The 461373-nt window shown below is 52.5% G+C and carries 414 protein-coding genes, 13 tRNA genes, 2 other RNA genes, 6 pseudogenes and 1 other annotated feature (2 of these 436 only partly in view); of the genes and pseudogenes, 206 read left to right on the plus strand and 229 right to left on the minus strand.

What is annotated here, in order from left to right:
* The 10 genes and pseudogenes from OGV75_RS10100 to hemB all read right to left on the minus strand — a co-directional run.
* A protein-coding gene (locus OGV75_RS10100) for an ABC transporter permease (protein WP_286480620.1) crosses the window boundary here: on the minus strand, window positions 1–1087 show its 5' portion. The gene continues 992 nt to the left of window position 1, outside the view; only the first 1087 of its 2079 coding nucleotides appear in the window; its start codon is at window positions 1085–1087; the stop codon falls past the left edge of the window.
* A 69-nt stretch (window positions 1088–1156) separates the two neighbouring features.
* Window positions 1157–2188, minus strand: a complete 1032-nt coding sequence (locus OGV75_RS10105; protein WP_016151983.1) for an ABC transporter substrate-binding protein — start codon at window positions 2186–2188, stop codon at window positions 1157–1159.
* Window positions 2185–3489, minus strand: a complete 1305-nt coding sequence (uhpC, locus tag OGV75_RS10110) for an MFS transporter family glucose-6-phosphate receptor UhpC (protein ID WP_286480621.1) — start codon at window positions 3487–3489, stop codon at window positions 2185–2187. The genes OGV75_RS10105 and uhpC overlap by 4 nt, the downstream gene beginning before the upstream one ends.
* 85 nt (window positions 3490–3574) lie before the next feature.
* Entirely contained in the window at window positions 3575–5116 is a 1542-nt protein-coding gene (locus OGV75_RS10115; protein ID WP_046275611.1) for an MASE1 domain-containing sensor histidine kinase, read from the minus strand.
* Window positions 5116–5745, minus strand: coding sequence for a response regulator transcription factor (locus tag OGV75_RS10120; RefSeq protein ID WP_032931278.1), 630 nt, complete (start codon window positions 5743–5745; stop codon window positions 5116–5118). Before OGV75_RS10120 ends, OGV75_RS10115 begins: the two co-directional genes overlap by 1 nt.
* A 229-nt stretch (window positions 5746–5974) precedes the next feature.
* Window positions 5975–6757: pseudogene (locus OGV75_RS10125) on the minus strand (YaiO family outer membrane beta-barrel protein).
* Window positions 6754–7383 (minus strand): LbetaH domain-containing protein, encoded by a 630-nt coding sequence (locus tag OGV75_RS10130; protein ID WP_047357665.1) that lies wholly within the window; start codon window positions 7381–7383, stop codon window positions 6754–6756. Before OGV75_RS10130 ends, OGV75_RS10125 begins: the two are co-directional and overlap by 4 nt.
* Window positions 7322–8518: a glycosyltransferase family 2 protein gene (locus tag OGV75_RS10135; RefSeq protein WP_016151989.1), complete on the minus strand. Its 1197-nt coding sequence runs from the start codon at window positions 8516–8518 to the stop codon at window positions 7322–7324. Before OGV75_RS10135 ends, OGV75_RS10130 begins: the two co-directional genes overlap by 62 nt.
* Before the next feature lie 4 nt (window positions 8519–8522).
* Window positions 8523–9164 (minus strand): PIG-L deacetylase family protein, encoded by a 642-nt coding sequence (locus tag OGV75_RS10140; protein ID WP_047357667.1) that lies wholly within the window; start codon window positions 9162–9164, stop codon window positions 8523–8525.
* Between the two features lie 513 nt (window positions 9165–9677).
* Window positions 9678–10652: a porphobilinogen synthase gene (gene hemB, locus OGV75_RS10145; protein ID WP_016151991.1), complete on the minus strand. Its 975-nt coding sequence runs from the start codon at window positions 10650–10652 to the stop codon at window positions 9678–9680.
* A 510-nt stretch (window positions 10653–11162) separates the two neighbouring features.
* Here hemB and ehaB point away from each other — a divergent pair.
* Both ehaB and iprA read left to right on the plus strand, forming a co-directional pair.
* Window positions 11163–14087: an autotransporter adhesin EhaB gene (ehaB, locus tag OGV75_RS10150; RefSeq protein ID WP_047357669.1), complete on the plus strand. Its 2925-nt coding sequence runs from the start codon at window positions 11163–11165 to the stop codon at window positions 14085–14087.
* A gap of 90 nt (window positions 14088–14177) precedes the next feature.
* A complete protein-coding gene (iprA, locus tag OGV75_RS10155) occupies window positions 14178–14801 on the plus strand; it encodes a hydrogen peroxide resistance inhibitor IprA (RefSeq protein ID WP_286480623.1) in 624 nt (207 codons plus the stop codon).
* Window position 14802: 1 nt separating this feature from the next.
* On the opposite strand, the gene ampH is transcribed toward iprA, so the two are convergent.
* Window positions 14803–15960 (minus strand): D-alanyl-D-alanine-carboxypeptidase/endopeptidase AmpH, encoded by a 1158-nt coding sequence (gene ampH / locus OGV75_RS10160; RefSeq protein WP_115190907.1) that lies wholly within the window; start codon window positions 15958–15960, stop codon window positions 14803–14805.
* A gap of 383 nt (window positions 15961–16343) precedes the next feature.
* Between ampH and sbmA the strand changes: the two genes are divergently transcribed.
* Window positions 16344–17564 carry a peptide antibiotic transporter SbmA gene (gene sbmA, locus OGV75_RS10165; RefSeq protein WP_016155831.1) on the plus strand — a complete coding sequence of 407 codons (1221 nt, stop codon included), beginning with the start codon at window positions 16344–16346 and terminating at the stop codon, window positions 17562–17564.
* A 16-nt stretch (window positions 17565–17580) separates the two neighbouring features.
* Window positions 17581–18684, plus strand: coding sequence for a DUF1615 domain-containing protein (locus OGV75_RS10170; protein WP_047357673.1), 1104 nt, complete (start codon window positions 17581–17583; stop codon window positions 18682–18684).
* Here OGV75_RS10170 and OGV75_RS10175 read toward each other — a convergent pair.
* On the minus strand, window positions 18669–18992 hold the full coding sequence (locus OGV75_RS10175) for a DUF2755 family protein (protein WP_047357674.1): 324 nt from the start codon (window positions 18990–18992) through the stop codon (window positions 18669–18671). The two genes, OGV75_RS10170 and OGV75_RS10175, sit on opposite strands and share 16 nt — an antisense overlap.
* Before the next feature lie 264 nt (window positions 18993–19256).
* Between OGV75_RS10175 and OGV75_RS10180 the strand changes: the two genes are divergently transcribed.
* Window positions 19257–19478, plus strand: a complete 222-nt coding sequence (locus tag OGV75_RS10180) for a DUF2754 domain-containing protein (protein WP_019076140.1) — start codon at window positions 19257–19259, stop codon at window positions 19476–19478.
* 25 nt (window positions 19479–19503) lie between these two features.
* Here OGV75_RS10180 and ddlA read toward each other — a convergent pair whose 3' ends face one another.
* The gene (gene ddlA / locus OGV75_RS10185; protein ID WP_286480624.1) at window positions 19504–20598 is read right to left on the minus strand and encodes a D-alanine--D-alanine ligase; all 1095 of its coding nucleotides are present in this window, start codon (window positions 20596–20598) and stop codon (window positions 19504–19506) included.
* Between the two features lie 302 nt (window positions 20599–20900).
* On the opposite strand from ddlA, the gene OGV75_RS10190 reads away from it, so the two are divergent.
* The 5 genes from OGV75_RS10190 (at window position 20901) to adrA (ending at window position 25734) form a co-directional block, all read left to right on the plus strand.
* A complete protein-coding gene (locus OGV75_RS10190; protein ID WP_286480625.1) occupies window positions 20901–22097 on the plus strand; it encodes a multidrug efflux MFS transporter in 1197 nt (398 codons plus the stop codon).
* Between the two features lie 249 nt (window positions 22098–22346).
* Window positions 22347–22589, plus strand: a complete 243-nt coding sequence (locus tag OGV75_RS10195) for a sigma-S stabilization anti-adapter protein IraP (protein WP_016152002.1) — start codon at window positions 22347–22349, stop codon at window positions 22587–22589.
* Window positions 22590–22693: 104 nt separating this feature from the next.
* Window positions 22694–24109: an alkaline phosphatase gene (phoA, locus tag OGV75_RS10200; protein WP_286480626.1), complete on the plus strand. Its 1416-nt coding sequence runs from the start codon at window positions 22694–22696 to the stop codon at window positions 24107–24109.
* Between the two features lie 97 nt (window positions 24110–24206).
* The gene (gene psiF, locus OGV75_RS10205; RefSeq protein WP_003830956.1) at window positions 24207–24527 is read left to right on the plus strand and encodes a phosphate starvation-inducible protein PsiF; all 321 of its coding nucleotides are present in this window, start codon (window positions 24207–24209) and stop codon (window positions 24525–24527) included.
* Between the two features lie 91 nt (window positions 24528–24618).
* Window positions 24619–25734, plus strand: a complete 1116-nt coding sequence (gene adrA, locus OGV75_RS10210; protein ID WP_181627480.1) for a diguanylate cyclase AdrA — start codon at window positions 24619–24621, stop codon at window positions 25732–25734.
* Between the two features lie 17 nt (window positions 25735–25751).
* Here adrA and proC read toward each other — a convergent pair whose 3' ends face one another.
* Window positions 25752–26561 (minus strand): pyrroline-5-carboxylate reductase, encoded by an 810-nt coding sequence (gene proC, locus OGV75_RS10215; protein WP_016152005.1) that lies wholly within the window; start codon window positions 26559–26561, stop codon window positions 25752–25754.
* A 148-nt stretch (window positions 26562–26709) separates the two neighbouring features.
* Here proC and OGV75_RS10220 point away from each other — a divergent pair, with 148 nt between their 5' ends.
* The 5 genes from OGV75_RS10220 (at window position 26710) to ppnP (ending at window position 29395) form a co-directional block, all read left to right on the plus strand.
* A complete protein-coding gene (locus tag OGV75_RS10220; RefSeq protein WP_016155837.1) occupies window positions 26710–27165 on the plus strand; it encodes a YaiI/YqxD family protein in 456 nt (151 codons plus the stop codon).
* 185 nt (window positions 27166–27350) lie between these two features.
* Window positions 27351–27896 carry a shikimate kinase AroL gene (aroL, locus tag OGV75_RS10225; RefSeq protein ID WP_016155838.1) on the plus strand — a complete coding sequence of 182 codons (546 nt, stop codon included), beginning with the start codon at window positions 27351–27353 and terminating at the stop codon, window positions 27894–27896.
* Window positions 27897–27922: 26 nt separating this feature from the next.
* Window positions 27923–28114, plus strand: a complete 192-nt coding sequence (gene yaiA / locus OGV75_RS10230) for a protein YaiA (RefSeq protein ID WP_016155839.1) — start codon at window positions 27923–27925, stop codon at window positions 28112–28114.
* A gap of 247 nt (window positions 28115–28361) precedes the next feature.
* A complete protein-coding gene (locus OGV75_RS10235) occupies window positions 28362–29039 on the plus strand; it encodes an AroM family protein (RefSeq protein WP_016155840.1) in 678 nt (225 codons plus the stop codon).
* 71 nt (window positions 29040–29110) lie between these two features.
* On the plus strand, window positions 29111–29395 hold the full coding sequence (ppnP, locus tag OGV75_RS10240; protein WP_286480628.1) for a pyrimidine/purine nucleoside phosphorylase: 285 nt from the start codon (window positions 29111–29113) through the stop codon (window positions 29393–29395).
* A 50-nt stretch (window positions 29396–29445) separates the two neighbouring features.
* Here the strand turns inward: ppnP and rdgC are convergent, their stop codons facing one another.
* On the minus strand, window positions 29446–30357 hold the full coding sequence (gene rdgC / locus OGV75_RS10245; RefSeq protein ID WP_003021479.1) for a recombination-associated protein RdgC: 912 nt from the start codon (window positions 30355–30357) through the stop codon (window positions 29446–29448).
* A gap of 91 nt (window positions 30358–30448) precedes the next feature.
* Here rdgC and mak point away from each other — a divergent pair, with 91 nt between their 5' ends.
* Window positions 30449–31357, plus strand: a complete 909-nt coding sequence (mak, locus tag OGV75_RS10250) for a fructokinase (protein WP_286480629.1) — start codon at window positions 30449–30451, stop codon at window positions 31355–31357.
* A 27-nt stretch (window positions 31358–31384) separates the two neighbouring features.
* Here the strand turns inward: mak and araJ are convergent, their stop codons facing one another.
* The 3 genes from araJ to sbcD form a co-directional block, all read right to left on the minus strand.
* Window positions 31385–32557, minus strand: coding sequence for an MFS transporter AraJ (gene araJ, locus OGV75_RS10255; protein WP_286480630.1), 1173 nt, complete (start codon window positions 32555–32557; stop codon window positions 31385–31387).
* A gap of 187 nt (window positions 32558–32744) precedes the next feature.
* Window positions 32745–35891: an exonuclease subunit SbcC gene (gene sbcC / locus OGV75_RS10260; RefSeq protein ID WP_286480631.1), complete on the minus strand. Its 3147-nt coding sequence runs from the start codon at window positions 35889–35891 to the stop codon at window positions 32745–32747.
* Window positions 35888–37090, minus strand: a complete 1203-nt coding sequence (sbcD, locus tag OGV75_RS10265) for an exonuclease subunit SbcD (RefSeq protein ID WP_286480632.1) — start codon at window positions 37088–37090, stop codon at window positions 35888–35890. The genes sbcC and sbcD overlap by 4 nt, the downstream gene beginning before the upstream one ends.
* Window positions 37091–37280: 190 nt before the next feature.
* Between sbcD and phoB the strand changes: the two genes are divergently transcribed.
* The 5 genes from phoB to malZ all read left to right on the plus strand — a co-directional run bounded on the left by phoB (window position 37281) and on the right by malZ (window position 44451).
* Complete coding sequence (gene phoB, locus OGV75_RS10270) at window positions 37281–37970, plus strand: phosphate response regulator transcription factor PhoB (protein ID WP_003021496.1); 690 nt, start codon at window positions 37281–37283, stop codon at window positions 37968–37970.
* A gap of 50 nt (window positions 37971–38020) precedes the next feature.
* Entirely contained in the window at window positions 38021–39316 is a 1296-nt protein-coding gene (gene phoR / locus OGV75_RS10275) for a phosphate regulon sensor histidine kinase PhoR (RefSeq protein ID WP_016155846.1), read from the plus strand.
* Window positions 39317–39721: 405 nt separating this feature from the next.
* On the plus strand, window positions 39722–41041 hold the full coding sequence (brnQ, locus tag OGV75_RS10280; protein WP_016152017.1) for a branched-chain amino acid transporter carrier protein BrnQ: 1320 nt from the start codon (window positions 39722–39724) through the stop codon (window positions 41039–41041).
* Window positions 41042–41121: 80 nt separating this feature from the next.
* Window positions 41122–42495, plus strand: coding sequence for a proline-specific permease ProY (gene proY / locus OGV75_RS10285; RefSeq protein WP_016152018.1), 1374 nt, complete (start codon window positions 41122–41124; stop codon window positions 42493–42495).
* A gap of 138 nt (window positions 42496–42633) precedes the next feature.
* A complete protein-coding gene (gene malZ, locus OGV75_RS10290; RefSeq protein WP_080860280.1) occupies window positions 42634–44451 on the plus strand; it encodes a maltodextrin glucosidase in 1818 nt (605 codons plus the stop codon).
* Here the strand turns inward: malZ and OGV75_RS10295 are convergent.
* On the minus strand, window positions 44445–45347 hold the full coding sequence (locus OGV75_RS10295) for a LysR family transcriptional regulator (protein ID WP_016152020.1): 903 nt from the start codon (window positions 45345–45347) through the stop codon (window positions 44445–44447). The genes malZ and OGV75_RS10295 overlap by 7 nt on opposite strands.
* 273 nt (window positions 45348–45620) lie before the next feature.
* Here OGV75_RS10295 and OGV75_RS10300 point away from each other — a divergent pair, with 273 nt between their 5' ends.
* The 5 genes from OGV75_RS10300 (at window position 45621) to OGV75_RS10320 (ending at window position 53042) form a co-directional block, all read left to right on the plus strand.
* Window positions 45621–46262 (plus strand): hydrolase, encoded by a 642-nt coding sequence (locus OGV75_RS10300; RefSeq protein WP_047416914.1) that lies wholly within the window; start codon window positions 45621–45623, stop codon window positions 46260–46262.
* A gap of 174 nt (window positions 46263–46436) precedes the next feature.
* The gene (locus OGV75_RS10305) at window positions 46437–46982 is read left to right on the plus strand and encodes an antibiotic biosynthesis monooxygenase (RefSeq protein ID WP_016152022.1); all 546 of its coding nucleotides are present in this window, start codon (window positions 46437–46439) and stop codon (window positions 46980–46982) included.
* A 21-nt stretch (window positions 46983–47003) separates the two neighbouring features.
* Window positions 47004–48872, plus strand: coding sequence for an amidohydrolase (locus OGV75_RS10310; protein WP_200010455.1), 1869 nt, complete (start codon window positions 47004–47006; stop codon window positions 48870–48872).
* 136 nt (window positions 48873–49008) lie between these two features.
* Window positions 49009–51651: a DUF2339 domain-containing protein gene (locus OGV75_RS10315; protein ID WP_286480633.1), complete on the plus strand. Its 2643-nt coding sequence runs from the start codon at window positions 49009–49011 to the stop codon at window positions 51649–51651.
* The gene (locus OGV75_RS10320; RefSeq protein ID WP_080858946.1) at window positions 51648–53042 is read left to right on the plus strand and encodes a DUF3999 domain-containing protein; all 1395 of its coding nucleotides are present in this window, start codon (window positions 51648–51650) and stop codon (window positions 53040–53042) included. Before OGV75_RS10315 ends, OGV75_RS10320 begins: the two co-directional genes overlap by 4 nt.
* 48 nt (window positions 53043–53090) lie before the next feature.
* On the opposite strand, the gene OGV75_RS10325 is transcribed toward OGV75_RS10320, so the two are convergent.
* Together OGV75_RS10325 and acpH are read right to left on the minus strand one after the other, a co-directional pair.
* The gene (locus tag OGV75_RS10325; protein ID WP_003021524.1) at window positions 53091–53693 is read right to left on the minus strand and encodes a peroxiredoxin; all 603 of its coding nucleotides are present in this window, start codon (window positions 53691–53693) and stop codon (window positions 53091–53093) included.
* Between the two features lie 168 nt (window positions 53694–53861).
* Window positions 53862–54443, minus strand: coding sequence for an ACP phosphodiesterase (acpH, locus tag OGV75_RS10330; protein WP_019076154.1), 582 nt, complete (start codon window positions 54441–54443; stop codon window positions 53862–53864).
* Window positions 54444–54660: 217 nt separating this feature from the next.
* Here acpH and queA point away from each other — a divergent pair, with 217 nt between their 5' ends.
* From queA to OGV75_RS10365, 7 genes are all read left to right on the plus strand, one after another.
* Window positions 54661–55731, plus strand: a complete 1071-nt coding sequence (gene queA, locus OGV75_RS10335; protein ID WP_003021529.1) for a tRNA preQ1(34) S-adenosylmethionine ribosyltransferase-isomerase QueA — start codon at window positions 54661–54663, stop codon at window positions 55729–55731.
* 55 nt (window positions 55732–55786) lie between these two features.
* A complete protein-coding gene (tgt, locus tag OGV75_RS10340) occupies window positions 55787–56914 on the plus strand; it encodes a tRNA guanosine(34) transglycosylase Tgt (protein WP_003021535.1) in 1128 nt (375 codons plus the stop codon).
* 22 nt (window positions 56915–56936) lie between these two features.
* Window positions 56937–57269: a preprotein translocase subunit YajC gene (gene yajC / locus OGV75_RS10345; RefSeq protein ID WP_003021544.1), complete on the plus strand. Its 333-nt coding sequence runs from the start codon at window positions 56937–56939 to the stop codon at window positions 57267–57269.
* Window positions 57270–57296: 27 nt separating this feature from the next.
* Window positions 57297–59144 (plus strand): protein translocase subunit SecD, encoded by a 1848-nt coding sequence (secD, locus tag OGV75_RS10350; RefSeq protein WP_003021547.1) that lies wholly within the window; start codon window positions 57297–57299, stop codon window positions 59142–59144.
* 10 nt (window positions 59145–59154) lie between these two features.
* Window positions 59155–60126 carry a protein translocase subunit SecF gene (gene secF, locus OGV75_RS10355; RefSeq protein WP_003021550.1) on the plus strand — a complete coding sequence of 324 codons (972 nt, stop codon included), beginning with the start codon at window positions 59155–59157 and terminating at the stop codon, window positions 60124–60126.
* 169 nt (window positions 60127–60295) lie between these two features.
* Window positions 60296–60661: a VOC family protein gene (locus OGV75_RS10360; protein WP_016152028.1), complete on the plus strand. Its 366-nt coding sequence runs from the start codon at window positions 60296–60298 to the stop codon at window positions 60659–60661.
* A gap of 23 nt (window positions 60662–60684) precedes the next feature.
* The gene (locus tag OGV75_RS10365) at window positions 60685–61377 is read left to right on the plus strand and encodes a helix-turn-helix transcriptional regulator (protein ID WP_103928969.1); all 693 of its coding nucleotides are present in this window, start codon (window positions 60685–60687) and stop codon (window positions 61375–61377) included.
* 45 nt (window positions 61378–61422) lie between these two features.
* Here the strand turns inward: OGV75_RS10365 and OGV75_RS10370 are convergent, their stop codons facing one another.
* The gene (locus tag OGV75_RS10370; protein WP_003021561.1) at window positions 61423–62286 is read right to left on the minus strand and encodes a nucleoside-specific channel-forming protein Tsx; all 864 of its coding nucleotides are present in this window, start codon (window positions 62284–62286) and stop codon (window positions 61423–61425) included.
* A 298-nt stretch (window positions 62287–62584) separates the two neighbouring features.
* Complete coding sequence (locus OGV75_RS10375) at window positions 62585–63124, minus strand: SadB/YajI family lipoprotein (protein WP_016155853.1); 540 nt, start codon at window positions 63122–63124, stop codon at window positions 62585–62587.
* 153 nt (window positions 63125–63277) lie between these two features.
* On the opposite strand from OGV75_RS10375, the gene nrdR reads away from it, so the two are divergent.
* The 6 genes from nrdR to pgpA all read left to right on the plus strand — a co-directional run bounded on the left by nrdR (window position 63278) and on the right by pgpA (window position 67381).
* Window positions 63278–63727, plus strand: coding sequence for a transcriptional regulator NrdR (gene nrdR / locus OGV75_RS10380; protein WP_016152032.1), 450 nt, complete (start codon window positions 63278–63280; stop codon window positions 63725–63727).
* A 3-nt stretch (window positions 63728–63730) separates the two neighbouring features.
* Window positions 63731–64834 carry a bifunctional diaminohydroxyphosphoribosylaminopyrimidine deaminase/5-amino-6-(5-phosphoribosylamino)uracil reductase RibD gene (ribD, locus tag OGV75_RS10385; protein WP_016152033.1) on the plus strand — a complete coding sequence of 368 codons (1104 nt, stop codon included), beginning with the start codon at window positions 63731–63733 and terminating at the stop codon, window positions 64832–64834.
* A gap of 86 nt (window positions 64835–64920) precedes the next feature.
* Complete coding sequence (gene ribH / locus OGV75_RS10390) at window positions 64921–65391, plus strand: 6,7-dimethyl-8-ribityllumazine synthase (protein WP_016152034.1); 471 nt, start codon at window positions 64921–64923, stop codon at window positions 65389–65391.
* Window positions 65392–65410: 19 nt separating this feature from the next.
* Window positions 65411–65830 (plus strand): transcription antitermination factor NusB, encoded by a 420-nt coding sequence (gene nusB / locus OGV75_RS10395; RefSeq protein WP_000801129.1) that lies wholly within the window; start codon window positions 65411–65413, stop codon window positions 65828–65830.
* A gap of 77 nt (window positions 65831–65907) precedes the next feature.
* Window positions 65908–66885: a thiamine-phosphate kinase gene (thiL, locus tag OGV75_RS10400; RefSeq protein ID WP_286480635.1), complete on the plus strand. Its 978-nt coding sequence runs from the start codon at window positions 65908–65910 to the stop codon at window positions 66883–66885.
* Complete coding sequence (gene pgpA / locus OGV75_RS10405) at window positions 66863–67381, plus strand: phosphatidylglycerophosphatase A (protein ID WP_016152036.1); 519 nt, start codon at window positions 66863–66865, stop codon at window positions 67379–67381. Before thiL ends, pgpA begins: the two co-directional genes overlap by 23 nt.
* Before the next feature lie 99 nt (window positions 67382–67480).
* Here pgpA and yajO read toward each other — a convergent pair whose 3' ends face one another.
* From yajO to xseB, 4 genes are read right to left on the minus strand one after another with little or no spacing between them, the layout of a single operon-like run.
* Window positions 67481–68455: a 1-deoxyxylulose-5-phosphate synthase YajO gene (gene yajO, locus OGV75_RS10410; protein WP_286480636.1), complete on the minus strand. Its 975-nt coding sequence runs from the start codon at window positions 68453–68455 to the stop codon at window positions 67481–67483.
* 56 nt (window positions 68456–68511) lie between these two features.
* Entirely contained in the window at window positions 68512–70374 is a 1863-nt protein-coding gene (dxs, locus tag OGV75_RS10415; protein WP_049042283.1) for a 1-deoxy-D-xylulose-5-phosphate synthase, read from the minus strand.
* Window positions 70375–70398: 24 nt separating this feature from the next.
* A complete protein-coding gene (gene ispA, locus OGV75_RS10420; protein ID WP_016152039.1) occupies window positions 70399–71298 on the minus strand; it encodes a (2E,6E)-farnesyl diphosphate synthase in 900 nt (299 codons plus the stop codon).
* Window positions 71299–71541 (minus strand): exodeoxyribonuclease VII small subunit, encoded by a 243-nt coding sequence (gene xseB, locus OGV75_RS10425; RefSeq protein ID WP_016152040.1) that lies wholly within the window; start codon window positions 71539–71541, stop codon window positions 71299–71301.
* 208 nt (window positions 71542–71749) lie between these two features.
* Here xseB and thiI point away from each other — a divergent pair, with 208 nt between their 5' ends.
* Window positions 71750–73198, plus strand: coding sequence for a tRNA uracil 4-sulfurtransferase ThiI (gene thiI / locus OGV75_RS10430; RefSeq protein WP_005125147.1), 1449 nt, complete (start codon window positions 71750–71752; stop codon window positions 73196–73198).
* Window positions 73199–73297: 99 nt separating this feature from the next.
* On the opposite strand, the gene OGV75_RS10435 is transcribed toward thiI, so the two are convergent.
* From OGV75_RS10435 to panE, 3 genes are read right to left on the minus strand one after another with little or no spacing between them, the layout of a single operon-like run.
* Complete coding sequence (locus OGV75_RS10435; RefSeq protein ID WP_200013922.1) at window positions 73298–74377, minus strand: hypothetical protein; 1080 nt, start codon at window positions 74375–74377, stop codon at window positions 73298–73300.
* 31 nt (window positions 74378–74408) lie between these two features.
* Window positions 74409–74999 (minus strand): protein deglycase YajL, encoded by a 591-nt coding sequence (yajL, locus tag OGV75_RS10440; protein ID WP_016152043.1) that lies wholly within the window; start codon window positions 74997–74999, stop codon window positions 74409–74411.
* The gene (panE, locus tag OGV75_RS10445; RefSeq protein WP_016155860.1) at window positions 74962–75873 is read right to left on the minus strand and encodes a 2-dehydropantoate 2-reductase; all 912 of its coding nucleotides are present in this window, start codon (window positions 75871–75873) and stop codon (window positions 74962–74964) included. Before panE ends, yajL begins: the two co-directional genes overlap by 38 nt.
* Window positions 75874–76047: 174 nt before the next feature.
* Here panE and OGV75_RS10450 point away from each other — a divergent pair, with 174 nt between their 5' ends.
* Window positions 76048–76539 (plus strand): YajQ family cyclic di-GMP-binding protein, encoded by a 492-nt coding sequence (locus OGV75_RS10450; protein WP_003831002.1) that lies wholly within the window; start codon window positions 76048–76050, stop codon window positions 76537–76539.
* A 94-nt stretch (window positions 76540–76633) separates the two neighbouring features.
* Here the strand turns inward: OGV75_RS10450 and OGV75_RS10455 are convergent, their stop codons facing one another.
* A complete protein-coding gene (locus OGV75_RS10455) occupies window positions 76634–77998 on the minus strand; it encodes an MFS transporter (RefSeq protein WP_016152045.1) in 1365 nt (454 codons plus the stop codon).
* A gap of 182 nt (window positions 77999–78180) precedes the next feature.
* On the opposite strand from OGV75_RS10455, the pseudogene OGV75_RS10460 reads away from it, so the two are divergent.
* The 3 genes and pseudogenes from OGV75_RS10460 (at window position 78181) to OGV75_RS10470 (ending at window position 79465) form a co-directional block, all read left to right on the plus strand.
* Window positions 78181–78663, plus strand: a pseudogene (locus tag OGV75_RS10460) (Hcp family type VI secretion system effector).
* Between the two features lie 11 nt (window positions 78664–78674).
* Window positions 78675–79142, plus strand: coding sequence for an STM2901 family protein (locus tag OGV75_RS10465; protein WP_016152047.1), 468 nt, complete (start codon window positions 78675–78677; stop codon window positions 79140–79142).
* Window positions 79142–79465 carry a DUF1493 family protein gene (locus tag OGV75_RS10470; protein ID WP_142417658.1) on the plus strand — a complete coding sequence of 108 codons (324 nt, stop codon included), beginning with the start codon at window positions 79142–79144 and terminating at the stop codon, window positions 79463–79465. Before OGV75_RS10465 ends, OGV75_RS10470 begins: the two co-directional genes overlap by 1 nt.
* 59 nt (window positions 79466–79524) lie before the next feature.
* Here OGV75_RS10470 and cyoE read toward each other — a convergent pair whose 3' ends face one another.
* The 7 genes from cyoE to OGV75_RS10505 form a co-directional block, all read right to left on the minus strand.
* A complete protein-coding gene (gene cyoE, locus OGV75_RS10475) occupies window positions 79525–80415 on the minus strand; it encodes a heme o synthase (RefSeq protein ID WP_003831005.1) in 891 nt (296 codons plus the stop codon).
* An 11-nt stretch (window positions 80416–80426) separates the two neighbouring features.
* The gene (locus tag OGV75_RS10480) at window positions 80427–80756 is read right to left on the minus strand and encodes a cytochrome o ubiquinol oxidase subunit IV (protein ID WP_003831006.1); all 330 of its coding nucleotides are present in this window, start codon (window positions 80754–80756) and stop codon (window positions 80427–80429) included.
* Window positions 80756–81370 (minus strand): cytochrome o ubiquinol oxidase subunit III, encoded by a 615-nt coding sequence (locus OGV75_RS10485; protein ID WP_003831007.1) that lies wholly within the window; start codon window positions 81368–81370, stop codon window positions 80756–80758. Before OGV75_RS10485 ends, OGV75_RS10480 begins: the two co-directional genes overlap by 1 nt.
* Window positions 81360–83351, minus strand: a complete 1992-nt coding sequence (gene cyoB, locus OGV75_RS10490) for a cytochrome o ubiquinol oxidase subunit I (protein ID WP_003831008.1) — start codon at window positions 83349–83351, stop codon at window positions 81360–81362. Before cyoB ends, OGV75_RS10485 begins: the two co-directional genes overlap by 11 nt.
* Window positions 83352–83370: 19 nt before the next feature.
* A complete protein-coding gene (gene cyoA, locus OGV75_RS10495) occupies window positions 83371–84318 on the minus strand; it encodes a cytochrome o ubiquinol oxidase subunit II (RefSeq protein WP_003847580.1) in 948 nt (315 codons plus the stop codon).
* Between the two features lie 459 nt (window positions 84319–84777).
* Complete coding sequence (ampG, locus tag OGV75_RS10500) at window positions 84778–86253, minus strand: muropeptide MFS transporter AmpG (protein WP_032946977.1); 1476 nt, start codon at window positions 86251–86253, stop codon at window positions 84778–84780.
* A gap of 44 nt (window positions 86254–86297) precedes the next feature.
* Window positions 86298–86876, minus strand: a complete 579-nt coding sequence (locus OGV75_RS10505) for a lipoprotein (RefSeq protein ID WP_016152050.1) — start codon at window positions 86874–86876, stop codon at window positions 86298–86300.
* Window positions 86877–87182: 306 nt separating this feature from the next.
* Between OGV75_RS10505 and bolA the strand changes: the two genes are divergently transcribed.
* The 9 genes from bolA (at window position 87183) to fadM (ending at window position 97602) form a co-directional block, all read left to right on the plus strand.
* Window positions 87183–87500, plus strand: a complete 318-nt coding sequence (gene bolA, locus OGV75_RS10510; protein ID WP_016152051.1) for a transcriptional regulator BolA — start codon at window positions 87183–87185, stop codon at window positions 87498–87500.
* A 344-nt stretch (window positions 87501–87844) separates the two neighbouring features.
* On the plus strand, window positions 87845–89143 hold the full coding sequence (gene tig / locus OGV75_RS10515) for a trigger factor (RefSeq protein ID WP_003021622.1): 1299 nt from the start codon (window positions 87845–87847) through the stop codon (window positions 89141–89143).
* A gap of 247 nt (window positions 89144–89390) precedes the next feature.
* Window positions 89391–90014 (plus strand): ATP-dependent Clp endopeptidase proteolytic subunit ClpP, encoded by a 624-nt coding sequence (gene clpP, locus OGV75_RS10520; protein WP_003021624.1) that lies wholly within the window; start codon window positions 89391–89393, stop codon window positions 90012–90014.
* 126 nt (window positions 90015–90140) lie between these two features.
* Window positions 90141–91415, plus strand: a complete 1275-nt coding sequence (clpX, locus tag OGV75_RS10525) for an ATP-dependent protease ATP-binding subunit ClpX (protein ID WP_003831013.1) — start codon at window positions 90141–90143, stop codon at window positions 91413–91415.
* Window positions 91416–91599: 184 nt separating this feature from the next.
* On the plus strand, window positions 91600–93954 hold the full coding sequence (gene lon / locus OGV75_RS10530) for an endopeptidase La (protein ID WP_016152052.1): 2355 nt from the start codon (window positions 91600–91602) through the stop codon (window positions 93952–93954).
* A gap of 190 nt (window positions 93955–94144) precedes the next feature.
* Window positions 94145–94435 (plus strand): nucleoid-associated protein HU-beta, encoded by a 291-nt coding sequence (gene hupB / locus OGV75_RS10535; protein ID WP_219352570.1) that lies wholly within the window; start codon window positions 94145–94147, stop codon window positions 94433–94435.
* 267 nt (window positions 94436–94702) lie between these two features.
* The gene (ppiD, locus tag OGV75_RS10540; protein WP_286480637.1) at window positions 94703–96577 is read left to right on the plus strand and encodes a peptidylprolyl isomerase; all 1875 of its coding nucleotides are present in this window, start codon (window positions 94703–94705) and stop codon (window positions 96575–96577) included.
* Between the two features lie 146 nt (window positions 96578–96723).
* Window positions 96724–97098 (plus strand): helix-hairpin-helix domain-containing protein, encoded by a 375-nt coding sequence (locus OGV75_RS10545; RefSeq protein ID WP_080858954.1) that lies wholly within the window; start codon window positions 96724–96726, stop codon window positions 97096–97098.
* Window positions 97099–97203: 105 nt separating this feature from the next.
* A complete protein-coding gene (gene fadM / locus OGV75_RS10550; RefSeq protein ID WP_016152055.1) occupies window positions 97204–97602 on the plus strand; it encodes a long-chain acyl-CoA thioesterase FadM in 399 nt (132 codons plus the stop codon).
* Between the two features lie 107 nt (window positions 97603–97709).
* On the opposite strand, the gene queC is transcribed toward fadM, so the two are convergent.
* Complete coding sequence (gene queC, locus OGV75_RS10555; protein ID WP_003021638.1) at window positions 97710–98405, minus strand: 7-cyano-7-deazaguanine synthase QueC; 696 nt, start codon at window positions 98403–98405, stop codon at window positions 97710–97712.
* Between the two features lie 64 nt (window positions 98406–98469).
* Window positions 98470–100170, minus strand: a complete 1701-nt coding sequence (locus OGV75_RS10560; RefSeq protein ID WP_047416878.1) for an SgrR family transcriptional regulator — start codon at window positions 100168–100170, stop codon at window positions 98470–98472.
* A 217-nt stretch (window positions 100171–100387) separates the two neighbouring features.
* Here OGV75_RS10560 and cof point away from each other — a divergent pair, with 217 nt between their 5' ends.
* Window positions 100388–101206: an HMP-PP phosphatase gene (gene cof, locus OGV75_RS10565; RefSeq protein ID WP_016152057.1), complete on the plus strand. Its 819-nt coding sequence runs from the start codon at window positions 100388–100390 to the stop codon at window positions 101204–101206.
* A gap of 49 nt (window positions 101207–101255) precedes the next feature.
* Here the strand turns inward: cof and OGV75_RS10570 are convergent, their stop codons facing one another.
* On the minus strand, window positions 101256–102311 hold the full coding sequence (locus OGV75_RS10570; RefSeq protein ID WP_235426169.1) for a PLP-dependent cysteine synthase family protein: 1056 nt from the start codon (window positions 102309–102311) through the stop codon (window positions 101256–101258).
* A gap of 116 nt (window positions 102312–102427) precedes the next feature.
* Between OGV75_RS10570 and decR the strand changes: the two genes are divergently transcribed.
* The 5 genes from decR (at window position 102428) to amtB (ending at window position 108387) form a co-directional block, all read left to right on the plus strand.
* On the plus strand, window positions 102428–102886 hold the full coding sequence (gene decR / locus OGV75_RS10575; RefSeq protein ID WP_016152059.1) for a DNA-binding transcriptional regulator DecR: 459 nt from the start codon (window positions 102428–102430) through the stop codon (window positions 102884–102886).
* Between the two features lie 44 nt (window positions 102887–102930).
* Window positions 102931–104703, plus strand: coding sequence for a SmdA family multidrug ABC transporter permease/ATP-binding protein (locus OGV75_RS10580; RefSeq protein WP_080858958.1), 1773 nt, complete (start codon window positions 102931–102933; stop codon window positions 104701–104703).
* Window positions 104696–106474, plus strand: a complete 1779-nt coding sequence (locus OGV75_RS10585; RefSeq protein ID WP_016152061.1) for a SmdB family multidrug efflux ABC transporter permease/ATP-binding protein — start codon at window positions 104696–104698, stop codon at window positions 106472–106474. Before OGV75_RS10580 ends, OGV75_RS10585 begins: the two co-directional genes overlap by 8 nt.
* A gap of 256 nt (window positions 106475–106730) precedes the next feature.
* Window positions 106731–107069 (plus strand): P-II family nitrogen regulator, encoded by a 339-nt coding sequence (glnK, locus tag OGV75_RS10590; RefSeq protein ID WP_003021657.1) that lies wholly within the window; start codon window positions 106731–106733, stop codon window positions 107067–107069.
* Between the two features lie 31 nt (window positions 107070–107100).
* Window positions 107101–108387, plus strand: a complete 1287-nt coding sequence (gene amtB / locus OGV75_RS10595) for an ammonium transporter AmtB (RefSeq protein ID WP_008783954.1) — start codon at window positions 107101–107103, stop codon at window positions 108385–108387.
* Window positions 108388–108436: 49 nt separating this feature from the next.
* Here amtB and tesB read toward each other — a convergent pair whose 3' ends face one another.
* Complete coding sequence (tesB, locus tag OGV75_RS10600; protein ID WP_200013867.1) at window positions 108437–109297, minus strand: acyl-CoA thioesterase II; 861 nt, start codon at window positions 109295–109297, stop codon at window positions 108437–108439.
* A gap of 212 nt (window positions 109298–109509) precedes the next feature.
* Here tesB and OGV75_RS10605 point away from each other — a divergent pair, with 212 nt between their 5' ends.
* Entirely contained in the window at window positions 109510–110079 is a 570-nt protein-coding gene (locus OGV75_RS10605) for a YbaY family lipoprotein (RefSeq protein WP_016152063.1), read from the plus strand.
* A 31-nt stretch (window positions 110080–110110) separates the two neighbouring features.
* Here the strand turns inward: OGV75_RS10605 and OGV75_RS10610 are convergent.
* A pseudogene (locus tag OGV75_RS10610) lies at window positions 110111–110500 on the minus strand (MGMT family protein).
* A gap of 84 nt (window positions 110501–110584) precedes the next feature.
* On the opposite strand from OGV75_RS10610, the gene ffs reads away from it, so the two are divergent.
* The 3 genes from ffs to OGV75_RS10625 all read left to right on the plus strand — a co-directional run bounded on the left by ffs (window position 110585) and on the right by OGV75_RS10625 (window position 111345).
* Window positions 110585–110681: signal recognition particle sRNA small type (gene ffs / locus OGV75_RS10615), an RNA gene on the plus strand.
* A gap of 197 nt (window positions 110682–110878) precedes the next feature.
* Window positions 110879–111130 (plus strand): hypothetical protein, encoded by a 252-nt coding sequence (locus OGV75_RS10620; RefSeq protein ID WP_016152065.1) that lies wholly within the window; start codon window positions 110879–110881, stop codon window positions 111128–111130.
* Window positions 111127–111345, plus strand: coding sequence for a hypothetical protein (locus OGV75_RS10625; protein WP_016152066.1), 219 nt, complete (start codon window positions 111127–111129; stop codon window positions 111343–111345). The genes OGV75_RS10620 and OGV75_RS10625 overlap by 4 nt, the downstream gene beginning before the upstream one ends.
* A gap of 59 nt (window positions 111346–111404) precedes the next feature.
* Here the strand turns inward: OGV75_RS10625 and yczR are convergent, their stop codons facing one another.
* Window positions 111405–112832 (minus strand): MocR-like transcription factor YczR, encoded by a 1428-nt coding sequence (gene yczR, locus OGV75_RS10630; RefSeq protein ID WP_047501908.1) that lies wholly within the window; start codon window positions 112830–112832, stop codon window positions 111405–111407.
* Between the two features lie 87 nt (window positions 112833–112919).
* Here yczR and yczE point away from each other — a divergent pair, with 87 nt between their 5' ends.
* Window positions 112920–113549, plus strand: coding sequence for a membrane protein YczE (yczE, locus tag OGV75_RS10635; RefSeq protein ID WP_016155872.1), 630 nt, complete (start codon window positions 112920–112922; stop codon window positions 113547–113549).
* Window positions 113550–113613: 64 nt separating this feature from the next.
* Window positions 113614–113967, plus strand: a complete 354-nt coding sequence (locus OGV75_RS10640) for a DUF1428 domain-containing protein (protein WP_003831033.1) — start codon at window positions 113614–113616, stop codon at window positions 113965–113967.
* A gap of 51 nt (window positions 113968–114018) precedes the next feature.
* Here OGV75_RS10640 and pdeB read toward each other — a convergent pair whose 3' ends face one another.
* The gene (pdeB, locus tag OGV75_RS10645) at window positions 114019–115572 is read right to left on the minus strand and encodes a cyclic di-3',5'-guanosine monophosphate phosphodiesterase PdeB (protein ID WP_103928974.1); all 1554 of its coding nucleotides are present in this window, start codon (window positions 115570–115572) and stop codon (window positions 114019–114021) included.
* A 188-nt stretch (window positions 115573–115760) separates the two neighbouring features.
* Here pdeB and OGV75_RS10650 point away from each other — a divergent pair, with 188 nt between their 5' ends.
* Both OGV75_RS10650 and ykgO read left to right on the plus strand, forming a co-directional pair.
* A complete protein-coding gene (locus tag OGV75_RS10650) occupies window positions 115761–116021 on the plus strand; it encodes a type B 50S ribosomal protein L31 (protein WP_016152070.1) in 261 nt (86 codons plus the stop codon).
* Between the two features lies 1 nt (window position 116022).
* Entirely contained in the window at window positions 116023–116163 is a 141-nt protein-coding gene (gene ykgO, locus OGV75_RS10655) for a type B 50S ribosomal protein L36 (protein WP_005125190.1), read from the plus strand.
* Window positions 116164–116241: 78 nt separating this feature from the next.
* Here the strand turns inward: ykgO and OGV75_RS10660 are convergent, their stop codons facing one another.
* The 6 genes from OGV75_RS10660 to acrA form a co-directional block, all read right to left on the minus strand.
* On the minus strand, window positions 116242–116712 hold the full coding sequence (locus OGV75_RS10660; protein ID WP_016152071.1) for a YlaC family protein: 471 nt from the start codon (window positions 116710–116712) through the stop codon (window positions 116242–116244).
* Between the two features lie 116 nt (window positions 116713–116828).
* On the minus strand, window positions 116829–117380 hold the full coding sequence (gene maa, locus OGV75_RS10665; RefSeq protein ID WP_016152072.1) for a maltose O-acetyltransferase: 552 nt from the start codon (window positions 117378–117380) through the stop codon (window positions 116829–116831).
* Between the two features lie 180 nt (window positions 117381–117560).
* Window positions 117561–117779, minus strand: coding sequence for a hemolysin expression-modulating protein Hha (gene hha, locus OGV75_RS10670; protein WP_002892050.1), 219 nt, complete (start codon window positions 117777–117779; stop codon window positions 117561–117563).
* A gap of 27 nt (window positions 117780–117806) precedes the next feature.
* The gene (tomB, locus tag OGV75_RS10675; protein ID WP_019076175.1) at window positions 117807–118181 is read right to left on the minus strand and encodes an Hha toxicity modulator TomB; all 375 of its coding nucleotides are present in this window, start codon (window positions 118179–118181) and stop codon (window positions 117807–117809) included.
* A gap of 487 nt (window positions 118182–118668) precedes the next feature.
* Entirely contained in the window at window positions 118669–121818 is a 3150-nt protein-coding gene (gene acrB / locus OGV75_RS10680; protein WP_016152073.1) for an efflux RND transporter permease AcrB, read from the minus strand.
* Between the two features lie 22 nt (window positions 121819–121840).
* Window positions 121841–123034: a multidrug efflux RND transporter periplasmic adaptor subunit AcrA gene (gene acrA / locus OGV75_RS10685; protein WP_016152074.1), complete on the minus strand. Its 1194-nt coding sequence runs from the start codon at window positions 123032–123034 to the stop codon at window positions 121841–121843.
* Window positions 123035–123175: 141 nt separating this feature from the next.
* Between acrA and acrR the strand changes: the two genes are divergently transcribed.
* Both acrR and mscK read left to right on the plus strand, forming a co-directional pair.
* Entirely contained in the window at window positions 123176–123826 is a 651-nt protein-coding gene (gene acrR / locus OGV75_RS10690) for a multidrug efflux transporter transcriptional repressor AcrR (protein ID WP_047358018.1), read from the plus strand.
* 127 nt (window positions 123827–123953) lie between these two features.
* Window positions 123954–127319: a mechanosensitive channel MscK gene (gene mscK / locus OGV75_RS10695; protein WP_016152076.1), complete on the plus strand. Its 3366-nt coding sequence runs from the start codon at window positions 123954–123956 to the stop codon at window positions 127317–127319.
* Window positions 127320–127393: 74 nt separating this feature from the next.
* Here mscK and rsmS read toward each other — a convergent pair whose 3' ends face one another.
* Both rsmS and priC read right to left on the minus strand, forming a co-directional pair.
* Entirely contained in the window at window positions 127394–127555 is a 162-nt protein-coding gene (gene rsmS, locus OGV75_RS10700; RefSeq protein WP_019076177.1) for a pleiotropic regulatory protein RsmS, read from the minus strand.
* A gap of 14 nt (window positions 127556–127569) precedes the next feature.
* A complete protein-coding gene (gene priC / locus OGV75_RS10705) occupies window positions 127570–128097 on the minus strand; it encodes a primosomal replication protein N'' (protein WP_016152078.1) in 528 nt (175 codons plus the stop codon).
* A 69-nt stretch (window positions 128098–128166) separates the two neighbouring features.
* Between priC and OGV75_RS10710 the strand changes: the two genes are divergently transcribed.
* The 8 genes from OGV75_RS10710 (at window position 128167) to hemH (ending at window position 136334) form a co-directional block, all read left to right on the plus strand.
* Window positions 128167–128544 (plus strand): DUF454 family protein, encoded by a 378-nt coding sequence (locus OGV75_RS10710; protein ID WP_181546133.1) that lies wholly within the window; start codon window positions 128167–128169, stop codon window positions 128542–128544.
* 193 nt (window positions 128545–128737) lie between these two features.
* Entirely contained in the window at window positions 128738–129289 is a 552-nt protein-coding gene (apt, locus tag OGV75_RS10715; protein ID WP_006685676.1) for an adenine phosphoribosyltransferase, read from the plus strand.
* Between the two features lie 118 nt (window positions 129290–129407).
* Window positions 129408–131336: a DNA polymerase III subunit gamma/tau gene (gene dnaX / locus OGV75_RS10720; protein WP_016152081.1), complete on the plus strand. Its 1929-nt coding sequence runs from the start codon at window positions 129408–129410 to the stop codon at window positions 131334–131336.
* Window positions 130669–130733: a sequence feature (DnaX frameshifting element), on the plus strand. Its footprint overlaps the gene before it by 65 nt.
* Window positions 131337–131394: 58 nt before the next feature.
* Window positions 131395–131724 carry a YbaB/EbfC family nucleoid-associated protein gene (locus tag OGV75_RS10725; RefSeq protein ID WP_003021764.1) on the plus strand — a complete coding sequence of 110 codons (330 nt, stop codon included), beginning with the start codon at window positions 131395–131397 and terminating at the stop codon, window positions 131722–131724.
* Window positions 131724–132329 (plus strand): recombination mediator RecR, encoded by a 606-nt coding sequence (gene recR, locus OGV75_RS10730; RefSeq protein WP_016152082.1) that lies wholly within the window; start codon window positions 131724–131726, stop codon window positions 132327–132329. Before OGV75_RS10725 ends, recR begins: the two co-directional genes overlap by 1 nt.
* Before the next feature lie 110 nt (window positions 132330–132439).
* The gene (gene htpG / locus OGV75_RS10735; protein WP_016152083.1) at window positions 132440–134314 is read left to right on the plus strand and encodes a molecular chaperone HtpG; all 1875 of its coding nucleotides are present in this window, start codon (window positions 132440–132442) and stop codon (window positions 134312–134314) included.
* A gap of 232 nt (window positions 134315–134546) precedes the next feature.
* Entirely contained in the window at window positions 134547–135191 is a 645-nt protein-coding gene (gene adk, locus OGV75_RS10740) for an adenylate kinase (RefSeq protein WP_003021773.1), read from the plus strand.
* A 180-nt stretch (window positions 135192–135371) separates the two neighbouring features.
* Window positions 135372–136334 carry a ferrochelatase gene (gene hemH / locus OGV75_RS10745; RefSeq protein WP_016152084.1) on the plus strand — a complete coding sequence of 321 codons (963 nt, stop codon included), beginning with the start codon at window positions 135372–135374 and terminating at the stop codon, window positions 136332–136334.
* On the opposite strand, the gene aes is transcribed toward hemH, so the two are convergent.
* Complete coding sequence (gene aes / locus OGV75_RS10750) at window positions 136331–137290, minus strand: acetyl esterase (protein WP_286480642.1); 960 nt, start codon at window positions 137288–137290, stop codon at window positions 136331–136333. The genes hemH and aes overlap by 4 nt on opposite strands.
* A 152-nt stretch (window positions 137291–137442) precedes the next feature.
* Between aes and gsk the strand changes: the two genes are divergently transcribed.
* Window positions 137443–138747 carry an inosine/guanosine kinase gene (gsk, locus tag OGV75_RS10755; RefSeq protein WP_016152086.1) on the plus strand — a complete coding sequence of 435 codons (1305 nt, stop codon included), beginning with the start codon at window positions 137443–137445 and terminating at the stop codon, window positions 138745–138747.
* Between the two features lie 45 nt (window positions 138748–138792).
* Here the strand turns inward: gsk and ybaL are convergent, their stop codons facing one another.
* Both ybaL and fsr read right to left on the minus strand, forming a co-directional pair.
* Window positions 138793–140472 carry a YbaL family putative K(+) efflux transporter gene (gene ybaL / locus OGV75_RS10760; protein WP_016152087.1) on the minus strand — a complete coding sequence of 560 codons (1680 nt, stop codon included), beginning with the start codon at window positions 140470–140472 and terminating at the stop codon, window positions 138793–138795.
* 224 nt (window positions 140473–140696) lie between these two features.
* The gene (gene fsr, locus OGV75_RS10765; protein WP_016155879.1) at window positions 140697–141917 is read right to left on the minus strand and encodes a fosmidomycin MFS transporter; all 1221 of its coding nucleotides are present in this window, start codon (window positions 141915–141917) and stop codon (window positions 140697–140699) included.
* A gap of 297 nt (window positions 141918–142214) precedes the next feature.
* On the opposite strand from fsr, the gene ushA reads away from it, so the two are divergent.
* Window positions 142215–143867 carry a bifunctional UDP-sugar hydrolase/5'-nucleotidase UshA gene (gene ushA / locus OGV75_RS10770; RefSeq protein ID WP_016155880.1) on the plus strand — a complete coding sequence of 551 codons (1653 nt, stop codon included), beginning with the start codon at window positions 142215–142217 and terminating at the stop codon, window positions 143865–143867.
* A gap of 181 nt (window positions 143868–144048) precedes the next feature.
* Here ushA and ybaK read toward each other — a convergent pair whose 3' ends face one another.
* The 10 genes from ybaK to OGV75_RS10820 form a co-directional block, all read right to left on the minus strand.
* Window positions 144049–144528: a Cys-tRNA(Pro)/Cys-tRNA(Cys) deacylase YbaK gene (gene ybaK, locus OGV75_RS10775; protein ID WP_016152092.1), complete on the minus strand. Its 480-nt coding sequence runs from the start codon at window positions 144526–144528 to the stop codon at window positions 144049–144051.
* 200 nt (window positions 144529–144728) lie between these two features.
* Window positions 144729–145523 (minus strand): TraB/GumN family protein, encoded by a 795-nt coding sequence (locus OGV75_RS10780; protein ID WP_200012541.1) that lies wholly within the window; start codon window positions 145521–145523, stop codon window positions 144729–144731.
* A gap of 202 nt (window positions 145524–145725) precedes the next feature.
* Window positions 145726–148227 (minus strand): copper-exporting P-type ATPase CopA, encoded by a 2502-nt coding sequence (copA, locus tag OGV75_RS10785; protein ID WP_286480643.1) that lies wholly within the window; start codon window positions 148225–148227, stop codon window positions 145726–145728.
* A 146-nt stretch (window positions 148228–148373) separates the two neighbouring features.
* Complete coding sequence (locus tag OGV75_RS10790) at window positions 148374–149144, minus strand: heme ABC transporter ATP-binding protein (RefSeq protein WP_019076187.1); 771 nt, start codon at window positions 149142–149144, stop codon at window positions 148374–148376.
* The gene (locus OGV75_RS10795; protein WP_016152096.1) at window positions 149141–150133 is read right to left on the minus strand and encodes a FecCD family ABC transporter permease; all 993 of its coding nucleotides are present in this window, start codon (window positions 150131–150133) and stop codon (window positions 149141–149143) included. Before OGV75_RS10795 ends, OGV75_RS10790 begins: the two co-directional genes overlap by 4 nt.
* 51 nt (window positions 150134–150184) lie before the next feature.
* Entirely contained in the window at window positions 150185–150808 is a 624-nt protein-coding gene (gene chuY, locus OGV75_RS10800; RefSeq protein ID WP_016152097.1) for an anaerobilin reductase, read from the minus strand.
* The gene (gene hutX / locus OGV75_RS10805) at window positions 150808–151302 is read right to left on the minus strand and encodes a heme utilization cystosolic carrier protein HutX (protein ID WP_016155886.1); all 495 of its coding nucleotides are present in this window, start codon (window positions 151300–151302) and stop codon (window positions 150808–150810) included. Before hutX ends, chuY begins: the two co-directional genes overlap by 1 nt.
* 3 nt (window positions 151303–151305) lie before the next feature.
* Window positions 151306–152652 carry a heme anaerobic degradation radical SAM methyltransferase ChuW/HutW gene (hutW, locus tag OGV75_RS10810; protein WP_115190871.1) on the minus strand — a complete coding sequence of 449 codons (1347 nt, stop codon included), beginning with the start codon at window positions 152650–152652 and terminating at the stop codon, window positions 151306–151308.
* Window positions 152653–152670: 18 nt separating this feature from the next.
* Window positions 152671–153495, minus strand: a complete 825-nt coding sequence (locus OGV75_RS10815; RefSeq protein ID WP_286480644.1) for a heme/hemin ABC transporter substrate-binding protein — start codon at window positions 153493–153495, stop codon at window positions 152671–152673.
* A gap of 2 nt (window positions 153496–153497) precedes the next feature.
* Window positions 153498–155642, minus strand: coding sequence for a TonB-dependent receptor plug domain-containing protein (locus OGV75_RS10820; protein ID WP_286480645.1), 2145 nt, complete (start codon window positions 155640–155642; stop codon window positions 153498–153500).
* Window positions 155643–155932: 290 nt separating this feature from the next.
* Here OGV75_RS10820 and cueR point away from each other — a divergent pair, with 290 nt between their 5' ends.
* Entirely contained in the window at window positions 155933–156343 is a 411-nt protein-coding gene (cueR, locus tag OGV75_RS10825) for a Cu(I)-responsive transcriptional regulator (protein ID WP_029139441.1), read from the plus strand.
* On the opposite strand, the gene OGV75_RS10830 is transcribed toward cueR, so the two are convergent.
* The 4 genes from OGV75_RS10830 to OGV75_RS10845 are packed head-to-tail and all read right to left on the minus strand — an operon-like array spanning window position 156340 to window position 160562.
* The gene (locus tag OGV75_RS10830; protein ID WP_286480646.1) at window positions 156340–157056 is read right to left on the minus strand and encodes a DUF3142 domain-containing protein; all 717 of its coding nucleotides are present in this window, start codon (window positions 157054–157056) and stop codon (window positions 156340–156342) included. The two genes, cueR and OGV75_RS10830, sit on opposite strands and share 4 nt — an antisense overlap.
* A complete protein-coding gene (locus OGV75_RS10835) occupies window positions 157026–159170 on the minus strand; it encodes a PA5441 family protein (RefSeq protein ID WP_286480647.1) in 2145 nt (714 codons plus the stop codon). Before OGV75_RS10835 ends, OGV75_RS10830 begins: the two co-directional genes overlap by 31 nt.
* A 19-nt stretch (window positions 159171–159189) precedes the next feature.
* Window positions 159190–159648 carry an NfeD family protein gene (locus OGV75_RS10840; RefSeq protein WP_286480649.1) on the minus strand — a complete coding sequence of 153 codons (459 nt, stop codon included), beginning with the start codon at window positions 159646–159648 and terminating at the stop codon, window positions 159190–159192.
* Complete coding sequence (locus tag OGV75_RS10845; protein ID WP_016152106.1) at window positions 159645–160562, minus strand: SPFH domain-containing protein; 918 nt, start codon at window positions 160560–160562, stop codon at window positions 159645–159647. The genes OGV75_RS10840 and OGV75_RS10845 overlap by 4 nt, the downstream gene beginning before the upstream one ends.
* Window positions 160563–160696: 134 nt before the next feature.
* Here OGV75_RS10845 and fetA point away from each other — a divergent pair, with 134 nt between their 5' ends.
* Together fetA and fetB are read left to right on the plus strand one after the other, a co-directional pair.
* Window positions 160697–161374: an iron efflux ABC transporter ATP-binding subunit FetA gene (fetA, locus tag OGV75_RS10850; protein WP_053389382.1), complete on the plus strand. Its 678-nt coding sequence runs from the start codon at window positions 160697–160699 to the stop codon at window positions 161372–161374.
* Entirely contained in the window at window positions 161361–162140 is a 780-nt protein-coding gene (fetB, locus tag OGV75_RS10855) for an iron efflux ABC transporter permease subunit FetB (protein ID WP_142417672.1), read from the plus strand. The genes fetA and fetB overlap by 14 nt, the downstream gene beginning before the upstream one ends.
* Window positions 162141–162218: 78 nt before the next feature.
* On the opposite strand, the gene OGV75_RS10860 is transcribed toward fetB, so the two are convergent.
* The 3 genes from OGV75_RS10860 to tesA are packed head-to-tail and all read right to left on the minus strand — an operon-like array spanning window position 162219 to window position 164554.
* Entirely contained in the window at window positions 162219–163073 is an 855-nt protein-coding gene (locus OGV75_RS10860; protein WP_016152110.1) for a co-chaperone YbbN, read from the minus strand.
* Between the two features lie 58 nt (window positions 163074–163131).
* The gene (locus OGV75_RS10865) at window positions 163132–163902 is read right to left on the minus strand and encodes an SDR family oxidoreductase (protein ID WP_019076196.1); all 771 of its coding nucleotides are present in this window, start codon (window positions 163900–163902) and stop codon (window positions 163132–163134) included.
* 28 nt (window positions 163903–163930) lie between these two features.
* Window positions 163931–164554, minus strand: coding sequence for a multifunctional acyl-CoA thioesterase I/protease I/lysophospholipase L1 (gene tesA / locus OGV75_RS10870; protein ID WP_047418383.1), 624 nt, complete (start codon window positions 164552–164554; stop codon window positions 163931–163933).
* On the opposite strand from tesA, the gene ybbA reads away from it, so the two are divergent.
* The 6 genes from ybbA (at window position 164525) to OGV75_RS10900 (ending at window position 171749) form a co-directional block, all read left to right on the plus strand.
* Window positions 164525–165211 carry a putative ABC transporter ATP-binding protein YbbA gene (gene ybbA / locus OGV75_RS10875; protein ID WP_016152113.1) on the plus strand — a complete coding sequence of 229 codons (687 nt, stop codon included), beginning with the start codon at window positions 164525–164527 and terminating at the stop codon, window positions 165209–165211. The two genes, tesA and ybbA, sit on opposite strands and share 30 nt — an antisense overlap.
* Complete coding sequence (ybbP, locus tag OGV75_RS10880) at window positions 165208–167622, plus strand: putative ABC transporter permease subunit YbbP (RefSeq protein ID WP_088583123.1); 2415 nt, start codon at window positions 165208–165210, stop codon at window positions 167620–167622. Before ybbA ends, ybbP begins: the two co-directional genes overlap by 4 nt.
* Window positions 167623–167808: 186 nt before the next feature.
* On the plus strand, window positions 167809–168942 hold the full coding sequence (locus tag OGV75_RS10885) for a porin (protein ID WP_053389383.1): 1134 nt from the start codon (window positions 167809–167811) through the stop codon (window positions 168940–168942).
* A 245-nt stretch (window positions 168943–169187) separates the two neighbouring features.
* Window positions 169188–170018 carry a MetQ/NlpA family ABC transporter substrate-binding protein gene (locus OGV75_RS10890; RefSeq protein WP_016155899.1) on the plus strand — a complete coding sequence of 277 codons (831 nt, stop codon included), beginning with the start codon at window positions 169188–169190 and terminating at the stop codon, window positions 170016–170018.
* A 62-nt stretch (window positions 170019–170080) separates the two neighbouring features.
* The gene (gene sfbB, locus OGV75_RS10895; protein ID WP_046276103.1) at window positions 170081–171097 is read left to right on the plus strand and encodes a virulence-associated ABC transporter ATP-binding protein SfbB; all 1017 of its coding nucleotides are present in this window, start codon (window positions 170081–170083) and stop codon (window positions 171095–171097) included.
* The gene (locus tag OGV75_RS10900; RefSeq protein ID WP_003831085.1) at window positions 171090–171749 is read left to right on the plus strand and encodes a methionine ABC transporter permease; all 660 of its coding nucleotides are present in this window, start codon (window positions 171090–171092) and stop codon (window positions 171747–171749) included. The genes sfbB and OGV75_RS10900 overlap by 8 nt, the downstream gene beginning before the upstream one ends.
* Here the strand turns inward: OGV75_RS10900 and mnmH are convergent, their stop codons facing one another.
* The 5 genes from mnmH to ppiB form a co-directional block, all read right to left on the minus strand.
* On the minus strand, window positions 171750–172835 hold the full coding sequence (gene mnmH / locus OGV75_RS10905) for a tRNA 2-selenouridine(34) synthase MnmH (RefSeq protein ID WP_286480650.1): 1086 nt from the start codon (window positions 172833–172835) through the stop codon (window positions 171750–171752).
* 97 nt (window positions 172836–172932) lie between these two features.
* The gene (purK, locus tag OGV75_RS10910; RefSeq protein WP_049042611.1) at window positions 172933–174000 is read right to left on the minus strand and encodes a 5-(carboxyamino)imidazole ribonucleotide synthase; all 1068 of its coding nucleotides are present in this window, start codon (window positions 173998–174000) and stop codon (window positions 172933–172935) included.
* A complete protein-coding gene (purE, locus tag OGV75_RS10915; protein ID WP_016152120.1) occupies window positions 173997–174506 on the minus strand; it encodes a 5-(carboxyamino)imidazole ribonucleotide mutase in 510 nt (169 codons plus the stop codon). The genes purK and purE overlap by 4 nt, the downstream gene beginning before the upstream one ends.
* Window positions 174507–174679: 173 nt before the next feature.
* Window positions 174680–175402, minus strand: coding sequence for a UDP-2,3-diacylglucosamine diphosphatase (lpxH, locus tag OGV75_RS10920; protein ID WP_019076200.1), 723 nt, complete (start codon window positions 175400–175402; stop codon window positions 174680–174682).
* A 2-nt stretch (window positions 175403–175404) separates the two neighbouring features.
* Window positions 175405–175899, minus strand: a complete 495-nt coding sequence (ppiB, locus tag OGV75_RS10925; RefSeq protein ID WP_003021875.1) for a peptidylprolyl isomerase B — start codon at window positions 175897–175899, stop codon at window positions 175405–175407.
* A 173-nt stretch (window positions 175900–176072) separates the two neighbouring features.
* Here ppiB and cysS point away from each other — a divergent pair, with 173 nt between their 5' ends.
* Window positions 176073–177458 (plus strand): cysteine--tRNA ligase, encoded by a 1386-nt coding sequence (cysS, locus tag OGV75_RS10930; RefSeq protein WP_006685638.1) that lies wholly within the window; start codon window positions 176073–176075, stop codon window positions 177456–177458.
* Window positions 177459–177548: 90 nt separating this feature from the next.
* Here the strand turns inward: cysS and OGV75_RS10935 are convergent, their stop codons facing one another.
* The 3 genes from OGV75_RS10935 to folD all read right to left on the minus strand — a co-directional run bounded on the left by OGV75_RS10935 (window position 177549) and on the right by folD (window position 179277).
* On the minus strand, window positions 177549–178073 hold the full coding sequence (locus tag OGV75_RS10935) for a metal-dependent hydrolase (protein ID WP_046276061.1): 525 nt from the start codon (window positions 178071–178073) through the stop codon (window positions 177549–177551).
* Between the two features lie 123 nt (window positions 178074–178196).
* A complete protein-coding gene (ybcJ, locus tag OGV75_RS10940) occupies window positions 178197–178409 on the minus strand; it encodes a ribosome-associated protein YbcJ (protein ID WP_016152124.1) in 213 nt (70 codons plus the stop codon).
* Window position 178410: 1 nt separating this feature from the next.
* A complete protein-coding gene (gene folD, locus OGV75_RS10945) occupies window positions 178411–179277 on the minus strand; it encodes a bifunctional methylenetetrahydrofolate dehydrogenase/methenyltetrahydrofolate cyclohydrolase FolD (protein WP_131380847.1) in 867 nt (288 codons plus the stop codon).
* A 575-nt stretch (window positions 179278–179852) separates the two neighbouring features.
* Here folD and fimA point away from each other — a divergent pair.
* From fimA to sfmF, 6 genes are all read left to right on the plus strand, one after another.
* Window positions 179853–180407, plus strand: a complete 555-nt coding sequence (gene fimA / locus OGV75_RS10950; protein ID WP_032946983.1) for a type 1 fimbrial major subunit FimA — start codon at window positions 179853–179855, stop codon at window positions 180405–180407.
* Window positions 180408–180484: 77 nt separating this feature from the next.
* Window positions 180485–181018 (plus strand): type 1 fimbrial protein subunit FimI, encoded by a 534-nt coding sequence (gene fimI, locus OGV75_RS10955; RefSeq protein WP_115190862.1) that lies wholly within the window; start codon window positions 180485–180487, stop codon window positions 181016–181018.
* Between the two features lie 41 nt (window positions 181019–181059).
* Window positions 181060–181752: a type 1 fimbria chaperone FimC gene (fimC, locus tag OGV75_RS10960; protein ID WP_065554225.1), complete on the plus strand. Its 693-nt coding sequence runs from the start codon at window positions 181060–181062 to the stop codon at window positions 181750–181752.
* 7 nt (window positions 181753–181759) lie between these two features.
* Entirely contained in the window at window positions 181760–184381 is a 2622-nt protein-coding gene (locus OGV75_RS10965) for a fimbrial biogenesis usher protein (RefSeq protein WP_286480652.1), read from the plus strand.
* Window positions 184382–184385: 4 nt separating this feature from the next.
* Window positions 184386–185393 carry a type 1 fimbria D-mannose specific adhesin FimH gene (gene fimH, locus OGV75_RS10970; protein ID WP_016155910.1) on the plus strand — a complete coding sequence of 336 codons (1008 nt, stop codon included), beginning with the start codon at window positions 184386–184388 and terminating at the stop codon, window positions 185391–185393.
* Window positions 185386–185922: a fimbria assembly protein gene (sfmF, locus tag OGV75_RS10975; protein ID WP_046276058.1), complete on the plus strand. Its 537-nt coding sequence runs from the start codon at window positions 185386–185388 to the stop codon at window positions 185920–185922. The genes fimH and sfmF overlap by 8 nt, the downstream gene beginning before the upstream one ends.
* 49 nt (window positions 185923–185971) lie before the next feature.
* On the opposite strand, the gene fimZ is transcribed toward sfmF, so the two are convergent.
* The 3 genes from fimZ to fimW all read right to left on the minus strand — a co-directional run bounded on the left by fimZ (window position 185972) and on the right by fimW (window position 188893).
* Window positions 185972–186604, minus strand: a complete 633-nt coding sequence (gene fimZ / locus OGV75_RS10980) for a fimbria biosynthesis transcriptional regulator FimZ (protein WP_016152131.1) — start codon at window positions 186602–186604, stop codon at window positions 185972–185974.
* 587 nt (window positions 186605–187191) lie between these two features.
* Window positions 187192–187914, minus strand: coding sequence for a fimbria biosynthesis regulator FimY (gene fimY, locus OGV75_RS10985; RefSeq protein WP_131347933.1), 723 nt, complete (start codon window positions 187912–187914; stop codon window positions 187192–187194).
* Between the two features lie 385 nt (window positions 187915–188299).
* On the minus strand, window positions 188300–188893 hold the full coding sequence (gene fimW / locus OGV75_RS10990) for a fimbria biosynthesis transcriptional regulator FimW (RefSeq protein ID WP_016155913.1): 594 nt from the start codon (window positions 188891–188893) through the stop codon (window positions 188300–188302).
* 36 nt (window positions 188894–188929) lie between these two features.
* Here fimW and OGV75_RS10995 point away from each other — a divergent pair, with 36 nt between their 5' ends.
* Window positions 188930–189109 carry a hypothetical protein gene (locus OGV75_RS10995; protein WP_016152134.1) on the plus strand — a complete coding sequence of 60 codons (180 nt, stop codon included), beginning with the start codon at window positions 188930–188932 and terminating at the stop codon, window positions 189107–189109.
* 39 nt (window positions 189110–189148) lie between these two features.
* Window positions 189149–189225 (plus strand) — tRNA-Arg (locus OGV75_RS11000).
* Window positions 189226–189240: 15 nt separating this feature from the next.
* Here the strand turns inward: OGV75_RS11000 and OGV75_RS11005 are convergent.
* A pseudogene (locus tag OGV75_RS11005) lies at window positions 189241–190200 on the minus strand (site-specific integrase); the annotation flags it as partial.
* A gap of 94 nt (window positions 190201–190294) precedes the next feature.
* Between OGV75_RS11005 and OGV75_RS11010 the strand changes: the two are divergent.
* The gene (locus OGV75_RS11010) at window positions 190295–192196 is read left to right on the plus strand and encodes a P22-gp16 family phage DNA ejection protein (RefSeq protein WP_286480653.1); all 1902 of its coding nucleotides are present in this window, start codon (window positions 190295–190297) and stop codon (window positions 192194–192196) included.
* Here the strand turns inward: OGV75_RS11010 and OGV75_RS11015 are convergent.
* Window positions 192178–192396, minus strand: a complete 219-nt coding sequence (locus tag OGV75_RS11015; RefSeq protein WP_131405685.1) for a hypothetical protein — start codon at window positions 192394–192396, stop codon at window positions 192178–192180. The genes OGV75_RS11010 and OGV75_RS11015 overlap by 19 nt on opposite strands.
* Before the next feature lie 92 nt (window positions 192397–192488).
* Here OGV75_RS11015 and OGV75_RS11020 point away from each other — a divergent pair, with 92 nt between their 5' ends.
* The gene (locus OGV75_RS11020; protein ID WP_286480654.1) at window positions 192489–194414 is read left to right on the plus strand and encodes a phage head-binding domain-containing protein; all 1926 of its coding nucleotides are present in this window, start codon (window positions 192489–192491) and stop codon (window positions 194412–194414) included.
* Window positions 194415–194455: 41 nt separating this feature from the next.
* Here the strand turns inward: OGV75_RS11020 and OGV75_RS11025 are convergent, their stop codons facing one another.
* From OGV75_RS11025 to torS, 4 genes are all read right to left on the minus strand, one after another.
* Window positions 194456–196093, minus strand: coding sequence for a DUF6056 family protein (locus tag OGV75_RS11025; protein ID WP_046275557.1), 1638 nt, complete (start codon window positions 196091–196093; stop codon window positions 194456–194458).
* Window positions 196094–197014, minus strand: coding sequence for a glycosyltransferase family 2 protein (locus tag OGV75_RS11030; RefSeq protein WP_046275558.1), 921 nt, complete (start codon window positions 197012–197014; stop codon window positions 196094–196096).
* Window positions 197011–197373, minus strand: a complete 363-nt coding sequence (locus OGV75_RS11035; protein WP_046275559.1) for a GtrA family protein — start codon at window positions 197371–197373, stop codon at window positions 197011–197013. Before OGV75_RS11035 ends, OGV75_RS11030 begins: the two co-directional genes overlap by 4 nt.
* A gap of 256 nt (window positions 197374–197629) precedes the next feature.
* On the minus strand, window positions 197630–200416 hold the full coding sequence (gene torS / locus OGV75_RS11040; protein ID WP_095715164.1) for a TMAO reductase system sensor histidine kinase/response regulator TorS: 2787 nt from the start codon (window positions 200414–200416) through the stop codon (window positions 197630–197632).
* Between the two features lie 82 nt (window positions 200417–200498).
* Here torS and torT point away from each other — a divergent pair, with 82 nt between their 5' ends.
* Complete coding sequence (torT, locus tag OGV75_RS11045) at window positions 200499–201530, plus strand: TMAO reductase system periplasmic protein TorT (RefSeq protein WP_047358039.1); 1032 nt, start codon at window positions 200499–200501, stop codon at window positions 201528–201530.
* On the opposite strand, the gene torR is transcribed toward torT, so the two are convergent.
* Window positions 201503–202195: a two-component system response regulator TorR gene (gene torR / locus OGV75_RS11050; protein WP_016152137.1), complete on the minus strand. Its 693-nt coding sequence runs from the start codon at window positions 202193–202195 to the stop codon at window positions 201503–201505. The two genes, torT and torR, sit on opposite strands and share 28 nt — an antisense overlap.
* 131 nt (window positions 202196–202326) lie before the next feature.
* Here torR and torC point away from each other — a divergent pair, with 131 nt between their 5' ends.
* The 3 genes from torC to torD are packed head-to-tail and all read left to right on the plus strand — an operon-like array spanning window position 202327 to window position 206646.
* Window positions 202327–203505, plus strand: a complete 1179-nt coding sequence (gene torC / locus OGV75_RS11055) for a pentaheme c-type cytochrome TorC (RefSeq protein WP_286480657.1) — start codon at window positions 202327–202329, stop codon at window positions 203503–203505.
* Window positions 203495–206035 (plus strand): trimethylamine-N-oxide reductase TorA, encoded by a 2541-nt coding sequence (torA, locus tag OGV75_RS11060; protein WP_016152139.1) that lies wholly within the window; start codon window positions 203495–203497, stop codon window positions 206033–206035. The genes torC and torA overlap by 11 nt, the downstream gene beginning before the upstream one ends.
* On the plus strand, window positions 206032–206646 hold the full coding sequence (gene torD / locus OGV75_RS11065; protein WP_016152140.1) for a molecular chaperone TorD: 615 nt from the start codon (window positions 206032–206034) through the stop codon (window positions 206644–206646). Before torA ends, torD begins: the two co-directional genes overlap by 4 nt.
* 240 nt (window positions 206647–206886) lie before the next feature.
* On the opposite strand, the gene uspF is transcribed toward torD, so the two are convergent.
* Window positions 206887–207315: a universal stress protein UspF gene (gene uspF, locus OGV75_RS11070; protein WP_016152141.1), complete on the minus strand. Its 429-nt coding sequence runs from the start codon at window positions 207313–207315 to the stop codon at window positions 206887–206889.
* Window positions 207316–207843: 528 nt separating this feature from the next.
* Here uspF and OGV75_RS11075 point away from each other — a divergent pair.
* Both OGV75_RS11075 and OGV75_RS11080 read left to right on the plus strand, forming a co-directional pair.
* Window positions 207844–208938: a NapC/NirT family cytochrome c gene (locus tag OGV75_RS11075; protein WP_286480658.1), complete on the plus strand. Its 1095-nt coding sequence runs from the start codon at window positions 207844–207846 to the stop codon at window positions 208936–208938.
* 20 nt (window positions 208939–208958) lie between these two features.
* Window positions 208959–211403, plus strand: coding sequence for a trimethylamine-N-oxide reductase 2 (locus OGV75_RS11080; protein ID WP_016152143.1), 2445 nt, complete (start codon window positions 208959–208961; stop codon window positions 211401–211403).
* A gap of 488 nt (window positions 211404–211891) precedes the next feature.
* Here the strand turns inward: OGV75_RS11080 and OGV75_RS11085 are convergent, their stop codons facing one another.
* The 6 genes from OGV75_RS11085 to cusR all read right to left on the minus strand — a co-directional run bounded on the left by OGV75_RS11085 (window position 211892) and on the right by cusR (window position 216617).
* Entirely contained in the window at window positions 211892–212695 is an 804-nt protein-coding gene (locus OGV75_RS11085; RefSeq protein WP_016155919.1) for an MBL fold metallo-hydrolase, read from the minus strand.
* A gap of 80 nt (window positions 212696–212775) precedes the next feature.
* Window positions 212776–213027: a membrane lipoprotein lipid attachment site-containing protein gene (locus OGV75_RS11090; RefSeq protein ID WP_286480659.1), complete on the minus strand. Its 252-nt coding sequence runs from the start codon at window positions 213025–213027 to the stop codon at window positions 212776–212778.
* 14 nt (window positions 213028–213041) lie between these two features.
* Window positions 213042–213548, minus strand: a complete 507-nt coding sequence (locus tag OGV75_RS11095; protein WP_286480660.1) for a hypothetical protein — start codon at window positions 213546–213548, stop codon at window positions 213042–213044.
* A gap of 369 nt (window positions 213549–213917) precedes the next feature.
* Entirely contained in the window at window positions 213918–214244 is a 327-nt protein-coding gene (locus tag OGV75_RS11100; protein WP_016152147.1) for a PcoE/SilE family metal-binding protein, read from the minus strand.
* 248 nt (window positions 214245–214492) lie between these two features.
* Window positions 214493–215944: a Cu(+)/Ag(+) sensor histidine kinase gene (locus OGV75_RS11105; protein WP_016152148.1), complete on the minus strand. Its 1452-nt coding sequence runs from the start codon at window positions 215942–215944 to the stop codon at window positions 214493–214495.
* Window positions 215934–216617: a copper response regulator transcription factor CusR gene (cusR, locus tag OGV75_RS11110; protein ID WP_016152149.1), complete on the minus strand. Its 684-nt coding sequence runs from the start codon at window positions 216615–216617 to the stop codon at window positions 215934–215936. The genes OGV75_RS11105 and cusR overlap by 11 nt, the downstream gene beginning before the upstream one ends.
* 195 nt (window positions 216618–216812) lie before the next feature.
* On the opposite strand from cusR, the gene OGV75_RS11115 reads away from it, so the two are divergent.
* The 4 genes from OGV75_RS11115 (at window position 216813) to OGV75_RS11130 (ending at window position 223099) form a co-directional block, all read left to right on the plus strand.
* The gene (locus OGV75_RS11115) at window positions 216813–218195 is read left to right on the plus strand and encodes an efflux transporter outer membrane subunit (RefSeq protein WP_286480661.1); all 1383 of its coding nucleotides are present in this window, start codon (window positions 216813–216815) and stop codon (window positions 218193–218195) included.
* A gap of 32 nt (window positions 218196–218227) precedes the next feature.
* Window positions 218228–218575 carry a cation efflux system protein CusF gene (gene cusF / locus OGV75_RS11120; RefSeq protein WP_016152151.1) on the plus strand — a complete coding sequence of 116 codons (348 nt, stop codon included), beginning with the start codon at window positions 218228–218230 and terminating at the stop codon, window positions 218573–218575.
* Window positions 218576–218651: 76 nt separating this feature from the next.
* A complete protein-coding gene (locus tag OGV75_RS11125) occupies window positions 218652–219944 on the plus strand; it encodes an efflux RND transporter periplasmic adaptor subunit (protein ID WP_065554216.1) in 1293 nt (430 codons plus the stop codon).
* Window positions 219945–219955: 11 nt separating this feature from the next.
* Window positions 219956–223099, plus strand: coding sequence for a CusA/CzcA family heavy metal efflux RND transporter (locus OGV75_RS11130; RefSeq protein WP_016152153.1), 3144 nt, complete (start codon window positions 219956–219958; stop codon window positions 223097–223099).
* A gap of 51 nt (window positions 223100–223150) precedes the next feature.
* On the opposite strand, the gene rclR is transcribed toward OGV75_RS11130, so the two are convergent.
* Window positions 223151–224005 (minus strand): reactive chlorine-specific transcriptional regulator RclR, encoded by an 855-nt coding sequence (gene rclR / locus OGV75_RS11135; RefSeq protein ID WP_047415069.1) that lies wholly within the window; start codon window positions 224003–224005, stop codon window positions 223151–223153.
* A gap of 235 nt (window positions 224006–224240) precedes the next feature.
* Here rclR and rclA point away from each other — a divergent pair, with 235 nt between their 5' ends.
* The 6 genes from rclA (at window position 224241) to OGV75_RS11165 (ending at window position 229285) form a co-directional block, all read left to right on the plus strand.
* Entirely contained in the window at window positions 224241–225566 is a 1326-nt protein-coding gene (rclA, locus tag OGV75_RS11140; protein WP_286480663.1) for a reactive chlorine resistance oxidoreductase RclA, read from the plus strand.
* A gap of 164 nt (window positions 225567–225730) precedes the next feature.
* A complete protein-coding gene (rclB, locus tag OGV75_RS11145) occupies window positions 225731–225967 on the plus strand; it encodes a reactive chlorine resistance periplasmic protein RclB (protein ID WP_029139445.1) in 237 nt (78 codons plus the stop codon).
* Window positions 225968–225978: 11 nt separating this feature from the next.
* Window positions 225979–226539 (plus strand): reactive chlorine resistance membrane protein RclC, encoded by a 561-nt coding sequence (rclC, locus tag OGV75_RS11150; RefSeq protein ID WP_016152157.1) that lies wholly within the window; start codon window positions 225979–225981, stop codon window positions 226537–226539.
* A 578-nt stretch (window positions 226540–227117) separates the two neighbouring features.
* Window positions 227118–227804, plus strand: a complete 687-nt coding sequence (locus tag OGV75_RS11155; RefSeq protein ID WP_103765984.1) for a flagellar brake protein — start codon at window positions 227118–227120, stop codon at window positions 227802–227804.
* A 24-nt stretch (window positions 227805–227828) separates the two neighbouring features.
* Complete coding sequence (locus OGV75_RS11160) at window positions 227829–228416, plus strand: helix-turn-helix domain-containing protein (RefSeq protein ID WP_019076223.1); 588 nt, start codon at window positions 227829–227831, stop codon at window positions 228414–228416.
* Window positions 228417–228517: 101 nt separating this feature from the next.
* Window positions 228518–229285, plus strand: coding sequence for a putative bifunctional diguanylate cyclase/phosphodiesterase (locus OGV75_RS11165; protein WP_286480664.1), 768 nt, complete (start codon window positions 228518–228520; stop codon window positions 229283–229285).
* 179 nt (window positions 229286–229464) lie between these two features.
* On the opposite strand, the gene OGV75_RS11170 is transcribed toward OGV75_RS11165, so the two are convergent.
* From OGV75_RS11170 to OGV75_RS11180, 3 genes are all read right to left on the minus strand, one after another.
* Window positions 229465–238797, minus strand: coding sequence for an autotransporter outer membrane beta-barrel domain-containing protein (locus tag OGV75_RS11170; protein ID WP_286480665.1), 9333 nt, complete (start codon window positions 238795–238797; stop codon window positions 229465–229467).
* Between the two features lie 196 nt (window positions 238798–238993).
* A complete protein-coding gene (locus OGV75_RS11175; protein WP_053389448.1) occupies window positions 238994–239572 on the minus strand; it encodes a helix-turn-helix transcriptional regulator in 579 nt (192 codons plus the stop codon).
* 618 nt (window positions 239573–240190) lie between these two features.
* Window positions 240191–241366, minus strand: a complete 1176-nt coding sequence (locus OGV75_RS11180; RefSeq protein WP_016152164.1) for a coiled-coil domain-containing protein — start codon at window positions 241364–241366, stop codon at window positions 240191–240193.
* Between the two features lie 246 nt (window positions 241367–241612).
* Here OGV75_RS11180 and pheP point away from each other — a divergent pair, with 246 nt between their 5' ends.
* The 5 genes from pheP (at window position 241613) to OGV75_RS11205 (ending at window position 247664) form a co-directional block, all read left to right on the plus strand.
* Complete coding sequence (pheP, locus tag OGV75_RS11185; RefSeq protein WP_286480666.1) at window positions 241613–243007, plus strand: phenylalanine transporter; 1395 nt, start codon at window positions 241613–241615, stop codon at window positions 243005–243007.
* A 165-nt stretch (window positions 243008–243172) separates the two neighbouring features.
* Window positions 243173–244414, plus strand: a complete 1242-nt coding sequence (locus tag OGV75_RS11190) for an MFS transporter (protein WP_016155933.1) — start codon at window positions 243173–243175, stop codon at window positions 244412–244414.
* Between the two features lie 15 nt (window positions 244415–244429).
* On the plus strand, window positions 244430–245458 hold the full coding sequence (locus OGV75_RS11195) for a sugar phosphate isomerase/epimerase family protein (RefSeq protein ID WP_200010854.1): 1029 nt from the start codon (window positions 244430–244432) through the stop codon (window positions 245456–245458).
* Window positions 245455–246606, plus strand: coding sequence for a Gfo/Idh/MocA family protein (locus OGV75_RS11200; protein ID WP_286480668.1), 1152 nt, complete (start codon window positions 245455–245457; stop codon window positions 246604–246606). Before OGV75_RS11195 ends, OGV75_RS11200 begins: the two co-directional genes overlap by 4 nt.
* A gap of 77 nt (window positions 246607–246683) precedes the next feature.
* The gene (locus OGV75_RS11205; protein WP_016152169.1) at window positions 246684–247664 is read left to right on the plus strand and encodes a LacI family DNA-binding transcriptional regulator; all 981 of its coding nucleotides are present in this window, start codon (window positions 246684–246686) and stop codon (window positions 247662–247664) included.
* Between the two features lie 3 nt (window positions 247665–247667).
* Here the strand turns inward: OGV75_RS11205 and OGV75_RS11210 are convergent, their stop codons facing one another.
* The 4 genes from OGV75_RS11210 to OGV75_RS11225 all read right to left on the minus strand — a co-directional run bounded on the left by OGV75_RS11210 (window position 247668) and on the right by OGV75_RS11225 (window position 250699).
* A complete protein-coding gene (locus OGV75_RS11210; protein ID WP_016152170.1) occupies window positions 247668–248912 on the minus strand; it encodes a mechanosensitive ion channel family protein in 1245 nt (414 codons plus the stop codon).
* A gap of 64 nt (window positions 248913–248976) precedes the next feature.
* The gene (gene nfsB, locus OGV75_RS11215) at window positions 248977–249630 is read right to left on the minus strand and encodes an oxygen-insensitive NAD(P)H nitroreductase (protein ID WP_016152171.1); all 654 of its coding nucleotides are present in this window, start codon (window positions 249628–249630) and stop codon (window positions 248977–248979) included.
* 119 nt (window positions 249631–249749) lie between these two features.
* Window positions 249750–250118, minus strand: a complete 369-nt coding sequence (locus OGV75_RS11220; protein ID WP_016152172.1) for an MmcQ/YjbR family DNA-binding protein — start codon at window positions 250116–250118, stop codon at window positions 249750–249752.
* Window positions 250118–250699, minus strand: coding sequence for a TetR/AcrR family transcriptional regulator (locus OGV75_RS11225; protein WP_016152173.1), 582 nt, complete (start codon window positions 250697–250699; stop codon window positions 250118–250120). The genes OGV75_RS11220 and OGV75_RS11225 overlap by 1 nt, the downstream gene beginning before the upstream one ends.
* Before the next feature lie 189 nt (window positions 250700–250888).
* On the opposite strand from OGV75_RS11225, the gene OGV75_RS11230 reads away from it, so the two are divergent.
* Window positions 250889–252001 carry an MBL fold metallo-hydrolase gene (locus OGV75_RS11230; RefSeq protein ID WP_286480669.1) on the plus strand — a complete coding sequence of 371 codons (1113 nt, stop codon included), beginning with the start codon at window positions 250889–250891 and terminating at the stop codon, window positions 251999–252001.
* Between the two features lie 17 nt (window positions 252002–252018).
* Window positions 252019–252360 (plus strand): RamA family antibiotic efflux transcriptional regulator, encoded by a 342-nt coding sequence (locus tag OGV75_RS11235; RefSeq protein WP_003021996.1) that lies wholly within the window; start codon window positions 252019–252021, stop codon window positions 252358–252360.
* A 21-nt stretch (window positions 252361–252381) separates the two neighbouring features.
* Here OGV75_RS11235 and OGV75_RS11240 read toward each other — a convergent pair whose 3' ends face one another.
* Together OGV75_RS11240 and OGV75_RS11245 are read right to left on the minus strand one after the other, a co-directional pair.
* Window positions 252382–252630: a DUF1158 domain-containing protein gene (locus OGV75_RS11240; protein ID WP_016152175.1), complete on the minus strand. Its 249-nt coding sequence runs from the start codon at window positions 252628–252630 to the stop codon at window positions 252382–252384.
* Window positions 252631–252696: 66 nt separating this feature from the next.
* Window positions 252697–253815: a YbdK family carboxylate-amine ligase gene (locus tag OGV75_RS11245; RefSeq protein WP_286480670.1), complete on the minus strand. Its 1119-nt coding sequence runs from the start codon at window positions 253813–253815 to the stop codon at window positions 252697–252699.
* A 169-nt stretch (window positions 253816–253984) separates the two neighbouring features.
* Between OGV75_RS11245 and OGV75_RS11250 the strand changes: the two genes are divergently transcribed.
* A complete protein-coding gene (locus OGV75_RS11250) occupies window positions 253985–254689 on the plus strand; it encodes a GNAT family N-acetyltransferase (protein ID WP_286480671.1) in 705 nt (234 codons plus the stop codon).
* A gap of 75 nt (window positions 254690–254764) precedes the next feature.
* On the opposite strand, the gene OGV75_RS11255 is transcribed toward OGV75_RS11250, so the two are convergent.
* The 4 genes from OGV75_RS11255 to OGV75_RS11270 are packed head-to-tail and all read right to left on the minus strand — an operon-like array spanning window position 254765 to window position 259532.
* The gene (locus OGV75_RS11255; RefSeq protein ID WP_095715173.1) at window positions 254765–256273 is read right to left on the minus strand and encodes an FGGY family carbohydrate kinase; all 1509 of its coding nucleotides are present in this window, start codon (window positions 256271–256273) and stop codon (window positions 254765–254767) included.
* Window positions 256274–256305: 32 nt separating this feature from the next.
* Window positions 256306–257724 carry an L-fucose/L-arabinose isomerase family protein gene (locus tag OGV75_RS11260; RefSeq protein ID WP_115190846.1) on the minus strand — a complete coding sequence of 473 codons (1419 nt, stop codon included), beginning with the start codon at window positions 257722–257724 and terminating at the stop codon, window positions 256306–256308.
* A 37-nt stretch (window positions 257725–257761) separates the two neighbouring features.
* Window positions 257762–258709, minus strand: coding sequence for a transketolase family protein (locus tag OGV75_RS11265; protein ID WP_286480672.1), 948 nt, complete (start codon window positions 258707–258709; stop codon window positions 257762–257764).
* Window positions 258702–259532: a transketolase gene (locus tag OGV75_RS11270; RefSeq protein WP_286480673.1), complete on the minus strand. Its 831-nt coding sequence runs from the start codon at window positions 259530–259532 to the stop codon at window positions 258702–258704. Before OGV75_RS11270 ends, OGV75_RS11265 begins: the two co-directional genes overlap by 8 nt.
* 316 nt (window positions 259533–259848) lie before the next feature.
* Here OGV75_RS11270 and OGV75_RS11275 point away from each other — a divergent pair, with 316 nt between their 5' ends.
* A complete protein-coding gene (locus OGV75_RS11275; protein ID WP_047358065.1) occupies window positions 259849–260799 on the plus strand; it encodes a sugar-binding transcriptional regulator in 951 nt (316 codons plus the stop codon).
* An 82-nt stretch (window positions 260800–260881) separates the two neighbouring features.
* Here the strand turns inward: OGV75_RS11275 and OGV75_RS11280 are convergent, their stop codons facing one another.
* The 6 genes from OGV75_RS11280 to OGV75_RS11305 all read right to left on the minus strand — a co-directional run bounded on the left by OGV75_RS11280 (window position 260882) and on the right by OGV75_RS11305 (window position 268163).
* Window positions 260882–261970 (minus strand): ABC transporter permease, encoded by a 1089-nt coding sequence (locus OGV75_RS11280; RefSeq protein WP_016152183.1) that lies wholly within the window; start codon window positions 261968–261970, stop codon window positions 260882–260884.
* Window position 261971: 1 nt separating this feature from the next.
* Window positions 261972–263498, minus strand: coding sequence for a sugar ABC transporter ATP-binding protein (locus tag OGV75_RS11285; protein ID WP_170973930.1), 1527 nt, complete (start codon window positions 263496–263498; stop codon window positions 261972–261974).
* Entirely contained in the window at window positions 263498–264106 is a 609-nt protein-coding gene (locus tag OGV75_RS11290) for a DUF2291 family protein (protein WP_016152185.1), read from the minus strand. The genes OGV75_RS11285 and OGV75_RS11290 overlap by 1 nt, the downstream gene beginning before the upstream one ends.
* A gap of 11 nt (window positions 264107–264117) precedes the next feature.
* Window positions 264118–265059 carry a D-ribose ABC transporter substrate-binding protein gene (locus OGV75_RS11295; RefSeq protein ID WP_016152186.1) on the minus strand — a complete coding sequence of 314 codons (942 nt, stop codon included), beginning with the start codon at window positions 265057–265059 and terminating at the stop codon, window positions 264118–264120.
* Between the two features lie 117 nt (window positions 265060–265176).
* Window positions 265177–265839: an enterobactin synthase subunit EntD gene (entD, locus tag OGV75_RS11300; RefSeq protein WP_047415103.1), complete on the minus strand. Its 663-nt coding sequence runs from the start codon at window positions 265837–265839 to the stop codon at window positions 265177–265179.
* Window positions 265840–265889: 50 nt separating this feature from the next.
* A complete protein-coding gene (locus OGV75_RS11305; RefSeq protein WP_286480675.1) occupies window positions 265890–268163 on the minus strand; it encodes a TonB-dependent siderophore receptor in 2274 nt (757 codons plus the stop codon).
* Window positions 268164–268416: 253 nt separating this feature from the next.
* Here OGV75_RS11305 and fes point away from each other — a divergent pair, with 253 nt between their 5' ends.
* From fes to wzz(fepE), 4 genes are all read left to right on the plus strand, one after another.
* Entirely contained in the window at window positions 268417–269634 is a 1218-nt protein-coding gene (gene fes, locus OGV75_RS11310; protein ID WP_016152189.1) for an enterochelin esterase, read from the plus strand.
* 30 nt (window positions 269635–269664) lie between these two features.
* Window positions 269665–269883, plus strand: a complete 219-nt coding sequence (locus OGV75_RS11315; protein WP_053388568.1) for an MbtH family protein — start codon at window positions 269665–269667, stop codon at window positions 269881–269883.
* Window positions 269880–273770, plus strand: a complete 3891-nt coding sequence (gene entF / locus OGV75_RS11320) for an enterobactin non-ribosomal peptide synthetase EntF (protein ID WP_286480676.1) — start codon at window positions 269880–269882, stop codon at window positions 273768–273770. Before OGV75_RS11315 ends, entF begins: the two co-directional genes overlap by 4 nt.
* A 228-nt stretch (window positions 273771–273998) precedes the next feature.
* Window positions 273999–275132 carry an LPS O-antigen length regulator Wzz(fepE) gene (wzz(fepE), locus tag OGV75_RS11325; RefSeq protein ID WP_047501786.1) on the plus strand — a complete coding sequence of 378 codons (1134 nt, stop codon included), beginning with the start codon at window positions 273999–274001 and terminating at the stop codon, window positions 275130–275132.
* A gap of 46 nt (window positions 275133–275178) precedes the next feature.
* On the opposite strand, the gene fepC is transcribed toward wzz(fepE), so the two are convergent.
* The 3 genes from fepC to fepD are packed head-to-tail and all read right to left on the minus strand — an operon-like array spanning window position 275179 to window position 277969.
* The gene (gene fepC / locus OGV75_RS11330) at window positions 275179–275976 is read right to left on the minus strand and encodes an iron-enterobactin ABC transporter ATP-binding protein (protein WP_286480677.1); all 798 of its coding nucleotides are present in this window, start codon (window positions 275974–275976) and stop codon (window positions 275179–275181) included.
* A complete protein-coding gene (fepG, locus tag OGV75_RS11335; protein ID WP_016152193.1) occupies window positions 275973–276965 on the minus strand; it encodes an iron-enterobactin ABC transporter permease in 993 nt (330 codons plus the stop codon). Before fepG ends, fepC begins: the two co-directional genes overlap by 4 nt.
* A complete protein-coding gene (gene fepD, locus OGV75_RS11340; RefSeq protein WP_115190843.1) occupies window positions 276962–277969 on the minus strand; it encodes a Fe(3+)-siderophore ABC transporter permease in 1008 nt (335 codons plus the stop codon). Before fepD ends, fepG begins: the two co-directional genes overlap by 4 nt.
* 109 nt (window positions 277970–278078) lie before the next feature.
* Between fepD and entS the strand changes: the two genes are divergently transcribed.
* Window positions 278079–279317 (plus strand): enterobactin transporter EntS, encoded by a 1239-nt coding sequence (gene entS, locus OGV75_RS11345; RefSeq protein ID WP_286480679.1) that lies wholly within the window; start codon window positions 278079–278081, stop codon window positions 279315–279317.
* A gap of 58 nt (window positions 279318–279375) precedes the next feature.
* On the opposite strand, the gene fepB is transcribed toward entS, so the two are convergent.
* Complete coding sequence (fepB, locus tag OGV75_RS11350; RefSeq protein WP_181634924.1) at window positions 279376–280332, minus strand: Fe2+-enterobactin ABC transporter substrate-binding protein; 957 nt, start codon at window positions 280330–280332, stop codon at window positions 279376–279378.
* 187 nt (window positions 280333–280519) lie between these two features.
* Between fepB and entC the strand changes: the two genes are divergently transcribed.
* The 7 genes from entC (at window position 280520) to OGV75_RS11385 (ending at window position 287932) form a co-directional block, all read left to right on the plus strand.
* The gene (gene entC / locus OGV75_RS11355; RefSeq protein ID WP_016152197.1) at window positions 280520–281695 is read left to right on the plus strand and encodes an isochorismate synthase EntC; all 1176 of its coding nucleotides are present in this window, start codon (window positions 280520–280522) and stop codon (window positions 281693–281695) included.
* Window positions 281696–281728: 33 nt separating this feature from the next.
* Window positions 281729–283339 (plus strand): (2,3-dihydroxybenzoyl)adenylate synthase EntE, encoded by a 1611-nt coding sequence (entE, locus tag OGV75_RS11360; protein WP_046275113.1) that lies wholly within the window; start codon window positions 281729–281731, stop codon window positions 283337–283339.
* A 13-nt stretch (window positions 283340–283352) separates the two neighbouring features.
* A complete protein-coding gene (locus tag OGV75_RS11365) occupies window positions 283353–284210 on the plus strand; it encodes an isochorismatase (RefSeq protein WP_016152199.1) in 858 nt (285 codons plus the stop codon).
* A complete protein-coding gene (entA, locus tag OGV75_RS11370) occupies window positions 284210–284965 on the plus strand; it encodes a 2,3-dihydro-2,3-dihydroxybenzoate dehydrogenase EntA (RefSeq protein ID WP_103765998.1) in 756 nt (251 codons plus the stop codon). The genes OGV75_RS11365 and entA overlap by 1 nt, the downstream gene beginning before the upstream one ends.
* A gap of 2 nt (window positions 284966–284967) precedes the next feature.
* Window positions 284968–285381 carry a proofreading thioesterase EntH gene (gene entH / locus OGV75_RS11375; protein WP_029139447.1) on the plus strand — a complete coding sequence of 138 codons (414 nt, stop codon included), beginning with the start codon at window positions 284968–284970 and terminating at the stop codon, window positions 285379–285381.
* Between the two features lie 184 nt (window positions 285382–285565).
* Window positions 285566–287671: a pyruvate/proton symporter CstA gene (gene cstA, locus OGV75_RS11380; RefSeq protein WP_286480680.1), complete on the plus strand. Its 2106-nt coding sequence runs from the start codon at window positions 285566–285568 to the stop codon at window positions 287669–287671.
* Window positions 287672–287734: 63 nt separating this feature from the next.
* On the plus strand, window positions 287735–287932 hold the full coding sequence (locus tag OGV75_RS11385) for a YbdD/YjiX family protein (RefSeq protein ID WP_019076244.1): 198 nt from the start codon (window positions 287735–287737) through the stop codon (window positions 287930–287932).
* 103 nt (window positions 287933–288035) lie between these two features.
* Here OGV75_RS11385 and OGV75_RS11390 read toward each other — a convergent pair whose 3' ends face one another.
* On the minus strand, window positions 288036–289124 hold the full coding sequence (locus OGV75_RS11390; protein WP_181546381.1) for an oxidoreductase: 1089 nt from the start codon (window positions 289122–289124) through the stop codon (window positions 288036–288038).
* 132 nt (window positions 289125–289256) lie between these two features.
* On the opposite strand from OGV75_RS11390, the gene OGV75_RS11395 reads away from it, so the two are divergent.
* Window positions 289257–290417, plus strand: coding sequence for a pyridoxal phosphate-dependent aminotransferase (locus OGV75_RS11395; RefSeq protein WP_286480681.1), 1161 nt, complete (start codon window positions 289257–289259; stop codon window positions 290415–290417).
* On the opposite strand, the gene OGV75_RS11400 is transcribed toward OGV75_RS11395, so the two are convergent.
* The 4 genes from OGV75_RS11400 to dsbG all read right to left on the minus strand — a co-directional run bounded on the left by OGV75_RS11400 (window position 290418) and on the right by dsbG (window position 294265).
* Window positions 290418–291035, minus strand: a complete 618-nt coding sequence (locus OGV75_RS11400) for an IbrB-like domain-containing protein (protein WP_046275109.1) — start codon at window positions 291033–291035, stop codon at window positions 290418–290420.
* Window positions 291020–292243, minus strand: a complete 1224-nt coding sequence (locus OGV75_RS11405) for a phosphoadenosine phosphosulfate reductase (protein WP_131351919.1) — start codon at window positions 292241–292243, stop codon at window positions 291020–291022. The genes OGV75_RS11400 and OGV75_RS11405 overlap by 16 nt, the downstream gene beginning before the upstream one ends.
* A gap of 149 nt (window positions 292244–292392) precedes the next feature.
* On the minus strand, window positions 292393–293313 hold the full coding sequence (gene citR, locus OGV75_RS11410) for a DNA-binding transcriptional repressor CitR (RefSeq protein WP_053388572.1): 921 nt from the start codon (window positions 293311–293313) through the stop codon (window positions 292393–292395).
* 205 nt (window positions 293314–293518) lie between these two features.
* The gene (dsbG, locus tag OGV75_RS11415; RefSeq protein WP_286480682.1) at window positions 293519–294265 is read right to left on the minus strand and encodes a thiol:disulfide interchange protein DsbG; all 747 of its coding nucleotides are present in this window, start codon (window positions 294263–294265) and stop codon (window positions 293519–293521) included.
* Between the two features lie 374 nt (window positions 294266–294639).
* Here dsbG and ahpC point away from each other — a divergent pair, with 374 nt between their 5' ends.
* From ahpC to OGV75_RS11445, 6 genes are all read left to right on the plus strand, one after another.
* Entirely contained in the window at window positions 294640–295203 is a 564-nt protein-coding gene (ahpC, locus tag OGV75_RS11420; RefSeq protein ID WP_004859485.1) for an alkyl hydroperoxide reductase subunit C, read from the plus strand.
* 155 nt (window positions 295204–295358) lie between these two features.
* Entirely contained in the window at window positions 295359–296924 is a 1566-nt protein-coding gene (gene ahpF, locus OGV75_RS11425; RefSeq protein ID WP_016152210.1) for an alkyl hydroperoxide reductase subunit F, read from the plus strand.
* Window positions 296925–297147: 223 nt separating this feature from the next.
* Window positions 297148–297702: a TorD/DmsD family molecular chaperone gene (locus tag OGV75_RS11430; protein ID WP_049269777.1), complete on the plus strand. Its 555-nt coding sequence runs from the start codon at window positions 297148–297150 to the stop codon at window positions 297700–297702.
* Window positions 297699–299975, plus strand: a complete 2277-nt coding sequence (locus tag OGV75_RS11435; RefSeq protein WP_286480684.1) for a molybdopterin-dependent oxidoreductase — start codon at window positions 297699–297701, stop codon at window positions 299973–299975. Before OGV75_RS11430 ends, OGV75_RS11435 begins: the two co-directional genes overlap by 4 nt.
* Entirely contained in the window at window positions 299972–300529 is a 558-nt protein-coding gene (locus OGV75_RS11440) for a 4Fe-4S dicluster domain-containing protein (protein ID WP_047415127.1), read from the plus strand. Before OGV75_RS11435 ends, OGV75_RS11440 begins: the two co-directional genes overlap by 4 nt.
* On the plus strand, window positions 300529–301296 hold the full coding sequence (locus OGV75_RS11445; protein WP_286480685.1) for a dimethyl sulfoxide reductase anchor subunit family protein: 768 nt from the start codon (window positions 300529–300531) through the stop codon (window positions 301294–301296). Before OGV75_RS11440 ends, OGV75_RS11445 begins: the two co-directional genes overlap by 1 nt.
* 69 nt (window positions 301297–301365) lie before the next feature.
* Here OGV75_RS11445 and uspG read toward each other — a convergent pair whose 3' ends face one another.
* Together uspG and rnk are read right to left on the minus strand one after the other, a co-directional pair.
* Complete coding sequence (gene uspG, locus OGV75_RS11450) at window positions 301366–301794, minus strand: universal stress protein UspG (RefSeq protein ID WP_016152215.1); 429 nt, start codon at window positions 301792–301794, stop codon at window positions 301366–301368.
* 187 nt (window positions 301795–301981) lie between these two features.
* A complete protein-coding gene (gene rnk, locus OGV75_RS11455) occupies window positions 301982–302392 on the minus strand; it encodes a nucleoside diphosphate kinase regulator (protein WP_005120853.1) in 411 nt (136 codons plus the stop codon).
* Between the two features lie 275 nt (window positions 302393–302667).
* On the opposite strand from rnk, the gene OGV75_RS11460 reads away from it, so the two are divergent.
* A complete protein-coding gene (locus tag OGV75_RS11460; RefSeq protein ID WP_286480686.1) occupies window positions 302668–303498 on the plus strand; it encodes an alpha/beta fold hydrolase in 831 nt (276 codons plus the stop codon).
* A 96-nt stretch (window positions 303499–303594) separates the two neighbouring features.
* Window positions 303595–304218: a flavin reductase family protein gene (locus tag OGV75_RS11465; RefSeq protein WP_016155958.1), complete on the plus strand. Its 624-nt coding sequence runs from the start codon at window positions 303595–303597 to the stop codon at window positions 304216–304218.
* Between the two features lie 41 nt (window positions 304219–304259).
* Here the strand turns inward: OGV75_RS11465 and rna are convergent, their stop codons facing one another.
* The 8 genes from rna to citC all read right to left on the minus strand — a co-directional run bounded on the left by rna (window position 304260) and on the right by citC (window position 311914).
* On the minus strand, window positions 304260–305066 hold the full coding sequence (gene rna, locus OGV75_RS11470) for a ribonuclease I (protein ID WP_115190837.1): 807 nt from the start codon (window positions 305064–305066) through the stop codon (window positions 304260–304262).
* Window positions 305067–305176: 110 nt separating this feature from the next.
* Window positions 305177–306640, minus strand: a complete 1464-nt coding sequence (citT, locus tag OGV75_RS11475) for a citrate/succinate antiporter CitT (RefSeq protein WP_016152219.1) — start codon at window positions 306638–306640, stop codon at window positions 305177–305179.
* A 25-nt stretch (window positions 306641–306665) separates the two neighbouring features.
* On the minus strand, window positions 306666–307571 hold the full coding sequence (gene citG / locus OGV75_RS11480) for a triphosphoribosyl-dephospho-CoA synthase CitG (RefSeq protein ID WP_137352690.1): 906 nt from the start codon (window positions 307569–307571) through the stop codon (window positions 306666–306668).
* Window positions 307540–308094 (minus strand): citrate lyase holo-[acyl-carrier protein] synthase, encoded by a 555-nt coding sequence (gene citX / locus OGV75_RS11485; RefSeq protein WP_200013839.1) that lies wholly within the window; start codon window positions 308092–308094, stop codon window positions 307540–307542. Before citX ends, citG begins: the two co-directional genes overlap by 32 nt.
* 3 nt (window positions 308095–308097) lie before the next feature.
* Window positions 308098–309630 carry a citrate lyase subunit alpha gene (citF, locus tag OGV75_RS11490; RefSeq protein ID WP_016152222.1) on the minus strand — a complete coding sequence of 511 codons (1533 nt, stop codon included), beginning with the start codon at window positions 309628–309630 and terminating at the stop codon, window positions 308098–308100.
* A 9-nt stretch (window positions 309631–309639) separates the two neighbouring features.
* The gene (locus tag OGV75_RS11495; RefSeq protein ID WP_019076252.1) at window positions 309640–310548 is read right to left on the minus strand and encodes an aldolase/citrate lyase family protein; all 909 of its coding nucleotides are present in this window, start codon (window positions 310546–310548) and stop codon (window positions 309640–309642) included.
* Window positions 310545–310841 (minus strand): citrate lyase acyl carrier protein, encoded by a 297-nt coding sequence (gene citD, locus OGV75_RS11500; protein ID WP_003831276.1) that lies wholly within the window; start codon window positions 310839–310841, stop codon window positions 310545–310547. The genes OGV75_RS11495 and citD overlap by 4 nt, the downstream gene beginning before the upstream one ends.
* Window positions 310838–311914 carry a [citrate (pro-3S)-lyase] ligase gene (gene citC / locus OGV75_RS11505; protein WP_016152224.1) on the minus strand — a complete coding sequence of 359 codons (1077 nt, stop codon included), beginning with the start codon at window positions 311912–311914 and terminating at the stop codon, window positions 310838–310840. The genes citD and citC overlap by 4 nt, the downstream gene beginning before the upstream one ends.
* Before the next feature lie 389 nt (window positions 311915–312303).
* On the opposite strand from citC, the gene dpiB reads away from it, so the two are divergent.
* Both dpiB and dpiA read left to right on the plus strand, forming a co-directional pair.
* Window positions 312304–313965 (plus strand): sensor histidine kinase DpiB, encoded by a 1662-nt coding sequence (dpiB, locus tag OGV75_RS11510; RefSeq protein WP_046274583.1) that lies wholly within the window; start codon window positions 312304–312306, stop codon window positions 313963–313965.
* Entirely contained in the window at window positions 313934–314614 is a 681-nt protein-coding gene (gene dpiA / locus OGV75_RS11515; protein WP_016152226.1) for a two-component response regulator DpiA, read from the plus strand. The genes dpiB and dpiA overlap by 32 nt, the downstream gene beginning before the upstream one ends.
* A gap of 149 nt (window positions 314615–314763) precedes the next feature.
* On the opposite strand, the gene dcuC is transcribed toward dpiA, so the two are convergent.
* A complete protein-coding gene (gene dcuC, locus OGV75_RS11520) occupies window positions 314764–316146 on the minus strand; it encodes an anaerobic C4-dicarboxylate transporter DcuC (protein WP_016152227.1) in 1383 nt (460 codons plus the stop codon).
* 451 nt (window positions 316147–316597) lie between these two features.
* On the opposite strand from dcuC, the gene pagP reads away from it, so the two are divergent.
* Both pagP and cspE read left to right on the plus strand, forming a co-directional pair.
* Complete coding sequence (gene pagP / locus OGV75_RS11525) at window positions 316598–317161, plus strand: lipid IV(A) palmitoyltransferase PagP (RefSeq protein WP_353622580.1); 564 nt, start codon at window positions 316598–316600, stop codon at window positions 317159–317161.
* Window positions 317162–317350: 189 nt separating this feature from the next.
* Window positions 317351–317560, plus strand: coding sequence for a transcription antiterminator/RNA stability regulator CspE (cspE, locus tag OGV75_RS11530; RefSeq protein WP_000034825.1), 210 nt, complete (start codon window positions 317351–317353; stop codon window positions 317558–317560).
* A 51-nt stretch (window positions 317561–317611) separates the two neighbouring features.
* On the opposite strand, the gene crcB is transcribed toward cspE, so the two are convergent.
* The gene (crcB, locus tag OGV75_RS11535) at window positions 317612–317995 is read right to left on the minus strand and encodes a fluoride efflux transporter CrcB (protein WP_003831281.1); all 384 of its coding nucleotides are present in this window, start codon (window positions 317993–317995) and stop codon (window positions 317612–317614) included.
* A 90-nt stretch (window positions 317996–318085) separates the two neighbouring features.
* On the opposite strand from crcB, the gene OGV75_RS11540 reads away from it, so the two are divergent.
* On the plus strand, window positions 318086–318874 hold the full coding sequence (locus OGV75_RS11540) for a deaminated glutathione amidase (protein WP_286480687.1): 789 nt from the start codon (window positions 318086–318088) through the stop codon (window positions 318872–318874).
* A gap of 128 nt (window positions 318875–319002) precedes the next feature.
* Window positions 319003–319206 carry a twin-arginine translocase subunit TatE gene (gene tatE, locus OGV75_RS11545; RefSeq protein WP_016152230.1) on the plus strand — a complete coding sequence of 68 codons (204 nt, stop codon included), beginning with the start codon at window positions 319003–319005 and terminating at the stop codon, window positions 319204–319206.
* A 77-nt stretch (window positions 319207–319283) separates the two neighbouring features.
* Here tatE and lipA read toward each other — a convergent pair whose 3' ends face one another.
* The 10 genes from lipA to OGV75_RS11595 all read right to left on the minus strand — a co-directional run bounded on the left by lipA (window position 319284) and on the right by OGV75_RS11595 (window position 328739).
* Complete coding sequence (lipA, locus tag OGV75_RS11550; protein WP_003022702.1) at window positions 319284–320249, minus strand: lipoyl synthase; 966 nt, start codon at window positions 320247–320249, stop codon at window positions 319284–319286.
* A gap of 206 nt (window positions 320250–320455) precedes the next feature.
* Window positions 320456–321097 (minus strand): lipoyl(octanoyl) transferase LipB, encoded by a 642-nt coding sequence (gene lipB / locus OGV75_RS11555; protein WP_049269751.1) that lies wholly within the window; start codon window positions 321095–321097, stop codon window positions 320456–320458.
* 96 nt (window positions 321098–321193) lie between these two features.
* Complete coding sequence (ybeD, locus tag OGV75_RS11560; protein WP_003022706.1) at window positions 321194–321457, minus strand: DUF493 family protein YbeD; 264 nt, start codon at window positions 321455–321457, stop codon at window positions 321194–321196.
* Between the two features lie 106 nt (window positions 321458–321563).
* Window positions 321564–322775, minus strand: coding sequence for a D-alanyl-D-alanine carboxypeptidase DacA (gene dacA, locus OGV75_RS11565; RefSeq protein ID WP_003022711.1), 1212 nt, complete (start codon window positions 322773–322775; stop codon window positions 321564–321566).
* Between the two features lie 142 nt (window positions 322776–322917).
* Window positions 322918–324027: an endolytic peptidoglycan transglycosylase RlpA gene (gene rlpA / locus OGV75_RS11570; RefSeq protein ID WP_286480688.1), complete on the minus strand. Its 1110-nt coding sequence runs from the start codon at window positions 324025–324027 to the stop codon at window positions 322918–322920.
* Between the two features lie 10 nt (window positions 324028–324037).
* A complete protein-coding gene (gene mrdB, locus OGV75_RS11575; protein ID WP_006685529.1) occupies window positions 324038–325150 on the minus strand; it encodes a peptidoglycan glycosyltransferase MrdB in 1113 nt (370 codons plus the stop codon).
* Between the two features lie 2 nt (window positions 325151–325152).
* On the minus strand, window positions 325153–327054 hold the full coding sequence (gene mrdA, locus OGV75_RS11580; RefSeq protein ID WP_016152233.1) for a peptidoglycan DD-transpeptidase MrdA: 1902 nt from the start codon (window positions 327052–327054) through the stop codon (window positions 325153–325155).
* Between the two features lie 30 nt (window positions 327055–327084).
* Window positions 327085–327552 (minus strand): 23S rRNA (pseudouridine(1915)-N(3))-methyltransferase RlmH, encoded by a 468-nt coding sequence (gene rlmH / locus OGV75_RS11585; protein WP_003022725.1) that lies wholly within the window; start codon window positions 327550–327552, stop codon window positions 327085–327087.
* A gap of 3 nt (window positions 327553–327555) precedes the next feature.
* Entirely contained in the window at window positions 327556–327873 is a 318-nt protein-coding gene (rsfS, locus tag OGV75_RS11590) for a ribosome silencing factor (protein ID WP_200010817.1), read from the minus strand.
* A gap of 254 nt (window positions 327874–328127) precedes the next feature.
* On the minus strand, window positions 328128–328739 hold the full coding sequence (locus tag OGV75_RS11595) for an adenosylcobalamin/alpha-ribazole phosphatase (RefSeq protein ID WP_046274589.1): 612 nt from the start codon (window positions 328737–328739) through the stop codon (window positions 328128–328130).
* Window positions 328740–328835: 96 nt separating this feature from the next.
* Between OGV75_RS11595 and cobD the strand changes: the two genes are divergently transcribed.
* Entirely contained in the window at window positions 328836–329930 is a 1095-nt protein-coding gene (gene cobD / locus OGV75_RS11600; protein WP_286480690.1) for a threonine-phosphate decarboxylase CobD, read from the plus strand.
* Here cobD and nadD read toward each other — a convergent pair.
* From nadD to leuS, 4 genes are read right to left on the minus strand one after another with little or no spacing between them, the layout of a single operon-like run.
* Window positions 329905–330546, minus strand: a complete 642-nt coding sequence (nadD, locus tag OGV75_RS11605) for a nicotinate-nucleotide adenylyltransferase (RefSeq protein ID WP_087121840.1) — start codon at window positions 330544–330546, stop codon at window positions 329905–329907. The genes cobD and nadD overlap by 26 nt on opposite strands.
* Before the next feature lies 1 nt (window position 330547).
* Entirely contained in the window at window positions 330548–331579 is a 1032-nt protein-coding gene (gene holA, locus OGV75_RS11610) for a DNA polymerase III subunit delta (protein ID WP_016152237.1), read from the minus strand.
* Window positions 331579–332172 (minus strand): LPS assembly lipoprotein LptE, encoded by a 594-nt coding sequence (gene lptE, locus OGV75_RS11615; RefSeq protein ID WP_181546041.1) that lies wholly within the window; start codon window positions 332170–332172, stop codon window positions 331579–331581. The genes holA and lptE overlap by 1 nt, the downstream gene beginning before the upstream one ends.
* Before the next feature lie 14 nt (window positions 332173–332186).
* A complete protein-coding gene (gene leuS, locus OGV75_RS11620) occupies window positions 332187–334769 on the minus strand; it encodes a leucine--tRNA ligase (RefSeq protein WP_049040670.1) in 2583 nt (860 codons plus the stop codon).
* Between the two features lie 235 nt (window positions 334770–335004).
* Here leuS and OGV75_RS11625 point away from each other — a divergent pair, with 235 nt between their 5' ends.
* Window positions 335005–335487, plus strand: coding sequence for a zinc ribbon-containing protein (locus OGV75_RS11625; protein WP_003022748.1), 483 nt, complete (start codon window positions 335005–335007; stop codon window positions 335485–335487).
* Between the two features lie 45 nt (window positions 335488–335532).
* Here OGV75_RS11625 and rihA read toward each other — a convergent pair whose 3' ends face one another.
* The 10 genes from rihA to miaB all read right to left on the minus strand — a co-directional run bounded on the left by rihA (window position 335533) and on the right by miaB (window position 346015).
* The gene (rihA, locus tag OGV75_RS11630) at window positions 335533–336468 is read right to left on the minus strand and encodes a pyrimidine-specific ribonucleoside hydrolase RihA (RefSeq protein WP_149330246.1); all 936 of its coding nucleotides are present in this window, start codon (window positions 336466–336468) and stop codon (window positions 335533–335535) included.
* Between the two features lie 116 nt (window positions 336469–336584).
* A complete protein-coding gene (gene gltL / locus OGV75_RS11635) occupies window positions 336585–337310 on the minus strand; it encodes a glutamate/aspartate ABC transporter ATP-binding protein GltL (RefSeq protein ID WP_003022754.1) in 726 nt (241 codons plus the stop codon).
* Complete coding sequence (gene gltK, locus OGV75_RS11640) at window positions 337310–337984, minus strand: glutamate/aspartate ABC transporter permease GltK (protein ID WP_003022757.1); 675 nt, start codon at window positions 337982–337984, stop codon at window positions 337310–337312. Before gltK ends, gltL begins: the two co-directional genes overlap by 1 nt.
* Entirely contained in the window at window positions 337984–338724 is a 741-nt protein-coding gene (gene gltJ, locus OGV75_RS11645; RefSeq protein WP_016152241.1) for a glutamate/aspartate ABC transporter permease GltJ, read from the minus strand. Before gltJ ends, gltK begins: the two co-directional genes overlap by 1 nt.
* Window positions 338725–339012: 288 nt before the next feature.
* A complete protein-coding gene (gene gltI, locus OGV75_RS11650; protein WP_104651705.1) occupies window positions 339013–339921 on the minus strand; it encodes a glutamate/aspartate ABC transporter substrate-binding protein GltI in 909 nt (302 codons plus the stop codon).
* Between the two features lie 357 nt (window positions 339922–340278).
* Window positions 340279–341817 (minus strand): apolipoprotein N-acyltransferase, encoded by a 1539-nt coding sequence (gene lnt, locus OGV75_RS11655; RefSeq protein WP_094760687.1) that lies wholly within the window; start codon window positions 341815–341817, stop codon window positions 340279–340281.
* A gap of 24 nt (window positions 341818–341841) precedes the next feature.
* On the minus strand, window positions 341842–342720 hold the full coding sequence (gene corC / locus OGV75_RS11660) for a CNNM family magnesium/cobalt transport protein CorC (RefSeq protein WP_005121418.1): 879 nt from the start codon (window positions 342718–342720) through the stop codon (window positions 341842–341844).
* A gap of 162 nt (window positions 342721–342882) precedes the next feature.
* Window positions 342883–343350, minus strand: a complete 468-nt coding sequence (gene ybeY, locus OGV75_RS11665; RefSeq protein WP_003835559.1) for an rRNA maturation RNase YbeY — start codon at window positions 343348–343350, stop codon at window positions 342883–342885.
* On the minus strand, window positions 343347–344393 hold the full coding sequence (locus OGV75_RS11670; protein ID WP_019076268.1) for a PhoH family protein: 1047 nt from the start codon (window positions 344391–344393) through the stop codon (window positions 343347–343349). The genes ybeY and OGV75_RS11670 overlap by 4 nt, the downstream gene beginning before the upstream one ends.
* 191 nt (window positions 344394–344584) lie before the next feature.
* Window positions 344585–346015, minus strand: coding sequence for a tRNA (N6-isopentenyl adenosine(37)-C2)-methylthiotransferase MiaB (gene miaB / locus OGV75_RS11675; protein ID WP_016152245.1), 1431 nt, complete (start codon window positions 346013–346015; stop codon window positions 344585–344587).
* Window positions 346016–346160: 145 nt separating this feature from the next.
* Here miaB and ubiF point away from each other — a divergent pair, with 145 nt between their 5' ends.
* The gene (gene ubiF, locus OGV75_RS11680) at window positions 346161–347336 is read left to right on the plus strand and encodes a 3-demethoxyubiquinol 3-hydroxylase (protein WP_200010811.1); all 1176 of its coding nucleotides are present in this window, start codon (window positions 346161–346163) and stop codon (window positions 347334–347336) included.
* 103 nt (window positions 347337–347439) lie between these two features.
* Here the strand turns inward: ubiF and OGV75_RS11685 are convergent.
* The 12 genes from OGV75_RS11685 to nagB form a co-directional block, all read right to left on the minus strand.
* A tRNA-Gln gene (locus tag OGV75_RS11685) sits at window positions 347440–347514 on the minus strand.
* A gap of 36 nt (window positions 347515–347550) precedes the next feature.
* Window positions 347551–347625, minus strand: a tRNA-Gln gene (locus tag OGV75_RS11690).
* A gap of 43 nt (window positions 347626–347668) precedes the next feature.
* Window positions 347669–347745, minus strand: a tRNA-Met gene (locus OGV75_RS11695).
* 21 nt (window positions 347746–347766) lie between these two features.
* A tRNA-Gln gene (locus OGV75_RS11700) sits at window positions 347767–347841 on the minus strand.
* A 37-nt stretch (window positions 347842–347878) separates the two neighbouring features.
* Window positions 347879–347953, minus strand: a tRNA-Gln gene (locus OGV75_RS11705).
* Between the two features lie 23 nt (window positions 347954–347976).
* A tRNA-Leu gene (locus tag OGV75_RS11710) sits at window positions 347977–348061 on the minus strand.
* Window positions 348062–348069: 8 nt separating this feature from the next.
* Window positions 348070–348146, minus strand: a tRNA-Met gene (locus OGV75_RS11715).
* Window positions 348147–348368: 222 nt separating this feature from the next.
* Window positions 348369–350033, minus strand: coding sequence for an asparagine synthase B (gene asnB / locus OGV75_RS11720; protein ID WP_003835552.1), 1665 nt, complete (start codon window positions 350031–350033; stop codon window positions 348369–348371).
* A gap of 252 nt (window positions 350034–350285) precedes the next feature.
* Entirely contained in the window at window positions 350286–351038 is a 753-nt protein-coding gene (gene nagD, locus OGV75_RS11725; protein ID WP_005121413.1) for a ribonucleotide monophosphatase NagD, read from the minus strand.
* A gap of 157 nt (window positions 351039–351195) precedes the next feature.
* Window positions 351196–352416, minus strand: a complete 1221-nt coding sequence (gene nagC / locus OGV75_RS11730; protein ID WP_016152247.1) for a DNA-binding transcriptional regulator NagC — start codon at window positions 352414–352416, stop codon at window positions 351196–351198.
* Window positions 352417–352424: 8 nt separating this feature from the next.
* Window positions 352425–353573, minus strand: coding sequence for an N-acetylglucosamine-6-phosphate deacetylase (gene nagA / locus OGV75_RS11735; RefSeq protein WP_032931096.1), 1149 nt, complete (start codon window positions 353571–353573; stop codon window positions 352425–352427).
* Window positions 353574–353633: 60 nt separating this feature from the next.
* Window positions 353634–354434, minus strand: coding sequence for a glucosamine-6-phosphate deaminase (gene nagB, locus OGV75_RS11740; RefSeq protein ID WP_003022803.1), 801 nt, complete (start codon window positions 354432–354434; stop codon window positions 353634–353636).
* Window positions 354435–354776: 342 nt separating this feature from the next.
* Here nagB and nagE point away from each other — a divergent pair, with 342 nt between their 5' ends.
* On the plus strand, window positions 354777–356726 hold the full coding sequence (gene nagE / locus OGV75_RS11745) for a PTS N-acetyl glucosamine transporter subunit IIABC (protein WP_016152249.1): 1950 nt from the start codon (window positions 354777–354779) through the stop codon (window positions 356724–356726).
* Between the two features lie 187 nt (window positions 356727–356913).
* The gene (gene glnS / locus OGV75_RS11750; protein ID WP_016152250.1) at window positions 356914–358581 is read left to right on the plus strand and encodes a glutamine--tRNA ligase; all 1668 of its coding nucleotides are present in this window, start codon (window positions 356914–356916) and stop codon (window positions 358579–358581) included.
* Between the two features lie 58 nt (window positions 358582–358639).
* Here glnS and OGV75_RS11755 read toward each other — a convergent pair whose 3' ends face one another.
* Genes OGV75_RS11755 through OGV75_RS11765 form a run of 3 tightly spaced genes read right to left on the minus strand, consistent with a single transcriptional unit; the run spans window position 358640 to window position 363101 of the window.
* Window positions 358640–359923 (minus strand): ABC transporter substrate-binding protein, encoded by a 1284-nt coding sequence (locus OGV75_RS11755; RefSeq protein ID WP_046274598.1) that lies wholly within the window; start codon window positions 359921–359923, stop codon window positions 358640–358642.
* Window positions 359924–359956: 33 nt separating this feature from the next.
* Window positions 359957–362065 carry an ADP-ribosylglycohydrolase family protein gene (locus OGV75_RS11760; RefSeq protein WP_286480693.1) on the minus strand — a complete coding sequence of 703 codons (2109 nt, stop codon included), beginning with the start codon at window positions 362063–362065 and terminating at the stop codon, window positions 359957–359959.
* Window positions 362066–362099: 34 nt separating this feature from the next.
* Window positions 362100–363101 carry a LacI family DNA-binding transcriptional regulator gene (locus OGV75_RS11765; protein WP_137366608.1) on the minus strand — a complete coding sequence of 334 codons (1002 nt, stop codon included), beginning with the start codon at window positions 363099–363101 and terminating at the stop codon, window positions 362100–362102.
* Between the two features lie 636 nt (window positions 363102–363737).
* On the opposite strand from OGV75_RS11765, the gene chiP reads away from it, so the two are divergent.
* Window positions 363738–365144, plus strand: a complete 1407-nt coding sequence (gene chiP, locus OGV75_RS11770) for a chitoporin ChiP (RefSeq protein ID WP_142417701.1) — start codon at window positions 363738–363740, stop codon at window positions 365142–365144.
* 49 nt (window positions 365145–365193) lie between these two features.
* Complete coding sequence (locus OGV75_RS11775) at window positions 365194–365526, plus strand: ChiQ/YbfN family lipoprotein (protein ID WP_016155980.1); 333 nt, start codon at window positions 365194–365196, stop codon at window positions 365524–365526.
* Window positions 365527–365577: 51 nt separating this feature from the next.
* Here OGV75_RS11775 and OGV75_RS11780 read toward each other — a convergent pair whose 3' ends face one another.
* The 9 genes from OGV75_RS11780 to ybfF form a co-directional block, all read right to left on the minus strand.
* Window positions 365578–366873, minus strand: coding sequence for an MFS transporter (locus OGV75_RS11780; RefSeq protein WP_286480694.1), 1296 nt, complete (start codon window positions 366871–366873; stop codon window positions 365578–365580).
* Between the two features lie 53 nt (window positions 366874–366926).
* A complete protein-coding gene (tcuB, locus tag OGV75_RS11785; protein WP_101699818.1) occupies window positions 366927–368066 on the minus strand; it encodes a tricarballylate utilization 4Fe-4S protein TcuB in 1140 nt (379 codons plus the stop codon).
* A complete protein-coding gene (gene tcuA / locus OGV75_RS11790) occupies window positions 368053–369456 on the minus strand; it encodes an FAD-dependent tricarballylate dehydrogenase TcuA (RefSeq protein WP_286480695.1) in 1404 nt (467 codons plus the stop codon). The genes tcuB and tcuA overlap by 14 nt, the downstream gene beginning before the upstream one ends.
* Before the next feature lie 97 nt (window positions 369457–369553).
* On the minus strand, window positions 369554–370480 hold the full coding sequence (gene tcuR / locus OGV75_RS11795; RefSeq protein WP_047501718.1) for a tricarballylate utilization LysR family transcriptional regulator TcuR: 927 nt from the start codon (window positions 370478–370480) through the stop codon (window positions 369554–369556).
* A gap of 128 nt (window positions 370481–370608) precedes the next feature.
* Window positions 370609–371055, minus strand: coding sequence for a ferric iron uptake transcriptional regulator (gene fur, locus OGV75_RS11800; protein ID WP_003022836.1), 447 nt, complete (start codon window positions 371053–371055; stop codon window positions 370609–370611).
* Window positions 371048–371134 (minus strand): ryhB-regulated fur leader peptide, encoded by an 87-nt coding sequence (locus OGV75_RS11805; protein ID WP_049259739.1) that lies wholly within the window; start codon window positions 371132–371134, stop codon window positions 371048–371050. The genes fur and OGV75_RS11805 overlap by 8 nt, the downstream gene beginning before the upstream one ends.
* A 210-nt stretch (window positions 371135–371344) precedes the next feature.
* Window positions 371345–371875 (minus strand): flavodoxin FldA, encoded by a 531-nt coding sequence (gene fldA, locus OGV75_RS11810; RefSeq protein WP_003022839.1) that lies wholly within the window; start codon window positions 371873–371875, stop codon window positions 371345–371347.
* A 155-nt stretch (window positions 371876–372030) separates the two neighbouring features.
* The gene (gene ybfE, locus OGV75_RS11815) at window positions 372031–372318 is read right to left on the minus strand and encodes a LexA regulated protein (protein WP_003022842.1); all 288 of its coding nucleotides are present in this window, start codon (window positions 372316–372318) and stop codon (window positions 372031–372033) included.
* 128 nt (window positions 372319–372446) lie between these two features.
* A complete protein-coding gene (gene ybfF, locus OGV75_RS11820; protein ID WP_032947058.1) occupies window positions 372447–373220 on the minus strand; it encodes an esterase in 774 nt (257 codons plus the stop codon).
* Between the two features lie 194 nt (window positions 373221–373414).
* Between ybfF and seqA the strand changes: the two genes are divergently transcribed.
* Both seqA and pgm read left to right on the plus strand, forming a co-directional pair.
* Window positions 373415–373957 carry a replication initiation negative regulator SeqA gene (gene seqA, locus OGV75_RS11825; RefSeq protein ID WP_016152261.1) on the plus strand — a complete coding sequence of 181 codons (543 nt, stop codon included), beginning with the start codon at window positions 373415–373417 and terminating at the stop codon, window positions 373955–373957.
* Window positions 373958–373981: 24 nt separating this feature from the next.
* Entirely contained in the window at window positions 373982–375622 is a 1641-nt protein-coding gene (gene pgm, locus OGV75_RS11830; RefSeq protein ID WP_286480696.1) for a phosphoglucomutase (alpha-D-glucose-1,6-bisphosphate-dependent), read from the plus strand.
* Between the two features lie 71 nt (window positions 375623–375693).
* Here the strand turns inward: pgm and potE are convergent, their stop codons facing one another.
* From potE to kdpF, 9 genes are all read right to left on the minus strand, one after another.
* Window positions 375694–377013 (minus strand): putrescine-ornithine antiporter, encoded by a 1320-nt coding sequence (gene potE, locus OGV75_RS11835; RefSeq protein ID WP_016155987.1) that lies wholly within the window; start codon window positions 377011–377013, stop codon window positions 375694–375696.
* Window positions 377010–379208, minus strand: a complete 2199-nt coding sequence (speF, locus tag OGV75_RS11840; RefSeq protein ID WP_047501716.1) for an ornithine decarboxylase SpeF — start codon at window positions 379206–379208, stop codon at window positions 377010–377012. The genes potE and speF overlap by 4 nt, the downstream gene beginning before the upstream one ends.
* Window positions 379209–379464: 256 nt before the next feature.
* Window positions 379465–379569 (minus strand): leader peptide SpeFL, encoded by a 105-nt coding sequence (speFL, locus tag OGV75_RS11845; protein ID WP_114149115.1) that lies wholly within the window; start codon window positions 379567–379569, stop codon window positions 379465–379467.
* A gap of 278 nt (window positions 379570–379847) precedes the next feature.
* Window positions 379848–380525: a two-component system response regulator KdpE gene (kdpE, locus tag OGV75_RS11850; RefSeq protein WP_016152265.1), complete on the minus strand. Its 678-nt coding sequence runs from the start codon at window positions 380523–380525 to the stop codon at window positions 379848–379850.
* Window positions 380522–383206 (minus strand): two-component system sensor histidine kinase KdpD, encoded by a 2685-nt coding sequence (gene kdpD, locus OGV75_RS11855; protein WP_284103933.1) that lies wholly within the window; start codon window positions 383204–383206, stop codon window positions 380522–380524. The genes kdpE and kdpD overlap by 4 nt, the downstream gene beginning before the upstream one ends.
* Before the next feature lie 10 nt (window positions 383207–383216).
* Complete coding sequence (gene kdpC / locus OGV75_RS11860) at window positions 383217–383783, minus strand: potassium-transporting ATPase subunit KdpC (RefSeq protein WP_047359484.1); 567 nt, start codon at window positions 383781–383783, stop codon at window positions 383217–383219.
* 8 nt (window positions 383784–383791) lie between these two features.
* Window positions 383792–385840 (minus strand): potassium-transporting ATPase subunit KdpB, encoded by a 2049-nt coding sequence (gene kdpB / locus OGV75_RS11865; protein WP_016152268.1) that lies wholly within the window; start codon window positions 385838–385840, stop codon window positions 383792–383794.
* A gap of 20 nt (window positions 385841–385860) precedes the next feature.
* A complete protein-coding gene (gene kdpA, locus OGV75_RS11870; protein ID WP_046274707.1) occupies window positions 385861–387540 on the minus strand; it encodes a potassium-transporting ATPase subunit KdpA in 1680 nt (559 codons plus the stop codon).
* Window positions 387540–387629, minus strand: coding sequence for a K(+)-transporting ATPase subunit F (gene kdpF, locus OGV75_RS11875; protein WP_001670793.1), 90 nt, complete (start codon window positions 387627–387629; stop codon window positions 387540–387542). Before kdpF ends, kdpA begins: the two co-directional genes overlap by 1 nt.
* 308 nt (window positions 387630–387937) lie before the next feature.
* Here kdpF and OGV75_RS11880 point away from each other — a divergent pair, with 308 nt between their 5' ends.
* The 3 genes and pseudogenes from OGV75_RS11880 to OGV75_RS11890 all read left to right on the plus strand — a co-directional run.
* The gene (locus OGV75_RS11880; protein ID WP_003022870.1) at window positions 387938–388144 is read left to right on the plus strand and encodes a YbfA family protein; all 207 of its coding nucleotides are present in this window, start codon (window positions 387938–387940) and stop codon (window positions 388142–388144) included.
* Between the two features lie 124 nt (window positions 388145–388268).
* Window positions 388269–389687: a deoxyribodipyrimidine photo-lyase gene (phrB, locus tag OGV75_RS11885; protein ID WP_286480697.1), complete on the plus strand. Its 1419-nt coding sequence runs from the start codon at window positions 388269–388271 to the stop codon at window positions 389685–389687.
* Window positions 389688–389733: 46 nt separating this feature from the next.
* Window positions 389734–390099, plus strand: a pseudogene (locus OGV75_RS11890) (Rpn/YhgA-type helix-turn-helix domain-containing protein); the annotation flags it as partial.
* A gap of 49 nt (window positions 390100–390148) precedes the next feature.
* Here the strand turns inward: OGV75_RS11890 and dtpD are convergent.
* Window positions 390149–391630 carry a dipeptide permease DtpD gene (dtpD, locus tag OGV75_RS11895; protein WP_213239182.1) on the minus strand — a complete coding sequence of 494 codons (1482 nt, stop codon included), beginning with the start codon at window positions 391628–391630 and terminating at the stop codon, window positions 390149–390151.
* 289 nt (window positions 391631–391919) lie between these two features.
* Between dtpD and ybgI the strand changes: the two genes are divergently transcribed.
* Genes ybgI through nei form a run of 8 tightly spaced genes read left to right on the plus strand, consistent with a single transcriptional unit; the run spans window position 391920 to window position 398215 of the window.
* Window positions 391920–392663, plus strand: coding sequence for a radiation resistance protein YbgI (gene ybgI / locus OGV75_RS11900; RefSeq protein ID WP_029139454.1), 744 nt, complete (start codon window positions 391920–391922; stop codon window positions 392661–392663).
* A 15-nt stretch (window positions 392664–392678) separates the two neighbouring features.
* Entirely contained in the window at window positions 392679–393335 is a 657-nt protein-coding gene (gene pxpB, locus OGV75_RS11905; protein WP_046274709.1) for a 5-oxoprolinase subunit PxpB, read from the plus strand.
* Entirely contained in the window at window positions 393329–394261 is a 933-nt protein-coding gene (pxpC, locus tag OGV75_RS11910; RefSeq protein ID WP_046274710.1) for a 5-oxoprolinase subunit PxpC, read from the plus strand. Before pxpB ends, pxpC begins: the two co-directional genes overlap by 7 nt.
* Window positions 394251–394985 carry a 5-oxoprolinase subunit PxpA gene (gene pxpA / locus OGV75_RS11915; RefSeq protein ID WP_080859010.1) on the plus strand — a complete coding sequence of 245 codons (735 nt, stop codon included), beginning with the start codon at window positions 394251–394253 and terminating at the stop codon, window positions 394983–394985. Before pxpC ends, pxpA begins: the two co-directional genes overlap by 11 nt.
* A 55-nt stretch (window positions 394986–395040) precedes the next feature.
* The gene (locus OGV75_RS11920) at window positions 395041–395763 is read left to right on the plus strand and encodes a DUF969 domain-containing protein (protein WP_003831395.1); all 723 of its coding nucleotides are present in this window, start codon (window positions 395041–395043) and stop codon (window positions 395761–395763) included.
* Window positions 395760–396755, plus strand: a complete 996-nt coding sequence (locus tag OGV75_RS11925) for a DUF979 domain-containing protein (RefSeq protein WP_016152277.1) — start codon at window positions 395760–395762, stop codon at window positions 396753–396755. The genes OGV75_RS11920 and OGV75_RS11925 overlap by 4 nt, the downstream gene beginning before the upstream one ends.
* A 9-nt stretch (window positions 396756–396764) precedes the next feature.
* Entirely contained in the window at window positions 396765–397409 is a 645-nt protein-coding gene (pcp, locus tag OGV75_RS11930) for a pyroglutamyl-peptidase I (RefSeq protein ID WP_016155998.1), read from the plus strand.
* Window positions 397410–397423: 14 nt separating this feature from the next.
* Complete coding sequence (gene nei, locus OGV75_RS11935; RefSeq protein WP_200010774.1) at window positions 397424–398215, plus strand: endonuclease VIII; 792 nt, start codon at window positions 397424–397426, stop codon at window positions 398213–398215.
* Here the strand turns inward: nei and OGV75_RS11940 are convergent.
* From OGV75_RS11940 to OGV75_RS23640, 3 genes are all read right to left on the minus strand, one after another.
* Complete coding sequence (locus tag OGV75_RS11940) at window positions 398212–399258, minus strand: AbrB family transcriptional regulator (protein ID WP_115190819.1); 1047 nt, start codon at window positions 399256–399258, stop codon at window positions 398212–398214. The genes nei and OGV75_RS11940 overlap by 4 nt on opposite strands.
* 174 nt (window positions 399259–399432) lie before the next feature.
* A complete protein-coding gene (locus OGV75_RS11945; protein WP_016152281.1) occupies window positions 399433–400716 on the minus strand; it encodes a citrate synthase in 1284 nt (427 codons plus the stop codon).
* A 206-nt stretch (window positions 400717–400922) separates the two neighbouring features.
* Window positions 400923–400976 (minus strand): hypothetical protein, encoded by a 54-nt coding sequence (locus OGV75_RS23640; RefSeq protein WP_418135082.1) that lies wholly within the window; start codon window positions 400974–400976, stop codon window positions 400923–400925.
* 437 nt (window positions 400977–401413) lie between these two features.
* Between OGV75_RS23640 and sdhC the strand changes: the two genes are divergently transcribed.
* From sdhC to sucD, 8 genes are all read left to right on the plus strand, one after another.
* A complete protein-coding gene (gene sdhC, locus OGV75_RS11950) occupies window positions 401414–401818 on the plus strand; it encodes a succinate dehydrogenase cytochrome b556 subunit (RefSeq protein WP_016152282.1) in 405 nt (134 codons plus the stop codon).
* On the plus strand, window positions 401812–402159 hold the full coding sequence (gene sdhD / locus OGV75_RS11955) for a succinate dehydrogenase membrane anchor subunit (RefSeq protein ID WP_005122550.1): 348 nt from the start codon (window positions 401812–401814) through the stop codon (window positions 402157–402159). Before sdhC ends, sdhD begins: the two co-directional genes overlap by 7 nt.
* On the plus strand, window positions 402159–403925 hold the full coding sequence (gene sdhA, locus OGV75_RS11960; RefSeq protein WP_003022919.1) for a succinate dehydrogenase flavoprotein subunit: 1767 nt from the start codon (window positions 402159–402161) through the stop codon (window positions 403923–403925). Before sdhD ends, sdhA begins: the two co-directional genes overlap by 1 nt.
* Before the next feature lie 15 nt (window positions 403926–403940).
* Complete coding sequence (sdhB, locus tag OGV75_RS11965; protein WP_003022921.1) at window positions 403941–404657, plus strand: succinate dehydrogenase iron-sulfur subunit SdhB; 717 nt, start codon at window positions 403941–403943, stop codon at window positions 404655–404657.
* Window positions 404658–404892: 235 nt separating this feature from the next.
* Window positions 404893–407694: a 2-oxoglutarate dehydrogenase E1 component gene (gene sucA / locus OGV75_RS11970; protein ID WP_016152283.1), complete on the plus strand. Its 2802-nt coding sequence runs from the start codon at window positions 404893–404895 to the stop codon at window positions 407692–407694.
* 14 nt (window positions 407695–407708) lie between these two features.
* Window positions 407709–408932, plus strand: coding sequence for a 2-oxoglutarate dehydrogenase complex dihydrolipoyllysine-residue succinyltransferase (gene odhB, locus OGV75_RS11975; RefSeq protein WP_016156001.1), 1224 nt, complete (start codon window positions 407709–407711; stop codon window positions 408930–408932).
* Window positions 408933–409022: 90 nt separating this feature from the next.
* Window positions 409023–410189: an ADP-forming succinate--CoA ligase subunit beta gene (gene sucC / locus OGV75_RS11980; protein WP_003022927.1), complete on the plus strand. Its 1167-nt coding sequence runs from the start codon at window positions 409023–409025 to the stop codon at window positions 410187–410189.
* Window positions 410189–411058: a succinate--CoA ligase subunit alpha gene (gene sucD / locus OGV75_RS11985; RefSeq protein ID WP_003022929.1), complete on the plus strand. Its 870-nt coding sequence runs from the start codon at window positions 410189–410191 to the stop codon at window positions 411056–411058. The genes sucC and sucD overlap by 1 nt, the downstream gene beginning before the upstream one ends.
* A gap of 94 nt (window positions 411059–411152) precedes the next feature.
* Here sucD and OGV75_RS11990 read toward each other — a convergent pair whose 3' ends face one another.
* The 8 genes from OGV75_RS11990 to otnK are packed head-to-tail and all read right to left on the minus strand — an operon-like array spanning window position 411153 to window position 417907.
* Window positions 411153–411806 (minus strand): aspartate/glutamate racemase family protein, encoded by a 654-nt coding sequence (locus OGV75_RS11990; RefSeq protein ID WP_046274716.1) that lies wholly within the window; start codon window positions 411804–411806, stop codon window positions 411153–411155.
* Window positions 411803–412222: a GlcG/HbpS family heme-binding protein gene (locus OGV75_RS11995; RefSeq protein WP_016152289.1), complete on the minus strand. Its 420-nt coding sequence runs from the start codon at window positions 412220–412222 to the stop codon at window positions 411803–411805. Before OGV75_RS11995 ends, OGV75_RS11990 begins: the two co-directional genes overlap by 4 nt.
* Before the next feature lie 5 nt (window positions 412223–412227).
* A complete protein-coding gene (locus OGV75_RS12000) occupies window positions 412228–413574 on the minus strand; it encodes a bile acid:sodium symporter family protein (RefSeq protein WP_286480699.1) in 1347 nt (448 codons plus the stop codon).
* A gap of 21 nt (window positions 413575–413595) precedes the next feature.
* A complete protein-coding gene (locus tag OGV75_RS12005; RefSeq protein ID WP_181598444.1) occupies window positions 413596–414408 on the minus strand; it encodes a beta-keto acid cleavage family enzyme in 813 nt (270 codons plus the stop codon).
* A 28-nt stretch (window positions 414409–414436) separates the two neighbouring features.
* On the minus strand, window positions 414437–415213 hold the full coding sequence (locus tag OGV75_RS12010) for a hydroxypyruvate isomerase family protein (RefSeq protein ID WP_286480700.1): 777 nt from the start codon (window positions 415211–415213) through the stop codon (window positions 414437–414439).
* Window positions 415194–416000, minus strand: coding sequence for a DeoR/GlpR family DNA-binding transcription regulator (locus OGV75_RS12015; protein WP_046274719.1), 807 nt, complete (start codon window positions 415998–416000; stop codon window positions 415194–415196). Before OGV75_RS12015 ends, OGV75_RS12010 begins: the two co-directional genes overlap by 20 nt.
* A 9-nt stretch (window positions 416001–416009) precedes the next feature.
* A complete protein-coding gene (gene otnC, locus OGV75_RS12020; protein ID WP_016152294.1) occupies window positions 416010–416654 on the minus strand; it encodes a 3-oxo-tetronate 4-phosphate decarboxylase in 645 nt (214 codons plus the stop codon).
* Complete coding sequence (otnK, locus tag OGV75_RS12025) at window positions 416651–417907, minus strand: 3-oxo-tetronate kinase (RefSeq protein WP_047359473.1); 1257 nt, start codon at window positions 417905–417907, stop codon at window positions 416651–416653. The genes otnC and otnK overlap by 4 nt, the downstream gene beginning before the upstream one ends.
* Before the next feature lie 372 nt (window positions 417908–418279).
* On the opposite strand from otnK, the gene OGV75_RS12030 reads away from it, so the two are divergent.
* On the plus strand, window positions 418280–419173 hold the full coding sequence (locus tag OGV75_RS12030; protein ID WP_286480701.1) for a PocR ligand-binding domain-containing protein: 894 nt from the start codon (window positions 418280–418282) through the stop codon (window positions 419171–419173).
* Here OGV75_RS12030 and cobA read toward each other — a convergent pair.
* Complete coding sequence (gene cobA / locus OGV75_RS12035; protein ID WP_185654297.1) at window positions 419152–419940, minus strand: uroporphyrinogen-III C-methyltransferase; 789 nt, start codon at window positions 419938–419940, stop codon at window positions 419152–419154. The genes OGV75_RS12030 and cobA overlap by 22 nt on opposite strands.
* Window positions 419941–420345: 405 nt before the next feature.
* Here cobA and OGV75_RS12040 point away from each other — a divergent pair, with 405 nt between their 5' ends.
* The gene (locus OGV75_RS12040) at window positions 420346–421248 is read left to right on the plus strand and encodes a LysR substrate-binding domain-containing protein (RefSeq protein WP_016152298.1); all 903 of its coding nucleotides are present in this window, start codon (window positions 420346–420348) and stop codon (window positions 421246–421248) included.
* Between the two features lie 82 nt (window positions 421249–421330).
* On the opposite strand, the gene cobO is transcribed toward OGV75_RS12040, so the two are convergent.
* The 10 genes and pseudogenes from cobO to glmS form a co-directional block, all read right to left on the minus strand.
* Window positions 421331–421933: a cob(I)yrinic acid a,c-diamide adenosyltransferase gene (gene cobO / locus OGV75_RS12045; protein WP_016156012.1), complete on the minus strand. Its 603-nt coding sequence runs from the start codon at window positions 421931–421933 to the stop codon at window positions 421331–421333.
* A gap of 9 nt (window positions 421934–421942) precedes the next feature.
* Window positions 421943–423595 (minus strand): class I fumarate hydratase, encoded by a 1653-nt coding sequence (locus tag OGV75_RS12050; protein ID WP_016152300.1) that lies wholly within the window; start codon window positions 423593–423595, stop codon window positions 421943–421945.
* Between the two features lie 58 nt (window positions 423596–423653).
* Window positions 423654–424655: a glutaminase A gene (glsA, locus tag OGV75_RS12055; RefSeq protein WP_047359470.1), complete on the minus strand. Its 1002-nt coding sequence runs from the start codon at window positions 424653–424655 to the stop codon at window positions 423654–423656.
* Window positions 424656–424803: 148 nt separating this feature from the next.
* Window positions 424804–426085: pseudogene (locus OGV75_RS12060) on the minus strand (dicarboxylate/amino acid:cation symporter); the annotation flags it as partial.
* Between the two features lie 168 nt (window positions 426086–426253).
* A complete protein-coding gene (locus OGV75_RS12065) occupies window positions 426254–426571 on the minus strand; it encodes a DUF4387 domain-containing protein (protein ID WP_016152303.1) in 318 nt (105 codons plus the stop codon).
* Window positions 426568–427938, minus strand: coding sequence for an acyclic terpene utilization AtuA family protein (locus tag OGV75_RS12070; RefSeq protein ID WP_016156013.1), 1371 nt, complete (start codon window positions 427936–427938; stop codon window positions 426568–426570). Before OGV75_RS12070 ends, OGV75_RS12065 begins: the two co-directional genes overlap by 4 nt.
* A gap of 3 nt (window positions 427939–427941) precedes the next feature.
* Entirely contained in the window at window positions 427942–429183 is a 1242-nt protein-coding gene (locus OGV75_RS12075; RefSeq protein ID WP_016152305.1) for a methylaspartate ammonia-lyase, read from the minus strand.
* Window positions 429183–430628, minus strand: coding sequence for a methylaspartate mutase subunit E (locus OGV75_RS12080; RefSeq protein ID WP_016156014.1), 1446 nt, complete (start codon window positions 430626–430628; stop codon window positions 429183–429185). The genes OGV75_RS12075 and OGV75_RS12080 overlap by 1 nt, the downstream gene beginning before the upstream one ends.
* Window positions 430629–430646: 18 nt before the next feature.
* Window positions 430647–432035, minus strand: a complete 1389-nt coding sequence (glmL, locus tag OGV75_RS12085; RefSeq protein ID WP_016156015.1) for a methylaspartate mutase accessory protein GlmL — start codon at window positions 432033–432035, stop codon at window positions 430647–430649.
* Complete coding sequence (gene glmS / locus OGV75_RS12090) at window positions 432035–432484, minus strand: methylaspartate mutase subunit S (RefSeq protein ID WP_016152308.1); 450 nt, start codon at window positions 432482–432484, stop codon at window positions 432035–432037. Before glmS ends, glmL begins: the two co-directional genes overlap by 1 nt.
* A 1218-nt stretch (window positions 432485–433702) precedes the next feature.
* Between glmS and cydA the strand changes: the two genes are divergently transcribed.
* The 19 genes from cydA (at window position 433703) to pnuC (ending at window position 445764) form a co-directional block, all read left to right on the plus strand.
* Window positions 433703–435271, plus strand: a complete 1569-nt coding sequence (gene cydA, locus OGV75_RS12095; RefSeq protein ID WP_016152309.1) for a cytochrome ubiquinol oxidase subunit I — start codon at window positions 433703–433705, stop codon at window positions 435269–435271.
* Window positions 435272–435286: 15 nt separating this feature from the next.
* The gene (gene cydB / locus OGV75_RS12100) at window positions 435287–436426 is read left to right on the plus strand and encodes a cytochrome d ubiquinol oxidase subunit II (RefSeq protein ID WP_016152310.1); all 1140 of its coding nucleotides are present in this window, start codon (window positions 435287–435289) and stop codon (window positions 436424–436426) included.
* Between the two features lie 14 nt (window positions 436427–436440).
* Window positions 436441–436554, plus strand: a complete 114-nt coding sequence (gene cydX / locus OGV75_RS12105) for a cytochrome bd-I oxidase subunit CydX (RefSeq protein ID WP_003022970.1) — start codon at window positions 436441–436443, stop codon at window positions 436552–436554.
* On the plus strand, window positions 436554–436847 hold the full coding sequence (gene ybgE, locus OGV75_RS12110; RefSeq protein ID WP_016152311.1) for a cyd operon protein YbgE: 294 nt from the start codon (window positions 436554–436556) through the stop codon (window positions 436845–436847). The genes cydX and ybgE overlap by 1 nt, the downstream gene beginning before the upstream one ends.
* Before the next feature lie 330 nt (window positions 436848–437177).
* On the plus strand, window positions 437178–437582 hold the full coding sequence (gene ybgC / locus OGV75_RS12115; RefSeq protein WP_003831439.1) for a tol-pal system-associated acyl-CoA thioesterase: 405 nt from the start codon (window positions 437178–437180) through the stop codon (window positions 437580–437582).
* A complete protein-coding gene (tolQ, locus tag OGV75_RS12120; RefSeq protein ID WP_016152312.1) occupies window positions 437579–438271 on the plus strand; it encodes a Tol-Pal system protein TolQ in 693 nt (230 codons plus the stop codon). The genes ybgC and tolQ overlap by 4 nt, the downstream gene beginning before the upstream one ends.
* A gap of 3 nt (window positions 438272–438274) precedes the next feature.
* Window positions 438275–438703 carry a colicin uptake protein TolR gene (gene tolR / locus OGV75_RS12125; RefSeq protein ID WP_003022978.1) on the plus strand — a complete coding sequence of 143 codons (429 nt, stop codon included), beginning with the start codon at window positions 438275–438277 and terminating at the stop codon, window positions 438701–438703.
* Window positions 438704–438767: 64 nt separating this feature from the next.
* Entirely contained in the window at window positions 438768–440024 is a 1257-nt protein-coding gene (gene tolA, locus OGV75_RS12130) for a cell envelope integrity protein TolA (protein WP_016152313.1), read from the plus strand.
* 127 nt (window positions 440025–440151) lie between these two features.
* Window positions 440152–441444 carry a Tol-Pal system beta propeller repeat protein TolB gene (gene tolB, locus OGV75_RS12135; protein ID WP_003022981.1) on the plus strand — a complete coding sequence of 431 codons (1293 nt, stop codon included), beginning with the start codon at window positions 440152–440154 and terminating at the stop codon, window positions 441442–441444.
* Window positions 441445–441478: 34 nt separating this feature from the next.
* Window positions 441479–441997, plus strand: a complete 519-nt coding sequence (pal, locus tag OGV75_RS12140) for a peptidoglycan-associated lipoprotein Pal (RefSeq protein WP_003022983.1) — start codon at window positions 441479–441481, stop codon at window positions 441995–441997.
* 9 nt (window positions 441998–442006) lie between these two features.
* A complete protein-coding gene (cpoB, locus tag OGV75_RS12145; RefSeq protein ID WP_016156016.1) occupies window positions 442007–442795 on the plus strand; it encodes a cell division protein CpoB in 789 nt (262 codons plus the stop codon).
* Between the two features lie 165 nt (window positions 442796–442960).
* Window positions 442961–443036: transfer RNA gene (locus OGV75_RS12150), tRNA-Lys, on the plus strand.
* A 26-nt stretch (window positions 443037–443062) separates the two neighbouring features.
* A tRNA-Val gene (locus OGV75_RS12155) sits at window positions 443063–443138 on the plus strand.
* A 3-nt stretch (window positions 443139–443141) separates the two neighbouring features.
* Window positions 443142–443217: transfer RNA gene (locus tag OGV75_RS12160), tRNA-Lys, on the plus strand.
* Between the two features lie 148 nt (window positions 443218–443365).
* A tRNA-Lys gene (locus OGV75_RS12165) sits at window positions 443366–443441 on the plus strand.
* Window positions 443442–443473: 32 nt separating this feature from the next.
* Window positions 443474–443549, plus strand: a tRNA-Lys gene (locus OGV75_RS12170).
* 29 nt (window positions 443550–443578) lie between these two features.
* Window positions 443579–443704, plus strand: a non-coding RNA gene (locus tag OGV75_RS12175) — RtT sRNA.
* A gap of 269 nt (window positions 443705–443973) precedes the next feature.
* Window positions 443974–445017, plus strand: coding sequence for a quinolinate synthase NadA (nadA, locus tag OGV75_RS12180; protein WP_200013821.1), 1044 nt, complete (start codon window positions 443974–443976; stop codon window positions 445015–445017).
* A gap of 27 nt (window positions 445018–445044) precedes the next feature.
* Window positions 445045–445764 carry a nicotinamide riboside transporter PnuC gene (gene pnuC, locus OGV75_RS12185; protein WP_016152316.1) on the plus strand — a complete coding sequence of 240 codons (720 nt, stop codon included), beginning with the start codon at window positions 445045–445047 and terminating at the stop codon, window positions 445762–445764.
* Window positions 445765–445769: 5 nt separating this feature from the next.
* Here the strand turns inward: pnuC and zitB are convergent, their stop codons facing one another.
* Both zitB and OGV75_RS12195 read right to left on the minus strand, forming a co-directional pair.
* Complete coding sequence (gene zitB, locus OGV75_RS12190) at window positions 445770–446711, minus strand: CDF family zinc transporter ZitB (protein ID WP_019076308.1); 942 nt, start codon at window positions 446709–446711, stop codon at window positions 445770–445772.
* Between the two features lie 113 nt (window positions 446712–446824).
* Window positions 446825–447199, minus strand: a complete 375-nt coding sequence (locus tag OGV75_RS12195) for a YbgS-like family protein (protein WP_016152318.1) — start codon at window positions 447197–447199, stop codon at window positions 446825–446827.
* 317 nt (window positions 447200–447516) lie between these two features.
* Here OGV75_RS12195 and aroG point away from each other — a divergent pair, with 317 nt between their 5' ends.
* Window positions 447517–448569, plus strand: a complete 1053-nt coding sequence (gene aroG, locus OGV75_RS12200; RefSeq protein WP_286480703.1) for a 3-deoxy-7-phosphoheptulonate synthase AroG — start codon at window positions 447517–447519, stop codon at window positions 448567–448569.
* 157 nt (window positions 448570–448726) lie between these two features.
* On the opposite strand, the gene gpmA is transcribed toward aroG, so the two are convergent.
* The 7 genes from gpmA to modE form a co-directional block, all read right to left on the minus strand.
* Window positions 448727–449479, minus strand: a complete 753-nt coding sequence (gene gpmA, locus OGV75_RS12205) for a 2,3-diphosphoglycerate-dependent phosphoglycerate mutase (RefSeq protein ID WP_003022999.1) — start codon at window positions 449477–449479, stop codon at window positions 448727–448729.
* Between the two features lie 232 nt (window positions 449480–449711).
* Window positions 449712–450752, minus strand: a complete 1041-nt coding sequence (gene galM / locus OGV75_RS12210; RefSeq protein WP_053389684.1) for a galactose-1-epimerase — start codon at window positions 450750–450752, stop codon at window positions 449712–449714.
* Window positions 450746–451894 (minus strand): galactokinase, encoded by a 1149-nt coding sequence (gene galK / locus OGV75_RS12215; RefSeq protein ID WP_047359465.1) that lies wholly within the window; start codon window positions 451892–451894, stop codon window positions 450746–450748. Before galK ends, galM begins: the two co-directional genes overlap by 7 nt.
* 3 nt (window positions 451895–451897) lie before the next feature.
* Window positions 451898–452944 (minus strand): galactose-1-phosphate uridylyltransferase, encoded by a 1047-nt coding sequence (galT, locus tag OGV75_RS12220; protein WP_016156021.1) that lies wholly within the window; start codon window positions 452942–452944, stop codon window positions 451898–451900.
* Between the two features lie 9 nt (window positions 452945–452953).
* A complete protein-coding gene (gene galE / locus OGV75_RS12225) occupies window positions 452954–453970 on the minus strand; it encodes a UDP-glucose 4-epimerase GalE (protein ID WP_151222839.1) in 1017 nt (338 codons plus the stop codon).
* A 217-nt stretch (window positions 453971–454187) separates the two neighbouring features.
* Complete coding sequence (gene modF / locus OGV75_RS12230) at window positions 454188–455660, minus strand: molybdate ABC transporter ATP-binding protein ModF (RefSeq protein ID WP_115190808.1); 1473 nt, start codon at window positions 455658–455660, stop codon at window positions 454188–454190.
* Window positions 455661–455727: 67 nt separating this feature from the next.
* Window positions 455728–456516, minus strand: coding sequence for a molybdenum-dependent transcriptional regulator (gene modE / locus OGV75_RS12235; RefSeq protein ID WP_286480704.1), 789 nt, complete (start codon window positions 456514–456516; stop codon window positions 455728–455730).
* A 130-nt stretch (window positions 456517–456646) separates the two neighbouring features.
* Here modE and OGV75_RS12240 point away from each other — a divergent pair, with 130 nt between their 5' ends.
* From OGV75_RS12240 to modC, 4 genes are all read left to right on the plus strand, one after another.
* Window positions 456647–456796 (plus strand): AcrZ family multidrug efflux pump-associated protein, encoded by a 150-nt coding sequence (locus OGV75_RS12240; RefSeq protein WP_003023026.1) that lies wholly within the window; start codon window positions 456647–456649, stop codon window positions 456794–456796.
* A gap of 201 nt (window positions 456797–456997) precedes the next feature.
* Window positions 456998–457771, plus strand: coding sequence for a molybdate ABC transporter substrate-binding protein (gene modA / locus OGV75_RS12245; protein WP_016152326.1), 774 nt, complete (start codon window positions 456998–457000; stop codon window positions 457769–457771).
* Entirely contained in the window at window positions 457771–458460 is a 690-nt protein-coding gene (gene modB / locus OGV75_RS12250) for a molybdate ABC transporter permease subunit (protein WP_016152327.1), read from the plus strand. The genes modA and modB overlap by 1 nt, the downstream gene beginning before the upstream one ends.
* A 2-nt stretch (window positions 458461–458462) precedes the next feature.
* Entirely contained in the window at window positions 458463–459521 is a 1059-nt protein-coding gene (modC, locus tag OGV75_RS12255) for a molybdenum ABC transporter ATP-binding protein ModC (RefSeq protein WP_016152328.1), read from the plus strand.
* On the opposite strand, the gene OGV75_RS12260 is transcribed toward modC, so the two are convergent.
* Window positions 459522–460340: a pyridoxal phosphatase gene (locus tag OGV75_RS12260; protein WP_181598439.1), complete on the minus strand. Its 819-nt coding sequence runs from the start codon at window positions 460338–460340 to the stop codon at window positions 459522–459524.
* A gap of 165 nt (window positions 460341–460505) precedes the next feature.
* Between OGV75_RS12260 and pgl the strand changes: the two genes are divergently transcribed.
* On the plus strand, window positions 460506–461373 hold the 5' portion of the coding sequence (gene pgl / locus OGV75_RS12265; RefSeq protein ID WP_204566068.1) for a 6-phosphogluconolactonase. 128 nt of this gene lie beyond the right edge of the window; 868 of the gene's 996 nt are visible here — the first part of the coding sequence; the start codon lies at window positions 460506–460508; the stop codon falls past the right edge of the window.

A 461373-nucleotide genomic window follows, 5' to 3' on the forward strand; every position in this document is an offset into this window, starting at 1 on the left:
CCAGCACGTCGAAGTTACCGCCAAGCACCAGCGGGTTACTGAAGTCGGCCAGCGACTGCACCACCACAATTAAAAAGGCGTTTGCCAGTGCCGGTTTTAGCAGCGGGACAAACACACCGTTAAAGGTTTGCCAGCGGCTGGCGCGCAGGGTGTATGACGCCTCCTCCAGCGACGGATGAATGGTTTTGATCGCCCCGTCGAGGATCATAAACGCCATCGGAGTGAAGGCCAGCACCTGCGCCAGCCAGATGCCGGTAAAACCGTACAGCCAGTTGGTGTTGGTCAAACCAAACCATTCGACCATAAATTCGGTGATGTAACCGGAGCGTCCCATCATCAGTGTTACGCCTAAACCCACAACAAACGGCGGGGTGACGATCGGCAGAATCGAGAAAATTCGTCCGATAATGGCGCTGCGTTTCGCAATACGGGTGGTGTAGATAGCCAGCACCAGGCCAAAGAAGGTACAGCCGACGCCGACGGCAATCGACAGCATAATCGAGTTGAGGATCACCTGAATGATATGCGCCTGCGACAGCACATTCATAAACGACAGCGGAGCAAATTCTCCGGCGTCGTTGGTGAACATCGGAATGAAAATAGCGATACTTGGCCAGACGATAAAAATACCGATCAGCGCGACAATCGCGGTGAGCGAGCCGATGACGAAACGGTCGCCGCCCAGCCATTCCAGACGGGTGAGCGCCAGGGTCATGATCGCGCCAAGTGCCACAAACAGCACGATGGTGGCATAGCCTAAGCCGCGCCCCTCAAGAGTCGCGCTGGCGACGATAAAGGCCATACAGAAAAACGCCCAGCCCGCGTCAAAATAATGGCGGCTGCGCTGTTCGCGTCTGGCTTCATGGAACGGGCGCACCAGCAGCAGGCTTGGCAGCAGATACCAGAGCCAACTGATATTGAACTGTGACCAGCCGTAGGCGGCGAGAATTTCTTCGCGCGTCGACTCCAGCAGACCGTAGTCCAGGCTCCAGCTCGGCAGCAGGGCAAACGCCAGCCAGCCGAGTAAAATCCAAAGAAATATCGCATCCCGTTTTTTCACGGGATGGAGTGCAAGTGTGTGTGACATAGCGGTTCCGGTATTTCAGGCCGGATATGGCGTTAAGGCCTTATCCGGCAAATGAACGCAAATCTGGGGTTATTTACCCATCTTCACTTCGCTGACCCACTTATTGATCAGGGCTTTACGCACGTCGGTCGAGCCGTACTTATCCATGTCGTAATTGATAAGCTTCAGGTCGTCGAGCTTCAGCGAGTTAGGGGACGTCTCGGCGGTGGTGTTGGTCAGGATCTGATAGGATTTACCTTTCTTCCACGCCAGCTCCTGCGCGTCTTTCGACAGTACCCAGTCAACGAACAGTTTGGCGTTATCGAGGTTGCGCGCGCCTTTCAGGATGCTGACACCGCCGATTTCATAACCGGTACCTTCGCACGGTGAGACAAGTTCCAGCGGTGCGCCCTGTTCTTTTTCCAGCGAGTAGTCGTGCAAAAAACCGATGCCGATAGCCGTTTCGCCACGGGCGGCGTTACGCGCCGGGGCAATGCCGGATTTGGTGTACTGGGAGACGTTGGCGTTGAGCTGTTTCAGGTAGTCAAAGGCCTGATCTTCCCCCCACAGTTGGGCAAAGGTCGCCAGTGCGGTATAGGCGGTACCGGAGCTTTGCGGATCAGCAATCTGGATTTCGCCTTTGTATTCCGGTTTGGTCAGATCCTTCCAGCATTTTGGCACCGGTAGGTTTTTCTCTTTCAGACGCTGGGTATTGACGCCAAAGCCCAGAATACCGACATAAACCGCCGAGGAGAGGTTGCCTTTCACTTTTGCCGGATCGCGAAACTTCTCCATGATTTGTTCGAGGTTTGGTGATTTATACGGCTGCAGCAAGCCCATTTCACCGGCCTGAGACTGTGGATCCAGCGTACCGCCGTACCAGACATCCGCTTGCGGGTTTTTCTTCTCGGCATCCACTTTCGCCAGCGTACTGCCTGAGCCGTTGCGAATGAATGAAGTCTTCACATCATATTTTTCACCGAAGGCTTTGGTTTCGGTTTCGCACATTTCGTTGGTGGCGCTGCAATACACCACCAGACGACCCTGCGCCTGAGCTGCACTGCTGAAGGCTGCCAGCGTCAGAGCGGAGGCAATTAGGGTAGAGGTAAGCGTCAGTTTCATTGTTTTATCCTTTGACTGAGAGAAGGGGGAATGCCCGCAATGAGCAATGGCATCAGCAATAAACCCATAAAGACAGCGGCAACCGAGAGCAAACTGAACATTCCCGACCAGCCGTAGTGTTCTATGACCAGCGACAGCGGCCAACCCGCCAGCGCGGCCCCCAGATAGGCGAACAGCCCGAGAAAACCAGTAATTGAACCTGCCGCCGCTTTATGTCCGCATTCCACGGCCGCGAGGCCAATTAGCATCTGTGGGCCAAACACAAAAAAGCCCACGGTAAAGAAACACACTGCCAGTAGCGCGTAGTGGTGCACCGGCGCCAGCCACAGCGCGGCGACGGAGACCATCAGCCCCAGTGTGAATAGCAAAATCATTGGCGCACGCTGACCGCTGAACAGCAGATCCGAACCCCATCCGGCAAACAGCGCCCCCAGCAAGCCACCGACTTCAAACAGCATTACCGTGGCATTGGCGCTGAGCAGGTTCACACCGTGGCTTTCCGTCAGCCAGATGTTGCCCCAGTCGTTGAGCGCTATGCGGATCAAATAGACCAACACATATGACACGCCGAGTAGCCAGATCATCGGGTTCTTCAGCATGGTGGTGCGTAACATTTGCCACAGTCCCATCGGCGGGCTTTGCTGCTCCTGACGCAACTCCAGCGGGTCTTGCCGCCATTCCCCAACCGTGGGTAAGCCTTCTTCCCGGGGCGTGCCTTTCAGTTGCAGGGTGAGCCAGATGCCTAATGCCATGCTGATTATCCCCGGAGCCAGCATGGCTGCCTGCCAACCCCACCAGTGGGCGGCAAAGGCGCTAATCAGCGGAATGATGGCCCCACCGATGTTGATCGACATATTCCAGCAGCCCCACCAGAAGCCGCGTTCGTTGCGCGAGTACCAGTGGGTCAATAGTCGGGCGCAGGGCGGCCAGCCCCAGCCCTGAAAAAATCCGTTCAGCGTCCAGACCACCAGGAGCAGCGTCAGCGATTCACCAAAGGCGAACAGCACGTTTAAAACGCCGGTGGCAAACAGGCCAATGCCCATAAACGCGCGCTGTCCGTGGCTGTCGTGCCATAGCCCGGCGGTGAATTTCGACAGGCCATAGGTCAGATAAAACAGCGATCCCAGCAGGCCGATATCGCTTTTATCCAGACCCAGATCCGTTTGCAGCGCCGGGAGGACGTAGTTAACGCTTTTGCGCGTCAGATAAAACGCGGCGTACCCAATCACCATACACATCAGCAGCCGGGGGCGTAGCGCCCGGTATTGTTGGTCTGTTTCGCGTGATGCACGTGCATGCATGGCAGCCTCCGTTTGTGCTGACTATAGGAAAGTGAAAGCAAAATGGGATGAGATAAAGTCCGCAGTGACTAAGACTTTTTCCTGGTTAACGGCTGATTTGTTGCAAATTTGTGGGCAGGTTAACAATTACCCGCGTGCCGTTGTTCGATTCGAGCGTCAGTTCGCCGCCAAGGGCGCTGACCCGCTCACGCATCCCCTGGATACCGAACCCGGGGATTTTCTCCGCGAGAATACCTACGCCGTTGTCAGCGACGTGCAGAAACACGCGGTGTTCCTGCTGGCGCAGCGTAATCGACACTTCGCTGGCGTCGGCATGTTTACAGACGTTATTGAGCAACTCCTGCAGCAGGCGATACAGTGTGAAACGCACCGTTTCATTTTCTGGCGTATTTTCAAGCTGATAGTCAAACCAACAGCGAATGCCGCGTTCGGCAAAGGCAAATTCATTCACCAGATGATGCAGTGCATCTTTAAAGGCCAGTTCATCGAGCGCGGGCGGTCGTAGCTGGCGCAGCAGTTGGCGGGTGGAGTGGTGAATGCGCCGGGCAAGGTCGTTGATCTGATTTGCCGCTTCAAGCGTTTGCTCGCGACCCGGCGCGCGCTTGACCAGTTGCGACTGAATTTGAATGGCGGTGATGTTCTGACCAATTTCGTCGTGTAGCTCCCGCGCCAGGCTTTTGCGCGTATTTTCCTCGGTGCGGATCAGTTGTTCGGTCAGCGCGCGTCGCGCTGCCAGTTCGGCTTCCAGACGCTGGCGATAATGGTGCAGGTTTTGCGCCAGATGCTGCTGGCGGCTGATAGCGATCCCCAGCCCTATGCCCAGCAGCGCCTGGGTGGCGAGGAAAATCTCCAGCTCCAGTAAATTGCTGAACCCGACGCCGATTTGCCGGGCGATGGTGATCATCATGCTGCCGAGCAGTCCGGACAACACGCCGCCCTGCCAGCCAAATTTCCACGCCATCACCACGTTTGGTAAGAACACTACGATTAGCAGCAGGCGCTCGATCTCTGGTGACAGCACCATCTGGGTACCTATGCCAATAATGAAAAACAGACTGCACCAGATGATAAGCGAGGTACGCAGGGGGGGATTGGTGGTATCCAGTCCGAGCAAATGATAGCGGTGCTGCTGGCGCAGAAATTCATAGATCAGATAGACAAACGGCGTCAGCAGTACGCCGCCAGTAAACGATGCCAGGCCAATTAACGTTGCCGGGCTTTGGATAAACGGTGAAAGCAGGAGGGTATTGAGTAATGACGTGATCGTCACCGCGGCCAGCAGCAGCGTTAAGCGCTGCCAGTAAAGGGGGAAGCGGTGCCAGTATGACTGGCCGATACTCGCCGGGATCAGGCTAATCAACGGCGCAACCAGCAGGATATAGCCATTCACTAATTGCTCGCTGTGCAGCCAGAACAGCATCAGCACCGGCGGCAGTACCAGCGCGGGCCAGTAACGGCGAGAAAGCAGGATTAGCAGGGCGAGATAGACGCCGTGCGGCAGGAATAGCGCTGCCTGCTGGCCGTTGTGGGTTAGGTAAAACCCCAGCGTCCACAGCATCAGCCAGCCCGATCCCCAGGCCAGCAGAATAAACAGAGAAATAACCCAATGACGAAGGCTGCGTGACATTAATGCCCCGTCAGCAACTGGTGGTCGAGTGCAAAATGCACCAGATCGATGGTGCTGTGGCATTGCAGTTTGCCCAGCACGTTCGCACGATGAACGTGCACCGTTTTATGGCTGAGGTCGAGCTTGAAGGCGATCTCTTTTACGCTGTCGCCTTTGACCAGCAGATCAAACACTTCGCGCTCGCGCGGGGTCAATATCTCCAGTACCTGCGCGGGCTGTTCGCCGCCGCGTAGCGCCCGCAGCGCGTCGGCGCACAGGTAATGCCCGCCCATACCAACCGATCGTACCGCCTGCACCAGTTCCTCTGGCCCGCAGCGTTTGGTCAGATAACCGCTGGCACCGGCATCCAGTGCGCTTTGCACAAACGTGGGTGAGTCATAGATGCTGAGAATAATGGCGCGAAAACCGGGCTTCTGCGCCCGCAGTCGTTTTAACAGGCTCAGGCCATTTTCATCCGGCATGGCGATATCCATCACCGCAACGTTGACGTCATCATGCAGTAGTGCAGGCCACGCCTGGGCCGCGCTGCTGTACTGGCCAGCAACGTTGAGATCGTCTTCGAGACTGAGTAATTGCGCAAAGCCGGAACGCACCACCACATGGTCATCCACCAGCACAACATGAATCATGATCTTGCTCTCTTGCCTGACAATGGCATCTATGATGCCTGCCAGCGCCGCGCTGGCAATCCCCGTGGCGCTGATATGTAACGAATGTAACAAAATCGCAATAATTTGCCGGGTGTTGTAGGACGGATAAGCGTTGCGTATCCGGCATTGATTAATGGATGGCGGCGTGAGGGCTGAGAGAATGGCTATTTCATTGGTGGTTGATTCTCCCCTATCGAGGGGGAGAGATTTAAAACTGCCAGGTGAGATCGGCGAGAATTTGCTGGCTGTGATAGCTCTCAACCGGCGTGTCATACCATTGTTTGCCGAGGGCAAGACCGAGAGTTAATTGATCGGTCAGCGGCTGATTGCGACGCAGGCTGATGCTTTTTAACGTTCCTTTTTTGGTGTCCGGTGACCAGTCATAGGTATAGGCTCCCGTTCCGCGGCTTACCCAGAGCTGCGTATTGCCTTTACCGTTCAGGTCGTTCAGGCGCAGTGAAACGATGTGGCTATAGCTTCCCCCAGCATCTTCAGTATCGTAATGCGTATAACGTCATGAGGTGATAAACGGTCCGGTATACAGAGATATTCCGCCTGAAAAAGCATTGACGTCCGTATCGTCAAAGTAGTTGGCATAGCGATAACCAAAGGTAAATACGGTTTTAGGCAGAACTTTTACGCTGATATCCTGCTGAGCATCGCGTCTGGCAAAAACGGGGGTGTTTTCGGCAATTGCCAGACCCGTTTTTGTTGATAACCACTGATTCCAGTTATACCAAACGGTCGCGCGGCCACGTAACGCGTTCCATGATTCACCGTTGTCGTAATCGCGTCTGCCTTCGGAAATATTGAAAACCGCGGTACCATCGTCAATCTGCGTCTTTAATTCGCTGAACATGACGTTACGGGTGCCATGCCTTGCCGAATAATCAGTAAAGTCGTATCCGGCAGTCAGCTTCAGGTCGGTTGCTTCAGCCGGGAGAGAAGCCGTGCTGAGTATCAACGATACAAATAAAGTCCTTTTCATTATTCTTCACCTACGAGACAGGAGATCTCTTGTTTGAGGATATATTTACCTTTTGGCAGGTTTTGCTCGATGGTTATCCGTGGGCCAATTGTGCTTTCAGCTGCGATATATCGGCCTGGTAAAATAATGACCTGAACACCAAGCCGCGCACCGGGACCGATATAACACCCTAATTTTTCGCAGCCTGTATCAATGTCTTCATCGTCCAGCCTGACATGCACGGTTTTACCATCAAGGCGATGATTGCTGGTTCTTACCTGCGCGCCCAGGTAAGCGCCTTTGCCAATAACCGAGTCAGAAATAAAGCATTGGGGACCGATGGTGGTCGTCGATTCCAATACTGCGTTTTTGATTTCGGTGCCATAGCCAATACGTACTTGATTGCCAATTAAGCAACCCGGTCGAATAAAGGCGTAATTACCAATAATGCAATCGGCCCCAATTACGACAGGCCCCTGAATAACTGCACCATGACAAATTTTACTGCCAGCACCGATCGTCACCGCTCCCGCGCTTTCATCAATAACAACGCCAGGTGCAATGGATACTGACTTATTATTCTGTTCGCTAAGCTTTAGATAGTTCTTCACCACCGCGGGTAGCTGTGGGGGGGTTATTGTTTGGCGCATCCACCACCGCGGTATAGCGTGTGGGTTTGTCACGTAGGGGTTCACGTCCAGTAAAAAAGGCAATAAGTCCATATACAATCCAAATTAAATAAGCCAGAAGTACGTAAAAAACAGAAAAAGGCGCAAGGAAAATAAGTTTCCAGCATCGGTGATACCAGGCACTAAATGCTCCAATTGAGCAAACCACTCCAACCCAAATAATGGGAAACAAGGAAAGCACAATCGCATGTGGGCCGATAGTGAGCGTGATGTGTTGCCATGTAATGAGATAGATTGCTACGCCATACAACACGACCAGCACCATTGGGAGTATGCTGAAGATGCCGAATCTGCTGAGGATGAGTGATTTATGCAGACGCATGCAAACGGCATAGCCCACGATCCATCGCCGCCATCGTTTCCATTCATCGCCCAAGGTATTGCACTCCTGAGGATAAACAATGCAGCGGTTTGCCTGACGGATACAATAACCATTCGCGACCAAGGTCCAGGTTAAATCGAGATCCTCCACCTTGGTACGATCGGAAAAACCAAATTTGCGCAGCACATCAGTACGAAACATGCCGCAGGCTCCGCTAATAATAAAAGGCGCACCGCCGAGCAACTGCTGTAATGTCCGCTTCATGACGATCATCGGAAGTTTTACCGTTGCACGGATATGTGGCAGCAATCCAGCACCAGGCAGATGTGTTGAGGGGATTCCACCAACGGCATCGGCGCCATTTTCTATTTCTGCTAACATGAATCCCATACCGTCACCATCAGGAGGGACATAGGTGTCAGCATCGCTTAAAAAAACCTGCTCACAGGTAGCATAGTTTAATCCATTCATTAAGGCGCCACCTTTCCCGGTATTCTTTTGCGTCACGGTAATCAGGCGTTCTCCCCATTTTTCTTTCACCTTATGCATAATGATTTCGGTATCATCAGTGGAACCATCGTTTACACATATGACTCGATGAAAATAGGGATTTAATAACAAGTTTTCCAGCGATTGTGCCAGGCAAGGACCTTCGTTATAGGCCGGAATAATGGCGTCAATACTGTCGTTACGTAAACTAGGTTTTCGTTTTAAGGTTGTGAGGAACCAAAGTAATATACATAGGCTCATCATAATAAAAAATATTGTTTTCATATAATTAGAGAATCATTTTGTGAACAACAAAACCTTCAGATAATTCACATCCGGCCTGTTGCCCTCGGAATTGAGCTACGGTACGCAGACGTTCTGTACGCATATAATCACGTTGCTGCTGGCTTTGGTGAAATGAAAGCGCACGAAGTTTTTGAATGAAACAGTTTTCACTGACCTTTTCAAAGACTTGGGGAACAAACGTCAGCCAGGTACTGGGAGTTTCATAACCGAGAACCTGGGGAATATTTCGGCAGGCAACGATAGAAGCCTTATGTACCGCGCGATGATCCTGATGCCGGTCAGAATCATGCATAGTATAAGTTCGCACGATGTTGATTTGTGCGGGAATGTGATTTGTGATGACGTCTTCAAGTGATTTGATCATCGTATCAACAAAGTACGGTGTGCGTGTGTCCTCAAAATGAAAATGAAAAATCTGATGGCAGCCTAATGATGTTAATGCCGATTGAGATTCTGCGTGTCGGTCGGCTTTTAAAACGCACCCTTCAGCCCCTGCGGTCATGACGACGGCAGTAACGTGATAGCCTTCTTTTATTAAGCGGGATAACGAGGCACCACATCCGAGTTCAATATCGTCCGGATGGGCACCGATTGCTAATATCCCTTTTTGGTATGATGTAACCATGAGCAAATCCTTCACTTTTCTATGAGAGTGTTATTTGGGTGTTCAATGAATATAAACACAATATCTGTTTTGCAGATATTTAAAGCTCTTGTTGGAAAGACGGGATGGATTAGTGTTTGTCGTAATAAAGATATTACAATGTGTAATTTGATTAGTCAAAAAATAATATTTATTGAAAGTTAGGATGTTTTTTCTTAATCAATAAGAAAAATGAATGCATTAATTTTTTTTTACTGGTTTTATTTTTCTGAGTGATTGGTTTTTTATAATTAGATGATGAGGTTATTAGATTGTACTGTAACTATACCTTCAAATAGAAGAATGGAATACATATGTCATTTTAGTATTCATTTACGAATAATTGATATTGATTGTAATGATGAACTTCAGAGGGGATATTACTTTCAGAATGAATCATAAACAGCAAGACGCTGAGCGCTGGTACTCGTTAGAATCTTTAGGCTGGCGATAACAGGCCGGATGGTTTACGCCACCCGGCATGGAACAACAAAGTTAGCGCAGGATTTTTTTCTCAGCCAGATCCAGTGCGAAGTAGCTGAAGATCAGATCCGCGCCAGCGCGTTTGATCGAGCCTAAGCTTTCCAGCACCACTTTCTCTTCATCTATGGCACCCGCGAGGGCTGCAAACTTGATCATCGCGTATTCACCGCTGACCTGATAAGCGCCAATCGGCAGCTCGGTGCGCTCGCGGATATCGCGCAGAATATCGAGGTATGCGCCAGCCGGTTTGACCATCAGGCAGTCTGCGCCCTGGGCTTCATCCAGCAGCGATTCGCGGATTGCTTCCCGACGGTTCATCGGGTTCATCTGATAGGTTTTACGATCGCCCTTCAGCGCGGTACCTGCGGCTTCACGGAATGGGCCATAGAAAGAAGAGGCAAATTTGGTGGAGTAGGACATGATCGCGGTATCGGTAAAGCCCGCGGCATCCAGCGCCTGGCGAATCGCCTGCACCTGGCCGTCCATTGCGGCGGAAGGGGCGATGAAATCTGCGCCCGCAGCGGCGGCAACGACCGCCTGTTTGCCGAGATTGGCAAGGGTTAAATCGTTATCAACGCCGTGCTCGCATAATACGCCGCAGTGACCGTGCGAGGTGTATTCACAGAAGCAGGTGTCGGACATGACGATCATCTCCGGTACGGTCTGCTTACAGATACGCGACATGCGCGCCACCAGACCGTCTTCTTTCCAGGCATCGCTGCCGGTGTCATCGGTGTGATGAGAAATGCCGAAGGTCATAACCGAGCGGATGCCTGCATTAGCAATGCGTTCAATTTCGCGCGCCAGATGCTTCTCTGGAATGCGCATCACGCCGGGCATGGCCTCGATAGCTTTGTAATCGTCGAGTTCTTCTTCAACAAAGATCGGCAACACCAGGTCATTTAAGCTGAGTGTTGTCTCTTCAAACATAGCGCGCAGCGCAGGTGATTTGCGCAGGCGGCGAGGGCGTTGGATTAGGTCTGTCATGGTATGCCTGATGTTTGTGGAATCGAAGGCCGTAGTATACCCGAACCTGAGGGTGGGTGGTTTACGAAAGTTGGCGTTATATCTGGATTTTCCATCGTGGAAGGCTGAATCATTAGAGCAATTTATTCACATTTATGGCAAGTTATTTATATTCATTGTTTTGCTTGTTTCTATTTTTATTATTTTAAATATCGATATGTTTATTTGTGTAGGGCTGGTGATAATTCCTCTTTATTTATTGTTTATTTGTTTGGGTGTGTGGTGAGTTATTTGTTAATTATATGATTCAGAGATGTGTTGTACGGTATTTCATTGAAAGAATGAGTTTTTTTGTTTTTTGTGTCAGAGGTGAGGATATTCGTAGTGTTGTCCGGTTTCGGACGACTAGCAAAGAATAATTGAACCTTTACTTTGTGAAACCGCATAATCGTCTCCGCGAAACATAAAATGTTTTCTTTGCATTGATAATTGATGGATCAACTATATTACGTCCCTGAGGAGGGATGACAAATGCACACTTGGAAAAAGAAACTAGTAGTCTCACAATTAGCATTAGCCTGTACTTTGGCAATCACTTCTCAGGCGAATGCTTCTACTGATATTTCTGGAACTACGTACACAACGTTCACCCATTATAATGACGCATCACATGTTGATGACGTTTACTTCGATGGCTATGTCGGTTGGAACAATTACGGCACTGATAGCATTTATAACGGTGATATTTATCCGGTAATCAATAACGCTACTGTCAACGGCGTTATTTCTACTTATTATCTGGATGATGGACTGTCAACTAACGGCAATTATAACAGCCTGACGATTAAAAACAGTACCATTCACGGAATGGTGACATCCGAATGTATGACCACGGATTGTACTAACCGTACGGGTACCGACTATTACTACGACCGTCTGGCGATGAATGTCATCAACTCCACTATCGATGACAACTACGAACATTATACCTACAACGGTACCTATAATGACGTGGCTGATACGCACGTTGTCGACGTTTATAACCTGGGTACGGCTATCACTCTGGATCAAGAAGTTGATCTGTCTATCTCCAACAACTCTCACGTCGCGGGTATTACCCTGACTCAAGGTTATGAGTGGGATGATATTGACGATAATACCGTCATCACCGGCGTAAACAGCGGCGAAGTGTTTAACAACACTATCGCTGTTACCGACTCTACCCTGACCTCTGGTTCCTGGTCTGATGAAGGAAGATCCGGCTGGTTTGGTAACACCAGCAATGCGAGCGACTACAACGGTAACGGTTGGAACGCGAATGATATCGCATTGGCGGTTATTGCTAATCCCAATGCAGATAACGCGATGCAGACCACCGCCACGTTTGATAACGCTACACTGATGGGCGATGTGCTGTTCTCCAGCAACTTTGATGAGAACTTCTTCCCGAACGGTGCTGATACTTACCGTGATACCGATGCCGATCTGGATACCAACGGCTGGGATGGTACTGACCGTCTGGATCTGACCCTGAACCACGGCAGCAAGTGGGTTGGTGCGGCAATGTCCGTCCATCAGGTTGACGTTGATGGTGATGGCGTTTACGAAAGCTATGCTGAGGGCACTGAAGCCACTCCTACGCTGATTGATATCGCTGCCAACAGCCTGTGGCCTTCTTCAACCTACGGTATCGATAGCAACACATCCTCTTATGACGAAAATGGTCATGTGGTTGGCAATACCGTTTATCAGAGCGGTCTGTTCAACGTGACGCTGAACGGCGCTTCCCAGTGGGATACCACCAAAACTTCTCTGATTGACACCCTGAGCATCAACAGCGGTTCCGTTGTCAACGTGGGCGATTCTGCGCTGGTTTCTGACTCCATCTCTCTGACCGGTGCTTCCGCACTGAACATCAATGAAGATGGTCGTGTTGCGACTAATACGCTGTCTATTGACAACAGTACCGTAACGATTGCTGATGATGTCTCTGCTGGCTGGAATGTGCTTAATGCCGCGCTGTATGCCAATACCATTAACGTCACCAACAACGGCGTTCTGGATGTGGGCAACAGCACCGGTAACGCGCTGCAGGTTGATACCCTGAATCTGACCAGCTACACCGACGCTTACAACCATGTTAATGCGGGTGTTTTCGACATCAACAGCGCTAACTATGTGTTGAATGCTGACCTGACCAACGATCGTACTAACGATACGCGCCAAGCTAACTACGGTTATGGCGTGATCGCGATGAACTCTGATGGTCATCTGACTATCAACGGTAACGGCGATTCTGACACCTCAGGCGATCAGTCTGAAGTCGATAACTACGGTGATCACGTAGCAGCGGCAACCGGTAACTATAAAGTTCGCATCGATAACGCCACTGGCGCAGGTTCTGTTACCGATTACAAGGGTAACGAGCTGATCTACGTTAACGACAAGAACAGCACCGCAACCTTCTCTGCAGCCAATAAAGCAGACCTGGGTGCTTACACCTATCAGGCTCAGCAGCAGGGTAACACCGTTGTTCTGCAGCAGATGGAGCTGACCGACTACGCGAACATGGCGCTGAGTATTCCGTCTGCCAACACCAATATCTGGAACCTGGAGCAAGACACCGTTGGTACTCGTCTGACTAACGCGCGTCATGGTCTGGTAGATAACGGTGGTGCATGGGTGAGCTACTTCGGCGGCAGCTTCGATGCGGATAACGGCAACATTAACTATGATCAGGATGTTAACGGCATCATGGTCGGTGTTGATTCCAAAATCGATGGTAACAACGCTAAGTGGATTGTCGGTGCTGCGGCAGGCTTCGCGAAAGGTGACATGAGTGATCGTACCGGTCAGGTAGATCAGGATAGCCAGACTGCCTATTTCTACTCTTCTGCTCGTTTTGCGAACAACATCTTTGTTGACAGTAACTTAAGCTACTCCCACTTCAACAACGATCTGTCTGCCAGCATGAGCAACGGTCAGTATGTTGATGGCAGCACCTCTTCTGATGCCTGGGGCTTCGGCTTGAAACTGGGTTATGACCTGAAGCTGGGTGAAGCAGGTTACGTAACCCCTTACGGTAGCGTATCCGGTCTGTTCCAGTCTGGTGATGACTATAAGCTGAGCAACGACATGAAAGTTGACGGTCAGTCTTATGACAGCATGCGTTATGAACTTGGTGTAGATGCGGGTTATACCTTCGCCTACAGCGATGACCAGGCGCTGACCCCGTACTTCAAACTGGCCTACGTTTACGACGACTCTAACAACGATTCTGATGTAAACGGTGATTCTATCGACAACGGCGTAGAAGGTTCTGCGGTACGCGTTGGGCTGGGTACTCAGTTCAGCTTCACCAAGAACTTCAGCGCGTACACCGATGCTAATTACCTCGGTGGCGGTGATGTCGATCAAGACTGGTCTGCAAACGTTGGTGTTAAATATACCTGGTAACAACTTTCTTGCAGAGAAATAAAAGGTAATTTTATTTAGAAATAATGCCCGTCACGCATTTGACGGGCATTTCTTGCAAGGAATTCGCACATGCTATCTTCAAATAAACCTCTTCTTGAGTTTGGTAAGCTTGATAAATGTTTAGCGAAATATCGTAAGCACTTTGAGTGTGATAACGACAAAGAAATAATTTTTTCCAGCGATATTAATAGTGACGAAACTTTTGTTATTTTAAGTGGTGTTGTTTCCTTACGTAGAGGGGAAAGCGTGCTGGTCGGGATTGCACAGGCGCCTTTTATTATGGGCCTTTCTGATGGTGTGATGAAAACAGATGTACAATACAGATTAATAACCGAAAGTAATTGTACGGGATACCACCTGCCTGCTTCGCAAACGATAAATATAATTGAACAATGCCAGCTTTGGCGTGAAGCCTTTTGCTGGTTAGCATGGCAAAATTCCATGTTTGAGTTGCGCGATCTGCAGCTGATCGGCAATAACTCCTACGATCAGATCCGCGCGACGCTGATATCCATGATGAAATGGGACGACGTACTGCGTTCGCGTATCGGCGTCATGAACTATATTCACCAACGCACGCGAATTTCACGCTCAGTTGTCGCTGAGGTTCTCGCGGCATTGCGTAAAGGTGGTTACATTGAAATGAATAAAGGCAAACTGGTGAGCATTAACCGTTTGCCTTTTGAGTATTAAGTCAGGATGCAGGAATAACCTGCGGTTTGTTCCCGCTCAACTCTGCAACCAGATCGTTGATACCGTCGCTCATATTGGTAAATCGGGTTAGCGGAGAACGGGTCACCACGATAAATGCCCCGACGTTTTGCTGTGGGATCATCGCCATATAGGTAATGAAGCCGCCGCCGCCACCGGTTTTTTGAATAATTCCTGGTCGCCCATTCTTCGGTGCCATATAGACCCAGCCCAAACCCAGCGCATCGGCTCTACCCGGAACATCCATCCCTATCACTTTGGTTAACTGCGTACGCTGATAAATCAGCGTCTGCATACGGTCGGCCTGCTGGCTACGATGGTAAAAATCAGATGAGAGATACTGCTGCATCCAGCGCATCATATCGCCGGGCGTTGAATAAACACCGCCGCTGCCCATCGCTGCCAGGGTATTGTTGCAAGGACTGGCACCTTTTTCCGCGACCATCAGGCGTCTGCATTGATCGGGGGATGGGGTAAAGGTGGTATCTTTCATTCCCAGCGGACGGGTAATTTTTTCTTCAAACAGTTGCGGATAAGGCTTTCCGGATGCGATTCCCAGCGCATCGGCCAGCAGGTCAAACGCCAGGTTGGAATAAGAAGCCTGCGAACCCGGTGCGGCTTTAAGCGTGGCGGTTGATAGATAGCTCCAGCGCTGTTCACGGGTTGGCCAGACAAACACTGGGCGCTTCGCCGCACCGCCAGGCTGTTCGCGCGGCAGCGCGCTGGTATGCGTCGCCAGATTCACCAGCGTAATCGGCGTGCCCTGATAAGTCGGCACGCGCGCGCCAGGCGGCGCATATTTGCTCAATGGATCGTTGAGTTTAACCGTACCCTGATCGAGTAATTTCACCAGCATTTCGCTGGTCATTAATTTAGTAATAGAGGCAATTCGAATAACGGAATCCAGCTGCGGATGAACGTTATTGCCAGGGCGTGTTTCGCCGAAGCTGCGAAATACGCGCTGGTTGCCATCAATCACCACGAGCGCCATCCCCGTAGCACCGCTGCCGTAAAATATATGGTCGGCATAACGATCGACGATATCAGAGGCGAAGACCGGATCGGTTATAGGCTGTGCCGCCTGGACAGATGTCAATGACGCCGCACACAGCGCGGCAGAAAAAAGCAGACTACGTTTCAACGGTGGTGTCCATGAGTTAGAGAAAGTGAAAAAGGATGTCGTGCGTATGCGTATTTATACTACTCATCGGCGTATTGCAAAGCGCTTATCAGCCAATGATAGTGTGAAAAACGTAACGATGAGTAAACGCGAGCGTTTCCCGGATTACGGATGTTCGCTTTTGTGATCTCACGCTGTGATAATCTGCACTTGCTGGAACGTTGTCGAGTGTGAAAATCACAGAAACAATTCTTCATACCCGGGTGCGAACTAAGTGCCGCGGTTTTGGTCACACTTGTCGGTTTCAGCTTGTGTTTTTGGGCGTAAGCCGTCTGGCCGCCGCACTCCACGGTGGCAAATACACAGCAGTCGTCATAACGATAAGAAGTTAGCAGGAGAGCACTATGTTTAAGTCTTTTTTCCCAAAGCCGGGGCCGTTCTTTATTTCGGCATTTATTTGGGCACTGGTCGCCGTTGTATTCTGGCAAGGAGGTGGGGGAGCCTGGGTTGCACATATTACCGGCGCGTCGGGAGACGTACCGATTAGCGCGGCCCGATTCTGGTCACTGGATTACCTGATTTTTTATGCGTATTACATCCTTTGTGTTGGAGTGTTCGCGCTGTTCTGGTTTATCTACAGCCCGCACCGCTGGCAGTACTGGTCCATACTGGGCACGTCGCTGATTATTTTCGTGACCTGGTTTCTGGTTGAAGTTGGCGTCGCCGTCAACGCCTGGTATGCGCCATTCTATGATCTGATTCAATCCGCGTTGAGTGCGCCGCATAAGGTGAAGATTGAGCAGTTCTATCATGAAGTAGGCATCTTTCTTGGCATTGCGCTGATTGCCGTGGTCATTGGGGTGATGAACAACTTCTTCGTCAGCCACTATGTATTCCGCTGGCGTACCGCAATGAACGAACACTATATGGCGCACTGGCAGCATCTGCGTCATATCGAAGGCGCGGCGCAGCGTGTGCAGGAAGATACCATGCGTTTTGCCTCCACGCTTGAAGATATGGGGGTCAGCTTTATCAATGCGATTATGACGCTGATTGCCTTCTTACCTGTCCTGGTCACTCTCTCAGCCCATGTGCCGGACCTGCCCATTGTTGGACATGTTCCTTATGGCCTGGTGATTGCCGCGATTGTCTGGTCGCTGATGGGAACCGGCTTGCTGGCGGTAGTCGGCATCAAACTTCCGGGGCTGGAGTTTAAAAACCAGCGCGTGGAAGCGGCCTACCGTAAAGAACTGGTTTACGGTGAAGATGACGCTAATCGTGCGACCCCGCCGACGGTGCGTGAACTGTTCCATGCGGTGCGCCAGAACTACTTCCGCCTCTATTTTCACTATATGTACTTCAATATCGCCCGTATTCTATACCTGCAGGTTGATAACGTTTTCGGCTTGTTCCTGCTGTTCCCGTCGATTGTTGCCGGTACGATTACGCTCGGCCTGATGACGCAAATCACCAACGTGTTTGGCCAGGTGCGAGGCTCGTTCCAGTATTTGATTAACTCCTGGACAACGTTAGTCGAACTGATGTCTATTTATAAGCGTCTGCGCAGCTTTGAACGTGAGCTTGATGGCCAGGATATTCAGGAAGTTACCCATACGCTTAGTTAATAAAAAAGGAGATGTTATGTCGACGGTTTCCCGTCTTTACCCCTTGTCCGGTCTGGCCGCTCTGGTGCTGGTGGGATGTAGTAGCCAACCCGCGCAGCCGCTAAAAAAAGGGGAGAAAGCCGTCGATGTGGCGAGCGTGGTGCGCCAGAAAATGCCCGCCAGCGTGAAAGACCGGGACGCATGGGCGCAGGATTTAGCGAAGACGTTTGAAAGCCAGAAGCTGGCGCCGACGGTTGAAAATATCTGTTCGGTGCTGGCGGTTGCGCAACAGGAGTCAAACTATCAGGCGGATCCGGCCGTTCCAAACTTAAGTAAAATCGCCTGGAAAGAGATCGACCGGCGCGCCGAGCGTATGCATATCCCGCAGTTTGTGGTGCATACCGCACTGAAGATTAACTCGCCAACGGGGAAAAGCTACAGCGAGCGTCTGGATACGGTGAAAACGGAAAAACAGCTTAGCGCCATTTTTGATGATTTTATCAATATGGTACCGATGGGGCAGACGCTGTTTGGTTCGCTTAATCCGGTACATACCGGTGGGCCAATGCAGGTCAGTATCGCGTTTGCCGAGCAGCACGCCGACGGGTATCCGTGGAAAATGGCGGGAACAGTACGTCAGGAAGTGTTCAGCCGCCGCGGTGGGCTGTGGTTCGGTACGTATCATCTGCTTAACTACCCGGCGAATTACAGCGCGCCAATCTTCCGTTTCGCTGATTTCAATGCGGGATGGTATGCCAGCCGCAATGCGGCTTTCCAGAATGCGGTCAGTAAAGCCAGCGGAGTGAAACTGGCGATGGATGGTGACTTGATTCTCTACGGCAGCAGCGAGCCGGGCAAAACCGAGCTGGCGGTACGTAAACTGGCCGGGAAGCTGGGGATGAGCGAGAGTGAGATCCACCGTCAACTGCAAAAAGGTGACAGCCTGGCATTTGAGGATACCGCGCTGTACGAGAAGGTCTATAAGCTGGCGAAAGCGAAGACTGGGAAAGCGCTACCCCGTGAAATGCTGCCAGGCATTCAGCTGGAAAGCCCGAAGATTACACGTAATTTGACCACCGCGTGGTTTGCGAAACGCGTGGACGAGCGTCGGGCGAAATGTATAGGTCAGCCATCATTATGATGACGGCGGCGCCAGCGCACGAATGCCGCGATGGCGCCAAGAATCAGACTTCCGGCAAGGAAAGGGACCAGCCCAAAAAGGGTACCGACGCCTAAGCCAATTTCAACTCGTGGGCGTCCTGTCTCTTGCATTTGCAACTGCATCAGTTGTTCATAGATGCCGGGAGCGTGGGCCAACAGATTTAAAACCTGCGCGCCTGCCCAAAAGCAAAACAGCACAAATACGGCATACGCAATGTTGCCGGGCAGGGAGGAGGTATCCCGATGTTTGCCCTTAAACAGGGATTTTGAGAGCGTAAAATCAGCCATAAAGACCTCCGGAAATAACCTGCTTTTTTTGACGTGATGCCTGGAACTGACAGTGAGTCTGACAGGTGATCGGCAATGTCAATATCAGAATGATGGTAATTTCAGGTAGAGATTATTCCTGGATCTCGGTTTTTTGCTGGTTGTCACAATTACGTAACCTTAAGTGAAATCAAGTTACATTTCAGAAATTCCGCACAGGCCACAGACGTCTATGAGGAAATGTGCGAGGATGCGCTTTCACGTTGTATTTCCACCGGAGCTGTTATGAACCTGCCTGTTAAAATCCGCCGAGACTGGCACTACTATGCCTTCGCTATTGGGCTTATCTTTATTCTGAACGGTGTGGTCGGCTTACTGGGTTTTGAAGCGCAGGGATGGCAGACCTATGCGGTGGGGTTGGTGACGTGGGTGATTAGCTTTTGGCTGGCCGGATTAATTATCCGTCGCCGCGTGGAAGATGAAGAAGAAGCAAAGGATGCCCAATAGCTATCGATCAGGCATCCAGGCGGGTTTACATACTGGTTTTCAACGCGCTATCCGCCGCATGACGTTCCAGCGCCAGTTCGATCAGGCGAGTGATCAAATCGGTATAGCCTAAGCCGCTCGCCTGCCACAATTTTGGATACATGCTGATGTTGGTAAAGCCCGGCAGCGTGTTGATCTCATTGATCAAAACATCGTTCTCTGCGGTTAAGAAAACGTCCACGCGCGCCATACCGGCGCAGCCCAGCGCCTGATAAGCCTGAATAGCAATGTCGCGGATCTTATCGTTAACTTCCGGTGCGATCGCTGCCGGAACAACCACTTTGGCACCGTTATCGTCAATGTATTTGGTGTCGTAAGCGTAAAAATCACTGTTCAGCACGATCTCGCCACAGGTACTGGCCTGCGGTTGATCGTTGCCCAGCACCGCGCATTCGATCTCGCGGCCCTTGATCCCTTGTTCCACCACGACTTTATGGTCGAATTCAAATGCCAGCGCGACGGCCTGATTGTATTGCGCCTCGCTGGTCACTTTACTGACGCCAACGGACGAGCCCTGGTTGGCTGGTTTCACAAACAGCGGCAGGCCAAGGCGGGATTCCACCTCGGCAAAGCTGATGCGGTTGCGATTGGCGCGAGTGAGCGTAATAAATGGCGCGATGTTTAATCCGGCATCGCGCAGTAGACGTTTGGTCACGTCTTTATCCATACAGGCCGCAGAACCCAGGACATCAGAACCGACGAACGGCAGATTCGCCACGCGCAGCATACCCTGCAGAGAGCCATCTTCACCCAACGTGCCGTGTACGATCGGGAAAATAACATCGACCGTTGGCAGTGGCTGACCGTTTTGCGCATCGATCAACTGGTGCTCTTGTTTACCCGGGACCTGAGCCAAGCTGGTCGCGGAAGGACGCAGCGCAATATGCGCTGGATCATCTGAATTGAGCAGATAGTTACTGGCATCGCTAATGTGCCATTGCCCTTCCTTATCAATACCTAACAGCACAACGTCAAAGCGAGTCTTGTCGATGGCATCGACAATATTTTTTGCCGATTGCAATGACACTTCATGTTCCGCTGATTTACCACCAAATACGATTCCTACCCGCAACTTTGCCATCTTAAAAAACCCATTCCATGAATGCAAAGCACATACATTACCACGACAAAACGCAGGTTTCCTCGGCTTCTGGCAGATTGTTTTGGTGGGCAACAGAGGAACAGATAAGCGCAAACGCGCAGAACGGACGCGGAGCATAAACCCCTGCTGATATTGTGGGGTTGATGTGAGGTATATCACAAATATGATGAGCGGGAAGATAAAATCCTAAACTGTGATATATCGCACCTGTGGACCCTTATTTGGCTAAGTAATTTGTTAAGCTGCTCGCAGTTTTCAGCTACTTATCGTTATGAGTCCCTATGGAATCCTGGAGAGTCAACCTCATTTCCGTATGGTTCGGTTGCTTTTTCACCGGCCTGGCAATCAGCCAAATCCTGCCTTTTTTACCGCTCTATATCTCCCAACTGGGGGTAAGCTCCCATGAAGCACTCTCAATGTGGTCTGGCTTAACGTTTAGCGTCACCTTCCTGATTTCAGCCATCGTCTCTCCGATGTGGGGGAGTTTAGCCGACCGTAAAGGACGCAAGCTGATGCTGCTGCGGGCCTCTTTGGGTATGGCGATTGCGATTTTACTGCAGGCCTTTGCCACTAACGTCTGGCAGCTTTTTCTGCTGCGTGGGATCATGGGGTTAACGTCTGGCTATATTCCCAATGCGATGGCGCTGGTAGCCTCACAGGTTCCGCGCGAACGCAGCGGGTGGGCGCTGAGTACGCTCTCGACGGCGCAAATTAGCGGCGTTATTGGCGGACCACTGATGGGGGGCTTTATTGCCGACCACGTTGGCTTACGGGCGGTATTCTGTATTACCGCGGCTTTGCTGGTAGTGAGTTTTCTGGTCACGCTGTTCTTGATCAAAGAAGGTGTGCGCCCGACAATCAAAAAAAACGAACGCCTGAGCGGGAAGGCCGTCTTTGCCTCGCTGCCTTATCCGGCGCTGGTGATCAGCCTGTTTTTTACTACGATGGTGATCCAGTTATGTAACGGCTCAATTGGGCCGATTCTGGCGCTGTTTATTAAATCAATGGTCCCAGACAGTTCTAATATTGCCTTTCTCAGCGGGCTGATTGCTTCGGTTCCGGGCATCTCGGCGCTGATTTCTGCGCCCCGGCTAGGTAAATTAGGCGATCGTATTGGGACCGAGCGGATTTTAATGGCAACGTTAATCTTCGCCGTCGTGTTGTTTTTCGCCATGTCATGGGTCAATACGCCGTTGCAGTTGGGGATCTTACGTTTTCTGCTCGGCTTTGCCGACGGCGCGATGTTGCCCGCGGTGCAGACGTTGCTGGTGAAATACTCCAGCGACCAGATAACCGGGCGCATTTTTGGTTATAACCAGTCATTTATGTACCTCGGCAACGTAGCCGGGCCATTAATGGGAGCAACGGTTTCGGCAATGGCGGGCTTTCGCTGGGTGTTTATTGCCACGGCGTGCATTGTGTTAATCAACATCTGGCAACTGGCTATCGCGTTGCGACGTCGGCGCTGCGCACGCTGAGTACCTGATTAACAACGCTGCCCGTCAGCGTTGTTAATCCATCATTATGCATTTATATATCCAGGTGATTATTAATCCCCTTACCCTTTTATATGGAATAATTCTGCGCTAAGACTCCTTCTCCCTTATTTTGTGTTGTGATTGTTTTCGCAAAACGTTTTATTTCTTATGAAAATACAACTTTCATCCTCTAGGCAGTTGTGAGTCTTAATGATAACGTGGCCTATATTTGGTTAAGGGAATACGTAAATGAAAAATCTCGTTACTGAGTTGTTACTTAAGCTCGCCCAAAAAGAAGAAGAGTCGCAAGAACTGACGGCGCAGGTTGAAACGCTGGAGCAGGTAATCATCGAAATGCTGCGCAATATGACGTGTAACGATCGGCAAATATTTATTCGCCAAATTGAGGGGGCTTTGGCTGGAGAAGGCCGTATGCCTGCGTTTCTGACCAACGTTCATAACGCTGGCGAGAGTGTGCCAAAAGCGTTTTGAGTAATCCGTGGTGCGTCATCCACAAATTATCATAAAAGTGTCACATCAAATACTTATAGTCGCTTTGTTTTAATTTTACCGTATTTATACATGGAGAAAATAAAGTGAAACAAAGCGCACTCGCTATTGCCCTGTTACCTTTGCTGTTTACCCCGGTTATTAATGCAGAAACCTCTGCCATAGCGGTTATGGATAATCGTGCCGCTCAGGGTGATATCACCACGCCGGGCGGCGCCCGCCGATTGTCTGCCGATCAAACGGCGGCTCTGCGCGAATCTCTGAGCGATAAACCTGCCAAAAATATTATTTTATTGATTGGCGATGGGATGGGGGACTCAGAAATAACGGCCGCGCGAAATTATGCCGAAGGCGCAGGCGGCTTTTTTAAAGGAATTGATGCTTTACCGTTGACCGGACAATACACGCACTATGCGTTGGATAAGAAAACGGGTAAACCCGATTATGTGACGGATTCTGCGGCATCCGCGACGGCGTGGACCACCGGTGTGAAAACCTATAATGGCGCGTTGGGCGTTGATATTCATGAAAAAGATCACGCCACAATTCTTGAAATGGCAAAAGCGGCGGGGCTGGCAACGGGCAACGTTTCTACCGCTGAATTGCAGGATGCTACCCCGGCGGCGCTGGTAGCCCATGTGACTTCGCGTAAGTGCTATGGCCCAGGCGTGACACGTGAAAAATGCCCAACCAATGCGCTGGAAAAAGGCGGTAAAGGGTCAATCACCGAACAATTACTGAATGCCCGGGCTGACGTTACGCTGGGCGGCGGGGCCAAAACGTTTGCGGAAACCGCTGCGGCGGGCGAGTGGCAGGGTAAAACGTTGCGTGAACAAGCCCTGGCCCGTGGTTATCAGATGGTGAGTGATACCGCGACGCTGGCGGCGATTACCGAAGCTAATCAGGATAAACCGCTGCTGGGTCTGTTCTCTGACGGCAATATGCCCGTGCGCTGGGAAGGTCCGAAAGCGTCTTATCATGGCAATCTGGATAAGCCGGTTGTGACCTGTACGCCAAATCCAAAGCGTGACGACAGCGTGCCAACGCTGGCACAGATGACGGATAAAGCGATTGAGTTGTTAAGCAAAAATGAGAAAGGTTTCTTCCTGCAAGTGGAAGGGGCGTCAATCGATAAACAGGACCATGCCGCCAACCCGTGCGGACAGATTGGTGAAACGGTCGATCTGGACGAGGCGGTACAGCGCGCGCTTGCCTTTGCGAAGAAAGATGGCAACACCCTGGTGGTGGTAACCGCTGACCACGCACATGCCAGCCAGATTGTTGCGCCGGATACCAAAGCGTCTGGTCTGACCCAGGCGCTGAACACCAAAGATGGCGCGGTCATGGTCATCAGCTACGGCAACTCTGAAGAGGAATCTCAGGAGCACACCGGCAGCCAGCTGCGAATTGCAGCCTATGGCCCGCACGCGGCAAATGTGGTCGGCCTGACCGATCAAACCGACCTGTTTTACACCATGAAAGCGGCATTAGGACTGAAATAACCCGACGCCCGGCGGCAATACTTTTGCCGCCGGGTGGTATTTTTATCGTTAGCAGCCAAACTTACCTGTGTGTTGTCGTTCAGAAAAGAAGGATGCTATGAAAATTACATTATTAATGACGCTGCTTTTTGGTCTGATTTTTTTAACTACCGTCGGTGCTGCCGAGAAGACTTTAACCCCGCAACAACAGCGTATGACCACCTGCAATCAGCAGGCAACGGCGCAGACCTTAAAAGGGGATGCGCGTAAGACATATATGAGTGATTGCCTGAAAAACAGTAAATCTGCGCCGGAGGAAAAGAGCCTGACGCCGCAGCAGCAAAAAATGCGTGAATGTAACGTTAAGGCGACGGAGCAGTCTCTGAAAGGTGATGATCGTAATAAATTTATGAGCGCTTGCCTGAAGAAATCTGCGTAGCACTTACGGGTGAGCAGGTAAAATCGCTCACCCGAAATATCATACTTCCGCCACCAGACCCCTTCCTATAATTTGGGAAATTTGTTTCAGAATATTCCCAAATACAATGAATGATGAAAACTTTTATCAAAAGAAGGTCGTCCCGAATGAAGCATTTTTATCGCTTCATCAAAATGACCACCAACGTTCCGGTCTGCGATTCGCCCGACGAATCAGGCTGCCGCGAGCGGTGGGTTTGGGGGGAATGTTTTTCCCTATCGCGTCGGTATTAGTTGCTCAGCCCATTACCGGTGGCTGGTGGCTATTACTGGTGGGATGGGCGTTTGTCTGGCCGCATTTGGCCTGGCAGTTGGCCAGCAAAGCCGACGATCCTCTGCATAGCGAATTTACCAACTTAAAAGCCGATGCCATTCTTGCCGGTATGTGGATAGGGATTATGGGCGTAAACCTGTTGCCATCCACGGCGCTGCTGATGATTATCTGCATCAACCTGATGGGCGCAGGCGGGATGCGAATATTCATCGCAGGCGCCGTTTTGATGATGGTTTCATGCCTGGTGACGTTACAGTTAACCGATATCTCCGTCGCTTTTAGCAGTACTCAGCTTAGCGTGCTATTGACGCTGCCGGTGCTGGTGATTTATCCGCTGCTGTTTGCCTGGGTCAGCTACCAGACGGTCATCAAGCTGGCGGAACATAAACGCCGTTTACAGGTGATGAGTACGCGAGATGGCATGACTGGGGTGTACAACCGCCGCCATTGGGAACTGTTACTGCGTAATGAATTTGATAATTGCCGCCGCTACCAGCGTGACGCCACGTTACTGATTATCGATATCGACCATTTTAAGAGCATCAATGATACCTGGGGTCATGACGTTGGGGACCAGGCGATTGTCGCGCTGACCCGCCAGTTGCAGATGACCTTACGCGGTAGCGACGTGATCGGGCGCTTTGGCGGTGATGAGTTTGCGGTGATTATGTGCGGCACGCCGGCAACCAGCGCGATTGCGGCGATGTCTCGTGTTCACGAACGACTTGGCCAAATGCGTTTATCCTGCGCGCCGCAGGTTGCTCTGCGGATCAGCGTGGGCGTTGCGCCGCTGACCGCAGAAACCGAGCATTATCGAGAATGGTTAAAGTCGGCGGATATGGCGCTCTACAAAGCAAAGAATTCCGGACGTAACCGCACTGAGGCGGCGGCCTGACGTCCGGCGGTGTTAACTCAGGAGCGGCTGAGTTTTTCCGACTGCTCCATGCACTTAATCATCGCTTCAATCACTGATGAACGAAAACCTCGTTCTTCCAGGACGCGTACCGCTTCAATGGTGGTTCCGCCAGGCGAGCACACCATATCCTTCAGTTCTCCGGGATGTTTACCCGTATCCAGCACCATCTTTGCCGAACCCATTACTGCTTGCGCCGCGAATTTATAAGCTTGCGCGCGAGGCATGCCACCCTGCACAGCGGCGTCCGCCATCGCTTCAATAAACATAAAGACATAGGCCGGTGCTGAACCACTGACGCCAACGACCGGATGAATCATTGCCTCCGCAATGACTTCCGCTTCGCCAAAGCAGCGGAAGATATTCAGCACGTCGGCCGTGTCTTCTGGCGTGACTAAGGCGTTCGGCGTGACGGAGGTCATTCCGGCATTCACCAGTGACGGCGTGTTTGGCATCGCGCGAATGATTTTACGGTCATGACCCAGCGCGCGGGCGAGCTGATCGAGGGTGACGCCAGCGGCAATCGAGACGACCAGGGAGTCTTTGTTCAGGCTGGAGGTAATTTCGCTCAACACTTTAATCATGATGCCTGGTTTTACGGCCCCAAAAACAATGTCAGCGATTTGCGCGACCTCTTGCGCAGACTGCGCCGCATTAATACCGTACTGGTCGTGCAATGCAGCGACTTTATCGGGGGAAGGGGTGTAGACCCAGATTTGTCCGGGGAGAACCTGGCCGCTGGCGATCATGCCGCCAAGTATCGCTTTGCCCATATTACCGCAGCCGATAAAACCGATTTTCTTGTCCATTTTGTCACTCCCTATGCGTGATATTCATTGTTTTACCTGGGAAAGCTAAGCTTAGCGCGGATTGAATATGTGCAGAAGGATAAACAGCACTTTGCCTGCAAGTAAAAGCACGCGACAATGTGCAACTGCACATTAGTGGGGAGAAATTATGACAATATGGGTGGATGCCGATGCGTGTCCGAATGTGATTAAAGATATTTTGTACCGCGCTTCTGAGCGCATGCAGATGCCGCTTATTTTGGTAGCCAACCAAAGTTTGCGCGTCCCGTCTTCGCGGTTTATCCGCACATTACGTGTTCCCGCCGGGTTTGACGTGGCGGATAACGAGATTGTACGTCAGTGTAGTGCCGGTGATTTAGTGATAACAGCGGATATCCCGCTGGCGGCGGAAGTCATTGAAAAAGGTGCGGCGGCGCTTAATCCGCGCGGTGAACGTTATACCGAAGCCACGATCCGTGAGCGTCTGATGATGCGTGATTTTATGGATACGCTACGCGCCAGCGGTATTCAGACCGGCGGGCCGGACAGCCTTTCACCACGAGACAGGCAGCATTTTGCTGCTGAGCTTGATAAGTGGTGGCTGGAAGTACAGCGCAGAAAATAAAGCGTGTAATTTATTATTTACACTTTATTCATGGTGAATTCTTGTTATAGTAGGGGTTAATAGGTACAGCTACCCTATATGTAATTTTTTCTTTACGTTTTGGCGATGTACTAGTTTGGTGATATGATTATATCTTTAACCGCATCAGATCCCGCTCGCTCGCGGCTCCCTGGGGAATTTCTGTAATGACGCAACCTCTTTATCTTGTCGGCCCCCGGGGGTGTGGTAAGACAACTACCGGTATGGCGCTGGCGAAGGCTATCGATTTCCAGTTTGTCGATACCGATCGCTGGTTGCAATCGCACGTGCAGATGACCGTGGCGGAGATCGTCGAAAGGGAAGGATGGGAAGGGTTTCGTGCCCAGGAGACGAGCGCTCTGCAGGCCGTCACAGCCCCGGCAACGGTTGTTGCGACCGGCGGCGGCATCATTCTTACCGAATTTAATCGTCATTACATGCGCAGCCACGGCGTGGTTATCTATTTAAGCGCACCGGTATCAGTACTGGTTGATCGTCTGGAGGCCACGCCTGAAGAGGGATTGCGCCCAACCTTAACCGGTAAGCCGCTGACTGAAGAGGTGCAGGAAGTGCTCGCTCAGCGCGATGTTCTGTACCGTGAAGCTGCGCACTACATCGTTGATGCCACCCATAAACCTGCGCAGGTGGTGGAAGACATTCTTGAGATACTGGCGCAGGCAGCGCCACGGTTACAGGGCGGTGTCTATACTTAATGTTCATCCAGTGAAAAGGAAGAACTATGCCGACAAAACCACCTTACCCACGTCAAGCGAACATTGTTACGGTTGAAAAGGGGACGCCAGGCCAGACGGTAACCTGGTATCAACTTCGAGCCGATCACCCTAAACCGAATACGTTGATCAGTGAGCATCCTTCTGCGCAGGAAGCCATGGATGCCAAAAAACGCTACGAAGACCCCGATAAAACCTGATATTAAGCACCGTCCTGGCACGAGTCTGAACAGTGCCAGGACGGGCGTTCATCACATTTTCTTAAATTTCGCCGTATACCGTTAAAATTGAAAATTAAGCAATAACAATCCAGTACCGGAATGATTTGGAATCTTTACACAATACATCGCCGCTCAGCTGCTACGCTTTTGAGCATTTGTAGCGCAGGTCAGCGCCCGGCACTTGCCCGGGATTTCACAGCAAAGTAAGAAGATGGTGGAGCAACAAATGAGTGCGTCGTTGGCTATCCTCACGATTGGCGTGGTGCCGATGTGTGAGGTGTTACCGCTCCTGACGGAATATATCGATGAACAGCACATTACTCACCACAGTCTGCTTGGACAGATGCGGCGAGAAGATGTGATGGCTGAGTACGGCGTTTCGCCCGGTGACGAGCCTTTATTAACGCTGCTCAGCGACCACCAACTTGCTCATGTCTCACGCCAGAAGGTTGAGCGCTCACTGCAAAGTATCGTGGAGGTGCTGGATAACCAGGGCTTTGACGTGATCCTGCTGATGAGTACCGCCTCAATCGCTCGCCTGACCGCCCGCAATAGCATTCTATTGGAGCCGTTACGTATTATCCCCCCGCTGGTGGCCTCGATTGTCGATGGGCATCAGGTCGGGGTTATTGTCCCCGTCACCGAATTGCTCAAAGCCCAGACGCAAAAATGGCAGGTGTTACAAACTCCACCTGTGTATGCCGTGGCGAATCCGATCGAAGGTACCGAACAACAATTGATTGATGCCGGGAAAGAACTGCTGGAGCAAGGCGCGGATGTGATCATGCTGGATTGTCTGGGGTTCAATCAACGCCATCGAGATTTACTGCAAAAATCGCTGGATGTCCCGGTTCTTCTGTCTAATGTGTTGATTGCCCGACTGGCTTCGGAGCTGTTGGCGTAATTTTGCGTGACAGGTGGAACGTCAGCCCCCTATATTGGTTCTCAACTTAATCACGAGATAGGGCCAGTTGTATGCTTCAAAGTAATGAATACTTTTCCGGCAAAGTAAAATCGATCGGTTTTACCAGCAGCAGTACTGGCCGCGCCAGTGTTGGCGTGATGGCTGAAGGCGAATATACCTTTAGTACTGCGGCGTCTGAAGAGATGACTGTCGTTAGCGGCGCACTGAACGTGCTGCTGCCGGGGGAAACTGAGTGGAAGGTGTATGCCGCAGGGGACGTGTTCAACGTACCGGGCAACAGTGAGTTTCATCTGCAGGTGGCAGAGCCAACATCCTATCTTTGCCGCTATCTGTAAGCATAGAAATGACGAATGGCGACATTATGCCGCCATTCGGTAAGTACGGCTTAACGTTGCGCTTCGCCGCCTAATCCTTCCACCAGACTTTTAATCAGCGCCGCCAGTTCACCCGTCATCAGGATGAAATCGGCATCAAAACGCTGAGCATAATCTTCGCGGTCAATATCTTCGTTCTGATCGCGCAGCTCGTCGCTAAACTTCAAACGCTTAATAGAGCCGTCGTCACACATCACGAACTGAATGCGCTGCTGCCAGTCGAGGGCCAGTTTGGTGACCAGTTTGCCCGCTTCGATATGCACGGCGATTTCGTCGCAGACCAGATCCTGCTTTTTCGCGCGGATCACGCCGCCGTCTTCAAGGATCGCTTTTAGTTCAGCTTCATCCAGTAACTGGAATCCCTGTGCCGTTGTACCGGAACGAACCCATTCTGTCAGCGTCAGCTCAATGGGGTTTTCCATCGTCAGCGGAACGACCGGCAGCGAACCGAGACTCTTACGCAGCAGCGCCAGCGTATCTTCGGCTTTCTTCGCACTCGCGCAATCAACCATGATCAGATCGTTGACGGTATCGATCCACATCATCGTCTGGCTGAAACGGCTAAAGGCGCGCGGCAGCAATGAGTGCAGAACTTCATCTTTCAGCGAGTCTTTTTCGGTCTTCTTGAGTTTGCGACCTTGCTCAGCTTCCAGTTTGAATATTTTGGCTTCTAGCGCCTGTTTGATAACCGGCGACGGCAGAATTTTTTCTTCTTTGCGGGCGCAGATAATAATTTGGCCATTGGCGGTATGCGTTAATGCATCGCTGTGCGATCCCATCGGCGGAACCCAGCCCATTTTTGCCATATCCTGGCTACCGCAAGGGGTGAACGTCATTGATGCCAGCTGTTTTTCCATCTCTTCGGCACGCAAAGAAACATCGCGGCTAAGACGGTAAACCATTAAATTTTTGAACCACAGCATGATAATTTCCACGGCCTTGTCGTTAAATCCAGCGGGCATGATAGCGAATTGTCGCTATGCTTGCATTGTTAATCGGGAAGAGGAGCAAACAGTGCGTATAGGTATCGATTTAGGCGGTACGAAAACGGAAGTTATCGCGCTTGGCGATGCAGGCGAACAGCTTTTTCGCCATCGCCTGCCCACGCCGCGTGATGATTATCGGCAAACGATAGAAACCATCGCCGCGCTGGTGGAGATGGCGGAAAAGGCCACCGGGCAGTCAGGAACCGTGGGGATGGGCATTCCCGGTTCAATTTCGCCCTACACCGGAGTGGTGAAGAATGCCAACTCGACCTGGCTTAACGGGCAACCTTTTGACAAAGACCTGAGTACGCGTCTGAATCGCGAAGTGCGGCTGGCAAATGATGCCAACTGCCTGGCGGTTTCTGAAGCCGTTGATGGTGCAGCGGCGGGGGCGCAAACCGTGTTTGCGGTGATTATCGGTACAGGATGTGGCGCTGGAGTGGCGCTGAACGGCCGGGCGCACACGGGCGGGAACGGTACTGCGGGCGAGTGGGGGCATAATCCGCTGCCGTGGATGGACGAAGACGAACTGCGTTATCGGCAGGAAGTGCCCTGCTATTGCGGCAAGCAAGGCTGTATTGAAACCTTCATTTCCGGAACCGGTTTTGCCACCGACTACCAGCGTCTGAGCGGTCAGTCGCTCAAGGGCAGTGAAATTATCAGTCTTGTTAATGCCCGGGATGCCCAGGCGGAACAGGCGTTGAGTCGGTACGAGCTGCGTCTGGCGAAATCACTGGCACATGTGGTGAATATTCTCGATCCGGACGTAATCGTGCTGGGCGGCGGAATGAGCAATGTCGACCGACTGTATCAAAACGTGCCAACGTTGATTAAACAGTTTGTCTTTGGCGGCGAGTGTGAAACGCCTCTACGCAAGGCGCTGCACGGTGACTCCAGCGGCGTGCGCGGCGCGGCCTGGTTGTGGCCGCAGGAGTAATGTTCGCGTTGCCGGGTAGCGCAGAGGCTATCCGGCAACGGGAGTCATCTGGGATACGCTGCGCTTCAGGCGACTGTAGAGCAGCAGCGACGACATTGCAGAAAACGACAGCAGCGCCGCCGGTAACGTCACGTAGTTGTAGGCAAAGCCCAGCGTCAGCATCATACCACCGCACCAGGCGCCAATCGCGCTGCCGAGATTAAAGGCAATTTGCCCCCCAGCCGCACCCAGCAGCTCACCCCCTTTAGCATTTTGCAGCAGCAAAATTTGCAGCGGCGCCGACAGGGCAAACAGGCCCGCGCAGCAAATAAAGGCGAAGATCAGCGAAGCGGCTTTGATCCCGCCAAAGGCAAAGAGCAGCAGCAGAGCCAGCACAATTACAAAGTCGGTTATTACCGCAATACGCAGCGGCGTATAGCGGCCAGAAAGGCGACCGCTCAGCAGATTTCCCAACACCATCCCCAATCCTACTAGCATCATGATGAAGGTCATCAGCGCTTCGGAAAAGCCGGAGATGAACATCATGTACGGTTTGACGTAGCTGAACCAGGCGAAAACCCCGGCGTTACCAAACATGGTGGCGGAAAAGATGAGCCACGGGGCGGGGGTTTTCAAAAAGTGAAATTGTTCGCGCAGTTTCCCTTTTGCTTCATCGCTGATGTTGGGTACCCAAAAAGTTATCGAGACCATCACGGCGATATTAAAGACGGCTATCAGCAGAAACGTGTAGCGCCAGCTAAATTCCTGGCTCAGCCAGGTGCCGATGGGAATGCCAATCAGATTAGCAACGGTCATACCCGAAACCATGCCCGCGACGGCGGCGGTGACTTTTCCCGGACGGGCCAGCTTCGACAGGATAATCGCGCCAACGCCAAAAAACGCGCCGTGTGGAAAGCCGGAAACCAGCCTGCCCACCGCCAGCATTAAATATGAGGAGGAGAGGGTGAAGATGGCGTTGCCGATCACGCACAGCGTGACCAGAAACAGCAGAATATGCTTGAGAGAAAAGCGGTTGGAAAAGAGCGCAATAATAGGCGCGCCCAGCACCACGCCAAAAGCGTAAAACGAAATCATATGGCCAGCGGCAGGGATGGTAATTCCCACGTCCCGCGCCAGCTCGGTGAGTACACCCATGATGCCAAACTCGGCCATGCCCAGCCCAAATGTCCCCAGAGCTAAAGAGAAAATGACTTTTTTCATACCACCTGCCAACAAGAAAGACGCACGATGTGCGCCATAGCGGCGAACGTTCGCCGCCAATAGAGATAGCTTGCGGATAAGCGAAGTGGAATGCCATTTCATATCCGTCTTTGTGTATTCACGATCGTGCTATGTGCTGTGCCGGATAGCGCTGGCGCATATCCGGCCTCCAGGTGCTGAGCTGCTATCAGGCATCAACTGCAAACATTTTATCGAGTTTGCTGTAGCCCAGTCCGTTGATTTTTTTGACCTTGATCTGCACCGGAATGCGTTCTTTCATCGCTTCAACGTGGCTGATGACACCAATGGTTTTGCCAGTGGCGTTGAGCGCATCGAGCGCATCCAGGGCGGTATCCAGCGTTTCGCTGTCCAACGTGCCGAAACCTTCGTCGAGGAACAGGGAGTCAATTCGCGTTTTGTGGCTGACCAGATCGGACAACGCCAGCGCCAGCGCCAGACTCACGAGGAAGCTCTCGCCGCCGGAAAGCGTACGCGTGTCACGCACGGCATCGGCCTGCCAGGTATCAACCACTTCCAGCTCCAGCGCTTCGCTGACCTTGCGCTGCAACAGATAGCGACCGTGCAGACGGGTCAACTGGTTGTTGGCAAGCCAGACCAGATTATCCAGCGTCAGCCCCTGGGCAAACTTGCGGAATTTATCTCCCTCTTTCGAGCCGATCAGCGCGTTCAGATAGCCCCAGTCTTCGACCTGCTGTGCGACTTTCGCAATCTCGAGCATCAGCGCCTGCTGCTGCTGGCGGTTTTCACCATCCTGCTTGAGCTGCTGGCGAATTTCGCCCTGACGAGTGGTGTTCTCCCGTAGCTGCTGGGTGAGTTGCGCCAGCGCGTCGTGAAGATGTTGCACGGTGAGCGTGAGATCCACCCCGGTTGGTAGCTGTTGTTGATGAGTCGCCAGCGCCTGCTGCGCCTGATTAAGCAGCGTTTGCGCCTGCTGTCGCTGGCCTTCCAGTGATTGCTTCAATTGTTCAAGGCGGTTAAAGGTATCTTCATCCAGCAGGGCGGCAACAAAGGCGTCGCGATCGGCAAAGATGCTGGCCTGCAATGCGGTATCAAACTGCGCCTGAATTTCTGCAGCGCGCTGAACCTCCTGCGCCTCCTGCTGCTGTAAGGTTTGCCACTGCCCCTGTAAAGAGAGGCAATCGTCGTGCACCTGCCGCCAGTTTTCCAGCGACAGATTCTCAATGTTTTCACCAAGCGCATCGGTTTCAGGCAGCGTTTCCAGCACCGGCGCAAGCTGGGCGATTCGGGCCTGTAATTCAGTCAGTTCGTTCTGGCGCTGCTGCCACATTTGCGCTTCGTTCGCCCGTTCGCTCAGCCATGAGGCGACTTCAGCCTCGGTCGGAAGGGACAGACCATGACGGGCCAGCTCGGCGGTTAACGTTGCCTGACGCTGGTCAATATGCTGCTGGAGCTGAGTAATCTGCTCTGTGTGTGCGGTGATTTGCGCTTGCAGGGTATGACGCAGACTCAGTTGGTGAAGCTGCTGCTCGTGCTCTTCCTGGGCGGCAAGCCACGGGGCGATGTCATCCTGCGGTTGCAGCGTCACGTTGAGGCTGGCGGTGACGGTCCGCCACTCTTGAGTAAGTGCTTGCTCTTCCTGAGAAAGCGTTTGTACTTCGCGTTCATCGCGCTGAAGTTGCTGGGTTATCGCCTCAAGTTGACCGCGTAGCGTTGACCCCTCATCGGCTAGCGTTTTGACCTCTTTTTCCAGCGCTCCACGCCGTGTCTGATTCACACTCAGTTCGAGCGTTTGATAGCGCTCAATCGCCGGGTGCGTGGTGGAGCCGCAAAGTGGGCAAGGCATGCCGGATTGCAATAGTGCCCGCTGGCTTTCCAGATCTTTGATCCGGGCTTCCTGCTCGCAAATGATTCTCACATCGGCAAGCTGCTGATTTTTATCTTTATAGCGCTGACGCTTTTCTGTAAGCACCGCATTGCGCTGGGCCAGCTCCTGCTGACGCTGCACAAGCGTGGCGCGTAGCTGCGCCAGTTGCTTTTGCTTCGGGGCGATTTGCCCGTGCAGATTACTCAGCCGCTGGCGTAACGGACGAAGCTGCACATGTTGCGCCAGCGCTTCCGTTACCTGTTGTGCCGAAAGGGTCAGCGTGGGAAGCGCCAGCGCATCGAGCTTGCGCGTGTCGTTCTCCCGCAACTGCTGCCACTGGCGCAGTTGGGCGCTGGCGTCGGACTGTTGGGCCAGCAGCGCTTTCCATCCTGCCAGTTCGCTACTCCACAAACGGAAGCGGTCATGTTCCTTCAACCAGTCGGTTAACGTTTGCTGTCCGGCGAGCATAGCGGCCGACTGCGTTTGTGCCTGCTGACGAATACGTCCGCGCAGCGCTAAGCTGCTTTGTAAGCGAGCATTCACTTCCTGAATCTTCTGTCGCGTACGGTCAATCGTAGCCGTTTGTTCCTGGATTCGCTCCCAGTGTGGGCGTAACGCTCTGGCCGGGAGTGCCAGACTCAGCGCCGCCAGTTGCGGCTGCGCCTCTTCCTGCGCCTGAAGTGCAGCCTGTAATGCCTGCTGGTGGCGGTTTATCTCCGCCTGTAGCTCATTTTGCCGCATGAGCCAGTTGAGGTGCTGCTGCTGGGCTTGTTGGCTGGTAAGGTATTGTTTTTCTTCGTCAGTAAGTACCTGCAAACTTTCTGTCAGAGATTGCAGCTGTTCTGGCGCTAACAGCGCAACACCGCTGGCCTGGGCCTGCAGTTTTTCCAGTTCCGTACGCGCTGATTTGTGCTTTTCAAATACCATGGCGGAGATTTGGCCGTAGATCTCAGTGCCGGTCAGCTCTTCCAGCAGCTCGGCGCGTTCTTTCGGTTTGGCATTGAGAAATGCGGCAAACTGCCCCTGAGACAGCAGCATCGAACGGGTAAAACGTCCGTAATCCAGCCCGGTAAGCTCGGCGGTCATCTCCAGCTTATCTTTGACCTTATCGGCGAGGATTTTACCGTCGGAGCAGCGGGCCAGCTCTACGCGAGGGACCTGCAGATTGCCCTCCGGCTGATTGCGCGCCCGGTTCTGGCTCCAGAATGCGCGGTAGGCTTCGCCCCGCACCTCAAACTCGACCTCGGCCAGACACTCCGCGGTGTCGCGGGTCATCAGGTCGTTTTGCGACTGTGACACGGTATTCAGGCGTGGCGTTTCGTGGTAAAGCGCAAGGCAAATTGCGTCCAGCAGGGTCGTTTTCCCCGCGCCCGTTGGCCCGGTGATGGCGAACAACCCGTTGCTGGCAAACGGTTCTGCCGTAAAATCGACTTTCCATTCTCCCTTCAGGGAGTTGAGGTTTTTCAGGCGCAAGCTGAGAATTTTCATGCTTCAGCCTCCCCGGCAAGCGTTTGTAAGGTTGCGCTAAACAGCTGGTTAAGCCGCTCACGCTGCGGTTCTTCGAGTTCTTCCAGCGCCAGGCGGCGGTCAAAAACCTCTGCCACGCTCAGCTCGCTTAACGTTTCACGTCGTTCATTGGCCATAATGCGTTCGCGCTGTTCCCGACTGCGGCGCACCAGTAGCACTTCTACCGGTAAATCTTCGGTTAAGGCCTGGATCTTACGTTGCATATCATGCAGGTAGTCGTCGGTGGTGATTTCAATATCCAGCCACACCGGTGGCTCTTGCTGCACGCCGCGCCACTGCTCAAGCTGGGTAGTAATGGCGGCTAAATCGCCTTTCAGTACCGCAAGCTGCTGCGTAACCGGCACGGTGAGATTTTCAACGGCGCTGAGTTTCCCCGCGTCAAAGCTCACCAGATGTACACATTTGCTTTTGCCACACTCGTCAAAACTGAGAGGAATCGGCGAGCCGCAGTAGCGAATATGTTCCGTGCCGCCGATAATCTGCGCCCGGTGAATATGTCCCAGTGCGATGTAGTCTGCCGGTGGGAAGTTTTGCGCCGGGAAGGCGTCCAGCGTACCGATATAAATGTCACGTACGGCGTCGCTTTTACTGGCTCCGACGGTGGTCAAATGCCCGGTCGCAATGATGGGAAGATTGTGGTCGCCGCGCAGCGTGCAGGCATCCTGATACTGCTGCTGATAATAGTCGGTGATTGCGCCCAGTAAATGCTGCTGTTTTTCTTGTCCTGTCAGCCCAGCCTGGCTGGTGATGATGTCGCGCGGACGTAAAAAAGGCACCGGACACAGGATCGCCCCTGGCGTACCGTCGCGTAGCGGCAGTATCTGCGGCGCATGACCAGCGCTGGCAACCACCGTGGTGTTGAGAAACGCCAGGATATCGCGGGATTCATTGAGCGTGGCGACGGAGTCGTGGTTGCCTGCCAGCACCACCAGATGACAGCCGGTTTGCTGCAGATTGACGACAAAACGGTTATACAGCTCACGGGCATAGCTAGGTGGTGAGCCGGTATCGAAAATATCGCCTGCCACAATAATGGCATCCACCTGCTGGGATTGTGCCGTTTCCAGCAGCCAGTCGAGAAAGGCCTGATGCTCGGCGGCGCGGCTCTTGCTGTAGAAGTTTTGGCCCAGATGCCAGTCAGACGTGTGAAGGATGCGCATAAGAGTTCCATGACGATAAAACAATGGCGGGGATTATAACCCTTCACGAGTGGGAATATCTTGTCTCCGGGCTGTCATAATTCGCCGGGCTGCGTTAAACCTGGACTATCTTTTCATAAATCTGTCATAAAACTGACGCATAATGGCACTGTATTGATGGCAAACGATTTAATTACAAACAGGGCAAATCATGGCGAGACGTATTCTGGTCGTAGAAGATGAAGCTCCAATTCGTGAAATGGTCTGCTTCGTGCTCGAGCAAAACGGATTTCAACCCGTTGAAGCCGAAGACTATGACAGTGCTGTGAACCAACTCAATGAACCCTGGCCGGATCTCGTCCTGCTTGACTGGATGCTTCCAGGCGGCTCGGGTCTACAGTTTATTAAACATCTCAAGCGCGAAGCGATGACGCGGGATATCCCGGTGATGATGCTGACGGCGAGGGGGGAAGAGGAAGATCGCGTCCGGGGGCTGGAAACCGGCGCGGATGATTATATTACCAAGCCCTTTTCTCCCAAGGAGCTGGTGGCGCGTATTAAAGCAGTTCTGCGTCGTATTTCACCGATGGCGGTGGAAGAGGTTATAGAGATGCAGGGGCTAAGCCTTGATCCCACCTCGCATCGCGTGATGACCGGCGAGGATCCGCTGGATATGGGGCCGACCGAATTCAAACTGTTGCACTTCTTTATGACTCATCCCGAGCGTGTCTACAGTCGCGAGCAACTCCTCAATCATGTCTGGGGAACCAATGTGTACGTGGAAGACCGGACAGTGGATGTGCACATCCGCCGCTTACGTAAGGCGCTGGAGCACAGCGGACACGATCGTATGGTGCAGACGGTTCGCGGGACGGGATATCGTTTTTCAACCCGCTTCTGACTGACAAGAATCAGGGCCTGAAGGAATAGGCCGTATAGGGAGTAAGACGTTTGCTAGAACGATTGTCATGGAAAAGGTTGGTACTGGAGCTGATCCTGTGCTGCATACCGGCATTTATCCTTAGCGCTTTTTTCGGTTACCTGCCCTGGTTTTTACTGGCGTCGGTAACGGGCCTGCTTATCTGGCATTTCTGGAATTTATTACGTTTGTCCTGGTGGCTATGGGTCGACAGAAGCATGACGCCGCCGCCGGGGCGAGGCAGTTGGGAGCCGTTGTTGTACGGGCTGCATCAAATGCAACTGCGCAACAAAAAGCGCCGTCGTGAACTGGGTAATCTGATTAAACGTTTTCGCAGCGGGGCGGAATCGCTACCCGACGCGGTGGTGCTGACCACTGAAGAAGGCGGTATCTTCTGGTGTAACGGACTGGCCCAGCAGGTTCTGGGACTGCGCTGGCCGGACGATAGCGGGCAAAATATTCTTAACCTGTTGCGCTACCCGGAATTTACACAATATCTGAAAACGCGCGATTTTAGCCGACCGATCAATCTGGTACTCAATACCGGACGGCATCTGGAAATTCGCGTGATGCCCTATACCGATAAGCAACTGCTGATGGTGGCGCGCGACGTTACCCAGATGCATCAACTGGAAGGTTCACGACGTAACTTTTTCGCCAACGCCAGCCATGAACTGCGTACGCCTCTGACGGTGTTACAAGGGTACCTGGAAATGATGCAGGAGCATCCGCTGGAAGGGACGACGCGTGAAAAAGCGCTGCATACCATGCGTGAACAAACGTATCGCATGGAAGGGCTGGTGAAACAGCTGCTGACGCTGTCAAAAATTGAGGCTGCGCCGACGCTACTGCTCAATGAGAAGGTCGATGTGCCCATGATGCTGCGCGTGCTCGAACACGAAGCGCAAACGCTGAGCCAGCAAAAACATACGTTTACCTTTGATGTTGATAACAGCCTGAATGTGCGGGGTAACGAGGAGCAGTTGCGTAGCGCTATCTCGAATCTCGTCTACAACGCGGTGAACCATACGCCAGCGGGAACGCACATTACCGTACGCTGGCAGCATGTGGCGTCGGGGGCGGAGTTTTGCGTGGAAGACAACGGTCCAGGCATTGCCGCCGAGCATCTTCCACGCTTAACCGAACGTTTTTATCGTGTGGATAAGGCGCGATCGCGGCAAACGGGCGGCAGCGGACTTGGTCTGGCCATCGTTAAGCATGCGCTGCATCATCACGACAGTCGCTTGAATATCGAAAGCGAACCAGGCGTTGGGACGCGATTTAGTTTCGTGATCCCGGAACGTTTAATTGCCAAAATTAACGGTTAAGGCGCATTCGTAAGATAATCTTTCCAAAAGCCAGCGCAAGCTGGCTTTTTCTATGCGGTCAATATAACCATCCTGAATTTTACGACGTTTGGTTGTTTTTTGTTCGAACTATTACCCATACCTTTTTCCATGAAATGGTGTTTTGTGCTAACCCCATTTTTCATATCGCTATATTGTTCTGGTTTTTGGATCCCACCTTGCTTTAAAACGTTATAAGCGTTTAAATTGCGCTCCAGGTGCTGTCATACCGACTGCATTTACGCGGTAAATCGAAAAACTATTCTTCGCCGCGCCAGTCTGGGAGTGTTTCCCGCTGGAATTGAGCAAAAATGCCGCTGTATTGTCCCCCAGGGAAAGGCAAAAATTTATTATTTTCAACACCACATCCACAGGCAGTAAGACTTTATGACCCATCAGTTAAAATCGCGCGATATTATCGCTTTGGGATTTATGACATTTGCACTGTTCGTTGGTGCAGGTAACATCATCTTCCCCCCAATGGTTGGTTTGCAGGCAGGTGAACACGTCTGGACTGCGGCTTTTGGCTTTTTGATTACCGCCGTTGGCCTGCCGGTACTTACCGTTGTCGCGCTGGCGAAAGTCGGTGGTGGTGTGGACCGACTGAGCACGCCTATCGGTAAAGTCGCTGGTTTGCTGCTGGCGACCGTGTGCTATCTGGCTGTTGGACCGTTATTTGCTACGCCGCGTACCGCGACGGTCTCTTTCGAAGTCGGGATTGCACCGCTGACCGGTGACTCCGCGCTGCCACTGCTTATCTACAGCGTGGTCTATTTCGCGATTGTGATTCTGGTTTCGCTGTATCCGGGCAAACTGCTGGATACGGTTGGTAATTTCCTGGCTCCGCTGAAAATCCTGGCGCTGGTGGTCCTGTCTGTCGCCGCAATCGTCTGGCCAGCAGGCCCAATCAGCAATGCGATGGAAGCCTATCAAACTGCTGCGTTTTCTAATGGCTTCGTGAACGGGTATCTGACCATGGATACGCTGGGCGCGATGGTATTTGGTATTGTTATCGTCAACGCCGCTCGCTCGCGTGGCGTTACTGAAGCGCGTCTGCTGACCCGTTATACCGTTTGGGCGGGTTTGATGGCGGGTGTGGGCTTAACGCTGCTGTATCTCGCGTTGTTCCGTCTGGGTTCAGATAGTGCAATTCTGGTCGATCAGTCTGCTAACGGCGCGGCAATTCTGCATGCGTATGTTCAGCACACCTTTGGTGGCGCAGGGAGCTTCCTGCTGGCGGCGTTGATTTTCATCGCCTGTCTGGTCACCGCGGTTGGCCTGACCTGCGCGTGCGCAGAGTTCTTTGCCCAGTACGTTCCACTGTCTTATCGTACGCTGGTATTTATCCTCGGCGGCTTCTCGATGGTGGTCTCTAACCTGGGTCTGAGCCATCTGATTCAGATCTCTATTCCGGTGCTGACGGCTATCTATCCGCCATGTATCGCACTGGTTGTATTAAGTTTTACCCGCTCATGGTGGCATAATTCTTCCCGCGTCATTGCACCTGCGATGTTTATCAGCCTGATTTTTGGTATCCTTGATGGCATTAAAGCTTCTGCAATTGGCGACGTGTTACCGGCCTGGACCCAGCGTTTACCGCTGGCGGAGCAGGGGCTGGCGTGGTTGATGCCAACAGTCGTGATGGTGGTCCTGGCAGTTATCTGGGATCGTGCAGCGGGTCGACAAGTGACCTCCAGCGCACACTAATATCACTGACAATAAGTTTTAACCACGGGGCTATTAACATGGCCCCGTGGTTTTTTATTGTGTTAACAGGTTAGGAATCGATGGAAAGTAATAACAAGCTAAAGCGTGGGCTGAGCACCCGGCACATTCGCTTTATGGCATTAGGTTCAGCAATTGGTACCGGGCTGTTCTACGGCTCGGCCGATGCCATCAAAATGGCGGGGCCAAGCGTGTTGCTGGCCTATATTATCGGCGGCGTAGCGGCGTATATCATTATGCGCGCGCTGGGCGAAATGTCCGTTCATAACCCTGCAGCCAGCTCCTTCTCGCGCTATGCGCAGGAAAACCTCGGACCGCTGGCAGGCTACATAACCGGCTGGACCTACTGTTTTGAAATCCTGATTGTCGCTATTGCCGATGTGACTGCCTTTGGTATTTACATGGGCGTCTGGTTCCCGGCCGTACCGCACTGGATTTGGGTACTCAGCGTGGTATTGATTATCTGCGCCATCAACCTGATGAGCGTGAAGGTGTTTGGCGAGCTGGAATTTTGGTTCTCGTTCTTTAAAGTCGCCACCATTATCATCATGATTGTCGCCGGTTTTGGCATCATCATTTGGGGGATTGGTAACGGCGGACAGCCTACCGGTATCCATAATCTGTGGAGCAACGGCGGTTTCTTCAGCAACGGCTGGCTCGGCATGGTGATGTCGCTACAAATGGTGATGTTCGCCTACGGCGGGATTGAGATTATCGGGATTACCGCTGGCGAAGCCAAAGACCCGGAAAAATCTATTCCGCGCGCCATCAATTCCGTACCGATGCGTATCCTCGTGTTTTACGTGGGGACGCTGTTCGTCATCATGTCTATTTACCCGTGGAACCAGGTCGGCACTGACGGTAGCCCGTTCGTTCTGACGTTCCAGCATATGGGGATTACCTTTGCCGCCGGGATCCTCAACTTCGTAGTCCTGACCGCGTCGCTGTCGGCCATCAACTCTGACGTCTTTGGCGTGGGGCGTATGCTGCACGGTATGGCGGAGCAGGGCAGCGCGCCGAAAATGTTCGCCAAGACGTCGCGTCGTGGCGTGCCATGGGTGACGGTGATGGTGATGACCATCGCGCTGCTGTTTGCGGTGTATCTTAACTACATCATGCCGGAAAACGTCTTCCTGGTGATCGCCTCTCTGGCGACCTTCGCAACGGTATGGGTGTGGATTATGATCCTGCTGTCACAAATTGCCTTCCGTCGTCGTCTGCCGCCGGAAGAGGTTAAGGCGCTGAAATTTAAAGTGCCGGGTGGGGTTGTGACGACAGTCATTGGCCTGATTTTCCTGGTCTTTATCATTGCGCTTATCGGCTATCATCCGGATACCCGCATTTCGCTATACGTCGGCTTTGCGTGGATTATCCTGCTGCTTGCCGGCTGGGTTTTCAAGCGCCGTCGCGAGCGCCAACTGGCTGAAGCGCAGTAATATTTTTGCCGGGTAGCTTAATGTTACCCGGCAATTTTCTCCTCCCCCACACTCCTCCCCCAATAAACGTTAAGATGATGAGTGATCCTGCACTTCGCTATGGCAAGGTGACGTCATTATCATCAAAGGGGATACGTGATGTTGAACGCCTGGCACCTTCCGGTTGCCCCATTTGTTAAGCAAAACAAAGATCAACTGACGATTACATTATGGCTGGCGGGGGAAAATCCACCCCAGCGGGTGACGCTACGCGCAGAAAACGATAACGAAGAGATTTCGCTGGGTATGCACAAGCAACGCAGCCAGCCGCAGCCGGGCGTGACAGCGTGGAGAGCGGCGATCGATCTCTCCAGCGGACAGCCTCGTCGACGCTATAGCTTTAAATTACTTTGGCTCGATCGTCAGCTGTGGTTTACCCCGCAGGGATTCAGCCGTTTTCCGCCTGCGCGTCTGGAGCAGTTTGCTGTTGATGTGCCGGATAACGGTCCGCAGTGGGTCGCCGATCAGATTTTTTACCAAATTTTCCCGGACCGTTTTGCCCGTAGCCAGTCGCGTGAAGCGACTCAGGATAACGTCTATTACCACCACGCCGCCGGACACGATATTGTGCGGCGCGAGTGGGATGAACCGCTTACGGCCCAGGCCGGTGGCTCCACGTTTTATGGCGGCGATTTGGACGGCATCAGCGAAAAGCTGCCGTATCTGAAAACGTTAGGCGTCACGGCGCTGTACCTGAATCCGGTATTTACCGCGCCGAGCGTGCATAAATACGATACCGAAGATTACCGTCATGTTGATCCGCAGTTTGGCGGCGACAGGGCGCTGCTGCGCCTGCGTCACACCACCCAACAGCAGGGGATGCGCCTGATTCTCGACGGTGTTTTTAACCATAGCGGCGATTCACACGCCTGGTTTGACCGACATAATCGGGGAACGGATGGCGCGTGCCATAATCCGCAATCCCCCTGGCGCGACTGGTATCATTTCTCAGCCGACGGCGTCGCGCTCGACTGGCTGGGGTATTCCAGCCTGCCCAAGCTGGACTTTTCCTCTGAAAGCCTGGTGAATGAAATTTATCGCGGCGAAGACAGTATCGTTCGCCACTGGCTGAAAGCGCCGTGGAGTATGGACGGCTGGCGTCTTGACGTGGTGCATATGCTGGGAGAGGCCGGTGGTGCGCACAACAACCTGCAGCACGTGGCCGGAATTACGCAGGCGGCGAAAGAGACCCAGTCAGAGGCGTATGTGGTGGGCGAGCATTTTGGCGACGCGCGCCAATGGTTGCAGGCCGACGCGGAAGATGCCGCCATGAACTATCGCGGTTTTACCTTCCCGATATGGGGATTTCTCGCCAATACCGATATCTCATACGATCCGCAATTCATTGACGCCCAGACCTGTATGGCGTGGATGGATAACTATCGTGCGGGTTTGTCGCATCAGCAGCAGTTGCGGATGTTCAACCAGCTCGACAGCCACGATACCGCCCGTTTTAAATCTCTGCTCGGTAAAGACGTCGCACGTTTACCGTTGGCGGTGGTGTGGCTGTTTACCTGGCCTGGCGTGCCCTGTATTTACTACGGTGACGAAGTGGGACTGGATGGGAACAACGATCCATTTTGTCGCAAACCATTCCCGTGGCAGCCTGAAAAACAGGACGCTAACCTGCTGGCGTTGTATCAGCGGCTGGCAACATTACGCCACCAGAGCCAGGCGCTGCGCCATGGTGGTTGTCAGGTGATTTACGCCGAGGATAACGTGGTGGTGTTTGTACGCGTGCTAAACCGCCAGCGTGTATTGGTGGCGATTAACCGTGGCCACGCCTGTGAAGTGGTCCTGCCAGCCTCGCCATTACTGAGCGTCAGTCAATGGCAGCACCAGGAGGGCAAAGGCGTGCTTGCCGAGGATATCCTGACGCTGCCGGCGATTTCCGCCTCGGTGTGGATGGGTCATTGATATAAGCGCGTAACATCCGGGCTTGCCAGCAGCGTTTCCCGCCACCAGCGCTGCGCCAGTCCATCGCGGTTATTGCGCCAGGCCATATAGGCCACGTCTTTTTGGCGAAATGAGATGACCGTTTTTTCCACCAGCTCGCCCGTGGCAAGCCACGGGTTAGCAATATGGCGGGGGAGAAATCCGCAGCCCAAGCCGGCCCGCAGTAGCATCACCTTACTGTGGAAATCATCAACGCGAATCTGCGCCTGCTCCTCCATCAGATTGGTTTGTAACGGATGACAAAAGCGGGCGCTGTCGCTAATGACAATCGCCCGGTGCAGGCACAGCTGTTCGTTAGTCAGGCCATCCGGTGCTGCGGCCAGCGGATGCTCAGGCGCAACGACAAACACATTGTCCAGCGTGCCGAGCATTTTGTAGGACCAGGCCGCTGACGTAGGCGGTTCATTAATCGCCCCCAAAATAATATCTGCTCCATTATGCGTCAGCTCCTCCCAGGAGCCCGCCAGCGTATGGTGGGTGAAGTTAAGGCGGGTTTGCTTATTCAGCGCGTGAAATTCATCGATAATGGGCAACAGCGAGGCGAAAGGGAAGGAGTCGTCCAGCGCAATCGCCAGCTCTTTTTCCCAGCCTGAACTCAGCTGCACCGCCTGCTTTTCGAGATCTTTTGCCGCACTCAGCAGCAAACGTCCCTTTTCCAGCATCATCTGACCGGTGTCGGTAAATTTTGCCCGGTGACCGGAACGGTCAAGCAACTCGATATTCAAATCACTTTCCAGCTTTTGAATCATATAGCTGAGTGCTGCAGGGGTTTTAAACAGCGATTCGGCCGCCGCGGCAAATGAACCCTGTTTATCGAGTGCGTCGAGAATTAGCAAAACATCCAGATTGATGCGCATAAGCAGAAAATATCCTGAAAATTAAACCCCTCTGTTGTACCGAATGGAGAAAAACAATGCCAGTGAATAAATTAGATGAGTCATGCGCATTTTTTTGATGTTGTTTAGGATATATCGCAACACAAAATTAATAGTTTCACTGGATGGTAAGTTTTCTTTAATAACTCGTTAGAAATTTCCCGCTATACTCAATAAGCTTTCTGATTCAGGATCCTGCTGCTGACGGCAGATACAGACCGTTGCCTTTTAACTTATTGATTAAGAAGGTGTGCTATGTCTATTCGGGAACTGATTGACCCTCAAAACTCAACGCTTATTTTTATTGATCATCAGCCGCAAATGTCATTTGGTGTGGCGAATATTGACCGCCAGACTTTGAAAAATAATACCGTGGCATTAGCGAAGGCCGGGAAAATATTCAATGTTCCGGTGATTTATACTTCTGTGGAAACGAAAAGTTTTAGCGGCTATATCTGGCCGGAATTGTTAGCGGTTCATCCTGATGTTAAACCAATTGAACGCACCTCGATGAACTCCTGGGAAGATGCGGCGTTTGTGAAAGCCGTGGCAGCGACCGGGCGTAAAAAATTGATTATCTCCGCGCTGTGGACCGAAGTATGCCTGACTTTCCCGGCGCTGATGGCGCTGGAAGCGGGTTACGAAGTTTATGTGGTAACTGACACTTCCGGCGGCACATCCGTGGATGCCCATGAGCGTTCTATCGACCGCATGGTACAGGCGGGTGCCGTACCTGTGACCTGGCAACAGGTTCTTCTAGAGTACCAGCGCGACTGGTCCCGCAAAGAAACCTACGACGCCGTCATGGATCTGGTACGTGAGCACAGCGGCGCCTACGGTATGGGCGTGGATTACGCCTACACCATGGTGCATGGCGCGCCGGAACGTAAAGCCTAAATACACCTCATCCTTCATGTTGCCTCTTTGTGGGCTTCGTTTGCGAACCCCGGTCACTAACTTTTGTCAGCCTCCGGGGATACACAATCTTGCCGTTTCGATGCGCCATGAATGATTTTGTGTATTGCTTCCGTGGCCTAAGCTGGCCTGTTTCCTCTCCACAAGGAACCCTTTATGGCGCAGAACAAACATGTGACGTTGGTGATTTCCCACACCCTGCTGCCTGAACAAGCGCAGCGGTATGAGCAGTGGCTGGGGAAAATCATGCCGGTGGCGGCCGAGTTTCCCGGTCATCTGGGGGCGAATGTGATTCGTCCTGCAGATGGCAACAACTTGTGGAACATCATTATCCGCTTCGACACGCTGGAGCATCTGTATAACTGGACCCAGTCCGATACGCGCCGCGTGCTGGTCGAAGAGATTGCCCCGCTGCTGGCGGAGGGGGATAAAACCGAAATCCGCACCGAAGCAGCGTTCTGGTTTACGCCGCCCGCGCCCCATGTACGTCAGCCCAGGCGCTGGAAACAGTTTCTGATAACTCTGCTGGTGATTTTTCCCAGCACCAATTTGGTGCCGTGGTTGACCGGCATTGTGCTGCCTGCCATGAAGGGCTCGTTACTCCTGCATCTGATCAATGATGCCTGTGTGGTTGCGCTGGTGGTCTGGTTCTGGATGCCCATCGTAACCCGTCTGTTTGCCGGATGGCTGAAAAAAGCCTGACCGGTTTCTCAGGAGATTGTTATGTCTCAAACTGCCACACTGATTCTGACTCACGGAAAAATTCATACTCTCGAAAGACAAAACCCGCAGGTCGAGGCGGTGGCGATCGCCAATGGTAAGATCCTGGCGACCGGTAGCCACGATCGCATCATGAGTTTTGCCACCGACGGGACGCAGGTTGTCGATCTGCAGGGACATACGGTGATCCCGGGCCTGAACGATTCGCACCTGCACCTCATTCGCGGCGGTCTGAATTACAACCTGGAGTTGCGTTGGGAAGGCGTACCGTCGCTGGCGGACGCGCTGCGCATGCTCAAAGAGCAGGCTGACAGAACGCCATCGCCGCAATGGGTGCGCGTGGTGGGCGGCTGGAGCGAATTCCAGTTTGCCGAACGTCGCATGCCAACCCTCGAAGAACTGAATGAAGCTGCCCCGGATACCCCAGTTTTTGTTCTGCACCTCTACGACAGAGCTTTGCTGAACCGTGCCGCACTGAAAGCAGTCGGCTACACCAAGGCGACGCCGGACCCGGCGGGCGGTGAGATTGTGCGTGATAGCAACGGTAACCCAACCGGGATGCTGATCGCCAAACCCAACGCCATGATCCTTTATTCGACGCTGGCAAAAGGACCAAAACTGCCGCTGGAAATGCAGGTCAACTCGACCCGGCAGTTTATGCGCGAGCTGAATCGTCTAGGGATGACCAGCGCCATCGATGCAGGCGGTGGTTTTCAGAACTACCCGGAAGATTACGAGATAATTGAGCAGTTACACGCCAACAAACAGATGACGGTGCGCATCGCCTACAACTTGTTTACCCAGCGTCCGCAGCAGGAACTGGAAGACTTTGAACGCTGGACCGATATGCTCAAACCAGGGCAGGGGACCGACTTCTACCGTGCCAATGGGGCAGGGGAAATGCTGGTCTTCTCGGCCGCGGATTTTGAAGACTTCCTCCAGCCACGCCCGGATCTGCCGGAAGGTATGGAAGATGAGCTGGAGCGCGTGGTGCGCCACCTCGTGGAGCACCGCTGGCCGTTCCGCCTGCACGCCACCTACGATGAATCCATCAGCCGAATGCTCGACGTATTCGAGAAGGTGAATCGCGATATCCCGTTCAATGGCCTGCACTGGTTCTTCGATCACGCTGAAACGATTACCGAACGGAATATCGAGCGCGTAAAAGCGCTGGGGGGCGGGATCGCTGTTCAGCACCGTATGGCGTTCCAGGGCGAATATTTTGTCGATCGCTACGGCAAAGATGCGGTCAAACATACCCCGCCTGTGGCGAAAATGCTGGCGGCTGACGTTCCGGTAGGGCTGGGGACTGATGCCACCCGCGTGGCCAGCTACAACCCGTGGACAGCGCTCTACTGGCTGGTTTCGGGCCGTACTGTGGGAGGGATGGCGATGTACGATGATAACAATCGCCTGCCGCGCGATGTGGCGCTGGAACTGTGGACGGCCGGTAGCGCCTGGTTCTCCAGCGAACAGGGTAAGAAAGGGCGCATCGAGAAAGACCAACTGGCCGACCTGGTGGTGCTGTCTAAAGATTACTTCAGTGTGCCGGAAGAGGAGATCAAAGGCATAGAGTCGGTGATGACCATTGTCGATGGCAAAGTGGTGTATGCGGCCGGGCATTTCACTCCGCTGGCGCCGCCAGCCATCCCAGTTGTACCTGACTGGTCGCCGGTGGTAAAAGTGCCGGGGCACTATCGCTCAGCGCCGCCTGCTGCGGCGAAAATTGGCGCAATGGTGCAGATGCACCAGTGCTGCGGCAGCTGCGGCGTACATGGTCATCAGCATGATATAGCGCGTAAATCGGCAATTCCGGTGTCAGATGACCGGGCTTTCTGGGGCGCGCTTGGCTGCTCCTGCTTCGCGTTTTAATCCCTCATCACAGCCCCTGGCCAAACGCAGGGGCTGATTGTCTATTCTGAAAAGCGGTTCATCGTGTTAACCGATATGGCGCAACTGCAACAATTTGTGTCATTCTGGTCTGTCTTTATACAGTGAAGGTGGAAACATGGATGAGCTGCTAACCCTTGGCTGCATTGTATTATTCTTCGCGCTGGTAGTGGTTCCTGGCCTCGCGATTGTGGCATTCAGACGCAGTGCGGCTGTACGTTCTGAGCTGATGGTCTTGCGCCGTCGGGTAGAGGAGCTGGAGCTGCGCGGTGTGGCGCAGACCAGCGCCGTTGAGCCAACGGCAGCAAAAGATATTGTTCCTGCCGATGCGCCAACGGCTGCGATGAGCAGCGTATCGCCGGAGCCTGTAACTGAGCCGCCGCCAGAGCCCGTTAACCCGTGGGCTTCACAGCCGAAGCCGGATAATGCGGCGGTATCTACGCCCGACGTCGAGCGGCCTTCTGCTTTTGGCGGGGTAATGTCATCGCTGGTGCGCTGGTTTATGCAGGGTAACCCGTTGGCAAAGCTCGGTATTTTGCTCCTGTTTTTGGGGCTTTCTTTCCTGCTGCGTTATACGGTCGAACATTCTCTGTTTCCGCTGGAGCTGCGTCTGGTGGCGGCCGCGCTGTTCGCTATTGTGCTGTTGGCGTTGGGCTGGCAGCTGCGGCATAAGCAACCGATTTATGCGCTGATATTACAGGGGGGAGCTACCGGAGCACTCTATCTCACCGTCTTTGGCGCGTTCCGGCTGTGGCAAATGCTGCCAATGACACTGGCATTTGCGCTGCTGGTGGTGATTTGTGCGGCGAGTGTGGGGCTGGCTATTCTGCAAAAGGCGCTCAGCCTGGCGATGCTGGCAAGTCTTGGCGGTTATCTCGCGCCGCTGTTGCTTTCCACCGGCGGCGGCAGTCATGTCGCGCTCTTCTCATTCTATCTTCTGCTCTCGGTCGGCATTCTCGCCATCAGCATCTGGCAGCACTGGCGGGAGCTTAATCTGCTCGGCCTGTTGTTCACCTTCGGCGTTGGCGGGGTGTGGGGCCTGGAGGGCTATCGACCAGAGTATTACCTGAGTTGCCAACTGTTCCTGATCGCCAACACGATTATTTTTGGCGTGCTGAGCGTGGCGTTGTCGCTCCGGGCGCAGGAAAAAGGCAAACAGATTATTGACGGCGTACTGCTGTTTGCCCCACCGCTGATCGGTTTTGGAATGCAGTATGCCATTACCCGGCATATGGCTTATGGTCCGGCGCTTAGTGCGCTGGGCTACGGTGGTTTCTATCTGGTGTTAGCAAAGTTTGCGTTGCGGCGTTCCTCTTCTCTGGGGAGACCTCTGGTATTGTCCGCCCTGGCGCTCGGTGGTGCGTTTACCACTCTTGCTATCCCGTTGGCGCTTTCAGCCCGTTGGACGGCGATGGCCTGGTCGCTGGAGGGGCTTGGGATCCTCTGGCTGGGCGTGCAACAACAGCAACGACGCATGAGTTATAGCGGTACGGCGCTGCTCGTGCTGGCCGTGGGCAGCGCGCTATGGGCGCTGGCGAACGGAACAACCGCGCTCTCAGTCATGCTGATTTTTGCCGTGCTCAGCCTCAGTTGGCTGGTTGCTGCATGGCTATGGCGCAACATTTGGATGCCGGGCAGTTGGGCGCTACTCGCTGGTGGTTTGGTTTTCTGGATTGTTGCGCTCGTTGCGGCATCGCAACTCGTTCTGAAACAGGAGCGGTGGGTACTGTCTGGCGTGCTGGCATTAATGGCGGTATCGAGCTGGGGCTGGCGAAGTATCGCGGGTCGCCTGGCGTGGCGGGAGCTGGATGCCAGTAAATGGCTGCTGTGGCCGATGATGCTGGTGATGCTGATGTATCAGATCGCTGTACAGCAGATTTTTGCGGCGGGCTGGCCGAATCTGGCCTGGTGCGCGGCGCTAATTGTTGCGGTAGCGCTGCTCTGGCGTGACGCACAAATATTACCGCCAATGCTTTCCAGACTGGCGCATTTATCGTTCTTCTGGATGATTTTACTGGCGCTCGCGGTTGAGCTGTTCTGGTTCGCGCAGGGGCTGCCGTGGGGAAGGGCCGCGTGGGGTAGCGGCCTGATGATGGCGGCTGGCGGGCTGCTTATTTTCCTGATTTATCAGTCTGTTCATCGACAAATCTGGCCGTTTCGCATCTGGCCGGCCCTCTATTCTGTTCAGGCGATGGTTCCCGTTGTGCTGGTGCTGGTCGGTCTGCTCGTGCTGACCAATTTACAAGATGGCGTGGTTTATCGTCAGACTTATCTGCCGTTGCTCAACCCGCTGGAAGAGGGCGCAGCTTTTGCCCTGCTGGGCTTGGTGGTGTTTTATCGCGCGTCTGAACGCTATTTCCCGGCGCAGCTTTCGGTATGTCGCCCATGGCCGGTTGTGGCGCTGATGGCGCTCAGCTTTTGGTGGCTCAATGGTGTGCTGCTGCGCGCATTGTCCTGGTATGGCGAGGTTGCGTGGCGTGTAGACACACTATGGGATTCACGGCTGATTCAAACCTGTTTTGCTCTGTTCTGGATGCTGGCGGCATTGGTGGTGATGCTGCGGGCGACCCGGCGCCGCTCGCGTCGGGAATGGCTGTGTGGCGCGGTATTGCTGGGGATAGTCATTGTGAAACTGATGCTGGTGGACAGCGCAGGAGGCGGCGGTCTGGCGCGCGCGGTTGCGTTTATCGGTGTGGCTATTCTGGTGTTGATTATCGGGTATTTTTCACCATTACCGCCCAAAGCTGGAGAAGAAAAATGAAATGGATGAAAGCGGTGTTATGCAGCGTACTGCTGGGCGTGACAGGCGCGGCGGTAAGCAGCGATGAAGTGAAAGAGTCTCCGGCGGACTACGTAACGGGGGTGACGCTGGAAACTACGGGCACATCGCCGTGGTATCGCCTTTCGCTACCTCCGGCGGTGTATCCGGGTACCGCCTGGGCGGATTTGCGCGATGTCCGGGTCTTTAACCATCTGGGGGAGACGGTGCCGTTTACTCTGGTGGCGCAGAAAACCCAGCCCGTTACGCCAGAGGCAGTGGCGCTGCGTTTTTTCCCGCTTGATATGTCACCGGTTGTGCCGCGTGAGGAGGGGCAACGAGGCGGAGACGCTATTGTTTTACGCTCGAAGAGCGGCATTGAAATTCATTTGCAAAGTGATGATGTCAAAGCGCTCGGCCAGAGCTATTTACTGACGCTCCCGGAAGAGACGAAAGATGCCTTTTCACTGGCGCAGTTACGCCTGAACTGGGACTCGCAGGCGGGCAACTGGCAGGGGAAAGCCTCGGTTTATGCAAGCAGTGATTTGCGCTACTGGCGACCCGTGCAGGAAGATGCGCCGTTAATGGATCTGACGCGTGATAACGATCGCCTGAAAATGGACACCATCAGCGCCAGCCTCACGCTCTCTGTGGAGGCGACTCGCTACCTGCTGGTGATCCTCGACTCGCAAAGTCCGGCGCTGACGTTAAACAGCGTGAGCGCGATAGCGGCCAGCAGCGAGCCGGAATCCGAGCGTATCGTGATTGAAGCCCAGGGGAATAAGGTTTCGGATGACGAAGCCGTCTGGCGATGGGCGCAGCCCCAGCCGCTGACCTCGCTTCGCATCGATCTGGAAAGTGAAGGTGTTTTACCGGTGGAACTGGCCTGGCGCAGCGCTGAAAAAGAGCCCTGGCAGCCGCTGACAAAAACCATGCTTTACAATCTGGACTGGAGGAGTGCGGAAGATATTCATCTTTCCGGTCAGTTGGTTGAGGCCGTCCGGATGACGACCATTAACGCCCGGTTGCCAGAGAGGCTGCCTGAGTTGAGCGGCATGCGCGACAGTTATCAACTGGTGTTTAATACGCAGGGCAAAGGGCCTTATATGCTGGCGTGGGGAAACCGGGCGGCGAAAAAGGCTGATGTTGGTCTCGATATGCTGATCCCGGCGTCGCTGCGTAAATCGCAGGAGATAGATTATCTACCGTGGGCGACTCTTCAGGAGAGCGTGGCGCTTGGTGGTGAAGCGCGATTGACGGCAACGTCAGTAGCTGAGCAACAAAGCCAGTGGAAAACGCTGTTGGTGTGGGGGGCGTTAATTCTTGGGGTCGCCGTACTGGCGCTTATGGCGTGGCGAATCTGGCGTGAAGTGAAAAAGGATAATCCGACATAGACCAATAAAAAAGGCCCGCATTTGCGGGCCTCTTACGATTCATGCCAATTACAGGCTGGAAACGTTCTCGGTCAGGTATTTTGCCACGCCGTCCGGAGACGCGTTCATACCTTCTTTACCTTTTTCCCACTGTGCCGGGCAAACGTCGCCGTGCTCTTCGTGGAACTGCAGCGCGTCAACCATGCGCAGCATTTCGTCGATGTTACGACCCAGCGGCAGATCGTTAACCACCTGGTGGCGAACAACGCCGTTAGCGTCGATCAGGAAAGAACCGCGCAGAGCAACGCCCGCTTCCGGGTGCTCGATGCCGTAGGCTTTCTGGATTTCGCGTTTGATGTCAGCAACCATTGCGTATTTCACTGCACCGATGCCGCCTTTGTCGACAGGGGTGTTACGCCATGCGTTGTGGACAAATTCAGAGTCGAAGGAAACGCCAACAACTTCCACGCCGCGCTTCTGGAATTCTTCGTAACGTTTGTCGAAAGCGATCAGTTCAGACGGGCAAACGAAGGTGAAGTCCATCGGCCAGAAGAACAGAACGGTAGTTTTACCGTTGGTATGCTGTTTGAAGTTGAAGTTTTCAACGATCTCACCGCTACCCAGTACCGCAGCTGCTGTGAAATCCGGAGCCTGACGAGTTACCAGTACCATATAATTCTCCTGCAATGTTAAGGGTTTTTTGGAACGCAACGCGGGCCAGTATAGAGAGTGTTCGCGAATAAGACAAAGAGGCGCTGGCAATCAATGAGACAGGTTTTGTCTATCAATCTTTTGCCGGATGGCGGCTACTGCTTATCCGGCGGCTAATACGGGCTGTAGTCAAAGGGTTTTACGCTGCGCCTGTTCCATCATTTGCGGATAAAACTGCCAGAACCGTTCCTCTAACGCATCGTAATGCGTATCCAGGTCATACCATGAGTCACGCAGGGCATCGAGTCGTGGGCGGCGGCTGGCCATGCCATTCAGGACGTTCTGGATAAAATCCATGTCCCGATAGCGCTCAAGCCATTTCTCTGACCACATATAGTTGTTTAAATTGATAAAGCGCGGTGGCGATTCAGGCAAAATAGTGGTCACCTGGGTGCGAGCATAGCGCACAAAGTCCGCCAGCGGGAAGTCGGGGGATATTTCCGACCAGTGGCGCGACAGAAAATGATCCCACATTACGTCCAGCGTAATCGGCGCGACACGGCGCGTTTCGCTGCGAAACCACTCTTTGGCTTCACGCACCTGCGGCAGGTTATCGGTCATCACGTCGATACGACGGTGCATGAAGATGCCTTCCACCACGTCAGGCGAATAGTGCGTTTCCGGATTGCCCCGGACAAAGTCGGCCAACAAATTGCCGGAAAGCGAGCTGTCGGCGAGGTGAGCCAGATGCAAATGTGCAAGAAAATTCATATCCACTTCATCCTTCAAACTGCCTCTTTGTTGGCTGTCTTCACTCACCCCAGTCACTTACTTGAGTAAGCTCCCGGGGACTCATTCAGTTGCCGCCTCGATGCATCTTGAATGATTTTGTGTATAGATTATGTCTCTTAACTTGAGGGGTAAAGGTTGCAGGGAGGACGCCCCGGCACTAGACTACCCGCCTCTTATTTTAGTCTGAGTCAGTGTCATGCGCGTTACCGATTTCACCTTTGAACTACCCGAATCCCTGATTGCCCACTATCCGCAAGCTGAGCGCAGTAGTTGCCGCTTGCTGTCTTTGGACGGGCCGACGGGCGCGCTGACGCACGGTACTTTCACCGATTTGCTCGATAAGCTCAACCCTGGCGATTTGCTGGTCTTTAACAACACCCGCGTTATTCCGGCGCGTCTGTTTGGCCGTAAAGCCAGCGGCGGCAAGATCGAAGTGCTGGTCGAGCGTATGTTGGATGACAAACGTATTCTGGCGCATATTCGCGCCTCGAAAGCGCCAAAGCCGGGGGCCGAGCTGCTGCTGGGCGACGACGAAAGTATTAAAGCAACGATGGTGGCACGCCATGACGCGCTGTTTGAAGTCGAGTTTAACGACGAGCGCAGCGTGCTGGATATCCTTAACGCCATCGGCCATATGCCGCTGCCACCGTATATTGACCGTCCGGATGAAGACGCCGATCGCGAGCTGTATCAGACCGTGTATAGCGAAAAACCCGGTGCGGTCGCCGCGCCGACTGCGGGTCTGCACTTTGACGATCCGCTGCTGGCTAAGCTGCGCGATAAAGGCATTGAAATGGCGTTCGTCACGCTGCACGTGGGCGCGGGGACTTTCCAGCCGGTGCGCGTAGACACCATCGAAGATCACATCATGCACTCCGAATATGCGGAAGTGCCGCAGGATGTCGTTGATGCTGTGCTGGCGGCAAAAGCGCGCGGCAACCGCGTGATTGCGGTGGGCACCACCTCCGTACGTTCACTGGAAAGCGCGGCACAGGCGGCCAAAAACGACCTTATCGAGCCGTTTTTCGGCGATACGCAAATATTCATTTATCCTGGCTATAAATATCAGGTGATTGATGCCCTGGTAACCAACTTCCACCTGCCGGAATCAACGCTGATCATGCTGGTTTCCGCGTTTGCTGGTTATAAAAACACCATGCACGCCTATCATGAAGCGGTAAAAGCGGAATATCGCTTTTTTAGTTACGGTGATGCGATGTTTATCACGTACAATCCGCAGGCTATTTCTGAGCGTGTCGGGGAATAAATCCGCGATATGAGTATTTAAAACGTCGGACTGTTTTTCTGACGCAGGAGTTAAGATGAAATTTGAACTGGATACCACAGACGGTCGCGCTCGCCGCGGCCGCCTGGTTTTTGATCGTGGCGTAGTAGAAACACCTGCTTTTATGCCGGTCGGTACTTACGGCACCGTGAAAGGCATGACGCCGGAAGAAGTTGAAGCAACTGGCGCGCAGATTATCCTCGGTAACACCTTCCACCTGTGGCTGCGCCCGGGGCAGGAAATCATGAAACTGCATGGCGATCTGCACGATTTTATGCAGTGGAAAGGGCCAATCCTCACCGATTCCGGCGGCTTCCAGGTTTTCAGCCTGGGTGATATCCGTAAGATTACCGAGCAGGGCGTGCATTTCCGTAACCCGATCAACGGCGATCCGATTTTCCTCGATCCCGAGAAATCAATGGAGATTCAATACGATCTCGGTTCCGATATCGTCATGATCTTCGACGAATGTACACCGTATCCGGCCGACTGGGACTATGCTAAACGCTCGATGGAGATGTCTCTGCGTTGGGCGAAGCGCAGTCGGGATCGTTTTGATAGCCTCGGCAACAAAAATGCGCTTTTTGGCATTATTCAGGGCAGTGTTTACGAAGATTTACGTGATATCTCCGTTAAAGGTCTGGTAGACATCGGTTTTGATGGCTACGCTGTCGGCGGTTTGGCTGTCGGTGAGCCGAAGGAAGATATGCACCGCATCCTGGAGCATGTATGCCCACAGATTCCGGCAGATAAACCTCGTTACCTGATGGGCGTCGGCAAACCAGAAGATCTGGTTGAAGGCGTACGTCGCGGTATCGATATGTTTGACTGCGTGATGCCAACGCGAAATGCCCGTAATGGTCATTTGTTTGTGACTGACGGCGTGGTAAAAATTCGTAACGCGAAACATAAAAGCGACACCAGTCCACTCGATGCTGAGTGTGATTGCTACACCTGTCGCAATTATTCGCGCGCTTACTTGCATCATCTCGACCGTTGCAACGAAATATTGGGCGCGCGACTCAACACGATTCATAACCTTCGCTACTACCAGCGTTTGATGGCGGGTTTACGCAAGGCTATTGAAGAGGGTAAATTAGAGAGCTTCGTGACCGATTTTTACCAACGTCAGGGTAGACCAGTTCCACCTGTGAACGTTGATTAATTTTAATAATGAGGGAATTTGAATGAGCTTTTTTATTTCTGATGCGGTAGCGGCAACAGGTGCTCCGGCGCAGGGCAGCCCGATGTCTCTGATTCTGATGCTGGTGGTGTTTGGTCTGATTTTCTACTTCATGATCCTGCGCCCGCAGCAAAAGCGCACCAAAGAACACAAAAATCTGATGAACTCCATTGCGAAAGGCGATGAAGTGCTGACTAACGGTGGTCTGGTGGGTCGCGTGACCAAAGTAGCAGAATCTGGCTACATCGCTATCGCGCTGAACGACACCACTGAAGTGGTTATTAAACGTGATTTCGTAGCTGCCGTTCTGCCGAAAGGCACCATGAAGGCGCTGTAATTTATTGTTTTCCCAAAGGGAACTGCCGTGTTAAACCGTTATCCTTTGTGGAAGTATGTCATGCTGATCGTCGTTATTGTCGTCGGTCTGCTCTATGCGCTTCCCAACCTGTATGGTGAGGATCCGGCTGTTCAAATCACTGGCGTGCGCGGTGCCGCCGCCAGTGAGCAAACGCTGATCCAGGTCCAGAAAACGTTACAAGAAGATAAAATCACACCTAAGTCTGTGGCTCTGGAAGAGGGTGCTATTCTTGCGCGCTTCGACTCCACTGATACCCAACTGCGCGCACGTGAAGTGTTAATGGGCGTATTGGGCGATCAATACGTCGTGGCGCTTAACCTTGCACCGGCAACTCCACGCTGGCTGGCAGCCATTCACGCAGAACCGATGAAACTCGGTCTTGACCTGCGTGGCGGCGTTCACTTCCTGATGGAAGTGGATATGGACACCGCGCTGAGTAAGTTGCAGGAACAAAATATCGATAGCCTGCGCAGCGATCTGCGTGAAAAAGGCATTCCTTATACTACCGTTCGCAAAGAAGATAACTACGGTCTGAGCATCACCTTCCGTGATAGCAGCGCCCGTGATGAAGCTATCTCTTACCTGAGCAAGCGTCACCAGGATCTGGTTATTTCCAGCCAGGGCAGCAATGCTCTGCGTGCGGTGATGACCGATGCGCGCCTGAGCGAAGCCCGTGAATACGCGGTACAGCAGAACATCAACATTCTGCGTAATCGTGTTAACCAACTGGGTGTTGCTGAGCCGGTGGTCCAACGTCAGGGTGCTGACCGCATTGTGGTCGAACTGCCAGGCATTCAGGATACCGCGCGTGCGAAAGAAATTCTGGGCGCTACCGCGACGCTGGAATTCCGTCTGGTGAATACCAACGTTGACCAGTCTGCTGCGGCATCCGGGCGTGTACCGGGTGATTCGGAAGTGAAACAGTCTCGTGAAGGTCAGCCGGTTGTGCTGTACAAACGCGTGATCCTGACCGGTGATCATATCACCGACTCCACTTCCAGCCAGGACGAATACAATCAGCCGCAGGTTAACATCTCGCTGGATAGCGCGGGTGGTAACATCATGTCCAACTTCACCAAGGACAACATCGGTAAGCCGATGGCGACCCTGTTCGTGGAGTACAAAGACAGCGGTAAAAAAGATGCCAATGGTCGCGCAGTGCTGGTGAAACAGGAAGAGGTGATTAACATCGCCAACATCCAGTCTCGCCTGGGCAACAGCTTCCGTATCACCGGTATTAACAACCCGAACGAAGCTCGTCAGCTTTCTCTGCTGTTACGTGCCGGTGCGTTGATTGCGCCGATTCAGATTGTTGAAGAACGTACCATCGGTCCTACCCTGGGTATGCAGAACATTAAACAGGGTCTGGAAGCGTGTCTGGCCGGTCTGGTGGTGTCTATCCTGTTCATGATCTTCTTCTATAAGAAGTTCGGTCTGATCGCGACCAGTGCGCTGATTGCTAACCTGGTACTGATTGTCGGTATTATGTCGCTGCTGCCGGGCGCTACGCTGAGTATGCCGGGGATTGCGGGGATCGTCTTAACCCTTGCCGTCGCGGTCGATGCGAACGTACTGATTAACGAACGTATCAAAGAAGAGTTGAGTAACGGGCGTTCGGTGCAGCAGGCCATCAATGAAGGTTATGCGGGTGCATTCAGCTCCATCTTTGATGCGAACATTACGACGCTGATTAAGGTCATTATCCTGTACGCAGTTGGCACCGGGGCAATTAAAGGGTTCGCGATTACTACCGGTATTGGTGTGGCGACGTCGATGTTTACCGCGATTGTCGGTACACGTGCCATCGTAAACCTGTTGTATGGCGGCAAGCGCGTCAAAAAGCTGTCAATCTGAGGAGTGCGAAGTGGCACAGGAATATACTGTTGAACAATTGAACCACGGCCGTAAAGTCTGGGACTTTATGCGCTGGGACTACTGGGCTTTCGGCATTTCAGGTTTCCTGCTGATTGCGGCCATCGTGGTGATGGGCGTACGCGGGTTTAACTGGGGTCTCGATTTCACCGGTGGTACGGTAATTGAAATCACGCTGGAAAAACCGGCCGATATGGACGTGATGCGCGATGCGCTGGAGAAAGCGGGCTTTGTTGATCCGCTTCTGCAGAACTTCGGCAGCAGCCACGACATTATGGTGCGTATGCCGCCAACTGAAGGCGCAGACGGCGGTCAGGTACTGGGCAGCAAAGTGTTGAGTGTGATTAACGAATCCACCAACCAAAACGCCGCGGTGAAGCGAATTGAATTCGTGGGTCCGAGCGTGGGTGCAGACTTGGCGCAAACCGGTGCAATGGCGCTGATGGCGGCGTTGATATCTATCCTGGTGTACGTCGGTTTCCGCTTTGAGTGGCGACTGGCGGCAGGGGTAGTTATCGCTCTGGCGCACGACGTGATTATCACACTTGGGATCCTGTCGTTGTTCCATATCGAGATTGATCTGACTATCGTCGCATCGTTGATGTCGGTAATCGGTTACTCGCTGAACGACAGTATCGTCGTATCTGACCGTATTCGTGAAAACTTCCGCAAAATTCGTCGCGGTACGCCTTACGAAATCTTTAACGTGTCATTGACTCAGACGCTGCACCGTACGTTGATTACGTCCGGTACGACGTTGATGGTTATTCTGATGCTGTTCCTGTTCGGTGGTCCGGTACTGGAAGGCTTCTCGCTGACGATGCTGATCGGTGTTTCCATCGGTACTGCATCTTCTATCTACGTAGCATCGGCGCTGGCGCTGAAGCTGGGTATGAAGCGTGAGCACATGCTGCAGCAGAAGGTTGAGAAAGAAGGGGCGGATCAACCGTCAATTCTGCCTTAAACTATTAAGAGTGAAGATACTGGAATCCCGATCGCAAGGTCGGGATTTTTTTTGCCTGCGATTTGCTAGCAGTCCATTATCTTATCCGGTCGCCATACTACTGACAGTATGCTGTCAGTAGCCCTGTCTTATAGTCCTTCTGAGATTACCCACACAGGCAGGAGGAAGTATGAATAACGTAATTAGCTGGTTTGAAATCCCCGTGGCACAAATGGAGCGCGCCATTGCTTTTTATGAGCCAGTGATGCAGGTTTCTTTGCGTCGTGAGAATATGGACAGCGCGGAGCTGGCCGTATTTCCACATCAGGATCCCGCTCCCGGCGGGGCGCTGGCTAAATTTGACGGTATTACGCCTTCAGCGCAGGGCGCTATTATTTATCTGCATACGGACGATTTGGCTGCAACGCTTAAACGCGTCGCCACCGCTGGCGGCCAGTGCGTGTTTGGTCCGCTTGAACTGGGGCAGGATATTGGCACTATTGCGCTGTTTACTGACAGCGAAGGCAATCGCGTTGGTTTACATCAACCCGCGTAATATTTTCAGGACTGAGGATTAAAATGACCAGACGCGCCGACCGCTTGTTTCAGATTGTACAAATCCTGCGTGGCAGGCGAGTGACAACGGCGGCGCTGCTGGCAGAACGTCTTGAGGTTTCTGAACGGACGATTTATCGCGATATCCGCGATCTCTCTTTATCCGGCGTGCCCATTGAAGGAGAAGTGGGCAGTGGATACCGCTTAATGGCGGGGTTTGATCTGCCGCCGTTGATGTTAACGCATCGCGAATCTGAAGCGTTAATGGTAGCGATTCGGTTGCTGAAAACATGGGGCGGGGATTCACTCTCACAGGCGCTGGAATCCGCGCAGGAAAAAGTGCTGGCGATATTGCCGCCAGAGTGTCGGCGCAGAGCCGAGCAAACGCGGGTTTTCGCGCCAGATTTTGGCAATCAGCCGCATTCACGCAGTGCTTTTGATCTCATACATCGCGCGGTTTCGGCGCAGCAGGTGCTGGCGCTGCATTATCGCGACGAGTCAGGGAATCTCTCCTGGCGCGACGTTCAGCCGCTGGGGTTATTTTTCTGGGGTGAGCACTGGTTGCTGGTTGCCTGGTGCGAGAAACGTAACGATTATCGCTGCTTTCGCGTTGATCGTTGTCTGAAGATCACGCCGCTCGACAGGCATTTTCGTGAATCTGCAGATCGCTCGCTAAGTGATTTTTTACGTAAAGTACGCTGTGAAGACCAGCCATAAAAAAGCCAGCGGTTAAGCTGGCTTGTCTGCGATAAATTGGCAGGATTAGAAGTTGTAACCTACGACCAGGTAACCACCCCAACCGGTAGATTTCGCGCTGAAGTCGCCTTCGCCCCAGTTCAGAGTATCTCCACCTTTCCACTGGCCGCCGTTATGGAAATAACGCGCTACTACGGAGTAGTGCCAGTGATCGTAGTTCAGCGCCAGGACGTGGCTGGAAGCGATAGAGTTGCTGGTGCGGTTCGGATCATCACCCAAATCGGAGCCCCAGTCGAAGTTGGTGAAGCCGATGTAGGTCAGTTGGCCGCCCCAAACCTGGGTGATCGGCACGAAGTATTTCACTTTGAAACGGTAGCCATCCCACTCGTTTTCGTTGGATGCGCCATAGTTCTGCCACTGGTATTTAGCATACACGTTCAGGGACAGACCCATCGGCAGACCGGTATCGATATCGGTACCCAGACCCATATACCAGGTGCTCTGGCGGCTGGCTTTGTTATCACCCATATCGTAGATGTAGTTGTTGGCGAAATACCACTCTTTGAACGGACCAAAGCTCAGGTCAGCACCGGTCAGTTTATCGATGGAGAAACGCGGTTCGATTTCCATAAACAGCGGGGAACCGTCAGACCAGATGCCTTTATCGTTGCCGTTACCCCAGTCGAAGGTTTTCGGAATATCGATGTAGCCATAGAAGTCAAACCAGTCTTTTTTGGCAAACGCTTCGTATTCCAGATAAACGTCGTTGTTCAGTTTCGGGGAGAAACGGGTGTGGTAGCTTCCCACTACGTTGACGCTCTGGTGCCACCAGTCGGACAGATATTGCGGTTTGTCATTTTCTGCAGCGTTGGCAGTAAAAGACGAGGAGAGCGCCAGCACTGCACCGGCTGCAAGTAATGTTTTTTTCATATGTATGCCACTGTTTGAAATCCCTTTCGGGAGTGAAAAAGGCGCAAATTGCGTTTCTAAATATTTCGTGTTTCTTCGGAGCCTATTATAAAAATCATTGTTCACAAAAATATGTGTTGTTTCACAGTTCTATCATTTACGTAATCGATTGCGTTCACGTTTGCTTACTTTAGGCGGTGAATTGTACTGGCTCCCATGAATGTTGCCAAGTTTTACCAGAAATATCGGTTATGTCAGGTGAGTAACAAAACGGGCCGGAGTGATGTTGCGGAACGCACAAAACGTCCCGCAAAAAAGTTTATTGATTAACAGGCTGGATGTCGTGGATACGAACAAATCCTAACTGGTCCGGAGAAAGGCCATTTATCTGCAGCGGAATGTCTACGTCGCTGGGAGCAAGGATACTTGCCGGGGCCGTTACCAATTGGTTCTGAACGTTCGTTTCCTGATAGTTATCCGTGGTGCCCTGAATTTGTCCATACTCGACGGTGGCGCTAAAGGCGGGTAAAGGCGTAGTGGATTCACCCTGAATACGTAATGTGAGCCGCGTGCCGTCGGCGTTCGGCGCAATATTGACAAGTGACATCCGTAACATGCCAATTTGGCTGTCCAGTCGGGCTGGTGTATTGGAACCCGGCAGCAGATAGGCTCCGCTGGTTGATTTGGCATTCAACATATTTTGTTGTGTAATTTTTACCGTTTCCTGATTTAGCTGTGTCATCTCTTTATTCAACGTGCTAACGCTTTGATGCATCTGGCGTACTTCGCTTTGCTGTGCGCATGCGCTAAGACTAAAGAGACTTCCCACCAGGAGAATTCTTAGGTAACGTCTTGTCATTGTGATTACTTCCTTCATTGTCGCGATAGCATAATGGTAGTGCGCACCGAGCACGAAGGCATCGATCCTTTGTCTCAAAAGCGCTGCGCCTTTGTTGTCACGCCAGTTCAGGGTAAAATAGATTTCTGTTAACCACTGAGGACAGGACGCCGTATGCATTGCCCATTCTGTTTCGCCGTAGACACTAAGGTAATTGACTCTCGTCTTGTAGGCGAGGGCTCCTCAGTACGCCGCCGTCGGCAGTGTCTGGTCTGTAACGAACGTTTCACCACTTTTGAAGTGGCTGAACTTGTCATGCCACGCGTTGTGAAAAGCAACGATGTGCGTGAACCCTTTAATGAAGATAAGCTGCGCAGCGGCATGCTCAGAGCGCTTGAGAAACGTCCGGTCAGCTCAGATGACGTCGAAATGGCGTTGAACCATATCAAATCACAACTGCGTGCGACTGGCGAGCGTGAGGTGCCGAGCAAAATGATCGGCAACCTGGTGATGGAGCAGTTGAAAAAACTCGATAAAGTCGCCTACATCCGCTTTGCCTCGGTTTACCGGAGTTTCGAAGATATCAAAGAATTTGGCGAAGAGATTGCTCGCCTACAGGACTAAGCCATGCAGGATGAATTGTACATGGCGCGCGCGCTGAAGCTTGCTGCGCGCGGACGTTTTACCACTCACCCCAATCCCAACGTGGGCTGCGTGATTGTCAAAGATGGGGAGATCGTCGGTGAAGGGTATCATCACCGCGCGGGCGAACCGCATGCCGAAGTCCACGCTCTGCGCATGGCTGGAGAAAAAGCGCAAGGGGCGACTGCCTATGTAACGCTTGAACCCTGCAGCCATCATGGTCGTACACCCCCGTGCTGCGATGCGCTGATTGCCGCAGGCGTGTCACGTGTGGTAGCAGCGATGCAGGATCCCAATCCGCAGGTAGCAGGTCGTGGTCTCTACCGTTTGCAGCAGGCGGGCATTGACGTCAGTCACGGGCTGATGATGAGCGAGGTTGAGCAGCTTAATAAAGGCTTTCTCAAGCGTATGCGTACGGGATTCCCCTACGTGCAGCTTAAACTTGGTGCGTCGCTTGATGGGCGTACGGCGATGGCCAGTGGTGAAAGCCAGTGGATAACCTCGCCACAGGCGCGTCGCGATGTGCAACGATTACGGGCGCAAAGCCACGCCATCTTAACCAGCAGCGCTACGGTGTTGGCTGACGACCCTCAGCTTACCGTGCGTTGGTCGGAACTTGGGGAGTCAACCCAGGCGAGTTACCCGCAGGAAAATCTGCGCCAGCCTATCCGCATTGTTGTTGATAGCCAGAATCAGGTCACGCCGGAACACCGTATTGTGCAACAGCCTGGAGAAACCTGGATTGCCCGGACAAAAGATGATCCTCGTAGTTGGCCGGAGACGGTGCGCAGCCTGAAGGTGCCGGAACATAACGGGCATCTGGATCTGGTGGTGCTGATGATGCAACTGGGCAAGCAGCAAATTAACAGCATTTGGGTTGAAGCTGGTCCAACGCTTGCGGGCGCGTTATTACAGGCCGGTCTGGTCGATGAGCTAATCGTGTATGTTGCGCCTAAACTGTTAGGCAGCGATGCACGAGGATTATGTGTGCTTCCAGGCCTTGAGAAACTGGCTGACGCCCCCCATTTCAAATTCAACGAAATACGCCATGTAGGTCCGGACCTTTGCCTGCATTTAGTGGGCGCATGATCTCCCGGTTCGAAAGGGAAGCAGCGCACAGATTATTATGATAAAATCCGCCCCCCTGCGGGGTCCAGTGAATCCGAAGGAAGAATATGAACATTATTGAAGCTAACGTTGCTACCCCGGACGCTCGCGTCGCCATCACCATTGCGCGTTTCAACAACTTTATCAATGACAGCCTGCTGGAAGGTGCGATCGACGCCCTGAAACGTATTGGTCAGGTTAAAGATGAAAACATTACCGTCGTTTGGGTTCCGGGCGCGTATGAGCTGCCGCTGGCAGCCTCAGTACTTGCAAAATCCGGTAAATACGACGCGGTGATTGCGTTAGGTACGGTGATTCGTGGTGGTACCGCGCACTTCGAATATGTGGCTGGCGGTGCAAGCAATGGCCTGGCGCATGTCGCTCAGGACAGTGGTATTCCGGTAGCCTTCGGTGTTCTGACCACCGAAAGTATTGAACAAGCCATCGAACGTGCTGGCACTAAAGCCGGCAACAAAGGCGCAGAAGCTGCACTGACTGCACTTGAAATGATTAATGTATTGAAAGCCATCAAGGCCTGATTTTTGTAAGGGGAAATCCGTGAAACCTGCTGCTCGTCGCCGCGCCCGTGAGTGTGCCGTCCAGGCGCTCTACTCCTGGCAGTTGTCCCAGAACGACATCGCTGATGTTGAATACCAGTTCCTGGCGGAACAGGACGTAAAAGATGTCGACGTTCTGTATTTCCGTGAACTGCTGTCCGGGGTGGCGACTAACAGCGCGTACCTGGATGGATTAATGAAGCCTTATCTGTCTCGTCTGTTGGAAGAGCTGGGTCAGGTAGAAAAAGCCGTGCTGCGTATTGCGCTGTTTGAACTGTCTAAACGTAGTGATGTGCCGTACAAAGTGGCCATCAACGAAGCGATTGAACTGGCGAAAACCTTCGGCGCTGAAGACAGCCATAAATTCGTGAACGGCGTACTGGATAAAGCAGCACCTGTGATTCGCCCCAACAAAAAGTAATCCCGAGGCCGGCTGGATGGTGGAACTTGTTTCCGCTGCCCCCGGCTTTTTCTTTTTTTTCTGCTGAGGCATAACGTATGGCATGCGGCGAATTTTCCCTGATTGCCCGTTATTTTGACCGCGTAAGAACGTCTCGTCTTGATGTCGAAACCGGTATTGGTGACGATTGCGCACTTCTGAACATCCCTGAAAAACAGACGCTGGCGATCAGCACCGATACGCTGGTGGCAGGCAACCACTTCCTCCCCGGCATTGATCCCACCGATCTCGCCTGGAAAGCGCTGGCAGTGAATTTGAGCGATCTGGCGGCGATGGGAGCCGATCCTGCGTGGCTGACGCTGGCGCTCACGCTGCCTGACGTCGATGAAGCCTGGCTTGAAGCCTTCAGCGATAGCCTGTTTGAACTCCTCAATTACTATGATATGCAGCTGATAGGTGGTGACACCACGCGTGGGCCACTGTCGATGACGCTGGGTATCCACGGCTACGTCCCTGTTGGACGGGCCTTAAAACGCTCCGGTGCGAAACCGGGGGACTGGATTTATGTGACCGGTACGCCGGGCGACAGCGCGGCCGGGCTGGCGATTTTGCAGGATCGCTTGCAGGTGGCAGATGCAAAAGACGCAGACTATCTGCTTAAACGTCATCTGCGTCCAACGCCGCGTATTTTGCAGGGACAAGCCCTGCGCGATCTGGCCAGTGCGGCTATCGATATTTCCGACGGCCTGATTTCCGATCTGGGGCATATCGTCAATGCCTGCGGCTGTGGGGCGCGGGTTAACGTCGATGCGTTGCCATACTCTACGGCATTTGCCCAACACGTTGAGCCGGAACAAGCCCTGCGCTGGGCGCTTTCGGGTGGTGAAGATTATGAGTTATGCTTTACCGTACCGGAAATTAACCGTGGCGCACTGGACGTGGCGCTGGGGAATCTCGGCGCATCGTTTACCTGCATTGGGCAGATGAGCGCGGACGTGGAAGGCATTCACTTTACGCGCGACGGAAAACCCGTCACGTTCGACTGGAAAGGATATGACCATTTTGCCGCGCCTTAAAAAAGATGTCGCCAAAAGCCGCCTGAGTATGCGCAATCCGTGGCACCTGTTGGCCACCGGTTTTGGCAGCGGGCTGAGCCCAATTGTTCCAGGCACGATGGGATCGCTGGCGGCGATCCCTTTTTGGTATTTAATGACGTTTCTGCCGTGGCAGCTGTATTCACTGGTGGTCATGTTGTCTATCTGTATCGGCGTTTATCTGTGCCATCAAACGGCGAAAGATATGGGCGTGCACGATCACGGTAGTATTGTCTGGGACGAGTTTGTCGGGATGTGGATAACCCTGATGGCGCTGCCGACCCACGACTGGCAGTGGGTCGCCGCCGGATTTGTGATTTTCCGTATTCTGGATATGTGGAAGCCGTGGCCGATCCGTTGGTTCGATCGCAACGTGCATGGCGGTACGGGGATCATGATTGATGATATTGTGGCCGGAATACTCTCCGCCGGAATTTTGTATTTTATCGGCCATCACTGGCCGGTAGGTATCATTTAAATAGGTTTGTCGGATGGCAGCGTAAACGCCTTATCCGGCCTGGAAACACGATGTCGGTTTCGTAGGCCTTATAAGCGCGCGCCATCGGGCAATGCCAGATTATTTAAATCCGACTACCGGATGCTGTTTGTACGGCGTTTCCAGCTCGGCAATCTGCTCTGGCTTCAGCGTCAAATCCACCGCATTAAGTAACTCATCCAGCTGTTCCTCGCGTGAAGTGCCGATAATCGGCGCTGCCACCCCCGGTTTGCTCAGCAGCCAGGCCAGCGCAACCTGCGCACGCGATACGCCTAATTCCTCACTGACACCGGTCAGCCGCGCGGCAATTTGCGCGTCGTTTTCATCGCTCTCAGAGTATAAATTTTTACCGACTTCATCAGAAACCAGACGTGCGGTCGTTTCTCCCCAGGGGCGCGTCAGGCGACCACGCGCCAGCGGACTCCAAGGGATCACCGCGACGCCTTCCTGATAGCAAAGCGGCAGCATTTCGCGTTCTTCCTCACGGTAGATCAGGTTGTAGTGATCCTGCATGCTAACGAACTGCGCCCAGCCGTGTTGTTTCTGTAAGGCCAGCGCCTGAGCAAACTGAGACGCGTGCATGGATGAGGCGCCAATATAGCGAGCTTTACCGGCTTTCACTACGTCGTTAAGGGCTTCCAGCGTTTCTTCGATAGGCGTATTGTAATCCCAGCGGTGAATTTGCAGGATGTCCACATAGTCCATACCCAGGCGTCTGAGGCTATCGTCGATTGAGCGCAAGATTTGTGCGCGGGATAATCCTTCCGCTAAATCATCAACCTGGTGAAAAACCTTGGTGGCGACCACGACCTCTTCGCGGCGGGCGAAATCACGCAGCGCGCGGCCGACAATCTCTTCGCTGCTACCAGCGGAGTAGCTGTTGGCGGTATCAAAAAAGTTAATGCCGCCTTCAAGGGCGTGTTTGATTATCGGGCGGCTGCTTTCTTCAGGTAGCGTCCAGGCGTGATTGCCGCGATTGGGCTCGCCAAACGTCATGCAACCCAGGCAAAGGCGGGAGACCCGTAGGTCGGTTTTTCCTAAGGTGTTGTATTTCATTAATCCACTCCTGCTATGCTCGTGATGAGTTAAGCATAGCAGGAGCGGGGAGGGGATTATGCCAGCCAGGCCTTGATTTTGGCCTCAATTCCGGTGGCATTAAGTCCCAGTTCGGCGCGAGCCTCGTCCTGAGTTCCCTGCGGGATGAAGAAGTCAGGCAGGCCAATGTTCAGCACCGGAACAGGCTTGCGATGGGCCATTAGCACTTCGTTTACGCCGCTACCAGCGCCGCCCATAATGGCATTCTCTTCAAGGGTGACCAGCACCTCGTGTTGGGCTGCCATTTCGAGGATCAACGTTTCATCCAGCGGTTTCACAAAGCGCATATCAACCAGCGTGGCGTTCAGTGACTCTGCGACCTGAGCGGCTTCCGGCATTAGGGTGCCGAAGTTGAGAATCGCCACTTTCGCACCGTGACGCTTCACGATGCCTTTGCCGATTGGCAGATGTTCCAGCGGCGCCAGCTCAACACCCACCGCGTTACCGCGCGGATAACGTACGACCGTTGGACCGTCGTTGTAGTGATAGCCGGTGAACAGCATCTGGCGACATTCGTTCTCATCGCTTGGGGTCATAATGACCATTTCCGGGATACAGCGCAGGAAAGAGAGGTCGAACGCCCCTTGGTGGGTTTGTCCATCTGCGCCAACGATACCCGCCCGGTCGACGGCGAACAGGACCGGCAGTTTCTGGATGGCGACATCATGCAGTACCTGATCGTAAGCGCGTTGCAGGAAGGTGGAGTAAATAGCCACGACCGGCTTATAACCGCCAATCGCCAGACCGGCCGCAAACGTCACCGCGTGCTGCTCGGCAATCGCCACATCAAAGTAGCGGTCCGGGAACTTACGTGAGAACTCCACCATACCGGAGCCTTCGCGCATCGCCGGGGTGATCGCCATCAGCTTATTGTCTTTCGCCGCGGTCTCACACAGCCAGTCACCGAAGATCTTTGAATAGCTCGGCAGGCCGCCGCTGCTTTTCGGCAGGCATCCGCTGGATGGATCGAATTTGGGTACCGCGTGGAACGTAATCGGATCTTTTTCCGCCGGCTCGTAGCCACGACCTTTTTTGGTCATGATGTGCAGGAACTGTGGACCTTTGAGATCGCGCATGTTCTTAAGCGTGGTGATAAGCCCCAGCACGTCGTGACCGTCCACCGGACCAATATAGTTAAAGCCCAGCTCTTCAAACAGAGTACCCGGCACAACCATGCCTTTGATGTGCTCTTCGGTACGTTTGAGCAGTTCTTTAATCGGTGGTACACCGGAGAACACTTTCTTCCCGCCTTCGCGCAGCGAGGAGTAGAGTTTGCCTGAGAGCAGTTGCGCCAGGTGATTGTTCAGCGCGCCGACGTTCTCTGAAATCGACATTTCGTTGTCGTTGAGGATAACCAGCATGTCGGGCTTAATATCACCCGCGTGGTTCATCGCTTCAAATGCCATGCCTGCGGTGATTGCACCGTCCCCAATCACACAAACGGTACGGCGTTCCTTGCCTTCTTTCTCGGCGGCAACCGCAATACCGATACCTGCGCTGATGGAGGTTGAGGAGTGCCCAACGCTCAGTACGTCATATTCGCTCTCACCGCGCCATGGGAATGGATGCAAACCGCCTTTCTGCCGAATGGTGCCGATTTTATCGCGGCGGCCGGTCAGAATTTTGTGCGGGTAAGCCTGATGTCCCACATCCCAGATTAACTGGTCAAACGGGGTGTTGTAGACGTAGTGCAGCGCTACGGTGAGTTCCACCGTGCCCAGACCAGAGGCGAAGTGCCCGCTGGAACGGCTTACGCTGTCGAGCAAATAGCGGCGCAGTTCGTCGCAAAGCTTTGGCAGGCTCTCTTTTGGCAGCAGGCGTAACTCCTGAGTGGAGTCGACCAGCGCCAGGGTCGGGTATTTGGCTATATCAAAACTCATCGCAAGCTCATGGGATATGTTGGTTTATTTATCACGCTGGATTATGTAGTCCGCTAGCGCTTCCAGTGCCGAGGTATCGAGTGACTGTGCGGCCAGCAAACTTAGCGACTGGCGGGCATCCTCAATTAAATCCCGGGCTTTATTCTGGGCTTGCTCAAGACCCAGAAGTGCAGGATAGGTACTTTTGCCAAGCTGCTGGTCAGCACCCTGACGTTTACCCAATGTTGCAGTATCGCCTACCACATCCAGGATGTCATCCTGAACCTGGAAGGCCAGACCGATGCTTTCTGCGTACTTGTCGAGTATTGCCAGGCATTCTCGCCCTTTATCGCCTGCGCTTAACGCACCCAGACGCACGGCGGCGCGAATCAATGCCCCGGTTTTATGGCGGTGAATACGCTCCAGCGCATCCAATTCTACCTGATGGCCTTCAGCGTCCAGATCCAACGCCTGACCGCCGCACATACCGGCGATACCGCTGGCCTGGGCCAGTTCAGAGATCATCGCGATGCGGTCACGATCAGAAACTTCCGGCATCGGGGCGTCGCTGATAATGGAGAACGCCAGCGTCTGTAGCGCATCTCCGGCCAGGATCGCATTCGCCTCGCCAAATTTTACGTGGCAGGTCGGCAGACCGCGGCGCAGGTCATCGTCGTCCATCGCGGGTAAGTCATCGTGCATCAGCGAATAGGCATGGATACACTCGACGGCGGCAGCGGGAGCATCAAGCGTACTCAGGCTGACGCCAAACATCTGACCGGTCGCATACACCAGAAACGGGCGCAGACGTTTACCGCCTAATAATGCGCCATATTGCATGGTTTCGACCACGGGAGTGTTCTGAAAGGGCAATGGCGCGATAAAACGGCTCAGTGCCTGGTTGGCCTGCTCAACGCAAGCCTGTAGCTGCTGCGTAAAATCCATTTACTCATTATCCGGTGTGAAAGGCGTAAGGGCGGCGTCTTCAGTATCTGACAGCAGGATTTGTACGCGCTGTTCAGCCTGCTGCAACTTGACCTGTCCCTGACGTGCTAACTGTACGCCACGTTCAAATTCGTTCAGCGCTTCTTCCAGCGGCAGGTCGCCGCTTTCCAGACGGGTAACAATCTGTTCCAGGTCGCTCAGCGCTGTTTCAAAACTGGCTGGCGCTTCATTTTTCTTCGGCATAATGAATGTCTGACTCTCTGTATTGGCAGCACAAGGCTATGGTAACGGACTCGCACTGATAAGCAAATAACGCACAATGGTAAGGCGATGTGCACAGGATGACCATGATGGTGGTATACTTGCGCGCCTGGATGCAGCCGCAGGGTATGGGCTGCTGTATTTTTTTCCATTACAAGTCATTCAGACTTGCCAAAGAACCATTGCCGCCATGAAGTTTATCATTAAATTGTTCCCAGAAATCACCATCAAAAGCCAATCTGTGCGTTTGCGCTTTATAAAAATTCTGACAGGGAACATTCGTAACGTTTTAAAGCACTATGATGAAGACCTTGCCGTTGTCCGCCACTGGGATCACGTTGAGGTTCGCGCTAAAGATGAAAGCCAGCGCCTGGATATTCGCGACGCGCTGACCCGTATTCCGGGGATCCACCATATTCTCGAAGTTGAAGACGTGCCGTTTACCGATATGCACGATATTTTCGAGAAAGCGCTGGTGCAGTATCGCGATCAACTGGAAGGCAAAACCTTCTGCGTACGCGTTAAGCGTCGCGGTAAGCATGAGTTTAGCTCTATTGAGGTGGAACGCTATGTTGGCGGTGGACTGAACCAGCATATTGAATCCGCGCGCGTGAAGCTGACGAAGCCGGACGTGACGGTTAATCTTGAAATCGAAAACGACCGTCTGCTGCTGGTTAAAGGCCGCTATGAAGGTATTGGCGGTTTCCCGATCGGGACGCAGGAAGATGTACTGTCGCTGATTTCCGGTGGTTTCGACTCCGGCGTGTCCAGCTATATGCTGATGCGTCGCGGTTGCCGTGTGCACTACTGCTTCTTTAATCTCGGCGGCGCAGCGCATGAAATCGGCGTTCGTCAGGTGGCGCATTATCTGTGGAACCGCTTTGGTAGCTCGCATCGCGTGCGTTTTGTCGCGATCAACTTTGAGCCGGTGGTTGGCGAGATCCTGGAGAAAGTCGACGACGGTCAGATGGGCGTGGTCCTTAAACGTATGATGGTTCGTGCAGCGTCGAAAGTCGCTGAGCGCTACGGCGTACAGGCGCTGGTAACCGGTGAAGCGCTGGGCCAGGTGTCCAGCCAGACGCTGACCAACCTGCGCCTGATCGATAACGTTTCTGACACCCTGATCCTGCGCCCGCTTATCTCCCATGATAAGGAGCACATCATTAATCTGGCGCGTGAAATTGGTACTGAGGACTTTGCCCGTACCATGCCGGAATACTGCGGTGTGATTTCAAAAAGCCCGACGGTGAAAGCGATTAAAGCGAAGATTGAGGCCGAAGAAGAAAACTTCGATTTCTCTATCCTCGATAAAGTGGTTGAAGAAGCGAACAATATCGATATTCGTGATATCGCCCAGCAGACGCAGCAGACCGTGGTGGAAGTGGAAACCGTGAGCGGCTTCGGCCCGAACGATGTGATTCTGGATATCCGCTCTGTGGATGAACAGGATGACAAACCGCTGAAAGTTGACGGTGTGGACGTCGTTTCTCTGCCGTTCTACAAACTGAGCACCAAATTCGGCGATCTGGACCAGAGTAAAACCTGGCTGCTGTGGTGTGAACGCGGGGTGATGAGCCGTCTGCAGGCGCTGTATCTGCGCGAGCAGGGCTTTGAAAACGTGAAGGTATATCGCCCGTAGTGACTTTTGCCTGAGGGTGCTGCGCTTATCAGGCCTGCAAGCGGTATGTTTTGTAGGCCTGATAAATTGTTTACGCTGCCATCCGGCAATATAACAATATTATTCAAAACGGATGGGGAGCTTTTTCCCGTTCGACTCCCAGACACCCTGATAGACGCCGTCTTTTAACTCCAGCGTTATCTTCTCTTCCGATTGTTCAGCGGCAGAGGTCTTCAGTACATAATGTTGATTGTCGGCTGTGTCGCATTTACCGTTTAATTCAATCGGTGCGCCAAACTTCTGGTAAAAGTAAGCCCCTTCAAAAAAATCACCGTATTTGCAGTCGACCTTCAACACAATACGCATGCTTTTTCCCAACGTGCCGTACATGACCTTGCCGTCAATGCCGGGCGCTGGCGAAACCGGTGTAGATCTCTTTGCGGTAGTCAGATACTGGCCGTAAGGCGTGAGCTGATCATGCAGTTCAACGGTCGGGATTTTCGTGGTGAAATCGCCCAGTTCGTCACCCGCGCGATTGGCGTGGTTGCTACAACGTCCATTCAGGAAAGCCAGATGGTCTTTTTGCAGGGAGAATTTGTCGATGTAGTACAGACCGTCGGTGTAGGTTGCACATGATGCGTAGAATTCGGCAAAGCCAGAATCTCCAACGTCTTCTTTTATTTGCTCCGGCTTTTGTGATTTCTGTGCGGCAACAAAGGTATCAATTTGGCTGCGGATATCTTTTCTGATACGGGTGTTTAATTCGGTCATCGTGGAGCGGGAAAAGAGGTCGTTAAGGGTAATTGTCGCGCCGTTGGCTAAATCGAAGCTGATCGGTACATTGTACGACTCGCAATACGCCCCGCAGCCTTCGACAAACATGTTGAGGGTCAACACTTTGGCGTCGCGATACTCAACCGTGTAGTCAAGGTTTGCGGTGGGATTCATCTCTGATTTCGCAAACTGATTCACGGTCGCTCGTGGATTATTTCCCGGTAGCTGATTGATAAAGCTTGTGAAAATATAATCGTTAATGCGTTTTGCAACCTGTGGGTTATCCGTTGAGGTAAACCACGGCACGCGATATTGCATCTCAGTGCTTGCGGGATAGCGATACTCAAGGCTCTCAATTTCAAGTTGAGTCGCACTGGCGTAGCCGGAAAGGAGCAGTAAAGCCACTCCGCTCAGATATCCTTTCATCATAATTCCTTGAATGCGAGTGGCCTGAAGATTACTCGTAGTAGTTATAAATTCCCGCTGCCATCACCAGTTGTGATGCCACTTCGTAAGCTTTTTCGCGACTCACCAGGAGATCAATGATTTTTAAACCGAAATCGATTGAGGTTCCCGGTCCCTGGCTGGTTAACAGATTGACGCGCGGATCCCATACGACGCGCTTATCCTGCCACTGGTCAGTGGGAATATTGTCTTTCAGCGCCGGAAAACCGGTCATGTTACCGATGGGAAAAATATCGTGTGGGACGAGGACTGTGGCGGCAGCGGCGCAAATTGCCGCGACAATGCGCCCGGAGCGATGAAACTGTTTCACGGTTTCGACAAGCAGAGGGCTGTCGCGAAAACACTCGGCGCCTTTAATACCGCCGGGCAGCACGATAATATCGAAATCCCCGTCAGCAACTTCCACTAATGGTGCATCCGCCAGTAGTTTTACGCCGCGTGAGCACACGATCGTCAGGCCGCCATCGCTGGCAACGCTTGCGGTCGTGACCTTAATTCCGCCGCGAACCAGCAGATCGATAGTGGTGACCGCTTCGGTCTCTTCACTACCAGGGGCGAGACATACCAGTGCTTGAGCGCTCATACTCACTTTCCTTTCTCTTAACCATTTCAAACAGGCGGGCATTTTCCGGTACGGCGATGCCGTGCGCGCGGGCGCGTTTTAACAAATAACCGGTAATGTAGTCGATCTCAGTATGGCGCAGGGCATGTATGTCTTGCAGCATTGATGAGATATTTTCCGCCGTACTGTCAATCACTTGCTCAACATAATAGCGTAAATCATCTGCTGATGTGTGGTGGCCTTCGCGTTCAATGACCGCCGCCACCTCCTCGCAGATGAGCGCTATTTTTTCAGGATGATGGCGTAACTCTCCATTCGAGCAATCCCATAATGCGGTCAGCGGGTTAATGACGCAGTTGACGGCCAGCTTGCGCCACAACTCAGCGCGAATATTGTTGTGCCAGGCGACGTCCGGCAGCACCTCTTGCAGGACTTCAGCCAGATAACTGAAATCACCGTCTTGTTCACGCGCCGGACCAATCCTTGTTGTTCCCTGAGCGACATGAATGATCACGTTCCCGTCACGGCGTGCCGCGTGGGTTGTGGTGCCCATCAACAGAGGTTGCTTAATGTTATGCAACTCTTCAATCGTCCCCATACCGTTGTGAATCAGCAGAATGGGAGTGGTGTCAGGCAGAATGGCGGCCAGGCCTTTGACCGCATCAGAAACCTGCCAGGCTTTCAGAGTGACAAGCAACAGGTCGCTTTTCGCCAAAAAATCGGGGTCGTTTGCCGTCAGGGATTCATTGAATACTGACCCATCCGTGTCGATCAGGTTAACGCTGCAATAGGGTTGCGGTACGCGTAGCCACCCCTGAACCTCATGTCCATGTTTGCACAGCGTGGTTAGCCAAAGCTGTCCTAACGCTCCACATCCCAGTACGGTAATTTTCATTCTTCCTCCTCACCTGCAACATCACCAGGTGTTAATCCATATCGGCCGTACCCCATTATTGTTCGCAGGTATCAGTACCACGTACAATTAAAGGATACAGCCTAGTATAGCGCTGTCTGTTGTGTAACTTTGCAGGTATTATGCTTCGCATCAAAAATGAAGGGAGAGGAAAAGATGCCATCTTTCGATATTGTTTCTGAAGTTGATCTTCAGGAAGCCCGTAACGCGGTAGATAACGCCAGCCGCGAAGTGGAGTCACGCTTTGATTTTCGTGGCGTTGAAGCGACTTTTGAGCTGAACGAGTCGAATAAGACGATTAAGGTGCTAAGCGAGTCTGATTTCCAGGTCAATCAGTTGCTGGATATTTTACGTGCCAAGCTGCTGAAACGTGGTATTGAAGGCACTTCGTTGGACGTACCAGAAACCTTCGTGCACAGCGGTAAAACCTGGTTTGTTGAAGCTAAGCTGAAACAGGGTATTGAAAGCGCGGTGCAAAAGAAAATCGTTAAGCTGATCAAAGACAGCAAACTGAAGGTGCAGGCGCAGATTCAGGGCGAAGAAATCCGCGTGACCGGCAAGGCGCGTGACGATCTGCAATCCGTTATGGCGCTGGTTCGCGGCGGCGATCTCGGCCAGCCGTTCCAGTTTAAGAACTTCCGCGATTAAGTCGTAATGCCTGATGGCGCTACGCTTATCCGGCCTACAGGTTTCACACGCTATTTGTAGGCCGGGTCAAACGATAGTCGCCATCTGGCACTCTTCACGCCTGGCTGATGGCCTGTTCAACCTCAAATCGATTCGTCACTTTGCTGTCGATTTTCACGTAAGCCGAATGCTCTTTCGCTACAATTAACACTTCGCTTATCCCTTCTTTAGCCAGCAGACGCTGCTTAAGGGTGTCATCTGCGGCAATCTCAGGTGGGATTTCCACTCGCAGGCTACTGACATATGGCGGCTCTTTCATTGTGCTTGCCACCAACAACCAAACTGCCGCCAGAAGCGCGCCGGCCAGGAATACCGCCTGACCATCAAACATTTCGACCACCCAACCGCCGAGCGAACCGCCAATCGCCACGCCAAGAAACTGGCTGGTGGAGTAAACGCCCATCGCCGTGCCTTTATAGCCAGCCGGAGACTCTTTGCTGATAAGCGAGGGGAGGAGGGCCTCCATCAGGTTGAAGGCGAGGAAGAATATCTGAACGCCCGCAATCAGCCCCCAAAAACGCACGTTAGCGCTCCATAATACAATCTCTGCGATAAGGATCAGTAACACGCAGGCGAGGAATACGCGCTTCATCCGCCGCTTCACTTCTGCGTAGATGATGAACGGCACCACGGAAACAAAAGACAGCAGCATCGTCACCAGATAAATTTTCCAGTGCTCTGCGGCGGGGAAACCGGCTTTCGCCAGTTGGCCCGGTAAGGCGACGAAAGTGGACATCAACAAAATGTGCAAACACATGATGCCAAAGTTGAGCTTGAGCAGTTTGGGCTCCGCCAGCACTTTGCTGAAGCTGCCTTTTACCATGCCAGATTCGCGGTTCAGCACGTGGCTGGTGCTATTGGGAACGACCCAAATGGTTAGCACGATGCCGGTGGTTGCAAGAGCTGCAATCATCCAGAACAGCGCGTGTAGTCCCAGCGCATGGGTAACGATCGGTCCTAGCACCATCGCAATGGCGAAGGTGATACCAAAGCTGACGCCGATAAACGCCATCGCTTTGGTACGGTTTTGCTCACGGGTTAAGTCGGAAAGCAGCGCCATCACGGCGGCGGCAATCGCGCCAGAGCCTTGCAAAGCGCGACCGAGAATAATGCCCCAGATTGAATCGGAGAGGGCGGCAATCACGCTGCCGAGAACGAATACCGCCAGCCCGCCGACGATAAGCGGCTTACGACCGATGCGGTCTGAAAGCAGACCAAAGGGGATCTGGAAAACGGCTTGCGCCAGACCATAAATGCCAATAGCAAGGCCAATCAGCGCTTCACTGGCCCCCTGTAGCGCCATACCGTACGTGGTCAGAACCGGCAGAACCATAAACATGCCAAGCATGCGCAACGAGAATACGGTCCCTAAACCCCAGGTGGCGCGCAACTCACCGGGCGTCATTTTGTAATCGTTCATTCCCACCTCTGTATTAATTTCGCGCCTAGTGTAAAGCGGGGAAGGAGTGCGGTAAACCTCTACGATATGTGGAATTGTGTAGTGGGAAAATTGAAATAATTACAATTGCGACTAATTTACTTGCGATAATTACAGGTGTAGTCTTTTTGTGGTTATTTCTAATGGAAAGAGGGAAAAGGAAAATGGCGATTCCGGGCAATATGTGGATTTATGACGATGGTGGTGCGCTGATTAAGGGCGGGTGTGATGTATAGGGAAGAGAATACAGTATTGAATTTAAAGGCTTTCATCACAATTTGTCTATTCCCACTGATAACGGTACAGGCAAGCCAACAGGCACACGCCAACATTCACCGATGATGATCATCAAAGAGTTTGACTACTCTAGCCCGTATTTATACAAAGCTGTCGCTTCTGGTCAGAATCTTAAGTCTGCAGAGATTCGTTGGTACAAAATCAATGATGCCGGTCAGGAAGTTGAATACTTCAATATGTTTCTGGAAGGGGTGCGGATTGTCTCCGTTTCTCCCTCGATGGCTGGTCCAGAGGACATGAATAATAACCATCTTGAAACCATAGAATTACGCTACGAAAAAATCACCTGGAAGCATTGCGACGGAAACATTATCTATACCGACGCATGGAATGACCGGCAGACGGCATAATGGGGGATTGAATGGACACAACTGAAGAGGCGAATGGAACCTATTGGTATCATGGTCACGCTAACGTAACGTCAGGTGAACTGTTTGATTTGATATTCATTGAGCAGTTGGCAGATTCATTAGGTATCACCACGGAAGCTGTTATGCTGGTTTTGATCGGTCAACCATTTATTCCTGTCAAAGGAAAACTATCAGCAGCCACGAACACTCCAGGCACTAGTATTGCATCAATTCTATGTAGAAAACTTCTGAAAGGGGCTCGGTTCCCGTTTGGTTTAAGACTACACGCTCCTATGGGGAAGTTTTCCAAATTGAAGATGGTTCCAACAAACCAAATAGCAACTTACATAGGCCGTTGGGTTCCTTTTGTCGGGCATGCTCAGTTAATCGTGCTTTTGTTCGCGGTGACAAAACATACCCGCGATAAATACAACCTCATCGCACGACCCAAAGATCGCATACAGTGGACATCTTTCTGATGAGAAATTATGAAGCTGAAGTTATTGAGTACATCATGAAGAATTACCCAATCAGGGAACGTTGGTTTAGACCTGGTCTTAAGCAGGTCACGAAAGAATGGACCCTGGAGGATGATTTTCAGTTTATTCCGGAAGATGCATATGATTTTGTAGCTGATTTATTTGAGCATTTTGATATTGAATATTCGAACTTTGATGGAAGGAATTATATTGAACAAGAATACCCTTTCTGGAAAAAAGATCCTCCTGAAATTGAATTAAAGCCTTTGACAGTAGAGATGATTATAGAGTCAGCAAAGGCGGGGAAATGGCTTTATGACTGAATAACATCCCTGCCAATAAAAAAGGGTGCCAGAGGCACCCTTTTCGTATCAGCAGATCGTTACCAGACGTAAGTCAGCAGGTTCTGCGAATTTGGCACCATAAAGTCAACGGACATCATCACGGAAAGCGCGGTAATGGCGATGATGGAGAAACCGAACAGCTTGCGCGCCCAGACCCTGTCATCTTCCACTTTATAACCGCGCAGCGCCATGCCCAACCACCAGACGCTCACCGCCGCAGCAACAATCAGGTATTTATAACCAGCATAGCCGCCCAGGGTTAGCATCAGCGTGGCGATAGCAAACGCCACGATGTACAGCGTGATATGGTTCTTCGCGACCGAAATACCTTTCACCACCGGCAGTACCGGGATGTTGGCTGCCTGATAATCCTTAAAGCGGAAAATCGCAATCGCGTAAGAGTGCGGCATCTGCCACAGACTGAAAATAGCCAGCAGAATCAGCGCACCGCTATCGAACTCACCTGTTACGGCGCAGTAGCCAATCACCGGCGGCGCAGCGCCGGAGAGTGAGCCAATCAGCGTGCCATAAACGGAATGGCGCTTCATGTACAGGCTATAGACGCCCACATAGACCACGAAGCCCATTACCCCCAGCCAGCAGGCCAGAGGGTTCGCGCCAAACCACAGCAGCATAAAGCCAGCAATACCCAGCAGGGTGGCGTATACCAGCGAGACCGCAGGGGAAATCAGACCTTTAACCAGCACGCGGTTTTTGGTCCTCTCCATCTTCCTGTCGATATCCCTGTCGATGTAGTTGTTAAATACACAACCCGACGCCACAACCAGTGACACCCCAACCAACGTGTAGATAAACAGGGGATAATCAATGCTGCCTTTCGAGGCCAGCAGGAATCCCCCAATCACCGAGATCAGGTTGCCAAAGATGATGCCTGGTTTTGTTACTTGCAGGTATTGCTTAAACATCATAATCGCCGCTCTTAGTGCATCATCATGTTGTAGTTAAGGTTCCACATAATCCAGATGGAGCCCACAACCAGGATGGCGATGATTAGCACAGTAAAGACAAAGGCTGTCATGTTCCAACCTTCATCAGATTTGCTATTCATGTGCAGGAAGCACACCAGGTGCACCAGAATCTGTACCACTGCCATTGCCAGAATAGTTCCCAGAATGACGGCAGGAGAGGCAGAACCTGTCATGACCATCCAGAACGGAATAACCGTCAGGATTATCGACAGGATAAAACCTGTCATGTAGGTTTTTACGCTGCCATGGGATGCGCCGCCGCTCTCGTTAGAATGACTCATTACATCGCCCCCATCAGATAAACAACAGTGAACACACAGATCCACACCACATCCAGGAAGTGCCAGAACAGGCTCAGGCACATGATGCGGGTACGGTTAGTACTGGTCAGGCCGCGACGAGCAACTTGCACCATCAGCACCGCCATCCAGATAAGACCGGAGGTGACGTGCAGACCGTGCGTGCCGACCAGCGCGAAGAACGCAGACAGGAAGCCGCTGCGATCCGGACCCATACCGTTAACAATCAGGTGATGGAATTCATAGAGTTCCATCCCGATGAATCCGGCACCGAACAAGAAGGTCAACGCCAGCCAGGAGATAACCTGGCTCTTGTTGTTCTTGTACATGGCGATCGCCGCCATGCCGTAAGTAATAGAGCTGAATAACAGCAGGAATGTTTCAACCAGAACGAACGGCAGTTCAAAAATGTCCTTACCTGTTGGGCCACCTGCTGTGCCGTTCACCAGAACGGCATAGGTTGCAAACAGAATAGAGAACAGAATGCAGTCGCTCATCAGGTAGACCCAGAATCCGAAGATCTTGGTCTGGCCTGCATCGTGGTGCCCGTGTTCGTGCGCGTGGGCAGTCGCGTGCGTTAAAGTATCAGTTGCCATTTTTCAGCCCTGCCTTAGTAATCTCATCGAAATGCTGGTTTTCCAGTTTTTCGACTTCCGGGACCGGCACGTAGTAATCCACGTCTTCATCAAAGCTTTTCACAATCCAGCTGATGATCATGCCTGCGAAGCTTGCAATCGCCAGCCACCAGATATGCCAGATCATGGCGAAACCAAACAGTGTTGCGAAAGCGGTAATGACGATACCGGCACCGCTGTTTTTCGGCATATGAATTTCTTCATAGTGCGCAGGCTGCTTGTACGCTTCACCTTTTTCTTTCATTTCCCAGAAGGCATCACGCTCGTGAACGTGCGGCACAACGGCAAAGTTGTAGAACGGAGGCGGGGAAGAGGTTGCCCACTCCAGCGTACGACCACCCCATGGGTCACCGGTCAGGTCGCGGTTCTGCTCGCGGTCGCGAATAGAAACGAAGATCTGAATCAGCTGGCACAGGATACCCAATGCAATCAGCGCGGCACCGCAGGCGGCAACGACCAGCATCGGATGGAACTGCGGGTCAATCTGCTGGCTGAGGCGACGGGTCATCCCCATAAAGCCCAGCACATACAGCGGCATAAACGCCACGAAGAAGCCGATGATCCAGAACCAGAATGCGCGTTTACCCCAGGTTTCGTTCAGCGTGAAGCCAAACGCTTTTGGCCACCAGTAGGTCATACCTGCGAAGCATCCAAATACGACGCCGCCGATGATAACGTTATGGAAGTGCGCAATCAGGAACAGACTGTTGTGCAGCACGAAGTCCGCACCCGGAACCGCCAACAGTACGCCGGTCATGCCGCCGACTGAGAAGGTAACGATAAAGCCAATCGTCCACAGCATCGCTGAGTGGAATACGATACGACCCTGGTACATGGTGAACAGCCAGTTGAAGATCTTCACCCCGGTCGGGATGGCGATAATCATGGTGGTAATACCGAAGAAGGCGTTTACGTTAGCGCCTGCACCCATGGTGAAGAAGTGGTGCAGCCAAACAACGAACGACAGAACGGTGATACAGACGGTTGCCCACACCAGTGAGGTGTAACCAAACAGACGTTTACGTGAGAAGGTTGCAGCGATTTCGGAGAACACACCGAAGACCGGCAGAACCAGAATGTACACTTCCGGATGGCCCCAGGCCCAAATCAGGTTGATGTACATCATCATGTTGCCGCCCATATCGTTGGTAAAGAAATGGGTGCCCAGATAGCGATCCAGGGTCAGCAACGCGACGGTAACCGTCAGGATTGGGAAAGACGCGATAATCAGGATGTTCGCACACAGCGATGCCCAGCTAAATACCGGCATCTTGAACATGGTCATTCCTGGCGCACGCATCTTAATGATGGTCACAAAGAAGTTGATCCCGGTTAGGGTTGTACCAATACCGGACAACTGGACTGCCCATATCCAATAATCGACCCCGACGCTTGGACTGTACTCTATTCCCGAGAGTGGCGGGTACGCCAGCCAACCGGTCTGTGCGAATTCACCCACGCCCAGAGACAGGTTAACCAGGATTACGCCGACAACGGTGAACCAGAAGCTCAGGTTGTTCAGGAACGGGAATGCAACGTCACGTGCGCCGATCTGCAGCGGAACCACCAGGTTCATCAGACCGATAACAAATGGCATTGCCACGAAGAAGATCATAATCACGCCGTGAGCAGTGAAGATCTGGTCGTAGTGGTGAGGTGGCAGGAAGCCCGCTTCACCTGCAGAAGCCAGCGCTTGCTGACTACGCATCATGATGGCGTCGGCAAAGCCACGAATCAACATGACGATTGCGACAATGACATACATGATGCCAAGGCGTTTGTGGTCAACCGAAGTTAGCCACTCTTTCCACAGGTAGGTCCACTTACCGAAGTAAGTGATTAGGCCCAGTAAGGCCGCACCACCGATGATAATGGCAGCGATCGTAACCATGACAATTGGTTCATGGAACGGCACTGCATCCAGCGTCAATTTTCCGAACATCGTATTCTTCCTCGGCCCCTTAGTGAGCGGATTCCGCGTGGCTCATGTCCATGCCTTCCATTCCTTCGTGTGCGCTGTGCTCACCTTCGGGTTGGGTCATGTCCATGCTCTTACCGTGAGCCATAAATTTGTTAATAACGTCTTTAAACAAATCTGGTTTCACGTTGGAGAAGTATTCCACCTGGTTGTATTCGCTTGGCACAGCCACTTTTTCGAACGCAGCCATGTCGCTCATGGTGTTCGTGGACTGTTTAGCTTTAGCAACCCATTGGTCGAATTCGGCGCGGTCCTTTGTTGCGATAGCCTTGAACTTCATACCGGAGAAGCCTGGTCCGCTATAGCTTGCGGAGATACCATCATAAGTACCGACTTCGTTGGCGATCAGATGCAGTCGAGTCTGCATACCGGCCATGGCATAAATCTGGCTACCCAGACGCGGGATAAAGAAGGAGTTCATCACGGAGTTGGATGTCACTTTGAACTCAACCGGAGTATTCGCCGGGAAGGCGATTTCATTCACGGTAGCGATACCTTGTTCCGGATAGATGAAGAACCATTTCCAGTCCATGGAAACCACTTCAATGGTAATGGGCTTCTCGTCATGCGCCAGCGGTTTGCTTGGCTCAAGAGCGTGAGTGGTTTTCCAGGTCAGTACGGCAAGGAAAATGATGATTAAGATCGGCACCGTCCAGACCACAGCTTCCACTTTATTGGAGTGTGACCAGTTCGGGCTGTACTTCGCATCTTTATTGCTTGCACGATACTTCCAGGCGAAACCAACAGCCATCAAGATGGCAGGAATAACGACAATCAACATCAGGCCAAATGCCGTCAGTATCAGAGAACGTTGTTCCAGTCCAATCTGTCCTTTAGGGTCAAGCAGCGCAGAATTACAGCCACTGAGTAATGCAGTGCCTGCAATTAATGACAACCATCCCAAACTTTTATTGTATTTCCTGAGTCTCATTTAACGACCTCAATTCCACGGGACCGGGTGGCGTTTAAAGTGTGAGGGCATTTTACGGGAAGGTTACATTACTGTAAACATCCTTGGATCTGTGTTACTGGGTTCTGCCGGGCATGTCACATATGTTGCAATATATGTCGTTTTGACTTTAAGAACCTGTTGCAACATCACGTTATAACGAAAGCGGGCAAGCGGGAGACGTGCTGAGGGCAATTGGTATAACCAATACGAAAATAAAACAATTGTTTAACAATTGATTATCAATAAAAAGACAATTGAAGAACAAAAAATAAATCTGTAGTGGCTGAATCGAGTAAGGGAAATAGTATATATAAAAGGCGTCAATAATTTCCAAATTCTTTGGCGCACAAAATAACAAATAATATTTTTAGTAATTGTTGTTTATTTAGCCGTTATAATTACGCAGGGTGATTACAACGGCGATATTAATGTGGATTTTTACGCCAGGCGGGTTTTGCGCAGTGCCAGATAATCCAGCAATCCACCAAAAACGACCCCGCAGACCGCGACCACTACCGAGATTTCCAGCAGTTCCGGCAGGAAGGAGAAGTTGGTGTAATCCAGCGCGTTCATGGTTAATAGCAGCAGCCAAACCACCAGCAGACAGCAGCCCGCAACCAACGTCATTAATGCCAGGCTGTACGCGCCACGAAATTCCGTGCGCGGAATGAAGCTCTCATTTTGCCAGCTATGTTCCAGAGTCTGACGACAAACCAGCAGCAGTATGAGGCCGGGGATAGCGGCAAACACAGAGAACAAATAAAACGTTGGCCACCCGTGCGCTTCAACAAACCAACCTGCTACCGGGCCAACGTAAACGCGACCAACGGCGGAAAGCGCGGAGAGCAGAGCGAACTGGGTCGCTGAGAAGGACTTATTGCACAGCGTCATTAATAAGGCGACAAACGCTGCCGTACCCATGCCACCACACAGGTTTTCAAAGAAGACGGCGGCGGCCATACTGAACATGTGTTTGTCAGTGATGGACAATAACCAGTAGCCCGCATTCGACGCCCCCTGCAGGATGCCGAAAATCAGCAATGCGCGAAACAGCGAAAGGCGTTGCATCAGGATCCCGCCGTACAGCGCGCCAACGATGGTTGCCAGCAGTCCGAGCGTTTTATTCACCACGCCTACTTCACCCGCATCAAATCCGACGCCGCGGATTAAAAAGGTTGTAGTCAGGCTCATGGCAAAGGCATCCCCGAGCTTATACAGAACGATAAGCAGCAGAATTAGCCAGGCGTTGTTACGACCAAAGAAGTCGCGCAGCGGGGCCACAACCGCCTGCTCTAGCGTTTTGGGCACCGGAATGGCATCAGTCGGTTCGGGCGCTAGCAGGGTAGCGATGATGCAAGGTATCAGCAGCGCCGCCATCAGCCAGTACATTCCTTGCCAGCCCAGCCAGCGGTCGGCCATCCACAGAGCCAGCCCACCGGAAACCAGCATCCCTAAACGATAGCCCAGCACGCTGATAGCCGCGCCAGTGCCGCGTTCTTCGGCGGGTAGCACGTCGGTTTTCCATGCGTCAAAGACGATATCCTGCGATGCCGAGCAAAACGCGATCACCACCGCAAGCGCGGCCATCCAGCGTAGCTGCGTGCCAGGCTCCAGAAAGCCCATCGCGGCGATAGAAATCAGTAACAGCACCTGAGTTGCCAACAGCCAGCCACGGCGTCGACCTAAAAACGGCGGCGTGTAGCGGTCCATTAGCGGAGACCAGAGGAACTTAAACACGTAGGCCTGGCCGACCAGAGAAAAGAAACCGATAGTTTTAAGATCGATATTCTCGACTGTCATCCATGCCTGAAGCGTACCCGAGGTCAGTGCGAGTGGTAAACCGGAGGCGAATCCCAGTATGAGCAGGATAGCTGAACGTGGTTGCTGAAAAATACGTAAGTAATGACTGGACATGGGCTTCTATAGGCCCGACGAACGCCGGGCCATATGGGCAGAAATTAACGAGCGTTCTGCTTGATGAAATCGTGAACGCTGGTGTCCTGAGACATATCAGCGATGGTATCGGTCAGCACGCTGTTAACGGCGTCAGCGATATTTTTGTTAGAGGCCTGCAGTGCGCCTTCAACAGAATAGCTTGCGCGGTAGTTTTTGGTCATCTTGTTGCCGTTAGCAGCAGTCGCAATGATGGCGATGTCTGCCTTGGTGGCGATGTTATAGCGCACGCTACCCTGGGACACGTCTGCATACAGCTGGCTAACAATGATTTGCAGGTTAACAGCACCGTTTGGCCCAATCATATAACCGCGTGCGGTCATCTGTTTTTCCAGTACTTCTTGCAGCAGGAAGCGCAGATCGCGGGACGCGGTCAGGGTAACAAGCTGGTTGTCACGGGTAACTTTTGCCAGCGCCTGATCCTGACGCTGGTCGGCACCATTGATGCTAACGGTCACACCCATCAGGCTCGGGTCCTGCTGTGGCAGGGTAATTTTCGGGGAAACTTCAATAGTGGTCGGCGGCGTTGCGCATCCAGCTAACATAAACAGCGCGACAAACGGGACGAGGATTTTTTTAAACATGCCAGGGCTCTCAGCGAATCTAAATTGTATGGTTGGAGAAAATTCCCGCCATCATAACATCGCCAACGATGAGGGGAAGTGGGTAACGCATGTAAATTCATTGTGTTGTCAGTTTTATGTCTTTGTGGAGACCATAAACGGACTTTTTGCAATAAATCGAAGTGAGGATTTAGTGAACTTCATCCATTTGGCTGAGAAAATCAGACAAACGCTAATTTTTTGTTGCTAAGGTGTAATGAAAGCGGTAAAAGCGGCTAGTATTTAAAGGGATGGGTGACATCTCAGCGTTGTCGGAGGAAAAACTTCATGATGATTCGTGAGCAAATAGAAGAAAAATTAAGGGCAGCGTTCCAACCCGTGTTCCTCGAAGTTGTGGATGAAAGCTATCGTCACAATGTCCCGGCAGGTTCTGAAAGCCACTTTAAGGTTGTGCTGGTTAGCGATCGCTTTACAGGTGAGCGTTTTCTGAATCGTCATCGGATGATTTACAGCACCTTAACGGTGGAGCTTTCCACAACCGTTCATGCACTTGCCCTGCATACCTACACCATTAAGGAGTGGGAAGCGTTGCAGGATACGATTTTTGCATCGCCTCCGTGTCGTGGGGCGGGAAGCATCGCGTAAAAACGGATTTGCAACAACCGACGCTTTTCCAGTATGTTGCTACATATTATGTGAAAACGGCCTGCGGGCCGTTTTGTTTTGTCTGAATTCTGGGGCAGTCGTACAGTATTCAGACAAAAATTAGCCGGGAATTGTGAAAAAAGCCGCAGCAACGCGCGATAACCGTTCTCGACTCATAAAAGTGATGCCGCTATAATGCGCGTCTTATTTTTCGGAATGTCTTCGGGATGATTCTGACGACAGGGAATGTGATTGCTTATGAGAACATCCCAGTTCCGCGAAGCCAACAACCTGTGCTTGCGGAGAAGAGTTGACCGAGCACTGTGATTTTTTGAGGTAACAAGATGCAAGTTTCAGTTGAAACCACTCAAGGCCTTGGCCGCCGTGTAACGATTACTATCGCTGCTGACAGCATCGAGACCGCTGTGAAAAGCGAGCTGGTCAACGTAGCGAAGAAAGTGCGTATTGACGGTTTCCGCAAAGGAAAAGTACCGATGAATGTTGTTGCTCAGCGTTATGGCGCGTCTGTTCGCCAGGACGTTCTGGGCGACCTGATGAGCCGCAACTTCGTTGACGCGATCATCAAAGAAAAAATCAATCCGGCTGGCGCACCGAACTACGTTCCGGGCGAATACAAACTGGGTGAAGATTTTACTTACGCGGTAGAGTTCGAAGTTTACCCGGAAGTTGAGCTGACTGGCCTGGAAGCAATCGAAGTTGAAAAACCGGTTGTTGAAGTCACCGACGCTGACGTTGACGTGATGCTGGACACCCTGCGTAAGCAGCAGGCTACCTGGAAAGACAAAGACGGCGCTGCTGATGCAGAAGACCGTGTAACCATCGACTTCACCGGCTCTGTAGACGGCGAAGAGTTCGAAGGCGGCAAAGCGTCTGACTTCGTACTGGCGATGGGCCAGGGTCGTATGATCCCAGGCTTTGAAGAAGGCGTTAAAGGCCACAAAGCTGGCGAAGAGTTCACTATCGATGTGACCTTCCCGGAAGAGTACCACGCTGAAAACCTGAAAGGTAAAGCCGCTAAGTTCGTTATCAACCTGAAGAAAGTTGAAGAGCGCGAACTGCCTGAACTGACTGAAGAATTCATCAAACGTTTCGGCGTTGAAGATGGTTCCGTAGCGGGTCTGCGCGCTGAAGTACGTAAAAACATGGAACGCGAGCTGAAAGGCGCTGTGCGTAACCGCGTTAAATCTCAGGCGATCGAAGGTCTGGTAAAAGCTAACGACATCGACGTTCCGGCTGCTCTGATCGACAGCGAAATCGACGTTCTGCGTCGTCAGGCTGCACAGCGTTTTGGCGGCAACGAAAAACAAGCTCTGGAACTGCCGCGTGAACTGTTCGAAGAACAGGCTAAGCGTCGCGTAGTTGTAGGTCTGCTGCTGGGCGAAGTGATTCGTACCAACGAGCTGAAAGCTGACGAAGATCGCGTTAAAGGCCTGATCGAAGAGATGGCTTCTGCTTACGAAGATCCGAAAGAAGTTGTTGAGTTCTACAGCAAAAATAAAGAGCTGATGGACAACATGCGTAACGTCGCTCTGGAAGAGCAGGCTGTTGAAGCCGTTCTGGCGAAAGCGAAAGTGACTGAAAAAGCCACTTCCTTCAACGAGCTGATGAACCAGCAGGCGTAATTCGTCGCTTATTTAGCACGAATTTCGTACGCAAGCCCGTCACCTTTTGGTGGCGGGTTTTTTTTTGTCACGGATTTTGCATGGGAAGAGTGCGAAAACAGCGTTTCAGTGTTAGCGTTACAACAAAAGATTGTTATGCTTGAATTATGGCGATGTCGTACCCATTACTGAGGGACTAGCTGATAATCCGTCCATAAGGTTACAATCAGCACAGCAGGTTTTTTCAAATTTTATCCAGGAGACGGAAATGTCATACAGCGGCGAACGAGATAACTTTGCACCCCATATGGCGCTGGTGCCGATGGTCATTGAACAGACCTCACGTGGTGAGCGCTCTTTTGATATCTATTCTCGTCTACTTAAGGAACGCGTCATTTTTCTGACCGGCCAGGTCGAAGACCATATGGCTAACCTGATCGTGGCGCAGATGCTGTTCCTGGAAGCAGAAAACCCAGAAAAAGATATCTACCTGTACATCAACTCCCCTGGTGGAGTGATCACTGCCGGGATGTCTATCTATGACACCATGCAGTTTATTAAGCCGGACGTCAGCACCATTTGTATGGGCCAGGCGGCCTCAATGGGCGCGTTCCTGCTGACTGCCGGGGCGAAAGGTAAACGTTTTTGCCTGCCTAACTCTCGCGTCATGATCCACCAGCCTCTGGGCGGTTACCAGGGCCAGGCAACGGATATTGAAATTCATGCCCGTGAAATCCTGAAGGTAAAAGGGCGCATGAACGAACTTATGGCGCATCATACGGGTCAATCTCTTGAGCAGATTGAACGTGATACCGAGCGCGATCGCTTCCTCTCCGCTTCTGAAGCGGTAGAGTACGGTCTGGTCGACTCGATTTTGACCCATCGTAATTAATGCCCAGTGCGCAGGTGTACCGCTATAATTACCTGGAGCGGCACAACGCTGACTAGCGTCTTGCGCCTGAGAATGGCATTTGCGTCGTCGTGTGCGGCACAAAGAACAAAGAAGAGGTTTTGACCCATGACAGATAAACGCAAAGATGGCTCGGGCAAATTGTTGTACTGCTCTTTTTGCGGCAAAAGCCAGCATGAAGTGCGTAAGCTGATTGCCGGACCATCCGTGTATATCTGCGACGAATGTGTTGATTTATGTAACGACATCATTCGCGAAGAGATTAAGGAAGTAGCACCGCACCGTGAACGCAGTGCGCTGCCGACGCCACATGAAATTCGCAACCACCTGGACGATTACGTTATCGGTCAGGAGCAGGCGAAGAAAGTGCTGGCGGTCGCGGTATACAACCATTACAAACGTCTGCGCAACGGCGACACCAGCAATGGCGTCGAGTTGGGCAAAAGTAACATCCTGCTGATTGGCCCGACGGGTTCCGGTAAAACGCTGCTGGCTGAAACGCTGGCACGCCTGCTGGACGTTCCGTTCACTATGGCCGATGCCACCACGCTGACCGAAGCTGGTTATGTGGGTGAAGATGTTGAAAATATTATTCAGAAACTACTGCAGAAGTGCGATTACGACGTGCAGAAAGCACAGCGCGGGATCGTCTATATCGATGAAATCGACAAGATTTCTCGTAAGTCTGACAACCCGTCCATTACCCGTGACGTTTCCGGCGAAGGCGTACAGCAGGCGCTGTTGAAACTGATCGAAGGTACGGTTGCTGCCGTTCCACCGCAGGGGGGGCGTAAACATCCTCAGCAGGAATTCCTGCAGGTTGATACCTCCAAGATCCTGTTTATCTGCGGCGGTGCCTTTGCCGGTCTGGATAAAGTCATTGCTAACCGTGTTGAAACGGGCTCCGGCATTGGTTTTGGCGCAACGGTAAAAGCGCAGTCTGATAAAGCCAGCGAAGGTGAACTGCTGTCGCAGGTGGAGCCGGAAGATCTGATCAAATTTGGTCTGATCCCTGAGTTCATCGGGCGTCTGCCGGTTGTAGCGACGCTGAGCGAACTGAGTGAAGAAGCGCTGATCCAGATCCTGAAAGAGCCGAAAAATGCCCTGACCAAGCAGTACCAGGCGCTGTTCAATCTTGAAGGTGTTGATCTGGAATTCCGTGAGGAAGCGCTGGATGCGATCGCCAAGAAAGCGATGGCACGTAAAACCGGTGCTCGTGGTCTGCGTTCTATCGTCGAAGCCGCGCTGCTTGACACCATGTACGATCTGCCTTCTATGGAAGACGTCGAAAAAGTGGTGATCGATGAGTCGGTGATTGGCGGCCAGAGCAAGCCATTGCTGATTTACGGTAAGCCGGAAGCGCAGCAGGCATCTGGCGAATAATTCATCAATTCATACAGACATTTAATTAATAAGGGGGGATTTTATCTCCCCTTTTATTTTTCCGTAAACATGGCGTTGAATGTGTGGGAAACATCCCCATATACTGACATACATGTTAAAGGTGGTGTGGAGCACAGTCGTACCACCTGATTACCTGGCGGAAACTAAACTAAGAGAGAGCTCTATGAATCCTGAGCGTTCTGAACGCATTGAAATCCCCGTATTGCCGTTGCGCGATGTGGTGGTTTATCCGCACATGGTCATACCCTTATTTGTAGGGCGGGAAAAATCTATCCGTTGTCTGGAAGCGGCTATGGACCATGATAAAAAAATCATGCTGGTTGCCCAGAAAGAAGCGTCAACGGATGAGCCGGGTGTAAACGATCTTTTCACCGTCGGGACCGTGGCCTCTATTTTGCAGATGCTGAAACTGCCTGACGGCACCGTAAAAGTGCTGGTCGAGGGGTTACAGCGCGCGCGTATTTCAGCGCTGTCTGACAACGGTGAGCACTTCTCTGCGAAAGCGGAGTACCTTGACTCGCCTGCTATTGATGAGCGCGAACAGGAAGTGCTGGTGCGTACCGCTATCAGCCAGTTCGAAGGCTATATCAAGCTGAACAAGAAAATCCCGCCCGAAGTGCTGACGTCGCTGAACAGCATTGACGATCCTGCACGTCTGGCGGACACCATCGCTGCGCACATGCCGCTGAAGCTTGCTGACAAGCAGTCCGTACTGGAGATGTCAGACGTTAACGAACGTCTGGAATATCTGATGGCGATGATGGAGTCTGAAATCGATCTGCTGCAGGTTGAGAAACGCATTCGCAACCGCGTGAAAAAGCAGATGGAAAAATCCCAGCGTGAGTACTATCTGAACGAGCAGATGAAAGCCATTCAGAAAGAGCTCGGCGAGATGGACGATGCGCCGGACGAAAACGAAGCGTTGAAGCGTAAAATCGACGCGGCGAAAATGCCGAAAGAGGCAAAAGAGAAAGCGGAAGCAGAACTGCAGAAGCTGAAAATGATGTCTCCGATGTCAGCGGAAGCGACCGTAGTCCGTGGCTACATCGACTGGATGGTTCAGGTGCCGTGGAATGCGCGTAGCAAGGTCAAAAAAGATCTGCGTCAGGCTCAGGAAATCCTCGATACTGACCATTACGGTCTGGAACGCGTCAAAGACCGTATTCTTGAGTATCTCGCGGTTCAAAGCCGTGTGAATAAAATCAAGGGGCCGATCCTGTGCCTGGTTGGGCCGCCGGGGGTAGGTAAAACTTCTCTGGGACAGTCCATCGCTAAAGCAACCGGACGTAAATACATCCGTATGGCGCTGGGCGGCGTGCGTGATGAAGCTGAAATTCGCGGTCACCGCCGGACCTATATTGGTTCGATGCCGGGTAAACTGATCCAGAAAATGGCTAAAGTGGGCGTTAAAAACCCGCTGTTCCTGCTTGATGAGATCGACAAAATGTCTTCCGACATGCGTGGCGATCCGGCTTCCGCACTGCTTGAGGTGCTGGATCCAGAGCAGAACGTGGCGTTCAGCGATCACTACCTGGAAGTGGACTACGATCTCAGCGACGTGATGTTCGTTGCGACCTCTAACTCTATGAATATTCCCGCACCGTTGCTGGATCGTATGGAAGTGATCCGTCTGTCCGGGTATACCGAAGACGAGAAGCTGAACATTGCTAAACGTCACCTGTTGCCGAAACAGATTGAGCGTAACGCGCTGAAAAAAGGCGAGCTGACGGTCGACGATAGCGCCATTGTGGGCATTATTCGTTATTACACCCGTGAAGCTGGCGTGCGTAGTCTGGAGCGTGAAATTTCCAAACTGTGCCGTAAAGCGGTGAAACAGCTGCTGCTCGACAAGTCGCTGAAACATATTGAGATCAATGGCGACAACCTGCACGACTACCTGGGCGTACAGCGCTTTGACTATGGCCGCGCGGACAACGAAAACCGCGTTGGTCAGGTAACCGGTCTGGCATGGACGGAAGTGGGCGGCGATCTGCTGACCATCGAAACCGCTTGCGTACCGGGTAAAGGTAAGCTGACCTACACCGGTTCTCTGGGTGAGGTCATGCAGGAATCCATTCAGGCTGCGCTGACCGTGGTGCGCGCGCGTGCGGAAAAACTGGGTATTAATCCGGACTTTTACGAAAAACGCGATATCCACGTTCACGTACCTGAAGGGGCGACGCCGAAAGACGGTCCAAGTGCGGGTATTGCCATGTGTACCGCGCTGGTTTCTTGTCTGACCGGTAACCCGGTTCGCGCCGACGTGGCGATGACCGGCGAGATCACCCTGCGTGGCCAGGTTCTGCCTATTGGTGGTTTGAAAGAAAAACTGCTGGCAGCACACCGTGGTGGTATTAAAACGGTCTTAATTCCAGACGAAAACAAACGCGACCTGGAAGAGATTCCGGACAACGTAATTGCCGATCTGGACATCCATCCGGTGAAACGCATTGAGGAGGTTCTGACGCTCGCGTTGCAAAATGAGCCCTCCGGAATGCAGGTTGTGACCGCAAAATAGTGACCTCGCGCAAAGAGCACTAATAAAAACAGGGCTGGCAGACCATTTCGGACTTGCCAGCCTTTTTTTGTATAGCTAATTTAGATGACGGATTGGGCTTGCCATCATTAACGGGTGTTGTAAGGGCATGGCAGGCCTGATATAACTGCTGCGCGTTCGCACTTTGAAGGATTCAGGTGCGATATAAATTATAAAGAGGAAGAGAAGAGTGAATAAATCTCAACTGATCGACAAAATTGCTGCAGGGGCTGATATCTCTAAAGCTGCGGCTGGACGTGCGTTAGATGCAATTATTGCTTCTGTTACCGAATCTCTGAAAGAAGGTGATGACGTAGCGCTGGTAGGTTTTGGTACTTTTGCCGTTAAAGAGCGTGCTGCCCGTACTGGTCGCAACCCGCAAACAGGTAAAGAGATCACCATCGCCGCGGCTAAAGTACCGGGCTTCCGTGCAGGTAAAGCACTGAAAGACGCGGTAAACTAAGTGATTTCCCCTTTGGGGATGTGACGAAGTACAAGGGCGCATCGACTGATGTGCCTTTTTTATTTGTAATTCCGGTACTTTCTACGCGTTGTGGGCTGACAATTGCCCCTGTTTCTTGTCACAATAGGCCTTTGTACGCAGCGTTCAGGAAACGCTATGCTGCGTGAAGCATATATACTCAAAATCCTTGCCGCCGCTGTTGTGACAACGCGCAGGCGGCTTGAGAGATAACGCGTATAGTCATCTACAGCGGAGTGTGGTTACACCATGATGGACAGCTTACGCACGGCTGCTAACAGTCTCGTGCTCAAGATTATTTTCGGTATCATTATCGTGTCGTTCATTTTGACCGGCGTGAGTGGTTACCTGATTGGCGGGGGCAATAACTTCGCCGCCAAAGTGAATGGCCAGGAGATTAGCCGCGGGCAGTTCGAGAATGCGTTCAACAGCGAACGTAACCGCATGCAGCAACAGCTGGGCGATCAATACTCCGAACTGGCTGCGAACGAAGGCTACATGAAAACGCTGCGTCAGCAGGTGCTGAATCGTCTTATTGACGAAGCGCTGCTGGATCAGTACTCCCGCGAGCTTAATCTCAACATCAGCGACGATCAGGTTAAACAGGCTATTTTCGCCACGCCTGCGTTCCAGGTGGACGGTAAATTTGATAACAATCGCTACAACGCGATTGTTAATCAGATGGGAATGACCGCAGACCAGTACGCTCAGGCATTACGTAATCAGCTTACTACCCAGCAACTGATTAACGGCGTTGCCGGTACGGACTTCATGCTGAAAGGCGAAACGGACGAGCTGGCGGCGCTGGTCGCACAGCAGCGTATCGTTCGCGAGGCGACAATTGACGTTAACGCACTGGCCGCGAAGCAGTCTGTTACCGAGCAGGAAGTTGCCAGCTACTACGAGCAGAATAAAAACAACTTTATGACGCCGGAACAGTTCCGCGTGAGCTACATCAAGCTGGATGCTTCTGCTATGCAGGAGATGGCCAGCGATGCTGATATTCAGGCTTATTATGACCAGCATCAGGATCAGTTCACTCAGCCGCAGCGTAACCGCTACAGCATCATTCAGACCAAAACGGAAGATGAAGCCAAAGCGGTACTGGACGAGCTGAACAAAGGCGGTGATTTCGCTGCGCTGGCAAAAGAAAAATCTGCTGACATCATCTCTGCCCGTAAAGGCGGTGATATGGGATGGCTGGAAGATTCCACCACCCCGGATGAGCTGAAGAATGCCGGTCTGAAAGAGAAAGGCCAACTGTCAGGTGTGATTAAGTCTTCCGTTGGTTTCCTCGTTGCGCGTCTTGACGACGTACAGCCTGCGCAGGTTAAACCGCTGAGCGAAGCCCGTGACGACATTGCGGCGAAAGTGAAGCAGGAAAAAGCGCTGGATGCCTACTATGCGCTGCAGCAGAAAGTGAGCGATGCCGCCAGCAACGATAACGAATCCCTGGCGGGCGCGGAGCAGGCGGCGGGTATGAAAGCGGTTGAAACGGGCTGGTTTAGCCGTGACAGCCTGCCGGAAGAGCTGAACTTCAAACCGGTCGCTGACATCATTTTCAATGGTGGTTTGGTTGGTGAGAACGGTACGCCTGGCAGTAACTCCGACATCATCACCGTGGATGGCGATCGCGCGTTTGTACTGCGTATTGCAGAGCACAAAGCTGAAGCCGTTAAACCACTGGCTGAAGTGAAAGATCAGGTAACTGCGCTTGTTAAGCACAATAAAGCAGAGCAGCAGGCGAAGCTTGATGCCGATAAACTGCTGGCGGATCTGAAAGCTGGTAAAGGCGATGAAGCCATGAAAGCGGCGGGTCTGAGCTTTGGCGAGGCGAAAACGCTGAGCCGTACGGGTCAGGATCCGCTGAGTCAGGCGGCCTTTGGCCTGAGCCTGCCGGCGAAAGATAAACCGAGCTACGGCGTGGCGAACGACATGCAGGGTAACGTTGTACTGCTGGCGCTGGACGAGGTGAAAGCCGGTTCTATGCCTGAAGAGCAGAAGAAAGCGATGGTTCAGGGGATTACCCAGAACAATGCGCAGATTGTCTTTGAAGCGCTGATGAGCAACCTGCGTAAAGCCGCAAAAATTAAAGTCGGTGACGCATTGGAACAGCAGCAATAACCGAGGCTACTCGCAAAAAATTGCAAAAAGTTGTATCAACCAAAGGCCGCTTTCGCGGCCTTTTCCATTTCTGATATTTGCCGTTTGTCTGCCGTTCTGCACCTCGCTATCGTGATTCCACTGTTAACAAACAAGGAGAAAACAGTATGAAACATGGAATCAAAGCCCTGCTTATTACCCTTTCATTGACCTGCACCGGTATGGCTCAAAGCGCACTGGCTGCAGAGCCAGTCGCCAAAAGCCAGGCGACTCAAGCCAAAGCGGATGCTACGGGAGTAGCACAAAGCAAAGCCACGCAACCGGCTAAAGCGAGCGATGATGAAGGCACCAGGGTAAGCATCAACAGCGCTTCTGCGGAGGATTTAGCGCGAGTCATGAATGGCGTAGGTCTGAAGAAAGCACAGGCGATTGTCAGCTATCGTGAGGAGTACGGGCCGTTTAAAACGGTGGAGGACTTAAAGCAGGTGCCGGGCATGGGGAGTTCGCTGGTAGAGCGCAATCTGGCAGTTTTAACACTTTAATAACTTGCAGAGTGCTGAAAGTTTGCCAGACTGTAGAGGTCATACCAGTTATGACCTCTTACCCTGAAGTGTGTTCCTATAAAAACAACGTAAGGCTCCTGCGCTATGCAAACACAAATCAAAGTTCGTGGTTTTCATCTTGATGTCTATCAGCACGTTAACAATGCTCGCTATCTTGAGTTTCTGGAAGAAGCCCGCTGGGATGGCCTGGAAAACAGCGACAGCTTTCAGTGGATGACCGCACACAACATCGCTTTTGTGGTCGTGAATATTAACATTAACTACCGCCGCCCTGCGGTGCTGAGCGACCTGCTGACCATTACCAGTCAGGTGCAACAGTTAAATGGCAAAAGCGGTGTGTTGAACCAGACTATCACCCTGGAGCCGGAAGGACAGGTGGTGGCAGACGCGTTGATTACCTTCGTCTGTATTGATTTGAAAACGCAAAAGGCGCTACCGCTGGAAGGGGAGTTGCGCGAAAAACTGGAGCAGATGGTGAAGTGATGGAAGGAAGCCTGACGGCGCTTTGCTTATCAGGCTTACGGGCGATATTGACCACGGTGAATGTCGAAAGCCGGATAAGGTGCGTGCACCGCCATCCGGCAAAACGATCACTTTAGTCCTGTTTTCTGCTTCATTGCCGCCATCACTGCCGGTTTATCTGCCAGATAATGGTTCAGGCCGTTGGCGCGCAGATTACAGGCCGCGCAGTGACCGCAACCGTCACCTTTGATGCCGTTATAGCAGGTCAGCGTTTCTTCGCGTACCAGGTCCAGCTTGCCCCAGTAATCGGCCAGTGCCCAGGTTTCGGCTTTATCGATCCACATCAGCGGGGTTTCAAAGCGGATATCTTTCGCCATTCCCAGGCTTACGGCATGGTTCAGGGCTTTGACGAACTCATCGCGGCAGTCCGGATATCCAGAGAAATCCGTTTCACAAACGCCGGTAATGACTGCCTCCGCCTGCACCTGATACGCGTAAATCGCCGCCAGCGTTAAAAACAGAATATTGCGTCCTGGCACAAAGGTATTAGGAATGCCGTTCGCATCCGGTTCGTAATCGGGTACCGGAATGTTATCGCGGGTCAGGCTACTGACGGCCAGTTCGCTGAGCAGCGTTACATCAAGTACCTTGTGCGCACGCGCGCCAAGTTTTAAGGCCAGGTCACGTGCGACATCAATCTCTGCGCGATGGCGCTGACCATAATCAAAGGTCACGCAGTGCACTTCATCATACTGATGCAGCGCTTGCGCCAGACAGGTTGTGGAGTCCTGACCCCCACTGAATACAACAACGGCACGTTTCATGGTTTTTCCTGACAAATAACGAAACCCTTATGGTAGCGTCTGGGCGTGTCGCCGACCAGCTTCTTCACGCCGACGGGGGCGGTAGCCAGGCTTCGGTAAATTCAAACCAGCCGCGAGGATTCAGGCGTACGCCGTTCACGCCCGGCGGAGCGCTAATACGATAGTGATAATTGAACAGCGGTGTCAGGGTCGCGTCATGCATCAGCGAGGCGAAAACGTGTTGTAAAGCCGCATGACGATCGTCCTCATCGGCCTGGATTTGCAGGGCATCCAGGGTGGTTTGCAGATGAGTATATGCTGGCGAGCTCAATACATGTGACCAGAGTTGATCGCAGCGCAGCCACTGTTCGAGGGTATATTCAGGTGCTTCGCCAATCAGCCTGTCGCCCATCATCAGGTCGGCCTGGGCTAAAGGATGGTCGCCATCCCAGTTTTTAGCATTATGAAAAATAAGCGTTAATTCACAGCCGAGTAGCGCCAGCGCCTGGCGAAGCTGTTCAGCCATGGCGTGCAATTCTACCGGCAGGTGATAGGCCAGCGTAAGTTTTTCCGGTAGCGGCACGTCGTCCAGTTCATCCCATTGGGGGATCGTCCATCCCGGCAGCAGCGCATTGCTTGGCGTGATCAGGTTTTCATCCACGTCAAGCGTTTGTAGCAGGGAAGAGCGGTGGATAATATTGACCAGGCGACGGGCCTGCTGCGTATTCAGCCGCGCGCTTTTTCTGAGCGTGAGATAGCAGAAACCGAGGCTGATCCCGCTGCTTACCTGGCTTAGCATGGGAAGCTCTTCGGGTTTACCAATTGCAATTTGAACCGGATGGCGACAGCTGGTGCCCAAATCCTGGGAGAAAAGCTGCGGGGTTATCCAGTATTCAATGGCTTTTAGTAGCGGATGACTCAGGTGGTAGTGATCGTGACTCTCGATGCGCACCAGGTCTGGGGTAAACAGCGTCAACCGGAACGGACCGGTACCAACAAACGGGAGTTCGGGATGTGCCAGGTGACTGCTGTAGCTTGCCAGACGATGCGCCAGCCAGAAGTCGGGGCGATGCAAAATAAAGGTTAGGCACTGGGGATGCGTCACCTCAATGCGCTTTACGCTGATAAACAGCTTATTTAACGCGGGTAGCTCTAACAGCTTCAGCAACTGTTGATGTAGCTGTGTGCTGCTGACCGCATCGCCGTTATGCCAGTACAGGGTGGAGCGAATATAGAAATCCCAGCGCTGGCCGTCGGCGGAGATATTCCAGTGGTGGGCTAAATCTCCGCAGGGGCGTTGCGTAATACTGTCGAACCGGGTCAGGCCCGAGAATATTTGTCCGGCGAGGTGTTGCTCTGCGCGACCGGGGAGAAATCCAGGGTGCAAAGGGTCGAGCTGGCGGTAATAGGGGATGCGCAGGGTTGGCGTGTCGTTTTGCCACTGACCACCCATAAACGGCTGGAGCAGCGTTCTTAATTCTCCCGGCGCCAGCTGAGCCAGCTCAAGTACGCTAAGTTGCTCCCCCTTTTGCAGCGCTTGTTCCATCATAATGCTGCGTAGCGAATCTGGCGTCACCAAAAAGCGCAGCTGCCCGCGTTTCCCACGCCCCGACTGGGCGTGCCACTCCAGCCAGCCAGCATCCTGCGCTTGCTTCAGCAGGGTACGCACGTGGCGCTCGCTGCAAAAACAGCGTTCTGCCAGCTCCCCGACGGTCACCGACTGCGGTTCTCCCGCCGACGGCTGCCACAGGCGTTGGTACTGATTCAGGCGATTCAACAATCTCATATACACGTCATCCTTCAAGCTGCCTCTTTGTTGGCGGCGTTAATTCACCCCAGTCACTGCATGCTCCTGGACGTTCATTCACTTGCCGCCTGGATGCAACTTGAATGATTTTGTGTAATAAACCCGGAACAATTCATTTTATCTATTCACTATTACTTCCGTATATCTCAGGTGATACTGAATCACAAGTTAACCGCGTCACAGTGTGGAGAAAGAAATGGCTCGTCTGGCTGCATTTGATATGGATGGCACCCTTTTGATGCCGAATCACCATTTAGGTGACGAAACGCTTTCAACGCTGGCGCGCCTGCGTGAACGCGAGATCACCCTGACATTTGCCACCGGCCGCCATGTGCTGGAGATGCGCCATATTTTGGGTTCTATCTCACTGGACGCCTTTTTGATCACGGGTAACGGCACGCGCATTCACTCTGTTGAGGGCGATGTATTGCACCGTCAGGATCTGGATCCGACTGTGGCGGATATCGTGTTACATCAGAAGTGGGATACCACAGCCAGCATGCATGTCTTTAATGACAACGGTTGGTTCACCGGACAAGAGATCCCATCGCTGCTACAGGCGCATGTGTATAGCGGATTTCGCTACCAGATCGTCGATGTGAAACGTATCCCGGCTCATCAGGTAACGAAAGTCTGTTTCTGTGGGGATCATGACTCCCTGATCCAATTACGCATTCAACTGAATGAGGCGCTGGGTGAGCAGGCAAATCTCTGTTTTTCCGCGGTTGATTGCCTTGAGGTGCTGCCGGTGGGCTGTAACAAAGGGTCGGCGCTGGCGGTACTAAGCGACCACTTAGGTTATTCAATGGCCGAATGTATGGCGTTTGGCGATGCCATGAACGATCGCGAAATGTTAGGTAGCGTTGGGCGCGGCCTGATTATGGGTAACGCGATGCCACAACTGATTGCTGAACTGCCGCATTTGTCGGTGATTGGGCATTGCCGCAATCAGGCGGTGTCACACTTTTTGACGCATTGGCTGGACAATCCGCATCTACCTTATTCCCCCGAATGAGAGATCCCTTCCAGCAAGCCAGACTTCGCGTCTGGCTTTTTTTATCCCATTAATGGGTGTTCAGAAGCCGGGTGAGTTCCGCTTTCCACGGCGTTAAATCACCGATGTGCGTGTCGATCCACTGCGGGTTGTAGTAGGTTTCAAGATAGCGTTCGCCGCTGTCGCACAGCAGCGTGACCAGTGAACCGATTTCTCCGGCATCGCGCATACGGGCGGCAAGTTGCAGCGTTCCCCACATGTTGGTGCCGGTTGAAGCGCCGACTTTGCGGCCCAACTGCGTTTCCAGCCAGTGTGCGGTGGCCACGCTTGCGGCATCCGGCACGCGCAGCATTTCATCGACTACGTCAGGAATGAAGGAGGGTTCGACACGTGGGCGGCCGATGCCTTCGATTTTGCTTCCTACCGGGCTGCGTAACGTTGCATCGCGATCCTGCCAGAAGGACAGAAAGACTGAGTTTTCCGGATCCACCACCATCAGGCGGGTGTCGTAGCCCTGACAACGAATATAGCGGCCAATGGTTGCAGAGGTGCCGCCGGTTCCGGCGCTCATTACAATATGGCGGGGGACGGGGTTGGGCTCGCACTGCATCTGACGGAAGATGCTGTCAGCAATATTGTTATTGCCACGCCAGTCGGTAGCGCGCTCAGCATAAGTGAACTGGTCCATGTAATGACCGTTCAGCTCACGCGCCAGCTGTTCAGAGGCCGCATAGATTTCACAGGCGCTTTCCACGAAATGACAGCGACCACCGTAAAACTCAATCTGTTCAATTTTACGCTTCGCCGTACAGGAAGGCATGACGGCAATAAATGGCAGCCCTAACAGTCGGGCGAAATAAGCCTCAGAGACCGCCGTTGAACCGGACGATGATTCAATGATGGTGGTGCCTTCTTTAATCCAGCCATTGCACAATCCGTACAGAAACAGTGAACGCGCCAGACGATGCTTCAGGCTCCCGGTGGGATGCGTGCTCTCATCTTTTAAATAGATCTGAATGCCCGGGAACGCCGGTAGCGACAGACGAATGAGATGCGTATCCGCAGAACGCTGATAATCCGCGTTGATTTCATTGATGGCGTTTTTAACCCAGGAGCTATTCATCATTAATAGATATCCATTTGTCATTTTGTGCCAAGAATAGCGAAAAGGACGGAAAAAATTGTTGCCATTTAGCCTTTAAAATAGAATGTAAGGAGAAAATTCTTCTCTGTGGAGTGGATATGTTAGACAAAATTGACCGTAAGCTGCTTAGCTTACTGCAACAGGACTGCACCCTTTCTTTGCAGGCGTTAGCAGATGCCGTTAATCTGACTACCACCCCCTGCTGGAAACGCCTCAAACGGCTTGAGGATGACGGTATCCTGCTGGGTAGAGTCGCCCTGTTAGATCCAGAAAAACTGGGGCTGGGGCTGACCGCGTTTGTGCTGATTAAGACTCAGCATCACAGCAGTGAATGGTATTGCCGCTTTGTCACCGAAGTCACCGGTATGCCGGAGGTTCTGGGGTTCTGGCGTATGGCAGGGGAGTATGATTACCTGATGCGAGTGCAGGTCGCCGATATGAAAAGCTACGATGAATTTTATAAGCGCCTGGTGAACAGCGTACCGGGCCTGTCTGACGTCACCTCCAGCTTTGCGATGGAACAGATTAAATACACAACTGCTCTCCCTATTGAATAACTCTCCCGGCGCTTATTGCCGGAAATCTTGTCAGGACATAACGCGTGCGATTATTTGCTCAATTAAGCTGGTACTTCCGCCGGGAGTGGCGTCGCTACCTCGGGGCGGTGGCCCTGCTTATCATCATCGCTATCCTTCAGCTTATTCCGCCGAAAGTGGTCGGGATCATTGTGGATGGCGTGACGACTCAACGCTTCACCACCGAGTGGCTGCTGATGTGGGTGGGAACAATTGCCCTGATTGCAGTGGTGGTTTATTTGCTGCGCTATGTCTGGCGCGTGCTGCTGTTTGGCGCATCCTACCAACTGGCGGTTGAGCTGCGGGAAGATTATTACCGTCAGTTGAGTCGCCAGCATCCAGAATTTTATCTGCGTCACCGCACGGGCGATCTGATGGCGCGTGCGACCAACGATGTTGATCGGGTCGTATTTGCCGCCGGAGAAGGCGTGCTGACGCTGGTAGATTCGCTGGTAATGGGATGTGCGGTGCTGATCGTGATGTCAACGCAGATAAGCTGGCAGCTGACGTTAATTGCGCTGCTGCCGATGCCGGTGATGGCGTTGATGATCAAACGTTACGGCGATCGACTCCATAACCGCTTTAAGCTGGCGCAGGCGGCGTTTTCCAGTCTCAACGACCGTACTCAGGAAAGCCTGACCAGTATTCGCATGATCAAGGCCTTCGGTCTGGAGGATCGGCAATCGGCATTATTTGCCGCCGATGCCGAAGATACTGGTAAGAAAAACCTGCGCGTGGCGCGCATTGACGCCCGCTTTGATCCCACGATTTATATCGCCATTGGCATGGCTAACTTACTGGCGATTGCTGGGGGAAGCTGGATGGTGGTGCACGGTTCGCTGACGCTCGGCCAGCTCACCAGCTTTATGATGTATCTCGGTTTGATGATTTGGCCGATGCTGGCGCTGGCATGGATGTTTAACATCGTCGAACGTGGCAGCGCGGCGTACAGCCGTATTCGCGCCATGCTGTCTGAAGCGCCGGTGGTGGATGACGGCACTGAACCGGTACCGGAAGGGCGTGGGGAGCTGGCGGTGGCGATTCGCGAATTTTGCTACCCGCAAACGACACACCCGGCGCTGGAAAATGTGAACTTCCAGCTTAAACCTGGGCAGATGTTGGGCATTTGTGGGCCTACCGGCGCGGGGAAAAGTACGGTGCTGTCGCTGATTCAGCGTCATTTTGATATCACCCACGGCGATGTGCGCTTTCATGATATCCCCTTAACGCGATTACAACTGGATAGCTGGCGCAGCCGGCTGGCAGTTGTCAGCCAGACGCCATTCCTGTTTTCGGATACCGTTGGCAATAACATCGCGTTAGGACGCCCTCAGGCCACGCAGGAAGAGATCGAGTATGTGGCGCGCCTTGCCAGCGTTCATGAGGATATTTTACGTCTTCCGCAGGGCTACGACACCGAAGTGGGCGAACGTGGGGTGATGCTGTCTGGTGGGCAAAAACAGCGTATTTCTATCGCTCGAGCGCTACTCCTGAACGCTGAAATCTTGATTCTGGATGATGCGCTGTCGGCGGTAGATGGTCGTACCGAGCATCAGATCCTGCATAACCTGCGCCAGTGGGGCGAAGGCAGAACCGTCATTATTAGCGCCCACCGTTTATCGGCCCTGACGGAAGCCAGCGAGATTATCGTGATGCAGCATGGGCATATTGCCCAGCGCGGCGAGCATGATGCGTTAGTGCAGCAGCCTGGCTGGTATCGCGATATGTACCGCTATCAGCAACTGGAAGCGGCGCTGACTGATGCACCAGAGATAAACGAGGAGGCGGCTAATGCGTAGTTTTGGGCAATTATGGCCGACCCTGAAAAGATTGCTGGCGTATGGCTCTCCATGGCGAAAACAGCTGGCTATTGCGGTAGTCATGCTGTGGGTGGCGGCTGCGGCGGAAGTCAGCGGTCCGCTGCTGATTAGCTATTTTATCGATAACATGGTGGCGAAGAATAATCTGCCGCTGGCGATGGTCGCCGGGCTGGTTGCGGCATATATCGGTCTACAACTGCTGGCGGCTGGCCTGCATTACGCGCAGTCATTGCTGTTTAACCAGGCGGCAGTTGGCGTAGTACAGCAGTTGCGCACCGACGTAATGGACGCTGCGCTGCGCCAGCCGCTCAGCGCCTTTGATACTCAACCTGTCGGGCAGCTAATCTCCCGCGTGACCAACGACACTGAAGTTATTCGCGACCTGTACGTGACGGTGGTAGCAACAGTCCTGCGCAGCGCGGCATTAATTGGCGCCATGCTGGTAGCGATGTTCAGCCTTGAGTGGCGTATGGCGTTAGTGGCGATGGCCATTTTCCCGGCCGTGCTGGTGGTGATGGTGATTTATCAACGCTACAGCACCCCGATTGTGCGCCGGGTTCGCGCTTATCTGGCGGATATTAACGATGGCTTTAACGAAGTCATCAACGGCATGAGTGTTATCCAGCAGTTCCGCCAGCAGGCGCGATTTGGCGAGAGAATGGGCGAAGCAAGCCGCTCGCACTATATGGCGCGTATGCAAACCCTGCGACTGGATGGTTTTTTGTTGCGCCCGCTGCTTAGCCTTTTCTCGGCGCTGATCCTCTGCGGATTGCTGATGCTGTTCAGTTTTACCTCTGGCAGCTCGATCGAGGTTGGCGTGCTGTACGCGTTTATCAGCTACCTCGGCCGTTTGAACGAACCGCTGATCGAGTTGACCACTCAGCAATCAATGTTGCAGCAGGCGGTTGTCGCCGGTGAGCGAGTGTTCGAACTGATGGATGGGCCACGTCAGCGCTATGGTGAAGATGAGCGGCCGCTAAAGAGCGGGGACATTGAGGTGGATAACGTTTCATTTGCCTATCGCGACGACAATCTGGTGCTGCAAAATATCAGTTTGTCCGTGCCTTCGCGCAGCTTTGTGGCTTTGGTCGGACACACCGGCAGTGGTAAAAGCACGCTCGCCAGTCTGTTGATGGGTTACTACCCGCTGACGCAGGGGGAAATCCGCCTTGATGGACGGCCGCTGTCTTCACTGAGCCACGGTGCGTTACGTCAGGGCATCGCCATGGTGCAGCAGGATCCGGTGGTGATGGCAGATACCTTCCTGGCGAACGTCACGCTGGGCCGCGATATCTCAGAAGAGCGGGTATGGCAGGCGCTGGAGACCGTGCAACTGGCAGAACTGGCGCGAGGTCTGAGCGAGGGGATTCATACCCGGCTGGGCGAGCAGGGCAATAATCTCTCTGTTGGTCAAAAACAGCTGCTGGCGTTGGCGCGGGTGTTGGTTGAAACGCCACAGGTGTTGATCCTCGACGAAGCCACGGCCAGTATTGACTCCGGTACTGAACAGGCCATTCAGCAAGCTCTGGCGGCGGTACGTGAACACACCACGCTGGTGGTGATTGCGCATCGGTTATCGACGATTGTCGATGCGGACACCATTCTGGTGCTGCATCGCGGTCAGGCGGTTGAGCGTGGTACGCACCAGCAATTACTGGCGGCGCAAGGCCGTTACTGGCAGATGTATCAGCTGCAGCTGGCGGGTGAAGAGTTAGCCGCCAGTACGCAAGACGATTCTGTTATCGCCTGATGGCGCGGCGCTTACCCGGTCTGGGGCCAGCGCGGTCTCGTAGGCCGGATAAGGCGTTTACGCCGCCCTCTGGCAATCAACAATCTGGTGCAAAAATGTAACGCACTATGCACCGTTATAGTGCGTTTTTTCTTTTTCTCTCCCGGAAGTACCCTGAGAACCTGAATCATCCCGCCTTTTTCATTTCTGGCACATCCCTTGCAATATTCCTCTCGTGTATCTGCAGCCACTACTGAATTCTGACTGGAGGGGATCTATGAAGCTGGTTACCGTGGTAATCAAACCGTTCAAACTGGAAGACGTCCGTGAAGCATTGTCGTCTATTGGTATTCAGGGGCTGACCGTCACCGAAGTGAAGGGGTTTGGCCGACAGAAAGGTCATGCTGAGCTGTACCGTGGGGCTGAATATAGCGTCAATTTTCTGCCGAAGGTGAAGATTGATGTGGCGATTGCCGACGACCAACTGGATGGCGTGATTGATGTCATCAGTAAGGCGGCATACACCGGAAAAATTGGCGACGGCAAAATCTTCGTCGCCGAGCTGCAACGTGTGATTCGTATTCGTACCGGCGAAGCCGACGAAGCCGCACTGTAACGTCTGGCACACAGTGATAGGAAACCAAAAAATGAAGATAGCAACGATGAAAACAGGTATTGCTTCACTGGCGCTGCTGCCGGGACTGGCGATGGCGGCACCGGCGGTTGCGGATAAAGCGGATAACGCTTTTATGATGATCTGTACCGCGCTGGTGTTGTTTATGACCATCCCTGGCATTGCGCTGTTCTACGGCGGTTTGATTCGCGGTAAGAACGTGCTGTCGATGCTGACTCAGGTTACGGTGACATTTGCTCTGGTTTGTATTTTATGGGTGGTTTATGGCTACTCACTGGCCTTTGGCGAAGGAAATAATTTCTTCGGCAACTTCAACTGGGTATTGCTGAAGAATATTGCGCTGACGGCGGTAACGGGGAGCTTCTACCAGTACATTCACGTTGCTTTTCAGGGCTCGTTCGCCTGCATCACCGTTGGGCTAATCGTCGGTGCGCTGGCTGAACGTATTCGCTTCTCCGCGGTGCTGATTTTTGTGGTGGTATGGTTAACGCTGTCGTACATCCCCATTGCCCATATGGTCTGGGGCGGCGGCTTGCTGGCTTCCCACGGCGCGCTGGATTTTGCCGGCGGAACGGTTGTGCACATCAACGCGGCGATTGCCGGTCTGGTAGGCGCGTATCTGATTGGCAAACGTGTCGGTTTTGGCAAAGAAGCTTTTAAACCGCATAACCTGCCGATGGTTTTCACCGGTACCGCTATTCTCTACATTGGTTGGTTTGGCTTTAACGCTGGTTCAGCGGGTACGGCAAATGAAATCGCCGCACTGGCCTTCGTCAATACCGTGGTCGCCACCGCTGCAGCCATCCTTGGATGGATCTTCGGTGAATGGGCGCTGCGTGGTAAACCGTCTCTGCTGGGCGCCTGCTCTGGTGCCATTGCGGGTCTGGTGGGCGTAACACCTGCATGTGGCTACATCGGTGTCGGCGGCGCGCTGATAATCGGTGTCGTTGCGGGTTTGGCAGGCCTGTGGGGCGTGACCATGCTGAAGCGTTTTCTGCGTGTGGACGATCCGTGTGACGTGTTTGGCGTTCACGGCGTGTGCGGCATTGTCGGCTGTATCCTGACCGGAGTTTTCGCTGCCAGCTCTTTGGGAGGCGTGGGCTTTGCCGAGGGCGTGACCATGGGGCATCAGCTGCTGGTGCAACTGGAAAGCGTGGCGATCACCATCGTCTGGTCTGGCGTGGTGGCTTTCATTGGCTATAAGCTGGCGGATATGACGGTTGGTTTGCGCGTACCGGAAGAGCAGGAGCGCGAAGGGCTGGATGTAAACAGTCACGGCGAGAACGCTTACAACGCCTGATTCTCAATTTGCCGGATGGCAACGCTTTTGCGCCACCATCCGGTAATTCTCAATTGCGATTACGCATTACCCCTTCCTGAACGGTAGAAGCGACCAGCACGCCATCCTGGGTATAAAACTCTCCGCGTACAAAGCCCCGGGCACCGGATGCCGAAGTACTCTCGACGTTATACAGCAGCCATTCATTGATATTAAACGGACGGTGGAACCACATGGAATGGTCAATGGTGGCGATCTGAATCCCTTTTTCCAGGAAGCCAATCCCGTACGGTTGCAGCGCAACAGGCAGGAAGTTCAGGTCTGAGGCATAACCCAGCAGAAACTGATGGACGCGCAGATCGTCCTGCAGCACGCCGTTAGCTCGGATCCATACCTGGCGCGTCGGAGGTGCGACGTGACCTTTTAGGGGATTATGAAACTCGACAGGGCGTACTTCCAACGGACGATCGTTGATAAATTTTTCTTTCAACAGCGGCGGCAGCAAATGCGCCACTGAGCGGGCAATTTCCGTTTCTGATTTCAGCTCATCGGGACCCGGCGCATCCGGCATGGTTTTCTGATGTTCAAATCCGTCTTCCGGTGCCTGAAAAGAGGCAGTCATGTAAAAAATGGGTTTACCATTCTGGATCGCGGCAACGCGGCGCGCGCTGAAGCTGTTACCATCACGCAGGACTTCCACATCATAGATGATGGGCTTTTGGCTATCGCCGGGGCGTAAAAAGTAGCTGTGAAAAGAGTGTACCAGACGCTCTTCCGGTACGGTTTCTTTTGCGGCATATAGCGCCTGACCGACAACCTGTCCCCCAAAAACCTGACGTAACCCTAAGTCTTCACTTTGGCCCCGAAAGAGTCCTTCTTCAATTTTTTCCAGATTTAACAATGTCAGCAAATTTTTCAGTGCCAGACTCATACGTGCTCTCCAGGTGATATCGATGTCGCAGCGAGGTAGGCAGAGTATAACGCAATTTTAAAAGTGGTCCGATGGGTGCAATTGTCTGAATTACTGGCCTATTACAGGCAAAAATAGCTGTCCTGTGCCACACTTAGTCACGTTATGTTTTTGTTAACCACTCTTCTGGCGAGGAAAGTTCTCGCTGGTGCATAGATGATAAGGAGAATTTAATGAAACTCGTGCACATGGTAAGTGGTTTAGCGGTTGCAGTCGCTCTGGCGGCCTGTGCCGATAAAAGCGCTGATATTCAGACACCTGCGCCAAGCCCTAATACGTCAATTTCTGACACACAGTCTAAAATTCAGCAGCCAAATGTCTCCGGGACAGTATGGATCCGTCAGAAAGTGGCCTTGCCACCCGATGCGGTGCTAACCGTTACGCTGTCAGATGCTTCACTGGCCGATGCGCCGTCAAAAGTGCTGTCGCAAAAAGCGGTTCGTACTGAAGGTAAACAAGCGCCATTCAGCTTTGTATTACCGTTCAACCCGGCAGATATTCAACCTAACGCCCGTATTCTGTTGAGTGCGGCTATTACGGTAAATGATAAACTGGTCTTTATTACTGATACCGTTCAGACGGTCATCAATCAGGGTGGGACTAAAGCCGACCTGACGCTGGTCCCGGTACAGCAAACAGCAGTACCGGTTCAGGCGAGCGGTGGGGCTACTACCACGGTTCCGTCAACGTCACCAACCCAGGTGAATCCGTCATCTGCGGTTCCGGCTCCCACGCAGTACTAAGGTCGTTGTAACCCTCTCCGCCTGGAGAGGGTTAGTACACCCAGCGATAGCGCTGTAAATCGATCTGTCCGCTTCCTGAAACCACTATTCCTTCAGCCAGCAACGCCTGACGTTGTCGTTGCAGGTCGGGACCCGTCAGCGAAATGGCTCCGTGGCGATTGACCACCCGATGCCAGGGCAGGGTGCTGCCTTCGGGGAGACGCTTAAGCACGCCGCCTACCTGACGCGCAGCGCGCGGCGATCCCGCAAGCCTGGCAACATCGCCATACGTGGTGACGAAACCTTCGGGGATTGAAGCGACGATTTGCCAGACGCGTTGGGGGAAAGAGTCCTGTATATCCATCATTTATTCCTGCGCTAATCCTCCAGCATAATGCCGAATGGCGAAGGAGTGAAGCCGCATTGCACAAGAAAACAGCATCCGATGCTGGATGGGTTGCAATTACAGGGTGCAGCAGTGATAATGCGCCTGCGCGTTGGTTAACAACGCTCTCAATGGGGGCTCTGTTGGTTCTCCCGCAACACTACTCTGTTTACCAGGTCAGGTCCGGAAGGAAGCAGCCAAGGCAGATGACGTGTGTGCCGGGATGTAGCTGGCAGGGCCCCCACCCATTTCAGCCGTCCGGCAATTTCTCTTTTGTTTATCTTCTTTTCTTTGTCATCGTATCGTCATTTTATTGTCATCAAATACTGTCACTGTGTTTTGGGGATGTTATTTGAGCTTTTGCCGCCGCCATTGCGCTGTAATGACATGGTCTTACATCCGGTGTGTTGTGGCTGACCACAAGGATTTTCTACGATGTCGACCGCTGTATTGAATGTCAAAGTTGATGAGGCGCTAAAAGAAAAGCTTCGCCATTATGCTGAAGTGCATAATGAAAATTTGAGTATCGCCACGGAAAAACTGCTACTAATCGCGTTTTCCGCCATTGAAGAGGTGGGAGTCTCCGCTGAGGATATCGATAGCCAGCATACGGAAGAATCCGTAGTTGACGCACTGACTCCTAAAGAAATCAAAGCATTGCGAAGATTACTGAAGAAGAAAAAATGAAACAACAATCGCTCTCAACCGCCTGTAATTATGGCGAAGCCTGTGAAATGCTGCGCTCCGGTTATGTGAAACACGTTCGTCTGAGCTGGAATGTCGGCAGCGATGAGTTCTTCCGTATTGCCTCCGACTGGTGTGATGCCGGGGCAAAAATTAAGAAAGACGGTGAGAATTTCGTGATTTCCCTGAAGGGTTTTCCGGTTCCTCCTCAGCGGTAGTATTGCCAGGACCTCCTCGTCCATCACGGCATTCAAGAGCGGGTCCTTTAACTCGTCGTTTAGATTATTTTACGCATTTTCCCGCCGCTGGCCTGCAAACGCAGGCTATCCCAAATAGGTTGCAACACTCTGAAGGCGGCACATGCTGTGTCATCCGGCAACGTGAAGGGCATACGCAAAAAGCGGTCGAATGCGCCATCAAGGCCGAACCGCGTACCGGTTCCCAACTGAATGCCTGCACTTTCGGCGCGCGTGGCAAAGAGCGTCGCCAGCGTATCAGGTAGTTCAACCCAGAAAGAGAGTCCTCCTTGTGGCTGGGTAAACTGCCATTCCGGGAAATGTGAGTTCATCAGGCGCGAGCACAGGTCTCGCTGTGATGTGAGTCGGCGTCTTCTGTCAGGAAGAAAGTCCTCGGCGTTATCCAGCAGCCAACTGGTGGCAAGTTGTTCAAGCACTGGGGAGCCCAAATCGAAGGTGTCGCGGGTTTGGACCAGCGCGGCAATGGTACGCGCCGACGCCCGAATCCAGCCCAGACGTAATCCGCCCCAAAAGCTTTTCCCTGCTGAACCGAGCAGGATGATCGGGGCATCGCGATTGAATGCGGCAAGCGGCGGTGGCGGTGGGGCGTCATACCACAGGTTCACCATGGTCTCATCGACCACCAACGTCGTGTGGGTTCTTTCAGCAATATCCGCCACGACCTGGCGAGTAGCGGTGTCCATACAGCGCCCGGTCGGGTTGTGAAAATCCGGCATCAGATAGGCCATTCTCGGTGCAGTTTGCGCGATGGTGGCGACCAGACCCGCCGTATCCCAACCGTGCTCGGGCAGCGACACGCCGACGGGGCGACATGACGCCCCTTGTATTGCTGCAATGGCCAGCGGATAAGTGGGGTGATCTACCACTACGCGATCGCCGGGGCCGGTGAGTAAACGCAGGATCAACGCCAGACCGCTGACCGCGCCGTTCACGACCATTATTTCGTCGGGCTGCGTCGGGAGTCCGCGTTCGCAATAATGCCGGGCGATGGATTCACGCAAAACCGACAGTCCCTGCGGTAGATACCCGGAGCTCAGCAGATGCTGCGGCATTGCGAACAGTGCCTGCTGGTAAGCCTGATGAATTTCAGGACCGGCACTCAGCGCTGCCGTGGACAAATCAAGCGCTGTGCCAGTGCTGGTCCGCGTTGGCACATGGCGAATGTGTTCCGGCAGGATCACCCGTGAACCGCTACCATGTCGGCTTTCCAGATATCCCTCCTCACGCAGTTGCGCCATGGCGCTGGCGACGGTGGTTCGGCTGACTTGCAGAACGGCAGCGAGTTCGCGTTCACCGGGCAAGCGGCTATCCAGCGCCAGTCGCCCATCGAGGATCAGCAAACGTAACGCTTCTGCCAACTGTCGCCAGATGGGCGTTCGTGAGGGACTTTCCTGCCAGTGTCCGAGCAGGCGTTGCAAAGACTGGCTTCCGTAACGGCGAGATGACATAGCAGTCCACTTTTTGAAAACTGGACATTAATCATAGTGCCAATTGCGGTGAAGATGAAAGTTATCTGAGAGTAAGAGGGGAAGAACATGCTGCGTCGTTTACTTCAGCTGTTTATCGGGCTGACGCTGTACGGTGTGTCGACGGCGATGTTTGTCCGTGCCGATTTAGGGGCCGATCCGTGGAACGTGTTTCACCTGGGGGTGGCAAATTTACTGTCGATGAATATCGGCGTGGTGATTATTGCCGTGGGTGTGTTGGTGCTTCTGGCGTGGATACCGCTACGCCAGCGCCCAGGGTTTGGCACGTTAAGCAACGTGATTATGATTGGGCTGGCGGCAGATGTCGCGCTGCTGGTGATTCCGGGATTTGAATCCCTGCTGGCGCGCAGCGGGCTGCTGGTGTCAGCGGTGATACTGAATGCGTTAGCAACCGCTCTGTACATTGGTGCCGGTTTTGGCGCGGGCCCACGTGACGGTCTGATGACTGGAATTCACGCGCGTACCGGCTGGCCAGTACGACGAATTCGAACCGCAATCGAAGTGTCGGTGCTGCTTATTGGTTGGCTGTTGGGGGGAACCGTTGGGTTTGGAACGGTGCTGTATGCACTGGCTATTGGGCCGCTGATTCAAATTTGCCTGCCATGGTTTTGCCATCAGCCGCAGGCGCGTATTCGTATCAGGAATGCGCCTGGGGCACGATCGCCTGCTGGCGACTAAACTTAACCTCGACTGACGCGGCCGGAATCGGCTTGTCGCGCAGTACACTTCGGAGGTTTTTCTCATGAAGTATGTTGATGGCTTTGTGGTTGCCGTACCCGCTGAAAACAAGGAGGCGTACATTGCGATGGCGGCAAAAGCAGCTCCGCTTTTCAAGGAGTTCGGTGCATTGCGCGTGGTGGAGTGCTGGGCAGATGATGTCCCCGACGGCAAACTGACCGATTTTCGCATGGCTGTGAAAGCGCAGGATCATGAAGAAGTGGTATTCAGCTGGATTGAATACCCTTCCAAAGAGGTCCGCGATGCGGCGAATCAGAAGATGATGTCCGATCCCCGTATGAAGGAATTCGGTGAATCTATGCCATTTGATGGCAAGCGAATGATCTACGGTGGATTTGCGCCCATTATGGAAGAGTGATGTGACTGGCTGTGCGGCGTGCCGCCAGCCATCTCAACATCAACAGCCATGCTAAAGCCGTTTTTCTGCCCACAGAATAAATTCCGCTTTCGGCAGCGCTTTACTGTAGAGCCAGCCCTGACCGTACTGCACGCCGTGCTGACGTAGCCAGGCTTCCTGATTCTCGGTTTCAATACCTTCTGCCACCATCTCCAGCTTCAGCGTTTTCGCGATCTCGATGATATGCGGCGTGACGTTGTTGTACTCCAGCGCATCGACGAACGATTTGTCGATCTTCAGGATATCCACATCCAGATCCTGCAAATAGCTAAGACTTGAATAGCCGGTACCAAAATCATCAATATAGATCGAATGGCCTGCCTGTCGGTATTTAGCAATAAACGGCGCGCTGTTTTTTGGGTCGGCAAATTCGCGTTCGGTCAGCTCCAGCGCGATTTGCGCAGGCTTAAGTTGCCAGTGGTTCACCTTCTGGCTTAACAGAGCAGGAAGCGTTTCGGAGGTCAGATCGGCTGACTCAAGGTTAATGGATATATGCTGGTGGGGATATTGACGCAACCATTTTCCTAAATCGTCAAATACGCTTTCAATAATCAAACGGGTGAGCGGCTCTGAAAGCCCGGTCTCTTGCGCCAGTGCGACGAAAATCTCAGGCGACAGATAGCTCCCGTCGGCCTGTGGCCAGCGAGCCAGCGCCTCTGCCCCGACCACTTTCCCCGTTTTGAGCGAGATAATCGGCTGGTAGTAGACCTTGATATCCCGATGCTGGATAGCGTTCTGCAACTGGTGATGAGGGGACTGTAAACGGCGCAAAATACGCAGAATAAAGGCTGCGGTGAGTAAGCCGAGGAGGATCCCTGCCGGTAGCCAGATTAGCGCTTGTCGGTGCCAGCTCTTTTGCAAAGGTACAGTGGATGCCCAGGTTACAACCGTAATGCCCAGTTCGGGGAAGGGGCGGGCGTTATAAATACTGCCGTCTTTCTGAAGATGGGTAATCGAATGCTCTAGTTGCATATGTTGTAAAACATCCGGTGGCAGATCGGTGCTACTGGCTACCACCGTGTTACGCGCGGTACCAATGATAGCGACTTCAATCGGCCATGAGCCAAACGGGATGACATCAATAAAAGAACCGGGATCGATCATCACGACGTAATGCTTGCTACCTAATGCCGCCATAAAACGCTTGATGCCCAAATCGTTTTGCATGGTCAACCATGCGTGGTAGCCATCAGGCGTGATTTTCATTGCAGGAGGAAACGCGGCTGCCCGGCTTCTTTTTTCCAGGGATGAGCATTGTGGAACGTTATCTTTGAGGTACAGCACTTCCTGAATATAGCGATAGCTATATGACAAACGACGCATTTCAAGCAGATGCTCTTCACTACAAGGTTCACCCTGAAAAGCTTCAATATGGCGCAACGCTTTTTTGGCCTGTTCACCTACGCGTTCCGTACGTAATGCGACTCGGGTTGAGAACATATCGAGTTCATCGATAAATTTCGTTTCGACCTGACGATGCGCCAGCCACAGGCTTAAACCTACGGGCGCGAGGATGGAAAGAAACAGCACCCCAGTCACCAAGCTTATCAGATGTCGTGTTATCACAGTGATATCCTTATTAACACAGCGTAGGGAAAGTATATCCGAAAGCCGAAAAAGCAATTCGATTGGCATCATATATTTACGGCCACTTATCATCCCGTTTAACTCTTAATCGCGTAAACCAGGTTGTGATTTATACAAGAGTGGTGTATTTTTATGGTTATGTTATAACGTAACAAATTGAGGTTGCCATGAAGCCGGATATTCATCCTTTTTACCGTACTGTGGTGTTTCACGATACCAGCGCCAATGAATTTTTTAAGGTCGGCTCGACCATTAAAACGGAACGTGAGATTGAGTTTGAGGGGAAAATGTACCCGTACGTGACCCTGGATATCTCTTCCAAATCGCATCCGTACTATACCGGGAAACAAAAAACCTTTGATAACGAAGGCAGTGCAGCACGTTTCCAGAAACGTTTTGGTCATTTTATTGGCACTAAGCGAGGTTAAGATGCAGGTACTCAATTCACTTCGTAGTGCAAAACAGCGTCATCCTGACTGCCAGATAGTGAAACGCAAAGGGCGTTTGTACGTAATCTGCAAAACGAATCCGCGCTTTAAAGCTGTTCAGGGGCGTAAAAAAAGACGTTAGTTTCTTTACCAACATTTCAGGGATTAAAGTGCGTTTCCTTCACCGGGACGCACTTTTTTTATCTGCGTTGAGATGTGGTTACTGGCTGGTCTGGGGACGGGTTAGCGTAAAGACATCGTAGAACGAGAGTTCTCCCTTACGCGATATCATCTTTTGCAGCTGCGCTTTATGTTCGCTATCGACGGAAGGTGAGTGCAGGATGGTATCGATGAGTGAAGGGGGGACAAAGCGCGTGTTATACCATTCCCCGTTATAGCAAACTCTGAAATCCAGTACGTCGATATCTTCAAAGCGGTATCGCGGCGCAACGTCGAAAAAGAAAAACGCGTTGAGTATGACGAACAGAACCACCAGCAGCCATACTGAATCGACTAACGTTTCTGACTGCAGCATCACCGCCAGTGTGGCAAACCACGCAACATACATGCCGATGAACAGGCCGGGATGTTTGCGAATAAAGCTGATGCTAAAGCGCGGTTTGTTGTCGCGCTTTTCGCGAATATTTAAGTCGTCGATGGTTTCGGTAAGCAGGCGCTGTATTTCTGTCATCTCTTGCCTTTGTGGTGTCTACGATATTCAGATGCGATCGCCCTATTTTAAAAGGGGATACCTTGTGAAGAAAGTAACAGATTAACCACAATTTAGTATAACAGTTACATTTAAGATCACAGCGTTTTGATAATTCTGGCGGGATTGCCCCCAACCACGCAGTTTGCCGGAACGCTTTTCGTGACCACCGCGCCTGAGGCCACAACCACGTTATCACCCAACGTTACGCCAGGGTTTATCACTGCGCGTCCACCTATCCAGACGTTGTTGCCAATAGTCACGGGTTTGCCCAGCTCCATGCCACTGTTTCGCTCGGTGGCATCCAGCGGGTGGGTGGCGGTATAAATATGGACTCCTGGGGCTAACATGCAGTTGTCGCCAATATGGATCGGGCAGACGTCGAGCATAACGCAGTCGAAGTTGGCGTAAAATTCTTTACCGAGATAGATGTTATAGCCGTAATCACAACGAAAAGAGGGTTCAATGTAAGCCCCTTCGCTCTGGCCCAACAGCTCATGCAGGATAGCTTGTCGCGCATTTTTTTCATCGGGAGCGGTGAGATTGTAGCGATGAGTCAACTGACGAGCGCGTAATCGGTCGTGGCGCAATGTTTCATCCGCCGGGCGATAAAGTTCACCGGCGATCATTTTTTGCTTTTCATTACTCATTACGAATTTCCTGTGTACTGGAGGTCATTTCAACACAGTAAAACGCAATGCAAACAAGGGGAACGTTCCCACTTCTTCGCTGTGATCGTAGTCACGTGATTTGATTTAAATAACCATTGTAAATACGAAAATGGTCAGCCAGACAAATGTACCGCTATACCTGACTTAACCCGTGAGCAATTAGCGAATGAATTTCCAAACAGAAGTTGGAATCTTGTCGTAGAGCTTATTCATGGTCAATTCCGCAAGGCGGTGATCTGCTGCTGAGTAAAATACAGCCAGTTCGTTGTCGGACAATTCATATTTATTTTTTTCAATAACGCGCTCAAGTGTGTCAATTGTCTGACAACGTCGCAGGCGCATCAAATAATCAGTTTTAGTTAATGGTTTATCGGACATAAATCTTACCTATGATTGTAATAATTTTTAACAAGACAAACTAACAGGATTAGCCCTGGTGGCATTGACAAAACAGCGAAACAGTCGATTACCTGACTTCCGCCATTTCTGCAGATCCTGCGTATTAATACCATAACTGCTGAACAACATAAAAGTGTCATCCAGGTATTCATCTATCTGCGCGACCAGCTTATTGTCCTCATTGTACTTAATTTTATAATTAAGTGCGAAGGTTGCAATATGCTCTATCAGTTCATTGAGCTGCAAGCTGGTGGCAGAGGTAGGGTCATTAACCCAGCCATGGTTACTTTGTTCAAGGTTTGCAAGACAGTCATGATACAGGGTTTCGCAGAGAAATTTAAGCTGCGCGATATCATGTCTTTTGGGTGAGTATTCATCCATAACGCATCCCCTTCTTCGTAGCTTAAACTAACCGAACACCTTCGGGATGGATACAACAGACTACCTGGAACTTGCCCGCGACTCCTGATGATTTAACTATAATCTAGTCTAAAAAAGATTTCATCGTCATATCACGAAAAATTACAATTATGCAAACTTATGATGTCAGGTCATTTTTACATTTTAACAGATAAATGCGGTTATTCGGAATCGGACAATTTCTTTATTCTTCGGGCAATCATCGAGTTATCTTGATTAGGTTTAGCAACGAAAGGTAACAATCGACAATGTGAACCGCTTACCAGGAATAATCTTAATATTTATTAAAGTAAATAAGAACTCTCAATGATTTTTAAGAATAGCCTTTAAGGCTACAGGGATTATATCGCTTATTTACCCTGGAGAAAATAAACGAAATAGCAATAAGTGATTTTTATGATTTTTCCAGAAAAAAGGCCGCTTGCGCGGCCTTATCTTTAGAGATCTATCAATGATGGTCTACTGAGTGGCTATGCTCAAGATCTTCACTTTTGCGGCTAAAGCGGCGGCGTACCACCACAAAGAACACCGGAACAAAGAAGATAGCCAACACGGTTGCCGTCACCATCCCGCCCATTACGCCAGTACCAACGGCGTTCTGCGCGCCGGAGCCTGCGCCGGAGCTGATAACCAGCGGCATTACGCCCAGAATAAAGGCCAGCGATGTCATCAGGATCGGACGTAAACGCATGCGGACCGCATCCAGCGTCGCCTCTATCAGACCTTTACCCTCTTTATCCATCAAGTCTTTGGCGAATTCGACGATAAGTATCGCGTTCTTCGCCGACAACCCAATGGTTGTGAGCAGGCCTACCTGGAAGTAAACGTCGTTGGTCAGGCCGCGGAACGTTGCCGCCAGCAATGCACCGATAACACCTAACGGTACCACCAGCATGACGGAGAACGGAATTGACCAGCTCTCGTACAATGCCGCCAGACACAGGAATACGACAATCAGTGAAATGGCATACAGAGCAGGGGCCTGGTTGCCGGACAGTCGTTCCTGGTAGGACATACCGGTCCAGTCATAGCCGATACCGGATGGCAGTTTGCTGGCCAGTTCCTCCATCATTGCCATGGCTTCACCGGTACTTTTACCCGGTGCGGCCTGGCCTAAGATTTCCATGGAAGGCAGACCGTTATAGCGTTCCAGACGTGGTGAACCATATTCCCAACGTGAGGTAGAGAAGGCGGAGAACGGTACCATCTGTCCATCGCTGCCGCGGACATACCAGTTTCCAATATCTTCCGGCAACATACGGTATTTCGCTTCAGACATGATGTAAACTTTCTTCACACGACCACGGTCGATGAAGTCATTTACGTAGCTTCCGCCCCATGCTGCACCCAGCGTTGTATTAATATCACTAATGGATACACCCAGAGCCTGCGCTTTTTCCTGATCGATATCGATCTTGAACTGCGGCGTGTCTTCCAGACCGTTAGGACGTACGCCGACTAACAGATCAGGATGTTTCGCAACTTCACCAAACAGCTGGTTACGCGCCTGAGTCAGCTTCTCATGACCTAAACCTGCCTGGTCAATCAGCTGGAAGTCGAAACCGGTCGCGGTCCCTAACTCCACAATCGCTGGCAGGTTAAAAGCAAAGACCATCGCGTCTTTAATCTGCGAGAATGCGCCCATCGCACGTTGAGTAATTGCCTCAACCTTGTTCTCTTCGCCGGGACGTTCACTCCAGTCTTTCAGAGAGACGAACGCGATACCGGTGTTCTGACCACGTCCTGCAAAACCGAAGCCGTTAACGGCAAACACCGATTCAACGTTCGCTTTTTCTTTGGTCAGATAGTAATCCGTCATTTCATCCAGCACCTTCTGGGTACGCTCTTGCGTTGCACCCGCTGGCAGCTGAGCCATTGACAGGAATACCCCCTGGTCTTCATCCGGCAGGAACGAGCTTGGCAGACGAACAAACAGATAGGCCATACCCACGACGATGATCAGATACAGCGCCAGATAACGACCGGTGCTGCGCAGAATTCCGCCCACGCTGTCTGTGTAATGGTGCGTGCTCTTATCGAACATGCGGTTAAACCAGCCGAAGAAACCTTTTTTGCCTTCTCCGTGATCGCCTTTAGCAACCGGTTTGAGCATGGTCGCACACAGGGCAGGGGTCAGAATCAATGCCACCAGGACTGATAACGCCATCGCCGAAACAATGGTGATGGAGAACTGACGGTAAATTGCACCGGTAGATCCCCCGAAGAAGGCCATCGGAATAAATACCGCTGAAAGCACCATAGCGATACCAACCAGTGCGCCCTGAATCTGGCCCATCGATTTACGTGTTGCTTCCTTCGGCGGTAGCCCTTCCTCAGCCATTACACGTTCAACGTTCTCGACCACAACGATGGCGTCATCCACCAACAGGCCGATGGCGAGCACCATCCCGAACATCGTCAGCGTGTTTATCGAGAAGCCGAAAATCGCAAGGACGGCAAACGTACCCAATAGCACCACCGGCACGGCGATAGTCGGAATCAGCGTCGCGCGGAAGTTCTGCAGGAACAGATACATTACCAGGAACACGAGGATGATGGCTTCCGCCAGCGTTTTCACTACTTCGTGAATAGAGATTTTCACGAACGGCGTAGTGTCATACGGGTAAACGATCTTCAGACCTGACGGGAAGAACGGTTCCATCTTCTTCAGTTCATCGCGGATAGCGTTTGCGGTGTCCAGGGCGTTAGCGCCTGTCGCCAGCTTGATACCCAGACCGGATGCCGGTTTACCGTTGAACTTCGCAATGATGTCGTAGTTTTCGCCACCCAGTTCTACTTTCGCTACGTCACGCAGACGCACCTGGGAACCGTCCTGATTCACTTTCAGCAGAATTTTGCTGAACTCATCGGCGGAGGTCAGACGGGTTTGCGCGATGATCGAAGCGTTAAGCTGCTGGCCTTTCACCGGCGGCGTACCGCCTAACTGACCGGCTGCAACCTGGGCGTTCTGCGCTTTGATGGCGCTGATCACATCAACCGGCGTCAGCTGGAAGTTATTCAGTTTGTTCGGATCCATCCAGATGCGCATCGCGTACTGGGAACCGAACAGCTGAACATCACCCACACCTGAAGTACGGCTGATGGCGTCCTTCATGTTGGCGCCCACGTAGTCGGAAATATCCTCCTGCGTCATGGTGCCGTTGGTGTTGATTACGCCGACAACCATCAGGAAGCTACTGGATGATTTCTCAACGCTCACACCCTGTTGTTGTACTTCCTGCGGCAGAAGCGGCATTGCCAGCTGCAGTTTGTTCTGCACCTGTACCTGCGCGATATCCGCATCAGTACCAGACTGAAAGGTAAGCGTGATCTGCACGGTACCCGTGGAGTCACTGTTTGAGGACATGTACATCAGGTTATCGATACCGTTCATATTCTGTTCGATAACCTGCGTAACAGTATCCTGTACTGTTTTGGCATCAGCGCCAGGGTAGGTCGCGGAGATCGTCACTGCTGGCGGTGCAATAGTCGGATATTGCGCTACCGGCAATTTGAGGATCGCGAGCCCCCCTGCCAACATGATGATAATGGCGATCACCCACGCAAATATTGGGCGATCGATAAAGAAATTAGGCATGTCTTAACGGCTCCTGTTTAAGTTAAGACTTGGACTGTTCAGGCTGGCTACCGCTTGCAGCTTGCTGGTTGTTATCAGCGGTGATTTCCTGCGCTTTTACCTGCGCGCCAGGACGTACTTTTTGCAGCCCAGTGACAATCACGCGGTCGCCCGGTTTAAGTCCATCAGTGACTAACCATTTGTCGCCAATCGCTTGTGCGGCGACAATTTGACGGGTTTCAACTTTGTTGTCTGCACCGATAACCAATGCACTGGCATCGCCACGCGGTGTGCGGGTAACGCCTTGCTGTGGAACCAGTAATGCAGTTGGGTTAGTCCCTTCTTCCAGACGAGCACGGACGAACATACCCGGCAGTAAGGTGTGATCCGGGTTAGGGAAGATTGCGCGTAACGTAATCGACCCGGTGGTTTGATCTACCGTGACATCAGAAAATTCCAGCGTACCGGACTGCGGGAATTTAATGCCGTCATTGGTCACCAGTTCGACTTTCGCTTTACCGTTTTCTTGCTTCAGCGTGCCGTTGGCCAACTCTTGTTTCAGGCGCAGGAAATCGTTGCTTGACTGCGTCACGTCCACATAGATGGGATCCAACTGCTGAACGGTTGCCAGTGCGGTTGCCTGACCGTTTTGCACCAGAGCGCCTTCAGTAACGGATGATTTACCAATGCGGCCGCTGATCGGCGACGTCACTTTGGTATAAGCCAGATTGATGCGTGCAGTTTCTACCGCGGCTTTCGCGGCGACAACGGAGGCGTTCGCCTGTTGTGCGTCTGCCAGTGCACTATCGTAATCCTGTTGACTGATGTACTTAGTACCCAACAGTTTCTGATAACGTTTGACCGTCAGTTGAGCGATATTTGCTGCGGCTTGTGCTTTTGCCAGATCGCCTTTTGCGCTTTCATAAGCGGCCTGGTAAGTAGCAGGATCAATCTGATAGAGAGATACACCCGCTTCGATGTCACCACCTTCCGTGAAATTACGCTTCAGGATAATACCGCTAACCTGAGGACGAACTTCTGCAATGCGATACGCACTGGTGCGACCCGGGAGTTCGGTTGTTATCTGTAGAGGTTCAGTTTTGAGCGTAACAACTCCAACCTCTGGCATCTGCTGGCCCCCTTGTTGGGCCTGTTTGTCGTCACATCCTGTTAGCGCTAAGCTGCCTGAGAGCATCAGAACGACTGCCAGAGGCGTTAACCCTCTGTTTTTGTTCATATGTAAACCTCGAGTGTCCGATTTCAAATTGATCAATGGCTGAAAGCCCATAAACCCATTGCTGCGTTTATATTATCGTCGTGCTATGGTACATACATTCACAAATGTATGTAAATCTAACGCCTGTAAATTCACTGACCTATGGCACGAAAAACCAAACAACAAGCACAGGAAACTCGACAGCACATTCTCGATGTCGCTCTGCGTTTGTTTTCGCAACAAGGGGTATCATCCACCTCGCTTGCGGAGATCGCAGCAGCCGCTGGTGTCACGCGCGGCGCGATCTATTGGCATTTCAAAAACAAATCGGATTTATTCAGTGAAATCTGGGAGCTAGCAAAACCTAACATTGATGAGTTAGAGACTGAGTATCAGGCAAAATTCCCCGACGATCCACTATCAGTATTAAGAGAAATTTTAATTTACGTTCTTGAAGCTACCGTGACAGAAGAACGCCGACGTTTATTGTTGGAAATTATATTCCACAAATGCGAATTTGTCGGGGAAATGGCCTCAGTTCAGCTAGCTCAACGCAGTCTGTGTATTGAAAATTACGACCGTATCGAACAAACATTGTGGCACTGCATGAACGCCAACATGCTGCCGGAAAATCTGAACACGCGTCGCGTGGCGGTGCTGCTGCGTAGTTATGTTACCGGAATTATCGAGAACTGGTTATTTGCCCCTGAATCTTTTGATCTGAAAAAAGAGGCTCGGGAATACGTCGCCGTGCTGCTTGAGATGTGTCTTCTCTGCCCAACCTTGCGGGTTAACGTAGCGGAAACCTGTTAACTCTCTGGGTCTGTACCAGGAATTCTCCTGGTCATTTTGCCTCCTGCTATTCTGCCGGTCACAGCCGTGATATTCTTGCCGCTTGACTATTTTCGGTCACTTTTCCGGTTCAGAAACCTTCATTCTCATGACTATGTTGCAGCTCTATAAACGTTCACAGCATCTTATTGCTATTACCATTCTTTTCTTCATTCTTTTGCTATCCTGCCAGTCATCTGCATTTGCGCGGGCGCAACAGAGTGGTGAACTGCCGACGAAAGCGGATATTCAGAGCCAGTTAGACACGCTGAATAAACAAAAAGATCTCTCCGCACAGGATAAGCTGGTTCAACAGGATCTCATCGATACCATTGCCACGCTGGATAAAATCGATCGTGTGAAGGATGAAACCGTACAGCTTCGGCAAAAAGTTGCCCAGGCGCCGGAGAAAATGCGTCAGGCGACGGATGCGCTAAATTCGCTTAGCGATGTCGATAATGACGATGAAACGCGAAAAACGCTGAGTACGCTCTCCTTACGACAGCTTGAGTCGCGCGTGTCGCAGGTCCTGGATGACCTGCAAAGCTCGCAAAACGATCTGGCCGCTTACAACAGCCAACTGGTATCGCTGCAGACACAGCCAGAGCGCGTACAAAATGCGATGTACACCGCGTCGCAACAGATGCAGCAAATCCGCAATCGACTCGATGGCACCACTGTGGGAGAGGCGGCTTTACGCCCCAGCCAGCAGGTGCTGCTGCAGGCGCAGCAAGCGTTGCTGAACGCGCAGATCGACCAGCAGCGTAAGAGCCTCGAAGGGAATACCGTTTTGCAGGATACCCTGCAAAAACAACGCGATTATGTGACGGCGCATAGTAACCGCCTTGAACACCAGCTCCAGCTCCTGCAAGAGGCGGTGAACAGCAAACGACTGACGTTAACCGAAAAGACGGCACAGGAAGCGGTAACGCCGGACGAAGCCGAGCGTATTCAGTCCAATCCGTTAGTGAAGCAGGAACTTGATGTTAACCATCAGCTCAGCCAGCGCCTGATTGCCGCGACTGAAAACGGCAACAGCCTGATGCAGCAAAATATCAAGGTCAAAAACTGGCTTGACCGCGCGCTGCAATCCGAACGCAACATTAAAGAGCAGATCGCCGTCCTGAAAGGCAGTCTGCTGCTGTCGCGCATTTTATATCAGCAACAACAAACGCTGCCGTCGGCGGATGAGCTTGCCGATATGACCAACCGGATCGCCGATTTGCGTCTGGAGCAGTTCGAAGTTAACCAGCAGCGCGATACGTTGTTCCAGAATGATGCGTTTGTTGCCAAACTGGAAGAAGGGCACAGCAACGACGTTAATCCTGAAGTCCATGATGCCCTGCTGCAGGTCGTGGATATGCGTCGTGAACTGTTGGATCAGCTAAATAAGCAGCTGGGCAACCAGTTGATGATGGCGATTAATCTGCAAATCAACCAGCAGCAGTTAATGAGCGTGTCGAAAAACCTGAAAGAGATCCTCACGCAACAAATCTTCTGGGTTAACAGTAACCGTCCGATGGACTGGGACTGGATCAAAGCCTTCCCGCAAACCCTAAAAGACCAGTTTAAGTCGATGAAAATCACGGTGAACTGGGAAAAAGCCTGGCCCGCCGTGTTTATTGCGTTCCTGGCAGGGCTGCCGCTGCTGCTTATCGCCGGGTTAATCCGTTGGCGTTTGAAGTGGCTGAAGGATTATCAGGCAAAATTAGCCGCCGCGGTGGGGAACCTGCGCAATGACAGTCAGCTTAATACGCCAAAAGCGATTCTGATCGATCTCATCAGAGCCTTGCCGGCGTGTCTGATTATCCTCGCGGTGGGTCTGATTCTGCTGACTATGCAACTGAATATTAGCGACCTGCTGTGGGCGTTCAGTAAGAAGATGACCATCTTCTGGCTGGTGTTTGGTCTGTGCTGGAAGGTGCTGGAAAAAGATGGCGTGGCGATACGTCATTTTGGCATGCCAGCGAAGCAGACCAGCCACTGGCGTCGCCAGATTGTGCGTATTAGCCTTGCGCTGTTGCCGCTTAACTTCTGGTCGGTCATTGCTGAGCTGTCGCCGCTTAATTTGATGGACGATGTGCTTGGCCAGGTGGTCATTTTCCTCAACCTGCTGCTGATCGCCTTCCTGGTATGGCCAATGTGCCGCGAAAGCTGGCGTGACAAAGAGTCGCATGGTCTGCGTCTGGTCACTATTACCGTGCTGTCTATTATTCCGATTGCATTAATGGTGCTGACGGCGACAGGGTATTTCTACACCACGCTGCGCCTGGCGGGCCGCTGGATTGAAACGGTCTATCTGGTTATCCTCTGGAATCTGCTGTACCAGACGGTGCTGCGAGGGTTGAGCGTAGCGGCACGCCGTATCGCCTGGCGTCGAGCGTTAGCGCGTCGTCAGAACCTGGTGAAAGAAGGGGCCGAAGGCGCAGAGCCGCAGGAAGAACCGACTATTGCGCTGGAGCAGGTTAACCAGCAAACGCTGCGTATAACCATGCTGGTGATGGTTGCCCTGTTTGGTGTTCTGTTCTGGGCCATTTGGTCTGATTTGATAACCGTGTTCAGCTATCTCGACAGCATAACGCTCTGGCATTACAACGGCACCGAAGCGGGTGCGGCAGTGGTGAAAGACGTCACCATGGGCAGCCTGTTGTTTGCGATTATTGCGTCAATGGTCGCGTGGGCGCTGATCCGCAACTTACCCGGCCTGCTGGAAGTGCTGGTGCTCTCGCGACTGAAGATGCGCCAGGGGGCTTCTTATGCGATCACCACGATCCTGAATTACGCCATCATCGCCATTGGTGCGATGACGGTCTTCGGATCGCTCGGCGTTTCGTGGGATAAGCTACAGTGGCTGGCCGCTGCTCTCTCGGTTGGTCTTGGTTTCGGCTTGCAGGAAATTTTCGGTAACTTTGTTTCCGGTCTGATTATTCTGTTTGAACGCCCGGTACGCATCGGCGATACCGTGACCATCGGTACGTTCTCCGGAACGGTCAGCAAGATCCGTATCCGTGCCACCACCATTACTGACTTCGATCGCAAAGAGGTGATCATCCCGAACAAAGCATTCGTGACGGAGCGGTTGATCAACTGGTCGCTCTCCGATACCACCACGCGTCTGGTGATCCGCATTGGCGTGGCCTATGGTTCGGATCTGGACAAAGTGAAGAAGGTGCTGTTGCAGGCGGCGACAGAACACCCGAAAGTGATGCACGATCCGGAGCCTGCAGTGTTCTTTACTGCCTTCGGCGCCAGTACGCTGGATCATGAGCTGCGTTTATACGTGCGTGAATTGCGCGATCGTAGCCACACGGTTGATGAACTTAACCGGGCGGTCGATCGTTTGTGCCGTGAAAATGACATTGATATCGCCTTTAACCAGCTCGAAGTTCACCTGCATAACGCGAAAGGTGACACCGTGACCGAGGTAAAACGTGACATCATTAAAGGTGACGATCCGACGCCTTCGGTAGGTTAACAGAAATAATCATCAGGCCTGCGAGCTTCGATTCATTCGTAGGCCTGATAAGTGCAACGCCATCAGGTTTTCAGTTACCGCTCTTTTTTAGATAAAGAGAGCAGTTTCTTCTCGTAATCCTGCTTCACAATCTCCAGTGCTTTCAGAACTGTTTCAGGCTCCATCTGATTCTCTTCAAGCAGGACAATCAAATCGACGGCCAGTTTGACTTCATCTGGGGCGTTCTCTAATGACATAAATTCTCCGGGGATTAGCGGGTTAAACGCGCCAGCACGTTATCTATTCTTGCCAGTGCATGACGACAGCGTGCCAGTCGTGCTTCGAATGCCTCTACTTCGCGATGCAGTTTTTGCTGTTCTTCAAAGCCCGTAACCTGTGCCAGGCGTTCTTTACGTTCACGCGTCATTTCAACCAGGCGGCGCTCAAACTCCTGGTGTTGAACTCGCTTACGCTGCCAGCGCGCCAGGCCAGGAGAGGCGCTGTCCCACTCCCGGAGCGACCAACTGGCGGTTTCACGTGAAATCGCCTCTAACTGTGAGGCAAGGTGTTCCGTAAGCCAGGTAATTTGTGGTAGTTGTTGCTGTTCAACTGCGCGACGTAGAGCAGTGAGATTATCATCAGCTTCATCCAGACAGGCCTGTAGCAACGTGCTGCGGGTGTGAAACAGATGCCTGTCAAAGCGGGCGCTAAGCGTGGCATGGTGTGCCAGTGGGGCACAACGCTGCCGCAAGCGGTTAAGCTGGTTTTCGAGCGTCTGAAGCAGCATGACGGTTTTCACGACAACACTCCGATGAAAATGAGAACTGTTATGATAAAGTAGCGATTCTCTGTGTTAAGTATTCATATTATGCAACGCATTATTCTAATCGTCATAGGCTGGATAGCGGTAGTGTTAGGAACGCTGGGCGTTGTATTGCCTCTGTTGCCGACGACGCCGTTTATCTTGCTGGCCGCCTGGTGTTTTGCTCGCTCGTCGCCGCGTTTTCACGACTGGTTGCTGTACCGTTCGTGGTTCGGCGGGTATCTGCGCCACTGGCAAAAACACCGCGCGATGCCGCCGGGAGCAAAGCCGCGCGCTATTTTGTTGATCCTGGTAACGTTTAGTATTTCACTGTGGCTGGTCAATATGATGTGGGTACGCGGCCTGCTGCTGGTTATTCTCGCCTGTTTACTGATTTTTATGTGGCGGATCCCGGTGATTGATGAAAAACAACAAAAGCAGTAAAGCGCAATAAACGCTGTTGCAATTGTCTCTCACAGCCAGTAAATTCGACCGTTTTCGAGCACAGGCGCAGGTGGTCAAAGGTTAAGCAAATATAACCTTGGCTCTTATACAGACACAAAATCATTCAAGATACGTCGAGGATGAAGTGTATAGTGCGCCGTGAAGTAATACTGTATTAATCAGGCACAAACTTATGACCGCGACTGCACAGCAGCTTGAGTTTCTCAAAAATAGCATCAAAAGCATCCACGATTACCCAAAACCGGGCATTCTTTTTCGTGATGTCACCAGTTTACTGGAAGACCCGAAAGCCTACGCCCTCAGTATTGAATTGCTGGTTGAACGCTACAAAAATGCGGGTATCACTAAAGTTGTTGGTACCGAAGCGCGTGGCTTCCTGTTTGGCGCGCCGGTAGCGTTGGGTCTGGGCGTTGGTTTTGTTCCGGTACGTAAACCCCGTAAGCTTCCGCGTGAAGTTATTGCTGAGAGCTATGAGCTGGAATACGGCACCGATCAACTGGAAATCCACGTAGATGCCATCAAACCTGGTGATAAAGTTCTGGTTGTGGACGACCTGCTGGCAACCGGCGGCACGATTGAAGCGACCGTGAAACTGATCCGCCGTCTGGGTGGCGAAGTGACCGATGCTGCATTTATCATTAACCTGTTTGATCTGGGTGGCGAGCAGCGTCTGGAAAAGCAGGGACTGACCTGTTATAGCCTGGTTCCATTCCCGGGCCACTAATTTCGGGCTATCTTATCTCGGCAGATTAATACCGAGACACACAACCTCGCCGTCGCTGCGAGGTTGTGTTAGCATTATCCCCCTGTGAATCCACCCTCCAGCCTTTCAGAGCCTGCCAATGAGTTATCAGGTCTTAGCCCGAAAATGGCGCCCACAAACCTTTGCTGACGTCGTCGGCCAGGAACATGTGCTGACGGCACTGGCGAACGGCTTGTCGTTAGGGCGTATTCATCATGCTTATTTGTTTTCCGGCACCCGTGGCGTCGGGAAAACGTCAATCGCCCGTTTGCTGGCGAAGGGATTAAACTGTGAAACCGGCATCACCGCTACGCCGTGCGGCGTGTGTGATAACTGCCGTGAAATCGAGCAGGGGCGCTTTGTCGATTTGATTGAAATCGACGCCGCCTCACGCACCAAAGTCGAAGACACCCGTGACCTGCTGGATAACGTCCAGTACGCGCCAGCGCGCGGTCGCTTTAAGGTCTATTTGATTGACGAAGTGCACATGCTGTCGCGCCACAGTTTTAACGCCTTGCTGAAAACGCTCGAAGAGCCGCCCGCACACGTTAAGTTCCTGCTGGCGACCACCGATCCGCAGAAGCTGCCGGTGACTATCCTGTCGCGCTGTCTGCAATTCCATCTTAAAGCGTTGGATGTCGAACAGATTCGCCATCAGCTTGAGCATATCCTCAAAGAAGAGCATATCGCCCATGAGCCACGTGCGTTGCAACTGCTGGCTCGCGCCGCGGACGGCAGCCTGCGCGATGCGCTGAGCCTGACCGATCAAGCGATCGCCAGCGGCGATGGTCAGGTCTCGACCGACGCGGTCAGCACCATGCTCGGCACGCTGGACGACGACCAGGCGCTTTCGCTGGTTGAAGCGGTTGTGGCTGCGGACGGCGAACGCGTTATGACGCTGGTGAACGATGCCGCCGCGCGCGGTATTGAATGGGAAGCGCTACTGGTTGAGATGTCGGCTCTGCTGCATCGTATTGCCATGGTTCAGCTTTCACCTGCCGCGCTCGGCAGCGATATGGCCGCTATTGAACAGCGTATGCGCGAACTGGCGCGAATCGTCCCGCCAACCGATGTGCAGCTTTACTACCAGACCCTGTTAATCGGGCGCAAAGAACTGCCGTATGCGCCGGACAGGCGAATGGGCGTTGAAATGACGCTGCTACGTGCGCTGGCTTTTCATCCGCGCATGCCGCTCCCGGAACCTGAAGCCCCGCGACAGTCTTTTGCCCCGGTCGCACCCACTGCGGTGATGAACCCGACGCAGGTGCCGCAGCAGCCTGCGGCAGCGCAACAGCAACAGAATGTGCCGCTCTCCGATGCTACCAGCCAGGTGCTGGCGGCACGCAGCCAGCTGCAACGCGCTCAGGGAGCAACCAAACCAAAAAAGAGTGAACCGGCAGCCGCTTCCCGCGCGCGGCCGGTGAATAATGCTGCGCTGGAAAGACTGGCTTCGGTGTCGGAACGTGTTCAGGCGCGCCCAACTGTCTCTGCGCTGGAAAAAGCGCCAGCGAAGAAAGAAGCGTATCGCTGGAAAGCGACCAATCCTGTTGCAGAAGTCAAAGAAGTCGTCGCTACGCCGAAAGCGCTGAAAAAAGCGCTTGAGCATGAAAAAACGCCAGAACTGGCGGCAAAGCTGGCGGCTGAGGCCATCGAACGCGACCCGTGGGCCGCACAGGTAAGCCAGCTCTCGCTGCCTAAACTGGTGGAGCAGGTGGCGCTTAATGCCTGGAAAGAAGAGAATGGCAACGTGGTTTGCCTGCACCTGCGTTCCACGCAGCGACACCTTAACTCCAGCGGCGCGCAGCAAAAACTGGCCGAAGCATTGAGTTCCTTAACAGGGTCAACGGTTGAATTGACCATCGTTGAAGATGATAATCCAGCGGTGCGCACGCCGCTGGAGTGGCGTCAGGCCATTTATGAAGAGAAACTCGCGCAGGCGCGTGAGTCGATTATTGCGGATAATAACATTCAGACGCTGCGTCGTTTTTTCGATGCGGACCTGGACGAAGAGAGTATTCGCCCCATTTGATCGTCAGCCATTACGGTTTGACGGTCGTCATCCCTTAACGTGATTGAGAGAGAAGCCTATGTTTGGTAAAGGCGGTCTGGGTAACCTGATGAAACAGGCCCAGCAGATGCAAGAAAAAATGCAGCAGATGCAGGAAGAAGTCGCCAAGCTGGAAGTGACCGGCGAATCTGGCGCGGGTCTGGTAAAAGTAACCATCAACGGCGCGCATAACTGCCGTCGTGTGGAGATCGATCCAAGCCTGCTGGAAGACGACAAAGAGATGCTGGAAGACTTGGTTGCTGCGGCATTCAACGACGCCGCGCGCCGTATTGAAGAGACGCAGAAAGAGAAGATGGCCTCTGTTTCCTCCGGAATGCAGCTGCCGCCTGGCTTTAAGATGCCGTTCTGATGCAAACCAGCCCGCTGTTAACTCAGCTTATGGAAGCTCTGCGCTGTCTGCCGGGCGTTGGCCCGAAGTCTGCGCAGCGCATGGCGTTCACGCTGCTTCAGCGCGATCGCAGCGGCGGGATGCGTCTGGCGCAGGCGTTAACGAAGGCGATGTCGGAAATCGGCCACTGTGCCGATTGCCGCACATTCACAGAACAAGACGTCTGCAACATCTGCTCGAACCCGCGTCGCCAGGAAAACGGTCAGATTTGCGTGGTGGAGAGTCCGGCGGACATCTACGCCATTGAGCAAACCGGGCAATTTTCTGGACGTTACTTCGTGCTGATGGGACACCTGTCTCCGCTGGACGGTATTGGTCCTGATGATATCGGGCTGGATCGTCTCGAGCAGCGGCTGGCATCTGAGCAAATCAGCGAACTGATCCTGGCGACCAATCCCACGGTCGAAGGAGAGGCGACCGCCAACTATATTGCTGAGCTTTGCATGCAATATGACGTTGAAGCCAGCCGTATCGCCCATGGCGTTCCGGTTGGTGGCGAGCTGGAAATGGTCGATGGCACCACGCTGTCGCACTCTCTGGCAGGACGACACAAGATTAAATTCTGAACAAACGGAGGCCGCGACGGCGGCTTCCGCTTGAAATCCTTCCCGCTTGTCCCCATTTCACCCTCAACCTGTTTTTACCATTGAAAATGGCATTGTTGAGGTAGACCTACATGAAAGGACAAGAAACTCGTGGTTTTCAGTCAGAAGTAAAACAGCTTCTGCACCTGATGATCCATTCTCTGTATTCCAATAAAGAAATCTTCCTGCGTGAGCTTATCTCTAACGCCTCGGATGCGGCAGACAAGCTGCGTTTTCGCGCACTGTCTAACCCGGACCTGTATGAAGGTGACGGTGAGCTGCGTGTGCGTGTTTCCTTCGATAAAGATAAGCGTACGTTGACCATTGCCGATAACGGCGTGGGGATGAATCGTGATGACGTTATCGATCATCTGGGGACCATTGCGAAATCCGGTACTAAATCTTTCCTTGAATCCATGGGATCCGATCAGGCGAAAGACAGCCAGTTGATCGGCCAGTTCGGGGTTGGCTTCTACTCTGCGTTCATCGTGGCGGATAAAGTCACCGTGCGTACCCGCGCAGCGGGCGATAAACCGGAAAATGGTGTGTTCTGGGAATCTGCGGGTGAAGGTGAGTACACCGTTGCCGACATCACCAAAGACGATCGCGGCACCGAAATCACGCTGCATCTGCGCGAAGGCGAAGACGAGTTCCTTGATGACTGGCGCGTACGTTCCATCATCAGCAAATATTCCGACCATATCGCGCTGCCGGTAGAGATCGAAAAATCCGAAGAGAAAGACGGCGAGACCGTAGTTTCCTGGGAAAAGATCAACAAGGCGCAGGCGCTGTGGACCCGTAACAAGTCGGAAATCAAAGACGACGAGTACAACGAATTCTACAAACATATCGCGCACGACTTCACTGATCCGCTGACCTGGAGTCATAACCGTGTGGAAGGTAAGCAGGAGTACACCAGCCTGCTGTACATCCCGTCTCAGGCTCCGTGGGATATGTGGAACCGCGATCACAAGCATGGTCTGAAACTGTACGTTCAGCGCGTGTTCATTATGGACGACGCCGAGCAGTTTATGCCGAATTACCTGCGCTTTGTGCGTGGCCTGATAGATTCTAACGATCTGCCGCTGAACGTTTCTCGTGAGATCCTGCAGGACAGCACCGTCACCCGTAACCTGCGTAGCGCGCTGACCAAACGCGTACTGCAGATGCTGGAAAAACTGGCGAAAGACGACGCAGAAAAATACCAGACCTTCTGGAAACAGTTCGGCCTGGTGCTGAAAGAAGGCCCGGCGGAAGACAACGCTAACCAGGAAACGATCGCTAAGCTGATGCGCTTCGCGTCCACGCACACTGACTCCTCCGCACAAACCGTGTCGCTGGAAGACTACGTGTCGCGTATGAAAGAAGGGCAGGAGAAAATCTACTACATCACCGCAGACAGCTATGCGGCGGCGAAGAGCAGCCCGCACCTGGAACTGTTGCGTAAGAAAGGCATCGAAGTGCTGCTGCTTTCTGACCGTATCGATGAGTGGATGATGAACTACCTGACCGAGTTCGACGGTAAGGCATTCCAGTCCGTAGCCAAAGCTGACGAGTCCATCGACAAGCTGGCGGATGACGTTGACGAATCGGCAAAAGAAGCGGAAAAAGCGCTGACGCCGTTCGTTGAGCGCGTGAAAACCCTGCTGGGCGATCGCGTAAAAGAAGTGCGTCTGACTCACCGTCTGACCGACACGCCGGCCATCGTTACCACCGATGCGGACGAAATGAGCACCCAGATGGCGAAACTGTTCGCTGCTGCCGGCCAGGCCGTACCGGAAGTGAAATATATCTTTGAACTCAACCCGGACCACGTGCTGGTCAAACGCACGGCGGATACCCAGGACGAAGCGCAGTTCAAAGAGTGGGTTGAACTGCTGCTGGATCAGGCGCTGTTTGCTGAACGCGGCACGCTGGAAGATCCGAACCAGTTCATTCGTCGTATGAACCAGTTGCTGGTGTCCTGATAGCCGTAAGGTAATGCCGGATGATGCTAACGCGTGTCCGGCTTACACCATCTCGTCGATCCCTGGCCGGATACGGTGTTTACACCGCGATCCGGCATTTTCTCTCCTCATTTTTAATTTTCCCACCGTTAACCGTTTCAGCGTCGGGCGTCTTCCTTGAGCCAATTGCGTGATGGTGGTATCGTTTAGCGCTTTTTAAAAAATATCGACAACCTTTAAGGGGATTTTCGTAATGCGTATCATTCTGCTTGGCGCTCCGGGCGCGGGTAAAGGAACTCAGGCTCAGTTCATCATGGAGAAGTATGGTATTCCGCAAATCTCCACCGGTGATATGCTGCGTGCTGCCGTGAAATCTGGCTCCGAGCTGGGCAAACAAGCGAAAGACATCATGGACGCCGGTAAGCTGGTGACTGATGAGCTGGTGATCGCGCTGGTAAAAGAGCGTATTGCTCAGGAAGACTGCCGTAATGGTTTCCTGCTTGATGGCTTCCCGCGTACTATTCCGCAGGCTGATGCCATGAAAGAAGCAGGCATCAACGTGGACTACGTTCTTGAATTCGACGTTCCGGATGAGCTGATCGTTGACCGTATCGTGGGTCGTCGCGTACACGCTGCTTCTGGCCGCGTTTACCACATCAAATTCAACCCGCCTAAGGTTGAAGGAAAAGACGACGTGACCGGCGAAGAGCTGACCACCCGTAAAGACGATCAGGAAGAGACCGTACGTAAGCGCCTGGTGGAATACCATCAGATGACCGCTCCGCTGATCGGCTACTACTCTAAAGAAGCGCAGGCGGGTAACACCAAATACGCGAAAGTTGACGGCACCCAGGCTGTGGCTGACGTTCGCGCAGCGCTGGAAAAAATCCTCGGTTAAGTTTTAGCGCAGTCAATGCCGGATGGCGGTGTAAACACCTTATCCGGCCTACGATTTTATGTAGGTCTGATAAGCGCAGCGCCATCAGGCAAATTCTCGTCTTACCTTTCACAGCAATTAGTTCTTCTTTATCGCTTTTCCGCTACAATTATCAACAATTTGAATCGATAAGAGGCGGTAATGCGTCAGACGAAAACCGGTATCCTGCTGGCAAACCTCGGCACTCCCGATGCCCCAACCCCCGAAGCCGTTAAGCGCTACCTGCGCCAGTTTTTAAGCGATCAACGCGTAGTCGATACGTCACCTGCGCTGTGGTGGCCGCTGCTGCGTGGTGTGATTTTGCCGCTGCGTGCGCCACGCGTGGCGAAGCTGTACCAGTCAATCTGGATGGAAGACGGTTCCCCGCTGATGGTCTACAGCAAGGCGCAACAGCAGGCGCTGGCACAACGTCTGCCAAATACGCCTGTCGCGCTGGGGATGAGCTACGGTTCACCGTCGCTTGAAAGCGCGGTCGATGAACTGCTGGCAAGCGGAGTTGAACACATGGTGGTGTTACCGCTGTACCCGCAATATTCCTGTTCTACCGTGGCGGCAGTCTGGGATGAACTGGCGCGAATCTTAGCGCGTAAACGCAGTATTCCTGGTATCTCATTTATTCGTGATTACGCTGATGACAGCAGCTACATTGATGCGCTGGCCAAGAGCGCCCGTGATTCGTTTGCTCAACATGGTGAACCCGATTTGCTGCTGCTTTCCTATCACGGCATTCCGCAGCGCTACGCCGATGAAGGCGATGACTACCCGCAGCGCTGCCGCGATACCACTCGTGAGCTGGTTTCTGCGCTTGGCTTGCCGCCGGAAAAAGTGATGATGACCTTCCAGTCTCGTTTTGGCCGTGAACCGTGGTTAACGCCATATACCGATGAAACGTTAAAAATGCTGGCGGAGAAAGGGACCCGACATATCCAGGTCATGTGTCCGGGCTTCGCGGCTGATTGTCTTGAAACGCTGGAAGAGATAGCGGTGCAAAACCGGGAGATTTTCCTTGAGGCAGGTGGTAAGCAATATGAGTATATTCCGGCGCTGAATGCCACACCGGAACATATCGAAATGATGGTTAAACTGACCGCAGCCTACCGTTAAAGCTGCGCTCTGAAGTAACGCGCGCCCTCCCGTAACGCATCGTCGGCGGTTTTCATCATCCGCGAATAGTGCAGGAAGGCGTGCAACGTGCCGGGGTACATTTTGTACTGGCAGGGCTGCTGATGCGCCTGTAGCGTCTGGAACAATAAGCGGCTATCGTCAATCAGCGGATCAAACTCCGCACCGGCGATAAAGCACGGCGGTACGTCGCGCGTCAGGTCGTTATTAAACAGGCAATAGTATGGTGATTCGCGATCGTCGGCGCTACGCAGGTACGCGTTTTCGTACATCTGCAGATCCTCGCGGGTTAAACCATCCCAGGCGCCGCCCATTAGCCGTCGGCTCAGTGAATCCTGCAGGCCGTAAAGCCCATACCACAACAGCACGCCAGCCACCTTGCCGCAGGCAATTTGTTTATCCCGCAACCACAACGCGCTGGCAAGCGCCAGCATGGCCCCGGCGGAATCGCCCGCAAAACCAATATGATTCACATTAAGGGAATAATCGCCAGCGTGCTGATAAAAGTACTGACAGACGGCGACAATCTCTTCGATGGCTTGCGGGTAGCGGGCCTCTGGCGCAAGCGAATAGTCGATACCAATTATCGTGCACTGCGTATAGCGGGCCAGTAAACGCATAATGCGATCGTGGGTATCCAGATTACCGAGAATAAAACCGCCGCCGTGCAGGTAATATAGCGTCGCCTGGCTATGGGGCTGCGGAGTGTAAATTCGTGTGGCAACGGGGCCGCATGCGGTGGAAATAACACATTCTCGGGTATTCATCTGTGGGGCATCGGCATTCCACAACTGCCGTTCATGAATGTAGTGTTTACGCTGGGCCACAAAGTCAGCAGCAGCGGGCCACGGCGGCAAATCTTCGCGATGAAAATTCACCACACTTTTCATTTCATCCGAAATGTTGTCGAGTACGGGGATCTTGTTTTCCGGCTTCATAAAGCGCTCCTTGTGAAGGTGAGTTATTGTAGAAATTCATCCCGGATAAACTGCGATCTCACCGTCCGATATTGAAACTCAGCGCCGCATCGCATGCGCAGCGGGGAATGTGCTACCATGCATCGCTCAGCTAACCACCCGTAAAATCGACCATGAAATTTCCCGGTAAACGTAAATCCAAACACTATTTCCCCGTCAGCGCGCGCGATCCGTTGCTGCAACAAATTCAGCCAGAAAATGAAACCAGCGCAGCCTGGGTGGTGGGTATTGACCAGACGCTGGTGGATATTGAAGCCAAAGTTGATGATAACTTTGTAAAACGTTATGGATTAAGCGCCGGGCACTCTCTGGTGATTGCAGATGATGTCGCTGAAGCGCTCTACCAGGAACTGGTGCGTGAAAATTTGATCACCCATCAGTTTGCGGGCGGTACTATCGGTAATACGATGCACAACTACTCCGTGCTGGCGGATGACCGCTCGGTGCTGCTGGGTGTGATGTGCAGCAATATCGAGATTGGCAGCTATGCGTACCGCTATTTATGCAATACCTCCAGTCGTACCGATCTGAACTACCTGCAGGGCGTAGATGGACCGATTGGTCGCTGCTTTACGCTGATTGGCGAGTCCGGTGAGCGTACCTTTGCAATCAGCCCAGGGCATATGAACAAGCTGCGGGCGGATAGCATCCCTGAATCGGTGATTGCCGGAGCGTCCGCGCTGGTGCTGACGTCTTATCTGGTGCGCTGCGAGCCGGGCGAGCCAATGCCGGAAGCGACCATGAAGGCGATCGAATTTGCTAAAAAACACAATGTACCGGTGGTACTGACGCTGGGCACCAAATTTGTCATTGCCGATAATCCGCAGTGGTGGCAGGCATTCCTGAAAGAGCATGTCTCAATTCTGGCGATGAATGAAGAAGAGGCCGAAGCGCTGACCGGCGAAAACGATCCGCTGCTGGCGTCCGACAAGGCGCTGGATTGGGTGGATCTGGTGCTGTGCACAGCGGGTCCGGCGGGTCTTTATATGGCGGGCTTTACGGAAGAAGAAGTCAAACGTAAAACCCAGCATCCGCTGCTGCCTGGAGCCATTGCCGAATTCAACCAGTACGAGTTTAGCCGCGCCATGCGCCATAAAGATTGTACTAATCCGCTGCGTGTGTATTCGCACATCGCACCGTATATGGGCGGTCCAGAGAAGATCATGAATACCAACGGCGCTGGCGACGGCGCGCTGGCGGCATTGCTGCATGATATTACCGCTAACAGCTATCACCGCAGCAACGTGCCTAACTCCAGCAAGCACAAGTTCACCTGGCTGACCTATTCGTCGTTAGCCCAGGTGTGTAAATATGCGAATCGCGTGAGTTATCAGGTGCTGAACCAGCATTCCCCGCGCCTGACGCGCGGTTTGCCGGAACGCGAAGATAGCCTCGAAGAGTCGTACTGGGATCGTTAAATCATGCACATGCCGGATAAGCGATAGCGTCATCCGGCAACGACATCAGCCTGTAACGACCACCTCACCAGCAGGCGGCGTTTCAATCAGTTCCAGCATGGTACGGGCGATTTCACGCTCACCCATGACGACCTGATTGGCGCCGCGTTCGGTAATGTATTCCACCTCGTCGTCATAATGCGCGCGGGCGATAATTTCAATCGACGGGCACTTCTCGCGTGCTGAAGCGACAATTTCACCCGCTTCATAGCCATTGGGAATAGTCAGCAGCAGCCAGCGTGCGCAATCCAGATGCGCCAGATTCATAATTTCTTCGTTGGCGGCATTTCCCAGCACCGCGCGGATCCCGCGCTCGCGCAGTTCATCCACTCGGGTGCGTGAGGTTTCGATAACTACCAGCGGGATCCCCGCAGCCATCAATTTCTCGCCCAGCAGGCTACCGACGCGCCCAAAGCCAACCAGCAGGGCGTGATTGCAGATATCCACCGGAATTTGCTTCTCTTCTTCAATAGCCTCTTCCAGCGTCTGTTCTTCCAGCGTTTCTGTTTTGGCGAGATATTTTTCTAACACCGCGAACAGCACCGGGTTAAGCATGATGGACAGGATCGCCCCCGCCAGCACCAGATTCTGTCCGGCCTGCGGCAGCAGGTTTAACGCCATGCCCAGACCCGCCAGGATAAAGGCAAATTCACCAATCTGCGCCAGGCTGGTGGCAATGGTGAGCGCTGTGCGTTGGGAGTGACCAAACAGGCGCACCAGGAAATAGGCGGCAAGGGATTTACCAAAGATGATAATCGCCAGCGTGCCCAGCACCGCCAGCGGCTGCTGAATCAGAATCATGGGATCAAAGAGCATCCCGACGGAAACAAAGAACAGTACGGCGAACGCATCGCGCAGCGGCAGGGTGTCATGCGCCGCACGGTGACTCAGTTCAGATTCGTTCAGCACCATGCCGGCGAAGAATGCCCCCAGTGCAAAGGAGACATCGAACAGCTCCACTGCGCCAAATGCGATACCTAATGCGAGGGCGAGGACTGACAGGGTAAACAGTTCGCGTGAGCCGGTTGCGGCGCTACGGGCCATAATCCACGGCACCAGGCGACGACCGACCAGCATCATAATTGCGATAAACGCCACCACCTTACCGATGGTAATGCCCATATCTACGGCCAGCGAGGCAAAGCCGACATCTTCTTTTTCCAGCATTCCAGCGACGGCTGGCAGGAGAACCAGCGTCAGCACCATCATCAGGTCTTCGACAATCAGCCAGCCAATGGCGATTTGCCCGCGCTGACTGTCAATGAGCTGCCTTTCTTCAAGCGCACGCAATAGCACCACGGTACTGGCGGTTGAAAGACACAGACCAAACACGATCCCTACCATCAGCGACCAGCCCATCACCGCTGAAAGCGCCATGCCCAGCAGCGTTGCCACCGCTATCTGGGCAATCGCGCCGGGAATGGCGATAGACTTTACCGCCATCAAATCCTTCAGCGAAAAGTGCAGCCCCACGCCGAACATCAGCAGGATTACGCCAAGCTCGGCCAGTTCAGGCGCTAGCTTGGTATCAGCAACAAAACCAGGTGTAAATGGACCGGCCAGAACGCCCGCTAACAGATATCCCACCAGAGGAGAAATACGTAGTTTATTGGCAATCATGCCTAATATAAAAGCGAGCACAAGGCCGCCGACAATGGTGGTGATAAGCGGGGTGGCGTGATGCATTCCGTCTCCTTTGGTTGCTGTGATAATCCTGAAAACTCAAACGACGAGTAATAGTTTATGACAATTTTGATGTTTTTGTTTGTGAATAATTATTGAATTTTGATGAAAACAGGATTTTAGACGTAAAAAAGCACGGATCGGAAAAGTACAGCGGTATGTGAGAGGCAAAGGCTGATGGCTACTGTAAGTCTGACGGCCAAAATTTACTTTTGGCCGTCAGGAAATCACGCTTTATGTCGGTTATCAGGTAAGAATATGGTCAGTATCCCCAGTAGTGGCAGGAAAGCACATATTTTGTAGACCAAATCGATACTGGTATGGTCGGCAATCAGCCCTAACACCGCGGCTCCCAAGCCGCCCATGCCGAAGGCAAAACCGAAAAATAGCCCAGAAACCATGCCGATACGGCCAGGAAGCAGCTCCTGCGCGTAGACCAGAATGGCAGAAAACGCCGATGCGAGGATAAAACCAATGATCACGGTTAAAATCCCGGTCCATTCCAGCGTTGCGTAGGGTAAAAAGAGGGTAAAGGGTGCTACGCCGAGGATAGAGCCCCAAATAACATATTTTCTGCCAATTTTATCGCCCAATGGTCCACCAATCACCGTCCCGGCTGCGACGGCAAACAGGAAGGCAAACAGGTGAAACTGGGCATTTTGTACCGATAATCCGAATTTTTGCATCAGATAAAAGGTGTAATAGCTGCTGATGCTCGCCATATAGAAGTATTTGGAGAAAATCAGCACCAGCAGGATGCTTACCGCCAGTACCACTTTATTCCGTGGTAACGGATTCACGATGGCGACTTTCGGTTTTCCTTTACTCATCCGGTGCTGCGCAGCATACCAACGGCTGATTTGCGCCAGAACGACAATCGCTAATAACGCAGCCAGCACAAACCAAGCCACATTACCCTTACCATATGGCGCGATGATGACAGCCGCCAGTAACGGTCCCAGAGAGCTACCGAAGTTGCCGCCAACCTGGAAAATTGACTGGGCAAGACCGTGACGACCGCCGGAGGCCATTCGCGCCACGCGGGATGATTCCGGGTGAAATACCGAAGAGCCGGTACCAACCAGCGCTGCGGCGAGCAGGACCATATGGAAACTGCCAGCCATGGCCAGCAAAACAAGCCCACTCAGCGTGAAGCACATCCCAATGGGCAGCGACCACGGCATCGGGTATTTATCCGTCCAGTAACCCACAACCGGTTGCAGCAGTGAGGAAGCAAGCTGGAAGGTCAGGGTAATCATCCCTATCTGCATAAACGTCAGCGAGAACTCTGACTGCAATAGCGGATAAATCGCCAGGATCAGCGACTGGATCATATCGTTTAGCAGATGGGAGAGGCTGATTGCCCCTAAAATGCCAAATGAGGTGCGTGCTTTAGCAACCGACGCTGACGCGCCAGCCACTGGCTGGGTTGGTTCACTTATTGCCATAGAAAGTCACTTCTGTTTGGGTTGCGATTATGAGGGTAATCTAATTTGTTATTATTACCTGACTAACATACCTGCGGAAGGTGTTTGAAGGAAGTCTCATTTCTGAAAACATTTTCGGCTATTATTTTCAGTAGCTGTAATTTTATGCCCGAACTAATTCGACTTACAGGTAGGCGGCAAACGCGAGAGTCCCAGGAGCTTACTGCATAAGCGACAGGGGGAAGTGAGCGCAGCCAACGCACATGTAATTTGAAGGATAACGGGTATGGCGGTTGATATTGAGTCAGGGAGTGAAATATGAAGTTTTTAAAACGGGGCGTGGCGCTGGCGTTATTAGCCGCATTTGCGCTGGCAGGTCAACCTGCACAGGCGTACGAAAAAGATAAAACCTACAAAATTACCATTCTGCATACCAACGATCATCACGGTCACTTCTGGCGCAGCGAATACGGTGAATACGGGCTGGCGGCACAAAAAACGCTGGTGGACGGTATTCGTAAAGAGGTGGCTGAGGAAGGAGGCAGTGTACTGCTGCTTTCCGGTGGCGACATTAATACCGGCGTACCGGAGTCTGATCTGCAGGATGCGGAACCTGATTTTCGCGGAATGAACCTGATTGGCTATGATGCGATGGCGGTCGGAAACCACGAGTTTGATAATCCGCTTAGCGTATTGCGCCAGCAGGAAAAATGGTCCAAATTCCCGTTTCTCTCGGCCAATATCTATCAGAAAAGCACCGGCGAGCGTTTGTTTAAGCCGTGGGCCATCTTTAAGCGCCAGGATTTAAAAATTGCCGTACTCGGTTTAACCACTGACGATACGGCGAAAATTGGCAACCCAGAGTTCTTTACCGATATTGAGTTCCGTAAACCTGCTGATGAAGCCAAACTGGTTATCCAGGAACTGAATATGGGGGAAAAGCCGGACATCATTATTGCGACCACCCATATGGGACATTATGACAATGGCAATCACGGCTCGAACGCACCTGGCGACGTAGAAATGGCGCGCAGCCTGCCGGCGGGATCGCTGGCAATGATTGTGGGTGGTCACTCGCAGGATCCGGTATGTATGGCCGCGGAAAACAAGAAGCAGGTTGATTACGTGCCGGGTACGCCGTGTGCGCCAGACAAGCAAAACGGGATCTGGATTGTGCAGGCGCATGAGTGGGGGAAATACGTGGGGCGGGCGGACTTTGAGTTCCGCAATGGCGAAATGAAAATGGTTAACTACCAGCTCATCCCCGTCAACCTTAAGAAAAAAGTGACCTGGGACAACGGTAAAAGTGAGCGCGTACTCTACACCCCGGAAATTGCAGAAAATCAGCAAATGCTTTCTCTGCTGACGCCGTTCCAGAATAAAGGTAAAGCGCAGCTCGACGTGAAAATTGGTAGCGTCAATGCGCGCCTCGAAGGCGACCGTAGCAAAGTCCGTTTCGTGCAGACCAACATGGGGCATTTACTGCTGGCTGCGCAAATGGCGCGAACCAGCGCTGATTTTGGCGTGATGAGCGGCGGCGGTATCCGTGACTCCATCGAAGGCGGTGATATTACCTATAAGAGCGTGCTGAAGGTGCAGCCGTTCGGTAACATCGTGGTGTACGCCGACATGAGCGGGAAAGAGGTGATTGACTATCTGACCGCCGTGGCGCAAATGAAGCCGGATTCCGGGGCCTATCCGCAGTTTGCCAATGTCAGCTTCGTGGCGAAAGACGGCAAGCTTAACGATTTGAAAATTAAAGGCGAACCCGTTGATCCAGCCAAAACCTATCGCATGGCAACGCTGAGCTTCAATGCCACCGGCGGCGATGGCTATCCGCGAATTGATAACAAGCCTGGCTATGTAAATACCGGGTTTATTGATGCGGAAGTGCTGAAAGAGTACGTGCAGAAGAACTCACCGCTCGATGCTGGTGCGTATGAGCCGAAGGGCGAGGTAAGCTGGCAGTAACAGGGCAATTTGGGGCATCATTTTATCCGCTCCTCCGGGCCGCCCTTCATGGCGGCCCAATAATCCTACTTATTACATCTACGCTCCGGTTCTTGCGCGCTGGCCGAGTCCAAACTGTCTTCACCAATCACGCCCTGTAATCGCAGTAGGCTCAATCGCCGTATCACCGGGCAAAAGACAATTAATCACGGCGTGCGATATCGGCGAATTTCGCATCCAGAATTTTCGCCAAATCGCCCGCTGCCAGTTCAATATCCAGCCCGCGTTTGCCGCCGGACACATAAATGGTGTCAAACGTCTGGGCGGGAGCGTCGATGAGCGTCGGCAATCTTTTTTTCTGCCCCAGCGGGCTGATGCCGCCTACCAGATACCCGGTGGTTCGCTGCGCGATCATCGGATCGGCCATATCGACCTTTTTGGCTCCCAACGCCCTGGCGACTTTTTTGAGATCCAGTTGACCGGCTACCGGCGTAACGGCAACCGCCAGGTGCTTCATATCGCCATTCACGGCAACCAGTAGCGTTTTGTAGACCTGGTCCGCATTCAGACCTAACTTGCGTACCACTTCGTCACCAAAGTTCGTCTCGGACGGATCGTGATCGTAGGTGTGGATCTGGAAAGAAATTTTGTTTTTTTCGAGTAATTTAACGGCGGGTGTCATAGCAATTTTCCTGGCCCAGACAAAATACGACACAAGCATACGCCTGATGTCTGTCTAAAAAATAGTACCATCTTGCGCAATAGTGTTGGCAGGATGATGACTTTGAGCGACAATCGAACTACACCGATGCTTTAAGCGTCGGGATCATAATAATGATGAAATTCCTCTTTGACGGGCCAATAGTAATATTGGCCATTTTTTTACCGTAACATCTCCGGCAAATTTCCTTCTCCATACAAATGCAGCGCGCCAACGGCTACAACATAGTGCCCGGCAGGCATCGCCCTGAGTCGATCGCGCCAGGCCGCATTACGCTGATGCATCAAAACGTCATACAGCGACTGGCTAAAAGTATTGGGTAGAGTGAGTTCGCTATTGCGTGGCGGCGTTTTAAGCCACCAGCCCATCATCTGTTGTAGCAGTCTGGCATTGGTATGCCAGTGCGTCAGGGTATCGTCCAGTAGAGCCAGTCCGTTATCGGGTAACTGACACAACAGCTCGATTTGGCTGGATGCGCCTTCCAGCTCGATTATGGGTTTATGCACCTGTTTTGCCGCATTCAGAAGTTGGTAATCAATGCCGTATTCTGCCCGCAACCCCAACTGCTGCGCCTGCGTTGCCTGCAAGACCATGGCGATTTGCCACAGCGGCTGGGTAGACAGCAGGGAAGGGGAAATACCCAGCTCGTCGGTGACTTTGTGCAGATTATCTAGCAGCTCTGGGCTGATGCGCTCTTCCAGTGCGGCAAAGGTCGGAAGGTTGGCAAACGGCGCGTCGTCGCCGGAAACATCGGCTTCGACAATGAGCGCATCGGCACGCTGGAGCTTTTTGAGTAATTTGGCAGGCAGAGGCGCCATATCGCGGCTGCCCATGTGAATACTGCCAATCAGATGAAAATGGCGGTTTTCGGGCAAGGAGATGTCGATGGCAGGCCAGGTATAGTGGTTGCCGCGTAGCGCGGTGAAAAATGATTTTACCCGGTACAACAGATCCATACGGCCTCCCTAAGTAGACTTCCATGCTAGCGCGTGGTCCTGGAAGGTGCAAATACACTTCATCATTCCCTCAGCCTCTTTGTTGGCAGCGTGCAAAAACCCCAGTCACATAGTTGGCCATGCTCCTGGGGTTTTTATACTTGCCGCCTTAATGCAACGCGAATGATTTGGGGCTCCGTTCAGAGCGCCATCCGGTAAAGGCTTACTCTTTAGGTTTGAAGCGCAGCAGTCGGTTAGCGTTGCTCACCACGGTAATGGAGGAGAGCGCCATCGCCGCCCCGGCAACGACCGGGTTGAGCAGCGTTCCGGTGAACGGCCACAAAATCCCGGCGGCAACGGGGATACCGATGCTGTTATAGATAAACGCGCCGAGCAGGTTCTGCTTCATATTGCGCAGCGTTGCCCGGGAGATAGACAGCGCATCGGCAACGCCCATCAGGCTATGGCGCATCAGCGTAATCGCGGCGGTTTCAATCGCCACATCGCTGCCGCCACCCATGGCAATCCCTACATCAGCCTGAGCCAGCGCAGGCGCATCGTTGATACCGTCACCGACCATGGCAACCTGACGCCCCTGGCTCTGCAGACGTTTAATCGCCTCGGCTTTACCGTCCGGCAGAACGCCAGCAATCACCTCATCAATACCCGCCTCTTTGGCAATGGCGTTGGCGGTCGTTGGGTTGTCGCCGGTGAGCATCACCAGACGATACCCGGCGCGGTGCAGACGCTGGAGCGCTGCCACGCTGTCGCTACGCAGAGGATCACGTACCGCTAACAGCGCTGCCGCTTTACCGTCAATCGCTAACAGTACCGGGGTTGAGCCTTGGGAAGCCTGAGCGGTGATTTCAGCCTCCATTTCAGTGGTATCTACCTGCTGTTCATTGAGCAGCGCCTGGTTTCCCAGCAGCAGCGAATGACCTTCCGTTTCGCCACTGACGCCTAAACCGCGCAGCGTACGGAAACCGTTGACCTGCGGCAGCGTGACATCACCTGCTTTGTCCAGAATCGCCCTGGCTAACGGGTGGCTGGAACCCTGTTCAAGGGCCGCTGCCAGACGAATTGCCAGCGCTTCGTCGGTATTGCCAAACGTTTTGATGGCAACAACCTGTGGTTTGCCTTCAGTTAGCGTCCCGGTTTTATCAAACACGATGGTATCGAGCGTGCTGGCGCGCTGCAGCGCATCGGCATCACGTACCAGCACCCCAAATTCAGCGGCACGCCCGACGCCGGAAATAATCGACATCGGCGTTGCCAGACCCAGCGCACAAGGGCAGGCAATAATCAGTACGGTGGTGGCGATTACCAGCGTATAGACAATCTGCGGCGCTGGTCCAAAGAAATACCAGATAGCCGCACTGACCAGCGCAATGGCGACCACGACCGGAACGAACACCGACGAGATGCGGTCGGCCAGTTTGCCAATTTCCGGTTTGCTGCTTTGCGCCTGGCGCACCATACGAATAATGCGCGACAGCGTGGTTTGACTGCCAACAGCGCTGGCGCGGAACAGCACGCTACCGTCCTGTACGACCGTACCGGCGTGGACGCTATCGCCTGCACCTTTTTGCTGTGGAATCGGCTCACCGGTCAGCATGGCCTCATCCAGCCAGGCTTCACCCTGAGTGATTTCGCCATCAACCGGAACGCGGTCACCGGTGGTCAGGCGCAGCAACATTCCAGCCTGCACCTCTGCCAGCGGCACGTTTTTTTCACCTTCGTCAGTGACGACGCGTGCGGTCGGCGGTGTCAGATCGAGCAGTTTTTCCAGTGCCTTAGACGAGCGTTGGCGAGCCCGCGCTTCCAGCATGTGTCCGAGGTTAATCAGACCGATAATCATGGCACTGGCTTCATAATAGAGGTGTCGCGCTTCCATCGGGAACCATTGCGGCCAGAGGTTGACGCTCATGGAATAGAGCCATGCCACCCCCGTACCCAGCGCCACCAGCGTATCCATGGTCGCGGTGCCGTTCATCAGGCTTTTCCACGCATTGCGGTAAAAGTGACCGCCCGCGAAAACCATCACGGCAAGCGTTGCCAGACCAATCATCAGCCACAGGCTGCGGTTGTCGTCGCTCACCATCATGTTGTCGCCAATCATGCCCCATACCATGACCGGGATACCCAGGAGCAGCGCGACGGCTGCCTGCCAGCGAAAACGTTTCATGGTTGCCACGGCGGTTTCTTGCTGACGTTCGCGACGCTTAGCATCATCTTCAATCGCTTCTGCGCCGTAGCCCGCTTTTTCGACCGCCTGTACTAAGTCTGCGGCGGAGGCACTGCCCATTACCAGCGCAGTGCGTTCCGCCAGGTTTACCCGTGCCTGCGTGACGCCCGGTACACTTTGCAATGCATTTTGTACGCGGGTCACACAACTGGCGCAGCTCATGCCGTTTAACAGCAACTGTTGGCTGTCATCATCAGCCGTAGCTGCCGGAAGCTCGGAAGGGACCGCTGCCAGTGCTTCCGACGGGATTGATGACTCCGTCAGCGGTTTAGCCTTTGGGTGGCTTAACTCCGCGCCGTAACCGGCTTGTTTAATGGTTTCAATCAGCGCTTCTGCGCTGGCGCTCCCGGTAACATGCGCTTCTGTCACGGTGACATCCGCTTGCTCAACGTCCGGACGTTGTTCCAGACTTTCTTTAACGCGTTTTACGCAGTGACCACAGGACAGGCCGTCCAGGGTTAGATCGATTGTTTGAGACATAACCAACTCCTTTTTTGCAGGATTAACTGACTGTGATAAAGGTTAAACCTTCCAGCAAGGGGAAGGTCAAGGGCGTTTTTAGAAAAGGTGAAAAAAGGGGGTAAAGGGAGAAAAACGGGAACGCCACGCCAGGGGTTCCCGGTCTGTTATTGATTGAGGACGATAATCGGCGTTCGATGCTCCGGTTCATTTATGACCGTGAGATCGGCACCGTACAGCGCGTTCAGCGACCGTTGCTTCAGGACATCCTGCGGATATCCGTTATCAACTATCCTGCCGCGCTCCATCAATACCACGCGGTCGGCATAGCGCGCCGCGAGGTTGAGATCGTGCAGGACGCAGCAGACGTTAAACTGCCGTTCACGCACCAGACGACGTAGCAGACGAAAAAGGTGCTGCTGGTGGTGAATATCCAGCGCGGAGGTGGGTTCATCAAGAAACAGCCATTTCGGCCCAGGCTCGGGCTCCCAAAGCTGAACCAGCAGGCGCGCCAGCTGTACCCGTTGTTGTTCTCCTCCCGAGAGATGCCGGTAATCGCGTGCGGCCAGCGCCTGGCAATCACACAATGCCATGATGTACTCCGTTTCATCGCCCGTGTTGCGCGTACGATACGGATGTCTGCCCATGCGAATGACCTCCTGAACGCTAAACGGGAAGGCCATATGACTATTCTGGCGCATCACGGCACGGGTTTTTGCCAGCTCGGTGATTGACCACTTGTCCAGCGGCTTGCCAAACATGCTACAACGCCCACTGTGGGGCTGCAGATATCCCGTAAGCTGGCGTAGCAGCGTCGATTTCCCGGCTCCGTTCGGGCCAAGAATCGCGATGATCTCTCCATCAGGTAGCGTCAGGGAAACGTCGTCGGTCAGTCGTCTTCCCTGAATGTGGTAGACCAGATTTTCAGCGACGATCATGACACCCTCCGGCTACGCAGTATTAACCACAGGAAATACGGTCCACCGATCAGGCTGGTTAACAGGCCAACGGGCATTTCGGCTGGCTGAACAAGTGTGCGGGCCAACGTATCGGCAATCAGAAGTAAACAGGCACCGGCCAGCGTAGAGCAGGGAATCAACCAGCGATGATCGGCGCCGGTCGTCATTCTGATCAGATGCGGGATCACCAGGCCAATAAAGCCAATTACGCCGCTGACGGAAACCGCAGCGCCAACCAGGAGCGAACTGAGCAACAGTAACTGCTGACGCTTACGTTTGACGTTTACGCCGAGGTAATGCGCCTCTTCATCACCCAACTGCAGTAAATTAAGCGTTCCCGCCATGCAGATGGTGACAACAATGGCTGGAAGAACAAACGTGCTGGCAACCAACAGCGTTGGCCACTGGGCTTGGCCGAGATTTCCCATCATCCACAATGTAAGTTGACGTAGCTGCTGCTCGTCGCCCACATAGCTCAGTACGCCAATAGCCGAACCGCACAGGGCATTGATAGCGATACCGGCTAACAGCAGTTGCATCATTCCACCGTGGTTATGACGCTGGCTTATCAGGAAAATAATCGTGCAGACCACCATGCTGCCTGCGACGGCAAAAATCATCTGCTCATACAGCACCAGCACCACGGGGAACGAAAATGGGATAACTATCGCGATGCCGACCATCAGCGCGGAGCCGCTGCTGACGCCAAGCAGGCCAGGATCGGCCATCGGATTGCGAAAAAGTCCCTGCATGATGACCCCAGCCGTCGCCAGCGCAGCACCGACCAGAACGGCCAGCAGCACGCGAGGCAGGCGGATGTTTAACCATATATCACGATATTCGTCGTTGAACAGAGCGCTGAAGCTAATGTTCAGCGCCCCCTGGCTGGCACCGAAGAGCATCAGAGCAACCAGCAAAAGAGAAAGACCCGTCAGGATGCTGACGGAAGAAAGCGAGTCCTTAAGCACGTAACGCTCCATAACGTCTTTGCGGCGCGGAGTTCCCGCGCCGTGAGGGGTTTACGCGGGTTTCAGTCCCGGCTCAACCAAACTGTAAATCTGGTTATTGAGTGCCGGCGCAGTGGCCAGTTCGTGAATATGCTTCGCAACATCTGCACGCATTACAAAGCCGTGACACTCCTGAGCCTGTATTCGTTGCGCCTGGCCGGTGGCTGCACCGTTCAGCAAACCGCCGGGGCGGAGAATGGCGTAGTCCAGTCGACTGGTTTGTAGCCAGCTTTCAGCCAACGATTTTTCCCGTACAGCCTGACCAAATGCGGCCTTTGCGCGTGAAGAAAGAAAAGGCCAACTGTCACCGCAGCCGAGTGAGGTCACCAGAATCATGCGCTTGATCTCCGCTTTTTCTGCTTCATCAATGACGGTTCTGTGCGCCAGATAATCCTGGGCGCCGCCCATGGAGGAGATCACCGTGGCATGTTGACCCGCTGCGCGACAGGCACAGGCGGTGACCTGACTATCGCAGGCGTCGCCGATGAAGACCTGTACACCTTTTTCCTGCAACCCAGCAGCGACCTGTGCGTTGCGAACGACGGCAATTACCGGACGTTGTTCCGCCAGTGCGAGTTCAAGCGTTTTCGCACCGACGCCGCTACCACCCGCACCAAAAATGAGCCATGGAGCCATCAGGCATGTTCCTTTAAAGATGAAGACAACGCGTGAAAGGCGCTGACCTGTTCGGCCAGTAACTGTCGATGCTCATCCCGACCGAGGAAAATTTTGAACATCGCGCTACCCGCCTGGTTAAAGAAGAGAATGGACGCGGTGTCCATTCCCATAAATTTGCGTTCAATCAGGGCAATATGCGTACAGTTTTCTGCCTTGATATGACCGGTCATGCCTTTTTTGCCGCGCAGGTTGAAGTAGCCATGACGGTGGAATCCGGAAGGTAATTCACCGGTGAATTCCAGAATGACATCAGCAGTATGGACCAGGGTGGTGACTTTGCCCCATTCGCTGACGGTTTCCCAGACGGTATCAAATTGATCGCCGGAAACCAGCGTCGGGGAGGGGAGGTTTTTCACCACCTCCAGCAGCGTGGTGTTGTACTGGGCAGCGATAGCTTCCAGCGTACCGTCCGGTTCAGTTTTCAAAAAATCCTGTAAAGAGACATGGCTCATAATTCACTCCTGGTATGGTTGTTCTACCGCAATGCGCGGCGCGTTAAGTGCCTGAATAAGTTCATCAAGAGACTGCAAAATATTGCTTGCCCAAAAACGCCCTTCATTGGTCAGGCGCACGCAGGTGCTGGCATCTCGCGTCAGTCCTGCGTGATGCCATTGGGTCAGTAGCGGGGTCAGTTTTTGTGCATGAGGCGTCAGTTCATCCAGCGGGACACGGGCCGTTTCAATGCCCGCCTGGAGAGTGTGTCGCCACTGGAAACCACGCTCGGCGGTACGCATCATCATCATTAGCGGTTTTTTCCCGGCGGCGATAGATTCATGCCATGTCGTCAGATTGCGCTCGACCATCCAGGAATAGCCATTGACTGATCCCCCGGCGCCTGAGCCGAATGCCAGACAGTCCGCTCCCTGTTTAATCAGCAGGTTGTACAGATTGCGTTCACGCGTGGTACGCGCCCAGTGGCTGTTGCTGATGCAGCGCCAGCCTGCGCTGTCCATGAAATCGCAACCCTGAAGATAGAGATCGCGACGTTCGGCGGGAGAGGGAACGGTTGTGCGCCCGGTTTCAACTGCTTTGCCAAGCGGTGTATTGGGGATCAGGTTCAGCGCATAAAGATCTACACCGTCGAGGCCGATGTCACGGGCAATCGCCAGATCGTCGCCCCACAGTTTTGCATCTTGTCCTGGCAGACCAAACAACAGATCGCATACCACGGCGGCACGATCCCGTTTTACCAGCCCCTGCATAAAGGCAATTGCGGTCGGGCCGTCCGAGGTGCGCGCCATTTTCTTGCGGATCCGGCTGTTAAAAGATTGAATACCGATCGAAAACCGATTGGCGCCAGCGTCAAGGCAGGCATCAATTCGCGCATCGTCAAAATTGAGCACTCGTCCCTCAATGGTAATTTCGCAGTCCGGCGCCAGCGGTAACTTTTCACGCAGCGCGGTGATGATTCTGCCCAGATCCCGTGCTGACAGCGCTGAAGGCGTACCGCCGCCAAAATAGACGGCGTGAATTGGGGCTGACTGATGTAACGCGCTATCGGCTTCCATCTCTATTTCGCGCAACAGCGCGTTGGTGTAGCGGGTGCAGTGATCTTCTTCGAACCGGTTTTGATAAAAACCGCAGAAAGTACAATGCGTTGCACAAAAAGGGATATGCAAGTACACCAGCCGTTTACGCGGCGGGGTAGGCTGGCTGATAACATCCTGCCAGGTTTGTGACAATAGCTCTTTGGCAATCGGGATCGCCCCGCGCCATGGCATTGTGGCGCGGCGATCCTTAAAGGGCTGACTTCCCTCAAGCGCAAAATGCGCGGTGAGATCCAGCGAGTGTTCAGTTTTCATTCTTTTTTATAAATCCAGTTAGTGAGGCCAGAATTGCTGGTGCAGGGCTTCAACCGCATCGGCGACGCGAGGCCCCATTCCCAGAATCAGCGCCTGGTCTACCGCCACAATGCGCTGATTTTTCCAGGCCGCAGTGTGGGTAATACCGGCAATCGCGCTCAGACGAGCCAGATCGCCATCCACCATTTGCGACGTCACCAAGATCACCTCCGGGTTGGCGGCGATCAGCGACTCCGCGCTGTAACTTTTATACTGCGCGTGGGTGGCGACATTTTGTGCGCCTGCAAGGGTCATAATGGCATCGGCAACGCTGCCCTTGCCGGCGACCTGCGGCGCGCTGCCGCCAGCGGAGAGAATGAACATGGCTTTGACCGGCGCATTTTTCGCCGCCACGCTGTGCTGAACACTATCCAGACGTTGATGCAGGCGATTGACCAGCGCTTCACCTTGTTCAGGAATGCGCAGCGTTTGAGCCAGCTCCCGAATGTTGGCGTACATCTGCTCGACGGTGGCCGGTACGCGCGGCAATGTAACGACGTTAACTTTCTGCGCCCGGAGCTGATCCAAAACGATTTGAGGGCCTGCATCCTGCCAGGTGATAAAGCTGTCTGGGTGCAGCGATAAAATGCCCTCGCTGCTTAACTGCTTCCAGTAGCCGATATGCGGGAGTGCGGCAGTTTCAGGTGGGTACGAGGTGGTTTCATCGACGCCAACCACCCGGTTGCCGACGCCCATGGCGTAAATCAGTTCGCTAAGCGAACCGCCCGCCACCACCAGACGGTCAGCGGACTGGGCGCTGAAAACACAGGCGAGGCTCAGTAAGCCAATCATGAGTTTTTTCATCGTCAGAAATTCCACGCAAAGCCAACAGCGGCATTGAAACCAGCGTCTGGGATAGATTCATGCGCGGTTCTGTAACGCTTGTCGGTCAGGTTGTTGAGCGCGAGGTTGACCTGATACTGGTCCTGCGGACCAAACTCGGTGTTGAATGCGAGGTTAAGCGTGGCCCAGCCTGGATAGTTTATTTCCGTGGTGCCGGTATTATCTTTGGCGCGGGACGCCGCGCGAATAAAGACATCGGACGTCACGTTAGCGACATTCATCAACCAGGTATGTTTCAGGCCAACGCGCCCGGTCAGCGTGGGTTCGCCGGTATCCCAGGTTTTTATGGTGTTGCCTTCGTATTGACGGCGAATGAGATTACCGCTCAGGTAGGGGGAAACCGCCCAGCCGTTGTATTCTGCGGTTAATTCCATGCCCCAGGTTTTGGCACGATCGATGTTGTCGTAGTAGTAATAGCCACCGCGGGAAGAGGTGGTGTTGCCGTTGCAAACGGGTTGGCCTGAACAGGCCAGACTGGCGATATAGTCTTTGGCTTCGGAGTAATAAATAGCACCGTCAATCAGCCACATATTCCCTTTATACCGCGCGCCCAACTCATAGTTATTTGAGTGTTCCGCCTTCAGGTTTGGGTTGCCGTAGGTAACGCTGCCGCCGGCGGATGTCTGCATGAACAACTGAGTAAGCGTGGGGAAGACATAGCCCTGGGCGTATGCAGCCCGGAGTTCAAGATCTTCAAAGCCGGAATAGCGCAGGCTGGTCGAGGTCACCAGTTCATCATCGTGAACGGAATTTCCCCCGGTGGATTGCCAGGTGGTGCCGCTGCTTTGGATGGTTTGCGTATCGTTGCGATTGAGTTTCGAAGACAGCCAGTACTGGCGTGCGCCCACGGTCCACGTCCAGTCATCGGCAAAGCGCCAGTCGTTTTGCGCGAACAGTGAGGTGTTGCTTTGTTCCGCTTCGTTATATGACAGGGTATGGGTTTGCGTATCGAAGAAGCCGGTAGCCGCGGTCTGGCGTGTACTGCCGTCCGTGTCCTGTTTTATTTTATCATGCTGATACTGAGTGCCAATCACCAGCGTGTTGTTAGCCGGAAGGGAGATATTGCCCTGCAGCGTTACACCCTGGGTATATTGTTTGTCGTTGGTATTGGTTTGATTGCTTACCGTCAGCGCTTTAATCATCGGGCTGGGGATAATCTGGGTCGTTTTGACCCGGTTTTCAAATTTGCGCTCTATTGTCTGGGTGTATGCGTCAAAATGGATATTCTTCAGGTAATCCCCGTCGGCCGCGTAGTCGTAGAAAAGACCGATTTTCTCGCGTTCCAGCTTAGGAATTTTGACGCTAAAGTCGTCGAACTGACCTTCGGGATCGTCAAACCAGGTTTGAGTGGAAAGCTTATAACGGTCGAGTGAGAGTCCAATTTTGTGGCGATCGAGGTTGTAGCCAAGCCACACTCCCTGGCCGTTATTACGGAAGTTGGTGTCGGGCAATCTTCCGTCAGGTGTATCGCGATCCCCCTGGTCGGAATAGCTGCCATTGATGCGGTAGTCAAAGTTACCGATGCTTCCCCAGGCTGCCGCTGACTCTTCCCATCCTGCCGTTGCGGAGTTATAAACAGCCTTAACGCTACCACCCAGAGGCTTATCGCCGCCTTTTTTGGTAATAAAGTTCACGACGCCGCCAATCGCCTGCGAACCGTAGAGGACAGAATAAGGGCCTTTGACCACTTCAATGCGTTCCAGCGCGGATTCGTCAATAAGTAAACCGGCTCCGTAGTTTTGTCCGGCACGTTGGTAGCTGACGACCTGGCCGTCTATCAAAATCAGCACCCGCGAAGAAGCTTCGCCACGGATACGAATTTGTTTCCGACCTGCGAGAGCGTTATCGGTAACTTCGACGCCGGGGATATCTTGTAAATCATCAGCAAGAGAAACGCTGGTGGAGTTTTGTAGCGTCTGGCGATCGATAACCTGAATGGTTGCCGGGCTATCCCAGAGACTACTTTCTGTGCGGTTAGCCGTAACGATCACCGTATCTTCGTCGGACGTTGAACCGTGTGTTGGAGAGGTCGCTGCAAAAGTAGCGCCGGACATGCATAATGTCAGGGCTGAAAGAATAAATGGCCTTTGGTTAATCCGTGGCAACATAAGAGAACCTTTATTGAATGTAAATGATCATCATTATCATTCGCGTTTGTATATAAAATTGTTTCCCTTTGTTCAAGATGAAAGGTGTAGAACCGATACATCTTTTGATTTGAGTCAATTTTGCGTGGTCAATAAATGCTGAAATGTGATCTGAATCGGATATAACAATGTGAATTAAAAGGATTTGTGTATCGCTGTGATGGTGGAAGATGCGCGGGGTTCTTGGGTAAAGGATTACGGCAATGTGGGCTATAATGTGGCTCAGTACCAACAAGATCAGCGGGGGAAATGTGAATATTAGCGATGTTGCGAAAAAAACCGGTTTAACCAGCAAAGCGATACGCTTTTACGAAGAAAAGGGGTTAGTGACGCCGCCGCTGCGTAGCGAAAATGGCTATCGCACATACAACCAACAGCATCTGAATGAGCTTACGCTGTTACGACAGGCACGACAGGTTGGTTTTAACCTGGAAGAGTGCGGCGAGTTGGTGAACCTGTTTAACGATCCGGCGCGTCACAGCGCAGATGTGAAAAAGCGTACGTTAGAAAAGGTGGCGGACATTGAGCGCCATATCAGCGAGCTGCAGGCTATGCGCTTGCATTTGTTGGCGCTGGCGGAGAGTTGCCCTGGCGATGACAGCGCCGAATGCCCGATTATTGATAATCTCTCCGGCTGCTGCCACCATAAAGCGAAGGCTTAACGAAGTGGCGGATTAAGCATAAACACCACCGTGCCGCGGTACCACGGTGATTTCTCAAGCTGTGCTTCAGCCTGCGGGTCCCGGCTACCGTTTTGTACCAGCCCCAGCTTAAATGGAATGCGCAGACGACTGAGGGCGGGCAGATACGCCTGATAATTCGGTACCGTGTGACGTCCCTGATAGCTCTGGACCACCAGTTCATCGACCGCCAGCGCGTTCAGCGTGGCGACGTCGCCCGTTTTTGCCCAATCCAGTAGTCCGGTTACGCCAAGTGCAAACTCGTTCGGTAGCCGTTGGCGTAACTGCTGCAGAAAGTAGGCGTAATCGGCAAGCTGATGGGTCGCCGCGTCAAAATCAACCTGCAGGCCGATGACGTGATTTCCGGCCGCCTGCCAGCGTTGCATCAAGCGTATGATGCGCGCCGGGATCTCCTCCGGTACGTCGAGTGTGGTAAAGCGCACGGTCAACCAGATAGAGGGGAAAGTCAGGCGATTAACCGGCAGTCCTAGACGCTGGAACACCACGTTACCTGAACGAACCAGGACTTCGCCCTGATGCAGATAGACTGTTTGTGCGTTTTTCAGCTCGTCACTGGCCTTCACTCCGGACCATAGCCAGAAGGCCGGATGTTCACGGGCGGCGACGATCTCCGCCGCCTGTGCCTGGCCGAGCAGTAGCGCAGTTACCAGTAGTATTTGAGTTTTTGCGCCCACGGACTTCCCGGATACTGCGTTTTCAGTTGGGTGAACCAGCCTTTACGCTGTAGTTTATCCACTTCCTCACCGCCGCACTCGTTAGAGCCTGACGGCGCATAGCACATGATGGCGCGATACAGCGCAAAGCTCTTATCTTCAACCTCTGCTTTTGGCGATGTGATCACCTGCTGGTAGTAGCTTTGCCTGTCGAACTGGCCGAACGGTTTCTTGCGCGAGATTGCTGATTCAAGCACATCGTTGCCGGAACTGTTTTTCCATAAATCAACGTGGGTTTGCGTAGTGCGGAAAAATTCGCCTAAGCAGTTCAGGGCGTGGGCATCATGCGCTTGTTTGCTCAGAACCGTTACCGTTTCATTGAGGCTGCGACAGGTATAACCGCTCTCGGCAGAGTCGCCGTTCCAGTCGAAAATACTCAGATTAACGTCATCAAACGCTTCGCCAATGACCGGCGGCGTAATGGCGCTGGCCAGTTTTCTGTCATTCAGCCAGTCGTCAAAGCGATGCTCAGTGAGATCCCGCACCAGCAGCGTATGCAGGGCGATGGTACGCTCTTCGTTATTAGGACCGTGGACGGCTTGCTGGCGCAGTAGTTCAGGCGTGGCCTGGGTTTTCAGCACCTGCGAGCGAAAGCGCAGGTTAGTTACTGCGCTTTCCGGGGCGAAAATTGCCGCCACGTCGCCGCTATAAACCAGCGTCGCGGCTAGCTTAGCCTGCACATACTGCTGCTGTTCGTTGTCCAGGCTGAGCTTCAGCAATGTCTGCCAGAAATCACGTGCCGTGGTCCATTTCTGCTGGCCCATCAGCGCTTCGCCGTACAGCACCTGTTCGCTGAAGGCCAGCGTATCGTGGGCCGGAAGTTTCTGCGCCGGGGTAACTGCCGAAATAATCGCCGCGTAGTTGCCCGTTGCCAGCCACAGATTCAGCTGCAGATCGCGCCATAGCGGCAGTTTTTGGCTCTGCTCAAACACCGGTTTGCTGGCGTCAAGCTGGGCCTGCGTCAGCGTTGGTTTGTTGTTGTTATTCAGGCGCAACGCGCGCAGCAGTTCGATATAGCTGACAAGCGGCGCATCGGGGAAAGCCTCCACCACGGACTGTTCGTAGAACGCCATGCCGTAGACATTATCGTATTCGATGACGATCTCACGCAGTTGCTGTGCGTCAGCCGATTGCTGAAGCGTCTGCTCATACAACCCCGCCAATTGCGGCCACGCCTGTAAATACCAGTTGATACGACGTAGCATACCGTGCGAGGAAGCGGCGTACAGGCCTTGCGGGTAGTGTTGCAGATAGGCTTGCGCCAGCGTCTGAGCCTGAGAAGCGTCCTCCCGGTTAATTTTTGTGATATCAAAATCGCCGTACTCGCCCACGCTGTTCTGGCTGCTTTTGTTCAACGCCGCACGTATCAGCATGTATTGCGCGGTCTCAGCCAGCCACGGACGATCGCTTTTGGCTAGCTGAGCGAAATCCTGTTCGGCGCTGGCATAATCACCGGCATAAAAACTGGCGGCCGCTGCCAGATAGCTTTTGTAGGACTGAGCTGGAGAATCTGCCGGGAGAGTGGCAAGCGATGACTCAATCTGCTCGCGGGTTGCCCCGGATAACAGTCCTGTGCGCGCCTGGGCCAGGGCCTGACGCTGATTTGCCGTTAACGCTGAGTCGGCCAGCAGTGCGGCAAAAAATGCGCTGACGCTCGCGGTATTATTCGAAACATGACGGTTCTCAAGCTCAGCGTCGTTGACGTTTATTTCGTCTGCGCTAATGTTCAGTTCGGCTATCTGTCGGGACAGGGGGCTGTCTTCGGCAGATACCTGCGCTGCGGCTGGCTGCGGGGCAATGTCATCCCACTGCGGATGATACGCAAAATAGAAATCGCGGGAGCGGGTGATGTCCGCCGGCATCGACTGCACCGGCAGAGCAAATGATTTCTCCTGGCTCAGCAGCCGCAGCAGGTTATCGCGGCTGTCGTTTTCCGGGTTGAAGGTGGGCGTGCCTTTCAGCAGGCAGCTGTCGTCGCTCCATTTGCAGTCTTCCATATCGAAAGAGGCGAATACCTGCGGGGCGGCGACCAATAATGAGCAAAGGGCAAAGGCAAGGGGTGTCTTCCTGACCATAGTCTTATTTCCTGTCTTTTTAGTGTGATACCGCTGTAATAATCAGGATAATTCCCTCAACGGCAATGACTTCAACCTGCGTTCCGGCGCTCAAATCGTCGCGGGCGCTGACGGGCCATGAGCTGTCGCCGACGCGCATATGTCCGCGGCCATTGACCAGGGCAGTTTCCAGAATAAATCGACGGCCAACCAACTGTTGCCCGCGCTGGTTAAGATGGCTGTCGGCGGGTTTCTGATCTTGTACACGCCTTGCCAGCCACTTCCACCACAGCCAGGCCGCCAGCAGGGTGAGTACGGCGAACATCGCCCCCTGCCACGCCCAGTCAAGCGGGATAAGCCACACCACCAGGCCGGTAATCACCGCCGCCACGCCGCTCCACAGCAGATAGCCGTTACCGCCCAGCATCTCGGCGGCGAGTAGCAGACCGCCGAGGCTGAGCCAGAAGATGTGCGGGTGCACCAGAATCATCGCTATCATGATTTTTTCCGTTCGCTGGCGCTGTCTTTCACCAGTTCGGCGATCCCGGCAATGGACCCCATCAGGCTGCTGGCATCCAGCGGCATCATCACCACTTTGCTGTTATTCGACGAACCGATGTGCTGCAGCGCTTCGGTGTATTTCTGCGCCACGAAGTAGTTCACGGCCTGAATATCCCCGGCGGCAATGGCCTCCGAAACCATCTGCGTCGCGCGGGCCTCGGCTTCTGCGGAACGTTCACGCGCTTCAGCCTGTAAAAATGCCGACTGGCGTTCACCTTCCGCTTTGAGGATTTTCGACTGTTTCTCACCTTCGGCCTTGACGATTTCTGCCTGACGGATCCCTTCCGCTTCAAGAATATAGGCACGCTTGGTACGTTCGGCTTTCATCTGCGCGTTCATGGCGTCGATAAGTTCCGCCGGTGGACGTACATCGCGGATTTCAATACGGGTGATTTTAATGCCCCAGGGATTCGTGGCCTCATCAACGATATGCAGCAGGCGCGTGTTGATGTTGTCACGCTGGGAGAGCATTTCATCGAGTTCCATCGAGCCGAGAACGGTACGAATGTTGGTCATGGTCAGGTTGATGATCGCCAGTTCCAGGTTGCTGACCTCATAAGCCGCTTTTGGCGCGTCGATCACCTGAATAAAGCAGACGGCGTCGATCGCGACGTTGGCGTTGTCTTTGGAGATGACTTCCTGAGAGGGGATATCAAGCACCTGTTCCATCATGTTGATCTTACGACCGATGCGGTCCATGAACGGTACAACAAGGTTTAAACCCGGTTGCAGGGTTTTGGTGTAACGGCCAAAACGCTCGACCGTCCACTGATATCCCTGCGGGACGATTTTGACGCCAGCACCGACGATGACCAGCGCGACAAAAATGAGAATAGGAATAAAAATGAGCATTGATGAAACCTCCTGTTGTGTTGTCCTTTACTGCCTCATTAGTCAAATTATACCCGATTTATCAGGGCGGGCTCCCCTATAATAAATTACAGGGATAGACTGTCTGCACGAAAGAGGTAAAAAAGGGATTGGTAATGGAAGAAAGCAGCATTCTGCTTCAGTTAAAAAATGTCGCATGGCAGGCAGGGGCGACGCAGGTTCTCAATAACATCTGTTTTGATCTCCGGGCCGGAGAATTTAAGCTGATTACCGGCCAGTCTGGTTGCGGTAAAAGTACGTTACTCAAGATAGTGGCGTCATTAATTAGCCCGACTGCCGGTGAAATTCTCTTTGAGGGCAAGGAGATAAACACTCTTAAGCCTGAAACATATCGCCAGCAGGTCTCTTATTGTGCGCAAACGCCCGCGTTGTTTGGTGACACCGTTTACGACAACCTCATTTTCCCCTGGCAAATCCGCGATAAACGTCCGGATCCGGATGTGTTTCTTGCCGATCTGGCCCGTTTTGAGCTACCCGAAACGATCCTCAAAAAAAACATCAATGAGCTGTCTGGCGGCGAAAAGCAACGCGTCTCGTTAATTCGTAATTTACAGTTTCTGCCAAAAATCCTGCTGCTTGATGAAATTACCAGCGCGCTGGATGAAGCCAATAAACGGAATGTGAACGAATTAATTCACCACTATGTTCGCGATAAGAATATTGCTGTGCTGTGGGTGACGCACGACAAAGATGAAATTAATCATGCGGATAATGTCATAACCCTTCAACCGCACGCCGGGGAAATGCAGGAAGTAAGCAATGAACGAGCATAATATTACCAATGAATCACTGGCGTTAGCGATGATGCTGGTGGTGGTCGCGATACTGATCAGCAACAAAGAAAAACTGGCGCTGGAAAAAGATATTCTCTGGAGCGTTTGCCGGGCGGTGGTTCAGCTTATTATCGTTGGTTATGTGCTGAAATATATTTTCGGCGTTAACCACAGCATTCTGACCTTATTGATGGTGCTGTTTATCTGTTTCAACGCGGCCTATAACGCGCAAAAGCGCAGTAAATATATTGATAAAGCTTTTCTCTCGTCATTTATCGCCATCACGGTGGGGGCGGGGTTAACGCTGGCGGTGCTGGTTCTTTCAGGCTCTATCGAGTTTACCCCAATGCAGGTGATCCCAATTTCCGGCATGATTGCAGGCAATGCGATGGTTGCGGTAGGGCTGTGTTACAACAATCTGGGGCAGCGGTTTAACAGCGAACAGCAGCAAATTCAGGAAAAACTCAGCCTCGGTGCGACGCCGAAAGTGGCCTCCGCGCCGCTGATTCGCGACAGTATTCGCGCTTCGCTGATCCCGACGATCGATTCAGCGAAGACCGTGGGACTGGTGAGTTTACCGGGGATGATGTCCGGGTTGATCTTTGCAGGTATTGATCCGGTAAAAGCGATTAAGTATCAGATTATGGTGACGTTTATGCTGCTTTCGACCGCCAGTCTGTCAACCATTATCGCCTGCTACCTGACCTATCGGAAGTTCTATAATTCACGTCACCAACTGGTGGTGACGCATTTGAAAAAAAACTAATGGAGTGCCGGATGGCGCGGGCCTACGGGGAGATTGTAGGCCCGATTAGCGCAAGCGCCATCAGGCAAATGCAGCGGATTAGTACAACAGCGCGTACAGCTGGCGGCGGTATTTCGAGGCCAGCGCATCGCCGGTGCCCAGTGCGGCAAGGATCTCCTGGAAGGTTTTACGCGCCTGACCGTCGGCTGCAGTGAGATCTTTCTTCAGGTGACTGAACAGCAATTCCAGCGATTCCTCGTTACGTCCAACCTGGTGTAACTGAATGGCCAGTTGAGTTGCCAGCGCCGCATCCTGTGGATTGCTGGCGACCTGCTGCTGCAACTGTTGGATTTCAGGCGTATCAGCCGCCTGCTTCAGCAGTTCGATCTGTGCCACCAGGCCCTGATAACGGGTGTCCTGATCCTGCAACGGGATAGTTTTCAGTACCGCTTCGGCTTCGTCAGAACGGTTCAGGGCGATTTGCGTTTCCGCCAGCAGCAGGCCAATTTCGCTGCTCTGATTGGAGATCTGCCAGGCTTCTTTCAGCAGCGGCAGCGCATCAGCGTGATTGCCGGCTTCGATGAACTCGATCGCCTGGCGCGCTTTCAGCTCTTCCTCGCTCGGCAACACTTTCTCCAGCAGCGCGCGAATAACTTCTTCCGGCTGCGGGCCCTGGAATCCATCTACCGGCTGACCGTTCTGGAACAGATAAACCGTGGGGATCGCGCGCAGACCAAACTGGGAGGCGATCATCTGCTCGGCGTCGCAGTCTAACTTGGCGAGAATAAACTGACCGTTGTACTGAGCAACAAGGCTCTCCAGTACCGGCGTTAATTGCAGACAATGCTGGCTGCGCTCAGACCAAAAATAGAACAGGACCGGCGTGGTCATCGACTGTTCAAGGGTCTGCTGGAGGTTCGATTCGTTAATGTTAACAATATTCTGTGTGGACATGGAGTTACTCTCTTTTGTCGATTTCTTGTTACATGGGGGCTGACGCGCGTGCTTCAACTCAACCGTGTAAAATTTTGTCCATTATGCGGCCTGGCAACAGGCGCTTCAGTAGCATAACTGCCCAGGTCACCAGCGTAACCGGATAACGCAGCTTGGGTTTGTCGCTCTCAAACGCATGACGCACTTTGGCGACAACCGCTTGTGGCCCCAGCGTAAAACGCGCGGCAATTCCGGGGTTTTCCACGGGAGCATCGCTCTGGGTCTGGTTGACGTTTTCGGTAAAGCGGGTGCGAATAGGGCCAGGCTCAATCAGGCTGACCTTAATCCCGCTGTGGCGCAGCTCCATACGCAGCGCGTCGGACCAGGCTTCCAGCGCATATTTGCTGGCGGCATAGGCCCCGCGCCCCGGCGTTGAGATCAATCCCATTACCGACGAGGTCATCACAATTCGTCCTTCGCCGTGGGGTAGCATGGCGGGTAACAGGCGCATGGTAAGCTGATGTGCGCCGAAGAAGTTGGCGGAAAACTGCTGTTCCATCTGCTCGCGGCTGATGGTGGGCAGTGGGCCATAGACGCCGTATCCGGCGTTGTTAAAGATCCCATACAAACGATTATCGGTCAGGGCGATCACCTCATCAGCCGCGCGATCTACGCTCTCGGGTGAATCCAGATCCAGCAATATGCCGGTGAATCCCATGCTGTTCATACGCGCCACATCGTCAGGTTTGCGACAGCCTGCCAGAATTTGAAAACCCTGGCGCTTTAGCTCAAGCGCGCTTTCCAGACCGATTCCGCTGGAACATCCTGTTATTAAGACCGATTTTTGCATAACTTTACCTGTCAGGATCTCCGTTGTTTTACGAGTCGTGATTTACTAGAGGAGTGAGATGTTGCGCCATCCAGTCGGCAATAAACGGCTGGGCGTCACGGTTAGGATGAATACCATCATCCTGCATCCACTGGGGTTTCAGATAAACCTCTTCCATAAAAAAGGGCAGCAGAGGTATATCAAACTCTTTGGCGAGTTTTGGATAAATCGCGCTAAAGCTTTCATTATAACGGCGACCGTAGTTTGCCGGCAGACGAATTTGCATCAGCAGCGGTTCGGCATTTGCTGCTTTCACATCCTGCAGAATCGTGCGCAGGGTTTGTTCGGTTTGCGCAGGCGAAAAACCGCGCAGACCGTCGTTGCCGCCAAGTTCGACCAGCACCCAGCGCGGCTGGTGCTGCTTCAGTAGTGCAGGCAGACGGGCCAGCCCCTGCTGCGAGGTGTCGCCGCTAATACTGGCATTCACCACCGGCGTTTTGGTTTGCCATTTATCATTAAGTAGCGCAGGCCACGCGGCGCTGGCGGACATACGGTATCCGGCGCTCAGGCTGTCACCCAGAATTAATAACGTGTCCGCTGCGGCGGCGCGGAAAGTTAACAGGACCAGGAACAGGAAAGGCCAATGCCAGCGGAAAACATTGTTGAAGTTCATCATCTTAAGAAATCCGTCGGTCAGGGTGATCATGAGCTATCCATCCTTACCGGAGTTGAACTGGTTGTCAAACGCGCCGAGACCATTGCGCTGATTGGCGAGTCGGGTTCAGGAAAATCCACACTGCTGGCGATCCTCGCCGGGCTGGACGATGGCACCAGCGGTGAAGTCAGCCTGGTGGGGCAGGCGCTGCACACCATGGATGAAGAAGCCCGGGCACAGTTGCGGGCGCGACACGTGGGTTTTGTCTTCCAGTCATTCATGTTAATTCCGACCCTTAACGCGCTGGAAAACGTCGAGTTGCCCGCGTTGTTGCGCGGCGAAAACAGCGGAAAAAGTCGCGACGGGGCAAAAACGTTGCTGGAGCAACTGGGGCTGGGAAAACGTCTTGATCATCTTCCGGCCCAGCTTTCCGGCGGGGAGCAGCAGCGCGTGGCGCTGGCGCGGGCGTTTAACGGTCGTCCTGACGTGCTGTTTGCCGATGAACCGACGGGCAATCTGGACCGCCAGACCGGAGACAAAATCGCCGACCTGCTGTTTTCTCTGAACCGGGAACATGGCACCACCCTGATTCTGGTGACCCATGATTCTCAACTGGCGGCGCGTTGCGATCGGCGTTTACGCCTGGTGAACGGACAGTTGCAGGAGGAGGCATGATTGCACGCTGGTTCTGGCGCGAATGGCGCTCGCCTTCATTACTGATTGTCTGGCTGGCGCTGAGCCTGGCCGTGGCCTGCGTGCTGGCGCTGGGCAATATCAGCGATCGTATGGAAAAGGGGCTGAGCCAGCAAAGCCGTGAGTTTATGGCGGGAGATCGGTCGCTACAAAGTTCGCGTACCGTGCCGAAAGCGTGGATTGACGAGGCGCGACAGCGTGGCCTGAAAGTGGGCGAACAGCTGACCTTTGCCACTATGACCTTTGCCCGGGATACACCGCAGTTGGCGAACGTCAAAGCGGTGGATGATGTGTATCCGATGTATGGCACGTTGCAAACCAATCCGCCGGGACTGAAACCTCAGCCTGGCTCGGTGCTGCTGGCTCCGCGTCTGATGGCGTTGCTGAACTTAAAAATCGGTGATTCCATCGATGTTGGCGATGCCACGCTGCGCATCGCCGGAGAAGTGGTGCAGGAGCCGGACGCCGGTTTTAATCCGTTCCAGATAGCGCCGCGCCTGATGATGAACATGGCGGATGTCGAAAAAACGGCGGCGGTCCAGCCGGGGAGCCGGGTGACCTGGCGCTATAAATTTGGCGGGACACCGCAGCAACTGGAAGCCTATGAAAAATGGCTGCTCCCGCAGTTAAAGCCTGAACAGCGCTGGTATGGGCTGGAGCAGGATGAAGGGGCGCTGGGGAAATCACTGGAGCGTTCGCAACAGTTCCTGCTGCTGTCGGCGCTGCTAACCCTGCTGCTGGCGGTCGCTGCGGTTGCCGTGGCGATGAGCCATTACTGCCGCAGTCGTTACGATCTGGTGGCTATTCTGAAAACCCTTGGCGCGGGCAGAGCACAGTTGCGCAGGCTGATTGTTGGTCAATGGCTGATGGTGCTGGCGCTGTCTGGCGTGACCGGAGGGTTATTCGGGCTGTTGTTTGAACGCGTGCTGGTGGTATTACTTAAGCCGGTACTGCCCGGCGAACTGCCGCCTGCCAGTCCCTGGCCGTGGCTATGGGCATTAGGCACCATGACGGTCATTTCTCTGCTGGTGGGGTTACGCCCTTACCGTTTGCTGCTGGCGACTCAGCCACTGCGGGTACTGCGCCGTGACGTGGTGGCAAACGTCTGGCCGCTGAAGTTTTATTTGCCGGTGGTATTGATAGTCGTGATTGCCCTGCTCGCCGGACTGATGGGCGGAAGTCCGCTGCTGTGGGCCGTGCTGGCCGGAGCGGTAGTGCTGGCGCTTTTGTGCGGGGTGCTCGGCTGGATGCTGCTCAACGTGCTGCGTGGCCTGACGCTCACCTCGCTGCCGCTGCGTTTAGCGGTCAGTCGGTTGTTGCGCCAGCCGTGGTCAACGCTCAGTCAGCTGTCGGCATTTTCGCTTTCCTTTATGTTGCTGGCGCTGCTGCTGGTACTGCGTGGCGACCTGCTCGACCGCTGGCAGCAGCAAATGCCGCCGGAAAGCCCGAACTATTTTCTCATCAACATTGCCACCGAACAGGTGGTTCCACTCAAGGCTTTCCTGGCTGAGCATCAGGTGATCCCGGAATCGTTCTATCCGATTGTGCGGGCGCGTCTGACGGCGATCAATGAGAAGCCGACCGAAGGCAATCACGATGAGGCGCTGAACCGTGAGCTTAATCTGACCTGGCAGGATACCCGACCGGATCATAACCCGATCGTTGCCGGAAGCTGGCCGCCAAAAGCGGGCGAAGTCTCGATGGAAGAGGGGCTGGCGAAACGGCTGAACGTCAAACTTGGCGATCGGGTGACCTTTATGGGCGATACCCAGGATTTCAGCGCCACGGTCAGCAGTCTGCGCAAAGTGGACTGGGAAAGCCTGCGCCCCAACTTCTTCTTTATCTTTCCCTCCGGCGCGCTGGACGCTCAGCCGCAAAGCTGGTTAACCAGCTTTCGCTGGGAGAACGGCAACGGCATGCTGACGCAGCTTAACCGCGAATTCCCGACTATCAGCCTGCTGGATATTGGCGCAATCCTCAAACAGGTGAGCCAGGTGCTGGAGCAGGTGAGCCGGGCACTGGAGGTGATGGTGGTGCTGGTTACCGCTTGCGGTATGTTGCTGCTATTGGCGCAGGTCCAGGTCGGAATGCGTCAGCGTCATCAGGAACTGGTGGTCTGGCGCACGCTGGGCGCGGGTAAGAAGCTATTGCGTACCACGTTATGGTGCGAGTTCGCCATGCTCGGGATGGTCGCCGGACTGGTGGCTGCCATCGGTGCGGAAACCGCACTGGCGGTGCTGCAAACCCGAGTGTTTGATTTTCCGTGGGAGCCAGACTGGCGACTGTGGGTCGTGTTGCCGCTTTGTGGGGCATTGTTGCTCTCGTTATGCGGCGGATGGCTCGGTTCACGTTTGCTAAAAGGCAAAGCGCTGTTCCGTCAATTCAGTAGTTAATTCATATTCGTGATGATTACGCACCGGTTTTTTAAATCGGTGCGTTTTTTATCTATGTAGCACAAATTGATAACTCATTGATATTTAACAGCACAGAACAATAAAAACCCGACAACACGAGTGTATTAATAAACGTTAATATTTGTATGCTGAATAATTGGCAGGCTATCTATCAAGGTACAAATAATGACTATAAAAAAAACGGCGCTGGCGGTATCGATCGGCGCAGCAGTGGCAATAACGACGTTCGCCTCCCAGGCGGAAATCACGGTCCTGAAACAAGATCCACAGGCGGGCAACCCGCTGAGCCGTCTTAACTTCACCGTTGGCGGGAGTATTCGTCCGCAGTTCCAGAATATGGCCGGTGATGATGGTAAGAATGGCTACAAACGTAATGGTTTCGACGGCGGGACGCGTTTCCGCTTCGCCGCTGATTACTATCTGTTTGATGACATCAGTTGGGTGAGTTATTACGAGCTGGGCGTAAACTTCCCGGCAATGTTCAACTGGGATAATCACTATGCTAACGGCGCCAACGATACCACGCGTCGTATGTTGTACACCGGTCTGAAGAGCGCGACCTGGGGTACGCTGACCTTCGGTCAACAGAACAGCATTTACTATGATGTGGTTGGTGCGAAAACGGATATCTGGGACTACGACATGATCGGTCAGGCACCAGGTAACGGTATCAATGGCGACTATGACGGTTCCTATCGTACGCGTAAATCACTGAAGTATAAGAAAACGGTTGGCGATGTTGATCTCTACGCGTCTTATCTGTTCAGTGATGATTACAACCCGAACAACGGTCTGCGCTACAAGCGTAAAGGCGGTGGCTCGCTGGGTGTGGATTATCACATCACCGATGACCTGACCTGGGGTACGGCGTGGAACTACACCCGCGCGGAAATGCGTGGCGACACCAGCAAAACCTACGATCAAAACATCGTCGGTACCGCGCTGAGCTGGAAACCGGACAACTGGACCTTCTCGATGGGCGGCGGTTGGTATCAAAACTTCATGACCACCAAAAAAGTCTCTGTTAACGATTACTTTGCCGGTGATGCCTGGGGTCTGGAATACTTCGCGGGTTACACCTTCCCGGTTGGTCAGTATGCGCTGAAATCCGTTCAACCCTACGTTATGGGCGACCGTATTGAATACGTGAATGGTCGTAACTACCTGCGTACCGACAATGGTGTGGGTATCAGCTTCCAGCTGGACTACGGTTTCCGTGTGGATTACGAACACGTCTTCACCTCCAGCACCGACAATCTGGGTGATATGAACCTGGTTCGTCTGCGTTACGACTTCTAAGTCAATTTCCCTTCCAAAACCGGGTAACCAGAAGGTTATCCGGTTTTTTACTATCCTTAGCTGAAAAACACATTAGTACCTTCAGCGTACATTCAACGACATATCCCGCAACATCATGAAATAATTTCAAGGACAGCAGGTTGTGATCTGTGTCATGTTAACAATCAGCCTGTTAACAGGCCAACAAGAACAACGCCGCAAGAACGGCGTGAGACATGACACCACAACGTTAAAATGGAGAAATTATGGGATTGCGTCAGAGTTTACGCGTCGCGACCGGAGCGCTGTTACTGGCCTGTGGATTACAACTTGCTCATGCGAACAGTGACCCGCATACCATCGTGTTTGGCGTCGCACCTGGGCCGTACGGCGATATGGTGAAACAGGCCATTGCCCCTACGCTGAAAGAGAAAGGCTATAAGGTAGTGGTGCGCGAATTCAGCGACTACGTGCAGCCGAACATGGCGCTTTCCAACGGCAGTATTGATGCCAACTTGTTTCAGCACTCGCTCTACTTTGACAAATTCACCGCTGATAAAGGACTGAAGCTGAGCAAGCTGATTGTGGTCCCGACGGCCGGGATGGGTTTTTACTCACATAAAATCAAAAGCCTGGATGAGTTAAAAAAAGGGGATGTGATCACGCTTTCCAATGATCCAACCAATCTGGCTCGCGGTCTGCGTTTCCTGCAGTCTATTGACCTTATTACCATCAAAGACACTATCGATCCGACTAAAGCCTCTGAGCGCGATATCGCTAGCAACCCGAAAGGGCTGGTGTTTAAACCGCTGGAAGCGGCACAACTGCCGCGTACCCTGGACGGTGTGACCGGCGCGCTGGTCAACGGTAACTTTGCCGTGGCGGCGAAACTGGATCTCGCCAGCGCCATCAAGCAAGAGCATCTTGATGAAAATCTGAAAAATATCATAGCGGTACGCAGTGAAGATGCGGATAAACCGTTCGCGAAAGATATTGTGGCGGCGGTGAAATCTCCGGCGTATCGCGCGGTGATCGACGATCCGCAAAATATCTACAGCGCCTTCCAGAAACCGGAATGGATGTCGGCAGCCCAATAATCGCTGCGCACAAGGTTAACAGGGGCAGCGGCGACTGCCCTTTTCGCATTTCTGAGGTGGCTATGATTGAGATAGAAAAGGTTTGCGTGGATTTTAGCGCAGGCCGTGGACCATCAACCCGGGCGGTTGATGACGTCAGCTTGCGCATAGGCGCAGGCGAGATATTTGGCATTGTCGGGACCAGCGGCGCGGGGAAAAGTACGCTGCTGCGCACCCTGAACGCCTTAACGCGACCAAGCCTGGGAAGCGTAAAGGTTAACGGCGTAGAAATTTCCGCGCTGGAAGGGGCGCAACTACGTAAAGCCCGTCAGCGTATTGGGATGATTTTTCAGCATTTTAATCTGATGCATACCCGTACCGTGGCGCAAAACGTCGCTTTCAGCCTGAAGGCTGCCGGATGGGAGCGCAGTAAAATTGGCCCACGCGTCAGCGAAATCCTGACGCTGGTGGGGCTGTCTGACAAGGCGAACCGCTTTCCTGTGCAGCTCAGCGGCGGGCAAAAGCAGCGCGTTGGTATTGCCCGTGCGATTGCCAATCACCCGGATGTGCTGCTGTGTGATGAACCGACCTCTGCGCTGGATCTGGAAACGTCGGCCACTATTCTGGCATTGCTTAAGCAGATCAACCAACAACTGGGGATCACGATCGTGCTGATCACTCACGAGATGAACGTGATCAAATCGATTTGCGATCGTGTGGCGGTGATGTCCGGCGGCAAGGTGGTGGAGTCCGGTGAGGTGTTTGACGTTTTTGCTCACCCGCAGCACGCTTTCACGCAGCAACTGGTGTCGCATACCCTCAATCTGACGCTACCCGAACGCTTGCGCCAGCATTTACCTGGTCAGTTGCTGAAAATTCTGTTCATCGGCGATTCGGCGGAACAGCCGGTGTTGTCTGAAGTCGCGGTTAAATTTGGTGTGGCGGTGAACATTCTGCACGGCAAAATTGAATATATCGGCGAGCGTGCGCTGGGAATTCTGGTGGTGCAACTGACCGCGCCGCATAACCCTTCTGCGGTGGATGTCGCCGTGGAGCATATTCGTCAACGCACGGCACAGGTGGAGGTGATTCGTGGATGATTTATTGCCTGATTTGACGCTGGCGTTTAATGAAACCTTTCAGATGCTGAGCATCTCTACGGTGCTGGCGATTATTGGCGGTCTGCCGCTCGGTTTTCTTATTTTCGTCACCGACCGGCATTTATTCTGGCAAAACCGTTTTGTGTATCTGCTCAGCTCCGTGCTGGTGAATATCATCCGTTCGGTGCCGTTTGTGATCCTGCTGGTGCTGCTGCTGCCGCTCACACAGTTTTTACTCGGAAATACCATTGGGCCGATTGCGGCGTCGGTCCCGCTCTCGGTGGCGGCAATCGCTTTTTATGCCCGTCTGGTCGACAGCGCACTGCGCGAAGTCGATAAAGGCATTATTGAAGCGGCGGAAGCCTTTGGCGCCAGCCCGATGCGCATCATCTGCACCGTTCTGTTACCTGAAGCGAGCGCGGGTCTGCTGCGTGGGTTGACGATAACGCTGGTGAGTCTGATCGGTTACTCCGCGATGGCCGGAATCGTTGGCGGCGGTGGGGTAGGCGACCTGGCGATTCGCTTTGGTTATTACCGCTATGAAACCCAGGTCATGATCGTCACCGTGGTGGCGCTGATTATTCTGGTGCAGGTCGTTCAGGTGCTGGGCGACTGGCTGGCGAAACGCGCGGATAAGCGCGACAGACACTGATCACTGTGCGTTAAGCCAGTCGGCAACGTCCTGCCATGTGCCGCGAAAGACGATTTTCGCGGCTTTCTTTTCCAGTTGATAACGATACATCGGGTCGTAATACTCGTTGAGCAACGGCACCAGCCAGCCCATATGGGCGTCGGTACTGCCCGTCGCTTGCTGTTCGCGCAGAGCCACGTCGAGCAGGGCGGTCAGCTCGGCAAAACGTTGTAAACCCAGACGGCGGCGAATGGCAAACAGGCCGTGGTGCAGATACTCGCTATACTCCTGCCAGCCCTGACTCTCGCCATAAGCATGGGTAAAATCGTGGTGCATCCGCACGAAATACTCTTCACGCAGTCGCTCCAGACGACGCTCAAAAGGATCGTCCACCACTGCAATAGATGCCTGGGTCATGCGTTCACGCAGGCACTCAGGAAGATGATTAGCCCCGATCATGCGGCCTTCATCTTCCAGTACCCACAGACGCAGATCCTGACGGCTGTCGGTTCTGAGCATTTCGACCGCCAGCAGGTTTTCAAAACTCGCCTGACTCAGCTGCGGTTCAACGGTGCGACCAAACGAGGAACCGCGATGGTGCGCCAGACCTTCGAGATCCACGCCGTTCGACTGCTGTTGCACCAGCTGCGTTTTACCGTTCCCGGTACAGCCGCCAATTAAGACGATCGGCTTTTGCACTAATTCTTCAGTCAGCTGAATCGCCGCCTGACGCAGGGCTTTGTAGCCGCCGTGTATCAGCGGGTAGTCAATCCCGGACTCGTGCAGCCACTGCTGCACAATGTGCGAACGCTGACCGCCGCGCGCGCAGCATAAATAACCCGCAGGATTTTGACGACAGGCATCCAGCCAGGCCTTCATACGTTGTTGGCGAGTCTCGCCGCAGACCAGTTGATGGCCGAGCGTGAGGGCTGCCTCGGGTCCCTGACGTTTATAACAGGTACCCACGGCGGCACGTTCGTCATCGTTCATCAGGGGAAGGTTGATTGCGCCCGGCATTGCGCCTTGCAGAAATTCGACGGGGGCGCGTACATCGATTATAGGCGTACCAGCGAGCAAAATTGCGCGATAGTCCGTTCCATCGTTCATGTGTGATCCTGAAAATACAAAAACAGCAATGGAGGGGATTTTACGCGCCAGAGGAGGGGCCGGGGAAGGATAAAATCAAATCCCCGGCATTAATGGCTTATTTCAGCGTTGACTGCGCCCAGATAATACCGCTGGCATATTCCGGCGGCAGCAGGGGGATAAGCGCTTCCAGCGTCGCACTAAGACGCGCGGTATCGCTGTCGCTCAGGTTCAGGTGTCCCACTTTACGCCCTTCACGCACCTCTTTGTCATACCAGTGCAGATGCACCAACGGCAGCTTCAGCCAGTCATAGTTCAGGTCGCTACCAATCAGATTTACCATCACCGAAGGAGTGTTCACTATCGGCGTGGGTAACGGCAGGTTGGTAATGGCGCGCAGGTGCAGCTCAAACTGGCTGATGCTGGCACCGTTTTGCGTCCAGTGCCCGCTGTTGTGCACGCGTGGAGCCAGTTCGTTAATCAGCAGACCTTCCGGGGTGATGAAACATTCCATCGCCATCACGCCGACATAGCCCAGCTCCTGCATGATGGCAGAGAGCATCGCTTCGGCCTGTTTCTGCTGTTTGGCGTTAGCCTGCGGGAAGACCACGCTGGTGCGCAGAATGCCGTCCTGGTGCAGGTTATGGGTCAGCGGATAGAAGACGGTGCTACCGTCGTGCGCACGAGCGCCAACCAGTGAGACTTCACCAGAGAAGTTGATTCCCTGCTCAACGATGCACTCGCCGTAGCAGTCGTCCGGCAGTTGTTCGGTTTCATTTGCGCGCAAACGCCACTGCCCACGACCGTCGTAACCGCCGACGCGACGTTTCACGATCGCCAGCTCACCGAGTTTGTCGAATACTGCAGGCCATTCGCTTTTATCCGCCAGCAACTGCCACGGCGCAGTTGCCAGGCCGAGCTTGTCAAAAAGCTGCTTTTGCGTCAGACGGTCGGCAATAATTGGGAAAACGTCGCGGTTGACAAATGCCGGATGGCGCGCGAGCTCGCGGGTGAGCGCCGTTTCCGGCCAGCGCTCAATCTCAGCGGTGATCACGCTTTGCTGAAAAGGGACCGCTGCTGGTTCGGCATCCAGCCCGACGGGCCAGACCGCAATGCCCAGCGGCTCACCGGCCTGGCGCAGCATGCGCCCTAGCTGACCGTTACCGAGTACGCAGACCTGCTTCATGCCGCACCTCGCGGGTCCGGATTCTCCAGCACCTCGTCGGTTTGTGCTTTGCGCCAGTCGTTCAGACGCTGGTGTAATGCTTTGTCGTGTGTTGCCAGAATTTGTGCTGCCAGCAGGGCCGCATTTGCCGCGCCCGCTTTGCCGATAGCCAGCGTTCCGACCGGAATACCGCGCGGCATCTGTACGATGGAGTAAAGGCTATCTACGCCGCTCAGCGCCGCGCTTTGCACCGGGACGCCTAAAACAGGCACCAGCGTTTTCGCCGCAATCATGCCCGGCAGATGCGCAGCGCCACCCGCACCGGCAATGATCACCTGATAGCCGTTCTCTTCTGCGCTTTCAGCGAAGCTAAACAGTTTGTCAGGGGTGCGGTGGGCGGAGACGACTTCAACATGATGCGGCACGTTCAGAATTTCGAAGATTTCGGCGGCGAACTGCATGGTAGCCCAGTCGCTTTTGGACCCCATCACGATGGCGACACGCGCCGGGTTATTGCGGGAAGACATGCGTCTGAAAACTCCTGTGATGCACTACACTCGACTTTTGAGTCCACAGAGAATAGCATAATTCGCCGCCAAGGAAAACGATTGCGCGCTTTACACTTCACCCTTCAGGCAGCCTCTGTAGTTGGCTACATCGCAACGAGTTTTGTGTAAAGAGGAACTGGATATCTGCGGAATTAAAACGGAAATGCGATCAGTTCAACGTCATCTGGCGTGACTTTGATCATCGACCCTTCGGTGTGCCATGCGCCTAATACCACGCGGAAAGCGGGTTGCTCATTGGCCGTAAGTTTGTGGACTGCCGGGCGGTGGGTGTGGCCGTGAATTAACCACTGGACCTGATGCTTTTCCATCTCGGTGATGACGGCCTGCGGATTCACATCCATGATCTCCAGTGACTTGCTGCTGTTGGCCGCTTTGCTGTTGGCGCGCATTTTCGCGGCGATACGTTGGCGAACGAACAGAGGTAGGGAGAGGAACAGCTTCTGTAGCCAGGGTTGATGTACTTTGGCGCGAAACGCCTGATAGCCTGCATCGTCGGTACACAAAGTGTCGCCATGCATGATCAATACCTTGCGGCCATACAGGTTGAGTACTTTTTTCTCAGGCAGCAAGCTCATGCCGCTTTCACGGGCAAAACGTTTGCCGAGCAGAAAATCTCGATTGCCGTGAATAAAAAAGCAGGGAACGCCGGAATCAACCAGTGATTTTATCGCCGCGGCTATTTCATGATGCAGTGGGGTTGGGTCGTCGTCGCCAATCCAGGCTTCAAACAGGTCGCCGAGAATGTACAGTGCATCAGCTTTTCGCGCATCACCGGCTAAAAAACGCAGAAAACCGGCGGTGATCGCCGGTTCTTCTGTGCAGAGGTGAAGATCTGCAATAAACAGTGTCGTCACGATTACTCGCTGACGGTCACGTTTTCGATGATGACGTCTTCTTTTGGCACATCCTGGTGCATACCGCTGCGACCAGTGGAAACGCCTTTGATTTTATCAACCACGTCCATGCCTTCAACAACTTCAGCAAACACGCAATAACCCCAACCCTGCATGCTTTCGCCGGAGAAGTTCAGGAAGTCGTTGTCTGCAACGTTGATGAAGAACTGTGCGGTTGCGGAGTGCGGAGCCTGAGTACGCGCCATCGCCAGCGTACCACGGGTGTTTTTCAGACCGTTGTTCGCTTCGTTTTTGATCGCTTCTTTCGTGGCTTTTTGCTTCATGCCCGGTTCGAAACCGCCGCCTTGGATCATGAAACCGTTAATAACACGGTGGAAAATGGTGTTGTTGTAAAAACCTTCGCGGCAGTAGTCCAGGAAGTTTTTAACTGTTTCAGGCGCTTTATCATCAAACGTTTTGATTACGATATCGCCGTGATTAGTGTGGAAAGTAACCATTTTTGCATCCTGTTCCGATAGATTGGTGCTTCGACCCCGTGAAGGGTCAGAGTTAGGGGTGTGTTATAGCATAACCGCAAGCTGCGATCACCTCGCAAAGTGTGCTGCTTCCGGTCTAAATTATGGGTATTATACAGACTTTACTATCCACACACGTCTACACGGAATCTTCGATGTTAAAAATCTTTAATACACTGACGCGCCAAAAAGAGGAATTCAAACCTATTCATGCCGGGGAAGTCGGCATGTACGTGTGTGGTATTACCGTTTACGATCTCTGTCATATTGGCCACGGACGTACCTTCGTTTCTTTCGACGTTGTCGCGCGCTATCTGCGCTTCCTCGGCTATAAGCTGAAATATGTGCGCAACATTACCGATATTGATGACAAAATCATCAAGCGCGCGAATGAAAACGGTGAGAGCTTTGTGGCGTTGGTCGACAGAATGATCGCGGAAATGCATAGCGATTTCGACGCGCTGAATATTCTGCGCCCGGATCTGGAGCCGCGCGCTACGCACCATATCGCTGAGATTATTGAAATCACTGAACAGCTGATTGCCAAAGGTCACGCTTATGTCGCTGATAACGGCGACGTGATGTTCGACGTGCCGACTGACCCGAATTATGGTCAGCTGTCACGCCAGGATCTGGATCAGCTGCAGGCGGGCGCACGCGTTGATGTGGTTGATGTGAAGCGCAACCCGATGGACTTCGTGCTGTGGAAAATGTCCAAAGAAGGCGAGCCGAGCTGGCCGTCTCCGTGGGGCGCGGGTCGTCCTGGCTGGCACATCGAATGTTCGGCGATGAACTGCAAACAGTTGGGCAACCATTTTGATATTCATGGCGGTGGTTCGGATCTGATGTTCCCGCACCATGAAAACGAAATCGCTCAATCTACCTGTGCGCATGACGGTGAATACGTTAATTACTGGATGCACTCCGGGATGGTGATGGTTGACCGGGAGAAAATGTCCAAATCGTTGGGCAACTTCTTTACCGTGCGTGACGTGCTGAAATACTACGACGCCGAAACCATTCGCTACTTCCTGATGTCTGGTCATTACCGTAGCCAGTTAAACTACAGCGAAGAGAACCTGAAGCAGGCGCGCTCTGCGCTGGAGCGTCTGTATACCGCGCTGCGCGGCACCGATAAGTCCGTTGCTCCAGCCGGTGGCGAAGCCTTTGAAGCACGCTTCATTGAAGCGATGGACGATGACTTCAATACGCCGGAAGCCTACTCCGTGCTGTTTGATATGGCGCGTGAGGTTAACCGCCTTAAGGGTGAAGATATGGCGGCGGCTAACGGTATGGCTTCGCATCTGCGTAAGCTTTCCAGCGTGCTGGGCCTGCTGGAACAGGAGCCTGAAGCATTCCTGCAAAGCGGAGCGCAGGCGGATGACGGTGAAGTTGCTGAAATTGAAGCGTTAATCCAGCAGCGTCTGGATGCCCGTAAAGCCAAAGACTGGGCGGCAGCTGACGCCGCGCGTGACCGTCTCAATGAGATGGGTATCGTGCTGGAAGATGGCCCGCAGGGCACTACCTGGCGCCGTAAGTAATGATATTGATTGCCGGATGGCGGCTCGCGCCCTGTCCGGCAATCAATGTACGAATGTCGGTCGGATAAGACGCTTGTTGTATCCGGCAAATTAATATTTCCGATACCACCACAGCACACCCATCATCATAACTCCCGGTAGCCATACCCATATCAACTCCGAAATTATCACCTGGTGCCCGTATGGTGTGGCGTAGCGTGATAGCGCAAACGGGGCGACTTTAATCACCTGCCACGGTGCAAAGAAGCGTTCATCCGACCACGGCCACAGCCAGCCGACGCCTTTGCCGCCAGTAGTGACCGAATCCAACAGGCTGTGCGACAGCAGTGAAACCGTCAGGAATAGCCAGCAGCGAATTAAGCCTGCCTTGAACCATCGTCGACCCATCCATACGCAGAGCAGCGGCACCACGAAGGCGAACAGCAGCGAATGGGTAAAACCGCGGTGACCAAACACGTTGCCGTAGGCGACGCCAAGCTTAAACGACAGTACGTCGGCATCCGGCAACATAGCCAGAATGACGCCAGTAAACAGTAATTGCGGGGGGATGACTTTACGCCCGAGACCTAATCCTAAACAGAGAGGAACGGCAGCGTGGGTAACGATTGTTGGCATGATGATCGCTTCGTGTGGAAAAACAACATGCTAACAGTTCACTGTGAAGTGGTGATGAAGTCATTATCTGAAAACGAGAGAGGAAGTGGCCGGACAGGGGTTAACCTCATCCGGCACCTGGGATCACGCCACGACGTTAATGCTGTGGCCTTCAAAGCTGACGGTCTGTCCGGCAACGATTTTGCAGCGTTTACGCGTTTCTACAGCACCATCGACCTTCACTAACCCTTCGCCAATAGCAATTTTTGCCTGGGCGCCGCTTTCGCTCCAGCCTTCCAGCTTCAGTAAATCGCAGAGTTCAACGTGTGGGTGTTTACCCAGTGAAAATGTGGCCATCTTAAACGTCCTTTACATCATGATATTCAACACACGCCTGCAGCGTGTTTTCGATAAGTGTGGCGACCGTCATTGGGCCTACGCCGCCGGGTACCGGCGTGATATATGACGCGCGTGCGGCAGCATCTTCAAAGGCCACATCGCCAACAACCTTACCATTCTCCAGACGGTTGATGCCGACATCAATCACAATCGCACCTTCTTTGATCCACTCGCCGGGAATAAAGCCAGGTTTGCCGACGGCAACAATCAGCAGGTCTGCATGCTCTACATGGCGACGCAGATCTTTGGTGAACCGGTGGGTGACGGTGGTGGTGCAGCCAGCCAGCAGCAGCTCCATGCTCATCGGGCGGCCAACAATATTCGACGCGCCAATAACGACCGCATTCAGACCGTAGGTGTCGATATTGTAACGCTCAAGCAGAGTCACAATACCGCGCGGAGTACACGGGCGCAGGCGCGGCGCACGCTGGCACAGGCGACCAACGTTATACGGGTGGAAACCGTCAACGTCTTTATCCGGCGCAATACGCTCGAGAACTTTAACGTTGTCGATACCCGCAGGTAACGGTAGCTGGACCAGAATACCGTCGATGGTGGTATCTGCATTGAGCGTATCGATCAGCTCGAGCAGCTCCGCCTCGCTGGTGGTTTCAGGCAGGTCATAGGAGCGGGAGACAAACCCCACCTCGTCACAGGCTTTGCGTTTACTCGCGACATAAATCTGCGAAGCCGGGTTGCTACCTACCAGCACAACAGCCAGGCCTGGGGCGCGTAATCCAGCCGCTAAACGCGCCTGAACTTTTTGAGCAACCTCAGAGCGCACCTGCTGCGCAATCGTTTTACCGTCAATAATCTTTGCTGCCATCAGAGAGAGGATTCCGTCTGTTACGTTAAATCGAAGGGGATGCCGCTATTTTGTCAGAAGCGGGACGTGCTGTCAGTTTTCGTTTGCATTTTTACGTGCGCCAGGGGGCGTCACGATCTGCGAATGGGGTCAGTACAGAGGCTTAAGCCTTACGGATAATTAATGAGCATGCTAATTAAAATTAACGTGAATGAAACAACTCATCACCCTGGTATTTTCAGGGGTAATGCGCCACAAACCAGTCTGTTACGGTTAATTATGAGGGATTTTACCTCATTCCCACCCAGATTTTTCCTGGGTCCCATTAAGAATTAGCCAGGGTCATTAAAAGGATTTGCAGGTATTTTTCATTAATTGAAATGTTTAATTTATTGCTGTGACGAATAGTCATATTCGCGAGGAATAATTAGTGAATCAAATACTCAGGAGAGTTGGGGTAAAAGGTTAGCTAATTCTCATGCGATATATATCTTTACAGGATGCAGAGATAATTAGCCTGACATTTAATGTCGATAATGATTCAAACGGATCCCGCAGGATGCTGGAGCCGGATGTGTGTAATTCAAGGGAAATCCATGAAACGTAAATTAATGACCTCTTCTGTTATTGCCAGCCTGATGTTAGTCGCCGGTGCAGCGGTTGCAGCCGATCCGGTAAGCGTTAGCGGCGGTACTGTGCATTTTGAAGGTGAACTGGTCAATGCAGCCTGTGCAGTCAGTACTCAGTCATCTGATCAGGTTGTGACGTTAGGCCAGTATCGTACTGCCAGTTTTGCCGCAGTGGGTGACACTACAGCACAAATTCCGTTCTCTATCGTGCTGAACGACTGTGACCCGAACGTTGCCGCAACCGCAGCCGTTGCTTTCTCAGGCCAGTCCGATATTACCAATAACAACCTGCTGGCCGTCACTTCTGCAGACAACGGTACCACTGCAGGCGGTGTTGGGATTGAAATTCTGGACAATACGTCCACCGCGCTGAAGCCGGATGGCGCAACCTTCTCTACCGCTCAGGCGCTGGTAGAAGGGACCAACACCCTGCGTTTCTCTGCGCGTTACAAAGCCACTGCCGCAAGCGCAACGCCGGGTCAGGCAAATGCCGACGCGACGTTCATCATGAAGTACGAATAAGCCGTTTTGATTTGCGCAAGGATGACGTTCGCCTCAATGGATGAGGCAATATCCGGGGATGATGAAGGATGCGGCAGATGATAGGGAAAGGCGTGGCGCTGGCGGGAATGCTGTGCGTAATGCCTGTGCTTTCACATACGGTAATACTGGAAAGTGGCCGCGTCCACTTACGGGGGCAGCTCGTCAACGGCGCCTGTACGGTCGCCACTGACAGTCAGGATATGCGGGTGCAAATGGGGCAGTATCGCACCAATGCTTTCTCTGGGACGGGAAGCTTTGCCTCTACCAGCGTACCGTTTTCACTGCGCTTAACGTCGTGCAGCTCCGATGTTTATGACCATGTTGGGATTGCGTTTGCGGGCGTGACGCCAGCGGAAGATCCGCAGGTTTTTCTTGCCAGCGGCGATGCGTCTGCGGCTTCGGGGATTGGCCTGGCGTTATTTGACGAGAGCCAACGGCAAATTATACCGAATGCCCTGCCGCTTCATTATGCGCCGATTATAACGCAAGAGATGACGTTTCATTTCACTGCCCGCTATCGGGCTGTCTCGGAAAATATAACGCCGGGGACGCTTCGTTCAGACGTGTGGTTTACGTTGGTTTATCCCTGATTTATTTCCCAACGATAATCGCATCAAAGGTATTTTTAGCTATGTTTAATTATCTAAAATCAGGTTTTATCCTTTTACTGGCCTTATTTTCTGCTGCCAGTGTTCAGGCTGCCGGAGGCATTGCATTAGGCGCCACTCGCGTTATTTATCCGGCCGATGCCAAACAAACGTCCCTGTCTATTAGCAATAGCGATACCAAAGAACGTTACCTGGTTAATTCATGGATTGAGAATAGCGCAGGTGCTAAAGAAAAATCGTTTGTGGTTACGCCTCCGCTGTTTGTCAGTGAACCCAAAAGCGAAAACACGCTGCGTATCATCTATGCCGGTGAACCGTTGCCCAAAGACCGTGAGTCGCTGTTCTGGATGAACGTAAAAGCCATTCCGTCAGTCAATAAAAACAGCCTTGAGGGCAAAAACGTTCTGCAACTGGCGATTCTGTCACGCATCAAACTTTTCGTTCGTCCGAATAATCTGCCGCAAATCCCGGAAGATGCGCCCGGGATGCTGACGTTTGCTCGCTCCGGCAACCACCTGAAAATCAACAATCCGTCAGCGTACTACGTCACGTTGGTCAATCTCAATGTGGGGAAAACGAAGGTCGATAACGTGATGGTTGCGCCGAAAAGCGATGCGCAGGTCCTGCTACCCACGGGCGTTCAGGGCAACGTTACGTTCCAGACGGTCAATGATTATGGCGCTGTAACCCCGGCCAAAACGGTAAGTGTGCGTTGAGATAACGATGAATAAGACAACGTATTTTCCTGGCCTGTTACCGGGGGTTACGCCACCGCTGGCGGGGGTGGCGTTGTCCACGCTGGCGGCGCTCTTTCCCTCTCTAAGCTATGGGGAAAGCTATTTTAATCCGGCCTTTTTATCTGCGGATACGGCAACCGTGGCGGATTTATCACGTTTTGAAAAAGGCAATCACCAGCCTGAAGGCGTTTATCGCGTGGATATCTGGCGCAACGATGAGTTTGTTGCCACTCAGGATATTCGTTTTACTACCAGTGCGGCAAAAGCCGGGGAGAAGTCCGGTGGGCTGATGCCGTGCTTTGGACTCGACTGGGTGAAACGCCTTGGCGTCAATATCGCCGCGTTTCCGGCACTCAGTAAGGATCCGAACGATACCTGTATCAATCTACCTGAGGCGATTCCCGGCAGCGAGATTGCGTTTGATTTTTCTACCCTGCGCTTAAACGTCAGCCTGCCACAGGCGTCAATGTTAAACAGCGCGCGCGGCTATATTCCACCGGAAGAGTGGGATGAAGGGATCCCGGCCGCGCTGGTTAACTACAGCTTTACCGGCAGCCGCGGCAGTGATGCTGACAGCTATTTCCTCAGTATGCTCAGTGGTCTGAACTATGGCCCCTGGCGGCTGAGAAACAACGGTGCGTGGAGCTACTCCAAGGGCGACGGATACCACTCACAAAGCTGGAAAAACATCGGTACATGGCTTCAGCGCGCAATTATCCCGCTGAAAGGCGAACTGGTGATGGGCGACAGCAACACTGGCAACGACGTTTTTGACAGCGTCGGGTTTCGCGGTGCGCGGCTCTATTCCTCAGACAGTATGTATCCCGACAGCTTACAGGGCTACGCGCCTACCGTGCGCGGCATTGCGCGTACCGCAGCGAAACTGACCATTCGTCAGAATGGCTATGTGATTTATCAAAGCTATGTTTCACCCGGCGCTTTCTCGATAACCGATCTCAACCCAACGTCATCCAGCGGTGATCTTGAGGTCACGGTGGATGAGAAGGACGGCAGCCAGCAACGCTATACGGTGCCGTACTCCACCGTTCCCTTATTACAACGAGAAGGGCGTTTTAAGTATGACGTTGTCGCCGGGGATTTTCGCAGCGGCAATAGCCAGCAATCTTCACCGTTCTTTTTCCAGGGAACATTAATTGCCGGGTTACCAGAGGGCTATACCGCATACGGTGGTACGCAGTTGGCCTCACGTTACACCGCGGTGGTTTTAGGCACCGGTCGAAACCTGGGGGACTGGGGGGCAGTTTCTGTCGATCTCACCCATGCGCGCAGCCAACTGGCGGATGACAGTACGCACCAGGGGCAGTCTTTGCGTTTCTTGTATGCGAAATCGCTGAACAATTTTGGCACTAACTTCCAGTTGTTGGGGTATCGCTACTCAACGCGTGGCTTCTATACCCTCGACGATGTGGCGTATCGCAGTATGGAAGGCTATGAGTACGAATACGACAGTGAGGGCAATCGCCACGACGTGCCCAATGTGACGAGTTACCACAACCTGAGCTACAGCAAAAAGGGCCGTTTCCAGATCAACATTTCGCAGAATCTGGGGGATTACGGATCGCTGTATATCTCGGGTAGTCAGCAGACGTACTGGAATACTTCAGACACCAATACCTGGTATCAACTAGGCTATGCCAGCGGCTGGCAGGGGATTAGCTATTCACTCTCCTGGTCGTGGAATGAATCGGTTGGCATCTCCGACACCGATCGTATTCTGGCGTTCAATATGTCTGTACCGTTCAGCCTGCTGAGCGGACGGCGTTACTCGCGTGATAACGCCCTCGATCGCACCTACGCCACGTTTAATGCCAACCGTAATAGCAACGGGCAGAACAGTTGGCAGAGCGGAATCGGCGGTACGTTGCTGGATGGGCGCAACCTGAGCTACAGCGTGAATCAGGGGCACAGCAGCAGCAATGGCTATAGCGGAAACGCCAGCGCCAACTGGCAGGCGGCCTATGGCACGCTGGGCGTGGGTTACAACTACGACCGTGACCAGCATGACTACAACTGGCAGCTCTCCGGCGGCGTAGTGGGGCATGCGGACGGCATTACGCTCAGTCAGCCTCTGGGCGATACCAACGTGCTGATTAAAGCGCCGGGTGCGCAGGGTGTAAGGATAGAGAACCAGACCGGCGTTCAAACCGACTGGCGCGGATACGCGGTGATGCCATATGCCACCGTCTATCGCTATAACCGCGTCGCGTTAGACACCAATTCCATGAACAACAATACCGATGTGGAGAATAACGTCAGTAGCGTAGTGCCAACGCAAGGGGCGCTGGTGCGGGCGGCGTTTGATACACGAATCGGTGTGCGGGCGCTGATTACCGCCAAACATGCCGGTAAACCAGTGCCGTTTGGCTCCGTCGTGCGTGAAAACACCAGCGGCGTGACCAGCATGGTGGGTGAAGACGGGCAAATCTACCTGAGCGGCCTGCCGCTAAAAGGCGAGTTGTTGATCCAATGGGGGGAAGGCGCAAACGCGCGCTGCGTGGCGCGCTATGCCTTGCCAGAGGAGAGCCTGAAACAAGCGGTAACGCTCACGAACGTGACGTGCGAATCTCCGTCAGCACGACAGGAATAATACGATGAAACGACAAACGGGTTTGTTACTGGGAAGCGCTTTACTGCTGATGGCCCATTCGTCCTGGGCGACGGTCTGCCAAAACTCGAATGGCACGCCAACGGATGTTTTTTACGATCTGTCGAATGTCTTCAACAGTAGTAACAACCAGCCGGGACAGGTGGTGACGTTACCGGAAAAATCTGGCTGGGTTGGCGTGAATGCCACCTGTCCGGCCGGGACAACGGTAAATTACACCTATCGAAGCTATGTCACTGAACTTCCGGTGCAAAGTACCGAAGGCGGTTTTCAGTATCTGAAGCTCAATGACTACCTGCTGGGGGCCATGAGCATAACCGATAGCTATGCCGGGTTATTTTATCCCCCACGTAATTACATTCGCATGGGGACTCACCCTAACGTACCTAAGCAGCAGCCTTTTGGCGTGATGGATTCAAAGCTGGTGTTTAAGCTCAAAGTAATCCGCCCGTTTATTAACATGGTGCCGATTCCGCGGCAGACGATGTTCAGCGTCTATGTCACGACCAGTACCGGAGATGCGCTAAGTGTGCCGGTTTATACCATCAGCTACAGCGGCAAGGTGGAGGTTCCACAAAACTGCGAAGTAAACGCCGGGCAGATTGTCGAGTTTGATTTTGGTGATATTGGCGCATCGCTGTTTAGCAAGGCAGGAGCGGGAAACCGGCCTGAAGGCATCAATCCGCAGACCAAAACGGTAGCGATAAAATGCACCAACGTCGCTGCACAGGCCTACTTAACCATGCGTGTAGAGGCCGAGAAAGCCACCGGGCAAATGATGGTATCTGACAATCCCGATTTAGGTTTTATTGTCGCCGACAGCAGCGGTAAACCGCTGACGCCCAATAATCTGTCCAGCACTATCCCGTTTCAACTGGATGATAACGCCGCGGCGAGCGTGGGTATTCGAACATGGCCGGTTAGCGTAACGGGCAATAAGCCTACCGAAGGACCTTTCACAGCCCGTGGCTATCTGCGAGTGGATTATGACTAACAAGCAAACGCCAGCCGCAGGGAAACGCCTGGCAATGGTGTGCCTGCTGACATTCAGCTCGTTGTGCCATGCCGCTTCGTCGCTGGGGGAAATCAATATTGAACTGCGCGGAAACGTGGTGGACTTTACCTGCGCGGTAATTGCCAGCGACAGCAATAAGTCCGTGGAGCTAGGCACCTGGCCGACCAAGCAGCTTCAGACCAGCGGAGATACTACTCAACCGGTCGCGTTTACGCTGAAGCTAGAAGGCTGCCCGCCGGGTTCCGCTTCGATAACGTTTTCCGGAACTCCGGCCCCGGGCACGACGTTGCTGGCGCTTGATGATGCGGTGATGGCGCAAAAGGTGGCGATCGAACTGCACGACAGCGACCGTACGCGATTGCCGCTCGAACAGGCCAGCCAGACGGTGGGGATTGATGAGAACGGCAATGCCACGCTGACCTTTTTCGCAAACTATATCGCGTTAGCTGCTGGGGTTCAGCCTGGCATTGCCAGGGCTGATGCCACGTTCATGATTAACTATAACTAATCAATGCGCTAACAAAACACTCCCGAACGAAATCTCGCCGGGAGTGTTATTACATTAATTCATGCATTTTTGCGTAATCGATCAGCTCAACGATGGTGTGCAACCCGAGCTTGGAGTAGATATTAGCCTTGTGAGCGCTAATCGTTTTATTGCTGAGTAACAACTGCTCAGCAATTTCCTTATTGGATAGCCCGTTTGCCAGATAACGCAAAACGGTAACTTCACGGTTAGAGAGCGGCATGTCATGTAAGACGCCTTTTTGTGCATTTATATTGTTAATGAAATTAAGGGTATCCGAAGGAAAAAAGGAATATCCCGATAAAATCATTTTTACCGCATTGTAGATATCATTGAGATCCTTTCGTTTACTGACAAACCCATTTGCACCGGCCCGGATAGCACGCCCGGCATAAAACGACTCGGATTTTGAGGACAGAAACAGTACCCGAGTTTTCTCCTGCAATGACTTTATTCTTTTGAGTAATGTAAACCCATCAGAACCAGGTAGTTCAATATCCAGGATGACAAGATCGACCGGGTACGTGCGCAGATGTTCTATTGCCGTACGGCTGTCATCGGTTTTCAACACTACCTGAATATTACTGTTTTTCTCGAGTAGTACTTCTATCGACATTCTGACAATAGGGTGTTCGTCCATAATGATAACGGATGCTGGTTTCATTGTTGTATGCCTCAAACTGTTTGCGTATCTTGCGAATTTGATAAAACATCAGGCGTTATAATATTGTCAAATAGCCAAGGATTGTTCTGAGGGAGAGCCGAATAAATATTATTTCATCCTTGTTTATTCGGTTGTTCTTCTGCAGAACAATGAATTTGTGGAAAATCCATTTCACACCGGGAAAACTAACAATTAATCAGGAAACTGTGGGGATTATACCTGCTCTGCTCATTCGGAAAAGACTTACAACATCCTGGTTGTTAATGTCAGTTAGGATATTCTGAAAGATCCAGATGTGTTAATGACTATTGGTATTATTTATCTGTGGTTCGAATTATGGCAGATTGAAAATTTTTTTTAAACAGTAAAAACGACACAATAAACCAATTGTTTAGGTTTTGTTAAGGCTGCAATAGGACTATTTTTTATTGAAATGCACAGGATCAGTAAGGTTAAGTGTGAGTGTGCCTCCAGGCATAATACCAGGAATAGTTGTAAATATTAAATATTTGTAAAAATTAGATCTTTTTTCTTATTCAAGAATAAGTAATTTCCTAAAAAATCTTATAGCACAATGAGTTATGGTGTTAAATTAAATGGGGAGAGGTAACGTTGAGGCGGTGTATCAGATGCAAAAAGCGCTGCCTGCTGGGTAATCCAAGGCGCGTAATCAACTGGTTCAGGCGATAGATGATGCGGTGGTAGGGTTGTGCCTGTAACAATGCAATCTTTTTTAAGGAGTTACCCTGCAATAGTAAGGTAATCAGCTCCCAGTCGAGCTGATTTATACGCCTGGAATGAATATAGTTAAGAACCGGAGATAATAAGGCATGGCGCATCTCGGGGAGGCGCAAATTGCGTGGCAAGATATAAAATGGACCGGACAGTGAAATAAATGTAGTGAGGTCTTCATCGCGACTGGAAAGCATTATGAAGATTTGGATGTCATTATGCTTCTTAATTAGCTGGCGCAGGCTTTCAAGTATATCGAAATAAGGGGTTGTTAAGCTTTCAATGTCAATCACTAACTGGCTAATTACCGGCTCTTGCATGCTGAGCAAAGTCGATTCAACGCTCTGGAAGATCGCCGTGCGAGTACCTGAGAATAAATGTCGACTCAGCGCATAGGCCAGATAGTAGTCTGTCGTAATTATCGCCTGAGATATAGTGCCGTCCGGTAAGGTGTATTCGAGTTTTTGTGCCAGATACTCGATCCGGTCAAATACCTGTGAGGTACAGTGGGGAAATTGCCAGCTACAGTTAGCGTTTCGTATACGGCGATAGCGGTCCCGGCGTTTTGCACTGTGCATCCTTTTCCATTCCATTTCTGTTGCGGCAGGTCTGGATAAATTGCTGACTACAGGCATCCCTGAACCAAACTTTTGTCAGCGCAAATGTGAGTTGACTTGTGCCGTTGGGTTTCAGTGCTTCAACAATCATCAGACTGGCAATTGCGTACTCCATCAGAATAATCTGCCGGAAGTTTTCTGATGTCTTACTCAATGCCCAAAAGATCGTTTTATCCAGTTCAACCTCTCTCTGAGATTAGATAAAATATTACCGGGTGTGTCTTTCTGTTACCCCGGAAATAGTATGGCCGGATTATTCTCGCAGCCTGAAGCCAGGTACAGTAGGAGCCGATGCTTAATCGATGATGAGATATTTCTCAATAAAAATTAGGCAGAGACACCCCGTCTAATTTTGCAGAAAGTTCAGATGTGCGCGGATGTATCTTAAGAATTGCTGATCGTTTTTCACATGCAGTTTTTTCATAATGCTGCGGCGGGTCGCTTTGGCCTGGATATCACTGACTGAGAGCAGATGAGCCGTTTCGGCTAACGTATACCCGCTGGCGAGAAACATTAAGAACTGGCGTTCTTCGATAGAAAAGTTGCGGGTGGTGCAGTAATGGCAGATAGTCGCGGGCACGCTAGTGCGCAGTGCGCGTTTTTGCAGGATGAGGACCAGTTTTTTGGTTATCTCGTCTACGTCATCTTCCCGATAAATCAGTGGCAACATGTACAGGCAGGGGCGGAACATCAGCTTATCTTTGTCGTTTTTGCTACAGATGACCACCCGGTGTTGGCGCCTGGTGTGGACAGGAACCATGTAACAATCGGCGCTGAGCCAATCTTCATCCAGTGAGATAAACGCGATTTCAGCGCGATCGATATCTTCGACAGGTAAAAAGCTAATCTCCTGATGCCACTGATTTGCCAGATGGGAGATGATGATTTTCAGTCCATGTTCGAAGTGACTGTTTTCTTCCTTGATGGCGATACTTAACATTAAAGAGTTCCTGACCACTGGAGAGGGGATAAGGGAATGTTAAGCAAAATCATAAATATTCTAAATACATGTATCCCTAAATCTGACGTTTTGCGGGCTGAGTTGTTACCAGGTGATTTCCTGGATACCTTTGAACGAGCAGAAAAAATCAACATTCGTACACTTCGCCAGCAACCGAAACAAAAGGCATTGACTCAGCAAGCGCTGACCGTATAATTCACGCGTTTCATCTGCATGAAGTAATCACTTCGCAATGCGCCCTTAGCTCAGTTGGATAGAGCAACGGCCTTCTAAGCCGTAGGTCGTAGGTTCGAATCCTACAGGGCGTACCATTATATTTCAGTAACTTACCACTTTTCTACAAGTTCCTTATTTTCCAGATGGGACAAATTTGGGACATCATCACTGAAAATTGAGTCAATTTGCTTCGCGTGTTCCGTTAAATGGTTCGGCGCAAGGTGAGCGTATCGGCGCACCATCTCGATGCTCTCCCATCCTCCCATTTCCTGCAAAACAGAAAGCGGAACTCCGGACTGAATTAACCAACTGGCCCATGTGTGCCTCAGGTCGTGGAAGCGGAAATCCTCAATCCCAGCCCAGCGGCAAGCTGCATTCCATGCCCGCTGATCATCGACGCGCATCTTTCTGACAGTAGGCGTCTTTGAGCCATCAGGACGGATGCCTTCTTTCGTATGCACGAACACCCATTTATGATGCTTACCAATCTGGTCACGCAAAACCTTACAGGCGGTGTCGTTCAGCGCTACGCCAATAGCGCGGTTTGACTTACTGTCTTCCGGGTTCACCCAGGCAACTCGACGCTGCATGTCGATTTGCTGCCATTCCATATTGATGATGTTCGAACGCCGTAGGCCGGTTGCCAGCGCAAACTTAACAACCGACTTCAGCGGTTCCGGACATTCATCAATCAGCCTTTTCGCCTCATCAGCCTCAAGCCACCGGACGCGCTTATTGCGTACCGATGGAACCTTGATCACCGGCGCTTTCTCCAGCCACTTCCAGTCACGTTCTGCCGCCCGCAGGATTGCCTTCATCAATGCCAGATGCTTGGCCTTGGTGGAGGTGGTGACTGGTTTAGCTGAATAGACTGGCGCCGGTTCTCCGTTCTTTTGCGCCGCGGCAGCCTTGATTTTCCATATCTCAAGCTGTTTGCGGTTGCTCATCCTGTTCACTGCTGAGTAAATCTTTTGCTCGGTCACATCCTTTAACCGGATCCCCTCAAAATGCGCCAGCCAGAAAGCCATACGGCTGCGATCATCTTTCAGTGATTTCTTCTCTGCCTTTTGATGTTGGTAATGGTGGTCAGCGCCAGCATCAGTCATCTGCGCAACAAACACCGCAACCGAAAACATCTGGCTACCAGTCTCTATGGGGTGATTAATGGCTAAGGCATGGAAAGACGTTATTGCCTCTCAACAGTACCAGGCATTAGCACCAGAGCAGAAAGCACAGGCTCAGGAGCAATACTTCAATGAAGTAGTAGCTCCGCAAGCCGGAAATGATGCAGAACAGGCTAAACAGGCTTTCTATGCTGCTTATCCACCTCCAACGACTCAACAGCCAGCACAACAGACACAAGAACCTGCTCAGCCACAGCAACAAGATCCATCCTTAATGCAGCGAGCCGGTGATTTCCTGACTGGCGGTCAAAGTGCTGGGCAGATAGTTGAGCAGTCAGCCCGAGGGTTGGTCAATATTCCATTTGACGCTTTGCAGGGTGGGGCGAGTTTAATAAATGCCATCAGCCAAGGGCTTGGTGGTCCAAAGGTGCTCGATGATGTATATCGCCCTGTAAATAGGCCAACTGACCCATACGCACAGGCAGGTGAGTCAGTTGGTAACTACCTTACTCCTGGCATTGGAGTTGCAGGAAACATGATTGCAGGGTCTATCGCTGATGCAACTAATCAGGATGGAGATTTTGCGACTAATGTGGCTAAGAATGCTGCGATAAACCTTGGCGCTCAAGGAGCACTTTCGTCAATAGCAAAAGGTATTGGAAGGGGGATTACCGCAGCAAAAGGGAGCATTGCGCCTGAAGCAGCCAAGACCATAGCGAATGCTGAATCTGTCGGTGTTACACCAATTACCTCTGACATGATTAAGTCTGGTAACGCATTTACCAGGGGGCTTGTGCAGGGAGGGGAGGGTGCGTTGCTAGGAACTGGGGCTCAAAGAGAAACTCAGCAGGCAGCAAGAAGCAATGCGGTATCAAACTATCTTGATAAATTTGGCGAGTACAATCCGGACGATGTAGTCAAATCTCTTACTGGTACTTTAAAGGGGAGAAGAGATATGGCTGGCAACGCACTGAATGAAATTACTCAAAAGATGGGATCAACTCCGGTTGAAGCATCCAATGCGGTAACCGCCATTGACGACAGCCTAGCTAAGTTAAATAGGCTCGGTACTTCAGCTGACAAAAACTTAGTTTCTACGCTGGAGAATCTCAAATCAGAGCTATCAAACCCTAATATTGATTTCGACTTACTGAAGCAACACAGAACGGCGTTCCGGTCAAATGTTCAGGGTGATGCAATGGTTTTCCCTGACCAGGCTAAATCCATTACAAACCGCATAGAGAACGCCATGACTAGAGATCTTCGTGGTGTTGTAGGTAAAAATCTTGGACCACAAGAATCCGCTAAATACATTAGAGCGAACTCTGATTACTCTAATATCTACAACAAGGTTCTTAACAAAAAGATTGCCACTAATCTCAACAAAGCAACCAGTGAAGCAACTCCTGAACTAATCAATAGTGTGGTTTATAGCCGTAACGCCTCAGACATCAAGCGCATTTGGCCTGCATTAGACGAAAAAGGGAAGGATGCCATGAGGGCGGCGTATATCAGCCGAATCTCAGAGAAAACTGGAGGATCGCCAGCAAAGTTCATCACAGAGGTAAATAAGCTTAAGCGTCAGGCTGGAGGTGAAATATATAACACCATATTTAGCGGTAAGCATATGAAAGAGCTTGATGCACTGCATGATGTTCTTAGAGAAACATCCAGGGCAGATTCAGCAAATATCGTTACACAGACAGGTCAGGCTCTAGCCAATCCTTTAAGGCTTGGTACCGGTGTTTCATCTGGTGGTGTATCTTTAGCATCCGAGGCTGGATATGGTCTTGCAATGAGGGTTTATGAGTCTAAGCCGGTAAGGAATGCATTACTTAGGCTAGCCAATACTAAACCGGGAACGCCAGCATATGAGAGAGCATTAACCAATGCAGCAAACTTAGCCAGGCCAATCATAGCCTCTCAAGCAGCCCGAGAGTAATGATTATCTGTTTTATTTTCGGATTTTAATTTTGCAATTTCTAGTTTCAGATAGAAAACCTCATCCTGAAGCTTTGATATAGCTTCTTCACTTTCATTGCTATTTTTTCTTAACCCATCAATTAGTGACCCAATTGTTGCCATAGCTATTATGGAAGCAACTGCGAAAACGATAAATCCGAAATACACAAGACCAATCATTTAAATATCCTTAATAATTTTAACTAACATAATTATAGCATAGCTGCGCAAGTTTTAGCTTGTGTGGCTTTGCTGCGCCAGGAGCATATTAAATGTCAGATATTACAGCCAATATTGTTGTGTCGATGCCATCTCAGTTGTTCACGATGCCTCGGTCATTTAAGGCTGTGGCTAATGGTAAAATCTATATTTCAAAAATTGATACTCCACCAGGAGAAATGACAGATCCTGCTAACTCTGTGCAGGTTTATCTAGAGAATGAAGATGGAAGTCATGTTCCAGTTTCACAGCCAATCATAATCAACGCAGGTGGATTCCCTGTTTACAACGGCCAGATTGCAAAGTTTGTGACTGTAGAAGGTCACTCTATGGCTGTATACGATGCATATAATACACAGCTTTTTTACTATCCTAATATTTTAAAGTACGACCCTGACCAACTTAGGCAGCAAATAGAAAACCCAGATGGTGCAACTCTTTACCCAGAATTACAAGTTGCCAGATGGCGTGATGACGGTGATGCTCGAGGGTGGGGTGTGTTTCCTGACGGAACGGACGTGACAGCAAAGATGTGTGCATGGCTTGATGCTGTTAATGGTGATTACTCTAAGTTAGTTCAATACGGTCAATATCGTAATCGAGGTTATTTACCACCAGGTGATTACGTTGTTTCATCAACAAATCTTACAGGTAACCATGCATTACTTGGGAGGATGATCATCCGATGCGACATGGTATGGGATGGTAGAGTTCCAAATGGGGAATTTACTGTTCTGCATGTTAAAGGAAACCATATCAGAGGACTATCATGCAAAAATCTAATATTTCAAGGGGTTCAGCACATAAATGTTGAGAATATTGATACAACGGGTGATGTAACATTAAAGGGGTCAACAAGTTCCATTCCAATTCCTGGTCTTTCAACATGGGGTGGTGGTAGTTATTGGAATAACTTCTCAAGAATTAAAACAGGAACTACTTCTGGCGGTGGTAAGTTATATATTAATATTTACGAAGGGTCTGTAAACCAAAATACATTCACTCAAGTTAGCGGTGGTGGTTTGGTAATTCTTGGTCAAGGGGCTGGGTCTGGAGGTGGTAACTATGAGGGAAATGCGAATATGTTCCTTGGTGTTGATACCTCTGGATCATCTGATTACCTACTTGATAATCAATCTGTTCCTGCCCAATTAAACTATGTGCATGGGTTATATGGAGAAGTGACCGGTAACGGCAGGGTTAGGGGCCCGTGGGCAATATTTGGTGGTAGAGTGCAGTTCAATGGCTGGGTATCAACTATGAGCCACATGACATCTGCTCTTGGATTAGACCCCACTGCGGGCCAGCAAGGTGGCGAAACGATAAGTTTATCCAGCAACAACCTTTGCCCATCGGGTGACTGGTCTGTGCTCAATGGCAAAGGATTTCCAGAGGATTATTCACTGCTAACAATACCAGGAGAGGCATTATCATTTGATGATGCATTAGAGCCAGGTGGTGCAGGTAGGTATTTTGGCGTAAGCAATGCATCCGTTAGATGTAGAATAATTGCGAACCTTACTAAAACACAATCAGGGTATATAAGAGGGGCCTTCTTCTATCGGGGAGACGATCCGGTAGAGATTGTTATTGAGGACCAGTCAGGGTCAAATACTATCTATATGCCAATCGATAAATATACATCAATGGGAACTAGCAATGGCTGGAGATTGTACCGCGTATCCGCACCAACTAATGACAAAACAAAGTCGTATAGATTGAGGATTACTGTTGACGCTGGTAAAACTGGCCTTATCGGTTGCTCTTATTTTAGTAGTTATAATGCCTGCATATTGCCAACGTTTTGCGGTTGGAGCAAATCAATAATGAGAAATTCTGGAACACCAATCGCTCCTGTAACCACTACGCCAATTGGGTTTATGTGTTATCGCACATCTCCTGCATCATTTCCTTCCGACCCTGTGATAGCATGGCAGTGGAATGGTTTGAGTTGGCTTAAAATAAATGCTTCCGCATAATAAATGGCGGCCTTGTTAATTCATAAGGCCGCCATATCCTATCAATTAACGTATATTTTTAGATCTGTTTTTCTTGTCGTTCCGCTAAACACACCAACCTGGATATAATCTAGGTTGGTGGTGTCCATTTTTATTCCTGTTACAAAATCCTTATCAATCATCATTGACTTTGGGTAGCAATCGTAATTCTTGAATCCGGATTTGTTATTATAATATGCATGGATGAATAGTTTTTCCTTCCCATTGTCTGGCAGCGACATGTTACGGTTTGTAATGAAGACTAGATACCCTTTTTCTGATATAAAAATCTTCTTCAGGATTGCTTGTTTAGGGATCAGCTCCTTATCAACATCTATCTCTTTGCTGTTTAAGATTGATGAGTAGTCAAAGTTAGAGTAACCACCCTCAATTGAGTTAACACCAAAGAAAGCACCATATGACCATTTGTTATGGTATAAGTCGAACTTATAACTGTCGCTACTTAAAGTACCGAAGAAAAAGTTAGGTATCTTAAAGTCGCGTTTGCCCTCATTCTTTAAACGCTCAATCAATGACATTCTGACTTTATCCTGATCGAAGGCGTTAGAATATTCTTTGTGCATCAGGTAATACGCCGGAATGAAGAGTGGCAATGTTGATAATATAATTAAAATAATTCCATAAATAATTATGTTTTTATTATTGCTGTTCGTTGTCTGGCCTAATATCAAAGACAGCGAAATCATAAAAAGTATAAGCGTTCCATTCCCAGATCTAGGTGGATATGAAGGAGCAGCAAACATTATTAACATGGATATAATTGCAGAAACCACAAAAATCAGACTTAAAGCAGAATTTGTATTTATGCCGCCTTTATCGTGATTATGCTTCAATGTGTACAGGGTTGAAATAACAGCCACAGCCAAAAACAAAGCCCAGAAATGTTCTGCCATCGCTGGGATTCTGTAAGTTACATGCTCGAAAAGCCTTTCAACAAGCGGTTTGCTATACCATGCCTCAAAGAACTTTGCTCTTTCCATATTTCCAGGGGAAAGTAATAGTAACAAGCAACCAAAAATATTCAGCAGTAAGTAAAGAATTGTTTTTTTATAATCTACATCCTTTTTTATAAACTGATAAGCTAAATATGTTGCTATCAAGATGACAACTACGATGGATGTATTTTCATTTGAACAGCCGGCCAAGAATGCAAAAAAAGAGGTTGCTAAAACATTTATTTTTCGTTTAACACATAAAAAGAAGCAAACTATGAACATGTTTGTCCATAAGTAATTAGCAGACCCAACAATCCAAAATGTTGTCTGGCCTAAGTTACTGTTGGAAATATAGTACAGGGAAGTTATTAACAGAACAGAAAGCGCATCCTTTGTGTCAATATCTTTGTCTTGTTTTCCAAAAATAACAATCGCGCCAATTAAAAAAACTAGTGCCAAGGAGTTAAATGCCGCTCGTAACCAATGTGGCATAAGTAGAAGGGCGGGGCTAATATAGTCTGAAATAACTCTGCCACTCCATTTTATATAATGTTGATAATGACTTTCAAAAGATAACCCCTTTAGTGCATAAAGATAATCATCTGAATGCATCGGCGTTTTCAGAGCCACTAAAAACGTTAATGCAAAACATATTGCAAGTGACGCAATAAACACTTGTGATGTTCTCTGCTTAATAGAATGCACTTATTGCCCCTTCTTTTTTAATATGTACTTAGGTCTTTTTTTGGTTTCAACATAAATTCTGCCAATATATTCACCGAGAACGCCAATCCCAATTAACTGAATACCACCCAAGAACAGAATTGATACTAATAGAGACGGATATCCACGAACTGCATTTCCAAATGCCATGGTGTCGATAATCATCCACGCACCGTACAGGAATGCGGCACCGGCAACGAACAGGCCAATGTAAGTCCACATGCGCAGAGGGAACGTAGAGAAGCTTGTGATTCCCTCAAGCGCAAGGTTCCATAATTTCCAGCCGTTAAACTTCGTGCTGCCAGCAACTCGCTCAGCGCGGGCGTACTCAACAACGTCTACATTCCCGCCAACCCAACTTAAAATTCCTTTCATGAACAGGTTTCGCTCTGGCATCTGTTTAATATTCTCGACGACTTCGCGAGACATCAGGCGAAAATCACCAACGTTCTCTTCAATCTTGGGAGAGCTAATCTTATTGTGAAGTTTATAGAACCACTCGGCAGATTTACGCTTTAACCTGCTGTCGGTAGAGCGGTCAGAGCGTTTAGCCAGAACCATATCTGCCCCGGCCTGCCATTTCTCTATCAGGTGGGGAATGACCTCAATTGGATCCTGCAAGTCGACGTCAATTGGAATTACTGCGTCACCAGTTGCGTGGTCAAGTCCGGCGAAAAGTGCTGGCTCTTTACCGAAATTTCGGGTAAATGAGAGTGGCTTCACTAATGGGTCCGATACGGCAAGGGCAGTGATAATACCTTCTGTGCCGTCTTTGCTGCCGTCATTGATGAAAACTATCTCGACTTCGTATTGCTTTAATTCCTCAAACTCTCGCACTGTTTTGTAGAAAATCGGTATCGCGTCTTCTTCGTTGAAGACGGGAACAACCAGAGAAATTTTCATTTCACATCCCTAAAGACAATGAACTTTGAATAAATAAAACCGCACACCAGGCTGATGGCGGAGAACACAATTAATGTGATGATAGGAGCCATACCTGATTTGTCTGCCGCCCAACCAACTGACGCACTCAATGACCCCATGAACCCGACGTAAAGCATGTAGCGCATAGTCGTTGTAGAAGACTTGAAGGTGAATCTTGCATTTGCAAAGAAGCTGAATGATACGGCGACAACGAACCCGGCAAAGTTGGCAAGGGCCTGCCCTGTATGAAATGCGTAGATGCATACGGCGAACACAACCCAGTGAATGAGTGTGTTGATAACACCTATTGATGTGTACCTGGCGAATAGCTTTAACATTATAAAAATCAGTGAATTCTTAGAGGCAGAAAGTCTACCATCTGAAGATGTATCGATCGACCTATGATGCCAGAAGGTGAGACAAAAACGGGACACAAAAAGCTTTGCATTGGTTTGCAAGGCTTTGCATGTTTTTCGAAAATGGGACGCGTGAGCGCAGTGTTGGCTGGGTATATTATTGACTTAGAAGGTAGTTCTAGGAACTTCTAAGCCGTAGGTCGTAGGTTCGAATCCTACAGGGCGTACCATTTCAACGTCACTTCTGATGTTCAGCTTCTGCTAATCGCGACAAATTTTCTTTTGCCAACCACATTTCCACTTCTGTAAGACTTAGTTGTACTTCCTCTCTGAGTGAAAAATCAGCTAGCGGCTGCTGTTCAAGCGCTGCGCACATCCTGCTGGCAGAACGCATCCCCATGCTGGCGCAGCTGCTTTTTAGCTGATGTGCCAGACGTTTTATCTTCTCGTACTCATATGCTGCGCGCGCTGCGTCAATCTCATCTAATACAGGAAGGGTGTGTTGCTTAAAGAGCGCTAACCATTCGTGCACCTTTTGCCATCCCATTAGCTGGATATCCCCGGCTAATTGCTGGGTATCTAACCGTTGGTCGTCATTTTCTAATGCAACCGGGAGAGGGGCGTTACCGTGCAGATAATGGGTAATGAGCCGACTGAGTTCATCCTGGGGAACCGGTTTTTGAATAACGCCGAGAAACAGGGTGCTGGTTCTTTGGCTTAGTGTTTCGTCGATGACGTGTGCGCTAAAGCCTATTAGCTTTAACGTCGGAAACTCGCGGGTTAACTGTTGCGCCAGCGTGATGCCGTCGATATCCGGAAGATCAAAATCAACCAGCGCGGCATTATACTGGGCGTCTTGCTGCAGTATGGTGAGCGCCGCAGCCGCACTGTCGGCAGCGGTGACCTGGGCGCCATTGAGGGTGAGCATTTCTGTACTGATGCGCTGCGTGAGGGGGTTATCCTCGATTAGCAGTAAGCGTAAACCCTGTAACGATATGGCACGTGGAACGGATTTAGCTACCGGCATCGCGCCAGCCCGTAATGGCAGACGAAGACGAAAGCAGCTTCCGACTCCCGGCGTACTGGTGACGCTCAGTTCTCCCTGCATCGCCTGCGCAAGGCTGGCACTGATAGTGAGTCCAAGCCCGGTCCCCCCACGTTTACCGCTAACCTGAACAAACGGCTGAAAAATATCGCGCTGATGGACAGGGTCAATCCCGCATCCCGTGTCCTCGACCTCAATATACCAGTCCTGATCTTTACATCGGCTACGCAGGGTGATGTGTCCGCGATCGGTAAAGCGAAGCGCGTTGTTTAATAGGTTAGTTATGATTTGCCGAATGCGGCGCGGATCGCCGCGTAGGGAGTCGGGGACATCGTCGGCAAAATCCGTAACCAGCACGACCGGGCGACCCACAACGCGACCGTGCATGAGCTGAAGCGTACTTTCCAGCAAGGGTCTGGGCTCAAAAGGTTCATCGCCGATCGCCACATTTTTTCCGCCCGCTTCGATGGCGGAATAGTCCAGGATATCGTTGAGGATGGTCAGCAGAGACTCGCCAGAGTCGGTGATTGCGCGCAGATTCTCCTGATGCTGCGCCAGAGCGGGATTGTCTGAGAGCAACTGCGCAGTGCCGAGGATCCCATACAGCGGGGTGCGTATCTCATGGCTCATGGCGGCCAGAAACGCCGATTTTGCCTGGTTGGCTTTTTCGGCTTCTGCCCGCGCCTGCCGGTGTTCCGACACCATAGAACGCAGCTCGGCGGTGCGAGCTTTTACCTGAGCGGCCAGATGTTCGCGATGGCTATTAAGGGCGTGAACGCTACCGCGAAAGGCGTCCATTAACCGACCGATGGTATCCAGTTCGCGAACGCCCGCTGTTTCCGGAAATGGGGAGTCAATATCACCTTCAAGCAGACGCTGTAACGCCTGGGTTTGCTGCGCCAACGGGCGCGTGACCGAGCGGTAAACTACGCGCCAAAGAATGAGAATTAACAAGCACAATGACACCGCACCTAACAGCAGCAGCAGCGTTTGCCCGCGCTGGCTGGCCTGTTTGAGATGCGCCAGCCCGGTCTGATTGCGTTGGCCAATGATTTCTACCAACTGACTCACTTCGCTACTGAAACGGGTAAATTGCTCGATATTGTTCTGCGATAAGATCTGTAAGCGGGTGGTGATGTCATTATCCTGACGATACAGGGCCAGCAGATCGACATAACGGCTTATCGAATTTACAGCGCCGGCAACCTGGGTGCGTACCACCGGATCTTCAATGCGTATTTGTCGGCGGTGAAGCACTCTGACGGCGGCATTAAGCTGGGTTTCCAGCGCTGCAAGGTTATTCTGCGCCTGGTTATTCCCCAGATTCATCACCATTTGCTGCACGCGTAGCGCGCTCAGGCGCAGTTCATTCATCTGGTTATAATATTCCAGATCGATATCGATAAGCCTGTCGAGAGCGTGTTCTGCCGCCTGCCCCTGATGGCTCTCAATCAAATCATAAATGCTTGCCTGCGTAGCGCCCGCCGAGGTGGCGGCATTACTGGCCTGACCGCGCGCCATTTCGGCAACGTCGGCGGTAGCCTCAACAATATGTTGGCTGAGCTGTTGCTGCCGATCGCGCAGTTTCAGACGTTCGCCAACCAACTCCCCCTGATGGCTTAACGACTGGGCGATCTCTTTTTCCTGTTGTTCAATGGCCGACGTGTCAAAGCCCTGCTCGCGCAGGGTTTTCAGTAAAGCGGTTATTTTCAGGCTTTGGGCGGTTAACATACGCCCCTGAGCCAGCCACATATTTTCATTATCTGCGGTGGTCAGATTCTGCGCGGAAAACAGTTCCCAGGCGCTGGCTTCGCTGAGCTGGCGCGCCATGTCCATGGTCGGGATCAGCGCCTGGGTATTGGCCTGCTCAACCTGGCTGACAAAACGCAGGTTATACCAGCCTACCAGCGTACTAATGAGGGTCAGTGCCGCCATCAGCCCGAAGCCTATCCACAGTCGTTTGGTCAGAGATAAATTCACTGTCGGGTCGCCACAGATTAAAAAGGTTGAGTCCAAAAGAGGAAAACAACTAGGATAAAGCCTTATCAATGTTGAGGCTATCATGCGCGTATTGGTTTTCCTGCTTATCACACTTTTTCCCGGCTTAGGTCACGCGACCGGGTCCGCACTGCTGCGCTGGCCGGATACCCAGCAGGCAGTGCCGGAGCCGCTAACGGACGTTACTGCAAACAAAGTCTGGAAACTGTGCGCGCTGTATCCCAGCCTGAAGGATTCCTACTGGCTTTCCGTGAATTACGGCATGCTGGAGGCGGCGAAAAAATACGGCGTAAGCCTGAAGGTGCTCGAGGCGGGAGGGTATCGCCAGTTCGACACGCAAAAATCACAAATCGCTCAATGCCAGCAATGGGGCGCGGATGCCATTTTGTTGGGCAGCAGCACGACGACTTTTCCGGATTTGCAGGCACAGGTTGGCACGCTGCCGGTTATTGAGGTGGTGAATGCTATCCATGACGCAACGGTAAAAGCCCGGGTTGGGGTTCCGTGGTTCCAGATGGGTTATCAGCCAGGCCGCTATTTGGTTAAGTGGAGCGCGGGCAAACCGCTAAAGGTCTTATTATTGCCAGGACCTGATGACGCCGGGGGCAGTCGTGAGATGGTGGCCGGATTTCGTCAGGCGATTGCCGGCAGTCAGGTGCGCATCGTGGATGTGGCGTTGGGCGATAATGATATTGAAATACAGCGTAACCTGTTGCAGGAGATGCTTGAGCGTCACCCGGATGCCGACGTGGTGGCCGGTACGGCAATTGCTGCTGAAGCGGCAATGGGGGAGAAGCGCAATCAGGGCGCGCCGTTAACTGTCGTCTCTTTTTATCTGTCGCATCAGGTGTATCGCGGGCTTAAACGCGAAAGAATCATTATGGCTGCCAGCGATCAAATGGTCTGGCAAGGTGAACTGGCGATTCAGCAGGCTATCAGAGTATTACAAGGACAACCGGTGCCGGAAAATATCAGTCCCCCGATCCTGGTGCTCACCCCGAAAAATGCCGACAGCCAGCATGTAAAGTGCTCGTTGTCACCCGGCGGATTCCGTCCTGTTTATCTGTATCAGTACACGTCGGCCGCTAAAAAATAGCCTTCCCCGTGCTGTGTCACCAGTAAATCAGCCCGCAGCTTGTGGCGTAAACGGCGGATCAGTACGTCCACGGTGCGTAAGTCCGGATTGTCTACCCGTCGTGCCGAAAGCATGCGCAGTAAACGTTCGCGACTGAGAATTTCCCCCGGATTGGTGACAAACGCGACCAGCATTTCATACTCGGCGCGGGTGAGTTTGATTGCCTCGTCGCCCAGTTCCAGAGTATGACGGGAGACATTCAGACAATACCCGGCAAACTGATAGCAGTTGTCTTTAGCCTCCGGTCGCGCCTCGCGGGCAAGGTCGATACGCCAGAGTAAATTTTTCACTCTCACCACCAGTTCACGTAGCTCCAGCGGCTTGGTGACATAATCATCAGCCCCCATTTCCAGGCCAACGATACGGTCAATTTGGTCACTACGACCCGTGACCAGGATGATCCCCACCGTTGAGCGTTCACGCAGGGCGCGGGTCAGCATTAAGCCATTTTCATCCGGGAGATTGATATCTAACAGAATAAGATCGACAGAGTGTTGTGACATGATTTCACGCAGGCCGGCTCCGCTGGCTGTGACCGAGACGTGATAACCTTCCTGTTCAAAATAAGCCTGTAATCGTGCCTGGGTAACGGGTTCATCCTCAACAATGACAATGTGATGCGACATCCTGGTTGTTGTCTCTTTCTGTTCATATCTGTTCACATTGTGCCGTAAGCCATTCATCCTGACCAGTGTTGCCGTTCACATTTGCGAAATAAGATCCTCTGTAACTAAACCATATATTTACAGGGGCTATTATGCGGAAACTATGGAGGGCGCTGCTCAGACCGAGCGCACGTTGGTCAGTGTTGGCGCTGGTCGTCATCGGGATGGTGGTCGGTATCGCGCTGATCGTCTTACCGCACGTTGGCATTAAATTAACCAGTTCAACCGAATTTTGCGTGAGCTGCCACAGCATGCAGCCGGTTTATGAAGAATATAAACAGTCTGCGCATTTTCAGAATGCCTCCGGGGTGCGCGCAGAGTGTCATGATTGCCACATTCCATCCGATATCCCTGGCATGGTGAAACGTAAGCTGGAGGCCAGCAACGATATTTACCAGACCTTTGTTGCCCACTCTATTGATACTCCTGAGAAATTCGAAGCCAAACGTGCCGAGCTGGCGGAGCGCGAATGGGCGCGAATGAAGGAGAACAACTCCGCGACCTGTCGTTCCTGTCATAACTATGATGCGATGGATCACGCGAAACAGCACCCTGAAGCTGCGCGTCAGATGAAGATTGCGGCCAAGGACAATCAATCCTGTATTGACTGTCATAAAGGTATTGCGCATCAGCTTCCCGATATGAGCAGCGGTTTCCGCAAGCAGTTTGACCAGTTACGCGCCAACGCAAACGACGATGGCGATACGCTCTATTCCCTGGACATCAAACCTATTTATGCCGCCAAAGGGGATAAAGAACCTGCGGGCTCACTGCTGCCTGCTTCTGAAGTAAAAGTGTTAAAGCGTGACGGCGACTGGCTGCAAATTGAAATTGTGGGCTGGACAGAGAGTAACGGGCGTCAGCGCGTGCTGGCCCAATTGCCGGGTAAACGCATTTTTGTGGCCTCCATTCGTGGCGACATCCAGCAGCACGTGAAAACCCTGGAGCAAACGACCGTCGCGGAAACGAATACGCAGTGGAGCAAGCTGCAGGCCACCGCCTGGATGCAGAAGGGCGATATGGTTAACGACATTCAGCCAATCTGGGCTTATGCCGACTCGCTCTATAACGGAACCTGTAACCAGTGCCACGGCGCACCTGAGAAAGAACACTTTGACGCCAACGGCTGGATTGGCACGTTGAACGGCATGATTGGATTTACCAGTCTGGATAAACGTGAAGAACGTACCTTACTGAAATATCTGCAGATGAATGCCTCTGACACCACGGACAAGCCGCATGGCGATAAGGGAGAAAGCAATGAAAAATAACGATCTCTTTCAGGCATCTCGCCGTCGTTTTCTACTGCAGTTGGGCGGCTTGACCGTCGCTGGTATGTTAGGACCTTCGCTGCTCACACCGCGCAGCGCCAACGCCGCAGAGGTGCAGGGAACTGGCGTCAAAGAGGGGATCCTGACCGGATCTCACTGGGGGGCAATCCGCGCCACCGTGGTTGATGGGCGTTTTATTGAAGCCAAACCGTTTGAGCGTGATAAGTACCCGTCAAAAATGATCGCCGGACTGCCGGACCACGTGCATGGCGGGGCGCGTATTCGCTATCCAATGGTCCGTGTCGACTGGTTGCGTAAACGCCATCAGAGCGATACCACGCAGCGTGGAGATAACCGCTTTGTGCGCGTTTCGTGGGATGAAGCGCTTGACTTCTTCTATCAGGAGCTGGAGCGAATTCAGAAGACCTATGGCCCGAGCGCGCTGCTGACGGCCAGCGGTTGGCAATCAACCGGCATGTTCCATAACGCCTCGGGGATGCTGGCGCGCGCCATTGCGCTGCACGGCAACAGCGTAAGTACCGGGGGCGACTATTCCACTGGTGCAGCCCAGGTGATTCTGCCGCGCGTGGTCGGGTCAATGGAGGTATATGAACAGCAGACCTCCTGGCCGCTGGTGCTGAAAAACAGCAAAACGATTGTGCTGTGGGGTTCCGACCTGATTAAAAACCAGCAGGCGAACTGGTGGTGCCCGGATCATGATGTTTATGAATACTACGAACAACTGAAAGAAAAAGTGGCGCGCGGCGAGATCTCGGTTATCAGCGTTGATCCGGTCATCACCTCGACGCACGACTACCTGGGCCGCGACAAGGTTAAACACGTCGCCGTGAATCCGCAGGCCGATGTGCCACTACAGCTGGCTCTGGCGCACACGCTTTATACCGAGAAGCTCTACGATAAGCATTTTCTCGATAACTACTGCGTTGGGTTTGAGCAGTTTCTGCCTTATCTGCTGGGGGAAAGTGACGGACAGCCTAAAGATGCCCAGTGGGCGGAAAAAATATGCGGGATTGATGCCGATACGATTCGTGAACTGGCGCGGCAAATGGCGGGCGGAAGAACGCAGATTATTGCCGGCTGGTGCGTCCAGCGTATGCAGCACGGGGAACAGTGGGCGTGGATGATCGTGGTGCTGGCCTCAATGCTTGGACAAATCGGCTTACCCGGCGGTGGCTTCGGCTTTGGCTGGCACTACAACGGCGCGGGCACGCCAAGCCGCAAAGGGATTATCCTGAGCGGTTTTTCTGGCTCCACCACCGTACCTCCTGTGCATGACAGCACTGATTATAAGGGGTACAGCAGCACCATCCCGATCGCGCGTTTTATCGATGCGATTCTTGAGCCGGGTAAACAAATTAACTGGAACGGCAAAACCGTCAAGTTGCCGCCGTTGAAGATGTGCGTTTTTGCCGGGACCAACCCTTTCCATCGTCACCAGCAGATCAATCGTATTATTGAGGGCTGGCGTAAGCTGGAAACCGTTATCGCCATCGATAATCAGTGGACCTCGACCTGTCGATTCGCTGACATCGTATTGCCCGCGACGACCCAGTTTGAGCGTAACGATCTTGACCAGTATGGCAACCACTCCAACCGCGGCATTATCGCCATGAAACAGTTGGTGCAGCCGCAATTTGAAGCACGTAATGATTTCGATATTTTCCGCGATCTCTGCCGCCGCTTTAATCGTGAAGAAGCCTTTACCGAAGGGCTGGATGAGATGGGTTGGCTGAAACGGATCTGGCAGGAAGGAAGCCAGCAGGGGAAAGGGCGCGGCGTTCATCTCCCCGCTTTTGACGTTTTCTGGAATCAGCAAGAGTACGTTGAGTTCGAACATCCGCAGATGTTTGTACGTCATCAGGCATTCCGCGAAGACCCCGATCTTGAGCCGCTGGGCACGCCGAGCGGTTTGATCGAAATTTTCTCGAAAACCATTGCCGGTATGCAGTATGACGACTGCCAGGGGCATCCGATGTGGTTTGAGAAAATCGAACGCTCACATGGTGGACCCGGGTCGCAGCGTTGGCCACTGCATCTGCAATCTGTTCATCCTGATTTCCGTCTGCACTCGCAGCTTTGTGAATCTGAAGCGCTGCGTAAGCATTATGCGGTAAGTGGTAAAGAGCCGGTGTTTATCAACCCGCAGGATGCCAGCGTCAGGGGGATTCGCAACGGTGATATTGTCCGTGTCTTTAACGCACGTGGACAAGTACTGGCCGGGGCGGTTGTCTCCGATCTCTACTCGCCAGGCGTGGCGCGTATTCATGAAGGTGCCTGGTACGACCCTGATAACGGCGGAGAAACTGGGGCGCTGTGTAAATACGGCAATCCGAACGTATTAACAATCGATATCGGCACGTCTCAACTGGCGCAGGCGACCAGCGCTCATACTACGCTGGTGGAAATTGAGAAATATACCGGCAAGGTGGATAACGTGACGGCGTTCAGCGGCCCGATAAAAATGGTGGCGCAGTGCGAATATGTTCCGGCGGAGAAGGTATCGTCATGATAAAACACTCTTCCCTTACAACAGAACAGATGGCCTGCGTTTACGCCTGGCTGGCGCAGTTGTTTTCCCGGGAACGTGACGATGACAGCCTGGCACTTTTGCAGTCCAGCGAAATGGCTGAGTGGTTCGCGGTGCTAAAAGGTGAACCGTCGCTTGAAGCGGAAGTCCTTCAGCTGGAGGAGAAAATTGCTGCGCTTCAGGTGCGTGAGGACGCAACCCTCGAACTGGCGGCTGATTTTTGTAGCCTGTTTCTGATGTCGGAAAAACACGCGGCGTTACCCTATGCGTCGGCCCATCTTGAAGGAGGGCCGAATTACGGGGTCATTAAACGATTGTTAGCCGATGCTGGCATGCAGGTAAGCGAAACGTTTAGCGAGTCAGCCGATCATCTGGCAATTTTTATCGAACTGCTGAGTCATCTGCATTTTTCTCTGGGAGAGTCCGGGCTTAGCCGCCAGCGTATTGATGCGCTGCGCAGAGAAACGCTGGCGGGGCTGTTACGCTGGTTACCGGAATTCACCGCCAAATGCCGCCGCTATGATGACTTTGGTTTCTACGGTGCGCTGAGTCAGCTATTGCTAGCACTGGTCAGACTGGATATTCAGAACTGAGTGATGGCCTAAGCCACAGAACACCGGGAATACATTCGCTCTAATGCTTGCCATTTTAACGAAAATGAATGGCCGTAATGAGTAACTGAGAGTGGGACATCCGGAGGCAATGAATCTGTTGCCTCCGGTATATTGCTACATTTACCACTGAGGTGAACGGAACCCTGAGCAAGAATCACATGTGCTCAAGAATGCTTAACTTATAAACGTTAGTGCAAATTCGCCCCCATTTTGACCCTATCACCGCACAACCAGCACGGGACATTTTGCATGGCGTACTACGGCAGCCGCCGTTGAACCCAGCAGATAAGTGCTAAAACCAGGCTTATGTGAGGCAATGACGATAAGCTCAGCGTCAACCGCTTCCGCCAGTTTGAGGATCTGATCCTTCGGCGGGCCGTAAACGACGTGAGTCTGACTCCTGCCTGCAGGAATATTGAACTGCTTAATAATCTCTTCGAGTTTTTCGCTGGCCTTGGCCTGCAGACCGCTTCTGTCCGGGAATTCTGTTGAGTAAGCCAGCCCCAGCGAGGCATAGAACGGAACGGTAGGAATAACGGCTAAAAAGTGGACCTTAGCGGTTTTGGCATGCGCCAGGACCTGTGGAACAACATGGCGGGTTAAATCGGTTTCAGAGATATCAATGGGCACCAGAATTGAGCGATACATATTCACTACCTCCTGTTTGTTTACCTCTACCCAGAGTGTAGCGAAAATCGAATCTGTATAATAAGTGACCAGATCAAGGTTGCATGCATAAATGCGCGTCAATGATAGGTGTGTGTCACAAGTCTTGTCGTGAATGTATATCTGAGCACAACCACAAGAGGGGTATCTTCATTAATACGTGTTATCTCGTAATAGAAAAGGGTTCGTTTTTATGTTTTTTCATTATATATTTTATTATATAGCGACTATTGCCAAGGGCATAATTTTAATGCCATTCAGCACTCATCAAACTTTTATTCTGACGTTTCTATAATTAATGGTTAATTAAACCTTTGCTTTGGTTTAATTATCTGATTTTAAAATGATATTTTATATTTAATTTCGTTCGTATTAATTATGCGAGCGCCTTCAAACTTACCCACATGCTGATTCTCATTTCCCTCTGCGTTTGATGAATATCAATAAGTAGCCGCGTTAGGGTAATTATTGTCTACCTATTAAAGGGTATTCATCTTGTGGGAATAAAAGATGAGAAAAATAAATAAAACCATCCTCGGGACGATGCTGCTGTGCATTGTTCTTGGTGCTGTTATCGTTTTGGCAGGGCAATGGACGTTGCACAAAACCTCAAGCACGGAATTCTGTTTGTCGTGTCATACGATGCAGGCACCGTATGAGGAATATACCGGTTCGGTTCACTTTCAGAATCAGAAAGGTATTCGTGCAGAGTGTGCTGATTGTCATATCCCCCAGGGCGGCCTGGATTATCTGGTGGCTAAACTGCGGGCCTCAAAAGATGTTTATCATCAGTTCATAACCAAAAAAATCGATACCCCAGAAAAATTTGAAGAACACCGTCTGGAGATGGCGCAAACCGTTTGGGCACAGCTAAAAGCGAGCGATTCTGCGACCTGCCGTAGCTGTCACAGCATGGACGCGATGGATCTTGCCGCACAAAGCGCAGAGGCCCAGAAAATGCACAAAATGGGCATCGAGGAAAAGCAAACCTGTATTGATTGCCACAAAGGCGTCGCCCATTTCCCACCTGAAATAAAAATGGATGACAGCGCGCTCAAAGGGCTTGAAGCGCAGTCAGCCTCTACCCCTGCTTCGGCAACAGAGCTTTATGCCGTAAGCAACACCGCGCTGGGCGATTTGGGAACCGTTTACCCGGCAACAAAAATGCAGGTTCTGAAAACAACGGACAATACGCGACAGGTCGAGATTCGCGGTAGCCAGATGCAGGGAAATGAACAGGTCATTTACTACGCGGCAGGACAGCGTTTGATTCTTGCCAGCCTGAGTGAAAAAGGTCAGCAATCGCTGAAGATCCTCTCCGACTGGAAAAAAGATGATTACGGCAATGTGTGGCGAGATGTCGTGCTGCAGGGTGAATGGAGCGGTTCCGCTCTCGCCAGCCGTGAACCGATGTGGGATTACGCGCGCAAACTCGACAATGTGTACTGCGCGGGCTGCCATGCGCCAATTCCGGCGAATCATTTCATGCTCAACGCCTGGCCTTCAGTAGCAAAAGGGATGGGCGCTCGCACCAATATCAGTGAAAACGAACTGGATATCCTGAGCCGTTACTTCCAGTACAACGCTAAAGACATGAACAAATAAGCGATAAATCAGGAGAAATCATGAAACTCACAAGACGTGACTTTATTAAGACGGCCGGCGCGGCAACCGGGACAATGGCGATTTCTTCGGTGATCCCAATGCCGGCCTGGGCCGAAGGCCAAAATGGCGGAGCGATTCTGACTGCAGCGCGTTGGGGCGCGGTATACGTGGAAGTAAAAGATGGCAAAGTGGTTTCCTCAAAAGGCGCGTTGCCTAAAACGGTGCCGAACTCGTTACAGCAAACCGCGCCGGATCAGGTCCATACCAATATCCGCGTAAAATATCCGATGGTGCGCAAAAGCTATCTGGAAAACCCGGGTAATGCGGATGGTAAACGTGGAAGCGATCCTTTCGTGCGGGTTAGCTGGGAGCAGGCACTGAAACTGATACATGAGCAGCATAGCCGGATCCGTAGCAGCTATGGCCCGGCGTCGATATTTGCTGGTTCTTATGGCTGGCGCTCTAGCGGCGTTCTGCATAAAGCGCAAACCTTACTGCAACGCTATATGAGCATGGCCGGTGGTTACGCAGGTCATACCGGAGATTATTCTACCGGTGCCGCGCAGGTGATCATGCCTTACGTTGTGGGATCGGTTGAAGTCTATGAGCAGCAAACCACCTGGCCGATGGTGCTTGAGCACAGTCAGGTCGTGGTGCTGTGGGGGATGAACCCGCTCAATACCCTCAAGATTGCCTGGAGCAGCACGGATGAACAGGGGATTGAATACTTTAATCTGCTGAAGAAATCAGGGAAAAGCGTCATCGCCATCGATCCGATGCGTTCCGAAACCATTGAGTTCTTTGGTGATAATGCGACCTGGATTGCGCCACATATGGGGACCGATGTGGCGATGATGTTAGGGATCGCCCATACGCTGGTGAAGAAAAATCTCCATGACAAAGCCTTCCTGGAAAAATACACCACCGGATATCCGCAATTTGAAGAGTATTTGCTCGGCAAGAGCGACAAAATAGAGAAAACCGCCGAGTGGGCTTCCGGCGTGTGCGGCGTGCCTGCTGAGCAACTGGAGAAGCTGGCGGAAATTTTCTCCAGCAATAAAACCATGCTCATGGCGGGTTGGGGGATTCAGCGCCAGCAATACGGTGAGCAAAAACACTGGATGCTGGTAACTCTGGCGGCGATGCTGGGGCAAATTGGTACCGAAGGCGGTGGTTTCGGATTCTCTTATCACTATTCCAACGGCGGTAACCCAACGCGTACCGGGGGAGTATTACCAGCCATCTCCGCCCAAATTGAGGGTGGGTCATCTGCGGGTAACGACTGGGCGGTTTCCGATGCGGTGATCAGCCTGCCGGTAGCGCGAATTGTCGAAGCGCTGGAAAATCCAGGCGGCAAATATCAACATAACGGTAAAGAGCAAACCTTCCCGGATATCAAAATGATCTGGTGGGCGGGCGGCGCTAACTTTACCCATCATCAGGATACTAACCGTTTAATCAAAGCCTGGCAGAAGCCTGAACTGGTTGTCATCTCTGAGTGCTACTGGACCGCAGCGGCCAAACATGCCGATATAGTCCTGCCGATCACCACGTCGTTTGAGCGCAACGATCTGACCATGACCGGTGATTACAGTAACCAACATCTGGTGCCGATGAAGCAGGTCATTGAGCCGCAGTTTGAAGCACGCAGTGATTTTGACGTATTTGCCGATCTGGCGGAGATGCTCAAGCCTGGCGGTAAGGCGGTCTACACCGAGGGCAAAGATGAAATGGCGTGGCTGAAGCAGTTCTATGATGCCGCGCAAAAAGCCGCCCGCGCCCAGCGTATCGCCATGCCTCAGTTCAACGCGTTTTGGCAGCAAAACAAACTGATCGAAATGCGTGAGAATGAAAAGAATAACAAATATGTACGCTACGCGGATTTCCGCAGCGATCCGGTGATGAATGCGCTTGGAACGCCGAGCGGTAAGATAGAAATCTACTCAAAAACGATTGAAGGCTATCAATACAAAGATTGTCCGCCGCATGCGTCATGGATTGAACCCGATGAATGGAAAGGAACTGCGGATAAAGATCAACTGCAGCTACTGACGGCGCACCCGGCACATCGTCTGCATAGTCAGTTGAACTACGCTTCGCTGCGCAAAGAGTACGCGATTGCCAATCGTGAGCCGGTAACGATTCACCCGGATGATGCGAAAGCCAGAGGTATTGCCGAGGGCGATCTGGTACGCGTATGGAACGCGCGTGGACAGGTGCTGGTGGGGGCACACATCAGTGACGGTATCAAACCGGGAATTATCTGTATCCATGAAGGCGCATGGCCAGATATTGAGAACGGTATCTGCAAAAATGGCGGCGCGAACGTGCTGACGGCGGATATCCCAACCTCAAGGCTGGCGAATGGCTGCGCGGGGAATACCAGCCTAGTATACGCAGAGAAATTCACCGGCGAAGCGCCAAAACTCACCGTCTTTGATGAGCCAGCAATCGTCACTCTGTAATGATGGTTGAAAAGCGGGGGCCGTAAGGCTCGAATGCTGGCAATTAACGAGGATGAGTGGCCGTAGCGATAACGGAGAGTGGCACATACGGAGGTAATGAATCTATTGCCTCCGGTATATTGCTACGTTCACCTTATGTTTGTCACTTCTCTGAAACGATCCTCCCTGTGAACGTGTTAAGGGTACTATCGCCGTACCCTTAACAATCCCGGCTCCCGGCGGGAAAATTGCCGCTCCGCGGTCCCCTCCGTTTATTCCTCCAGGCTACCGGGCCGGGCGCGAGGTAGCGTCCCTGCAAAACGCGCCCTGAACCCGCATCCCTGCGGGTTCTCCCTGCTTTACGGAAACTCGTCGGCAATTTTCAGCCGGACCAGCCCACACCTGCCCACCTGCGTTTTTTATCTGAACAGCAAAACAGATTTAACTGATCGGCAGTAGGCCGTAAGGCTCCCGCTTTTTATTGCTTTTTCGGCAATGTCTTACCGCCGTTACTCTGCCAGCACAATCACATCTCCCGTTGCCGGGGCGTCAGTTCCCGGTAGCCACAATCGACCCCACGAACCGGTGCAATGACAGCCGAGTAGTTTTTCTGGTTGTTGTTGCTTAATAAATTGTCGGGTTCGCCATAGCTTAGCGGGGGAGGCAGTGCGTAAATGGAACCCACCGACGAGGGCGTAAATTTGGTTAACGCCGGTGATGTTTTGGCAATGGCGTACGATATTCTCTATTCCCCGATGCCCGCATCCGGTAATGATGACTAACCCGCGATCAGATTTATAGATCAATACGCCTTCGTCGCTGATGTAATCCGGTTGAGGTGTTTTCTCGCTAATAACGCCATAGGCCTGTGGAGTGGCGACACTAATTTCCCCGGACCACAAAAATCGATCGCTGATCGCCAACGGTTCACGGGTGTATTCCATGATTAGTCGAGAGTAGTCGTTATCACGCGAGAGTTTTTTTATTTTTCTTGGCGTTCCCGCCAGGGTTATTGAGGCATACCGTTCGCAGGCTATTTGGGGATGGCAAATGATACGACTGTTATCCGCCAGCCACGGCACGCCGCCACAGTGATCGTAATGGCCGTGCGAAAGAACCACGGCGGTCAATTGCGTCAGGTCTACGCCCATTTGCGCGGCGTTAAGTATGAAGCTGTCGTCCGGGCCGGTATCAAATAGTATGGTGGTGGTTTCATCCTGAACTAACAGACTTAATCCAGGCTTTGCCCGTAATGATTTATCTGCGCTCGCAGCGCGCCTGTTTTCAAGCAATACCGTGAGGGTTAATGCCATGCCTGACTCCAGTATTAAAACGGCATACTGTAATACATGACCGTTGAGAGCGCTGTGATCGCAGCGCTCTTTGTGCTGACTTAGCGGTGATAGTAATGGCCGTCATCATCGGAGTGATGGTGACTATGCCGCCACGCATGCTGGTTCTCCCTTTGCTCGCGCTCCTGGCGTTCATGCTCTTTATCACGGTTGGCTTCACGGTTTTTGTGATTAGCGATCGCCGTGGCAACTGCTGCGGCCCCAATACCAGCAGCGGCTACAGAAAGGTAAGGATGTTCGGCACAGCCCGACAGACTAGCCATAATAACCAACGTGGAAATCAGTTTTTTCATTGTGGCGGTATCCGTTACTCGCGCACAATTTTGCCAGCATTCCCGGCATCGCTGTCATTCCAGCTACCGCGACCATTCGTTTTAATGGTGTAAGTGGCATAGCCGACACGGAAGGTCATCGTATCCTGATAGGTATTTACGTCACGCACTTCATTACCATTGACGTACACGCTGGAACCCTCGACGTGAATATCAACGCTGCGTTGACCATTGGCAAATTTGGCTACGTAATTTCCGCTGAATTTGCCGTAAATATCGGCATTATCGTGGTTATCCCGGTCAGCGGTATTTTGCTGCTCTTCACCATGACGATGATGACGGCTCTGCTGGCTGTCGCCGTTCTCAATAAAACCATGATCGCGGTTCCACTGATAGGATTTATTGATATCGCAGCCATTGAGTTCATTCATTTGCGTACAACCTGAATGTTCATACTTTTTCTGCATTGCTGGGGTAATTGCGCATGCTGTTGTGGCCGTTGTCAGGCCGAGGACAAAGAGGGTCAGCAGACGTTTTTTCATTTTTTTGCTCACTATCATCATTAAGTTTATTTATAGGAATACGAACTGTTCGAATGTCATGTTTACGACGACGGCAGTCTCCCATTAAATATTAATGACGCATACCAGGGGGAATCCTAATTTATATTAATGGCGAGGGTGTGGGGGCTGTAATATGCAACATTACAAGCAGGTGAATTACGTAGTTTATACAAGTGAGATAAAACGCTTAATTATATTTACTTTTTAATGAAGTGTTTAAAGAAATATTAATATTGACATTAACGGCAGGAACGCAGGCTTGTAGATGTACAGGCCTGCATGGCGCGTTTTGTCCGCAATATTCATACATAGCGTATTGATGGACATTTTATTCAACACAGGACAACGTTACCCTTGCGCGGGGATCTGTGCACGGTGCTGCCTGGCCTGAACCTCATGAGCATATGAATGACCGTTATTCACTGACTGGTGAACGACCATCGCTTTTTCATGTTTATTCATTTGTGAAAAGGGGCGTGCCTGGGATGGCGTTGACGTTGAATTATTCGTCTGCGCGACGTGTTCTTGCGCCATTTGTTGATGTGCAGGGGCACTGCTGTTATTCATCATTTCATGGGCTGCTGCGGCCTGCTGATGCATTTTGGGGGTGTCTGCCGCATTAACGCCAGCTGAAATAAAAAACGCGATAGCGAAAAAAGAAGATATCTTATTCATCATATTTCTCCTGTTTGGGTTTACGGAAGAAATTATAATTGGTGAGGGCTGTCAGCGGCGTGACAGGACTATGACGGTTATGTCAGAGAATCGGTGATGATATATATACCGGTCATACTTCAAGCTGCATATGCGCTGGCTGCGCTCGTTCACCCCAGTCATTTACTTAAGTAATTGACCGGGGATTCCCTCTCTTGCCGCCTTCCTGCAACTCGAATTGTTTAAGGTATCAACGCCATTATCATAAATTACATCGCATGCTTGGGCAGCGTCAGAATAAATCGGGTGGCAAGCTGATCGGATGTCACCGAGACTTTTCCCTGATGGGCGATAACAATCGATTTCACAATCGCCAGGCCAATACCGCTGCCTTCGCCTTTACGCTGTCGCGAAGGGTCAACCCGATAAAACCGATCAAATAGCCGCGATAGATGCTGTGGGGGAATGGGGGGGCCGGGATTTTCCACGACTATCTGGACCAGGCCATCCGCCTCTTTCACCCGCACGGTTACCGACTCGCCTTTTGGTGTGTAGCGCATGGCATTTGAAAGCAGATTACTCATTGCCCGGCGTAGCATTAACGGATCGCCTGAAACCCAGCATGCGCGTCCTTCAAAACGTAAGCCAACCTCGCGCTCTTCTGCCCAGGCTTCGAAAAAATCGAACACTTTACCAACCTCATCGGCCAGATTAAGCGCTGTCTTTTCCGGGATAAGCTGATTGTTGTCTGCCTGCGCCAGAAACAGCATGTCGCTTACCATTTTCGACATACGACCAAACTCTTCAAGATTGGAATACAGCACGTCTTCCAGCTCTTTTTGGCTACGGGTTTGGCTGAGCGCAATTTCCGTTTGTGTGACCAGGTTGGTTATTGGCGTGCGGATCTCATGGGCAATATCCGCCGAGAAGTTCGACTGACGTTTAAATACATCCTCAATGCGTTCGATCATGTGATTAAACGAACTTACCAGCTGTTCCAGTTCAATAGGGACCGCTTGCGGATCGAGGCGCACATCAAGATCTTTTGAGGTGATATTTTGGATGCGCCGACTGACATTACGGATCGGTTCATGGCCTTTATACACAGCGAACAGCACGATAAATACAATCATCATGCTAATCAGCGATGCCGTCATAATCAGTTTGTTTTTCAGGTCGTTAATATAGTGCAGATGAAAATCGATCGATAACGCCAGATACAACGTATACGCCGCTTTTCCATCAGTCAGCTTTCCTACCGGTAGGCGAATCATTCGCCAGTTAGACGACGTTTTTTGTCCGTGAATATGTTTGGACGTTTGCAGTGTTGGGCCGGATATAATAAAAACATCGCTGGCATGGGCATTTTTATCCGGTCTTGCGCTGGCGATAAATTGCCGGAGATCCGGCGCATTTGGCGAATGAAAAATGGCTTTCTGCTTACTGTCTTCCAGAGAAATAATGACGTTCGAGTAGCCCTCAACCACGTTTTTTAGCGTTTCCAGACGGCGTGATTCCGGCTCGTTGGGTTGGTTAATAATCCGCTCCAGCGTGGCGCTGATCTCTTGTAAATCATTGATGTCCTGCTCGGCGAAATGGACCTTCACGGAGTGGATCATTATCCATGCAAAGGCGAAAAATGAAGCGATCGTCGCCAGACTGATAAAAAAGGTCAGTCGTGTCGCCAGCGAAAAAGGGCGCCGCCATCGTTTACTGGGCATCAGGAACCTCAAGCATATATCCCACGCCGCGTACGGTCTGAATCAGTTTCGGCTCAAAATCGTTATCAATTTTGGCGCGCAGACGCTTAACGGCGACGTCGATGGCATTGGTATCGCTGTCAAAATTCATATCCCAAACCTGGGAGGCGATCAGCGAGCGGGGTAAAACTTCCCCTTGATGACGCAGGAAAAACTCAAGCAGCGTAAACTCTTTGCTGGTCAGGGTAATACGCGTCCCGCTGCGGGTGACTTTTCTGCTGACCAGATCGACCATTAAATCCGCGACCTGAAACTGGCTTTCGACAATCACCGCCGCCCCGCGGCGCAGCAGCGTTCTGACCCGCGCCAGCAGTTCGGCGAAGGCGAACGGTTTGACCAGATAATCATCAGCGCCTAATTCCAGACCCTTAACCCGATGTTCAATGGTACCCAGCGCGGTGAGGAGAAGAATGGGCATCCCTTTGTTAGCGGAACGCAGCATCCGTACGATATCCCAGCCGTTTACATCCGGCAGCATGATGTCGAGTATGAGCAGGTCGTAATCGCCGGTCATCGCCAGGTGGTACCCGTTCAGGCCGTTATCCGCTAAATCCACGACAAAACCCGCTTCCGTCAGGCCTTTCGTCAGGTATTCACCGGTTTTTTTCTCATCTTCGACTATCAACACCTTCATCGCATTCTCCTTCTCACACGGGTTGTGCGGACTTTCAATTCTAGGGAAGCGGGATCGGATAGCAATCGGTTATTGGGAAAATGACAGTTTTGTCATTTTCCTGTCACCGCTTAAACAGAGTCACTTCGTTAAAGTACAACGCTATAAATTCCTACATTTTTTAGGGCCATCAGTCCGGTCAGGACGAGAAGAACTATGAGCAAATTTAAGCTTCTTACCCTCAGCGCTGTATTCGTTCTCGCCGGTTGTTCATTGGCGCCGGACTATCAGCGTCCGACATTGCCTGTGCCGCAGCAATTCTCCTTAAGCCAGAACGCCCTGGTTTCTGCACCGGTGGGATATCAGGACACGGGCTGGCGGAGCTTCTTCGTTGACTCCCAGGTAAAGGCGCTGATTGGCGAGGCGCTGGTCAATAACCGCGATTTACGTATGGCAGTGCTAAAAGTTCAGGAAGCGAGAGCGCAATATGGCGTCACGGACGCTGACCGCTACCCGCAAATCACGGCAGGTTCCAGCGGTACTTACAGCGGCAAATTAAAAGGCGATAGCAGCACCGATCGTGAATTCGAAGCTGGACTCAATCTCAGTTTCGATCTGGACTTCTTTGGTCGGCTGAAAAATATGAGTGAAGCCGAGCGACAGAACTTCTTTGCCAGCGAAGAGGCGCGTCGGGCGGTACACATCTCATTAATCTCCAACGTATCGCAAAGTTATTTCAATCAGCGTCTGGCTTATGCACAACTGCAAATTGCCGAAGAAACGCTGCAAAACTATCAGCGTTCTTACGCTTTTGTTGAGAAGCAGTTGCTGACCGGAAGCACCAACGTGCTGGCGCTGGAACAGGCGCGGGGCGTGATTGAAAGCACGCGCAGTGAAATCGCGAAGCGTAAAGGTGAACTGGCGCAGGCGAACAACGCGCTGCAACTGTTGCTGGGTACGTACGGGAAATTACCCAACGACCAGATGCGCAGCAGCGGGGATATTAAACCAGTAACGCTGCCGCCATCGCTCTCGTCGCAAATCCTGTTGCAGCGCCCGGATATTTTGGAAGCTGAACACGGATTAATGGCGGCGAATGCCAATATCGGCGCCGCACGGGCAGCGTTTTTCCCGTCGATTACCTTGACCAGTTCAGTTTCCAGCAGCAGCAGCGATCTCTCCAGCTTATTTAATGCGGCCAGCGGCATGTGGAATTTTGTCCCCAAAATAGATATTCCCATTTTTAACGCCGGACGTAATCAGTCCAATCTCGACCTCGCTGAAATTCGCCAACAGCAGTCGGTGGTTAATTACGAACAAAAAATTCAGAACGCGTTTAAAGAGGTGGCGGATGCGCTGGTGTTGCGCCAAAGCATTGCCGATCAAATTAGTGGTCAGCAGCGCTACCTGACGTCATTGCAAATCACCTTACAACGCGCCAGAGCGCTTTATCAAAATGGTGCGGTTAGCTACATCGAAGTACTGGACGCCGAACGTTCTTTATTCTCTACGCAGCAATCGCTGCTCGATCTTAATTACGCCCAACAGGTTAATGAAATTAAGCTGTTTGCTGCCTTAGGCGGCGGTTGGGTGGAGTAATCCTTAATATTAACTTTTCAGGAGCATCAAGTATGAATACTACCGCCAAAGCCGTGTTGTTTAGCTTTTTCTCTGTGGTCATGTTTAACGCTCAGGCCAATGAGCATCAGCATGGCGAGATGATGAACATGCAGCCAGCGGCCCAACAGGAAGACGTCATTAGCGCCACCGGGGTGATTGAAGCTATTGATAAAGAAAGTAAAAAAATCACGATCAAGCATGATCCCATTCCCGCGGTGAACTGGCCTGCTATGACGATGCGTTTTACGCGGGTTGCCGACACCAAGGCTGACGATATTAAACCCGGCGATAAGGTTGCGTTTACGTTTGTTCAGCAGGGAAATATCTCTGTGTTACGCGATATTCACATCAGTAAATAACGTTCTCGCTGGTCTCTTTTATTCTTGCCCGGATTCTTCGAAATGCGGGTGAGACTATCGCGCAATGGAAATCACTATGGCGTCTTTAAATATTAAAAATACCGCGCTTATTCTCGCTGGCATGCTTGCCGGTGGGGTTATTTCTGTCGGTATTTATACTTATTATTCATCAGCAAACGTAACGGCTGAAACCGGGCAGGCTTCGCAAAAAGAAGCCAGAAAAGTGTTGTTCTGGTATGACCCCATGTACCCGAACACGCGCTTTGATAAGCCGGGTAAATCACCGTTTATGGATATGGATCTGATCCCCAAATATGCCGATGAAGAGACCGCGAGCGCGTCAGCGCCTGGCGTGCGTATCGATCCTACTCAGACCCAAAATTTGGGTCTGAAAACAGAACCTGTGCGCCGTGGCCCGCTGCACTATGCGCAAACTTTCCCGGCTAACGTTAGCTATAACGAATACCAGTTTGTTATTGTCCAGGCCCGCTCCGCAGGCTTTATCGAGAAGGTTTACCCGCTAACCGTGGGCGACAAAATTAAGCAAGGTGCGCCGCTTATCGATCTGACGATTCCCGACTGGGTTGAGGCGCAGAGCGAATATTTGTTACTGCGGGAGACTGGCGGCAGTGCGACGCAGGTGGAAGGGATTCTGGAGAGATTACGTCTGGCCGGTATGCCGGAAGCGGATATTCAGCGCTTAAAATCGACGCGTAAAATTCAGACCCGCTTTACCCTGAAAGCCCCTATTGATGGGGTGATTACCGCATTCGATTTGCGTACTGGCATGAACATTTCCAAAGACAATGTGGTCGCGAAAATTCAGGGGATGGACCCGGTATGGGTCAGCGCGTCGGTCCCGGAATCTATCGCCTGGCTGATCAAAGACGCCTCGCAATTTACTATCACCGTGCCCGCCTGGCCGGATAAGCCTTTCACCATTAGCAAGTGGAATATCTTACCTAGTGTCGATGCCTCCACGCGTACGCTGCAGATCCGCTTGCAGGTCAATAACCCTGATGAGGCGCTCAAGCCGGGGATGAATGCTTACCTGCAACTGAAAACGCAAAGTGAACCGATGCTGCTGATCCCCTCAAAGGCGTTGATTGATACAGGCACCGAGCAACGGGTGATCACCGTCGATAACGAAGGTCGATTTGTACCGAAGCAGGTTGCGGTATTCCATGAATCTCAAGGGCTGACGGCTATCCGCTCAGGCCTGACTGAAGGTGAAAAAGTGGTGTCCAGTGGTCTGTTCCTGATTGATTCCGAGGCGAATATCTCTGGCGCACTGGACCGTATGCGCGCGCAGAACAGTGGTGCGCAAGACGCATCCGCAAAGCCAGCCCAGGCGACCCATTCACACTGAGGACATGATAAATGATTGAATGGATTATCCGCCGTTCGGTGGCAAACCGTTTTCTGGTGATGATGGGGGCGCTGTTTCTCAGTATCTGGGGAACCTGGACTATCATCAATACCCCGGTTGATGCGTTGCCCGATCTCTCTGATGTTCAGGTGATCGTCAAAACCAGCTATCCAGGGCAGGCACCGCAAATCGTCGAAAATCAGGTGACTTACCCGCTGACCACCACCATGCTGTCGGTACCGGGCGCGAAGACCGTGCGTGGTTTCTCGCAGTTTGGTGATTCCTATGTGTACGTCATTTTCGAAGATGGCACCGATCCTTACTGGGCGCGCTCGCGCGTACTGGAGTATCTCAACCAGGTTCAGGGGAAATTACCGGCAGGGGTCAGCGCGGAGATGGGACCGGACGCCACGGGCGTCGGCTGGATCTTTGAATATGCGCTGGTCGATCGCAGCGGTAAACACGATTTGGCAGAGTTACGTACTCTTCAGGACTGGTTTTTAAAGTATGAGTTAAAAACGATTCCGAACGTGGCAGAGGTGGCCTCGGTAGGCGGCGTGGTTAAACAGTACCAGGTTGTTATCGACCCGATGAAGCTGACGCAATATGGCATCAGCCTGGCGGAGGTGAAATCTGCACTGGATACGTCGAATCAGGAGGCGGGCGGCTCGTCTGTTGAGATGGCTGAAGCGGAATATATGGTCCGCGCCAGTGGGTATCTACAAACGCTTGATGACTTCAATAATATCGTCCTGAAAACAGGGGCCGACGGTGTACCTGTTTACCTGCGCGATGTCGCGCGTGTGCAGATTGGGCCGGAAATGCGCCGTGGGATCGCCGAACTGAATGGTGAAGGCGAAGTGGCGGGCGGGGTGGTAATTCTGCGTTCCGGTAAAAATGCGCGTGAAGTGATCTCCGCCGTTAAAGCCAAACTCGACACGCTGAAAAGCAGCCTGCCGGAAGGCGTTGAGGTGGTTACAACATACGATCGCAGTCAGCTCATCGATCGCGCTATTGATAACCTGAGCTATAAGCTGCTGGAAGAGTTTATCGTTGTTGCGCTGGTGTGCGCGCTGTTCCTGTGGCATCTGCGTTCGGCGCTGGTGGCGATTATTTCCCTGCCGCTGGGACTGTGTATCGCGTTTATCGTGATGCATTTCCAGGGGCTGAACGCCAATATCATGTCGCTTGGGGGCATTGCCATTGCCGTTGGGGCGATGGTCGATGCCGCGATCGTGATGATTGAAAACGCCCATAAGCGGCTTGAAGAGTGGGGACATCAGCATCCGGATGAAAAACTGGATAACGCAACGCGCTGGAAGGTTATTACCGATGCCTCGGTAGAGGTCGGCCCGGCATTGTTCATCAGCTTGCTGATTATCACCCTGTCGTTTATCCCTATTTTCACGCTCGAGGGGCAAGAGGGGCGACTGTTCGGCCCGCTGGCGTTCACCAAAACGTATGCCATGGCAGGCGCGGCGTTTCTGGCTATTGTCGTCATTCCGATCCTGATGGGGTTCTGGATCCGTGGCAAAATACCGGCGGAAAGCAGTAACCCGCTTAACCGTTTCCTGATCCGTATTTATCATCCGCTGTTGTTGAAGGTGCTGCATTGGCCTAAAACCACCCTGCTGGTGGCGGTGCTTTCGATACTGACGGTTATCTACCCGCTGAATAAAGTCGGTGGTGAATTCCTGCCGCAGATTAACGAAGGCGATCTACTGTATATGCCGTCAACCCTGCCGGGGATTTCGGCGGCGCAGGCGGCGGATATGCTGCAAAAAACCGACAAGCTGATCATGACCGTTCCGGAAGTGGCGCGTGTGTTTGGTAAAACCGGTAAGGCGGAAACCGCAACGGATTCCGCGCCGCTGGAAATGGTCGAAACAACGATCCAACTGAAGCCGCAGGATCAGTGGCGTCCGGGGATGACGATGGACAAAATCATCGCCGAACTCGACAAAACCGTGCGCTTGCCAGGGCTGGCGAATCTGTGGGTTCCGCCTATTCGTAACCGTATCGACATGCTTTCTACCGGCATCAAAAGCCCGATTGGGATAAAGGTGTCAGGTAACGTTCTGGCTGATATCGACGCCACGGCGGAACAAATCGAAGAGGTAGCCAGAACCGTGCCAGGCGTCGCTTCGGCGCTGGCTGAGCGGCTGGTGGGCGGGCGCTATATTAATGTGGACATTAATCGGGAGAAAGCAGCCCGCTACGGTATGACCGTTGGCGCGGTACAGCTGTTTGTCACCTCCGCGGTCGGAGGCGCGATGGTGGGCGAAACGGTGGAAGGGATTGCACGTTATCCGATTAACCTTCGCTATGCGCAGAGCTATCGTGATAGCCCGGAAGCGCTGCGTAATCTGCCTATTCTGACGCCCATGAAGCAGCAAATCACGCTGGCTGATGTTGCAGATGTGACAGTGGTTTCTGGTCCGTCGATGTTGAAAACCGAAGATGCGCGACCCACCAGCTGGATTTATATCGACGCCCGCGACCGTGACATGGTTTCGGTGGTGAACGATCTGAAAAAAGCGATCGCTGAAAACGTACAGTTAAAGCCGGGGACCAGCGTGGCGTTTTCCGGGCAGTTCGAGCTGCTTGAACGCGCCAGCCATAAGCTCAAACTGATGGTGCCGATGACGCTGATGATTATCTTCGTCCTGCTTTATCTGGCTTTCCGTCGTTTTGGTGAAGCGCTGCTGATTATCACCAGCGTGCCCTTTGCGCTGGTAGGAGGGATCTGGTTCCTCTACTGGATGGGGTTCCATATGTCGGTTGCGACCGGAACCGGGTTTATCGCCCTGGCTGGCGTTGCCGCGGAGTTTGGCGTAGTGATGCTGATGTACTTGCGCCATGCTATTGAAGCCGAGCCTGCGCTGGAAAATCCGCAAACCTTTACGGCGGATAAGCTGGATGAAGCGTTGTATCACGGCGCGGTGCTGCGCGTGCGTCCGAAAGCGATGACCGTGGCGGTGATTATCGCGGGCCTGTTGCCAATCTTGTGGGGGACAGGGGCGGGCTCAGAAGTGATGAGCCGCATTGCCGCGCCGATGATTGGCGGCATGATTACCGCGCCATTGCTGTCGCTGTTTATTATTCCGGCAGCTTATAAGCTGATGTGGCTGCACAGGCATCGCAGCCAAAAGTAATGCCTTGAAGCGCTCGCCTGCGTCGGTTTTGTTGCCGCAGCAGGCGGTGCGTTATGCCGCCAGCGCTTTCACGCGTTTTCGGTACTCGCCCGGCGTGCAGCCAAATCCCCGTAAAAAGACTTTGTGAAACGATGATTCGCTGGCGTAACCCACCGACTCGGCAATAACGATCAACGGCTGCGATCCGCGTGACAGCATCTGGGCGGCGAATTGCAGCCGTAGCTCGGTTAACACCGCCAGCGGCGTGGAGTTTGATACTTCACGGAATAGCTGCGCAAAGCTGGCCCGCGACATATGGGCACGCTTTGCCAGTTCTTCGACAGTCCAGGGAAAAGCCGGTGACTCCAGCATCATGAAGACAACGGCCCCAAGCCTTGGGTGCAGCAGTAAATTCAGCACATTTTTAGCGGGGGTCGGCTGGGCTAGCCACTCGCGAACGGCTAACGCGAACAGCGTAGCGCATTGCTGGCTGCAAACGATGTTGGAGCCAGGCAGATCGTTGATGTATTCCTGCTGCATCAGCGCAATCATGGCCTTCAGCCAGTGGCTAATGGGACTGTCATCTTCTGGTGCCAGTATTAATACTTCCGGAAGGGCGGTTAAAAAATAGCGTGAAGAAGCCTGCAATCGCAGGCTTCCGCAGACAATATGCGTTTGTTCTTCCCCTGTCTGGCACAGCCGATGCGCGGAGTTTTGAGGCAGAATGACTATTGTTCCAGGGCGTAACGTAGAAGACGTTCCGTCTGGCATATCCAGTTGAGCAAATCCCTGGGTTACCGTATGCCAGCGGATAACGGACAGCTCGCCCGCCGCGTGCGGCAGTTGCCAGTCCCTGCTCAGCAGGCAGTTTTGATCAATCGAGCCCTGCGGGTCGTTAAGCATAAGTAATCGGCTAAGTGCATCCATAAAGACTCCTGAGCAGTTCTTGTTGATGCTTGTCGAGATGAAGTAATACTGTTACTCATTATTTCTTAAATAAATTTATGGTGTTAGTTTATTATCTCGATGGATTGAGTGGAAGGGAGATAGTAGTTATTTAGACGATTTGACAGTAATTTGCGCGATATGGATACATTGTTCATGCATCGTTAAACCTATACTTCAGTTTAACAAACGAACAGTGACATGGCGGAGAGACAGCATGAATCAGTATCAGGCGATTATTATCGGATTTGGCAAAGCGGGTAAAACGCTGGCGGCTACCCTGGCGAAAACGGGCTGGCGAGTGGCGATTATTGAACAGTCAAACACCATGTATGGCGGGACATGTATCAATATCGGCTGCATTCCCACCAAAACCCTGGTACACGATGCTGAACTTCAGCATGACTTTGCTGCGGCGATGCAGCGCAAGGCCTCCGTTGTCAGCTTTCTGCGTGATAAAAACTTCCATAATCTTGCCGATCTGGAAAATGTAGATGTGATTGAAGGTCGTGCTGAATTCATTGATAACCATACGGTGCGGGTCGTGCAGCCAACAGGTGCGATTGAGCTAAGCGGCGAAAAGATCTTTATTAATACCGGCGCACAGGCAACGATGCCAAACGTGGCAAGGTTAATGACTACACCGGGCGTGTTTGACAGCACCGGGTTGTTAAATTTGACGCAACGTCCGGAACGTTTGGGGATTTTGGGCGGCGGTTATATTGGTGTTGAATTCGCATCAATGTTTGCCAACTTTGGCAGTAAGGTCACCATTTATGAAGCCGCCCCACTGTTTTTAGCCCGCGAAGATCGGGATATTGCCGACGCTATCGCCAACATTTTACGCGACAAAGGGGTTGAGATTATCCTTAATGCCAGGGTGCAGGCGGTTTCGTCCCATGACGGCGCGGTGCAGGTGCAAATGCCGGAAGGCGTCCAGACTGTGGATGCGCTACTGGTGGCATCGGGTCGCAAACCGGCAACTGAAAATCTGCAGTTGCAGAAAGCGGGTGTGGATGTCAACGAGCGCGGTGCCATTGTGGTGAATAAATATCTGCGTACTTCGGCAGACAATATCTGGGCCATGGGCGATGTGACGGGGGGGTTACAATTTACCTATATCTCGCTGGATGACTTCCGTATTGTGCGCGACAACCTGTCAGGCGAGGGATTACGTAACACCGGCGATCGCCAAAACGTACCGTATTCTGTTTTTATGACGCCGCCGCTTTCCCGCGTGGGGATGACAGAAGAACAAGCTCGCGCCAGCGGCGCGGCGGTCCAGGTTGTCACCCTGCCTGTCGCGGCTATCCCGCGTGCACGGGTGATGAATGACACGCGTGGCGTACTTAAAGCGGTGGTAAATCGCGAAACGAAACAGATATTAGGCGTATCGCTGCTGTGCGTGGATTCTCATGAGATGATTAATATCATTAAAACCGTTATGGATGCTGGTTTACCTTACACGACATTGCGCGATCAAATATTTACTCATCCGAGCATGAGCGAATCACTGAACGATCTCTTCTCTCTAATAAAATAATAATATAGTTTGCATGATTGCCCCACCTGTCTGGGGCTTTTTTTTATCATATATAAAGAAATACTCATGAACAGTTATTCTGGCGTTATGGAGGAAATAAGATAAGCAACATTGTTTTATTCTATTACGAGTGAAATCACTTGTTAATGGAAATAGAAATGAACATGCTTAAAACTTCATTATTGTTGACTGCTTTACTGACTGCGCCGGTGACATTTTCTGCACTGGCACAGCAGCCAGTCGAAGTAGCCCGCGTCAGCGTGTCGGCAATTGCCGCCGCACCTTCTGTTGTTGAACATGCAATCGCCAGACTGGCGCAGGAAAAGAAGGCAACTTCCTGGAAAATCACCTCAATGCGCATTGATAGCAGCACTCACGCAACCGCAATTTTGTACAAGTGAGGAGAGTCTGAATGGAAAAGTATCTGCGTTTACTCAGCAAGGGCGATAGAATTGGATTAACATTGATTCGCCTGAGTATTGCCATTGTTTTTATCTGGATTGGCTTATTGAAATTTGTACCTTACGAAGCCGATAGTATTACGCCATTTGTTGCCAATAGTCCGGTAATGTCATTTTTTTATGAACATCCAGAAGAATATAAGCAGCATTTAACCCACGAAGGTGAGTTTAAACCGCAGGAGCGGGAATGGCAGAAGGCGAATAACACCTATACGTTCTCCAATGGTCTGGGCGTAGTCGAAGTGCTGATCGCATTGCTGGTGCTGGCTAATCCTGTTAGCCGTTGGTTGGGATTAATTGGTGGCGTACTGGCATTTGCTACTCCGATTGTGACGTTATCATTTTTAATTACCACACCGGAAGCATGGGTGATGCCACTGGGCGATTTGCACCACGGTTTTCCGTACTTGTCCGGAGCCGGGCGTCTGGTGTTGAAAGACACATTAATGCTGGCGGGAGCGGTGATGATCATCGCAGATTCATCGCGATCAATTATTAAGCAAAAGTATTGAATTTTTAACGTTGTACCCTCTGTAAGACAGTAAGCCTCTATAGTTCGATTCGGTAATTACCGGGCCAGCAGGATGCTGGCTTTTTTCTGCCCTAAGGTAAATTTATTTTACAGGTGAAATATAATTATTCACTTTTTCACAATAACTAGTCGGAGCTATATTCCTGGTTAATGATATAGTGCCGTAAGCATTTTCTCTTCTTCTTGCGATAGCACGCCAGTCCGCATACTGCGTGGTCCTTCCATCAAAAACCATTCATTTCCCTCTATTTTTTTTCTGTGTAGTTCTTGCTATTTGTTATCTCAAAATGACATCTCAAAAAATTTTATTATTCTCTTTTGTTATAGTTAGCCAACAACTTCATGTGGTTTTAGGCATGGCTTCAGCTAGAATTAACTTTGATTAAATGTTTTTACGTATCAATAAATAGCTAAAGATAGTTAAAAACTTAATTTTTAACCAACTGTTCGACATGGAATCCACTATGGTAATTAAGCACCAGGGGTGGATGCTGATCTCGCGTTTTGTGAGTAACCACAAGCGAGACATATCTTAAATATGGAAATAAGGGTTTTAGAATGAGCTTTGGATTAGCAAAGGACAACAAGTTTGAAATCATCGCTACCCTTCGTGAAGAGTTGCACAAGAAAACGAAACTGGAAGTGTTATGTGAAAACCATAGTGTTATCACGCAGTTAGAGAAGATTGATTTCGAGCGGTTTGTCATCTCCGGACACGAAGACATTGTTCCTGAAAAGGTCCAGTACTTTATCCTGCACAGTGAAAGTGGGATTGTAAAATTTAGTGCCAGATTCGAACAAACCTTATCAGCAGGTGCACAAGCAGGATTATCCTACTTCATCCCGGATATGATTTTCTTTGCCCAGCAGCGACAAAATCAGCGTTTTTCCTTCCTGAAGGGTTACGACTTTTTCTGTTTTGGTCGTTACAAAAACGGAGAAAACTACTCTCTGAAGATTAAAAACATCTCGCAGGGCGGTTGTGCATTAATTGTTAAAGATGTGAACTCCCGTTTTCTCTATAAAGATGCGGTGATTAAAAATGCCGCGTTGGATTTTGATACGTTTGGCAGTTTACAGCTGGATTTGAAAGTGATCGATGTCGTCATGATCAATGAATTTGATGAGGATAATCAATTGTATGCCTGTCATCAGATCTCATGTGAGTTCGATTTTAAAAATCGTCGTGAAGAGGCAGAGGTCGAGAAGATTATTATTAAATTTTTAATGAATAACAAGATTTGATGCTGATAAGGAGCGATGAACAGGATGTTGATGTGTGGCAGTGATAATTTTGTGGGCAACGGTTTGTTCGCCTACCTGACAAGCAAACATGTACCGATACAAACATTCCAGTTTGAGGATATGTTGCATCAGTCATCATTATGCCAGCATCAAACCATGGTTTTTAATATCATTGATAACGAACAACCATGTTCAACTATCGTGCAGTTTTTGAATAAAAACCGCTTCAAGTTTTATAATAATGTCGTGGTAATTATTGCTGATAGTTTGGTGGCGAAATTATGTGTAGAGTTATTATATGTTGAAAAAACGATAGTTTTGACGGAGAAATCTTCACTGCGCGATTTCGGTCAACTGGCGTCGTTAACGGCCGGGAAATGGAATCCCCGGCTGTATCGTTCACAGAAAAGATTAACCGAGAGAGAGCAGCAGATTCTGAATTTATTGGTAAACGGATATACCGCCAGAGAAATTTCAGAGTTAGTCAGCCTGAATTATAAAACTATCCAGGCGCATAAAATGAGGGTCGTCACCAAGCTGGGACTGACCAATACCTCGGAATTAAATAAATTAATTGTCAGATTTACCCATCGTATGTCTTTTTTACCCTAACCTGGCCATTCTATTCTGATGTAACACACCTAATAGTAGATACAATTCGGGAGTGATATTGACTGGTTTTTAATTTTTATGATTTGTTGAGGGAGAGAGGAATGTTTAATTCTAGTGAGGTGTTAACCGCGCTTGAAAAGGCATTGAATACCAGTCAGCTTTATATGGTTTATCAACCAATTTTTAATTTGCGTAATCAGCGTATTAGCGGGTTTGAAGCATTAATGCGTTGGAATAGCCCCCAGATGGGGATGATCTCTCCCGATGTTTTTATTACCTTGCTGGAAGACAGCGGCAATATCATGTCAATTGAAGATATGGTTACCCACACTCCCTGGGATGTGGCAACCCGTTGGCCAGAGCCCCTTGTATTGTCCGTCAATATTTCCGCGCTTGAATTCTGCGATCCGCTGTTACCCCAACGCGTCAGAAAAAATCTTACTGTATGTGGTCTCCCGCCCCATCGATGCCAGATAGAGGTCACGGAAACGTCGCCGCTGTGCGACAGTCAGGTTGCGGCTAAAAATATGACGGAGCTGAAGGCGATAGGGGTCAAAATTGCCCTTGATGATTTTGGAACCGGCCACGCCAATCTTAACTATCTGTTGAAATATCCTTTTGATACCTTAAAAATTGATAAGGAATTTATCGCCGGCATTGAACCCGATACCCGCTCAACAAAGATTGTCGAGGGTATAATTTCACTGGCGCACAATTTTGGTATTGAAGTTCTTGCTGAAGGGGTGGAAACCCAGTCCGAACTGGACCGGCTGATGCAGATTGGTTGTGACAAAATTCAAGGCTTTTTCATTTCTCCCCCGGTGTTGGCAGAAAAGATCCCGTTACTCCTGACGCAGTATAATCCTTAATCTTCTCCCTCTCTGTTGTTCCCCAGAACCTCGATTGTTTCGTGTTGCCAGAGGGCCGCTCCCGCGCTTTCTCCGCCAGTCCGTAGGCCTGATACGTTAAGCGCATCAGGTAGCTTTGTATCCGGGACAGGCAAAAAAAAGCCCCCTGTTAAACAGAGGGCTAGCGAGTTTATGTCAGCTTAGAACGATTTCTTAAAGCCAATTGATGCATTAACCGGCGCTTCAACCTGCGACTTACTGCCACCGTTGCTAAATTGCGTACCCAACTCTCCGTAGACCTGCAGGTTTCTGTCGATAGACCATGACAGACCGGCTGCAACTTCAGTGCTGGAGTACTGTTGTGAAGACTCAAGCGTGGTGGTGGCTACCGCATTGCTAAAGTGCGTTTTGTCTTTTGAACCCAGACCCTGCCAGACGTTGACCCTGCCGTAAGGCTGGAATTTGCCATGGTTGGTGTCATAGTCAGCGACCAGACGCACGCCCAGACGGGCGGTAAAGGAATCCGCGGTATCCATTTTCACTTTCGTTTGGGTTACACCATCAAGCCGCCCGTTATCAAAGTCGCTGTATTGATAGATCAGCTGAGCCTGAGGTTCCAGACTCCATGCGCTGGCGCCTAAACGGAACGATTTACCCACTTCTGTCGACGCCGTCAGCGTGTTGCCTCTGACGGTATACGAGCCGTTGTTACCGGTCGCCGCCAGGCGGGATTTATGGTTACCGTATTGCAGGACGTTATCAACATACATCCCGTCGCCTGAGAACCAGGTGGCGTAGCCGCCGACATAAAACGCGTTGTCGTCGATGTTGCCGCCTTTGCCGTCGCTGCCTGTCTTCGTGCCTTTCACGTTGCTGTCGATATCAAGAATGCTGGTATACATCCCGGCTTTCCAGCTTTCGTTGGCATACATATCGACGCCAACCTGAATCCCCATGGTATGGGAACTGGTTTGCGTTCCAGCCGCATCATCCAGTTTGGTTTTACCGGAGTAGCCAATCATTCTTGCCCAGGCGCGATTGTCTTCATCAATACCCGGTTTAACCTCGTCACCCATACGCTGGTGCATGTTGCCTAACAGGCTGATGTCGCCCTGACGAACGACGCTGGCGAGACCAGAATACAGCATAGTTTCTGGACGATATTCGCTTCTCAGATACCAGTTTTCACCCTGACCCTGAGCGTTGCCCGCATGCAGTTGATACTCAAATGCGCCTGCAGCCATACGATCGGCGGCAAGATGGAAGGCGTCTCGTGACGTTTGTGCCGTAGTGGTTGCGCCATTGAGTGCGGTTACCACTTCGATACCATCACCAATGGTTGGTGCGCCGAGACCAGAACCATCGACATCCAATAGCGTACTACCGCTGGCTTTACCGCCATCGATAATCAGACGGTCGGCAATGCCTGCGCCGCTGCCAGTTTGTGTGGCCGCCATGTTAATAGTCCCTTTTTCGCCGGTGTAATCCCCTTTGACGGTTAACGTTGTGCCAGTCTGCTGGCCGATGAGTGAAACATCGCCGCCGTTGCTCAGTCCCGCTACCGTCTGGTTGTAACCTTGCGTGTTGAGGGTAGTGTCAGCGACAACGTAGTGGTGTGATGCGCTACTCAGAGTGTTGGTATTACCCGCCTGCAGTACACCGTTGGCAATCAGCGTTGCGCCGCTGTAGCTGTTTTCACCATGCAACTCCGTAACACCGCTGCCGGTTTGATGCAGCTGGCCTTCGCCGCTGATATTACCGGTCAGCGCCAGGGTATCGCCACGATTGACGTTGAGTACGCCGTTATCAACGATATCCCCCTGAATGCTGCCGATATCACCGCCGTTACCCAGCTGTAGAACGCCTTGCTCGATGGTGGTGCCACCGGTGTAGGTGTTATCCAGCGTCAGGGTGAGGGAGCCTTTACCGGTTTTGGTCAACTGACCGTTACCTTCGACTTCCGTCAGCAGAGAAACGTTATGTCCGTTGGTGTCGAATGTCCCGCCGCCGGATTCCAGAGTCACCTGACGAGCGGTATCAAACGCTTCACCATATTTCAGCGTACCACCATTAAAGGTAATTCCCGTCTCTGGTGCGCCAAGGTTGGTATCACCCGCCACCTGCAGCGTACCTGAGGTGATGGTGGTTCCACCGCTGTAAGTATTGTCGCCAGTGAGGATGAGCGTACCGAGGTCGCCTTTATTCAGGCCGCCGGTACCGCGGATCACGCTGTCGATAGTCGCGGTGTAGTTAGCGCCGTCTACTGTGCCATCGCCGACGCGAATCAGCGTATTAGCCGTATCGGTGGTAATGGCTTCTCCGCCCACGCGATAACCATCGGTGGCGAACTGTGCGCCACTGATGATGACGTCGCCTTTGCTGTTATCGACGGTTACGTTGCCCGCTTCACCCTGGAAGACGGCGAACGCGGCATCGGTAAACGGTGCATTCAGCGCGCCTTCTGGCGTTGATTCATCCGTTGTCCAGTTGTCATTACCCTGGCTGGATTGCCAGATACCGTCGCCGCCGTTGATGACGCCGTTGTTTTTCAGCTCGCCATTCTCACCGCCGGTGCCGTCCCAGAAACGTAGCGTCAGCCCGGCATGGTTGACCAGGTTAACCTGGTTTTTAACCGAGGTTTGTACGTACAGGCTGTCCGCAGCTTCCGGCGCGTCGGCAATGTCCATCACATTGTTGGTTAATGTGCCGGTGTAGTTGATGACGCGGTAAACACCAACGTCAAAGCTTCCGCCTGGAGAGGTCTGGATATTGAGCTTACCATCGAGCGTCAGATCGCCATTGACATCAATCAGGTCATTGAAGGCTCCGCCTGGGGTATAGGCCTGACCAAACTGGTAATCAAGCTGTGCGTTATCGCTGAGCGTCAGTGAACCGGTAGTCAGTTTACCCACGCTATTGATGGCCGCACCCGCGGTAATATGGCCGTCATCCAGTACATCAACCGCGCCGCCGATAATACCGTTCCCGCCGAGCGTTGCCCCAGATTTCACCGTCACCTGACCGGTCGCGGCAGACTGATTACCGTTGACCAGCAGTACGCCTTCATTGACGTCCGTGGTGCCGGTCCAGGTGTTATCGCCGGTCAGCGTTAACGTGCCGTCACCGATTTTCACCAGGCTGCCGTCGTTGCCGCTGATAATGCCGCTGATGGTGTCATCAAGATGCAGATTACCCAGCGACAATTCTTTATTGCCCAGTTCGACATTCCCCGCGCCGGACAACGAGCCGATAGATGTTGCGCTGTCGACTGCGCTGATATCGACCTTGCCGCCCGCCAGGTTTTTAACGACGGTATTCTCTGCTAACGCCTGGTCCGCAAAGGTCATCAGTCCGCTGTTATTCACGCTAGCAGAACCACCGCTGGCGTTTTCTTCCAGCGCCAACGTACTGTCTTTTGACACGTTAACCGTCGCCTCGCCCGCGGTGGCGTTATCGGTTAACAGCGCTTTCGCTGTGCCCGTCAGGTTCAGTTTTGCGCTCGCGGCGGTGACGTTATCCGCCAGTGTTAACAGGCTATCGGCGATGTTCATGGTCAGGGATTTCAGGCTGGTCTCTGTTCCGCTGACATTGAGCGTCGCCCCGTTATTGACGTTCACGGTGCTGTTTTCATTGCTACCAAAGGCCCCGGTTTTGCTGACGTTGACCGTCACATTGTTGGCATTTCCGGTACCGGCAATTTCTGTGTCGCCTTTATAGCTGTTCGCGCGGTTGAGCGACAAGGTACTGCCCGCATCGCTTGAGCTGCTGGTGACTTTCAGTTTACCGTCGCCGGTAATCTCACCGGTTGGCGTGAAGTTATGTGAATTGAGGTCAAACACCGCCGCGTTATCATTCGCGCCCAGCGCAATGGTGCGATTGCTGGTCAGGTCCGCGCCCATCTGCAGCGTGGAGCCGTTGTTGATAGCCAGGTCGGTTCCGCTCTGACCGAGGTTGCTGTCGGCGGAAATCTGCAACGTACCGCCATCAATGCGTGTGCCGCCGCGATACGCGTTATCACCGCTGAGGATCAGACGGCCAAGGTCGGTTTTCACCAGCGTCAGCTTGTCAGTCGTGCTGGCTTCGCGGATGACGGACTCAATGGTCGCGGTATAGTTTTGCCCCGCGCCACCCGCGCCAACGCGCAGCAGCAGTTCACCGGTTCCCGGCGTCTGGCCGGCGTGAGTCGCGTTTTCCGTGGTGGCATAAGCGTTAAGTGCGTCGCCTTTAACGACATAGCCATCGGCGTCAAACTGTGCCCCGGAGAAGTTAACTTCTCCCGCGGCGTTATCCACGGTAACGGTGCCACCTTTGGTGGTGAAGACGGCAAAGGACTTCTGCGCCCAAGGTGCGTTACCTTCGCCCGTTGCCGTGGTCCAGTTGTTATCACCCTGACTGCCGATCGCCATCCATTTGCCATCGCCACCGTCAATTTTGCTGTCGCCCTCAATGCCCGACGCGCCGTGGCTCTGACTTACCGTCGCCCCGTCCCAGAATTGCAGGGTAACGCCGTTGGCGTTCACCAGGTTGACCTGTTTGTCGATAGAGGTCTGGACAAAAATATTGCTCTTATCCTGACTGTCCGGTATTGCGCCCAGCTCCAGCGTCTGGTTATCCAGCGTACCGCCGTAATTATAGATACGGTACACGCCCGGTCCGAAGTTACCGCCTTGCGACGTGGTAACATCCAGGGTCCCGTCCAGTTGCAGATCGCCTGCCACGTTCACCAGATCGTTTAGCGCACCGCCTGGCGTAAAGGCCTGGCCCAGTTCGAAAGCGGAGGTCGTTTTGCTGCCAAGCTGCAGATTACCGTTAACAGATAGCGTACCCGCACCGCCGTCACCGGCGCTGATGGTTGTGGCATCGTTCATCAGCACGTTACCGCCGATAATGCCCTTACCGCCAAGTGTGGACGTACCGCTGACGGTGGTGACGCCGCGCGCCGCGCTTTGATCGCCATTCACCAGCAGAGTGCCGTTAGTAACGGTGGTGTTACCGGTATAGGTATTGTTGCCGTTCAGACGGGTAATGCCGCCGCCGATTTGCTGTAGCGCACCGATACCGGAGATCACACCGTTGAGCAGCACGGTGTTGGCGCGATTAATCGCCAATACGCCGTTGTCGATGATGTCAGAGACGGCGCTCACTTCGCCTTCATTTCCACCGTCACCTAACTGCAGCGTACCGGTTTGATCAATAGTGGTAGAGCCGGTGTAGCTATTGTTGGCGGTAAACACCGTGGTGCCGCCCGCCGCACGTTCAAATTTCCCGTCGCCGCTGATGATCCCGCGATAGATCTGTGCTGCTGAGGTATCCCCCTGAGTATCGAAGATAACCTTGCTGTCTGCGCCCTGGGTGGTGACATTGTAATCGCCAATGCTTGCGGCAGTGCTGGTTGGCTCGACGTGGTCGCCGGTACGCAGCGTGGCGCCATTGTTTACAGCAAGGGTTTCGCTCGCCAGATTCAGGTTTTCAACGATGCGTACATCTGCATTTGACCCGCTGATGGTCAGTGAATCCCAGCCAGTGCCAATGTTGGTACCGGTATTCAGGTTGTCGCTAGCCAGCGTACCAATCTTCGCACCTTTTGTATCAGTGAAGGTGAGGGCGTTGCCCGTTCCCGCTGCGGTAAGGATGTGGCGCGTTTTATCCAGCGTCACATTGCCAATGTTGGCTTTATTGTTACCGCCAGTACCCGCGAAATTCACTTCGCCAGCATAAGAGCCGCTACGCCAGTTGAAGGTATCCGTACCTTCACCGGTGTTGATTACGCCGTTGGTCACACCGCCGCTGATATCGATGGTGTCATTGCCTTTACCAGACTGAACTGCCACGGCCGAGTCGTTGATTGCCTGCAGGGTTCCCGTGTTGGTGATGGCTTTACTGCTGTCGCCGCTGGCGTCTATTACCGGTGAGGTGGTACTGGCAGAGATAATCTTGCCGCTGTTGGTCAATGCGCTAACGTTTTTCGCGATGATTGCTGAACCACCTGCGCTGTCATGCACGTTGATGTCGGCATTGGTGGTGATACGACCGTCCGTATTGGCTCGGATACCGCTGCCTTCGCTGTTGAGTACCTCAATGGTATAGCCTTTGCCGATGGTTAGATTACCCGTCACCGCGTCGCCATTACGTTGTTCAAAGGCGAAGCCGGTACCTTTACCGTTGACGTTGAGGATATTGTTCAGCCCATCGTTCATGGTCAGCGCCACGCTGGTGCGGATCCCTGGGCCATCGTTGGAGTCGATGGTGACATCACGCAGCGTGATATTGGTGTTGTTGGCATCGTTTTGAATACCGGCACCGGTACCATCAGCGCGGATCATCACGCTTTGCGCGGCCAGAGCGCCAGCGCCTTCGGCCAGGCGAATACCGTCAGCGGAGCCATCGGTGGTAATGCTGTCGCCAGTCATACCGTTAATAAGCAGGCTTGCCCCTTGGGTCAACAGAACGCCAGCGGTGCCATCATCAACCTGAATTTTGCCCAGCTTATTAATCTGCGCGCTGGAGCCTGAGGCGCGTACGCCGATGCCGTTGCTGACATGCAGGGCGAGGGAGGAGTTATTGGTTAAGCTACCGCCTTTTTGAACATCGACACCGATGCTGTCGACGCTGGCCAGATCGATAATCGATTTGGTATCGAGGATCAGGTTGCCCAGATTCCTCGCCACATAGGCGATTACCTTGTTGCCGCTGGCTTCAGAGGTGATCTTCGCGTTTGAGGTCAGGGTCGTGCTCGTGGCATTGCCCTGCGTATTACCATTCAACTGATGCGCCTGACCATCCACAACCCCGGCAACGGTTCTTTCACCGGTTAAATTGATGGTGGTTTTATCGCTGATGGTCCCTTTCGCGCCGCCTTCGATAACCAGCGCCGCAGAGTCAGTACCCTTAACGGTGAACGTTGCTTCACCGGTATCTACGTTACTGCCTGCGCCGGTGGCGAGTACGCCCACGGAATTGTTACCGCTGAGAGTCAAATCCAGGTTGGAGGTGGACTGATCTTTCGGGTTAGTGGTATTACCGGCCAGCAATGCGCCATTGGCGATACGGAAAATGGTGGTGCGATCCTGACCGTTGTCATTCATCACCGCCTGACCAATATTGGCGGTCGCGCCCTTACCATACAGGTAATAACCAATCTGATCGGTGCTGTTAAATGAGGGGCTACTTAAGCTGTCAACGTTAGCGATGGCGTTATCACGCACGTGGACGCCGATGTTACCGGCTTTATCCAGCGTAATATTGGAATAGACGTTAACCACTGCCTGACCGTTGGCGTCACCTTCCGCCCAGATGGCGTAGTTACGGTTACCGACGCCGCCTTCACCGTCCACCACGATAGCGCCTGCAGCGCTGGTGGTGACTTCGGCATTTTTGTTATTGGCGCTAACGTGGATCCCTACGTTGTTGGTGCCATTCACGTTAATCTTGCCGTCGTTACGGATTTCCTGATTATTTTCTGCGCCGCTGTCGTGTACGGAGATGCCGTAGTTTTTACTGCTGCCCCCTTTAGAACCGCCATTGATCACGATATTGCCGGTATTGAGGACGTTGCCCGTGGCATTTCCGACCAAAATCCCCGCGGCGTTACGGACGCCGGTTCCCAGCGTGATAAGACCGTTGTTAATCACCTCTTTGGTGCTCTTGATCATAATACCGGCGCTCAGGCTGGAACCGCCTGCCATGGTGACATCTTTAGACGGATCGCTTGCGTCGCGACCAAGATAAATAGAGGCATTCTGAGCGTTGGTAAAGGTGGCATTCCCGGCGACTTCTACGCCATAAGCGGTGCCGCTGGCAAAGGATGTACCGCTTTTACGTCCGTCTACGACGTTAATATCGCCGTTGTTGACCCCTTGTGCATCGTCAGACAATTGCATACCAATCGCCAGCGTCAGCGAAGAAGCGGGGACGTTTTTGCTCCAGGGATCGGCTGCCGAAGCGGTACCAAAGTTATCGGTGGTGATCGCCTGGTTGATGATGCCGTTGTTAGCGATCTGGCTGGTGCCTTGACCTTGCATACCAAATGCGCCATAGCTGTTGACGTTTTGGTTGCCGTCTTTATCGATAAACAGCCCGGAGTTGATCATCCCGTTGTTGGTTGCCGTCGCGTCTTTTGCCAGCATGCCAATCGCCAGGCTCTGCCCGGTAGACGTTCGTAATGCGTTCAGTTCGCCAAAGTTTGTGATAACCCCGCTATCAACGGCTTTCATGACGCCATTAATACTGCCGTCAACGGCAAGAATCGCATCTTTGTTCAGGGTGCCGGAGGTGCCTGCGCCGTTGGCGTAAATAGCATGCAGCTCACCGCGGTCAGCGGTCGCGTTATTGGCATGCGATAAGCCGTCTGTCCAGACGTCGTAATCCCAACTGAGCACGTCTGAGGGCTTGCTGGAATTGATCAGACCATCAATCAGCTCGGCATACTTCGTTTGTGCTGCGGTGACGGTAGTGACTTCATTCGCTTCCAGCCACAGCTGGATTTGGCTGACTTTTTCGCCTTCCGGGTTTTCCGCCGCGTCGCTGCTATTGCCCAACAGCCAGTCGTTAAATTCGGCCAACTCCTGCGTGTTGGTGATGTTAAATGTGCGCTCACCCGTTTCGACGACTTTGCCGTCCGTATCATAGCCGTAGGTCATGAGCGTGACATCATCGCCAAACACGGAGGTTTGCGCTGAGCCGGCGAAGGTTTTTTCAGGAATAACCGGGGCGGCGTTAAATTTTATAAAGTTATCGGATTGCCAGTAAACCTGGCTACCCGCGTCCTGAGCCTCCAGTAAGGAGGAGTCTTTGGCCAGTAATTCGATGGTATTGGCTTTGGCGCGTACATTGAGCGTGTCGTCGCCAATATTCAGATTGGCCGTGGAGCCGTTTGTCGCCAGCGCGATGCCAAATTGTTTGTAGATTTTAGACTGCGTCGGATCGTAAGTGTTTAATGCCGAATCGCCAATCTGTGATTCGGTAAGAAAGTTACTTAACGCATTGGTATCAAAGACTTTAATGGTTGTTTTTTCGCCGGGGAACGCCGGGTCGTTAATCTCAAATTCTGTGCTCTGCGAAGGCGTTGATGATTGGTTATAAGTCAGGTATTCCGCCAGTTCCTCGGCAGTAGTAATCGTTTTTACGCCCTGGGCAGGGCTGGTGGCCTGCAGGGTGATTTTGCCGGTTTGCAGTAGCTCTCTGATGGTCGTTGATTCAACAACGCCACTTTGACCCGGACTGATGGTTGGGATCGCGCCGCTGATATTGAGCGCCTCACCAGCAGTGATATCTTCATATAAGAATCCGTAGTCGTGGACACCCTCATAATCCCCAACAGAAATACCTGTCTGGTAGTCGGCGAAGATATTATGCCCACCGATATCGATAATCGGAGTTGCTGAAGCTTGCATTGAAGCGGCGCTTAATGCGCCGGCCGCGAGTACGGCGACAGTTTTACGCGAGCTGCTTTTTTTCTTTCCTTTGGTTAATTCGGAAACGACCACCCAGATACCGAGCGCCGCGTTCCAAATAATGCTGTAAACTTTGTTCATATATAACCCTCGTCTACATTCCTGTTATGTGTATTGTTAATACATTGAGTTGTTGGCTATGGTTGGCACGCGGATGTGCTACCCGGTAATAGATTTTTGGAAATAGGATTCCCTTCCGTGCGATGCGGAATTAAAAAGTGAGCCGAAAGAAAATCTTTTAAATAATAACCGTGATAATTGTCCTTAAATAAGTCAGTTACGGCTGGCTATAGTGAGAAATGGTGTACTTGAGCCGGGTGTTATTTTTCCCGAGTTTTCTGGCAATGTTGCTTTTGTACGCCCCGATGGTTTTTTCACTTTTTTGTGATGCTCCAGCGATTTGAGTCAATGACCAACCCCGGGCAAGCATCATCATTACGTTAAATTCGTTTGCTGTGATTTTGTTATTTATTTCTTTGATACTACGTGGTTTTTTGTTTTGTGATATGCGCGTCACGGCAAGCAGTAACCGATCAAGGCTGGCGTCTTGATCGAGGAACAGCATGTTTTTCCCGCAAACGGTTTGAAAAATAGAAAAAGTAGCTTCATCTGCCAAAACAATAATTTTTGTGGCAGGGCGTAAAGCCATGTTGCGGATAATCCTGGCATATTTTAAAACATCTGAGTTGTCAGGATTAATAATGATGCAATCCGTTTCATAAGGGATTATGTTGACGGCAGAAAGCGTCTGAGAGGAGTAGTACGCGATATCAATATATAATGATGAACCACGTAGGATTTCACGCATGCCTAGCCAGGGATAAATTGATTCACCCAAAAAAATAGCCTTAGACATAACGATCTCCTTGAAATTTTGGTGCAGGCGGTCGCCTCTTTTTTTAGTCTAAAAAAAGAGTTTCTTGCGACGCATGAAATGTTAATTAAATCTCGTATGACGTTCTTTGGTGTGAACGCATCCTTATTTATTGCAGATTCAACAGATATTTTCTGTATTAATTTGAATCATTAACTATTCTTAAAGTAGATATTACACTTTGTTAAAATTTAAGATAAATCGTTTATTTCAGCTCTGAGTAAATGATTGATAGATTTCGCTTATGGATCACGCGAATAATGTTTCAGCCATTTCTATAAAGACAGGGTATTCCTATTTATACTGGAGGGGATTTATATGAAAAATCCTATATTTCAAACAGATAACCATTCTTCTTAATGGGACTATTGGCAGGTAGGAGAATTCTTAATCAAGGCCAGGATAAAGAGAGAGGGAGAGCGGTGGGAGAGAGAAATATTGTCTTATTTGCAGTTATCGACCTAAAATTCGAGCATTTAAGGTGATAACTCTGACCTATCTTAATAACTAAGCATTTTGTGCTATTTTTGTCATTTGGTGCTTAATCTTCAAATCTCGCTTGAAGATGTTATATTTTCTGCTTGCTATCGCTGATAGCGCTTAGCCCGCCAACAGCTCCTGCTCAACCTGTTGCACCTGTTGTTCCAGCGTATTGCGGATTTCCGTAAGCGCCCGTTGTTGATCGGAGAAGTAAGCCTCTTTATCCGTCACGGAGGTGGCAAGGCGCCAGGCGTTCTCAGCTTCCAGTTCGGTAATCTCTTTGAGCAGTGCGTTAATTTGTTCTCTGAGCTGCTGTATTTTGCTGCGTAAATGCTGCAGATCGTTCAATCGGTCACTCGCCATCATCGGTTCGAGGCCGCTTTGCAATTGAGTCAGTAGCGCCCGAACGGCAGCAAGGTCGGCATTCTGGCGCGCCTGGTTAAGCTGCACCATCATCTGATGCGCTTTCTCTTTCAGATCGTCCGCCACCACGTCCGGATGACAAAGACGGCTGGCCTGACGCCACAGGCGTTTTAACTCATTACGCTCTTCAGAAGAAAGTCGTTGGTCACGGCTAAAACGATGTTGCGCATCCTGCTGCTGCTCCTGATATTCATCATATTCATGGCTGGCTTCTTCCTGTGCCTGACGGGCTGCGCTGTCGTCCTGGCGAGAAAAGTCGTTTTCCAGCTCACGAATCTCCGCCAGCAGGGCGGTAATAAGCTCCGTTTGTTGCTGAATTCGTTGACGTGTTTCCACCGATTCGCGCGAATCTGAATTCTGGTTCATCCAGAGCTGCTTAAGCCTGGCCAGTTGATCAACGGCCTGGGAAATATAGTGCTGGCAGGATTGATAGTCTTGTTCCCGGCGTTTTCGCTCCGCTTCCTGTTTGCGCTGGGCGCTGGCGGCGAGCTGTTTACGCAACTCGAGGATCCGGCTCATCAGCGGCCCAAGGCGAAGATGATACAGATCGTTGAAATCATCGAGGATTTGAATGCGCGTGTTGCGCTTATCGATCAGGTCACGCAACTGTGTTTCGAGCGCCTTTAGTTCCAGTTTACTGGCGGCAATGGCAGGATCCTGCCACGTTGAGACTGCCCGTTGAGATTGCAGCCAGGCCGTGATTTCACGTAGGGCATCACTAAAGCGCCGTGCTTCGAGCGCCTGAACGATGGCGCCAGGCAAGACTGACATAGGCTCATTTTTCAGATGATCTACCTGCTGGAAAATAATCTCCTCATCTTCCAGTTCAATAGCGCTTTTGACGATTTCCAGTCGTTTGATGATCTTATTCATGACAGTCGTTGCCTGGCCTGGCTCAAAAACGAGTGGCTGAAACACAGCGGGTTCACCCGTTTGAAAATGTTAGAAAAACAGTAAAGCGCATTCTGTGGCCTGCGATGCCTTTTCGTCCAGAATAATTCACTGTAATTATGAACAAACGCAATGCCACGGGCACAGCGGGTCCTTATTGCGCCTTGCGACAACCAGGTTGAAATGTTAAAAGAAGCCCCTTCAATAAAAACGACACAGGGGAAGGGCGTGAAAAACGCGTCAACTGCATCTGACACCAGCGTGTCTGATGCCGCGTCAACGAATGAGCCGACGCTTCAGCGGGGGTTGCAAAACCGCCATATTCAATTAATTGCGCTGGGCGGCGCAATTGGTACCGGCCTGTTTTTGGGCATTGGCCCGGCTATTCAGATGGCGGGACCTGCGGTGTTACTGGGTTACGGCGTTGCCGGGATCATCGCTTTTTTGATTATGCGTCAACTGGGCGAAATGGTGGTGGAAGAACCCGTTTCCGGATCGTTTTCCCATTTTGCCTATAAATACTGGGGACCGTTCGCGGGTTTTCTGTCCGGCTGGAACTACTGGGTGATGTTTGTGCTGGTTGGCATGGCGGAACTGACCGCGGCTGGGATCTACATGCAGTACTGGCTGCCCGATGTCCCGACCTGGATTTGGGCCGCGGCATTCTTCGTGATCATCAACGCGGTTAACCTGGTCAACGTACGTCTGTATGGCGAAACGGAATTCTGGTTTGCGCTGATTAAAGTGCTGGCCATTATCGGCATGATTGGTTTTGGCGTGTGGATGCTGTTTTCCGGTCACGGCGGGGAACATGCAAGCATTGATAACCTGTGGCGTTACAACGGCTTTTTTGCCACCGGCTGGAACGGGTTGATCCTGTCGCTGGCGGTGATTATGTTCTCCTTTGGCGGACTTGAGCTTATCGGGATTACTGCCGCAGAAGCGCAGGATCCGCAGAAAAGCATTCCAAAGGCGGTAAACCAGGTGGTGTACCGTATTCTGCTGTTTTACATCGGTTCTCTGGTGGTGCTGCTGGCGCTGTACCCGTGGGTGGAAGTGAAATCCAACAGCAGCCCGTTTGTGATGATCTTCCATAATCTTGATAGCAACGTGGTGGCTTCAGCGCTGAACTTTGTCATTCTGGTGGCTTCGCTGTCGGTATATAACAGTGGCGTCTACTCTAACAGCCGTATGCTGTTTGGTCTCTCTGTCCAGGGGAACGCGCCGAAGTTCTTAACCCGCGTCAGCCGTCGCGGCGTACCGGTAAATTCACTGATCCTCTCCGGTGCTATTACGTCTCTGGTCGTACTGATCAACTATGTCCTGCCGCAAAAGGCCTTTAGTCTGCTGATGGCGCTGGTTGTGGCGACACTGCTGTTGAACTGGATTATGATCTGCCTGGCCCATCTGCGATTCCGGGCGGCGATGCGTCGTAAGGGACGTGACACGCAGTTCAAAGCGCTGCTGTACCCGGCAGGGAACTACCTGTGTATTGCTTTCCTTGGCATGATTCTGGTGCTGATGTGTACGATGGACGATATGCGCCTGTCAGCTATCCTCCTGCCGGTGTGGATCCTGTTCCTGTTCGTTGCCTTCAAACTGCTGTGTCGTAAGTCCCGCTAAGTTTCTACCGATCCCATCGTCAGGATGGGATCGGATCTTCTCTCAATGTTTATCGTGACCGCTCTCGCAATTTTGCCTTTGCTGGCAGGATCTTTGTTTTGTAATCGATTACTTTTCTATTGAATCTATTTTGTAATCGATTACTTTTTAAAGGTGAGGCAAAAAATGGTGTCAACAACCGAAAGTAGTGGAAAACAGAACGTACAGTACCGGCTGCTGGTACCCCGGCTGTCGCTAATGATGTTCTTACAGTTCTTTATCTGGGGAAGTTGGTCCGTCACGCTGGGGTTGGTGATGAGCCAGCACAACATGTCGCTGCTGATTGGCGATGCGTTTTCAGCCGGGCCCATTGCCTCTATTCTGTCGCCGTTCGTCTTAGGGATGCTGGTAGACCGCTTCTTTGCCTCGCAAAAGGTGATGGCGGTGATGCACCTTGCAGGCGCGGCGATCCTCTGGTTTGTTCCGCAGGCATTGGTGGCGCAAAACGGTGCGCTGTTGATTGGTCTGCTGTTTGGCTACACGTTGTGCTACATGCCAACGCTGGCGCTTACCAACAACATTGCTTTTCATAGCCTGTCGGATAAAGACAAAACTTTCCCGGTGGTGCGGGTGTTTGGCACCATTGGCTGGATTGTCGCGGGGATTTTTATCGGCGTAACCGGAATCTCGGATACTACCGGCATCTTTACGCTGGCGGCGGTTATTTCTGTGATTCTGGCGCTCTACAGCCTGACGTTGCCCAACACGCCCGCACCGGCGAAAGGACTGCCGGTAAAAGTGCGCGATCTGTTTTGTGCGGATGCTTTCGCCTTACTCAAGGTTCGTCACTTTTTTGTCTTCTCGCTCTGCGCGACCCTTATTTCTGTACCGTTGGGAACCTATTACGCATATACCGCGTCGTTTCTGGCTGATGCGGGCGTTGGCGATGTCAGTACGGCGATGTCGTTTGGTCAGATGTCTGAAATTTTCTTCATGCTGGTGATCCCGTTCCTGTTCAGGCGTCTGGGCGTGAAATACATGTTGTTAATCGGGATGTGCGCCTGGTTTGTGCGCTACGCATTCTTTGCCCTCGGCATCAGCGAAGAGGGCCGATTCCTGCTGTATCTCGGCATTCTGCTGCACGGCGTGTGCTACGACTTCTTCTTCGTGGTCGGCTTTATTTACACCGATCGTATCGCCGGGGAGAAAGTTAAAGGTCAGGCGCAAAGCATGATCGTTATGTTTACCTATGGGATCGGTATGCTGCTTGGTTCGCAAATTTCAGGCGCACTTTACAACCGTCTGGTGGCGGGGCAAACGGTGCCTCAGGCGTGGACCACATTCTGGTGGATCCCGGCAGTGGCTGCCGCAGTGATTGCCGTGATTTTCCTTTTCTCTTTCAAGTATGACGACAAAGAGCAGGCGTAATTTTCAGGAGGGGTTATGAAAACCATCAAGGGGCCTGGCATTTTTCTGGCGCAATTTATCGGGGATCGTCCCCCGTTTAACACCCTGGAAGGCGTGGCAAAGTGGGCGGCGGAGCTGGGCTATAAGGCATTACAAATCCCGTGTAATCACAAGTCTTTGTTTGATGTCGAACAAGCAGCCATAAGTCAAGCCTATTGTGATGATATTCGTGGGATGCTGGCCGGGCATGGGCTGGTGATTAGCGAACTATCTACCCATCTTGAAGGCCAACTGGTTGCCGTCCATCCGGCTTACGATGACGCTTTTGACGGATTTGCTCCGCCATCTGTACGCGCTAATCCGCAGGCCAGGCAGGCGTGGGCCGTCGAAACCCTCCACCAGGCTGCTGCGGCTTCGCAAAGACTGGGGCTGACGGCGCATGCTACGTTTTCAGGTTCGCTCGCCTGGCCCTTCTTTTATCCGTGGCCACCGCATAACCGTCAGCGCTTCGAAGAGGCTTTTCTGGAGCTGGCGCGCCGCTGGAGACCCATTCTCGATCGCTTTGATCATCATGGGGTGGATGTTTGCTTTGAAATCCATCCCGGTGAAGATCTGCACGATGGCGTAACGTTCGAGCGCTTTCTGGCACTGGTTAATCATCATCCTCGCTGCAACATTCTCTATGACCCGAGCCATCTGTTATTGCAGCAGATGGATTACCTTGGGTTTATCGATGTTTACCACTCGCGCATTAAAGCGTTTCACGTCAAGGACGCTGAGTACCACGCCAGTAGCCGCAGTGGTGTCTATGGCGGTTATCAGCCGTGGCTCGATCGCGCTGGGCGTTTCCGTTCCCTGGGGGACGGTCAGGTCGATTTCAAAACCATCTTCAGCAAGCTCACACAATATGATTTCTCTGGCTGGGCGGTACTGGAATGGGAGTGTTGCCTGAAAGACGCGCAAACCGGGGCGCGTGAGGGGAGTGATTTTATACGCCGCCACATTATTCCGGTTTCTTCACGCGCATTTGATGATTTCGCCGCTGGCGATGAGGTACGCAAATGATACAGGTTGGCATTATTGGCAGCGGTTTTATTGGGCCTGCACATATCGAGGCGTTGCGTCGACTCGGCGGTGTGAACGTGGTGGCGCTCTGTGATAGCTCGCTGGTGGTTGCCCAGGAACGTGCAGATGCTCTTCATATTCCTCAGGCGTACGGCAGCGTTGAGGCGCTGCTGGCGCATCCCGGACTGCAGGTGGTGCATAACTGTACGCCGAATCATCTGCATGCCGATATCAACCGGCAGATTTTACGCGCGGGTCTGCACGTGTTTTCAGAAAAGCCGCTGTGTATGACGCCTGATGAGGCTCGTGAACTGGAAACGCTAGCGGAGCAGGTAGGAGTGGTGCACGGCGTGAGCTTTGTCTATCGTCAGTTTGCGATGGTACAACAGGCTGCCAGCATGGTCAGGCGCGGTAGCGTGGGGCGTCTGTTTGCCGTCCAGGGGAGCTATTTGCAGGACTGGATGCTGCTGGAGACTGACTACAACTGGCGGGTCGATGCCAAACAGGGCGGCAACTCACGGGCGGTTGCGGATATCGGTTCCCACTGGTGTGACACGGTGCAATTCGTCACTGGAAAACGTATTGTCGAGGTGATGGCCGATCTGGCTATCGTCTGGCCGGTACGAAAAGCCAGCATCGCCAGTAACGCTACGTTTGGCCAGCAAACGGCTGACCTGCAATTTGAGGATAAAGCGGTGACGACGGAAGATTGTGGATCGGTGCTGGTACGTTTTGACGATGGTAGCAAAGGCTGCTTTAGCGTTTCACAGGTGAGTGCCGGGCGCAAGAATCACCTGAGCTTTGAAATTAACGGTAGCCAGAGTTCACTGCACTGGGATCAGGAAACGCCGCAACAGCTTTGGATCGGGCACCGTCAGCAGGCGAACCAGATCCTGACGGATGACCCAGGATTGATGAATGCGGATGTCGCTGCCAGCGCGCACTTTCCGGGTGGGCATATTGAGGGCTGGCCGGATGCGTTCAAGAATATGATGCAGCAGTTCTATCAGGCGGTGCAGGCAGGCAAAATGCCCGCGACGGCTGAGCGTCGATTTGCGTCATTTTCTGATGGTGCGGATGTGATGTATATCATTGATGCGATTATAAAAAGCCATCAGCAGCAGCGCTGGGTATCAGTGCAGCGCTAAACACGCACCCGGTTCGCCGGGCAGTGATTTTATGGTAGCCTCAACGTAAAGCCTAAACCGCAGGACTTGTCGTCGTTATGTCTATTCAAAAAATCGCCCAGCTTGCCGGTGTGTCGGTGGCGACGGTATCGCGTGTGCTGAATCACAGTGATACCGTCAAAGCCAAAAATCGCGAGCGCGTGCTACAGGCTATTAAAGAAAGCAATTATCAGCCCAACCTGCTGGCTCGTCAGCTGCGTACGGCACGCAGTTCGATGATTCTGGTGATGGTTTCCAACATTGCCAACCCTTTTTGTGCAGAGGTTGTTAAAGGCATTGAAGAAGAGGCGGAAAAGAATGGCTATCGCATTTTGCTGTGTAATTCCGGCTCGGATACCGCCCGCTCAAAATCGGCGTTAAAGCTGCTGTCGGGGAAAATCGTTGATGGCATTATCACCATGGATGCATTCTCAAAATTACCGGAACTGACCACGCTGATTGGCGACGCTCCCTGGGTTCAGTGCGCGGAATATGCTGATAAAGGCGCGGTTTCCTGCGTAGGGATTAACGATGTTGACGCTGCGCAGTCGGTAATATCTCACCTGGTGGAAAAGGGCTATCGACGCATTGCGCTAATCAATCATGATCTGAGTTATAAATACGCCCGGTTGCGCGAACGTGGCTATAAAGCGGCGCTGCATGCGCTGTCGCTTGAGTATCAGGCCGTAGAATACGCCAGCGAGTTAAGTTCCAGTGCAGGAATTGCGGCGATGAAAACATTGCTTGCCGCAGAGGTGAAACCCGACGCGGTGTTTGCCGTATCGGACACGCTGGCCGCTGGCGCGATGCGTGCTATTCTCAATGCCGGATTACAGATCCCGCAGGATATCGCCGTCGTGGGATTCGACGGTACGGAACTGGCAGAAATGGTTTCCCCACAGCTTTCGACCATTGAGCAGCCCTCGCGGGATATAGGCCGCAAAGCGGTAGGATTGCTGCTGAATAAAATAGAAAATCCTGACGCGCAGACGGAAAGGGTGATGATGGACTGGCGCTATATTTCACGCGCCAGTACCTGAGCGTTAGCGTTGAAACGCGCCTGACAGCGCGCGAATATCATTTCCGGTGGGTGACTGATGAATGCGCAAGCCAAATTCTTCGATTACGGCGAATATATGGTCGAAAATATCAGCCTGAATACTTTCATATTCCAGCCAGACCACCGTATTGGTAAAGGCATAAATTTCGATCGGTAAGCCGTGATCGTCTGGCGCAAGCTGGCGCACCATTAACGTCATATCTTTGCGAATCCGCGGATGATGACGCAAATATTCGTTCAGATAGGCGCGGAAGGTGCCAATATTCGTCATCCGACGGTGGTTTAATACCGATTCAGGCGCATCTAACTGCTGATTCCACTCGTCAATTTCCTGATGGCGCGTGGTCAAATACGGTTTCAGCAGGTGCGCTTTATGCAGCCGCTGACGCTCATCCTCATCAAGAAAATGAATGCTGGTAGCATCAATGCTGATGCTGCGTTTAATGCGTCGCCCACCGGAAGCCGACATCCCACTCCAGTTTTTAAAAGAGTCCGATACCAGTGACCAGGTTGGGATAGTGGTGATGGTGTTATCCCAGTTGCGCACTTTTACGGTGGTTAAGCCAATATCAATCACCGCGCCATCTGCGCCGTATTTAGGCATTTCCAGCCAGTCACCCAACTTCAACATATCGTTGGCTGAAAGCTGTATTCCGGCCACTAGCCCGAGGATCGGATCTTTAAACACCAGCATTAACACGGCGGCCATGGCACCCAGACCGCTTATCAATATTGCCGGTGACTGACCAATCAGCAGGGAAATCATCAATATTCCGACGACAATAGCGCTGATGAGCTTGATGCCCTGAAATATGCCTTTTAGCGGCAATTGCGATGCGGCAGGGAATTTTTGCGACAGATTGAGAATGACGTCCAGCAGGGAAAACAAGGACAACAGGGCGTACATCATGATCCACAGCTGTGCGCAGGTTACTAATATTTCTGCTGCTTCACTGCCTTTCTGTAACCAGAGTGCGGCCTGTATATTGACAATGATACCCTGCAGGGTGAATGCCAGCCGATGAAATAACTTGTTCTGCGTGATGATTTGTAGCCACAGGCGGGAGCTGGCGTTGGCGCGCTTTTCAAATGCGCGTAATACCACCCAATGCAAAATAACGTGAACAATAATGGCGGTGATAAAAATAATGCCAAAAATCATCACCAGTGAGGTGGTGTGATTTATTTCAATGCCGAGTTCTTCTACCTGAGATATCAATTCCTGCATAACGTCTCCTTAATAAACAGCGGTCTATGATGACCGCTGTGTAGAGCTTATGCAAATGCGGGGATTAAACTTCCGTCAGTGTTGTTTCCAGTGGCAGACGAGATTTTGGCAGCGCGGCGTTGAAATCTTCTACGCTGTGATGACCCACCGGGACCACAACTACGCTGGTGAAACCTTTTTCTTTCAGGCCAAATTCTGCATCCATCACCGCCGCATCGAAGCCTTCGATCGGCACCGCATCCAGACCCATCGCCGCCACGCCCAGCAGGAAGTTACCGACGTTCAGATACACCTGTTTTGCCATCCAGTGGTTGTCATCTTTCAGCTCTTTGCGATGCATGTCGGCAAAGAAGGTACGGCCTTTGTGGTTTGCGGCTTTGGCTTCAGGGGTGGCGAAACGGCCATCGCGCTCTTCTTGATCCACCACGCGCTCCAGCCAGGCATCGTCCATCGCCGTTTTGGCGCAGAACACCACGACGTGGGAAGCATCCAGCATTTTACGTTCGTTGAATACAAAGCCGCCGGCTGCGGATTTCGCTACGCGCGCTTTACCTTCGTCAGTGCTGGCAACGATAAAGTGCCACGGCTGAGAGTTGGTACTGGACGGACTAAACTGCAGCAGCGTTTTTAATTTTTCGGCCTGCTCAGCGGTCAGTTTTTTATTCGGATCGAATGCCTTAGTGGAGTAACGTTTTAAGGCGACAGAAACAATATCCATAACTACTCCTGGTGATTTTTCATACCCTGCGGGTGCGTTTTGTTTCAGCAGGGTACAGGGTTAGCAAGAAAAAGATAAGACAGGAAAATGCAAAAACACTTATCGGAGTTAACGATAAATCAACCTGGACGCAGGCGTTTTTGATCCCGCTTCGCCAGGCCGTCTACGACGCGATGCCATGAATCATTTACCAACTCCGTCAGTAATGACTCGGTAATGTCGTCGCCTGGGTAGACCGATATCCAGTGCTTTTTATTCATGTGATAGCCGGGTTCAATGCTGGGGTAGATCTGCTGATTTAACAGTGACTTTTGCGGATCGGCTTTCAGGTTAACCAGCGGGCGTCCGCGAAGCTCTGAGACCAGCATAAAAATTTTGCCGCCGACTTTGAAGACATCGTATTCCGGGCCGAATGGCCAGCAGTGCTCGGTAAAAGGCAGTTCGAGCGCAAGGCGCTTTGCACAGGCATGTAAAGTCTGGCCGTCCATTATTTTTCCTCACGGGTGAGTGCGCGCCACATCGCCTCAAATCCCATCGAAATATATTCTTTTGCGCGAGCCGCGTCGCGGGCGGCGAACTCCATGGTGGTCTCTGCCAGAGAAAGAAACAGCGCGTCGCCAAAGGCGCGATACTCGTCAGACATAAACTCAGGTCGTACGGAGCGATGACAAAGATCGCGCAGTTCCGGGAACATATCGTCAGCCTGCTGTTCCGTTTCTTTGCTGATTTTCTCGCTGACGGCCAACTGGCGAATCGTGCGATGCCCGCAGGTATGGTTCAGGCCCCAGCTAATGTAGCTGTTCCAGATGTAGTGAGTCATGGTTTTGGCATCGGTCACCGATCGATCCAAATTTGCCATCATCGACTGACAAAGGTCTTGCTTCAAAAAGAGGTAAAGCTCGTTGATCAAATCATCTTTGGTCGCGAAATAGCGAAACAACGTCCCCTCCGCAACCCCTGCATTGCGGGCTATCACGGCGGTAGATGCCGCAATGCCTGATTGTGCAAATGCTGTGGTTGCAGCTTCCAGTAATGCCAGTTTTTTGTCTTCACTCTTCGGACGAGCCACTACACTTTACCCTTAAGTCTGTAAAAAACATGATTGAATCACGGCCTTTGCAGCACCGCAACGGCGAATGTCAAAGATTGAAAATCATCTTGACGGCGAACTTTCGATTTCTATAATGAGTGCTTACTCACTCATAATCAAGAGTCAGTCGCGCAAACCAGCGGAAAGGGGCGCGTTTAAGGTCAGGATATGAAGCGTCTCACAGTTTGTGTGGTTGTTATTATGCTTATTGCCGCAGCTGCAAGTTTACCGTTTGTACTCAATGCCGGGTTTGGTCAGGCCCCACAAGGGGCACAACTGAGTTTGGTTGAACAGTCACCTCACTATCGTGATGGACAGTTTCATAACCAGGTGCCGACACCGGGCTATACCGGCAACAAAGGCATGCTGGCGGCCTGGTGGGAGTTTCTGGTCGCTAAGCGTGATAATGCGCGCCCGGCGCAGCCGTTACCGCTGGTGGCAACCGATCTCGCCGGACTTTCGCCACAGCAGGATACTCTGGTCTGGCTGGGCCACTCCTCATGGTATTTGCAGCTGGCGGGTCAACGTATCCTGATTGATCCGGTATTTAGCAATTATGCCGCACCGTTTTCATTCCTGAACAAAGCCTTTGCCGGGGATTATCCGTGGACTGCGCAGACGATGCCGGAGATCGATCTGCTCATTATCTCGCACGATCACTATGACCATCTGGATCTCGCCACTATCAAGGCGTTAATGCCGAAAATTAAGCGGGTGATTACGCCGCTCGGCGTAGGGTCGCATCTGCGTTACTGGGGGATGCGCAGCGAGATAATCGAAGAGCGGGACTGGAATCAGTCCGTCAGAGTGACGGATTCGCTGATCGTTCATGTGCTGCCTGCTCGTCATTTTTCGGGGCGCGGTATCAAGCGCAACCAGACGCTATGGGCGAGCTTCATGTTCGAAACGCCGGAGCAGAACGTTTATTACAGCGGGGATTCCGGCTATGGACCGCATTTTAAAGCCATCGGCGAGCAGTTTGGCTCGGTTGATTTGGCGATTATGGAGAACGGTCAATATGACCAGGACTGGAAGTTTATTCACATGATGCCAGAAGAGACGGCGCAGGCTGCGGCCGATCTGCATGCGAAAGCCGTGTTGCCAGGGCATGCCGGCCGTTTCGTTCTGGCGAAACATACCTGGGATGATCCCTACAAACGACTGGTGCTTGCCAGCCGTCGTCAGGATTACCGACTACTGACGCCAATGCTGGGTGAACCGGTAATACTGTCCGAACCGGACCAACCGTTTACGGCCTGGTGGCAACAGGCGACTCAATGAATACAGGGGAGAGCATGATGACGATTTCTGCTCAGGTCATTGATACGATTGTTGAATGGATTGATGATAATTTGAATCAGCCATTGCGCATTGATGATATTGCACGCCATGCGGGATATTCCAAATGGCACCTGCAGCGTCTTTTTATGCAGTACAAAGGCGAAAGCCTCGGGCGCTACATCCGCGAGCGTAAGCTGCTATTGGCGGCCCGCGATCTACGCGATACCGACCAGAAAGTGTATGACATCTGTTTGAAATACGGATTCGATTCGCAGCAGACCTTTACGCGAATTTTCACCCGTACCTTCAGCCAGCCGCCGGGCGCGTATCGCAAAGAAAATCATAGCCGAACGCATTAACGGCAAAGGGTTCTCGCGGGTCTAATCCGCCAGCGAGAACCAGCGCCGCCAGATAAAACGCAGTACAAAATATTCAATCACCCCCAGCAGTAAAAACCACAGACAAAACAGCAAAGTATAAAATTGGTTGAGATCCATTAGATGAAAGGTGGCGACGAGTTTTTGCGCCAGCACAATGCCCAGTGAGGGGGCGGGCAGCAGCAGGCAAGACAAAAAAGCCAGCAGCAGGATCCCTGCGGCGGTCATCAGTGATTCAAGCGGGTGTTTCATGGCATTGTTAAACTTGAGTTAAAAAGCCATTGTCCGGGATCTCTGTGGGCAACGCAAACGCCACGCTTACAGCCCGGCCCAAATCTCACAATGTTTTTTCACCAGACCACTCAGTGATCCGCCGTCGGCGACGAAATCACGCATGCTCTGCGCTTCATCATGACCATTTTTAACCTGCAGGCGTAAGGATTCAATCGCGCTGGTCGCGCCCACTTTGTCCGCAGAAGCGGCGACATTCTCCAGTAGCCGTAGCGTGTCATCTGACAGGCGGTGCCCATCGCCAGTATTGACGTCGGTGATGATTCCCGCCATGCCAAAGCGGCAGGCCTGAAAACGGTTAAATTTATACAGCAGGTAATCACGCTCCTGGTGCTTGAATGGCCGTTTAGTGAGCAACCAGTGGGCGGTAGCCTGAATAAGTCCCGCCATATTGACTGCGTGTTCAAGGGTTAGCGGAGTGTCCATGACGCGAACCTCTACCGTATCAAAGTGCGGGCTGGGACGGATATCCCAGTGTAAATCTTTAATGCTATCAATCATGCTGGTGTAAGCCAGTCGACGAAATAACCCCTCGAATTCCTGCCAGTTATTCACCCACGGCATCGGGCCATTATCGGGAAATCCGGAGAAAATATTCAGCCGCGCGCAGGCAAACCGCGTGTCGGACGTTTGCATATAAGGTGAGGCGGCAGAGAGCGCAATAAAATGGGGAACAAATCGCGACAGGCCGTGCAGGAGGTAAATAGCATCATCGCCGTTTGCGCAGCCGATATGCACATGTTGGCCGAATACCGTCGCCTGCTGAATAAGATAGCCAAAATTTTCCAGGTTGCGCCGATAGCGTTCGTCATCGCAGACTTCCTGACGTTGCCATTTTTGAAACGGATGCGTACCGCCGCCACAGATGGCGAGGTGATGCTCGGCAGCAACCCGCGAGATTATCTGCTGCATGGCGGATAATTCAGCACTCGCCTGGTCGATATTGCGGCAAACCCCGGTCGCCATCTCCAGCATACTTTCAGTGATATCGTGCTTTACTTCTCCGGCGGTGAGCAGCGGCTTTACGGCGTCAATCAGTCGGGAAGAGTCCTGGCTCAGGTCGTAGCCCGGAGGATTGACCACCTGCATTTCCAGTTCAATGCCTAACGTAAAAGGGTCAGAAACATGAAAATCGGGTAGGGACATAGTGTTCTCTTCAGCGTTGATTTTTAATCAGTATAGACGCGTCATCTTGCAAGCTGCATATAGAAGGGCCGCTGATTTTCTGTTCGATGTCAGAAATCCCCCCGCGATGCTTTGAAGGCGAAATGGCCGGTGTTATAACTATTTTTTACTTCGCAACAGGGGTTGAATCGTGCCGGAAATTAATCTTTATGGACAGACCGTCGGCGATATTGTGCCTGACTGGAATGGTGCCGCCGTACTGCCGCGGGAAGAACTTGCAGGGCAATATTGTCGACTGGTTCCCCTGGATGCCGACAGCCATGCCGCCGATCTGTTTGATGCTTACGCGCAGGCGCCAGACGATCGCGACTGGACCTGGCTTGCAAGTTCTCGCCCCACGAGCGTTGAGGCCACAGCTTGCTGGGTAGAGGGCAAATCCACGGATGCATCTCTGGTTCCCTATGCTGTCATTGAACAGCGTTCCGGTCGTGCGGTGGGGCTGGTGTGCTTTATGGCGATCGAACAGGAGCATGGTTCGGTTGAAATTGGTCATGTGACCTGGTCACCGCGCATGAAAAATACGGTACTCGGCACCGAAAGCATCTGGCTGTTGCTGCGCCAGGCGTTTGCGTTGGGCTATCGTCGCGTGGAGTGGAAATGTGACTCTCTGAACACGGCTTCCCGTCGGGCGGCGGAGCGCCTTGGGTTTATCTTCGAAGGACGTTTTCGCCAGAAGATTGTGCGCAAGGGGCGTAATCGCGACAGCGACTGGTTATCGATGATTGATAGCGAATGGCCCCAGTGCGACGCTGTTTTGCAGCGCTGGCTGGCTGCCGACAACTTCGACGAAAAAGGGCAGCAACGCCGATCTCTGGCGGCGTGTCAGCCGCAGTAGCTCGCTTTTGAAGAATTAACAGTGCGCCCACAGTCAGTTATGGCTGCGGGCGCATTTATCATTAGCATTGATTTATTAACGGGTTTGCCAACGGGTGCGTTCGACGGCTCCTTGCCATTCATGCCAGCGTTTTTGCAATCTCCCATGGCGCGCCATGTTTGGCTGGAACGCTACGTGTTCGGGCAGGTAATCTCGCAACTGGCTGGTAGATGCACCTTGCAGCTTCTTGCGTGCCAGCAATCCGGCACCGATAGCGGAAAGTTCAGGGATATCGCTGCGCATCACCGGACAGCCCAATAAATCGGCTTGATACTGCATTAGCCAGTCATTTTTTGTTGGCCCGCCATCAACCATTAACGCGCTGAGTCGAAAACCGTTGTGCTGGCGCATCGCTAAAACAACATCGGCAATCTGATAGGTAATCGACTCCAGTGCCGCACGTACCAGATGTGCGCGTTTCACTCCGCGGCTGAGACCGTGAATCAACCCCCGGGCATCTTCATCCCACCATGGCGCGCCCAGCCCGGTAAGTGCCGGAACAAAATAGACGCCCAGCGTGGAGTCAACCGTGGCGGGCAGCGTATTGAGCTCATGAAGCAGTTGCTCTTCCGGTAATTCGCTAAGACCTGTGCTATCGGCCATCCATGCGACGGCATCTCCCGTATGCGGAATATTACCTTCCAGTCCGTAGACCAGGGTGTCACCGTCATGCCAGGCTATGGTCGTTGCCAGCGCGCTCACCTCGGACTGCGCCGAGAATACGGGTGCCATAACGGAAGATCCGGTGCCATAGGTCGCTTTGACGCAGCCTTCCATACCCAGCCCATGGGCAAAAAGCGCAGCATGTGAGTCGCCAATCATCGCCAGAATAGGGATTCCATCAGGTATCCTCTCCAGACCTTTTGTTACGCCAAAATGGTGGCTGGAAGGGCAAACTTCGGGCAACGCCTGCTGCGGGATACCGAATAGAGCCAACATCTCGTTATCCCATTGTCCGCTGTTGAGATTGAGCAACTGCGTGCGTGAAGCGTTGGAGATATCGCAACGAAATTCCTCGCCGTGCGTTAAGTTCCACAGTAACCAGCTATCGATGGTCCCGAGACATATTTCCCCTTGCTGTGCGAGCGTCATACCGTTGGGAACTGACTCCAGCAGCCAGCGCATTTTAGAGGCGGAAAAGAGTGGGGCAACGGGTAATCCGGTGATGGATTTTATGTACGCCTCGTGCCCCTGTTCACGTAATGCACGGCAAAAATCGGCCGTGCGCGAACATTGCCAGGTGATAGCAGGGCCGAGAGGGCGACCGCTGGCACGATACCAGCCTATCGCCGTTTCACGTTGATTGCTGATCGCCAGCGCTGCGACGCGTTGTGCGCCGACGCAGGTAATGGCTTGTGCCACAACATCCAGCGATGCGTCCAGAAGTGCATCACCTGACTGTTCAACCCAGCCTTCACGGGGCGTGTGGATCGCCAGCGCGCGGGAGAACTTCGCGACCACGTTTCCCTGACCATCCAGCGCTACGGCTTTGGCATTGGTGGTGCCTTCATCAAGCGCAATAATAATGTCTTTTTGTGCTGACATTGTTTTCTCCAGCCCTTCGGTTTCCCTGAGTATTAGCGATGGAAAAAGGTATCCACCCCGAGATAGCGGGTGAAAGCTTCATGCAGTACCTCTGCGCTGGCGGAATGGTTCATTGCCACGTGATGCTCAAAGCCATTACGACAAATCCAGGCCAGTAGGTTCTCCAGATGAGGCACCTGGATTACCGCTCGGCAGCCGACAGTGTCCAGCGGATCGTCAACCGATAGCCCTTCACCAACGTAGGCTTTGATTTCGCCGGTTAAATCGTCGGTACTCAGGCGGAAGTAGGTCAAGGCACCGCTTTTCATACGACCATGAACTGCACCGCAGGTGTTCTCTTTACCGACGGTGGTACCGATGATATCCGCCGTCCCCATCTTCGGGCTGTCCAGACTGGCTGATGCGAAATTACCGCAGTGAAAAAGAACGCATTTATCACGATCGTCGCCGAAATTATTGTTCCAGTCGGCAATGGATGCTGGACTTAAGTTACTGCTGGCGAGGGCGTACATTGACAACGCGCCCATCACATCCACTTCGCAGGCACTGGGCATTAACTGCCCGGACATCACGCTCATGATTGAGCACACGTTGATGCCTAAATTTTCCTGCAGCGAGGTCCAGCACTGGATGGCAGTCGTATCAATATCATTAGCGATGACCCATTCGCTGATAACGACAAACAGTTTTGCCATGGTGACCAGTTTGTCGGCTGGAATGGTGCTGGCGTCGGCGTTATCCATCAACAGGCGGCGTTTTTCATCCACCCGGATATCGTCGTCGCGCAGTCGTTTGATGCGGGTAAAGACTTCAGACAGATCCAGTGTTTCGACGGCAATACCCAGTCTTTCGAGCAATTTTTCGCTGTAACGGACGGTATTAAACCCGGCTGGACGTGCGCCGATAGCGCCGACGCGAACTCCGCGCATGCTGGCGACCACGCGACAGATTTGTTCGAAACGTTTCAGGTCTTGTGCAAACACCTCGCCTGACAGGTCGCAGACATGCTGGGTGGTTAGCGTAAACGGAATACCGTACTGGCGCATGTTATTGCACAGGGAGATCTTGCCGCAGAAGCTGTCACGGCGAGTGGCAAGCCCCATTTTATCCAGGTTGTCTTCCTGCGCCTGGATCAGAACCGGGACATCTAAACCGGAAAGTCTCAGCGTTTCCGCTATCGCTTTTTCATCGCCAAAGTTCGGCAGTAGTACCACCACACCGTGAATCTTGTCGCGGTGAGCGCGGAAAAGTTCAGCACAAACTTTCGCATCCTGACGGGTTTCAACACCGCCGAGTTCTGTCTGCGTTTCGTTGAGCATTATGGTGTTAATGCCCAGCCGCTCAAAGAGCACGCTGGCTTGTTCGCGGGCTTCAGCAACCAGATAGCTCGGGAAAAATCCCCGATTGCCAATAATCACCGCCATGGTCAACTGATGAGGAATTCGTGACATCGCTTTCTCCAGTAAGTGTTCTGTTGTTGTTATTGTTTTATCGTGTTGCCAGCAACAGTGCGGTGGCGTTTTTCACGACACCCGCCGCGTCAATTTCATGGTGCGCGCGCGTTGCTGCACGATCGGCTGCGATTGCATATTGGCCATCGGCAATCCCCAATCTACGCAGTGGAATGGCACAGCCAGCTTCTGCCAGCACTTCAGCCACCAGACTTCCCACGCCGCCATTAATGTTATGTTCTTCCACGCTAACCACTGCCTTGCAGTGGGTTAAAGCTGCCAGTAACTGTTGGGTATTGCAGGGACGAATTGACGGTACACTGATTACGCTGGCGTCAATACCCGCCTGTTCCAGCACTGTGGCAGCCTCGACAATTTCATGCACAGTTGAGCCCATTGCCACCAGTGCGACATCTTTTCCTTTGCGCAAAATATCGATATTACCCGGCGCGAACTGGTAGTTTCCGTCGTGTAATTCGGGTAAGGCTTTGCCATCCAGGCGAATATAAACCGGACCTATGTGGCTTAAGGCGTAATCGAGAATCTGTCGGCATTCCACCGGACAGGACGGGGCGTAAATCTCAATATTGCCAAAACCGCGTAGCACGGAAATATCATCAATGCTGTGGTGCGTACTGGCGAGCGGTCCGTAGCTGGCCCCTGCGTTCAGGCCAATCAACTTCACGTTGGTATTGTTGTAGCAAATGTCGACTTTAATTTGCTCATTGGCCCGTGAAATCAAGAAGGGCGCAGCGTTACAGGTGACGGCGATTTTACCGCCCAGCGCCAGTCCGGCAGCAGCACCGACCAACGTCTGTTCGGCAATACCCACGTTGACCAGACGACCGGGAAATTCCTTCATAAATGGGGCGATTTTGGCTGTTGATGTTGAGTCAGCCACCACCGGCACAACATCCATTCCACGTTTGACCGCGGCAATTAACGTGTTCACCATGACGGTGGCGAGGTGTTCGCTATTACGCATCTTTCAGTTCCTCCAGCGCCAGTTCAACTTCTTCTCCTTTTGGCACGCGGTGGTGCCATTCCGGGCGGCCCTGGATAAAAGAGATCCCGGCTCCTTTGGTGGTGTGTGCAATGACGACATATGGCTTGCCTTCAGGGGTTAATCCTTCCAGCGTGCGCACCACATCGCTCATATCGTTCCCGCGACACTCTGTGACTTGCATACCGAAGGCTCGCCATTTTTCATCCAGCGGATCGGTGTTCATGATCTCTTTGGTTGATCCGGCAAGCTGGAGGTTATTTTTGTCGTTGATGATAATCAGGTTATCCAGTTTATAGTGGGCAGCGACCAGTGCTGCTTCCCAGTTGCTGCCTTCGGCCAGTTCACCATCACCGGTGACGACAAACACCCGGCGTTTGCTGTTGCTGCGTTTAGCCGCCAGCGCAATCCCTACTGCAACCGGCAGACCGTGACCAAGAGCTCCGGTATTCAATTCAATTCCTGGCGTTTTATGTTTTACCGGATGCCCCGGCAGATGCGAATCAGCGTGTTGATAGGTCGCCAGCCAGTCCACAGGAATAAAACCGGCTTCTGCCAAGACACAGTAGTAACCGCCCACAGCGTGACCTTTTGACTGGATGTAAATATCGCGCTCGTCGCTCTCTTTAATCTCCGGGGAGCAATTCAGGATGCGAAAATAGAGTGCTGTCAGCAGTTCAACCTGCGACAGGTCTGCGCCAGTGTGCCCGCCAGCCGGGCTTTCAGCATTCAACACGATAATGCGGCGACGCACGGCACGTGCTTTCTTTTCTAGCTCAAGTATTGAGAGCGAAAACGGATTCATAAGACACCTCTTGAATGTTTAATCTTGAATGAATAAATATTCCATGTGAGTGCAGTAGTGCAACTGTCTCTCTACCCACCACGTAATCTGCAGATAAAACAGTCAGTCGTTATTGGTTAGAATAAATATTCACTACTGATTTATTATTCATGATTAAAGATATGCCTTGTCTGGCGGTTTGTCTACGGCTTGTGCCACCAAATTTTGGAGAAAAGAGAAAAGGATCACACTAACGTGATAACTGGAAAGGTACTGATGACTTGTTATCTATTCAGGTATGAATAAAAATAACAGGCAGTTTATCAGGGGGAATGCCATGTCAAAGCAGGATGAACAGCGGTTGCTGGTTAAGATTGCCACGCTTTACTACGCCGAAAATAAAAAACAGTCTGAAATCGCCACGCTGCTGCATTTGTCGCAGTCCTTTGTCTCCCGTGCTTTAACGCGTTGTCAGAAAGAAGGGCTGGTGAAAATCACCGTCGTACAGCCGACCAATATCTTTGTGGCGCTGGAAAAAGCCATTGAAGAGCAGTTTGGTATTCGTCAGGCGATTGTCGTGGATGTCGGTGACAACCCCAGCAATACGCAAATTAAGCATGCTATTGGCAGTGCGGCGGCGCATTACGTTGAAACCCGCTTGCGAGCCGAGGACCTGGTTGGAATTTCCTCCTGGAGTAGCACCATTCGCTGTATGGTCGATGAGATGCACCCGCAAAATATCCGTGCGGCGGGTGTGATCCAACTGCTGGGCGGCGTAGGGCCGAATGGTAACGTGCAGGCCACGATTCTTACGCAACAGTTGGCAGCGCACCTTGGCTGTCCGGCCTGGCTTCTGCCTTCACAAAGTATTGAGCATTCGGTTGAAGAACGTACACGGTTGGTTAACAGCCCTGACGTTGCCGCGGTGGTTGAAAAGTTTGCTGAAGTGGATGTGGCAATTGTCGGTATTGGCGAACTGGAGCCTTCTCAATTGCTGAAAAACTCAGGCAACTACTACAACGAAGAAATGTTGCGACTGCTCGCCGAGCGCGGCGCAGTAGGTGATATCTGTCTGCATTATTACGATGCAGCAGGTAACCCGGTACTCAGCCATGAGGAAGACCCGGTCATTGGAATGGAGCTTTCGCAGATCCGGGAGTGTAACCACGTGATTGCTTTGGCTGGTGGTGTGGAAAAACAGAATGCGATACGCGGGGCATTGCAGGGGAATTATATTGACGTATTGATCACCGACTACCCGACAGCCCGCAGTCTGGTGAAAGGGTGATGTCACGGTGAGTTAAACAATTGACAGCCCCAGGAGGCCCCTGGAGCTGTCTGGTTGTGCATATCAGACTTTTCAGAGGGGATTACTGACTTTCCATCGCCGCCTTTTGTGCTACCACCGCGGCTTTTTGCTGCATCCGGTTTTGCATCTGGTCGATGATGACCGCGACGATAATCACGATACCTTTAATCACCATTTGCCAGAACTCGCTGACGCCCATCATCACCAGACCATCGGCCAGAAAACCGATAACGAAAGCGCCAATCAGCGTGCCTAAAATCGTGCCCCGTCCACCGGCCAGTGACGTACCGCCGAGAACCACTGCGGCAATGGCGTTCATCTCAAATGCCGTACCGTTGGCCGGATGGCTGGCGGAAAGCTGTGCCGAGACCACAATTCCAGCAATCGCGGCACACAGTCCGGATAGGGTATACACCCAGATTTTCACCTGTTTTACTTTTACCCCTGACAGCTCAGCAGCGCGTTCGTTATCCCCGATGGCGTAAACGTGGCGACCAAAGGGTAGACGACGAGCGACGTAAGCAATGACCAGTGCCAGCACAATCATCATCCAGATGGCCCACGGAATCCCAAACAATGTACCGGCACCAATCTCATCAAAACCGGTATTGCCGAGCTGCGGATTGCCGGAAAGCCCGGGAAAGGTTTGCCCATCGGAGGTCAGCATCGCCGCCCCGCGCAAAACGTACATGGTTCCGAGCGTACAAATAAACGGTGCGACGTTATAGTGGGTGATGATCCAACCATTCGCCGCGCCAATCAGCCCACCAATCAACAAGACGACAGGCACAATCACCCAGACGCTGGGGAAAATTGCGATGCCGAACATTGGCAATACAATGCCTTTAGTGATTAGCCATCCCGCGACCATGCCGCACAGCCCAAGCGTAGCGCCAATTGAGAGATCAATCCCGGCGGTAATAATGACAAACGTGATCCCCAGAGCCAGAAAGGCGTTAATGGCGATATGCTTGATCATAATGACCATGCTGCCGCCAGAGAGAAATCCCGGTACGGTGAAGGCAAAGAACCCGACGATTAAAAACAGTGCAATAAAAGTGCGCAGTTTTAGGATTAGTAGCAGGATATTTTCCCGAGAGAAGGCGACTGTGGAGCGAGGCGCGATGGCGGCAGATTGTAGTGTTTTCATATCAGAACCCCTGAGCACTTGCGGTTACCAGCGCCGATTCTTCGGCACGATCGCGGGCGATATCGGCAGTTAGCTTGCCGCCGGACATCACCAGAATGCGGTCAGAAACCGCCATAATTTCTTTTAAATCTGAGGTGGAGAAGACCACAGCAATACCCTGCTGGGAAAGCTGGACCATCATGCGGAACACATCGGCTTTCGCTCCGACATCGATGCCGCGTGTGGGTTCGTCAAGAAATAGAATTTTGGGATTGGTGAGCAGAGAGCGACCAATCACCACTTTTTGCTGGTTCCCTCCGCTCAGCGCCTGAATTTCAACCTCTGGCGAGGAGACTTTTATCGACAGATTGCCAATTGTGCTGGCGACCACGGCCTCTTCATCTTTGCGGGCAATGGCAAAGCCACGTTGCAGACGCCGCCAAAGGCTGGCAATAGTCAGATTGGTGGCGACGGATGAAATGGGGAAAATCCCTGTGCGCTTGCGATCCTCCGGCACCAGACTCATTCCCATACGGATGCGATCGGCGGTGGTTAAGCGCTGCGGGACCGGTTTGCTGTCGAGCCACAGTTTTCCGAGGTAGTTGCGCTCAGTACCTAACAAGCACTCGAACAATTCGGTTCGCCCAGCCCCCATAAGTCCATAGATACCGACAATTTCACCGGCATGAACGTTAAAGGTGACGTCATTGACGACTGCGCTGCCAGCGGTATTCACGCAGGTGATATGTTCAGCTTCCAGAACCGGAGCTCCAAACGTGCGGCCGGGTTCGAGAAAGTTGCTTACCGGATCACTGCCCAACATCTCGCGCACAATCCACGGGACATCGATGTCGCTAACCTTGGCTTCGGCTTGAAATTTACCATCACGTAAAATAGTGATCACATCGCCAATTGCCATCAATTCTTCGAGACGATGGGAGATATAGATTATCGACACGCCCTGGCGAGTAAGTTCACGGATCACGCGAAACAGAATCTCGACTTCAGTTTTACTGAGCGCTGAGGTGGGTTCATCAAGAATCAGGATATCTGCATCTTCAGCCAGTGCTTTGGCGATTTCGACCAGCTGTTGCTGCCCTACTTTGAGATTGCCAACCAGGTCGCGCGGTGATATCGGCTGATCGAGCCGGGTTAATAATTCCGCGGTGCGTTTCTCTTGCTCGGCCTCATTAATGGGAGCCATGCCTTTTTGAATCTCCCGACCGAGGAAAATGTTTTCCGCGACGGTGAGGTTCTCAAACAGGTTTAACTCCTGATGCACCATACCAATTCCATGTGCCGCAGCATCCCGGGTGCTGGCAAAGCGCACGGGATTTCCATTGAGCGACATCTCACCGCTACTGGGTTGCTGAACGCCAGCGAGGATCTTCATCAACGTCGATTTCCCCGCACCATTCTCACCAATAATCACATTCACCTTGCCACGCCAGACCTGATAATCGACGCTGTCCAGTGCAATTGTGCCGGGAAACAGCATTGAAATGGCATGCGTGCGCAGGATGATGTCATCAGCTGAGGTATTGCGCATTAGTGAGCCTCCTGTTCCAGCGTCAGTGCTGCTGCGTTTTCCGCTTTTCCAGCATTCAACGTCACGGCAAACAGCACCGTGGCAGTTTTCCCTTGCCAGCTAGTGTCAACAGCGGGTAACTGTTTCGCCGCTTCACGGTTATAAGCCCGTGACAGTTGGGCAAACTGAACCTGGTTAGTAAAATCTTCAAACTTGAAACCACTGGCATCGCGAATAGCATTGCCACGCATTACCGGGCCAATCTGAATCGTGACGGGCATATCATTGACCCTCACCACGATGGTGTGCTCTCGCCCATTGGTGGTGTCGACGCTATCAATCTGGCTGGTCAGGCGTACAAACACGCTTTCGGGAGCGGGTGAGGGGGCCTTCAGGCGAGTGGTCAGCGCTGAAGCATCCAGAACATGTTGCTGTGCCGCTTCCAGGACGCGGGATTGCCAGGTTTGTTGCGCGATCTGATCGGGAGTCTGGTTGTCGAAACTGGCTTTGGCCTGAGGATCGGCCGGGATAATTGGTTTGCCGTTTTCGTCGAGGTCAACTACCGTACAGGCCGTCAGCAACAGGGTGGCGCATCCAACCAGCGCGGCACCCCATTGTGTTAACGACATAGTGCCTCCGCTTAGTGGCTCAGGTTGAACTTGTTCAGCTTGCTGGCATTGGTTTCGTCAATCAGCACGCAATCCATGAGCTGTTTTTCTTCTTTCTGGGCTTTGCCGTTTTTCAGATAGTAATCCGCCTGCTCAACAGCCATTTGTGCCTGCTGCCAGCCGGGCTGCAGTACTGTCGCTTTAATATTGCTTTTATTAATGATTGAATCGCGGGTGTAGTCGCTGCCATCAAAACCGACCACGATGACATTATTTTTCCCCGCCGCTTTTAATGCGGCTTCTGCACCCAGCGCCATAGTGTCGTTACCTGAGATCACACCTACGATATCTGGGTTGGTTTGTAGAATGGCTTCCATTCGGGTAAAGGCTTCGGTTTGGCTCCAGTTTGCCGTCTGCTGGGCTACCATTTTCATGTCCGGATAGTCATCGAGTACATCGTGATACCCCTGCGAGCGTACATGGGCGTTGGTGTCGGATTGACGTCCCAGCAGTTCAACGTACTTCCCTTTTCCGTCCAGTAACCTGGCGAACTTCTCTGCGCCGAGCTGTGCGCCTTGATAGTTATTCGACACGATTTGCGCCACCGCGATACCGGTTTTATTGATTTCGCGATCGATCAGAAAAGCAGCTACACCCGCTGCTTTGGCTTTTTCCAGCGGCCCTACGGTGGCATCTGCACCCGCATTATCGAGAATGATCGCTTTCGCTTTACGAGCAATAGCAGTCTCAATCAGTTGGTTTTGTTTATTGACGTCATCATCATGAGAGGCAACCAGCGTGGCGTATCCCAGCTCTTTTGCTTTGGCGACTGCACCGTCGGCTTCGGCTTTAAAAAACGGGTTATCGTGAGAAGGGGTAATAATCGCAATCAGTCCGTTGTCGGCAGCATACAGCGAACCCGATGTGGTAAGGATCGAGGCCAGTAATACGGATTTAATCAAGGTCTTGTTCATCTCTTTCTCCACTTTGAATATTTATTCAAATATGATTTATTATTCAAGTTAACGATAAGTCGAGATAATCGAACTGTCTACGATTTGCGCAGCTAATTTCTTAAAAAGAGAAAAGGATCACGATCCTGATGGTGAGAATGGAAATAGCGTCACGATATTTTTATCACGCTGAAACCAATGAACGTTAACTTCTTGATTGCCGAGGTTTGCCGAAAATGACGGCATGATTTGTAATGTTAATTGCTGAGTCGTGAGTGCGGTGATTTTTGCGCTGGTGAAACCTGGTAGCCCCGATGCCTGATTGGAAAACGCCTTATACAGGCTCTCCTTTGCGCTGAATACCAGGGTTAAGGCGAGCGGAAAGGGCAGGCAGGCATGCTGCAAAATCTGATGTTCGTGGTTATCAATAATGCCATCAGCCAGCTCAACTGCGGTTTGTGGTGTAAAAATAGCTTCTATATCCAGCCCAATGGGATGCGTTGATACGACCGCCAGCGCCGTTGTTGCGCTATGGCTGATGCTGCCAAACAGATCCTGCGGCCACAATGGTTGGCGTTGCACACCGATGCCGGGCACGGTTTTGTGGCCAAATTCACGCAGTGCGTGGACTGCGGCAATACGCCCCGCTAAATGCTCAGCTTTACGCTTACGCCCACTGGAGTGGAGCTGAGTGTGGTGGGGAAGCCAGAGCAGGTCGTGCTCATGGAAAGTGTCGGGATCAAATTCGACAATGTGCAGCGTATGATCTGCGAAAGGGAGCGGGATGTGCGTTGTGTGCATGATTTCTTACGGTTTCCCTCTCCCCGCAGCGAGGAGAGGGAAAAACGTTATCAGAAGTGTGTGTTAACGCTCATGAACCACGTCCGGCCCGGTTCGTTATAGGTGTGCGCGCCTGCGCCCGCCATATAGTTCCCGGTCACGATATCGCCCGTGGTCTGGGCATTCCCTTCACGCCATAAACGTTTGTCAAAGACGTTATCCACGCCGCCGGTCAGGCTGACGTTTTTCGTCACATCCCAGGTCGCACTCAGGCCGACGATGCTGTATGGGCTGACTTCACTGGCCGAGCTACCGGTAACGGGTTTACCCTGGTAATCGTATTTTTTCGGCTGCTGTTTGCCGTACCAGGTGAAGGTGGATTGCAATGACAGATCTTCACGTGCCTGCCAGCTCAGGGTCGAGTTCAGCGTGTATTCAGGAATAATCGACAGGCGCTCGCCGGTCTCTTTATTCTTACTTTGCAGCATGTAGGTGATGTTGTTAGTCCAGTTAACGGTTTCGCTAACCGGCACGTTCAACGTCCCTTCCAAACCTTCAACTACCGCTTTAGGAATGTTTTCCCACTGATAGATATCGGTATAAGTCGTTTTCCCTTTGTTGGTGATAGACGTTCTGTCGAACGGGACCGTACCTGCTTCAATCTTGTTACGGTAATCGTTGCGGAACCAGGTTACCCCAGCCAGCCAGCCGTCGCGTTTGAACTCCAGACCAATCTCTTTGTTGATACTGGTTTCGGCCTTCAGATCATCGTTGCCCATCATATAGCAACCAATACCGGTCGCGGAGCCGGTGGCGTAGCAACCCTGACCTTTACTGTACAGAATGTAGTTCGGGTTGAGCTGATACAGGCTTGGCGCTTTATAGGCGCGCGCAATCCCCATCTTCAGGGTGAAGTCATCGCCCAGACCTTGGGAAAGGTTCAGGGACGGACTCCAGTTATCGCCCACAGTGCTGTGATGATCGAAACGCAAACCTGGCGTCAGCATGGTGCTGTCGGTCAGTTCCATGTTGTTTTCAGCAAACAGAGAGAAAATCTCTGCGTCTGAGTACGGGCTGCGGTTGGTGCTGCTGGACCCTGGAATATCACCGCCCATAAAGGTCTGCGAATTGGACAACATGTCCTTCATGCGCTGCTGGTTCCATTCGGTACCGAGCGTCAGATTTTGGTTAACCAGCAGATCTAACGGAATGCTGATTTCACTGTGCAGCATGACGTCACTCAGGTCGGCGTCGAGGTATTTTTGTGACGCATTCGGGTCGAAAATCCCTTCGGTACCCCCCGCCAGGCCCTCCGGCGTACGGGAGTTACGCGTATGTTCATACTGCACCCAGTTACTGGTAGTGACGCCGTTATCCCAGCCGCCGTTCCAGGTCAGAGAGTAGTTCTGGCGGTAAAGACGGTTGGTCTCTTTCCCGTAGTTATCTTTCACCAGTTGGTTGGTGTTGGTGTTTTGAGTGTCGCCCGCATACAGGTTGCCCTGACGGCTATAGCCAGCTTCCAGTTCCAGTGACTGGAGCGGGGCGAAATCCCAGCGAACCACGCCGTTAATGTCTTTGTTGATCACCCCTTCACGACCGGCCGGTAAAGTATTTGAATACGTGCCGGTACGTTCTGACTGATGACCCTGGTTGATATCCCACGCGTCGGCCTGGGTTTTATCGAGATTACCGTACAAACGGAAGCTGAAATCCCCGCCCAGCGGACCGTTCAGGCTAAAGTTGGTGCGTTTGGTTGAACCTTCGTCTTTATGTTCCGGGGCGTTGAAATAGGTATCCCAGGAGCCGTGCCATTCGTTGCTGCCTTTTTTGGTGATGATATTCACCACGCCGCCAGCCGCACCGTTGCCATAGCGTGCCGCGGCAGGACCACGCAGCACTTCAATACGTTCGATCATTTCTGGTGGCACCCAGGCGGTATCGCCGCGGGTATCACGCTCGCCGCGCCAGCCCTGACGCACAGAGTTACGGCTGGTTACCGGTTTGCCGTCGATCAGAATCAGGGTGTTTTCCGGCCCCATGCCGCGAATATCGATTTGGCGGTTGTTGCCGCGTTGACCGCTGGTTGAGTTACCGGTCAGGTTGACGCCTGGCATGGTACGGATGATTTCCGACACATCGCGAGCGGGAGGATTCTTACGAATTTCATCAGCGGTAATGGTTGAAACGCCCGGTGCCTGCAGGTTCTGCTGGGCGGCGGTAACCACGATGGTGTCTTCATGAGAGACAGCGGCGCTATCGGTTTGATCTTCTGCCATCGCTGGCAGGGCTACCCCGTAAATCCCTAAATTGACCAATAAGGCCAGTGAATGAATCTTGTTGTTCATTGTATGTCCTGCTGTTCTTTTAGCCACGAGTACCAATGTGCCGTGGTGCGGCATTTGGTCTGATGTCGCCCGCATCCGCGTAAACCCTCCATTCCAGAAAAAGTACGCAGCGCCAGGCCGGTTTATAAGTGGTGAAAAACTGTGCGCGCTTCCCACAGCGCGACAATACGCTATTGCAAATGCAAATAGTTATCAATAATATTATCAATATATTTCACGCTAGATCATAAAATTTGACAATAAACATGGGGTTATGGCGGTGACGACGTTAAAGATGGGAAGCGAGGCGTGGTGGCAGTCAAAAAAAGGCCCGGAGTGGGAGCGTGAAGACAACGGAAATTATCGGGTAACCTTCTGGTGGCGCGACCCGCAGGGAACGGAAAAAGAGTCAGCCATTCATCGCGTATGGGTCTATATCACCGGCGTCACCGACCACCATCAAAATGCCACCCCGCAGTCGATGCAACGCATTGACGGAACAAATGTTTGGTGCTGGAGTGTTTCCCTCAGCGCCAACTGGCGCGGCAGTTACTGTTTCATCCCAACAGAACGAAATGATATTTTTGCTGCGCAGACGCCGGGCGAAGCGCCTGACCGAACCGTGCTGCGTGAAGGCTGGCGGCAATTGTTGCCGCAGGCTATTGCCGATCCCCTCAATCCGCAGAGCTGGCAGGGCGGTCGTGGCCATGCGGTGTCTGCGCTGGAAATGCCTGATGCACCCGTACAACCGGGATGGGATCGACCTGAAAACCCCGACTCGCCCGCAGTTTGCCTGCAATGGCGTAGCGCCAGACTCGGCAATACACGCCGCGTGTGGGTGTTTACCACTGGTGAAGCCCAGCCGGAAGCGCGTCCGCTGGCCATCCTGCTGGACGGACAGTTTTGGGCACAAAGTATGCCGGTCTGGCCTGCGCTGACTTCACTCACCCATCGCGGACACCTCCCGCCCGCCGTTTATCTCCTGATTGATACCATCGACACGGCTCACCGCAGCCGCGAACTGCCGTGTAATGCGGATTTTTGGTTGGCGGTACAGCAGGAGTTATTGCCGCTGGTGAAGACCACGACCGCGTTCAGTGACGACCCGCAGCGTACAGTCGTCGCCGGGCAAAGTTTTGGCGGGCTGTCATCGCTGTATGCCGGGCTGAACTGGCCCGCGCGCTTTGGCTGCGTGCTCAGCCAGTCGGGCTCTTATTGGTGGCCGCATCGCGGTGGTCATCAGGATGGGGCGATCGTTGAGCAACTGAAGAGCGGAAAGATAAGCGCCCAGGGGCTGCGTATTGTCCTGGAAGCAGGGATCCGCGAACCCATTATTTATCGCGCAAATCAGGCGCTTTATGCCCAGTTACCCTCTGCACCACAGTCTATTTTCTGGCGTCAGGTTGATGGTGGACACGATGCGCTTTGCTGGCGCGGCGGACTGATGCAAGGGCTGATCACGCTCTGGCAACCGCTTACCGACACGATTTAACCGGACGATGTTCCACGACAGGAGTTGAGTATGGAATTCAGTAACCCCTTCGATAATCCGCAGGGCCAGTTTTACATTCTGCAAAATCCCCAACGTCAGTTTAGCCTTTGGCCGCAGCAATGCTCACTTCCTGTTGGCTGGACGGTCGCGTGCGAACCCCAATCACAGGAAGCCTGCCAGCAATGGCTGGATGCAAACTGGACCACGCTGACGCCAGCGAACTACGTCGATGTGCAGGAGGCTCCATGACTCAACGTTTACCGTTAGTTGCGGCTCAGCCGGGGATCTGGATGGCAGAAAAACTCTCCACATTGCCCTCAGCGTGGAGCGTGGCGCACTACGTAGAATTAACCGGCGAACTGGACGCACCGTTGCTGGCGAAAGCGGTAGTGGCGGGTCTGGAGCAGGCCGATACTCTAAGGATGCGGTTTAGCGAAGATAACGGCGAGGTCTGGCAATGGGTAGACTCTGCGCTTGCCTTTGCGCCACCAGAAATTATCGATCTGCGCGAAAAATCCGATCCGCATGCGGCAGCGCGCGCCTTGATGCAGGCTGACCTGCAGCAGGACATCCGTGCTGATGGCACTAAGCCGCTGGTTTTTCACCTGCTCATTCAGGTGGGAGAAAAGCGTTGGTATTGGTATCAGCGTTACCATCATCTGCTGGTTGATGGCTTCAGTTTCCCGGCCATTACCCGCCAGATAGCCGCGATTTACCGCGCATGGCTGCATGGCGAGTCCACGCCGGAATCACCTTTTACGCCATTTTCTGAGGTGGTGGAAGAGTATCAACAGTATCGGCAAAGCGATGCCTGGCAACGCGACGGCGCCTTCTGGACCGAGCAGCGAAAGCAACTCCCACCTCCGGCTTCGCTGTCTAACAAACCCCTGCCAGGGCGGTCGGCCAGCGCGGATATTATTCGTCTGAAGTTAACCGCGCCTGAAGGGGAGTTTCGCCGGCTTGCGGCACGTATGCCAGACGTTCAGCGTGCGGATCTGGCCCTTGCGCTGGTGGCGCTGTGGCTCGGACGTTTATGCAGCCGAATGGAATATGCCGCCGGGTTTATCTTTATGCGGCGTATGGGGTCGGCGGCGCTCACGTCCACCGGACCGGTTTTAAACGTCCTGCCATTTGGCGTGCAGTTGAATGCGGCAGAAAGCTTGCCTGCACTTGCCCAACGACTGGCCGCACAGTTGAAGAAAATGCGCCGACATCAGCGATATGATGCTGAGCAAATTGTTCGCGACAGCGGGCGCGCAGCCGGTGCCGAACCGCTGTTTGGCCCGGTACTGAACGTGAAAATATTCGACTATCAACTGAATATTCCTGGCGTTCAGGCGCAAACCCATACGTTGGCGACAGGTCCGGTGAACGATCTGGAGCTGGCGCTGTTCCCGGATGAAAACGGCGGGCTGAGTATTGAAATCCTGGCCAATAAACAGCGCTACGATGCCGCGACGCTGGCGCAACATGCATCGCGTTTAACCGCGCTTATCGCGCAGTTTGCCGACAATCCGTCGCTATGCTGCGGCGATGCCGGGATGCTGTTGCCGACAGAACATGAGCGGCTGGCGAAGATTAACGACACGACCGTGGCGATCCCGTCCACCACGTTGAGCGCGCTGGTGGTACAGCAGGCCGATAAAACGCCGGATGCCCCGGCGCTGGCTGATGCCCGCTATCAGTTTAGCTATCGTGAAATGCGCCAACAGGTTGTGGCGCTGGCGCGCCGCCTGCGCGAACGTGGCGTACAGCCTGGTGACAGCGTTGCCGTGGCATTACCGCGTTCCGTGTTCCTCACGCTGGCGCTGCACGGTATTGTTGAGGCGGGAGCCGCCTGGCTGCCATTGGATACCGGATACCCGGACGATCGCCTGCGGATGATGCTCGAAGACGCGAAGCCAAAATTGTTGATCGCGACCGAAGAGCAACTGGCGCGCTTTAGCGATATTCCGGAGCTGGAAAGTCTGTGCTACAACGCGCCGCTGCCAGAAGAGGATGCTGCACCGCTGGCGCTATCTCAACCTAATCATACGGCCTATATTATTTTTACTTCCGGTTCTACCGGCAGACCAAAAGGGGTGATGGTTGGGCAAACAGCCATCGTTAACCGTTTGCTGTGGATGCAAAATCACTATCCTCTGACCGCGGATGATGTGGTGGCGCAAAAAACGCCGTGCAGTTTTGACGTCTCGGTATGGGAGTTTTTCTGGCCGTTTATTGCCGGGGCAAAACTGGTCATGGCAGAACCTGAAGCGCACCGCGATCCGCTGGCGATGCAGCAGTTCTTTGCGCAGTCAGGGGTGACGACCACGCACTTTGTTCCCTCTATGCTGGCCGCTTTTGTTGCTTCACTGACGCCGGAAACCGCACGGGAGAGCTGTGCCTCGCTGAAACGGGTATTCTGCAGCGGCGAAGCCTTACCTGCAGATTTATGCCACGAATGGGAACAGTTGACTCATGCGCCACTGCACAATTTATATGGGCCAACGGAAGCGGCAGTCGATGTGAGCTGGTATCCGGCCTGGGGGGACGATCTCGCTGCCGTAACGGGCAATAGCGTGCCGATTGGCTATCCGGTATGGAATACCGGTTTACGGATCCTGGACGCCATGATGCGCCCGGTGCCCTTTGGCGTGGCAGGTGATCTCTATCTGACGGGGATCCAACTGGCGCAAGGATACCTCGGGCGAGCGGATCTAACTGCGAGCCGCTTTATCGCCGATCCATTTAACCCTGGTGAACGCATGTACCGGACCGGGGATGTGGCGCGCTGGCTGGAGAATGGCGCAGTGGAATACCTCGGGCGCAGCGATGACCAGCTTAAAATTCGCGGACAGCGCATTGAGCTCGGTGAGATTGATCGGGTGATGCAGCAACTGCCAGATGTCGAACATGCCGTTGCCCACGCCTGCGTATTCAACCAGGCGGCGGCGACAGGCGGCGATGCACGACAGTTGGTGGGGTATCTGGTGTCGCAATCGGGGTTACCGCTGGATACGTCTGCATTGCGAGAAACTCTGCGTGAAAAACTGCCTGCGCATATGGTGCCGACGGTATTGTTGCAACTGGCGGAGCTGCCGCTGAGTGCAAATGGTAAACTGGATCGTAAAGCGCTGCCGATGCCGCAGTTGACGTCGCGTACGTCAGGACGTGCGCCGCGAGCAGGGACTGAAACCGCCATCGCGCAGTCTTTTGCGGCTTTGCTGGATTGCGAGGTTAATGACGTAGAGGCTGACTTCTTTGCGCTTGGCGGACATTCGCTGCTGGCGATGAAACTGGCAGCGCAGTTGAGCCGGATTTTTGAGCGTCAGGTAACGCCTGGGCAGATAATGGTGGCTTCTACTGTTGAACAACTGAGTGCACTGCTGGAGAGCAATGATGATGAACAGTCGCAGCGTCTGGGATTCGAGACGCTGCTGCCGCTGCGTGAAAGTCATGGCCCAACGCTGTTTTGCTTCCATCCGGCGTCGGGTTTCGCCTGGCAGTTTAGCGTGCTGTCGCGTTACCTCAGTCCGCAGTGGTCGATTATTGGCATTCAGTCGCCGCGACCGGATGGCCCTATGCAGACGGCGGAAAACCTTGATGCGGTATGCGAACATCACCTGGCAACGCTGCTCAGCCAGCAGCCTCATGGTCCCTATTATTTATTAGGCTACTCGCTGGGTGGGACGTTGGCGCAGGGAATCGCCGCACGCTTACATGCCAGAGGAGAGACAGTTGCATTCCTGGGGCTGCTGGATACCTGGCCGCCGGAAACGCAAAACTGGCAGGAAAAGGAGGCCAATGGGTTGGATCCCGCGGTACTGGCCGAGATCGAGCGTGAACGTGAAGCGTTTCTGGCAGCGCAGCAGGGGAATGCGTCAGAGGCCTTATTTAATGCTATCGAAGGCAACTACGCCGATGCGGTTCGCCTGCTCACCACGGCACACAGCGTGCCGTTTGCTGGTCACGCCACGCTGTTCGTTGCTGAGCGCACCTTAGTGCCGGGGGTCAGTCCTGAACGCAGTTGGTCACCGTGGATATCCAGTCTGGATGTATATCGTCAGGATTGCGCGCATGTCGATATTATCTCTCCCAGCTCGTTTGAGGCGATAGGGCCAATAATAAACACCTTGATCAATAATTCGGTGTAACAAAGCGAATCTTACTATCGCGACGATCAAATAACCCCATGATGTAATAATTATGTTATGGGGTTGATCTTTTTTGGTGTGATGAGGGCGATTAAAGGGGTGAATAAATTCCGAATATAATTTTTGGTAGGGCTTCGAGCACAAAGAGTGTTTCGGATAAATCTTACTAACTGGTAGACTTCTCTTTCGGAAATGTTCTTCTTTGGGTACGGATCTCAGGTCACACACATGTCATCATTAAATATTAAGCAAGATAACGTTTCGGATTTTACTGCATATCCTCAGCCAGCGGTAAATGCTAATGAAATCGATTTAGTTAATCTAATCGAAATCTTATGGCGCGCCAGGACGAAAATTATGGCGACCGTTTTCGCCTTTGCCTGTGTGGGTATTCTGGTCTCTTTTCTACTACCGCAAAAATGGACCAGTCAGGCCATCGTGACGCCGGCCGAGCCCGTCCAGTGGCAGAACCTCGAAAATACGTTGACCAAATTGCGCGTGCTGGATATGGATATTAACGTTAGCCGTGGTGAAGTATTTAATCTGTTTATCAAAAAATTTCAGTCGCCCTCATTGTTGGAAGAGTATCTGCGTTCTTCTCCTTACGTGATGGAACAACTGAAAGGCGCTGATATCGATGAAATGGACCTGCATCGGGCAATTGTCAGGCTCAGTGAAAAAATGAACGCCGTTGACAGCAATGTGGGAAAAAAGAATGAGACTTCGCTGTATACCGCATGGACGCTAAGTTTTACCGCGCCCCAGGCTGAAGAAGCCCAGTCTGTGCTGAAGGGCTATATCCAGTATATTTCTGATGCTGTGGTGAAAGAAACGCTGGAAGATATTCGCAATAAACTGTCCATCAAAACCAGCTTTGAGAAAGAAAGACTGGAGATGGATCGCGTCAGGCTTAAGAATCAACTGGACGCCAAAATCCAGCGACTGCATTATTCACTGGAAATTGCGAATGCCGCTGGGATTAAAAAACCGGTCTACAGTAATGGCCAGGCGGTGAAAGATGACCCTGATTTCTCTATTTCACTGGGCGCTGACGGCATTGCACGTAAATTAGAAATAGAAAAGTCGGTAACGGATGTTGCTGAAATTAACGGTGAATTACGTAACCGCCAATATCACGTTGAACAGCTGTTAGCTATGAATGTGAATGATGTAAAATTTACGCCATTTAAATATCAACTTTCACCTTCGCTGCCAGTGCATAAAGATGGTCCGGCAAAATCGATGATCGTTATTTTGGCCGCTTTGCTGGGTGGCATGGTGGCGTGTGGTGGTGTTCTGCTGAATTACGCCATGGTGGCGCGTAAGCAAAAAATGACGTTTATTGACCAACAACTGGTGTGATGACTTTTCGTCTGGCGGCGAGCAGTCCGCCAGACGGTAAATCTTGCTATTTATTGCGCCCAAGCGGCACCACTAACGGCGTTCCGGCAACCGGATCGTCGATAATCATACAGCGCAGACCATAGATTTTTTCAATAAGCTGCGCGGTGACGATTTCCTTCGGCGCACCCTCGGCAACAATTTTTCCGTCACGCAGCGCAATCAGATGCGTCGCATAGCGACACGCCTGATTAAGATCGTGCAGAACGGCGGCCAGCGTATACCCTTTCTCCCGGTTTAGCTCACTCAGCAGCTCCAGCAGATCGATCTGATGGCTGATATCCAGCCAGGTGGTAGGTTCGTCGAGCAGCATAATCGACGTTTCCTGCGCCAGCACCATCGCAATCCATGCGCGCTGGCGTTGTCCACCGGAAAGGGTATCCACACTTTGCGACGCAAGATGAGTGATTCCCGTCGCCTGCATTGCGTTTGATACCGCGATTTCATCCTCATTTCGCCAGCGGGTAAACAATGGCTGGTGCGGGTAGCGCCCACGGGCAACCAGCTCCTGTACCGTGATATCACCCGGCGTGGTGGCGTTCTGCGCCAACAAACCTATTCTGCGAGCAACCTCTTTGCTGGCATAGTGCTGGATATGCTCGCCGTCGAGCCAGACCTTACCGTGCGCGGGCGTCATCAGACGACTAAGCGTGCGCAGTAGTGTTGATTTTCCGCAGCCGTTTGGCCCGATAATTGCGGTGAAGTGACCGTCTGGAATCGACAAATTGAGGTTTTCCGCTACGGTAAATTTGCCATAACCCAGCGTTAACTGGTCGCCACGCAAACGGGCTACTGATTCGATCATTTTTTGCGGGACTCCTGAATTAACAAGACGATAAGATAAATACCGCCGAGGCTTACGGTGACAACGCCCACCGGAAGCTGATAAGGCATAAACAGCTGTTGGGCGCATAAATCCGCCATCAACAGCAGCAACGCGCCACACAGCGCCGACAGGGTTAATCCCCAGCGCGATGTGCCGCTAATCCGCCGCGCGATATGTGGGGCGACAAGGGCAATAAACGAGATAGGGCCAGCCAGCGCGGTGGCGGCAGCGGTCAGTACAACCGCAACCAGCATCATCATCAGGCGTGAGCGCTCTACGCTGACGCCAAGCGCACAGGCGCTGTCATCACCCATTTCCAGTAAACGCATCCGGCGCACCAGCAGCGTGGCGCACACCAGCATAAGGATAATCAGCGGGGCAGAAGGCCAGGTTTTGGCCCAGGTCAGGCCATTGAGCGATCCGGCGTTCCACAGTCCGGCGGTCAGCGCGGTTTCTAATGATGCCTTCAGCAGTAGCCAGGTGTTGAACGCAACCAGCATGGCGCGTATGCCGATCCCAATAATAATCAGCCGGAAGGTGTCGATACCATTGCGCCAGGCGAGCGCCCAGACCACCAGAGACGTCAGGACCCCGCCAACCATGGCCGCAAGCGCGATAGCGGTGAGATGCTGTCCGAACAGCACCATTGCCACCAGCACACCGCTCCAGGCACCGGTATTGAAACCCATCACATCCGGGCTGCCCAGCGGGTTGCGCATCAGCGACTGGAATATTGCACCGCTCACGCCGAGCGCCGCGCCAATCAATAGCGCCATCAGCACGCGTGGCAAACGCCATTCGGTCACCACCAGCGTAATACTGCGCGGCGCATCGCCAAGCAGAGCGGCAATAATTTGCTGGGTTTCCAGCGTCACGACGCCGCTACGCAGGCTCCACAAGCCAACGGCGAGACAACCTACAACCAGCAGCAGGCTGCTGACTATCAGGCGGCGGGAGAGGTGCATCATGCGCCACCCCCGCGCGGTTTCCTGCGTACCAGAAAGATAAGCACCGGCGCGCCGATAAATGCGCTGACCACTGAAACGCGCAGTTCGCCGGGGACAATCAGGCGACCGATGATATCGGCAATTAACAACAGAGAGGGGGTTGCCAGCAGGGTAACGGGCAGCGACCAACGGTGATCTGCCCCCACCAGCCAGCGCGCCATATGCGGCATCATCAGGCCGATAAAGGCGATAGGGCCAACAATCGCGGTCGCACTGCCGCACAGTACGGTAATCACCAACAGGCCAATAAACTGCGTGCGAGCGACTTTGCTGCCAAGCGCGGTGGCGGTGTCGCTCCCGAGGCTCAGGCTATTCAGAGCACGGCTAAGGAATAACGCGACAGCCGCGGCAATCAGTACCGGCACCAGGACGACCTTCAGCGTATGCAGGCTGCGGATATCCAATGAACCGGCCTGCCAGAAACGCAACTGATCGTAGACATCCGGGTTGAGCAGGGCGATTCCGGTGGATAATCCTTCCAGCACCGCGCCCAGCGCAACGCCCGCCAGCGTCAGACGTACCGGGCTTAACTGCCCGCCGCCCTGGCTGCCGGTAAAGGCCACTATAAGCGACGCGGCCAGCGCCCCGGAAAAGGCCATCAGCAGTTGCTCTTGCGCAGAGGAAAAACCGAACAGCGCGGCTCCCAGCACAATAGCGAAGCTGGCTCCGGAGTTAACGCCCAGAATGCCGGGATCGGCGAGAGGGTTACGCGTGAGCGTTTGCATTAATGCACCAGCCAGACCCAGCGCCCCACCGGCGAGCAGTCCCGCCAGCGTGCGCGGCAGTCGCGCGTCCAGCACGATGGTGCAATCAGCGCTTTGACAACTGCCGGTAAGTGCATCCAGCACCACGGAGGCAGGTAGCGACTTGGCGCCAATAACCAGACTTAATACCGTGGTGAGAACAAGTAATAACAATAGTCCGGGCACGGCGAAGGCACGTGTCGCGGAAACAGAGCATGACATATCAACTTCCCTGATAATGATAGTAATTATCGTTATCGATCTTATTTGGATATGTTAGCATGTGCAGCCATCGAATGGATATTGAAAAAGTACCTGGTAAGGCTCTGTAATGAATCGACAATCCTGGCTGCTCAATCTCAGCCTGTTAAAGACCCACCCTGCATTTCGCGCCGTCTTCCTCGCCCGTTTTATTTCCATTGTCTCTCTGGGGCTACTCGGCGTGGCGGTTCCGGTACAGATCCAGATGATGACCCAGTCGACCTGGCAGGTAGGTTTGTCAGTGACGTTGACCGGCAGCGCAATGTTTATTGGTCTGATGGTGGGCGGGGTGCTGGCCGACCGCTATGAGCGTAAAAAAGTGATCCTGTTGGCTCGTGGAACCTGCGGAATCGGCTTTATTGGTCTGTGTCTGAATGCGCTGCTGCCCGAACCGTCGTTACTGGCGATTTATTTGCTTGGCTTATGGGACGGTTTCTTTGCCTCGCTGGGCGTGACCGCGTTGCTGGCGGCAACACCGGCGCTGGTTGGGCGGGAGAATTTGATGCAGGCCGGGGCGATTACCATGCTGACGGTACGTCTGGGTTCGGTTATTTCGCCGATGCTTGGCGGAGTATTGCTCGCGACCGGTGGCGTGGCCTGGAACTACGGTCTGGCGGCGGCGGGCACTTTCATTACCTTGCTGCCGTTGCTGAGCCTTCCCGCGCTGCCGCCTCCGCCTCAGCCGCGCGAGCATCCGTTAAAATCGCTGCTGGCAGCATTTCGCTTTCTGCTTGCCAGCCCGCTGATTGGCGGCATTGCGCTGCTTGGCGGTCTGTTGACTATGGCGAGCGCCGTGCGCGTGTTGTATCCCGCGTTGGCGATTAACTGGAAAATGTCGAGTGCGCAAATAGGTCTGCTGTATGCGGCCATTCCTCTTGGCGCGGCGGTGGGCGCGTTGACCAGCGGACAACTGGCGCACAGCGTTCGTCCGGGACTGATCATGCTGGTATCGACCGTGGCTTCGTTCCTGGCTATCGGTCTGTTTGGGTTGATGCCGGTCTGGGAACTTGGTGTTGTCTGCCTGGCGCTGTTCGGCTGGCTGAGTGCGGTCAGCTCTTTGTTGCAGTACACCCTGTTACAGACGCAGACGCCAGAAGCGATGCTCGGGCGAATTAACGGTTTGTGGACTGCGCAGAACGTTACAGGAGATGCGATCGGCGCGGCGCTGTTAGGGGGATTGGGGGCGATGATGACACCGGTTGCTTCGGCAAGCGTAAGTGGGTTTGGGTTGGTGATTGTCGGTCTGCTACTGCTGCTGTTGCTGGGAGAAGTGCGCCGATTCCGACAAATGCCTGTGAATGCCGGATAGCGTTGTCCTCTACGGTTTGTAGGCCGGATAAGGCGTTAGCCGTATCCGGCGCTGGCGATTAAAAGAGAGCTGACAGACGTTGCAGCAGCAAGGTCGCGCTGTAGTAGTCGAGACGGAAGGTTTCCGTACCCAGGGCGTAAACACGTTTATTCTGCACGGCAGGCAGATGTGCCAGCAGCGGATTAGCATAAATGGCGTCGGCATCTTTGTTGTCGCCAGCGAACAGGAACAGCGCTTCGCCGTTCAGGCCAGCCGCCAGGTTCTCACCGCCAAGCTGGATGATATCGTGGCGTTTGCCCTGACTCTGGCTGGTGTGCAATCCGGCAGGCAGCGGTGCCAGGGTGAAACCTAACTGCTCCATCAGCTTGCCCTGCGCCGACTCAGTCGTCCACAGGTTGGCGCTGTGCGCTGCAGCGGTGTACACCAGCGCGCTGACCGGTTGCGGCGGTAGGGTAATACGCTGCTTGACCGCCTGCAGTTGCTTATCAAACTCGGCAATACGCGCAGCCGCCTGTTGCTCCTGACCGGTAATTTCACCTAACTGCGTCAACAGCGACTGCCAGCTTTTGTCGTCGTAATTAATGATGAGCGTTGGCGCAATGGTGGACAGCTGATCGTATAGCGCGAGGGCTGAATCTCCCCCAGTGGCGCTGATCAGAATCAGATCCGGCATTTGCGCTGCCACGGCCTCAGCGCTCGGTTCGCCGATATACAGGCGGCTCAGTTTGCGCGCCTTTGCCACTTCGCTCCACTGGCGTAAAAAGCCCTGTGCATCGCCGATGCGATTGTTCGGCGTAGTAGCGCCGCTGGCGATGACCGGGGCATCAATTGCCAGCAGCGAGCCGGTGAGGGTGACGCTGGTGGAGACAATTCGCTGCGGCTTATGTTCCAGCGTATGCGTACCACGACTGTCGGTAACCTGACGCGGCCAGTCGGCGGCATAACCTGAAGAAATTCCTGAAATAGACAAACCTGCCAGTAAGAGCACGGTGCGGCAAAAAGAGGGGAGACTCACGAATCAGCATCCTGTTATCAGTATAAGTAATGCTTCTCATTTTCATTGTTAGTGGACAAGGATGCAAGCCAAAGTCGCACATTGTGCTGCCACAAGAGTTGACATACCGCCGCTTTGCTTTTAGGTTAGCGACCGAAAATATAAATGATAATCATTATTAGAGCTTTTATCATTTTTGGAGGATGATATGGAAACGTCACTGGCCGAGGAAAAAACGCAGACTATGCCGACGCTCGCTCCCGACAGTTTTTTCTTTATGTCGCCGTACCGTAGTTTTACGACGTCAGGATGCTTCGCCCGCTATGCGGAACCGGCAATTGATGGCGATTCGCCAGACAGCCCTTTCCAACAGAAAATGCATGCACTGTTTGCTGATGCCAAAGCGCAGGGTATCGCTAACCCCATCATGGTCGGGGCGATTCCTTTTGACACCCGCCAGCCGTCATCGCTGTTTATTCCCCAGTCGTGGCAGACGTTCTCCCGAACGGCGAAGCAGCAATCATCTCGTTACTTTAACGCTCATCAGTCGCTGAACGTCGTTGAACGTAAATCGATCCCGGAACAGAACTTCTTTGAAGATATGGTCGCTCGCGCGGCTGCGCTGACGGCAACCCCGGAAGTCGACAAAGTGGTGTTGTCACGTCTGATCGATATCACCGCTGATGCCAATATTGACAGCGGGGCGCTGCTGGAGCGCCTGGTGGCGCAAAATCCGGCGAGCTACAACTTCCACGTCCCTCTTGAAGACGGTGGCGTATTGATTGGCGCCAGTCCGGAACTGCTGTTACGCAAAGAAGGCGATCGTTTCAGCTCATTACCGCTGGCAGGCTCGGCACGTCGTCAACCGGACGATGTGCTGGACCGGGAGGCGGGTATCCGCCTGCTGGCGTCCGAAAAGGATCGCCATGAGCACGAACTGGTGACGCAGGCCATGAAAAATGTCCTGCGCGATCGCAGCCGTGAACTGCAACTCCCTTCTTCTCCGCAACTGGTCACCACGCCTACGCTCTGGCACCTCGGCACGCCGTTTGAGGGTAAAGCCAACGCGCAAGAAAACGCCCTGACGCTCGCGTGCCTGCTGCATCCGACGCCTGCGCTGAGCGGCTTCCCGCATCAGGTTGCGCGCAAACTTATCGCCGAGCTGGAGCCGTTCGATCGCGAACTGTTCGGTGGCATTGTCGGCTGGTGTGATGCCCAAGGTAACGGCGAATGGGTGGTGACGATCCGTTGTGCGAAGCTGCTGCGTAATCAGGTACGTTTCTTTGCCGGTGCCGGGATTGTTCCGGCTTCGTCCCCGGTTGCGGAATGGCGTGAAACGGGAGCCAAACTCTCCACGATGTTGAATGTTTTTGGACTGCATTAAGAGCCTTATTGACCAGGCCTCTAAGGAGCGATAATGAGTATTCCTTTCACCCGTTGGCCGGAGGAGTTTGCCCGCCGCTATCGTGAAAAAGGTTACTGGCAGGATTTGCCGCTGACCGACATTCTGACCCGTCACGCCGACAGCGACCATACGGCGGTGATCGATGGCGAACGCCACCTGAGCTATCGCCAACTGAATCAGGCCACTGACAATCTCGCCTGCAGCCTGCGCCGTCAGGGGATCAAACCCGGCGAAACCGCGCTGGTGCAACTGGGCAACGTGGCTGAGCTGTATATCACTTTCTTTGCGCTGCTCAAGCTGGGTGTAGCTCCGGTGCTGGCATTATTCAGCCATCAGCGTAATGAACTTAACGCCTATGCCAAACAGATTGAACCGGCGCTGCTGATTGCCGATCGTCAGCATGCGCTGTTTAGCGGGGACGATTTTCTTAACGCTTTTGTGGCTGAACACAATTCAGTGCGCGTGGTGCAACTGCGCAATGATGAAGGCGAACACAATCTGCAAACGGCGATAAGCCAGCCTGCGACTAATTTTTCCGCCACGCCATCGCCTGCTGATGAGGTGGCCTATTTCCAGCTTTCAGGCGGGACTACCGGGACGCCAAAGCTGATTCCTCGTACCCATAACGATTACTACTACAGCGTGCGTCGCAGCAATGAGATTTGCCGCTTCACCGGGGAAACGCGTTATTTATGCGCGATCCCGGCGGCGCATAACTACGCGATGAGTTCGCCTGGCGCGTTGGGGGTATTCCTGGCTGGCGGCACCGTCGTGCTGGCGGCTGACCCGAGCGCCACCCTGTGCTTCCCTCTGATTGAACAGCATCAGGTTAACGTCACGGCGCTAGTGCCGCCAGCGGTGAGCCTGTGGCTGCAGGCAATTGCGGAGTGGGGGAGCAATGCGCAATTGGCTTCGCTGACGCTGCTACAGGTCGGTGGGGCACGGCTTTCCGCCTCGCTTGCGGCGCGTATTCCGGCGGAGATCGGCTGCCAGCTGCAGCAGGTCTTCGGCATGGCGGAAGGACTGGTGAACTACACCCGTCTGGACGACAGTCCTGAACGTATCATCAATACCCAGGGCCGCCCGATGTGTCCCGATGATGAAGTCTGGGTAGCAGACGCTGACGGCAACCCTTTAGCCGAGGGAGAAACCGGGCGCCTGATGACGCGTGGCCCATACACCTTCCGCGGCTACTTCAACAGTCCTGAGCACAATGCCAGCGCCTTTGACGCCAACGGTTTTTACTGCTCCGGCGATCTGATCGCCATCGATCGAGATGGCTACATCACCGTCCAGGGACGCGAGAAGGATCAGATCAACCGCGGTGGAGAGAAGATCGCTGCAGAAGAGATTGAAAACCTGCTGCTGCGCCACCCGATGGTGATCCATGCCGCGCTGGTCAGTATGGATGACGAACTGATGGGCGAGAAAAGCTGTGCCTGGTTGGTGGTAAAAGAGCCGCTGCGAGCGGTGCAGGTGCGTCGTTTTCTACGCGAACAGGGCGTAGCGGAATTTAAATTACCTGACCGCGTGGAGTGCGTTGAGTCGTTACCGCTGACTCCGGTTGGGAAAGTAGATAAAAAACAATTACGTCAGTGGCTGGCATCACGTTCACTGGCCTGAAGGAGAATAAGAGATGGCAATTCCTAAACTGCAGGCTTATGCGCTACCCACGGCGCTTGATGTTCCGGTGAACAAAGTGGACTGGGCGTTTGACCCCGAACGCGCCGCACTGCTGATCCACGACATGCAGGACTATTTTATCGGTTTTTGGGGCGATAACTGCCCGATGATGGAGCAGGTCGTCGCTAACATCGCCGCACTGCGTCAGTACTGCAAAGAGCATAACATTCCGGTGTATTACACCGCTCAGCCGAAAGAACAGAGTGATGAAGACCGCGCTCTGCTCAATGATATGTGGGGACCGGGACTGACGCGTTCGCCGGAACAGCAGAAAATCGTTGAGGCGCTGGCGCCGGATGAAGCGGATACCATTCTGGTGAAATGGCGTTACAGCGCATTTCATCGCTCCCCGCTGGAACAGATGCTTAAGGAGACCGGACGTAATCAACTGATCATTACCGGCGTGTATGCGCATATTGGCTGTATGACCACCGCAACAGACGCCTTTATGCGCGACATCAAGCCGTTTATGGTTGCCGATGCGTTGGCAGACTTTAGCCGTGACGAACATCTGATGTCGCTGAAATACGTGGCGGGACGCTCCGGGCGTGTGGTGATGACTCAGGAATTATTACCGACGCCGGTACCGGCCAGCAAAGATGCGTTACGCAGCATTATTCTGCCGCTGCTGGATGAGTCCGAAGAGCCGATGGATGACGAAAACCTGATCGACTACGGACTGGATTCCGTGCGCATGATGGCGCTGGCGGCGCGCTGGCGTAAGGTTCATGGCGATATTGACTTCGTGATGCTGGCGAAAAACCCGACCATTGACGCCTGGTGGACGCTGCTCTCTCGCGAGGTGAAGTAATGTCAGGATTTGACTTCGCAGGGAAAACCGTCTGGGTAACCGGCGCGGGAAAAGGGATTGGCTACACCACCGCGCTGGCGTTTGTGAAAGCGGGTGCTGAGGTGACAGGATTCGATCGTGAATTTTCTCAGGATAACTACCCGTTTGCCACCGAAGTGCTGGATGTGGCGAATGCTGAACAGGTGGCTGAGGTGTGTCAGCGCGTCCTGCAAACGCGCGAGCGGTTGGATGTGTTGGTCAATGCGGCGGGTATTTTGCGTATGGGGGCCACCGATGCGCTGAGCATTGAGGAGTGGCAGCAGACGTTTGCGGTTAACGTTGGTGGGGCGTTCAATCTGTTTCAGCAGACGATGGCGCAGTTTCGTCGCCAGCAGGGCGGGGCAATCGTGACCGTCGCGTCGGATGCGGCGCACACGCCGCGTATCGGTATGAGCGCATACGGTGCGTCAAAAGCCGCGCTGAAAAACCTGGCACTGACCGTCGGACTTGAACTGGCAGGCAGCGGTGTGCGTTGCAATGTTGTTTCGCCAGGCTCGACCGACACCGACATGCAGCGTACGTTGTGGGTCAGCGATGACGCGGAGCAACAGCGCATTCGTGGGTTTGGCGAGCAGTTTAAGCTCGGCATTCCACTGGGGAAAATCGCTCGTCCACAGGAAATCGCTAACACGATTTTATTCCTCGCTTCCGATCTGGCGAGCCACATTACGCTTCAGGATATCGTGGTGGACGGCGGCTCCACGCTGGGGGCATGACGATGATCTGGAAACGTCATTTAACGCTGGATGAACTGAATGCCACCAGTCAGAACACGATGGTGGCGCATTTAGGCATGGTCTATACCCGACTGGGGGATGATGTGCTGGAAGCCGAAATGCCGGTGGATAGCCGGACGCATCAGCCGTTTGGTCTGCTGCACGGCGGCGCGTCGGCGGCCCTGGCGGAAACATTGGGTTCGATGGCGGGTTATCTGATGACTCGCGACGGGCAGTGTGTGGTGGGTACGGAACTGAACGCCACGCACCATCGGGCGGTTGCGCAGGGGAAAGTGCGCGGCGTTTGCCAGCCGTTGCACCTCGGGCGTCAGAGTCAAAGCTGGGAAATCGTCATCTTTGATGAGCAGGGACGACGCTGTTGCACCTGTCGTTTAGGCACTGCGGTGATGGGGTGAGTCGCCCGACAAAGTAAAATGAAATTGCAGGGTTAACGGCTAAATGAAGTGATCCAGTTAACAATGCAATGTAAATACTCAGTGATACTTCGGGTTTACATGGTTGTCAGGTTGTTAAATTCAGAAAAGATGTTATAGAAACAAAATGTAACATCTCTCTGACCAGGACAACGGAAAACCAAGTATGAATAAATCAGGGAAGTACCTCGTCTGGACAGTGCTCTCCGTTATGGGAGCATTTGCCCTCGGCTATATCGCATTAAATCGTGGCGAACAGATCAACGCGTTGTGGATAGTCGTGGCGTCGGTCTGTGTCTACCTTATCGCTTACCGTTTCTACGGCCTGTACATCGCGAAAAATGTACTGGCGCTGGACCCGACGCGTATGACGCCTGCCGTGCGTCATAACGATGGTCTGGACTATGTTCCTACCGATAAAAAAGTGTTGTTTGGCCACCATTTCGCGGCGATTGCTGGAGCGGGTCCATTAGTTGGACCGGTGCTGGCGGCGCAAATGGGCTATCTGCCGGGTATGATCTGGCTGCTTGCCGGGGTGGTACTGGCGGGGGCGGTGCAGGACTTTATGGTGCTGTTTGTTTCTACCCGTCGCGATGGTCGTTCCCTTGGCGAACTGGTGAAAGAAGAGATGGGCCCAACGGCGGGTGTCATTGCGCTGGTGGCCTGTTTTATGATCATGGTGATTATCCTCGCGGTACTGGCGATGATCGTCGTGAAAGCGCTGACCCACAGTCCGTGGGGAACCTACACCGTCGCCTTTACTATCCCGCTGGCGATCTTCATGGGGATTTACCTGCGTTATCTGCGCCCGGGCCGCATTGGTGAAGTGTCGGTCATCGGTCTGGTATTCCTGGTGTTTGCTATTATTTCCGGCGGCTGGGTGGCTGAAAGCCCGACCTGGGCACCGTACTTTGACTTTACCGGCGTACAGTTGACCTGGATGCTGGTGGGATACGGCTTTGTCGCCGCCGTACTGCCGGTGTGGCTGCTGCTGGCGCCGCGTGATTATCTCTCTACCTTCCTGAAAATCGGTACCATTGTTGGTCTGGCGGTAGGGATTCTGATCATGCGTCCGACGCTGACCATGCCTGCGCTGACCAAGTTTGTTGACGGTACAGGCCCGGTCTGGAGCGGTAACCTGTTCCCGTTCCTGTTTATTACCATCGCCTGCGGTGCGGTCTCTGGTTTCCACGCGCTGATTGCCTCCGGCACCACGCCGAAGATGCTGGCGAATGAAGGTCAGGCCTGTTTTATTGGCTACGGCGGGATGCTGATGGAATCCTTTGTCGCCATTATGGCGCTGGTGGCGGCCTGCGTTATCGACCCGGGCGTCTACTTTGCGATGAACAGCCCGATGGCTGTACTGGCACCTGCCGGAACCACCGATGTGGTTGCGTCAGCGGCACAGGTTGTGAGCAGTTGGGGCTTTGTTATCACGCCTGATACGCTGCATCAGATTGCGAACGATGTCGGCGAACAATCCATTATCTCCCGCGCAGGCGGTGCGCCGACGCTGGCGGTGGGCATGGCGTATATTCTGCATGGTGCACTGGGCGGAATGATGGATGTGGCGTTCTGGTATCACTTCGCCATTCTGTTTGAAGCCCTGTTTATTCTGACGGCGGTAGACGCCGGTACGCGTGCCGCACGCTTTATGCTGCAGGATCTGCTGGGCGTGGTGTCACCGGGTCTGAAACGTACCGATTCGCTGCCTGCGAACCTGCTGGCAACGGCGCTGTGTGTGCTGGCCTGGGGTTACTTCTTGCACCAGGGCGTGGTGGATCCATTGGGTGGTATTAATACCCTGTGGCCACTGTTTGGTATCGCCAACCAGATGCTGGCCGGTATGGCGTTGATGCTTTGCGCGGTGGTGCTGTTCAAGATGAAACGTCAGCGCTACGCGTGGGTGGCGCTGATACCAACGGCCTGGCTGCTGATTTGTACCCTGACCGCCGGCTGGCAGAAAGCGTTTAGCCCGGATGCGAAAATTGGCTTCCTCGCCATCGCTAACAAGTTCCAGGCGATGATCGACAGCGGTAATATTCCGGCGCAGTACACTCAGTCGCAGCTGACGCAGTTGGTGTTTAACAACCGCCTGGATGCGGGCCTCACTATCTTCTTCATGGTAGTCGTTGTGGTGCTGGGTCTGTTCTCCATCAAAACTGCACTGGCAGCACTGAAAGAGGACAAACCTACGTCGAAAGAAACGCCATACGAACCGATGCCTGAGAATGTCGAAGAGATCGTGGCGCAGGCGAAAGGCGCGCACTAATATTCTCTTAACCAACGAGCCCTCTCCTGAATGGGGAGGGCGTTTGTTCGACAGGGAACCACTATGTTTGAAACGCTCTCTAAAGCCGGGAAGTATTTAGGTCAAACCGCCCGATTAATGATAGGTGTGCCGGATTATGACAACTATGTTGAGCATATGCGCGTCACGCATCCGGACCTGACGCCAATGACCTACGAAGAATTTTTCCGCGAACGCCAGGATGCGCGCTATGGGGGGAAAGGCGGCGCGCGCTGCTGTTAATGCTCTTCATCATTCAAGCTACAGGCGTGTTCACCCTGGTCACTTACTCTAGTAAGCACCAGGGGGGCGCTGCGTTGCCGCCATCAGGCATCCCACACCATAATCACACCGTAAACGATTCTACTTTTTCGAACGCTGCGCGCAGCGTCTGTGGCGTTAACGTTACCGGCAGCGCATGAATGGACTCCACCGGGCGCAGGGTGTGCGCAATCACGTTGTCGATTTCGGCGCGGTTGTTGATGTCCACTTCCAGTTGAGCCAACCGGGTTGGCAGGTTGAAGCGCTGATAGGCGGTAATTAACTGCGCCAGCACATCATCTTGTCCCAGCAGCGCGCTCTGCACCAGTATGCCGTACGCCACTTTGGTGCCATGCAAAAACTTCTCCGTTTGCGGGAGCACGGTCAGGCCATTATGTACCGAATGCGCCGCCGCCACGCGGGTGTAGCGCTCACCCAGACCGCCGACCATGCCGCCTCCGGCAATAATTGCATCCACTACATCGCAAAACGTGCGGCTTAACGTACCTTGTTGCTTATCGACCAGCGCCTGCTCGCTGCTTTCCAACAGGACGTCGCGGATCGTCTGCGCAGCATGGATACCCAGACGTACGGTCAGAGGCAGGTTTTCCGGCTCAGGCGCGAGCACGACGGCCTCGTACCATTTCGCCAGCGTGTCGCCGATCCCCGCCAGTAAGTATTCTTCAGGCGCATTGAGAACGATCTCTGGCTCGACCAGCACGAGGAAATTGGCGTCAGCGAAAATTTCGAAATGCAGCGCCTGGCCTGCATCGTTGTACCAGACGGAGAGCGGTGTCCATGCGGCGCAGGTCGCTGCGATAGTAGGAATACCGACAAAAGGCAGACCCAGACGACGAGCCAGCGCTTTGGCTGTGTCGAGCAATGTCCCGCCGCCCACACCAATCACCACGCTGCGATTGTCTCCTGACTCTTTTGCCAGTTGAGTAACATCGGTTTCGCTGCAATGTCCCGTAAACAGCAGGTGCCTGGCATCGGCAAGATGAAATGCCTCAGGCAGATAAGGGCGGGCCGCGTCGATGGCGCGTTCACCGTAAACCCAGACGGCGCGTGAGAGTTGCTCTGCGGTGAAAAAATCGTTGAGTCTTGACAGGCTGCCGGGATGGGAAAAATAGTTGGCCGGGCCGGTGACGACGCGAATCTCGGTATTACTCATGTTGTGTTGTCCTTTTGGCTGTCCTGTCAATGCAGGTTATTTTTATATAGACGTCTGAACGTCTTGATTGCCAAATACTAGCATCCTGCTATAGTGGCTTCAACCACAACATCACACGCTGGGATAACAATAATGAGTAATAACCCGCTGATTCCGCAAAGCAAACTGCCTAATCTTGGCACCACTATCTTCACGCAAATGAGCGCGCTGGCGCAGCAGCATCAGGCCATTAACCTCTCGCAGGGATTTCCTGATTTTGACGGGCCACTCTTTTTGCAGGAACGTCTGGCGTATCACGTCGCGCATGGCGCAAACCAGTATGCGCCGATGACGGGCGTACAGCCGTTACGCGAAGCCATTGCGGATAAAACCGCGCAGTTGTACGGCTATAAACCTGATGCGAATAGTGAAGTGACCGTGACGGCGGGGGCCACAGAAGCGCTGTTCGCCGCAATTACGGCGCTGGTGCGTCCTGGCGATGAGGTGATTTGTTTTGACCCGAGCTACGACAGCTATGCGCCCGCGGTCGAATTATCCGGCGGCGTAGTTAAACGTATCGCGCTGCAACCGCCGTCTTTTCGCGTCAACTGGCAGGAATTTAGCGCTGTACTCAGCGAACGTACCCGACTGGTGATCCTTAACACGCCGCACAACCCTTCCGCCACCGTATGGCATCACGCCGATTTTGATGCCCTGTGGCAGGCAATTAAAGAACGTGAGATCTTTGTCATTAGCGACGAAGTTTATGAGCACATTTGCTTCGCCGGACAGGGACATGCCAGCGTGCTGGCGCATTCACACCTGCGCGAACGCGCCGTTGCCGTTTCATCGTTTGGGAAGACCTACCATATGACCGGCTGGAAAGTCGGCTATTGCGTTGCGCCTGCCGCCATTAGCGCTGAATTACGCAAGGTACACCAGTATCTGACGTTCTCAGTTAATACGCCGGCTCAGCTGGCGCTGGCGGATATGCTGCGGGAGGATCCAACACACTATCGTGAGTTGCCAGCCTTTTATCAGAAAAAACGCGATGTGTTGGTGAACGCGCTGCGTGACAGCCGACTGGAAATTTTGCCGTGTGAAGGCACCTATTTTCTGCTGGTCGATTACAGTGTCGTCTCCACGCTTAACGACGTTGAGTTTTGCCAGTGGCTGACCAAAGAAGTGGGCGTTGCCGCGATCCCGTTGTCGGTTTTCTGCGCCGATCCTTTCCCGCATAAGCTGATTCGCCTATGTTTTGCCAAGCAAGAATCGACGCTGCTGGCGGCAGCCGAACGTCTGGTTGCGCTGTAGTTATTTTACTGTCCAGGCTTTGGAGAAGCGACGGTCGGCAAATAACTCTTGCAGACCGTTAATTTGTTTCAGACGTAAAACCTCATCGTCGTCCATACCTAACTCTTTACTGATTTTCTCTGCGCTCCATCCCAGGAGCGATAATTCACGAACGATTTCCGACATGGCATGAATTTTATGCCGCCCACGGGCACGGTTATGACGAATTGTCGCTGCCATGCGTTCATGGCGTTCACGCTGTAAACAGGTGACCGGCAGGTAGCCATGCAGGCGTGATTTCAGCGACGGTTTGCTTTTACCTAGCTCATGACGGTGGAAACCATCGACAATTTCGTATTCTTCCGCCGTGGAGTGAACTACCACGATGGGCTGCGTGAATCCGTCTGCTTCGAGGGATTTCTGCAGCAGTTTTTTCTCCGGAGGCGCAACGTTATTGGGGTTATAGTCATTGGGTGAGATATGCTCATTTTTAATCCATAGTACACAATCTACTGGCTCTTCGCGAAAAGGGCTGACGCTGTGGATAGCCATTCTGAATTGGTTGATTGCTTCAATTCGCTCTTCTTCTGACAGCCCAGAAAGAAAACCAGTGAGTTCTTGAGTTAGTCGGTGTTGCATAAGATTCCCCATTGCTGGCGTTTTATTTTCATGCGTTCATTATAACGTTGGTAGTTTTTGGGTTTTGTGGGGCTGAATGACAGCGCCCGGCACCAGTAGTCGTTATTCAGCAGGACTTTACAGATACGCCGCCACGACGGAATATCCGCTGAGCCAATATCTTTTTCCTGAGTTTGCGGGATATTGTCCATGCCCTTTTTCTTATACCACTGCAAATAGATGGCGATTTTATTGCGATAATGCTCAGCGGTCGTTTCCGGCATACTGTTGAGTAGCAGCATGGCGTATTCCTGCCAGTTTAAATGTTCGGGTTTCAATATTTTGCGGTGCCCGTAAAAATGGTTGTCGTGACCGGCATAAATTCCGCCACTTTTTACACCGCTGACACGGGCGCACATGGCTGCCCAGCGCTCGGGTTCAATGACGTGATATAGCCATAATCCCTGACGCTGTTCCGGGCCAAAGGGCTCACAAATACGCATGTAACGTGTTGGGACACCGGCCTGATACATGAGATTGTATAAGGGATTGCACGACATTCTGGTTTTTGCGAACCAGGTCCAGATATCGGCAGTTTTCCAGTCATAAATCGGGTAAATATACCAGGTATGCCCGCCGGGGGCGCTGGTGGTCCAGGGTTTATCATCGGCAAAGCGCTGCTTTTGCGAATTGGCAATGGCGACAAAACGATTATATGACTCATCGGCGCGGATCCCGACCATCATGCCGGCTGGACGTTTCTCTGAATACCAGTCAGCGAACTCGCGAACAAATTGTTCAAAGGTCATGCCGGGTTGATAGAAGGAGAAATACTCTGGATCGGTTATGGCATCCGTGGGAGGCTGGCGAACCCACGGAGTACCTGGTTCCCAACACTGCCATTCTGGCTGAAATTGAGAGAGGGAATTCTGGGTGGTGAGCGGTAAAGCCACCCAATAAAAGCGCTCGATGACATCAGAATAACGTGCACGAAGCGCCTCAACATAATCAATAGTGCAGGAAAACTGGGCTTCCCAGTCGATAAATAGTACGTCAATTTTTTTATGCAGTTGGCGTGCAAGCATAGCTGTCAGATGTAGCATCAGTCCTGAATCTTTCCCGCCGGAGAAAGAGACACAAACCCGAGGCAGAGTTTCCAGCGCCCAGGTTATGCGCTCCAGAGCGGCGTCCAGCACGTTTTGATCAAGCGGGATTTTATAAATAGACATATTAAACTCATATCAAAATTATTATTTAAAACAATAACAAATGCTGACAATAAGATATGCTAATTTTTTCCAGGTGCAACGTTTTAATACATTCATGGCTATTTTGAATTATGCTCATTCATAAATATTTAAAATGAATAGGTAAAGTTCTACTTGGTAGTTCTTTGATCATGTTTATCATTTATTTTATTAATTAAATTAACGAAGCCAGTATTGTTGAGTGATGCTCTGTTATACATCAAAAATAAATTTATTTTTGGCAAGGGAATATCGATACAGATCTCTTTTAAATTAAATGATCCGGTATATTGTTCGTAAATATCTCTTGGTAGCAGACCTATGATGTCCGTATTTGAAATAATGTTAATGATCGTTATTAATGAGTCGCTGCGGAAGCCAACATCTCGATTAGCCAGCAATGTGCTGGTTTGTTGCCAGTATTCCTTAACGCCTGTATCTTCAGAAATAAGTTGCGTGAACTGTTCTTTTAATATTGTTTCAAGCGTACTTTCTCCATTAATTCTCGGGTGGTTTTTGTTGCAAACTAATATTGTTTCGACAGTTTTAAATGGCGAGCATATTATCGAGCGATTACTCACTGGAGCGGTAGCAATGACTAAATCTGCTTTTCTGTAAGCCAACAGATTTTCCGTACTTTCAGCAGTGATGAGTATGTTATGGTGCTCAATTTCGACATGAGATTCTTCTCTGACAAAATGAATAATTTCCTCGATGTTGATAATTGTTGGTAGTTGTGGACAGTAAATAATGAATTTTTTCTTCAGACTGGAGTTATTCATGATGTTTATTGTCTGCTCCAGACTGTTGAGATTTTTCTCAAGATGATGATGAAGGTTAATCCCCATAATCGTTGGTGTTATGCCTTTTCCGGAGCGGATAAACAGTGGGTCATTAAATTGTGTGCGTAGCCGTTGCAGTGACTGGCTAACGGCAGAGGGGGTGATATACAAAGTTTCGGCAGCTTTAGTGATACTCAAATGTTGATAAATACACTCAAAGATAACCAATAGATTGAGATCGAACTTTTTAAGGTCATAGAGGTTAGCCATACATACCTTCCTGTGATGGTCATGTTTTGAAAAATTTAATTCTGAAATATTTTAAGTTGTGAATATTCTTGTGGTTTATGTTTGTGTGCTTAATGAATTATTAATTTAAACTAAAAATAGCACATGTTGCGTAATTTTGACCAAAAAAGTTAATCTAAATGAGTGATTGACATGGGAATGATAACAACCACTCATTTTTTCACATTTATTTATTACCCATGATAATGTTTAATTTCTCCTTATCCGGTAAGCCGATTTCCTGTTGTAACGTATCGTCTTTACTCATGTAATAGATAGCCGGCGTGACGTTGGCGCCTAAATCATCCATCAACTTTTGATTGATATTCAATACCTTCATCTGCTCCGGTGAGACGGAGGTCGGGATTTGTAGCTTCATTTTCCCACCGGATGCCTCATAGTCATGCCAGGTCTTGGCCGGATCTTTTGCGGCCAGAATCGCTGCGGCGGTAGCCGGGCTTTCGGGTTTAATTACGCCAACCAGTAATGTGCGCAACTGAACTTTACCTGAGTCCACCCACGGGCGAGCCTGCTGCCAGAACTGTTTGCAATAGGGACAGAAGGGATCGGCAAACACGTAAACAATGACCGGAGCCTCTTTTTTCCCGTCCAGAATCCAGGATGCTTTTTCCATTCGCTGCCACATTTCGCGCCCGGCAGGGGCGTAGATCTCTTTTTCTATCAGCGTATTACTGAGGTTTTCGCCTTTTTCGTTATACATATAACCGGAAATGGCGTGTTTACCGTCAGGCGTAACATAAATAGTAACGCCCATATCCTGGTATTTTCCCAGGTAGCCCTTCATTCCACCCGGCGCGTCGAAGGGTTTCAGAATAGTAATGCCCTGTTTCTCAATAGCTTTAATGGGGGCAGGAAGTTCTTCGGCGTGCACCACGGCAGGAAGCAGGGTTAAGAGTAAGGTACGTTTAAACATTGATTTTCCTTATAAAATCAGAAGGAAAGGGGGCTAAGTTGCAAAACCTATCGCAGCCATAGGTAAGATCGACCGTCTGTCGATTGCCCTTTCTTGAGTGGGGTGATGTAATCCCAATCGCTGTTACGACCTTTGTTAAGGTAATGTAGAGCGCAACACATAGCCAGCCCTGCTGGCACTGACGTTACCTGCGGGTAGCTCGGGTAATGAGGCTCCCTGCAAAGGGGGCCTTTTTTACTTTTATCTTTAGGTTCACAACATGAGTTTGAGTGGGTTGTTAGTTAACGCTTATTGATTTGATAAAGGAAACGCATTAGCCCTGCGAAGAGATTTTCGTTAACTTATCTCTCAACGAAAACACGGAGGAAGTACAGATGTCTTTGATTAATACCAAAATTAAACCTTTCAAAAACCAGGCGTTCAAAAACGGTGAGTTCATCGAAGTAACCGAGAAAGATACCGAAGGTCGCTGGAGCGTCTTCTTCTTCTACCCGGCTGACTTTACTTTCGTTTGCCCGACCGAGCTGGGTGATGTGGCTGACCACTACGAAGAACTGCAGAAACTGGGCGTAGATGTCTATTCCGTATCTACTGACACCCACTTCACCCACAAAGCATGGCACAGCAGCTCTGACACCATCGCGAAAATCAAATACGCGATGATCGGCGACCCGACTGGCGCCCTGACCCGTAACTTCGACAACATGCGTGAAGATGAAGGTCTGGCTGACCGCGCAACCTTCGTTGTAGACCCGCAGGGTATCATCCAGGCAATCGAAGTTACCGCTGAAGGTATCGGCCGTGATGCGTCTGACCTGCTGCGTAAAATTAAAGCCGCACAGTACGTTGCCTCTCACCCAGGTGAAGTTTGCCCGGCGAAATGGAAAGAAGGCGAAGCGACCCTGGCTCCATCCTTAGATCTGGTCGGTAAGATTTAAGTCGCATAATTTGTCGGCCGGATAAACGCAGTGCATCCGGCCATTCCACAGGCGCAAGTTTGCGCCTGTTTCATTCCAGCACCATGACGCAAGTTGCATTAATGCAGTCCCGCAAAGTCGGCTTGCATGATGATGTTTTCAGAGAGGGAAGAAGAATGCTCGACACAAATATGAAAACCCAGCTCAAGGCTTATCTTGAGAAACTGACCAAACCTGTTGAGCTGATTGCTACGCTGGATGACAGCGCTAAATCGGCAGAAATCAAGGAACTGCTGACTGAAATTGCTGAACTGTCAGAAAAAGTCACCTTTAAAGAAGACAATACTCTGGCGGTACGCAAGCCATCGTTCCTGATCACCAATCCAGGTTCTCACCAGGGGCCGCGCTTTGCCGGTTCTCCGCTGGGCCATGAGTTTACCTCCCTGGTGCTGGCGCTGCTGTGGACCGGTGGTCATCCGTCAAAAGAGGCGCAGGCGTTGCTGGAGCAGATCCGCGATCTCGACGGTGATTTTGAGTTTGAAACCTATTATTCGCTTTCCTGTCATAACTGTCCGGACGTGGTACAGGCGCTGAACCTGATGTCGGTACTGAATCCACGCATCAAGCATACGGCGATTGACGGCGGTACATTCCAGAACGAAATTACCGATCGCAACGTGATGGGCGTTCCGGCGGTGTATATGAACGGCAAAGAGTTCGGTCAGGGGCGTATGACGCTGACTGAGATCGTGGCGAAAGTAGATAGCGGCGCAGAAAAACGTGCGGCACAAGAGCTGAACAAACGTGATGCTTATGACGTGCTGATTGTCGGTTCCGGTCCTGCGGGGGCGGCAGCGGCAGTGTACTCTGCACGTAAAGGTATTCGCACCGGTCTGATGGGCGAACGTTTTGGCGGTCAGGTTCTTGATACCGTTGATATTGAAAACTACATCTCGGTACCGAAAACCGAAGGCCAGAAACTGGCGGGCGCGCTGAAAGCACACGTTGATGACTATGATGTTGATGTGATCGACAGCCAGAGCGCAAGTAAACTGGTTCCGGCGGCGCAGGAAGGCGGTTTGCATCAGATTGAAACGGCATCCGGCGCGGTGCTGAAAGCACGCAGCATTATCATTGCCACCGGTGCGAAATGGCGCAACATGAACGTTCCGGGCGAAGATCAGTATCGCACCAAAGGCGTAACCTACTGCCCGCACTGCGATGGCCCGCTGTTCAAAGGCAAGCGCGTTGCGGTGATTGGTGGCGGCAACTCCGGTGTTGAAGCTGCTATTGACCTGGCAGGCATTGTTGAACATGTGACGCTGCTGGAGTTCGCACCTGAAATGAAGGCTGACCAGGTGCTGCAGAATAAGCTTCGCAGTCTGAAAAACGTCGATATTATTCTGAATGCGCAAACGACAGAAGTGAAAGGCGATGGCAGCAAAGTCACCGGCCTGGAGTATCGCGACCGCGTGAGTGGCGACGTTCACAGTGTGGAACTGGCGGGTATCTTTGTACAGATAGGTCTGCTGCCAAACACCAACTGGCTGGAAGGTGCCGTCGAGCGTAATCGCATGGGTGAAATCATCATCGATGCCAAGTGCGAAACCAGCGTGAAGGGGGTTTTCGCCGCTGGTGACTGCACCACCGTACCGTATAAGCAGATCATCATTGCGACCGGTGAAGGCGCGAAGGCCTCATTGAGTTCGTTTGATTATCTGATTCGCACGACAGTAGCATAAAAAAAGTAAGACACACCTGCAATGCCAAAACCGTCAGCCATCCGCTGGCGGTTTTTTATTTCCACGCTTTCAGATTGTCAATTCTTGAAACAATAAACCGCATAACACATTCATTTAATGAGTCTGATCATTAGTTTCATCAAAGAAAGATGAGGCGTTTTCTTTATTATATCAACCTGCATTACGTTTTCATTTGTTTTATGAATAAATGGTTGGTTAATTCATGGGTGAAATATATGAAACCCTGACGATCTTTGAATCGACAGGGTTATTGTTGCGTGATTTTTTTATTTCTCACGATAGTCACACGCTGAAAGCGGCTTATTCAGCTCTGGAAACACATGCCTCGACGCTTACAGAACAGGAGTGGTTGGACGCGGAGTACGACTTCAATGCGCTATTTGTCGGGCCACAGACGTTAAAGGCTGCGCCGTTCGCTTCGGTTTATCTCGAAGAAGATGCCCTCGTAATGGGTAAATCAACTTTGAGCATTCGGGAATTCATGGCAAATATAGGTTTATCTATAAACCACAAAAATAATATACCGGATGATCATATTTCATATGTATTGGAATTGGCGGTTTTATTATCGGCTAATGCCAGAACATCAGCTAAATACCAGGTCGCCCTCACTCAGTATGTAAGTGAATATATAGCGCTGTGGGTGCCCGAGTATATCGAAAAAATAAATATAAATGCACACACCGCCACGCTGAAAACCGTAGCGGGAAGGTTGTCTTCTTGGCTTGATGAATTAAACACGAGAGTATCAATATGAGTAATGAACCGGGAGTTCTGAACAGACGTTCATTTTTGAAAGGGTTAGTTGCCCTTGGAACCGTGGCTGCCCTGCCTGGGGGGTTGCTGACTTCACGCTGCGCATTGGCGCAACCGCCAATTCCGTTTAACCCTAAAACTTACAAAATTTCTCGCAACGCCTGTCCGCGTAACTGCTATGACACCTGTAGCCTGAAAACCTGGGTGAAGGATGACGTCATCACCTTTGTGGAAGGCGCGCCTGAGTCAACGTTTACGCATGGAACACCCTGTGTAAAAGGTCTGACTTATCCTCGCCGGGTGTATAGCCCGGATCGCATTAAATATCCGATGGTTCAGGATGTTCGCGGCAGCGGTAACTGGCGTCGTATCTCCTGGGACGAAGCAATGCAGCGCATTGCGACCAAGATGCTGGAGATTAAAAAGAAAGACGGCTCAATGCTGGGGCTGGCGCTGTCAAAATACTCAGGCAACCTTGGGGTGATGGGTTATGCCGTTGAAGGGATGATGTCTTCGCTGGGTTACACCACCCGTTTTGCCGGGACACCTTGCTGGCCAGCCGGTATCGACGCCCAGAACTATGATATGGGCGATATGTGGTGTAACGACCCGGAAGATTTTGTTAAAGCAAAATATATCATCATCTGGGGCGCGAATCCGGCCTGGTGCTCTATGCACACTATGAAATACATCTATCAGGCGCGGGAGAAAGGCGCAAAAGTGGTCGTTATCGATCCGCTGTTAACGCAGACCGCCGCGAAAGCCGATCTTTATTTACGTGTTCGCCCAGGCTCAGATGGCGCTCTGGCGCTGGGCATGGCGCGTCACCTGGTGGATAAAGGTTTAGTTGATCAGGATTTCGTCAATAACTATTCCCACGGATACCCGGAATTCGAAGCTTATCTGCGCAGCAGTGTGACCGTCGAGTGGGCCGCTGAAATTTGCGGTCTGTCGGCGGATGTCATTCGCCAGTTAGCGGAAGAGTTTACGGCGGTTAATCCTGCCACCGTGTGGATTGGCTACGGCATGCAGCGCCATGTTAACGGCGGCGCTAACGTACGGGCGATCGATGCCTTTGTGGCAATGACTGGCAATATTGGTATTGAGGGCGGCGGTGCCCGCTACGGTCATCTGCAGACATGGGGTTATAACTACCATGGAATGATGCAGAAGCCCCCTGCAGGTTCTGTCGGAATAAAAGGCGCAGGTGGTCCGGTGGGTGAGTTTGTCAGCGATAGCGGTGAGAAGAGCGAATACTCCGATCGTGCGCTGAATATCAACCAGACGGCGCAAGGGATTCTGGACGCCAGTGAACCACCGGTACGGATGCTGTGGGTGGCCTCTAAAAACCCGTTTGCTCAGGATTTCGACCGCAACAAGATGATCAAAGCGTTTGATAAACTGGAAATGGTGGTTTGTGTCGACCAGTTCTTCAACGAAACCGTCCAACATGCGGATATCGTGCTGCCTGTCACTACCACCTTTGAACAATGGGATGTCTCTTCGTCTTATTGGCACTACTGGTTATCCGTCAACGAGCCGGCTATCAAACCGCTGTATGAGTGCAAGAGCGATCCGGAAATCGCGGCGCTGCTGTCCAAAACCATCAATAAACTGGAACTCGGTTCATGTACCTTCCCGCAGGCGTTTGATGCCAAACGCTGGTTGGATCAGGAATTTAATGAGGGGATGGGGAAACAGTTTGGCATTGCGGGCTGGGATGACCTGCTGGAAGGACCACGCAAAGCAAAAATGGTCAGCACCGCGGCCTGGTACGATCGCAAGTTCAAAACGCCGTCAGGCAAGTACGAGTTCAAATCAGAACGTTGTGCGGAAAATGGTCACACGGCTTTGCCGGAATATAAAGCGGGTGCACAGGGTGCGCTGCCGTTCCACCTGTTTACACCTCATCTTCAGTACGGTCTGCACTCGCAGTTTGTCAATCTGGACTGGATGCAGGTTTTCTGGCCAGAACCCTTTGTTTATATCCACCCGCTTGCTGCACAGAAAAAGGGCATCACTGAGGGTGCTCACGTCAAAGTCTTCAACGAGGTGGGCCATGTTGAGTTGCGAGCCAAAATTACCACTAATGTGCCGGAAGATTTTCTTGTGATGTACGAATCCTGGTTCAACAAGCTTAGTTACAACGTACAGAATGTGGTCAAAGATACGCCCGCCGATATGGGAAAAATGGCGACAGGCGCGCCCGGTGCGGCCATACACAGTCAATTTGTAGATATTACTCTGTCAGGAAATGAAGGAGCTGCGGCATGAGACGCGCGTTTTTAGTCAATAGCGATAAGTGCATCGGCTGCCGTGGCTGTGCGATGGCGTGTAAGAGTTTTAATCAGCTGGAGCCTGAACGTTTCTGGCGCTATGTCTACCCGCTGGATAAAGAAATTTATCCGCATGAGGAGCGAGCGTTCTACTCGCTGGCCTGTAACCATTGCGAAAATCCGGCCTGCCTGGCGGCTTGTCCGGTAGAGGCGTACACCAAACGCGAGGATGGTGTTGTGGTGCATAATCCGGAACGTTGTATCGGATGCAAAAACTGTATCCGCAATTGCCCATACGGTGCGCCGCGCTTTAATGAAGAGACGAAAAAAGCGGAAAAATGCAGCATGTGCTACGAGCGTCTCGATGTCGGTATGCAGCCGGCATGCGTGAGTGCCTGCCCGGTAGGCGCCCTGACGCTTATCGATCTGGATGCCGATCCGATCCCCAACAATGCCGTACAGTATCCGCCGGGATTCCCACGTATGCCGCAGCTTAATCCTGGCACACGTTTTATCCTCGCGCGTCAACCGAAGCAACCGGAGGGCAAGTAATGGAAAAGTATGAATTCCCTCTGGTTATTTTTACCGTATTGAGCCAGATGTCGGTTGGTATAACGCTCATTCTGACGCTGCGCTCGCTGCAAGGGAAACTGGAAAGCAAGCGCCTGTACTGGCTGGTAAGCGGGCTGGTTCTGGCGGCTGCTTCCGTGGCGGCGGTATTGCACCTTGCGCATCCGGATCGCGCCTACAATGCCCTGATTAACCTCCAGCATGCCTGGCTGAGCCGTGAGATTCTCGGCGCAACTTTATACGGCGCGGCGGTGGGCGTGACGTTTTTGGCAAAAGGGCACAAAGCGCCGGCCATTCTGGCCTCTGTTCTCGGGATCGCGCTGGTGGCGGTACAGGGGATGACCTATGCCGCCCCGGCGATGGTGGCGATCGCCAACGGTCTGACGATGCTGCTGTTCTTCATCACGGTGTGGGTTATGGGTTGTGCGGCGATTCCGCTGCTTAACCTCACGCCTGCCGTTGCCGCATTGCGTCAGGGGATTGTCGTTTGTATGGCGGTCATGATTGCCGCGCCCATTATCTGGCTAAGTGGTGGCACCATCATGCAGATGACGGCACATGCCTGGCTGACGTCGCCGCTTTATCTGGCAAGTCTGGTGTGTCTGGCGGTGGCCTTTGTCCTCAGCCGCCAGGGCGAGCGTCGTGCAAAAGCGCTCTTTGTCCTGCTGTTTGTTGGCGTATTCCTGGGTCGTCTGACGTTCTTTGGCGATACGGTTAGTACTATCGTGAATATCGGTCATTTGTACTGATCGTCAGGCAATAAAAACCCCTGTCAGGCGTTAACCTGGCAGGGGTTTTCTTTAGCAAATTAGAGGCTATTAACGTACAACCAGCACTGGCAGAGTAGCGTGGCGAACAACGCTGGAAGCGTTTGAGCCGAGCAGATGAGTGCTGATTGATGGGTTGCGCGATCCAATGACGACCACATCCGCATTCAACTCTTCACCCAACTCGTTGACGACGTCACGTACGCTGCCAAAGCGGACGTGTTGTTTAATACGGGAAGGATCGATGCTGAAGTGACCGACCATCGTTTGCAGACGAGTTTCCGCTTCGTGTTGTAGATGCTCTTCAAAACGACGGACATCGGCTGCAAAGCGGTGCAGGCTTAAGCTTGCTGAGCCTGGCAGCACATGCAGCAGATGAATAACCCCGTTTTCCTGTGCCAGAAATTCTGCATGGCGAATAGCCTTGTCGCTCAGTTCCATTTCGAATACATCAACAGGCATTATGATTGTGTTGTACATAAACATTCTCCTTGTCATTACATGAACACATATCAGCATAGTATTAAAAATGATTCTGTCAGTCACGACACAGATTTATGTTTTGCGAACAGGAGATAAGGTGAGGGTCAGGAGTTGGGGGCTAACCGGAAAGAGGATGCGGATGCATCCCCTGTAAGATAAAGCGAGTGGCTTTGATAAGACAGAGTTAGCGCAGGTAGTCGCCCGCAGCTTCAGGTTGGTACTCAAGCTCAATGACTTCGAGGTGTGTTGAGGTCCCGCCTGGTAGTTCCCAGTGAATGGTGTCGCCAACGCGCAGGCCCAGAAGTGCAGCGCCAACAGGTGCCATTACCGAAAGCTGTGTGCTGCTGTCAGTCATATTGGCCGGATACACCAGGGTACGCACACGGACTTCGCCATCACTCAGATTGCGGAATTTCACGCGGCTGTTCATGGTCACGACATCGTGCGGCATGGTTTCTGGTGAACACATTTGGGCACGATCCAGCTCGGCGTTCAGGGCGTCGGCAATCGGTAAACCAGCAAACGCAGGTTGCTCCAACAGGCGGTCAATGCGTTCCGCATCGAGGTCGTTAATGATGATAGTTGGTCTGGACATTTGTTACTCCATGTCGTCGATACTGCGGGTGCGCAGGTAAATAATCCCAAAAGAAAACCCTCACCGTCAGGCGGCAAGGGTTTAGCTTTTATGATGATACTGAGACTTACCCCTGGTTTGAAGTGATTTAGTTCACATTCAGGCAAATCATCAATATTGTTGCGTATGGTGTGATTTTAGCCGAAAAACGCGATCGTTCTCCAATTTGCATTATGCTTTTTAAGCGCTCGCTGCGGGCGCGTCAAACAACTCAGTGTTCCGCGACAGGAGATCTCATGAGCCAGTACGACAAACTTACCTTGAAAGACGGCAGCTATTTGCATTTTAAAGATTGGGGAAGTGGGCAGCCTATAGTCTTTAGCCATGGCTGGCCGCTGACGGCAGATGCGTTTGAAGATCAGATGCTGTTCCTCGGGTCGAAAGGATTTCGGGTGATCGCCCATGACAGGCGTGGGCATGGGCGTTCAGCCCAACCCTGGGATGGTCACAATATGGATCAGTATGCTGACGATCTGGCTGAACTTACCGCGCATCTCAATCTTAAAGATGCCGTACATGTCGGACACTCTACCGGGGGCGGGGAAGTGGCGAGGTACATTGGTCGCCATGGAATGCAGCGGGTAGCCAAAGCGGTGTTAATCGGCGCGGTGACGCCCATAATGATCAAGACCGACTTTAACCCAAATGGTGTGCCGAAAGAGGTGTTTGATGGCATCCGTGAGGGAGTGATAAACGATCGCGCTGCCTTCTTCTATGAACTGACCGCTGCATTTTATGGCTACAACCGCCCGGGCGTAAATGCGTCGAAAGCCGTTCGTGAAAGCTTTGTTGAACAGGGCTTACAAGGTTCCATCAAAGCGTTGTACGACTGTATTCACGCGTTTTCAGAAACTGACCTGCGTGAGGATCTCAAAAAGATGACTATCCCGACGCTGGTGATCCATGGTGATGACGATCAGATTGTCCCGTTTGAAACCTGCGGAAAGGTTGCGGCGGAAATACTGCCGGACGCGCAGTTGAAGGTGTATGTTGGCGGTTCGCATGGCATTTGCACTACCCATAAACAACAGATCAACGGCGATCTGCTCAACTTTATTCAATCGTAATCTTTAGCGGATTGTTCTACGCTGATCTTCTTTTTCCAGGGAGATGAGCGAAGCATAATTTGTGCTGCGCTGATGTTAACTTCAACAGAGAACGCTATGTATTTCTATCAACCATCACAAGGACACGGTTTACCGCATGACCCGCTGAATGCCATCATTGGACCGCGCCCTATTGGCTGGATTGCATCCCGCGACAGCGACGGTCGGCATAATCTTGCACCGTACAGTTTCTTTAACTGCTTTAATTATCATCCGCCGATTATCGGTTTCGCCAGCAGCGGCTGGAAAGATAGCGTGCAGAATATTATCGACACCGGTGAGTTTGTCTGGAATCTGACGACTCTTGAGCTGGCCAGCGCGATGAACGAAACGTCAGCCAGCTTGCCTCACGGCGAGGATGAGTTTTTTGCCGCCGGGCTTAGCAAAGCAGATAGTCGGATAGTCAGCGTGCCGCGCGTGGCGCAAAGCCCAGTCAATTTTGAGTGTCGCTTATCGCAAAGTCTGCAACTGACCACCGCTGATGGTTCGCCTGTTGAAACCTGGCTGGTGCTGGGAGAAGTGGTGGGCATTCATATTGATGAAACGCTACTGGAAGGCGGCATCTACCAGACGGCGAAAGCAAAACCGGTACTGCGTGCGGGCGGGCCAACGGCGTATTATTCGATCAGTGAAACACACCGCTTTGATTTAGTTCGCCCGGATGCCCGTTCAAAACGCTAACCATATGGACCGACACCAGCTTGCCGCGCCGGTCGTTATTTTCAGTATCCCACTTTGTCGATAATAAACTGTTTACCGCAGTTACCCGGATGCGGTTGCGGTAAGAATGACTGTGCGGATAACGCCTGGTTAATGGTGTCGGCTTTCAGGGACAACTGGATTTCTGTGAGATAGGCCGGATTGCCGTGGCAGCTTAACTTCACGGCTTTGACGTTCTCTCTTCCCCAGCTTTTAGCGACGGCGGCGTCAAATGCGCTGCGGCTGACGGTTTTGCCGTAGTTTTCCGCGAGGAATTTGCCAGCCTCGCTGTTCTTAACCTCATTATTCATCCGTACCATCGTGCCGAAGTATGCGTCGGGATCAAAACCGAAACAGGCGCCATGCTTGGCATATTCGTAACGTTCCAGACAAGATCTCCCGCCGGCACCGGGCATTACGGCACTGAGTTTTGCCGCGCTTTCCAGCGACAGGCCCGTTTCGGGAGCCGCGCATTTACGGCTGGCGCGCGCTTCAGGCAGGTTGGGAATAGGGCGAGTCGCGCAGCCAAAGCGCATCCAGCGGCGGTTGTCTACTCCACGGGCGGCGATGGATTTTGGCAGGCTGGGCCATAAACCGTGAACGGTCAGGAAATCTGCTTTATCCGCGCTCTCTTTTTGCAGACGACATTCGTCGGGCTCTTGACGATTTCTCTCGTGTTGGCTCTGACAAAATCCGGTTTGCCAGGAGAGGGCCAGCACGTAGCTGTCAAAATCAGCGTACTGTTTTGCCTGAAGTTCGTCGGCCTGAGCTACAGAAACTGGGAGCAGAAGTGCTGCCAGCAGCGAAGAATAACGCCATGTTGATGTCATGATGATTTCGGATACTTATATCAATTCTGAATATCATCTATTTAATCATAAAAAATGCCAGTCAGGTTTAGCTGACTGGCATCATTTTCATCAGGCGGGAACCCGAATGATTAGCTCCACATTGCCAGAATCGGCCAGCCGACCAGCAAAAGCATAGAGATGTAGATAACGCCGAAGATAGCACCCAGACGCCAGTAGTCTTTGGACTTCACATAACCGCAGCCGTAAATAATAACGCCAGGGCCAGTTGCATACGGAGTCAGACAGCCCATGATACCGATGGACAGTACCAGCAGGATACACAGGTGTTCCATCGGAACGCCCGGGATGCCTTTACCGACGGCCAGAATAACCGGCAGCATGGTGGCGGTGTGTGCGGAAAGGCTGGCAAACAGGTAGTGAGCAAAATAGAACACCAGCACCAGAACGATCACGGTCGCGTTAGGCGAGAAGCCTTCCAGGTGCGAGCTCATCGTGTTGGCGAACCAGTCGATGAAGCCTGAACGGGTTAAACCATTCGCCATAACGACCAGCGTGGCGAGGTTAACCAGGGTGTTCCATGCGCTGTTATAACGGGTGATGTCTTTCCACGGGACAACGTGCAGCGCCAGCATCAGCGAGACTGCCAGCAGACCCACAGCGGTCGCATCAATCAGTTTACCGCCAAAGACCCACAGACCCAGGCTGAGCAGAACCAGACCGATCAGGGTCAGCTCTTTACGCGTCAGTTTACCCATGGTTTTCAGTTCATCACCAGCCCACGCGGCAACTTCAGCACTGTGAGTAACTTCTGGCTTGTAAAGAACATAGGACAGCCACGGAGCAACGATCAGCAAAATAATACCAACCGGCAGGAAGCTGAGGAACCATTGCAACCAGCTGATTTGAATACCGGCAATTTTATTGACGAATTCCAGACCCAGCACGTTAGGTGCAGCACCGGTAACGAACATAGAGGAGCTCAGGCTGGTACTGATTACCATCATCCACATCAGATATCCGCCGATACGGCGCGCGGACGGATCGTTCGGGAATGATTTAAACAGCGGCGGCAGGTTTTTGATAACCGGGAATACGGTACCACCAGTACGCGCGGTGTTGGACGGTGTAAACGGCGCCAGCAGAATGTCGATGATGACAATCGCGTAGCCCAGCGTCAGGGTGCGCTTACCCATGAATTTTACCAGGAACAGCGCGATACGACGACCCAGACCGGTGACTTCATAGCCCAGCGCGAAGATAAACGCGCCAAACACCAACCACACGGTAGTGCTGGAGAAGCCTGCCAGACCCCACTTCAGCGCTTGCTTACCCGCTTTAAACGCCGGGTCGGCCAGCTCTGAAGCATCAAACAGCAGATAGTTGCTGCCGATGACACAGATCGTTACGGCGATAAAGCTTATCGCTGTTGCCGGGATTGGCTCCAGGATCATCCCAACAATCATTGCCACGAAAACGGCAAAATAGTGCCAGGCTTGCGGGGGCATTCCATCAGGGACAGGGATAAGAAACATGACGCCCATTACGACCAATGGGGCCAGTAATTTCCATATTTTATCTTTTGCTAAAGACATGTGTGTGATTCTCCGGAAAGGATCTTTAATTGTGATAATGATGAACTTGTGAAATCTGAGCTAAGAACCAGGTGACGATCAGCAGATCGGCGCAGCCTCCTGGGCTGAGGTTGCGTTCAATGCACTGTTGGTCGAACTGGCGCAGGTATTCGAGATCGGCAGGGGTGCGAATCCCCCCTTGCTGCAATAGAGTTGTGGCCTGCTGCTGTAGCCAGCGCAGACCGTCTGCGCCGCCACGTGAAGCCACGTTGGTGTCGCCATTGATAGACATCAGCAGCAATAACGTGTCGAGTAGCGCCAGTTCAGGATCGCGGCCCTGAGTCAGCAGTGCGCGGTAGTGCGGCAGGGCATGCTGGATGACTAGCGGGTATCCCGCTTCGGCTTCGCCCCGTGCGCCGGTTAATCCCAGTTGCTGATAAAGACGTTGGCCAGCCGTGAGTTGTTGATTGTTCTGGCGCAGTTCGCGCTCGGTCAGGCCACGGCAAAATGTTGCTGCCGTAGAGCAAAGGGTTTCAGCGGTAACAGTCAGTTGGAGCTGGTGCAGGCGGCCAATGGCGGCACACAGCAGCCCCAGTGAAAAGATGCTCCCTTTATGGGTGTTTACCCCCTCGGTGGCGCGAAACATATCGGCTTCGCAGGCCATACCCAGTGGGCGCAGTCCTTTCAACACATCTTCAGGCGACAGCTGTGCGCTAAACGCCCCATATTCAATAAAACGCGGCAGCCAGGCCTGAATTGCCTCAGCGCTGCGATGAAAATCTTCCAGCGCCATATCTTTATGTGCGCCGTTGTTAATACGATCCACCAGACCCGGTTTGGGCGACAGGTTGACTTCAGTCAACATGGCCCGCCACGCAAGCGTTGCGTAAGCGTCAGGCAGATCCAGAGGAAGGACTGCGTTATTGGTTGATGTTGCGGGAATCGGCATCATGCAGCAGAGCCTCCATCTGAGAGAGTAAGTCGGAAAGCGCGTGGGTTTTACCCCGCGCACATTCGGCAGCGCTTTGCTCGCACAGCAGACAGCGGCGGGCAGGGAGTGCGAAATGACGCCGGGACAGAATTTCCCCTTCAGGGGTCAGGACATCGATGTCCCATAACCGTCCCAGCGGATGTGAATGCTCAAGTTCAATCGTGGCGAGCTTGAGATCGTGGGCCGGGGCCTCAATAGACAAAAGACCTTCCGGACCGCTGGCAGAAACCAGCGCCGTTTGCTCCCTGATAATCCAGGTGGATTTTTCCGCCAGCGCGAGCAGGGCGGTGACGCCGTGATTAAAGATGCAACGGGTTAATGCGCTGTCTTTAATCGGACCCGGTGCGACCACGGTAAACGAGACCAGTGGCGCGTGATGACGCGTCAGCCAGGCATGTTGCCTTGCTTGTCTCTCATCCCGGCTGGCGAGCAGCTCGGGAATCGAAACCGCGTGTTGGGTGGCGTGTTCAGGGAGCAGGCGCATGGCTTATTCCTTCACCTGATGCACAACGTCAATCACCGAGCCATCGCGGTAACGCACAACGGCAATCACGCGGTCGGTGAATTCGATAGCGCGTGGCTGACCGGTGAGCTGCTGTGCACGTTCGCGCAGCCATTCAATGGACACCACTTTCATACCGGCTTCTTTCAGACGTTCAGCCAGTTCCGGACGCGCAGGGTTAACGGCGATACCGTGGTCAGTGACCAGGATGTCTACGCTGGAGCCCGGGGTTACGCAGGTCAGGACGTTATCAACCAGCGTCGGGATGCGTCCGCGAACCAGCGGAGCGACAATGATGGAAAGCGCAGCGGCAACCGCAGTATCGCAGTGACCGCCGGATGCGCCGCGCAGTACGCCGTCAGAACCGGTCAGTACGTTAACGTTGAAGCTGGTATCAACTTCCAGCGCACTCAGCACCACGACGTCCAGACGATCGACGGAGGCGCCTTTTGAGCCCCAGTTGGCATACTGGTTGGCACTGATCTCAATGTGGTTTGGATTGCGGGCCAGCGACTCAGCCGCGTTACGGTCAAAGCTCTGTACGTCCAGCAATTTGCGAATCAGGCCTTTTTCGTGCAGGTCAACGATGGTAGCGGTGATGCCGCCCAGCGCGAAGTCAGCACGGATATCGCGGCTGCGCATCTTGTCTTCCAGGAAACGAGTAACGGCCAGAGAAGCGCCGCCGGTTCCTGTCTGCAGTGAGAAGCCTTCATTGAAGTAACCGGAGTTAGCAATGACGTCTGCCGCGCTACGGGCAATTAACAGTTCACGCGGGTTGGTGGTCATGCGTGTCGCATCAGCACCGATTTTGTCCGCATCGCCGACCTGATCGATCTGTACAATCAGATCCACTTGATCCTGCGTAATGCTGGCCGGGTTATGCGGATAGGTCAGCAGCTGTTCAGTCAGCAGGACAACCTGTTTTGCATTTTCGGCATCGACGCGGGCATAGCCCAGTGAACCACAGCACGCTTTACCGGTATAGCCGTTAGCGTTACCAAACTGGTCACAGGACGGTACGCCGAGGAACGCCACATCAATGCTGAGTTCGCCACTTTGCACCAGGTGTACACGGCCGCCATGGGAGTGGACCTGCACAGGCTCGGCCAGCAGGCCACGCGAGATCTCTTCCGCCAGCGGGCCACGCAGCCCGGAGGTGTAAATACGGCTGACCACGCCCTGACGGATGTGCTCAACCAGCGGAGCATGGCAGTCGCTCAGGGAGCTGGAGGCCAGCGTCAGATTTTTAAAGCCCATTCTGGCGATGGCGTCCATCACCAGGTTAATCGTCAGATCGCCACCGCGAAAAGCGTGGTGGAAAGAGATGGTCATGCCATCCTGTAAACCTGAACGACGAATGGCGTCTTCTAGGTTAGCGCACAGCTTCTTGTCGCGCGGTTTTTGCGCCTGTAATTCTACTTTTGCGGTGCTCTGATAAGCGGAAAGCTCACTTTCTGCATGACGGCTCCAGGTCGCCACGCGATCCTGGCGTTGAGACTGTTCGATTTTCTGCGTCATTTTTTTGCCTTATTCTTCGCGAATGCCGGAAAGTTCTGCACGGGAGATAACCAGAAGGGCGCGCTCGATAACCGGGCTGTCGACCATTTTGCCGTTCAGGGAAACTACGCCACGGCCTTCGCGAGCGGCGGCTTCAGCGGCTTCCACGACCAGGCGCGCGTGAGCCAGCTCTTTGCGTGTCGGCGCGTACAGGTTGTGCAGGAGCTCGATCTGGCGCGGGTTGATGAGCGACTTACCGTCAAAACCCAGTTGCTTGATGTGTGCGGCTTCATGCAGGAAACCCGCTTCGTTGTTGGCATCGGAATAAACGGTGTCGAACGCCTGAATGCCGGCAGAGCGTGCCGCCTGCAAAATAGAGCAGCGGGCAAACAGCAGTTCAGTCCCTTCCGCAGAGCGCTCAGTGCGCAGGTTACGCACATAATCTTCCGCACCCAGTGCAATACCGATCAGGCGCTCGGAAGCGTGGGCAATTTCTACCGCACGGGTAATGCCTAACGGCGATTCGATGGCGGCTAACAGACCGGTACTGCCTGGCTCACGGCCACAGGCTTTCTCGATACGCAGGATTTCGCTTTCGATGTCGATGACATCCTGCGCGGTATCGGTCTTCGGTAAACGCACGATGTCAGCGCCGCCGCGTACCACGGCTTCGAGATCGTTAATGCCCCATTCGGAGTCGAGGGCGTTTACGCGCACGATAGTTTCAACGTCGTGATACAGAGGATGCTGCAGCGCGTGGTACACCATACGGCGAGCAGTATCTTTCTCGCGCAGCGCGACGGAGTCTTCCAGGTCGAACATCAGCGCATCTGCCGGATAGATGAACGAGTTGCTGACCATGGCGGCATTGGCGCCCGGTACGAACAGCATGCTGCGGCGGGTACGGGTTTTACGTTGCTGCAAAGATTCACTAATCACTGGCAATCCTCCCATGGCAGTGCAGGAATACCGCCAGCGCGGGCCAGTAGTGCTTCCAGTCGCGCACGTAAAATGCAGTCCAGTGCGCCTTTATCATCAACATTTAATTGCACGCCGCGTACGTTGTAGCGGGACAGAACGTCCAGAATGGTGGCCCGGATGGCATCACCGAACTGCTTTTCGACGCTACTGTTAACCTGCAGGTCAATATCCTGCGAATCGAGTGGGGCGATGCGAATCATCACATCACCGGACTCGAGTGTGCCTGCGACGGCTGCCTGGTTTATTTTCATTTTTCACCTGTTGCTAATGCGGGGGTATTTTGGCGGACTGCCGCACCCGATGAGGCCCGCTCAACCATGCTTTGCAGATAGTGCAGCGTGGCGTCAGGGACCAGGGATGCGATAGCCGTGAGATCTTTTTTAACCAGCAGCTTGCGCACCCAGGAGGCAGAAATCGGCATCTCCTGGAAGCACAGCCGCTCAATTTCCACCAGTTCAATCGGTGGGGCGGGAAGCGTTGGGGTCTCCAGCCAGTAGCGCATATCGTTGTTGTACTGGGAGGTGACGGTGCAATACGGCTCGGTACCGACGAAGCGGTGCGTGACGCCAAGAGCCGGGGCCAGATACTGGCGGAAGATTTTCAGGTCTATTTCGGTATAGCAGTGGTTAATAACGCTCTGCTCTTTGATGAAGTAGCACGGGAACGTGGCGCGGGAAATGATGTATTCCGAACCGCGATGAACGGTTAAACGTGGAATGTCTTTTGTCCCTTTAAGCACCAGATCCAGTCGGTCTTCATACGGAAAACGCGAGGTATCTTCTTTCACCAAAAACAGATGCAGCCAGTCACATTGCGCGGCTGCTTGTTGGATCAGAAAACGATGTCCGTTGGTGAAGGGGTTGGCGTTCATGACGATACAGCCAATTTTTTTCCCTTCATGGCGCTGTTTCGCCAGTGATTCAGCGTAACGTTTCAGACGTGTAGTGCTGTTTTCCATCAGCACCATAATGCCGGGAACGCTGGTCAGCGTAGAAAAACCGCACTGCTTAAACAGCGACTCGTACTCGGTTTTGGTATAGATGAAGAGGTGCGTACAGTGGCGCTCATAGGCGAGGTTGATTAACTCGGTCGCCAGCGTCAGCGCTAAGCCTTCACCCCTTACGGATTCGCAGATGGCGACGCACTTTATGATATTGCCGGCAATGCCGCCGCAGGCAATCAGGCGGTCATCACGGGTGACGGTGATAAATACTTCGACAGTTGTATCAACGCTCAAATCATTCTCTTTCAGAAATTGCGCGATAGCCGCCATCTTTTTATTTTCTGAGCGTTTAACTTGCGTGAATATATTATTACCGAACATAGTGAATAGAGCCCCGATGCTATATTTGTTACTGGGTTTCTGTTTTTGTTGCTCTGTTTAGCAACCTGATAACTTCTTGTTTGCAATTGAAGGGAATGTTTTTTTATTACGGAGTATTTCTTTTTTTCCCTGCTGCATACATCGTAAGGAGTATTTTGGAGGTAATTTTTGATTTATTTCACAATAAGTTAGAAGGTTTTAATGTGTTTTATGGTTTTAAGTTTTTTAATTAATTTAACTCCGAAATAGCGTGTGGTTTTAATTTGTTTAATTGATTTAAGGTGGGGAATCTGCAACGATCCTGTTTTATACCGCGACTTGCAAATAAAACATTTTTATTACAACTACAATGAGAAATAAGTTTCGGGTATCGTCGCTGAGGAAGAAATATGGCAGAGCAGAAAAATAAAACACGGTTTCCTTTTTTTCGCAGTCTGGCGTTTCCATTGCGTATCTTTCTGCTTATTTTGGTCGTTTCTGTTTTTATTATCGCCGCGTTAGCACAATACTTTACCGCCAGTTTTGAAGATTATCTGGCAACGCATGTCCGCGATATGGCGATGAACCAGGCCAAAATCATCGCCTCTAACGACAGTATCATCGCGGCGGTGAAGCATCGTGATTACAAGCGTCTGGCGACCATTGCCGACAAACTGCAGAGCGGGACTGACTTCGACTATGTGGTGATCGGGGATACCAACTCTGTCCGCCTTTACCACCCAAATCCGGAAAAAATTGGCTACCCGATGCAGTTCACCAAACCCGGCGCGCTGGAAAGAGGGGAAAGTTACTTTATTACCGGCAAAGGGTCCATTGGGATGGCGATGCGCGCCAAAACGCCCATCTTTGATGACGATGGCAAAATCATTGGCGTGGTCTCAATTGGCTATCTGATCAGTAAAATCGATAGCTGGCGATCGGACTTTTTACTCCCAATGGCAGGGGTGTTTATCCTGCTGTTGCTGGTACTTATGCTGCTCTCCTGGTTATTTGCCGCCCATATTCGCCGGCAGATGTTGGGGATGGAGCCTAAGCAAATCGCGCGGGTAGTGCGTCAGCAGGAAGCGCTATTCAGCTCGGTATATGAAGGTTTGATCGCCGTGGACCCTGATGGGTATATCACCGCAATAAACCGCAGCGCGAGGAAAATGCTGGGGCTGTCTTCGCCAGGGCGAAAGTGGCTTGGAAAACCGGTTAGTGAAGTGGTTCAGCCGACTGACTTTTTCACCCAGCAGATTGCGGAAAAACGACAGGACGCGATGGTGAACTTTAATGGCCTGAGCGTTATCGCTAACCGTGAGGCGATTCGCTCCGGCGATGAACTGCTTGGGGCAATCATCAGTTTTCGTAGTAAAGATGAAATTGCTACTCTTAATGCGCAATTAACGCAGATCAAACAGTATGTAGAGAGCCTGAGAACGCTGCGTCATGAACACCTTAACTGGATGTCGACCATTAATGGCCTGCTGCAAATGAAAGAGTATGACCGGGTGCTGGCAATGGTGCAGGGGGAGTCGCAGGCGCAACAGCAACTGATTGACAGCCTGCGCGGCGCGTTTGCCGATCGTCAGGTAGCCGGTCTGTTGTTTGGCAAGGTGCAGCGTGCGCGTGAACTGGGCCTCACTATGACTATCGTTCCTGGCAGTCAACTGCATCAACTCCCTGAGGGGCTGGATAGCACAGAGTTTGCAGCAATTGTTGGCAATCTGCTTGATAATGCATTTGAAGCGAGCTTGCGCACCCAGCAAGGCAACAAGATCGTCGAACTCTATTTGAGCGATGAAGGGGATGACGTGATCATCGAAGTTGCCGATCAGGGATGCGGTGTACCGGAAGCATTGCGTGAAAAAATATTTGAACAGGGTGTGAGCACCCGTACCGATGAACCAGGTGAACATGGCATCGGTTTGTATCTGATTGCAAGTTATGTGAGGCGCTGTAACGGGGTGATTACACTCGAAGATAACTCCCCCTGCGGCACCTTATTTTCTTTATTTCTTCCGAAAGTGAAAAAAAATAATGACGGAACCATTAACGCTATTGATCGTTGAGGATGAAACGCTACTGGCGGAAATGCATGCTGAATATATCCGCCATATACCCGGCTTCAGCCAGATTTGGCTGGCGGGTAATCTTGCGCAAGCGAGGATGATGATTGAGCGTTTTAAGCCCGGTTTGATTCTGCTCGATAACTACTTGCCGGACGGCAAGGGAATTACGTTGTTGCATGAGCTAACCCAGACGCGTTATCCGGGGGGCGTGGTGTTTACCACGGCGGCCAGCGACATGGAAACGGTCTCCGAGGCCGTGCGCAGCGGCGCGTTTGATTATCTGGTCAAACCCATTGCCTACGAGCGCCTGGGACAGACGCTGACGCGTTATCAACAGCGCAGACGCATGTTGGCCGGTAATGACAGCGCCAGTCAAAAGCAGATTGATGAAATGTTTAATGCTTATGCGCGCGGCGAACCGAAAGGCGATTTGCCGACCGGAATTGATGCGTTAACGCTGAATGCGGTGTTGAAATTATTTGCCGATCCGACGGTACATCATACTGCGGAAACGATCGCCCAGGCGCTCACTATCAGCCGTACCACCTCCAGGCGCTACCTGGAGTACTGTGCCAGCCGTCATTTGATTATTGCGGAGATTATTCACGGTAAGGTGGGGAGGCCGCAGCGTATTTATCACGGCGGATAATTCACGTCATCCTTGAAGCTGCCTCTTTGTGGGCTGCGTGAAGAAACCCCAGTCACATAATTATCTATGGTACTGGGGATGTCTTCACTTGCCGCCTTGATGCAGCTTAAATGATTTTGCGTATCAAGGTCAGATACTGACAGTTATCGTTAACCGCCAATCAGGGCGGACGTCGCCGGCACCATCACTTCAGTTGCGATAATCACAACCAGCAGTCCAACCAGTACCGGAACCGAGGTACGTTTCACTACTTCGAACGGAGAGATCTTTGCCATCCCTGCGACAGCGACAACCACACCGGAGACCGGAGAGATTGTGCGTCCAAGGTTTGATGCCTGCAGCATCGGGATAGCAAGGTAAGCCGGGTTAATGCCAGAAGAGTGCGCCAGTTTCGGGATCATCTCAACGAAGGCATAGAACGGTGCGTTACCGGACCCCGTGGTCATTGCCGCCAGCATAGTCAGGATCACCAGTACCAGCATCAGAATAATGCTCGCGGAGCCAAACGAGGTGGCGATAGAAATCAGACTCTGAATAAAGCCGATTGTGCTCAGACCCTGGGCAAAAACGCCCGCCGCGACTAACAGCATCACCACGTTAGCAAAGGCATCCGCCATACCACGGTAGGCGACTTCCAGACCCGAGAAAACCTTCTGGGTGTTGAATCCTCGTACGAACTCCAGTACAGCAGCGATGAGCATGCACAGCACCAGAATTGTAATGATATGCAGCTGTGGGCCCCATTTTCCATCGAAAATCAGGACGCCAACGATCGGGGTAAATGGCAAGATGGCGTAAAACGACGGGGCGGTAGTGGTAATTTCAGCCACATCTAACATTTCATGAGAAATGTTCTCTTTTTTATCCAGATAACGCTGCCAGAAAAAGTGGGCAATCGCCATAGCAATGATGGCGGCAATGGAAATTGGCAGCGTGGTTTTAAACGCGAAATCGATCAGCGGCATTTCCGCGGCTTTTGCAGCCAGCACTACATCACCGGATGTTGGCGAAAGAATAATAGCGGCTGGGGAGGCGCAAATGGCCGCTGCGGCGCCACGGCTAATCCCAACGTTAACCATGACCGGGAACAATGTCGCCATCAGCAATACGCCCAGACCGGTTGCTGAAGAGACCGCCAGGGACATCAGGCAGGCGACAAAATAGGCGGCAATCATAAGCAGATAAGGTGAATTGATATACTGCAGCGGCTTAGAGGCCAGCTTAACCACCATATCATTCGCGCCAATATGCGTCATGTAGGCGGCAAAACCACACAGCATCATAATCATCATGCCGAGATCGCCGCCACGGCTCATCAGCAAAATTTTAATATATTCAACAATGTCTGTTGCCGTATAGCCCGTCGTTGCCGCGCTAGACGGCAAAACTTTATGGCCCATCAACGCACTGATAATCAGCAAAACCAGACCGCCGACAAACAGTACGCCTGTCGCGGAATAACCTTTAATGATGTAGCGCGCTACACCCACAATAACCACAACTCCAATAAGGAGTTCAATAAATGTCAACATTGTTTCCCCTGTCGCATTGCTGCCCAGAAAGTTAAAAAACTAAAAAAAGTAAAAAGTGGTGACAGAATGTGCCTAATAAACCGATAACTCTTGCTGATTGAAATCAATAAAAATACGGATTCAAGCGATGGCTAAGCCGTTTTTTCAGCATCGCGATTAAAAAAAGAATATCACAATAAAAAACTGTGAAGCGCAGCGTTGGTGTGTGTGTTTTGTGGTGACATTGATGCTTTATTGTTAATTTATTGTGATGTTATTTAACTCTCGCCGCAGGAAAGCACAATTTATTGGCAATAAAGAGAAAATAGTTCCTATGAAATGGCTCAGTAAATAAAGGGGTAGGTTATAGGCTGAGGAATATTCTGATTTTTTATTTGCGCATTTTTGTTAAGCTGACATTAAGGTTGGGTTTGCTAAAATTAATAATAAATCCCAGGATGGTAATTAAGTTGTGATTTTCGCTAAACGATATTTTCTCATTTTTTCATTTATTTTTATTCAGTTAGCTTTCACTTCCCAGGCTGCTGCTGAAGATAAAGGCTGGTTTGCTACTTTTAAAGATAATGTCAGTGAAACCTGGCAGCAGCCGGAATATTATGATCTGTATGTACCTGCTATTACCTGGCATGCGCGTTTTGCCTACGATAAAGAAAAAACGGATCGCTACAATGAACGGCCGTGGGGTGCAGGATTTGGTCAATCCCGTTGGGATGATAAAGGTAACTGGCACGGACTTTATATCATGGCGTTTAAGGATTCCTACAATAAATGGGAACCCATTGGCGGCTATGGCTGGGAAAAAACCTGGCGACCGCTGGCTGATGAAAACTTCCATACAGGTCTCGGCTTTACCGCCGGTTTCACCGCGCGTGATAACTGGAACTACATTCCGGTACCGGTGCTGTTACCGCTGGCATCAATTGGTTATGGTCCGGCAACGTTTCAGATGACCTACATTCCTGGAACGTATAACAACGGCAACGTCTACTTTGCGTGGATGCGGTTCCAGTTTTGATGGACTACCTGTATTGTCAGGTGGTTTATTGGAAAGCCTTTTAAAAACATAGTGATAGGAAATTTAACTGAAAAATAACGCGACATTTATCACTTTTTGATAAAGTTCGACTGGACAAAGTGCACCACAATTGTTGTACTGATACCCGACACAGCATTTGTGTCTATTTTTCATGTAAAGGTAATTTTGATGTCTAAGATTAAAGGTAACGTTAAGTGGTTTAATGAGTCCAAAGGATTCGGTTTCATTACTCCGGAAGATGGCAGCAAAGATGTGTTCGTACACTTCTCTGCAATCCAGACCAATGGTTTTAAAACTCTGGCTGAAGGTCAGCGTGTAGAGTTCGAAATCACTAACGGTGCCAAAGGCCCTTCTGCTGCAAACGTAATCGCTCTGTAAGCATACGACAGCAAGCATTCAAAACCCGCTTAATTGCGGGTTTTTTTCGCTTCAATGTGCGGGAGAAGCAGATACCAACCAGAATGCCAGGGCGGTCATCGCGAATGATCCCAACAGATTAACCAGTACATTCACCATAGCCCAACCAAAGCGTCCTTCCTGCAGTAAAAACACTACCTCAGCAGAGAAAGTGGAAAACGTTGTCAGTCCCCCGCAAAAGCCAGTAGTAATCAGCACTTTCCACATTGGGTCAATATTTGTCATGCGATTAAACCATGCCAGACCCATACCAATGATAAATGCGCCAAGTAAGTTTGCAGCCAGCGTACCGAATGGAATGGCCTGATGCAGCGGGTTAAACCGCATACTCAACATCCATCTTGCTACGCTACCTGTGCCACCACCGATAAAAACCGCTAAAAGGAGTTGTAACACTGCGTAATCCTGCTATTTGATTGTATAGAGGGTGAGTGTAACGCTGAATAATTGTTGTTGGCGAGCTTAACAAAGTTTTCTGGAGGGAATATGTTCGTTGCAGCAGGGCAATTTGCCGTGGGACCTTCATGGGAAAAAAATGCAGAAACCTGCGCCTTACTGATGTCTCAGGCTGTTGGAGAGGGGGCGTCGCTACTGGTATTACCGGAGGCATTGTTGGCGCGTGACGATTTAGACCCTGACCTGTCAGTGAAATCAGCTCAGCTTTTGGAAGGCGGGTTTCTGACGCATTTGTTGCGAGAAAGCGCACAAAATGAGATGACGACAATCCTGACGATTCATGTTCCCTCTGTGCCAGGCCGGGCATTTAACATGCTGGTGGCGCTACGGGCTGGTCGGGTAGTGGCCCATTACGCTAAATTACATCTCTATGACGCCTTTTCGATTCAGGAGTCACGTAATGTCGATGCAGGGGACGCCATAGCGCCGCTGCTGGACGTAGGCGGATTAAAAGTAGGGCTAATGACCTGCTATGACCTGCGCTTCCCTGAGCTGGCGCTGGCGCATGCGTTGCAGGGGGCTGAGATTCTCGTTTTACCTGCGGCTTGGGTGCGGGGATCGTTAAAAGAGCATCATTGGGCCACGCTTTTGGCGGCAAGAGCGCTGGATGCCACGTGTTATCTGGTTGCGGCTGGAGAATGCGGTAACAAGAATATCGGCCAAAGCCGGGTCATCGATCCCTTTGGCGTGACTATTGCGGCGGCGGCTGAAACGCCCGCGCTCATTATGGCCGAGGTTTCCGCCGAGCGGGTAAGGCAGGTCAGGGCACAACTTCCGGTGTTAAGTAACCGACGCTTTGCGCCACCGCAATTATTATGACGTTTTTTTAAACAAGGCTTGATTCACCTTGTTACAGATTGCTATTGTGTGCGCGCGTCGAAAGGCCGTTAATATTCTCAGGTTAATATGGCGCTTTATGTAGCCTGGTTTAAGTCAAGAAGGTATCTATGGGTGAGATTAGTATTACCAAACTGCTGGTGGTTGCCGCACTGGTTGTTCTGCTGTTTGGTACCAAGAAGTTACGTACTCTGGGTGGAGACCTGGGGACGGCAATCAAGGGCTTCAAGAAAGCAATGAACGACGATAATGCCGATGCCAAGAAAGAGGCTGATGGTAGCGTTCAGGCTGAGAAGCTTTCTCATAAAGAGTAATACTGCAAACTCTGCATGAAAAAAAACCGGCGATTTGCCGGTTTTTTATTGCTGATATGTAAGTGAGTATTACACGATTACTTCACTTCCAGCCCTTTGGCCTGCATGTCAGCATGGTATGAAGAGCGCACGAATGGACCGCAAGCAGCGTGGGTAAAGCCCATAGCCATGGCTTCTGCTTTCATCTCATCGAACTCATCCGGGCTTACATAGCGTTGAACCGGTAGGTGATGGCGGCTTGGCTGTAAATACTGCCCCAGCGTCAGCATGGTCACGCCATGGCTACGCAGGTCGCGCATGACCTCAATGATTTCAGCATTGGTTTCACCCAGACCCACCATCAGACCCGATTTGGTCGGAATCTCCGGGTGCGCTTCCTTGAAGCGTTCCAGAAGCTTCAGCGACCAGTTGTAGTCAGCCCCAGGGCGTACATTACGATAAATACGCGGTACGTTTTCGAGGTTGTGGTTAAACACGTCCGGCGGCGTGGCTGTGAGGATATCCAGCGCGCGATCCATACGGCCACGGAAGTCAGGCACCAGCGTTTCGATTTTAATCGACGGGCTTTTCTCACGAATCGCGGTGATGCAGTCAGCAAAGTGCTGAGCGCCGCCGTCACGCAGATCGTCGCGGTCAACGGAGGTAATCACGACATAGCGCAGCGCCATGTCCGCAATCGTCTGAGCCAGTTTTAACGGCTCGTTGGCGTCAGGAGCAACCGGACGGCCATGGGCAACGTCACAGAATGGGCAACGGCGAGTACAAATTGCGCCGAGGATCATAAAGGTTGCTGTTCCGTGATTGAAACATTCAGCCAGGTTAGGGCAGGAAGCTTCTTCGCAGACAGAGTGCAGGCCATTTTTGCGCATTGCCGCTTTGATGCCCTGGATGCGAGTGGAGTCCGCTGGCAGTTTTATTTTCATCCATTCCGGTTTACGCAGCAGGGCTTCACGCTCTGTTGCCACATTTTTTACCGGGATAAGAGCCATCTTATCGGCATCGCGGTATTTAACACCGCGTTCCATCACAATGGGTTTACTCATAGCTTGCGTGTTCCAGTTGCGAATTACGAAGGAAAGCGTTTCAATTCAAAGGAATGTTGCATTTATCAACTATTTTTGAATTAGTGATACGCAGTATATCATTGAAACGGGCCAGAAAGCAGCCTGACAGGCTGGCAAAATGTAAAATAGTTGTTGTTTTGTGCCATTTGCCACAACATATGCCGTGGCAAAGTATGACCGTATTTTCAGTCCGCGATGTACTCGTGCGGTGGGTTACCCAACAGCGCGAAGATGTTGGCCAGCAGGCGGGGGCGAATGCTCTCGGTCGTGGCTGTGCTATCCCACTGCGATACTTTCGCCATCTCCATTCCGGCATAACCGCAAGGATTGATTCGCAGGAAAGGTGACAAGTCCATATCCACGTTGAGCGCTAAGCCGTGAAATGAACATCCTTTACGGATACGTAATCCCAAAGAGCAGATTTTCTTCTCACCCACGTATACGCCAGGCGCATCGGCTCGCGGGTGGGCGTCAATGCCGATTTCGGCAAGGGTATTCACGACGGTTTGCTCCAGCAGCGTAACCAGTTCGCGCACGCCAAGTTTACGACGCTTCAGGTTCAACAGCACATACATGACCTGTTGGCCTGGCCCGTGGTAGGTCACCTGACCGCCACGATCGCTCTGGATCACCGGAATATCTCCCGGCATCAATACGTGCTCAGCTTTACCTGCCTGACCCTGGGTGAAGACAGGATAATGCTCTACCAGCCAGATTTCATCATGACTGTTTTCATTACGGGTATCGGTAAATTCATGCATGGCCAGAGAGACTGGCTCGTAAGGTTGAAGACCGAGCTGGCGGACCAGAATTTTATCCTGATACAAAACGGCATCTCCGTAGAGAATGTTAAAGAGGGGAAAAGTATATCACAGGGGGGAGGGGTTACCCGAGCGGGGATGCAGCGGGTAACCGACAGGTTTTTACAGCACCATGCGTACGATATCGATATTGCCTAATTCTTCGTACAGCGTTTCAACCTGCTCAATGTGTGTAGCAGTGATGGTGATTGAGACCGAGTGGTAGTTGCCTTTGCTGCTCGGTTTTACCGTCGGAGAGTAATCACCTGGCGCATGGCGCTGTACCACTTCAACCACCTGATCAACCAGCTCAGGCAACGCCTGCCCCATTACTTTGTAAGTAAATGGAGTAGGGAATTCAAGCAGTTCGTTAAGTTTGGTTTTCATGTCAGCTCCGGCGTTACATCAAAAAATAATAACTCCCACTGCGCGTGGGAGTTATCTGGATACCTAGTATATGGGGACGTAAATCACACTTTCAAGTGTTCGATTTTTAGCCAAACCAGTGATGGAACATTAATTTAATGTAATCAATGATTTTCCCAAAGAAGTTGCCCTCAGGGATTTCTTGCAGCACCACCAGCGGGCGCTGTTCAATGGTTTTGCCATCCAACTGGAAGTTGATAGTGCCGACAACCTGGTTTTTCTGCAGCGGGGCGTGCAGTTCAGTGGTGTTCAACACATAGCTGGCTTTCAGGTCTTTCATACGGCCGCGCGGAATGGTCAGGTAGACGTCTTTATCAACGCCTAACGACGCACGATCGGTGTTACCAAACCAGGCGGGTTCAGAGGCAAATTCTTTACCCACTTTCAACGGGTTCACGGTTTCAAAGAAACGGAAGCCCCAGGTCAGCAGTTTTTTACTTTCGGTTTCTCGGCCTTTATAGGTGCGACCACCCATAACGGCGGAGATCAGACGCATCTGGCCTTCGGTTGCGGATGCAACGAGGTTATAGCCAGCCTTATCGGTGTGACCGGTTTTGATACCGTCGACATTCAGGCTGTTATCCCACAGCAGGCCGTTGCGGTTTAACTGACGAATGCCGTTAAAGGTGAACTCTTTTTCTTTATAGATAGAGTATTCGTTAGGCACGTCGCGAATCAGAGCCTGACCAATCATCGCCATGTCGCGAGCCGAGCTGTACTGACCGTCAGCATCGAGACCATGAACGGTCTGGAAGTGGGTGTTTTTCAGGCCCAGCGCATTCACATAGCTGTTCATCAGGCCGACGAAAGCATCCTGGCTACCGGCTGCGAAGTCTGCCATCGCCACGCACGCGTCGTTTCCGGATTGCAGGTTAATACCACGGATCAGCTGAGAAACAGGAACCTGCATGCCTGGCTTGAGGAACATCAGCGATGAACCTTTGAAGACCGGGTTGCCCGTAGCCCATGCGTCATTGCCGACGGTGACCAGATCGGTTTCTTTGAATTTCCCGGCTTTCATCGCCTGGCCGATGACGTAGCTGGTCATCATTTTGGTCAGGCTGGCGGGGTCGCGGCGAGTGTCTGCGTTCTGTTCTGCCAGAACTTTACCTGAATTGTAATCAATCAGGATATACGACTCCGCATCGATCTGCGGAACACCCGGGATCATGGTTTTAATATTCAGGTCATCGGCATGGGCAGCAGAGAGAGAGGCTGCGCAGAGAGCCGCGGTGAGCGCCATACGCTGCACGAAACGAGCGGAAAAAGTGGTCTTCATGGTCTGAACTACGACGTCCGTGATGAAATTTAAAAAAGTGCCCTACTATAGCAAATGCATAACTGGCAGGCATCTGACTTTCCGCGTGACTTTGTTAATGTCATTTACAGAAACTGACAGTTCAGATACCTGATTTACGTTATTACACGCCGGTGATGAAGGACTGTAATTGCGCCTCGGATTGAAGACGCTGCTGCAATGTGGAGGCTTCGGCTTTGCTGGCAAACGGCCCCATCTGGATACGCCAGACTGCGCCGTTTTGTACCACCCGGCCAGGAACGCCAAACTGCTGGCTTAAACGCTTTTGATACTGCTGCGCGCGCGACTGCTCGCTGACTGCGCCAACCTGAACCACATAGCGTCCGTTGGCAGTTGCCGCAGGCGCAGGGGCTGTGACGGCTGCTGGTGTTGTTGCCGGCGGGGTTGACGTGACCGGTGCGGTGGTTGTCGATTGCGGCGCCGGAGTCGGCTCGCTGCTTTCCAGCACGCCTGATGCGAGCGTGGTTGGCGCACCGAGGAATCCACTGCTGTTTACTGGCGCACCGGTTGGGTCATCGCTTTTCAGCGTGGAATTACTGATCGGACGAATATCGCCTTGCGGCTGACCTGCATCTGATGGCGAAGGCATGCTTCCCATATTGCCGCCACCGCTTAAATCAGGACGCGCAGGCAAGGCATAAGTTTGTTTCGCGACAGTGGTACAAGCCATACCCGGTCCGGACAATGAACCATCCTGGGCGACGATGATTGGGTCGATACGCACTTTAGTATTGTTGGAGGTGTTCAGACGATCGGCTGCGGCACGCGAAAGTGAAATCACGCGATCGTTGCCATAAGGTCCGCGATCGTTAATGCGCACGACGATCATCCTGCCGTTCGCCAGATTGGTAATTCTGGCATAGCTGGGGACTGGCAGCGTCGGATGCGCAGCGGTCAGCTGCATCGGATCGAACGCTTCGCCAGACGCGGTTAAGTTGCTTCCTGGTTCCGCATCATAGATAGCGGCAAGTCCGGCCTGGCTAAAGCGGGAGGGATCCTGCACGATTTTGTAGCTTTTACCATCACGCTGGTAGTCCTGATTCGCCGTTGGGTTCAGGGGTTCAAAGCGCGGATCGGCCCCGCTGATTTCAACAATCGGACCATTACACACCGCAGGCTGCGGCGCGACAGCAACCTGTTGCTGACCATCATCACTCGAACACGCCGCGAGCATTCCTGCTGCGATGCAGATACCAAGCCACTGCTTACGCATTGCGTACCCCTTACACGCTTTTCGACAACATTTTTCTATGGGTGTGGATCGACATAACAATCCCGAACCCGGCCATCAGCACGATAAGTGCCGAGCCTCCGTAACTGACCAGTGGGAGTGGAACCCCAACCACGGGCAGAATACCGCTCACCATACCAATATTTACGAAGACATAAACGAATAATATCAACATTAAGCCACCCGCCATGACGCGACCAAAGGTGGTTTGCGCGCGGGCAGCGATCCATAATCCGCGCATAATCAGCAAAATGTAGAGCGTCAACAGAATCAAGATCCCCACCAGACCCAGCTCTTCCGCTAAGACAGCAAAGATAAAGTCGGTGTGGCGTTCGGGTAAAAACTCAAGCTGCGACTGAGTACCATGCAGCCATCCTTTGCCGCGTAACCCGCCGGAGCCAATAGCAATTTTAGACTGAATTATGTGATAACCCGCGCCCAGCGGATCGGTTTCCGGGTCGAGCAGCATCATGACGCGCTGACGCTGGTAATCATGCATCAAGAAGAACCACAGTATCGGGATAAACGCCGCGACCAGAACCACCGCAACGCCGATTAAGCGCCAGCTCAAACCAGAAAGGAACAAGACAAACAGACCGGAAAGGGCGACCAGAATTGAAGTGCCGAGATCAGGTTGGGCGGCGACCAACAGCGTGGGCATAAAAATCAGCACCAGCGCAATGGCGGTATTTTTTAGCGATGGTGGGCAAACGTCACGGTTAATAAAGCGCGCAACCATCAGCGGCACGGCGATTTTGGCAATTTCAGAAGGCTGAAAACGCACGATACCCAAATCCAGCCAGCGCTGCGCACCTTTGGAAATGGCGCCGAAGGCGTCTACCGCCACCAACAGAATGATGCAAAAGATATAGAGATAGGGCGCCCAGCCCTCATACACCCGGGGGGGAATTTGCGCCATCACTACCATGATGACCAGGCCCATTGCGATCTGGCCGACTTTGCGCTCCATCATGCCAATATCCTGGCCGCTGGCGCTCCAGATGACCAGTGAGCTGTAAACCAGCAGAGCCAGCAAAATAAGCAACATTGTGGGATCGATGTGGATTTTGTCCCAGAATGTTTTTTTGTTCGGATTATCCGTCACGATTATTGGTCCTCCGCTGCTGCAACCGCTGGGTTTTCCGCAGGCAGATTGGTGTTGTTGTCGCCCAACATAATATGGTCAAGGATCTGGCGCATAATGGTACCCACTGCCGGACCCGCACCGCCGTTTTCAAGGATCATGGCGACAGCGACCTGGGGTTTATCATAGGGGGCGAAGGCCGTCATCAGCTTGTGGTCACGTAAACGCTCGGCGATCTTATGTGCGTTATAGGTTTCATTAGCTTTCAGGCCAAAGACCTGCGCGGTACCGGATTTCGCCGCAATTTTGTAAGGCGCGCCAGCAAAATACTTATGCGCAGTTCCGTTAGGGCGGTTCGCAACACCGTACATACCGTCTTTCGCGATTTCCCAGTAACCAGAATGAATATCGCCAACGGGCGGTTCGTGCGGCTGTACCCACGGCACCTGCTTGCCGTTTTCTGCCGTGCTCATCAACAGATGCGGGACTTTTATCAAACCGTCGTTGATAAGGATCATCAGCGCTTTACTCATCTGGATTGGGGTTGCTGTCCAGTAACCCTGGCCGATGCCGACGGGAATGGTATCACCCTGATACCATGGCTTTTTAAACCGTTTTTGCTTCCACTCGCGGGTTGGCATATTGCCGGAGCGCTCTTCGGCAAGATCGATGCCCGTATATTTGCCGTAGCCAAATTTGCTCATCCACTCTGAAAGCCGGTCAATCCCCATATCATAGGCGATTTGATAGAAAAACGTATCCGCGGACTCTTCCAGTGAGCGGGTGATGTTCAGATGGCCGTGCCCCCACTTTTTCCAGTCGCGGTAACGTTTTTCAGAGCCCGGTAGCTGCCACCAGCCCGGATCGAACAGGCCGGTATTGCGGGTGATGACGCCTGCGCTTAACGCAGAAACCGCAACGTAAGGTTTAACCGTCGAAGCAGGGGGGTAAACACCCTGTGTGGCGCGGTTAACCAAGGGGGTGTTCGGGTCATTGAGCAACCCGGAGTAATCTTTACTGGAGATACCATCCACGAACAGATTCGGGTCATAGCTCGGCATAGATACCAGCGCCAGAACGCCACCGGTACGCGGGTCGGTAACCACCACGGCGGCACGACTGCCCGCCAGCAGCGTTTCAATATACTGCTGGAGTTTCAAATCAAGGGTGAGATAGATATCGTGCCCGGCCTGCGGCGCCACTTCTTTCAGCTGGCGAATGACGCGGCCGCGGTTGTTCACTTCTACTTCTTCATACCCGGTTTGGCCGTGAAGCACGTCCTCATAATAGCGTTCAATACCCAGCTTGCCGATGTCATGCGTTGCCGCGTAGTTAGCCAGCTTGCCGTCTTTGTCCAGGCGGTCTACGTCTTTATCGTTGATCTTCGATACGTAGCCAATTACGTGGGTCAGCGCAGAGCCGTATGGGTAATAGCGGCGTTTATAGCCTTTAACTTCGACGCCTGGAAAGCGATATTGATTCACGGCAAAGCGTGCGACCTGAACTTCAGTCAGGTTGGTTTTTACCGGAATTGAGGTGAAACGGTGTGAACGGGCGCGCTCTTTTTTAAAGGCAGCAATATCGTCGTCCGTCAGGTCTACGACGTTACGCAGCGCGTCGAGGGTATCCTGAATGTTGTCTACCTTTTCCGGCATCATTTCTATCTGATAAATGGTGCGGTTAAGGGCGAGAGGAATTCCGTTGCGGTCATAAATGATGCCGCGACTCGGCGCGATAGGCACCAGTTTGATGCGGTTTTCGTTCGAACGGGTCTGATAATCAGTGAAGCGAACGATTTGCAGATTATAAAGGTTGGCGATCAGCACGCCGGTTAGCAGCAAAATCCCCAAAAAAGCGACCAGCGCCCGGCGCACAAACAGCGCGGACTCAGCCGAATAGTCGCGAAAAGAATTCTGTAGTTTCATCCGCTGCTTAATCTACTCAAGAATCAATGATCACTCACGGTGATAAGGATGGTTGGTGGTAATGCTCCACGCCCTGTACAGACTCTCCGCAACCAGAACCCGAACAAGAGGGTGTGGAAGGGTTAATGCAGAGAGTGACCAGCTTTGTTCCGCTGCGGCTTTACAGGCAGGAGAGAGACCTTCAGGCCCGCCAATTAACAGGCTGACGTCACGACCGTCCAGTTTCCAGCGCTCCAGTTCGGTCGCCAGCTGCGGCGTGTCCCAGGGTTTACCCGGGATATCAAGGGTGACGATGCGGTTTTTGCCTGCGGCAGCCAGCATCTGCTCACCCTCTTTGTCGAGAATGCGTTTGATGTCCGCGTTCTTGCCGCGCTTTCCTGCCGGGATTTCGATCAGCTCAAAGGGCATATCTTTCGGAAACCGACGGAGATACTCGGTAAATCCGGTTTGTACCCAGTCAGGCATTTTCGTACCCACAGCGACAAGTTGCAGCTTCACGCATTAACTCCAGAGTTTTTCCAGTTCATACAGGCGACGACTATCTTCCTGCATCACGTGGACAATCACATCGCCGAGGTCAACGACGATCCAGTCAGCGACATTCTCGCCTTCCACGCCGAGCGGCAGCAGGCCAGCAGTGCGGGACTCCTGAACCACGTGGTCTGCAATAGACATAACGTGACGGCTGGATGTACCGGTGCAGATAATCATGCAATCAGTGATGCTGGATTTGCCCTGAACGTCTAAGGCGATGATGTCTTGACCTTTCAGGTCATCAATTTTGTCGATTACAAAATCCTGGAGTGCTTTACCCTGCAAGTGTTCCCCCTGGGTGAAAAGAGTTAAAAACGTCTGTTAGTATACCTGAACCAGAGGCGATATCGGGACAAATGTCTCCGAATGCGCTTGTGAAGTGCGCTATCATCCCACCCCACGCCACAGAATGCATCGCCATTTTTGTAAAACAATTTCTGCAAAGCTCTGAAGGGCGGGAAAAGTCAGGCTGCGGAGAATAACAGCCTGTCATGGGGTGTCAATGGGAGAGAGGCCCTTCGGCATAAAAAACAGCGCTTTCACTCCCCGTCGCGCCATACGGCCCGGCTGTTAAGCACTTTCAGAACCGCAAAATCGTCACAAAAATCAATTGCGCTCCAGCAGCCTTGTTCGACGCGGAAATGCCACATTGCCGCAGCGGGCATGGACAGCAGACGGGCGATCAACACGCTCAGCACGCCTTGATGACTCACCACCAGCAGATTTTGGCACGCTTTATAATCAGCAAGCTGGGCAATGAAACGTTCCACTCGCTGGGAAAACGCCTGAAAACCTTCGCCATTGGTGGGCGTCGCATTCTGCCAGTCGTTACACCACACGGCGTAATTTTCGGCGTCTTCGCGCGCCAGATCGCGATGGTGACGCATTTCCCAGTCACCAAAAAACATCTCATTAAGCTCAGGCATGTTGCGCACAGGAACTTCACGTTCTGCCAGAATCAACTGCGTTGTATGGCGGGCGCGTTCCAGTTCGCTGCACAGAACGTTGTCGACAGGGACATTGCGTAACAGCGTACCCAGCGTTTGCGCCTGAGCGATCCCCCGTTCCGTTAGCGGTGTGGGGGCGTGGCCGCTATATAAACCAGCGACATTGGCTTCGGTTTCGCCATGACGTACTAACCAGAGTCTCATGTTTTCCTCGTGAGGCTATTCGCACAAAATATGATGTTTGCCCTGATTGCGCAGTGATTTTTCACTAAAATACCCTTTTTTACGTGGAGCGGCACGATGTCTTTATTGAAGAGCGCACATGGCGGTAACACCCGAGAAGCCGCCGAATTGTTGGGCATCTTGCCTGAGCAGTTGCTGGATTTTAGCGCGAATATTAACCCGCTGGGTATGCCAGTAAGTTTAAAACGGGCGATTATCGACAATCTGGACTGCACGGAGCGTTACCCGGATGTCGATTACGCGCAACTGCATGCCGCGCTGGCGGAGCATCATCAAATTCCGTCCTCGTGGATCCTGGCCGGGAACGGTGAAACCGAATCCATTTTTACCCTGGTGCATGGCCTGAAGCCACGCCACGCGATGATTGTGACGCCCGGGTTTGCGGAATATCGTCGGGCGCTGCAATGGGGAGACTGTACGATCCATGAGTTTGCGCTGTGCGAAGAGGATGGCTGGCAGCTTACCGATGCGATCCTCGATGCGTTAACGCCTGAGCTGGACTGCCTGTTTCTCTGTACGCCCAATAATCCCACCGGGTTGTTGCCCGAAACCCGCCTGCTGCGTGAAATTGCCACGCGTTGCGAGTCGCTGGGGATCGCCCTGATCCTTGATGAAGCGTTTATCGATTTTATTGCCAAGGAGTCGGGGTTTATCCCGTTACTGCACAAGAACCCGCATATTTGGGTGCTGCGTTCGCTCACCAAGTTTTATGCGATCCCGGGACTGCGCCTGGGGTATCTGGTCAACAGTAACGAACAGGCGGTTGCACAGATGCGCAACCAACAAATGCCGTGGTCAATTAATGCGTTTGCTGCCCTGGCAGGCGAGATTATCTTACGCGATAGCGCATATCAGCGGGCGACGTGGAAATGGCTGGAACAAGAGGGGGAGCGGTTTGATCAACAACTGCAAGATCTGCCCGGCCTGACGGCGTATCCCGGCCGGGCAAATTATCGTTTATTACGCTGCGATCGTGCGGATATGGATCTGCAACTTGCGTTGCTGAAACAACATGTCTTGATTCGCAGTTGCGCCAATTATCCGGGGCTGGATGCGCGCTATTATCGGGTAGCCGTTCGCAGCCAGGAAGAGAATAACCGCCTGCTGACGGCCTTACGCAAGGCGCTTAGCGGTACAGTCCCTGTTGATTGATATAGTCAAGCACCGCGTCTGGCATCAGGTCGTCGCACGGCTCGCCCTTTTCCAGGCGCTCACGGATGAGCGTGGCGGAGATGTTAAACCACGGCGTTTCGGCCAGGTAAATCTTCCCGCAAGGCAGGTTGTGCAGGTCATCTGCTGAATGGGTCAGATGATCCTCCAGCCATTGCTGGTGTTTTTCCTGCGCCATTTCGAGTGGATAGCCCGGACGTCGGCACACGATGAGGTGGGTATTACCCAGAATCGTGTGGTAGTCATGCCAGGAAGGGAAGGTAAGCAGCGAATCCTGACCAATGATAAACGCTAACGGCACGTTTGGGCCTTGCTCCTCGCGCCACTCTTTTAGCGTTTGCGCGGTGTAGGAGGCGGTATCGCGTTTCAGTTCGCGTTCATCCAGGGAAAATAGCGGTTTATCAGCAATGGCCAGTTCAACCATACGCTTACGTTGCTCACCGGACGCTTCGGGCTGCGCACGATGTGGCGGCACGTTATTGGGCATGATGATGACCCGGGAAAGGCCAATCAGATTCGCCAGAATTTCAACCGGTTTAAGATGACCGTAATGCACCGGATCAAAGGTGCCACCGAACAAAGCCTGCAATGATTTCATATCAACCATCAATAAAAACATCGGCCAGCGATTTATGACAGAGCAAAAGGGAAAGCCCCTCAAGTTCCGCCCACACTGACTGACCATAGTCTTGTTTAAGCGTAATTTCCGTACGCGTTAAAAGCGTCACAGCCTGACGCAGTTGCGCCGGGTTCAGCCGGTTTAACGCATCTCCCATCATGCCCCGGCGATTTTGCCACACCCGGTGTTTATCAAACAACGTGCGCAAAGGCGTATGGGCCGACTGCCTTTTCAAGTTAACCAGCAACAGCAACTCACGCTGGATCGTACGCAGCAAAATAACCGGCTCGCTACCTTCCAGGCGTAGCTGCTGCAGAATGTGCAGCGCGCGTTTGCTTTTGCCCATCAGCAGCGCGTCTACCCAGTGGAATGGGGTAAAGTGCGCGGCATCGTTAACCGCTTTCTCTACGCGAGGCAGCGTTAACTTGCCGTCAGGCCAAAGCAACGCTAATCGTTCCAGCGCTTGCGCCAGTGCTAACAAATTACCTTCATAGCAATAGCACAAAAGCTGATTGGCCGCGTCATCCAGTTGCAGGTTGTTAAGTTTCGCCCTGGCGGCAACCCAGCGAGGAAGCTGTGCTTGTTCCGGCGTCTGGCAGCTTACCTGAACCGCATTATTTGCAAGCCCCGTATACCATGCGGCGTTTTCCTGTGCCCTGGTGAGTTTGTTGCCGCGAACAATCAGCAGCAGGTCGTTATGTAGCAGTGTGACGAGTGAAGCGAGCTGTTCGTTAATGGCAACATTAGGGCCATTTTCAGGCAACTGCAGAAGCAGGGTTTGACGGCTGGCAAACAGGCTCATCGCCTGGCAGAGTGAAAAAATCTCTCCCCAGTCGGTGCTGTTGTCCAGAGTGAAGGCGTGGTGTTCTTCGAATCCTTGTGTTGCGGCAGCCTGACGGATGGCATCCTGGCTTTCCTGCAATAAGAGGGGATCGTTGCCCAAGAGTAAATACGCCGCGCGCAGCCCTTCATTGAGCTGTGCGCGGAGTTGTTCAGGGTACAACTTGAGCATCAGTTACCCAGCGTGGTGGAGACACGCGCCGGAGATGACGCAGGCGCTGCGGTTTTATTCACCGCAGGCTCAGCATCAGCATTGGATGACTGAGTATCGGCCAGATGTACGCTTGGCAGCTTACGAATCAACTGTTCAGCCGCTTTGTCATACATCTCTTTTATGATCATGTCCTGCTCGTTATCCTTCGCCAGTGCAGCCTGTGGGTTGTCAAAGAACGAACGATAAACTTTGGCGCTGATTGGATAAATATCATGACCTGGAATCAGCACAGTAGCCCTTACGGACATCACCATCTGGTATTCAGCCGTTTGACCGTTCTGGAATACCGATGCCGTATCCTGCGAAATGCTGACCGCACCCAGACGTAAGGACGTCACATCTTTACGCATGGTACCGTCTTCAAGCAGCGTAACACCGTTCAGACGCAGCTGATTACGCACCGCGCGGCTTAACGGGCCGTTCGGATCGCCAGAGTTCAGGATCATGGTTTTCATTGAGGGTGGAACCTGCGTAGTGTTACGCAGATGCCAACCACACCCGGCGGTGACAAGCACCGCCAGCGATAACAACAATGTTGTCAGAAGTCGCACGCTTCCTCCCGCGCTTAGCCAACGACCAGATTGAGGAGTTTACCCGGTACATAAATCACTTTACGTACGGTAACGCCATCAAGATATTTTGCCACCAGATGCTCCTGGCCAGCACGTTCACGAACCTGCTCTTCAGTGGCGTTTACCGGAACGGTGATTTTGCCACGTACTTTGCCGTTTACCTGAACCACAACCAGCGTTGAGTCTTCAACCATTGCTGCTTCGTCCGCCACCGGCCACGGCGCGTTGTCGATATCGCCTTCGCCTTTCAGCGCCTGCCACAGGGTGAAGCAAACGTGTGGGGTGAACGGGTTAAGCATGCGTACAACAGCCAGCAATGCTTCCTGCATCAGGGCTCTGTCCTGCTCGTCTGCCTGCGGTGCTTTCGCCAGCTTGTTCATCAGCTCCATAATCGCCGCAATCGCGGTGTTAAAGGTCTGACGACGACCGATATCATCGGTGACTTTAGCAATGGTTTTATGCACGTCGCGACGCAGCGCTTTTTGATCTTCGCTCAACACATCAACGTTCAGGGCAGCAACATCTCCCTGGGACGTATGTTCGTAAACCAGTTTCCAGACACGTTTCAGGAAGCGGTTCGCCCCTTCAACGCCGGACTCCTGCCATTCCAGCGTCATATCAGCCGGAGAAGCGAACATCATGAACAGACGTACGGTGTCGGCGCCGTAGCGTTCAACCATGACCTGCGGGTCGATACCGTTATTTTTCGACTTGGACATCTTGCTCATGCCGGTATACACGAGTTCATGGCCTTCTGCGTCCTTAGCCTTAACGATGCGACCTTTTTCGTCACGCTCAACGATGGCATCAACCGGAGAAACCCAGTTACGTTCGCCGTTGGCGCCAACGTAGTAGAACGCATCGGCCAGAACCATCCCCTGACACAGCAGCTGTTTAGCCGGTTCATCAGAGTTGACCATGCCTGCGTCGCGCATCAGTTTGTGGAAGAAGCGGAAGTAGAGCAGGTGCATGATGGCGTGTTCAATACCGCCAATGTAGATATCAACTGGCAGCCAGTAGTTCGCCGCGTCGGAATCCAGCATACCTTCCTGATACTGCGGGCAGGTGTAGCGCGCGTAGTACCAGGACGACTCCATAAAGGTATCGAAGGTGTCAGTTTCGCGCAGCGCAGGCATACCGTTAACGGTGGTTTTCGCCCACTCTGGATCGGCTTTGATTGGGCTGGTAATGCCGTCCATGACTACGTCTTCCGGCAAAATAACCGGCAGTTGGTCTTCTGGCGTTGGCAGGACGGTACCGTCTTCCAGCGTCACCATCGGAATCGGCGCGCCCCAGTAACGCTGACGGGAAACACCCCAGTCACGCAGACGATAGTTAACTTTACGCTCACCCACGCCTTTAGCTACCAGCTTGTCAGCAATAGCGTTGAAGGCCGCTTCGAAGTCGAGGCCGTCAAACTCACCGGAGTTAAACAGCACGCCTTTTTCGGTCAGCGCTTGTTCAGACAGATCCGGCTCTGCGCCTTCAGCAGTCAGAATTACCGGCTTGATGGTCAGGCCATATTTGGTCGCAAATTCGTAATCGCGCTGATCGTGACCCGGAACGGCCATAACTGCGCCTGTACCGTATTCCATCAGCACGAAGTTTGCCGCCCAAACCGGGATCTCTTCGCCAGTCAGCGGGTGAACGGCTTTGAAACCAGTGTCGACGCCTTTCTTCTCCATGGTCGCCATTTCGGCTTCAGCAACCTTGGTGTTGCGGCATTCGTCAATGAAGGCAGCCAGTTCTGGGTTATTTTCAGCGGCTTTCTGCGCCAGCGGATGACCTGCAGCAACGGCCAGGTAGGTCGCACCCATAAAGGTGTCCGGGCGTGTGGTGTAGACGGTCAGCGTGTTGTCGTAATCGTTCACATCGAAGGTGATTTCCACGCCTTCAGAGCGGCCAATCCAGTTGCGCTGCATCGTTTTCACGGTGTCTGGCCAGTGATCCAGGTTATCCAGGTCGCGCAACAGTTCGTCAGCGTAAGCGGTGATTTTGATGAACCACTGCGGGATCTCTTTACGCTCAACTTTGGTGTCGCAACGCCAGCAGCAGCCGTCGATAACCTGTTCGTTCGCCAGTACGGTCTGGTCGTTCGGGCACCAGTTAACGGCAGACGTTTTCTTGTACACCAGCCCTTTTTTGTACAGCTCGGTGAAGAACTTCTGTTCCCAGCGGTAGTATTCCGGGGTGCAGGTTGCCAGCTCACGGCTCCAGTCGTAACCGAAACCCAGCATTTTGAGCTGGTTTTTCATGTAAGCGATGTTGTCGTACGTCCAAGGCGCGGGGGCGGTATTGTTTTTGACCGCTGCACCTTCGGCAGGCAGGCCGAACGCATCCCAGCCAATTGGCTGAAGTACGTTTTTGCCCAGCATGCGCTGATAGCGGGCAATCACGTCGCCGATGGTGTAGTTACGGACGTGGCCCATGTGTAGTCGACCAGAAGGATAGGGAAGCATAGACAGGCAGTAATACTTCTCTTTGCTCTCGTCTTCGGTAACTTCAAATGTGCGCTTCTCATCCCAGTGAAGCTGTACTTTGGATTCTATCTCTTCCGGGCGGTATTGCTCTTGCATGGCAGCCAGTGGTCCTGTTTTCAATACAGCTACAAACGTAGCTCTAGATGTGGTGTTTTAGATCCGCATAGCATAGCCCAAACGCCCGCGCCAAAACAGCCTTTCGCGCATTCAACGTTGAATTCCCGTAAGGATAATTCTTGCACGAATTTACACACTCTGTGGACAGTCTTGCAAAGCGTAGCGTAAATAACGTCTATTATTATAGACAGTTAACGACCCAGGAGGCGAAGCGATGAACAAGGTTGCTCAATATTACCGTGAACTGGTGGCTTCACTGAGTGAACGCCTGCGTAATGGCGAACGCGATATTGATGCGTTGGTGGAACAGGCGCGTCAGCGCGTTATGCAGACCGGGGAGTTAACGCGCACCGAGGTGGAAGAGCTCACCCGGGCCGTCAGACGCGATCTGGAAGAGTTTGCTCTGAGCTATGAAGAAAGCCTCGATGAGGAGACCGACAGCGTCTTTATGCGGGTTATCAAAGAGAGTATCTGGCAGGAACTGGCCGATATTACCGATAAAACGCAGCTCGAATGGCGCGAAGTGTTCCAGGACCTCAGCCATCACGGGGTTTATCACAGCGGCGAGGTGGTCGGGTTGGGCAATCTGGTCTGCGAGAAGTGCCACTTCCATTTAGCGGTGTACACTCCTGACGTGCTGCCGCTATGCCCGAAATGCGGACACGATCAGTTCCAGCGTCGACCGTTTGAGCCGTGATAATGTTGCCGGATGCGACGCGCTGCGTCTTATCCGGCCTACGCATTAGGCGTAAAACTTCAACCGTTCTGCCAGCAGATCGACAAAACCTTCGCGATCCACGTCCACCATTACGGTGGCGTTTGGCTTATTGCCGCTCAGGAAGTAGTAGTCAACCACGGTCATTCCCTGGGTGTATTTGCCCTGAGTTTCCACACCAACCCAGCGTTCAACGGTGGTAAACAGTTCAGGTTTCAGCAGCCAGGCAATGGTGCATGGATCGTGCAGCGGCGCGCCAATGAATCCCCATTTTTCATCTTTGTGATATTCAAAGAAGAAGTCGAGTAGTTCAGCAACGATTGTCGAAATGGGATTGCCGATAGCGCGGAACCGTTCGGTATCTTCACGATGTATTTGCGCTTTATGCGTGACATCCAGTCCAGCCATCACCACCGGAATGCCCGACTGGAACACGATCTCAGCGGCTTCTGGATCCACGAAGATGTTGAACTCGGCGGCGGGCGTCCAGTTTCCGAGGCCCATTGCACCACCCATGATCACGATACGGGCAATTTTGGTGTGCAGTTCAGGATGGCTATTCAGTAGCAATGCCACGTTAGTTTGCGGCCCGGTGGAGACAATCGTCACCGGTTCCTGACTGTTACGCAGGGTTTTCGCCATCAATTCCACGGCGGTGCAGTCCTGTGGAGCAAAAGCGGGTTCAGGCAGCGCCGGGCCATCAAGCCCGCTCTCACCGTGGACGTTATCGGCAATTATCAGGTCGCGCATCAGCGGTTTGACTGCGCCACCGGCCACTGGGATATCCGTACGGTTGAGCAACGTTAACATACGCAATACGTTACGCAGCGTTTTGTCGGGGGTCTGGTTACCGGCAGAGGAGGTTATCGCTTTCACATCCAGTTCAGGTGAAGCGAGGGCGAGAACAATTGCGATAGCGTCGTCATGACCTGGATCGCAATCAAACAGGATAGGAAGTGCCATTGTTGCTCCTTGTAAGTGGGACTTTGTGACAAGGTTAACGCTGGGCTGTGCCTGTTTCGAGAAGTGAAGAGATAAATCGTGAGGTGGCGCGCACATGGAGGTGCGCGCCAGCAAAATTAGTGCAGGATTTTCGCGAGGAAGTCTTTGGCACGGTCTGATTTTGGATTAGCGAAGAACTCTTCTTTCGGTGAGTCTTCAACAATCTTCCCTTCATCCATGAAGATCACCCGGTTCGCCACTTTACGCGCAAAGCCCATTTCGTGGGTAACCACCATCATGGTCATCCCTTCATTGGCCAGTTCAACCATGACGTCCAGTACTTCGTTGATCATTTCTGGGTCGAGCGCTGACGTCGGTTCGTCAAACAGCATGGCGATAGGATCCATGCACAGCGCCCGGGCGATGGCGACACGCTGTTGCTGGCCCCCGGAGAGCTGAGCTGGAAACTTCTCGGCATGCGCTGACAGACCAACGCGTTCCAGTAACTTTTGCGCCTTGTCGCGGGCCGGCTTTTTATCGCGTTTAAGCACTTTTACCTGCGCCAGAGTCAGGTTCTCAATAATCGACAGATGCGGGAACAGTTCAAAGTGCTGGAACACCATGCCAACGCGAGAGCGCAGTTTGGCCAGATCGGTCTTTTTATCATTCACCACGGTACCATCAACGGTGATGACGCCCTGTTGTACCGGCTCCAGCCCGTTCACCGTTTTGATAAGTGTTGATTTACCTGAACCTGACGGGCCGCAGACCACCACCACTTCACCTTTTTTCACTTCCGTGGAGCAGTCGGTCAGCACCTGAAAGTGACCATACCATTTAGAAACATTTTTCAGGGTAATCATTAAACTGTCCTTTTCTTCAAATAGCTGACCAACAACGATGCGCTCAGACTGAATACAAAATAAACGGCGCCAGCAAACAGGATCATTTCAACCTGCGTGCCGTCACGCTCGCCAATGGTGGAGGCGGTACGGAAGAAGTCTGCCAGACTCAATACATAGACCAGCGAGGTATCCTGGAAGAGTACGATGCCCTGGGTAAGCAGCAGCGGCACCATCGCGCGAAATGCCTGCGGCAGAATGATGAGCTTCATCGACTGCCAATGGGTCATCCCCAGCGCCAGCGCGGCACTGGACTGCCCGCGAGAAATACTCTGGATACCGGCGCGGATAATCTCGGAATAGTACGCGGCTTCAAACATCGAAAATGCGACCATCGCTGATATCAGGCGAATATCGGTTTTTGGCGACAGACCTAGCACGTTTTGCAGGAAGCCGGGCACAATCAGGTAGAACCACAGCAGCACCATCACCAGCGGAATGGAGCGGAATACGTTGACGTAGCCCTTCGCAAACCAGGCAATTGGCGCGAAGCTGGACAGACGCATTACTGCAAGGATGGTCCCCCAGACGATACCAATGACGACTGCCGTGACGGTGATTTTCAGCGTGATGATCAGCCCATCCAGCAGATACGGCAGGGAAGGGACGATAGAACTCCAGTCAAATTCGTACATTATTTGCCTCCCAAATTGCCAGGCAGGCGGATTTTGCGTTCGACGAGATTCATCACCAGCATGATGACGGCGTTAATCAGTACGTAGGCCAGAGTGATGGCCGTAAACGATTCCCATGCGTGGGCGGAGTAATCCAGTAGTTTACCCGCTTGCGCAGCCATATCGACTAGGCCGATAGTGGAGGCGATCGCGGAGTTCTTTACCAGGTTCATCATCTCTGAGGTCATTGGCGGAACAATCACGCGGTAAGCGTTTGGCAGCAGAACATAGCGGTAGGCCTGCGGCAACGTCAGCCCCATCGCCAGCGCGGCATTTTTCTGCCCGCGAGGCAGAGACTGAATAGCGGCACGAACCTGTTCGCAGACGCGCGCAGCGGTAAACAGCCCCAGACAAAGCATGGATGAGAGGAAGAACTGAATGTTGGGATCCAGTTCTGACTTGAACCACATCCCGATGTTTTCCGGCAGCAGTTCAGGAATGACCAGATACCAGGTAAAAAACTGGACGATGAGCGGAACGTTACGAAACAGCTCGACGTACAGCGTGCCGATCCCGGAAAGGAAACGATTTGGTACGGTACGTAAGATGCCGAATAAAGAGCCGATGAGGAAAGCGATAACCCAGGCGGTGATAGATAACGCGACAGTGACCTGGAAACCACTCCAGAGCCAGCCGAGATAGGTGGTGTTGCCGAACGGGGCTTGTTGTAAAAAAATACCCCAGTTCCAGTCTATAGACATAAATCTACTCCAGAAAAAAAAGGGTAGCAGCGCTACCCCCGAAGATTGTTATTCAGCGTTTTGCGGTTTTCAGGCCTGATGGGGAACGACCATCAGGCTTATAGTCTGTCCGTGCTGAGTAGCAATCGAGAGGGAGGGGAAGCCTCCCTGATTACACTTCATCCTTCAAGATATCTCGTTGTTGGCTGCCTTTATTCATCCCGGTTACTTACTCATGTAAGCGCCCGGGAATTCGCTCAGTTGCCGCCTCGATATAACTTGAAAGGTTTTGTGTACTCTTCTAATTAATTAGTTAAGCGCTTTATCATTCGGTTCTTTGAACAGGGCTTTCATCTCGTCTGACAGTTCGAAATTCATGTTCAGGTTCTTCGGTGGAATTGGATTTTTAAACCACTTATCAAACCATTTCTCAGCTTCGCCTGAGGTCTGCGCTTTGGAGATAGTGTCATCCATCAGCTTTTTGAACTGAGGGTCATCTTTACGCAGCATGCAGCCGTAAGCTTCCTGAGACTGCGGCTTGCCGACGATCTCCCAGTTGTCTGGTTTCTTCGCCTTCGCGCGCTCGCCAGCCAGCAGGGCGTCATCCATCATAAAGGCAACGGCGCGGCCGCTTTCCAGAGTACGGAAAGAGTCACCGTGGTCTTTCGCGCTGATGATGCGCATATCCATTTTTTGCTCTTCATTCAGCTTGTGCAGCAGCACCTCTGAGGTGGTACCCGAAGTCACGACTACGGCTTTACCTTTCAGATCGGCGAAATCTTTGACGTCGCCGCCTTTTTTCGCCAGCAGACGAGTACCAACAACGAAAATGGTGTCAGAGAAAGCCGCTTGTTTTTGGCGCTCGACGTTGTTGGTGGTGGAGCCACATTCAAAGTCGAAGGTGCCGTTTTGCAGCAGCGGGATACGGTTTTGTGAAGTAATCGGGATCAGTTTCACCTGCAGGTCAGGCTTGTTCAGTTTTTTCTTCACGGCTTCAACGATCGCGTTGGAGTAATCCTGTGAATAACCGACCACTTTTTGCTGGTTATCGTAGTAAGAAAACGGTACCGATGATTCACGGTGGCCGACCACAATCACGCCGTTTTTGGCGATCTTGTCCAGCGTGCTGCCTGCCGCTGGTGCTGCGTCTTCTGCGTGCGCCAGACCGGCGGACATTCCCATGACCAGCATGGCAGTGGCGAGCTTACGTAATTGCATATCCAACTCCTTTATCGTCTGCGCCAGGGACGCATTGATACCCATTGTGATGTTGTTATTGTTTGCTACTGAAACGTGCAGTCTTGTATATGTTTGTTAACATTTAGTTTGGATGAATGTAAAGAATTTGCTGTTTTATTGTTTATTTTTGCGAAGTGCGCCGCACCATTTGGGGGCAAAAATATCTTGTTGCACTTTTCAGGTGCTACCGGCGCTCAACGTTGGTGCGACCAGGTTGCACATTCAGCCAAAACTGCATTTGTCTTGTAGAACAAAGCAATAGACGTGCCAGAATGGGGAGCGGGAAATGTTTTGTGGGCCGGATAAGCGAAACGTTATCCGGCCGGGAAAGGAAGGTTACTTACGACGCTGGCGCAGGCTCATTACCACCGCACCAAAGCCAAACAGCGCGGTCAGCAGCCAGAGCGGCCAGTTACCGGTACGGGCATAAGGGGTTAAGCCCGTTGTTGGCGTCACGCTGGTGGTCAGGACCTGACGGGTAAACTGCGGGATCATCGCCTGAATCTCACCCTGTGGACCAATCACCGCCGTAATACCGTTGTTGGTGCTACGCAGCAGAGGGCGCGCCAGCTCGAGGGAACGCATACGCGCCATCTGGAAGTGCTGCCACGGGCCGATGGATTTACCAAACCAGGCATCGTTGGAAATCGTCAGCAGGTAGTCCGTATCCGGGCGGAAATTATCCCGTACCTGTTCGCCAAGAATGATTTCATAGCAGATGGCAGCCGTCAGCTTAAAGCCGTGCGCATGCAGCTGTGGCTGCACATAAGGCCCACGGCTGAAAGACGACATTGGCAGGTCAAAGAACGGCGCTAACGGGCGCAGGATCGATTCCAGCGGGACGAACTCGCCAAACGGTACCAGATGGTTTTTGTTGTAGCGGTTGCTGGAGTCGTAACTGTACGGGCTGTCTTTACCCAGCGTGATGATGGTGTTGTAGGTGTCGTAACGATTCTGCTTGTTCAGACGTGCGTCAACGATACCGGTAATCAGCGTGCTGTTTTTCGATCTCAGCAGGTCATCCATCATGCCCAGAAAACGCTGCTGATTAATTTCCAGGTCCGGGATAGCGGATTCTGGCCAGATGATCAGCTGTGATTTGCCCATCTCAGGCTGGGTGGCGTCGAGATAAATCTTCAGGGTGTTGAGTAACTGACCTTCATCCCATTTGAGCGACTGCGGAATGTCGCCCTGCACCATCGAGACCTGAGTGGTTTTTTCCGGCTCAAGCGTGTACCACTGGATATAGCGCAGCGGAAAGGGCAGAGCAAAGAGCACTAGCGCGGCAATCAGCGGCTTCCAGTTACGCGTCACCAGCGCCAGCGCCAGAAGGCCGCTAACCACCATCAGCAGGAAGTTAATCGCCTCAACGCCCATCACCGGAGCCAGCCCTTTTAACGGACCGTCGATCTGACTGTAGCCGAACTGTAGCCACGGAAAGCCGGTCAGTACCCAGCCGCGCAGGAATTCGGTTATTTGCCAGACGACCGGCGCGGCAATCGCCACGCGTATCCAGGTGGTTTTCGGCCACAGACGCGCCAACACGCCGGCAAACAGGCCGGTGTAGAGGGAAAGGTATGCGGCAAGCAGAACCACGAGGAACACATTAATGGGGCCCGGCATACCGCCAAACTGCGCGATGCTGACGTAAACCCAGTTGATGCCGGAGCCAAACAGCCCCAATCCCCAGAAGTAGCCGATTGCGGCAGACTGGAGCGGACGGCGATTGAAGGTAAGAGCCTGCAGGCCCATCAGCGAAACGATCGCAGCGGGCCAGATGTCATACGGAGAGAAAGCCAGCGTCCCGCAGGCACCGAATAATAACGCCAGCAGCAGGCGAATGCGCTGGCGTTCAATTAATGGGGCAAATGCCATGTAGTCTTAGATCCAGTTTCGGGTTTATTCGTCCAGTTTGGGCTGGGGTGAGTCGTCCGGAATTCTGACATGAACCTGAATAATACGACGGCTGTCGGCCATTGCCACTTTGAACTGGTAACCATCAATGTCGATAGTCTCCCCGCGCGCGGGCAGATGACCAAAGGCCTGCATGACCAGCCCGCCGATGGTATCTACTTCTTCGTCGCTAAAATGGGTACCGAAAGCGTCGTTGAAGTCTTCAATCGGCGCCAGAGCGCGAATGGTCCAGGTGTGGCGACTGAGCTGACGGAAATCGATATCGTCTTCTTCGTCGTACTCATCTTCAATTTCACCCACGATCAGTTCAAGGATGTCCTCAATGGTCACCAGACCTGAGACACCGCCGAATTCGTCGATGACGATAGCCATATGATAACGCTGGGAGCGGAACTCTTTCAGCATGCGGTCAACTCGCTTGCTTTCAGGTACGACAACCGCCTGGCGTAACACTTTCTCCATGCTGAAGGCTTCGGCATCGCTGCGCATAAACGGCAGCAGATCTTTGGCCATCAGAATCCCTTCAATGTGATCTTTGTCTTCGCTGATCACCGGGAAACGCGAGTGGGCAGACTCGATAATGACATCGAGACATTCGTCCAGGGTCTGGTTGCGTTTCAGGGTAATCATCTGAGAGCGAGGGATCATGATGTCGCGCACGCGTTGGTCCGCAATATCCATCACCCCTTCGAGCATATCGCGCGTATCTTCATCGATAAGGTCGTTTTGCCCGGAATCACGGATCAGCTCCAACAGTTCGTCGCGGTTTTTTGGTTCACCGTGGAAAAGTTGGCTCAGTAACAGGGAGAAAAATCCCTTTTTGCTGTTTAAGGTGTCACTACTGTGTGAATTGTCGTCGCTCATGGCGTCGTATGGGTTCTCATGTTAGTTAATACAAAGCTCGTCATGCGTATATTCAGCTGTTGACGGCATGTCTCTTCATCGTACTTCAAACCAGGTAAGCCGGATAAGGCGCAATACCTGATGGCGGCTGCGCCTTATCAGGCTTACAAGATTTCGAAATGCTTATTCTTTCTCGGCAATGTACGGATCCTCATAGCCCAGAGCAAGCATAATCTCTGTTTCTAGGGATTCCATCTCTTCCGCTTCATCGTCTTCGATATGGTCGTAACCGAGTAAATGCAGGCTACCGTGCACCACCATGTGCGCCCAGTGGGCCTCAAGCGGTTTGCCTTGTTCCTGCGCTTCTTTCTCGACTACCTGACGGCAGATGATCAAATCGCCCAGCAGCGGCATTTCAATGCCCGGCGGGGCTTCAAACGGGAAAGAGAGTACGTTGGTTGATTTATCTTTCCCGCGATAGGTCAGGTTCAGCTCGTGGCTTTCCGCGTCATCGACCAGACGAATGGTAACTTCAGACTCTTCCTGAAACTGTGGGATCACCGCATCCAGCCAACCCTGAAACTGACTTTCTGTTGGTAAACCAGATTCGTCTTCACATGCCAGCTGTAAATCGAGAATAACCTGACTCATTTTTGTTCCTGCTCCTGAGCTTCGCGCTTGCGTTCTGCAGCCAGCTCGGCTTTGCGTTTCTGTTCTGCTTCTTCCCAGGCTTCATACGCCGTGACGATACGGGCGACCACCGGGTGGCGAACCACGTCTTCGCTATGGAAGAAATTAAAACTAATTTCGTCGACTTCAGCCAGTACTTCAATGGCATGACGCAGACCGGATTTGGTGCTTCGCGGCAGGTCAATCTGGGTGATATCGCCGGTGATAACCGCTTTGGAGTTAAAGCCGATACGGGTCAGGAACATTTTCATCTGTTCGATGGTGGTGTTCTGGCTCTCATCAAGAATGATGAACGCATCGTTTAACGTACGACCGCGCATGTAGGCCAGGGGCGCAACTTCAATGACGTTACGCTCAATCAGCTTTTCGACCTTCTCAAACCCGAGCATTTCGAACAGTGCGTCATACAGCGGTCGTAAGTAGGGATCGACTTTCTGGCTGAGGTCACCCGGCAGGAAGCCGAGTTTTTCGCCCGCTTCCACTGCCGGACGGGTCAGCAGAATTCGACGGATCTCCTGACGCTCAAGCGCATCGACCGCAGCGGCAACCGCAAGATACGTTTTACCCGTACCCGCAGGGCCAACGCCAAAGGTGATGTCGTGGTCGAGGATATTCGCAATGTATTGTGCCTGGTTCGGCGTACGCGGCTTAATTACCCCGCGTTTGGTTTTGATGTTCACCGCTTTGCCAAATTCCGGCACGCTGTCTGCGCTTTGCTCAAGCACTCGCGCTTCTTTAATTGCCAGATGAATTTGTTCAGGCTCAATGTCCTGCGTCTGACCGCGCATTGGGGCAGTATCGACGTACAGGCTACGTAAAATATCTGCCGCCGCGGTGACGCAAATTGGGCGACCGGTCAGCTTAAAGTGGTTATCACGGCGGTTAATTTCGATGCCGAGGCGACGTTCCAGCTGCTTGATGTTGTCATCAAATGGGCCGCAAAGGCTCAACAGGCGGGCATTGTCTGCGGGTTCAAGTGTGATTTCACGAGTGTCTATGTTCAAACTGTTCCTCTTTTGCATGTCTTGCCGGACGCTGAACATTTACCGGCATCTAAGGAAATTATTCACGCCATGGGGGAAAGGCGCAAGCATTGCGATAAATATGGGGATGATGAGGTAGATTACAAGGCCCGCCGGGGCAGCGAGCCCAGAAGAGTAAGCCCGACAAGCGTAGCGCCATCGGGCATTGAAGATTAAGGCTGATAAATACCGACGCCCAGATCGTTTTCTTTGCGGGTACGCGCAATAACTGACTCAGGGGATTCAGCGATGCGCAGACCCATTTCGTCTTCGGTGCGCACCACTTTACCGCGCAGGGAGTTCGTCCAGACATCGGTAATTTCTACATCCACGAACTTACCGACCATTTCCGGGTTGCCTTCAAAGTTCACCACTCGGTTATTTTCGGTACGGCCAGACAGTTCCATGATGCTTTTACGCGATGTGCCTTCAACCAGAATGCGCTGGGTCGTGCCAACCATGCGACGGCTCCAGGCCATGGCTTGCTGGTTAATACGCTCCTGCAGAATATACAGGCGCTGTTTTTTCTCTTCTTCCGGCACGTCGTCAACCATATCGGCGGCAGGGGTGCCAGGACGCGCAGAGAAGATAAAGCTGTAGCTCATGTCAAAATTGACGTCTGCAATCAACTTCATGGTCTGCTCGAAATCCTGCGTGGTTTCGCCAGGGAAGCCAACGATGAAGTCGGAGCTAATCTGGATATCCGGACGCGCTGCGCGCAGTTTGCGGATGATCGCTTTATATTCCAGCGCGGTATGGGTGCGCCCCATCAGGTTCAGTACGCGATCTGAACCGCTCTGAACCGGCAGGTGCAGGAAGCTCACCAGTTCTGGCGTGTCACGATACACTTCAATGATATCATCGGTGAATTCGATCGGATGGCTAGTGGTGAAGCGGATACGGTCAATGCCATCGATCGCCGCGACCAGCCGCAGCAGATCGGCAAAAGATCCGATCGTGCCGTCGTAGTTCTCACCGCGCCAGGCGTTCACGTTTTGTCCCAGCAGGTTCACTTCACGCACGCCTTGCGCCGCAAGCTGGGCGATTTCAAACAGGATATCGTCCGCCGGACGGCTTACTTCCTCACCGCGGGTGTATGGCACCACGCAGTAAGTACAATATTTATTACAACCTTCCATGATTGACACGAATGCGCTTGGACCTTCAGCACGCGGTTCCGGTAGGCGGTCGAATTTTTCGATCTCCGGGAAACTAATATCAACCACCGGGCTACGGGTGGTGCTTCCACGCACTTTGTTGATCATTTCCGGCAGACGATGCAGGGTTTGCGGCCCAAAAATAATATCGACATAGTGCGCGCGTTGGCGAATATGGTCGCCTTCCTGAGACGCAACACAGCCACCGACACCGATGATCAGCTTGGGGTTTTTCTCTTTTAACAGCTTCCAGCGGCCCAACTGATGGAAGACTTTTTCCTGAGCCTTCTCACGGATAGAGCAGGTATTCAGCAGCAGCACATCCGCTTCTTCGGCCACGTCGGTCAGTTGATACCCATGGGTGGCATCCAGCAGATCGGCCATCTTCGATGAATCGTATTCGTTCATCTGACAGCCCCAGGTTTTAATATGGAGTTTTTTGGTCATCGACTTGCTCTTGCGAAATTGTGGCTGAAATGCAGGGCGCATAGTGTACTGCTTTGGCGCGGTTGTGACCAGTATGACGGATGTCAGCCTCAAGGGGTAAAAAATCCTGTAAACTTACACAATACATGTAACAGGATAATTGACCATGACAAATCAACCAACGGAAATTGCCATTGTCGGCGGGGGGATGGTCGGCGGCGCGCTGGCGCTAGGACTGGCGCAGCATGGATTTACGGTAACGGTCATTGAGCATGCCGTTCCCGCGCCGTTTGTGGCTGACGGACCGCCAGATGTCAGAATTTCGGCCATCAGCTCCGCCTCCGTGTCGTTACTGAAAGGGCTGGGCGTCTGGGATACGGTTCAGGGGATGCGCAGCCATCCTTACCGTCGTCTGGAAACGTGGGAATGGGAAAATGCCCATGTGATGTTTGATGCCGCCGAGCTTAAGCTGCCCTTGCTGGGCTATATGGTGGAAAACACGGTCCTGCAACAGGCGCTCTGGCAGGCTCTGGACGTTCACCCCAAAGTCACGCTGCGCGTGCCTGCGTCGCTAATCTCTCTGCATCAACATAACGATCGGCATGAGCTTGAGCTGGCTGGTGGCGAAAAAATCAGCGCGAAGCTGGTCATTGGCGCCGATGGCGCAAATTCTCAGGTGCGGAAAATGGCCGGGATTGGTATCCATGCCTGGCAATATGCGCAGTCCTGTATGTTGATAACCGTACAATGCGAGAATTCGCCGGGAGACAGCACCTGGCAGCAATTCACCCCTGACGGTCCGCGCGCATTTTTACCGCTGTTTGATAACTGGGCCTCGCTGGTGTGGTACGACTCACCGGCGCGTATCCGTCAGTTGCAAGGTTTGAATATGTCGCAACTGCAGGCGGAGATCGCCAAACATTTCCCATCGCGACTCGGTAACGTTACGCCTGTGGCAGCGGGGGCATTCCCGCTAACGCGCCGTCACGCGCTGCAATATGTGCAGCCAGGACTGGCGCTGGTGGGTGACGCCGCGCATACCATTCATCCGCTGGCGGGGCAGGGCGTTAATTTGGGGTTCCGTGATGTGGATGCGCTGATTGACGTGCTGGTGAATGCGCGCAGCTACGGTGAGTCCTGGGCAAGTCAGCCGGTGCTGAAGCGCTATCAGAACCGTCGCATGACTGACAATTTCATCATGCAAAGCGGCATGGATCTGTTCTACGCAGGATTTAGCAACAACCTGCAGCCGCTGCGTATCATGCGTAATATTGGGCTAATGGCCGCAGAGCGCGCCGGCGTGCTGAAACGCCAGGCACTCAAGTACGCGTTAGGATTGTAATTCAGACAGGCCTACAGAGAACGTTGTAGGCCTGGTAAGCGTAGTGCCATCAGATAATAAATGCAGAAAAGCAAAAAGCTCGCCGAAGCGAGCTTTTTTAATATGGCTGGGGTACGAGGATTCGAACCTCGGAATGCTGGTATCAGAAACCAGAGCCTTACCGCTTGGCGATACCCCAACGGGTGCATCCACAGAATGGACGGCTTTTTGAAATTGGCTGGGGTACGAGGATTCGAACCTCGGAATGCTGGTATCAGAAACCAGAGCCTTACCGCTTGGCGATACCCCAACAATTTTTTGGATTTACCGAACGAGTCGATACGTCCTTAATATGGTGGCTACGACGGGATTCGAACCTGTGACCCCATCATTATGAGTGATGTGCTCTAACCAGCTGAGCTACGTAGCCAGATATTATCATATTCTTCGATGGCTGGGGTACCTGGATTCGAACCAGGGAATGCCGGTATCAAAAACCGGTGCCTTACCGCTTGGCGATACCCCAATGACCGTTGCGGTGAACCGCTACATCGAAGAAAAAATGGCTGGGGTACCTGGATTCGAACCAGGGAATGCCGGTATCAAAAACCGGTGCCTTACCGCTTGGCGATACCCCATCCGTGCAACGCTTACGGGTGAATGGTGCGGGAGGCGAGACTTGAACTCGCACACCTTGCGGCGCCAGAACCTAAATCTGGTGCGTCTACCAATTTCGCCACTCCCGCAAAAAAGATGGTGGCTACGACGGGATTCGAACCTGTGACCCCATCATTATGAGTGATGTGCTCTAACCAGCTGAGCTACGTAGCCATCTTTTTTTCGCGTAACCTTATCGGCGTTGCGGGGCGCATTATGCGTATTGAGCCTTGAAGCGTCAACCCCTTTTTCATTGAAAATAGCTGGAATGTGACTGTTTGGTTAGGTTGCGAACAGCATGACGCAATATTCGGCAATTATTAGTTATTAATTGTTTTTTTGCACAGAAAATAGACATAAAAAAGAGCCCCGCAGGGCCCTTTTCTAAGGATTAACTTATTTATAAGCGGACTGATGTACGCCAACCGCACGACCAGAAGGATCGTTCATGGTTTTAAACGCCTCATCCCATTCAATTGCTTTGGCAGAAGAACAGGCAACAGACGGCCCGCCAGGCACACATTCCGCAGCGCTCGCAACCGGGAACAGCTCTTCGAAAATCTCACGGTACAAATACGCTTCTTTAGATGATGGCGTGTTGTAAGGGAAACGGAAGCTGGCGGTTTCCAGTTGTTGGTCAGAAACTTGCTCAGCGGCCACCTCTTTCAGGGTATCAATCCAGCTGTAACCGACACCATCGGAGAACTGCTCTTTCTGACGCCATGCAACGCTTGCTGGCAGGTAGGATTCAAAACATTCACGCAGAACATGTTTTTCCATTTTGCCGTTGCCGCACATTTTGTCCTGCGGGTTGATGCGCATCGCCACATCAAGGAATTTCTTATCCAGGAAGGGCACGCGAGCTTCCACTCCCCAGGCCGACATAGCTTTGTTGGCACGGGCACAGTCGAACATATGCAGCGCCTGCAGCTTACGCACGGTCTCTTCGTGCAGCTCTTTTGCATCTGGTGCTTTGTGGAAATAGAGATAGCCGCCAAATACTTCGTCAGAACCTTCGCCCGACAGCACCATTTTAATGCCCATCGCTTTAATTTTACGCGACATTAAGTACATCGGGGTCGAGGCGCGAATCGTCGTAACATCGTAAGTTTCGATGTGATAAATCACGTCGCGGATAGCATCCAAACCTTCCTGCACGGTGAAGTGGATCTCATGGTGTACAGTACCCAGATGGTTCGCCACCTCTTGTGCGGCTTTCAGGTCTGGAGCGCCTTCCAGGCCTACGGCGAAGGAGTGCAACTGCGGCCACCAGGCTTCGCTACGCTCCTGATCTTCAACACGACGCGCGGCGTATTTTTTGGTGATTGCGGAAATGACGGATGAATCCAGACCGCCGGACAGCAATACACCATAAGGAACATCTGACATCAGGTGGCTTTTCACTGCATCTTCCAGTGCCTGACGCAGCTCGTTTTTATCGGTAACGTTGTCTTTTACCGCATCGTATTCAAACCAGTCGCGCTGGTAGTACTGACGAATTTCGCCGTCTTTACTCCATAAATAGCTCCCGGCCGGGAATTCTTTGATCGTGCGACACACGGGAACCAGGGCTTTCATTTCAGACGCAACGTAGAAGTTACCGTGCTCGTCGTAACCCATATACAGCGGGATGATCCCGATATGATCGCGACCGATCAGGTAAGCGTCCTGCTCGCTGTCGTACAGAGCAAAAGCAAACATGCCTTGCAGGTCATCCAGAAACTCTGGGCCTTTTTCCTGATACAGCGCAAGGATAACTTCGCAGTCGGAACCGGTCTGGAACTGATAGCGATCGCCGTATTCAGCGCGCAGCGCCTGATGGTTATAAATTTCACCGTTAACCGCCAGGATATGCGTTTTCTTCACGTTGTACAGCGGCTGAGCACCGGCGTTGACGTCGACGATGGACAGACGTTCGTGCGCCAGAATGGCGTTATCACTGGCGTAAATACCCGACCAGTCCGGGCCGCGATGGCGCATCAGACGAGACAATTCCAGGGCTTTTTTACGCAGTTCAACTGCGTCAGTTTTAATATCGAATACGCCAAAAATAGAACACATAACCTTCTCCGTTAACCTGTTGCGTGATGCTTTTTATGTTTGCTTGATAAAGAAAATGCCGCAAAGCTGGAGAGGGCGCAAGTGAATTACGGGTCAGAAAATAAAAAACGCAATGGTCATTGTGGATTGGTGAAAAAAGATTACGGAATAGACGGGTTTATTAATGAATCGATAATTTTATGGCGGTTTTATTAAATGGAAGGATTTCTTCTGGCCGGATATGACGCGGGAGCGTCTTATCCGGCTTACGCATCAAATCACATCAATTTCCGCAACGGACGGGTAAATCCAGCTTGGTCTGAACGGCATGCTGTCAATGTCGTCGAGCGTCGAAACGCCAGACAATACCAGGATGGTCTCGAGACCCGCCTGGAAGCCCGCCAGAATATCGGTACGCAGGTTGTCGCCAACGATAACGGTCTCTTCCGAATGCGCCTGCATTTTGTTGAGCGCCGCGCGAATAATCCACGGGCTGGGTTTGCCCACATAAAACGGCTTGCGGCCAGAGATTTTTTCGATACCGGCGCACAGCGCACCGCAGGCAGGATAAAAACCGCGTCCGTGAGTATCCGGGTTTGTGGCGATGAAACGCGCACCGTTGGCCACAAAATATGCCGCTTTATGCATCATGTCCCAGTTATAGGATCGCGTCTCGCCAACAATCACAAAATCGGGGTTCACGTCAGTAATAGTAAACCCGGCTTTATACAGCTCGTGAATTAACGCACCTTCACCTACCACGTAGGCCTTTTTCCCTTCCTGGCGGCGAAGAAAATCAGCGGTAGCCATGGCGGAAGTATAAAAGACGCTATCAGGGACATTCACACCCGCGGTGGCGAAGCGGTTTGCCAAATCCTGTCCGGTCTGTGAAGGATAGTTAGTCAGCAAAACTAACGGCAGGCCTTTTTCCAGGATCCCAGTCAGAAATTCTGCCGCACCCGGTACGGCAACATTGTCGTGCATCAGCACGCCGTCGATATCACAAATTACATTCTTAATGGCCATGGACAATCCGACATCAAAAAAAGAAGGCATTACTATACACAAAATACACTAAATCATTCGAGTTGCATCAAGGCGGCACAAGTCTGAGAACCCCGGGAGCTTACTGAAGTAAGTGACTGGGGTGAGCAGATGCAGCTAACGCAGAGGCTGCTTGGTATTAGCTTTCCAGCAAACGTTGCAGCAATGTACCGTTGAGCATCGCACGCTTCACCAGCGCAAAGGCGCCAATGGCTGAACGGTGATCCAGCGTGGAACGAACCACCGGTAAATTGTGGCGAAACGCTTTCAACGCCTGCGTGTTGATACAGCTTTCTATAGCAGGCAGCAGCACTTTGTCAGCCTCGGTAATCTCGCCCGCAATGACGATTTTTTGTGGGTTAAACAGGTTGATGGCGATGGCGATGGTTTTACCCAGGTGACGACCAACGTGCTCAATGACTTCTGATGCCAGGTTATCGCCTTTATTAGCCGCCTTACAGATGGCTTTAATGCCGCAATCATCCAGCGTGAGTCGGCTTGGATAACCCTGTTTCAATAAGTTCTGCACGCGGTGTTCAATAGAGGCATTGGCGGCAATTGTTTCCAGACAGCCGAAATTACCGCAGTGACAGCGCTCACCCAGCGGCTCTACCTGAATATGGCCAATCTCACCCACGTTGCCATTGCGACCAATAAAAATTCGGCCATTGGAGATGATTCCCGCCCCGGTTCCGCGGTGAACACGCACCAAAATGGAGTCTTCGCAATCCTGGCTTGCCCCGAAATAGTGCTCGGCCAGCGCCAGACTGCGAATATCGTGACCGACAAAGCAGGTGACCTTAAAGCGTTTTTCGAGTGCTTCGACCAGCCCCCAGTTTTCGACCTGAATGTGCGGCATATAGCGGATGACGCCGCTTTCAGGATCAACCAGGCCTGGCAGAATGACGGAAATCGCAACCAGCTCGCGGATTTTCCGCTGGCAGTTCTCAATAAAGGTGGCAATGGTGTTGAGCAGCGCATACTCCAGCGTTTCCTGGGTGCGCTCCGGGAGGGGATAATGCTCTTCAGCGACCACTTTACTGCTCATATCATAGAGCGTGAGCGTAGTATCGTGGCGGCCCAGGCGTACGCCAATCGCGTGGAAATTGCGGGTTTCGGTGACGATAGAGATAGCGCGGCGGCCCCCGGTGGAGGCCTGCTGATCGACTTCTTTGATCAGCCCGCGTTCAATCAATTGACGCGTAATTTTCGTTACGCTGGCGGGGGCAAGCTGGCTTTGCTCGGCAATTTGAATTCGTGAGATTGGCCCATGCTGGTCAATCAGGCGATAAACCGCCGCGCTGTTAAGCTGTTTTACGAGATCAACATTACCTATTTGAGCTTGTCCGCCTGGTGTCATTCTTTCTCTTACTCAGTAACGACCTCGTTGCCATTAACGATGGTCTTGATAATTTTAAAGTCGTGCGTGAACGCAGTCAGGTTGGCTACTTTGCCTGGCGCGATGCTGCCGAGTTGTTTGTCGACGCCAATGGCGCGAGCAGGGTAGAGCGTTGCCATACGTAAGACTTCGTCGAGAGCGATATTCGCATGTTCGACCAGATTGCGTACGCCTTCAATCATGGTTAATGATGAGCCGCTCAGTGTACCGTTCTCATCAACGCACAATCCATTACGGTAGTATATTGTTTTACCAGCGAAAATGAACTGTTCAATGTTTGCACCTGCTGGTGCGGTTGCGTCGGTGACCAGGCACAGCTTGTCGCCTTTCAGGCGTTTGGCATTACGAATGTTAACGTAATCAACGTGGAGGCCATCGGCGATGATACCGCAGTAGATATCGGCTTCATCAAGAATAGCGCCCGCCAGACCTGGTTCGCGACCGGTAATGTACGGCATCGCGTTGAACAGATGCGTCGCAAAGGTGATACCTGCGCGGAACCCGATTTTTGCTTCTTTTACCGTTGCATTTGAGTGACCCGCAGAAACCACAATACCCGCATTCACCAGCTTGGTAATGACCTCTACCGGGACCATTTCTGGCGCCAGCGTTACTTTGGTGATCACATCGGCATTATTGCACAGGAAATCAACCAGCGCAGCGTCCGGTTGACGGACAAATCCCGGATTATGGGTGCCTTTTTTCACCAGATTCAGCCACGGACCTTCCAGATGAAGCCCTAGTGCCTGATTTGGGTGTTTCGCCAGGTATTCACGCATGACGCGAACGCCTTGTTTCATCAGGTCATCGCTGGTGGTGATAAGCGTTGGCAGGTAGCTGGTGCAGCCAGATTTTTCATTGGCTTTCTGCATGATTTCCAGCGTTTCAACGGTCACGGCTTCTGCCGTATCGTTAAACTGTACGCCGCCGCAGCCGTTTAGCTGTACATCGATAAAACCGGGGGAAACAATGGCCCCATTCAGTGAGCGCTGTTCAATTCCTGACGGTAACTCAGCCAGTGGGCAAACGCTGTCAATCAGGCCATTGGCGACAACAATCGCATGGTCATCAAGAATTTCGTGACCGGTAAAAATCCGGCCCTGGGTTAAAGCATACATTCCGACCCCCGATTTCAAAAAATGCCGCCCTGCAACTTATCGACAGGGCGGAGACATCAATTACAGACCTTTAATATTTTCCGCTTCTAACTCGTTAAAGTATTTCAGCGTCTTCACTTTCAGTTCCATGGTGGAAGGCTCATCGCAGACCACAACGGCTTTCGGATGCAGCTGCAGACAGCTGATGGTCCACATATGGTTAACGTTGCCTTCAACGGCGGCTTGCAGCGCCTGCGCTTTCTGGTGGCCCAGTACCAGGATCATCACTTCTTCGGCATCCAGCAGGGTGCCCACGCCAACGGTCAGCGCATATTTAGGCACCTGGCTTACGTCGCCGTCAAAGAAGCGTGAGTTCGCAACACGCGTGTCGTGAGTCAGCGTTTTGATGCGGGTACGGGAAGCCAAAGAAGAGGCTGGTTCGTTGAACGCGATGTGACCATCGTTGCCTACGCCGCCCATAAACAGGTGGATTTTACCGTAAGAACGGATTTTCTCTTCATACTGACGGCATTCTGCATCAATATCCGGTGCGTTACCATTGAGGAGGTTGATGTTTTCTGCTGGAATATCAACGTGATCAAAGAAGTTGCGATGCATGAAGCTATGGTAGCTTTCCGGATGCTCTTTCGGCAGGCCAACATATTCGTCCATATTGAACGTTACAACATGCTTGAAGCTTACCTGGCCCGCTTTGTGCATTTCAACCAATGCTTTGTAGGCTGTCAGCGGAGTACCGCCAGTCGGCAGGCCCAAAACGAACGGACGATCAGCCGTTGGTTTGAACGCGTTAATACGGTTAACGATATGGCGAGCAGCCCATTTGCCGACTTGTTCAGCGGTATTCAGGGGGATCAGTCTCATTCTTCACCTCAAAAGTAAATGTAAGCAATTGGCGGATTGAGTCTCTGTGCAGTATTAAGCGTAACCTGGTTTTGCATCGGTAAGGATCAATCCGTTTCGATTTTTTGAATGATAAAATAAGTTTTCGTAGTTAGCCAGTGTAAGGGAGGGTTAATAACGATATTTGGTGACTGGAATCACAAAAAACACGCATTTAATTTGCGATACGAATTAAATTTTCACACACTCTGAATGTAGATGAATGGTTAATATTGTTGTTCCAGAATCTTGCTGTCAGGAATGGTCGCACAATAAAAATATGGCTTCAAAGAAGCCTAATCGGGGTCTCGTAGGGGGAATAAAATGAATATTTTAGGTTTTTTCCAGCGGCTGGGTAGGGCGTTACAGCTCCCCATCGCTGTGCTGCCAGTCGCGGCACTGCTGCTGCGATTCGGCCAACCAGATTTACTTAACGTACCCTTCATCGCGCAAGCGGGTGGGGCCATCTTTGATAACCTGGCGTTAATTTTCGCTATCGGTGTGGCTTCCAGCTGGTCAAAAGACAGTGCGGGTGCTGCAGCGCTGGCGGGTGCGGTCGGTTATTTCATATTGACCAAAGCAATGGTTACCATTAACCCGGCCATCAATATGGGCGTGCTGGCAGGTATCATCACTGGTCTGGTCGGCGGTGCGGTATATAACCGTTGGTCTGGTATCAAACTACCTGACTTCCTGAGCTTCTTTGGCGGCAAACGCTTCGTGCCGATCGCCACTGGCTTCTTCTGTCTGGTGCTGGCTGCTATCTTCGGCTACGTGTGGCCGCCGGTGCAGAACGCCATCCATGCGGGAGGTGAGTGGATCGTGGGCGCTGGCGCGCTGGGTTCCGGTATCTTTGGTTTCATCAACCGTCTGCTGATCCCAACCGGTCTGCATCAGGTGCTGAACACCATCGCCTGGTTCCAGATTGGTGAATTCACTAACGCTGCAGGTACCGTATTCCACGGTGACATCAACCGCTTCTACGCGGGTGACGGCACTGCGGGTATGTTCATGTCTGGCTTCTTCCCGATCATGATGTTTGGTCTGCCGGGTGCGGCGCTGGCAATGTACTTCGCCGCTCCGAAAGCACGTCGTCCGATGGTTGGCGGTATGCTGTTGTCCGTTGCGATCACCGCGTTCCTGACCGGTGTTACCGAGCCGCTGGAATTCCTGTTCATGTTCCTGGCGCCATTGCTGTACCTCCTGCACGCACTGTTAACGGGTATCAGCCTGTTCGTTGCAACACTGCTGGGGATCCACGCGGGCTTCTCCTTCTCCGCAGGTGCTATCGACTACGTGTTGATGTACAACCTGCCGGCGGCGAGTCAGAACGTCTGGATGCTGGTCGTGATGGGCCTGGTGTTCTTCGTCATTTACTTTGTGTTGTTCAGCGCGGTTATTCGTATGTTTAACCTGAAAACGCCGGGCCGTGAAGATAAAGAAGACGATATCGTTACTGAAGAAGCGAACAGCAACACTGAAGAAGGTCTGGCTCAACTGGCAACCAACTACATTGCAGCAGTTGGCGGTACCGATAACCTGAAAGCGATTGATGCCTGTATCACTCGTCTGCGTCTGACCGTTGCCGACTCCGGTCGCGTAAATGATGCGATGTGTAAACGTTTAGGCGCATCTGGAGTGGTTAAGCTGAACAAGCAAACTATCCAGGTCATCGTGGGTGCGAAGGCCGAATCTATCGGCGACGAAATGAAGAAAGTTGTCGCGCGTGGCCCGGTGGCTGCAGCGTCTGGTGAAAGTGCGCCAGCAGCAGCGGCTCCGGTTGCTAAACCGCAAGCTGTAGCGAACGCTGTAACCGTTGAAACTTTAGTTTCTCCGATTACCGGTGACGTGGTTGCGCTGGAGCAGGTACCTGATGAAGCCTTCGCCAGCAAAGCTGTAGGCGACGGTGTGGCGGTGAAGCCAACGGATAAAATCGTGGTTGCTCCGGCTGCCGGTACCATCGTGAAAATCTTCAACACTAACCATGCGTTCTGTCTGGAAACCGTTAAAGGCGCGGAAATCGTGGTCCACATGGGTATCGATACAGTAGCGCTGGAAGGTAAAGGCTTTAAGCGTCTGGTTGAAGAAGGTGCGGAAGTGACTGCAGGTCAACCGATTCTGGAAATGGATCTGGAGTTCCTGAACGCCAACGCACGTTCCATGATTAGCCCGGTTGTGTGCAGCAACAGCGATGATTTCGGTGCTCTGGTCATTAAAGCCGAAGGTCATGTGGTTGCTGGTCAAACACCACTGTATGAGATTAAAGGTAAATAACTGCTCCTGAGTAAAGTGAGTTAAGTGCCTTAAGCGGCGGGGGATATTCCTCCGCCGCTTTTTTTTGCAGCAAATATCCACATATATCCTGTTGAAACACCTTTTTTGTGCAACAAATAGTTGTCTCCTGACGTCGCTTATAAGATCATGTTCCGTTATACGTTGTTTACGCTTTGAGGAATCCACGATGAGTGAGGCTGAAGCCCGCCCGAGTAACTTTATTCGTCAGATCATCGATGAAGATCTGGCCAGTGGTAAGCACACCACTATCCATACACGTTTTCCGCCGGAGCCAAATGGCTATCTGCACATTGGCCACGCGAAATCCATTTGTCTGAACTTTGGCATTGCGCAAGATTACCAGGGCCAGTGCAACCTGCGTTTTGATGATACGAACCCGGTTAAAGAAGATATCGAGTACGTTGAGTCGATTAAAAACGACGTTGAATGGTTAGGTTTCCACTGGACTGGCGATATTCGCTACTCTTCGGATTACTTCGATCAGCTTCACGCCTATGCGGTAGAGCTTATTAATAAAGGCCTGGCGTACGTTGATGAACTGTCAGCGGAGGAGATCCGCGAATACCGCGGCACTCTGACGCAGCCAGGTAAAAACAGCCCGTTCCGCGATCGTAGCGTCGAAGAGAACCTGGCACTGTTCGAAAAAATGCGTACCGGTGGTTTTGAAGAAGGTAAAGCCTGCCTGCGCGCGAAAATCGATATGGCTTCGCCGTTTATCGTGATGCGTGATCCGGTGCTGTACCGTATTAAGTTCGCCGAACACCACCAGACCGGCAACAAGTGGTGCATCTACCCGATGTACGATTTTACCCACTGCATCAGCGATGCGCTGGAAGGCATTACGCATTCACTGTGTACGCTGGAGTTCCAGGATAACCGTCGTTTGTACGACTGGGTGCTGGACAACATCACCATTCCGGTTCACCCGCGCCAGTACGAATTCTCGCGCCTGAATCTGGAATACACCGTGATGTCCAAGCGTAAGCTGAACCTGCTGGTGACCGACAAGCACGTTGAAGGCTGGGACGATCCGCGTATGCCGACGATTTCTGGCCTGCGTCGTCGTGGTTATACTGCTGCCGCTATTCGTGAGTTCTGCAAACGCATTGGCGTGACCAAGCAGGATAACACCATTGAGATTGCTTCTCTGGAGTCCTGCATTCGCGAAGATCTGAACGAAAACGCCCCGCGCGCGATGGCAGTTATCGATCCGGTGAAACTGGTTATCGAAAACTACCCGCAGGGCGAAAGCGAGCTGGTTACCATGCCTAACCATCCGAACAAACCGGAAATGGGCAGCCGTGAAGTGCCGTTTAGCGGTGAAATTTGGATCGATCGCGCAGACTTCCGCGAAGAAGCGAACAAGCAGTACAAGCGTCTGGTGATGGGCAAAGAAGTACGTCTGCGCAATGCTTACGTGATCAAGGCTGAACGTGTAGAGAAAGATGCAGAAGGGAATATCACCACCATTTTCTGCACCTACGATGCCGACACCCTGAGCAAAGATCCGGCTGATGGTCGTAAAGTAAAAGGTGTTATTCACTGGGTGAGCGCGTCCCATGCGCTGCCGATTGAAATCCGTTTGTACGATCGTCTGTTTAGCGTGCCAAACCCAGGTGCGGCGGAAGACTTCCTGTCCGTTATCAACCCGGAATCGCTGGTCATTAAGCAGGGCTACGGTGAGCCGTCACTGCAGGCTGCGATTGCAGGTAAAGCGTTCCAGTTTGAGCGTGAAGGCTATTTCTGCCTGGACAGCCGCTATGCAACGGCTGACAAGCTGGTATTTAACCGCACTGTAGGTCTGCGCGATACGTGGGCTAAAGTCGGCGAGTAATTCCTGCCACACTGCCTCAAACGCTGCCAACGCGACGTTTGAGGCGGATTTTTCTGTTTTACTTATGCTGCATTAACGCCTGAACCCGCTGCTGGCTGCGTTCCAGCACCACCGATGTCTCCTGCTTACCTACCGTCGCCTGATTGACCATTTCACTGAGGATCATGGAGCCGGTAATATCCCCCATCCGCGTAAAGTTCTTCTCGCCGACCGATCCAAAGACCTGCATATTCGGGTACTGGGCAATCAGCTGTTCAGGGAGAGTTCCAAAGACTTTGACGGCAGGGTTGTCCTTCCAGCTGACGTTTTGCGCGGCGGCCTTCGTCACCGGCAGCATCGCCCCCGGAGACATCAATACCCAGTCAGCCGCGTTCTGCGCCTGTCCCATAAAGCTGACAAATTTTTCGGCGGCTTTTGTCTCTGCCTCAGTCTGACCGGTCGTGAGCGTTAATGATGTGATAACGCCAAATACGGCAGGTGATTTTTCGCTCGGCACGACAAAGCCTAAATCCGCCAGTGAACCATCCTGATAAATCGCTGGCAGGATGTAGGTCGAATAGACCGCCATCGGCGCGGTGCCGTTCATAAAGGCGTCTTTGATCTCTGTTACGTTGTTCGAGCCAGGCATGGTATAGCGGGCCAGTTCGCGATAATAGTTCAGCGAGGCCTGCATTTCCGCTGAGTTAACCGTGATGTCGCCGTTTGCGTTGAACACATTGGCACCGTTTGAAAGTGCGAACTGGGAGAAGGTTTGTTCGCTCATGACGCTTTCAGCCGTCGGCAGCGCGATGCCATATTTTTTACTGGTGCTGTCGGTCAGCCTGCGTGCCGCTTCCAGCAGCTGCGTCCAGTTTTTGGGTTCGTCGATTCCTGCTTTAGCCAGTACCGATTTCCGATACCAGACTCCCTGTAGCCAGGCGCTGATCGGCACGCCGGTATAGGCCGTTCCGTCTTCGGTACGAACAATACGCAGCACGCCGTCGTAGAAGGCGCTTTCGCCTTGCCTGTCGATCAGCGTTTTCACCGCTTTGTGGTCGATAAGCTGCTCTTTATCCATGACTTTGGCATAGTCATGGCTGACCTCGACGACCTCCGGCAGTGATCCTGAGCGGGCAAGGGTAATGATTTTGGTATTATAGGCATCCTCTTCGACGGGAACCTGCTTCACAATAATATCCGGATTCTCTTGCTGAAAGCGGTTGATGATCCCGGCAATGACGGTCTGGCGCTCCTGCTCAACGGCGGAGTGCATAAATTCGATGGTCACCTGCTGCGGTTTATCCTCACAGCCTGAAAGCAAAACGGCGGTTACCAGCGCCAGCATTGTTTTTGGTATGTTCATTTTTAATCCCTTGTTGTCGTCCATTTCCGTTAATTAACAACTGGCGCTGATATGGATAGCGTCCGTCGACAGCGCACCCGCACAAATCAGTAAACCGATCCCGCCATCCATCAAGGCTTCGCGTTCAGCGTCCTCCACGCGCAGCGTTTTACCGTCAACGGTCGCGGAGATAATCTGCCCGTTGACGCTAATATCGAACGACACAGGGCGCTCGTACACGTCGGACAACGCCGCTTCTGCCAGAACTTTGGTGCTGGTGTCGCGCACGCGGACGATCTGTAATTTTCCGTCGCGCAGGATGCGCGCGGCGTAATAGCGCCTCATCCCCTGCACCCGAAAAGCCAGACCGCCGTACTCCCCTGAATGCAGCGTAATGTCACTCTGAACGCGGTAGTTATCCCACTGCCGCGTTCCGTGAATAATCAATCCCTCGTCGTACTCTTTGGAGATGCGAAAGCTGGTGGGATAGTGGCGTGAAAAGAGATCCACGCCGTTTACCCAGGCTCGCCACCAAAAATTAGTTTCCCCTGTGGGTTTACGCAGGGTCAGCTCAGGTGCGCCGTCCCAGCGCATACTGTCGATGAGCAGGCGACCGCGGGCAACGCGGGCATCGGTGCTGATTGTTACGCCAATCTCGCCGATCGGTTGGCCCTGGCAGTCCGGGAGATCCAACGCCAGTGTTAGCGATTCACCCGGGGCTATGCTCTGCGCGTCGCCGTACTGGGGCGTCAGCTGATTGTTGTCATCATAAACCCGGTAGCAGAGCCGCACGTTTAACGCGGCGGTGTTATCCGGCGGGGCTATCAGTGTGGCCTGAAGACGCTGGCCTGGGTAGATAAGTGGGGTAGCCATTAAATCGTAGCTGCGCATTTCCACAATTTCAGGCGGGGTAAAGGTTTGCGTGGTCACGCTGGCGTGAAGTCCGGGCGCAAGATGGCGATAGTGCAGACTCAACATTTGCCGCCCCAGGTGCGCCTCATTCTTAACCTCAACCGCGGCCGCATTTTCTTCATTAAGCCAGCGGAAACCCTGCACGCTGCCCGGTAGTGAGAAATGGTACTGCGCGCCGGATTTTTTGGCTTCAGGGCGCGGCAGACCGGCAATCTGGTGTCCCAGCCCGACCAGGTAATCGGTGATCCGCACGGCGTTGTTTATGGAGAACCCCCCGTCGGCTGAGGAGATCAGCATTCTGTCCGCCAGCGGCCCGCGCCAGTCCGGGCCTGCGTCAATACCCTGGAGTCCCAGCATAATGCCGGACAGACAGCCGACATTCCCCGCATTGCAGTCAGTGTCCCATCCTGACGTATTGACAATGCACTGGGCCTGCTGGAAGTCGTCCGGCGCGTAAAGGATCGCCATAATCATCAGCGCATGATTAGGGATGATGTGACAATTGCTGGGATATTTGTGATAGCCATAGTTGTCGTCGATTCGCTGGCGGGTCGTCTGCCAGTCGTTATCTTCCCGTCGCCAGCGACGGATATCGCCAACCAACTGGGCTATTTGCGACTCTGCCGGGATCACGGATAATCCGACGTCAATAAGCTGTTCGATCTCCTGGCAAATAAAGGCCTGTGACTCCATTGCCGCCCAGAGCATGGCGGCATACACCGCTTCGCCGTCATGGCTTACGCTGGCGGCGTTTTTGGCAAGTTCTGCCGCCAGACGGGGTTGTCCCGGTGCGACAAGCGCCCAACTATCAATAAAGATTTGTGCGCCAATCTGTTCGGCAATCGTTTTCCCGTTGGTCGCAATGGCTCCGCTTAGCGGAGCCGGAATGCCTTTTTTGAGATTCAGCCAGGCGGTGTGTTCCGTCGAATTACCGTTGCCGCCCCACCAGAGGATGGTGCGCTTATCAATGATGTAATTAAGCCAGCAGTGACCCATCTGTTCCGCGCTCAGATCCGGCGGCAGGGCATAATCTTCCAGTGCGCGGATAAAGGTAAAGGTTCCGGCGACATCATCGTCGGTGACAACCAGCGGACGGTTAAATTTTTCGTGGACGTAATACTGGATCGGCCCCAGCTCCTGCATAATTTTTTCGTAGGTCCACCCTTCGAAAGGGCGGCCAAGGTAGACGCCGATTAATTTCCCTAACACCCCTGCATAAACGCGCGACTCATAATCTGAAGGCAATTCCATCTGTTTGATCCTTGTGTGGTGTTTTATCAGCCGGTCAGGCGGATTCTCTTTTTACCAGGCCCCAGGGCATTTCTGTGGTGCTGCCCTGGAGCGGCGCGGTGATATCGGTTTGTGCCAGGAGGAGGGCGGCCGCTTTTTGCCCAAGCTGCTCCGGGTACTGGGCGATAGTGGTCAGGGAAGGGGTCACCAGCCCGGCGGCGGGAATATCATCGAAACCCATCACCGCAAGCTGCTCCGGGATAGTGATGCCTTTCTCCCTTGCGGCACGCATCACGCCGATAGCCATTAAATCGTTGGCGGCGAAAATCGCATCCGGGAGCGTACCGTCATTAATCAGCTGCATCGCGATCTGATAGCCGCTCTGTTCGTTAAAACCTGGCAGAATTTTGATGCGCGGAAGGCGGCCGGCCTGGGTCATCGCCTGGCGATATCCTTCCACTCTGGCAGGCTCAGGACCGCCAGCGCTGGCGATCATCGTGATATTTTGGTGCCCCTGTGCCAGCAGATATTCGACGGCGCTGCGCGCGGCAGCGGCGTTGTCGATATAAACATTATGCAGCGGTAGCGGGCCGCTTTTTTTCATCCTGGCTTCAATACGTGCAATCGGGATCCCTGCCTGAAGATACGGGGCAAAATCTTTCATCCCGACGTTAAAAAATGTCCCTACCACGGCGTCGACCCGCCCCTGCGCTGACCAGCGCAAAAAATGCAGCTCTCTTTCCCGTAATCCATCGGTGCTGGCCACGATCGCATCGTAGTGATACCTATCCGTCACCGACTGGACACCACGGACGAGCGAGGCATAAAAAGGGTTGGCGATATCCGGCACGATGCAGGCGATCGACATGGTTTTATTGGTTTTCAGCGCTTGTGCAAAACGGTTCGGTATATATCCCAGCTGATTAGCCGCTTGCTCAACCCGGATCACTGTCTCCTGTGGGTAGGTGTGATTTCCTTTGGTGAGTACCACGGATACCACCGCCTGTGAAACGCCAGCCAGGGCCGCGACGTCTTTCTGTGTGATGCGTTTTGTCATTTATTTATCAACTTATACGTATAACCTGCATCTTTGAATAATGGGACACCCGGTAGCTGTCAATAAAAACCTTATAAAGTGAGTGTATTTGTGTGGAAAATCCGAGGACGGTCACATCAACGACGGAGAGTGAATTCAGGAGCTCGAACGTTCTGTTTGCAGAGCGAATTAATGACGTTCGAGAATTAATTTGTTTTGCGAATGCAAAGACAATTATTAAGGGTTGAATTATATATATAATAATAAAATTGAAGATATCTATATGTATATAAAGTGTTTTTTCTTGTTTTTGTGACTTTTTTTACTCCCAAAGCAAAATGTAACAGAAAACAAGAAAATATGTGCGGTTGCTCATACTATTACATACTCGTTACAGAAAGAGATTGATAATTCGCGTCGCGAAAAATAGTCTATTCATTGTAGTCACTGAGGTTTTCTCAGCGCTACTTTTTTAATTTTTGTTTTTTCGCTGTCCGCTTTTGTCGGCAGCATTTTATACCCAATGGATTTCGAGTTGTATCAAGGCGGAGACGCAGCGCGTGCGCTGTCCCCGAAGGGGCGAGGCCAAAGGCCGAGTAAAGCCAACACCGATGCAGCTTGAAAAACGAAGGGTTATACGTCAAAGAGGATTAACATATGCGTACGTTTAGTGGCAAACGTAGTACGCTGGCGCTGGCTATCGCCGGTATCACAGCAATGTCGGGTTTCGTTGTCGCTCCCCAGGTACACGCCGAGGGATTTATTGATGACTCAACCTTAACCGGCGGCATCTATTACTGGCAGCGTGAGCGTGACCGTAAAGATGTGACCGATCACGACAAATACAAAACCAACCTTTCTCACTCCACCTGGAACGCTAACCTCGACTTCCAGTCCGGTTATGCGGCTGATATGTTTGGTATTGATATCGCAGCATTTACCGCTATTGAAATGAACGAAAGTAGCGAAAGCGGCCATCCAAACGAAATTGCATTCTCGTCAAAAAATAAAGGCTATGATGAAGATTACTCCGGCGATAAGAGCGGAATTAGCCTTTATAAAGCAGCAGCCAAATTTAAATTCGGCCCAACCTGGGCGCGCGCCGGTTACATTCAACCAACCGGACAGACTCTGTTGGCTCCGCACTGGAGCTTTATGCCAGGTACCTATCAGGGTGCTGAAGCCGGAGCCAACTTCGACTATGGTGATGCTGGTGCACTGAGCTTCTCCTATATGTGGGCCAACGAATATAAAGCACCATGGCACACTGAAGTCGATAAATTCTATCAGGCTGATAAAAAGACCAGCGTAGATTATCTGCACTCAATCGGCGCGAAATATGACTTCAAAAATAACCTGTTGCTGGAAGCCGCATTTGGTCAGTCTGAAGGCTACGTCGACCAGTACTTCGCAAAAGCCAGCTATAAATTCGATTTAGGCGGTAACCCGTTTACCACCAGCTATCAGTTCTACGGCGCGCGCGACAAAGTTGATGATCGCACCGTGAACGATATTTATGACGGTACGGCCTGGCTGCAGGCGCTGACCTTTGGCTACAAAGTGGCGGAAGTGGTTGACCTGCGTCTGGAAGGGACCTGGGTTAAAGCGGACGGGCAGCAGGGGTACTTCCTGCAGCGTATGACCCCGACCTACGCCTCATCAAACGGTCGCCTGGATATCTGGTGGGATAACCGTTCCGACTTCAACGCCAACGGCGAAAAGGCTGTCTTCTTCGGCGCAATGTATGACCTGAAGAACTGGAATTTGCCGGGCTGGGCAGTGGGCGCGTCCTACGTTTACGCATGGGATGCCAAGCCATCAACCTGGCAGATCAATCCGGATACGTACTACGACAAAAACCGGACTATCGAAGAATCTTCTTATAGCCTGGATGCGGTCTATACCCTGCAAGAGGGGCGTGCGAAGGGCACCATGTTTAAACTGCACTTCACCCAGTACGACAACCATTCAGACATTCCGAGCTGGGGCGGTGGTTACGGCAACATCTTCCAGGATGAGCGTGACGTGAAATTCATCGTTATTGCTCCGTTCACCATCTTCTAATGCCAACAGCGGCAGGCCGGGCGCCTGCCGCATCGTTGAGGAAAGTGCTATGAAAAAACTGATACTCATCGCTGTTATGGCATCCGGGCTGGTGGCTTGCGCGCAATCCCCGGCACCAAAAGAAGACAGCCGTCTGAAAGAAGCCTACAGCGCGTGCATTACTACCGCGCAAGGATCGCCGGAGAAAATCGAAGCCTGCCAAAGCGTGTTGAATGTGCTGAAGAAAGAAAAGCAGCATCAGCAGTTTGCCAATGAAGAAAGCGTACGCGTACTGGATTATCAGCAGTGCATCCAGGCTACGCGCACGGGTAATGGTCAGTCCGTTAATGCTGATTGCGACAAGGTCTGGCAGGAAATTCGTAGCAAGAATACTGCGCAGTAAATCGAAAAATGAAACAGACAACGGGCGGAGAGTTTTCCGCCCGTTTGCATTTCAGGGTTTATATTCCACCGGTTGATAACTCCGACTCAGCCGGACAAACAGCATTGCCGTGGCGGCGAGCCCGCAAAGTGCCGCACACATCAGCCACCACCCCGGTGAGCTTTTATCCCCGGTTAGCTGGACCAGCGCTGTGGAGATGACTGGCGTAAGGCCGCCAAAAATCGCCGTGGCAAGACTGAATGCCAGTGAAAAGCCCACCGTACGCACATAGACAGGCATCACCTCGGTGAGTGCGGCGACCATTGCCCCGTTGTACATACCAAAAAAGAACGAGAACCAAAGCAGGACCAGCGTCATGCGCGTGAAATCTGGCGCGGCGGTGAGCCAGTGCATAACCGGCCAGGTGGTGATCAGTGCAAGGATGGTAATCCCCATCAACACCGGACGACGACCAATTCGGTCAGAAATCGCCCCGCCAATCGGCAGCCAGATAAAATTAGAAATACCGACCAGCATGGTGACGATCAGGCTGTCGCGAGCGCTCAGGTGAAGTACAGCTCTACCATAGGTCGGTGTGTAAACGGTAATAAAGTAGAACGTCGTTGTGGTCATCGCCACCAGCAGCGTACCCGCAGCGATAAGACGCCAGTTTTTGAGGATAGTAGTAAAAATTTCCCTGGTGTCGGGACGGTGTGTGCGTTGTAAAAAGGCGTCTGTTTCCTGAAGCGAGCGGCGGAGCACGAAGATCAAAGGAATAATCATGCAACCAATAAAGAATGGAATACGCCAGCCCCATTCAGAAATCTCATCGTGTCCCAGGGTGCCGTTCAGGCCGTAACCAATCAGAGCTGCCACCACAATGGCGACCTGTTGACTGGCGGACTGCCAGCTGGTGTAGAAGCCTTTATTGCCAGGGGTGGCGATTTCAGAAAGATAAACCGAGACGCCGCCCAGTTCCACCCCTGCAGAAAAGCCCTGTAATAATCGGCCGAGTAATACCAGGACAGGGGCCAGCAGACCAATACTGTGATAACCAGGTACCAGGGCAATCAGCAGGGTACCGCAGCCCATAATCGCCAGCGTCACCATCAGTCCTTTACGGCGACCAATTCTGTCGATGTAAGCACCCAGCACAATTGCGCCAACAGGCCGCATTAAGAAACCTGAACCAAACACGGCGAAAGTTAACATTAGCCCGGCAAATTCACTCTCTGCAGGAAAGAAGGTCTTTGCGATATAGGTGGCGTAAAAACCGAACAGAAAAAAGTCAAACTGTTCGAGGAAATTACCGCTGGTTACCCGCAGTATTGCGCCGAAAGTTCCGGCGCGCGATGGTTGTTGTGTCATTGGGTTTGCTCCACTGTCTTATCATAATATTTATAGAGGTAAGAGTTTGCGGGTTAGTCGCCTGCGACCCCCGCCTGTTTGCCGCGCCGTTTCTCAATCGCCCACTTGAGTAAGGCTGCGCAGCGGTAAAATCCGTGGGCAAATTTTCCATAAGGAATGGTCAGAAAGAGCGCCATGACCACGCCGAGGTGAATGGCGAGCAAAATAGCCATCCAGGAGGTGTCTCTTCCCGCCAGCAGCGCTAAACCGGTCAGACTGGTCAGGAGCAGCAGCAAAATAAAACCGCGATCCATCGGTTTTTGCCGTGCGTCGCCATGCAGCGGTGAGCGCTTAAAATTGAGCCATAGCAAGCCAGCCGGGCCGACAGTCAGGCCAATGCCGCCCAACGTGCCCAACATTACCGGAACGCTGAAGAACGGATAGGGCGCTTCTATACCTGCAAAGTAGTGATAGCCCGTTGCCACCACGGTGGCGGCAAAGCAGAGCATAAAACCGTAGAAGGTGAAGTGATGGAAACGGCGGCGCATCAGGGTGAAGGCATCATCTGCTTCGTTACAACCTTTGCCATGCCCACCATCGAGATACTTCAGCGTCAGCGCATTGTGCGAGGCTTCAGCAATTTCAGCGGAACGCGGTACACCCGGAGAGATTTCGCGCCAGAAGCGCAGAACACCCGCCATCAGCAGACCTATCGCCAGAATAAATACCGAACCAAACATCCATGCGAGCAGGTTATGCGGGAAAATCTGATAAAAATCCCCGGCCAGCGGAGGATGGAATAACGAGCCCTTTAAACTCATGGCGAGGAGTAAAAACAGGATCAGACCGAAAACCAGCGCCAGCGTCACAGTGATGCCTGCGCGACGATAAAGCGCGCCAAAGGCGGCGGGTTGCGCGTAGTGCTGATAGGTTTCGAGCCGCACTTCCGCCATCGCCTTCGGTACGTTGATGGCAAATTCATGGGGTGGGGCATACTGACACGCGTGCAGGCAGGCGCCGCAGTTATGGCACAAGTTAGCCAGATAATTGATATCCGCTTTACCGAATTCCAGGCGCTGAGTCATTGCCGGGAACACGGCGCAAAAACCTTCACAATAGCGGCAGGCGTTACAGACCTGCATCACACGTTCAACTTCTGCTTCCGGCTCGGTGATAATTTGTGCTTCGATGATCAGTTTCTCAAGCTGCTTCATGACGTGCCTCCTTTCGTGCTGCCAGCGCGGCTTCTTTTCCGGCAATGCGGCCAAAGGTTGTCCCGATCGACATGCCCACGCCTGCGGTGTAACCCTTGCCCAACACGTTGCCCGCCATCATCTCTCCGGCGACGAACAGGTTGCGGCTTGGTTGCCCGGCAAAGTGTACGGCAGCTCGTTCGTTCACTTTTAACCCAAGATAGGTGAAGGTGATCCCTGGCCGCAGGGCATAGCCGTAGTAAGGTGGCTGGTCCAGCGGTCGCGCCCAGTGTGTTTTCGCGGGGGTTAACTTCTTCGTCGTGCAGTTGTCCAGGACGGTATGGTCGAACTGACCTGGCTGGCAGGCGTTGTTGTACGCCGTCACGGTGTGGGTAAAGCGTTCGGCATCCAGCCCCAACTGATGCGCCAACTCCGCCAGCGTCTTCGCCTGTGCGCCGGGGAATACCGGTGGCATAAAGTGGCCGATGGCTTTACTGTCGATAATGGAATAGCCAATCTGTCCTGGCTGTTGGGCGACCAGGCGTCCCCAAATGGCGTAGCGTTTGGGCCAGAAATCTTCGCCTTCATCATAAAAACGTTCTGCGTCACGGTTGACTACTATGCCGAGTGAAACGCAGTCCACGCGGGTGCAAATCCCGCCGTCATATAATGGCGCTCTGGCATCAATGGCGACGCAGTGTGACTGGGAGGGGTCGCCGATGATGTCCGCCCCGGCATCCATCATAAATTTAAGCAGTACGCCCTGATTAAAGCGCGTGCCGCGAATCAGGAAGTTATCCGCAGGCCACTCGCCGCGGGCGTTCTCTCCCCAGGCTTCGCGCAGCCATTCGCGGTTTGACTCAAATCCGCCAGCGGCAAGCACGCAGGACTTAGCGGTTATGCGCTCTTCGCCTGCCAGCGCTGCCACAAACTCACCGTTATGCAGTTCAAGCGCCTGCACCGGTGTGTTATAGCGGATTTGCACGCCTAACTTTTCTGCGCTGCGATAATAGGCATTCACGAGGGCTTTCCCGCCCCCCATAAAAAAGGCGTTGGTTCGCGCTACGTGTAAAGCACCGGAGAGAGGAGGTTGAAAATTAACGCCGTGTTGGCGCATCCAGTCGCGGCATTGTGAAGAGGTGCGGATCACCAGACGCGCCAGGGCTTCGTTAGTATTTCCCTCGGTGACGCGCCGCAGATCCTGCCAGAACTCCTCTTCAGGATAGCTTTCCACCAGCACATCCTGCGGCGCGTCATGCATACAGCGCAGATTACGCGTGTGTTGAGAATTTCCTCCGCGCCATTCCCGTGGAGCCGCTTCGAGCAAGAGTACCGAAGCTCCTTGCTCACGGGCGGTTAGGGCAGCACATAACGCGGCATTGCCACCGCCAATCACCAGAACATCAACCATCGTATACTCCATTACCATTTAACTAATTGTTAAATTTGTAATTGAAATGTATACGCACAGCTTGTGCAGGCGCTATGACGAAGTGCTAAAGAGGGCTTTAGTTATTGTAAAGGATGGCGCCTGGCCAGCTTCCTGCTTCCACCAGTTGATGCATCACTTTCGTTAGTACGACGCGGGCGGCGAGGCCCGCGGGGGTGAGCTCATCATCAGAAAGGCTGACCAGAAAGTTGGGGCGACTCAGTATTGGATTATGGACGCCGATCACTCTTAGCGTCTCTTTATCGAGATGGGAAATCGCCGCGCCGGGCTGGAGAGTAGCGCCGATTCCACTGCGAACGGCGCGCATTAGCAGCGCCAGACCATCAATTTCTGTGGCGATCTCAATGCGCAGCGCGTGTTCCTGACAAATTGCTTCCAGCCTGCCGCGCAGACCGTGGCCTGGGCTGGGCATTATCAATGGGATACTTGCCAACTGGGCTGGCGCAATATTGTCATCGGCAATATCGGCCAGTAAGGCATGAGTCCCAATCAAAAACAGGCGCTCTTCGAGAATCGGTCTGGCGCTCCAGCGCAGGAGCTTTTCTTTTTGAAATACCACGGCCAGATCAATCTGGCGGGTATTAATCATCCGTTCCAGGTTGCCAGAGAGGCTTTCCACCACATGCAGGCGGACATCACTATAGCTTTCCCGCATGGCGTTAATAAAAGGCATGCCGAGAACGGAAGCGGTACTGGGGGCCATACCGACGCTGACGTGCCCGGAAAGCCGGGACTCGCGCGCGGCGAGGATTGCATCGTCTGCGTGGCGGAGCGCCAACTGCGCCTGGGAGTAAAAAGCCAGTCCGGCGCTGGTGGGCGTCACGCCACGCGAGGTGCGCTGCAGCAGGCGAATAGCGAGTTCGTTTTCCAGGCGGGACATTTGCTGGCTGAGTGCCGAAACCCCAATATTGAGATCGAGCGCCGCGCTACCCATGCTGCCGGTTTCTACAATGCGAACAAAATAGCGTAGCTGGCGAAGTTCCATTTCGACTCTCCGGGAAGGGACTATTGATTTTACATTAAAGCAACAAAGGAGTGGAGGGAAGGGGAAAAGGGGTGATAACGCCCATAAAAAAAGCCAACCGAATGGTTGGCTTTTCAGAAAGCATCACATTATTTACCGTCGTGAGCATGCTCATCTTCGCGGCAATCGCCTTCGGCGCAGTGACCGTAAAGATAGAGGCTATGGTTGGTTAAACGAATACCATGTTTAGCCGCAATCTCACGCTGGCGCGCCTCGATGGAATCATCGCTGAACTCGACCACTTTGCCGCAGTCGAGGCAGATGAGGTGATCGTGATGATGCTGTTGAGTCAGTTCGAAGACGGATTTACCACCTTCAAAATTATGGCGGGTCACGATACCGGCATCATCAAACTGGTTCAGCACGCGATACACGGTCGCCAGACCAATTTCTTCACCCATATCGATCAGACGTTTGTATAAGTCTTCCGCACTGACGTGATGGTTATCCGGTTCCTGAAGAACTTCCAGAATTTTTAAACGAGGAAGCGTTACTTTCAGGCCAGCCTTCTTTAATGCGGTATTGTTGTCAGTCATGCGGAATCTGTCCTGTAGCTAAACGATTCACTTCATTAACAGAAGTGACAGAAATTGCACTTGAGATAATGCGATTCATTATAGAACTGCCATGGCTAAATGAAAACTGCAAGTCTCTGGCATATATTGTTAATCAAAACGTGGTATCGCCGACAAACACACTGTGCAATACCCGATTGGCATCCGGCCATTGTACAGGGTCAGACGAAAAAGTTACAAATTTGTAGCAATTATTTTGATTGGTTTTATCTATTGATGTGGCGCAGATGGAAATCTGCGCCACACAAAATCAGGCATTGATGATTTCGTCGAGGTGCAGCTCCTCAGAGATCTGCTTAACCCATTTTTCTACGCGTTCGGCGGTCAATTCAGGCTGGCGATCTTCATCAATGGCCAGACCCACAAAGTGGTCGTCGTCAGCCAGGCCTTTGGACGCTTCAAAGTGATAACCCGCCGTTGGCCAGTGACCAACGATGGTTGCGCCGCGCGGTTCGATGATGTCGCGAATTGTACCCAACGCATCGCAGAAATATTCTGCGTAATCTTCCTGGTCGCCGCAGCCGAACAATGCAACCAGTTTGCCGTTAAAATCAATGTCTTCGAGGGTAGGGAAGAAATCGTCCCAGTCACACTGCGCTTCACCGTAGTACCAGGTTGGAATGCCGAGCAGCAAAATGTCATACCCTTCGAGGTCTTCTTTGCTGCTTTTTGCAATGTCATGTACATCGGCAACGTCTTTACCAAGCTGTTTTTGAATCATTTTTGCGATGTTTTCGGTGTTACCGGTGTCGCTGCCGAAAAAGATGCCAGTGATTGCCATGAGTAAAATAACCTCTTGAAACTTATTGAAATGGTGGTGGCGCATTGCCCACGGATAAGGGCAATCATAGCAGAACAGTCAGGCATGCGGAAACAGCAAACACGCAGGACTGCACTCTGTGCTACACGATTTATGATTTAGAGCAGAAATTCAGACTAAGCCTGACCGCGCAATGCGCTGAGTTGGTTCATCAGCATCTCTTCGATGAGTTCACTGCGACTCATGTTGCGCGCCTCGGCCAGCTCGTTCAGAGCGTCAACAGCATCAGCGTTCAGTTTCAGTTCGACACGCTTAAGCCCGCGAACTTTATCGCGTTTAAGCTGATTACGTTTGTTAATACGTAACTGTTCATCACGCGAGAGCGGATTAGTTTTGGGTCGTCCCGGGCGACGCTCCTGCGCGAACAGATCTAATGTCGTACGGTCCGTTTGTTCTTTGGCCATGATCTTGGTGACTTCGGGGAAACAATCAGCCAGGCGTCTGCCCGGATGGATAGCCCGCCATAATACATCAGCAGGGGAGACACGCCAACGCCCACGCGCGTAATCACGCGCAGACGCTGAGTTTTTAATCAGTTAGCCTGCTCGCTCAGATAACGACGGATGGCGCGCAGTACCGCCTCCGGTTTTTCCGCATGCACCCAATGGCCCGCGCCTGCAATAACGTGCGCCCGAGCCTGCGGGAATTGCGCCAGCAGTTGTTCGCGATACGCTTCGGTAACATAAGGTGAGTTGCCACCGGGGATAAACAGCGCCGGGTGTTCCCACGCCGGGATGGTCTCCCAGCCGACAATATGAGGATATTGCTCCCACAGCACGGGAACATTAAAGCGCCATTCGCCGTCCACGAAGGATTTGAGCAGAAACTGGATCACGCCTTCCTCTTGCAGATGCTGGCGCATGACGCTCGCCGCCTGCTGACGCGAAGAGGACTGCGCGTCAGTTACTGCGTTAATGGCAGCAAAAATCTCATCGTGACGGCGAACATGATAGTCAACGGGGGCAATGTCGATGGCTACCAACCGTTCGACACGTTCCGGGGCCAACGCGGTTAACGCCATGACGGCTTTGCCGCCCATCGAGTGACCAATAAAGATCGCTTTTTCGATTTGTTGATCGTCCAGCGTATCCAGCAGATCTTGCGCCATGGCCGGATAATTCATCACAGGTGAACGCGGGGAGAGGCCATGATTTCGCATATCAACCTGGATGATATCGTGATCGGCCACCAGATCGCGCGCCAGGATCCCCAGGTTATCCAGACTGCCAAACAGGCCGTGCACCAGGACGATGGGAGAATTATTGTGCAGGTTTTGCGCAGATTGCGCTCGGATATTCAATTTCATGGCAAAGTTCTTTTTTTCACACTCACGGGTTAGGGTATCATGTTGACCATTCTGCCACATGGCTGCAACAACTACGGTTACTCTGAGTTTTGCCAGCCACCAGGCTTGACGCTATCCGCTGTTGGGATTTGCCTTTACACTACGCGTGTTGACCCCAACAACTTGTATTCAGCTAAACACTGCACTGGATTAAGATGAAAACGATTGAAGTTGATGATGAACTCTATAGCTATATTGCCAGCCACACCAAGCATATCGGCGAGAGCGCATCCGACATTTTACGGCGTATGTTGAAGTTTTCCGCCGCATCACAGCCTGTCACTCCGGTAGTAAAAGAAGTCCGCGCTGTGCAAGCTGTCGTGGAAGCGAAGCCGGTTAACCCCGTAAAAGATAAAGTGCGCGCGATGCGTGAACTGCTGCTGTCCGACGAATATGCGGAGCAGAAGAAAGCAGTAAATCGCTTTATGCTGGTGCTGTCTACACTCTATTCACTGGATCAAAACGCGTTCGCCGAAGCAACGGAATCGTTGCATGGTCGTACGCGCGTTTATTTTGCAGCAGATGAACAGACGCTGCTGAAAAATGGTAATCAAACTAAACCAAAACACGTGCCAGGCACGCCGTACTGGGTGATCACCAATACCAATACCGGCCGTAAATGCAGCATGGTTGAGCACATCATGCAGTCAATGCAATTCCCTGCGGAATTGATTGAAAAGGTTTGCGGAACAATTTAATCCTTGCATTAGAAGGACCAGGCAATGGCAATCCACAACCGTGCAGGTCAACCTGCGCAACAGAGTGATTTGATTAACGTCGCCCAACTGACGGCACAGTACTATGTACTGAAACCAACGGCAGGGAACGCTGAGCACGCCGTCAAGTTCGGTACGTCCGGACATCGCGGCAGTGCAGGTCGTCATAGTTTTAACGAGCCGCATATTCTGGCTATCGCTCAGGCGATTGCTGAAGAACGTGCGAAAAACGGGATCACTGGCCCGTGCTACGTGGGCAAGGATACCCACGCGCTGTCTGAACCGGCTTTTATCTCTGTACTGGAAGTGCTGGCAGCGAACGGCGTGGACGTCATCGTGCAGGAAAATAACGGCTTTACGCCAACCCCTGCCGTGTCGAATGCTATCCTGGTCCACAACAAAAAAGGCGGCCCGCTGGCTGACGGCATTGTGATCACGCCATCCCACAACCCGCCGGAAGATGGTGGCATTAAATACAACCCGCCAAACGGTGGTCCGGCAGATACTAACGTCACCAAAGTGGTGGAAGACAGGGCTAACGCTCTGCTGGCTGATGGTCTGCAAGGCGTGAAGCGTATGTCGCTGGATGCTGCGCTGGCATCTGGTCATGTAAAAGAGCAGGACCTGGTTCAGCCGTTTGTTGAAGGACTGGCCGACATCGTCGACATGGCGGCGATCCAGAAAGCGGGCCTGACGCTGGGCGTCGATCCGCTTGGCGGTTCCGGTATCGAATATTGGAAGCGTATTGCCAAGCACTACAACCTGAACCTGACTATCGTTAACGATCACGTTGATCAGACTTTCCGCTTTATGCATCTCGACAAAGATGGCGCAATCCGTATGGACTGCTCCTCCGAGTGCGCGATGGCGGGACTGTTGGCGCTGCGTGACAAGTTCGATCTGGCCTTTGCCAACGATCCGGACTACGACCGTCACGGTATCGTCACCCCGGCGGGCCTGATGAATCCGAACCACTACCTGGCAGTGGCGATCAACTACCTGTTCCAGCATCGTTCTCAGTGGGGCAAAGACGTTGCCGTCGGTAAGACGCTGGTCTCTTCGGCGATGATTGACCGCGTAGTGAATGATTTAGGGCGTAAACTGGTCGAAGTTCCGGTTGGCTTTAAGTGGTTCGTTGACGGTCTGTTTGACGGCAGCTTTGGCTTTGGTGGTGAAGAGAGCGCGGGCGCTTCTTTCCTGCGCTTTGACGGTACACCGTGGTCGACCGACAAAGACGGCATCATCATGTGCCTGCTGGCGGCAGAAATTACCGCAGTGACTGGTAAGAATCCGCAAGAGCACTACAACGAACTGGCAGCCCGCTTCGGCGCGCCAAGCTACAACCGCCTGCAGGCAAGCGCGACCTCCGCGCAGAAAGCGGCGCTGTCTAAGCTGTCTCCGGAAATGGTGAGTGCCAGCACGCTGGCGGGCGACCCGATCACGGCACGTCTGACGGCGGCACCGGGTAACGGTGCTTCTATCGGCGGTCTGAAGGTGATGACTGATAACGGCTGGTTTGCTGCGCGTCCGTCAGGTACTGAAGACGCCTATAAAATCTACTGTGAGAGCTTCCTTGGTGAAGAACATCGCAAGCAGATCGAAAAAGAAGCCGTTGAGATTGTCAGCGAAGTGCTGAAAAACGCGTAAGTCTTGTTTGTACTGACGCGTTTTGTAGGCCCGGTAAGCTTTAGCGCTACCGGGCTTTTTTATGCCAGGATTTAACTATGCTTATTTTTCAGTTCAAAACGCGGTGATACCAGGCCATACAGCGTCCAGCCGAGGAAGGTCACGATAGAACCATAAAGCATTGCTTCTTCGCCAGAGGAGTAGAGCGCATAGAAGCTGTACAATGCGCCAACAAACGCCACGAAGTTCGCCGGTTTCGCTTTTGACGACGGAACATTCGCCATTTTTTGAATAATTACCAGCGCGGCCATCGACAGAATATACGGAATGATGTTCGTTACCACCGCCAGGTTGACCAGCACGTTGAACTGACTGTTCAGTGACGGGCTGATAGTCATCAGCGATAAACCACTCTGGATGATCACGATAGCCAGCATCCCCTGTACCGGCGCGTCTACTTTGGTCACGCGAGAGAAGATTTTAGGGAAGTAACCCCCATCAGCCGACGATTTGAATACCTGAGCGATAGTGAACTGCCAGCCCAGCAGTGAACCGCAGCAGGACATCACCATCAGCGCCATGATCACCTTACCGACTTCCGGGGTGAACATTTGTGCGAAGGCTAAACCGAACGGTGCTGTAGAGTTAGCCAGATCCATATTCGGCACAATCCCGGCTATCACGTTGGTGGAGATGATGTAAATCACCGCCGCGCCCAGCGTACCGCCCAATACGGCGATGGGCACGTTGCGTTCCGGGTTGTCTACCACTTCAGCGTTGGCGCAGGCCGATTCCAGACCCAGAAAAGCCCACAAGGTCATCGCAATGGAAGAACCGACAGCCGTGAAGAACGGGACGTGGTGTGGATTCCAGGAGTTAGCGTACAGCGTCGGACTGAACCAGAACCAGCCGATGATACACAGACCGACAACCGGAATAATGACGCCCCAAACGGTGATGCTGCTGATCTGCCCGGTAATGCGCGCCCCGCCAAAGTTAGCCACGGTACAGATCCACAGTACACCAATGGTTGCCAGGCCAATCTGCACCGGCGTCAGTGTGGCGCCAAACAGCTCGGTACCGTAGCCAACGGCGGAGATGGCGATAGCCACGTTGGCGATTAACAGCGAAACGCCATAAGTGTAGTTCGCCATAAAGTTACCGGATTTGCCAAAGGCGTATTCAGCGTAACCCCCCATACCGCCAGATTTACGGCTGAACATACCGCATTTTGCGAAGGCCCAGGCCAGCGCCATTGAACCGACAGCAGTCACCAGCCACGAGATGATCGAGATAGTACCGACTTCCGCAAGCTTGGTGGGCAACATGATGATTCCGGATCCCATCATATTAACCATGGTCAGGATAGTGAGCTGGACGACGCCCATTTTGTTGGATTTGGCTTTGCTCATAACATTTCCCCTTTCAACAGAGCGTGTTGCGCGCTTTGTTGCTTAATCACGTAGCACCACACCTGTTTACGACCGTCGTGTTCTTCGATGTAGACACCCTGGAGTTCAGGCGCAAAACCCGGTAGCAAATTGATTCCTTCTTCCAGTGCGCTGAAGTAACGTAATACTGAACCGCCCCAGATTTCACCCGGAACCACACACAGCACGCCCGGAGGATAAGGCAGCGCGCCTTCTGCCGCGATGCGACCTTCAGCGTCCGGCAGACGCACCAGTTCAACTTCACCACGCAGATATGCATAGTTGGCATCCTGGGGATTCATGCTGACGCGCGGGAAATGTGCCTTACGGAACATCTCTTTCTGTAGCTGCTTCACGTTGTGACGCGCATACAAATCGTGCATCTCCTGGCACAGCTGGCGCAGGGTGTAACCGGCGTAACGGGCTTCATGCTGCTTGTAGATCGAGGGCAGAACCTCGGCTAGCGGGGCATCGGCTTCCAGCAGTTTTTCGAAACGTACCAGCAGGGCGACAAGCTGCTGCAACTTCGCCATATCTTCTGCGGGGGTCAGCAGGAACAGGATGGAGTTGAGGTCGCATTTTTCGGGCACCACACCATTTTCGCGCAGGAAGTTAGCCAGAATGGTAGCCGGAACGCCGAAGGTATCGTATTCGCCGTTACGCGCATTAATACCCGGAGTGGTGAGCAGCAATTTGCATGGATCCACAAAGTACTGGTGTTCGGCATATCCTTCAAAGGCATGCCAGTGTTCACCGGGGACAAAATGGAAGAAACGCAGGTCGCTGGCGATTTCAGCGGTGGGATAAGCCTGCCACGGTTTACCCTCTACTATCTCCGGCACGAACGGGCGGATATGGTGGCAGTTTTCCAGGATCAACTTACGAGTATCAATTCCGTTGACGACGCAGTCCATCCACATGTTGCGCCCGCTGACGCCTTCATGCATTTTGGCGTTGATGTCCAGCGCGGCAAAGAGCGGATAGAACGGGCTGGTGGAGGCGTGCATCATGAACGCGTTATTCATTCGTTTATGAGGCACGTAGCGAGACTGGCCTTTAATATGGCTGTCTTTTTTGTGGATCTGCGAAGTCTGAGAGAAGCCTGCCTGTTGTTTGTGCACTGACTGGGTGACCAGAATGCCGGGGTCATTTTCGTTAAGATCCAGCAACAGCGGAGAGCAATCGGCCATCATCGGAATAAACTGCTCATAGCCAACCCACGCGGAGTCAAACAGGATGTAGTCGCACAGATGACCGATCTTATCCACCACCTGACGGGCGTTATAGATTGTGCCGTCGTAGGTACCTAACTGAATCACGGCCAGACGGAATGGACGCTCATCTTTCGAACGTTGTGGCGCAACTTCACTCACCTGTTCACGTAGATAGCCTTCTTCAAAGCAGTGCGCGTCGATCCCGCCGATAAAGCCGTACGGGTTACGCGCGGTTTCCAGATATACCGGCGTTGCCCCGGCCTGCAATAACGCGCCGTGGTGGTTTGACTTGTGGTTGTTGCGGTCGAATAACACCAGATCGCCTGGGGTGAGCAATGCGTTAAGCACCACTTTGTTCGATGAGGAGGTCCCGTTCAGTACAAAGTAGGTCTTATCCGCGTTGAAAACTTTAGCTGCGTGCTGTTGTGCGATGCAGGGCGCGCCTTCGTGAATCAGCAGATCACCCATTGCGACATCGGCATTACACAAATCGGAGCGGAAAAGTGTTTCGCCGAAATATTCGACAAACTGATTACCCGCAGGATGGCGACGGAAAAACTCGCCCCCCTGATGACCAGGACAATCAAAGGCGCTGTTACCCTGATTGACATAGTCGACAAGCGCACGGAAGAACGGCGGACGTAACTGCGTTTCATAATGGCTGGCGGCGGTTTCTAACTGCCGGCCATAAAAGGCGGTACGGGCTTCATTACATTCGAATACACCTGAGATCCGCGGCAGATGTTCAGATGGAACACGTTCTTCATTTTCGGTGGCGATAAAAACAGGAATCCCATAGCCGGTGGCGTCAATTTCATCGAGTTTTCCACGTTCAATATCATTGATGGATAACACGATAGCAGCAACATCAATAAAATTACTTTCATCGATATTTACGCAAGAACGCTGCGTAGAAAAACAATCAGGACAGGAACGGCTTACGGCAATTTTTAATTCTGACATTTTCATCTCTTTATTTTTAGGTAATAGCAGGTCCTCAATTCCTCAAATGAGAAATTGATAACTCCGGAAAAAAAAGCAAAGTCATACCGCTGATAAATAAATCAGTAAGTTGCTTTTTTGAAGATGCAATAAACCCTAACCGGTCCGGTCACAGGTAATACAGGGTTATGCAGGGAGAGCACTGCGGATACAGGCGTTAGCCTGCGATACAGAGAGTCAGGAAGACCTGTATACTTGAGTGCCCTTAGTCGGAAGACTAACGGGCATTAAAGAAATGAAAGTCGAAACTGTTGCGGTGGGCAAACATCATAATATGCGTTGTTCGCCTTATATGTGGCATTGTACGGCTATTATTTTCCATTTTAGTTACCTTTACTGGATAAGTGGAAGGTGCGGGTATTTTATCCAGGAAATGGCTATGAACTGTGAAGAAGATCAATAAAAAACGATCGTTTATAAAATATTTAGTCGCCATTTATGCATAGTGCGGGACAAGATGCTGTTTTGTTGTTTATATGTTATTTATTTGTATTTTATTATTTTTTTACAATATTCTACTGGCTGCATAATAAGTATTATGCAGTGGAGTGAGTAATGAAAAATATATTTATTAATTAATCAGAAAAAATGAATAAGAATTCACGGCATAAACCGATAGCCAATTCCGGTTTCGGTCAGAAAATGACGCGGACGGGCCGGGTCCAGTTCCAGCTTCTGGCGCAGGTGTCCCATATAAATACGTAGATAATGACTGTGTTCGACGGCGTTTGGTCCCCAAACCTGATTTAACAACTGGCGTTGCGTCAGTACCTTCCCGGCATTATTTAGCAGAACCGCTAACAGACGAAACTCAATCGGCGTCAAATGAATTTCCTCGTCACCACGGTGAACGAGGCGCGCGGCAATATCCACTTTGACGTTGGAAAAATGTACCACCGGTTCGGGAGACGCACCGCTGGCGTGGCGACGCAATGCCACGCGCAATCTCGCCTGTAGCTCGCCAATGCCAAAGGGTTTACTGAGATAGTCATCGGCACCGGCATCCAGCGCAGCAATTTTATCGCTTTCCTCACTGCGGGCTGAAAGCACAATCACCGGAATCGCGCTCCATTGTCGCAGGTCGCGAATAAAATCAATGCCGTCGCCGTCCGGCAGGCCGAGATCGAGAATGATGAGATCGGGTTTTCGCGTGGCGGCTTCCAACAGACCACGTTGCAGCGTTTCCGCTTCATATACACGCAGGCCATCGGCTTCCAGCGCAGTGCGCAGAAAGCGGCGAATGGCATGTTCATCTTCAACAATCAGTACGTTCGTCACATATCCTCATGAAAATCTTCAAGTTCAGGGGGGATTTCCTGGGGCAGTGTAACACGAAAACAGGCTCCTCCCTGCGCGCGGTTGTGGACCGAAATAGTACCGCCGTGCACGTCCACAATAGCCTGACAAATTGCCAGCCCCAGCCCAACGCCGGGCACCGATGACTCTTTATTTCCCCGGGAAAATTTGTCAAAAACGCGCTGTTCCATACCCGACGGAATACCCGGCCCATTATCCCAGACGTCCAGTTGCAGATGTGCGCCATCGACGCTGGCATCAATACCGATTTGCGCCTGTGGCCCCGCGTATTTGACGGCGTTTTCCAACAGGTTAATCAGCACCCGTTCAAAGAGCGGACCATCGACGTGAATCAGTGTTAACGGTTCAGGTAACGACAGATTTATCGGGGCAGAGAGACCGGGCTCCAGCATCTGCAGGGCGCTGCCGACCACCTCTTCCAGCGTTAACCACTCCTTCTTAAGATTAAAGCCGCCAGACTGGATTCGCGCCATATCCAGCAGATTATTAACCAGCCGGGTAGTATTCAGAACGTGCTGGCGAATCTCACTGGCCTGGCGCGCGTGTGGCGATCCCTCGCTAGCCAGATCCAGCGTTAAGATTTCCGCCTGACCGAACAACACCGTCAACGGCGTGCGTAAATCGTGGGACAGAGCAGCGAGCAGGGCGTTGCGAATGCTTTCGCGCTCGCTGGCAAACCGCGCCTGCTCTTCGCTGGCGGTCAGCGTCAGGCGCTCCAGCGCACTGGCTACCAGTAGAGTGAAGGTTTCCAGCAGGCGTTGCTGTTCGGGGATCATAAGCTGGCGTAAATTTCCCGGTTCGACTACCAGCAGCCCATGCGTTTTATCGGCGCTTTTTAACGGTAAAATCTGATACGGCACGCCCGGTAACGTGTCGGTGCCTGCACCGGCCGGTTGCCCTTTGTCAAAGCTCCATTGGGCAATGGCGTCATCCCACGGCGTCATGCCCTGTTGATGGGTGAGCGGGGCCAGCTTGCCGTTCTCACCGGGCAGTAAAACCTGGCTGCGGGCCTGAAACGTTGAAGCGATAAACTGTTCACTGGTGGCGGCGATATCCGTCTGACTCCGACCGACGGCCAGCGCTTTCGACATCTCATACAAATGACGCGTACGCTGTTCACGATAACGCGCTACCCGCGCCTGATAACGCACCCCGGCGGTCAGATTACCAATAACCAGCCCTACCGTTAGCATTACGGCAAAGGTGAGCAGGTACTGAACGTCTGAAACGGCCAGCGTCCCGCGTGGGGCAATAAAGAAGAGATCGAAGCTGGCGACGTTAATAAAGGTTGCCAGCACTGACGGCCAGCGTCCGTAAAAGAGTGCGATAACCACCACACCCAATAAATAGATCATCACCAGGTTGGCGGCGTCAAAGGCCATTAGCCACTGCATGGCGATTAGCGTAATGATGGCGCACAGCGCAACGGCAACCACACAACCCTGAATTTGTACCCGCCATTTATCCTTAAAGGTGCGACTATCTGCCGTTTGCAGCACAGGGCGTGAAGGGGGCTCATCGAGCGCAACAATCATCAGGTCGAGATCCGGTGCGCGATGAGCGAGTTTGTCGGCAAAGGAATCGCTACGCCACCAGCGACGCGTAGTCGGACGCCCGAGCACAATTTTTCCCAGATTATGCTCACGGGCATAGTGGATGACCGCTTTGTCTTCGGCGGGGTCGGAAAGGGTGGCTGTTTCTGCGCCTAACTCCTGAGCCAGCCGCAGAGCGCTTAAAATTGCGCGGCGTTGTTTTTCGGGCAGTCGGTGCAGCGCTGGCGTTTCGACATACACCGCATGCCAGACGCTGCCGAGACGCGCCGCCAGACGTGCGGCGGCGCGTACCAGTTTTTCGCTGCCGGTATTGTGCCCAATGCACAGTAAAATAGCGTCGCGGGTATGCCAGACTTTCTCCTCTCCCGGACGTCCTCGCCAGGCGCGCATCTGATCGTCTACCCGATCAGCCGTGCGGCGCAGGGCAAGTTCACGTAGCGCGATCAGATTACCTTTGCGAAAGAAATGCTCAATTGCTCTTTCTGCCTGACCGGCGATATAGACCTTGCCTTCGTTCAGGCGCTGGCGCAAATCGTCGGGGGGGAGATCGACCAGCACCACATCGTCGGCGGCATCGAAAAAAGGGTCGGGTACGGTTTCACGAACCTGAATGCCGGTAACGCCGCTGACCACGTCATTGAGACTTTCCAGGTGCTGCACGTTAACGGTAGTAAAGACATCAATCCCGGCTTCCAGCAGCTCTTCAATGTCCTGCCAGCGCTTAGGATGCCGTGAGCCTGGCGCATTACTGTGCGCCAGTTCATCCATCAAAATGAGCGCCGGACGGCGGGCCAGCGCCGCGTCGAGATCGAACTCATTGATATGGCGGTCGTGACGCGCCTGTCGCTTTAGCGGCAAGATGCTGAGGCCGTCCAACAGCGCGGCGGTCTCTTTGCGTCCATGGGTTTCCACCACGCCAATCAGCACATCTAACCCTTGCGCCCGCAGTCGCTGGGCCTCTGCCAGCATGGCCCAGGTTTTGCCGACGCCAGCACAGGCACCGAAGAAAATTTTCAGTTTTCCCCGGTGCGGGGCCGTGGTCTGCTCCAGCAGGCGATCGGGGTCGGGGCGTAAGGGTTCGTTATGCATGTCCTTTTTCTCAGTGCTTATCCAGCGCTAAATTAAGTTCCACCAGGTTCACCACCGGCTGACCGATAAAACTGACCAACGGCTTTTGCGTATATTGTGCAACCAACCGCGTAACCTCTTCAACGCTGAGGTTGCGAGCCTGCGCCACGCGGGGAATTTGCCAGGCCACCGCGGCTGGCGTCAGGTTGTTATCCAGCCCGCTGGAAGAAGCCGTTACCAGCTCTACCGGGACGGCAGGACTTGCCTGCGGGTTGGCGGCACGCAGCGCGGCAATCCGGCTTTGCAACTGTTTATCCAGTTCCGGGTTGCTGGCTGCCAGATTACTGCCGCCTGAAGCCATTGGATTATAGGGCATTTCAGCTGTGGCAGACGGACGCCCCTGAAAATAACCGGCAGCGGTAAAATGTTGCCCGATGAGCTCAGAGCCGCGAACAACCTGACCTTCGCTAAGAAGCGAACCGTTAGCCTGGTGGGGAAACCACCACTGCCCCAGCGCGGTCGTCAGCAACGGGTAAGCCCCGCCGGTGATAAGCATCAGGAAAATCAATGTTGATAATGCAGGACGTAATCCACTCATCTGAAACCTCACACCAGACCCAGCAGGGTCAGCAGTAAATCAATCGCTTTGATACCGATAAACGGCACAACCAAACCGCCCAGACCATAGATCCACAAATTGCGGCGCAACATCGCGGATGCGGACAAAGGTTTGTAGCTCACGCCTTTTAGCGCCAGCGGGATCAGAAAGACGATAACCAGCGCGTTAAAGATAACCGCGCTGAGGATCGCCGAGTCTGGCGAATGCAGTCCCATCACGTTCAGCGCATTGAGCTGCGGATAGGTGGCGGCGAAGGCGGCCGGGATAATAGCGAAATACTTCGCGACGTCGTTGGCAATACTGAAAGTGGTCAGCGAACCGCGCGTCATCAGCATTTGTTTACCAATGTGCACTACTTCAATCAGTTTGGTGGGGTTGGAGTCGAGATCCACCATGTTACCTGCTTCTTTCGCTGCCTGAGTTCCCGAGTTCATGGCGACCGCAACGTCCGCCTGCGCCAGGGCTGGAGCGTCATTGGTTCCGTCGCCGGTCATCGCCACCAGACGACCTTCCGCTTGATACTGACGAATCAGCGCCAGCTTGGCTTCCGGCGTGGCTTCAGCTAAGAAGTCATCCACTCCGGCCTCAGCGGCGATCGCGGCAGCGGTCAGGCGGTTATCGCCGGTGATCATCACCGTTTTAATCCCCATTTTGCGCAGTTGAGCAAAACGTTCTTTGATCCCGCCTTTCACAATATCTTTCAGCGCAATCACGCCCAGTACGTGGGAGCCTTCGGCAACCACCAGCGGCGTTGCGCCAAGGCGAGCGACGCTTTCGACCTTCTGCTCCACATCGGCGGGAAAGTGGCCGCCGTTGGCTTCAACGTGCCGACGAATGGCATCGACCGACCCTTTGCGGATCATTCGGTTGTCGATGTTGATGCCGCTCATCCGGCTTTGGGCGGTAAACGGCACAAAGGTAGCGTGCAGCGATTGCACGTCGCGAATACGCAGATTAAAGCGCTGTTTTGCCAGGATCACGATGCTGCGGCCTTCCGGCGTTTCATCGGCCAGCGATGAAAGCTGTGCGGCGTCGGCCAACGTTTTTTCGTCCACGCCGTGGGCGGGCAGAAAATCTGAAGCCTGACGGTTACCCAGCGTAATGGTGCCTGTTTTATCCAGCAGCAGTACGTCTACGTCACCTGCCGCCTCTACTGCACGTCCGCTGGTAGCGATGACATTCGCGCCCAGCATGCGGCTCATCCCGGCGACGCCAATCGCTGAGAGCAGTCCGCCTATCGTTGTAGGGATCAAGCACACAAGCAAGGCAACCAGCACCGTGATGCTGACCGCACTACCACCCCAGGCGGAAAACGGCCATAGCGTGGCGGTCGCCAGCAAAAAGATAATGGTCAGGGCAATCAGCAGGATCGTCAGGGCGATTTCATTGGGCGTTTTACGCCGCTGCGCGCCTTCAACCATGGCGATCATCCGGTCGAGGAACGTTTCACCGGGGTTTACGCTGCATTCGATAACCAGCCAGTCGGAGAGGATGCGGGTCCCGCCGGTGACGGAGGCGAAATCGCCACCGGATTCACGAATCACAGGCGCGGATTCACCGGTAATGGCACTTTCATCTACTGATGCGCCACCTTCAATGACCTCGCCGTCACACGGGATAATATCGCCAGCTTCCACCAGCACGATATCCCCTTTCCGTAAATCATCGGCAGGAACGTGATCCATTGCCGCGCCGTATTTGGGTTCGCGAAGTTTACGGGCAAAGGCGGTTTTTTTGACTCCCTTTAGGCTATTAGCCTGAGCTTTACTGCGACCTTCTGCCAGCGCCTCAGCGAAGTTGGCGAACAGAACGGTAATCCACAGCCACAGACTTATCGCGCCGGTAAACCACGGGCTACCCTGCATATGACCTGTTGCCATCGCCACCGTTAACAGTGTTGTTAACAAACTGCCCAGCCAGACGATAAACATCACCGGGTTACGCCACTGGGTATGTGGGCTTAATTTTTTCACGGCGTCCATCAGCGCCTGTGCGACCAGAGAGGGTTCGAACAGCGCCAGTTGCTTGCGACTCATAGTAATGTGCTCCGCATCACTCAGTGTAATGACAGGTATTCTGCGACCGGGCCAAGCGCCAGGGCAGGAACAAAGGTGAGAGCGCCAACCAGTAACACCGTACCGATTAACAACCCGACAAACAGCGCGCCGTGGGTAGGTAGCGTGCCTGGGCTTGCTGGCTGGATCTTTTTACTGACCAGCGACCCGGCAATAGCCATCACGGGGATGATCACGCCGAAGCGACCGAAGAACATGCACAGGGCCAACAGGCAGTTCCAGAACGGGCTATTGGCGCTTAATCCGGCAAAGGCGCTACCGTTGTTGTTCGAGGCAGACGATACGGCATACAGGACTTCACTAAAGCCGTGAGGACCTGGATTAAGCATGGCGCTGCGCCCGGCATCGCTCATCATGGCGATCGCTGTACCGAGCAGGACCAGCGTAGGGGTGACCAGAATCGCCAGCGCGGTCATTTTCATTTCGCGCACGTCGATTTTCTTACCCAGATACTCCGGGGTACGGCCAATCATTAACCCGGCGATAAATACCGCCAGCAGCACGAACAGCAGCATGCCGTACAGACCTGAACCCACACCGCCGAAGACCACTTCACCAATCTGCATCAGCCACATAGGTACCATGCCGCCCAGTGCGGTAAAGGAGTCATGCATCGCATCGACAGCCCCGCAGGATGCTGCCGTGGTGACGACGGAAAAGAGACTCGTGGCCAGCACGCCAAAGCGGCTCTCCTTGCCCTCCATGTTGATATTGCTGTCGGCACCGAATGCCATCAGGTGCGGGTTGCCCTGAACTTCGGCCCACATCACGACGGCAACGCAGACTGCAAAAATCAGTGACATGGCCCACAGTAAGGTCCGCCCCTGACGACGATCGCCCACTACATCACCAAAGGCAAAACACAGCGCGGTGGGAATTAAGAAAATAGCCAGCATCTGTACCAGATTGGTCAGTGCGGTTGGGTTTTCAAACGGATGCGATGAGTTAGCGTTAAAGAATCCCCCTCCGTTAGTGCCGAGCATCTTAATCGCTTCCTGTGAGGCGACTGGCCCCATTGGCAGCAGCTGTTTCACCCCTTCAAGGGTGGTGATGGGCTGATAAGGCAATATGTTTTGCAACGTACCTTGCTGAATGAAGAACAGGGCAATGAGCAACGCAATAGGGACGAGGATCCACAGCGTAATGCGAACCAGATCGACCCAGGCGTTGCCCAGCGTGTTCATACTCTGGCGTGTGAAAGCGCGGGTCAGGGCAAAAATCACCGCAATTCCGGTCGCCGCAGACAGGAAATTCTGCACGGTCAACCCGGCCATCTGGCTGAAATAGCTTAAGGTGGTTTCGCCAGCATAGGATTGCCAGTTGGTATTAGTGACAAAACTCACCGCCGTGTTGAGCGCCAGATCCCACGAAAGCCCTGGCAGTTGCTGGGGATTTAGCGGCAGCAGGTTTTGCGCCATTAGCATCGAAAACAGGACCAGCAGGCCCAGCGCATTGAGAGCAAGGATAGCCAGCAGATACTGCCGCCAGTTCATCTCCTGCTGCGAGATGCCCAGACCGCGCCAGAGTAAATGCTCCGCGCCAACCAAGCCCGGCAGGGGCGTATTGTTGATCAGTCGAGCCAGCCCAAATCCCAACGGTCTGGCGATGACAAATAGCACCAGCAAGAAACTGGCAATGAGTAAAAATCCTTGGGCTGCCATCAGAACGCCTCCGCATTGATCAGGGCATAGACCAGGTAACCTAATAATAAAAAGACCAGCACAATGCCGGTTATCACGCCTGCACTCACAGTGCACCTCCAGTGGCATAAATGTGATAACCAGAGCGTAGGTTTTTGCTTGCAAAGATTTCGCAAAAATCAGCGGGTGGGGTGTAAAAAAAGTATAAAAATGGCAAAAACCATTATTTAACTAATGGTTAGTATTAATTTAACCTTTATGTAACTTAATTACGGTTTTATGCTAAACGGAGCATCAATAGATAAAAATAAGTGGTCGGATGAGTAGCAAAATTACACACAAGGCGGTATTATTTTCATCAGTTAACCAAATTTATTTTTCCGGTGCTATTCACCGAACAGATATATGGGAGAGGATTATGGACTTTTATAAAGAATATCCAGCACACATTGTTTTCTTGCGCCGTACCTTTGCCGTAGTGGCGGGCGTGCTGGCGCTACCGGTCATGCTGTTCTGGAAAGACCGCGCTCGTTTTTACAGCTACCTGCACCGCGTCTGGTCTAAAACCAGTGATAAACCGGTGTGGATGGAGCAGGCTGAAAAAGCCACCTGCGATTTCTACTAAGTTATCGTTCTTGCTCAAGAAAACCGCTCACAGTAATGTGGCGGTTTTTTTTATGCGCCGACGTCTACACTTGTCGGTGTAATAGATAACGAGTGGCAATGATTAATTTATATCCGGGAGTATTATGACCACCCATCTGGTCTGGTTTCGACGTGATTTACGTCTGCATGACAACCTCGCGCTGGCGGCGGCTTGTCGGGATCGTACTGCGCAGGTCATCGCGCTATATATCTCTACTCCTGAGCAGTGGAAGGCGCATGAAATGGCCCCACGTCAGGCGGCATTTGTGAGTGCGCAGTTGAATGCGTTGCAGACGGCGCTGGCGGAAAAAGGCATCCCGCTTCTGTTTGATGAAGTTGCAGATTTTGCGACCAGCGTGGAAACCGTCAAAAACGTCTGCGCACAGCATAGCGTCAGCCGATTGTTTTATAACTATCAATACGAAATAAACGAACGTCAGCGTGATGTCGCCGTTGAGAAGGCATTACCCCATGTGGTGTGTGATGGGTTTGACGACAGCGTGATCTTGCCTCCGGGGGCGGTCATGACCGGCAATCACGAAATGTATAAAGTCTTTACACCGTTTAAAAATGCCTGGCTGAAGCGGATTAAAGAGGGTGTTCCAGAATGCGTTAGTGCGCCGAAGGTGAGAGAAAGCGGCGCTCTTGACGCTCCGTTAACATCAATAACGCTGAGCTATCCGCAGCAAGATTTTGATACGCAGCGGTTTGTGGCAGAAGAAAAATTGGCTATCGCGCAATTACGCCAGTTTTGCCAGCAGGCCGCGAGAGAATATGAGCAACAGCGTGATTTCCCTGCGGTTGACGGTACCAGTCGATTATCCGCGAGCCTGGCGACAGGGGGATTGTCGCCGCGCCAGTGCCTGAATCGACTGCTCGCGGAGCAGCCGCAGGCGCTTGAAGGAGGGGAAGGCAGCGTCTGGCTGAACGAACTTATCTGGCGTGAATTTTATCGTCATCTGATGACTTACCATCCGGCGCTGTGTCGGCATCAACCGTTTATCCGTTGGACCGATCGCGTGCAATGGCAGAATAATCCGGCACATTTGCAAGCCTGGCAAACAGGGAACACGGGATACCCGATTGTTGATGCGGCGATGCGTCAGCTCAACGCCACGGGCTGGATGCATAATCGATTACGCATGATTACGGCCAGCTTTTTAGTGAAAGATCTGCTGATCGACTGGCGTAAAGGCGAGCAATATTTTATGTCGCAACTGATCGATGGCGATCTGGCGGCCAATAACGGCGGCTGGCAGTGGGCGGCATCAACCGGGACCGACGCCGCACCGTATTTCCGTATCTTTAACCCCACGACTCAGGGCGAAAAATTTGACCGCGACGGCGAGTTTATCCGCCAGTGGCTGCCGGAACTGCGCGATGTGCCGGGTAAAGCCATTCATGATCCGTGGACGTGGGCTGAAAAAGCGCAGGTTACGCTTAACTATCCTCGTCCGATTGTCGATCATAAACAAGCAAGACTGGCGACGCTGGCGGCCTATGAGGCGGCGCGTAAAGAGTAGGCATGGTGGATTTCAGCGTAATGCCTTCCAGCAGAATGAGAATGTGGTGATAGCGCTTGTAGAGCAACTGACCACGCTGCTACTTACTGGATGCGCTAATGACACGCAACTACAAGCGATGTTTAATTACATTCTACAATCTGGCGATGAATCTCGCTTTAATGAGTTTATGCAAGAGATGGCACAACGGATCCCCCAACACAAGGAGAGGCTGATGACTATTGCAGAGCGGTTACGGTTAGATGGATTACAGGAAGGTCTACAACAAGGACTACAACAAGGCAAAGAAGAAGGAAAACAAGAAGCGGCATTGCGTATAGCGCAAACCATGTTGGAGCAGGGAATAGAACGCGAAATGGTAAAACTTGTGACCGGTGTTTCAGAAGCGGATTTGGCTGTAAACCATGCATAATCTCCAGAAGAACAGGCCCGAATCTTATTACATCATCGGGCCTGTAAACTCAGGACTCTACCGCCAGCGAACGATTTCTGAACTTCAGCGACTGGTACAGCCAAATCAGCAGCACCAGCACCACACAGGCCAGCGCGCCCCAGGTTATTTCGCTAAAGACATCAATATATGCATTGATGGAATAGTTGATAGCGCCCGCCGAGTCAAACGAACCTTGTGAGGTCTGATCGGCGATAACGCCGGCCAGGTAGTTGGCGATGGCTCCGGAAAGCAGCATGTAAATACCCGTTAATACGCCGGTCACTCCTGGGATCTCGATACGTGTAATCTGAGACATAGCCACCGGATCGATAAACAGCTCGGCAAAGCCCATGACCGCCAGCCCCAATACCATCAGCGGCATGGAAGAGTGACCGTAAGCCGCAGACCAGCGGGCGCTCAAGGTCAGAATACAGAATCCGGCGCTCATTAAACCGAGGCCAAGGGCAAATTTACCCCAGATACGGACGGTACGATTACCGCTAACGCTTTCTTTGACCACCCAGGCCAGCACGATACCGCACAGCATAACGGCAAAGGCGTTAACCGACTGGAACATCGCGGTAGGGACGGAATATCCCAGAATATCTCGGTTAACGAAGCGGTCGATATACAGGCTAATCGAACTGCCGCCCTGTTGAGCAAAGGCCCAGAACAACAGACTGAAGAAGGTCAACGTAACGATAAGCCCCAGCTCTTTGCGCTGTTTCTGGGTCTGCGCCTGGCGGTAAATCTTCGCCAGAACCGCCAGACCAATAACAGTAGCAACGATCAGTGCGTAAACGGACCACTCTTTCCAGAACAGAACGGTAATCAGCAGCGGTGCTGCAACCAGCAGAACTAATAACCAGGCCCAGTTTGGCAGCATATATTTTTTCGCACACAAGACGGCCTTGTTGACGCCGGTGGTATGGGCGAAATGGCGATTACCGCATACGAAAATCACCAGCCCCGCCAGCATGCCAATCGCCGCCAGCGCAAAGCCCATCGCCCAGCTGTACTCTTCCTGCACGTAGCCGCAGGCAATGGGCGCGATGATTGAACCAATATTACCGGCAGCGTAGAGCAGAGAGAATCCACCGTCACGGCGAGGGTCTTCAGGCTGATACAACTCGCCCAACAGGCAACTGATGTTGGATTTAAACAGACCGTAGCCACAGACAATAATCGCCAGCGACAAATAAAGGAACGTCGGGGCCATTTCGCTGGCGCCCAATACCAGATGCCCCACTGCCATTAAAAATGCGCCGATCATCACCGCCATTCGATTGCCGAGCACTTTATCGGCCAGGTATCCCCCAAGAATGGGCGTGACGTAGACCAGCGAGCAGTAGGCGCTGAACAGTTCATATGCGTGATTATCGTCGTACTTAAGCTGGTTAGTGAGATACAGGATCAGCAATGCACGCATGCCGTAAAAACTGAAGTATTCCCAAATTTGTAGCGCAACGACGTAATAAATCGCCCGTGGTTGAGATGCTTGTTTATTCATTCTTTTCTCGAAGTAAATGCCTCGCGACAGGCTGAACGTGCTGCGCGAGTGTGTTTCCTTAAAGTTTTAACTTTGATACAGATCTGATTATTTTTGCAATATGCTGTCTGATTGCATAAATATACATGAATTAGAGCGCGTGGGGGTAAGCAAATTGCGTTCAAATCGGGTGTGATTGTTTCTTGATGTGTCAGTGAAATGTCTATCGACGAACGCAAGCGGGAACGCTATTTTAACCTAAGCTGTGTTGCTGATTGGGCAGGCAGAATTTATGACTACGAGGACGATGATGAAAAACACCGAACTGGAACAACTGATCAACGACAAACTGAACAGCGCCGCCATTAGCGACTATGCGCCGAATGGTTTGCAGGTTGAGGGCAAAGAGACGGTGCATAAAATCGTGACCGGCGTGACCGCAAGTCAGGCGTTACTGGACGAGGCGGTACGCCTGCAGGCGGATGCGGTCATCGTTCATCACGGTTATTTCTGGAAAGGCGAATCTCCGGTTATTCGCGGTATGAAGCGCCATCGTCTGAAAACGCTGTTGGAAAATGATATCAACCTGTATGGCTGGCACCTGCCGCTGGATGCTCACCCGGAACTGGGTAATAACGCGCAACTGGCAGCGCTGTTGGGGATCACCGTCATGGGTGAAATCGAGCCGCTGGTGCCATGGGGAGAACTCTCCATGCCGGTTCCGGGGCTGGAGCTGGCATCGTGGATTGAAGCGCGTTTAGGGCGTAAACCGTTATGGTGCGGTGATACCGGGCCGGAAAAAGTTCAGCGCGTCGCCTGGTGTACAGGGGGCGGTCAGAGTTTCATTGATAGCGCAGCCCGGTTTGGTGTCGATGCCTTTATCACCGGTGAAGTTTCAGAGCAAACCATTCACTCAGCCCGCGAGCAAAGGTTGCATTTTTATGCTGCTGGTCACCATGCGACCGAACGCGGCGGCATTCGCGCATTGAGCGAATGGCTGAATGAAAATACCGATCTGGACGTAACCTTTATCGATATTCCTAATCCAGCGTAATAAAGAGGGACGAAAGTGCAGCGAGCGCGTTGTTATCTGTTAGGTGAAAGTGCGGTGGTTCTTGAGCTGGAACCTCCCATTACGCTGGCGACTCAGAAACGCATCTGGCGTCTGGCCCAGCGTCTGGTTGATGCCCCGAATGTGCTGGAAGCTATTCCGGGAATGAACAATATCACGGTTACCCTGCGCGACCCGAAAACGCTGGCGCTGGATGCGATTGAACGCCTGCAGCGCTGGTGGGAAGAGAGTGAGGCGCTGGAGCCGGACTCGCGCTTTATTGAAATTCCCGTGACCTATGGCGGTGAGTTCGGCCCCGATCTGGCAGAGGTCGCCCGGCACAGTGGATTAAGCGACAAGCAGGTCGTCGAACTTCATGCGTCGGTTGATTATGTGGTGTGGTTTATCGGTTTTCAGCCGGGATTTCCCTATCTCGGGAGCTTACCTGAACCGCTCCATACTCCGAGGCGTGCGGAACCGCGTCTGCTTGTTCCGGCAGGTTCTGTAGGTATTGGCGGATCCCAAACGGGGGTCTATCCGCTTTCCACGCCAGGTGGATGGCAATTGATTGGCCGTACCTCCGTTGCGTTATTTGATCCAAAACGGCAGGAGCCGATTCTGTTACGGGCTGGCGATACCGTGCGTTTTGTTCCGCAGAAGGAGGGGATATGTTAAACATCATTCGCGCTGGCATGTACACCTCAGTACAGGACGGGGGACGCCATAGTTTTCGTCAATCCGGAATCAGTCACTGTGGCGCGCTGGATAAACCGGCGCTGAACGTTGCTAACCTGCTGGTAGGTAATGATGCGAATGCCGCTGCGCTGGAAATCACACTGGGGCAACTGGTGGTGGAATTTGAAACCGATGGCTGGTTTGCCCTGACCGGTGCGGGATGTGAAGCGCACCTGGATCGTACTCCCGTATGGAGCGGATGGCGGCTGCCGGTGAAAGCCGGGCAACGTCTGATGCTAAAACGTCCACATCACGGCATGCGCAGCTATCTGGCGGTAGCGGGCGGTTTTGATGTGCCCGAAGTAATGGGCTCGCGCAGTACCGATCTCAAAGTCGGAATTGGCGGGCTGGAAGGGCGTCTGCTGCGCGATGGCGATCGGCTGGCAATTGGCGCATCGACCCGGCAATTCAGCGGGCCGCAGGGCGTAAAACAGCTGATGTGGGGCAACCACATTCGTGCGCTCCCCGGGCCTGAATACCAGGAGTTTGACGAAGTATCGCAGGCTTCTTTCTGGCGCTCCCCGTGGCAACTGAGTCCGCAAAGCAACCGTATGGGGTATCGCTTGCAGGGGCAGTCGCTGACGCGCACGACCGATCGCGAGTTATTGTCGCATGGTTTGCTCCCTGGCGTAGTGCAGGTTCCGCATAATGGTCAGCCCATCGTGCTGATGAACGATGCTCAGACGACGGGCGGCTATCCGCGTATCGCCTGTATCATCGAAGCAGATATGTATCATCTGGCGCAGATCCCGCTCGGCCAGCCGATCCATTTTGTGCAGTGTTCGCTGGAGGAAGCGCTTAAGGCGCGCCACGATCGGCAGCGTTATCTGGAACAGTTAACATGGCGACTTAACAATGAAAATTGATCTCAACGCAGACCTCGGTGAGGGATGCCCTAACGATGCAGCGCTGCTGCAACTGGTGTCATCAGCCAACATCGCCTGTGGGTTTCACGCCGGTGATGCGCAGACGATGCTTTTAAGTGTGCGCGAAGCGCTAAAAAATGGCGTAGCGATAGGCGCGCATCCGAGTTTTCCGGATCGGGAAAATTTTGGCCGTAGCGCCATGACCCTGCCTGTGGAAACGGTGTATGCGCAGACGCTGTATCAAATTGGTGCGCTGGCTGCCATCACGCGTGCGCAGGGCGGCGTAATGCGTCATGTTAAACCGCACGGTATGCTTTATAACCAGGCGGCGAAAGATCCTCAGTTGGCGGATGCTATTGCTAAAGCGGTGTATGCCTGCGATTCGTCGCTGGTTCTGGTAGGACTGGCGGGAAGCGAACTGATTCGTGCCGGAGAACGCTATGGTCTGGTAACACGTCAGGAGGTTTTTGCCGATCGGGGTTATCAGGCGGATGGCAGTCTGGTGCCGCGCAGCCAGCCGGGCGCATTGATTGAGGATGAAGAGCAGGCGCTGGCGCAAACGCTAGAAATGGTGCAATCCAGCAGAGTAAAAAGCCAGAGTGGAACGTGGGCGAGCGTGACAGCCCAGACGGTATGCATTCACGGGGATGGTGAGCACGCACTCGCTTTTGCCCGTCGCTTGCGAGCCGCATTCAATGCATGCAATATTCAAATTAGCGCATAAATTTATTCATAAAAAACAATAATATATTACACAACAACATATACAGGACTGAATTATGGGAGAGGTAATTTCTCTCTGGCCATTGACGGGGATCGCCGTCATCGTGGTCGGATTTCTTTTACGTTTTAACCCGGTATTGGTGGTCATTATTGCCGGGATCGTCACGGGGCTGGCGGCGCATATGCCGATCGCCACTATCCTTGAGAAGCTGGGTGAAGGTTTTCTTAACACCCGCAACCTGCCATTTATCCTGCTGATCCCGCTGGCGGTTATTGGCCTGCTGGAACGCCACGGACTCAAAGAGCGTGCTCAGGCGTGGATTGCAAAAATCCGCAGCGCCACCAGTGGCCGTCTGCTTATTGTCTATCTGTTCATTCGCGAAGCGACCGCTGCGTTAGGGTTGACCAGTCTGGGGGGGCATCCGCAGATGGTGCGTCCGCTGCTGGCGCCGATGGCGGAAGGAGCCGCAGAGAAAAATCACGGCGAGATACCTGGGGCGGTACGCTATCGTCTGCGCGCCATGTCAGCTGCGACCGATAACGTCGGACTGTTCTTCGGTGAAGATATCTTTGTTGCCTTCGGTGCCATCATTTTTATGCACAACTTTATGCTGGAGTCTGGTGGGATCCAGACCGAACCGCTGCATATTGCCTTGTGGGGGATCCCAACGGCAATTTGTGCATTCCTGATCCACGGTACGCGTCTGTGGCGTCTGGATAGCTATTTGCAACGTGAGGTGGCGAAAGCGAATGCCGCAGCGAAAGGGGAAGCGAAATGAATTTTCAACAAAGCTATCTCTACTGGCTGGCGGGAGCGGTATTACTGATTGTGGCGCTGATGTCCTGGCAGGACAAAGCGAACCCGCGTCGCTTCACCACCGGCCTGTTTTGGGGCATATACGGCGTACTGTTTCTGCTTGGTGACTGGACATATTCGCTGTTTGGCGACAAACGCACGGTGCATATTGCCGTTGGCGTTGCGGTGGTCGTGCTGGCCCTGATCGCCGGTTTTGGCGGCGTGAAGCTGGGAAGCTACCATCAACGAACGCAGCAACAGCGCGAAGAAAGCGCCAGTCGTCTGGGTAACCGCCTGTTTTTCCCGGCGCTGGCAATTCCGGTGGTAACGGTTATTGGCGTGTTGATGTTCAACCATATTCCGGGCTTACAGGATGCGCTGTTTGGGCCGGGTAATCACGCCACGCTGGTGACGCTCTTTTCCATGACCGCAGGCTCGTTGATTGGTCTGGCGATGGCGATAAAAATGACCCATGAGCGGGTTCATCAACCGATTCAGGAGGCGCGCCGTCTGCTGGACTCCATCGGCTGGGCGTTTATCCTGCCGCAGATTTTGGCCACGCTCGGGCTGTTGTTTACGGCAGCGGGCGTAGGCAGCGGTATTTCCTGGCTAACGCAAGAATACCTGGCGGTGGATAGCCGCTTTATCGCAGTGGCGGTGTACACCCTCGGCATGGCATTGCTGACGATGGTCATGGGCAATGCGTTTGCCGCTTTCCCGATCGTGACCGCCGGAATTGGGATTCCGATCCTCGTGCTGCAGCACGGCGGCAATCCGGCAGTAATGGCGGCAATTGGTATGTTCTCTGGCTATTGCGGGACGTTAATGACGCCGATGGCGGCAAACTTTAACATTGTTCCTGCGGCGCTGCTGGAGCTGCCGGATAAAAACGCGGTGATTAAAGCGCAGGTGCCAACCGGCATACTGCTGTTGCTGGTCAACGTGTTCCTGATGTATTTCCTGATGTTCTTGTAAGGTGACAGGATGAAAACAGTACTCATCACGGGATTTGAACCCTTTGGCGGCGAGTCAGTTAACCCTTCCTGGGAAGTGGTCTCGGGCCTCGACAATGCTATCATCGGCGGATGCCGCGTCGTTGCCCGCCAACTGCCGTGCGTCTTTGGCGAGTCTCTTGCCGTACTCAATGGTGCGATTGACGCGCTGTCGCCATCACTGGTGCTGGCGGTGGGGCAGGCGGGGGGGCGCACGGATGTCACCGTGGAGCGCGTGGCGATCAACGTTGACGATGCGCGTATTGCGGATAATCAGGGTCAACAGCCGGTAGATGTGCCGATTGTGGCCGATGGTCCGGCGGCGTGGTTTAGTTCGTTGCCGATCAAAGCGATGGTTGTTGCCATGCGCAACGCGGGAATTCCGGCTTCGGTTTCCCAGACCGCGGGCACTTTCGTTTGTAACCACGTGATGTATGGCCTGCTGCATAAACTACGTGACGTTCCGGCGGTAAAGGGAGGATTTATTCATATCCCTTATTTGCCGCAACAGGCTGCACAGCACCCCGGGGCGCCAAGTATGGCAGCGGACACGGTGCGCCGGGCGCTGGAAGTTGCGATTGCCACCGCGTTGCAGGTGGAGAGTGATATCGCAGTGACGGGCGGTGCAACACATTAAAAAAGGACAGTCTTATGCCTGAAGGCCCGGAGATCCGCCGCGCGGCGGATAACCTGGAGGCGGCAGTCAAAGGCAAACCCCTGACCGATGTCTGGTTTGCCTTTGAGCAGCTAAAACCGTATCAATCTCAACTGATTGGGCAGAGTGTTACCCAGCTTGAAACGCGGGGTAAAGCATTGCTGACCCATTTTTCTAATGGATTGACGCTGTACAGTCACAATCAGCTCTATGGCGTGTGGCGAGTGGTGGATACCGGCAAAATACCGCAGACTTCGCGGGTACTGCGTGTCAGGTTGCAAACACATGACAAAACTATTCTGCTCTATAGCGCCTCTGATATCGACATGCTGACGCCGGAACAGCTCGCTACCCATCCGTTCCTGCAACGGGTTGGGCCGGACGTTCTGGATTTACGTTTAACGCCCGATGACGTGAAAGCGCGTCTGTTATCCCCGCGTTTTCGCAATCGCCAGTTTTCTGGCCTGCTGTTGGACCAGACGTTTCTGGCGGGATTAGGTAACTACCTGCGGGTAGAGATTCTCTGGCAGGTAGGGCTGACCGGGCAGCATAAAGCGTCGACGCTCGGAGATGAACAGTTGGATGCGCTGGCGCATGCGCTGCTTGATATTCCTCGTTTGTCCTATAACACCCGCGGGCTGGTGGATGAGAATAAACATCACGGCGCGCTGTTTCGCTTTAAGGTCTTTCACCGGGATGGTGAAGCCTGTGAGCGCTGTGGCGGAATCATCGAAAAAACGACGCTCTCTTCACGACCCTTTTACTGGTGTCCAGGATGTCAGCACTAAGCGGGATGCTTTGGCGCGTGTACTGAAATAAACCGCGCCACCGCCGGGCCAGTCAATAAAATACTGAATAGCCGCAGGGTTTGCATCGCCATGATCAGCGCCATATCGGCGTGACTCCCCGCGGCAATCACCGCAACAGAATCCACGCCGCCTGGACTGGTCGCCAGATAGGCGGTAAGAAAATCTATCTGCATGTAATGCGCCAGTCCCCAGGCCATAGCGGCGCAGATCGCCATCAGGGAAAAAATGGACAAGAGGATTTGCGGTAAGGGGCGCAACGCCATTAAAAAGATCTGCTTGTCAAAGCCCAGACCGATTTGCCAGCCGATGGCCATATAGGCAATCGCCAGCAACCATTCCGGCAGTTCGATCACCATCACGCCACCGGCATTCAGCAATGCGCCTGCCAGCATCGGTAGCAACATGACGCCAGAGGGGATACGCAATAGACGCCCGGCCGTACCGGCAACGGCGGCCAGCGCCAGGGTACTGAACAGATTGCTGCTCAGCGGCGGAAACCAGACGATTTGCTCACTGACCGTTTGGGCCTGGTCGCCCATCATCACTCGGGTGACCAGTGCCGCCGCACCAACCACCAACAGTACGCGCAGATACTGCATAAACGCCACCAGCCGGATGTCGGCACCATATTCCTGCGCCATCGCCACCATTGCCGCCGCACCGCCAGGTGATGAGCCCCATGCACCGGTGTTTCCCGGTAGGTTACTGTAGCGAACCAGCAGCCAGCCGATTACCGCGCTGCTGATAAGGGTCGCCAGCAGGATGATAATCACCATCGGCCAGTGGGCCGTAAGGGTCGTCAAGATTGAGCCCGTCAGGTTTTGGGCAATCATGCAGCCGAGAATCGCCTGTGCGCCAAGAAATGTGCAGCGGGGAGGGTGCAGTGAGATGCCGCGCATACTGAATATGATGCCGACGATCATCGAACCGAGCAGCAGCGGTCCTGGAAGGTGTATAAACAAAAAGAACAGGGAAAGAAGGAGCGATAGCAGAAACAACAGGCTCCACTGCAAAACAGGCATCCCATGCTCCTGAGTGAAATGACGGAAATCTCAGTAAATCATAGAGAAAGCATGATGAGAATAAAATAATATACATCAAAAAAAACAGGTCGGATTCTGGCTTCAATGCCTTGTCCGACCCGGGAGAATTAATGGCTGTAAGCCGGACAGGCGCTGGCGCCATCCGGCAGACAATTAACGCTTAATATCAGACTTAAAATCGCGCTTATCGTAGCCGGTGTACAGCTGACGCGGACGAGCGATTTTCATGCCGTCGGTGTGCATTTCGTTCCAGTGTGCAATCCAGCCCACGGTACGCGCCATGGCGAAGATAACGGTGAACATGGAGGACGGAATACCCATCGCCTTCAGGATGATGCCGGAGTAGAAATCTACGTTCGGGTAGAGTTTCTTCTCGATGAAGTACGGGTCGTTGAGCGCAATGTGTTCAAGTTCCATCGCCACTTCCAGCAGATCATCTTTGGTGCCCAGTTCTTTCAGTACTTCATGGCAGGTTTCACGCATGACGGTGGCGCGCGGGTCATAGTTTTTATAAACACGGTGACCAAAGCCCATCAGGCGGAAGGAATCATTCTTGTCTTTCGCGCGGCGAACAAATTCCGGAATGTGTTTAACAGAGCTGATTTCTTCCAGCATTTTCAGCGCAGCTTCGTTTGCGCCGCCGTGTGCTGGTCCCCACAGGGAAGCAATACCGGCCGCGATGCAGGCAAACGGGTTAGCGCCAGAAGAACCGGCGGTACGAACGGTAGAGGTTGAGGCGTTCTGTTCGTGGTCAGCGTGCAGGATCAAGATACGGTCCATTGCGCGTTCCAGAATCGGATTCACTTCGTATTTTTCGCACGGCGTGGAGAACATCATGTTCAGGAAGTTACCGGCGTAGGAGAGGTCATTACGCGGGTACACGAACGGCTGCCCGATGGAATATTTGTAGCACATCGCTGCCATGGTCGGCATCTTGGACAGCAAACGGAAAGCGGCGATTTCACGGTGACGCGGATTATTCACATCCAGCGAGTCGTGGTAGAACGCAGCCAGCGCCCCGGTAACACCACACATAACGGCCATCGGGTGAGAGTCGCGGCGGAAACCGTGGAACAGGCGGGTGATCTGCTCGTGGATCATGGTATGGCGAGTGACTGTGGTTTTGAACTCGTCGTACTCCTCCTGCGTCGGTTTTTCGCCGTACAGCAGGATATAACACACTTCCAGATAGTTCGACTCGGTCGCCAACTGATCAATCGGGAAGCCGCGATGCAGCAAAATACCTTCGTCACCGTCGATGAAAGTAATTTTGGATTCGCAGGATGCGGTAGAGGTGAAACCTGGGTCAAAAGTAAACATCCCTTTTGAGCCAAGACTACGAATATCAATAACATCTTGACCGAGCGTACCTTTCAGCACATCCAGTTCAATAGCAGAGTCACCATTTAGAGTGATTTTTGCTTTAGTATCAGCCATTTACGGTCTCCTTAGCGCCTTATTGCTTAAGACTGCTGGAACTCACATTTGCCTTCGTACATCAATGAACCGTTACCAGTTTGTTATTTGGCTCGCCGCTCTGCGAAAGAGGGGATAACCTGGGTACAGAGCTATGGGCGCTTGCAGGTAAAACGGTCTTTTCATGGCGAATAAATTGCAAATCAAGAACTTAGCAATCCGAATTATTAAACCTGTCTATCACTAATAACTGTCCTGACTGTATTGGTCAATACTTCCACACTGTTACATAACTAAATGTCCGGTGAAAGAGTGACCCCATAACTTTTACGCATTATATGCTTTTTCTGGTGTTGTTTGTAACAACTTTGTTTAATGATTGTCAAATTAGATGGTTAAAAATTAAAATAATGTTGTTATCGTGACCTATGTCACTGTTCGGGATAAAACCCGACAAACTATATGTAGGTTAATTGTAATGATTTTGTGAACGTCCTATACTGCCGCCAGGTCTCCGGAATACCCTGCAATCCCGAGCCAACCAGCGTTGTAACGTGTCGTTTTAGCATCTGGAAGCAGTGTTTTATATGACGCGTAGTTATAGTAAGGACGCTGTCTGACCCGCACGCAGACCGGAGGAAGGAAATCCCGTCGTCTTTCAGGCTACAGGTGTCTTCATCTTCTGTACCCGAAGTCCAAAGGGAATAATAAGAACAGCATGTGGGCGTTATTCATGATAAGAAATGTGAAAAAACAAAGACCTGTCAATCTGGATCTACAAACGATCCGGTTCCCAATCACGGCGATAGCGTCCATTCTCCATCGCGTATCCGGAGTGATCACCTTCGTGGCGGTCGGGATTCTGTTGTGGTTATTGGGTACCAGCCTTTCCTCCCCTGAAGGTTTCCTCGCGGCGTCATCCATTATGAATAACTTCTTTGTGGAGTTAATTCTGTGGGGGATCCTGATTGCGCTGGCATATCACGCCGTAATGGGCATTCGCCATCTGTTGATGGATTTTGGCTATATCGAAGAAACCCTCGAAGCAGGGACACGTTCCGCCAAAATTTGTTTCGTTATCATTGTCGTGCTTTCACTTCTCGCAGGAGTCCTCGTATGGTAAGCAACGCCTCCGCATTAGGACGCAACGGCGTACATGACTTCATTCTGGTCCGTGCTACCGCTATCGTTCTGACGTTATACATCATCTATATGGTCGGCTTCTTCGCCACCAGCGGCGAACTGACGTTTGAAGTCTGGACCGGTTTCTTCTCATCGGCATTCACCAAAGTCTTCACCCTGCTGGCTCTTTTCTCCATCTTGATTCATGCCTGGATCGGCATGTGGCAGGTGTTGACCGACTACGTTAAACCGCTGGCCGTGCGCCTGATTCTGCAACTGGCTATCGTCGTTGCGCTGGTGGTTTACGTCATTTATGGATTTGTTGTGGTGTGGGGTGTGTAATGAAACTGCCAGTCAGAGAATTTGATGCTGTTGTGATTGGTGCCGGCGGCGCAGGTATGCGCGCGGCGCTGCAAATTTCCCAGAGCGGTCAGACCTGTGCGCTGCTCTCCAAAGTGTTCCCAACCCGTTCCCATACCGTATCTGCGCAAGGTGGCATCACCGTTGCGCTCGGTAATACCCATGAAGATAACTGGGAATGGCACATGTACGACACCGTGAAAGGGTCGGACTACATTGGTGACCAGGACGCTATTGAATATATGTGTAAAACCGGTCCGGAAGCGATTCTGGAGCTGGACCACATGGGGCTGCCGTTCTCTCGCCTCGATAATGGCACAATTTATCAACGTCCGTTTGGCGGCCAGTCGAAGAATTTCGGCGGCGAGCAGGCGGCACGTACCGCGGCAGCGGCAGACCGTACCGGCCATGCGCTGTTGCACACGCTGTATCAGCAGAACCTGAAAAACCACACCACCATCTTCTCCGAATGGTATGCGCTGGATCTGGTGAAAAATGCCGATGGCGCGATTGTTGGTTGTACCGCGCTGTGTATTGAAACCGGTGAAGTGGTTTACTTCAAAGCCCGCGCAACCGTGCTGGCGACCGGCGGTGCTGGCCGTATTTATCAGTCCACCACCAACGCCCACATCAACACCGGTGACGGCGTCGGTATGGCTATCCGCGCTGGCGTGCCGGTGCAGGATATGGAGATGTGGCAGTTCCACCCAACCGGTATCGCTGGCGCGGGTGTTCTGGTAACAGAAGGCTGTCGTGGTGAAGGTGGCTACCTGCTGAACAAACACGGTGAGCGCTTCATGGAGCGTTATGCCCCGAATGCGAAAGACCTGGCGGGTCGTGACGTGGTGGCGCGTTCCATCATGATCGAAATCCGCGAAGGTCGCGGCTGCGACGGTCCGTGGGGGCCGCACGCCAAACTGAAACTCGACCACCTGGGTAAAGAAGTTCTGGAGTCCCGTCTGCCGGGTATTCTCGAACTGTCCCGTACCTTTGCTCACGTTGACCCGGTGAAAGAGCCGATCCCGGTTATCCCAACCTGCCACTATATGATGGGCGGTATTCCGACCAAAGTCACCGGCCAGGCGCTGACCGTGAATGAGCAGGGCGAAGATGTGGTGATCCCAGGGCTGTTTGCCGTCGGTGAAATCGCCTGCGTATCGGTTCACGGTGCTAACCGTTTGGGCGGCAACTCACTGCTTGACCTGGTGGTATTTGGTCGTGCTGTGGGTCTGCATCTGCAGGAATCTATCGCAGAGCAGGGTGACCTGCTGGATGCAACCGAAGATGAAATCGACGCTTCTCTGGCGCGTCTGAATCGCTGGAACGGTAACCGTAACGGTGAAGACCCGGTGGCAATTCGTAAAGCGCTGCAGGAATGTATGCAGCATAACTTCTCGGTATTCCGCGAAGGCGATGCGATGGCGAAGGGTCTGGAAGAGCTGAAAGCGATTCGCGAACGCCTGAAAAATGCCCGTCTGGACGATACCTCCAGCGAGTTCAACACCCAGCGCGTTGAGTGTCTGGAGCTGGATAACCTGATGGAGACCGCGTACGCCACTGCAGTATCTGCAAACTTCCGTACCGAAAGCCGTGGCGCGCATAGCCGCTTCGACTTCCCGGAACGTGATGACGAAAACTGGCTGTGCCATTCCCTGTACCTGCCAGAGTCGGAATCCATGACGCGACGTCAAGTCAATATGGAACCGAAGCTGCGCCCGGCATTCCCGCCGAAGATTCGTACTTATTAATGCGGAGACAGGACAATGAAACTCGAGTTTTCAGTTTATCGCTATAACCCGGATGTTGACGACGCTCCGCGCATGCAGGATTACACCCTGGAGGCGGAAGAAGGGCGCGACATGATGCTGCTGGATGCGTTGATGCAGCTGAAAGAAAAAGATCCGTCGCTGTCGTTTCGTCGCTCATGCCGTGAAGGGGTTTGCGGCTCCGACGGTCTGAACATGAACGGCAAAAATGGACTGGCCTGTATCACACCTATTTCTGCGCTGAATCAGCCGGGCAAGAAAATTGTCATTCGCCCGCTGCCAGGTTTACCGGTTGTGCGCGATTTGGTGGTAGACATGGGGCAATTCTACGCACAGTATGAGAAGATTAAGCCTTACTTGTTGAATAATGGGAAAAATCCTCCGGCTCGTGAGCATTTACAAATGCCAGAGCAGCGTGAGAAGCTCGATGGGCTGTATGAATGTATTTTGTGTGCATGCTGCTCAACGTCCTGCCCATCATTCTGGTGGAACCCGGACAAGTTTATTGGCCCGGCAGGCCTGTTGGCCGCGTATCGCTTCTTAATTGATAGCCGCGATACCGAGACCGACAGCCGTCTGGAAGGTTTAAGTGACGCTTTCAGCGTATTCCGCTGTCATAGCATCATGAACTGCGTCAGCGTATGTCCTAAAGGGCTGAACCCGACGCGCGCCATCGGACATATTAAGTCGATGCTGCTCAAACGTAGTGCATAAGTAGTTGTAGTTGCCGGGGAAGAGATTCCCCGGCCGTGCAGGGAAACCTCTAAAAACTGCCACATTGATAGCAATAATCGCAGCCTGAACGACGACGATTATTAGACAGTTTTTAAAGGTTCCTTAGCGGACGCAGATGACACGACAGTCCGCAACAAGTGAACCCCGGCACGCACATCGGTGTGCGTGGTAGTATCCACGGCGAAATAAGCATACAAATGCTTAAGGGATCACGATGCAGAACAGCGCTTTGAAAGCCTGGTTGGACTCTTCTTACCTCTCTGGTTCTAACCAGAGCTGGATAGAACAGCTCTATGAAGACTTCTTAACCGACCCTGACTCGGTAGATGCTAACTGGCGTTCGACGTTCCAGCAGTTACCTGGTACCGGAGTCAAACCGGATCAACTCCACTCAAAAACACGTGATTATTTCCGTCGACAGGCGTTGATTACCCCACGTTACTCTTCTTCTATTTCCGACCCTGATGCCAATGTGAAGCAGGTTAAAGTCCTGCAGCTCATTAACGCCTATCGTTTCCGCGGTCATCAGCATGCGAATCTCGATCCGCTGGGACTGTGGCAGCAAGAAAATGTGGCCGATCTGGATCCCTCCTTCCACGATCTGACCGATGCGGATTTCCAGGAAAGCTTTAACGTGGGTTCTTTTGCCGGTGGCAAAGACACGATGAAGCTGAGCGACCTGGTTGTCGCGCTGAAACAAACCTACTGCGGCCCGATTGGCGCCGAGTATATGCACATCACCAGCACCGAAGAAAAACGCTGGCTTCAGCAGCGTATCGAGTCTGGCCGTACTGCGTTCAGTAGTGAAGAGAAGAAACGCTTCCTCAGCGAACTGACCGCAGCGGAAGGTCTGGAACGCTACCTGGGTGCAAAATTCCCGGGCGCGAAACGCTTCTCGCTGGAAGGCGGTGATGCGTTAATCCCAATGCTCAAAGAGATGATCCGCCACGCCGGTAACAGCGGTACCCGTGAAGTGGTACTGGGTATGGCGCACCGTGGTCGTCTGAACGTCCTGGTTAACGTGCTGGGTAAAAAGCCGCAGGATCTATTCGACGAATTTGCGGGCAAACATAAAGAACACCTCGGCACCGGTGACGTGAAGTACCACATGGGCTTCTCATCGGATATCGAAACCGAAGGCGGTCTGGTGCATCTGGCGCTGGCGTTTAACCCGTCGCACCTGGAAATCGTTAGCCCGGTGGTTATCGGTTCCGTACGTGCACGCTTGGATCGTCTGGACGAGCCGAGCAGCAATAAAGTGCTGCCAATCACTATTCATGGTGATGCGGCAGTAACCGGGCAAGGCGTGGTTCAGGAAACCCTGAATATGTCGAAAGCGCGTGGTTACGAAGTGGGCGGTACCGTTCGCATCGTTATCAACAACCAGGTGGGCTTCACCACCTCTAACCCGCTAGATGCACGTTCTACACCGTACTGCACCGACATCGGTAAGATGGTTCAGGCGCCGATTTTCCACGTGAACGCGGATGACCCGGAAGCGGTCGCTTTCGTAACGCGTCTGGCACTGGATTTCCGTAATACCTTTAAACGCGATGTCTTTATCGATCTGGTGTGCTACCGCCGTCACGGCCACAACGAAGCCGACGAGCCAAGCGCAACCCAGCCGCTGATGTATCAGAAAATCAAAAAGCATCCGACTCCGCGCAAAATCTACGCTGACAAGCTGGAAGCGGACAACGTCGCTACGCTGGAAGATGCGACCGAAATGGTCAATCTGTATCGTGACGCGCTGGACGCAGGCGAATGCGTGGTGAAAGAGTGGCGTCCAATGAATATGCACTCCTTCACCTGGTCGCCGTACCTCAACCACGAATGGGATGAAAACTACCCGAACAAAGTTGAGATGAAGCGTCTGCAGGAGCTGGCAAAACGCATCAGCACCGTGCCTGAAGCGGTGGAAATGCAGTCGCGTGTTGCCAAAATTTACGGCGACCGTCAGGCCATGGCCGCAGGCGAGAAGCTGTTCGACTGGGGTGGCGCAGAGAATTTGGCTTACGCCACGCTGGTTGATGAAGGTATTCCGGTACGTCTGTCGGGTGAAGACTCTGGCCGCGGAACCTTCTTCCACCGTCATGCGGTGATTCATAACCAGGCGAATGGTTCAACGTACACTCCGCTGCAGCATGTGCATAACGGGCAGGGCACGTTCCGCGTATGGGACTCCGTGCTGTCTGAAGAAGCGGTGCTGGCATTCGAGTACGGTTATGCCACGGCAGAACCGCGCACCCTGACTATCTGGGAAGCGCAGTTCGGTGACTTCGCCAACGGTGCGCAGGTGGTTATCGACCAGTTCATCTCTTCCGGCGAGCAGAAATGGGGCCGTATGTGCGGTCTGGTTATGCTGCTGCCACACGGCTATGAAGGTCAGGGTCCGGAGCACTCCTCCGCGCGTCTGGAACGTTATCTGCAACTTTGCGCTGAGCAAAACATGCAGGTTTGCGTCCCGTCTACCCCGGCACAGGTTTACCACATGCTGCGTCGTCAGGCGCTGCGCGGAATGCGTCGTCCGCTGGTAGTGATGTCACCGAAGTCGCTGCTGCGTCATCCGCTGGCGGTGTCCACGCTGGACGAACTGGCAAATGGCACCTTCCTACCAGCCATTGGCGAAGTAGATGAACTTGATCCTAAAGGCGTGAAGCGTGTCGTGATGTGTTCTGGTAAGGTTTATTACGACCTGCTGGAGCAACGCCGCAAGAACGACCAAAAAGATGTCGCCATTGTGCGTATCGAACAGCTCTATCCGTTCCCGCATAAAGCGGTGCAGGAAGCGCTGAAACCGTTTGCTCATGTACATGATTTTGTCTGGTGCCAGGAAGAGCCGCTCAACCAGGGCGCATGGTACTGCAGCCAGCATCATTTCCGTGAAGTAATTCCATTTGGGTCAGCTCTGCGTTATGCAGGTCGCCCGGCCTCTGCCTCTCCGGCAGTAGGATATATGTCCGTTCACCAGAAGCAGCAACAAGATCTGGTTAATGACGCGCTGAACGTCGATTAAATAAAGGATAAATAATGAGTAGCGTAGATATTCTTGTTCCCGACCTGCCTGAATCCGTAGCGGATGCAACGGTTGCAACCTGGCACAAAAAACCGGGCGATGCAGTACGTCGTGATGAAGTACTGGTAGAAATCGAAACTGACAAAGTGGTACTGGAAGTACCGGCATCAGCGGACGGTATTCTTGATGCGGTTCTGGAAGATGAAGGGACAACCGTCACTTCTCGCCAGATCCTCGGTCGCCTGCGTGAAGGCAACAGCTCTGGCAAAGAGACCAGCGCCAAGTCTGAAGAGAAAGATTCTACTCCGGCACAACGCCAGCAGGCGTCTCTTGCTGAACAGAACAACGATGCCCTGAGCCCGGCGATCCGTCGCCTGCTGGGTGAGCATAATCTCGAAGCCAGCGCCATCAATGGCACCGGCGTCGGTGGTCGTATCACGCGTGAAGATGTTGAAAAGCATCTGGCTAAAGCACCGGCTGCGAAAGCAGAAGCCAAAGCGCCGGCCGCCGCGCCTGCACCACAGGCTCAACTGGGCGCTCGTGGCGAAAAACGTGTTCCGATGACCCGTCTACGCAAACGCGTAGCTGAGCGTCTGCTGGAAGCGAAAAACTCCACCGCCATGCTGACCACGTTCAACGAAGTCAACATGAAGCCAATCATGGATCTGCGTAAGCAGTACGGTGATGCGTTCGAGAAACGTCACGGTATCCGTCTGGGCTTTATGTCTTTCTACGTGAAAGCGGTTGTTGAAGCGCTGAAACGCTATCCGGAAGTGAACGCGTCCATCGACGGTGATGACGTGGTTTACCACAACTACTTTGATGTCAGCATGGCGGTCTCCACGCCGCGTGGCCTGGTCACGCCGGTCCTGCGTGATGTGGATCTGCTGGGTATGGCTGACATCGAGAAAAATATTAAAGAGCTGGCAGTTAAAGGTCGCGACGGCAAGCTGACGGTCGACGATCTGACGGGCGGTAACTTCACCATCACTAACGGTGGCGTGTTCGGTTCCCTGATGTCTACCCCGATCATCAACCCACCGCAGAGCGCCATCCTGGGTATGCATGCCATCAAAGATCGTCCGATGGCCGTAGACGGCAAGGTTGAAATCCTGCCGATGATGTATCTGGCGCTGTCTTATGACCACCGTTTGATCGATGGTCGTGAGTCAGTAGGCTTCCTGGTAACCATTAAAGAGTTGCTGGAAGATCCGACGCGTCTGCTGCTGGACGTGTAGTAAATAAGAGTATCACCTGCCCCGTAGGTCTGGAGGCTTATCAGGCCTACGGGTAAAAGATAACGATTACCTGAAGGATGGACAGAACACATGAACTTACATGAATATCAGGCAAAACAACTTTTTGCCCGCTATGGCTTACCGGCACCGGTGGGTTATGCCTGTACTACTCCGCGTGAAGCTGAAGAAGCTGCATCTAAAATCGGCGCAGGCCCGTGGGTAGTGAAATGTCAGGTTCACGCTGGTGGCCGTGGTAAAGCGGGCGGTGTGAAGGTTGTGAACAGCAAAGAAGACATTCGTGCTTTTGCTGAACACTGGCTGGGTAAACGTCTGGTCACTTACCAGACAGACGCCCATGGTCAACCGGTAAATCAGATTCTGGTTGAAGCAGCGACCGACATTGGTAAAGAACTTTACCTCGGCGCAGTTGTTGACCGTAGTTCCCGTCGCGTGGTCTTCATGGCCTCTACCGAAGGCGGCGTGGAAATTGAAAAAGTGGCTGAAGAAACGCCGCACCTGATCCACAAAGTAGCGCTCGATCCGCTGGCCGGTCCGATGCCTTATCAGGGGCGTGAACTGGCGTTCAAACTGGGTCTGGAAGGTAAACAGGTCCAGCAGTTCACCAAGATCTTCATGGGTCTGGCGACTATCTTCCTTGAGCGCGATCTGGCGCTGATCGAAATCAACCCGCTGGTAGTGACCAAGCAGGGTGATCTGATCTGCCTCGACGGCAAACTGGGCGCTGACGGTAACGCGCTGTTCCGCCAGGCTGACCTGCGTGAAATGCGCGATCAGTCTCAGGAAGATCCGCGTGAAGCACAGGCTGCACAGTGGGAACTGAACTACGTCGCTCTGGACGGCAACATCGGTTGTATGGTTAACGGCGCGGGCCTGGCAATGGGCACCATGGACATCGTTAAACTGCACGGCGGCGAACCGGCTAACTTCCTTGACGTTGGCGGCGGTGCGACCAAAGAGCGTGTAACCGAAGCGTTCAAAATTATCCTCTCTGACGACAATGTTAAAGCCGTACTGGTTAACATCTTCGGCGGTATCGTACGCTGCGACCTGATCGCGGACGGTATCATCGGCGCGGTAGCAGAAGTGGGCGTTAACGTTCCGGTCGTGGTACGTCTTGAAGGTAACAACGCTGAACTCGGCGCGAAAAAATTGGCTGATAGCGGCCTGAATATTATTGCAGCGAAAAGTCTGACGGATGCAGCTCAGCAGGTTGTTGCCGCAGTGGAGGGGAAATAATGTCAGTTTTAATTAATAAAGATACCAAGGTTATCTGCCAGGGCTTCACCGGTAGCCAGGGGACATTCCACTCTGAACAAGCGATTGCTTACGGTACGCAAATGGTCGGCGGTGTTACGCCGGGCAAAGGCGGCACCACGCATCTGGGTCTGCCGGTGTTCAACACCGTACGTGAAGCAGTAGAAGCGACCGGCGCAACCGCCACCGTTATCTACGTTCCGGCTCCGTTCTGCAAAGACTCCATCCTGGAAGCTATCGATGCAGGCATCAAGCTTATCATCACCATCACCGAAGGTATCCCAACGCTGGATATGCTGACTGTGAAAGTGAAGCTGGATGAAGCTGGCGTGCGCATGATTGGCCCGAACTGCCCAGGTGTTATCACCCCTGGCGAATGTAAAATCGGCATCATGCCGGGCCATATTCACAAGCCTGGTAAAGTCGGTATCGTTTCTCGTTCCGGTACGCTGACCTATGAAGCGGTTAAGCAGACCACCGACTACGGTTTTGGTCAGTCTACCTGTGTGGGTATCGGCGGCGACCCGATCCCAGGCTCTAACTTCATCGATATCCTGAAGCTGTTCCAGGAAGATCCGCAGACTGAAGCGATCGTCATGATCGGTGAGATCGGCGGTAGCGCGGAAGAAGAAGCAGCGGCGTACATTAAAGATCATGTGACCAAGCCGGTTGTGGGTTACATCGCGGGTGTGACGGCGCCGAAAGGTAAACGTATGGGTCATGCTGGTGCGATCATCGCAGGTGGTAAAGGTACGGCGGATGAGAAATTCGCTGCGCTGGAAGCCGCTGGCGTGAAAACCGTTCGTAGCCTGGCCGATATCGGCGAAGCGCTGAAAACAGTGATTAAGTAAGAAAAAAAACAGCCCTGACTCTCTGCATAGTCAAGGGCTGGTCCCGTTTCGACATGGTTGGCCATCTGATGATGGCCTTTTTTTGGCCTGTAATTCAGCTTTCAGCCAGTGTTTTCAACCAGCGAATTCCACTTTCCGGCGAGGTCATTACCGGCACCGGCGGGGAAGGGAGTTGCTGTAAAACGCGCGCCATCGAGGCTTGCGCCAGCATCACAACATCCGCCTGGGTAAAGGCGCTCTGTAACCCTTCACTGACGATACGGTCATGAGTATCCATGTCTCCCGCCAGCAGCGCGTGGAATGCCTCCTCCATTAATATAGGCGTGATGGTTCGCGATTTACCGCTCTGCTGCACTTTGCGCTGTACGTAATCCAGCGTTGGCTTCAGCGTGGTTGCCACGGTCGCCAGTACGGCGATCCGCTCACCTTTTTCAATCGCCTCTTCCACCATTGCGCAGTCAATGCGCGCGAGCTGCAGTGGGGTCATAAACTGGCATTGCTCCACCGCAGTACCAATTGAGGAGCAGGCGGTAATAAAGATATCGCAGTCCGCCTTTTCGGCAATATGCACATAGTCGGCGATGCGGGCGGCAATATTGGGCGTCACGCCCTGGGCCTTCATTACCTGCTTGATCATGGATTCTTCCACCAGGTGCATGACTTCAACATCCGGCATGATGTCGGCAATCAGCTGTTGCATCATCGTAAGCGTGGCGGCACTGGTATGCAGCATGGCGACCTTTTTCATTGGGCAATCTCCTTAAGTAACGTTTCCGCGACGGCCAGCGCCGCATCATGATCTTCCTGCGCGGATAAACCGCCTACCGCGACGGCCCCAAGGCATTTTCCTTGGTGCAGAATTGGGATCCCGCCCGGCAGCGCCGTAAACAGCGGGTCGGCAAAATAACCGATATCCAGTTGCTCTTTCTGCAGGCGCTGTAAAAATGCCTGCGTGGTGCAGCCCAGACGGCTACTGGTGCGTGCTTTGCGCTGGGTTAACTCGATGGTTAACAGTTTGGCGTTATCCATCCGCGCAAAGCTGAGTAGTTCTCCATTGGCGTCGCATACGGCTACGCTTAACGGGCGTTTTGCGTAACATGTTTCGGCAAGGTCGAGCGCAGAGGCCACGGCGCGCAGGGCATGCCCCAGAGTGAGAGTTGTCATCGTGATTATCCTTTTGACAGATTTTCGCAAGCGGGTTGAACGGGATCTTTGGCTGCGGCGGCCTGCGCCTGTCTGGCGTCTTTCTTGCGCCAGTAGTTCGCGAGCAGCGAGCCGCTGACGTTGCCAAGCGGAGTCATCACCGCCGAGGCCAGGCCAACCGTTGCCAGTTTGCCCATTGCTGCGGCAAGCCCGGACGCCATGCCGCCGTTTTGCAGGCCGACTTCAAAGGCTACGGTGCGGGCAGACTGTACGTCCATGCGGAAGATCCAGCGGCTCATCAGATAGCCAATCAGGAAGCCACCGAGGTTATGCATCAACATGGCGAAGCAGAGCAGGAAGCCGACCTGCACCAGGTTCTCGCGCCCGGCTGCGGCTGCGGTGGTCGTAAAGAAAATGATCCCCATCATTGAGATGGTCGGCATGATTTTCTTCACGCCCGCCACGCGGCCATACAGCCAGTTGTAGAACAATGCCCAGACGAGACCGCCTGCCACGAAGTTGAGCACCACTGCGTACATTTGCGCGTCGGCGCTGGCGTGACCAAACAGCGCGTCCCAGCCGCCAGCAATCATATACAGCAGCCAAAGAGCGCCGATCCCGGCCAGCATCTGGACGACACGGCGTCCGCGCACGCCCGCATAGGTTTTCAGATAGTCATGCAGAATTGCCGCGCCGATGGGGATCAATACGATTTTCACCACATCCATTACCATTGCGGTGAGCTGGATATCGATCATCGACCCCGCCAGCAGATTAACCCACAGCGGCGTCATCACCGTCGCCGCCAGCGTTGAGACTGCGGCGATCGAGACCGCCAGCGCCAGGTTGGCGTTCGCGATATAGACCATGACGGTAGAGGAGAGTCCGCTTGGGCAGGCGCCAATCAGCAGAATCCCGACCGCCACCTCAGGCGGAAAGTTAAAGATAAGCGTAATGCTCAGGCCGAGCAGAGGCATGATGACGAAGTGGCAGAAGGTGCCAATAAACACCGCCCACGGCATTTTGGCGACGTCAATAAAATCCTGGATCGTTAGCTTAGTGCCCATGCTAAACATGGTGGCCTGAATGACGAGAAACACGATCCATTTATGGGTGATATTGAAACCGCCCCAGACGATCAGATCCGTAGACCAGGTCATGGCGGCGACAAACCCGGCGATGATCCATAGCGTAAACTGATAGCTGCGTAGACCCAGCCAGTAGCCTGCACCGGCGGCGAATCCGGCGGTGAACATCACCAGCCCGGGCTGCCAGAGCGCCGCGGACTGGATTAGCGCACCGATAATCGCCAGCGCCGCGCCCGCAACGCTGATACCGAGTCCGGTTTTGTGAATAACAGTGGTCATAGTCATGTTGAAATGTCCTTGCTGTTGTTATTGCTGCCGGGATGGAATAGATAACATGTGCCGCGCAATTTCTGGCGTGGCGACTTTTTTATCCATGCTGCGAATGAGCGTGGCGAGTTTGGCAACCTGCTGGTAATTATGCTGTGATTTTTCTTCAGCGCTTAAATAATAGCTATCCTCAAAGCCGATGCGTACTTCACTGGCCCCCATGCCGACGGCGGCGGCAATAATATCGAAGTTCTTTCTGCCAAAATGAGTAATACCCCATAAGGCATCGCGCGGGATCATGCTACGCAGAGCAATTAAAGCGTCAATGGTTGCTGGCGTACTGCCGCGATGGCCGAGGACGATATTAAAGAGCATGGGTTTTTGGAATTTTATTTTATCTTCAAGGTTCAGGATGTTATTAATCATGCCAATTTCAAAAACTTCAAACTCGGGAATGATATTGCGCTCGACTATTTGCCGGGAGCAATATTCCACGTCCGGACCGGGATTAAAGTACACCGCATCTCCGAGGTTGACGGAACCGACGTTCAGCGAAGCCATCTCTACGCCGGGGCAGGAGAGTGGCGCGCAGCGTTCGGCGATGGACATTGAAGAGACGCCGCCGGTAGACGCCTGAATAATCAGGTCTGAATGGCGCATGACGCTATCAATGGTCGCCTGAAAATCGGTGGTATCCGGCGTCAGGCGACCCTGTTTATCGCGAACGTGTAAATGCACGATGGACGCGCCATGCTCAACGCTGGCGAGTATTTCCTGCGCCAGTTCTGCGGGTATAACTCTGGGGCAATCCGCGGCAACGGGTGCCAGCGAAATAATAACAGTATCCGACATATTTTCCTCCGGTACAGAGATATTTAAATTATAGGTAAGGCGTTATCCAGTTTAATGAGTCGGGCCCTGATGTTGATGGTTGATATTCACAGCCAATCCAGCCCTGGTAATTCATTTTTCTAATAAAATCGAATAGCCATGCTTCATTTAATTCACCTGTTCCCGGTTCGTGGCGATAGGGGACAGAAGCAATTTGAAAATGTTTAATTAAGGTGAAGTAGCGTTCAATATTTTTTGCCACATTGCCATGAATTTTCTGACAGTGGTAAATATCAAACTGTAAACCGATATTTTTCTTGCCAACCTCTTGAATAATAGATTCGGCCAACGGAAAACTGTCAATAAAATAACCGGGCATATCCTGCGAATTTAACGGTTCAATCAGCACATCGATTTCCGCTTCAGCCATCATATCGCAGGCGATACGCAGCCGGTTGGTCAGGAGAGTGCGCTGAGCGTGAAGCGTCAGATCGCCGCAGCGCGAACCGGCCATAACGTGAACCCGACGACAGCCCAGCGCCGTGGCGTAATCACGCGCCACGTTGAGGCTATGGTGAAATTCCTGGTCTCGACCGGGCTGCGCGGCCAGTCCCCGCTCACCTTGTGCCCAGTTACCCGCCGGTGCGTTCATCAGCACCACCGGCAGGGACGTTTCCCGCTGTGCAGCGTGCATATGCGCCAGCGGGTGCTGCCAGAGAAATAGCCCTTCAACGCCGCGAAAACCAGCCGCCTGCGCCGCCGCAAATCGCGCCGCTATCGGTAAATCTGTAAACAACCAGTCGAGGTTAGCCGCTAACTTCAGCATGGCGCGCACCCTCCCGGTTATCAACCAGATGCAGCTTAACGCCCTGGCTGGCAAGAGTTTGCTGGGCGTTTTCCGGTAACCGGTTATCAGAAATAATGTCGGTTAACTGTTCCAGCCCACAGATATGGAACATGCCGTATTTGCCAAACTTACTGCTGTCGCAGACCAGCACCCGACGCCGGGAAACGGTGAGTACCGCTTCTTTAACCGAGGCTTTCCCTTCGCTCGGCGTCGACATGCCGCGTTCGGTATCCCACGATGAGGAGCTCAGAAACGCCACGTCAATATTAATGGTGCGCAGAAAACTGGCGGCGCTTTTTCCAAGGCATGAGCGGTTACGCTGATCCACCAGACCACCGGTGTGATAGAGCGTTATGTGCGGCATATCCATCAGATAGTGGCTGATGGAAAAATCGTTGGTTACTACCGTCAGATTGAAACAATGGCTGGCGGCGACCGCTTTCGCCACTTCAAACAACGACGTTCCGGCATCCAGATACAGCGTTTGTCCGGGCTCAATGAGCATGGCGGCGAGCTGGCCCATTTTACGTTTCACGTCATGATTCAACTCGGCTTTTTCCCGCCATGGCAGCTCGGATTTCAGCAGGTTATTGAGCTTCACTCCGCCGTTAATGGCGATAACTTTGCCTTCTTCTTCCAGCAACTGGATGTCGCGACGCACGGTCATATGCGATACGCTCATCAAATCTGCCAGTTCATTAAATGAGGCGGCATTTTTTTCGTGCACGTAGCGGTAGATAAAATCACGTCGTTGCTCGGGGATCATTATGTCACCTCACGCTTGCCGGGAATGTTCAAGTTCGGCCACCGCTTCTTCTGAGAGCGGAACATAGCCAAGCGGTTTTAACGTCAGCCAGATGCGGGCGCTGTCTTCCAGTTCTTCGGCGTTAAACACCGCCTCACGCAGCGAGCGACCGCTTACTACCGGCCCGTGATTGGCCAGCAGCGCGGCCGTATGGTCTGCCGCGATTTCACTCAGTGCGCTGGCAATGCCTTCATGGCCAGGCTTGAAATAGGGCAGCAGCGGTAACTGCCCGACGCGCATCACATAGTACGGTGTTAACGGCGGCAGGCAGTTTTTCGGCGTGGTGCACGGCAGGCAGGAGAGCGCGGTCAGCCATGGAGAATGCAGGTGCACGACCGCGCCGCAGGATGGCCGATGTCGATACCACGCCAGATGCATGGGCACCTCTTTTGAGGGTTTGTCGCCGCTAAGATGAACGCCGTTGGCATCCAGCCGACTTAGCGTGGCAGGATCAAGCTCGCCCAGACAAGAGTTGGTCGGGGTCACCAGATAGCCGCCATCCGGCATTTTGACGCTAAGATTGCCGGAACCGCCGCTGCTGTAACCGCGCATAAACAGGGAACGGCCATAGTGGACGAGTAGTTCGCGCAGTTGGTGTTCACTCACCGAATTCATAATGCGTACTCCTGGGCAGTAAAAAAGAAATCGTCGTCACCAAAGTTGCCTGACTTCAGCGCCAGCGCCAGACCGGAGGAAAATACCCACGGCACGCCTGGCGCAATGGCTTTGCCGACGGACAGACGCTTCACCTGCAAGGCTTCCACAACGGTGCCGGAGGTTTCTCCGCCCGCGACGATAAAGGTGTTTACACCCGCAGTTCGTAGCTTTGAACTCAGCCGGGCAAAAGCGTGTTCGATTGCCTGGCTGGCGACCTGTTCGCCGTGCTCCTGTTGAATACGTTTGAGTACGTCTGGCGGCTGGGTGGCGTATATCAGTGGCGCTAATGAGTCGCTGATATGCGTCATCGCCCAGGCGCTCAGTTCATCGGTGTAGCGTTCGGCATCAGACAGGCAGCGGGACACATCAAGCAAACGAGACGCTGCCGCGGCCTTGTAGCGATTAACCTGACGATTGCTCATTGCCGAACAGCTACCGGAGAACACCACCGTTTTGGCAGGCAGTGGAAAAGAGTCCGGCGGCATGGATTGCTGGCCTCCGCTGCAGGCGGCCAGCGCGCCGCCGAGCCCGGAGCCCCCGGCTAACAGAGGGCTGGCATGGAGAGCTTGCGCCAGCGTGTTGAGATCTGCTTCATCCAGCGTATCGACGATAACGTGACGCGTACCTTCAGCCTGAAGTTGGGCCAGGGCGTAAGTGACCGCTTCCACACCTTGACGCAGGGTCGTGAGGTTGATGCAACCAACCGCGCCTGGCGTTTGCGCGCTCAGCAGGCGCGGCAGGCTGGCATCGTTCATTGGATTGAGCGGATGCTTTTCCATCCCGGATTCGTTAAGCAGTACACCGTGTACAAAAAGATGACCATGCACCACCGTGCGTCCGTTTTGCGGCAGAGCGGGGCAGTGGACGATCAGCGGAACCTGCAGGTCGTTCATCAATGCATCGCTGACCGGGCCAATATTGCCTGTTGGCGTGGAGTCAAACGTCGAACAATATTTAAAATAAATCTGGCGGACACCTGCATTTTGTTTCAGCCAGCGGGCACAGGACAGGGATTGGGCGACGGCCTGTTCTGCGGGTAATGAGCGGCTTTTCAGCGAGATGACGATAGCGTCAACCTCTTCATTCCAGCATTGCGCGGTATCGGGCATACCGGGCAGAAGCGCGACGCGCCACCCCTGCTGCGCCATAAAGCTTGCAATGTCCGTTGCGCCGGTAAAATCGTCGGCGATAACGCCTGTGGTGACGGCCATGGATCAACTCCGTTCAGATTGTTTGCTAACTGAACATATTATTCAGGAGGGCCTTTCACATTCACATGATGATTATCACAAATAAGCACATCATCGATTCAGATTAAAAACGGGTAATTTGTTGAAAATAATGAAGTTAGGTGTTGAGTGTTGCGAAAAGAGTCTCACAAGAGAGTGTGAAGATTCGTTAATCTTTGAGAAAGCGAAGTCGGCGGTGTGCTGAAGAGTATTATCGTGGTCGCTATAATTTTCTTGCCAATTGATCATAATCATCTGCACAAATGAGATTATTTTTTGCGGTGAGCATCATTCTTTCCTGAGGCTAATTTTTGCATATTAGCGGCCTTAATATTATTAATGCCGGAGGATAACGTGCCGCTGAAAATCCAGGATGACTATTTACACCGTTTTTTCTCTATCGCAGAACTCTTCTCCCGAGCCACTGGGTTAGCCACAGTCGTCGTTGATATTAACGGTATAGCCTTGTCTAAATGTCATAATTTTAATTCGTTTTGCACATTAATGCGTGCGGATGAGCGCTATCGAGCAGGTTGCCAAAAGTGCGACAAGTACTGTGCTTTTGAGGCATTAAAACAGCTTAAACCCAGAATACTCACCTGTCATGCAGGGCTAAGCCTGTTCTCGATGCCATTAATTCATGAGGGACACCTTTACGGTTTTATTATCTGCGGGCAGGTGCGGGTAAAGTATCAGGAATATAAAACTATCGCTATTGATAACAAAAACTCATGGATTAATAACCCCGAAATTAAAGCTGAGTGGGGCCAGTCTGCGATGGTGGATAATAATGTACTGGTGGCGTCAGCAAATTTGTTAAGTTTTATTGTTGATAATTTTGAGAAAGAAAAATTGATCTCTGAGAAGATTGTAGTCCCGGCAACCCGATACGCTCATCATTATTTCACTGAGCCTTCACGTCACGAGAAAAAACTTATGGCGGCGCTGCGTTATATTGACGAGAATTTGTATGGTGAATTGTCTTTGGAATCTGTCGCGGCTCATGTGTGCTTAAGCGCGAACTATTTCAGCCGTTTTTTCAAGAAACGCCAGGGTGTTAATTTTAAAACCTGGGTGAGTCAGAAGAAAATGCAAAAAGCAGGGGAGTTATTACACGATCCGGATCATTCCATAGACAGTATTGCTAGGAAACTGCAATACGCGCAAACCAGTTACTTTTGCCGCGTTTTCCGGGCGGCGCATCAAACGTCGCCCCAGTCTTTTCGTCACGCCAGACTTTCGCAGTAAAGATTGTCTGGCAACGTGATGGCTTCAGGTATAAAAGAGAGCCGATCGCTCAGGGTCACCACATCTCCGATTACAATCAGCGCCGGTGGAACAATATTAGCTTCCTGCGCCTTGCTCAATAATGAACCGAGCGTGCAGGTCAGGCGGCGTTGATTTTCCCGGGTCGCAGACATAATTAGCGCGGCGGGCGTGTCTGCTGATTTTCCGCCCATCAACAGCTCTTCACAGATAAACGCCAGATTGGCGATACCCATGACGATGACCAACGTGCCGTTAAGTTTCGCCAGTTGACGCCAGTTCTGCTGCTGATTGCCTTCCCGCGTGTGGCCTGTCACCACGTGAAAACCGGAGGCAAAATCGCGATGCGTCACCGGGATACCGGCATAGGTCAGGCCGCCAATCGTAGAACTAATACCCGGTACAACTTCAAAAGGGATGCCCATTTCAACCAGATCCTCCACTTCTTCAGCCCCACGGCCAAATACATACGGATCGCCACCTTTGAGGCGCACAATGTTGTGGTGTGTTTGGGCATACTGGACCAGCAGTGCGTTGATTTCATCCTGGGGAACGCAATGGAAGCCTGGATTTTTGCCGACATTGATAAGCAGGCAGTCAGGTAATGCCCATTCCAAAATTTTAGGATTGACCAGCCGATCGTAAATAATGACGTCGGCCTGTTTAATGCACATCATTGCTTTGAGGGTCAGTAATGAAATATCACCAGGACCTGCTCCAACGAGCCAGACCTTTCCGAAAGTTTTCACAATGTGTCCTTTATCACGTCTGTCAAAAAATGGCACAAACGACATCAATAAATGATTAAAAGCAGTCGTTTGCCCGTAAGTTATAACGTGAAATTATCCAGGATTAGCGCATGGATAATATTGATTAATCTCGCAAAGTTTTTTCTGCAATAAACAAGAAGACTTGAAAAATTATTAAGAACTTATTGGCACTATTTACTTAGGTTTAACCTTATTTAAATTGTGTTTATTGTTGTGCTTGAGTATTATTGGTTAATATTTATCCGCCATCAGTGTGAGCAAATCATGGATTGGATCAATGACATCAATGGAGAAAATAAAATATAACTCTCGGTGCTTATCTGGGTGCCTTGAATTATTTTTTATAAATTAAACTATTTTTGTACGCTGCATATGGAAGAGGTTATGAGAGGAAAAATACCCAAGACGGAGTTGCTGGTAACTTTTGAAGTGGTTGCGCGTCACGAAAGTTATACCCGGGCAGCTGAAGAGTTGGCGTTAACACAAAGTGCTGTTTTCCGCCAGGTGAATGCACTGGAGGATTTTCTTAATACCGCGCTATTTAATCATGCCAAAAAACGTATTTTTTTAAATGCGGCCGGCAAACATTATTTAAGTATCGTTAAAGAAACGTTAAATAAACTCGAGCGCGATACGACCACAATAATGACCTGGCAACCGACCGTACAGGTTATTGAGCTGGCGGTAAATCCGACGTTCAGTACGCATTGGTTGATCCCCAACCTGCGCGAGTTTAACAAACTCAATCCTGATATTATCGTGAACATCCATTCGCTGGCGAATATCGGTGATTTTCTTAATCGTGAGTATGATGCGGCAATTATGCGCGAAGATTTCTACTCACCGTGGTCAGAGGTTGAGTACCTGTTTGAAGAGGAAATTCTGCCAGTTTGCAGCCGCTGTCTGCTGGCCGAACCGGAACGGAAACTGTCAGTCCACGAACTGCTGAACGAATACCCGCTGTTGCACCAGAGTACGCGAATCAAAGGCTGGCAGGAATGGTTTGCGCTGTCCAACGTCAGCAGCCCGCTGGTAAATAAAGGCCCGAGATTTGATCTGTTGTCGATGTTGATTGCGGCGGTCCGTTCTAATCTGGGGGTTGCGCTGCTTCCTCGTTTTGCCATTCAGCACGATCTGGACAATGGAGATATGGTCATTCCTTGCGATGTTCCGATGCGCACCGGAAACCGTTTCATTATGACGTGGCGTGAAGAGAAATCGGAGTCTGCGCATTTACAGACATTTCGTAACTGGTTGCTCAGCAAGTCCGTGGTGTCGGCTACCTGATGGTGGTTTGCGCTTTATCAGGCCTACAACGATTGGTAGGCCGGATAAGACGCGTTAGCATCGTTATCCGGCAAAAGAACGGCTACCAGTCGATTCCAATCTGTGCCTGAATCCCGCGGTCAAACGCGTGCTTGACCGGGCGAATTTCACTGACCGTATCGGCCAGTTCCAGTAACAGCGCATGGCATCCGCGCCCGGTAACGATGACGCTTTGCTCCGCAGGGCGATTTTCGATGGCGCTGATAACCTCCTGGGTGTCCAGATAGTGGTAAGCCAACATGTAAGTAAGCTCATCCAACACCACCAGATCGTACTGCGGATCAGCCAGCATGCGCTTACTTTCCTGCCAGACTACCGTTGCCGCCTCGATATCCGCTTGCCGATTTTGGGTTTCCCAGGTAAATCCGGTGCCCATAATATGAAATTCGACACCGAGCGGTTGCAGCGTGTTGTACTCGCCATTATCCCACTGGCCTTTAATAAACTGCGCGATGCCAACGGTTTTTCCGTGACCAACCGCGCGCGTTGCCGTACCAAAGGCTGCGGTGGATTTTCCTTTACCGTTGCCGGTGAAGACAATCAGGATCCCTTTCTTCTCCGTTGCTGCCGCCACGCGGGTATCAACTTGTTCTTTCAGTTTCTGCTGACGCTGGCGGTGTCTGTCATTATTGGCTCGCGCTTCCATGGTGACTCCTTAATGTCCTGCCGGACAGGTTGCGCAGCGATGCTGCTGCTCAAACTGGCTAAAGAAGTTATTGCCTTTGTCATCCACTAATACGAAGGCCGGCATATTTTTAACTTCCATCATCCACACCGCTTCCATTCCCAGCTCGGGATATTCAAGGCAGTGCAGGCTCTTCACGTACTGCTGCGCCAACAAGGCTGCGGCGCCGCCAATGCTGCCGAGGTTAAAACCACCATGTTTGCGACACGCATCCGTGACTTGCGCGCTGCGGTTGCCTTTCGACAACATGATCAGACTGCCGCCCGCGGCCTGGAAAGCATCGACGTAACCGTCCATGCGCCCGCCGGTTGTGGGACCTAGCGAACCGCAGGCCAGATTACTGGGGGTTTTAGCCGGGCCCGCGTAATAGACGATATGGTTTTTCATGTAATCTGGCATCGGTTCGCCGTTATCCAGGCGCTCTTTGATTTTGGCATGCGCGATATCGCGAGCCACAACAATCGGGCCGTTTAACGATAAACGCGTCCCAATTGGCAGAGTGGTGAGATCCTGCAGGATCTCGCGCAGCGGACGATTCAGATCCAGTTGTACGGTCTGGGCGCCATTTTCCACCCGCTGTGAATCGGGAATAAATTTGCCCGGATTATGCTCGAGTTTTTCCAGCCAGATTCCGTGTTTGTTGATTTTGGCCTTGATGTTGCGGTCGGCTGAGCAGGAGAGAGCCATGGCGATAGGGCAGGAGCCGCCATGGCGTGGCAGGCGGATCACCCGGATATCGTGGGCAAAGTATTTGCCGCCAAACTGCGCGCCGATGCCAAACTCGCGGCTGGCGTTGAGCAGCTCGGCTTCCAGCGCCGTATCGCGGAATGCCTGACCCAGTTCATTCCCGCTGGTGGGCAGGTTATCGTAATATTTAGTTGAAGCCAGTTTAGCAACTTTCAGCGTCTGGTCGGCGGACAAGCCTCCAACGACGAACGCGATGTGATACGGCGGGCAGGCGGCTGTACCCAGTGATTTCATTTTTTCGATCAGAAACGCGGTGAGCTTTTCCGGCTGCAGAATAGATTTAGTTTCCTGGAACAGCGCCGCTTTGTTAGCAGATCCGCCGCCTTTGTTGACGAACAGGAAACGGTATTCGTTACCCGGCGTGGCGCTGATGTCGATTTGCGCCGGCAGGTTAGTCTGGGTATTGACCTCGGTATACATGTCCAGCGGGGCATTTTGCGAGTAACGCAGGTTGTTTTCGGTGAAGGTGGTGTACACGCCTTTGCTTAATGCTTCTGCGTCATCGCCGCCGGTCCAGACATGCTGTCCTTTGCAGGCCACAATGGTTGCCGTCCCGGTATCCTGGCAGTTGGGCAGGACGCCTTTGGCCGAAACCTCAGCATTGCGTAGCAGTTGCAATGCGACGTACTTATCGTTACTGCTGGCCTGCGGATCGTGCAGAATGCTGGCTATCTGTTTTAAATGTCCGGCGCGCAGGAAAAATGAAGCCTCATAAAATGCCTGCTGGGCTAATAAGGTTAGCGCTTCTGGCGCAACCTTAATCACTTCCTCTCCGTCTAACTCCGTTACCGCAACGTGCTGGTTACTCAGTAATTCATATTCGGTATTATCTTTACTCTGAACAAAGAGTTCCTGCCAGACAAATGGTTTAGACATGTTTACATCTCACCTTTTAGTTAATATGTCGGATGGCGCTCACGCCATCCGTAATTGCTTAATGCGCTAAAAAGACATTGGCTTTTGTCGCTTCGGCGACATATTCGATCGTTTTCTGGGCGCGAACGCTGTTACCGGCTTCATCCAGCGGCGGAGAATAGACGGCAATTGCATATTTGCCCGGGACAACGGCGACCATGCCGCCGCCGACGCCGCTTTTTGCTGGGATGCCCACGGTGTAGAGCCATTTACCGCTGCCGTCGTATAGTCCGGCAATCGCCATTTCTGCCAGCACCTGCGGAACATATTTTTCATTCAGCAACTGCTTGCCGTTGAATGGAGATTTGCCTTTGTTCGCCAGTACCGCCCCCATTTTGGCCAGTTGCTCAACGGTGATATCCACCGAGCACTGACGGGTATAAATTTCGACGGCTTCGTCGGTATTGCCATAGAAGCTGTTATAGGATTCCATCAGCTTCGCCAGCGCCTGATTGTGCTGGTTGGTTTCCATCTCGGATTTAAATACCGGCTCATTAACCGTAAGCGTGGCGTCGGCCCAGACGTTCAGGTTGTCGAGGATTTTGTTCCAGCGATCGGTTTTGTCTTTGGCTTCAATCAGGCTAACGGTGCTCATCGCCCCGGCGTTTACCAGCGGGTTCTCAGGCGCGCCTTTGGTCAGCTCAACCGCTAAACCGGAGTTGAAGGGCATGCCAGTGGCATTGGCCCCGAGTTTGTCCAGCACCACCTGAGGGCCGTGCTGTTCCATGGCGAGCGCCATGGTGAAGACTTTGCTCAGGGATTCCATGGGGAAGGGTTTGTTAACATCGCCAACCTGGTAGATCTTGCCGTCCACCGTGGCAATGGTGATGGCAAAGTTATTCGGGCTGTAGGTCGCCAGGGCAGGGATGTAGTCGGCGACTTTTCCATCGTGGTTACTTTTATATTTTTGATGTGCCTGGTCGATAAGCTTTGCGTAATCCGGCGTGGTTTGCGCGAGAGTCGTTGCGCTAAACAAAACGCTGAAGGAAAAAATACTCACGCCGAGAAGAGTTTTAGTCATGGTGCAATCCTGTTGGTGTGCTCATCATGGTGCCGGATGGCGGCTTACCGCCTTATCCGGCCAACGGATAGTTAAACGTTATGCAGGCCGGATAAGCGCAAGCGTCATCCGGCAATAACGTCGTATCAGGACAACGCGACTTCTGTTTCGGTAACCGGACGTTCTTGTTCCGGGGTCTTCACTGGTGCAGTGCCACGACAACCCTGGCCGAAGTGTTCACCTTCCCAGCGACCTACAATGGCAGCACCCATTGCGTTACTCATGACGTTGGTAGCAGAACGACCCATATCGAGGAACGGATCGACGCCCATCAACAGGATCAGACCGGCTTCAGGAATGTTGAACTGGTTCAGGGTTGCGGCGATAACCACCATTGATGCACGCGGTACGCCCGCCATCCCTTTAGAGGTCAGCATCAGGATTAACAGCATGGTAATTTGCTCGCCCATGCTCAGCTCAATGTTGCACGCCTGAGCAATAAAGACGGTGGCAAATGAGCAGTACGCCATGGAGCCGACCAGGTTAAAGGAGTAACCGATAGGCAGAACGAAGCTGGCGATTTTTGAAGAAACGCCGAATTTTTCCAGCTTGTCCAGGGTGCCAGGGAAGGCGGCTTCTGAGCTGGAGGTAGTAAAGGCCAGCAGTGCAGGCTCGAGGATTGATTTGGTCAAACGCGCGATGCAAGGCCCGACTATCATGGTTGACAGGCCAATCAGGATTGCCCACAGCATACCCAGGGTCAGATAGAATTCACCCATGAAGATCCCGGCGCTGACCATTACACCCAGACCACGTTCGGCAATCAGACCAGAAATAGCGGCAAAAACGGTCAATGGTGCAAACAGCATGACGTAGCCCGTCAGCTTCAGCATCACGTGTACCAGTGAATCCAGAACCTTCACGATAGGCTCGGCTTTTTCACCAATCGCGGCCAGGCTGCAACCGAGGAAAATTGAGAACACCACGATCTGCAGAATTTCGTTACGCGCCATCGCATCGACAATACTGGTCGGTACCGCGTGCGAGATAAACACTTTCAGCGTGAATGGCTCTGACTTAACGGCGGCAACAGCCCCGACGTCATGTGGCACGAAGTTGATCCCCGCGCCTGGCTGGAAGATGTTAACGATAACCAGACCCAGTGCAATTGACACCAGAGAGGCGCAAATAAACAGGAAGAAGGTTTTCGAAAATATACGTCCCAGCGTTTTGGCATCGCCCATTTTGGCAATACCAACAACCAGAGTTGAAATAACCAATGGCGCGATAATCATTTTTACCATGCGTAAGAATATGGTGGTAAAAATAGAAATATCTGCTGCATAGGATTTTGCGGTTTCAGCCGCGGCCATATTATTTATGGCCACCCCGGCAATCATGCCGAGTATCAGGCCTAATATGATCATCTTCGTTAAACTTATTTTCTTCATGTGTACTCCATCGGATAAAGGCTGGTAATTGGAATTGTGTAGGGTGGCGTGCGCCTGAGCCTGGACAGCAGCTCAGACGCACGCCTGTTGTGACCAACCGCATGAATAATTCGAAGCACTGTGATACCGCTGAATTCTGTGCTCCAATGGTTGTTATTGTGTTTTTTGTTACAAGTCGAACTCAATACTTAATAATGGAGCGTGTTGCTGAGCACCATAAACATCATTATCACCGACGTTGCCGGAAATAATATCGCGCGGCATGACGATTTTTACGGCATTCGCCGGATCGAACCACACGATATTGTGAATGAAGTCAGGTTCAACATTATATAAACTGGCAATGAGCTGCGGCGTTAATTGCTCGCAGGCTTTTACCCGCTGATAGTCTTCCCTGGTTTTAAATAAAATATCTAAAACCAGTTCGTACGGTCCGGCGTTTTTGGAGCGAATAACCTGCGCCAGTGAACAAATTGAGTGTTTCATGCCTGAACTCCTTCTGGCGTCACCTGTTCAATGTGGAAATCAAATCGCAGCGCATCGCTCGCTTCAATCAGGTGATAGATCGAGAACTCATACACCGGTCCACTTTGAATATCAGATGGCGAGAACGGGAAGGCGAGGTTGCCCGCAGTCGCAATGCGATTTTCATAGCCGTAGTGCAGCAGGGTAGAGCGTACCAGCGAGCAAACGCTGTTGGCGATATCCTGCGTCGGCGCAACGACATCCAGTAAAATCCCCAGCTCATGACCGGCGGTTTTCATCGGTTCATGGTTGCCCATCACACCGTTCTTACCATACAGGTGGAACGTCATGCGGATACTGTCGTCATTCAGTGAGAGGTTACGCGCCACGCTTGCCTGTACCTCTTCGAGAATGGTGTCAATCCCGGCAATCATAATTGGGTCGCGCGTTCCGGCGATGGTCAGGCAACGGAAGCCAACCTGACGCGCGCCTTCCAGTTTCAACGCATACGGTGTTTCTTCATGACGTGAACCACTGACATACACTTCGCCCTCGTTAACCTGGGTAAAGGTGCACGCTTTCAGGTTCAGCACGCCGCCTGGTCCTGGCAGGAAGTACGGATCGGACTTCTCATACAGGGTGTGCGCCGCAGCGGAAGTTTCAGTGAACTTACGCTTGGGATTGAACGCCTTCAGCGTAAAGCCGTTGTCATCAATGATCCCCATCGCACAATCTGAGCCGGAGCCAGGGGTGGCGGCAATGGCAGCACACTCAAGGATCTTCCCGCAATGAAGTGCCAGACCTTCATCAAAGCCCTGCATTATTGGCAGCGCGGCGAAGCAGGCCGGATCGTAGGCACGTCCGCCCAGAACCACCTGCGCGCCAGCTTCGAGCGCACGCTGAAAAGGCTCGACGCCCATCTGCGCGACAATGTAGGTGCTCTCTTCAATTGCATCGTGAGTCAGTTCAGGCACAAAATCGAGCGCGGTGATTTTGCCGTTATCCAGCGCCTGATGAACGATTTCTTTGTCGACATCAGACGGGATTAACGCCATTGAGAAGGACAGTTTTTCTTCCTGTGCGATCTCATGGATTATCTGGCGACACCACTCCAGATGCGGAGCTGCGCCAGAACCACCAGCCGTGCCGATCACTACCGGGATGTTGTTCTTCACGCCTGCCACGATCATATAGCGCAGATCGCGTTTCACACCGGCCCGGTCGGTAAAGGGTTTACCCGCCCCCAGATAGTGGGGGCCTGGATCGGAGGAACCTGCGTCAACAGCAATAAGATCCGGTGACTCTTCCATGGCTTTACGAAAACTTTCTTCCGGGAAGCCATAACCCAGGATAGCCGTAGGCGATAAGATCTTAAATGTGCGTGCCATCTCTTAATCCTTAGTTTGCAACAGCGCGATGGTGCGGTTCATTTCGTTAAACACGATGTTGAGACCTTCATCGAAACCCATACCCGGCTTGATCAGCATGCGCATTGGACGCGCAGCCAGCGCGACGTGTACGCAGGTACGCGCACTGATTTCCGTTTCGTTACAGGTACCGCCCTGATAGGCTTCCATTCCGTGTTTGTTGCAATACAGCACCGCATCGACGATGTTGTGAATACCGCCCAGATCCGGGGTCTTGATCTGCACCATGTGGCAACTGCCTGCGTCGGTGAAGTCCACGATATCCTGATAGGTGTTACACCATTCATCCGCAACAATTTTCACGCCGGAACCCAGACGGGTAAGCTCCTGAGTGATCTCGGTGAGCATGCGGATCTGATCCGGCTTGTTACCGGCATCTACCGGGCCTTCAATGTACAGCGGCAGGCCTTGAGCTTCGGCTTCCAGGCTGGCGATGTATTCGGCGCAACGCACCGGATCCATATCGAAGATCAGACCGATGGTGCCGTAGACATCAATATGCAGCGTCGGGTGATAGGTTTCGTTGGTGCGCAGGCTCAGAATGCGGTTAGACAACCAGCGGACGTACTCACGCAGTTTTTCGCCTTTGAAGCCCAGCTTCTCTTCTACGTTATTGATCAGCGCATGCGGCAGGACGTCCACACCTTTGAGGATCATCTTGTCGACGGCGATATAACGGTCGTCGCCGCTCTGGCCAAATAATGGAATGGCTTCCGGGACGCACGGCAGTTGCCATTCATCACAAACCACTTCTGCTTTCAGACGACCGGTAGCCAGTGCCGCCGCGTCGAGCAGCGCCTGAGACAGACCATAACGTACGGCGGTATGCAGCAGATGGCCGTCAATACGCAGTTCGTCAAAGAAACGGGCGTTGGTCAGGAACGAATCAACGTCGCGGCCTTCCAGCAGCGGTTTGATGTGATCGTTAAGGAACGGAATGAAGTTTTCAGCCAGGAACAGCGGATCGCGTCCACCTGCACCTGAATATTGCACCGCTGCACAATCGCCCACTGCTACTGCGCCGTTTTCCAGAATCAGCTGTACGGATACGCATTCACCCGCCTGACGAACAGACGTAAATCCAGGCGTTACCGGAGCGCCGGTATAGATAAACCCGTCATGACCGGCGCCGTTTTTGATGGCCTGCTGATCGTCAAAATAAAATGAGGAGTAGCCAGCTGTGAAAAGGGCCTGTTTAATTTTCATTATGGTCTTCCTATTAATTTACTGTGGGATACGGCGTTGATGTCATCAATGACCATCTGGAAAGAAGGCTTGCGGCCTTCGAAATGCGCGCGCTCTGCGACGTAGTCATGGTGCAGGGCGAGAATGTCTTTCGGCAGCGGAACGGCACCGGCTTCGAGAATACGGATGGCGCCTGTGTTATCGCGAACAGGCAGGATCTTACCGGCGTTACAGGCGGCAGGCGCGAAAGGTACATCCAGTACGCCTGCTTCAAAGGCCAGCACTGTACCGCGCGCAATGTCGCCATTGCCCAGTTCGAAGACTTTCTTCAGCACCGCGCGGACTTCGCTCTTAATCAGATCAACTTCCTGCTCCACGGCAGCGCACTGCGGGAATTTCTGGTCGCTGACCATGTTGAGCATCTGGCGCGAAGCTTTCAGACCCTGGGCGTTCGCTGCCGCCGTTGGGATACCGAACGCTTCGTGCGGGCTTTTGGTGATCACTTTGGTGGCACCTGACATACCGGCAACCGCTGCGCCCCAGGCGATAACGGAGAAGGCTTTTGCTTCATCTTCCGGGAATCCGCCCATCCACTGGTGGAAAACGGTACTCAGTTCGTAATCGTCGAAGCCGTGGTTATGGAAATATTCGTGGGAAAGTTCGCGCAGCGCCTGAATCGCTGCAATATCCTGCGTTAGGCTACCGACCTGGCCGTAGCCAACGGTAATTGACTTGACGCCTTGTTCCAGAGCCAACAGACCTTCGATAATCGCCACCGAGTGGGACATAAACGGCGGGATCAGGGTGCCGGTCAGTGGGCCAAACGGTTCACGGTTGATACGAATACCGTTCTCTTCGTACAGGCCCATCAGGCGGTCGCAGTACTGCCAGTCGCGGATGGATTTTTCCAGAGTGACACGTTTAGCGTAAGGAATGTTGTAGGAGATGCCGCCGCCTTCGTAGCTGGTAAAGCCACTGGCCATGGCGATTTCTGCCAGCAGGCGCGCATCCGGCGTGCCGTGACGAACCTGGATCGGTTTTTCCAGCGCTTCAGTCATACGACGGCAGGCAGCAACCCCGTGATTGACGACCGGTAAACCATTCAGCTTGGAAGTACCTGCTTCGATAGATTTCTGGATCCCGACGGCGGCTTCTTCATAGCGGTTCAGACGGGTATAGGCATCGATCGTACTCGGCAGGAGGTCGCACTCTTCCTGCAATGTTTTGAGCAGCGCAATATGCTCATCCATTAATGCTACGCCTGCGCGCGGCTGGCTCAGGGTTTTCCCTTCCTGATCGGCCTTCAGCAGAGCAAGGGAGAAGCGCTTTTTATCCGGAATTGATTGCTGGTACTTCACGCCATCTTCGAAGTTCTCAACGTCTTTGCCGGTTTCCCAGGTTTGTAATACCTGATGCCTTTCGGTCATGAATTCGTCATGGGTCAATTTTTTATTTCGAAGTTCCATTCGTAGCTGCCTTAAGTTTTATAGGGTTAAACACTGAATGCTGGTGCGAGCAGCGGCTTGCGGGTACAGCCTGGCGACGTTTGCCAGTAGCGGGAGCAGGCCATTTGAATCGCGGTAATACTCAAACTGATTCGGTAACAAAATTCTTTTACCCTGGTCGTCCAGCTCCCGGTATTTGAGCCAGTTATGGATATCGAACTGGCTGGCGCGAGAGAGCCATCCCCCTGAACCGACGACTTTGCGTACGGTGGTGAGATCGCGACCCATCTGTAAATCCACGTTACCCACGCAGGTGCAAACCTGCTTTTTAGTGCCCGCGTGGCGCTCAGCGGCATAGCCCACGCACAAACCTGCCAGCAGGGTGTCGAAATATTTCTCCTCCTCGCTGAGCGGCAGGTAATCCGGTTGCCCAACCAGATGACGCAGGTAGCGGTAAAATGCTTCCTCGCGCTGCGGTTGTTGGGCGAAGATGACTTTCACCATATCCTGCGTGCTTTCTCCCACCACGACGGCGGAAACGCGCATTCCCAGGTCGCCTTCAACGGTACGTTTGACGAACGGTTCAGGAACACCATGCAGGACGGTATCGGGGGAGAGGGTATTCGCGCTGGCCGAATAGACATCCGTGGTGGCTCCGCCCATATCAATCAGCATGAATTCCTTCCATGCGCTGTCGTAATCGCTAATGGCTTTGACTAACTCATATACCGTCCATGGCGTCGGCATTGGCTCTTCGCCGGTTTCGCCGACGATGACGTCCAAACCTTTACCTTTGACAATGCGTGACAAGAACACATCGCAAATCGCCTGGCGCGCGGCAAACGGATTCGGGTGATCGAGATCAGGCAGAATGTTGTCTACCGTGGTCAGATCTTTATGTCCCAGAATCGTTTGTATTTCGTCCTGAATGTCCCGATTTCCAGCGTAGATAATGGCGCAATCAAGCGTTGAGCCTGCCAGCGCGTGCGCATTCGCCAGGCCGTAGCTTTCTTCGCCACCGTCTGTACCGCCGGTAAACAACAGAATGTCTGGCGGTGATGATTCCAGCTCCTGGATGTCATGCCGGTTCAGTTTGTACGAATAATATTGCGCGATTTTCGCTCCTGCCGAATGGGCGGTAACTTTTGCTGATTCCAGCGTAATGGAAGGCACCAGCCCCATTGCTGCAACGGCGAGTCCACCTTTGGCCGAGGAGGAGTATTTCAACTGCACTTCACCACTTTTCAGTAACGGGCGAGCATCGGCAACGTTCAGCACCTGATTCAGGCTGGCAAAAAAACCGTCTGCCAGATGATGTGTGGTGGTTGGGGTCAGGACATGGTTTACCAGGGTTAATTCCTCGCCTTCATGGGCGAAGAGGGCAGCCTTGGTCCATGTCGAGCCGATATCGACAGAAACTGTTTGCATCAGATAGCCTCTTCCAGGCAACGCTGCTCGAGGCCATTGTGTTGGCGAATATCATTGGTGATAAGCGCGCAGACATCTTCCAGGTCGTGGCTCGGTGCGAAGACGCGGTTAAAACCCATCTCCTTAAACTTCACTTCCACATCGCCGAAGTCATGTTTACCAACTACCAGGTTGCCACCGACGTACAGCAGAATGTCGCCGAGGCCGCGTTCGATGCAGCGTTCACGTAACCCGAGGCAGTCAATGTCGCCATGACCGTAGATAGAGGACACCACGATGGCATCGGCGCCTGTTTCAATCGCGGCATCAATATATTCATCCTGGCTCACCATCACCCCGAGGTTGATTACGTGAAAATCATGAGCAGTAAAAACGCGATCCAGAACTTTATTACCTACTGCATGGCAGTCAGCACCGATGACGCCAATAACAAGTGTAGATTTCTTCATGGGTAATCCTCTGTAGGGCTGATGGTCAATAAGTGAAAATTATTTTCTAATATTTAGAACATGGTTTGTGACAACCTCTTAATAGGGTCGGAGTTTCTGTGTAAGCGGAAAAGGAAGCAATTGATCTATTTTCAAAATATCCTGCGCAAAATGATTGTTATATTTTTTATTAATAAAAACCCTTGTTTATCAGGTAGTTGAATGTTGTTTTTGCGGGTTTTTTTAATTTACCAGGAAAATGAAGAATAAATGACTTGCCATGTTTGTGATCGAAATCTTATTTTGTTGTGCGCCTCATTTATGCGTCATTTTTTATAATTTAAAAAATTACCTTTACTAAATAACTTGTGAACGGGATAACGGTTTTTTATTGTTTAATCTTATATGACATAATTATATTTTGTTAAATTTAAGATAAAAATGATAATGAATTGTTTGTGGCATATTTAAACGTTGCCACATAAGAGAAAAAGAGAAGTGAGTGATAACTTTCAGTGATGCTTTAAGCGAAACGCCTGCGCTGTGCTGAGGAACGTCAAACCCAATGCGTCTGTCAATGAGGGACGCTTTCGCTTCCATTTGAGATAGTTACATCTTGGTGTTAATTATAAGTAAAATTTAAATGAATAATTTGTGTGAAATAACAATTTCATGACTTGCTAAACAAAAAACTGTGAGCTACCCAGCAATAGTGACTCTTTATCTGCTGGCAATTTTGTCAGTCGGGCGGGTTAAAAGATCGTGTAGATTTAAATAAATATCCTATCATTTGTAGTAACGGCAATTACTCATTGAAAAACATACCGTTAACATGGCGTTCACTAGTCGCCTGACTGTTAAACACTATTAACATTAAATTTGAAAATTGATTTAAATCAATGTTTAAAACTTGGTAAACAGCCTCAAAAGAGGTTAAATTGCTGCAGATCAAATTGGTCTGAAAGTGATAAATTAGCTATAAATTGATCACTATCGAAAAATGCAAATTTACCTCGATAAAAACCTGTTTATTGTAAGGATTTTACGGCGTAATATAATTGCGGGATCAATTTGAGTGTTTTATTAACATGTTTGTAACCTTTCATCATTGTCCTTTCTTCAAATGAGAAGAAAGAGCAGCGGCGGAGGGAAGCAGATAAATTTGTATTGGGGCATGCGTGTGACCCTTTCTAACGGGGTTCACTCTCGGAGTCTTCATGCGATGAGCAAGGAGTCATGATGTTAGATATAGTCGAACTGTCGCGCTTACAGTTTGCCTTGACCGCGATGTACCACTTCCTGTTTGTGCCACTGACGCTAGGTATGGCGTTCTTGCTGGCCATCATGGAAACGGTCTACGTCCTTTCCGGCAAACAGATTTATAAAGATATGACCAAGTTCTGGGGCAAGTTGTTTGGTATCAACTTCGCTCTGGGTGTGGCAACCGGTCTGACCATGGAATTCCAGTTCGGGACTAACTGGTCTTACTACTCCCACTATGTAGGGGATATTTTCGGTGCGCCGCTGGCGATCGAAGGTTTGATGGCCTTCTTCCTCGAATCCACCTTTGTAGGTCTGTTCTTCTTCGGCTGGGACCGTTTGGGTAAAGTCCAGCATATGTGCGTCACCTGGCTGGTGGCCCTGGGTTCTAACCTGTCCGCACTGTGGATTCTGGTTGCGAACGGCTGGATGCAAAACCCAATCGCCGCGGATTTCAACTTTGAAACCATGCGCATGGAGATGCTGAGCTTCTCTGAACTGGTGCTCAACCCGGTAGCACAGGTGAAATTTGTTCACACTGTGGCATCTGGTTATGTCTGTGGCGCGATGTTCGTTCTGGGGATCAGCTCCTACTATATGCTGCGTGGTCGTGACTTCGCGTTTGCTAAACGTTCTTTTGCAATCGCCGCCAGCTTTGGTATGGCTGCTATTCTGTCTGTTATCGTTCTGGGTGATGAATCCGGTTACGAAATGGGCGACGTGCAGAAAACCAAACTCGCTGCTATTGAAGCGGAATGGGAAACGCAGCCTGCACCGGCTTCCTTTACCCTGTTCGGTATTCCGGACCAGGATGCGCAGGAAAACCATTTTGCGATTCAAATTCCTTATGCGCTGGGCATCATTGCCACCCGCTCTGTTGATACACCGGTCATTGGTCTGAAAGACCTGATGGTGCAGCACGAAGAGCGCATCCGTAACGGGATGAAAGCGTATCAACTGCTGGAAGAACTGCGTGCAGGAACTACCGATCAGGCCGTTCGCGACCAGTTCAACAGCATGAAGAAAGACCTGGGTTATGGTCTGCTGCTGAAACGCTATACGGATAACGTCACCGACGCGACCGAAGCGCAAATTCAGCAGGCAACGAAAGATTCTATTCCTCGCGTTGCGCCGCTGTACTTCGCTTTCCGTATTATGGTGGCGTGCGGCATTCTGATGCTGGCAATCATCGCAGTGTCCTTCTGGACCGTGATTCGTAACCGTATCGGTGAGAAAAAATGGCTGCTGCGCACCGCGCTGTATGCGATTCCTCTGCCGTGGATTGCCATTGAATCCGGTTGGTTTGTTGCAGAGTACGGCCGCCAACCGTGGGCGATTGGTGAAGTGTTACCAACAGCCGTAGCGAACTCTTCGCTGACCGCTGGCGACCTCATCTTCTCGATGCTGTTGATTTGCGGCCTGTATACCCTGTTCCTGGTGGCTGAACTGTATCTGATGTTCAAGTTCGCACGCCTTGGGCCGAGTAGCCTGAAAACCGGTCGTTATCACTACGAGCAGTCCACTGTGACTTCTCAGCCGGCACGCTAAGACAGGAGTCGTCAAATGATCGATTATGAAGTATTGCGTTTTATCTGGTGGCTGCTGGTTGGCATTCTGCTGATTGGTTTCGCGGTCACTGATGGCTTCGACATGGGGGTGGGCATGCTCACCCGTTTCCTCGGTCGTAATGATACCGAGCGTCGAATTATGATTAACTCCATCGCCCCGCACTGGGACGGTAACCAGGTTTGGCTCATCACCGCGGGTGGCGCACTGTTCGCTGCTTGGCCGATGGTGTATGCCGCTGCGTTCTCCGGTTTCTATGTGGCGATGATCCTGGTACTGGCGTCTTTGTTCTTCCGTCCGGTCGGTTTTGATTACCGCTCCAAGATTGAAGACATGCGCTGGCGCAACATGTGGGACTGGGGCATCTTCATTGGTAGCTTCGTTCCACCGCTGGTTATTGGCGTGGCGTTCGGCAACCTGCTGCAAGGGGTTCCGTTCCACGTAGACGACTACATGCGTTTGTACTACACCGGTAACTTCTTCCAGTTGCTGAATCCGTTTGGTCTGCTGGCGGGTGTCGTGAGTGTTGGGATGATCATCACCCAGGGCGCGACCTATCTGCAGATGCGTACGGTAGGTGAACTGCATCTGCGTGCGCGTGCAACGTCGCAGGTTGCGGCACTGGTCACTATGGTCTGCTTCGCGCTGGCTGGTGTGTGGGTGATTTACGGTATTGACGGTTATGTTGTGACCTCAGCACTGGATCATCATGCCGCCTCTAACCCGCTGACCAAAGAAGTGGCTCGCGTGGCTGGCGCATGGATGGTGAACTTTAACAATGCACCTATCCTGTGGCTGGTTCCTGCACTGGGCGTGGTTCTGCCGCTGTTGACCATCCTGACTTCTCGTATGGAGAAAGGGGCATGGGCGTTCGTCTTCTCTTCACTGACGTTAGCCTGCATCATCCTGACGGCTGGTATCGCAATGTTCCCGTTTGTGATGCCATCCAGCACCATGATGAACGCAAGTCTGACCATGTGGGATGCAACGTCCAGCCAGCTGACGCTGAATCTGATGACGTATGTAGCTTGTGTGTTCGTTCCGATCATTCTGCTGTACACCGGCTGGTGTTACTGGAAGATGTTCGGTCGCATCACCAAAGAAGATATTGAAAGCAACACCCACTCTCTGTACTAAGTAAGGAGCTTAAAATGTGGTATTTCGCATGGATTTTGGGAACGCTTCTTGCCTGTGCATTTGGGATAATCACAGCGCTGGCGCTTGAGCACGTTGAATCAGGCAAAGCCGGACAAGAAGATAGCTGATGACCAACATTATCGCGATGCAGTATAACGCGATGGACAAGCGCCCCTTGCGGGCGCTTTCCTTTGTGCTGGCAATCGTGTTGGCTGGCTGCATATTCTGGGATCCGTCACGTTTCGCGGCCAAAACCAGTGAGCTGGAAATCTGGCATGGTCTCCTGCTGATGTGGGCGGTCTGCGCAGGCATCATTCACGGCGTTGGTTTTCGTCCTCGCGCCGTACACTGGCAGGGCATTTTCTGCCCGCTAATCGCAGATATCGTCCTGGTTGTTGGTCTGATTTTCTTCTTCTTTTGAATAAGAAACATCCTTAAATATTTATGGGCTTGCATAAGCCCATAAATTTTTACTCTCCGTTTACTTTCCCCCATTCCAAACCACCATTCCCGCGCGTATAGTAGCGAAGTTTGAAAGCATTAACCTAAGGTTGTGCCCTGGAGTTGTGTGCGGTGGCGACACTGGACCATCAGGACGCAACTTAATTGCATTACCGGGATGTAAAGTGAATACAGCGCGATATACAACGACATTCTTGAAGCATCGCGGCGGCAAGAACGCGAGTCACCAAGCGCTTACAAAGTTAAGCGACCGGTGTGAGTGGGCGAAGCCAACAAAGAGGCAGTAAGAATGAACAAGTATATGTTTCGATGGCCGGTTCGTGTCTACTATGAAGACACCGATGCCGGTGGAGTGGTTTACCACGCCAGCTACGTCGCTTTTTACGAAAGAGCACGCACAGAAATGCTGCGTCATCATCACTTCAGTCAGCAGGTCCTGTTGGCCGAACGTGTAGCCTTTGTGGTGCGCAAGATGACGCTGGAGTATTTTGCGCCTGCCCGGCTCGACGATATGCTCGAAGTCCAAACCGAAATTACGTCAATGCGTGGCACCTCATTGGTTTTCACGCAACGCATTGTCAACGCAGAGAACACCGTGCTGAATGAAGCCGAAGTTCTGATTGTTTGCGTTGATCCACTCAAAATGAAGCCTCGTGCGCTTCCCAAGTCTATTGTCGCGGAGTTTAAGCAGTGACTGACATGAATATCCTTGATTTGTTCCTGAAGGCAAGCCTTCTGGTTAAACTTATCATGTTGATTTTGATTGGTTTCTCAATCGCATCCTGGGCCATTATTATCCAGCGGACCCGTATTCTTAATGCGGCTTCACGTGAAGCCGAAGCATTTGAAGACAAGTTCTGGTCCGGCATTGAATTGTCGCGCCTGTATCAGGAAAGCCAGGGGCGTCGTGATAATCTGGTGGGCTCGGAACAAATTTTCTACAGCGGATTCAAAGAGTTTGCGCGTCTGCATCGGGCGAATAGTCATGCGCCGGAAGCGGTCGTTGAGGGGGCATCCCGTGCGATGCGTATCTCGATGAACCGTGAACTGGAAACGCTGGAAACGCATATTCCATTCCTCGGCACCGTCGGCTCCATCAGCCCGTATATCGGTCTGTTCGGTACCGTTTGGGGGATCATGCACGCATTTATCGCGTTAGGCGCGGTAAAACAGGCAACGCTGCAAATGGTCGCACCGGGTATCGCGGAGGCGTTGATTGCAACGGCTATCGGTCTGTTTGCGGCAATCCCGGCGGTTATGGCTTACAACCGACTGAATCAGCGCGTGAACAAGCTGGAACTGAATTACGACAACTTTATGGAAGAGTTCACCGCGATTCTGCACCGCCAGGCGTTTACCGTTAGCGAGAGCAACAAGGGGTAAGCCATGGCCAGAACGCGTGGACGAGGTCGTCGCGAACTCAAGTCCGAAATCAATATTGTACCGCTGCTCGACGTACTACTGGTGCTGTTGCTGATCTTTATGGCAACCGCGCCGATTATTACGCAGAGTGTGGAAGTCGACCTGCCGGATGCGACCGAATCGCAAGCTGTCAGCAGTAACGACGAACCGCCGGTCATTATTGAAGTTTCCGGGATAGGGCAATACAGCGTGGTCGTTGAGAAAGATCGTATGGATCAACTGCCGCCGGAGCAGGTTATCGCGGAAGCGAAAAGTCGCCTGCAGACCAATCCGAAAACGGTCTTTTTAATCGGTGGTGCGAAAGACGTGCCTTATGATGAAATAATTAAAGCGCTGAACTTGTTACACAGTGCAGGCGTAAAATCGGTTGGCTTGATGACGCAGCCAATCTGATGACTGCGTTTTGCTGGCTTGAAAGATAGCGCGTAACAGGCGAACAGTTTTTTGGGAACCGAGAGTGTCAAAGGCAACCGAACAAAACGACAAGCTCAAAAGGGCGATAATTATTTCAGCGGTGCTGCATGTCATTTTATTTGCAGCGCTGATCTGGAGTTCGTTCGATGAGCACATTGATGCTTCAGCCGGCGGCGGTGGCGGTTCGTCCATCGACGCCGTTATGGTCGATCCTGGCGCCGTTGTGCAACAGTACGACAGGCAACAGCAACAGCAGGCAAGTGCTAAACGTGCAGAAGAGCAGCGTGAAAAACAGGCGCAGCAGCAAGCTGAGGAACTTCGCGAGAAGCAGGCGGCCGAGCAAGAGCGACTGAAGCAACTTGAAAAAGAACGTTTAGCCGCGCAGGAAAAAGTGCGCGAACAGGCGGAACAGCAGAAACAGGCCGAAGCCGCCGCCGCGAAAGCGCAAGAGCAACAGAAACAGGCTGAAGAAGCTGCGGCGAAGGCTGCTGCAGACGCGAAGGCCAAAGCTGATGCTCAGGCGAAACAAGCGGCAGATGCCGCGAAGAAAGCCGCTGCAGACGCACAGAAAAAAGCAGAGGCTGAAGCCGCTAAAGCCGCCGCTGATGCGAAGAAAATTGCCGAAGCACAAGCTGCTAAGGCTGCCGCAGACGCCGCGAAGAAAGCTCAGGCTGAAGCCGCTAAGCAAGCAGCAGCCGAGAAAGCTGCTGCAGAGAAAGCAGAAAAAGCCGCTGCCGCGAAAGCTGCCGCTGCTGAAAAGGCTGCGGCTGATAAGAAAGCCGCAGCGGAAAAAGCAGCAGCAGATAAAAAAGCTGCAGCCGAGAAAGCCGCTGCCGATAAGAAAGCTGCGGCAGATAAAGCGGCGGCTGCGAAAAAGGCTGCGGCCGAAAAAGCAGCTGCAGCCTCTGGCGTTGACGACTTGTTAGGCGACTTAAGCTCCGGTAAGAATGCACCGAAATCGGGTGGTGGAGCGAAAGGAAACGGTCAACCGGCGAAAGATAGTGGTACAAGTGGTGCAAATGGCGGTGCATCTGGCGCTGATATCAGTGCTTACGCATCTCAAATTCGTAATGCGATCCAGAGCCGTCTGTATGGTGCCGATTTGTATGCGGGTAAATCTTGCGTATTACATATCAAGTTAGCACCCGATGGTCTGTTACTGGATGTGACCGAAGAGGGCGGAGATCCGGCATTGTGCCAGGCTGCGCTGACGGCTGCGAAAACAGCCAGAATTCCTAAACCGCCTAGCCAGGCTGTTTATGAAAAAGTAAAAGATGCCAAGCTGGACTTTAAACTGTAATAACGTCCCTGAGAATTCAGGGGAAACGGTCTAAGGTTGAGACAGCGTTCTGGTAGTTTTGTGTATTTGAGTTTGTTAACATTCTGCTAAATTATCGTGGGCTTTCCGTCCAGATAAGGGAGATATGATGAAGCAGGCATTACGAGTAGCATTTGGTTTTCTGATGCTGTGGGCAGCGGTGCTGCACGCAGAAGTACGTATCGAGATCACCCAGGGGGTGGACTCGGCACGCCCGATTGGTGTTGTCCCATTCCAGTGGGCAGGGCCGGGTGCTGCACCTGAAGATATCGGTGGTATCGTAGGCGCTGACCTGCGTAACAGCGGTAAATTTAATCCGTTAGACCGTTCTCGCCTGCCACAGCAGCCGGGTACCGCACAGGAAGTTCAACCTGCCGCATGGTCTGCGCTGGGTATTGATGCCGTGGTAGTAGGTCAGGTTACGCCAAATCCGGATGGTTCCTACAGCGTTGCTTATCAACTGGTAGATACCGGTGGCGCACCGGGTACCGTACTGGCACAGAACACCTATAAAGTGAACAAGCAGTGGTTGCGTTACGCGGGCCATACTGCAAGTGACGAAGTGTTTGAAAAACTGACCGGTATTAAAGGTGCATTCCGTACCCGTATCGCTTATGTTGTTCAGACGAACGGCGGCCAGTTCCCATACGAATTACGTGTATCCGACTACGATGGCTACAACCAGTTCGTGGTACACCGTTCTCCGCAGCCGCTGATGTCTCCGGCATGGTCTCCGGACGGTTCAAAGCTGGCATATGTCACTTTCGAAAGCGGTCGTTCTGCGCTGGTTATTCAGACGTTGTCTAATGGCGCGGTTCGTCAGGTAGCGTCGTTCCCACGTCACAACGGTGCACCTGCGTTTTCTCCGGATGGCAGCAAACTGGCGTTTGCCCTGTCTAAAACCGGTAGCCTGAACCTGTATGTCATGGACATTGGTTCCGGTCAGATCCGTCAGGTGACGGATGGTCGCAGCAACAACACGGAACCTACCTGGTTCCCGGACAGCCAAAACCTGGCCTTTACCTCTGACCAGGCCGGTCGTCCGCAGGTATATAAAGTTAACGTCAACGGCGGTGCTCCGCAGCGTATTACCTGGGAAGGTTCGCAAAACCAGGATGCGGATGTGAGCAGCGACGGTAAGTTTATGGTAATGGTAAGCTCAGCCAATGGTCAGCAGCACATTGCCAAACAAGATCTGGTAGCGGGTGGCGTACAAGTCCTGTCGTCAACGTTCCTGGATGAAACGCCAAGTCTGGCACCTAACGGCACTATGGTAATCTACAGCTCTTCTCAGGGGATGGGATCCGTGCTGAATTTGGTTTCTACAGATGGGCGTTTCAAAGCGCGTCTTCCGGCAACTGATGGTCAGGTTAAATTCCCTGCCTGGTCGCCGTATCTGTGATAATAAATAATTGATTAATAAAGGAATCATTGAAATGCAACTGAACAAAGTGCTGAAAGGGCTGATGATTGCTCTGCCTGTTATGGCTATTGCAGCGTGTTCTTCTAACAAGAACGCCAGCAATGACGGCAGCGAAGGCATGCTGGGTGCCGGCACTGGTATGGATGCAAACGGCAGCGGCAACATGTCTTCTGAAGAGCAAGCGCGTCTTCAGATGCAACAGCTGCAGCAGAACAACATCGTTTACTTCGATCTGGACAAGTACGATATCCGTTCTGACTTCGCTGCAATGCTGGATGCTCACGCTAACTTCCTGCGTAGCAACCCGTCTTACAAAGTCACCGTAGAAGGTCATGCGGACGAACGTGGTACTCCTGAGTACAACATCTCCCTGGGTGAGCGTCGTGCGAACGCCGTTAAGATGTACCTGCAGGGTAAAGGCGTTTCTGCTGACCAGATCTCCATCGTTTCTTACGGTAAAGAAAAACCTGCAGTACTGGGTCATGACGAAGCGGCTTACGCCAAAAACCGTCGCGCCGTACTGGTTTACTAAGAGAATTGCATGAGCAGTAACTTCAGACATCACCTGTTGAGTCTGTCGTTACTGGTTGGCATAGCGGCCCCTTGGGCCGCTTTTGCACAGGCGCCAATCAGTAGTGTCGGCTCAGGCTCGGTCGAAGACCGTGTCACTCAACTCGAGCGTATTTCTAACGCTCACAGTCAGCTTTTAACCCAACTCCAGCAACAACTCTCCGATAATCAGTCCGATATCGATTCCCTGCGTGGTCAAATTCAGGAAAATCAATATCAACTGAATCAGGTTGTTGAGCGACAGAAGCAGATATTGCTGCAGATGAATAATCTTGGCAGCGGTAGTGCGCCTGCGGCACAGTCTACAGGTGGCGATCAGAGTGGGGCGGCAACCCCTGCACCTGATGCGGGAGCTGCAGCAACGTCAGGGGCTCCCGTGCAAACTGGCGATGCGAATACCGATTACAATGCAGCGATTGCTCTGGTGCAGGATAAATCCCGCCAGGATGACGCGATTGAAGCATTCCAGAACTTCATCAAAAAGTACCCGGACTCTACTTACCTGCCCAATGCGAATTACTGGCTGGGTCAGTTGAATTACAACAAGGGTAAAAAAGATGATGCTGCGTTCTATTTTGCTTCGGTAGTTAAAAACTTCCCAAAATCACCTAAGGCTGCAGACGCGATGTATAAAGTCGGCGTCATCATGCAGGACAAAGGTGACACAGCAAAAGCTAAAGCGGTTTATCAGCAGGTTATCACTAAATATCCTGGCACTGATGGCGCAAAACAAGCGCAAAAACGCCTTGGCGCGATGTAATGACCACCATGCGACCAGAAATCGTGTTATTTCTGGTCGCGTCGTGTGATTCCTAAGCAGTTGAGTTATTTACATCGAAATTTTTGTTGCGCTAAAATCTGAAATCAGTAATATATGCCGCCGTTGCCAAGGGATATCAAACAGCCCGAAAGCGGCGAAAAAAGTGGGGCGTTAGCTCAGTTGGTAGAGCAGTTGACTTTTAATCAATTGGTCGCAGGTTCGAATCCTGCACGCCCCACCACTTAATGCAGTATCCAGCGTAGTATCGGGTGATTAGCTCAGCTGGGAGAGCACCTCCCTTACAAGGAGGGGGTCGGCGGTTCGATCCCGTCATCACCCACCACTCGGGGCGTTAGCTCAGTTGGTAGAGCAGTTGACTTTTAATCAATTGGTCGCAGGTTCGAATCCTGCACGCCCCACCAACTTTAACATTGTACTCAGGTGTTAAACGTGAAGGATAACGTTGCTTTAGCAACGGCCCGCTAGGGCGAGACGAAGTCGAGTCATCCTGCACGCCCCACCAATTCTTATATTGGTATCGAGTAAAGAATTTTCAGGTGACATCCGAGCGGGTCGTTAGCTCAGTTGGTAGAGCAGTTGACTTTTAATCAATTGGTCGCAGGTTCGAATCCTGCACGACCCACCATCCTGAATAATTGAAGCAGTAAACCCCATACGGGGGCGTTAGCTCAGTTGGTAGAGCAGTTGACTTTTAATCAATTGGTCGCAGGTTCGAATCCTGCACGCCCCACCAGTGTAAAAAGGCGCCCTAAAGGCGCCTTTTTGCTATCTGCGACTTATAAGATTCGAACCTGCAGCAGGTTCGGGTCGAACGCAGTGAGACAACGGAGCCGTTCACGGCGACGGCCCGAAGGGCAAGCGAAGCGAGTCATCCTGCACGCCCCACCAGTGTAAAAAGGCGCCCTAAAGGCGCCTTTTTGCTATCTGCGATTTATAAGATTTCCTGATGTCCTTTGCTTATCAGCCTACAGACGACACTTCTCGTGTAGGCCGGATAAGACGTCAGACGCCATCCGGCATTCATCACACGCAATTATTGTGACTTTTCTGCGCCAATCCGCTATCTTGTTTAGCATACAAAACAAATCAAACCGAATATGGCGTGCGTCACGCTTTTAATCGGTTATTTCGTTAAGCCAGTGAAACGAGAAAGCAAGATGAGCGTGATGTTTGATCCAGAAGCAGCAATTTATCCGTTTCCGCCGAAGCCAGTACCGCTAAGTGTGGATGAAAAGCAATTTTATCGTGAAAAAATCAAGCGCCTGCTGAAAGAGCGTGATGCCGTTATGGTCGCGCATTATTACACCGATCCTGAAATTCAGCAGTTAGCGGAAGAGACCGGGGGCTGTATTTCTGATTCTCTGGAGATGGCGCGGTTCGGTGCAAAGCATTCTGCCTCTACGCTGCTGGTTGCGGGCGTGAGGTTTATGGGAGAAACTGCCAAAATTCTCAGCCCGGAAAAGACCATCCTGATGCCGACCTTACAGGCGGAATGTTCATTAGATCTGGGCTGTCCGATTGACGCGTTCAGCGCATTTTGCGACGCGCATCCGGATCGTACCGTGGTGGTTTACGCCAATACCTCTGCTGCCGTTAAAGCACGTGCGGACTGGGTCGTGACTTCCAGTATCGCGGTTGAACTTATTGAACATCTTGATAGTTTAGGTGAAAAAATCATCTGGGCTCCGGACAGACATCTGGGCAACTACGTGCAAAAACAGACCGACGCAGACGTGCTCTGTTGGCAGGGCGCCTGTATCGTCCACGACGAGTTTAAAACCCAGGCCTTAACACGCATGAAAGGGCTTTACCCTGATGCCGCGGTGCTGGTGCACCCGGAGTCCCCTCAGTCTATCGTTGATATGGCAGATGCGGTTGGCTCAACCAGCCAGCTCATCAACGCGGCTAAATCGTTACCGCATAAGCAGTTGATTGTGGCGACTGACCGGGGCATTTTTTACAAAATGCAGCAGGCCGTTCCGGATAAAGAGCTGCTTGAAGCTCCGACGGCTGGCGAGGGGGCAACCTGTCGCAGCTGTGCGCATTGTCCGTGGATGGCGATGAATGGCCTGAAAGCGATTGCTGAGGGCCTGGAACATGGCGGCGCGGCTCATGAGATACATGTTGAGGACTCGCTGAGAGAAGGGGCGCTGTTGCCGTTAAACCGTATGTTGGAATTTGCGGCTACACTTCGAGCGTAATTATTTATTTTTGCTCTGGGGGAAAAGATGGACTTTTTTAGCACGCAGAACATTCTGGTACATATTCCGATTGGCGCGGGTGGTTACGATTTGTCGTGGATCGAAGCCGTGGGAACGATCGCCGGGTTGCTGTGTATTGGCTTGGCGAGCCTTGAGAAAATCAGCAATTACTTCTTCGGTCTGATAAACGTCACGCTGTTTGCAATTATCTTCTTTCAGATCCAGCTCTATGCCAGCTTGTTGCTGCAAGTTTTCTTCTTTGCCGCAAATATCTACGGCTGGTATGCCTGGTCCCGGCAAACCAACCAGCATGAAGCGGAACTGAAAATTCGCTGGCTACCGCTTCCAAAAGCGATCGGCTGGCTGGCGGCTTGCGTGGTGGCGATCGGCCTGATGTCGATCTATATCGATCCGGTCTTTGCGTTCCTGACAGGCATTGCAGTGAATATTATGCAGGCATTGGGATTACAGGTTGTTGTGCCTGAACTACAACCCGATGCATTCCCGTTCTGGGACTCCTGCATGATGGTGCTGTCGATTGCGGCGATGATCCTGATGACGCGCAAATACGTTGAAAACTGGCTGCTGTGGGTGATCATTAACGTCATTAGCGTGGTGATCTTTGCCCTGCAAGGCGTATATGCCATGTCGCTGGAATATATGATCCTGACGGTTATCGCCCTGAACGGTAGCAGGATGTGGATTAACAGTGCGCGTGAGCGGGGTTCCCACGCGCTTTCTCATTAATGGTATTAATGGTGATGATGTGAATGGCCGGACACGCCCTGATACAGGTGACAGTCCGGCCCATTGCATGGCTGATACTCCATTTGGATTGTGGCGTGTTCAATCTGGTAGTGATGGATAAGGAAATGCTGAATACGCTCCAGCAACGCATCGTGATCGTGTGGCGGGATCACCTGAACATGCAGTGTCATTACCGGTTTTTCGCCCACCATCCAGACATGGACATGGTGAACGTTGCGGACTTCAGGAATATCCCGGCTGAGATGGCGCTGCAGTGCGGCGATATCCAGCGTCAGCGGGGCACCTTCCAGTAATTCATTAACGCTATCTTTTAGCAATCGCCAGGCGCTACGCAGCACCAGCACGGAAACCAGAATCGAGAGAATTGGGTCCGCGGGCGTCCAGCCCGTCCAGATAATAATCAGCGCAGCGATGATTGCCCCGACAGAGCCGAGTAAATCGCCCATCACATGCAGCGCCGCGGCGCGGACGTTCAGATTTTTCTCTTCACTGCCGCGATGTAAAACCCAAAAAGCGAGCACGTTGGCCAGTAGACCCGCGACAGCAATAACCATCATCATGCCGCCAGCCACGGGGCGAGGTGTCTGGAAGCGCTCAATCGCCTCCCAGACGATTAAAATGGTGATAACGACCAATGCGATGGCATTAACAAATGCGGCCAGCGTCGTGAGCCTCAGCCAGCCGAAGGTGTGTCGTATTGTGGGTGGGCGACGGGAAAACCGGACGGCCAGCAGCGCGAAAAGCAGCGCCGCAGCATCCGTGAGCATATGCCCGGCGTCGGCCAGCAAGGCCAGTGAACCAGAAAGTATTCCACCCACCACTTCAACCAACATAAATCCGGCTGTAATGCAGAATGCGAACATCAGTCGGCGGGCATTATTGTCCTTGGGTTGCTCAGAGGAAGTATGAGTATGTGCGTGCGCCATTATGCCATCCCTTTGTTATTCTCATCTTTACTGTATGCCATCATACCGTTTTTGGGATGATAAAATTAAAAAGGAGAGCTATTGCTCTCCCGTTATTAGCTTTAATTTCAGCGTTACTGCGTGGTGCCATCAGTTTTTGTGTCAACATCATTGTTGATGCCGTTTCCGGTCTCAACCTTCTTATTCACATCAGGGCAGCGACCGTCCTTACACATAGTGTTTTTGTGCATCTCATCTTTGGTCATCCCTTCATGGTTCATTGATGAACCGTCCGGGTGCAGCATTGTGCCACCTGAATTCACGTTACTGTTGTCGACATTATTTGGCGCCACGTTTTCGCGGGCGTCTGGGGCGACTTGTCCTGCATCAGCCGAGGAATTTGCCTGACCGTTATTGGACTGCGCGTTGCTTTCAGCAGCCAGTGCCGCGCCACTGGCGAGGCTGAGTGTAGCGGTAAGGAAGAGTGAAGCCAGCTTTGTCATATGCATAATATGCTCCTGTTAAGGTCGATATGTCGGATAACGTCTTCCAACAGTGCATGTGCCAGTTACATCATTAATATGTGGTTAATCGTTTTGCTATGGAAATTAAAACCAGCATAGAATCTTGAAATCTATGAAAATTAAAGTTGTTACAGTTAGAAATTGTAGTTTGGATCTCGTTTTTCGCTACTTTATTGCGTTTTTTTGGCCAATTCCAGGATTAATCCGTCCAAAGTGTAAAACCCCGTTTACACTTTATGACTGAAGATATAGATTGGAGGGATTGCATTCATTTATATAAGTATGGCAACGCTGGAATAATCATGAATTATCAGAACGACGATTTACGCATTAAAGAGATCAACGAGTTATTACCACCAGTCGCACTGCTGGAAAAATTCCCCGCTACTGAAAATGCCGCCAATACGGTGGCTAATGCCCGTAAGGCGATTCATAAAATTCTGAAAGGGAGCGACGATCGCCTTCTGGTGGTGATTGGGCCGTGCTCTATTCATGATCCGGCAGCTGCCAAAGAGTATGCCACTCGTCTGCTGGCGCTGCGCGAAGCGTTAAAAGGTGAGCTTGAAATCGTCATGCGCGTCTATTTTGAAAAACCGCGTACCACCGTTGGCTGGAAAGGGCTTATCAACGACCCGCACATGGACAACAGCTTCCAGATCAATGATGGGCTGCGCATTGCGCGTAAACTGCTGCTGGATATCAACGACAGCGGATTGCCGACTGCGGGTGAATTCCTCGATATGATCACCCCACAATATCTCGCCGATCTGATGAGCTGGGGCGCGATTGGGGCACGTACAACAGAATCTCAGGTGCACCGCGAGCTGGCATCGGGTCTGTCCTGCCCGGTTGGTTTTAAAAACGGTACCGATGGCACCATCAAAGTGGCGATTGATGCAATCAACGCTGCAGGGGCACCGCACTGCTTCCTGTCTGTCACCAAATGGGGTCATTCAGCGATCGTGAATACCAGTGGTAATGGTGATTGCCATATCATTCTGCGCGGTGGCAAAGAGCCGAACTACAGCGCTCAGCACGTTGCGGACGTGAAAGAAGGTCTGGTCAAAGCAGGACTCTCTGCGCAAGTGATGATCGACTTCAGCCATGCCAACTCCAGCAAGCAGTTCAAAAAGCAGATGGATGTTGCGAAAGATGTTTGCGGACAAGTCGCCGGTGGCGAAAAAGCAATTATTGGCGTGATGATCGAAAGCCATTTGGTGGAAGGTAATCAGAATCCGGATAGCGGTGAGCCGCTGACCTACGGTAAGAGTATCACCGACGCATGCATTGGTTGGGAAGATACCGATGCGGTGTTGCGTCAACTGGCGGATGCGGTAAAAGCGCGTCGCGGTTAACCAAGTCCCATAGGCCGGATAAGGCATCGCCGCCATCAGGCATTCCGGTGCAGACTGCCGGATGGCGGCGATGCCTTATCCGGCCTACATTTTCTGGTCGTGCCGAAATAAAAAAGCGTGGAGAAATCCACGCTTTGTCTTCAACTTACCGCGAAAATTACTTCGCTTTACCCTGGTTCGCAACGGCCGCCGCTTTTGCTGCGATCTCGTCAGCGTTACCCAGATAGTAGTGTTTGATCGGCTTGAAGTTTTCGTCGAACTCATACACTAGCGGTACGCCGGTCGGGATGTTCAGTTCAAGGATCTCATCTTCGCCCATGTTATCCAGGTATTTAACCAGCGCACGCAGAGAGTTACCGTGAGCGGCGATAATTACGCGCTCACCGCTTTTCATGCGCGGCAGAATGGTTTCATTCCAGTAAGGGATAACGCGATCGATGGTCAGCGCCAGGCTTTCGGTAACCGGTAACTCTTTGTCGGTCAGCTTCGCATAACGCGGATCGTGACCCGGATAACGCTCGTCGTCTTTGGTCAGTTCCGGCGGGGTAACCGCAAAGCCGCGACGCCACTGCTTAACCTGCTCATCACCGTATTTTTCCGCGGTTTCTGCTTTGTTCAAACCCTGCAGCGCACCGTAATGGCGTTCGTTCAGTTTCCAGGATTTCTCAACCGGCAGCCAGGCCTGATCCAGTTCGTCCAGTACGTTCCACAGGGTGTGGATGGCACGTTTCAGCACGGAGGTATAAGCAAAATCAAAGCTGTAGCCTTCCTCTTTCAGCAGTTTTCCTGCCGCTTTTGCTTCGCCCACGCCTTTCTCGGACAGATCAACATCATACCAACCGGTAAAACGGTTTTCGTTGTTCCACTGACTTTCACCGTGACGTACCAGAACCAGCTTAGTTACAGCCATACATTCACTCCTATAAATCATATCGAATGATAATAATTCTCATTATATTGCCGTAATGTGTAAGCGGCAATGCTTACGCATAACCATAGCGAAAATAGCGCTACAGTGTAAGGTTCTTGTGAACTCAAGGTTGCGATTTTGTCTTTGAGTGGTGGGGATTTGAGCGGTTCTACTGTGATTAACAAGCACCAGGCCCGAAAAGATACGTCATCGGGCCTGGGAGGGGAAACGATCAAGCTGGAATAAACTGATATTCCGTCACGCTGGCATACTCTTCACCCGGACGCAGGAAGCAATCCGCCTGTGGCCACTCAGGGTGGTTCGGGCTGTCCGGCAGAAATTCACTTTCCAGCGCCAGGCCTTGCCAGTCTTCGTAGGCCTCTGGCCCGCGGGAAGGCGTACCACCGAGGAAATTACCGGAGTAAAACTGCAATGCCGGGGCCGAGGTGTAGACCACCATCTGCAGTTTTTCATCCTGCGACCACAACTGAGCGACCGGCGTACGCGCGTTGCCCTGTGCCTGAAGCAGGAAGGCGTGATCGTAACCTTTCACCTTGCGCTGATCGTCATCGGCCAGAAATTCACTACTGATGATTTTAGGGGTGCGGAAATCGAACGTGCTACCGGCGACGGATTTCAGTCCATCATACGGGATACCCATTTCGTCAACCGGTAAGTACTCGTCCGCCAGAATTTGCAGCTTATGCTGGCGCACATCCGTTTTATCGCCGTCGAGGTTAAAATAGACGTGATTCGTCAGATTCACCGGGCAGGGTTTATCGACCGTGGCACGATAAGTTATCGAAATACGATTATCATCAGTCAGGCGATACTGCGCGGTGGCGCAAAGATGGCCTGGGAAGCCCTGATCGCCATCGTCAGACGTTAAGGCGAACAGCACCTGACGGTCATTCTGATTGACTATCTGCCAGCGACGTTTGTCGAAACCGTCTGGTCCGCCGTGCAGTTGGTTATTGCCCTGACTTGGCAGTAATTCAACGGTTTCGCCAGCAAAGGTATAGCGGCTGTTGGCGATACGGTTCGCGTAGCGGCCAATCGAAGCCCCCAGAAATGCAGCCTGTTCCGGGTATTGTTCCGGGCTGGCGCAGCCGAGTAATGCTTCGCGCACGCTACCATCGCTAAGCGGTATACGCGCAGAGAGCAGGGTAGCCCCCCAGTCCATGAGCGTGACTACCATCCCTGCGTCATTGCGCAGGGTGAGCAGGCGAAACGGTTGACCGTCCGGAGCCTGCACGGGGATTTCGTTTAACATTGTCCGGCTCCTTGTGAAGGTTTGCAGACGTAGAATGTTTCTTTAATACCGGTTTTTGCCTCGTACTGTGCGGCGACAGCCTGCTGAACGGCAGGAACCAAATCTTGCGGGATCAGCGCCACGATGCAGCCGCCGAAGCCGCCGCCGGTCATCCGCACACCGCCTTTATCACCGATGGTCGCTTTGACAATCTCTACCAGCGTATCAATTTGCGGCACCGTGATTTCAAAGTCATCGCGCATTGAGGCGTGAGATTCCGCCATCAGCTGGCCCATGCGCAGCAGGTCGCCTTTTTCCAGTGCCTGTGCGGCTTCAACGGTACGCGCATTTTCCGTGATGACGTGGCGCACGCGTTTGGCAACAATCGGATCCAGCTCGTGGGCGACAGCGTTAAACGCTTCGAGGCTGACATCACGCAGCGCTGGCTGCTGGAAGAAACGCGCGCCAGTTTCACACTGTTCGCGACGGGTGTTGTATTCGCTGCCGACCAGCGTGCGTTTAAAGTTGCTGTTGATGATCACCACCGCTACGCCCTCAGGCATAGAAACGGCTTTGGTGCCCAGCGTACGGCAGTCGATCAGCAGCGCATGATCTTTCTTGCCAAGAGCGGAGATCAGCTGATCCATGATGCCGCAGTTACAACCGACAAACTGGTTTTCAGCTTCCTGGCCATTCAGGGCAATCTGCGCGCCGTCGAGCGGCAGATGATAAAGCTGCTGGAATACCGTACCAACAGCGACTTCCAGTGAGGCAGAAGAGCTTAAGCCCGCACCCTGCGGGACGTTACCGCTGATCACCAGATCCGCGCCGCCAAAGGCGTTATTGCGCTTTTGCAGATGTTTTACCACGCCACGCACGTAGTTTGACCACTGCTGGCTATCGTGGGCGATAATCGGCGCATCGAGAGAGAACTCATCAACCTGATTGTCGTAATCAGCGGCGATGACGCGTACTTTTCGATCGTCGCGTGCCGCGCAGCTGATGACGGTTTGATAGTCGATGGCGCAGGGCAGAACGAAGCCGTCGTTATAATCGGTATGTTCGCCGATCAGGTTTACACGACCCGGTGCCTGAATAGTATGGGTGGCAGGGTAGCCAAACGTTTCTGTAAACAGAGATTGTGTTTTTTCTTTCAGACTCATTATTTACACTCCGGATTCGCGAAAATGGATGTCGCTGACCGCACGCAGTCGCTCAGCCGCTTGTTCTGCAGTCAGATCTCGCTGGGTTTCTGCCAGCATTTCATAACCGACCATAAATTTACGCACGGTCGCGGAACGCAGCAGCGGCGGGTAAAAGTGCGCGTGCAACTGCCAGTGTTCGTTTTCTTCACCGTTAAACGGCGCGCCGTGCCAGCCCATGGAGTAGGGGAATGAGCACTGGAACAGGTTGTCGTAACGACTGGTCAGTTTTTTCAACGCCAGCGCCAGGTCAGCACGCTGCTCGTTGGTCAAATCGGTAATACGCAGCACATGCGCTTTCGGCAGCAGCAGCGTTTCGAACGGCCACGCGGCCCAGTAAGGGACAACCGCCAGCCAGTGCTCAGTTTCAACGACCGTACGGCTGCCGTCTGCCAGTTCACGCTGGACGTAATCAACGAGCATCGGCGCGCCCTGTTCGGCGAAGTATGCTTTCTGTAGGCGATTTTCACGTTCAGCTTCGTTGGGCAAAAAGCTGTTGGCCCAAATTTGACCGTGCGGGTGCGGGTTCGAGCACCCCATCGCCGCGCCTTTATTCTCAAATACCTGCACCCAGGGATAGGTTTTCCCTAAGTCTTCGGTCTGCTCCTGCCACGTTTTTACGATTTCTGTCAGCGCAGGGACGCTGAGTTCTGGCAGCGTTTTGCTGTGATCTGGCGAGAAGCAAATTACGCGGCTGGTACCGCGCGCGCTCTGGCAACGCATCAACGGATCGTGACTGTCCGGCGCGTCCGGGGTATCGGACATCAGCGCCGCAAAATCATTGGTAAAAACATAGGTTCCGGTGTAATCCGGATTTACATCACCGGTAACGCGCGTATTGCCAGCACACAGGAAACAGTCCGGGTCATGTGCAGGCAGTACCTGCTTAGACGGGGTTTCCTGCGCCCCTTGCCACGGGCGTTTGGCGCGATGCGGTGATACGAGGATCCACTGCCCGGTGAGCGGGTTAAAACGGCGATGTGGATGATCGACAGGATTGAATTGCGTCATGATTGGTCCTTAATCCGAATATCCTTGCGGGTGGCGTGACTGCCAGTGCCAGGTGTCTTGTGCCATTTCATCCAGTGTGCGGGTCACGCGCCAGTTAAGCTCGCGATCGGCTTTGCTGGCATCTGCCCAGTAAGCCGGAAGATCGCCATCACGGCGCGGGGCGAAATGGTAATTAATGGGTTTACCGCAGGCTTTGCTGAAGGCGTTGACCACGTCCAGTACGCTGCTGCCGATGCCTGCTCCGAGGTTGTAAATATGCACACCCCGTTTGCCCGCCAGTTTTTCCATCGCGACGACGTGGCCGTCGGCGAGATCCATCACGTGGATGTAGTCGCGAACGCCGGTGCCATCTTCAGTTGGGTAGTCGTTGCCAAATATGGCAAGGGACTCGCGGCGGCCCACGGCAACTTGTGCGATGTAAGGCATCAGGTTGTTGGGAATACCTTGCGGATCTTCCCCCATATCGCCCGACGGATGAGCACCAACCGGGTTAAAGTAGCGCAGTAAGGCGATACTCCAGTCGGGGTGTGCTTTTTGCAGGTCGGTCAGGATTTGTTCTACCATCAGCTTGCTTTTGCCGTACGGACTTTGCGGAGTGCCGGTGGGGAAGCTTTCAACGTAAGGAATTTGTGGCTGATCGCCATAGACGGTTGCGGAGGAACTAAAAATGAAGTTTTTCACGTTGGCCGCGCGCATTGCATTCACCAGACGCAGGGTGCCATTGACGTTGTTGTCATAGTACTCCAACGGCTTGGCAACGGATTCTCCAACGGCTTTTAAACCCGCAAAATGAATGACCGTGTCAATGGCATGATCGTGTAGAATTTCGGTTATCAGCGCTTCGTTACGGATATCCCCTTCCACGAAGATCGGCTGCTTGCCACCTAAACGTTCAATGACGGGCAAAACGCTGCGTTTGCTGTTGCAGAGATTGTCCAGGATCACCACCTCGTGACCGTTTTTCAACAACTGCACGCAAGTGTGGCTTCCAATGTAACCGCTACCACCTGTAACCAATACTCTCATAATTCGCTCCGTTAAGCCTATGGTATGCAATAACCATAGCATAACAAAGATACGAAAAGTGTGACATGGAATAAATTAGTGGAATCGTTTACACTCCATAAGTTTCACGCATTTTTAATGGTTATTTTATTTTAAATCATTATGTTAGGTTGTTATTTCAGCGTTTGTCTGAAAAAAAGCAGAAAAAAAGGGCGTGATAAACGCCCTGCAATGAAAACTAACGCAGAGACGTTAGTCGATAGGTGTAGATGTCGTTCTCGGGCACAAACTCCAGTCGATGGGTAATGCAGGCTGGGGCATCTTCGGCGTGGTGAGAGACGAACAGCAGTTGAGTTTCACCTTCACCGATTAGCACATCCACAAAACGGCGAATCAGTTGGCGATTGAGCGGATCTAACCCTTGCAAAGGCTCGTCAAGGATCAACAACGTCGGGTGTTTAACCAGCGCGCGAACAATCAGTGCCAGCCGCTGCTGTCCCCAGGAAAGACTATGAAATGGCGCATCCGCGGTACGTTTATCGAAGCCAAGGATATCCAGCCACTGTTGCACCAGCTTTTGCTGCCTGTCGGAAACGGCCTGATAGATGCCGATTGAATCAAAATAACCAGAGAGAATAACGTTGCGAACTGTGGTACTCACCCGGTAATCCAGATGTAGACTGCTGCTGACGTAGCCGATGTGTTTTTTGATATCCCAGATAGTTTCACCGCTGCCACGGCGACGGCCAAACAGGGTCAGGTCGTTGCTGTAGCCCTGGGGGTGATCGCCGGTGATTAAACTGAGCAGAGTTGATTTTCCCGCACCGTTGGGGCCGACGATTTGCCAGTGTTCCCCCGGATTTACCTGCCAGCTCAAATGGTGAAGGATAGGGCGATCGTTATACGAGACCGTGCCATCGTTAAGCACAATTCGCGGCTCGTTATCTGACAACGTACGGCGCACCGAAGGCTCGTCCGGTTCAGGTAACTGAATTCCTTCCAGCCGCTCGCTATGGGCAAGCTGAGCGATTAATGCCTGTTGCAGAAGGTCGGTTTTTGCGCCGGTTTCTGTCAGCGTGCAATCGGCAAGTACGCCAGCAAACTGCACGAATTCGGGAATCTCATCAAAGCGGTTAAGTACCAGCACCAGCGTAAAGCCGGCCTGATGCAACTCCGCGAGCAGTTCTGCTAACTGACGGCGTGACGCCACGTCCAGCCCGTCAAAGGGCTCATCAAGGATCAGTAAATCCGGCGCGGACATTAACGCCTGACAGAGCAGGGTTTTGCGTGTTTCACCGGTGGAAAGGTATTTGAAACGCCTGTTGAGCAGGGAAGAAATGCCAAACTGCTGCGCCAACGCAGCGCAGCGGACGGGATCGTTGATCTCATCCTGGATGATTTCGGCGGTGGTGCGCCCGGTGTCGTCTTCACCGGGACTAAGAAGATCGGTGTTGTTTCGCTGCCACTCGTCGCTGACTAGCTTTTGTAGCTGCTCAAAGGAGAGTCGGGTAATACGCGTGAACTGACAGTGGCGCTCGCCTTTCAGAAGCGGCAGCTCACCCGCCAGTGCGCGGGCCAGCGCGGATTTCCCGCTCCCGTTAGCGCCAACAAACGCCCAGCTATCACCCGCGTTTAACGTCAACGCATCTAACTGGAGCGTTTTTGTGTCGCTAAGACGAAATGTGCCTTGCGAAATTTGCAACGATGACATTTTGTATCCCATTATTTGCAGCGATTAATAACAGGGATACGTGTTCTTCAGGCTGATGTCAATCTACTCAGCACAGCGTGGCGATAATCACTCTGTCAGCATTAAACCAGGCGGTGACGTTAGCGCCTTCTTGCAGCGTTGCGGCGTCCTGGGCCGGAACGGTGGCGCACAGCGTCTGGCCGTCTGGCAACGTCATCAGCACTTCACACTGTTCCGCACCGCGTTCAATATGGCTAATCGTGCCCTGCAACTGGTTATCGGCGGTCTGAGCGATGGCGTCGTCCTGAGTGATTCCCACCCACGGCGCTTTCAGCAGAATCAGTACTTCTTTGCCTTCCTCAAGACCCAGACGCTCGCCGCTTTGCGCAGTGATCGCCACTTTCAGGCGCGTTTCGCCATCGGCCAGCAGGACGTCGACATGCTGCTGGACCTGATCGTGGTCGCGGGCGGTGATTGTGCCAAACCATTGGTTACGGGCGCTGGTTTGCAGTGAAAATCGAGAGATAGCCGCCAGCAGGCTATTGAGCGGTAGCGCATCGTCATCGCTCAAAACATCAAAGGCTTTTTGTTGGATCTGCGCCAGCAAATCATACAACTGGATTAAGCGTTGGCCGTAGCGCGTTAATACCGCGCCGCCGCCGCCTTTGCCGCCTGTGGCGCGCTCAACCAGCGTCTGCTCGCTGAGTTGGTTCATTTCGTTAATCGCATCCCAGGCGCTTTTGTAGCTAATACCTGCATCCTTCGCGCCCTGACTGATAGAGCCGGAAAGCGCAATATGCTTAAGCAGAGAAATGCGACGGGGATCGGCAAACAGTTTTTGCTGAAGTTTCAGCGTAAGAAGGATTTCGGCCTGCATCACAAGCTCCTGGCAAAAAAGGGTATTGTGACGGAAAACCGTGCCTGAGCAAAGCCGACCGCACAAAAGGGGAGTGCTTTTCTGCGTTATGTGGTTAGAATACAGCTAAGGACTACATCTGGAGTTGACCATGTTAGAGTTATTGAAAAGTCTGGTATTCGCCGTAATCATGGTACCTGTGGTAATGGCCATCATTCTGGGTCTGATTTACGGACTGGGTGAAGTGTTCAACATTTTCTCCGGTATCGGTCAAAAAGACCAGTCCAGACAGAATCATTGATTCCCCAAACGCCCGCTCAGTCGGGCGTTTATATTTTTTACGCCTCCCAACCCGTTTTCTCAGTCTACCGTTTCTCAAGATCCTGCTTTCCCTGCCGATATTTTCTTCGTGTAACCTCAAATTGGTATCAATAACCACTGGGAAAATCCTGGTTTACTCGTTATATTTGCGACTACATAACGAAACTCAAAGGAGTTACAGATGGCACGTACATGGTTACGCTTGTTTGCCGGGGCAACACTTTCTCTTACTGTTGCCGGGCATGCGCTGGCGGATGAAGGAAAAATTACTGTTTTCGCAGCGGCTTCACTGACTAACGCGATGCAGGATATTGCGACGCAATACAAAAAAGAGAAGAACGTTGATGTTGTCTCCTCTTTTGCGTCTTCTTCCACGCTGGCGCGCCAGATTGAAGCAGGCGCACCGGCCGATCTGTTTATCTCTGCCGATCAGAAATGGATGGATTACGCGGTAGACAAAAAGTCGATTGATACCGCAACGCGTGAAACGCTGTTGGGTAACAGCCTGGTGGTTGTCGCACCGAAAGACAGTGCGCAGAAAGACTTCACCATCGACAGCAAAACCAACTGGACCCGTTTGTTAAATGGTGGGCGTCTGGCCGTTGGCGATCCGGAACATGTTCCGGCGGGCATTTATGCTAAAGAAGCGCTGCAAAAACTGGGGGCATGGGATACCCTGGCCCCGAAACTGGCACCTGCCGAAGATGTGCGCGGTGCGCTGGCGCTGGTAGAGCGTAACGAAGCGCCGCTGGGGATCGTCTATGGTTCCGATGCTGTCGCCAGCAAGGGTGTAAAAGTTGTTGCGACTTTCCCGGAAGATTCACACAAAAAAGTGGAATACCCTATCGCAATTGTTGATGGGCACAAAAACGCAACGGTCAGCGCGTTCTATGATTACCTGAAAGGACCGCAGGCTGCTGAAATCTTTAAACGTTATGGATTTACGACCAAGTAATGATACTGACCGATCCTGAATGGCAGGCCGTTATACTGAGCCTGAAAGTTTCTTCCCTGGCTGTGTTGTTTAGTCTGCCGTTTGGGATCTTCTTTGCCTGGCTGCTTGTGCGATGCAAGTTCCCGGGCAAAGCGCTGCTCGACAGCGTTCTGCATTTGCCGCTGGTACTGCCGCCGGTCGTGGTGGGCTATCTGCTGTTGGTCGCCATGGGACGCCGCGGATTCATTGGCGAATGGCTGTATGACTGGTTTGGCATTACCTTTGCCTTTAGCTGGCGCGGTGCGGTACTGGCTGCGGCGGTGATGTCTTTCCCGCTTATGGTTCGGGCTATTCGTCTGGCGCTGGAAGGTGTCGATGTCAAGCTGGAGCAGGCAGCCCGCACGCTGGGCGCTGGACGCTGGCGCGTATTTGTGACGATTACTTTACCGCTGATGCTACCCGGCATTATTGTCGGTACGGTGCTGGCGTTCGCGCGTTCCCTCGGGGAATTTGGCGCAACGATTACCTTTGTCTCCAATATTCCTGGCGAAACCCGCACTATCCCGTCGGCGATGTATACCCTGATCCAGACCCCTGGCGGCGAAAGTGCGGCGGCAAGGTTATGTATCATTTCTATTGTGTTAGCGCTGATTTCACTGCTGATTTCTGAATGGCTGGCGCGTATTAGCCGTGAACGGACGGGGCGGTAATCATGCTGGAACTTAATTTCTCCCAAACGCTGGGGACGCATTGCCTGACGCTCAACGAAACGCTGCCAGCCAGTGGGATCACCGCTATTTTTGGCGTTTCCGGCGCGGGTAAAACCTCGCTGATTAACGCCATCAGCGGCCTGACGCAGCCGCAGTCCGGGCGCATCGTGCTTAACGGACGGGTTTTGAACGACGTCGAGAACGGTATCTGTTTAACGCCCGAAAAACGCCGGGTGGGCTATGTTTTCCAGGATGCGCGCCTGTTTCCGCATTATAAAGTGCGCGGCAACCTGCGTTACGGTATGGCGAAAAGTATGGCCGGACAGTTTGATAAGCTGGTGGCCCTGTTGGGCATTGAATCGCTGCTTGACCGTCTGCCCGGCGGGCTTTCTGGCGGTGAAAAACAGCGCGTAGCCATCGGTCGGGCGCTGCTTACCGCGCCGGAACTGTTGTTGCTTGATGAGCCGTTAGCCTCGCTGGATATCCCGCGTAAGCGTGAACTGTTGCCTTACCTGCAACGCCTGGCGCGTGAAATTAATATTCCGATGCTGTACGTCAGCCACTCGCTCGATGAAATCTTGCACCTGGCTGACAAAGTGATGGTGCTGGAAAACGGGCAGGTCAAAGCGTTCGGTTCGCTGGAAGATGTCTGGGGCAGCAGCGTGATGCACCCGTGGCTACCAAAGGAACAGCAAAGCAGCATTCTGAAAGTCAGCGTGCTGGAACATCATCCACATTACGCAATGACTGCACTGGCGCTTGGCGATCAGCATCTATGGGTCAATAAGCTGGATCAACCGCTGCAAACTGCGCTGCGTATTCGTATTCAGGCATCTGATGTTTCGCTGGTGCTTCAACCGCCGCAGCAGACCAGTATTCGTAACGTGCTGCGGGCGAAAGTCGCGCAGTGCTATGACGATAATGGTCAGGTGGAGGTTCAGCTTGAAGTGGGCGGTAAAACGCTGTGGGCGAGGATCAGCCCGTGGGCCAGGGATGAACTGGGTATCAAACCTGGCCTGTGGCTGTACGCGCAAATTAAGAGCGTATCGATTACCGCGTGATTACAGCAGGTGGGAGTAGATAAATTTCGCGATGCTGTCGGTGGTGTTGTCACCAATTACGATGTTGGCGCGGGCTTTGACCGCGTCGTCCGCATTACCCATCGCCACGCCGGTACCTGCAGCTTCCAGCATGCTGATATCGTTAAAGTTGTCACCAAAGGCAATGACGTTTTCCATTGACCCGCCCTGTGCTTCAATCCACTGGGTAAGGCGTCGTCCTTTGCTGTTGCCTTTACGGGCAATGTCGACCTGATCGTGCCAGGACCATTCACACTCCAGCCCCAACTGTTGTTCAACATGCTTACCAAACTGCTGCAGTTTCGGAATATCTTCGTCGGTGAGGGCAAATTTCCAGACGGCGTTAACGTCATGTGCGGCCTGCGCCAGCGAAGGCACCTGGGTGAAGGTCGGGCGCTGTTCCGGCGGCAGGGTTTGCGCCCAGTTAGCGGTACGCACCACATGCCCGGTTGGGCGCTCATACAGCATGGCCTCATCCACATACATCAGCCCGTGGATCTGATGTTCATCCAGCATTTCGATCAGCTGTAATGCCTGGTTTACCGGTAGGGGATCGGATTCCAGTACCTTTTTTGCCTGATAATCATACAAGTAGGTGCCGTTGCAGCAAATTGCAGGTGTATCCAGCGCCAGTGCCTGATAAAAAGGATGAATAGCAACGTGATGGCGACCTGTGACAATGATAAGTTGGTATCCTGCTTCTCTGGCGCGCGCGAGCGCTTCAACAGAGGATGGCAGTAAGGTTTTTTTCGGAGTCAACAGGGTACCGTCTAAATCCAGGGCAATCACGCGTGCGGTCATAGTTATTTCCAGATTAAGGTTGAGAATTTTATCTACTGGAATGGTACACCGAGACGGGAGCCGGACAAAATTCTGCGCCTTAATTAAGCATTCACCGTTAAAAGCGTCTACCTTAGGCGTGTGTCAGGCAATTGCAGCCACCTGCCAAAAAGCAAAGGAGTATTCATGAAGCAAACCGTTTATACCGCCAGCCCTGAAAGTCAGCAAATCCACGTCTGGAGCCTGAATCATGATGGTTCTTTGACACTGACGCAGGTGGTTGATGTGCCGGGTCAGGTACAGCCGATGGTCGTCAGCCCGGATAAGCGCTACCTCTATGTTGGCGTGCGCCCGGAGTTTCGCGTGTTGGCTTACCGCATTGCGCCTGATGACGGTGCGCTGACCTTCGCGGCGGAGTCTGAGCTGCCGGGTAGCCCGACGCATATTTCTACCGATCATCAGGGACGTTTCGTGTTTGTCGGCTCTTATAACGCCGGGAGCGTGAGCGTCACGCGTCTGGAAGATGGCCTGCCGGTGGAACAGGTTGACGTGGTTGAAGGTCTGGACGGCTGCCACTCGGCCAACATCTCACCGGATAACCGTATCCTGTGGGTTCCGGCGTTGAAACAGGATCGTATCTGTCTGTTTGAGGTAAGCGATGATGGACATCTGGTGGCGCAGGAACCGGCGGAAGTGACCACCGTTGAAGGTGCTGGCCCGCGTCATATGACGTTCCATCCGAATAAGCAATTTGCCTACTGTGTGAATGAGCTGAACAGCTCCGTTGACGTCTGGGCGCTGAAAGATCCGTACGGCAAGATTGAGTGTGTGCAGACGCTGGATATGATGCCGGCTGATTTCACTGATACCCGTTGGGCAGCGGATATTCACATTACACCGGATGGTCGTCATCTGTACGCCTGTGACCGCACCGCAAGCCTGATTACGATCTTTAGCGTGTCTGAAGATGGCAGCGTGCTGACCAAAGAGGGTTTCCAGCCTACTGAAACTCAGCCGCGCGGTTTTAATATCGATCACAGCGGTAAGTACCTGA

This window comes from Citrobacter sp. Cb028 (genome assembly GCF_030336705.1).
GTDB classification, from domain to species: domain Bacteria; phylum Pseudomonadota; class Gammaproteobacteria; order Enterobacterales; family Enterobacteriaceae; genus Citrobacter; species Citrobacter braakii.

What these genes read in the sequence shown, in the direction of transcription:
- fes (WP_016152189.1), top strand. Translation starts at nt 268,417, where the DNA reads ATGGCGGTGACGACGTTAAAGATGGGAAGCGAGGCGTGGTGGCAGTCA.
- nagC (WP_016152247.1), bottom strand. Translation starts at nt 352,416, where the DNA reads ATGACACCAGGCGGACAAGCTCAAATAGGTAATGTTGATCTCGTAAAA.
- OGV75_RS10235 (WP_016155840.1), top strand. Translation starts at nt 28,362, where the DNA reads ATGAGTGCGTCGTTGGCTATCCTCACGATTGGCGTGGTGCCGATGTGT.
- tomB (WP_019076175.1), bottom strand. Translation starts at nt 118,181, where the DNA reads ATGGATGAATACTCACCCAAAAGACATGATATCGCGCAGCTTAAATTT.
- OGV75_RS10180 (WP_019076140.1), top strand. Translation starts at nt 19,257, where the DNA reads ATGAACCTGCCTGTTAAAATCCGCCGAGACTGGCACTACTATGCCTTC.
- OGV75_RS10650 (WP_016152070.1), top strand. Translation starts at nt 115,761, where the DNA reads ATGAAGCCGGATATTCATCCTTTTTACCGTACTGTGGTGTTTCACGAT.
- OGV75_RS11205 (WP_016152169.1), top strand. Translation starts at nt 246,684, where the DNA reads ATGTCTATTCAAAAAATCGCCCAGCTTGCCGGTGTGTCGGTGGCGACG.
- cobD (WP_286480690.1), top strand. Translation starts at nt 328,836, where the DNA reads ATGTCTTTATTGAAGAGCGCACATGGCGGTAACACCCGAGAAGCCGCC.
- OGV75_RS11180 (WP_016152164.1), bottom strand. Translation starts at nt 241,366, where the DNA reads ATGAATAAGATCATCAAACGACTGGAAATCGTCAAAAGCGCTATTGAA.
- adk (WP_003021773.1), top strand. Translation starts at nt 134,547, where the DNA reads ATGCGTATCATTCTGCTTGGCGCTCCGGGCGCGGGTAAAGGAACTCAG.
- tolR (WP_003022978.1), top strand. Translation starts at nt 438,275, where the DNA reads ATGGCCAGAACGCGTGGACGAGGTCGTCGCGAACTCAAGTCCGAAATC.
- dcuC (WP_016152227.1), bottom strand. Translation starts at nt 316,146, where the DNA reads ATGTTGACATTTATTGAACTCCTTATTGGAGTTGTGGTTATTGTGGGT.
- OGV75_RS12040 (WP_016152298.1), top strand. Translation starts at nt 420,346, where the DNA reads ATGAGAGGAAAAATACCCAAGACGGAGTTGCTGGTAACTTTTGAAGTG.
- galE (WP_151222839.1), bottom strand. Translation starts at nt 453,970, where the DNA reads ATGAGAGTATTGGTTACAGGTGGTAGCGGTTACATTGGAAGCCACACT.
- tesA (WP_047418383.1), bottom strand. Translation starts at nt 164,554, where the DNA reads ATGAACTTCAACAATGTTTTCCGCTGGCATTGGCCTTTCCTGTTCCTG.
- rclA (WP_286480663.1), top strand. Translation starts at nt 224,241, where the DNA reads ATGAATCAGTATCAGGCGATTATTATCGGATTTGGCAAAGCGGGTAAA.
- otnC (WP_016152294.1), bottom strand. Translation starts at nt 416,654, where the DNA reads ATGAATTCGGTGAGTGAACACCAACTGCGCGAACTACTCGTCCACTAT.
- OGV75_RS11245 (WP_286480670.1), bottom strand. Translation starts at nt 253,815, where the DNA reads ATGTCCCTACCCGATTTTCATGTTTCTGACCCTTTTACGTTAGGCATT.
- entH (WP_029139447.1), top strand. Translation starts at nt 284,968, where the DNA reads ATGATCTGGAAACGTCATTTAACGCTGGATGAACTGAATGCCACCAGT.
- OGV75_RS10315 (WP_286480633.1), top strand. Translation starts at nt 49,009, where the DNA reads ATGGATGAGCTGCTAACCCTTGGCTGCATTGTATTATTCTTCGCGCTG.
- cyoE (WP_003831005.1), bottom strand. Translation starts at nt 80,415, where the DNA reads ATGATGTTTAAGCAATACCTGCAAGTAACAAAACCAGGCATCATCTTT.
- OGV75_RS10370 (WP_003021561.1), bottom strand. Translation starts at nt 62,286, where the DNA reads ATGAAAAAAACATTACTTGCAGCCGGTGCAGTGCTGGCGCTCTCCTCG.
- hha (WP_002892050.1), bottom strand. Translation starts at nt 117,779, where the DNA reads ATGTCCGATAAACCATTAACTAAAACTGATTATTTGATGCGCCTGCGA.
- odhB (WP_016156001.1), top strand. Translation starts at nt 407,709, where the DNA reads ATGAGTAGCGTAGATATTCTTGTTCCCGACCTGCCTGAATCCGTAGCG.
- OGV75_RS11940 (WP_115190819.1), bottom strand. Translation starts at nt 399,258, where the DNA reads ATGCCTGTTTTGCAGTGGAGCCTGTTGTTTCTGCTATCGCTCCTTCTT.
- ppnP (WP_286480628.1), top strand. Translation starts at nt 29,111, where the DNA reads ATGCTTCAAAGTAATGAATACTTTTCCGGCAAAGTAAAATCGATCGGT.
- fepC (WP_286480677.1), bottom strand. Translation starts at nt 275,976, where the DNA reads ATGATCGAATCAGTAGCCCGTTTGCGTGGCGACCAGTTAACGCTGGGT.
- OGV75_RS11460 (WP_286480686.1), top strand. Translation starts at nt 302,668, where the DNA reads ATGAGCCAGTACGACAAACTTACCTTGAAAGACGGCAGCTATTTGCAT.
- rsmS (WP_019076177.1), bottom strand. Translation starts at nt 127,555, where the DNA reads ATGTCATTAGAGAACGCCCCAGATGAAGTCAAACTGGCCGTCGATTTG.
- OGV75_RS11130 (WP_016152153.1), top strand. Translation starts at nt 219,956, where the DNA reads ATGATTGAATGGATTATCCGCCGTTCGGTGGCAAACCGTTTTCTGGTG.
- OGV75_RS11190 (WP_016155933.1), top strand. Translation starts at nt 243,173, where the DNA reads ATGGTGTCAACAACCGAAAGTAGTGGAAAACAGAACGTACAGTACCGG.
- OGV75_RS10625 (WP_016152066.1), top strand. Translation starts at nt 111,127, where the DNA reads ATGAAACAACAATCGCTCTCAACCGCCTGTAATTATGGCGAAGCCTGT.
- yczR (WP_047501908.1), bottom strand. Translation starts at nt 112,832, where the DNA reads ATGTCATCTCGCCGTTACGGAAGCCAGTCTTTGCAACGCCTGCTCGGA.
- ybaL (WP_016152087.1), bottom strand. Translation starts at nt 140,472, where the DNA reads ATGCATCACGCCACCCCGCTTATCACCACCATTGTCGGCGGCCTTGTG.
- gpmA (WP_003022999.1), bottom strand. Translation starts at nt 449,479, where the DNA reads ATGGCTGTAACTAAGCTGGTTCTGGTACGTCACGGTGAAAGTCAGTGG.
- rnk (WP_005120853.1), bottom strand. Translation starts at nt 302,392, where the DNA reads ATGTCCAGACCAACTATCATCATTAACGACCTCGATGCGGAACGCATT.
- dsbG (WP_286480682.1), bottom strand. Translation starts at nt 294,265, where the DNA reads ATGTTTAAACGTACCTTACTCTTAACCCTGCTTCCTGCCGTGGTGCAC.
- OGV75_RS10820 (WP_286480645.1), bottom strand. Translation starts at nt 155,642, where the DNA reads ATGTTGCCACGGATTAACCAAAGGCCATTTATTCTTTCAGCCCTGACA.
- hemB (WP_016151991.1), bottom strand. Translation starts at nt 10,652, where the DNA reads ATGACAGACCTAATCCAACGCCCTCGCCGCCTGCGCAAATCACCTGCG.
- entF (WP_286480676.1), top strand. Translation starts at nt 269,880, where the DNA reads ATGACTCAACGTTTACCGTTAGTTGCGGCTCAGCCGGGGATCTGGATG.
- fsr (WP_016155879.1), bottom strand. Translation starts at nt 141,917, where the DNA reads ATGGCAATAAGTGAACCAACCCAGCCAGTGGCTGGCGCGTCAGCGTCG.
- lon (WP_016152052.1), top strand. Translation starts at nt 91,600, where the DNA reads ATGAATCCTGAGCGTTCTGAACGCATTGAAATCCCCGTATTGCCGTTG.
- modF (WP_115190808.1), bottom strand. Translation starts at nt 455,660, where the DNA reads ATGTCATCGTTGCAAATTTCGCAAGGCACATTTCGTCTTAGCGACACA.
- sdhB (WP_003022921.1), top strand. Translation starts at nt 403,941, where the DNA reads ATGAAACTCGAGTTTTCAGTTTATCGCTATAACCCGGATGTTGACGAC.
- fimW (WP_016155913.1), bottom strand. Translation starts at nt 188,893, where the DNA reads ATGTTAAGTATCGCCATCAAGGAAGAAAACAGTCACTTCGAACATGGA.
- OGV75_RS10860 (WP_016152110.1), bottom strand. Translation starts at nt 163,073, where the DNA reads ATGTCCACACAGAATATTGTTAACATTAACGAATCGAACCTCCAGCAG.
- OGV75_RS12260 (WP_181598439.1), bottom strand. Translation starts at nt 460,340, where the DNA reads ATGACCGCACGCGTGATTGCCCTGGATTTAGACGGTACCCTGTTGACT.
- OGV75_RS11465 (WP_016155958.1), top strand. Translation starts at nt 303,595, where the DNA reads ATGTATTTCTATCAACCATCACAAGGACACGGTTTACCGCATGACCCG.
- ykgO (WP_005125190.1), top strand. Translation starts at nt 116,023, where the DNA reads ATGCAGGTACTCAATTCACTTCGTAGTGCAAAACAGCGTCATCCTGAC.
- OGV75_RS12070 (WP_016156013.1), bottom strand. Translation starts at nt 427,938, where the DNA reads ATGGCACGCACATTTAAGATCTTATCGCCTACGGCTATCCTGGGTTAT.
- OGV75_RS11305 (WP_286480675.1), bottom strand. Translation starts at nt 268,163, where the DNA reads ATGAACAACAAGATTCATTCACTGGCCTTATTGGTCAATTTAGGGATT.
- cydA (WP_016152309.1), top strand. Translation starts at nt 433,703, where the DNA reads ATGTTAGATATAGTCGAACTGTCGCGCTTACAGTTTGCCTTGACCGCG.
- OGV75_RS11625 (WP_003022748.1), top strand. Translation starts at nt 335,005, where the DNA reads ATGAACAAGGTTGCTCAATATTACCGTGAACTGGTGGCTTCACTGAGT.
- torD (WP_016152140.1), top strand. Translation starts at nt 206,032, where the DNA reads ATGATAAAACACTCTTCCCTTACAACAGAACAGATGGCCTGCGTTTAC.
- OGV75_RS10465 (WP_016152047.1), top strand. Translation starts at nt 78,675, where the DNA reads ATGGACACAACTGAAGAGGCGAATGGAACCTATTGGTATCATGGTCAC.
- OGV75_RS10485 (WP_003831007.1), bottom strand. Translation starts at nt 81,370, where the DNA reads ATGGCAACTGATACTTTAACGCACGCGACTGCCCACGCGCACGAACAC.
- nfsB (WP_016152171.1), bottom strand. Translation starts at nt 249,630, where the DNA reads ATGGATATTGTTTCTGTCGCCTTAAAACGTTACTCCACTAAGGCATTC.
- rlpA (WP_286480688.1), bottom strand. Translation starts at nt 324,027, where the DNA reads ATGCGTAAGCAGTGGCTTGGTATCTGCATCGCAGCAGGAATGCTCGCG.
- OGV75_RS11090 (WP_286480659.1), bottom strand. Translation starts at nt 213,027, where the DNA reads ATGAAAAAACTGATTTCCACGTTGGTTATTATGGCTAGTCTGTCGGGC.
- OGV75_RS12050 (WP_016152300.1), bottom strand. Translation starts at nt 423,595, where the DNA reads ATGTCTAAACCATTTGTCTGGCAGGAACTCTTTGTTCAGAGTAAAGAT.
- OGV75_RS10815 (WP_286480644.1), bottom strand. Translation starts at nt 153,495, where the DNA reads ATGAAAAAACTCATGATTGGCTTACTGAGCCTCGCCTGTGTTTTCAGC.
- dpiB (WP_046274583.1), top strand. Translation starts at nt 312,304, where the DNA reads ATGGCAGAGCAGAAAAATAAAACACGGTTTCCTTTTTTTCGCAGTCTG.
- OGV75_RS11210 (WP_016152170.1), bottom strand. Translation starts at nt 248,912, where the DNA reads ATGCAGGAATTGATATCTCAGGTAGAAGAACTCGGCATTGAAATAAAT.
- OGV75_RS11440 (WP_047415127.1), top strand. Translation starts at nt 299,972, where the DNA reads ATGAGACGCGCGTTTTTAGTCAATAGCGATAAGTGCATCGGCTGCCGT.
- purE (WP_016152120.1), bottom strand. Translation starts at nt 174,506, where the DNA reads ATGTCTTCCCGCAATAACCCGGCGCGTGTCGCCATCGTGATGGGGTCC.
- cof (WP_016152057.1), top strand. Translation starts at nt 100,388, where the DNA reads ATGGCTCGTCTGGCTGCATTTGATATGGATGGCACCCTTTTGATGCCG.
- thiI (WP_005125147.1), top strand. Translation starts at nt 71,750, where the DNA reads ATGAAGTTTATCATTAAATTGTTCCCAGAAATCACCATCAAAAGCCAA.
- OGV75_RS10365 (WP_103928969.1), top strand. Translation starts at nt 60,685, where the DNA reads ATGACCAGACGCGCCGACCGCTTGTTTCAGATTGTACAAATCCTGCGT.
- OGV75_RS11945 (WP_016152281.1), bottom strand. Translation starts at nt 400,716, where the DNA reads ATGGCTGATACTAAAGCAAAAATCACTCTAAATGGTGACTCTGCTATT.
- rihA (WP_149330246.1), bottom strand. Translation starts at nt 336,468, where the DNA reads ATGGCACTTCCTATCCTGTTTGATTGCGATCCAGGTCATGACGACGCT.
- mrdA (WP_016152233.1), bottom strand. Translation starts at nt 327,054, where the DNA reads ATGAAACTACAGAATTCTTTTCGCGACTATTCGGCTGAGTCCGCGCTG.
- fetA (WP_053389382.1), top strand. Translation starts at nt 160,697, where the DNA reads ATGGAAGAAAGCAGCATTCTGCTTCAGTTAAAAAATGTCGCATGGCAG.
- tgt (WP_003021535.1), top strand. Translation starts at nt 55,787, where the DNA reads ATGAAATTTGAACTGGATACCACAGACGGTCGCGCTCGCCGCGGCCGC.
- OGV75_RS10325 (WP_003021524.1), bottom strand. Translation starts at nt 53,693, where the DNA reads ATGGTACTGGTAACTCGTCAGGCTCCGGATTTCACAGCAGCTGCGGTA.
- speFL (WP_114149115.1), bottom strand. Translation starts at nt 379,569, where the DNA reads ATGGAAAATAATAGCCGTACAATGCCACATATAAGGCGAACAACGCAT.
- torT (WP_047358039.1), top strand. Translation starts at nt 200,499, where the DNA reads ATGCGCGTATTGGTTTTCCTGCTTATCACACTTTTTCCCGGCTTAGGT.
- OGV75_RS10170 (WP_047357673.1), top strand. Translation starts at nt 17,581, where the DNA reads ATGTCGACGGTTTCCCGTCTTTACCCCTTGTCCGGTCTGGCCGCTCTG.
- OGV75_RS11095 (WP_286480660.1), bottom strand. Translation starts at nt 213,548, where the DNA reads ATGAAAAAACGTCTGCTGACCCTCTTTGTCCTCGGCCTGACAACGGCC.
- OGV75_RS11595 (WP_046274589.1), bottom strand. Translation starts at nt 328,739, where the DNA reads ATGAGACTCTGGTTAGTACGTCATGGCGAAACCGAAGCCAATGTCGCT.
- OGV75_RS10885 (WP_053389383.1), top strand. Translation starts at nt 167,809, where the DNA reads ATGACTATAAAAAAAACGGCGCTGGCGGTATCGATCGGCGCAGCAGTG.
- rna (WP_115190837.1), bottom strand. Translation starts at nt 305,066, where the DNA reads ATGACATCAACATGGCGTTATTCTTCGCTGCTGGCAGCACTTCTGCTC.
- OGV75_RS12195 (WP_016152318.1), bottom strand. Translation starts at nt 447,199, where the DNA reads ATGCATATGACAAAGCTGGCTTCACTCTTCCTTACCGCTACACTCAGC.
- queC (WP_003021638.1), bottom strand. Translation starts at nt 98,405, where the DNA reads ATGAAACGTGCCGTTGTTGTATTCAGTGGGGGTCAGGACTCCACAACC.
- cspE (WP_000034825.1), top strand. Translation starts at nt 317,351, where the DNA reads ATGTCTAAGATTAAAGGTAACGTTAAGTGGTTTAATGAGTCCAAAGGA.
- gsk (WP_016152086.1), top strand. Translation starts at nt 137,443, where the DNA reads ATGAAATTTCCCGGTAAACGTAAATCCAAACACTATTTCCCCGTCAGC.
- decR (WP_016152059.1), top strand. Translation starts at nt 102,428, where the DNA reads ATGTTAGACAAAATTGACCGTAAGCTGCTTAGCTTACTGCAACAGGAC.
- OGV75_RS11920 (WP_003831395.1), top strand. Translation starts at nt 395,041, where the DNA reads ATGGGAGAGGTAATTTCTCTCTGGCCATTGACGGGGATCGCCGTCATC.
- gltK (WP_003022757.1), bottom strand. Translation starts at nt 337,984, where the DNA reads ATGTACGAATTTGACTGGAGTTCTATCGTCCCTTCCCTGCCGTATCTG.
- OGV75_RS11765 (WP_137366608.1), bottom strand. Translation starts at nt 363,101, where the DNA reads ATGACAAAACGCATCACACAGAAAGACGTCGCGGCCCTGGCTGGCGTT.
- mscK (WP_016152076.1), top strand. Translation starts at nt 123,954, where the DNA reads ATGACTATGTTGCAGCTCTATAAACGTTCACAGCATCTTATTGCTATT.
- dacA (WP_003022711.1), bottom strand. Translation starts at nt 322,775, where the DNA reads ATGAAGACCACTTTTTCCGCTCGTTTCGTGCAGCGTATGGCGCTCACC.
- citX (WP_200013839.1), bottom strand. Translation starts at nt 308,094, where the DNA reads ATGCGCCTGCTCCCTGAACACGCCACCCAACACGCGGTTTCGATTCCC.
- sbcC (WP_286480631.1), bottom strand. Translation starts at nt 35,891, where the DNA reads ATGAAAATTCTCAGCTTGCGCCTGAAAAACCTCAACTCCCTGAAGGGA.
- cusF (WP_016152151.1), top strand. Translation starts at nt 218,228, where the DNA reads ATGAATACTACCGCCAAAGCCGTGTTGTTTAGCTTTTTCTCTGTGGTC.
- OGV75_RS11295 (WP_016152186.1), bottom strand. Translation starts at nt 265,059, where the DNA reads ATGAACAAGACCTTGATTAAATCCGTATTACTGGCCTCGATCCTTACC.
- leuS (WP_049040670.1), bottom strand. Translation starts at nt 334,769, where the DNA reads ATGCAAGAGCAATACCGCCCGGAAGAGATAGAATCCAAAGTACAGCTT.
- entD (WP_047415103.1), bottom strand. Translation starts at nt 265,839, where the DNA reads ATGCACACAACGCACATCCCGCTCCCTTTCGCAGATCATACGCTGCAC.
- speF (WP_047501716.1), bottom strand. Translation starts at nt 379,208, where the DNA reads ATGTCAGAATTAAAAATTGCCGTAAGCCGTTCCTGTCCTGATTGTTTT.
- proC (WP_016152005.1), bottom strand. Translation starts at nt 26,561, where the DNA reads ATGGACAAGAAAATCGGTTTTATCGGCTGCGGTAATATGGGCAAAGCG.
- lipA (WP_003022702.1), bottom strand. Translation starts at nt 320,249, where the DNA reads ATGAGTAAACCCATTGTGATGGAACGCGGTGTTAAATACCGCGATGCC.
- cstA (WP_286480680.1), top strand. Translation starts at nt 285,566, where the DNA reads ATGAATAAATCAGGGAAGTACCTCGTCTGGACAGTGCTCTCCGTTATG.
- ybgI (WP_029139454.1), top strand. Translation starts at nt 391,920, where the DNA reads ATGAAAAACACCGAACTGGAACAACTGATCAACGACAAACTGAACAGC.
- OGV75_RS10300 (WP_047416914.1), top strand. Translation starts at nt 45,621, where the DNA reads ATGTCTATTCGGGAACTGATTGACCCTCAAAACTCAACGCTTATTTTT.
- hemH (WP_016152084.1), top strand. Translation starts at nt 135,372, where the DNA reads ATGCGTCAGACGAAAACCGGTATCCTGCTGGCAAACCTCGGCACTCCC.
- fadM (WP_016152055.1), top strand. Translation starts at nt 97,204, where the DNA reads ATGCAAACACAAATCAAAGTTCGTGGTTTTCATCTTGATGTCTATCAG.
- malZ (WP_080860280.1), top strand. Translation starts at nt 42,634, where the DNA reads ATGTTGAACGCCTGGCACCTTCCGGTTGCCCCATTTGTTAAGCAAAAC.
- OGV75_RS11760 (WP_286480693.1), bottom strand. Translation starts at nt 362,065, where the DNA reads ATGGAATTGCCTTCAGATTATGAGTCGCGCGTTTATGCAGGGGTGTTA.
- sucA (WP_016152283.1), top strand. Translation starts at nt 404,893, where the DNA reads ATGCAGAACAGCGCTTTGAAAGCCTGGTTGGACTCTTCTTACCTCTCT.
- OGV75_RS11170 (WP_286480665.1), bottom strand. Translation starts at nt 238,797, where the DNA reads ATGAACAAAGTTTACAGCATTATTTGGAACGCGGCGCTCGGTATCTGG.
- cyoB (WP_003831008.1), bottom strand. Translation starts at nt 83,351, where the DNA reads ATGTTCGGAAAATTGACGCTGGATGCAGTGCCGTTCCATGAACCAATT.
- OGV75_RS10320 (WP_080858946.1), top strand. Translation starts at nt 51,648, where the DNA reads ATGAAATGGATGAAAGCGGTGTTATGCAGCGTACTGCTGGGCGTGACA.
- OGV75_RS10605 (WP_016152063.1), top strand. Translation starts at nt 109,510, where the DNA reads ATGAAACTCGTGCACATGGTAAGTGGTTTAGCGGTTGCAGTCGCTCTG.
- fetB (WP_142417672.1), top strand. Translation starts at nt 161,361, where the DNA reads ATGAACGAGCATAATATTACCAATGAATCACTGGCGTTAGCGATGATG.
- uspF (WP_016152141.1), bottom strand. Translation starts at nt 207,315, where the DNA reads ATGTATCGCTCAATTCTGGTGCCCATTGATATCTCTGAAACCGATTTA.
- nagA (WP_032931096.1), bottom strand. Translation starts at nt 353,573, where the DNA reads ATGTATGCTTTAACCCAGGGCCGGATTTTTACCGGTCACGAAATTCTT.
- OGV75_RS11270 (WP_286480673.1), bottom strand. Translation starts at nt 259,532, where the DNA reads ATGAATCCGTTTTCGCTCTCAATACTTGAGCTAGAAAAGAAAGCACGT.
- OGV75_RS11160 (WP_019076223.1), top strand. Translation starts at nt 227,829, where the DNA reads ATGTTGATGTGTGGCAGTGATAATTTTGTGGGCAACGGTTTGTTCGCC.
- sdhD (WP_005122550.1), top strand. Translation starts at nt 401,812, where the DNA reads ATGGTAAGCAACGCCTCCGCATTAGGACGCAACGGCGTACATGACTTC.
- cusR (WP_016152149.1), bottom strand. Translation starts at nt 216,617, where the DNA reads ATGAAGGTGTTGATAGTCGAAGATGAGAAAAAAACCGGTGAATACCTG.
- OGV75_RS11540 (WP_286480687.1), top strand. Translation starts at nt 318,086, where the DNA reads ATGTTCGTTGCAGCAGGGCAATTTGCCGTGGGACCTTCATGGGAAAAA.
- OGV75_RS11755 (WP_046274598.1), bottom strand. Translation starts at nt 359,923, where the DNA reads ATGAACATACCAAAAACAATGCTGGCGCTGGTAACCGCCGTTTTGCTT.
- torC (WP_286480657.1), top strand. Translation starts at nt 202,327, where the DNA reads ATGCGGAAACTATGGAGGGCGCTGCTCAGACCGAGCGCACGTTGGTCA.
- citR (WP_053388572.1), bottom strand. Translation starts at nt 293,313, where the DNA reads ATGGCTAACCTCTATGACCTTAAAAAGTTCGATCTCAATCTATTGGTT.
- OGV75_RS11165 (WP_286480664.1), top strand. Translation starts at nt 228,518, where the DNA reads ATGTTTAATTCTAGTGAGGTGTTAACCGCGCTTGAAAAGGCATTGAAT.
- OGV75_RS11995 (WP_016152289.1), bottom strand. Translation starts at nt 412,222, where the DNA reads ATGACAACTCTCACTCTGGGGCATGCCCTGCGCGCCGTGGCCTCTGCG.
- nagD (WP_005121413.1), bottom strand. Translation starts at nt 351,038, where the DNA reads ATGGCCATTAAGAATGTAATTTGTGATATCGACGGCGTGCTGATGCAC.
- brnQ (WP_016152017.1), top strand. Translation starts at nt 39,722, where the DNA reads ATGACCCATCAGTTAAAATCGCGCGATATTATCGCTTTGGGATTTATG.
- OGV75_RS12065 (WP_016152303.1), bottom strand. Translation starts at nt 426,571, where the DNA reads ATGAAACACTCAATTTGTTCACTGGCGCAGGTTATTCGCTCCAAAAAC.
- glnK (WP_003021657.1), top strand. Translation starts at nt 106,731, where the DNA reads ATGAAGCTGGTTACCGTGGTAATCAAACCGTTCAAACTGGAAGACGTC.
- OGV75_RS10115 (WP_046275611.1), bottom strand. Translation starts at nt 5,116, where the DNA reads ATGTCACGCAGCCTTCGTCATTGGGTTATTTCTCTGTTTATTCTGCTG.
- OGV75_RS11155 (WP_103765984.1), top strand. Translation starts at nt 227,118, where the DNA reads ATGAGCTTTGGATTAGCAAAGGACAACAAGTTTGAAATCATCGCTACC.
- OGV75_RS10545 (WP_080858954.1), top strand. Translation starts at nt 96,724, where the DNA reads ATGAAACATGGAATCAAAGCCCTGCTTATTACCCTTTCATTGACCTGC.
- OGV75_RS11010 (WP_286480653.1), top strand. Translation starts at nt 190,295, where the DNA reads ATGGCTAAGGCATGGAAAGACGTTATTGCCTCTCAACAGTACCAGGCA.
- OGV75_RS11445 (WP_286480685.1), top strand. Translation starts at nt 300,529, where the DNA reads ATGGAAAAGTATGAATTCCCTCTGGTTATTTTTACCGTATTGAGCCAG.
- OGV75_RS11015 (WP_131405685.1), bottom strand. Translation starts at nt 192,396, where the DNA reads ATGATTGGTCTTGTGTATTTCGGATTTATCGTTTTCGCAGTTGCTTCC.
- sucC (WP_003022927.1), top strand. Translation starts at nt 409,023, where the DNA reads ATGAACTTACATGAATATCAGGCAAAACAACTTTTTGCCCGCTATGGC.
- sdhA (WP_003022919.1), top strand. Translation starts at nt 402,159, where the DNA reads ATGAAACTGCCAGTCAGAGAATTTGATGCTGTTGTGATTGGTGCCGGC.
- psiF (WP_003830956.1), top strand. Translation starts at nt 24,207, where the DNA reads ATGAAAATTACATTATTAATGACGCTGCTTTTTGGTCTGATTTTTTTA.
- mnmH (WP_286480650.1), bottom strand. Translation starts at nt 172,835, where the DNA reads ATGAACGATGGAACGGACTATCGCGCAATTTTGCTCGCTGGTACGCCT.
- bolA (WP_016152051.1), top strand. Translation starts at nt 87,183, where the DNA reads ATGATGATTCGTGAGCAAATAGAAGAAAAATTAAGGGCAGCGTTCCAA.
- OGV75_RS10295 (WP_016152020.1), bottom strand. Translation starts at nt 45,347, where the DNA reads ATGCGCATCAATCTGGATGTTTTGCTAATTCTCGACGCACTCGATAAA.
- sfmF (WP_046276058.1), top strand. Translation starts at nt 185,386, where the DNA reads ATGACTAACAAGCAAACGCCAGCCGCAGGGAAACGCCTGGCAATGGTG.
- OGV75_RS10130 (WP_047357665.1), bottom strand. Translation starts at nt 7,383, where the DNA reads ATGCGCCAAACAATAACCCCCCCACAGCTACCCGCGGTGGTGAAGAAC.
- cobO (WP_016156012.1), bottom strand. Translation starts at nt 421,933, where the DNA reads ATGGAAGCGCGAGCCAATAATGACAGACACCGCCAGCGTCAGCAGAAA.
- glmS (WP_016152308.1), bottom strand. Translation starts at nt 432,484, where the DNA reads ATGAAGAAATCTACACTTGTTATTGGCGTCATCGGTGCTGACTGCCAT.
- pgpA (WP_016152036.1), top strand. Translation starts at nt 66,863, where the DNA reads ATGACCATTTTGCCGCGCCTTAAAAAAGATGTCGCCAAAAGCCGCCTG.
- OGV75_RS10835 (WP_286480647.1), bottom strand. Translation starts at nt 159,170, where the DNA reads ATGGTCAGGAAGACACCCCTTGCCTTTGCCCTTTGCTCATTATTGGTC.
- potE (WP_016155987.1), bottom strand. Translation starts at nt 377,013, where the DNA reads ATGAGCAAAGCCAAATCCAACAAAATGGGCGTCGTCCAGCTCACTATC.
- OGV75_RS10305 (WP_016152022.1), top strand. Translation starts at nt 46,437, where the DNA reads ATGGCGCAGAACAAACATGTGACGTTGGTGATTTCCCACACCCTGCTG.
- OGV75_RS10480 (WP_003831006.1), bottom strand. Translation starts at nt 80,756, where the DNA reads ATGAGTCATTCTAACGAGAGCGGCGGCGCATCCCATGGCAGCGTAAAA.
- OGV75_RS10560 (WP_047416878.1), bottom strand. Translation starts at nt 100,170, where the DNA reads ATGAGATTGTTGAATCGCCTGAATCAGTACCAACGCCTGTGGCAGCCG.
- glmL (WP_016156015.1), bottom strand. Translation starts at nt 432,035, where the DNA reads ATGCAAACAGTTTCTGTCGATATCGGCTCGACATGGACCAAGGCTGCC.
- corC (WP_005121418.1), bottom strand. Translation starts at nt 342,720, where the DNA reads ATGAGCGACGACAATTCACACAGTAGTGACACCTTAAACAGCAAAAAG.
- chiP (WP_142417701.1), top strand. Translation starts at nt 363,738, where the DNA reads ATGCGTACGTTTAGTGGCAAACGTAGTACGCTGGCGCTGGCTATCGCC.
- holA (WP_016152237.1), bottom strand. Translation starts at nt 331,579, where the DNA reads ATGCTCAAGTTGTACCCTGAACAACTCCGCGCACAGCTCAATGAAGGG.
- OGV75_RS10190 (WP_286480625.1), top strand. Translation starts at nt 20,901, where the DNA reads ATGGAATCCTGGAGAGTCAACCTCATTTCCGTATGGTTCGGTTGCTTT.
- tolB (WP_003022981.1), top strand. Translation starts at nt 440,152, where the DNA reads ATGAAGCAGGCATTACGAGTAGCATTTGGTTTTCTGATGCTGTGGGCA.
- sdhC (WP_016152282.1), top strand. Translation starts at nt 401,414, where the DNA reads ATGTGGGCGTTATTCATGATAAGAAATGTGAAAAAACAAAGACCTGTC.
- yajL (WP_016152043.1), bottom strand. Translation starts at nt 74,999, where the DNA reads ATGAGCGCTCAAGCACTGGTATGTCTCGCCCCTGGTAGTGAAGAGACC.
- tesB (WP_200013867.1), bottom strand. Translation starts at nt 109,297, where the DNA reads ATGAGTCTGGCACTGAAAAATTTGCTGACATTGTTAAATCTGGAAAAA.
- OGV75_RS11075 (WP_286480658.1), top strand. Translation starts at nt 207,844, where the DNA reads ATGAGAAAAATAAATAAAACCATCCTCGGGACGATGCTGCTGTGCATT.
- OGV75_RS11260 (WP_115190846.1), bottom strand. Translation starts at nt 257,724, where the DNA reads ATGTCACGAATTCCTCATCAGTTGACCATGGCGGTGATTATTGGCAAT.
- queA (WP_003021529.1), top strand. Translation starts at nt 54,661, where the DNA reads ATGCGCGTTACCGATTTCACCTTTGAACTACCCGAATCCCTGATTGCC.
- ybeY (WP_003835559.1), bottom strand. Translation starts at nt 343,350, where the DNA reads ATGAGTCAGGTTATTCTCGATTTACAGCTGGCATGTGAAGACGAATCT.
- kdpD (WP_284103933.1), bottom strand. Translation starts at nt 383,206, where the DNA reads ATGCATAACGAACCCTTACGCCCCGACCCCGATCGCCTGCTGGAGCAG.
- ybgC (WP_003831439.1), top strand. Translation starts at nt 437,178, where the DNA reads ATGAACAAGTATATGTTTCGATGGCCGGTTCGTGTCTACTATGAAGAC.
- OGV75_RS10840 (WP_286480649.1), bottom strand. Translation starts at nt 159,648, where the DNA reads ATGATAGCGATGATTCTGGTGCACCCGCACATCTTCTGGCTCAGCCTC.
- OGV75_RS11280 (WP_016152183.1), bottom strand. Translation starts at nt 261,970, where the DNA reads ATGAAAACACTACAATCTGCCGCCATCGCGCCTCGCTCCACAGTCGCC.
- OGV75_RS10935 (WP_046276061.1), bottom strand. Translation starts at nt 178,073, where the DNA reads ATGCCAACAATCGTTACCCACGCTGCCGTTCCTCTCTGTTTAGGATTA.
- fimA (WP_032946983.1), top strand. Translation starts at nt 179,853, where the DNA reads ATGAAACGTAAATTAATGACCTCTTCTGTTATTGCCAGCCTGATGTTA.
- OGV75_RS11085 (WP_016155919.1), bottom strand. Translation starts at nt 212,695, where the DNA reads ATGGCATTAACCCTCACGGTATTGCTTGAAAACAGGCGCGCTGCGAGC.
- citT (WP_016152219.1), bottom strand. Translation starts at nt 306,640, where the DNA reads ATGTCTTTAGCAAAAGATAAAATATGGAAATTACTGGCCCCATTGGTC.
- apt (WP_006685676.1), top strand. Translation starts at nt 128,738, where the DNA reads ATGACCGCGACTGCACAGCAGCTTGAGTTTCTCAAAAATAGCATCAAA.
- clpP (WP_003021624.1), top strand. Translation starts at nt 89,391, where the DNA reads ATGTCATACAGCGGCGAACGAGATAACTTTGCACCCCATATGGCGCTG.
- gltL (WP_003022754.1), bottom strand. Translation starts at nt 337,310, where the DNA reads ATGATTACCCTGAAAAATGTTTCTAAATGGTATGGTCACTTTCAGGTG.
- tcuB (WP_101699818.1), bottom strand. Translation starts at nt 368,066, where the DNA reads ATGAAGCAGCTTGAGAAACTGATCATCGAAGCACAAATTATCACCGAG.
- nadA (WP_200013821.1), top strand. Translation starts at nt 443,974, where the DNA reads ATGAGCGTGATGTTTGATCCAGAAGCAGCAATTTATCCGTTTCCGCCG.
- glsA (WP_047359470.1), bottom strand. Translation starts at nt 424,655, where the DNA reads ATGACTAAAACTCTTCTCGGCGTGAGTATTTTTTCCTTCAGCGTTTTG.
- OGV75_RS11030 (WP_046275558.1), bottom strand. Translation starts at nt 197,014, where the DNA reads ATGAAAATTTCTCTGGTTGTTCCCGTCTTCAACGAAGAAGACGCGATA.
- chuY (WP_016152097.1), bottom strand. Translation starts at nt 150,808, where the DNA reads ATGGCTCCATGGCTCATTTTTGGTGCGGGTGGTAGCGGCGTCGGTGCG.
- acrB (WP_016152073.1), bottom strand. Translation starts at nt 121,818, where the DNA reads ATGCCTAATTTCTTTATCGATCGCCCAATATTTGCGTGGGTGATCGCC.
- tcuA (WP_286480695.1), bottom strand. Translation starts at nt 369,456, where the DNA reads ATGGTTGATGTTCTGGTGATTGGCGGTGGCAATGCCGCGTTATGTGCT.
- ahpF (WP_016152210.1), top strand. Translation starts at nt 295,359, where the DNA reads ATGCTCGACACAAATATGAAAACCCAGCTCAAGGCTTATCTTGAGAAA.
- OGV75_RS10135 (WP_016151989.1), bottom strand. Translation starts at nt 8,518, where the DNA reads ATGAAAACAATATTTTTTATTATGATGAGCCTATGTATATTACTTTGG.
- entS (WP_286480679.1), top strand. Translation starts at nt 278,079, where the DNA reads ATGAATCGACAATCCTGGCTGCTCAATCTCAGCCTGTTAAAGACCCAC.
- ribH (WP_016152034.1), top strand. Translation starts at nt 64,921, where the DNA reads ATGAACATTATTGAAGCTAACGTTGCTACCCCGGACGCTCGCGTCGCC.
- pxpA (WP_080859010.1), top strand. Translation starts at nt 394,251, where the DNA reads ATGAAAATTGATCTCAACGCAGACCTCGGTGAGGGATGCCCTAACGAT.
- fepG (WP_016152193.1), bottom strand. Translation starts at nt 276,965, where the DNA reads ATGATGCACCTCTCCCGCCGCCTGATAGTCAGCAGCCTGCTGCTGGTT.
- aroL (WP_016155838.1), top strand. Translation starts at nt 27,351, where the DNA reads ATGACGCAACCTCTTTATCTTGTCGGCCCCCGGGGGTGTGGTAAGACA.
- OGV75_RS10105 (WP_016151983.1), bottom strand. Translation starts at nt 2,188, where the DNA reads ATGAAACTGACGCTTACCTCTACCCTAATTGCCTCCGCTCTGACGCTG.
- OGV75_RS10175 (WP_047357674.1), bottom strand. Translation starts at nt 18,992, where the DNA reads ATGGCTGATTTTACGCTCTCAAAATCCCTGTTTAAGGGCAAACATCGG.
- amtB (WP_008783954.1), top strand. Translation starts at nt 107,101, where the DNA reads ATGAAGATAGCAACGATGAAAACAGGTATTGCTTCACTGGCGCTGCTG.
- OGV75_RS10995 (WP_016152134.1), top strand. Translation starts at nt 188,930, where the DNA reads ATGTTAAGCAAAATCATAAATATTCTAAATACATGTATCCCTAAATCT.
- OGV75_RS10585 (WP_016152061.1), top strand. Translation starts at nt 104,696, where the DNA reads ATGCGTAGTTTTGGGCAATTATGGCCGACCCTGAAAAGATTGCTGGCG.
- OGV75_RS11080 (WP_016152143.1), top strand. Translation starts at nt 208,959, where the DNA reads ATGAAACTCACAAGACGTGACTTTATTAAGACGGCCGGCGCGGCAACC.
- zitB (WP_019076308.1), bottom strand. Translation starts at nt 446,711, where the DNA reads ATGGCGCACGCACATACTCATACTTCCTCTGAGCAACCCAAGGACAAT.
- ybbA (WP_016152113.1), top strand. Translation starts at nt 164,525, where the DNA reads ATGCCAGCGGAAAACATTGTTGAAGTTCATCATCTTAAGAAATCCGTC.
- OGV75_RS10195 (WP_016152002.1), top strand. Translation starts at nt 22,347, where the DNA reads ATGAAAAATCTCGTTACTGAGTTGTTACTTAAGCTCGCCCAAAAAGAA.
- hutX (WP_016155886.1), bottom strand. Translation starts at nt 151,302, where the DNA reads ATGAGCCATGTCTCTTTACAGGATTTTTTGAAAACTGAACCGGACGGT.
- OGV75_RS11105 (WP_016152148.1), bottom strand. Translation starts at nt 215,944, where the DNA reads ATGCCCAGTAAACGATGGCGGCGCCCTTTTTCGCTGGCGACACGACTG.
- gltI (WP_104651705.1), bottom strand. Translation starts at nt 339,921, where the DNA reads ATGCAATTACGTAAGCTCGCCACTGCCATGCTGGTCATGGGAATGTCC.
- otnK (WP_047359473.1), bottom strand. Translation starts at nt 417,907, where the DNA reads ATGGCCGTCACCACAGGCGTTATCGCCGACGATTTTACCGGCGCAACG.
- OGV75_RS10570 (WP_235426169.1), bottom strand. Translation starts at nt 102,311, where the DNA reads ATGATGAATAGCTCCTGGGTTAAAAACGCCATCAATGAAATCAACGCG.
- modE (WP_286480704.1), bottom strand. Translation starts at nt 456,516, where the DNA reads ATGCAGGCCGAAATCCTTCTTACGCTGAAACTTCAGCAAAAACTGTTT.
- sfbB (WP_046276103.1), top strand. Translation starts at nt 170,081, where the DNA reads ATGATTGAGATAGAAAAGGTTTGCGTGGATTTTAGCGCAGGCCGTGGA.
- OGV75_RS11195 (WP_200010854.1), top strand. Translation starts at nt 244,430, where the DNA reads ATGAAAACCATCAAGGGGCCTGGCATTTTTCTGGCGCAATTTATCGGG.
- nrdR (WP_016152032.1), top strand. Translation starts at nt 63,278, where the DNA reads ATGCATTGCCCATTCTGTTTCGCCGTAGACACTAAGGTAATTGACTCT.
- OGV75_RS10710 (WP_181546133.1), top strand. Translation starts at nt 128,167, where the DNA reads ATGCAACGCATTATTCTAATCGTCATAGGCTGGATAGCGGTAGTGTTA.
- OGV75_RS11880 (WP_003022870.1), top strand. Translation starts at nt 387,938, where the DNA reads ATGGACTTTTATAAAGAATATCCAGCACACATTGTTTTCTTGCGCCGT.
- OGV75_RS12015 (WP_046274719.1), bottom strand. Translation starts at nt 416,000, where the DNA reads ATGATCCCCGAGCAACGACGTGATTTTATCTACCGCTACGTGCACGAA.
- OGV75_RS10455 (WP_016152045.1), bottom strand. Translation starts at nt 77,998, where the DNA reads ATGAACGATTACAAAATGACGCCCGGTGAGTTGCGCGCCACCTGGGGT.
- pxpC (WP_046274710.1), top strand. Translation starts at nt 393,329, where the DNA reads ATGTTAAACATCATTCGCGCTGGCATGTACACCTCAGTACAGGACGGG.
- entE (WP_046275113.1), top strand. Translation starts at nt 281,729, where the DNA reads ATGAGTATTCCTTTCACCCGTTGGCCGGAGGAGTTTGCCCGCCGCTAT.
- OGV75_RS11365 (WP_016152199.1), top strand. Translation starts at nt 283,353, where the DNA reads ATGGCAATTCCTAAACTGCAGGCTTATGCGCTACCCACGGCGCTTGAT.
- torA (WP_016152139.1), top strand. Translation starts at nt 203,495, where the DNA reads ATGAAAAATAACGATCTCTTTCAGGCATCTCGCCGTCGTTTTCTACTG.
- rdgC (WP_003021479.1), bottom strand. Translation starts at nt 30,357, where the DNA reads ATGCTGTGGTTCAAAAATTTAATGGTTTACCGTCTTAGCCGCGATGTT.
- OGV75_RS11240 (WP_016152175.1), bottom strand. Translation starts at nt 252,630, where the DNA reads ATGAAACACCCGCTTGAATCACTGATGACCGCCGCAGGGATCCTGCTG.
- OGV75_RS11395 (WP_286480681.1), top strand. Translation starts at nt 289,257, where the DNA reads ATGAGTAATAACCCGCTGATTCCGCAAAGCAAACTGCCTAATCTTGGC.
- ddlA (WP_286480624.1), bottom strand. Translation starts at nt 20,598, where the DNA reads ATGGCAAAGTTGCGGGTAGGAATCGTATTTGGTGGTAAATCAGCGGAA.
- OGV75_RS11235 (WP_003021996.1), top strand. Translation starts at nt 252,019, where the DNA reads ATGACGATTTCTGCTCAGGTCATTGATACGATTGTTGAATGGATTGAT.
- pnuC (WP_016152316.1), top strand. Translation starts at nt 445,045, where the DNA reads ATGGACTTTTTTAGCACGCAGAACATTCTGGTACATATTCCGATTGGC.
- pgm (WP_286480696.1), top strand. Translation starts at nt 373,982, where the DNA reads ATGGCAATCCACAACCGTGCAGGTCAACCTGCGCAACAGAGTGATTTG.
- cydB (WP_016152310.1), top strand. Translation starts at nt 435,287, where the DNA reads ATGATCGATTATGAAGTATTGCGTTTTATCTGGTGGCTGCTGGTTGGC.
- ahpC (WP_004859485.1), top strand. Translation starts at nt 294,640, where the DNA reads ATGTCTTTGATTAATACCAAAATTAAACCTTTCAAAAACCAGGCGTTC.
- OGV75_RS12010 (WP_286480700.1), bottom strand. Translation starts at nt 415,213, where the DNA reads ATGCTGAAGTTAGCGGCTAACCTCGACTGGTTGTTTACAGATTTACCG.
- dpiA (WP_016152226.1), top strand. Translation starts at nt 313,934, where the DNA reads ATGACGGAACCATTAACGCTATTGATCGTTGAGGATGAAACGCTACTG.
- glnS (WP_016152250.1), top strand. Translation starts at nt 356,914, where the DNA reads ATGAGTGAGGCTGAAGCCCGCCCGAGTAACTTTATTCGTCAGATCATC.
- OGV75_RS11255 (WP_095715173.1), bottom strand. Translation starts at nt 256,273, where the DNA reads ATGTCAGCACAAAAAGACATTATTATTGCGCTTGATGAAGGCACCACC.
- OGV75_RS11430 (WP_049269777.1), top strand. Translation starts at nt 297,148, where the DNA reads ATGGGTGAAATATATGAAACCCTGACGATCTTTGAATCGACAGGGTTA.
- hutW (WP_115190871.1), bottom strand. Translation starts at nt 152,652, where the DNA reads ATGAAAACTGAACACTCGCTGGATCTCACCGCGCATTTTGCGCTTGAG.
- torR (WP_016152137.1), bottom strand. Translation starts at nt 202,195, where the DNA reads ATGTCGCATCACATTGTCATTGTTGAGGATGAACCCGTTACCCAGGCA.
- sbcD (WP_286480632.1), bottom strand. Translation starts at nt 37,090, where the DNA reads ATGCGCATCCTTCACACGTCTGACTGGCATCTGGGCCAAAACTTCTAC.
- ybfE (WP_003022842.1), bottom strand. Translation starts at nt 372,318, where the DNA reads ATGGCCAAAGAACAAACGGACCGTACGACATTAGATCTGTTCGCGCAG.
- modB (WP_016152327.1), top strand. Translation starts at nt 457,771, where the DNA reads ATGATACTGACCGATCCTGAATGGCAGGCCGTTATACTGAGCCTGAAA.
- pcp (WP_016155998.1), top strand. Translation starts at nt 396,765, where the DNA reads ATGAAAACAGTACTCATCACGGGATTTGAACCCTTTGGCGGCGAGTCA.
- sbmA (WP_016155831.1), top strand. Translation starts at nt 16,344, where the DNA reads ATGTTTAAGTCTTTTTTCCCAAAGCCGGGGCCGTTCTTTATTTCGGCA.
- phrB (WP_286480697.1), top strand. Translation starts at nt 388,269, where the DNA reads ATGACCACCCATCTGGTCTGGTTTCGACGTGATTTACGTCTGCATGAC.
- OGV75_RS12075 (WP_016152305.1), bottom strand. Translation starts at nt 429,183, where the DNA reads ATGAAAATTAAACAGGCCCTTTTCACAGCTGGCTACTCCTCATTTTAT.
- OGV75_RS11115 (WP_286480661.1), top strand. Translation starts at nt 216,813, where the DNA reads ATGAGCAAATTTAAGCTTCTTACCCTCAGCGCTGTATTCGTTCTCGCC.
- OGV75_RS11385 (WP_019076244.1), top strand. Translation starts at nt 287,735, where the DNA reads ATGTTTGAAACGCTCTCTAAAGCCGGGAAGTATTTAGGTCAAACCGCC.
- rclC (WP_016152157.1), top strand. Translation starts at nt 225,979, where the DNA reads ATGGAAAAGTATCTGCGTTTACTCAGCAAGGGCGATAGAATTGGATTA.
- OGV75_RS12000 (WP_286480699.1), bottom strand. Translation starts at nt 413,574, where the DNA reads ATGACTATGACCACTGTTATTCACAAAACCGGACTCGGTATCAGCGTT.
- OGV75_RS11780 (WP_286480694.1), bottom strand. Translation starts at nt 366,873, where the DNA reads ATGACACAACAACCATCGCGCGCCGGAACTTTCGGCGCAATACTGCGG.
- OGV75_RS10140 (WP_047357667.1), bottom strand. Translation starts at nt 9,164, where the DNA reads ATGGTTACATCATACCAAAAAGGGATATTAGCAATCGGTGCCCATCCG.
- araJ (WP_286480630.1), bottom strand. Translation starts at nt 32,557, where the DNA reads ATGAAAAAAGTCATTTTCTCTTTAGCTCTGGGGACATTTGGGCTGGGC.
- folD (WP_131380847.1), bottom strand. Translation starts at nt 179,277, where the DNA reads ATGGCAGCAAAGATTATTGACGGTAAAACGATTGCGCAGCAGGTGCGC.
- fimZ (WP_016152131.1), bottom strand. Translation starts at nt 186,604, where the DNA reads ATGAAACCAGCATCCGTTATCATTATGGACGAACACCCTATTGTCAGA.
- OGV75_RS11175 (WP_053389448.1), bottom strand. Translation starts at nt 239,572, where the DNA reads ATGTCTAAGGCTATTTTTTTGGGTGAATCAATTTATCCCTGGCTAGGC.
- pal (WP_003022983.1), top strand. Translation starts at nt 441,479, where the DNA reads ATGCAACTGAACAAAGTGCTGAAAGGGCTGATGATTGCTCTGCCTGTT.
- entC (WP_016152197.1), top strand. Translation starts at nt 280,520, where the DNA reads ATGGAAACGTCACTGGCCGAGGAAAAAACGCAGACTATGCCGACGCTC.
- OGV75_RS10360 (WP_016152028.1), top strand. Translation starts at nt 60,296, where the DNA reads ATGAATAACGTAATTAGCTGGTTTGAAATCCCCGTGGCACAAATGGAG.
- fepD (WP_115190843.1), bottom strand. Translation starts at nt 277,969, where the DNA reads ATGTCATGCTCTGTTTCCGCGACACGTGCCTTCGCCGTGCCCGGACTA.
- galT (WP_016156021.1), bottom strand. Translation starts at nt 452,944, where the DNA reads ATGACGCAATTCAATCCTGTCGATCATCCACATCGCCGTTTTAACCCG.
- OGV75_RS11805 (WP_049259739.1), bottom strand. Translation starts at nt 371,134, where the DNA reads ATGAATCGCATTATCTCAAGTGCAATTTCTGTCACTTCTGTTAATGAA.
- OGV75_RS10470 (WP_142417658.1), top strand. Translation starts at nt 79,142, where the DNA reads ATGAGAAATTATGAAGCTGAAGTTATTGAGTACATCATGAAGAATTAC.
- phoB (WP_003021496.1), top strand. Translation starts at nt 37,281, where the DNA reads ATGGCGAGACGTATTCTGGTCGTAGAAGATGAAGCTCCAATTCGTGAA.
- OGV75_RS11435 (WP_286480684.1), top strand. Translation starts at nt 297,699, where the DNA reads ATGAGTAATGAACCGGGAGTTCTGAACAGACGTTCATTTTTGAAAGGG.
- ispA (WP_016152039.1), bottom strand. Translation starts at nt 71,298, where the DNA reads ATGGATTTTACGCAGCAGCTACAGGCTTGCGTTGAGCAGGCCAACCAG.
- uhpC (WP_286480621.1), bottom strand. Translation starts at nt 3,489, where the DNA reads ATGCATGCACGTGCATCACGCGAAACAGACCAACAATACCGGGCGCTA.
- nadD (WP_087121840.1), bottom strand. Translation starts at nt 330,546, where the DNA reads ATGAAATCATTGCAGGCTTTGTTCGGTGGCACCTTTGATCCGGTGCAT.
- fldA (WP_003022839.1), bottom strand. Translation starts at nt 371,875, where the DNA reads ATGGCAATCACTGGCATCTTTTTCGGCAGCGACACCGGTAACACCGAA.
- copA (WP_286480643.1), bottom strand. Translation starts at nt 148,227, where the DNA reads ATGTCTCAAACAATCGATCTAACCCTGGACGGCCTGTCCTGTGGTCAC.
- OGV75_RS11100 (WP_016152147.1), bottom strand. Translation starts at nt 214,244, where the DNA reads ATGAATAAGATATCTTCTTTTTTCGCTATCGCGTTTTTTATTTCAGCT.
- OGV75_RS12240 (WP_003023026.1), top strand. Translation starts at nt 456,647, where the DNA reads ATGTTAGAGTTATTGAAAAGTCTGGTATTCGCCGTAATCATGGTACCT.
- OGV75_RS11035 (WP_046275559.1), bottom strand. Translation starts at nt 197,373, where the DNA reads ATGTTAAAGCTATTCGCCAGGTACACATCAATAGGTGTTATCAACACA.
- aroG (WP_286480703.1), top strand. Translation starts at nt 447,517, where the DNA reads ATGAATTATCAGAACGACGATTTACGCATTAAAGAGATCAACGAGTTA.
- ribD (WP_016152033.1), top strand. Translation starts at nt 63,731, where the DNA reads ATGCAGGATGAATTGTACATGGCGCGCGCGCTGAAGCTTGCTGCGCGC.
- OGV75_RS10660 (WP_016152071.1), bottom strand. Translation starts at nt 116,712, where the DNA reads ATGACAGAAATACAGCGCCTGCTTACCGAAACCATCGACGACTTAAAT.
- OGV75_RS11400 (WP_046275109.1), bottom strand. Translation starts at nt 291,035, where the DNA reads ATGCAACACCGACTAACTCAAGAACTCACTGGTTTTCTTTCTGGGCTG.
- OGV75_RS11020 (WP_286480654.1), top strand. Translation starts at nt 192,489, where the DNA reads ATGTCAGATATTACAGCCAATATTGTTGTGTCGATGCCATCTCAGTTG.
- gltJ (WP_016152241.1), bottom strand. Translation starts at nt 338,724, where the DNA reads ATGTCTATAGACTGGAACTGGGGTATTTTTTTACAACAAGCCCCGTTC.
- entA (WP_103765998.1), top strand. Translation starts at nt 284,210, where the DNA reads ATGTCAGGATTTGACTTCGCAGGGAAAACCGTCTGGGTAACCGGCGCG.
- OGV75_RS11230 (WP_286480669.1), top strand. Translation starts at nt 250,889, where the DNA reads ATGAAGCGTCTCACAGTTTGTGTGGTTGTTATTATGCTTATTGCCGCA.
- xseB (WP_016152040.1), bottom strand. Translation starts at nt 71,541, where the DNA reads ATGCCGAAGAAAAATGAAGCGCCAGCCAGTTTTGAAACAGCGCTGAGC.
- fur (WP_003022836.1), bottom strand. Translation starts at nt 371,055, where the DNA reads ATGACTGACAACAATACCGCATTAAAGAAGGCTGGCCTGAAAGTAACG.
- OGV75_RS11220 (WP_016152172.1), bottom strand. Translation starts at nt 250,118, where the DNA reads ATGGACGGCCAGACTTTACATGCCTGTGCAAAGCGCCTTGCGCTCGAA.
- OGV75_RS10725 (WP_003021764.1), top strand. Translation starts at nt 131,395, where the DNA reads ATGTTTGGTAAAGGCGGTCTGGGTAACCTGATGAAACAGGCCCAGCAG.
- ppiB (WP_003021875.1), bottom strand. Translation starts at nt 175,899, where the DNA reads ATGGTTACTTTCCACACTAATCACGGCGATATCGTAATCAAAACGTTT.
- OGV75_RS11390 (WP_181546381.1), bottom strand. Translation starts at nt 289,124, where the DNA reads ATGAGTAATACCGAGATTCGCGTCGTCACCGGCCCGGCCAACTATTTT.
- OGV75_RS10220 (WP_016155837.1), top strand. Translation starts at nt 26,710, where the DNA reads ATGACAATATGGGTGGATGCCGATGCGTGTCCGAATGTGATTAAAGAT.
- OGV75_RS11290 (WP_016152185.1), bottom strand. Translation starts at nt 264,106, where the DNA reads ATGTCGTTAACACAATGGGGTGCCGCGCTGGTTGGATGCGCCACCCTG.
- ubiF (WP_200010811.1), top strand. Translation starts at nt 346,161, where the DNA reads ATGACAAATCAACCAACGGAAATTGCCATTGTCGGCGGGGGGATGGTC.
- ampG (WP_032946977.1), bottom strand. Translation starts at nt 86,253, where the DNA reads ATGTCCAGTCATTACTTACGTATTTTTCAGCAACCACGTTCAGCTATC.
- OGV75_RS10890 (WP_016155899.1), top strand. Translation starts at nt 169,188, where the DNA reads ATGGGATTGCGTCAGAGTTTACGCGTCGCGACCGGAGCGCTGTTACTG.
- fimY (WP_131347933.1), bottom strand. Translation starts at nt 187,914, where the DNA reads ATGCACAGTGCAAAACGCCGGGACCGCTATCGCCGTATACGAAACGCT.
- OGV75_RS11775 (WP_016155980.1), top strand. Translation starts at nt 365,194, where the DNA reads ATGAAAAAACTGATACTCATCGCTGTTATGGCATCCGGGCTGGTGGCT.
- OGV75_RS10790 (WP_019076187.1), bottom strand. Translation starts at nt 149,144, where the DNA reads ATGATCGTCGCTGAAAATCTGGTCTACCACATTCAGGGAAGACGACTG.
- fimC (WP_065554225.1), top strand. Translation starts at nt 181,060, where the DNA reads ATGTTTAATTATCTAAAATCAGGTTTTATCCTTTTACTGGCCTTATTT.
- ybeD (WP_003022706.1), bottom strand. Translation starts at nt 321,457, where the DNA reads ATGAAAACCAAACTTAACGAACTGCTTGAATTCCCTACTCCATTTACT.
- fimI (WP_115190862.1), top strand. Translation starts at nt 180,485, where the DNA reads ATGATAGGGAAAGGCGTGGCGCTGGCGGGAATGCTGTGCGTAATGCCT.
- OGV75_RS10965 (WP_286480652.1), top strand. Translation starts at nt 181,760, where the DNA reads ATGAATAAGACAACGTATTTTCCTGGCCTGTTACCGGGGGTTACGCCA.
- kdpB (WP_016152268.1), bottom strand. Translation starts at nt 385,840, where the DNA reads ATGAGTCGCAAGCAACTGGCGCTGTTCGAACCCTCTCTGGTCGCACAG.
- yajO (WP_286480636.1), bottom strand. Translation starts at nt 68,455, where the DNA reads ATGAAATACAACACCTTAGGAAAAACCGACCTACGGGTCTCCCGCCTT.
- OGV75_RS11265 (WP_286480672.1), bottom strand. Translation starts at nt 258,709, where the DNA reads ATGCGTAATAGCGAACACCTCGCCACCGTCATGGTGAACACGTTAATT.
- purK (WP_049042611.1), bottom strand. Translation starts at nt 174,000, where the DNA reads ATGAAGCAGGTCTGCGTACTCGGTAACGGTCAGCTAGGGCGCATGCTG.
- ybcJ (WP_016152124.1), bottom strand. Translation starts at nt 178,409, where the DNA reads ATGGCCACATTTTCACTGGGTAAACACCCACACGTTGAACTCTGCGAT.
- yajC (WP_003021544.1), top strand. Translation starts at nt 56,937, where the DNA reads ATGAGCTTTTTTATTTCTGATGCGGTAGCGGCAACAGGTGCTCCGGCG.
- recR (WP_016152082.1), top strand. Translation starts at nt 131,724, where the DNA reads ATGCAAACCAGCCCGCTGTTAACTCAGCTTATGGAAGCTCTGCGCTGT.
- tatE (WP_016152230.1), top strand. Translation starts at nt 319,003, where the DNA reads ATGGGTGAGATTAGTATTACCAAACTGCTGGTGGTTGCCGCACTGGTT.
- kdpC (WP_047359484.1), bottom strand. Translation starts at nt 383,783, where the DNA reads ATGAGTGGATTACGTCCTGCATTATCAACATTGATTTTCCTGATGCTT.
- OGV75_RS10435 (WP_200013922.1), bottom strand. Translation starts at nt 74,377, where the DNA reads ATGAAAGGATATCTGAGCGGAGTGGCTTTACTGCTCCTTTCCGGCTAC.
- tcuR (WP_047501718.1), bottom strand. Translation starts at nt 370,480, where the DNA reads ATGGAACTTCGCCAGCTACGCTATTTTGTTCGCATTGTAGAAACCGGC.
- seqA (WP_016152261.1), top strand. Translation starts at nt 373,415, where the DNA reads ATGAAAACGATTGAAGTTGATGATGAACTCTATAGCTATATTGCCAGC.
- ybgE (WP_016152311.1), top strand. Translation starts at nt 436,554, where the DNA reads ATGACCAACATTATCGCGATGCAGTATAACGCGATGGACAAGCGCCCC.
- OGV75_RS10120 (WP_032931278.1), bottom strand. Translation starts at nt 5,745, where the DNA reads ATGATTCATGTTGTGCTGGTGGATGACCATGTGGTGGTGCGTTCCGGC.
- acrA (WP_016152074.1), bottom strand. Translation starts at nt 123,034, where the DNA reads ATGAACAAAAACAGAGGGTTAACGCCTCTGGCAGTCGTTCTGATGCTC.
- citG (WP_137352690.1), bottom strand. Translation starts at nt 307,571, where the DNA reads ATGATGCCGATTCCCGCAACATCAACCAATAACGCAGTCCTTCCTCTG.
- yczE (WP_016155872.1), top strand. Translation starts at nt 112,920, where the DNA reads ATGCTGCGTCGTTTACTTCAGCTGTTTATCGGGCTGACGCTGTACGGT.
- asnB (WP_003835552.1), bottom strand. Translation starts at nt 350,033, where the DNA reads ATGTGTTCTATTTTTGGCGTATTCGATATTAAAACTGACGCAGTTGAA.
- nei (WP_200010774.1), top strand. Translation starts at nt 397,424, where the DNA reads ATGCCTGAAGGCCCGGAGATCCGCCGCGCGGCGGATAACCTGGAGGCG.
- OGV75_RS11125 (WP_065554216.1), top strand. Translation starts at nt 218,652, where the DNA reads ATGGCGTCTTTAAATATTAAAAATACCGCGCTTATTCTCGCTGGCATG.
- citC (WP_016152224.1), bottom strand. Translation starts at nt 311,914, where the DNA reads ATGTTCGGTAATAATATATTCACGCAAGTTAAACGCTCAGAAAATAAA.
- htpG (WP_016152083.1), top strand. Translation starts at nt 132,440, where the DNA reads ATGAAAGGACAAGAAACTCGTGGTTTTCAGTCAGAAGTAAAACAGCTT.
- iprA (WP_286480623.1), top strand. Translation starts at nt 14,178, where the DNA reads ATGCTATCTTCAAATAAACCTCTTCTTGAGTTTGGTAAGCTTGATAAA.
- sucD (WP_003022929.1), top strand. Translation starts at nt 410,189, where the DNA reads ATGTCAGTTTTAATTAATAAAGATACCAAGGTTATCTGCCAGGGCTTC.
- cysS (WP_006685638.1), top strand. Translation starts at nt 176,073, where the DNA reads ATGTTAAAAATCTTTAATACACTGACGCGCCAAAAAGAGGAATTCAAA.
- cydX (WP_003022970.1), top strand. Translation starts at nt 436,441, where the DNA reads ATGTGGTATTTCGCATGGATTTTGGGAACGCTTCTTGCCTGTGCATTT.
- dnaX (WP_016152081.1), top strand. Translation starts at nt 129,408, where the DNA reads ATGAGTTATCAGGTCTTAGCCCGAAAATGGCGCCCACAAACCTTTGCT.
- ybbP (WP_088583123.1), top strand. Translation starts at nt 165,208, where the DNA reads ATGATTGCACGCTGGTTCTGGCGCGAATGGCGCTCGCCTTCATTACTG.
- citF (WP_016152222.1), bottom strand. Translation starts at nt 309,630, where the DNA reads ATGACGCAGAAAATCGAACAGTCTCAACGCCAGGATCGCGTGGCGACC.
- OGV75_RS10780 (WP_200012541.1), bottom strand. Translation starts at nt 145,523, where the DNA reads ATGGATCTGTTGTACCGGGTAAAATCATTTTTCACCGCGCTACGCGGC.
- OGV75_RS10450 (WP_003831002.1), top strand. Translation starts at nt 76,048, where the DNA reads ATGCCATCTTTCGATATTGTTTCTGAAGTTGATCTTCAGGAAGCCCGT.
- lnt (WP_094760687.1), bottom strand. Translation starts at nt 341,817, where the DNA reads ATGGCATTTGCCCCATTAATTGAACGCCAGCGCATTCGCCTGCTGCTG.
- rclB (WP_029139445.1), top strand. Translation starts at nt 225,731, where the DNA reads ATGCTTAAAACTTCATTATTGTTGACTGCTTTACTGACTGCGCCGGTG.
- nagB (WP_003022803.1), bottom strand. Translation starts at nt 354,434, where the DNA reads ATGAGACTGATCCCCCTGAATACCGCTGAACAAGTCGGCAAATGGGCT.
- kdpA (WP_046274707.1), bottom strand. Translation starts at nt 387,540, where the DNA reads ATGGCAGCCCAAGGATTTTTACTCATTGCCAGTTTCTTGCTGGTGCTA.
- OGV75_RS10310 (WP_200010455.1), top strand. Translation starts at nt 47,004, where the DNA reads ATGTCTCAAACTGCCACACTGATTCTGACTCACGGAAAAATTCATACT.
- rclR (WP_047415069.1), bottom strand. Translation starts at nt 224,005, where the DNA reads ATGGATGCACTTAGCCGATTACTTATGCTTAACGACCCGCAGGGCTCG.
- citD (WP_003831276.1), bottom strand. Translation starts at nt 310,841, where the DNA reads ATGAAAATAAACCAGGCAGCCGTCGCAGGCACACTCGAGTCCGGTGAT.
- ybfF (WP_032947058.1), bottom strand. Translation starts at nt 373,220, where the DNA reads ATGAAATTGAATATCCGAGCGCAATCTGCGCAAAACCTGCACAATAAT.
- ybaK (WP_016152092.1), bottom strand. Translation starts at nt 144,528, where the DNA reads ATGACACCCGCCGTTAAATTACTCGAAAAAAACAAAATTTCTTTCCAG.
- OGV75_RS10620 (WP_016152065.1), top strand. Translation starts at nt 110,879, where the DNA reads ATGTCGACCGCTGTATTGAATGTCAAAGTTGATGAGGCGCTAAAAGAA.
- OGV75_RS11925 (WP_016152277.1), top strand. Translation starts at nt 395,760, where the DNA reads ATGAATTTTCAACAAAGCTATCTCTACTGGCTGGCGGGAGCGGTATTA.
- ehaB (WP_047357669.1), top strand. Translation starts at nt 11,163, where the DNA reads ATGCACACTTGGAAAAAGAAACTAGTAGTCTCACAATTAGCATTAGCC.
- fimH (WP_016155910.1), top strand. Translation starts at nt 184,386, where the DNA reads ATGAAACGACAAACGGGTTTGTTACTGGGAAGCGCTTTACTGCTGATG.
- ppiD (WP_286480637.1), top strand. Translation starts at nt 94,703, where the DNA reads ATGATGGACAGCTTACGCACGGCTGCTAACAGTCTCGTGCTCAAGATT.
- acpH (WP_019076154.1), bottom strand. Translation starts at nt 54,443, where the DNA reads ATGAATTTTCTTGCACATTTGCATCTGGCTCACCTCGCCGACAGCTCG.
- cyoA (WP_003847580.1), bottom strand. Translation starts at nt 84,318, where the DNA reads ATGAGACTCAGGAAATACAATAAAAGTTTGGGATGGTTGTCATTAATT.
- aes (WP_286480642.1), bottom strand. Translation starts at nt 137,290, where the DNA reads ATGAAGCCGGAAAACAAGATCCCCGTACTCGACAACATTTCGGATGAA.
- cpoB (WP_016156016.1), top strand. Translation starts at nt 442,007, where the DNA reads ATGAGCAGTAACTTCAGACATCACCTGTTGAGTCTGTCGTTACTGGTT.
- OGV75_RS12080 (WP_016156014.1), bottom strand. Translation starts at nt 430,628, where the DNA reads ATGGAACTTCGAAATAAAAAATTGACCCATGACGAATTCATGACCGAA.
- modC (WP_016152328.1), top strand. Translation starts at nt 458,463, where the DNA reads ATGCTGGAACTTAATTTCTCCCAAACGCTGGGGACGCATTGCCTGACG.
- OGV75_RS11200 (WP_286480668.1), top strand. Translation starts at nt 245,455, where the DNA reads ATGATACAGGTTGGCATTATTGGCAGCGGTTTTATTGGGCCTGCACAT.
- modA (WP_016152326.1), top strand. Translation starts at nt 456,998, where the DNA reads ATGGCACGTACATGGTTACGCTTGTTTGCCGGGGCAACACTTTCTCTT.
- clpX (WP_003831013.1), top strand. Translation starts at nt 90,141, where the DNA reads ATGACAGATAAACGCAAAGATGGCTCGGGCAAATTGTTGTACTGCTCT.
- OGV75_RS10845 (WP_016152106.1), bottom strand. Translation starts at nt 160,562, where the DNA reads ATGCTCATTTTTATTCCTATTCTCATTTTTGTCGCGCTGGTCATCGTC.
- galM (WP_053389684.1), bottom strand. Translation starts at nt 450,752, where the DNA reads ATGTTAAACGAAATCCCCGTGCAGGCTCCGGACGGTCAACCGTTTCGC.
- uspG (WP_016152215.1), bottom strand. Translation starts at nt 301,794, where the DNA reads ATGTACAACACAATCATAATGCCTGTTGATGTATTCGAAATGGAACTG.
- acrR (WP_047358018.1), top strand. Translation starts at nt 123,176, where the DNA reads ATGGCACGAAAAACCAAACAACAAGCACAGGAAACTCGACAGCACATT.
- proY (WP_016152018.1), top strand. Translation starts at nt 41,122, where the DNA reads ATGGAAAGTAATAACAAGCTAAAGCGTGGGCTGAGCACCCGGCACATT.
- galK (WP_047359465.1), bottom strand. Translation starts at nt 451,894, where the DNA reads ATGAGTCTGAAAGAAAAAACACAATCTCTGTTTACAGAAACGTTTGGC.
- OGV75_RS10375 (WP_016155853.1), bottom strand. Translation starts at nt 63,124, where the DNA reads ATGACAAGACGTTACCTAAGAATTCTCCTGGTGGGAAGTCTCTTTAGT.
- maa (WP_016152072.1), bottom strand. Translation starts at nt 117,380, where the DNA reads ATGAGTAATGAAAAGCAAAAAATGATCGCCGGTGAACTTTATCGCCCG.
- thiL (WP_286480635.1), top strand. Translation starts at nt 65,908, where the DNA reads ATGGCATGCGGCGAATTTTCCCTGATTGCCCGTTATTTTGACCGCGTA.
- miaB (WP_016152245.1), bottom strand. Translation starts at nt 346,015, where the DNA reads ATGACCAAAAAACTCCATATTAAAACCTGGGGCTGTCAGATGAACGAA.
- OGV75_RS10865 (WP_019076196.1), bottom strand. Translation starts at nt 163,902, where the DNA reads ATGCAAAAATCGGTCTTAATAACAGGATGTTCCAGCGGAATCGGTCTG.
- panE (WP_016155860.1), bottom strand. Translation starts at nt 75,873, where the DNA reads ATGAAAATTACCGTACTGGGATGTGGAGCGTTAGGACAGCTTTGGCTA.
- OGV75_RS12005 (WP_181598444.1), bottom strand. Translation starts at nt 414,408, where the DNA reads ATGTCGGATACTGTTATTATTTCGCTGGCACCCGTTGCCGCGGATTGC.
- tig (WP_003021622.1), top strand. Translation starts at nt 87,845, where the DNA reads ATGCAAGTTTCAGTTGAAACCACTCAAGGCCTTGGCCGCCGTGTAACG.
- OGV75_RS11285 (WP_170973930.1), bottom strand. Translation starts at nt 263,498, where the DNA reads ATGCGCAATACCTCAGCTGATGACATCATCCTGCGCACGCATGCCATT.
- OGV75_RS11990 (WP_046274716.1), bottom strand. Translation starts at nt 411,806, where the DNA reads ATGAAAAAGGTCGCCATGCTGCATACCAGTGCCGCCACGCTTACGATG.
- nagE (WP_016152249.1), top strand. Translation starts at nt 354,777, where the DNA reads ATGAATATTTTAGGTTTTTTCCAGCGGCTGGGTAGGGCGTTACAGCTC.
- yaiA (WP_016155839.1), top strand. Translation starts at nt 27,923, where the DNA reads ATGCCGACAAAACCACCTTACCCACGTCAAGCGAACATTGTTACGGTT.
- OGV75_RS11405 (WP_131351919.1), bottom strand. Translation starts at nt 292,243, where the DNA reads ATGTCTATTTATAAAATCCCGCTTGATCAAAACGTGCTGGACGCCGCT.
- OGV75_RS10505 (WP_016152050.1), bottom strand. Translation starts at nt 86,876, where the DNA reads ATGTTTAAAAAAATCCTCGTCCCGTTTGTCGCGCTGTTTATGTTAGCT.
- OGV75_RS11275 (WP_047358065.1), top strand. Translation starts at nt 259,849, where the DNA reads ATGTCAAAGCAGGATGAACAGCGGTTGCTGGTTAAGATTGCCACGCTT.
- ushA (WP_016155880.1), top strand. Translation starts at nt 142,215, where the DNA reads ATGAAGTTTTTAAAACGGGGCGTGGCGCTGGCGTTATTAGCCGCATTT.
- OGV75_RS10640 (WP_003831033.1), top strand. Translation starts at nt 113,614, where the DNA reads ATGAAGTATGTTGATGGCTTTGTGGTTGCCGTACCCGCTGAAAACAAG.
- dtpD (WP_213239182.1), bottom strand. Translation starts at nt 391,630, where the DNA reads ATGAATAAACAAGCATCTCAACCACGGGCGATTTATTACGTCGTTGCG.
- dxs (WP_049042283.1), bottom strand. Translation starts at nt 70,374, where the DNA reads ATGAGTTTTGATATAGCCAAATACCCGACCCTGGCGCTGGTCGACTCC.
- OGV75_RS11315 (WP_053388568.1), top strand. Translation starts at nt 269,665, where the DNA reads ATGGAATTCAGTAACCCCTTCGATAATCCGCAGGGCCAGTTTTACATT.